The organism is Microbacterium sp. W1-4-2 (assembly GCF_058349885.2).
This window is the reverse complement of record NZ_JBYRJC020000001.1, coordinates 1,076,940-1,531,674: the sequence shown is the minus strand read 5'-3', so window position 1 is coordinate 1,531,674 and position 454,735 is coordinate 1,076,940. Positions and strand designations below refer to the sequence as shown.

The 454,735-nt window shown below is 70.4% G+C and carries 438 protein-coding genes, 14 tRNA genes and 1 other RNA gene (1 of these 453 running past the window's edge); 257 read left to right on the top strand and 196 right to left on the bottom strand.

The window, feature by feature from the left end:
• The 3 genes in view from murD to AC3RX0_RS07150 are tightly spaced (at most 9 nt apart) and all read left to right on the top strand, a layout consistent with a single transcriptional unit that may run on beyond the window.
• Window positions 1-264: the 3' portion of a UDP-N-acetylmuramoyl-L-alanine--D-glutamate ligase gene (murD, locus tag AC3RX0_RS07160; protein ID WP_491505223.1), read on the top strand. It extends 1,293 nt beyond the left edge of the window; only the last 264 of its 1,557 coding nucleotides appear in the window; its start codon lies off the left edge, out of view; its stop codon occupies window positions 262-264.
• Entirely contained in the window at window positions 224-1,495 is a 1,272-nt protein-coding gene (ftsW, locus tag AC3RX0_RS07155; protein WP_491505222.1) for a putative lipid II flippase FtsW, read from the top strand. Before murD ends, ftsW begins: the two co-directional genes overlap by 41 nt.
• Before the next feature lie 9 nt (window positions 1,496-1,504).
• Window positions 1,505-2,578, top strand: a complete 1,074-nt coding sequence (locus AC3RX0_RS07150) for a UDP-N-acetylglucosamine--N-acetylmuramyl-(pentapeptide) pyrophosphoryl-undecaprenol N-acetylglucosamine transferase (protein WP_491505221.1) — start codon at window positions 1,505-1,507, stop codon at window positions 2,576-2,578.
• Between the two features lie 111 nt (window positions 2,579-2,689).
• Here AC3RX0_RS07150 and AC3RX0_RS07145 read toward each other — a convergent pair whose 3' ends face one another.
• Complete coding sequence (locus AC3RX0_RS07145) at window positions 2,690-3,049, bottom strand: GntR family transcriptional regulator (protein ID WP_491505220.1); 360 nt, start codon at window positions 3,047-3,049, stop codon at window positions 2,690-2,692.
• Between the two features lie 154 nt (window positions 3,050-3,203).
• On the opposite strand from AC3RX0_RS07145, the gene murC reads away from it, so the two are divergent.
• From murC to AC3RX0_RS07065, 16 genes are all read left to right on the top strand, one after another.
• Window positions 3,204-4,649 carry a UDP-N-acetylmuramate--L-alanine ligase gene (gene murC, locus AC3RX0_RS07140; RefSeq protein WP_491505219.1) on the top strand — a complete coding sequence of 482 codons (1,446 nt, stop codon included), beginning with the start codon at window positions 3,204-3,206 and terminating at the stop codon, window positions 4,647-4,649.
• 69 nt (window positions 4,650-4,718) lie between these two features.
• The gene (locus AC3RX0_RS07135) at window positions 4,719-5,726 is read left to right on the top strand and encodes an FtsQ-type POTRA domain-containing protein (RefSeq protein ID WP_491505218.1); all 1,008 of its coding nucleotides are present in this window, start codon (window positions 4,719-4,721) and stop codon (window positions 5,724-5,726) included.
• Between the two features lie 169 nt (window positions 5,727-5,895).
• The gene (ftsZ, locus tag AC3RX0_RS07130) at window positions 5,896-7,065 is read left to right on the top strand and encodes a cell division protein FtsZ (RefSeq protein ID WP_491505217.1); all 1,170 of its coding nucleotides are present in this window, start codon (window positions 5,896-5,898) and stop codon (window positions 7,063-7,065) included.
• Window positions 7,066-7,752 carry a YggS family pyridoxal phosphate-dependent enzyme gene (locus AC3RX0_RS07125; RefSeq protein ID WP_491505216.1) on the top strand — a complete coding sequence of 229 codons (687 nt, stop codon included), beginning with the start codon at window positions 7,066-7,068 and terminating at the stop codon, window positions 7,750-7,752.
• Between the two features lie 31 nt (window positions 7,753-7,783).
• Window positions 7,784-8,248 (top strand): cell division protein SepF, encoded by a 465-nt coding sequence (locus AC3RX0_RS07120; RefSeq protein ID WP_491505215.1) that lies wholly within the window; start codon window positions 7,784-7,786, stop codon window positions 8,246-8,248.
• Window positions 8,249-8,252: 4 nt separating this feature from the next.
• Entirely contained in the window at window positions 8,253-8,555 is a 303-nt protein-coding gene (locus AC3RX0_RS07115) for a YggT family protein (RefSeq protein ID WP_491505214.1), read from the top strand.
• Window positions 8,556-8,675: 120 nt separating this feature from the next.
• Window positions 8,676-9,245, top strand: a complete 570-nt coding sequence (locus AC3RX0_RS07110; protein ID WP_491505213.1) for a DivIVA domain-containing protein — start codon at window positions 8,676-8,678, stop codon at window positions 9,243-9,245.
• 9 nt (window positions 9,246-9,254) lie between these two features.
• The gene (locus AC3RX0_RS07105; protein WP_491505212.1) at window positions 9,255-9,839 is read left to right on the top strand and encodes a signal peptidase II; all 585 of its coding nucleotides are present in this window, start codon (window positions 9,255-9,257) and stop codon (window positions 9,837-9,839) included.
• Between the two features lies 1 nt (window position 9,840).
• Window positions 9,841-10,761 (top strand): RluA family pseudouridine synthase, encoded by a 921-nt coding sequence (locus tag AC3RX0_RS07100; protein ID WP_491505211.1) that lies wholly within the window; start codon window positions 9,841-9,843, stop codon window positions 10,759-10,761.
• 121 nt (window positions 10,762-10,882) lie between these two features.
• A complete protein-coding gene (locus tag AC3RX0_RS07095; protein WP_491505210.1) occupies window positions 10,883-11,464 on the top strand; it encodes an RNA polymerase sigma factor in 582 nt (193 codons plus the stop codon).
• Between the two features lie 2 nt (window positions 11,465-11,466).
• Entirely contained in the window at window positions 11,467-12,588 is a 1,122-nt protein-coding gene (locus AC3RX0_RS07090; RefSeq protein ID WP_498165904.1) for a hypothetical protein, read from the top strand.
• A gap of 13 nt (window positions 12,589-12,601) precedes the next feature.
• A complete protein-coding gene (dnaE, locus tag AC3RX0_RS07085; protein ID WP_491505208.1) occupies window positions 12,602-16,150 on the top strand; it encodes a DNA polymerase III subunit alpha in 3,549 nt (1,182 codons plus the stop codon).
• A 62-nt stretch (window positions 16,151-16,212) separates the two neighbouring features.
• Entirely contained in the window at window positions 16,213-17,409 is a 1,197-nt protein-coding gene (locus AC3RX0_RS07080) for a hypothetical protein (protein WP_491505207.1), read from the top strand.
• A 61-nt stretch (window positions 17,410-17,470) separates the two neighbouring features.
• Complete coding sequence (hisD, locus tag AC3RX0_RS07075) at window positions 17,471-18,772, top strand: histidinol dehydrogenase (protein WP_491505206.1); 1,302 nt, start codon at window positions 17,471-17,473, stop codon at window positions 18,770-18,772.
• Between the two features lie 11 nt (window positions 18,773-18,783).
• Window positions 18,784-19,254, top strand: a complete 471-nt coding sequence (nrdR, locus tag AC3RX0_RS07070) for a transcriptional regulator NrdR (protein WP_491505205.1) — start codon at window positions 18,784-18,786, stop codon at window positions 19,252-19,254.
• Window positions 19,255-19,271: 17 nt separating this feature from the next.
• Complete coding sequence (locus AC3RX0_RS07065; RefSeq protein ID WP_491505204.1) at window positions 19,272-20,309, top strand: quinone-dependent dihydroorotate dehydrogenase; 1,038 nt, start codon at window positions 19,272-19,274, stop codon at window positions 20,307-20,309.
• Window positions 20,310-20,367: 58 nt separating this feature from the next.
• On the opposite strand, the gene AC3RX0_RS07060 is transcribed toward AC3RX0_RS07065, so the two are convergent.
• A complete protein-coding gene (locus tag AC3RX0_RS07060; protein ID WP_491505203.1) occupies window positions 20,368-20,934 on the bottom strand; it encodes a DUF3043 domain-containing protein in 567 nt (188 codons plus the stop codon).
• A 46-nt stretch (window positions 20,935-20,980) separates the two neighbouring features.
• On the opposite strand from AC3RX0_RS07060, the gene AC3RX0_RS07055 reads away from it, so the two are divergent.
• The 5 genes from AC3RX0_RS07055 (at window position 20,981) to AC3RX0_RS07035 (ending at window position 26,092) form a co-directional block, all read left to right on the top strand.
• Window positions 20,981-22,375 (top strand): dipeptidase, encoded by a 1,395-nt coding sequence (locus AC3RX0_RS07055; RefSeq protein ID WP_491505202.1) that lies wholly within the window; start codon window positions 20,981-20,983, stop codon window positions 22,373-22,375.
• A 116-nt stretch (window positions 22,376-22,491) separates the two neighbouring features.
• Window positions 22,492-22,857 (top strand): iron-sulfur cluster insertion protein ErpA, encoded by a 366-nt coding sequence (gene erpA / locus AC3RX0_RS07050; RefSeq protein WP_491505201.1) that lies wholly within the window; start codon window positions 22,492-22,494, stop codon window positions 22,855-22,857.
• Between the two features lie 164 nt (window positions 22,858-23,021).
• Window positions 23,022-23,918 carry an aa3-type cytochrome oxidase subunit II gene (ctaC, locus tag AC3RX0_RS07045; protein ID WP_491505200.1) on the top strand — a complete coding sequence of 299 codons (897 nt, stop codon included), beginning with the start codon at window positions 23,022-23,024 and terminating at the stop codon, window positions 23,916-23,918.
• Window positions 23,918-25,657 (top strand): aa3-type cytochrome oxidase subunit I, encoded by a 1,740-nt coding sequence (gene ctaD, locus AC3RX0_RS07040; protein ID WP_491505199.1) that lies wholly within the window; start codon window positions 23,918-23,920, stop codon window positions 25,655-25,657. Before ctaC ends, ctaD begins: the two co-directional genes overlap by 1 nt.
• The gene (locus AC3RX0_RS07035; protein ID WP_491505198.1) at window positions 25,658-26,092 is read left to right on the top strand and encodes a cytochrome c oxidase subunit 4; all 435 of its coding nucleotides are present in this window, start codon (window positions 25,658-25,660) and stop codon (window positions 26,090-26,092) included.
• A gap of 688 nt (window positions 26,093-26,780) precedes the next feature.
• Here the strand turns inward: AC3RX0_RS07035 and qcrB are convergent.
• The 4 genes from qcrB to ctaE are packed head-to-tail and all read right to left on the bottom strand — an operon-like array spanning window position 26,781 to window position 31,168.
• Window positions 26,781-28,595, bottom strand: coding sequence for a cytochrome bc1 complex cytochrome b subunit (gene qcrB, locus AC3RX0_RS07030; RefSeq protein ID WP_491505197.1), 1,815 nt, complete (start codon window positions 28,593-28,595; stop codon window positions 26,781-26,783).
• Entirely contained in the window at window positions 28,592-29,671 is a 1,080-nt protein-coding gene (gene qcrA, locus AC3RX0_RS07025; protein ID WP_491505196.1) for a cytochrome bc1 complex Rieske iron-sulfur subunit, read from the bottom strand. Before qcrA ends, qcrB begins: the two co-directional genes overlap by 4 nt.
• A gap of 36 nt (window positions 29,672-29,707) precedes the next feature.
• Window positions 29,708-30,511 (bottom strand): cytochrome bc1 complex diheme cytochrome c subunit, encoded by an 804-nt coding sequence (gene qcrC, locus AC3RX0_RS07020; protein WP_491505195.1) that lies wholly within the window; start codon window positions 30,509-30,511, stop codon window positions 29,708-29,710.
• A gap of 21 nt (window positions 30,512-30,532) precedes the next feature.
• Window positions 30,533-31,168 (bottom strand): aa3-type cytochrome oxidase subunit III, encoded by a 636-nt coding sequence (ctaE, locus tag AC3RX0_RS07015; protein ID WP_491505194.1) that lies wholly within the window; start codon window positions 31,166-31,168, stop codon window positions 30,533-30,535.
• Between the two features lie 218 nt (window positions 31,169-31,386).
• Between ctaE and trpD the strand changes: the two genes are divergently transcribed.
• Window positions 31,387-32,448, top strand: a complete 1,062-nt coding sequence (trpD, locus tag AC3RX0_RS07010) for an anthranilate phosphoribosyltransferase (protein WP_491505193.1) — start codon at window positions 31,387-31,389, stop codon at window positions 32,446-32,448.
• Window positions 32,449-32,457: 9 nt separating this feature from the next.
• Window positions 32,458-33,456, top strand: a complete 999-nt coding sequence (locus tag AC3RX0_RS07005) for a PHP domain-containing protein (protein WP_491505192.1) — start codon at window positions 32,458-32,460, stop codon at window positions 33,454-33,456.
• A gap of 53 nt (window positions 33,457-33,509) precedes the next feature.
• Here AC3RX0_RS07005 and AC3RX0_RS07000 read toward each other — a convergent pair whose 3' ends face one another.
• The 5 genes from AC3RX0_RS07000 to AC3RX0_RS06980 form a co-directional block, all read right to left on the bottom strand.
• Complete coding sequence (locus AC3RX0_RS07000) at window positions 33,510-33,818, bottom strand: SHOCT domain-containing protein (RefSeq protein ID WP_491505191.1); 309 nt, start codon at window positions 33,816-33,818, stop codon at window positions 33,510-33,512.
• Window positions 33,819-33,950: 132 nt separating this feature from the next.
• Entirely contained in the window at window positions 33,951-34,613 is a 663-nt protein-coding gene (locus AC3RX0_RS06995; protein WP_491505190.1) for a response regulator transcription factor, read from the bottom strand.
• A complete protein-coding gene (locus AC3RX0_RS06990; protein ID WP_491505189.1) occupies window positions 34,610-35,776 on the bottom strand; it encodes a sensor histidine kinase in 1,167 nt (388 codons plus the stop codon). Before AC3RX0_RS06990 ends, AC3RX0_RS06995 begins: the two co-directional genes overlap by 4 nt.
• A gap of 114 nt (window positions 35,777-35,890) precedes the next feature.
• Window positions 35,891-36,823: a 5'-3' exonuclease gene (locus AC3RX0_RS06985; RefSeq protein WP_491505188.1), complete on the bottom strand. Its 933-nt coding sequence runs from the start codon at window positions 36,821-36,823 to the stop codon at window positions 35,891-35,893.
• 78 nt (window positions 36,824-36,901) lie between these two features.
• Window positions 36,902-37,948 carry an FUSC family protein gene (locus AC3RX0_RS06980; protein WP_491505187.1) on the bottom strand — a complete coding sequence of 349 codons (1,047 nt, stop codon included), beginning with the start codon at window positions 37,946-37,948 and terminating at the stop codon, window positions 36,902-36,904.
• 53 nt (window positions 37,949-38,001) lie between these two features.
• Here AC3RX0_RS06980 and AC3RX0_RS06975 point away from each other — a divergent pair, with 53 nt between their 5' ends.
• Complete coding sequence (locus AC3RX0_RS06975) at window positions 38,002-38,364, top strand: TraR/DksA family transcriptional regulator (protein ID WP_491505186.1); 363 nt, start codon at window positions 38,002-38,004, stop codon at window positions 38,362-38,364.
• Between the two features lie 40 nt (window positions 38,365-38,404).
• Here AC3RX0_RS06975 and AC3RX0_RS06970 read toward each other — a convergent pair whose 3' ends face one another.
• Entirely contained in the window at window positions 38,405-38,902 is a 498-nt protein-coding gene (locus AC3RX0_RS06970; RefSeq protein ID WP_491505185.1) for an STM3941 family protein, read from the bottom strand.
• Between the two features lie 126 nt (window positions 38,903-39,028).
• Here AC3RX0_RS06970 and AC3RX0_RS06965 point away from each other — a divergent pair, with 126 nt between their 5' ends.
• The 5 genes from AC3RX0_RS06965 (at window position 39,029) to AC3RX0_RS06945 (ending at window position 44,605) form a co-directional block, all read left to right on the top strand.
• Window positions 39,029-39,196 carry a hypothetical protein gene (locus tag AC3RX0_RS06965; protein WP_491505184.1) on the top strand — a complete coding sequence of 56 codons (168 nt, stop codon included), beginning with the start codon at window positions 39,029-39,031 and terminating at the stop codon, window positions 39,194-39,196.
• Window positions 39,193-39,930 carry a PH domain-containing protein gene (locus tag AC3RX0_RS06960; protein WP_491505183.1) on the top strand — a complete coding sequence of 246 codons (738 nt, stop codon included), beginning with the start codon at window positions 39,193-39,195 and terminating at the stop codon, window positions 39,928-39,930. Before AC3RX0_RS06965 ends, AC3RX0_RS06960 begins: the two co-directional genes overlap by 4 nt.
• Before the next feature lie 235 nt (window positions 39,931-40,165).
• Window positions 40,166-41,623 carry a 30S ribosomal protein S1 gene (gene rpsA / locus AC3RX0_RS06955; RefSeq protein ID WP_491505182.1) on the top strand — a complete coding sequence of 486 codons (1,458 nt, stop codon included), beginning with the start codon at window positions 40,166-40,168 and terminating at the stop codon, window positions 41,621-41,623.
• A gap of 79 nt (window positions 41,624-41,702) precedes the next feature.
• On the top strand, window positions 41,703-43,424 hold the full coding sequence (locus tag AC3RX0_RS06950) for a sensor histidine kinase (RefSeq protein ID WP_491505181.1): 1,722 nt from the start codon (window positions 41,703-41,705) through the stop codon (window positions 43,422-43,424).
• Window positions 43,425-43,426: 2 nt separating this feature from the next.
• Window positions 43,427-44,605, top strand: a complete 1,179-nt coding sequence (locus AC3RX0_RS06945; protein WP_491505180.1) for a hypothetical protein — start codon at window positions 43,427-43,429, stop codon at window positions 44,603-44,605.
• Here the strand turns inward: AC3RX0_RS06945 and AC3RX0_RS06940 are convergent.
• The 5 genes from AC3RX0_RS06940 to AC3RX0_RS06920 form a co-directional block, all read right to left on the bottom strand.
• Window positions 44,592-45,386 (bottom strand): response regulator transcription factor, encoded by a 795-nt coding sequence (locus AC3RX0_RS06940; protein ID WP_491505179.1) that lies wholly within the window; start codon window positions 45,384-45,386, stop codon window positions 44,592-44,594. The genes AC3RX0_RS06945 and AC3RX0_RS06940 overlap by 14 nt on opposite strands.
• A 108-nt stretch (window positions 45,387-45,494) precedes the next feature.
• Window positions 45,495-46,130, bottom strand: coding sequence for a hypothetical protein (locus AC3RX0_RS06935; protein WP_491505178.1), 636 nt, complete (start codon window positions 46,128-46,130; stop codon window positions 45,495-45,497).
• Window positions 46,127-46,729, bottom strand: coding sequence for a signal peptidase I (locus tag AC3RX0_RS06930; protein ID WP_491505177.1), 603 nt, complete (start codon window positions 46,727-46,729; stop codon window positions 46,127-46,129). The genes AC3RX0_RS06935 and AC3RX0_RS06930 overlap by 4 nt, the downstream gene beginning before the upstream one ends.
• A 52-nt stretch (window positions 46,730-46,781) precedes the next feature.
• Window positions 46,782-47,330 (bottom strand): hypothetical protein, encoded by a 549-nt coding sequence (locus AC3RX0_RS06925; protein ID WP_491505176.1) that lies wholly within the window; start codon window positions 47,328-47,330, stop codon window positions 46,782-46,784.
• Window positions 47,331-47,498: 168 nt separating this feature from the next.
• Window positions 47,499-48,242 carry a response regulator transcription factor gene (locus AC3RX0_RS06920; RefSeq protein WP_491505175.1) on the bottom strand — a complete coding sequence of 248 codons (744 nt, stop codon included), beginning with the start codon at window positions 48,240-48,242 and terminating at the stop codon, window positions 47,499-47,501.
• 308 nt (window positions 48,243-48,550) lie between these two features.
• On the opposite strand from AC3RX0_RS06920, the gene coaE reads away from it, so the two are divergent.
• The 17 genes from coaE to AC3RX0_RS06835 all read left to right on the top strand — a co-directional run bounded on the left by coaE (window position 48,551) and on the right by AC3RX0_RS06835 (window position 66,852).
• Window positions 48,551-49,165, top strand: coding sequence for a dephospho-CoA kinase (gene coaE / locus AC3RX0_RS06915; protein WP_491505174.1), 615 nt, complete (start codon window positions 48,551-48,553; stop codon window positions 49,163-49,165).
• Between the two features lie 39 nt (window positions 49,166-49,204).
• Complete coding sequence (gene uvrB, locus AC3RX0_RS06910; protein ID WP_491505173.1) at window positions 49,205-51,286, top strand: excinuclease ABC subunit UvrB; 2,082 nt, start codon at window positions 49,205-49,207, stop codon at window positions 51,284-51,286.
• A 30-nt stretch (window positions 51,287-51,316) separates the two neighbouring features.
• Entirely contained in the window at window positions 51,317-52,063 is a 747-nt protein-coding gene (locus tag AC3RX0_RS06905) for a DUF4129 domain-containing protein (RefSeq protein ID WP_491505172.1), read from the top strand.
• Window positions 52,060-52,554 carry a hypothetical protein gene (locus AC3RX0_RS06900; protein WP_491505171.1) on the top strand — a complete coding sequence of 165 codons (495 nt, stop codon included), beginning with the start codon at window positions 52,060-52,062 and terminating at the stop codon, window positions 52,552-52,554. The genes AC3RX0_RS06905 and AC3RX0_RS06900 overlap by 4 nt, the downstream gene beginning before the upstream one ends.
• Entirely contained in the window at window positions 52,551-53,549 is a 999-nt protein-coding gene (locus AC3RX0_RS06895; RefSeq protein WP_491505170.1) for an AAA family ATPase, read from the top strand. The genes AC3RX0_RS06900 and AC3RX0_RS06895 overlap by 4 nt, the downstream gene beginning before the upstream one ends.
• Window positions 53,549-54,823, top strand: coding sequence for a DUF58 domain-containing protein (locus AC3RX0_RS06890; RefSeq protein ID WP_491505169.1), 1,275 nt, complete (start codon window positions 53,549-53,551; stop codon window positions 54,821-54,823). The genes AC3RX0_RS06895 and AC3RX0_RS06890 overlap by 1 nt, the downstream gene beginning before the upstream one ends.
• Complete coding sequence (locus tag AC3RX0_RS06885) at window positions 54,820-55,428, top strand: hypothetical protein (protein WP_491505168.1); 609 nt, start codon at window positions 54,820-54,822, stop codon at window positions 55,426-55,428. Before AC3RX0_RS06890 ends, AC3RX0_RS06885 begins: the two co-directional genes overlap by 4 nt.
• Window positions 55,429-55,480: 52 nt before the next feature.
• Window positions 55,481-58,378 (top strand): excinuclease ABC subunit UvrA, encoded by a 2,898-nt coding sequence (gene uvrA / locus AC3RX0_RS06880; protein ID WP_491505167.1) that lies wholly within the window; start codon window positions 55,481-55,483, stop codon window positions 58,376-58,378.
• A 6-nt stretch (window positions 58,379-58,384) separates the two neighbouring features.
• Window positions 58,385-60,247 carry an excinuclease ABC subunit UvrC gene (gene uvrC, locus AC3RX0_RS06875; RefSeq protein ID WP_491505166.1) on the top strand — a complete coding sequence of 621 codons (1,863 nt, stop codon included), beginning with the start codon at window positions 58,385-58,387 and terminating at the stop codon, window positions 60,245-60,247.
• 33 nt (window positions 60,248-60,280) lie between these two features.
• Window positions 60,281-61,165: an RNase adapter RapZ gene (gene rapZ / locus AC3RX0_RS06870; RefSeq protein WP_491505165.1), complete on the top strand. Its 885-nt coding sequence runs from the start codon at window positions 60,281-60,283 to the stop codon at window positions 61,163-61,165.
• Window positions 61,166-61,215: 50 nt separating this feature from the next.
• Window positions 61,216-62,193, top strand: coding sequence for a DNA-binding protein WhiA (whiA, locus tag AC3RX0_RS06865; RefSeq protein ID WP_491505164.1), 978 nt, complete (start codon window positions 61,216-61,218; stop codon window positions 62,191-62,193).
• 163 nt (window positions 62,194-62,356) lie between these two features.
• The gene (locus tag AC3RX0_RS06860) at window positions 62,357-62,983 is read left to right on the top strand and encodes a superoxide dismutase (protein WP_491505163.1); all 627 of its coding nucleotides are present in this window, start codon (window positions 62,357-62,359) and stop codon (window positions 62,981-62,983) included.
• Window positions 62,984-63,078: 95 nt separating this feature from the next.
• A complete protein-coding gene (gap, locus tag AC3RX0_RS06855; RefSeq protein WP_491505162.1) occupies window positions 63,079-64,089 on the top strand; it encodes a type I glyceraldehyde-3-phosphate dehydrogenase in 1,011 nt (336 codons plus the stop codon).
• 16 nt (window positions 64,090-64,105) lie between these two features.
• Window positions 64,106-65,338, top strand: a complete 1,233-nt coding sequence (locus AC3RX0_RS06850) for a phosphoglycerate kinase (RefSeq protein ID WP_491505161.1) — start codon at window positions 64,106-64,108, stop codon at window positions 65,336-65,338.
• Complete coding sequence (tpiA, locus tag AC3RX0_RS06845; protein WP_491505401.1) at window positions 65,335-66,129, top strand: triose-phosphate isomerase; 795 nt, start codon at window positions 65,335-65,337, stop codon at window positions 66,127-66,129. The genes AC3RX0_RS06850 and tpiA overlap by 4 nt, the downstream gene beginning before the upstream one ends.
• Window positions 66,130-66,248: 119 nt before the next feature.
• Window positions 66,249-66,497, top strand: a complete 249-nt coding sequence (gene secG / locus AC3RX0_RS06840; protein ID WP_491505160.1) for a preprotein translocase subunit SecG — start codon at window positions 66,249-66,251, stop codon at window positions 66,495-66,497.
• Between the two features lies 1 nt (window position 66,498).
• Window positions 66,499-66,852: an RNA polymerase-binding protein RbpA gene (locus tag AC3RX0_RS06835; RefSeq protein ID WP_491505159.1), complete on the top strand. Its 354-nt coding sequence runs from the start codon at window positions 66,499-66,501 to the stop codon at window positions 66,850-66,852.
• A 6-nt stretch (window positions 66,853-66,858) separates the two neighbouring features.
• Here AC3RX0_RS06835 and pgl read toward each other — a convergent pair whose 3' ends face one another.
• Genes pgl through tkt form a run of 6 tightly spaced genes read right to left on the bottom strand, consistent with a single transcriptional unit; the run spans window position 66,859 to window position 75,032 of the window.
• Window positions 66,859-67,677 (bottom strand): 6-phosphogluconolactonase, encoded by an 819-nt coding sequence (pgl, locus tag AC3RX0_RS06830; RefSeq protein ID WP_491505158.1) that lies wholly within the window; start codon window positions 67,675-67,677, stop codon window positions 66,859-66,861.
• Entirely contained in the window at window positions 67,670-68,626 is a 957-nt protein-coding gene (locus AC3RX0_RS06825) for a glucose-6-phosphate dehydrogenase assembly protein OpcA (RefSeq protein WP_491505157.1), read from the bottom strand. The genes pgl and AC3RX0_RS06825 overlap by 8 nt, the downstream gene beginning before the upstream one ends.
• Entirely contained in the window at window positions 68,623-70,173 is a 1,551-nt protein-coding gene (gene zwf, locus AC3RX0_RS06820; protein WP_491505156.1) for a glucose-6-phosphate dehydrogenase, read from the bottom strand. The genes AC3RX0_RS06825 and zwf overlap by 4 nt, the downstream gene beginning before the upstream one ends.
• 7 nt (window positions 70,174-70,180) lie before the next feature.
• Window positions 70,181-71,797, bottom strand: a complete 1,617-nt coding sequence (locus AC3RX0_RS06815; protein WP_491505155.1) for a glucose-6-phosphate isomerase — start codon at window positions 71,795-71,797, stop codon at window positions 70,181-70,183.
• Window positions 71,794-72,912 carry a transaldolase gene (gene tal / locus AC3RX0_RS06810; protein ID WP_491505154.1) on the bottom strand — a complete coding sequence of 373 codons (1,119 nt, stop codon included), beginning with the start codon at window positions 72,910-72,912 and terminating at the stop codon, window positions 71,794-71,796. The genes AC3RX0_RS06815 and tal overlap by 4 nt, the downstream gene beginning before the upstream one ends.
• The gene (gene tkt, locus AC3RX0_RS06805) at window positions 72,909-75,032 is read right to left on the bottom strand and encodes a transketolase (protein ID WP_491505153.1); all 2,124 of its coding nucleotides are present in this window, start codon (window positions 75,030-75,032) and stop codon (window positions 72,909-72,911) included. The genes tal and tkt overlap by 4 nt, the downstream gene beginning before the upstream one ends.
• Window positions 75,033-75,241: 209 nt before the next feature.
• On the opposite strand from tkt, the gene AC3RX0_RS06800 reads away from it, so the two are divergent.
• Window positions 75,242-76,177 (top strand): heme o synthase, encoded by a 936-nt coding sequence (locus AC3RX0_RS06800; protein ID WP_491505400.1) that lies wholly within the window; start codon window positions 75,242-75,244, stop codon window positions 76,175-76,177.
• Window positions 76,178-76,342: 165 nt separating this feature from the next.
• Here AC3RX0_RS06800 and AC3RX0_RS06795 read toward each other — a convergent pair whose 3' ends face one another.
• Window positions 76,343-77,272, bottom strand: coding sequence for a COX15/CtaA family protein (locus AC3RX0_RS06795; protein ID WP_491505152.1), 930 nt, complete (start codon window positions 77,270-77,272; stop codon window positions 76,343-76,345).
• Between the two features lie 252 nt (window positions 77,273-77,524).
• Here AC3RX0_RS06795 and sufB point away from each other — a divergent pair, with 252 nt between their 5' ends.
• Genes sufB through AC3RX0_RS06765 form a run of 6 tightly spaced genes read left to right on the top strand, consistent with a single transcriptional unit; the run spans window position 77,525 to window position 82,893 of the window.
• Window positions 77,525-78,943 carry a Fe-S cluster assembly protein SufB gene (gene sufB / locus AC3RX0_RS06790; protein WP_491505151.1) on the top strand — a complete coding sequence of 473 codons (1,419 nt, stop codon included), beginning with the start codon at window positions 77,525-77,527 and terminating at the stop codon, window positions 78,941-78,943.
• Window positions 78,944-80,182: a Fe-S cluster assembly protein SufD gene (sufD, locus tag AC3RX0_RS06785; RefSeq protein ID WP_491505150.1), complete on the top strand. Its 1,239-nt coding sequence runs from the start codon at window positions 78,944-78,946 to the stop codon at window positions 80,180-80,182.
• Window positions 80,179-80,508 (top strand): non-heme iron oxygenase ferredoxin subunit, encoded by a 330-nt coding sequence (locus AC3RX0_RS06780; protein ID WP_491505149.1) that lies wholly within the window; start codon window positions 80,179-80,181, stop codon window positions 80,506-80,508. The genes sufD and AC3RX0_RS06780 overlap by 4 nt, the downstream gene beginning before the upstream one ends.
• A gap of 46 nt (window positions 80,509-80,554) precedes the next feature.
• Window positions 80,555-81,337 carry a Fe-S cluster assembly ATPase SufC gene (gene sufC, locus AC3RX0_RS06775; RefSeq protein WP_491505148.1) on the top strand — a complete coding sequence of 261 codons (783 nt, stop codon included), beginning with the start codon at window positions 80,555-80,557 and terminating at the stop codon, window positions 81,335-81,337.
• A gap of 9 nt (window positions 81,338-81,346) precedes the next feature.
• On the top strand, window positions 81,347-81,676 hold the full coding sequence (locus AC3RX0_RS06770; protein ID WP_018170657.1) for a metal-sulfur cluster assembly factor: 330 nt from the start codon (window positions 81,347-81,349) through the stop codon (window positions 81,674-81,676).
• 53 nt (window positions 81,677-81,729) lie between these two features.
• A complete protein-coding gene (locus AC3RX0_RS06765) occupies window positions 81,730-82,893 on the top strand; it encodes a MalY/PatB family protein (RefSeq protein ID WP_491505147.1) in 1,164 nt (387 codons plus the stop codon).
• A gap of 52 nt (window positions 82,894-82,945) precedes the next feature.
• Here AC3RX0_RS06765 and AC3RX0_RS06760 read toward each other — a convergent pair whose 3' ends face one another.
• The 5 genes from AC3RX0_RS06760 to AC3RX0_RS06740 are packed head-to-tail and all read right to left on the bottom strand — an operon-like array spanning window position 82,946 to window position 87,780.
• Window positions 82,946-83,842 carry a siderophore-interacting protein gene (locus AC3RX0_RS06760; RefSeq protein WP_491505146.1) on the bottom strand — a complete coding sequence of 299 codons (897 nt, stop codon included), beginning with the start codon at window positions 83,840-83,842 and terminating at the stop codon, window positions 82,946-82,948.
• Entirely contained in the window at window positions 83,839-84,648 is an 810-nt protein-coding gene (locus AC3RX0_RS06755) for an ABC transporter ATP-binding protein (protein ID WP_491505145.1), read from the bottom strand. The genes AC3RX0_RS06760 and AC3RX0_RS06755 overlap by 4 nt, the downstream gene beginning before the upstream one ends.
• Entirely contained in the window at window positions 84,645-85,700 is a 1,056-nt protein-coding gene (locus AC3RX0_RS06750) for a FecCD family ABC transporter permease (protein ID WP_491505144.1), read from the bottom strand. Before AC3RX0_RS06750 ends, AC3RX0_RS06755 begins: the two co-directional genes overlap by 4 nt.
• Window positions 85,697-86,746, bottom strand: a complete 1,050-nt coding sequence (locus AC3RX0_RS06745; protein WP_491505143.1) for a FecCD family ABC transporter permease — start codon at window positions 86,744-86,746, stop codon at window positions 85,697-85,699. Before AC3RX0_RS06745 ends, AC3RX0_RS06750 begins: the two co-directional genes overlap by 4 nt.
• Entirely contained in the window at window positions 86,743-87,780 is a 1,038-nt protein-coding gene (locus AC3RX0_RS06740) for an iron-siderophore ABC transporter substrate-binding protein (RefSeq protein ID WP_498165901.1), read from the bottom strand. The genes AC3RX0_RS06745 and AC3RX0_RS06740 overlap by 4 nt, the downstream gene beginning before the upstream one ends.
• 192 nt (window positions 87,781-87,972) lie before the next feature.
• Between AC3RX0_RS06740 and AC3RX0_RS06735 the strand changes: the two genes are divergently transcribed.
• Entirely contained in the window at window positions 87,973-89,571 is a 1,599-nt protein-coding gene (locus AC3RX0_RS06735) for an ABC-F family ATP-binding cassette domain-containing protein (RefSeq protein WP_491505141.1), read from the top strand.
• 120 nt (window positions 89,572-89,691) lie between these two features.
• On the opposite strand, the gene AC3RX0_RS06730 is transcribed toward AC3RX0_RS06735, so the two are convergent.
• From AC3RX0_RS06730 to AC3RX0_RS06720, 3 genes are read right to left on the bottom strand one after another with little or no spacing between them, the layout of a single operon-like run.
• Window positions 89,692-90,615, bottom strand: a complete 924-nt coding sequence (locus tag AC3RX0_RS06730; protein WP_491505140.1) for an SURF1 family cytochrome oxidase biogenesis protein — start codon at window positions 90,613-90,615, stop codon at window positions 89,692-89,694.
• Window positions 90,616-90,622: 7 nt separating this feature from the next.
• The gene (locus AC3RX0_RS06725) at window positions 90,623-90,847 is read right to left on the bottom strand and encodes a hypothetical protein (protein WP_491505139.1); all 225 of its coding nucleotides are present in this window, start codon (window positions 90,845-90,847) and stop codon (window positions 90,623-90,625) included.
• Complete coding sequence (locus tag AC3RX0_RS06720) at window positions 90,844-91,323, bottom strand: DUF3099 domain-containing protein (protein ID WP_491505138.1); 480 nt, start codon at window positions 91,321-91,323, stop codon at window positions 90,844-90,846. The genes AC3RX0_RS06725 and AC3RX0_RS06720 overlap by 4 nt, the downstream gene beginning before the upstream one ends.
• Window positions 91,324-91,407: 84 nt before the next feature.
• Here AC3RX0_RS06720 and AC3RX0_RS06715 point away from each other — a divergent pair, with 84 nt between their 5' ends.
• Window positions 91,408-92,118 carry a beta-ketoacyl-ACP reductase gene (locus AC3RX0_RS06715; RefSeq protein WP_491505137.1) on the top strand — a complete coding sequence of 237 codons (711 nt, stop codon included), beginning with the start codon at window positions 91,408-91,410 and terminating at the stop codon, window positions 92,116-92,118.
• A 4-nt stretch (window positions 92,119-92,122) separates the two neighbouring features.
• Here AC3RX0_RS06715 and AC3RX0_RS06710 read toward each other — a convergent pair whose 3' ends face one another.
• The 3 genes from AC3RX0_RS06710 to glgC are packed head-to-tail and all read right to left on the bottom strand — an operon-like array spanning window position 92,123 to window position 94,765.
• Window positions 92,123-92,818: an alpha/beta fold hydrolase gene (locus AC3RX0_RS06710; protein ID WP_491505136.1), complete on the bottom strand. Its 696-nt coding sequence runs from the start codon at window positions 92,816-92,818 to the stop codon at window positions 92,123-92,125.
• A 46-nt stretch (window positions 92,819-92,864) separates the two neighbouring features.
• Window positions 92,865-93,500, bottom strand: a complete 636-nt coding sequence (gene serB, locus AC3RX0_RS06705; RefSeq protein ID WP_491505135.1) for a phosphoserine phosphatase SerB — start codon at window positions 93,498-93,500, stop codon at window positions 92,865-92,867.
• Between the two features lie 20 nt (window positions 93,501-93,520).
• On the bottom strand, window positions 93,521-94,765 hold the full coding sequence (gene glgC / locus AC3RX0_RS06700) for a glucose-1-phosphate adenylyltransferase (protein ID WP_491505134.1): 1,245 nt from the start codon (window positions 94,763-94,765) through the stop codon (window positions 93,521-93,523).
• A gap of 46 nt (window positions 94,766-94,811) precedes the next feature.
• Here glgC and glgA point away from each other — a divergent pair, with 46 nt between their 5' ends.
• The 3 genes from glgA (at window position 94,812) to AC3RX0_RS06685 (ending at window position 97,148) form a co-directional block, all read left to right on the top strand.
• Window positions 94,812-96,017 (top strand): glycogen synthase, encoded by a 1,206-nt coding sequence (gene glgA / locus AC3RX0_RS06695; RefSeq protein WP_491505133.1) that lies wholly within the window; start codon window positions 94,812-94,814, stop codon window positions 96,015-96,017.
• Window positions 96,018-96,027: 10 nt separating this feature from the next.
• Window positions 96,028-96,831, top strand: coding sequence for an ABC transporter ATP-binding protein (locus AC3RX0_RS06690; protein WP_491505132.1), 804 nt, complete (start codon window positions 96,028-96,030; stop codon window positions 96,829-96,831).
• Window positions 96,832-96,893: 62 nt separating this feature from the next.
• Window positions 96,894-97,148 (top strand): type B 50S ribosomal protein L31, encoded by a 255-nt coding sequence (locus AC3RX0_RS06685; RefSeq protein ID WP_491505131.1) that lies wholly within the window; start codon window positions 96,894-96,896, stop codon window positions 97,146-97,148.
• Between the two features lie 81 nt (window positions 97,149-97,229).
• Here AC3RX0_RS06685 and AC3RX0_RS06680 read toward each other — a convergent pair whose 3' ends face one another.
• A complete protein-coding gene (locus AC3RX0_RS06680) occupies window positions 97,230-97,946 on the bottom strand; it encodes an exonuclease domain-containing protein (RefSeq protein WP_491505130.1) in 717 nt (238 codons plus the stop codon).
• An 80-nt stretch (window positions 97,947-98,026) separates the two neighbouring features.
• Between AC3RX0_RS06680 and AC3RX0_RS06675 the strand changes: the two genes are divergently transcribed.
• Window positions 98,027-98,923, top strand: coding sequence for an alpha/beta fold hydrolase (locus tag AC3RX0_RS06675; RefSeq protein WP_491505129.1), 897 nt, complete (start codon window positions 98,027-98,029; stop codon window positions 98,921-98,923).
• Between the two features lie 34 nt (window positions 98,924-98,957).
• Here the strand turns inward: AC3RX0_RS06675 and AC3RX0_RS06670 are convergent, their stop codons facing one another.
• Window positions 98,958-99,431, bottom strand: coding sequence for an Lrp/AsnC family transcriptional regulator (locus AC3RX0_RS06670; RefSeq protein ID WP_491505128.1), 474 nt, complete (start codon window positions 99,429-99,431; stop codon window positions 98,958-98,960).
• A 171-nt stretch (window positions 99,432-99,602) separates the two neighbouring features.
• Here AC3RX0_RS06670 and pdhA point away from each other — a divergent pair, with 171 nt between their 5' ends.
• The 3 genes from pdhA to AC3RX0_RS06655 are packed head-to-tail and all read left to right on the top strand — an operon-like array spanning window position 99,603 to window position 103,163.
• On the top strand, window positions 99,603-100,727 hold the full coding sequence (gene pdhA / locus AC3RX0_RS06665) for a pyruvate dehydrogenase (acetyl-transferring) E1 component subunit alpha (protein ID WP_491505127.1): 1,125 nt from the start codon (window positions 99,603-99,605) through the stop codon (window positions 100,725-100,727).
• Window positions 100,724-101,734: an alpha-ketoacid dehydrogenase subunit beta gene (locus AC3RX0_RS06660; protein WP_491505126.1), complete on the top strand. Its 1,011-nt coding sequence runs from the start codon at window positions 100,724-100,726 to the stop codon at window positions 101,732-101,734. Before pdhA ends, AC3RX0_RS06660 begins: the two co-directional genes overlap by 4 nt.
• 46 nt (window positions 101,735-101,780) lie before the next feature.
• Complete coding sequence (locus tag AC3RX0_RS06655) at window positions 101,781-103,163, top strand: dihydrolipoamide acetyltransferase family protein (protein ID WP_491505125.1); 1,383 nt, start codon at window positions 101,781-101,783, stop codon at window positions 103,161-103,163.
• Between the two features lie 229 nt (window positions 103,164-103,392).
• Here AC3RX0_RS06655 and AC3RX0_RS06650 read toward each other — a convergent pair whose 3' ends face one another.
• A complete protein-coding gene (locus tag AC3RX0_RS06650) occupies window positions 103,393-103,989 on the bottom strand; it encodes an SACE_7040 family transcriptional regulator (protein ID WP_491505124.1) in 597 nt (198 codons plus the stop codon).
• Window positions 103,990-104,065: 76 nt separating this feature from the next.
• Here AC3RX0_RS06650 and AC3RX0_RS06645 point away from each other — a divergent pair, with 76 nt between their 5' ends.
• The 5 genes from AC3RX0_RS06645 to AC3RX0_RS06625 are packed head-to-tail and all read left to right on the top strand — an operon-like array spanning window position 104,066 to window position 110,144.
• Window positions 104,066-105,646, top strand: coding sequence for a carboxyl transferase domain-containing protein (locus AC3RX0_RS06645; RefSeq protein ID WP_491505123.1), 1,581 nt, complete (start codon window positions 104,066-104,068; stop codon window positions 105,644-105,646).
• 8 nt (window positions 105,647-105,654) lie between these two features.
• Window positions 105,655-107,661 (top strand): acetyl/propionyl/methylcrotonyl-CoA carboxylase subunit alpha, encoded by a 2,007-nt coding sequence (locus AC3RX0_RS06640; RefSeq protein WP_491505399.1) that lies wholly within the window; start codon window positions 105,655-105,657, stop codon window positions 107,659-107,661.
• Between the two features lie 20 nt (window positions 107,662-107,681).
• Window positions 107,682-108,842, top strand: a complete 1,161-nt coding sequence (locus tag AC3RX0_RS06635) for an acyl-CoA dehydrogenase family protein (protein ID WP_491505122.1) — start codon at window positions 107,682-107,684, stop codon at window positions 108,840-108,842.
• A 10-nt stretch (window positions 108,843-108,852) separates the two neighbouring features.
• Entirely contained in the window at window positions 108,853-109,344 is a 492-nt protein-coding gene (locus AC3RX0_RS06630; protein WP_491505121.1) for a MaoC family dehydratase, read from the top strand.
• Entirely contained in the window at window positions 109,341-110,144 is an 804-nt protein-coding gene (locus AC3RX0_RS06625) for an HpcH/HpaI aldolase/citrate lyase family protein (RefSeq protein WP_491505120.1), read from the top strand. The genes AC3RX0_RS06630 and AC3RX0_RS06625 overlap by 4 nt, the downstream gene beginning before the upstream one ends.
• A 53-nt stretch (window positions 110,145-110,197) precedes the next feature.
• On the opposite strand, the gene AC3RX0_RS06620 is transcribed toward AC3RX0_RS06625, so the two are convergent.
• Window positions 110,198-110,815: a histidine phosphatase family protein gene (locus tag AC3RX0_RS06620; RefSeq protein WP_491505119.1), complete on the bottom strand. Its 618-nt coding sequence runs from the start codon at window positions 110,813-110,815 to the stop codon at window positions 110,198-110,200.
• 523 nt (window positions 110,816-111,338) lie between these two features.
• Here AC3RX0_RS06620 and AC3RX0_RS06615 point away from each other — a divergent pair.
• Window positions 111,339-111,884, top strand: coding sequence for a hypothetical protein (locus AC3RX0_RS06615; protein WP_498165898.1), 546 nt, complete (start codon window positions 111,339-111,341; stop codon window positions 111,882-111,884).
• Window positions 111,878-112,747, top strand: a complete 870-nt coding sequence (locus AC3RX0_RS06610) for a hypothetical protein (RefSeq protein ID WP_498165895.1) — start codon at window positions 111,878-111,880, stop codon at window positions 112,745-112,747. Before AC3RX0_RS06615 ends, AC3RX0_RS06610 begins: the two co-directional genes overlap by 7 nt.
• Before the next feature lie 13 nt (window positions 112,748-112,760).
• On the opposite strand, the gene AC3RX0_RS06605 is transcribed toward AC3RX0_RS06610, so the two are convergent.
• Entirely contained in the window at window positions 112,761-113,582 is an 822-nt protein-coding gene (locus tag AC3RX0_RS06605; RefSeq protein WP_491505116.1) for a Sir2 family NAD-dependent protein deacetylase, read from the bottom strand.
• Between the two features lie 71 nt (window positions 113,583-113,653).
• On the opposite strand from AC3RX0_RS06605, the gene AC3RX0_RS06600 reads away from it, so the two are divergent.
• Window positions 113,654-114,457: a TrmH family RNA methyltransferase gene (locus AC3RX0_RS06600; RefSeq protein WP_491505115.1), complete on the top strand. Its 804-nt coding sequence runs from the start codon at window positions 113,654-113,656 to the stop codon at window positions 114,455-114,457.
• On the opposite strand, the gene AC3RX0_RS06595 is transcribed toward AC3RX0_RS06600, so the two are convergent.
• On the bottom strand, window positions 114,454-115,314 hold the full coding sequence (locus tag AC3RX0_RS06595; protein WP_491505114.1) for an SGNH/GDSL hydrolase family protein: 861 nt from the start codon (window positions 115,312-115,314) through the stop codon (window positions 114,454-114,456). The genes AC3RX0_RS06600 and AC3RX0_RS06595 overlap by 4 nt on opposite strands.
• Before the next feature lie 123 nt (window positions 115,315-115,437).
• On the opposite strand from AC3RX0_RS06595, the gene AC3RX0_RS06590 reads away from it, so the two are divergent.
• From AC3RX0_RS06590 to ligA, 6 genes are all read left to right on the top strand, one after another.
• A complete protein-coding gene (locus tag AC3RX0_RS06590; RefSeq protein WP_491505113.1) occupies window positions 115,438-117,267 on the top strand; it encodes a DEAD/DEAH box helicase in 1,830 nt (609 codons plus the stop codon).
• 51 nt (window positions 117,268-117,318) lie between these two features.
• The gene (locus AC3RX0_RS06585; RefSeq protein ID WP_491505112.1) at window positions 117,319-117,789 is read left to right on the top strand and encodes an SRPBCC family protein; all 471 of its coding nucleotides are present in this window, start codon (window positions 117,319-117,321) and stop codon (window positions 117,787-117,789) included.
• A 262-nt stretch (window positions 117,790-118,051) separates the two neighbouring features.
• A complete protein-coding gene (locus AC3RX0_RS06580) occupies window positions 118,052-119,134 on the top strand; it encodes a VIT1/CCC1 transporter family protein (protein ID WP_491505111.1) in 1,083 nt (360 codons plus the stop codon).
• A 109-nt stretch (window positions 119,135-119,243) separates the two neighbouring features.
• The gene (locus AC3RX0_RS06575; protein WP_491505110.1) at window positions 119,244-120,428 is read left to right on the top strand and encodes a cysteine desulfurase family protein; all 1,185 of its coding nucleotides are present in this window, start codon (window positions 119,244-119,246) and stop codon (window positions 120,426-120,428) included.
• Between the two features lie 64 nt (window positions 120,429-120,492).
• Entirely contained in the window at window positions 120,493-121,590 is a 1,098-nt protein-coding gene (gene mnmA / locus AC3RX0_RS06570) for a tRNA 2-thiouridine(34) synthase MnmA (protein WP_491505109.1), read from the top strand.
• A 166-nt stretch (window positions 121,591-121,756) separates the two neighbouring features.
• The gene (gene ligA / locus AC3RX0_RS06565; RefSeq protein WP_491505108.1) at window positions 121,757-124,072 is read left to right on the top strand and encodes an NAD-dependent DNA ligase LigA; all 2,316 of its coding nucleotides are present in this window, start codon (window positions 121,757-121,759) and stop codon (window positions 124,070-124,072) included.
• Window positions 124,073-124,090: 18 nt separating this feature from the next.
• Here the strand turns inward: ligA and AC3RX0_RS06560 are convergent, their stop codons facing one another.
• Both AC3RX0_RS06560 and AC3RX0_RS06555 read right to left on the bottom strand, forming a co-directional pair.
• Window positions 124,091-125,893, bottom strand: a complete 1,803-nt coding sequence (locus tag AC3RX0_RS06560) for a DEAD/DEAH box helicase (RefSeq protein ID WP_491505107.1) — start codon at window positions 125,891-125,893, stop codon at window positions 124,091-124,093.
• A complete protein-coding gene (locus AC3RX0_RS06555) occupies window positions 125,890-127,593 on the bottom strand; it encodes a long-chain-fatty-acid--CoA ligase (RefSeq protein WP_491505106.1) in 1,704 nt (567 codons plus the stop codon). Before AC3RX0_RS06555 ends, AC3RX0_RS06560 begins: the two co-directional genes overlap by 4 nt.
• A 239-nt stretch (window positions 127,594-127,832) precedes the next feature.
• On the opposite strand from AC3RX0_RS06555, the gene gatC reads away from it, so the two are divergent.
• The 8 genes from gatC (at window position 127,833) to AC3RX0_RS06515 (ending at window position 136,286) form a co-directional block, all read left to right on the top strand.
• A complete protein-coding gene (gene gatC, locus AC3RX0_RS06550) occupies window positions 127,833-128,132 on the top strand; it encodes an Asp-tRNA(Asn)/Glu-tRNA(Gln) amidotransferase subunit GatC (protein ID WP_491505105.1) in 300 nt (99 codons plus the stop codon).
• Window positions 128,129-129,640: an Asp-tRNA(Asn)/Glu-tRNA(Gln) amidotransferase subunit GatA gene (gatA, locus tag AC3RX0_RS06545; RefSeq protein ID WP_491505104.1), complete on the top strand. Its 1,512-nt coding sequence runs from the start codon at window positions 128,129-128,131 to the stop codon at window positions 129,638-129,640. The genes gatC and gatA overlap by 4 nt, the downstream gene beginning before the upstream one ends.
• Entirely contained in the window at window positions 129,640-131,136 is a 1,497-nt protein-coding gene (gatB, locus tag AC3RX0_RS06540) for an Asp-tRNA(Asn)/Glu-tRNA(Gln) amidotransferase subunit GatB (RefSeq protein ID WP_491505103.1), read from the top strand. Before gatA ends, gatB begins: the two co-directional genes overlap by 1 nt.
• 252 nt (window positions 131,137-131,388) lie before the next feature.
• Window positions 131,389-132,000, top strand: coding sequence for an acetate uptake transporter (locus AC3RX0_RS06535; RefSeq protein ID WP_491505102.1), 612 nt, complete (start codon window positions 131,389-131,391; stop codon window positions 131,998-132,000).
• A gap of 5 nt (window positions 132,001-132,005) precedes the next feature.
• Window positions 132,006-133,973 (top strand): acetate--CoA ligase, encoded by a 1,968-nt coding sequence (gene acs, locus AC3RX0_RS06530; RefSeq protein ID WP_491505101.1) that lies wholly within the window; start codon window positions 132,006-132,008, stop codon window positions 133,971-133,973.
• A gap of 114 nt (window positions 133,974-134,087) precedes the next feature.
• Complete coding sequence (locus AC3RX0_RS06525) at window positions 134,088-135,350, top strand: DNA polymerase IV (RefSeq protein WP_491505100.1); 1,263 nt, start codon at window positions 134,088-134,090, stop codon at window positions 135,348-135,350.
• A 62-nt stretch (window positions 135,351-135,412) separates the two neighbouring features.
• Window positions 135,413-135,733, top strand: coding sequence for a hypothetical protein (locus AC3RX0_RS06520; RefSeq protein ID WP_491505099.1), 321 nt, complete (start codon window positions 135,413-135,415; stop codon window positions 135,731-135,733).
• Entirely contained in the window at window positions 135,708-136,286 is a 579-nt protein-coding gene (locus AC3RX0_RS06515; protein ID WP_491505098.1) for a nucleoside/nucleotide kinase family protein, read from the top strand. Before AC3RX0_RS06520 ends, AC3RX0_RS06515 begins: the two co-directional genes overlap by 26 nt.
• 3 nt (window positions 136,287-136,289) lie before the next feature.
• Here the strand turns inward: AC3RX0_RS06515 and AC3RX0_RS06510 are convergent, their stop codons facing one another.
• The 6 genes from AC3RX0_RS06510 to AC3RX0_RS06485 all read right to left on the bottom strand — a co-directional run bounded on the left by AC3RX0_RS06510 (window position 136,290) and on the right by AC3RX0_RS06485 (window position 138,442).
• Window positions 136,290-136,763: a DUF2017 family protein gene (locus tag AC3RX0_RS06510; RefSeq protein ID WP_491505097.1), complete on the bottom strand. Its 474-nt coding sequence runs from the start codon at window positions 136,761-136,763 to the stop codon at window positions 136,290-136,292.
• Window positions 136,760-137,059: an ATP-dependent Clp protease adapter ClpS gene (gene clpS / locus AC3RX0_RS06505; RefSeq protein ID WP_491505096.1), complete on the bottom strand. Its 300-nt coding sequence runs from the start codon at window positions 137,057-137,059 to the stop codon at window positions 136,760-136,762. The genes AC3RX0_RS06510 and clpS overlap by 4 nt, the downstream gene beginning before the upstream one ends.
• Complete coding sequence (locus AC3RX0_RS06500) at window positions 137,056-137,403, bottom strand: metallopeptidase family protein (RefSeq protein ID WP_491505398.1); 348 nt, start codon at window positions 137,401-137,403, stop codon at window positions 137,056-137,058. The genes clpS and AC3RX0_RS06500 overlap by 4 nt, the downstream gene beginning before the upstream one ends.
• Before the next feature lie 162 nt (window positions 137,404-137,565).
• Window positions 137,566-137,641, bottom strand: a tRNA-His gene (locus AC3RX0_RS06495).
• A gap of 36 nt (window positions 137,642-137,677) precedes the next feature.
• On the bottom strand, window positions 137,678-138,304 hold the full coding sequence (gene orn / locus AC3RX0_RS06490; protein WP_491505095.1) for an oligoribonuclease: 627 nt from the start codon (window positions 138,302-138,304) through the stop codon (window positions 137,678-137,680).
• 65 nt (window positions 138,305-138,369) lie between these two features.
• Window positions 138,370-138,442, bottom strand: a tRNA-Arg gene (locus AC3RX0_RS06485).
• A 102-nt stretch (window positions 138,443-138,544) separates the two neighbouring features.
• Between AC3RX0_RS06485 and AC3RX0_RS06480 the strand changes: the two genes are divergently transcribed.
• Entirely contained in the window at window positions 138,545-138,751 is a 207-nt protein-coding gene (locus AC3RX0_RS06480) for a methyltransferase (protein ID WP_491505094.1), read from the top strand.
• A gap of 30 nt (window positions 138,752-138,781) precedes the next feature.
• Here the strand turns inward: AC3RX0_RS06480 and AC3RX0_RS06475 are convergent, their stop codons facing one another.
• Window positions 138,782-139,033: a hypothetical protein gene (locus tag AC3RX0_RS06475; RefSeq protein WP_491505093.1), complete on the bottom strand. Its 252-nt coding sequence runs from the start codon at window positions 139,031-139,033 to the stop codon at window positions 138,782-138,784.
• Window positions 139,034-139,281: 248 nt separating this feature from the next.
• Here AC3RX0_RS06475 and AC3RX0_RS06470 point away from each other — a divergent pair, with 248 nt between their 5' ends.
• The 4 genes from AC3RX0_RS06470 to AC3RX0_RS06455 all read left to right on the top strand — a co-directional run bounded on the left by AC3RX0_RS06470 (window position 139,282) and on the right by AC3RX0_RS06455 (window position 142,682).
• Entirely contained in the window at window positions 139,282-139,815 is a 534-nt protein-coding gene (locus tag AC3RX0_RS06470) for a single-stranded DNA-binding protein (protein ID WP_491505092.1), read from the top strand.
• A 48-nt stretch (window positions 139,816-139,863) separates the two neighbouring features.
• Window positions 139,864-140,397 carry a DUF6993 domain-containing protein gene (locus AC3RX0_RS06465; protein ID WP_491505091.1) on the top strand — a complete coding sequence of 178 codons (534 nt, stop codon included), beginning with the start codon at window positions 139,864-139,866 and terminating at the stop codon, window positions 140,395-140,397.
• Between the two features lie 85 nt (window positions 140,398-140,482).
• On the top strand, window positions 140,483-142,162 hold the full coding sequence (ettA, locus tag AC3RX0_RS06460) for an energy-dependent translational throttle protein EttA (protein WP_491505090.1): 1,680 nt from the start codon (window positions 140,483-140,485) through the stop codon (window positions 142,160-142,162).
• On the top strand, window positions 142,155-142,682 hold the full coding sequence (locus AC3RX0_RS06455; RefSeq protein WP_491505089.1) for an acyl-CoA thioesterase: 528 nt from the start codon (window positions 142,155-142,157) through the stop codon (window positions 142,680-142,682). The genes ettA and AC3RX0_RS06455 overlap by 8 nt, the downstream gene beginning before the upstream one ends.
• A gap of 19 nt (window positions 142,683-142,701) precedes the next feature.
• Here AC3RX0_RS06455 and AC3RX0_RS06450 read toward each other — a convergent pair whose 3' ends face one another.
• The gene (locus AC3RX0_RS06450) at window positions 142,702-143,556 is read right to left on the bottom strand and encodes an acyl-CoA thioesterase (protein WP_491505397.1); all 855 of its coding nucleotides are present in this window, start codon (window positions 143,554-143,556) and stop codon (window positions 142,702-142,704) included.
• Window positions 143,557-143,608: 52 nt separating this feature from the next.
• Between AC3RX0_RS06450 and AC3RX0_RS06445 the strand changes: the two genes are divergently transcribed.
• Window positions 143,609-144,298 (top strand): DUF8185 domain-containing protein, encoded by a 690-nt coding sequence (locus tag AC3RX0_RS06445; protein WP_491505088.1) that lies wholly within the window; start codon window positions 143,609-143,611, stop codon window positions 144,296-144,298.
• A 45-nt stretch (window positions 144,299-144,343) separates the two neighbouring features.
• On the opposite strand, the gene AC3RX0_RS06440 is transcribed toward AC3RX0_RS06445, so the two are convergent.
• From AC3RX0_RS06440 to AC3RX0_RS06415, 6 genes are all read right to left on the bottom strand, one after another.
• Entirely contained in the window at window positions 144,344-146,011 is a 1,668-nt protein-coding gene (locus AC3RX0_RS06440; RefSeq protein ID WP_491505087.1) for an FAD-binding dehydrogenase, read from the bottom strand.
• On the bottom strand, window positions 146,008-146,418 hold the full coding sequence (locus tag AC3RX0_RS06435; protein WP_491505086.1) for a globin: 411 nt from the start codon (window positions 146,416-146,418) through the stop codon (window positions 146,008-146,010). Before AC3RX0_RS06435 ends, AC3RX0_RS06440 begins: the two co-directional genes overlap by 4 nt.
• The gene (locus tag AC3RX0_RS06430) at window positions 146,415-147,476 is read right to left on the bottom strand and encodes a mechanosensitive ion channel family protein (protein ID WP_491505085.1); all 1,062 of its coding nucleotides are present in this window, start codon (window positions 147,474-147,476) and stop codon (window positions 146,415-146,417) included. The genes AC3RX0_RS06435 and AC3RX0_RS06430 overlap by 4 nt, the downstream gene beginning before the upstream one ends.
• Window positions 147,477-147,640: 164 nt before the next feature.
• Window positions 147,641-150,190: an aminopeptidase N gene (pepN, locus tag AC3RX0_RS06425; protein ID WP_491505084.1), complete on the bottom strand. Its 2,550-nt coding sequence runs from the start codon at window positions 150,188-150,190 to the stop codon at window positions 147,641-147,643.
• A gap of 74 nt (window positions 150,191-150,264) precedes the next feature.
• Window positions 150,265-151,971, bottom strand: a complete 1,707-nt coding sequence (locus AC3RX0_RS06420) for a SulP family inorganic anion transporter (RefSeq protein WP_491505083.1) — start codon at window positions 151,969-151,971, stop codon at window positions 150,265-150,267.
• Window positions 151,968-152,345, bottom strand: coding sequence for an ArsR/SmtB family transcription factor (locus AC3RX0_RS06415; protein ID WP_491505082.1), 378 nt, complete (start codon window positions 152,343-152,345; stop codon window positions 151,968-151,970). Before AC3RX0_RS06415 ends, AC3RX0_RS06420 begins: the two co-directional genes overlap by 4 nt.
• Window positions 152,346-152,412: 67 nt before the next feature.
• Between AC3RX0_RS06415 and AC3RX0_RS06410 the strand changes: the two genes are divergently transcribed.
• Both AC3RX0_RS06410 and AC3RX0_RS06405 read left to right on the top strand, forming a co-directional pair.
• Entirely contained in the window at window positions 152,413-152,928 is a 516-nt protein-coding gene (locus AC3RX0_RS06410; RefSeq protein ID WP_491505081.1) for a ribose-5-phosphate isomerase, read from the top strand.
• On the top strand, window positions 152,928-153,938 hold the full coding sequence (locus AC3RX0_RS06405) for an Fpg/Nei family DNA glycosylase (protein WP_491505080.1): 1,011 nt from the start codon (window positions 152,928-152,930) through the stop codon (window positions 153,936-153,938). Before AC3RX0_RS06410 ends, AC3RX0_RS06405 begins: the two co-directional genes overlap by 1 nt.
• Before the next feature lie 62 nt (window positions 153,939-154,000).
• On the opposite strand, the gene AC3RX0_RS06400 is transcribed toward AC3RX0_RS06405, so the two are convergent.
• Window positions 154,001-154,486: a Dps family protein gene (locus tag AC3RX0_RS06400; RefSeq protein ID WP_491505079.1), complete on the bottom strand. Its 486-nt coding sequence runs from the start codon at window positions 154,484-154,486 to the stop codon at window positions 154,001-154,003.
• A gap of 202 nt (window positions 154,487-154,688) precedes the next feature.
• Here AC3RX0_RS06400 and AC3RX0_RS06395 point away from each other — a divergent pair, with 202 nt between their 5' ends.
• Window positions 154,689-155,219 (top strand): gamma carbonic anhydrase family protein, encoded by a 531-nt coding sequence (locus AC3RX0_RS06395; protein ID WP_491505078.1) that lies wholly within the window; start codon window positions 154,689-154,691, stop codon window positions 155,217-155,219.
• Window positions 155,220-155,236: 17 nt separating this feature from the next.
• Here AC3RX0_RS06395 and AC3RX0_RS06390 read toward each other — a convergent pair.
• Window positions 155,237-155,310 (bottom strand) — tRNA-Gly (locus tag AC3RX0_RS06390).
• Window positions 155,311-155,541: 231 nt separating this feature from the next.
• On the opposite strand from AC3RX0_RS06390, the gene AC3RX0_RS06385 reads away from it, so the two are divergent.
• From AC3RX0_RS06385 to clpX, 6 genes are all read left to right on the top strand, one after another.
• Window positions 155,542-155,615: transfer RNA gene (locus AC3RX0_RS06385), tRNA-Pro, on the top strand.
• 72 nt (window positions 155,616-155,687) lie between these two features.
• Window positions 155,688-157,118 (top strand): trigger factor, encoded by a 1,431-nt coding sequence (gene tig, locus AC3RX0_RS06380; protein WP_491505077.1) that lies wholly within the window; start codon window positions 155,688-155,690, stop codon window positions 157,116-157,118.
• Between the two features lie 66 nt (window positions 157,119-157,184).
• The gene (locus tag AC3RX0_RS06375) at window positions 157,185-157,685 is read left to right on the top strand and encodes a tetratricopeptide repeat protein (protein WP_491505076.1); all 501 of its coding nucleotides are present in this window, start codon (window positions 157,185-157,187) and stop codon (window positions 157,683-157,685) included.
• Between the two features lie 122 nt (window positions 157,686-157,807).
• Window positions 157,808-158,392: an ATP-dependent Clp protease proteolytic subunit gene (locus AC3RX0_RS06370; protein WP_491505075.1), complete on the top strand. Its 585-nt coding sequence runs from the start codon at window positions 157,808-157,810 to the stop codon at window positions 158,390-158,392.
• A gap of 20 nt (window positions 158,393-158,412) precedes the next feature.
• Window positions 158,413-159,090: an ATP-dependent Clp protease proteolytic subunit gene (locus tag AC3RX0_RS06365; RefSeq protein ID WP_491505074.1), complete on the top strand. Its 678-nt coding sequence runs from the start codon at window positions 158,413-158,415 to the stop codon at window positions 159,088-159,090.
• A gap of 156 nt (window positions 159,091-159,246) precedes the next feature.
• The gene (gene clpX, locus AC3RX0_RS06360; protein WP_491505073.1) at window positions 159,247-160,515 is read left to right on the top strand and encodes an ATP-dependent Clp protease ATP-binding subunit ClpX; all 1,269 of its coding nucleotides are present in this window, start codon (window positions 159,247-159,249) and stop codon (window positions 160,513-160,515) included.
• 21 nt (window positions 160,516-160,536) lie between these two features.
• Here clpX and AC3RX0_RS06355 read toward each other — a convergent pair whose 3' ends face one another.
• Both AC3RX0_RS06355 and AC3RX0_RS06350 read right to left on the bottom strand, forming a co-directional pair.
• Window positions 160,537-161,193, bottom strand: a complete 657-nt coding sequence (locus AC3RX0_RS06355; RefSeq protein WP_491505072.1) for a class I SAM-dependent methyltransferase — start codon at window positions 161,191-161,193, stop codon at window positions 160,537-160,539.
• 18 nt (window positions 161,194-161,211) lie between these two features.
• On the bottom strand, window positions 161,212-163,266 hold the full coding sequence (locus AC3RX0_RS06350; RefSeq protein ID WP_491505071.1) for a M3 family metallopeptidase: 2,055 nt from the start codon (window positions 163,264-163,266) through the stop codon (window positions 161,212-161,214).
• Window positions 163,267-163,371: 105 nt separating this feature from the next.
• Here AC3RX0_RS06350 and AC3RX0_RS06345 point away from each other — a divergent pair, with 105 nt between their 5' ends.
• From AC3RX0_RS06345 to AC3RX0_RS06335, 3 genes are read left to right on the top strand one after another with little or no spacing between them, the layout of a single operon-like run.
• Window positions 163,372-163,971, top strand: a complete 600-nt coding sequence (locus AC3RX0_RS06345; protein WP_491505070.1) for a helix-turn-helix domain-containing protein — start codon at window positions 163,372-163,374, stop codon at window positions 163,969-163,971.
• 1 nt (window position 163,972) lies between these two features.
• Window positions 163,973-164,200 (top strand): hypothetical protein, encoded by a 228-nt coding sequence (locus AC3RX0_RS06340; RefSeq protein ID WP_491505069.1) that lies wholly within the window; start codon window positions 163,973-163,975, stop codon window positions 164,198-164,200.
• Window positions 164,197-165,534, top strand: a complete 1,338-nt coding sequence (locus tag AC3RX0_RS06335) for an MFS transporter (RefSeq protein ID WP_491505068.1) — start codon at window positions 164,197-164,199, stop codon at window positions 165,532-165,534. The genes AC3RX0_RS06340 and AC3RX0_RS06335 overlap by 4 nt, the downstream gene beginning before the upstream one ends.
• Before the next feature lie 70 nt (window positions 165,535-165,604).
• Here AC3RX0_RS06335 and AC3RX0_RS06330 read toward each other — a convergent pair whose 3' ends face one another.
• Together AC3RX0_RS06330 and valS are read right to left on the bottom strand one after the other, a co-directional pair.
• Window positions 165,605-165,847: a hypothetical protein gene (locus AC3RX0_RS06330; RefSeq protein ID WP_491505067.1), complete on the bottom strand. Its 243-nt coding sequence runs from the start codon at window positions 165,845-165,847 to the stop codon at window positions 165,605-165,607.
• 1 nt (window position 165,848) lies between these two features.
• Window positions 165,849-168,425, bottom strand: a complete 2,577-nt coding sequence (gene valS / locus AC3RX0_RS06325) for a valine--tRNA ligase (RefSeq protein WP_491505066.1) — start codon at window positions 168,423-168,425, stop codon at window positions 165,849-165,851.
• A gap of 386 nt (window positions 168,426-168,811) precedes the next feature.
• On the opposite strand from valS, the gene AC3RX0_RS06320 reads away from it, so the two are divergent.
• From AC3RX0_RS06320 to ndk, 6 genes are all read left to right on the top strand, one after another.
• Entirely contained in the window at window positions 168,812-169,621 is an 810-nt protein-coding gene (locus tag AC3RX0_RS06320; RefSeq protein ID WP_491505065.1) for an endonuclease domain-containing protein, read from the top strand.
• Between the two features lie 95 nt (window positions 169,622-169,716).
• Window positions 169,717-169,887, top strand: coding sequence for a hypothetical protein (locus AC3RX0_RS06315; RefSeq protein WP_491505064.1), 171 nt, complete (start codon window positions 169,717-169,719; stop codon window positions 169,885-169,887).
• Window positions 169,888-170,167: 280 nt separating this feature from the next.
• Window positions 170,168-173,575 carry an isoleucine--tRNA ligase gene (ileS, locus tag AC3RX0_RS06310; protein ID WP_491505063.1) on the top strand — a complete coding sequence of 1,136 codons (3,408 nt, stop codon included), beginning with the start codon at window positions 170,168-170,170 and terminating at the stop codon, window positions 173,573-173,575.
• Window positions 173,572-174,924 (top strand): bifunctional folylpolyglutamate synthase/dihydrofolate synthase, encoded by a 1,353-nt coding sequence (locus tag AC3RX0_RS06305; protein WP_491505062.1) that lies wholly within the window; start codon window positions 173,572-173,574, stop codon window positions 174,922-174,924. Before ileS ends, AC3RX0_RS06305 begins: the two co-directional genes overlap by 4 nt.
• The gene (locus tag AC3RX0_RS06300) at window positions 174,921-175,331 is read left to right on the top strand and encodes a DUF4233 domain-containing protein (RefSeq protein ID WP_491505061.1); all 411 of its coding nucleotides are present in this window, start codon (window positions 174,921-174,923) and stop codon (window positions 175,329-175,331) included. Before AC3RX0_RS06305 ends, AC3RX0_RS06300 begins: the two co-directional genes overlap by 4 nt.
• 1 nt (window position 175,332) lies before the next feature.
• Window positions 175,333-175,749, top strand: coding sequence for a nucleoside-diphosphate kinase (ndk, locus tag AC3RX0_RS06295; protein WP_491505060.1), 417 nt, complete (start codon window positions 175,333-175,335; stop codon window positions 175,747-175,749).
• Window positions 175,750-175,874: 125 nt separating this feature from the next.
• On the opposite strand, the gene AC3RX0_RS06290 is transcribed toward ndk, so the two are convergent.
• Window positions 175,875-176,513, bottom strand: coding sequence for a vitamin K epoxide reductase family protein (locus tag AC3RX0_RS06290; protein WP_491505059.1), 639 nt, complete (start codon window positions 176,511-176,513; stop codon window positions 175,875-175,877).
• Between the two features lie 377 nt (window positions 176,514-176,890).
• On the opposite strand from AC3RX0_RS06290, the gene AC3RX0_RS06285 reads away from it, so the two are divergent.
• Window positions 176,891-179,215 carry an Rne/Rng family ribonuclease gene (locus AC3RX0_RS06285; protein ID WP_491505396.1) on the top strand — a complete coding sequence of 775 codons (2,325 nt, stop codon included), beginning with the start codon at window positions 176,891-176,893 and terminating at the stop codon, window positions 179,213-179,215.
• A 52-nt stretch (window positions 179,216-179,267) separates the two neighbouring features.
• Here the strand turns inward: AC3RX0_RS06285 and AC3RX0_RS06280 are convergent, their stop codons facing one another.
• Window positions 179,268-179,861 (bottom strand): TMEM175 family protein, encoded by a 594-nt coding sequence (locus AC3RX0_RS06280; RefSeq protein ID WP_491505058.1) that lies wholly within the window; start codon window positions 179,859-179,861, stop codon window positions 179,268-179,270.
• Complete coding sequence (locus tag AC3RX0_RS06275) at window positions 179,858-180,133, bottom strand: DUF4031 domain-containing protein (protein WP_491505057.1); 276 nt, start codon at window positions 180,131-180,133, stop codon at window positions 179,858-179,860. The genes AC3RX0_RS06280 and AC3RX0_RS06275 overlap by 4 nt, the downstream gene beginning before the upstream one ends.
• A gap of 219 nt (window positions 180,134-180,352) precedes the next feature.
• Between AC3RX0_RS06275 and rplU the strand changes: the two genes are divergently transcribed.
• The 11 genes from rplU to AC3RX0_RS06220 all read left to right on the top strand — a co-directional run bounded on the left by rplU (window position 180,353) and on the right by AC3RX0_RS06220 (window position 188,052).
• Window positions 180,353-180,661: a 50S ribosomal protein L21 gene (gene rplU / locus AC3RX0_RS06270; protein ID WP_491505056.1), complete on the top strand. Its 309-nt coding sequence runs from the start codon at window positions 180,353-180,355 to the stop codon at window positions 180,659-180,661.
• A 20-nt stretch (window positions 180,662-180,681) separates the two neighbouring features.
• Window positions 180,682-180,939 (top strand): 50S ribosomal protein L27, encoded by a 258-nt coding sequence (rpmA, locus tag AC3RX0_RS06265; RefSeq protein WP_491505055.1) that lies wholly within the window; start codon window positions 180,682-180,684, stop codon window positions 180,937-180,939.
• Between the two features lie 97 nt (window positions 180,940-181,036).
• Window positions 181,037-182,554 carry a GTPase ObgE gene (gene obgE / locus AC3RX0_RS06260; RefSeq protein ID WP_491505054.1) on the top strand — a complete coding sequence of 506 codons (1,518 nt, stop codon included), beginning with the start codon at window positions 181,037-181,039 and terminating at the stop codon, window positions 182,552-182,554.
• Window positions 182,551-183,405 (top strand): glutamate 5-kinase, encoded by an 855-nt coding sequence (gene proB, locus AC3RX0_RS06255; RefSeq protein WP_491505053.1) that lies wholly within the window; start codon window positions 182,551-182,553, stop codon window positions 183,403-183,405. Before obgE ends, proB begins: the two co-directional genes overlap by 4 nt.
• A gap of 9 nt (window positions 183,406-183,414) precedes the next feature.
• Window positions 183,415-184,674, top strand: a complete 1,260-nt coding sequence (locus AC3RX0_RS06250) for a glutamate-5-semialdehyde dehydrogenase (protein WP_491505052.1) — start codon at window positions 183,415-183,417, stop codon at window positions 184,672-184,674.
• Window positions 184,675-184,744: 70 nt separating this feature from the next.
• Window positions 184,745-184,966: a hypothetical protein gene (locus AC3RX0_RS06245; RefSeq protein WP_491505051.1), complete on the top strand. Its 222-nt coding sequence runs from the start codon at window positions 184,745-184,747 to the stop codon at window positions 184,964-184,966.
• Between the two features lie 9 nt (window positions 184,967-184,975).
• Window positions 184,976-185,572: a nicotinate-nucleotide adenylyltransferase gene (gene nadD, locus AC3RX0_RS06240; RefSeq protein WP_491505050.1), complete on the top strand. Its 597-nt coding sequence runs from the start codon at window positions 184,976-184,978 to the stop codon at window positions 185,570-185,572.
• Window positions 185,569-186,831, top strand: coding sequence for a hypothetical protein (locus AC3RX0_RS06235; protein WP_491505049.1), 1,263 nt, complete (start codon window positions 185,569-185,571; stop codon window positions 186,829-186,831). The genes nadD and AC3RX0_RS06235 overlap by 4 nt, the downstream gene beginning before the upstream one ends.
• Complete coding sequence (rsfS, locus tag AC3RX0_RS06230) at window positions 186,828-187,205, top strand: ribosome silencing factor (protein ID WP_491505048.1); 378 nt, start codon at window positions 186,828-186,830, stop codon at window positions 187,203-187,205. The genes AC3RX0_RS06235 and rsfS overlap by 4 nt, the downstream gene beginning before the upstream one ends.
• 246 nt (window positions 187,206-187,451) lie before the next feature.
• Window positions 187,452-187,524, top strand: a tRNA-Ala gene (locus tag AC3RX0_RS06225).
• 135 nt (window positions 187,525-187,659) lie between these two features.
• Window positions 187,660-188,052 (top strand): VOC family protein, encoded by a 393-nt coding sequence (locus tag AC3RX0_RS06220; RefSeq protein WP_491505047.1) that lies wholly within the window; start codon window positions 187,660-187,662, stop codon window positions 188,050-188,052.
• A gap of 24 nt (window positions 188,053-188,076) precedes the next feature.
• Here the strand turns inward: AC3RX0_RS06220 and AC3RX0_RS06215 are convergent, their stop codons facing one another.
• Window positions 188,077-188,262, bottom strand: a complete 186-nt coding sequence (locus AC3RX0_RS06215) for a DUF1918 domain-containing protein (protein ID WP_491505046.1) — start codon at window positions 188,260-188,262, stop codon at window positions 188,077-188,079.
• A 147-nt stretch (window positions 188,263-188,409) separates the two neighbouring features.
• On the opposite strand from AC3RX0_RS06215, the gene AC3RX0_RS06210 reads away from it, so the two are divergent.
• Complete coding sequence (locus AC3RX0_RS06210; RefSeq protein WP_491505045.1) at window positions 188,410-188,751, top strand: hypothetical protein; 342 nt, start codon at window positions 188,410-188,412, stop codon at window positions 188,749-188,751.
• A 19-nt stretch (window positions 188,752-188,770) separates the two neighbouring features.
• Here AC3RX0_RS06210 and AC3RX0_RS06205 read toward each other — a convergent pair whose 3' ends face one another.
• Entirely contained in the window at window positions 188,771-189,322 is a 552-nt protein-coding gene (locus tag AC3RX0_RS06205; RefSeq protein ID WP_491505044.1) for a cysteine hydrolase family protein, read from the bottom strand.
• On the bottom strand, window positions 189,322-190,794 hold the full coding sequence (locus tag AC3RX0_RS06200) for a purine-cytosine permease family protein (protein WP_491505043.1): 1,473 nt from the start codon (window positions 190,792-190,794) through the stop codon (window positions 189,322-189,324). Before AC3RX0_RS06200 ends, AC3RX0_RS06205 begins: the two co-directional genes overlap by 1 nt.
• A gap of 133 nt (window positions 190,795-190,927) precedes the next feature.
• On the opposite strand from AC3RX0_RS06200, the gene AC3RX0_RS06195 reads away from it, so the two are divergent.
• Together AC3RX0_RS06195 and AC3RX0_RS06190 are read left to right on the top strand one after the other, a co-directional pair.
• A complete protein-coding gene (locus AC3RX0_RS06195) occupies window positions 190,928-192,049 on the top strand; it encodes a PQQ-dependent sugar dehydrogenase (protein ID WP_491505042.1) in 1,122 nt (373 codons plus the stop codon).
• A gap of 25 nt (window positions 192,050-192,074) precedes the next feature.
• On the top strand, window positions 192,075-193,748 hold the full coding sequence (locus tag AC3RX0_RS06190) for an acyl-CoA dehydrogenase family protein (RefSeq protein ID WP_491505041.1): 1,674 nt from the start codon (window positions 192,075-192,077) through the stop codon (window positions 193,746-193,748).
• A 77-nt stretch (window positions 193,749-193,825) separates the two neighbouring features.
• On the opposite strand, the gene AC3RX0_RS06185 is transcribed toward AC3RX0_RS06190, so the two are convergent.
• The 5 genes from AC3RX0_RS06185 to AC3RX0_RS06165 form a co-directional block, all read right to left on the bottom strand.
• Window positions 193,826-194,608 carry a DUF805 domain-containing protein gene (locus AC3RX0_RS06185; RefSeq protein WP_491505040.1) on the bottom strand — a complete coding sequence of 261 codons (783 nt, stop codon included), beginning with the start codon at window positions 194,606-194,608 and terminating at the stop codon, window positions 193,826-193,828.
• Between the two features lie 48 nt (window positions 194,609-194,656).
• Window positions 194,657-195,514 carry a 3-methyladenine DNA glycosylase gene (locus AC3RX0_RS06180; protein WP_491505039.1) on the bottom strand — a complete coding sequence of 286 codons (858 nt, stop codon included), beginning with the start codon at window positions 195,512-195,514 and terminating at the stop codon, window positions 194,657-194,659.
• Window positions 195,515-195,578: 64 nt separating this feature from the next.
• Window positions 195,579-196,289 carry an SOS response-associated peptidase gene (locus AC3RX0_RS06175; RefSeq protein ID WP_491505038.1) on the bottom strand — a complete coding sequence of 237 codons (711 nt, stop codon included), beginning with the start codon at window positions 196,287-196,289 and terminating at the stop codon, window positions 195,579-195,581.
• A gap of 64 nt (window positions 196,290-196,353) precedes the next feature.
• Window positions 196,354-197,394 carry an App1 family protein phosphatidate phosphatase gene (locus AC3RX0_RS06170; protein WP_491505037.1) on the bottom strand — a complete coding sequence of 347 codons (1,041 nt, stop codon included), beginning with the start codon at window positions 197,392-197,394 and terminating at the stop codon, window positions 196,354-196,356.
• A gap of 81 nt (window positions 197,395-197,475) precedes the next feature.
• Window positions 197,476-198,135 (bottom strand): DedA family protein, encoded by a 660-nt coding sequence (locus AC3RX0_RS06165; RefSeq protein ID WP_491505036.1) that lies wholly within the window; start codon window positions 198,133-198,135, stop codon window positions 197,476-197,478.
• Between the two features lie 41 nt (window positions 198,136-198,176).
• On the opposite strand from AC3RX0_RS06165, the gene AC3RX0_RS06160 reads away from it, so the two are divergent.
• The 5 genes from AC3RX0_RS06160 to holA all read left to right on the top strand — a co-directional run bounded on the left by AC3RX0_RS06160 (window position 198,177) and on the right by holA (window position 206,215).
• On the top strand, window positions 198,177-199,451 hold the full coding sequence (locus AC3RX0_RS06160; protein WP_491505035.1) for an anthranilate synthase component I family protein: 1,275 nt from the start codon (window positions 198,177-198,179) through the stop codon (window positions 199,449-199,451).
• Between the two features lie 72 nt (window positions 199,452-199,523).
• Complete coding sequence (gene leuS / locus AC3RX0_RS06155; protein WP_491505034.1) at window positions 199,524-202,052, top strand: leucine--tRNA ligase; 2,529 nt, start codon at window positions 199,524-199,526, stop codon at window positions 202,050-202,052.
• A 92-nt stretch (window positions 202,053-202,144) separates the two neighbouring features.
• Window positions 202,145-202,759, top strand: coding sequence for a helix-hairpin-helix domain-containing protein (locus tag AC3RX0_RS06150; RefSeq protein WP_491505033.1), 615 nt, complete (start codon window positions 202,145-202,147; stop codon window positions 202,757-202,759).
• Between the two features lies 1 nt (window position 202,760).
• The gene (locus tag AC3RX0_RS06145) at window positions 202,761-205,097 is read left to right on the top strand and encodes a ComEC/Rec2 family competence protein (protein ID WP_491505032.1); all 2,337 of its coding nucleotides are present in this window, start codon (window positions 202,761-202,763) and stop codon (window positions 205,095-205,097) included.
• A gap of 68 nt (window positions 205,098-205,165) precedes the next feature.
• Complete coding sequence (gene holA / locus AC3RX0_RS06140; RefSeq protein ID WP_491505031.1) at window positions 205,166-206,215, top strand: DNA polymerase III subunit delta; 1,050 nt, start codon at window positions 205,166-205,168, stop codon at window positions 206,213-206,215.
• Window positions 206,216-206,312: 97 nt separating this feature from the next.
• Here holA and rpsT read toward each other — a convergent pair whose 3' ends face one another.
• Entirely contained in the window at window positions 206,313-206,573 is a 261-nt protein-coding gene (gene rpsT / locus AC3RX0_RS06135) for a 30S ribosomal protein S20 (RefSeq protein WP_491505030.1), read from the bottom strand.
• A 318-nt stretch (window positions 206,574-206,891) separates the two neighbouring features.
• Between rpsT and AC3RX0_RS06130 the strand changes: the two genes are divergently transcribed.
• Complete coding sequence (locus tag AC3RX0_RS06130; RefSeq protein WP_491505029.1) at window positions 206,892-208,160, top strand: MFS transporter; 1,269 nt, start codon at window positions 206,892-206,894, stop codon at window positions 208,158-208,160.
• Here the strand turns inward: AC3RX0_RS06130 and AC3RX0_RS06125 are convergent.
• Window positions 208,099-208,833 carry an alpha/beta fold hydrolase gene (locus tag AC3RX0_RS06125; protein WP_491505395.1) on the bottom strand — a complete coding sequence of 245 codons (735 nt, stop codon included), beginning with the start codon at window positions 208,831-208,833 and terminating at the stop codon, window positions 208,099-208,101. The two genes, AC3RX0_RS06130 and AC3RX0_RS06125, sit on opposite strands and share 62 nt — an antisense overlap.
• A 90-nt stretch (window positions 208,834-208,923) precedes the next feature.
• On the opposite strand from AC3RX0_RS06125, the gene AC3RX0_RS06120 reads away from it, so the two are divergent.
• Window positions 208,924-209,895 (top strand): cytochrome c oxidase assembly protein, encoded by a 972-nt coding sequence (locus tag AC3RX0_RS06120; protein ID WP_491505028.1) that lies wholly within the window; start codon window positions 208,924-208,926, stop codon window positions 209,893-209,895.
• On the top strand, window positions 209,834-211,684 hold the full coding sequence (gene lepA, locus AC3RX0_RS06115; protein ID WP_491505027.1) for a translation elongation factor 4: 1,851 nt from the start codon (window positions 209,834-209,836) through the stop codon (window positions 211,682-211,684). Before AC3RX0_RS06120 ends, lepA begins: the two co-directional genes overlap by 62 nt.
• 39 nt (window positions 211,685-211,723) lie before the next feature.
• Here lepA and AC3RX0_RS06110 read toward each other — a convergent pair whose 3' ends face one another.
• Window positions 211,724-212,407 carry a hypothetical protein gene (locus AC3RX0_RS06110; protein WP_491505026.1) on the bottom strand — a complete coding sequence of 228 codons (684 nt, stop codon included), beginning with the start codon at window positions 212,405-212,407 and terminating at the stop codon, window positions 211,724-211,726.
• Window positions 212,408-212,570: 163 nt separating this feature from the next.
• On the opposite strand from AC3RX0_RS06110, the gene AC3RX0_RS06105 reads away from it, so the two are divergent.
• The 3 genes from AC3RX0_RS06105 to AC3RX0_RS06095 are packed head-to-tail and all read left to right on the top strand — an operon-like array spanning window position 212,571 to window position 214,491.
• Window positions 212,571-213,500: a sensor histidine kinase gene (locus tag AC3RX0_RS06105; RefSeq protein WP_491505025.1), complete on the top strand. Its 930-nt coding sequence runs from the start codon at window positions 212,571-212,573 to the stop codon at window positions 213,498-213,500.
• On the top strand, window positions 213,497-213,826 hold the full coding sequence (locus AC3RX0_RS06100) for a sensor histidine kinase (RefSeq protein WP_491505024.1): 330 nt from the start codon (window positions 213,497-213,499) through the stop codon (window positions 213,824-213,826). Before AC3RX0_RS06105 ends, AC3RX0_RS06100 begins: the two co-directional genes overlap by 4 nt.
• Window positions 213,823-214,491, top strand: coding sequence for a response regulator (locus tag AC3RX0_RS06095; protein WP_491505023.1), 669 nt, complete (start codon window positions 213,823-213,825; stop codon window positions 214,489-214,491). Before AC3RX0_RS06100 ends, AC3RX0_RS06095 begins: the two co-directional genes overlap by 4 nt.
• Here AC3RX0_RS06095 and AC3RX0_RS06090 read toward each other — a convergent pair.
• Window positions 214,477-215,268: an IclR family transcriptional regulator gene (locus AC3RX0_RS06090; RefSeq protein ID WP_491505022.1), complete on the bottom strand. Its 792-nt coding sequence runs from the start codon at window positions 215,266-215,268 to the stop codon at window positions 214,477-214,479. The two genes, AC3RX0_RS06095 and AC3RX0_RS06090, sit on opposite strands and share 15 nt — an antisense overlap.
• A 93-nt stretch (window positions 215,269-215,361) precedes the next feature.
• Between AC3RX0_RS06090 and AC3RX0_RS06085 the strand changes: the two genes are divergently transcribed.
• Window positions 215,362-216,012 (top strand): DUF1990 domain-containing protein, encoded by a 651-nt coding sequence (locus AC3RX0_RS06085; RefSeq protein ID WP_491505021.1) that lies wholly within the window; start codon window positions 215,362-215,364, stop codon window positions 216,010-216,012.
• Window positions 216,012-217,229 carry a radical SAM family heme chaperone HemW gene (hemW, locus tag AC3RX0_RS06080; protein WP_491505020.1) on the top strand — a complete coding sequence of 406 codons (1,218 nt, stop codon included), beginning with the start codon at window positions 216,012-216,014 and terminating at the stop codon, window positions 217,227-217,229. The genes AC3RX0_RS06085 and hemW overlap by 1 nt, the downstream gene beginning before the upstream one ends.
• An 80-nt stretch (window positions 217,230-217,309) precedes the next feature.
• Here hemW and AC3RX0_RS06075 read toward each other — a convergent pair whose 3' ends face one another.
• Entirely contained in the window at window positions 217,310-219,751 is a 2,442-nt protein-coding gene (locus AC3RX0_RS06075) for a DNA gyrase/topoisomerase IV subunit A (RefSeq protein ID WP_491505019.1), read from the bottom strand.
• 59 nt (window positions 219,752-219,810) lie between these two features.
• Here AC3RX0_RS06075 and AC3RX0_RS06070 point away from each other — a divergent pair, with 59 nt between their 5' ends.
• Window positions 219,811-220,938 (top strand): alkaline phosphatase family protein, encoded by a 1,128-nt coding sequence (locus AC3RX0_RS06070; protein WP_491505018.1) that lies wholly within the window; start codon window positions 219,811-219,813, stop codon window positions 220,936-220,938.
• An 11-nt stretch (window positions 220,939-220,949) separates the two neighbouring features.
• On the opposite strand, the gene sepH is transcribed toward AC3RX0_RS06070, so the two are convergent.
• The gene (sepH, locus tag AC3RX0_RS06065; protein ID WP_491505017.1) at window positions 220,950-222,035 is read right to left on the bottom strand and encodes a septation protein SepH; all 1,086 of its coding nucleotides are present in this window, start codon (window positions 222,033-222,035) and stop codon (window positions 220,950-220,952) included.
• 219 nt (window positions 222,036-222,254) lie between these two features.
• Between sepH and AC3RX0_RS06060 the strand changes: the two genes are divergently transcribed.
• Window positions 222,255-222,548, top strand: a complete 294-nt coding sequence (locus tag AC3RX0_RS06060) for a DUF4193 domain-containing protein (RefSeq protein ID WP_491505016.1) — start codon at window positions 222,255-222,257, stop codon at window positions 222,546-222,548.
• Between the two features lie 26 nt (window positions 222,549-222,574).
• Here the strand turns inward: AC3RX0_RS06060 and AC3RX0_RS06055 are convergent, their stop codons facing one another.
• Window positions 222,575-223,081, bottom strand: coding sequence for a DUF3093 domain-containing protein (locus AC3RX0_RS06055; RefSeq protein WP_491505015.1), 507 nt, complete (start codon window positions 223,079-223,081; stop codon window positions 222,575-222,577).
• A gap of 12 nt (window positions 223,082-223,093) precedes the next feature.
• Between AC3RX0_RS06055 and dut the strand changes: the two genes are divergently transcribed.
• The 5 genes from dut (at window position 223,094) to dxs (ending at window position 230,008) form a co-directional block, all read left to right on the top strand.
• Window positions 223,094-223,549 (top strand): dUTP diphosphatase, encoded by a 456-nt coding sequence (gene dut, locus AC3RX0_RS06050; protein ID WP_491505014.1) that lies wholly within the window; start codon window positions 223,094-223,096, stop codon window positions 223,547-223,549.
• The gene (locus AC3RX0_RS06045) at window positions 223,546-224,136 is read left to right on the top strand and encodes a DUF3710 domain-containing protein (protein ID WP_491505013.1); all 591 of its coding nucleotides are present in this window, start codon (window positions 223,546-223,548) and stop codon (window positions 224,134-224,136) included. Before dut ends, AC3RX0_RS06045 begins: the two co-directional genes overlap by 4 nt.
• A complete protein-coding gene (locus tag AC3RX0_RS06040) occupies window positions 224,133-224,960 on the top strand; it encodes a DUF3159 domain-containing protein (RefSeq protein WP_491505012.1) in 828 nt (275 codons plus the stop codon). Before AC3RX0_RS06045 ends, AC3RX0_RS06040 begins: the two co-directional genes overlap by 4 nt.
• 137 nt (window positions 224,961-225,097) lie before the next feature.
• On the top strand, window positions 225,098-227,908 hold the full coding sequence (gene acnA / locus AC3RX0_RS06035) for an aconitate hydratase AcnA (protein ID WP_491505011.1): 2,811 nt from the start codon (window positions 225,098-225,100) through the stop codon (window positions 227,906-227,908).
• A 153-nt stretch (window positions 227,909-228,061) separates the two neighbouring features.
• Window positions 228,062-230,008: a 1-deoxy-D-xylulose-5-phosphate synthase gene (gene dxs / locus AC3RX0_RS06030; protein ID WP_491505010.1), complete on the top strand. Its 1,947-nt coding sequence runs from the start codon at window positions 228,062-228,064 to the stop codon at window positions 230,006-230,008.
• A gap of 82 nt (window positions 230,009-230,090) precedes the next feature.
• On the opposite strand, the gene AC3RX0_RS06025 is transcribed toward dxs, so the two are convergent.
• Entirely contained in the window at window positions 230,091-230,873 is a 783-nt protein-coding gene (locus AC3RX0_RS06025; protein ID WP_491505009.1) for a hypothetical protein, read from the bottom strand.
• Window positions 230,874-231,020: 147 nt separating this feature from the next.
• Window positions 231,021-231,251, bottom strand: coding sequence for a hypothetical protein (locus AC3RX0_RS06020; protein WP_491505008.1), 231 nt, complete (start codon window positions 231,249-231,251; stop codon window positions 231,021-231,023).
• Window positions 231,252-231,310: 59 nt separating this feature from the next.
• Between AC3RX0_RS06020 and AC3RX0_RS06015 the strand changes: the two genes are divergently transcribed.
• Window positions 231,311-231,769, top strand: a complete 459-nt coding sequence (locus AC3RX0_RS06015) for a hypothetical protein (protein ID WP_491505007.1) — start codon at window positions 231,311-231,313, stop codon at window positions 231,767-231,769.
• Between the two features lie 148 nt (window positions 231,770-231,917).
• Here AC3RX0_RS06015 and AC3RX0_RS06010 read toward each other — a convergent pair whose 3' ends face one another.
• From AC3RX0_RS06010 to AC3RX0_RS05995, 4 genes are all read right to left on the bottom strand, one after another.
• Window positions 231,918-234,074 carry a 3-hydroxyacyl-CoA dehydrogenase NAD-binding domain-containing protein gene (locus AC3RX0_RS06010; protein WP_491505006.1) on the bottom strand — a complete coding sequence of 719 codons (2,157 nt, stop codon included), beginning with the start codon at window positions 234,072-234,074 and terminating at the stop codon, window positions 231,918-231,920.
• A 10-nt stretch (window positions 234,075-234,084) separates the two neighbouring features.
• Complete coding sequence (locus AC3RX0_RS06005; RefSeq protein ID WP_491505005.1) at window positions 234,085-235,290, bottom strand: thiolase family protein; 1,206 nt, start codon at window positions 235,288-235,290, stop codon at window positions 234,085-234,087.
• Window positions 235,291-235,363: 73 nt separating this feature from the next.
• Window positions 235,364-236,584 carry an HRDC domain-containing protein gene (locus AC3RX0_RS06000; RefSeq protein WP_491505004.1) on the bottom strand — a complete coding sequence of 407 codons (1,221 nt, stop codon included), beginning with the start codon at window positions 236,582-236,584 and terminating at the stop codon, window positions 235,364-235,366.
• Window positions 236,577-237,158 carry a DUF3000 domain-containing protein gene (locus AC3RX0_RS05995; protein WP_491505003.1) on the bottom strand — a complete coding sequence of 194 codons (582 nt, stop codon included), beginning with the start codon at window positions 237,156-237,158 and terminating at the stop codon, window positions 236,577-236,579. Before AC3RX0_RS05995 ends, AC3RX0_RS06000 begins: the two co-directional genes overlap by 8 nt.
• Window positions 237,159-237,183: 25 nt before the next feature.
• On the opposite strand from AC3RX0_RS05995, the gene AC3RX0_RS05990 reads away from it, so the two are divergent.
• On the top strand, window positions 237,184-238,389 hold the full coding sequence (locus AC3RX0_RS05990; protein WP_491505002.1) for an alpha/beta hydrolase: 1,206 nt from the start codon (window positions 237,184-237,186) through the stop codon (window positions 238,387-238,389).
• Between the two features lie 34 nt (window positions 238,390-238,423).
• On the opposite strand, the gene AC3RX0_RS05985 is transcribed toward AC3RX0_RS05990, so the two are convergent.
• A complete protein-coding gene (locus tag AC3RX0_RS05985; RefSeq protein ID WP_491505001.1) occupies window positions 238,424-238,858 on the bottom strand; it encodes a SufE family protein in 435 nt (144 codons plus the stop codon).
• A gap of 22 nt (window positions 238,859-238,880) precedes the next feature.
• Window positions 238,881-239,798: a sulfurtransferase gene (locus AC3RX0_RS05980; protein ID WP_491505000.1), complete on the bottom strand. Its 918-nt coding sequence runs from the start codon at window positions 239,796-239,798 to the stop codon at window positions 238,881-238,883.
• A gap of 231 nt (window positions 239,799-240,029) precedes the next feature.
• Between AC3RX0_RS05980 and zapE the strand changes: the two genes are divergently transcribed.
• From zapE to AC3RX0_RS05965, 3 genes are all read left to right on the top strand, one after another.
• Window positions 240,030-241,052 (top strand): cell division protein ZapE, encoded by a 1,023-nt coding sequence (gene zapE / locus AC3RX0_RS05975; protein ID WP_491504999.1) that lies wholly within the window; start codon window positions 240,030-240,032, stop codon window positions 241,050-241,052.
• Between the two features lie 112 nt (window positions 241,053-241,164).
• A complete protein-coding gene (locus AC3RX0_RS05970) occupies window positions 241,165-242,415 on the top strand; it encodes an ammonium transporter (RefSeq protein WP_491504998.1) in 1,251 nt (416 codons plus the stop codon).
• A 42-nt stretch (window positions 242,416-242,457) separates the two neighbouring features.
• The gene (locus AC3RX0_RS05965; protein WP_491504997.1) at window positions 242,458-242,988 is read left to right on the top strand and encodes a type II toxin-antitoxin system PemK/MazF family toxin; all 531 of its coding nucleotides are present in this window, start codon (window positions 242,458-242,460) and stop codon (window positions 242,986-242,988) included.
• A 25-nt stretch (window positions 242,989-243,013) separates the two neighbouring features.
• On the opposite strand, the gene sigJ is transcribed toward AC3RX0_RS05965, so the two are convergent.
• Complete coding sequence (gene sigJ, locus AC3RX0_RS05960) at window positions 243,014-243,937, bottom strand: RNA polymerase sigma factor SigJ (protein ID WP_491504996.1); 924 nt, start codon at window positions 243,935-243,937, stop codon at window positions 243,014-243,016.
• Window positions 243,938-244,097: 160 nt separating this feature from the next.
• Between sigJ and AC3RX0_RS05955 the strand changes: the two genes are divergently transcribed.
• Window positions 244,098-244,442, top strand: a complete 345-nt coding sequence (locus AC3RX0_RS05955) for a DoxX family protein (protein WP_491504995.1) — start codon at window positions 244,098-244,100, stop codon at window positions 244,440-244,442.
• Window positions 244,443-244,515: 73 nt separating this feature from the next.
• Here AC3RX0_RS05955 and AC3RX0_RS05950 read toward each other — a convergent pair.
• Window positions 244,516-244,588 (bottom strand) — tRNA-Val (locus tag AC3RX0_RS05950).
• A 152-nt stretch (window positions 244,589-244,740) separates the two neighbouring features.
• On the opposite strand from AC3RX0_RS05950, the gene AC3RX0_RS05945 reads away from it, so the two are divergent.
• The 7 genes from AC3RX0_RS05945 to AC3RX0_RS05915 all read left to right on the top strand — a co-directional run bounded on the left by AC3RX0_RS05945 (window position 244,741) and on the right by AC3RX0_RS05915 (window position 249,666).
• Window positions 244,741-244,813, top strand: a tRNA-Gly gene (locus AC3RX0_RS05945).
• A gap of 50 nt (window positions 244,814-244,863) precedes the next feature.
• A tRNA-Cys gene (locus AC3RX0_RS05940) sits at window positions 244,864-244,937 on the top strand.
• Window positions 244,938-244,981: 44 nt separating this feature from the next.
• Window positions 244,982-245,053: transfer RNA gene (locus AC3RX0_RS05935), tRNA-Val, on the top strand.
• Between the two features lie 125 nt (window positions 245,054-245,178).
• Entirely contained in the window at window positions 245,179-246,366 is a 1,188-nt protein-coding gene (locus AC3RX0_RS05930) for an acyltransferase family protein (RefSeq protein WP_491504994.1), read from the top strand.
• 66 nt (window positions 246,367-246,432) lie between these two features.
• Entirely contained in the window at window positions 246,433-246,942 is a 510-nt protein-coding gene (locus AC3RX0_RS05925; protein WP_491504993.1) for a glycine cleavage system transcriptional repressor, read from the top strand.
• 247 nt (window positions 246,943-247,189) lie between these two features.
• Window positions 247,190-249,118: a threonine--tRNA ligase gene (gene thrS, locus AC3RX0_RS05920; RefSeq protein WP_491505394.1), complete on the top strand. Its 1,929-nt coding sequence runs from the start codon at window positions 247,190-247,192 to the stop codon at window positions 249,116-249,118.
• Window positions 249,118-249,666: an HIT family protein gene (locus AC3RX0_RS05915; RefSeq protein WP_491504992.1), complete on the top strand. Its 549-nt coding sequence runs from the start codon at window positions 249,118-249,120 to the stop codon at window positions 249,664-249,666. The genes thrS and AC3RX0_RS05915 overlap by 1 nt, the downstream gene beginning before the upstream one ends.
• Before the next feature lie 33 nt (window positions 249,667-249,699).
• On the opposite strand, the gene pdxY is transcribed toward AC3RX0_RS05915, so the two are convergent.
• Window positions 249,700-250,551: a pyridoxal kinase PdxY gene (gene pdxY / locus AC3RX0_RS05910; RefSeq protein WP_491504991.1), complete on the bottom strand. Its 852-nt coding sequence runs from the start codon at window positions 250,549-250,551 to the stop codon at window positions 249,700-249,702.
• A 61-nt stretch (window positions 250,552-250,612) separates the two neighbouring features.
• Window positions 250,613-251,917, bottom strand: coding sequence for an aminotransferase class I/II-fold pyridoxal phosphate-dependent enzyme (locus tag AC3RX0_RS05905; protein WP_491504990.1), 1,305 nt, complete (start codon window positions 251,915-251,917; stop codon window positions 250,613-250,615).
• A gap of 89 nt (window positions 251,918-252,006) precedes the next feature.
• On the opposite strand from AC3RX0_RS05905, the gene pdxS reads away from it, so the two are divergent.
• The 11 genes from pdxS to AC3RX0_RS05850 all read left to right on the top strand — a co-directional run bounded on the left by pdxS (window position 252,007) and on the right by AC3RX0_RS05850 (window position 262,845).
• Complete coding sequence (pdxS, locus tag AC3RX0_RS05900; RefSeq protein ID WP_491504989.1) at window positions 252,007-252,903, top strand: pyridoxal 5'-phosphate synthase lyase subunit PdxS; 897 nt, start codon at window positions 252,007-252,009, stop codon at window positions 252,901-252,903.
• On the top strand, window positions 252,893-253,486 hold the full coding sequence (gene pdxT / locus AC3RX0_RS05895) for a pyridoxal 5'-phosphate synthase glutaminase subunit PdxT (RefSeq protein WP_491504988.1): 594 nt from the start codon (window positions 252,893-252,895) through the stop codon (window positions 253,484-253,486). Before pdxS ends, pdxT begins: the two co-directional genes overlap by 11 nt.
• Before the next feature lie 19 nt (window positions 253,487-253,505).
• Window positions 253,506-254,048 carry a DUF1697 domain-containing protein gene (locus AC3RX0_RS05890; protein ID WP_491504987.1) on the top strand — a complete coding sequence of 181 codons (543 nt, stop codon included), beginning with the start codon at window positions 253,506-253,508 and terminating at the stop codon, window positions 254,046-254,048.
• Window positions 254,049-254,068: 20 nt separating this feature from the next.
• A complete protein-coding gene (locus AC3RX0_RS05885; protein WP_491504986.1) occupies window positions 254,069-254,827 on the top strand; it encodes a YebC/PmpR family DNA-binding transcriptional regulator in 759 nt (252 codons plus the stop codon).
• A 58-nt stretch (window positions 254,828-254,885) separates the two neighbouring features.
• Window positions 254,886-255,455 carry a crossover junction endodeoxyribonuclease RuvC gene (gene ruvC / locus AC3RX0_RS05880; RefSeq protein WP_491504985.1) on the top strand — a complete coding sequence of 190 codons (570 nt, stop codon included), beginning with the start codon at window positions 254,886-254,888 and terminating at the stop codon, window positions 255,453-255,455.
• A 49-nt stretch (window positions 255,456-255,504) separates the two neighbouring features.
• Window positions 255,505-256,170: a Holliday junction branch migration protein RuvA gene (gene ruvA / locus AC3RX0_RS05875; RefSeq protein ID WP_491504984.1), complete on the top strand. Its 666-nt coding sequence runs from the start codon at window positions 255,505-255,507 to the stop codon at window positions 256,168-256,170.
• Window positions 256,142-257,194: a Holliday junction branch migration DNA helicase RuvB gene (gene ruvB / locus AC3RX0_RS05870; RefSeq protein ID WP_491504983.1), complete on the top strand. Its 1,053-nt coding sequence runs from the start codon at window positions 256,142-256,144 to the stop codon at window positions 257,192-257,194. Before ruvA ends, ruvB begins: the two co-directional genes overlap by 29 nt.
• Before the next feature lie 75 nt (window positions 257,195-257,269).
• A complete protein-coding gene (locus AC3RX0_RS05865) occupies window positions 257,270-257,692 on the top strand; it encodes a preprotein translocase subunit YajC (RefSeq protein ID WP_491504982.1) in 423 nt (140 codons plus the stop codon).
• Between the two features lie 33 nt (window positions 257,693-257,725).
• The gene (secD, locus tag AC3RX0_RS05860) at window positions 257,726-259,510 is read left to right on the top strand and encodes a protein translocase subunit SecD (RefSeq protein ID WP_491504981.1); all 1,785 of its coding nucleotides are present in this window, start codon (window positions 257,726-257,728) and stop codon (window positions 259,508-259,510) included.
• Window positions 259,510-260,505: a protein translocase subunit SecF gene (gene secF / locus AC3RX0_RS05855; RefSeq protein ID WP_491504980.1), complete on the top strand. Its 996-nt coding sequence runs from the start codon at window positions 259,510-259,512 to the stop codon at window positions 260,503-260,505. The genes secD and secF overlap by 1 nt, the downstream gene beginning before the upstream one ends.
• 84 nt (window positions 260,506-260,589) lie before the next feature.
• On the top strand, window positions 260,590-262,845 hold the full coding sequence (locus AC3RX0_RS05850) for a RelA/SpoT family protein (protein WP_491504979.1): 2,256 nt from the start codon (window positions 260,590-260,592) through the stop codon (window positions 262,843-262,845).
• Here AC3RX0_RS05850 and AC3RX0_RS05845 read toward each other — a convergent pair.
• The 3 genes from AC3RX0_RS05845 to AC3RX0_RS05835 form a co-directional block, all read right to left on the bottom strand.
• A complete protein-coding gene (locus tag AC3RX0_RS05845) occupies window positions 262,832-263,392 on the bottom strand; it encodes a hypothetical protein (RefSeq protein WP_491504978.1) in 561 nt (186 codons plus the stop codon). The genes AC3RX0_RS05850 and AC3RX0_RS05845 overlap by 14 nt on opposite strands.
• 82 nt (window positions 263,393-263,474) lie before the next feature.
• Window positions 263,475-264,803 (bottom strand): DUF349 domain-containing protein, encoded by a 1,329-nt coding sequence (locus tag AC3RX0_RS05840; protein ID WP_491504977.1) that lies wholly within the window; start codon window positions 264,801-264,803, stop codon window positions 263,475-263,477.
• 76 nt (window positions 264,804-264,879) lie between these two features.
• Window positions 264,880-265,167 (bottom strand): dioxygenase, encoded by a 288-nt coding sequence (locus AC3RX0_RS05835; protein ID WP_491504976.1) that lies wholly within the window; start codon window positions 265,165-265,167, stop codon window positions 264,880-264,882.
• A 148-nt stretch (window positions 265,168-265,315) separates the two neighbouring features.
• On the opposite strand from AC3RX0_RS05835, the gene AC3RX0_RS05830 reads away from it, so the two are divergent.
• From AC3RX0_RS05830 to AC3RX0_RS05755, 16 genes are all read left to right on the top strand, one after another.
• Window positions 265,316-266,638, top strand: a complete 1,323-nt coding sequence (locus AC3RX0_RS05830; protein ID WP_491504975.1) for a replication-associated recombination protein A — start codon at window positions 265,316-265,318, stop codon at window positions 266,636-266,638.
• A 180-nt stretch (window positions 266,639-266,818) separates the two neighbouring features.
• Window positions 266,819-267,448, top strand: a complete 630-nt coding sequence (gene rpsD, locus AC3RX0_RS05825) for a 30S ribosomal protein S4 (protein ID WP_491504974.1) — start codon at window positions 266,819-266,821, stop codon at window positions 267,446-267,448.
• A gap of 210 nt (window positions 267,449-267,658) precedes the next feature.
• Window positions 267,659-267,880 carry an ATPase gene (locus tag AC3RX0_RS05820; RefSeq protein ID WP_491504973.1) on the top strand — a complete coding sequence of 74 codons (222 nt, stop codon included), beginning with the start codon at window positions 267,659-267,661 and terminating at the stop codon, window positions 267,878-267,880.
• 60 nt (window positions 267,881-267,940) lie between these two features.
• On the top strand, window positions 267,941-270,601 hold the full coding sequence (gene alaS / locus AC3RX0_RS05815) for an alanine--tRNA ligase (RefSeq protein ID WP_491504972.1): 2,661 nt from the start codon (window positions 267,941-267,943) through the stop codon (window positions 270,599-270,601).
• Window positions 270,598-271,098 carry a Holliday junction resolvase RuvX gene (gene ruvX / locus AC3RX0_RS05810; RefSeq protein ID WP_491504971.1) on the top strand — a complete coding sequence of 167 codons (501 nt, stop codon included), beginning with the start codon at window positions 270,598-270,600 and terminating at the stop codon, window positions 271,096-271,098. Before alaS ends, ruvX begins: the two co-directional genes overlap by 4 nt.
• 25 nt (window positions 271,099-271,123) lie before the next feature.
• The gene (mltG, locus tag AC3RX0_RS05805) at window positions 271,124-272,575 is read left to right on the top strand and encodes an endolytic transglycosylase MltG (protein ID WP_491504970.1); all 1,452 of its coding nucleotides are present in this window, start codon (window positions 271,124-271,126) and stop codon (window positions 272,573-272,575) included.
• Window positions 272,569-273,408, top strand: coding sequence for a shikimate dehydrogenase family protein (locus AC3RX0_RS05800; RefSeq protein WP_498165891.1), 840 nt, complete (start codon window positions 272,569-272,571; stop codon window positions 273,406-273,408). The genes mltG and AC3RX0_RS05800 overlap by 7 nt, the downstream gene beginning before the upstream one ends.
• A 30-nt stretch (window positions 273,409-273,438) precedes the next feature.
• Complete coding sequence (aroC, locus tag AC3RX0_RS05795; protein ID WP_491504968.1) at window positions 273,439-274,656, top strand: chorismate synthase; 1,218 nt, start codon at window positions 273,439-273,441, stop codon at window positions 274,654-274,656.
• A complete protein-coding gene (locus tag AC3RX0_RS05790; RefSeq protein WP_491504967.1) occupies window positions 274,653-275,216 on the top strand; it encodes a shikimate kinase in 564 nt (187 codons plus the stop codon). Before aroC ends, AC3RX0_RS05790 begins: the two co-directional genes overlap by 4 nt.
• Window positions 275,213-276,331 (top strand): 3-dehydroquinate synthase, encoded by a 1,119-nt coding sequence (gene aroB, locus AC3RX0_RS05785; protein ID WP_491504966.1) that lies wholly within the window; start codon window positions 275,213-275,215, stop codon window positions 276,329-276,331. Before AC3RX0_RS05790 ends, aroB begins: the two co-directional genes overlap by 4 nt.
• A 166-nt stretch (window positions 276,332-276,497) precedes the next feature.
• Complete coding sequence (locus AC3RX0_RS05780; RefSeq protein ID WP_491504965.1) at window positions 276,498-276,827, top strand: hypothetical protein; 330 nt, start codon at window positions 276,498-276,500, stop codon at window positions 276,825-276,827.
• Window positions 276,824-277,282: a type II 3-dehydroquinate dehydratase gene (gene aroQ, locus AC3RX0_RS05775; protein WP_491504964.1), complete on the top strand. Its 459-nt coding sequence runs from the start codon at window positions 276,824-276,826 to the stop codon at window positions 277,280-277,282. Before AC3RX0_RS05780 ends, aroQ begins: the two co-directional genes overlap by 4 nt.
• 107 nt (window positions 277,283-277,389) lie before the next feature.
• Complete coding sequence (gene efp / locus AC3RX0_RS05770) at window positions 277,390-277,950, top strand: elongation factor P (RefSeq protein WP_491504963.1); 561 nt, start codon at window positions 277,390-277,392, stop codon at window positions 277,948-277,950.
• A 10-nt stretch (window positions 277,951-277,960) separates the two neighbouring features.
• Entirely contained in the window at window positions 277,961-278,371 is a 411-nt protein-coding gene (nusB, locus tag AC3RX0_RS05765; RefSeq protein ID WP_491504962.1) for a transcription antitermination factor NusB, read from the top strand.
• Between the two features lie 85 nt (window positions 278,372-278,456).
• A complete protein-coding gene (locus AC3RX0_RS05760; protein WP_498165906.1) occupies window positions 278,457-281,771 on the top strand; it encodes a DEAD/DEAH box helicase in 3,315 nt (1,104 codons plus the stop codon).
• An 88-nt stretch (window positions 281,772-281,859) separates the two neighbouring features.
• On the top strand, window positions 281,860-283,428 hold the full coding sequence (locus AC3RX0_RS05755; protein WP_491504960.1) for a Rieske 2Fe-2S domain-containing protein: 1,569 nt from the start codon (window positions 281,860-281,862) through the stop codon (window positions 283,426-283,428).
• A gap of 60 nt (window positions 283,429-283,488) precedes the next feature.
• Here the strand turns inward: AC3RX0_RS05755 and AC3RX0_RS05750 are convergent, their stop codons facing one another.
• Both AC3RX0_RS05750 and AC3RX0_RS05745 read right to left on the bottom strand, forming a co-directional pair.
• Window positions 283,489-284,304: a permease prefix domain 1-containing protein gene (locus AC3RX0_RS05750; RefSeq protein ID WP_491504959.1), complete on the bottom strand. Its 816-nt coding sequence runs from the start codon at window positions 284,302-284,304 to the stop codon at window positions 283,489-283,491.
• Window positions 284,286-284,624: a PadR family transcriptional regulator gene (locus tag AC3RX0_RS05745; RefSeq protein ID WP_491504958.1), complete on the bottom strand. Its 339-nt coding sequence runs from the start codon at window positions 284,622-284,624 to the stop codon at window positions 284,286-284,288. The genes AC3RX0_RS05750 and AC3RX0_RS05745 overlap by 19 nt, the downstream gene beginning before the upstream one ends.
• Window positions 284,625-284,763: 139 nt before the next feature.
• Here AC3RX0_RS05745 and pyrR point away from each other — a divergent pair, with 139 nt between their 5' ends.
• From pyrR to AC3RX0_RS05605, 28 genes are all read left to right on the top strand, one after another.
• The gene (gene pyrR, locus AC3RX0_RS05740; RefSeq protein WP_491504957.1) at window positions 284,764-285,294 is read left to right on the top strand and encodes a bifunctional pyr operon transcriptional regulator/uracil phosphoribosyltransferase PyrR; all 531 of its coding nucleotides are present in this window, start codon (window positions 284,764-284,766) and stop codon (window positions 285,292-285,294) included.
• Window positions 285,291-286,244 carry an aspartate carbamoyltransferase catalytic subunit gene (locus AC3RX0_RS05735; RefSeq protein WP_491504956.1) on the top strand — a complete coding sequence of 318 codons (954 nt, stop codon included), beginning with the start codon at window positions 285,291-285,293 and terminating at the stop codon, window positions 286,242-286,244. Before pyrR ends, AC3RX0_RS05735 begins: the two co-directional genes overlap by 4 nt.
• Window positions 286,241-287,542: a dihydroorotase gene (locus AC3RX0_RS05730; protein WP_491504955.1), complete on the top strand. Its 1,302-nt coding sequence runs from the start codon at window positions 286,241-286,243 to the stop codon at window positions 287,540-287,542. Before AC3RX0_RS05735 ends, AC3RX0_RS05730 begins: the two co-directional genes overlap by 4 nt.
• Complete coding sequence (locus AC3RX0_RS05725) at window positions 287,539-288,048, top strand: PH-like domain-containing protein (RefSeq protein ID WP_491504954.1); 510 nt, start codon at window positions 287,539-287,541, stop codon at window positions 288,046-288,048. The genes AC3RX0_RS05730 and AC3RX0_RS05725 overlap by 4 nt, the downstream gene beginning before the upstream one ends.
• A complete protein-coding gene (gene carA, locus AC3RX0_RS05720) occupies window positions 288,045-289,196 on the top strand; it encodes a glutamine-hydrolyzing carbamoyl-phosphate synthase small subunit (RefSeq protein ID WP_491504953.1) in 1,152 nt (383 codons plus the stop codon). Before AC3RX0_RS05725 ends, carA begins: the two co-directional genes overlap by 4 nt.
• Window positions 289,196-292,486 carry a carbamoyl-phosphate synthase large subunit gene (gene carB / locus AC3RX0_RS05715; RefSeq protein ID WP_491504952.1) on the top strand — a complete coding sequence of 1,097 codons (3,291 nt, stop codon included), beginning with the start codon at window positions 289,196-289,198 and terminating at the stop codon, window positions 292,484-292,486. The genes carA and carB overlap by 1 nt, the downstream gene beginning before the upstream one ends.
• Entirely contained in the window at window positions 292,483-293,310 is an 828-nt protein-coding gene (gene pyrF, locus AC3RX0_RS05710) for an orotidine-5'-phosphate decarboxylase (protein ID WP_491504951.1), read from the top strand. The genes carB and pyrF overlap by 4 nt, the downstream gene beginning before the upstream one ends.
• A gap of 6 nt (window positions 293,311-293,316) precedes the next feature.
• Window positions 293,317-294,213 carry a guanylate kinase gene (gene gmk, locus AC3RX0_RS05705; protein WP_491504950.1) on the top strand — a complete coding sequence of 299 codons (897 nt, stop codon included), beginning with the start codon at window positions 293,317-293,319 and terminating at the stop codon, window positions 294,211-294,213.
• A gap of 94 nt (window positions 294,214-294,307) precedes the next feature.
• Window positions 294,308-294,562: a DNA-directed RNA polymerase subunit omega gene (rpoZ, locus tag AC3RX0_RS05700; RefSeq protein ID WP_491504949.1), complete on the top strand. Its 255-nt coding sequence runs from the start codon at window positions 294,308-294,310 to the stop codon at window positions 294,560-294,562.
• Window positions 294,563-294,654: 92 nt separating this feature from the next.
• Window positions 294,655-295,848: a methionine adenosyltransferase gene (gene metK / locus AC3RX0_RS05695; protein WP_491504948.1), complete on the top strand. Its 1,194-nt coding sequence runs from the start codon at window positions 294,655-294,657 to the stop codon at window positions 295,846-295,848.
• A gap of 1 nt (window position 295,849) precedes the next feature.
• On the top strand, window positions 295,850-297,853 hold the full coding sequence (locus AC3RX0_RS05690) for a primosomal protein N' family DNA-binding protein (RefSeq protein WP_491504947.1): 2,004 nt from the start codon (window positions 295,850-295,852) through the stop codon (window positions 297,851-297,853).
• Window positions 297,854-297,867: 14 nt separating this feature from the next.
• Window positions 297,868-298,788: a methionyl-tRNA formyltransferase gene (gene fmt, locus AC3RX0_RS05685; protein WP_491504946.1), complete on the top strand. Its 921-nt coding sequence runs from the start codon at window positions 297,868-297,870 to the stop codon at window positions 298,786-298,788.
• Complete coding sequence (locus AC3RX0_RS05680; protein WP_491504945.1) at window positions 298,785-300,152, top strand: RsmB/NOP family class I SAM-dependent RNA methyltransferase; 1,368 nt, start codon at window positions 298,785-298,787, stop codon at window positions 300,150-300,152. The genes fmt and AC3RX0_RS05680 overlap by 4 nt, the downstream gene beginning before the upstream one ends.
• A 37-nt stretch (window positions 300,153-300,189) precedes the next feature.
• A complete protein-coding gene (rpe, locus tag AC3RX0_RS05675; protein ID WP_491504944.1) occupies window positions 300,190-300,864 on the top strand; it encodes a ribulose-phosphate 3-epimerase in 675 nt (224 codons plus the stop codon).
• Between the two features lie 56 nt (window positions 300,865-300,920).
• A complete protein-coding gene (locus AC3RX0_RS05670) occupies window positions 300,921-301,184 on the top strand; it encodes a phosphoribosyl-ATP diphosphatase (RefSeq protein ID WP_491505393.1) in 264 nt (87 codons plus the stop codon).
• A gap of 69 nt (window positions 301,185-301,253) precedes the next feature.
• Window positions 301,254-302,093, top strand: a complete 840-nt coding sequence (gene hisG, locus AC3RX0_RS05665; protein WP_491504943.1) for an ATP phosphoribosyltransferase — start codon at window positions 301,254-301,256, stop codon at window positions 302,091-302,093.
• On the top strand, window positions 302,093-302,884 hold the full coding sequence (gene hisF / locus AC3RX0_RS05660) for an imidazole glycerol phosphate synthase subunit HisF (RefSeq protein ID WP_491504942.1): 792 nt from the start codon (window positions 302,093-302,095) through the stop codon (window positions 302,882-302,884). The genes hisG and hisF overlap by 1 nt, the downstream gene beginning before the upstream one ends.
• Window positions 302,881-303,240 carry a phosphoribosyl-AMP cyclohydrolase gene (gene hisI / locus AC3RX0_RS05655; protein WP_491504941.1) on the top strand — a complete coding sequence of 120 codons (360 nt, stop codon included), beginning with the start codon at window positions 302,881-302,883 and terminating at the stop codon, window positions 303,238-303,240. The genes hisF and hisI overlap by 4 nt, the downstream gene beginning before the upstream one ends.
• Window positions 303,237-303,836, top strand: coding sequence for a Trp biosynthesis-associated membrane protein (locus AC3RX0_RS05650; RefSeq protein WP_491504940.1), 600 nt, complete (start codon window positions 303,237-303,239; stop codon window positions 303,834-303,836). The genes hisI and AC3RX0_RS05650 overlap by 4 nt, the downstream gene beginning before the upstream one ends.
• 48 nt (window positions 303,837-303,884) lie before the next feature.
• Window positions 303,885-304,115, top strand: coding sequence for a DUF6704 family protein (locus AC3RX0_RS05645; protein WP_491504939.1), 231 nt, complete (start codon window positions 303,885-303,887; stop codon window positions 304,113-304,115).
• 2 nt (window positions 304,116-304,117) lie between these two features.
• Entirely contained in the window at window positions 304,118-304,906 is a 789-nt protein-coding gene (gene trpC / locus AC3RX0_RS05640; protein WP_491504938.1) for an indole-3-glycerol phosphate synthase TrpC, read from the top strand.
• Window positions 304,903-306,111, top strand: a complete 1,209-nt coding sequence (trpB, locus tag AC3RX0_RS05635; protein WP_491504937.1) for a tryptophan synthase subunit beta — start codon at window positions 304,903-304,905, stop codon at window positions 306,109-306,111. Before trpC ends, trpB begins: the two co-directional genes overlap by 4 nt.
• The gene (trpA, locus tag AC3RX0_RS05630; protein ID WP_491504936.1) at window positions 306,108-306,893 is read left to right on the top strand and encodes a tryptophan synthase subunit alpha; all 786 of its coding nucleotides are present in this window, start codon (window positions 306,108-306,110) and stop codon (window positions 306,891-306,893) included. Before trpB ends, trpA begins: the two co-directional genes overlap by 4 nt.
• A 44-nt stretch (window positions 306,894-306,937) precedes the next feature.
• Entirely contained in the window at window positions 306,938-307,930 is a 993-nt protein-coding gene (lgt, locus tag AC3RX0_RS05625) for a prolipoprotein diacylglyceryl transferase (RefSeq protein WP_491504935.1), read from the top strand.
• A gap of 70 nt (window positions 307,931-308,000) precedes the next feature.
• Window positions 308,001-312,575, top strand: a complete 4,575-nt coding sequence (gltB, locus tag AC3RX0_RS05620) for a glutamate synthase large subunit (protein ID WP_491504934.1) — start codon at window positions 308,001-308,003, stop codon at window positions 312,573-312,575.
• Window positions 312,568-314,031, top strand: a complete 1,464-nt coding sequence (locus AC3RX0_RS05615; RefSeq protein WP_491504933.1) for a glutamate synthase subunit beta — start codon at window positions 312,568-312,570, stop codon at window positions 314,029-314,031. The genes gltB and AC3RX0_RS05615 overlap by 8 nt, the downstream gene beginning before the upstream one ends.
• A gap of 78 nt (window positions 314,032-314,109) precedes the next feature.
• Window positions 314,110-315,561 carry a pyruvate kinase gene (gene pyk / locus AC3RX0_RS05610; RefSeq protein ID WP_491504932.1) on the top strand — a complete coding sequence of 484 codons (1,452 nt, stop codon included), beginning with the start codon at window positions 314,110-314,112 and terminating at the stop codon, window positions 315,559-315,561.
• 183 nt (window positions 315,562-315,744) lie between these two features.
• Complete coding sequence (locus AC3RX0_RS05605; protein WP_491504931.1) at window positions 315,745-317,172, top strand: YibE/F family protein; 1,428 nt, start codon at window positions 315,745-315,747, stop codon at window positions 317,170-317,172.
• Between the two features lie 93 nt (window positions 317,173-317,265).
• On the opposite strand, the gene AC3RX0_RS05600 is transcribed toward AC3RX0_RS05605, so the two are convergent.
• Window positions 317,266-317,901 (bottom strand): hypothetical protein, encoded by a 636-nt coding sequence (locus AC3RX0_RS05600; protein ID WP_491504930.1) that lies wholly within the window; start codon window positions 317,899-317,901, stop codon window positions 317,266-317,268.
• A gap of 467 nt (window positions 317,902-318,368) precedes the next feature.
• Entirely contained in the window at window positions 318,369-319,055 is a 687-nt protein-coding gene (locus AC3RX0_RS05595) for a helix-turn-helix domain-containing protein (protein ID WP_491504929.1), read from the bottom strand.
• A 46-nt stretch (window positions 319,056-319,101) separates the two neighbouring features.
• Between AC3RX0_RS05595 and AC3RX0_RS05590 the strand changes: the two genes are divergently transcribed.
• Window positions 319,102-319,269, top strand: a complete 168-nt coding sequence (locus AC3RX0_RS05590; RefSeq protein ID WP_491504928.1) for a hypothetical protein — start codon at window positions 319,102-319,104, stop codon at window positions 319,267-319,269.
• A 9-nt stretch (window positions 319,270-319,278) separates the two neighbouring features.
• On the opposite strand, the gene AC3RX0_RS05585 is transcribed toward AC3RX0_RS05590, so the two are convergent.
• Both AC3RX0_RS05585 and AC3RX0_RS05580 read right to left on the bottom strand, forming a co-directional pair.
• Window positions 319,279-320,516, bottom strand: a protein-coding gene (locus AC3RX0_RS05585; protein WP_491504927.1) for an IS3 family transposase whose coding sequence is annotated in 2 segments (ribosomal slippage) — window positions 319,279-320,231 and window positions 320,231-320,516 — 1,239 coding nt in all. Because the reading frame shifts where the segments join, the coding sequence is not laid out codon by codon here.
• Between the two features lie 312 nt (window positions 320,517-320,828).
• A tRNA-Leu gene (locus AC3RX0_RS05580) sits at window positions 320,829-320,911 on the bottom strand.
• A gap of 55 nt (window positions 320,912-320,966) precedes the next feature.
• On the opposite strand from AC3RX0_RS05580, the gene AC3RX0_RS05575 reads away from it, so the two are divergent.
• Window positions 320,967-321,587: an ANTAR domain-containing response regulator gene (locus AC3RX0_RS05575; RefSeq protein ID WP_491504926.1), complete on the top strand. Its 621-nt coding sequence runs from the start codon at window positions 320,967-320,969 to the stop codon at window positions 321,585-321,587.
• 79 nt (window positions 321,588-321,666) lie between these two features.
• Here AC3RX0_RS05575 and AC3RX0_RS05570 read toward each other — a convergent pair whose 3' ends face one another.
• A complete protein-coding gene (locus AC3RX0_RS05570) occupies window positions 321,667-322,110 on the bottom strand; it encodes a hotdog fold thioesterase (RefSeq protein ID WP_491504925.1) in 444 nt (147 codons plus the stop codon).
• Window positions 322,111-322,166: 56 nt separating this feature from the next.
• Between AC3RX0_RS05570 and polA the strand changes: the two genes are divergently transcribed.
• On the top strand, window positions 322,167-324,800 hold the full coding sequence (polA, locus tag AC3RX0_RS05565) for a DNA polymerase I (protein WP_491504924.1): 2,634 nt from the start codon (window positions 322,167-322,169) through the stop codon (window positions 324,798-324,800).
• Window positions 324,801-324,845: 45 nt separating this feature from the next.
• A complete protein-coding gene (locus AC3RX0_RS05560) occupies window positions 324,846-326,528 on the top strand; it encodes a DUF885 domain-containing protein (protein ID WP_491504923.1) in 1,683 nt (560 codons plus the stop codon).
• A gap of 13 nt (window positions 326,529-326,541) precedes the next feature.
• Here the strand turns inward: AC3RX0_RS05560 and AC3RX0_RS05555 are convergent, their stop codons facing one another.
• Entirely contained in the window at window positions 326,542-327,162 is a 621-nt protein-coding gene (locus tag AC3RX0_RS05555) for a phosphoribosyltransferase (RefSeq protein WP_491504922.1), read from the bottom strand.
• 64 nt (window positions 327,163-327,226) lie between these two features.
• Here AC3RX0_RS05555 and AC3RX0_RS05550 point away from each other — a divergent pair, with 64 nt between their 5' ends.
• Window positions 327,227-327,991 (top strand): SGNH/GDSL hydrolase family protein, encoded by a 765-nt coding sequence (locus tag AC3RX0_RS05550; protein WP_491504921.1) that lies wholly within the window; start codon window positions 327,227-327,229, stop codon window positions 327,989-327,991.
• A 54-nt stretch (window positions 327,992-328,045) separates the two neighbouring features.
• Here AC3RX0_RS05550 and AC3RX0_RS05545 read toward each other — a convergent pair whose 3' ends face one another.
• The 3 genes from AC3RX0_RS05545 to AC3RX0_RS05535 form a co-directional block, all read right to left on the bottom strand.
• Complete coding sequence (locus tag AC3RX0_RS05545; RefSeq protein WP_491505392.1) at window positions 328,046-329,350, bottom strand: MFS transporter; 1,305 nt, start codon at window positions 329,348-329,350, stop codon at window positions 328,046-328,048.
• Window positions 329,351-329,480: 130 nt separating this feature from the next.
• On the bottom strand, window positions 329,481-330,110 hold the full coding sequence (locus AC3RX0_RS05540; protein WP_491504920.1) for an HAD-IA family hydrolase: 630 nt from the start codon (window positions 330,108-330,110) through the stop codon (window positions 329,481-329,483).
• Window positions 330,111-330,161: 51 nt separating this feature from the next.
• Complete coding sequence (locus tag AC3RX0_RS05535) at window positions 330,162-330,455, bottom strand: FBP domain-containing protein (RefSeq protein WP_491505391.1); 294 nt, start codon at window positions 330,453-330,455, stop codon at window positions 330,162-330,164.
• 311 nt (window positions 330,456-330,766) lie between these two features.
• On the opposite strand from AC3RX0_RS05535, the gene AC3RX0_RS05530 reads away from it, so the two are divergent.
• Together AC3RX0_RS05530 and AC3RX0_RS05525 are read left to right on the top strand one after the other, a co-directional pair.
• Complete coding sequence (locus AC3RX0_RS05530) at window positions 330,767-331,324, top strand: winged helix-turn-helix domain-containing protein (protein ID WP_491504919.1); 558 nt, start codon at window positions 330,767-330,769, stop codon at window positions 331,322-331,324.
• Window positions 331,321-332,298 carry an alpha/beta hydrolase family protein gene (locus AC3RX0_RS05525; RefSeq protein WP_491504918.1) on the top strand — a complete coding sequence of 326 codons (978 nt, stop codon included), beginning with the start codon at window positions 331,321-331,323 and terminating at the stop codon, window positions 332,296-332,298. Before AC3RX0_RS05530 ends, AC3RX0_RS05525 begins: the two co-directional genes overlap by 4 nt.
• On the opposite strand, the gene AC3RX0_RS05520 is transcribed toward AC3RX0_RS05525, so the two are convergent.
• The 4 genes from AC3RX0_RS05520 to AC3RX0_RS05505 form a co-directional block, all read right to left on the bottom strand.
• Window positions 332,284-333,072 carry an alpha/beta fold hydrolase gene (locus AC3RX0_RS05520; RefSeq protein ID WP_491505390.1) on the bottom strand — a complete coding sequence of 263 codons (789 nt, stop codon included), beginning with the start codon at window positions 333,070-333,072 and terminating at the stop codon, window positions 332,284-332,286. The two genes, AC3RX0_RS05525 and AC3RX0_RS05520, sit on opposite strands and share 15 nt — an antisense overlap.
• Before the next feature lie 118 nt (window positions 333,073-333,190).
• Window positions 333,191-333,616: a TA system VapC family ribonuclease toxin gene (locus AC3RX0_RS05515; protein ID WP_491504917.1), complete on the bottom strand. Its 426-nt coding sequence runs from the start codon at window positions 333,614-333,616 to the stop codon at window positions 333,191-333,193.
• On the bottom strand, window positions 333,613-333,843 hold the full coding sequence (locus tag AC3RX0_RS05510) for a hypothetical protein (RefSeq protein ID WP_498165889.1): 231 nt from the start codon (window positions 333,841-333,843) through the stop codon (window positions 333,613-333,615). Before AC3RX0_RS05510 ends, AC3RX0_RS05515 begins: the two co-directional genes overlap by 4 nt.
• Window positions 333,844-333,866: 23 nt before the next feature.
• Window positions 333,867-336,224: an ATP-binding cassette domain-containing protein gene (locus AC3RX0_RS05505; protein ID WP_491504916.1), complete on the bottom strand. Its 2,358-nt coding sequence runs from the start codon at window positions 336,222-336,224 to the stop codon at window positions 333,867-333,869.
• A gap of 152 nt (window positions 336,225-336,376) precedes the next feature.
• Here AC3RX0_RS05505 and AC3RX0_RS05500 point away from each other — a divergent pair, with 152 nt between their 5' ends.
• Window positions 336,377-336,934, top strand: coding sequence for an HdeD family acid-resistance protein (locus tag AC3RX0_RS05500; protein ID WP_498165886.1), 558 nt, complete (start codon window positions 336,377-336,379; stop codon window positions 336,932-336,934).
• An 87-nt stretch (window positions 336,935-337,021) separates the two neighbouring features.
• Here the strand turns inward: AC3RX0_RS05500 and AC3RX0_RS05495 are convergent, their stop codons facing one another.
• Entirely contained in the window at window positions 337,022-337,786 is a 765-nt protein-coding gene (locus AC3RX0_RS05495; protein ID WP_491504914.1) for an SDR family oxidoreductase, read from the bottom strand.
• Window positions 337,787-337,958: 172 nt separating this feature from the next.
• Here AC3RX0_RS05495 and AC3RX0_RS05490 point away from each other — a divergent pair, with 172 nt between their 5' ends.
• The 4 genes from AC3RX0_RS05490 to AC3RX0_RS05475 all read left to right on the top strand — a co-directional run bounded on the left by AC3RX0_RS05490 (window position 337,959) and on the right by AC3RX0_RS05475 (window position 340,650).
• Complete coding sequence (locus AC3RX0_RS05490) at window positions 337,959-338,444, top strand: NfeD family protein (protein ID WP_491504913.1); 486 nt, start codon at window positions 337,959-337,961, stop codon at window positions 338,442-338,444.
• Window positions 338,441-339,409, top strand: a complete 969-nt coding sequence (locus AC3RX0_RS05485; RefSeq protein ID WP_491504912.1) for an SPFH domain-containing protein — start codon at window positions 338,441-338,443, stop codon at window positions 339,407-339,409. Before AC3RX0_RS05490 ends, AC3RX0_RS05485 begins: the two co-directional genes overlap by 4 nt.
• Window positions 339,406-340,188, top strand: a complete 783-nt coding sequence (locus AC3RX0_RS05480) for a glycerophosphodiester phosphodiesterase family protein (RefSeq protein ID WP_491504911.1) — start codon at window positions 339,406-339,408, stop codon at window positions 340,186-340,188. Before AC3RX0_RS05485 ends, AC3RX0_RS05480 begins: the two co-directional genes overlap by 4 nt.
• Window positions 340,189-340,281: 93 nt before the next feature.
• Window positions 340,282-340,650 carry an RNA polymerase-binding protein RbpA gene (locus AC3RX0_RS05475; RefSeq protein ID WP_491504910.1) on the top strand — a complete coding sequence of 123 codons (369 nt, stop codon included), beginning with the start codon at window positions 340,282-340,284 and terminating at the stop codon, window positions 340,648-340,650.
• Between the two features lie 29 nt (window positions 340,651-340,679).
• Here the strand turns inward: AC3RX0_RS05475 and lnt are convergent, their stop codons facing one another.
• Window positions 340,680-342,266: an apolipoprotein N-acyltransferase gene (gene lnt, locus AC3RX0_RS05470; protein WP_491504909.1), complete on the bottom strand. Its 1,587-nt coding sequence runs from the start codon at window positions 342,264-342,266 to the stop codon at window positions 340,680-340,682.
• Window positions 342,267-342,309: 43 nt separating this feature from the next.
• The gene (locus tag AC3RX0_RS05465; protein WP_491504908.1) at window positions 342,310-344,379 is read right to left on the bottom strand and encodes a DNA gyrase/topoisomerase IV subunit B; all 2,070 of its coding nucleotides are present in this window, start codon (window positions 344,377-344,379) and stop codon (window positions 342,310-342,312) included.
• A 164-nt stretch (window positions 344,380-344,543) separates the two neighbouring features.
• On the opposite strand from AC3RX0_RS05465, the gene AC3RX0_RS05460 reads away from it, so the two are divergent.
• Window positions 344,544-344,765: a DUF7455 domain-containing protein gene (locus AC3RX0_RS05460; RefSeq protein WP_491504907.1), complete on the top strand. Its 222-nt coding sequence runs from the start codon at window positions 344,544-344,546 to the stop codon at window positions 344,763-344,765.
• Window positions 344,766-344,832: 67 nt separating this feature from the next.
• Here AC3RX0_RS05460 and AC3RX0_RS05455 read toward each other — a convergent pair whose 3' ends face one another.
• The 3 genes from AC3RX0_RS05455 to AC3RX0_RS05445 are packed head-to-tail and all read right to left on the bottom strand — an operon-like array spanning window position 344,833 to window position 347,527.
• The gene (locus AC3RX0_RS05455) at window positions 344,833-345,861 is read right to left on the bottom strand and encodes an alanine racemase (protein WP_491504906.1); all 1,029 of its coding nucleotides are present in this window, start codon (window positions 345,859-345,861) and stop codon (window positions 344,833-344,835) included.
• Window positions 345,858-346,508, bottom strand: coding sequence for an alanine racemase C-terminal domain-containing protein (locus tag AC3RX0_RS05450; protein ID WP_491504905.1), 651 nt, complete (start codon window positions 346,506-346,508; stop codon window positions 345,858-345,860). The genes AC3RX0_RS05455 and AC3RX0_RS05450 overlap by 4 nt, the downstream gene beginning before the upstream one ends.
• Window positions 346,509-346,510: 2 nt before the next feature.
• Window positions 346,511-347,527: a sugar-transfer associated ATP-grasp domain-containing protein gene (locus AC3RX0_RS05445; protein WP_491504904.1), complete on the bottom strand. Its 1,017-nt coding sequence runs from the start codon at window positions 347,525-347,527 to the stop codon at window positions 346,511-346,513.
• Window positions 347,528-347,683: 156 nt separating this feature from the next.
• Between AC3RX0_RS05445 and AC3RX0_RS05440 the strand changes: the two genes are divergently transcribed.
• Window positions 347,684-348,703: a sugar-transfer associated ATP-grasp domain-containing protein gene (locus AC3RX0_RS05440; RefSeq protein ID WP_491504903.1), complete on the top strand. Its 1,020-nt coding sequence runs from the start codon at window positions 347,684-347,686 to the stop codon at window positions 348,701-348,703.
• Between the two features lie 15 nt (window positions 348,704-348,718).
• Here the strand turns inward: AC3RX0_RS05440 and AC3RX0_RS05435 are convergent, their stop codons facing one another.
• The 3 genes from AC3RX0_RS05435 to AC3RX0_RS05425 all read right to left on the bottom strand — a co-directional run bounded on the left by AC3RX0_RS05435 (window position 348,719) and on the right by AC3RX0_RS05425 (window position 351,928).
• Window positions 348,719-349,417 carry a coenzyme F420-0:L-glutamate ligase gene (locus AC3RX0_RS05435; RefSeq protein ID WP_491504902.1) on the bottom strand — a complete coding sequence of 233 codons (699 nt, stop codon included), beginning with the start codon at window positions 349,415-349,417 and terminating at the stop codon, window positions 348,719-348,721.
• Window positions 349,414-350,781, bottom strand: a complete 1,368-nt coding sequence (locus AC3RX0_RS05430; protein ID WP_491504901.1) for an RNA polymerase sigma factor — start codon at window positions 350,779-350,781, stop codon at window positions 349,414-349,416. Before AC3RX0_RS05430 ends, AC3RX0_RS05435 begins: the two co-directional genes overlap by 4 nt.
• Before the next feature lie 217 nt (window positions 350,782-350,998).
• A complete protein-coding gene (locus AC3RX0_RS05425; protein WP_491504900.1) occupies window positions 350,999-351,928 on the bottom strand; it encodes a proteasome assembly chaperone family protein in 930 nt (309 codons plus the stop codon).
• An 80-nt stretch (window positions 351,929-352,008) separates the two neighbouring features.
• Here AC3RX0_RS05425 and AC3RX0_RS05420 point away from each other — a divergent pair, with 80 nt between their 5' ends.
• From AC3RX0_RS05420 to sucB, 3 genes are all read left to right on the top strand, one after another.
• The gene (locus tag AC3RX0_RS05420; RefSeq protein ID WP_491504899.1) at window positions 352,009-353,487 is read left to right on the top strand and encodes a leucyl aminopeptidase; all 1,479 of its coding nucleotides are present in this window, start codon (window positions 352,009-352,011) and stop codon (window positions 353,485-353,487) included.
• The gene (lpdA, locus tag AC3RX0_RS05415; protein ID WP_491504898.1) at window positions 353,484-354,857 is read left to right on the top strand and encodes a dihydrolipoyl dehydrogenase; all 1,374 of its coding nucleotides are present in this window, start codon (window positions 353,484-353,486) and stop codon (window positions 354,855-354,857) included. Before AC3RX0_RS05420 ends, lpdA begins: the two co-directional genes overlap by 4 nt.
• Window positions 354,858-354,920: 63 nt before the next feature.
• Window positions 354,921-356,678: a 2-oxoglutarate dehydrogenase, E2 component, dihydrolipoamide succinyltransferase gene (gene sucB, locus AC3RX0_RS05410; protein ID WP_491504897.1), complete on the top strand. Its 1,758-nt coding sequence runs from the start codon at window positions 354,921-354,923 to the stop codon at window positions 356,676-356,678.
• Between the two features lie 29 nt (window positions 356,679-356,707).
• On the opposite strand, the gene AC3RX0_RS05405 is transcribed toward sucB, so the two are convergent.
• On the bottom strand, window positions 356,708-358,039 hold the full coding sequence (locus AC3RX0_RS05405; protein ID WP_491504896.1) for a hypothetical protein: 1,332 nt from the start codon (window positions 358,037-358,039) through the stop codon (window positions 356,708-356,710).
• A 114-nt stretch (window positions 358,040-358,153) separates the two neighbouring features.
• Here AC3RX0_RS05405 and AC3RX0_RS05400 point away from each other — a divergent pair, with 114 nt between their 5' ends.
• Window positions 358,154-358,864 carry a DUF4191 family protein gene (locus AC3RX0_RS05400; protein WP_491504895.1) on the top strand — a complete coding sequence of 237 codons (711 nt, stop codon included), beginning with the start codon at window positions 358,154-358,156 and terminating at the stop codon, window positions 358,862-358,864.
• 39 nt (window positions 358,865-358,903) lie between these two features.
• Here AC3RX0_RS05400 and AC3RX0_RS05395 read toward each other — a convergent pair whose 3' ends face one another.
• Window positions 358,904-359,332 carry an RDD family protein gene (locus tag AC3RX0_RS05395; protein WP_491504894.1) on the bottom strand — a complete coding sequence of 143 codons (429 nt, stop codon included), beginning with the start codon at window positions 359,330-359,332 and terminating at the stop codon, window positions 358,904-358,906.
• A gap of 122 nt (window positions 359,333-359,454) precedes the next feature.
• Here AC3RX0_RS05395 and glnA (AC3RX0_RS05390) point away from each other — a divergent pair, with 122 nt between their 5' ends.
• Window positions 359,455-360,879, top strand: a complete 1,425-nt coding sequence (gene glnA, locus AC3RX0_RS05390) for a type I glutamate--ammonia ligase (protein WP_491504893.1) — start codon at window positions 359,455-359,457, stop codon at window positions 360,877-360,879.
• A 63-nt stretch (window positions 360,880-360,942) separates the two neighbouring features.
• Here the strand turns inward: glnA (AC3RX0_RS05390) and AC3RX0_RS05385 are convergent, their stop codons facing one another.
• The 3 genes from AC3RX0_RS05385 to AC3RX0_RS05375 are packed head-to-tail and all read right to left on the bottom strand — an operon-like array spanning window position 360,943 to window position 365,536.
• Window positions 360,943-363,951: a bifunctional [glutamine synthetase] adenylyltransferase/[glutamine synthetase]-adenylyl-L-tyrosine phosphorylase gene (locus AC3RX0_RS05385; protein WP_491504892.1), complete on the bottom strand. Its 3,009-nt coding sequence runs from the start codon at window positions 363,949-363,951 to the stop codon at window positions 360,943-360,945.
• Window positions 363,952-363,958: 7 nt separating this feature from the next.
• A complete protein-coding gene (gene glnA, locus AC3RX0_RS05380; protein WP_491504891.1) occupies window positions 363,959-365,296 on the bottom strand; it encodes a type I glutamate--ammonia ligase in 1,338 nt (445 codons plus the stop codon).
• Between the two features lie 27 nt (window positions 365,297-365,323).
• A complete protein-coding gene (locus AC3RX0_RS05375) occupies window positions 365,324-365,536 on the bottom strand; it encodes an SPOR domain-containing protein (RefSeq protein WP_491504890.1) in 213 nt (70 codons plus the stop codon).
• 113 nt (window positions 365,537-365,649) lie between these two features.
• On the opposite strand from AC3RX0_RS05375, the gene ppgK reads away from it, so the two are divergent.
• Entirely contained in the window at window positions 365,650-366,411 is a 762-nt protein-coding gene (gene ppgK, locus AC3RX0_RS05370) for a polyphosphate--glucose phosphotransferase (protein WP_491504889.1), read from the top strand.
• 136 nt (window positions 366,412-366,547) lie between these two features.
• Here ppgK and rnpB read toward each other — a convergent pair.
• From rnpB to AC3RX0_RS05350, 4 genes are all read right to left on the bottom strand, one after another.
• Window positions 366,548-366,919: RNase P RNA component class A (gene rnpB / locus AC3RX0_RS05365), an RNA gene on the bottom strand.
• 46 nt (window positions 366,920-366,965) lie between these two features.
• Window positions 366,966-368,708, bottom strand: a complete 1,743-nt coding sequence (locus AC3RX0_RS05360; protein ID WP_491504888.1) for a bifunctional 3'-5' exonuclease/DNA polymerase — start codon at window positions 368,706-368,708, stop codon at window positions 366,966-366,968.
• Between the two features lie 49 nt (window positions 368,709-368,757).
• Window positions 368,758-369,489: a zinc ribbon domain-containing protein gene (locus tag AC3RX0_RS05355; protein WP_491504887.1), complete on the bottom strand. Its 732-nt coding sequence runs from the start codon at window positions 369,487-369,489 to the stop codon at window positions 368,758-368,760.
• A gap of 1 nt (window position 369,490) precedes the next feature.
• Window positions 369,491-369,563 (bottom strand) — tRNA-Val (locus AC3RX0_RS05350).
• 165 nt (window positions 369,564-369,728) lie between these two features.
• Between AC3RX0_RS05350 and aceE the strand changes: the two genes are divergently transcribed.
• The 6 genes from aceE (at window position 369,729) to AC3RX0_RS05320 (ending at window position 377,322) form a co-directional block, all read left to right on the top strand.
• On the top strand, window positions 369,729-372,455 hold the full coding sequence (aceE, locus tag AC3RX0_RS05345; protein ID WP_491504886.1) for a pyruvate dehydrogenase (acetyl-transferring), homodimeric type: 2,727 nt from the start codon (window positions 369,729-369,731) through the stop codon (window positions 372,453-372,455).
• 7 nt (window positions 372,456-372,462) lie between these two features.
• Complete coding sequence (locus AC3RX0_RS05340) at window positions 372,463-373,680, top strand: PucR family transcriptional regulator (protein ID WP_491504885.1); 1,218 nt, start codon at window positions 372,463-372,465, stop codon at window positions 373,678-373,680.
• An 88-nt stretch (window positions 373,681-373,768) separates the two neighbouring features.
• Window positions 373,769-374,689: an ACP S-malonyltransferase gene (locus AC3RX0_RS05335; RefSeq protein ID WP_491504884.1), complete on the top strand. Its 921-nt coding sequence runs from the start codon at window positions 373,769-373,771 to the stop codon at window positions 374,687-374,689.
• Window positions 374,686-375,687, top strand: coding sequence for a beta-ketoacyl-ACP synthase III (locus AC3RX0_RS05330; RefSeq protein WP_491504883.1), 1,002 nt, complete (start codon window positions 374,686-374,688; stop codon window positions 375,685-375,687). Before AC3RX0_RS05335 ends, AC3RX0_RS05330 begins: the two co-directional genes overlap by 4 nt.
• Before the next feature lie 89 nt (window positions 375,688-375,776).
• Window positions 375,777-376,025, top strand: a complete 249-nt coding sequence (locus AC3RX0_RS05325) for an acyl carrier protein (RefSeq protein ID WP_491504882.1) — start codon at window positions 375,777-375,779, stop codon at window positions 376,023-376,025.
• 58 nt (window positions 376,026-376,083) lie between these two features.
• A complete protein-coding gene (locus tag AC3RX0_RS05320) occupies window positions 376,084-377,322 on the top strand; it encodes a beta-ketoacyl-[acyl-carrier-protein] synthase family protein (protein WP_491504881.1) in 1,239 nt (412 codons plus the stop codon).
• Between the two features lie 163 nt (window positions 377,323-377,485).
• On the opposite strand, the gene AC3RX0_RS05315 is transcribed toward AC3RX0_RS05320, so the two are convergent.
• Together AC3RX0_RS05315 and AC3RX0_RS05310 are read right to left on the bottom strand one after the other, a co-directional pair.
• Window positions 377,486-377,989 (bottom strand): DUF3145 domain-containing protein, encoded by a 504-nt coding sequence (locus tag AC3RX0_RS05315; protein WP_491504880.1) that lies wholly within the window; start codon window positions 377,987-377,989, stop codon window positions 377,486-377,488.
• 207 nt (window positions 377,990-378,196) lie between these two features.
• A complete protein-coding gene (locus AC3RX0_RS05310) occupies window positions 378,197-378,970 on the bottom strand; it encodes a hypothetical protein (RefSeq protein ID WP_491504879.1) in 774 nt (257 codons plus the stop codon).
• 213 nt (window positions 378,971-379,183) lie between these two features.
• On the opposite strand from AC3RX0_RS05310, the gene AC3RX0_RS05305 reads away from it, so the two are divergent.
• The 3 genes from AC3RX0_RS05305 to AC3RX0_RS05295 all read left to right on the top strand — a co-directional run bounded on the left by AC3RX0_RS05305 (window position 379,184) and on the right by AC3RX0_RS05295 (window position 382,462).
• The gene (locus tag AC3RX0_RS05305) at window positions 379,184-381,187 is read left to right on the top strand and encodes a GmrSD restriction endonuclease domain-containing protein (protein WP_491504878.1); all 2,004 of its coding nucleotides are present in this window, start codon (window positions 379,184-379,186) and stop codon (window positions 381,185-381,187) included.
• Between the two features lie 113 nt (window positions 381,188-381,300).
• Window positions 381,301-381,756: an SRPBCC family protein gene (locus AC3RX0_RS05300; RefSeq protein ID WP_491504877.1), complete on the top strand. Its 456-nt coding sequence runs from the start codon at window positions 381,301-381,303 to the stop codon at window positions 381,754-381,756.
• Between the two features lie 7 nt (window positions 381,757-381,763).
• Window positions 381,764-382,462, top strand: a complete 699-nt coding sequence (locus AC3RX0_RS05295; RefSeq protein ID WP_491504876.1) for an NAD(P)H-hydrate epimerase — start codon at window positions 381,764-381,766, stop codon at window positions 382,460-382,462.
• Between the two features lie 16 nt (window positions 382,463-382,478).
• Here the strand turns inward: AC3RX0_RS05295 and AC3RX0_RS05290 are convergent, their stop codons facing one another.
• From AC3RX0_RS05290 to AC3RX0_RS05280, 3 genes are all read right to left on the bottom strand, one after another.
• A complete protein-coding gene (locus AC3RX0_RS05290) occupies window positions 382,479-382,955 on the bottom strand; it encodes a GNAT family N-acetyltransferase (RefSeq protein ID WP_491504875.1) in 477 nt (158 codons plus the stop codon).
• Between the two features lie 54 nt (window positions 382,956-383,009).
• Window positions 383,010-383,083, bottom strand: a tRNA-Ile gene (locus AC3RX0_RS05285).
• Between the two features lie 50 nt (window positions 383,084-383,133).
• Complete coding sequence (locus AC3RX0_RS05280) at window positions 383,134-384,132, bottom strand: DMT family transporter (protein ID WP_491504874.1); 999 nt, start codon at window positions 384,130-384,132, stop codon at window positions 383,134-383,136.
• Between the two features lie 42 nt (window positions 384,133-384,174).
• On the opposite strand from AC3RX0_RS05280, the gene def reads away from it, so the two are divergent.
• The gene (gene def / locus AC3RX0_RS05275) at window positions 384,175-384,741 is read left to right on the top strand and encodes a peptide deformylase (protein ID WP_491504873.1); all 567 of its coding nucleotides are present in this window, start codon (window positions 384,175-384,177) and stop codon (window positions 384,739-384,741) included.
• Window positions 384,742-384,747: 6 nt separating this feature from the next.
• On the opposite strand, the gene AC3RX0_RS05270 is transcribed toward def, so the two are convergent.
• From AC3RX0_RS05270 to dusB, 7 genes are all read right to left on the bottom strand, one after another.
• Complete coding sequence (locus tag AC3RX0_RS05270) at window positions 384,748-385,314, bottom strand: ribonuclease H family protein (protein ID WP_491505389.1); 567 nt, start codon at window positions 385,312-385,314, stop codon at window positions 384,748-384,750.
• A 60-nt stretch (window positions 385,315-385,374) separates the two neighbouring features.
• Window positions 385,375-385,764 (bottom strand): VOC family protein, encoded by a 390-nt coding sequence (locus tag AC3RX0_RS05265; RefSeq protein ID WP_491504872.1) that lies wholly within the window; start codon window positions 385,762-385,764, stop codon window positions 385,375-385,377.
• Between the two features lie 99 nt (window positions 385,765-385,863).
• Window positions 385,864-385,936, bottom strand: a tRNA-Asn gene (locus tag AC3RX0_RS05260).
• A 56-nt stretch (window positions 385,937-385,992) separates the two neighbouring features.
• Window positions 385,993-386,784 (bottom strand): ATP-binding cassette domain-containing protein, encoded by a 792-nt coding sequence (locus AC3RX0_RS05255; RefSeq protein WP_491504871.1) that lies wholly within the window; start codon window positions 386,782-386,784, stop codon window positions 385,993-385,995.
• A 51-nt stretch (window positions 386,785-386,835) separates the two neighbouring features.
• Window positions 386,836-388,707, bottom strand: coding sequence for a DNA primase (gene dnaG, locus AC3RX0_RS05250; protein WP_491504870.1), 1,872 nt, complete (start codon window positions 388,705-388,707; stop codon window positions 386,836-386,838).
• Complete coding sequence (locus tag AC3RX0_RS05245) at window positions 388,707-390,047, bottom strand: deoxyguanosinetriphosphate triphosphohydrolase (protein WP_491504869.1); 1,341 nt, start codon at window positions 390,045-390,047, stop codon at window positions 388,707-388,709. Before AC3RX0_RS05245 ends, dnaG begins: the two co-directional genes overlap by 1 nt.
• Window positions 390,037-391,200 carry a tRNA dihydrouridine synthase DusB gene (gene dusB, locus AC3RX0_RS05240; protein WP_491504868.1) on the bottom strand — a complete coding sequence of 388 codons (1,164 nt, stop codon included), beginning with the start codon at window positions 391,198-391,200 and terminating at the stop codon, window positions 390,037-390,039. Before dusB ends, AC3RX0_RS05245 begins: the two co-directional genes overlap by 11 nt.
• Window positions 391,201-391,258: 58 nt before the next feature.
• Between dusB and AC3RX0_RS05235 the strand changes: the two genes are divergently transcribed.
• Both AC3RX0_RS05235 and AC3RX0_RS05230 read left to right on the top strand, forming a co-directional pair.
• Window positions 391,259-391,774, top strand: coding sequence for a glutathione peroxidase (locus tag AC3RX0_RS05235; RefSeq protein WP_491504867.1), 516 nt, complete (start codon window positions 391,259-391,261; stop codon window positions 391,772-391,774).
• Window positions 391,775-391,802: 28 nt separating this feature from the next.
• A complete protein-coding gene (locus tag AC3RX0_RS05230; protein WP_491504866.1) occupies window positions 391,803-392,480 on the top strand; it encodes a DsbA family oxidoreductase in 678 nt (225 codons plus the stop codon).
• Between the two features lie 17 nt (window positions 392,481-392,497).
• Here AC3RX0_RS05230 and AC3RX0_RS05225 read toward each other — a convergent pair whose 3' ends face one another.
• Both AC3RX0_RS05225 and recO read right to left on the bottom strand, forming a co-directional pair.
• The gene (locus tag AC3RX0_RS05225) at window positions 392,498-393,307 is read right to left on the bottom strand and encodes an isoprenyl transferase (protein ID WP_491504865.1); all 810 of its coding nucleotides are present in this window, start codon (window positions 393,305-393,307) and stop codon (window positions 392,498-392,500) included.
• Window positions 393,304-394,056: a DNA repair protein RecO gene (gene recO / locus AC3RX0_RS05220; protein ID WP_491504864.1), complete on the bottom strand. Its 753-nt coding sequence runs from the start codon at window positions 394,054-394,056 to the stop codon at window positions 393,304-393,306. Before recO ends, AC3RX0_RS05225 begins: the two co-directional genes overlap by 4 nt.
• 36 nt (window positions 394,057-394,092) lie before the next feature.
• Between recO and AC3RX0_RS05215 the strand changes: the two genes are divergently transcribed.
• The gene (locus AC3RX0_RS05215) at window positions 394,093-394,788 is read left to right on the top strand and encodes a trimeric intracellular cation channel family protein (RefSeq protein WP_491504863.1); all 696 of its coding nucleotides are present in this window, start codon (window positions 394,093-394,095) and stop codon (window positions 394,786-394,788) included.
• Window positions 394,789-394,899: 111 nt separating this feature from the next.
• On the opposite strand, the gene leuA is transcribed toward AC3RX0_RS05215, so the two are convergent.
• The 17 genes from leuA to AC3RX0_RS05130 all read right to left on the bottom strand — a co-directional run bounded on the left by leuA (window position 394,900) and on the right by AC3RX0_RS05130 (window position 412,315).
• Window positions 394,900-396,660, bottom strand: a complete 1,761-nt coding sequence (leuA, locus tag AC3RX0_RS05210) for a 2-isopropylmalate synthase (protein WP_491504862.1) — start codon at window positions 396,658-396,660, stop codon at window positions 394,900-394,902.
• A gap of 158 nt (window positions 396,661-396,818) precedes the next feature.
• The gene (gene era / locus AC3RX0_RS05205; protein ID WP_491504861.1) at window positions 396,819-397,712 is read right to left on the bottom strand and encodes a GTPase Era; all 894 of its coding nucleotides are present in this window, start codon (window positions 397,710-397,712) and stop codon (window positions 396,819-396,821) included.
• Window positions 397,709-399,016, bottom strand: coding sequence for a hemolysin family protein (locus AC3RX0_RS05200; RefSeq protein WP_491504860.1), 1,308 nt, complete (start codon window positions 399,014-399,016; stop codon window positions 397,709-397,711). The genes era and AC3RX0_RS05200 overlap by 4 nt, the downstream gene beginning before the upstream one ends.
• The gene (gene ybeY / locus AC3RX0_RS05195; protein ID WP_491504859.1) at window positions 399,013-399,483 is read right to left on the bottom strand and encodes an rRNA maturation RNase YbeY; all 471 of its coding nucleotides are present in this window, start codon (window positions 399,481-399,483) and stop codon (window positions 399,013-399,015) included. The genes AC3RX0_RS05200 and ybeY overlap by 4 nt, the downstream gene beginning before the upstream one ends.
• Window positions 399,480-400,562: a PhoH family protein gene (locus AC3RX0_RS05190; RefSeq protein ID WP_491504858.1), complete on the bottom strand. Its 1,083-nt coding sequence runs from the start codon at window positions 400,560-400,562 to the stop codon at window positions 399,480-399,482. Before AC3RX0_RS05190 ends, ybeY begins: the two co-directional genes overlap by 4 nt.
• The gene (locus AC3RX0_RS05185) at window positions 400,552-400,902 is read right to left on the bottom strand and encodes an HIT domain-containing protein (protein WP_491504857.1); all 351 of its coding nucleotides are present in this window, start codon (window positions 400,900-400,902) and stop codon (window positions 400,552-400,554) included. Before AC3RX0_RS05185 ends, AC3RX0_RS05190 begins: the two co-directional genes overlap by 11 nt.
• Window positions 400,903-400,951: 49 nt before the next feature.
• Window positions 400,952-401,689, bottom strand: coding sequence for a 16S rRNA (uracil(1498)-N(3))-methyltransferase (locus AC3RX0_RS05180; protein ID WP_491504856.1), 738 nt, complete (start codon window positions 401,687-401,689; stop codon window positions 400,952-400,954).
• Between the two features lie 3 nt (window positions 401,690-401,692).
• Window positions 401,693-402,805: a molecular chaperone DnaJ gene (dnaJ, locus tag AC3RX0_RS05175; protein WP_491504855.1), complete on the bottom strand. Its 1,113-nt coding sequence runs from the start codon at window positions 402,803-402,805 to the stop codon at window positions 401,693-401,695.
• Window positions 402,806-402,853: 48 nt separating this feature from the next.
• Window positions 402,854-403,891 (bottom strand): heat-inducible transcriptional repressor HrcA, encoded by a 1,038-nt coding sequence (gene hrcA / locus AC3RX0_RS05170; protein WP_491504854.1) that lies wholly within the window; start codon window positions 403,889-403,891, stop codon window positions 402,854-402,856.
• Between the two features lie 108 nt (window positions 403,892-403,999).
• On the bottom strand, window positions 404,000-406,480 hold the full coding sequence (locus AC3RX0_RS05165) for a DEAD/DEAH box helicase (RefSeq protein ID WP_491504853.1): 2,481 nt from the start codon (window positions 406,478-406,480) through the stop codon (window positions 404,000-404,002).
• A complete protein-coding gene (tatC, locus tag AC3RX0_RS05160) occupies window positions 406,477-407,229 on the bottom strand; it encodes a twin-arginine translocase subunit TatC (protein WP_491504852.1) in 753 nt (250 codons plus the stop codon). The genes AC3RX0_RS05165 and tatC overlap by 4 nt, the downstream gene beginning before the upstream one ends.
• A 66-nt stretch (window positions 407,230-407,295) precedes the next feature.
• On the bottom strand, window positions 407,296-407,541 hold the full coding sequence (gene tatA / locus AC3RX0_RS05155) for a Sec-independent protein translocase subunit TatA (RefSeq protein WP_491504851.1): 246 nt from the start codon (window positions 407,539-407,541) through the stop codon (window positions 407,296-407,298).
• A gap of 67 nt (window positions 407,542-407,608) precedes the next feature.
• Entirely contained in the window at window positions 407,609-408,580 is a 972-nt protein-coding gene (locus tag AC3RX0_RS05150; protein WP_491504850.1) for a helix-turn-helix transcriptional regulator, read from the bottom strand.
• Window positions 408,577-409,506, bottom strand: a complete 930-nt coding sequence (locus AC3RX0_RS05145) for a helix-turn-helix transcriptional regulator (RefSeq protein WP_491505388.1) — start codon at window positions 409,504-409,506, stop codon at window positions 408,577-408,579. The genes AC3RX0_RS05150 and AC3RX0_RS05145 overlap by 4 nt, the downstream gene beginning before the upstream one ends.
• 101 nt (window positions 409,507-409,607) lie before the next feature.
• The gene (locus tag AC3RX0_RS05140) at window positions 409,608-410,567 is read right to left on the bottom strand and encodes an FKBP-type peptidyl-prolyl cis-trans isomerase (protein WP_491504849.1); all 960 of its coding nucleotides are present in this window, start codon (window positions 410,565-410,567) and stop codon (window positions 409,608-409,610) included.
• A gap of 9 nt (window positions 410,568-410,576) precedes the next feature.
• The gene (locus AC3RX0_RS05135) at window positions 410,577-411,626 is read right to left on the bottom strand and encodes a tRNA (adenine-N1)-methyltransferase (RefSeq protein WP_491504848.1); all 1,050 of its coding nucleotides are present in this window, start codon (window positions 411,624-411,626) and stop codon (window positions 410,577-410,579) included.
• Entirely contained in the window at window positions 411,623-412,315 is a 693-nt protein-coding gene (locus AC3RX0_RS05130; RefSeq protein ID WP_491504847.1) for an HAD family hydrolase, read from the bottom strand. The genes AC3RX0_RS05135 and AC3RX0_RS05130 overlap by 4 nt, the downstream gene beginning before the upstream one ends.
• Before the next feature lie 81 nt (window positions 412,316-412,396).
• Here AC3RX0_RS05130 and AC3RX0_RS05125 point away from each other — a divergent pair, with 81 nt between their 5' ends.
• Window positions 412,397-413,275, top strand: coding sequence for a PAC2 family protein (locus tag AC3RX0_RS05125; protein ID WP_491504846.1), 879 nt, complete (start codon window positions 412,397-412,399; stop codon window positions 413,273-413,275).
• A gap of 7 nt (window positions 413,276-413,282) precedes the next feature.
• Here AC3RX0_RS05125 and AC3RX0_RS05120 read toward each other — a convergent pair whose 3' ends face one another.
• The gene (locus AC3RX0_RS05120) at window positions 413,283-414,113 is read right to left on the bottom strand and encodes an undecaprenyl-diphosphate phosphatase (RefSeq protein WP_491504845.1); all 831 of its coding nucleotides are present in this window, start codon (window positions 414,111-414,113) and stop codon (window positions 413,283-413,285) included.
• A gap of 48 nt (window positions 414,114-414,161) precedes the next feature.
• A complete protein-coding gene (locus AC3RX0_RS05115; protein ID WP_491504844.1) occupies window positions 414,162-415,469 on the bottom strand; it encodes a M20/M25/M40 family metallo-hydrolase in 1,308 nt (435 codons plus the stop codon).
• Window positions 415,470-415,587: 118 nt separating this feature from the next.
• Between AC3RX0_RS05115 and AC3RX0_RS05110 the strand changes: the two genes are divergently transcribed.
• The 3 genes from AC3RX0_RS05110 (at window position 415,588) to glgB (ending at window position 420,017) form a co-directional block, all read left to right on the top strand.
• Window positions 415,588-415,672 (top strand) — tRNA-Leu (locus AC3RX0_RS05110).
• Between the two features lie 227 nt (window positions 415,673-415,899).
• The gene (locus tag AC3RX0_RS05105) at window positions 415,900-417,876 is read left to right on the top strand and encodes a maltotransferase domain-containing protein (protein WP_491505387.1); all 1,977 of its coding nucleotides are present in this window, start codon (window positions 415,900-415,902) and stop codon (window positions 417,874-417,876) included.
• Window positions 417,873-420,017: a 1,4-alpha-glucan branching protein GlgB gene (glgB, locus tag AC3RX0_RS05100; RefSeq protein ID WP_491504843.1), complete on the top strand. Its 2,145-nt coding sequence runs from the start codon at window positions 417,873-417,875 to the stop codon at window positions 420,015-420,017. The genes AC3RX0_RS05105 and glgB overlap by 4 nt, the downstream gene beginning before the upstream one ends.
• 15 nt (window positions 420,018-420,032) lie before the next feature.
• Here the strand turns inward: glgB and AC3RX0_RS05095 are convergent, their stop codons facing one another.
• Window positions 420,033-420,962, bottom strand: a complete 930-nt coding sequence (locus AC3RX0_RS05095) for a tetratricopeptide repeat protein (protein WP_491504842.1) — start codon at window positions 420,960-420,962, stop codon at window positions 420,033-420,035.
• Window positions 420,959-422,764, bottom strand: coding sequence for a DUF8094 domain-containing protein (locus AC3RX0_RS05090; protein WP_491504841.1), 1,806 nt, complete (start codon window positions 422,762-422,764; stop codon window positions 420,959-420,961). Before AC3RX0_RS05090 ends, AC3RX0_RS05095 begins: the two co-directional genes overlap by 4 nt.
• 217 nt (window positions 422,765-422,981) lie before the next feature.
• Here AC3RX0_RS05090 and AC3RX0_RS05085 point away from each other — a divergent pair, with 217 nt between their 5' ends.
• Entirely contained in the window at window positions 422,982-424,043 is a 1,062-nt protein-coding gene (locus AC3RX0_RS05085) for an AI-2E family transporter (RefSeq protein WP_491504840.1), read from the top strand.
• A gap of 27 nt (window positions 424,044-424,070) precedes the next feature.
• Here the strand turns inward: AC3RX0_RS05085 and AC3RX0_RS05080 are convergent, their stop codons facing one another.
• The 9 genes from AC3RX0_RS05080 to rpsB form a co-directional block, all read right to left on the bottom strand.
• A complete protein-coding gene (locus AC3RX0_RS05080) occupies window positions 424,071-424,790 on the bottom strand; it encodes an alpha/beta hydrolase (protein ID WP_491504839.1) in 720 nt (239 codons plus the stop codon).
• 1 nt (window position 424,791) lies between these two features.
• Window positions 424,792-425,076 carry an Rv1322 family protein gene (locus AC3RX0_RS05075; protein ID WP_491504838.1) on the bottom strand — a complete coding sequence of 95 codons (285 nt, stop codon included), beginning with the start codon at window positions 425,074-425,076 and terminating at the stop codon, window positions 424,792-424,794.
• 4 nt (window positions 425,077-425,080) lie between these two features.
• Window positions 425,081-425,806 (bottom strand): aggregation-promoting factor C-terminal-like domain-containing protein, encoded by a 726-nt coding sequence (locus tag AC3RX0_RS05070; protein WP_498165883.1) that lies wholly within the window; start codon window positions 425,804-425,806, stop codon window positions 425,081-425,083.
• A gap of 58 nt (window positions 425,807-425,864) precedes the next feature.
• Window positions 425,865-426,440, bottom strand: coding sequence for a DivIVA domain-containing protein (locus AC3RX0_RS05065; RefSeq protein WP_491504836.1), 576 nt, complete (start codon window positions 426,438-426,440; stop codon window positions 425,865-425,867).
• Window positions 426,437-427,474, bottom strand: a complete 1,038-nt coding sequence (locus AC3RX0_RS05060; protein ID WP_491504835.1) for a phosphatidate cytidylyltransferase — start codon at window positions 427,472-427,474, stop codon at window positions 426,437-426,439. The genes AC3RX0_RS05065 and AC3RX0_RS05060 overlap by 4 nt, the downstream gene beginning before the upstream one ends.
• Window positions 427,475-427,486: 12 nt before the next feature.
• Window positions 427,487-428,041, bottom strand: coding sequence for a ribosome recycling factor (gene frr / locus AC3RX0_RS05055; protein WP_491505386.1), 555 nt, complete (start codon window positions 428,039-428,041; stop codon window positions 427,487-427,489).
• A 67-nt stretch (window positions 428,042-428,108) separates the two neighbouring features.
• Window positions 428,109-428,828, bottom strand: a complete 720-nt coding sequence (pyrH, locus tag AC3RX0_RS05050; RefSeq protein ID WP_491504834.1) for a UMP kinase — start codon at window positions 428,826-428,828, stop codon at window positions 428,109-428,111.
• An 87-nt stretch (window positions 428,829-428,915) separates the two neighbouring features.
• The gene (gene tsf, locus AC3RX0_RS05045; RefSeq protein WP_491504833.1) at window positions 428,916-429,743 is read right to left on the bottom strand and encodes a translation elongation factor Ts; all 828 of its coding nucleotides are present in this window, start codon (window positions 429,741-429,743) and stop codon (window positions 428,916-428,918) included.
• Window positions 429,744-429,839: 96 nt separating this feature from the next.
• On the bottom strand, window positions 429,840-430,721 hold the full coding sequence (gene rpsB / locus AC3RX0_RS05040) for a 30S ribosomal protein S2 (protein ID WP_491504832.1): 882 nt from the start codon (window positions 430,719-430,721) through the stop codon (window positions 429,840-429,842).
• Window positions 430,722-431,023: 302 nt separating this feature from the next.
• On the opposite strand from rpsB, the gene AC3RX0_RS05035 reads away from it, so the two are divergent.
• Window positions 431,024-431,605, top strand: coding sequence for a murein hydrolase activator EnvC family protein (locus AC3RX0_RS05035; RefSeq protein WP_491504831.1), 582 nt, complete (start codon window positions 431,024-431,026; stop codon window positions 431,603-431,605).
• A 17-nt stretch (window positions 431,606-431,622) separates the two neighbouring features.
• Here the strand turns inward: AC3RX0_RS05035 and AC3RX0_RS05030 are convergent, their stop codons facing one another.
• The 9 genes from AC3RX0_RS05030 to AC3RX0_RS04990 form a co-directional block, all read right to left on the bottom strand.
• On the bottom strand, window positions 431,623-432,531 hold the full coding sequence (locus AC3RX0_RS05030; protein WP_491504830.1) for a tyrosine-type recombinase/integrase: 909 nt from the start codon (window positions 432,529-432,531) through the stop codon (window positions 431,623-431,625).
• Between the two features lie 16 nt (window positions 432,532-432,547).
• Window positions 432,548-433,741: a DNA-processing protein DprA gene (gene dprA, locus AC3RX0_RS05025; protein ID WP_491504829.1), complete on the bottom strand. Its 1,194-nt coding sequence runs from the start codon at window positions 433,739-433,741 to the stop codon at window positions 432,548-432,550.
• The gene (locus AC3RX0_RS05020) at window positions 433,738-435,267 is read right to left on the bottom strand and encodes a YifB family Mg chelatase-like AAA ATPase (protein ID WP_491504828.1); all 1,530 of its coding nucleotides are present in this window, start codon (window positions 435,265-435,267) and stop codon (window positions 433,738-433,740) included. The genes dprA and AC3RX0_RS05020 overlap by 4 nt, the downstream gene beginning before the upstream one ends.
• Entirely contained in the window at window positions 435,258-435,626 is a 369-nt protein-coding gene (locus tag AC3RX0_RS05015) for a YraN family protein (RefSeq protein WP_491504827.1), read from the bottom strand. The genes AC3RX0_RS05020 and AC3RX0_RS05015 overlap by 10 nt, the downstream gene beginning before the upstream one ends.
• 111 nt (window positions 435,627-435,737) lie before the next feature.
• Window positions 435,738-436,058: a DUF2469 family protein gene (locus tag AC3RX0_RS05010; RefSeq protein WP_491504826.1), complete on the bottom strand. Its 321-nt coding sequence runs from the start codon at window positions 436,056-436,058 to the stop codon at window positions 435,738-435,740.
• 53 nt (window positions 436,059-436,111) lie between these two features.
• Window positions 436,112-436,768 carry a ribonuclease HII gene (rnhB, locus tag AC3RX0_RS05005; RefSeq protein ID WP_491504825.1) on the bottom strand — a complete coding sequence of 219 codons (657 nt, stop codon included), beginning with the start codon at window positions 436,766-436,768 and terminating at the stop codon, window positions 436,112-436,114.
• A complete protein-coding gene (gene lepB / locus AC3RX0_RS05000; protein ID WP_491504824.1) occupies window positions 436,765-437,520 on the bottom strand; it encodes a signal peptidase I in 756 nt (251 codons plus the stop codon). Before lepB ends, rnhB begins: the two co-directional genes overlap by 4 nt.
• Window positions 437,521-437,616: 96 nt before the next feature.
• On the bottom strand, window positions 437,617-437,964 hold the full coding sequence (gene rplS / locus AC3RX0_RS04995; RefSeq protein ID WP_491504823.1) for a 50S ribosomal protein L19: 348 nt from the start codon (window positions 437,962-437,964) through the stop codon (window positions 437,617-437,619).
• A 164-nt stretch (window positions 437,965-438,128) separates the two neighbouring features.
• On the bottom strand, window positions 438,129-438,641 hold the full coding sequence (locus tag AC3RX0_RS04990; RefSeq protein ID WP_491504822.1) for a protein-tyrosine phosphatase family protein: 513 nt from the start codon (window positions 438,639-438,641) through the stop codon (window positions 438,129-438,131).
• A 115-nt stretch (window positions 438,642-438,756) separates the two neighbouring features.
• Between AC3RX0_RS04990 and map the strand changes: the two genes are divergently transcribed.
• Window positions 438,757-439,539: a type I methionyl aminopeptidase gene (gene map / locus AC3RX0_RS04985; protein ID WP_491504821.1), complete on the top strand. Its 783-nt coding sequence runs from the start codon at window positions 438,757-438,759 to the stop codon at window positions 439,537-439,539.
• A gap of 6 nt (window positions 439,540-439,545) precedes the next feature.
• On the opposite strand, the gene trmD is transcribed toward map, so the two are convergent.
• From trmD to rpsP, 4 genes are read right to left on the bottom strand one after another with little or no spacing between them, the layout of a single operon-like run.
• Complete coding sequence (gene trmD / locus AC3RX0_RS04980) at window positions 439,546-440,241, bottom strand: tRNA (guanosine(37)-N1)-methyltransferase TrmD (protein WP_491504820.1); 696 nt, start codon at window positions 440,239-440,241, stop codon at window positions 439,546-439,548.
• Window positions 440,241-440,912, bottom strand: coding sequence for a ribosome maturation factor RimM (rimM, locus tag AC3RX0_RS04975; RefSeq protein WP_491504819.1), 672 nt, complete (start codon window positions 440,910-440,912; stop codon window positions 440,241-440,243). Before rimM ends, trmD begins: the two co-directional genes overlap by 1 nt.
• A 1-nt stretch (window position 440,913) precedes the next feature.
• Entirely contained in the window at window positions 440,914-441,144 is a 231-nt protein-coding gene (locus tag AC3RX0_RS04970) for an RNA-binding protein (protein WP_491504818.1), read from the bottom strand.
• Window positions 441,145-441,149: 5 nt separating this feature from the next.
• The gene (rpsP, locus tag AC3RX0_RS04965; RefSeq protein ID WP_491504817.1) at window positions 441,150-441,560 is read right to left on the bottom strand and encodes a 30S ribosomal protein S16; all 411 of its coding nucleotides are present in this window, start codon (window positions 441,558-441,560) and stop codon (window positions 441,150-441,152) included.
• A gap of 239 nt (window positions 441,561-441,799) precedes the next feature.
• Here rpsP and AC3RX0_RS04960 point away from each other — a divergent pair, with 239 nt between their 5' ends.
• Genes AC3RX0_RS04960 through AC3RX0_RS04950 form a run of 3 tightly spaced genes read left to right on the top strand, consistent with a single transcriptional unit; the run spans window position 441,800 to window position 444,522 of the window.
• Entirely contained in the window at window positions 441,800-442,525 is a 726-nt protein-coding gene (locus AC3RX0_RS04960) for an SGNH/GDSL hydrolase family protein (RefSeq protein ID WP_491504816.1), read from the top strand.
• A gap of 40 nt (window positions 442,526-442,565) precedes the next feature.
• Window positions 442,566-443,504: an ornithine cyclodeaminase family protein gene (locus AC3RX0_RS04955; RefSeq protein ID WP_491504815.1), complete on the top strand. Its 939-nt coding sequence runs from the start codon at window positions 442,566-442,568 to the stop codon at window positions 443,502-443,504.
• A gap of 34 nt (window positions 443,505-443,538) precedes the next feature.
• The gene (locus tag AC3RX0_RS04950) at window positions 443,539-444,522 is read left to right on the top strand and encodes a proline racemase family protein (RefSeq protein ID WP_491504814.1); all 984 of its coding nucleotides are present in this window, start codon (window positions 443,539-443,541) and stop codon (window positions 444,520-444,522) included.
• 19 nt (window positions 444,523-444,541) lie between these two features.
• Here AC3RX0_RS04950 and AC3RX0_RS04945 read toward each other — a convergent pair whose 3' ends face one another.
• From AC3RX0_RS04945 to AC3RX0_RS04900, 10 genes are all read right to left on the bottom strand, one after another.
• A complete protein-coding gene (locus tag AC3RX0_RS04945; protein ID WP_491504813.1) occupies window positions 444,542-446,020 on the bottom strand; it encodes an aldehyde dehydrogenase (NADP(+)) in 1,479 nt (492 codons plus the stop codon).
• A gap of 23 nt (window positions 446,021-446,043) precedes the next feature.
• Window positions 446,044-447,045 carry a proline racemase family protein gene (locus tag AC3RX0_RS04940; protein WP_491504812.1) on the bottom strand — a complete coding sequence of 334 codons (1,002 nt, stop codon included), beginning with the start codon at window positions 447,043-447,045 and terminating at the stop codon, window positions 446,044-446,046.
• Window positions 447,045-447,977 (bottom strand): dihydrodipicolinate synthase family protein, encoded by a 933-nt coding sequence (locus AC3RX0_RS04935; protein ID WP_491504811.1) that lies wholly within the window; start codon window positions 447,975-447,977, stop codon window positions 447,045-447,047. The genes AC3RX0_RS04940 and AC3RX0_RS04935 overlap by 1 nt, the downstream gene beginning before the upstream one ends.
• A gap of 180 nt (window positions 447,978-448,157) precedes the next feature.
• Window positions 448,158-449,534: an FAD-dependent oxidoreductase gene (locus AC3RX0_RS04930; RefSeq protein ID WP_491504810.1), complete on the bottom strand. Its 1,377-nt coding sequence runs from the start codon at window positions 449,532-449,534 to the stop codon at window positions 448,158-448,160.
• Complete coding sequence (locus tag AC3RX0_RS04925) at window positions 449,531-449,773, bottom strand: (2Fe-2S)-binding protein (RefSeq protein WP_491504809.1); 243 nt, start codon at window positions 449,771-449,773, stop codon at window positions 449,531-449,533. The genes AC3RX0_RS04930 and AC3RX0_RS04925 overlap by 4 nt, the downstream gene beginning before the upstream one ends.
• Window positions 449,770-450,927 (bottom strand): NAD(P)/FAD-dependent oxidoreductase, encoded by a 1,158-nt coding sequence (locus AC3RX0_RS04920; RefSeq protein ID WP_491504808.1) that lies wholly within the window; start codon window positions 450,925-450,927, stop codon window positions 449,770-449,772. Before AC3RX0_RS04920 ends, AC3RX0_RS04925 begins: the two co-directional genes overlap by 4 nt.
• A 102-nt stretch (window positions 450,928-451,029) precedes the next feature.
• Window positions 451,030-451,740, bottom strand: coding sequence for an ABC transporter ATP-binding protein (locus tag AC3RX0_RS04915; protein WP_491504807.1), 711 nt, complete (start codon window positions 451,738-451,740; stop codon window positions 451,030-451,032).
• Window positions 451,737-452,606 carry an ABC transporter ATP-binding protein gene (locus tag AC3RX0_RS04910; RefSeq protein ID WP_491504806.1) on the bottom strand — a complete coding sequence of 290 codons (870 nt, stop codon included), beginning with the start codon at window positions 452,604-452,606 and terminating at the stop codon, window positions 451,737-451,739. The genes AC3RX0_RS04915 and AC3RX0_RS04910 overlap by 4 nt, the downstream gene beginning before the upstream one ends.
• Window positions 452,603-453,814, bottom strand: a complete 1,212-nt coding sequence (locus tag AC3RX0_RS04905; protein WP_491504805.1) for a branched-chain amino acid ABC transporter permease — start codon at window positions 453,812-453,814, stop codon at window positions 452,603-452,605. Before AC3RX0_RS04905 ends, AC3RX0_RS04910 begins: the two co-directional genes overlap by 4 nt.
• Before the next feature lie 2 nt (window positions 453,815-453,816).
• Complete coding sequence (locus tag AC3RX0_RS04900) at window positions 453,817-454,707, bottom strand: branched-chain amino acid ABC transporter permease (RefSeq protein WP_491504804.1); 891 nt, start codon at window positions 454,705-454,707, stop codon at window positions 453,817-453,819.
• Between the last annotated feature and the right edge of the window lie 28 nt (window positions 454,708-454,735).

Genomic DNA, 454,735 nt, shown 5'->3' with positions numbered 1-454,735 from the left:
GCGTTCGCACGACACGCCCCGACGGTGCCGGTGATCGAGGTCGACCCCGGTGAGACTGAGGATGTCATGGCGCGGGTCGTGCGGATCGCCGCGGGCGTCGCCGATGACGGGGACGTGGTGCTGCTCGCCCCCGCCGCGGCCTCGTTCGACCAGTTCTCGTCCTACGCCGACCGCGGGCGGCGCTTCGCCGCCGCCGTGCAGGAACTGATCGCAGGGGGAGCCGATGACGAGCACCACGACCCGTCCGGCTCGGGGGACGCCTGACCCCACGCCGGGTTCGCCCGGTCGCGCCCTCACCGCGCGTGTGACGCTCGGCCGGGTGTTCGCGCCGGTGCCCAGCGAGTTCCTGCTCATCGCGTCGACGTCGCTGCTGCTGACCGGCTTCGGCCTGGTGATGGTGCTCTCGGCGACCTCGGCCATCGGGACGGCCAACGGCGACCAGCCGTACGAGGCGCTGCTCAAGCAGGCGATCTTCGCCGCGATCGGCGTCCCGCTCATGTTCGTCATGAGCCGGTTCCCGATCGCGTTCTGGAAGCGGATGGCGTGGCCCGCGCTGATCGTGGCGACCCTCGGGCAGCTGCTCGTGTTCACGCCCCTCGGCCACGCCAACGACGGCAACCGCAACTGGATCACGATCGCGGGCATGCAGGCCCAGCCCTCCGAGTTCCTCAAGCTCGCGCTCGCGCTGTGGCTGGGGTACGTGCTCTACCGCAAGCGGACCCTGCTGGGCCTGTGGCGGCACGTGTTCATCCCCGTCGTGCCGGTCTCGGTCCTGGCGATGGCCACGGTCCTGGCCGGCGGCGACCTCGGCACCGTGATGATCCTCGCTCTGATCGTGATCGCGGCGCTGTTCTTCTCGGGGGTGAAGCTGCGGATCTTCATCATCCCGCTGCTGCTGGGCGCGATCGGCATCGTCGGGTACGCGGTGACCAGTGCCAACCGCATGAAGCGCATCATGAGCTTCCTCGACCCGGTGTGCACCGACTACTACAACGCCTGCTATCAGCCGCTGCACGGCATCTGGGGGCTGGCCAGCGGCGGCTTCTTCGGCCTGGGGCTGGGCAATTCCAAGCAGAAGTACGACTGGCTGCCCGCCGCCGCCAACGACTACATCTTCGCGATCGTCGGCGAGGAGCTGGGCCTGATCGGCTGCTGCGTCGTTCTCGTGCTGCTCGCGCTGTTCGCGGTGGGCGCGTTCCACATCATCCGCAAGACCGACGACACGTTCGTGCGCATCGTCTCGGGCGCGATCGCGATCTGGATCGTCGGCGAGGCGCTGCTGAACATCGGCGTCGTGCTGCGGCTGTTCCCGGTGCTGGGCGTGCCGCTGCCGTTCCTGTCGCAGGGCGGCACGTCGCTGCTGTCGACGTTGCTGGCCTGCGGCGTGCTGCTGTCGTTCGCGAGAACCCTGCCCGCCCGCGCACCTGCGGCCAGGGCCGATGCGCGTGCCACCGGGGCCGGTGCATCGGCGAAGGCGGGTCGGAGGGTCCGTTAGCCTCGTGTGGTGACGACCTACCTGCTGGCAGGCGGTGGAACCGCCGGACATGTCAACCCGCTGCTCGCCGTCGCCGACGGCCTCCGCGATCGCGACCCGGACGCCGCCGTGCTCGTGCTGGGCACCCGTGAGGGACTCGAGGCGCGTCTCGTGCCCGAACGCGGGTACGAGCTGCTGTTCGTCGACAAGGTTCCGTTCCCGCGCCGGCCGAACGGCGATGCGGTGCGCTTCCCCGGGCGGTTCCGCCGGGCGATCGCCCAGGTGCGGCGGCACATCCGCGACCACGGCGTCGACGTCGTGGTCGGCTTCGGCGGGTACGCGTCCGCGCCCGCGTATGTCGCCGCCCGTCGCGAGAAGGTCCCGTTCGTCGTGCACGAGGCCAACGCCAGGCCGGGCCTGGCGAATGTGCTCGGCGCGCGGCGCGCCGCCGCGGTCGGTGTCGCGTTCGAGGGCACCCGGCTGCGCGGGAGCGAGGTGGTCGGCATGCCCCTGCGCCGCGAGATCGTCGACCTCGATCGGGAGGTCCTACGCGCGCAGGCGGCGGACTTCTTCGGGTTGGATGCCGCCAAGCCCACTCTGCTGGTCTTCGGCGGGTCGCTCGGCGCGCGGCGGCTGAACGACGCGTTCGCGGGATCGTGGCAGGACATCCTGGACGCCGGGTGGCAGCTCGTGCACGCCACGGGGGAGCGCAGCGACCTGACCGACCCCGAGGCGTCCGGCTACGCCGTGCGCCGGTACCTCGATCGGATGGACCTGGCCTTCGCACTGGCCGATCTCGTCGTCTCGCGCTCGGGCGCGGCGACGGTCAGCGAGATCAGCGCGCTGGGCATCCCGGCCGTGTACGTGCCGTACGCGGTCGGCAACGGCGAGCAGAGCCTGAACGCCGCCTCGGCAGTGACCGCCCGGGCCGCCCGGATCATCCCCGACGGCGAGTTCACCGCCGACCGTGTGCGTGACGAGGTCGTGCCCCTGTTGGCCGATCCGGCCGCGCTCGACGCGATGCGGCGGGCCGCGGCATCCGTCGGCACCCGCGCCGGCACCGCCAACGTCATCGCCCTGATCGACCGCGCCCTCGCCGGCTGAGGCGCCCGGGCTCGGTCGCGGGTCGAGATCGCACGACGTGCGCAGTTCCGTGGGCTCAGCGCGCCGTTCGCGCGATCTCGACCCCGCCCCGATCCATCGTCGCCGGCCGGACTAGGCACCGGCGCGCAGCGCGGCGGCGACGAGGGCCAGTGCCTCGTCGGGGTCGAGCTCGAGGCTGCGGATCTGCTCGGCGAACGCCGCCGCCGCGCGCTGCGCCTGCTGGCGGACCGGGTCGCGGTCGAGGCTGACGAAGCTTCCCGCGCGGCCGCGGGTCTCGATGATGCCGGATGCCTCGAGCTCGCGATAGGCGCGCGCCACGGTGCCGGGCGCGAGCCCGAGCTCGTCGGCGAGACGCCGCACGGTGGGCAGCCGCTCGCCCGCGGCGAGCCCGCCCGAGGCCACCGCACCGACCAGCTGCGCCCGCAGCTGCTCGAACGGCGGGGTGGGACTTGCCGGATCGATCGTGATCATGCGGGCCTCCCGGTGCGGGCGCAGCGCCAGCCGCGGTGCGCGAATGTGTCGACACAGACTACTCTGCACCCGTCCTCTCGCAGCACCCCGCCCAGGCACCTCACAGCGCGCCACGACCGGCCGGATCGCCCGTCCAACTTAGGATGGATCCGTCATGATCAGACCCGACCTCAGCCTTCCCATCCCCGACGAGATCCACGCCGCGCACTTCATCGGCATCGGCGGGTCCGGCATATCGGGGCTCGCGCGCATGTTCCTGGCGCGCGGCATCCGGGTCTCGGGGTCCGACCGGGCCGACAGCGCGAACCTGCGCGCCCTGGCCGAACTCGGCGCCGACGTGCACATCGGGCACGACGCCGCGCACCTGGGCGATGCCGACACCGTGATCCACACGGGCGCGATCTGGCCCGAGAACCCCGAGTACGTGACGGCCAAGCAGCGCGGGCTCGCAGTCATCCACCGTTCGCAGGCGCTGCACTGGCTCATCGGCGGGCGCCGCCTGGTCTCGGTCGCCGGCGCCCACGGCAAGACCACGTCGACGGGCATGATCGTCACGGCCCTGCAGCGACTGCGCACCGACCCGACGTTCGTCAATGGGGGAGTGATCGCCCAGCTGGGCGTGTCGAGCGGCACCGGGTCCGACGACCTGTTCGTCATCGAGGCCGACGAGTCGGACGGCACGTTCGAGCTGTACGACACCTCGGTCGCGCTGATCACGAACATCGACCCCGACCACCTCGACCACTACGGCACCGCCGACGCCTTCTACGACGCGTTCGCGCGCTTCGCCGACAAGGCGCGCGAGGCGGTCGTGATCTCGGCCGACGACGCGGGCGCCCGGCTCGTGCAGGCGCGGCTGACGCATCCGCGCATCGTGACGTTCGGAGAGGATGCCGCAGCCGACGTGCGCATCGACGGCATCCGCGCCGACGGCCCGGTGTCGTTCACGATCGCCCACGCCGGCGTCACGGTCGACGCACAGCTGCTGGTGCCCGGCGCACACAACGCGGTGAACGCGGCCGGCGCCGTCGCAGTGCTCCTCACGCTGGGACACCCGCTGACCGACGCCGTCCGCGCGGTCGAGGGGTTCACCGGCACGGTGCGCCGCTTCGAGCTGCACGGCGTCGAGCGCGGTGTCAGCGTCTTCGACGACTACGCGCACCACCCCACCGAGGTCGCAGCGGCCCTCACAGCGGCGCGCAGCGTCGTCGGATCCGGGCGGATCATCGCGATCCAGCAGCCGCACACGTACTCGCGCACGCAGCAGATGCACCGCGAGTTCGCCGAAGTGCTTGAGAGCCTGGCCGACCACACCGTCATGCTCGACGTGTACGGCGCCCGCGAGGATCCGGTGCCGGGCGTGACCGGCAGGCTCGTCAGCGACGACTTCGCCGATCCCTCGCACGTGCACTACGTCGTCGACTGGCAGGACGCCGCGGACTACACCGCCTCGATCGCCCGCGATGGCGACTACATCATCACGCTCGGCTGCGGCAACGTGTACCAGATCATCCCGCAGGTGCTCGAGGCCCTCGGTCGCACGCCGGCGTCGTCGGGTCCGGCCGTGGCGCCGTCCGCCGCTGCGGGCGACCGGGGATAGCCCATGCGCCGGCCCGCACCGCTTCCCGCCCCGGTCCGGCGCGCGCCGCGCGCGCCGGAGCCGCCGGCGGTGGACGACGCCGACGAGGGGGTGGATGCCGCAGCCCGCGTCGTCCCGCTCGCCGGCCGTGCGGTGCCCGCGGGCAGGCACCCGGCCGCATCGCGCAAGAAGGGCGCACGAGCCGCCGGGTCGACGGACCTCGCCGCGCAGGCGACCGGCGACGGGGACGCGACCCGCGACACGGACGGGACCGGCACGGACGCGGCATCCTTCGCGGGAACCCCGGGGGAGGGCGTCGACGCGTCCGAGGGCGCGATCGGCGTGCGCGATGTCTGGAAGGCGGCGCGCGCGCGTCGACGCGCCCTGCGGGCCGAGGTGCGCCGGTTCACGAGCCGGCAGCGCCGACGCCGCGCCGTCTGGATCTCGGTCGCCGTCGCGTTCGTCGTGCTCATCGCCGGATCGTTCGGCGCGGCATACAGTCCGCTGTTCGCGGTGCAGAAGATCGAGGTCGTCGGCACGCACAGCCTGAAACCCGCCGAGATCGCGCAGGCGCTCGCCTCCCAGCGCGGCAAGCCCCTGCCGCTGGTCGACGACGCAGCGGTGAAGGCCGCGCTCGTGCGCTTTCCGCTCGTGGAGACCTACACCCTGCAGGCGCGGCCCCCGCACGAGCTCGTCGTGCGCATCGTCGAACGCACCCCGGTCGGCGTCGTGAAGGGCCCCGCGGGCTACACGCTCGTCGACGCGGCCGGCGTCGCGCTGTCGACCACGGCGTCGGCGCCGAAGGGCCAGCCGGTGCTGACGGTGAAGGGCGGCGTGGACTCGGACGCGTTCCGGTCCGCGGGCCTGGTGATCCGCTCGCTGCCCGCCGACCTGCGGGCGCTGGTCACCGCCGTCTCGGCGGCCACGCCCGACGACGTGACGCTGACACTCGGCAAGACCGGGTCGAAGATCGTGTGGGGGAGCGAGGACGATTCCGGCCGCAAAGCGCTCGTGCTCAAGGCGCTGATGAAGCGCTACCCGCCCGCCAAGACCGACAGGTACGACGTATCGTCGCCCGACGCCGTGCTCGTGCACTGAGCACACCGGGTTTTCGCGCCGATTTGCCCGACACGCCCAGCGCGTCGCGGGCACATCCGTCCGCACCGCTTACCTTCAGTCAGAAGGAATTGCATACCGGGCAATTCTTTAAACCTCTAGATGAGGTTGAAGGTTTAAGAGCTTGGTTCGGGACGAGACGGAGGCCGGCATGAGCCAGAACCAGAACTACCTCGCAGTGATCAAGGTGGTCGGCGTCGGCGGCGGCGGTGTGAACGCCGTCAACCGTATGATCGAACTGGGGCTGCGCGGGGTCGAGTTCATCGCGATCAACACCGACGCGCAGGCCCTGCTGATGAGCGACGCCGACATCAAGCTCGACGTCGGGCGCGAGCTCACGCGCGGGCTGGGCGCGGGTGCCGACCCCGAGGTGGGTCGCCGTGCCGCCGAAGACCATGCGGAAGAGATCGAAGAGGCCCTGGCCGGCGCCGACATGGTCTTCGTGACCGCCGGCGAAGGCGGCGGCACCGGCACGGGCGGCGCGCCCGTCGTGGCCAAGATCGCGAAGTCGATCGGCGCCCTGACGATCGGCGTCGTCACCAAGCCCTTCTCGTTCGAGGGCCGTCGCCGGCAGAGCCAGGCCGAGTCGGGCGTGGCGAAGCTGAAGGAAGAGGTCGACACCCTCATCGTGGTGCCGAACGACCGGCTGCTGGAGATCAGCGACCGCGGGATCTCGATGATCGAGGCGTTCGCCACGGCCGACCAGGTGCTCCTAGCCGGTGTCCAGGGCATCACCGACCTCATCACGACGCCGGGTCTGATCAACCTCGACTTCGCCGACGTCAAGTCGGTGATGCAGGGCGCCGGCTCCGCGCTCATGGGCATCGGCTCCGCCCGCGGGGCGGATCGGGCGATCAAGGCCGCGGAGCTCGCGGTCGAATCTCCCCTGCTGGAAGCCTCGATCGAGGGCGCGCACGGCGTGCTGCTGTCGATCCAGGGCGGGTCGAATCTCGGCATCTTCGAGATCAACGACGCCGCGCAGCTGGTCAAGGAGGCGGCGCACCCCGAGGCGAACATCATCTTCGGCACGGTCATCGACGACACGCTCGGCGACGAGGTGCGGGTCACGGTGATCGCCGCGGGCTTCGACGGCGGCGAGCCGCAGGCGCGCATCGAGCCGATGATCGGCAGCCGCACCGCCCCTGCCCTGCCCTCGACGTCGGCCGAAGAGGCCGCCGCGCGCAGCGTCGAAGACGCGGAGAAGGCCCCCGGCGACGAGAAGCCGATTGTCAAGAACGTCCCGGTGACGGTCGTGGCCGAGGCCGGCTACGACTCGGCGTTCGGCGACGACGACCTCGACATCCCCGACTTCCTGAAGTAAGTGGACGATCTCGCCTCGCGGCTCGCCGACGTCGACGCGCGCATCGCCGATGCCGCGCGCGCGGCGCGCCGCGACCCGGCGCAGCTCACCCGCATCGTCGTCACCAAGTTCCACCCGGCCGCCCTCGTCGCCGAGCTCCACCGTCTCGGAGTCCGCGACGTGGGGGAGAACCGGCAGCAGGAGCTGACGGCCAAGACCGCCGAGCTGGCGCCGCTCACCGATCTGCGCTGGCACTTCATCGGTCAGGCGCAGACCAAGAAGGCGCGCGCGGTGCGGGCCGCGGCATCCGTCGTCCACTCGGTCGACCGCGAGCGCCTCGCCGATGCGCTCGAGCGGGCGGGAGAGGACGGCGACGACGTCCTGGACGTGCTGCTGCAGGTGAACCTCACCGACGACCCGTCACGGGGAGGCGTCGCGCCCGTCGAGCTCGAGCGGCTCGCCGAGCATGTGGCGGGATGCCGCACCCTGCGCGTGCGCGGGATCATGGCCGTCGCTCCGCTGGACGAGGAGCCGGCGGCCGCGTTCGCCTCGCTCGCCGGCTACGCGCAGCGCGTGCGCAGCGTGGTCCCCGACGCAGACTGGATCTCGGCGGGGATGACGGCGGACTTCGTCGAGGCGATCGCAGCGGGTGCGACACACCTGCGGATCGGCTCGGCAATCACGGGACCGCGCCCCGTGCACGATTAGCCTCGACTCAGACAAGCAAACGGAGGATGCGATGTCGAACCCGCTCAAGAAGACCATGGTGTACCTGGGCCTCGCCGACGAAGAAGAGATCGACGACGAGCCCGAGCAGGTGGCCCAGCCGCGCAGCGCGGCGAAGTCCGTCGAGAAGGCGCCCGCTCCGGTGACGCCGATCCACCGGCCCGCGGTCGTCCGCCAGCCGGCGCCGACCGCCGTGAGCGAGATCCTGACGGTGCATCCCAAGCAGTACCGCGACGCGCAGCTGATCGCCGAGAACTTCCGCGAGGGCATCCCGGTCATCATCAACCTCTCGCAGATGAGCGACACCGACGCCCGGCGCCTCGTCGACTTCGCGAGCGGGCTGTCGCTGGGCCTGTACGGGCGCATCGAGCGTGTGACGAGCAAGGTGTTCCTGCTGTCGCCCGAGAACGTCGCCCTGTCGGGCGACGGCACCGTGGCGCAGGCGGACCCGGACGTCACCCCGTTCACCCAGCACTGACGGCGTGGAGGTCGTCCACGCCATCGCGGCGATCATCTACTGGCTGCTGCTGCTGTACGTCCTGGCTCTGATCGCGCGGATGGTGCTCGACATCATCCCGCTGCTCAGCCGGGGTTGGCGTCCACGCGGCGCCGGCCTGGTCATGGCCGAGGCGGTCTACACGATCACCGATCCGCCGATCCGGTTCCTCCGCCGGTTCGTGCGACCGGTTCGCATCGGTCCCATGGCGATCGACTTCGCGTTCACGATCGTGCTGCTGGCGTGCTTCATCCTGATGTCGATCACGCGCGCCCTGACGTTCCTGTGAGGGCTCCCTCGCACCCCGTCCCACCGCCGACTATGCTTTGCTGGTAACACCGGTCCGAGCGACTGGGTGCCCAGACATCGGCCAGCATCACGTTGATAACGAGCCCCGAAAGAGGAAGAAATGCCTTTGACTCCGGATGACGTCGTCACCAAGCAGTTCCAACACGTCCGGTTCAAGGAGGGGTTCGACCCGGACGAGGTCGACGACTTCCTCGATGAGGTCGTCGTCGAGTGGCGCAAGGCCCTGGCGGAGAACGAAGAGCTGAAGGCCAAGCTGGCGGCCTTCGAGTCCGGTGCGACCCCCGCCCCGGCGCCCGCCCCCGTCGAGCAGCCCGCCGCGGCCCCCGTGGCCGTCGCCGGCGGCGCGAACCAGAGCGCCGGCATCATCGAGCTGGCCCAGCGCCTGCACGACGAGCACGTCGCCGAGGGCAAGGCCCAGCGCGACAAGCTCATCGCCGACGCACAGGCGCAGGCGGCGTCGATCGTGTCGCAGGCCGAGGCCCGCGGCCGCGACGAGATCGCCCGCCTCGACAAGGAGCGCACGGCGCTCGAGGGCCGCATTTCGGAGCTGAGCACGTTCGAGCGCGACTACCGCTCGCAGCTGCGCAGCTACATCGAAGGCAAGCTGCGCGAGCTCGACACCACCGCGAACGCCTCCGGCCCGACGCCGGTCTCGTCCGTCGGCCTGTAGGCCCGGTCGGTGAGCCGCGCCCCTCTGCGTACTGCGGCGGCCGGCACCATCGTCGTGATCCTCGCGGCACTGGTGCTGGTCGCCGACCAGTTCACGAAGTACCTGGCACTGAACAACCTGCCGCTCACTCGGGCGGTTCACGTCGTCGGCGACTTCCTGATCTTCTTCCTGATCAAGAACGCCGGGGCCGCCTTCTCGCTCGGCAGCGACGTGACATGGGTGTTCACGATCGCCCTGGCGATCGTGGCGCTCGCGATCATCTGGCTCGTCGGCACGCGCGTGAAATCGCGCGCCTGGGCCGTGATCCTCGGCCTGCTGCTGGGCGGCGTGCTCGGCAACCTCTCGGACCGGCTGTTCCGCGAGCCCGGTTTCGGCGTGGGCCATGTCGTGGACTTCATCAACATGCCGTGGATGATGCCGGCCACCTTCAATGTGGCCGACATGTTCATCACGACGATGATGGTCGCCGTCGCGATCCTCGTACTGCTCGGCATCCGGTTCGACGGCACGCGCGAGCGGCACGGCGACGCGGCGAAGAAGGCGACAGAGCACCCGACCGAGAAGGCCGGGACCGACACCTCTGCCGAGGACTGAGGTGGAGTCGCGCACTCTTCCCGTCCCTGACGGGCTGGACGGCTCGCGGGTCGATGCGGCCTTGGCGAAGATGCTCGGCTTCTCGCGCACGTTCGCGGCCGAGGTCGCCGACGCCGGCGGCGTGAGCGCGGACGGCCGCACCCTGGGCAAGTCCGACCGGCTGCGCGCGGGGTCATGGGTCGAGGTGTCGTGGACGCCCAAGGCCGAGCCCACGGTGATCCCGATCGCCGTGCCGGACCTCGGCATCGTCTACTCCGACGATGACATCGTCGTCGTCGACAAGCCCGCCGGGGTCGCCGCCCACCCGTCGGTGGGCTGGGAGGGCCCGACCGTGCTCGGCGCGCTGGCCGCGGCCGGATTCCGCATCGCGACCACGGGCCCCGCAGAGCGGCAGGGCATCGTGCACCGATTGGATGCCGGAACCAGTGGTCTGATGGTGGTCGCCGGCAGTGAGCGGGCCTACGTGGCCCTCAAGCGCGCGTTCAAGGAGCGCACGGTGGAGAAGATCTACCACGCGGTCGTGCAGGGGCATCCGGACCCGCTGAACGGCACGATCGACGCGCCGATCGGCCGGCACCCCACCCACCCGTGGAAGTTCGCCGTGACGCCCGACGGCAAGGACTCCGTCACGCACTATGAGACCCTCGAGGCCTTCCGCGGGGCATCCCTGCTCGAGATCCACCTCGAGACCGGGCGGACGCACCAGATCCGCGTGCACATGGCCGCCCACCGGCATCCCTGCGTCGGCGACCCGCTGTACGGCGCCGACCCGACGCTGTCGGCGCGTCTGGGGCTGACGCGGCAGTGGCTGCAGGCGCACCGCCTGGCGTTCGAGCACCCCGGCACCGGCGAATGGGTGTCGTTCGCCTCGCCGTACCCGGCAGACTTCCAGCACGCGCTGGACCTCCTGCGCGCAGAGTGAGCTGAACCGCGCCGCAGGTCGTCTGTCGGCGACGACGGATCTGCGGCATCCTGGGTCGAACACCTGGGGCGCACGACGTCCGAGAACGACGGAGGTGAAACGCGCCCGCCGGAATCGGGCAATGGCTGATGTGAGCACCGACAGCGAGATCATCCGCCGATCCGTCGACGACCCCGCTGCCTTCTCCGAGATCTTCGAGAGGCACGCGCGCGTCATCGTCGCATACGCGGCGCGGCGCGTCGGCACCGATGCGGCCGAGGACGTCCTGAGCGAGACGTTCCTGGTCGCCTTCCGCCGTCGCGGCGACTTCGACGCATCGAGCGACTCCGCCAAGCCGTGGCTGTTCGGCATCGCCTCACGGCACATCGCCCGGCATCGGGCCCGCGAGGCGCGACAGTGGCGTGCGGTCGAGGCATCCACCGGTCTTGACAACGCCTCGGACGGACGGCTGCCGGCCGCCGACGCGCGGCTCGACGCGCACTCGGCGCTGCGCGAACTCGCACCTCGGATCGCAGCGCTCCCCGATCGCGACCGCGACCTGCTGCTGCTGCACGCGTGGGGCGAGCTCACGTTCGAAGAGATCGCGATCGCGCAGGGGATTCCCGCGGGCACGGTGCGCACCCGCATGCACCGGCTCCGCAAGCGGCTCGCACCCGACGGCGACCGGGCGCTGGCCACGGTCGATCAGAACGAGATGGAGTGACCATGGATGTGATCGAGAACGTGCGCGCACTCGCGCCGACGGCCGAGTCGCACGAGGCTGCGATCGACGCGGCCCGCGTCGCACTCGCCCGCGAGATCGACGCCGCGCAGGCGGCAGGGGAGGCCCGACGGGAGCGGCCCGTTCCGCTCGTCCGGCCCGTCCGGCCTGTCCGGCGCACGGGCTGGCGCTGGGCGGGCGGCATCACGGCCGCGGCGGCCGTGGTGGCGACGGGCATCGTCGTGGCCGGCAACCTCATCCCGGTGGACCCGACGCGGCCCGGAGTGCCGCCGGTACTCGTGCCGCCGGCGGCGACCGCGGCCGAGCTGCTCGAGCAGGCTGCCGTGCACACGGATGCTACCGGCACCGTGCCGGCGGCGGGTCAGTATCTGCGCATCGACGAGACCGATGCGTTCACCGAGTACGCGATCGAGGATGCCGCAACCGGCGAGCTCGCTCCCATGGGCAATCGCCGCAACGCGATCGCCGCGTTCGTCACCCAGCACACGACGCACCTCTACGTCCCGGCCGACCGCGACGACGAGTGGGTGTGGGACCAGCGCTCGCCGTGGTCCGTGACGGCGTCGTACGGCGACCGCGCCGATGAGGCGATCGCGACCTGGAAGGCCCAGCGGCACGGCGACACGCCCGAGCTGTGGCGCCTGCCCGGCGGGCGGGCACCCGGCGACGCCGAGGCGCCGGACGCGACCCTCGACGAGCGCGAACTGTTCGACGAGATGCCGCGCGATCCCGGGGCCCTGCTGGATTGGCTGCGCGCGCGCACCGGCACGACGGGGGCCGAGGCCGACCGTCAGGTCGTCTGGACGCTCAGCAGCGGGCTGACGACCAACCTGGCGCCCGCCGAGCTGCGAAAGGCGATGTTCCGTGCACTGGCACTGATCGACGGCGTCCGCATCGCGCACCGGGCCGGCGGCACCACGACCTTCTCGTTCGCGGTCCCGGCCGACGGATGGACGCGTACGACCACCTTCACGGTCGACGATGCGCGGGCGCTGGTCACCGCGATCACGGACGCCTCGGTGCCTGCCGGCGGCTCGATCGTGCCGGCCGGTCTGCCCGACGAGCAGCGCACGGTGAGCGTCGCCGTCGTCGACACCGCGCCCTGAGCGTCGGGGGCGGATGTCGGGGGTCGAACGTAGACTCGAGGACGTGGCATCCGACTCCTTCGTTCACCTGCATGTGCACAGCGAGTACTCGATGCTCGACGGCGCCGCCCGCATCGGCTCGATGGTCGAAGAGGCGGCCCGGCTCGAGATGCCGGCCATCGCCGTCACCGACCACGGCAACACGTTCGCCGCCTTCGAGTTCTACAAGACCGCGAAGGCCGCCGGCATCAAGCCGATCATCGGCATCGAGGCGTATGTGACCCCGGGCACCCACCGCTCCGACAAGGCGCGCGTGCGGTGGGGCACGCCCGAGCAGAGCGACGACGACGTGTCGGGGTCGGGCGCCTACACCCACATGACCCTGCTCAGCGAGACCAGCGAGGGCATGCACAACCTGTTCCGGCTCTCGAGCCGGTCGAGCCTCGAGGGGTACTACTTCAAACCGCGGATGGACCGCGAGCTGCTGCAGGACTACAGCAAAGGCCTGATCGCGACCACCGGGTGCCCATCCGGCGAGATCCAGACCCGGCTGCGCCTGGGGCAGTACGACGCGGCACGGGCGGCGGCCGCCGAGTTCCAGGACATCTTCGGTCGCGACAACTACTTCTGCGAGATCATGGACCACGGTCTCGCGATCGAGCGACGGGTCACCGGCGACCTCATGAAGATCGCCAAGGACCTGCAGATCCCGCTCGTGGCCACGAACGACCTGCACTACACGCACCAGCACGACGCCACCAGCCACGCCGCCCTGCTGTGCGTGCAGTCCGGGTCCACGCTCGACGACCCGAAGCGGTTCAAGTTCGACGGCGACGGGTACTACGTCAAGTCGTCGGCCGAGATGCGGCAGGTCTTCCGCGACCACCCTGAGGCGTGCGACACGACGCTGCTGATCGCCGAGCGCTGCAACGTCGAGTTCAACACCAGCGCGAACTACATGCCGCGCTACCCGGTCCCCGACGGCGAGACCGAAGAGAGCTGGTTCATCAAAGAGGTCGAGAACGGACTGCGCTTCCGCTACCCCGACGGCATCCCCGACGCGGTGCGCAAGCAGGCCGACTACGAGTGCGGCGTCATCGCGCAGATGGGCTTCCCGGGCTACTTCCTCGTCGTCGCCGACTTCATCAACTGGGCGAAGGACAACGGCATCCGCGTCGGTCCCGGCCGCGGTTCCGGCGCAGGGTCGATGGCCGCGTACGCGATGCGCATCACCGATCTCGACCCGCTCAACCACGGCCTGATCTTCGAGCGGTTCCTGAATCCCGACCGCGTCTCGATGCCCGACTTCGACGTCGACTTCGACGACCGCCGCCGCGCCGAGGTGATCCAGTACGTCACCGAGAAGTACGGCGACGACCGGGTCGCCCAGATCGTCACCTACGGAACGATCAAGGCCAAGCAGGCGCTGAAGGACGCCGGCCGCGTCCTCGGCTTCCCGTTCAGCATGGGCGAGAAGCTCACCAAGGCGATGCCCCCTGCTGTGATGGGCAAAGACATGCCGCTGGGCGGCATGTTCGACCCGCAGCATCCTCGCTATAAAGAGGCATCCGAGTTCCGCACGGTCATCGAGACCGATCCCGAGGCCAAGACGGTGTTCGACACGGCCGTGGGGCTCGAGAACCTGAAGCGGCAGTGGGGCGTGCACGCGGCCGGCGTCATCATGTCCAGCCACCCGCTGATGGACATCATCCCGATCATGAAGCGGGAGCAGGACGGCCAGATCGTCACGCAGTTCGACTATCCCGCCTGCGAGACCCTCGGCCTCATCAAGATGGATTTCCTGGGGCTTCGCAACCTCACGATCATCAACGACGCGCTCGACAACATCGAGGCCAACCGCGGCGTGCCGCTCGTGCTCGAAGAGCTGCCGCTCGACGACCGGCCGTCGTACGATCTGCTCGCCCGCGGCGACACGCTGGGCGTGTTCCAACTCGACGGCGGGCCGATGCGGTCGCTGCTGCGGCTGATGAAGCCCGACAACTTCGAAGACATCTCGGCCGTCATCGCGCTGTACCGGCCGGGCCCGATGGGCGCGAACTCGCACATCAACTACGCACTGCGAAAGAACGGCCAGCAGGACATCACGCCGATCCACCCCGAGCTGGCAGAGCCCCTGCAGGACATCCTCGAGACCAGCTACGGCCTGATCATCTACCAGGAGCAGGTCATGGCCATCGCCCAGCGCGTGGCCGGCTTCTCGCTCGGCCAGGCCGACATCCTGCGACGTGCGATGGGCAAGAAGAAGAAGTCCGAGCTCGACAAGCAGTACGAGGGCTTCCACCAGGGAATGATCGACCGCGGCTACGGCGAGGGTGCGATCAAGGCGCTGTGGGACATCCTGCTGCCGTTCTCGGACTACGCGTTCAACAAAGCGCACTCCGCCGCGTACGGCCTCGTCTCGTACTGGACCGCATACCTGAAGGCCCATTACCCCGCCGAGTACATGGCCGCGCTGCTGACCAGCGTCGGCGACTCGAAGGACAAGCTCGCGCTGTACCTCAACGAGTGCCGCCGCATGGGCATCAAGGTGCTGCCGCCGGACGTCTCCGAGTCGATCAAGTACTTCGCGGCCGTGGGGGAGGACATCCGCTTCGGTCTGGGCGCCGTCCGCAACGTCGGCTCGAACGTCGTGGACGGCATCGTCCAGGCACGGCAGGAGGGGCCGTACACCTCGTTCCACGACTTCCTGCGCCGGGTGCCCACGCACGTCGCGAACAAGCGCACGGTCGAATCGCTCATCAAGGCGGGCGCGTTCGACTCGATGGGCGACACGCGCCGCGCCCTGGTCGAGATCCACGAGGATGCGACCGAGGCGGCCGTGCTCGACAAGCGGCGCGAGGCCAACGGCGAGGTCGGCTTCGACTTCGACTCGCTGTGGGGCGACGACGAGCCGCAGCACGACAGCAAGGTGCCCGACCGCCCCGAGTGGACCAAGAAGGACAAACTCGCCTTCGAGCGCGAGATGCTCGGGCTGTACGTGTCGGACCACCCGCTGGCCGGGCTCGAGATCCCGCTGGCAAAGCACGCGTCGATCAACATCCACGATCTGATCAACAGCGAAGACATGCGGGACGGCGACCAGGTGACGATCGCGGGGCTGGTCACCAGCGTGCAGCACCGGGTGGCCAAGCAGAGCGGCAACCCGTACGGCATGATCACCGTCGAGGACTTCAACGGCGAGGTCACGGTCATGTTCATGGGCAAGACCTATGCCGAGTTCCAGCTGATGCTGCAGGCCGACTCGATCCTGGTCGTCCGCGGCCGCGTCTCGCGGCGTGACGACGGCATGAATCTGCACGCGCAGTCGTGCTTCGCGCCCGACCTCGGCGTCGTGGACGCGTCGGGCCCGCTCACGCTCACGATGCCCGAGCACCGCGCCACGCAGCGCGTGGTGGGCGACCTCGCCGAGATGCTCAAGCGTCACCAGGGCGACACCGAGGTGACGCTGCGGCTGTATCGCGGGGGCTCGGCGAAGGTGTTCGAAGTGCCCCTTCCTGTGCGGGTCACCGCAGATCTCTATGGAGAGCTCAAGGGACTGCTCGGCCCCAATTGCCTGGGATAGGTGCTCGGATAAGATCGGACGGCGTCGTGCCACGGGCCCGCGCCCATCGGAAGGAGACCGCCGTGACGGATGATCAGAACAAGGATCCGGGGGACGCCGCGGCCGCGTCGCCCGACGACGGGGTGAAGGATGCCGCGGCCTCCGGTACGGCGGACGCCTCAGGCTCCGCGGGCAGCGCGTCGGACGCCGCCGGGAATCCTGCCGCCGCCGCGCCCGCGCCTGACGTTTCGGCGCCCGACGCCGCGCCGTACGACACCCCGGTGTTCGACTCCGGCGCATCCGACACGCCCGAGGCCGGCGCATCCGCGCAGGACGGGGCCGCCGCCGCGGCCGCCGCTTCTGCGGCCGGCGTTGCGGACACCGAGCCCGTGCAGTACGGCATCGGCCCGTTCTCGCTGCGCGAGGTGATCCTCATCGGAGTGTGGGTCGTCGCGTTCGTCGTCTCGTTCTTCTCCACGACCTCCTACGTATTCAGCTCGGTGTGGACGCACGGCATCGACTGGGTGCTCGCGATCGGTGTGCCCACCGTCGCCGTCTTCCTGCTGGTCCTGCGCCGGCTCTCGCCGTCGGGCATCCGCCGCGTGGGCTCGCTCGGCATCGACCAGTTCGCCGCCGTCGCCTTCAGCGTCGCCGCGATCGTCTGGCTCCAGATGCTGTGGTGGCAGGTCGCCGTCGTGATCACGAGCAGCGGCGCGCGTCCCGAAGCGGGCATCGGGCTGGTGGGAGTGCCGTGGTTCACCACGTGGGTCCCGTGGGTCGAGCTCATCATGATGCTCGCGGGCGTCGTGCTGACCGTGTTCGCCCCGCTCATCCCGGGCCTGCGCGAGGACTTCCAGCACCGCCCCGAGACCGTCTCGCACCGCAACGCGCGCATGGCGCGCCCGGTGCTGCCTCGTCCTCGGCCGGTGCCCTCGTCGGTCACCGGCATCACTCCCGCACCCGCGCCCGCACCGGTCGACTCCGCCCCCGCCGAGCCGGTCGACGACGGCGGCCCCGGCGACCGCGGCGAGCCGCAGGCCGAGGTCGAGGCATCCGACGCCGACGCCACCACCGCCATCCCCGTCACCGCCCACCAGGCGTTCTGGGCGCTCGTGCCCGAAGAGCGCGACGTCGTCGACGAGCACGGTGTGCCGCTGTTCCGGATCGGCCCGACCGCCTGGGCCCTGGTCATCGAGGACCGCGGGTCGTCGTACGTCGTACGGCACGAGGACGGGCGCGTCGGATTGCTCAACGACGTCTCGGGGGTCACGCGCGGGTGACCGCCTGACGCACGCGTTCACGCGGCACGGTGCGCGACATCCCAGCGGCTAGCCTGGAGGGATGCTGCGCACCATCGACCTTCGCGGTCACACGCTGTCGCCCGCCGAGCTGCTGGCCGCCGTGCCGCGCGCGCAGGCGGCCCGCGCCGACGCGCTGACGGCCGCCGCGCAGATCGTCGACGACGTCGCCGCCCGGGGGGAAGCCGCGCTGCGCGAGCAGGCCGAGCGCTTCGATCACGTCCAGGGCCACCCGATCCGGGTACCCGAGTCGCACCTCGACGAAGCCCTGGCCCGGCTGAGCGACACGGTGCGCGCCGCGCTCGAGGAGTCGATCCGGCGGGTGCGCATCGCCTCCGCGGCGCAGGTGCCGGCCGGCACCGTGACGCGTCCGGCGGCCGGCGGCGTGATCGAGCAGCGGTGGCGGCCGGTGCGTCGCGCGGGCGTCTACGTGCCCGGCGGCAAGGCCGTCTATCCGTCCAGCGTCGTGATGAACGTCGTTCCCGCGCAGGTCGCCGGCGTCGGCGAGGTCGCCCTCGCCTCGCCCCCGCAGGCCGAGTTCGGCGGCCGGGTGCACCCCGACATCCTGGCGGCGGCGCGACTGCTCGGCGTCACCGAGGTCTATGCGATGGGCGGCGCCGGGGCCATCGGCGCATTCGCGCACGGCGTCGCCTCGCTGGGCCTCGACCCGGTCGACGTCGTCAGCGGCCCGGGCAACAACTTCGTCGCGGCCGCCAAGCGCGCCGTGGCCGGGCTCGTGGGGGTGGATGCCGAGGCCGGCGCGACCGAGATCCTGATCGTGGCGGATGCCGCGGCCGACCCGGCGCTGGTCGCCGTCGACCTGATCAGCCAGGCCGAGCACGACGAGCAGGCCTCGGCCGTCCTGGTCACCGACAGCCCGGAGCTGGCCGCGCGCGTGCACGACGAGGTCGCCGCGCGTGTCGTCCTCACGCACAACGGGGCGCGCGCACGCGAGGCTCTCGACGGGGTGCAGTCGGCGATCGTGCTCGTCGACGACCTGGACGCTGCGACCGCGTTCAGCAACGCATACGCGCCCGAGCACCTCGAGCTGCATCTCGCCGACCCTCACCCCGACGCGTTCGTCAACGCCGGAGCGGTATTCGTCGGCGCGTACTCGCCGGTGAGCCTGGGAGACTACCTGGCCGGCAGCAACCACGTCCTGCCCACCGGCGGGCAGGCCCGCTACGCCGCGGGGCTGTCGGCATCCACGTTCCTGCGGCCCCAGCAGGTCATCACCTACGACCGCGACGCGCTGGCGGCGGTCGCCGACCACATCGTCACCCTGGCGAACACCGAGGTGCTGCCCGCCCACGGCGAAGCGGTCACCGCGAGGTTCGCGGGGTAGTCTGTCGCCTGATGCACTGCCCCTTCTGTCGTCACCCCGATTCCCGCGTCATCGACTCGCGCACCAGCGACGATGGCCTCAGCATCCGTCGCCGCCGGCAGTGTCCGGAGTGCGGCGGTCGCTTCTCGACGGTCGAGACGGCGAGCCTCACGGTCGTCAAGCGCTCGGGCGTCGCCGAGCCGTTCAGCCGTGAGAAGGTCGCCGCCGGCGTGCGCAAGGCCTGCCAGGGGCGCCCCGTGACCGACGACGATCTGGCGCTGCTGGCGCAGAAGGTCGAAGAGGTCGTCCGCGGCACCGGCGCCGCCCAGATCGACACGAACGACATCGGCCTGGCGATCCTCGGCCCGCTGCGCGAGCTCGACGAGGTCGCGTACCTGCGCTTCGCGAGCGTGTACCAGGCGTTCGATTCGCTCGACGACTTCGACGAGGCGATCGCGCAGCTGCGCGCCGACCACGCGCGCACACGGGCCGCCGAGGGCTGACCGATACCCTGGAGGGGATGTATCCCTTCTTCTTCCGCGCGTTCCTGTCCCACCTCGACGCGGAGTTCGCGCACCACTGCGGCATGGCCGTCGTGCGCGTACTCGGCGTCCGGCCCTTCGCCTGGGTGACGCGCAGGCTCACCGCGCCCGCCCCGCAGCTGCGCACGAGCGCCCTCGGTCTCGCCTTCGAGTCGCCGTTCGGCGTCGCGGCGGGGTTCGACAAGAACGTCGTGGGCGTGCGGGGGCTGACCGCGCTGGGCTTCGGTCACGTCGAGGTCGGCACGGTCACCGCGATCCCGCAGGACGGCAACCCGAAGCCGCGCCTGTTCCGGCTCCTCCCGGACCGCGCGGTGGTCAACCGCATGGGATTCAACAACCGGGGTGCCGAGGCGGCCGCGGTCCGGCTCAGGAGACTGCGGCGCGGACGGCGCCACCGCGGCGTCATCGGCGTCAACATCGGCAAGAGCCGTGTCGTCGACGTCGCCGACGCGACGGCCGACTATGTGCGCAGCGCCACCCTGCTGGCACCGCTGGCCGATTACCTCGCCGTCAACGTCTCCTCGCCCAACACCCCGGGACTGCGCGGGCTGCAGGCGGTCGAGACCCTCCGTCCCCTGCTGCAGGCGGTGAAGGATGCCGCAGGCCCGACGCCCCTGCTGGTCAAGATCGCGCCCGACCTGCCCGACGACGAGATCGCTGCGATCGCGACGATGGCCGTCGACGAGGGTCTGGCCGGCATCATCGTGACCAACACGACGATCTCGCGCGAGGGCCTGGTCACCGATCCCGCCGTCGTCGCGGCCGCGGGCGAGGGCGGGCTCTCGGGTGCGCCGCTCAAACAGCGGGCCCTCGAGGTGCTCCGTGCGGTGCGAGCGGTCGTGCCGGGCACGTTCACGGTCATCGCCGTGGGCGGCGTCGAGACGGCGGCCGACGTGCAGGAGCGATTGGATGCCGGGGCCAACCTGGTGCAGGGCTACACGGCGTTCCTGTACCGAGGCCCGTTCTGGGCGCGGCAGATCAACCGGGGCCTGGCCGCCATCGGCCGTACCCCGTGAGGTGCGGGGCGGCGGCGCCGGCGCGGACCCGCGCTACCGACCGGGTGCGGACGCCGGCTCAGTGCGGGTACTGCCCGCGCTTGACCTGAGGCTTGGGGAGCCGCATCCACCGCATCTGGATCGTGCGCATCGCGCCGTACCAGCCGAGACCGCGCTCGCGGCGATCGCCGAACTTGTGGGTCGCGGCCTTCTTGACACGGAACGACGTGATGACCATGTCGATGACCACCAGCAGCACGAACAGCCACAGCACGTACATGCTGATCAGCTGGATCTCGGTGATCTGCACCACCATCGTGATGATCACGAGGATCATCAGCGGCATGATCAGCTCGCCCAGGTGCCACCCGGCGTCGATGAAGTCGCGCACGAAGCGGCGCTGGGGCCCCTTGTCGCGCACGGGCAGGTACTTGTCCTCGCCGGCGGCCATGCCGATGCGGGCGCGCTCGCGCTGCGTGGCCATCTCGGCCTTCTGCCGCTGCCGCGCCTCTTTCGTGTCGGGCACGAGCGGTCGCTTGCGCGCGGCCTCCTGGTCGGCGCGCGACGGGGTCGGCCGGCCCTTTCCGAAGGTCGGGGCGTCGTCGGCGGCGTCCTCGGCGGCGGGCTGGGCGGTCTTCTTGGACACGGATGATCCTCGGTCTCGATGAACGGGTGCCCTTAAGATTACCCGCATGACATCTGAGCAGTCCCGACCCGAAGCAGTCCGCGACGCTGCGGAAGACGGCATCCCCGCAGCCCTCGCCGATCTGGGGAGCCTCGTGCGCATCCCGTCGGTCGCCTTCCCCGGGTTCGACCGGGCCCAGGTGGAGCGTTCCGCCGAGGCGGTGAAGGCCCTCGTCGAGGGCACCGGGCTGTTCGAACGGGTCGAGATCCGCGACGCCGCCATCCCCGGGACCGACGAGCGCGGGATGCCGGCGGTCCTGGCCACTCGCGCGGCGCGCAACGGCCGGCCGACGATCCTGCTGTACGCCCACCACGACGTCCAGCCGGTCGGCGACGAGGCGCTGTGGGAGTCGTCGCCGTTCGAGCCCACGGTGCGCGACGGCCGCCTGTACGGCCGGGGCGCCGCCGACGACAAGGCCGGCGTCATGGTGCACGTGGGCGCGCTGCGGGCGCTGCGGGCGGCCCTCGGCGACGATCTCGACCTGGGAGTGGCCGTGTTCATCGAAGGCGAGGAGGAGGCCGGCTCGCGATCCTTCGCGCAGTTCCTCTCCGACAACGCCGACGCCCTGCGCGCCGACGTGATCGTCGTGGCCGATTCCGGCAACTGGGACGCCGTGACCCCGGCGGTCACGGTGTCGCTGCGCGGCAACGCCCGCTTCACCCTGAGGGTGCGCACTCTCGAGCACGCATCGCACTCCGGCATGTTCGGGGGAGCGGTGCCCGACGCGATGATGGCGACCGTGAAGCTGCTGGCAACGCTGTGGGACGAGGATGGCGCCGTCGCCGTCGACGGGCTGACGGTGCGGGATGCCGCCACGCCCGAGTACACCGAGGCGACGCTGCGCGACGAGGCGGGGCTGCCGGCCGGGGTGAGCCCCATCGGGCGGGACAGCATCCTCAGCCGCATCTGGAACAAGCCGTCGATCACCGTCACAGGCATCGATGCGCCCACCGTCGTGAACGCCTCCAACACCCTGAGCCCCGAGGTGAGCGTCGTGATCAGCGCCCGAGTGACGCCGGGCCAGCCCGCGCGCGACGCGTACGAGGCCATCGCCGCGCACCTGCGCGCGCACGCGCCGTTCGGTGCCGAGCTCACGTTCGCCGACGTCGACTTCGGCGACGGCTTCCTCGTCGACACCAGCGGCTGGGCGGTGCAGGACGCGCGCGCCGCCCTGCAGGACGGGTACGGCGTCGCGCCGGTGGACCTGGGTGTCGGCGGATCGATCCCGTTCATCTCGGATCTCGTGCGCGAGTTCCCCGAGGCGCAGATCCTGGTGACCGGCGTCGAGGACCCGCACGCACGCGCACACAGCCCGAACGAGTCGCTGCACCTGGAGACGTTCCGCCACGCGCTGCTCGCCGAGGCGCTGCTGCTGGAGCGCCTGGACGCGAGGGCGCTCTGACGAGGGCATCCCGTCTCGGTGACACGCCCCGATGACACGGTCCGGGCCGCGGGCCGGGGCCGTGTCATCGGGGCGTAGACTCGAGGCGCCCGCTCTGCGATACCTGGAGGAATCACATGACAGACACGGCACTGACCACCGAACAGACGGTGCGTGAGCACGGTGTGCTGCTGACCGACGCCGCTTCGGACAAGGTGAAGAGCCTGCTGGCACAGGAAGGTCGTGACGACCTGCGCCTTCGTGTCGCCGTGCAGCCCGGCGGCTGCTCGGGACTGATCTACCAGCTGTACTTCGACGAGCGATTCCTCGACGGCGACCACGCGGTCGACTTCGACGGGGTGGAGGTGATCGTCGACGAGATGAGCATCCCGTACCTGGACGGCGCGACGATCGACTTCAAGGACACGATCTCGGAGCAGGGCTTCACGATCGACAACCCGAACGCCGCCGGCTCCTGCGCATGCGGGGACAGCTTCCACTGATCCGACGGTGATCTCACCGGCTGCGGCCGGCGTTCGGCGTACCCCTCGGAGGGTGCGTGCGGACGCCTCTCGTCGCCCTTCGGGGCTGGACGAATGGCCAGAATCCGGTGGGAGCTTGCTCTAGACTTGCCACTGTCACAACCTTGAATCCGGAAAGGTGCATCGTGCCCTCGAAACGTCGCCTGCGCTGGCTCGCTCTCCCCTTGGGAGGTGCCGCGGCCGTCCTGCTGGCCGGATGCACGTCCACCCAGCTCCATGGGTTCCTGCCCGGGTTCGAGGACCCGAACGCACAACCCGCGACCAACCGCACCGAGATGGTCGCCTCGCTGTGGACGAACTCGTGGATCGTCCTGCTGATCGTCGGCCTCATCACGTGGGGCCTGATGCTCTGGGCGATGATCGCGTACCGGCGCCGCAAGGGTCAGACGGGTCTGCCGGTGCAGCTGCGCTACAACATGCCGATCGAGATCTTCTACACGGTGGTCCCCTTCATCCTCGTGGCCGGCATGTTCGCCTTCACGGCGCGCGACCAGGCGATCATCGAGACGCAGGACCAGCACCCCGACGTGTCGGTGGTGGCGATCGGCAAGCAGTGGTCGTGGGACTTCCAGTACAACGGCAAGGCCGCCGACAACTCCGACGCGGTGTGGACGATGGGCACGCAGGCCGAACCCGACAAGAACGGCAACGTGGACCAGGCGGCCCTGCCCACGTTGTACCTGCCGGTGAACGAGACCGTGCGCATCAACCTCGAGTCGCGCGACGTCGCCCACTCGTTCTGGATCATCGATTTCCTGTACAAGAAGGACCTCTACATCGGCCGGGACAACTCGTGGTCCTTCACGCCGACCCGCGAGGGCACCTTCCAGGGCAAGTGCGCCGAACTCTGCGGCGAGTACCACTCCGCGATGCTCTTCCGCGTGAAGGTCGTCAGCGCCGGCGAGTACCAGCAGTACCTGACGACCCTGCGTGACAAGGGCAACACCGGCGACATCACCGGGGCGTACGACCGCCTCAGCAACGAGCCCGGAACGGGCGCTCAGACCGAGGGAGAGCACTGATGGCCACCACCCTCCCGCTCCAGGAGCACACGAAGGGGCACAACACGACGCTGCCGCCGCGTCAGGCCGCGCTGATGAGCGCGACCCGCGTGGGTTCGAAGGGCAACATCGTCGTCAAGTGGATCACGTCCACCGACCACAAGACGATCGGGTACATGTACCTGATCGCGTCGGTGATGTTCTTCATGCTCGGCGGCGTGATGGCGCTGATCATCCGCGCCGAGCTGTTCGAGCCGGGCATGCAGATCATCCCGACGAAGGACCAGTTCAACCAGCTGTTCACGATGCACGGCACGATCATGCTGCTGATGTTCGCGACGCCGCTGTTCGCCGGGTTCGCCAACGCGATCCTGCCACTGCAGATCGGGGCGCCCGACGTCGCGTTCCCGCGGCTGAACGCGTTCGCGTTCTGGCTGTTCCTGTTCGGCTCGTCGATCGCCACGGCGGGCTTCCTCACGCCGCAGGGCGCGGCGGCATTCGGCTGGTTCGCGTACCAGCCGCTCGCGAACGCCACGTTCTCGCCCGGCGCCGGCGGCAACCTCTGGATGCTCGGCCTCGGCATGAGCGGTTTCGGCACGATCCTCGGCGCGGTGAACTTCATCACCACCGTGATCACGATGCGCGCCCCGGGCATGACGATGTGGCGCATGCCGATCTTCTCCTGGAACACGCTGATCACCAGCATCCTCGTCATCATGGTGTTCCCAGTGCTCGCCGCCGCGATCCTGGCGGCCGCCGCCGACCGCGTGCTGGGCGCCCACATCTACGATGCCGCGAACGGCGGGGTGCTGCTGTGGCAGCACCTGTTCTGGTTCTTCGGCCACCCCGAGGTGTACATCATCGCGCTGCCGTTCTTCGGCATCGTCTCGGAGGTGTTCCCGGTCTTCAGCCGCAAGCCGATCTTCGGGTACAAGACCCTCGTCTACGCGACCATCTCGATCGCGGCGCTGTCGGTGTCGGTGTGGGCGCACCACATGTACGTCACCGGCGCGGTGCTGCTGCCGTTCTTCTCGCTCATGACGATGCTGATCGCAGTGCCCACGGGCGTGAAGATCTTCAACTGGCTGGGCACGATGTGGCGCGGCTCGGTCACGTTCGAGACGCCGATGGTGTTCGCGATCGGATTCCTCGCGTCGTTCGTGTTCGGCGGGCTCACCGGGGTCATCCTCGCCTCGCCGCCGCTGGACTTCTTCCTGTCCGACTCGTACTTCGTGGTGGCGCACTTCCATTACGTGGTGTTCGGCACGGTCGTGTTCGCGATGTTCTCGGGCTTCTACTTCTGGTGGCCGAAGTGGACCGGCAAGATGCTCAACGAGCGACTGGGCATGATCCACTTCTGGATGCTGTTCATCGGCTTCCACATGACCTTCCTCGTGCAGCACTGGGCCGGCGTCGACGGCATGCCCCGTCGCTACGCCGACTACGCCCCGTCCGACGGCTGGACCTGGATGAACCAGGTCTCCACGATCGGCGCGATGCTGCTGGGTTCGTCGATGATCCCGTTCCTGCTGAACGTGTGGATCACTGCGCGCAACGCGCCCCGGGTGACGGTGAACGACCCGTGGGGCTATGGCGCATCGCTGGAGTGGGCGACGAGCTGCCCGCCGCCGCGGCACAACTTCACGTCGATCCCGCGCATCCGCAGCGAGCGGCCCGCGTTCGACCTGAACCACCCCGAGGCAGCCGAGCCGATCGGCGCGACCCTCGTCGGTGCCGGTACGAGTGGAGAGGCCAAGTAAATGCGCGCGAATGCCGTCATCTGGTGGGTGATCTGCGCCTTCTTCCTGATCGTGGCCGCCGTGTACACGCTCTGGAACATCCTCGAACACCCCGACATCGTCTGGTACCACGCGGTGGAATGGGTCGGTTCGATCGGGCTGCTGTTCGTGGCCTTCATGTCTGCGCTGATCGCGTTCTACCTCGGTCGCGTGCGCAACGCGCAAGGCGGTGAGCTGCCCGAAGACATCCTGACGGCTGACATCGACGACGGCGACCCCGAGCTGGGCGAGTTCTCGCCGTGGTCGTGGTGGCCGATCGTGCTCGCCTTCTCGGCGGGACTCGCGATCGTGGGCTTCGCTGTCGGCACCTGGATGATCCCGATCGGCGTGGGCGTGTTCGCCGTCGCGATCGTCGGCTGGGTGTACGAGTACTATCGCGGGTACTTCGCCCGCTGAGCAGTCGCACAGGGCCGCCGGCACCGGGTTCTCCGGGCCGGCGGCCCTGTGCTGTGCCCGCAGTCGTGCTGTAGATGCCCATCGTGGGTGTCGGTGTGCATCGCGGTGCGGTCGACACTTCATCGGCGTCGGTGCGCCGTCGGTGCCCGTGCGCTGCGGTCCGGTCGGTCGTCGGTGCGTCGTCGGGCACGTCGGCACCCGCGGGCACGTCGCCACCTCGGGAACGTCGGCGCTCGGTATGTCGGGCCCGTTAGGGCGTCGGCACGTCAGAGCGTCGGCACGTCAGAGCGTCCATGCGTCGGGTGCGCGTCGACACGTGCGCGGCTTGACTCCCGGGGCGGCATGCCGCCGTGTCATCGCCGTCCTCGTCGTTGAACGCGGATGTCGCGCAGGTGGAGCCGGGGGCCCGTTCCTGCACGATCCGACTCTGCCGCACGGCCGGGGCCGCGAGTGAGCTGCTTGACTGTCGCCATCGCAGGAAGAGTCGAGACGGACACGGGGGTCATCGCAGACGGCAAGGGCCCGGAATGTGCGGTCCCATACGGTCGCCTCGGGGGTCTGGAAGCCGACCGTGCGGGGACGGCGTTCGTGCCCCTGGGCATCGTGCGGCCCATGTGGCCGCTCGGACACAAAGTGACGAGGCCCCGGACCGCGATGCGATCGGGGGCCTCGTCGGCGGGGGAGGGGGCTACTTCTTCCCGTCCCCGTTGTTCTCTTCTTCGTCCTCGGCGAGCACCGTCGTCGGGCGGACCGGGATCTCGCCGGTCTTGCCATCGACGTCGACCGGGTGCAGCGGAGCCTCGGGGTGCCCGGCGCGCTCGTGCGCGCCCTGGATCTCGGCGTCCGTGACCGTCGTCATCTGCTCGAGGGCGTGGTGCTGGTGCGCGACGGCCGAGTCGAGCTCGCCCTGCGTGACCGGCGTCAGGCGGTCCTCGAAGAACCAGCGCGACATCCCGGCCCGGACGTTCTGCCAGAAGCCGATCCGGCCCTGGGCGTTCGGGCGCACCACGAGCGGCTCGTACGTCTCGTAGTCGACGAGCTTGAAGCGGTCGAAGTGGTCGACGGGACGGTGCACTTCGATGAACTCACCGCCGGGGAGACGGACGATGCGGCCGGATTCGTAGCCGTGCAGGACGATCTCGCGGTCCTTCTTCTGCAGCGCGATCGCGATGCGCTTGGCGACGAAGTACCCGATGATCGGGCCGAGGATCAGCAGACCCTGCAGCGTGTGGATCACGCCCTCCATCGTCAGCTGGAAGTGCGTGGCGATGAGGTCGGACGAGGCCGCCGCCCACAGCACGGCGTAGAAGACCACGCCGGCCACGCCGATGCCCGTACGCGTCGCCGCGTTGCGCGGGCGCTGCGCGATGTGGTGCTCGCGCTTGTCGCCCGTGACCCAGGCCTCGATGAACGGGTAGATCAGCACCAGCACGATGAACAGGCCGAGCACCAGCACCGGGAGGATGATGTTGAACGACCAGGTGTGGTCGAGCCAGACGAACTCCAGATGCGGCGGCACGAGACGCAGCGCGCCGTCGGCGAAGCCGATGTACCAGTCGGGCTGGGTGCCCGCCGAGACGGGGGACGGGTCGTACGGACCGTAGTTCCAGATCGGGTTGATCGTGAACAGCGATGCGATCAGGACGATCACGCCGAAGGTGATGAAGAAGAAGCCACCCATCTTCGACATGTACACCGGCATCATCGGGTAGCCGACGACGTTGCTGTTCTTGCGGCCGGGGCCGGCGAACTGCGTGTGCTTGTTGATCACCATCAGCATGAGGTGCAGCACGAGCAGCCCGACCAGGATCGCCGGCAGCAGCAGGATGTGCAGTGTGTACAGACGCCCGACGATCTGGTTGCCGGGGAACTCTCCGCCGAACAGCAGGAACGAGGTCCAGGTGCCGATCAAGGGCAGGCCCTTGACCATGCCGTCGATGATGCGAAGGCCGTTGCCCGAGAGCAGGTCGTCGGGAAGCGAGTACCCGGTGAAGCCCTCGGCCATGGCGAGGATGAACAGGATGAAGCCGATCACCCAGTTCAGTTCGCGCGGCTTGCGGAACGCACCCGTGAAGAAGATGCGCAGCATGTGCACGCCGATGCCGGCGACGAACACGAGCGCGGCCCAGTGGTGGATCTGGCGCACGAGCAGTCCGCCGCGGATGTCGAACGACAGGCGCAGAGTGGAGTCCAGCGCCGCCGACATCTCGACGCCGCGCATCGGGATGAACGAGCCGGCGTAGTGCGTCTCGACCTGTGACGCCTGGAAGAAGAACGTCAGGAACGTGCCCGAGAGCAGGATGACGACGAAGCTCCACAGCGCGATCTCGCCGAGCATGAACGACCAGTGGTCGGGGAAGATCTTGCGCCCGAGCTCCTTGACGAAGCCGGAGAGGCTCGTGCGCTCATCGATGTAGTTCGATGCCCACCCGACGAAGCGGCCGCCCAGCGGCTTCTCCTTGGTTTCCTCCTGGAACCGGGAGGTGGCGGATGCGGTACTCAATGGCGCTCCCAGAAGCTCGGACCGACGGGTTCGTGGAAGTCGCTCTGCGCGACGATGTAGCCCTCGCTGTCGACCTCGATCGGCAGCTGCGGCAGCGGACGGGCCGCGGGGCCGAAGATGACCGCGGCGTTGTGCGACACATCGAACTGCGACTGGTGGCAGGGGCACAGCAGGTGGTGCGTCTGCTGCTCGTACAGCGCGACCGGGCAGCCGACATGGGTGCACACCTTGGAGTAGGCGACGATCCCGTCGAAGCCCCAGTTCTCGCGGCCGGGGGCCGGGTGCAGCTGGTCGACCGGCAGGCGCATGAGCAGCACGATGGCCTTGGCCTTCTGGTCGAGGTAGCCCTCCGCGGCCGTGAGCTTGGCCAGGTCTTCGGGGATGACGTGGAACGCCGAGCCGAGGGTGACGTCGGACGCCTTGATCGGCACACCGCTCGGGTCGTGCGCGAGGCGCATCCCCTTCTTCCACATGGTGTGGCTGAGCAGATACACCGGGTCGCCGGCGTACGGGCTCGACGGCTTGCTGTGCGGCGCCAGACCGCGGAACAGCACGATGCCGGGCACCACCGAGGCCACGACCGCCGCGATCAGCGAGTTGCGCACCACGGCGCGCCGGCCGAAGCCGGACTCCTCGTTGGCGTCGGCGAACGCCTTGATGCTCGCCTCGCGCGTCGAGTCGCGACCGCGTGTCGCATGGCGCGGCTCGACGAACTCCTTGTCGGACATGATCGCCTTGGACCAGTGGATCGCGCCGATGCCGATCGCCAGCAGCGCCAGGGCGATGCCGAGTCCGATGAACATGTTGTTGTGGCGGATGCTGACCGTCTGGCCGTCTTCGATCGGGAAGATCATGTACGCGGCAACGGCCCAGATGCTGGCGGCCACCGACAGATAGAACAGCGTGTACACCGTGCGGACCGCGCGCTGCATGGCGGCCGGGTCCTTGTCGGTCTGGCGCTCACGGTGCGGGGCGAGCTCTTCGTTCTGCACCGGGTCGGGGACCGCGACGGCGAGCCCGGGGGAGGGCTTCCACGAAGCCCTCTCGTGCTCGAGCGGGTCTTCCTCGTGTGCCATGGTGCTCCTCGTGCGTGGGATTTCGGGATGTGACGGTCAGTTGGACTTCGCGGTGATCCACACCGTGACGGCGATCAGCGTGCCGATGCCGAAGATCCAGATGAACAGACCTTCGGCCACGGGGCCGAGCGAACCGAGGGCGAAGCCGCCGACCGACTCGTGCTGCTGCAGGTACAGGAGGTACGAGATGACGTCGCGCTTGTCCTGGAGGTTCAGGTTCAGGTCGCTGAACACGGGCATGTTCTGCGGGCCGGTGACCATCGCTGCATACATGTGCAGCGGGCTCGTGCCGCTCAGAGCGGGGGCGAACTTGCCCTCGGTGAGCGCACCGCCGGCGCCGGCGACGTTGTGGCACATGGCGCAGTTGGTGCGGAAGATCTCAGCACCCTCGGCCACGTTGCCCTTGCCGTCGAGGGTCTCTTCCGACGGGTAGGCGGGACCGGGCGAGACCGACTGGACGTACGCGGCCATCGCGCGGATCTGGTCCTCGGTGAACTGCGGCGGCTTCTGCATGGCCTGCGGGCCCTGCATCGCCAGCGGCATGCGACCGGTCGAGACCTGGAATTCGACGGCGAGCTCGCCGACACCGTAGAGCGACGGTCCGCTCTCGGTGCCCTGCAGGTCCATGCCATGGCAGGTCGCACAGTTCGCCTGGAACAGCTTCTTGCCGTCGTCGACGGTCAGGGCGGTCGCCGACGTCTGTGTGTCGTTGGTCGCGGCGACGGCGGCCGATGCGCCGGCGTACACGCCGCCGGTCATCAGGAGCCCGACGCCGATCAGGACGACCGCTGCCAGTCTGCTGCGGCGCCCAGAGGCGCGACGCTTCTTCTCACGTGCCATTTCGGATGAGGCCTTCGCTTCTTATTTCAGGAAGTAGATGACGAGGAACAGGGCGATCCAGACGACGTCCACGAAGTGCCAGTAGTACGACACGACGATCGATGTGGTCATCTCCTTGCGCCCGAAGTTCTTGACGGCGTAGGCACGTCCGATCACCAGCAGGAACGCGATCAGGCCGCCGGTGACGTGCAGGGCGTGGAAGCCCGTCGTCAGGTAGAACGCCGAGGCATAGGCATTGGCCTGGATCGGCATTCCCTCCATCGACAGCGTCGCGTACTCCCACACCTGACCGGACACGAACACCGCGCCCATCGCGAAGGTGAGGAAGAACCACTCGACCATCCCCCATCGGTACTTGGGGGTGCGGGTGGTGTAGGGCTGGAACCGCTCCGCGGCGAACACGCCCATCTGGCAGGTCACCGACGAGAGCACGAGGATGATCGTGTTCACGGCGGCGTACGGCACGTTGAGGTGCTGCGTCATCTCCGCCCACAGGCCGGGAGACGTGCTGCGCAGCGTGAAGTAGATCGCGAACAGACCCGCGAAGAACATCACCTCGCTGCCGAGCCAGACGATCGTGCCGACGGCGACCGGGTCGGGTCGCTTCACAGTGCGCAAAGCCTGATTGAAAGCTGCTGGGGTCGTCACGCTCCCCATTATGGCCGATTCCGGTCGTTCGTATTCGCATCCGAGGACCCGATTCGCCCTCGGCTGCGACTGATCGGCGGCTCTGAGTGTGCCGAACGATCCGCCGGGAAGCCCTCGCGAACCGCTGGGAGCACCCTGAGAAAGGCCGGTGAGCGCCGGGATGGGGCAGGGTGTCACACAAGGGCCCCGTGCTCGGCGGGTTGCAACACGATCGATATCCTGTCGGCATGGCAGAACTCATTTCGTGGCCCCAGATCCTCACGACGCTTCTCGAGGGCCGCGATCTGAGCGTCTGGGAGGCGACCTGGGCGATGCGCGAGGTGATGGCCGGGCGCGCGACGCCGTCGCAGCTGGGCGGCTTTCTGATCGCGCTGCGCAAGAAGGGCGAGACCGTCGACGAGATCGTCGGGTTCCGCGACGCCATCCTCGAAGCGGCCCTGCCGCTGCCGGTGGATGCCGATGTCCTCGACATCGTGGGCACCGGCGGCGACCGCGTGGGCACGGTCAACATCTCGACGATGTCGGCGATCGTGGCCGCCGCCTCCGGCGTTCCCGTCGTCAAGCACGGCAACAAGGCGGCCAGCTCCTCGTCCGGCTCGTCGGACGTGCTCGCCGCCCTCGGCCTGGACCTGTCGCTCGCGCCCGACAAGGTGGCCGAGACGCTGCGCCGCACCGGGCTCACGTTCGCGTTCGCGTCGGCGTTCCACCCGGGCTTCCGGCACGCCGGGCCCACCCGTGCCGAGCTCGGCGTGCCGACCGTCTTCAACTTCCTCGGCCCCCTGTGCAACCCCGCCCGCGCCGAGGCGAACGCCGTCGGAGTCGCCCAGCTCGACCGCGTCCCGCTGATCACCGGCGTGTTCCGCACGCGTGGCGCCACGGCGCTCGTGTTCCGCGGCGACGACGGGCTCGACGAGATGACCACGACCGGGCACAGTCGGGTGTGGGAAGTGAGCCTCGGCGACATCCACGAGCACGACATCTACCCGCCCGACCTCGGCATCCCGCTGGCCGACCTCGGCGATCTGGTCGGCGGCGACCCGCAGCACAACGCCGACGTCGTGCGCCGCACGCTGGGCGGCGAGACGGGGCCGGTGCGCGACATCGTGCTGCTGAACTCGGCGGCGGGCCTGGTCGCCTACCGCCTGTTCCGCGAGCCCACCCAGGTTCAGCGCCCGATCGTGGACCGGCTGCGCGATGCGATGGAGGTCGCAGCGCAGACCATCGACAGCGGGGCTGCGGCCGCGAAGCTCGAGGAATGGGTGGCCGCGACGAACTCGTACGCGGCCTGAGGGACGGCCATGCACCCGCGCGAGGCGCTCGAGCAGATCGCATACCTGCTCGAGCGCGAACGTGCGTCGCGGTACAAGTCGAAGGCGTTCCGCGCCGCAGCCGCCGCGATCGACGGCCTCGACGACGCAGCACTGCGCGATCCCGCGCTGCGCCGACGCAAGGGCATCGGCGAATCGACCTTCGCCGTCATCCAGCAGGCGCTGGCCGGCGAGGTGCCCCGCTACCTCGCCGAGCTGCGCGCGCATGCCGGCACGGCCGCCGACTCCGCGCTGCGTCCGCTGCTGCGCGGCGACCTGCATGCGCACAGCGACTGGTCCGACGGGCTGACGCCCATCGAGCCGCTGGTGGCCGCCGCTCGCGCGCTCGGCCACGAGTACCTGGCCCTGACCGATCACTCGCCGCGGCTGCGCGTGGCCAACGGGCTGTCGGCGCAGCGGCTGCGCGCCCAGCTGGAGGCGGTGGCCGAGGTGGACGCCGCTGTGGACGGCATCACGCTGCTGTCGGGGATCGAAGTCGACATCCTCGAGGACGGGACCCTCGACCAGGACACCGCGCTGCTCGACGAGCTCGACGTGGTCGTGGCGTCCGCGCATTCGAAGCTGCGGATGGACGCGGCGCCGATGACGGCGAGACTGGTGGCTGCGGCATCCCACCCTCAGGTGGACGTGCTCGGCCACGTCACGGGCCGGCTCGTGGAGGGGGCGCGCGGCACGCGCCCGCCGTCGGCGTTCGACGCACGCGCGGTGTTCGAGGCGTGCGCCGCACACGGGGTGGCGGTGGAGATCAACTCGCGACCCGAGCGGCAGGATCCGCCAGACGATCTGCTGGCTCTGGCGCTGCAGGTCGGATGCCTCTTCTCGATCGATTCGGATGCGCACGCGCCCGGGCAGCTCTCGCTCATCGACCACGGCGCGGTGCGGGCCGAACAGGCGGGGGTGCCCGCCGACCGGATCGTGACGACGTGGCCGCTCGAACGGCTGCGGGAGTGGACGGCGCGTCCGCGCTGACCGTACGCGCGACCGCGCCCCGCCGGGGAGTGCCGGCGGGGCGCGACGCCGGATCAGCGGCCGTGCGGTGCGGGCGCGTTCGCGCGCAGCACCTCGAGGCGCTTGCGGTACTCGACCTCGTCGATGTCGCCCTGCGCGAAGCGCTCGGCGAGCGTCGCCTCGGCCTGGCGGCCGGGATCGATGCGGCCGTGCGGGCCGTACCCGTCGTTCATCGCGGCGCGGCGCCAGCGCCGACCGAAGACGGCGAACAGCACGACGAGCACGACGATCCAGAACAGCGGGATGAGCAGGAACCACGGACCGAAGAACGGGCCGCCCCAGTGGGCGGCGTGGACGGCCGGGGCGGCCAGTGCAGTGATCATGATGTCCCTCTCGTGTGCCGGGTCGCGACGGTCGCGACCCATGGCATCGAGTCAACGCCGGACGCGGCATCTGCGAATCCGCCACCGGGAGTGACTTGTCCTGCTCCAGCCGGAGTACGCCCCCGGTCGCCGCTACTGCCAGCCGGGAATGATCAGGCCGGACTCATAGCCGATGACCACCAGGCGGGCGCGGTCGCGCGCGTGCAGCTTCTGCATGATGCGCGAGACGTGCGTCTTCGCCGTGAGCGGTGACAGGAACAGGCGCTCGGCGATCTCGTCGTTCGTCAGTCCCTGCGCGACCAGCTTCAGCACCTCGGTCTCGCGCTCGGTCAGCTCCGCGAGCACGCCGGGGTCGGGCGCGTCGCGCAGGCCGCCGGCAGCGCGCTCCAGCAGGCGCCTGGTCACGCCGGGCGAGAGCAGCGCATCGCCGGCGGCGACCACGCGTACGGCCCGGATGAGGTCGACCGGATCGGTGTCCTTGACGAGGAAGCCGCTGGCCCCGGCCCGGATGGCGCGGGCGACGTACTCGTCGAGCTCGAACGTCGTGACGATCACGACGCGGACGCCGGCCAGCGCCGGGTCGGCGGCGATCTGCTCGGTGGCCCACAGCCCGTCGCCGTCGGGCATCCGGATGTCCAGCAACGCGACATCCACCGCCGTCTCGTGCACGCGGCGCAGCAGCTCCTGCCCGCCCGACGCCTCGACGACCACCTCGATGTCGGTCTCGGAGTCCAGCAGGGCGCGGAAGCCGGCACGGACGAGCTGGTGGTCGTCGGCGATCGCGACGCGGATCATGCCGCACCCTCCCACGGCAGCAGCGCGATGATGCGCGTGCCGCCGAGCGGGCCGCGCTCGACCTGCATGGTGCCGCCCAGCAGCGCAGCGCGCTCGCGCATGCCGCGGATCCCGCCGCCTGCCGGGCGGTCGTCGGCGCCGACGCCGTCGTCGTCGACGATGACCGACAGCAGCGCGCCGTCGCGATGCAGCCGCACCACGGCGCGCGAGGCCTCGGAGTGGCGCACGACGTTCGTCAGGGCCTCCTGCACGATGCGGTACACGGCGGTCTGGACGCTGCTGCGCGGCGCGTCCCCGGCCAGGTCGTCGTCCAGGGCGACCGTCAGCCCGTGCCCGGTGCGCTGCGCCACGAGCCCGGCGACCTCGGCCAGCTGCGGCTGCGGGCTCAGCGGCGCCGCCGAGCCGGTGGCGGCGTCGTCGCCGCGCAGGATCGCGAGCACGCCGCGCACCTCGTCCAGTCCCGTCGCCGACAGGCTGCGGATGTTGGCCAGGGCCTCTCGGGCACGCTCCGGCTCCCGGTCGAACAGGTGCAGGCCGACGCCGGACTGGACGGCGATCTGGCTGAGGGAGTGCGCCAGCACGTCGTGCAGCTCGCGGGCGATGCGGGTGCGCTCGGCCTGCTCGCTCGCGGCGCGGCGCTCGGCCAGCTGCACCCGGTGCCGCACGGCGCGCTCGATCCGGTGCCGGATGCCGGCGCCCACCGCGAAGCAGAGTCCGAGCAGCAGCGTCGCCAGCGCGATGCGGAACGGATGCCACAGCTGCCCGTTCAGCCCGCCCGCGGCGACGGCGACGAGCCAGGCCGCACCCGTCGAGCCGAGCGCCCAGACGAGAGCGCCGCGCACCACCGCCCCGACGATCGCGAACGCCAGGGCGATCGGCGGCGGCCCCGCGTCGGGCGGTACGAACAGGCCGGCGAGGGTGAGGGCCGCCACGAGCGCCACCGTCGGGCCGGGCAGCGCGCGAGCTGCCAGCAGGGCGAGGGCGGATGCCGCGGCCAGCACGGCGCCGAGCAGCGCCCATGCCGGCTCGACCCGGGACCACAATCCCACGCCGACGGTCGCCGGCACCTGCACCAGGAACGACACCACGACCGGCGCGTACAGCGTCACGCCGGGTGGCGGGCGGAACCGGGGGACGGTGTCGTCCCAGCGCTGCCGGGGCATGGGCCCAAGGCTACTCGTGCCGTCCGCGCCGCTCATCGTCCGGCGGGAGGGCGTGCGGGTACTCCCCGCGGAGTACGGTGCAGTCCGGTCCGCGGCTCGCGACGGCACTGCCGCTCAGCGGGCGGCGACGGCGGCGAGGGCGTCGAGGGCCCGGGTCATGGCCGTCGTCAGCCCCCAGGTCGCGGCGAACTCCTCGACGATCCCGCGACGCTCGGCGCCGATCGCCGTCAGCGGCGCGGGCGTGGCGTCCACGGGCGCATCGCAGGCCACCCGCACCACGGCCGGGGCCACCTCGAGGTAGGGCGCCGCCTCGAGGATCCGCGCGCTCACCCGCGCCGACATCCCCTCGCCCGCTCGTGCCGCCGTCACGATGCCGTCCAGCGTGCCGTGGGCCTGCAGCAGCGTCGCCGCCGACTTCTCGCCGATACCCGGCACGCCCGGCAGCCCGTCGGACGGGTCGCCCCGCAGAGTCGCGAAGTCGGCGTACTGGGCGGCGTGGATGCCGTACTTGCCGACCACGACCTCGTCGGTGACGACATCGAGATTGCTCATGCCGCGGGCCGTATAGACGATTCGCACGTCGCGGTCGTCATCGACGAGCTGGAACAGGTCGCGGTCGCCGGTGACCACGTCCACGGGCGTGGTCGCGCGTGTGGCGAGCGTGCCGATCACGTCGTCGGCCTCGAATCCGGATGCGGCGGCAATGGGGATCCCGAGGTGCGCCAGCGCCTCGCGGATCAGCGGCACCTGGGCCGTCAGCGCGTCGGGGACCTCTTCGACGTCGTGGCCGCCGGGAACCTCTTCGGCGACCCGGTGCGCCTTGTAGGTCGGGATGAGCGCGACCCGCCACGCGGGCCGCCAGTCGTCGTCCCAGCAGGCGACGACGGCAGCGGGCCCGTATGTCGAGACGAGCTTCGCGATGATGTCGAGGAACCCGCGGACGGCGTTCACGGGGGTGCCGTCCGGCGCGGTCACCGACGACGGCACCCCGAAGAAGGCGCGGAAGTAGAGGGAGGCGCTGTCAAGAAGCATGAGGCGGTCGGTCACGGCTCGATCTTGACATGCGCGGCGGGTCCGCGGCATCCCTCTTCTTCTCGCGCGCGCAGCTTCTTCGCGGGCTCGCGCTCAGCCCGCACCCGCGTCCGCAGCGAGAGTGTCGTGGATGCGGTGCAGGTCGACCAGGAGCGAACCGACCAGAACCCAGTGGCCGGAGCGCGGAGCGCCGACCGTGAGCGGGCGGGTCAGGGCCGGCTCGTCCGCGTCTTCCGGCGCGACGTCCGACGCCTCTTCGAGGCGTTGCAGATGCAGCCGCACGTCGTGCGCGGCGCGCTGCAGCTGCTCGGCGATCGCTGTGACGGTGGGCTCGACGTGCAGGGTGTCGTCGTAGCGGTCCGCGAACGTGCGGGTCATGCCGATCGCCTGGGTCACGATGGTCGAGTAGCGCTCCAGCAGGCTGTGCAGTTCGGCGAGCTCGGTGCGGTGGCGGCCGGCACGGGGATTGAGCGTGAGGGATTCCTGTGCGGTGTCGATAGCCTCGGCTGCCGCCTCGCGCATCGGCCGCAGCAACCGGGCGGTGACCAGCAGCTCGTTCAACTGGGCCGGCGTCTGCGTGCGGGCCAGCGCGAGCGCAAGCCTGTCCAACGTGTCGGCGAGCTCCGCGCCCAGCTGGTCGACCCGGGCGTGGACGGGGGAGACCGACAGCGGCGGGACGATCGCGATGTTCACGATGAACCCGATGACCGCGCCGATCATCGTCTCGAGGATGCGGTCCACCGCGTAGCCGTTCGCGGTACCGCCGATCGTGAGCACGAGCATGGCGCTGATGGCGACCTGGTTGGCGGTGCCCGAGGTCATCCGCAGCGCCCAGGCCAGCAGCAGGGCGAGCGTGATCGCCAGCAGCACGATCCAGGTGCCGTTGCCCAGGAACAGTCCGAGTGCAGCGGCCACCCCGACGCCCACGATCACGCCGACCGTGCGCTCCACAGCCTTCGCGAACGTCTGGTTGACACTGGGCTGCACCACCAGCAGAGCGGCGATGGCCGCGAACACGGGGGCGGGCCCGGGGATGATCCATCCGGCGACGAGCCATCCGGCGACGGCGGCGACCGCCGACTTCAGCACCTGCAGCAGGGGCGCGCGCCGAGTGGCGCGGAACGTGGCCGTCAGTCGCATGCGTCCACGGTATGCGACCGTCCGCCCCTGCGGCGGTCTATGCTCGGTACACCATGGACGAGGCACACCGCACCGAGTTCGCCGAGCTGCTGCGCACCCGCGTCGACGAGATCGACGCGACGTTGGCCGCGCTCGAGGGCGATCTGGGCGCACTGGCCGACGCGCGCGCCGACGCGACTGCGGACGACGAGCACGATCCCGAGGGCGTCACGCTCTCGGGCGAATGGTCGCGGATCGCGGGTCTGCGCGACGAGCAGCTGCGCGAGCGTGCTGCGGTGCACGCCGCACAGGAGCGGTGGGATGCCGGCACCTACGGCGTCTGCCAGTCCTGCGGCCGGCCGATTCCGGTGGGCCGGCTGCGCATCAGGCCGATGGCGACCAGATGCGTCGCCTGCGCCGAGCGCGAAGACCGCTGACGAGAGTCCGGGGCGGGGGTCCGGGTGATGGTCCGACGGCTCAGGCGCCGGGCCGGCGCCGCTGCAGCTCGCGGGCGGCCTCGCCAGGAGTGCGGTCGAGCAGCCGCTGCGGCCACACCAGGTCCCACCCCGCGTTGTTGGCCCGGGACGCGCGCAGCGATTCGGGCGAGTAGCCGGCGCCGCGGGGTGCGGAGGACAGGAACCCGTCGTAGCGCCGCAGCCGGATGCCGAGGGCGCCGGAGGTCGAGCCGATCCGGTCGACGTCCTTCCAGTCGATGCGTCCGCCCTCGCCGAGACGGATGCCCTCGTCGTCCGCGGTGATCAGGCGCGTGCGCCGCCACTGCGTGACGAACGCGGTGCCCCCGCCGATGCCGAAGAAGGCGATGGCGCCGCTGCCGACCACCACGTTGAGGGTCTTGGTGGGCGCCAGGGCCAGGACGACGACCCCCATCGCGGCGAACAGAGCGCACAGGATCACGAGGACGACGAGCTTGCGGCGAGGGGTGATCACGACGAGGGGCGGCGCGGAATCGGGCATGGGTCCACCGTATGCGAGACCCGCGTGTCTGATGGCGCATACGGCAACCGGCGGGTAGAAAGGCAGAGGTGTGCACCCGGGGGGCTGGACTCATCCGACGCCGATGCCTACGGAAGGAACCACCTCGTGAAGATCATCAAGCGCCTCGTCATCATCCTGGCCGCCGCCTTCGCGGTCTTCTACCTGGTCATGCACCCGCAGGACGCGGCAAGCGCCGTGCAGGGGGCGGTCGGCGCCGTATGGGGCGCAGGTGAGGCGGTCGTGCACTTCTTCACGGCGCTCGCCGGTTCATGAGCGAGATCGATCCACGCACCGCCCGCCATCTGATCGCCGATCAGGGCGAGATCGTGATCGACGAGGTGCGCAAGCACTGGGCGTCGCTCGTGGGCGCCGTGGTCGAACTCGCGTGCGGTGTCGCGGTGACGATCCTGGCGGTGATCGTGCCGCCCGCGTGGTGGCTGTTCCTGCTGGTCGCCGCGGTTCTGATCGCCCATGCGATCTGGCGGATCCTGGACCGTCGGATGGACAGGTTCGTGATCACCAACATGCGGGTCTTCCGCATCCACGGCATCCTGTCTCAGCACATCGCGACCATGCCGCTTGCCCGCATCCTCGACATCACCGTCGACAAGCCCTTCGTCGGGCGGATCCTCGGCTACGGCCATTTCATCTTCGAGTCGGCGGCCCAGGCGCAGGGTCTGCGCGAGATCCGGTTCGTGGGCAACCCCGACCGGCGGGGCCTCACGATCCAGCGCGTGATCCAGCAGGCGGGCCTGCGCGGATGGGCGGGGCGCGACCTCGGCGCCGGACACGGGACGTCGGCGCCGATGCGAGAGCAGCGGCGGGTGTCGCCGGCCGCGGCCCCGGCGCCGGTGGTGTGGAACGAGACGCTGCAGTTCCCGCCGCTCGATCGCGCGCCGCACGACCCGGCCCCGTTCGAGCCGGCCGCGTTCGAGCCGGAGCCGTTCGACACCGCGCTGTTCGACCCGGACGCGACCGACACCGACCCCATCGAGCTCCCGCGCTGACGACTGAGACCCGGAGCGGCCGCGGGAACACCGCGGTCGCAGGGAACATCGCGTGTGCCGAGGGCGTTCTGATACCCTGGAGTGTCATTCGCGTGGCGACTGGTTCGTCGTGCGTGCGACACGCAACACATCCGCTCCGCTTCGGCGAGCATCCCGCTCCCATCATGCCGCACATGTGCGGCGGGTGGCGTGTGCCGGAGCCCGATCATCCAACCCAACAAGGACAACCCACTACATGACTACCGCAACGACCGCCCCGGCCACCAAGCAGGTCGCGATCAACGACATCGGATCTGCCGAGGACTTCCTGGCCGCGGTCGAGAAGACGCTGAAGTTCTTCAACGACGGAGACCTCATCGAAGGCACCGTCGTCAAGATCGACCGCGACGAGGTCCTCCTCGACGTCGGTTACAAGACCGAGGGCGTCATCCCCTCGCGCGAGCTTTCCATCAAGCACGACGTCGACCCGAACGAGGTCGTCGGCGTCGGCGACCAGGTCGAGGCCCTCGTCCTCCAGAAGGAGGACAAGGAAGGCCGTCTCATCCTCTCCAAGAAGCGTGCGCAGTACGAGCGCGCGTGGGGCGACGTGGAGAAGATCAAGGAGAACGACGGCGTCGTGACCGGTCAGGTGATCGAGGTCGTCAAGGGCGGCCTCATCGTCGACATCGGGCTGCGCGGCTTCCTGCCGGCGTCGCTCATCGAGCTGCGTCGCGTCCGCGACCTGACCCCGTACCTGGGGCAGGAGCTCGAGGCGAAGATCCTCGAGCTCGACAAGAACCGCAACAACGTGGTGCTCTCGCGCCGTGCGCTGCTCGAGCAGACGCAGTCGGAGTCGCGTTCGAACTTCCTCAACAACCTGCACAAGGGTCAGGTCCGCAAGGGCACGGTCTCGTCGATCGTCAACTTCGGCGCGTTCGTCGACCTGGGCGGCGTGGACGGTCTGGTGCACGTCTCCGAACTCAGCTGGAAGCACATCGAGCACGCCAGCGAGGTCGTCGAGGTCGGCCAGGAGGTCACCGTCGAGATCCTCGAGGTGGACCTGGACCGCGAGCGCGTCTCGCTGTCGCTGAAGGCGACGCAGGAGGACCCGTGGCAGGTCTTCGCCCGTACCCACGCGATCGGCCAGATCGCACCGGGCAAGGTCACCAAGCTCGTTCCGTTCGGCGCGTTCGTGCGCGTCGCGGACGGCATCGAGGGCCTCGTGCACATCTCCGAGCTGTCGGGCAAGCACGTCGAGCTGGCCGAGCAGGTCGTGTCGGTGGGCGAAGAGGTCTTCGTCAAGGTCATCGACATCGACCTGGAGCGCCGCCGCATCTCGCTGTCGCTGAAGCAGGCGAACGACGCGGTCGACCCGTTCGGCACCGAGTTCGACCCCGCCCTCTACGGCATGGCCACCGAGTACGACGAGAACGGGGAGTACAAGTACCCCGAGGGATTCGACCCGGAGACCAACCAGTGGAAGGAAGGCTTCGACGAGCAGCGCGAGACCTGGGAGCAGGAGTACGCCGCCGCCCAGGCCCGCTGGGAGGCGCACAAGGCGCAGGTCGCCAAGGCGCTCGAGGCCGAGGCCGCCGGCTTCGGCGAGGCCGCGGCGCAGCCGTCGTCATCGTTCTCCAGCGAGTCGACCCCGGCGGGCACCCTCGCCGACGACGAGGCTCTCGCCGCTCTGCGCGAGAAGCTCTCCGGTCGCTGATCGGGACACGCTGAACGAGGGGGCCGGAACCTGCGGGTTCCGGCCCCCTCGTCGTCCCATGTCGCGATAACGTCGCGGTATGACATCGGGCGGTGGGATCAGGCTCATCAGGTTCGAGGGCGGGCACGACCGCACGTTCGAACGCGTCGGTGCGCTGAACCAGCTGCTCCTGGCATTCGTGGTGCTCGTCACCACGATGCTGACGGTCTTCTCGCCGCGCTCCAACGACGCAGGCCTCTTCTTCATCGGCATCGTGATGGTCTTCCTCGCGACCGGTGCCGCCGTCGTGGTGCCGTGGAATCGGATCGCCGCGATCTGGCTCGCCCTCGTGCCGGTGACCGACATCATCGCCATCGCCCTCATGCGACTCGGCGAGCCCACATCGGGGGTGGGTCTGCTCTGGGTCTTCCCGGCGATGTGGCTGGCCTCGACGTACGCGCTGGCGGGGGCCGTGGGCGGGGCGGTCGTGATCCTCGTCGTGTTCGTGCTGACCGTCATCGCGCAGCCCGGCATGCCGTCCGGCTATTCGCTGGTCCTGCTGCCCCTGGTGGTGTTCAGTGTGAGCGGCGCGAGCTACCTGACCGCGCGGCGGTCCGCGGCTCAGCGGGCGCTGCTGGACAAGCAGGCGCGGGTGCTCGGACAGTCGCTGGAGCGGTCGCGACGGCAGGAGCAGGAGCTGGCCGAGCTCATCGAGGCCGTGGACTTCGGCCTGATCCGCATCGCGCAGGACGGCGCGGTCTCGATCGTGAACGAGACGCCGGCCGAACTGCAGCGGGCGCTGATTCGGGAGGCTGCCGCCGACGACCTGCAGGTGTACTCGGCCGACGGGGTCACCCCCCTGCCGCCCGACGAGATGCCGCTCGAGCGCGCGCTGCGCGGGGAGGCCTTCGACGGCCAGGTGCTGTGGTTCGGGGGCGCCGAGGGCGACACCATCGCGCTGGAGATCTCGGTGCGCCGGCTGCGGGACTCCTCGGGAGCCGACGCCGGGGCGGTGCTCGCGTCGCGGGACGTCACCCGCGAGCTGCGGGCCCTGCGCGCGCGCGACGAGCTGGTGGCCTCGGTCTCGCATGAGCTGCGCACGCCCCTGACCTCGATCCTCGGCTATCTCGACCTCGCGATCGACGACCCACAGGTGCCCGCCGGCGCCCGGCGGGGTCTGGAGATCGCCGAGCGCAACGCGGAGCGGCTGCTCGGGATCATCGCCGACATCCTGGCGGCCTCGAGCGACTCCACCCGATCGGTCGACCTCACCATCAGGCCCGAGTACGCCGACGTCGCCGACATCGTGGCCGCGGCCGTGGAGTCCCTGGTGCCCCGGGCCGAAGAGGCGGGTGTGGGCCTCGATGCCTCGGGTGTGGAGCCCGCGACCGCCTATGCCGACCCGCACCGGATCCGACAGATCCTGGATAACCTGATCGTCAATGCGATCAAGTACAACCGTGCGGGTGGGACGGTGACCATCGGCTGCACGACCGACGGGGACTCCACGTGGATCCTCGTCCGAGACACCGGGATCGGAATGACCGACACCGAGATGGGGAGCCTGTTCGAGCGGTTCTACCGGGCTGAGAGCGTCCGCACCGGCACCCGGAAGGGCACGGGGCTGGGGCTCGCGATCAGCAGACAGCTGGCGCGCGCGCACGGGGGCGACATCACCGTGCGCAGCACCGTGCAGGTCGGCTCGACGTTCATGGTGCGGCTGCCGGCGACGCGCGCGGCATCGGCCCCGGCGCCACGGGTGGCGGTGCCCCGGTCGGTGGACGATCCCGAGGCGCGGGGCGCCGTCCCGGAGGGGGAGTGAGCATGGTCCTCGATCAGGTGACGCTGTCGTTCGTGACAGCCCTCGTCGTGGTCGTCAGCGGTGTGTTCTTCATCGCCGAGACGTTCCTGCGCCGCGACGACGGCGCCGGGCGGGTGTGGTCGCTCGCGTTTCTCGGGGCGATCCTGACGACGCTGTCGTACATGGTCTGGGCGTACGACCCGCACGCGATGTGGAGCGTGGTCATCGGCAACGCGACGTTCGTGATCGGAACCGGGTGCATGTGGCTCGGATGCCGGTACTTCAACGCACGGCGGATGACCGCGTCGTCCCTCGTCGTGGCCGTCGTCGCGGTGGGGGCGGCGGTCGCGGTCATCGTGGACAGTCCGGATGCCGGGTCCTGGGCGGGCGCGCTGTGGATGTTCGTCGCGCTCATGGTGTTCGCGGGCTTGGGCGCCGCCGAGGCGCTGCGCGGGGAGATGGGCCAGTACCGCACGGCGCGGGCACTGGCGGGCGTGCTCGGGCTGCAGGCGCTGTTCTACGTCGGGCGCATCGTCTCCGTGCTGATCGGCGGTTTCGACGGGGTCGTGTTCGTCACGTACTTCGGGGTCGCGGTGGCCAGCGTTCTGACCGTGATCCTGACCATCGTGGCGGTCGTGGTGACGTCCGTTCTGCGGGCGGATCGCGCGGCAGACCGCGGGCTGCTGCTCACGGCCTCGGCGCCACTGCTGGGAACGGGTGGCGTGCTGCCGTACGGCTCGTTCCTTCGGATCCTCGACCAGGCACTGAGTCGCGCCGGGCATCGCGCCGAGCAGGTCGCGGTGGTCTCGGTGCGCATCGACGACCTGCCGCAGATCGCGATGGCGTTCGGCGACGAGGTCGCCCATACCGTGGCCGACGCGTGCCGCGAGAGCGCGCTGCGGCTGGTGCCCGCGATGGCGCTGGTGGGCGAGGACGGGGAGACCGGGCTGCTGATCGCGTTCCAGGCCACGTCCGGGCCGGATGCACGTCGTCGTGCAGGGCAGCTCTACCGCGGCCTGGTCGACGGGCTCGGCCGGGTCAGCGGGGGCGTTGTGCCCGTGGTCGGGGTCGGCATGACACTGCCCCAACCGGGCGGCGCGACGACGGACCGGGCGGTGGCCGCAGCGCGCGCTGCCGGGCGTCGCGCAGCCGGCAGCGTCGGGACGGCGGTCGTGGTGGACGAGGACGTCAGCGCGCCGTGAGCCGGTAGCCGACGCCGCGCACCGTCTCGATCCATCGCGGGTGCGCCGGGCGCTCGCCGAGCTTGCGCCGCAGGTTCGCCATGTGCACCTCGATGACGCGGCCATCGCTCTCGCTGACGAACTCGGTGCCGTTGTAGCGCTCGCCGCGCAGCATCAGCGCCAACTCGTTCTTGGCGACCACGCGGCGACGAGCCGAGAGCAGCTCGGCGAGGATGTCGAACTCGCTGCGGGTGAGCTCGAGCGGCACGCCGTCCACCGAGGCGAGCCGCATGCCTACGCTCAGCCGCAGTCCCTTGTGCTCGAGCCAGTCCCCGTCGTCGGTCTCGGCCGGCGTCTCCACCGGCGCGTTCGGCTCCCGCGTGGTGGCGACGGGGGCGGGCCGTTCGGAATGCGCCGGGGCGGGGGCGCCCATGCGCGAGCGACGCAGCAGCGCCTCGATGCGGGCGCGGAACTCGCGCGGCCGGAACGGCTTTGTCACGTAGTCGTCGGCACCGGCATCCAGCCCCTGGAGGGCGTCGATCTCTTCCGTGCGCGCCGTCAGCATGACGATGAAGGTCTCGCTGATCGCGCGGATGCGGCGCGTCGCCTCGAACCCGTCCATGCCCGGCATGTTCACGTCGAGCGTCGTCACCACGGGGCGTACGTCGCGGACGAGCTCAACGCCCTCGGCACCGCTTCCCGCACTGTGCACGGTGAAGCCGGCCTGCTCGAGCACGTCCGACAGCAGCGAACGGATGTCGGCCTCATCCTCGATGACGACGGCGATGCGTCTCGGATCCACGAACTCCCCCTCCTGAGCCGAGGCCCCTGGGGATTTCGGCTCCGCGACATCGGTCAGGATATCCCAGAACGCATGACGGAACGCTTTACCGGGCACGGGTGTCGTTCCTCATGAACAGCTCGGTCTGCCCGAGAAGGCGGCGGTGGAGTCCGCCAATGTGAACGAGATCGCGGTGGTGTTCGACCACGCCAGGCCGGCCGCGGTGCGACCCGTGACGGCGGGCAGGGCCGCGCATGCGGAGGTGGGGGAGAACTGCGTGCTGGGAAGCGTCATTGCGTTCGCCCAGTTCCACGGGCCGATGCTCGTGTCGCTGTTGCGCGTGGCTGTGGACAGGTCGGCTGACAGCGACACGGTGGCGATGGAGCTCGGCGCGGACACCTGGAAGGTGATCGTGTACGTCCGCAGGTGCTTGTTGGCCGCGCCCGAACCGTCGTACGTCATCGAGGCGATCGTGCACGTGCCGACCGGGGTGTTCTGCGCCGTCATCGCGGTGCAGCTGCCGAACGCCGACCAGGCGCCGGCCGAGACGGGTGCGGCGGCGTATGTGCGATCGGCCCACGCCGCACTCGTGTGGGCGACTCCCGCCGTGACCGTCAGCGCCCCCAGCAGCGCGATGGTGACGACGGCCGCGAACACCGCTCGGCCCGCGGCGGCACGGCCCCACGCCGGGCGGCGGGGGGCAGGTCCGCGCCTGCCTCGCCCCACCGCCCGGCGCTTGATCGCCGCGGCACCGGTCGGGTTCACGATGCCGTGGCCCCGGTGGGCTCGCGCCGCTCGCGACGCGAGCCCACCGGGAGTGTGTCGTCCAGCGGAGTCTCGGCCGCGTCGGCCGAGGCATCCACTTCTCCTTCTTCCCGGCGCGTGGCCGGCGTGATCCAGGCGAGCCCGACCAGGGCGGCGACGCCCAGCAGCAGGGCCAGCGCCACCGGGGGCGCCGTCATCCGCTGGACGACGGCGCCCGCGCCGGGCAGACGCAGCGAAGGCGCCCACACGCGCTCGCCGACGTGGTACCCCACCGCGTCGACGAACCGGTTGTTGTCGCCCTTGAGGACGATCGTGTAGCCGTCGCCGTCCCGGACGATCGACTGGACGCGGTGCGTGACGAGGTCGTGCGTCTGCGCGCTGGGCAGGCTCACGACATCGCCGACCGCGAGCGAACCGGTGTCGACGGGAGTGTCGACCACCAGGTCGCCGGTCATGATGTTCGGCTCCATCGAACCGGAGATCACGATGAGGGGCTTGATCAGGCCGGCGGCGGTGGCGCCCCAGACGATCCCGCAGGCGATCCCCACGGCAGCCAGCGCCCACAGGACGCCGATGGCGATGCGGTGCAGTGCGATCATGTCGTGCTCGTTTCTTCGGTTCGATGAAGGGGTGCGTCGTCCGGGCCGGCGATCAGGCCGTGGCGGTGCCCGCGACGGTGACGCTGATCGTGCCGGACTTGCCCTGGTTGGTGGCAGCCCAGTCGGCGGGCGCGGTGACGGTCAGCGTGATCGTCGTCGTCTGCGAGGCGCCCGAGGCGGTCAGACTCGTCGAGGCGGGGCTGACTGCGATGGTGGGTGCTGTCGTGAAGGTGCTGCCGGTGGCCCAGCCCGCGCTCGCCGTGATCGCGGCATTGGCCGTACCGGCGTTCTTCACGTACAGCGTGACCGTGCGGGTCTGACCGGGCAGCATGTTCGCGAACGTCGCGGCGGGCACGCTGAGCTGGACCGCGTCGGCGTTGTCGGACTGCACCCAGGTGGTGTTGTCGAGCGAGCCCTGCAGGTCGAACGTGGCGGCCTGGGCGGGAGCGGCGAAGAACACGTTGTCGGTCCATGCGGCGCTCGTGAGGGCCGCGCCCACGCCGCCGACGGCGAGCAGGGCCAGCGCACCGGCGATGATCGGGCGGCGCTTGTGGGTGCGGGCGGACCGGCGCTGTGCGCGGGTCGAGGATGTCTGGATCATTTCTGCCTTTCGGGCCGAGTAGTGCAGCGTCGGGGTGTCCGGGAGATCCCGGGCTCGCACTGCGGTGATCCGAAGGTAGAAGCCGTGCCTCAATCCGCACTCAATCAGGCCTCAAGCCGATCTCAGGGTTGTGATCTTGAGTCGATCCTGAGCAGAAGTCGCACACCGTCACTCGGCAGCGGTGAGCCGATAGCCCACACCGCGCACCGTCTCGACCCAGCGGGGATGGGATGCCGTGTCGCCGAGCTTGCGGCGCAGATTGGCCATGTGCACTTCGATCGCGCGCGCGTCGCTGTCGCTGACGTACGTGGTCGACGCATGATGCTCGCCGCGCAGCATGAGGGCCAGTTGGCTCTTGGAGCGCACCCGGCGCCCGCTGGAGAGCAGGTCGGCAAGGATGTCGAACTCGCTGCGGGTGAGGTCGAGCTCGCGCCCGTCCACCACGGCCACCCGCATCTGCGGATGCAGGCGCAGACCGCGGTGCTCGAGCCAGTGCTCGTCGTCGTCCCGCGACTCGGTGACCGGCGGCGAGAACGCGTGCGCGCGAGGGCGTCGGAGCATCGCCTCGATCCGCGCTCGCAGCTCGCGGGGGCGGAACGGCTTGCCGATGAAGTCGTCGGCCCCGGCCTCCAGCCCCTGCAGCGTGTCGATCTCGTCGGTGCTCCCGCTGAGCATGACGAGGTAGGTGGGACTGATGGCGCGAATCCGCCGCGCCGTCTCGATCCCGTCCATCCCCGGCATGTGCAGGTCGAGCGTGGTGACGACGGGCTCGGTGCTCTCCACGAGCGCCAGCCCCTCACGACCGCCGCCGGCGGTCGACACGTCGAACCCTGCCTGTTCGAGCACGGCCGCCACCAGCACTCGGACTTCTTCCTCGTCTTCTATGACGACGGCACTGCGCGCATCCAGCACATGACCCCCCAGCGGTCAACGCATCCGCTCCCACAGCGGCGCGATCTTCCGACCCTCTCGCCAGGATAGCGAAGAAGCTGACGCGCGTCACGTACGGGAATATCGGGGGCCCGGCCCGCTTCCCCAAGCGGGCCGGGCGCGGGTCCCGCCGAAGGATCCCAAAGCCGGCGGCGACCCCTGCACCGACGGTGCCCCGGGGGTGTTCCGCACCCACGACGAGGCTGGACGCGCTCGCTCAGCCGCCGCTCGGGCCACGCTCAGGATGTCGCCGGCATCGCCGGGGCGCCCGGACGTGGCATCCTCGACCCATGCCTCTCATCGCACTCACCGGCGGGATCGCCTCGGGCAAATCGACGGTGGCGGCGCGCCTGGCCGCACACGGCGCCGTCGTCGTGGACGCCGACGCGATCGTGCGCGACGTGCAGCGGCCGGGTTCGCCCGTGCTCGATCGGATCGCCGCCGAGTTCGGCGCCGATGTCATCGAGTCCGACGGGTCGCTGGCTCGCGCGCGGCTGGGCGCGCTGGTGTTCGGCCATCCCGACCGGATCGCACGGCTGAACGCGATCGTGCACCCGGCGGTCGCCGCGGAGTCGGCGCGCCGGTTCGCTGCGGCGTTCGCCGCGGACCCGGCAGCGGTCGTCGTCTACGACGTGCCGCTGCTGATCGAGGCCGGACGCGACGACGACTGGGACCTCGTCGTGGTCGCGCACGCGCCCGCCGAGCTGCGGCTGGAGCGTCTCGTGACGCTGCGGGGCATGACCGCCGACGAGGCGCGGTCGCGGATCGCGGCGCAGGCCGGCGACGACGAGCGGCTCGCGGTGGCCGACGTCGTGATCGACACGTCCGGCACCCTCGCGGAGACCCGCGCCCAGACGGATGCGCTGTGGGCGCGGGTGTCGGACGGATCCGCCGCGACGCGCTGAGCACGCCGGGATGTCCGAACCCGGTCGTAGCCTGGTGTGATGCAACCCACCCGTTCCGTCCGCCCGTTCGAGGTCGTCAGCGCATACGCCCCCAGCGGCGACCAGCCGCAGGCGATCGCCGACCTCGCCGCCCGCATCAATGCGGGCGAGACGGATGTCGTGCTGCTGGGCGCCACCGGCACCGGCAAGTCGGCCACCACGGCCTGGCTCATCGAGCAGGTGCAGCGGCCGACGCTGGTGCTCGCGCACAACAAGACTCTGGCCGCGCAGCTGGCGAACGAGTTCCGCGAGCTGATGCCGCACAACGCGGTGGAGTACTTCGTCAGCTATTACGACTACTACCAACCCGAGGCGTACGTCCCGCAGACCGACACCTTCATCGAGAAGGACTCGTCGATCAACGCCGAGGTCGAGCGGCTGCGCCACTCCACGACGAACTCGCTGCTCAGCCGCCGCGACGTCGTGGTCGTCTCGACCGTGTCGTGCATCTACGGCCTGGGCGCCCCCGAGGAGTACCTGCGCGCGATGGTGGCGCTGCAGGTGGGAGAGCGCTACGACCGCGATGCACTGATCCGCCAGTTCATCGCGATGCAGTACAACCGCAACGACGTCGACTTCTCGCGCGGCAACTTCCGCGTGCGCGGTGACACGATCGAGATCATCCCGGTCTACGAGGAGTACGCGATCCGCATCGAGCTGTTCGGCGACGAGATCGAGGCGCTGTACATGCTGCACCCGCTCACCGGCGACATCATGCGCAGGCTCGACTCGGTGCCGATCTTCCCGGCGTCGCACTATGTGGCCGGCACGGACGTCGTGCAGCGCGCGATCGGCACGATCGAGGCCGAGCTGGCCGAGCGCCTGGCCGAGTTCGAGCGCCAGGGCAAGCTGCTCGAGGCGCAGCGGCTGCGCATGCGCACGACGTTCGACCTCGAGATGCTGCAGCAGCTGGGGTTCTGTTCGGGCATCGAGAACTACTCGCGCCATCTCGACGGTCGCCAGCCCGGCGAGCCGCCGCACACGCTGCTGGACTTCTTCCCCGACGACTTCCTGCTCGTGATCGACGAGTCCCACGTCACGGTCCCGCAGATCGGCGCGATGTACGAGGGGGATGCCTCGCGCAAGCGCACCCTCGTCGAGCACGGGTTCCGGCTGCCGTCGGCGATGGACAACCGCCCGCTGCGGTGGGACGAGTTCAAGGAGCGGATCGGGCAGACCGTGTACCTGTCGGCGACTCCGGGGCGCTACGAGATGGGTGTGGCCGACGGCATTGTGGAGCAGATCATCCGCCCCACGGGCCTGGTCGACCCCGAGATCGTCGTCAAGCCTTCGAAGGGCCAGATCGACGATCTGCTCGAAGAGATCCGCCTGCGGGTCGAGCGCGACGAGCGCGTGCTGGTGACCACACTGACCAAGAAGATGGCCGAAGAGCTCACCGACTTCCTCGGCGAGCACGGCGTCCGGGTGCGCTATCTGCACTCCGACGTCGACACGCTGCGGCGCGTCGAGCTGCTCACGGAGCTGCGCGCCGGCGTCTACGACGTGCTGGTGGGCATCAACCTGCTGCGCGAGGGTCTGGACCTGCCCGAGGTCTCGCTGGTGTCGATCCTCGACGCCGACAAAGAGGGGTTCCTGCGCAGCGGCACCTCGCTCATCCAGACGATCGGCCGTGCGGCCCGCAACGTCTCGGGCCAGGTGCACATGTACGCCGACAACATGACCGACTCGATGCGCAACGCCATCGATGAGACCGAGCGGCGGCGCGAGAAGCAGATCGCCTACAACCGTGAGAACGGCATCGACCCGCAGCCGCTGCGCAAGCGCATCGCCGACATCACCGAGGTGCTCGCGCGTGAAGGCGCCGACACCGCGTCGATGATGTCCAAGCGCGACGCGGCCAAGACCAAGAGCGGCAAGGGCAAGAGTCCGACGCCGCGGCTGCGCCGCGAGGGCCTGGCCGCCGAAGGGGCGCAGCAGCTCGAAGAGACGATCTCGGACCTCACCGGCCAGATGCTCGCCGCGGCCGGTGAGCTCAAGTTCGAGCTGGCCGCCCGGCTGCGCGACGAGGTGCAGGACCTGAAGAAGGAGCTGCGGGCGATGGAGAAGGCCGGCCACGCCTGAGGTGCGCGGCCCCTCCGGTAGCGTGAGAGCGTGAGGTCTCGCATCGGTCGCGCTCCGCTGATCGCGGCCGTCGCGATCGTCGGGACGGTCGTGGTGGCCGGCGTCGTTCTGACCGGACCGGTCGAGGTCGGACCGCCACAGTGGGTGCCCGCGCCGACGCGGTGGCAGCCGACGATGCCCGCCCAGCCGACGCAGGCACCGGGGCCGCCCCGGATGCCGCAGGGATCCGACACGGTCGGCCGCATCATCCTGCTCATCCTCGAGGTGCTCGCCGTCGCGGCCGCGGTGCTCGTGCTCGCCTTGATCGTCCGCTTCATCGTCCGGCGCGTGCTCGACCGGCGCCGCCGCGTGCGTCGGGCTCGCGTCGCCGTGACCGATGCCGGGGTCGGCTCGGTGGCCGACGACGTCGCCGTGCCCGCCCCTGCCATGCGGCGCGGGATCGCCCGCGCGCTGGAGCTGCTGGACGAGCCGCGCGCGCCCGCCGACGCCGTGGTCCAGGCGTGGCTGGGCCTCGAGGACGCCGCCGTGCTCGCCGGTGCGGGGCGAGGCGACGCCGAGACGGCGGCCGAGCACGCCGCACGCGTCGTGCAGCGCTTCGACACCGATCGCAATGCCGCGCAGCGCCTGCTCCGCCTCTATCAGGACGTGCGATTCGGCGGGCGCGACGCCGACGCCGACGCGGTCGCCGCGGCGCGCGAGAGCCTGCTGCGCCTGCAGGCTTCGTGGCATGATGCGCGAGACGAGGGATCCACCACCGGGCGCCGGGAGGATGCATGAGCGAAAGCGGCACGCGCGTGCTGGTCGGCGCCGCCGTCATGGGTGGGCTGATCGGCGGCATTCTCTGGTTCTTCGGGGTCGCGTGGCCGTTCGCACTCGCGGCGGCGATCCTGACCGCCGCGTTCGGCGGGGCGTGGGCGGGGTTCGCCGACGCCGAGCGTCCGCTGTTCGTCCGCCCCGTCCTCGACCCCCGGCCCGGCACGCGTTCCGAGGTCAGCCAGACGGCGTGGTCGCTGCGGGGGCGCCGCGGCGAGGTGGGGGATGCCGGGCGCAAGCGGCTGCGGGCCTTCGCGCAGTCCCGCCTGCGCCGCCAGGGGCTCGAGCTGGACGATCCCGCCGACGCCGCGCGGATCTCGGAGTTGATCACGCCCCGCGCCCTGGCCGCATTGTCCCGCGACGCACGGGTGGGCATCTCCGACGTCGAGTACTGCCTGAACCGTTTGGAGCTCATCGCCCCGACGCGGATCCGCGAGCCGAGAGGACTGCAGTGACACAGCCATCCCCGCCTGCCGGCACGGTGCTCGCCCCGGACCGCGTCGGCGAGATCGCCGAGCGGATCCTGACCGAGCTGGGCACGGTCGTCATCGGGCAGGAGGAGCCGTTGCGCCTCGCCCTGGCGGCGATCCTGTCCGGCGGCCACGTGCTGTTCGAAGACGTTCCCGGCCTCGGCAAGACCCTTGCCGCCTGGTCTCTCGCGCAGGCGTCGGGGCTGGCGTTCCGCCGACTGCAGTGCACGCCCGACCTGCTGCCCTCGGATATCACCGGCTCCTACGTGTACGCACCGGACAGCGGCACGTTCGAGTTCCGTCCGGGCCCGATCTTCACGGGACTGCTGCTGGCCGACGAGCTCAACCGCACCGCCCCCAAGACGCAGTCCGCGCTGCTGGAGGCGATGGCCGAGGGGCAGGTGACCGTCGAGGGGACGAGCTTCGCGCTCCCGCGCCCGTTCCACCTGATCGCGACGGCGAACCCGATCGAGTACGAGGGCACGTACGCGCTCCCCGAAGCGCAGCTGGACCGCTTTCTCGTGCGGCTGAGCGTCGGCTATCCGGACCGCACGGGCGAGGAGCGCATCCTCGCGAACCGCATCGCCCGACGCACCGAGGTCGCCCGCGTGGCCCAGGTCGTGGACGCGGAGCACCTGCTGGCGATGCAGGCGGGCGTCGAGCGCGTGCACGTGGATGCCGACATCCTGCGCTACTGCGTCGACCTGGCCTCGGCCACCCGCTCGGACGCGTCCGTCGAGGTCGGATCGTCCCCGCGCGGCTCGCAGGGCCTCATGCTCATGGCCCGCGCGATCGCCGTCATCGACGGGCGCGACTACGTCACCCCGGACGACGTCAAGCGGGTCTCGGTGCCGGTGCTCGCCCATCGGATCACCCTGACCCCGGCCGCCTGGGCGGCCGGGACGGATCCGGCCCGCGTGATCGAGGCGATCACCGCGAAGGTCGCCGTTCCGCCGACGGTCGCGCGCGGCACAGTGTGATGCGCGCGCCGCTGTCGCCGGCGCCGTTCGCGGGCGCGGGGCTGGGCGTGGCCCTGCTCGCCGTCGCCGTCGGCTTCGGGCGGCCCGACCTCGCGATGGCGGGGGTCGTCCTGCTCGCCGCCGTGGCTGCGGCGCTGGGCGCCGGCCGGCGCACCGGGCGCGCGCGCACGTCGCTGGTGCGCGCGCACGCCGAGCCGTCGGCGGTACGACACCCCGTGGTCGTGGTCCGCGCCGAGGTGCGCGCGCCGGGCGCCGAGACCGCCGTCGTCACGGTGTCGATGCTCGAGCATCGGACCGATCGGGCGGTCGTCGCCGCCCCGCGCGGATCCTTCGCGATGCGACTGGCCACGGTGCACTCCGGCGATCAACAGCTGGTGGCCGGCGAGACGTGCCCGATCGGGGCCGACGGGACCTGGGCGGCCGCGGCATCCACCGTCTCGCGTCTGTCGGCACGGATCACGCCGCCCGCCCAGCCGCTGCCGTTCCTGCCGCTGCCGCGTGTGCCGGCGGGGCTCACCGGTGCGCACGACGCCCCGCGCGCGGGCGACGGCGGCGAGTTCCGCGACATCCACCCGTTCTCGAGCGGGGATCGGCTGCAGCGCATCGACTGGAAGGCCACCGCCCGTCTCGCCCGCCGCCCGGGCGACCTGTTCGTGCGCCGCACGTTCGCCACCGCGGACATCGACGTCGCGCTCGTCCTGGACGACGGCGAGGACGTGACCGGCATGGTGGGCGACTGGCTGCGCGGCGATCGCGCGCTGGCCGTGCCGACGTCGATGGACGTCGCCCGCGAGGCGGCCTGGAGCATCGCCAGCGCGTATCTGGATGCCGGTGACCAGGTGTCGTTCCAACTGCTCTCGCGGCTGGGGTCGGCCGTGCCGCGCGGCTCGGGCGCCCGCCAGCGCCAGCGCCTGCGCGAGGCGATCGTCTCGGCGGCACCGCAGCCGCGCGCGGCCCGGCACCGCACGCCGCTCGTGCCCAGCGGTGCCCTGGTGGCACTGCTGTCGACGTTCCTCGACGACGAGCCCGTGCGGCTGGTCGAACTGTGGCGGGCGGCCGGGCACCGGGTGCTGGCGGTGGACGTCCTGCCGCAGCTGCGCAGCGAGCGGCTGCGGCGCGAGGAGATCGCCGCATCCCGCATCGTGCTGGGCATGCGCGCCGACCGGCTCGCCGCCATCGTCGCCACGGGAGCCGACGTGCTCGCCTGGGACGGCTCGGCCGGTACCCGCACCGCGGCGCTGCGTGCCATGACCCGCGTACGGCGGCGGCGATGAGCGGGCCGCCCCGCACGGCCGCCGGCGTCCCTTCCGCGGGCGTCGCCGCGGATCGTCACGATGCCCGGGGCGCCGCCCGCAGCCGGGGGACGCGGACCGATACGCGCATCGAACTGGGGTCGTGGGTGCCGCTCGCGACCGTGCGGGTCGCGCTCGTGGCGGCCGCCTGCGTCGCGTTCGCGATCGCCCCGCTGCCGTACGCGGTGATCGCCGTCGTGCTCGCGGTCGGGGGCGCGGTGCTGCCGGCGGGACTGCTGGGGTGGGGTGCCGCGCTCGTGATCGCACTGGCCCAGCTCGCGCATCCGGCGAGCCTGGCCGACCCGCGGTCGTACCTCGCGGTCGCAACGGTGCACCTGCTGCACGTGCTGGCCGGCCTCTGCATGGTCCTTCCGGTCCGTGGCCGGCTGCAGCTGCGCGCCCTCGTCGCACCGGCCCGGCGCTGGGTGCTCATCGAGATCGTGGCGCAGCCAGTGCTGGCACTGGCGCTGTGGGCGAGGTCCGCGGCGTACGGCGGCGCGCTGGGCGGCGGCGGCGCGGCGGTCGCCGTCGCACTGTGCGCAGTCGCGATCGTGGTCATGCTGTGGTTGCTGGCGCGGCGACGCTGACGGCGAACACCCTGCCGAGAACGGTGTCGGAGGCCCGAAATAGACTTGACGGGTGCCCATCATCCCTGTCGCAAGTGTCGGTAGCTCCTCGGGAAAGCTGAGCGTGCGCGGCGCGCGCGTCCACAACCTGAAAGACATCGACCTCGACATCCCTCGCGATTCCCTGGTCGTGTTCACCGGTCTGTCCGGTTCCGGCAAGTCCAGCCTGGCCTTCGACACGATCTTCGCCGAGGGGCAGCGACGGTACGTCGAGTCGCTCAGCGCGTACGCACGGCAGTTCCTCGGGCAGGTCGACCGACCCGACGTCGACTTCATCGAGGGCCTGAGCCCGGCCGTCTCGATCGACCAGAAGTCGACCAACCGCAACCCTCGCTCGACGGTCGGCACGATCACCGAGATCCATGACTACATGCGCCTGCTGTGGGCGCGCATCGGCATCCCGCACTGCGCCGAATGCGGCGAGGTGATCCAGCGCCAGACCGTGCAGCAGATCGCCGATCGGCTGATGGAGCTGCCCGAGCGCACCCGCTATCAGATCCTCGCCCCGGTCGTGACGCAGAAGAAGGGCGAGTTCGTCGACCTGTTCAAAGAGCTCTCGGCCAAGGGCTACGCGCGCGCCGTCGTCGACGGCGACCTCGTCTCGCTCGCCGAGCCGCCGACGCTGACGAAGAGCTACAAGCACGACATCGCGGTGGTGGTCGACCGGCTGGTGGCCGATCCCGGCATCCTCGGCCGCGTCACCGATTCGGTCGAGACGGCACTGGGCCTGGCCGACGGCATCGTGCAGGTCAACTTCGTCGACGAGACGGGCGACGCCGCCTGGCAGAGCTTCTCTGAGAAGCTCGCCTGCCCGAACGGCCACCCCGTGCAGCTGACCGAGATCGAGCCGCGCACGTTCTCGTTCAACGCGCCGTTCGGCGCCTGCCCCGCCTGCTCCGGGCTCGGCACCCGCATGTCGGTGGATGTCGAGCTCATGCTCGGCGATGAGGACCTGTCGATCCGTGAAGGCGTCATCATCCCGTGGACGACCCAGGGCAAGGGGCTGTTCCAGTACTACGAGCGGCTGCTGGAGGGACTGGCCGACGACCTCGGCTTCTCGCTGGACACCCCGTGGCGCATGCTGCCGCAGGACGTCCGCGAGGCGGTGCTGCGCGGCGACAACTTCAAGGTGACGGTGCGGTGGAAGAACCGGTACGGCCGTGAGATGCGGTACACGTCGGGATTCGAAGGCGTCGTGCCGTACATCGAGCGGCAGTACATGCAGGCCGAGTCCGACACCCAGCGGCAGCGCTGGTCGGAGTTCCTGCGCGAAGTACCGTGCCCGGTGTGCGACGGAGCCCGGCTGAAGCCCGAGGTGCTCGCGGTGACGGTGCACGGCCGGTCGATCGCCGATGCGTCGCGGCTGAGCCTCGCCGATGCGCAGGAGTACTTCGCGGCGCTCGAGCTGACCGCGCGCGAGGCGAAGATCGCCGCTCAGGTGCTGCGCGAGATCCGGCTGCGCCTGGACTTCCTGATCCAGGTCGGCCTGAACTATCTCAACCTCGGCCGCTCGGCCGGCTCGCTGTCGGGCGGCGAGGCGCAGCGCATCCGCCTGGCGACGCAGATCGGCTCGGGCCTGACCGGCGTGCTGTACGTGCTCGACGAGCCGTCGATCGGGCTGCATCAGCGCGACAACCGCCGCCTCATCGAGACGCTGGTGACGCTGCGCGATCTCGGCAACACGCTCATCGTGGTCGAGCACGACGAAGAGACGATCCACGCCGCGGACTGGATCGTCGACATCGGGCCCCGTGCGGGCGTGGACGGCGGCAGGGTGGTGCACTCGGGCCCGCTCGAGTCGCTGCTGCAGGAGCGGGCGTCGCTCACCGGCGACTATCTGGCCGGCCGACGCGAGATCCCCGTCCCCGCCAAGCGCCGCAAGATCGACAAGAAGCGCCAGTTGACCGTGGTCGGTGCGCGTGAGAACAACCTGAAGAACGTGACGGTCGACTTCCCGCTCGGCGTGTTCACGGCCGTCACCGGCGTCAGCGGCTCGGGCAAGTCGTCGCTGGTGAACGACATCCTGTATCAGGTGCTCGCGTCGCGGCTGAACGGGGCTCGCACCGTTCCCGGCAAGCACACCCGGGTCACGGGCCTCGACGGCCTCGACAAGGTCGTGCACGTCGACCAGGCGCCGATCGGGCGCACGCCGCGCTCGAACCCCGCCACCTACACCGGCGTGTTCGACCGCATCCGCACGCTGTTCAGCGAGACGCCCGAGGCTAAGGCGCGCGGCTACCGTCCGGGACGGTTCAGCTTCAACGTCAAGGGCGGCCGGTGCGAGGCGTGCTCGGGCGACGGCACGATCAAGATCGAGATGAACTTCCTGCCCGACGTGTACGTGGACTGCGAAGTGTGCCACGGCAAGCGGTACAACCGCGACACGCTGGCCGTCCACTACAAGGGCAAGAACATCGCCGAGGTGCTGGAGATGCCGATCTCCGAAGCGGCGGAGTTCTTCGAGCCCATCCAGGCGATCCACCGCTACCTGCGCACGCTCGTGGACGTCGGCCTCGGCTATGTGCGGCTCGGCCAGTCCGCCACCACGCTCTCGGGCGGGGAGGCCCAGCGCGTGAAGCTCGCCACCGAGCTGCAGCGCCGGTCCAACGGTCGATCCGCGTACGTCCTGGACGAGCCGACGACCGGACTGCACTTCGAGGACGTCCAGCGGCTCCTCGACGTCCTCAACGGCCTCGTCGACAAGGGCAACACCGTCATCGTGATCGAGCACAACCTCGACGTCGTGAAGTCGGCCGACTGGATCATCGACCTCGGGCCCGAGGGCGGCGCCGGGGGAGGGACGGTGGTGGCCATCGGCACGCCCGAGCAGGTGGCGCGCATCGAGGGATCGCACACCGGGGAGTTCCTCGCCGAGATGCTGGACGTGTCGGCGCAGCGCAAGGCCGGGTGATCGGCGGTGGCCGATCAGCTCGCCTACAAGCCGAAGCAGGGTGAGATCCCCACCGAACCCGGGGTGTACCGGTTCCGCGACCGGGACCGTCGCATCCTCTACGTCGGCAAGGCGAAGAACCTGCGCGCGCGGCTGTCGAACTACTTCGCGCCGCTGCACACGCTGCACGAGCGCACCCGCCGCATGGTCACCACGGCGGCCTCCGTCGAGTGGACGGTGGTGGGCAGCGACGTCGAGGCGCTGCAGCTGGAGTTCATGTGGATCCAGGAGTTCAAGCCGCAGTTCAACGTGCGCTACAAGGACGACAAGTCCTACCCGTTCCTCGCCGTGACACTCGCCGACGAGGCGCCCCGGGTGATCGTCACGCGAAACCATCGGATCAAGGGCGCCAAGTACTTCGGCCCATACCCGAAGGTGTGGGCCGTGCACGACACGATCGACCTGATGATCAAGGTCTTCCCGATCCGCACGTGCAGTGACGCGTCGTACAAGCGCGCGATGGCCACCGGCCGCCCCTGCTTCCCCGGCCAGATCGGACGGTGCGGCGGCCCGTGCTCGATGAGGGTCACGATCGAGGAGCACCGCGCCATCGTCGACGACTTCATCGCCTTCCTCTCCGGCGGCGACGAGCGCTTCCGGATCGACCTGACGCGCAAGATGAAGGCGGCCGCCGCCGCGATGGACTACGAGGCCGCCGCGGCCTACCGCGACAAGCTCGAGGCGATCGACGCCGTGCTGAGCAAGAGCGCGCTGGTGCTGTCATCCGACATGGACGCCGACCTGTTCGGCATTGCCGAAGACGAGCTCGCCGCGGCCGTGCAGCGCTTCATCGTGCGCGGGGGCCGTGTGCGCGGAGTGCGCGCCACGACGATCGAGAAAGAGCTCGACATCAGCTCGGGCGAACTGATCGATCAGGTGCTGCAGCGCGTGTACGGCGACGCGGACGCGGTCGACATCCCGCGGCAGATCCTCGTCCCGCAGCTGCCCGAGGACGCGCCCGAGCTCGAGGCCTGGCTGCGCGAGAAGCGCGGCCGCAAGGTGACGATCGCGGTCGCGCAGCGCGGGCGCAAGGCAGACCTCATGGGCACTGCCACCCGCAACGCCCAGCAGGCGCTGATGCTGCACAAGACCCGGCGCACGAGCGACTACGTCGCGCGCACCCAGGCCCTGACCGATCTGCAAGAGGCGCTGGGCATGATCGAGGCGCCGCTGCGGATCGAGTGCTACGACATCTCGCACCTGTCGGGCACCAACGTGGTCGCGTCGATGGTGGTGTTCGAAGACGGCCTGCCGCGCAAGGACCAGTACCGCTCGTTCGGAGTATCCGACACCACCGACGACACCGATTCGATGTACCAGGTGCTCATGCGCCGGCTCGCGCACCTCGACGTGCCCGACGAGCCGGAGGCCGACAACGGCAAGAAGCGCCGCTTCGCCTATCCACCGCAGCTGCTGCTCGTCGACGGCGGGCAGCCGCAGGTCGCGGCCGCCGCGCGCGCCCTCGCGGACGCCGGGCATCCCGAGATCGCGCTGTGCGGCATCGCGAAGCGGCTCGAGGAGGTGTGGCTGCCGGACCAGGACTTCCCGGTGATCCTGCCGCGCACCTCCGAGGCGCTGTACCTGCTGCAGCGACTGCGCGACGAGGCCCACCGGTTCGCCATCACGCACCAGCGCAAGCGCCGCAAGCGCGACATCGGGACGGTCCTGGCCGAGATCCCGGGGCTGGGCCCCGCCCGCATCAGATCGCTGCTGCGCCACTTCGGATCGGTCACCGCGCTGCGCGAGGCGACCCCCGAGCAGATCGCCGAGCTGCCCGGCATCGGGCCCACCCTCGCCGCCAGCGTGCACGCCCGCTTGGCGCGCCGTTAGCGCCCCCCACTAGGGTGGGGGCGAGGGGGAGCGATGAGTGAGGACGCGCAGGACGAGGCGGGCGAGATCCTGATCGTGACCGGCATGTCGGGGGCGGGGCGTTCGACCGTCGCCGACGCGCTCGAGGACATGGGCTGGTACGTCGTCGACAATCTGCCGCCGCAGATGCTGCGACCGCTGCTCGAGCTGTCCGGCATGGCCGCGGCATCCCTCCCGCGCGTCGCCGCGGTCGTCGACGTCCGCGGCGGCGGACTGTTCACCGACCTGCCCGAGGTGACGCGCGCGCTGCGTGCGGTCCGCGGGCAGGTGCGGGTGGTGTTCCTGGATGCCTCGGACGATGTGCTGGTGCGTCGCTACGAGTCCGTGCGCCGCCCCCACCCGCTGCAGGGGGACGGCACGATCGTCGACGGTCTGCGTCGCGAGCGCGAACGGCTGACCGCCATCCGCGAGAGCGCGGACGTCGTCATCGACACCAGCGACTTCAACGTGCACCAACTCGCGACGCATGTCGTCGATCTGTTCCGGGAGACGGGCGCCGCGCGTCACACCCTGACCGTCATGAGCTTCGGATTCAAGTACGGCATCCCGGTCGATGCCGACATGGTCGCCGACATGCGCTTCCTGCCCAACCCGTACTGGGTCGAGGACCTGCGGGCGCAGACCGGCGAGGACGACGCGGTGCGGGAGTTCGTGCTCGCGCAGCCGGGCGCCACCGAGTTCCTGGATGCGTACACGCGCGCCGTCACCCCGGTGCTCGAAGGCTATCAGCGCGAGAACAAGCGGCACAGCGTCATCGCCATCGGCTGCACCGGCGGCAAGCACCGGTCGGTCACCATGGCCGCGGCGCTGGCCGACCGGCTCTCGACCGTCCCCGGCGTCGCCGTCCGCGTCGCTCATCGCGACATGGGACGCGAGTAGCGCGGGTAGGCTGGAACGTCCGATCCGAACGCCTGCCGACGAGGAGCACCGTGCCGCTGACTGCCGATGTGAAAGCCGAGCTCATCGCCGTGCGCGACCCGCGCCCGACCGCTCGCGTCGCCGAGCTCACCTCACTGCTGCGCTTCTCGGGCGGACTGCACTCGATCGCCGGCCGCGTCGCGGTCGAGGCCGAACTCGACTCCGACCACCTGGCCCGGCGCACCGCCCGCGAGCTCATGGAGTTGTACGGCGTGCGCCCCGAGCTCGTGCATGTCCAGGGCTCGGTCGCCGCGGGCGGTCCTCGCTACGCCGTGCGCGTGATCGAGGCGGGCGAGACCCTGGCCCGCCAGACCGGCCTGCTCGACCAGCGCCGACGCGTGGTGCGCGGCCTTCCGAACAAGCTCACGACCGGTTCACGGCCCGACCTCGCCGCGGTGTGGCGCGGCGCGTTCCTGGCCGCCGGAACGCTCACCGACCCCGGCCGGTCGGCCGCGCTCGAGGTGTCGTGCCCGTCGTCCGAGGCGGGGATGGCCCTGGTGGGAGCGGCGCACCGCCTGGGCGTGGCCGCCAAAGCGCGCGAGGTGCGCGGCATCCCGCGGGTGGTCGTGCGTGACGCCGAGGCGATCCGTGCCGCCCTCGCGGCCATGGGCGCCGTCCGGGCCGCCGCCGCCTGGGACCAGATCCGCCAGCGCCGCGAAGTGCGCGCCGGCGTGAACCGTCTCGTGAACTTCGACGATGCGAACCTGCGACGCTCCGCGCAGGCCGCGGTCGCCGCATGCGCGCGCGTGGAGCGGGCCCTGGAGATCCTCGGCGACGAGGTGCCGACGCATCTCGAAGAGGCCGGGCGCCTGCGTCTCGCGCACCGCGACGCGAGCCTCGACGAGCTGGGGCACCACGCCGAGCCGCCGCTCACGAAGGACGCCGTGGCCGGCCGCATCCGGCGGCTGCTGGCGATGGCCGACAAGAAGGCCGAGGTCGAGGGCATCCCGGGCACCGAGTCGGCCGTTCCGGCCGGCGCCATCGGCTGACGCTCCGTCGGGGCCCGCGCGGCGGTGTGCAGTGGGATCGTCATGCGACACGACCCTCGGCCCCGGGCGCCGGTCCTCAGTAGGATGAAGACGTCACCCTCGCTGCGCTCCGGAGCGCACTTGTCTCCGTCATTCGGCGCGGCGCCGACAGGAAGAAGAGAACATGGCGAAGTACACGTTGCCGGACCTGCCCTATGACTACGCTGCGCTCGAGCCGCACATCAGCGGCAAGATCATGGAGCTTCACCACGATAAGCATCACGCGGCGTATGTCGCCGGTGCGAACACCGCTCTGGAGAAGCTCGCCGAGGCCCGTGATTCCGGAGATCTGGCGAACGTCAACAAGTTCGAGAAGGACCTCGCGTTCAACCTCGGCGGGCACGTGAACCACTCGATCTTCTGGACCAACCTGTCGCCGAACGGCGGCGGCGAGCCCGAGGGCGAACTGCGTGCCGCGATCGACGAGTTCTTCGGCGGTTTCGACAAGTTCCAGGCCCACTTCGCCGCGGCGGCGGCCGGCATCCAGGGTTCGGGCTGGGCGGTGCTCAGCTGGGACCCGATCGGCCAGCAGCTGATCGTGCAGCAGCTGTTCGACCAGCAGGGCAACACCGCGCAGGGGACGATCCCGCTGTTCCAGCTGGACATGTGGGAGCACGCGTTCTACCTCGACTACCTCAACGTGAAGGCCGACTACATCAAGGCCGTGTGGAACATCGCGAACTGGGAGAACGTCGCGCAGCGCTTCGTCACAGCCCGTGAGAAGACCTCGGGCCTGCTGGTACTGTCATAGCGAGTACGGGCGTCCCGGCGGGATACCCGTCGGGACGCCGTTGTCCCTCCGAGAAGAAACCGCGCATCTCGCGCACAACACCTGGGAGAAATTCCGTGACTGTGAAGATCGGAATCAACGGCTTCGGCCGCATCGGACGCAACTACCTTCGCGCGGCGCTCGCGCAGGGCGCTGACCTCGACATCGTCGCGGTCAACGACCTCACCGACAACCGCACGCTGGCAGACCTCCTGACCTACGACTCGGTCGGCGGTCGCCTGTCCGAGGCCGTGTCGTACGACGGTGATGCGATCACCGTGGGTGGCAGGAGCATCCGCGTGTTCGAAGAGCGCGACCCCGGGGCCCTCCCGTGGGGCGAACTCGGCGTCGACGTCGTGATCGAGTCCACGGGCCGCTTCACGAAGGCAGAGGATGCCGCGAAGCACCTCGCCGGCGGAGCCAAGAAGGTCATCATCTCTGCCCCGGCGACGGGTGCCGACGCCACGTTCGTGATGGGCGTGAACGAGGACACCTACGACCCCGCCACGATGAACGTCATCTCCAACGCGTCCTGCACGACGAACTGCCTCGCCCCGCTTGCGAAGGTGTTCAACGATGCGTTCGGCATCGAGCGCGGCTTCATGATGACCGCGCACGCCTACACTGCCGACCAGAACCTGCAGGACGGCCCGCACAAGGACCTGCGCCGGGCGCGCGCCGCGGCGATCAACATCGTCCCGGCCTCGACCGGGGCCGCCAAGGCGATCGGCCTGGTGCTGCCCGAGCTGAACGGCAAGCTGAGCGGCTCGTCGTACCGTGTTCCGGTGCCGACGGGGTCGATCGTCGACCTGACGGTCGTCACCGAGCGCGCCGGACTCACCGCCGACGAGGTCAACGCCGCCTACCGTGCCGCAGCGAGCGAGGGCCGCCTGGCGGGCTACCTCGCCTACACCGAGGACCCGATCGTCTCCAGCGACATCCAGCTGGACCCGCACTCGTCGATCTTCGACGCCGAGCTGACGAACGTCAGCGGCAACCTCGCGAAGGTCTCGGGCTGGTACGACAACGAGTGGGGCTACTCCAACCGCCTCGTCGACCTGACCGAGTACGTCGTCGAGCGCCTCTGAGGATCGCCGGAAAGACATGGCCCTGCGCACCCTCGACACCCTTTCGTCGCGTCTGGGGCGTCCGCTCGCCGGTGCGCGGATCGTCGTCCGCTGTGACCTCAACGTCCCTCTCCGGGACGGGGTCATCACGGACGACGGCCGCGTCCGCGCGTCGCTGCCGACCCTCAACGCCCTGATCAACCAGGGCGCCCGCGTCGTCGTCTGCTCCCACCTGGGGCGGCCCGACGGGGCGCCCGACCCGAAGTACAGCCTCGCCCCCGTCGCACAGCGGCTGTCTGAGCTGCTCGGCCAGCCGGTCGCGTTCGCCCGCGACACGGTGGGCGAGTCGGCCCGCGAGGCTGTGGCCTCGCTCGGCGACGGCGACGTCGCCGTCATCGAGAACCTGCGGTTCAACCCCGGCGAGACGTCGAAGGACGACGCCGTGCGCGCGGAGTTCGCGCGTCAGCTGGCGACCCTCGGCGACGCGCTCGTCTCGGACGGTTTCGGCGTCGTGCACCGCAAGCAGGCGAGCGTCTACGACCTCGCCCAGCTGATCCCCTCGGTGGCGGGGCTGCTGATCGAGAAGGAGGTCGACGTCCTCGACCGCCTCACTGAGAACCCCGAGCGCCCGTACGCGGTCGTCCTGGGCGGCTCGAAGGTCAGCGACAAGCTCGGCGTCATCGAGCACCTCCTTCCGCGCGTGGACACGCTGCTGGTCGGCGGCGGGATGATGTTCACGTTCCTCGCCGCACAGGGCCACCGCGTGGGCAAGAGCCTGCTCGAGGCCGATCAGCTCGACACGGTGCGCGGGTACCTCGCGCAGGCCCGCGAGCGGGGGATCGAGATCGTCCTTCCGGTCGACGCCGTGATGGCGGCATCCTTCTCCGCCGACGCCGACCATGTCGTGGCCGACGCCGACGCACTCGAGGACACGCCCTTCGGCGCCGACGGAATGGGCCTGGACATCGGCCCGCGCACCGCCGACAGCTTCGCGGCAGCCGTCCGGGAGAGCACGACGGTCTTCTGGAACGGCCCCATGGGCGTGTTCGAGATGCCGGCGTTCGCGGCGGGGACCAAGGCCGTCGCCGAGGCGCTGACCGAGGTCCGCGGACTGAGCGTGGTCGGCGGGGGCGACTCGGCCGCCGCGGTGCGTCAGCTCGGATTCGACGACGACCGCTTCGGACACATCTCGACCGGCGGCGGCGCGAGTCTGGAGTTCTTGGAGGGCAAGAAGCTGCCCGGACTGGAGGTTTTGGGGTGGGAGCAGTGAACGACCGCGGCGGACGCACGCCGCTGATCGCGGGCAACTGGAAGATGAACCTCGACCACCTGCAGGCGGTCGCGTTCGTCCAGAAGCTCCACTGGGCGCTGAAGGACGCCAAGCACGAGGCGGACTCGGTGGAGGTCGGCCTGTTCCCGCCGTTCACCGACCTGCGCACGGTGCAGACGCTGCTCGACGCCGACAAGATCCCGTTCGAGCTCGGTGCGCAGGACCTGTCCGCGCACGACTCCGGCGCGTACACGGGTGAGGTGTCGGGGGCGTTCCTGGCCAAACTCGCCTGCCGGTACGTCATCATCGGGCACTCCGAGCGTCGCGCCTATCATGCCGAGACCGACGAGGTCGTCGCCGCGAAGGTGGCCGCCGCCCTCAAGCACGGACTCGTGCCGGTGATCTGCGTCGGCGAGACCGCCGAGGACCTCGAGGCGCACGGCGCCAGCGCCGTCCCGGTCGCGCAGCTGACGGCGGCCCTCGCCGGCGTCAAGAAGGGCGCAGAGGTGGTCGTGGCGTACGAGCCGGTCTGGGCCATCGGCTCCGGCCAGGCGGCGACGCCGCAGCAGGCGCAGGATGTGGCGGCCAAGCTGCGCGATGTCGTCGCGGCGGCGATCGGCGACGACGCGGCCGAGCGGACCCGCATCCTGTACGGCGGATCGGTGAAGTCGGCGAACATCGCGGGGTTCATGCGCGAGCCCGACGTGGACGGCGCCCTGGTGGGCGGGGCGAGCCTCGTGCCCGAGGAGTTCGCCGCGATCATCCGCTACCGCAAGCACGTCGGCGTGTGAGCACGGGTGCGGCCCGCCGCCGAGGGCGGGTTCGGCCGCACCCGTCCTCTATACTTGACGAGGTCGGCCGCCGGGGCCTACCGGCACGGCGCCGACCGACCCGACGCGAAAGGCACAGCGTGGAAATCCTCGAGTTCGTTCTGCAGGTGCTGCTCGGCATCACGAGCCTCCTGCTGACTCTGCTCATCCTCCTGCACAAGGGCCGCGGCGGCGGTCTGTCCGACATGTTCGGCGGCGGCATGAGCTCGTCTCTGGGGTCCTCGGGGCTGGCCGAGCGCAACCTCAACCGCTTCACGGTGGTTCTGGCGCTGGCGTGGTTCGTCTCGATCGTGGCTCTCGGCCTGCTCGCGAAGCTGCAGGGGATCTGACATGGCCGTGGGCGGAAACGCGATCCGCGGCACCCGTGTGGGCGCCGGTCCCATGGGGGAGCAAGACCACGGATTCCACGCGGAGCGCGTGGCCGTGTCGTATTGGGATGCGCTGGGCAACGAGACCGTGCGCTATTTCGCCGCCGGCATCGCCGACGAAGAGATCCCCGACACGATCGACTCGCCGCACTCCGGCCTGCCGGCCGGGCGCGACAAGCAGAACCCGCCCGCGATGGCGAAGGCCGAGCCGTACAAGACGCACCTGGCTTACGTCAAGGAGCGTCGCACCGACGAAGAGGCCGAAGCGCTGCTGGACGACGCGTTGAAGCAGCTGCGCGAGCGCCGCGGCCAGTAATCCGGGCTAGTACGTCCCGTCGATCAGCTCCGGCGGCACCTTGCCCGCCGCGGCCTCGTCGACGAAGAAGATCGTCCGACGTCGCCCCTTGGCGCCGGCGGCCGGTACGCTGTGGTAGCTCGCGCCCGCGAGCGCGAGCCCGAGCGCCGAGGCCTTGTCGGTCCCCGCGAGCACCAGCCAGACGCGGTTCGACGAGTTGAGGACCGGACGGGTCAGACTGATCCGCTCGGGCGGCGGTTTCGGCGAATCGCGCACGGCGACCGCGGCGCGGTCGGTGATGCGGATCTCGTCGCGGTCCGGGAACAGCGACGCGATGTGCGCGTCGGGGCCCACGCCGAGGAAGCAGATGTCGAACGACGGCCAGGCGCCGGTGAGGACGCCGGTGGCCGTCGTCTCGGGCGGACCGTACGCGGCGAGCTCGGTCGCGTACGCCGCGGCGGCCTCATCGAGCCCGAGGCCCTGGTCAGCGGCGGGCATGCGGTGGACGTTGCCCGCCGGTACATCGATGCGGCCGAGCAGGGCGTCGGTGGCGCCGACGTCGTTGCGGTCGGGCGAGTCGGATGCCACGAATCGCTCGTCGCCCCACCAGAAGTGCACGCGCGACCAGTCGAAAGTGCGGCTCTCGGGGTGATCTCCCACGGCGCGCAGCACGGCCGTGCCCGTGCCTCCGCCGGTCAACGCGACGTGCACGGTCTTGCCGGCGCGCACCCGTTTGCCCAGCCGATCGTAGAAGCGATCGGCGACCGAGGCGGCCAGTGCCGCCGCGTCCGGACTGACCACGACCCGCTTCTCGGCCCCCTGCTTGTCGGTCCCGCGGTCACTCATGGCTCCTCCGCTCTCCGACGAGCATCGCGCAGCCGTCGGTGATGACGCGACCATACAGCAGGTCGGGGTCGAGGCTGCGCAGTTCCTCGGCGAGGCACTCGCGCAACGTGCGACGGGGGAAGGCGAGCTCGTGCGAGGGCTGGCCGGGCTGGGTGAGCACGGCGACGCCGGGAATGGGACGTTCGAGCAGGATGTCGCCGCTGGCGCGGGTCAGCCGCACGGACTTGATGCCGCCCGCCCACTCGTCGGGTCCGAGATAGGTCCACGTGACCGGCACCTGCAGGGTCAGTCGCAGCCAAGCCGCCAGCAGCGTCGTGGAGGGCGAGTCGGACGCCCCGCGCACCTCGACGGCCGTGACCGGCTCGTACGGCGGCTGGTCGAGTACGGCCGCCAGCTGCTCGCGCCAACGCGTGACGCGCGTCCAGGCCAGGTCGGTGTCACCGGGGGCGTAGTGCCCGCCGAGGCTCGAGACCCAGGCGGACGGATCGGGTTGGGTCGCGGCATCCGTGATCCGGCGCTGGGCGATCCGGCCGACCGACGAGCGCGACGGCTCTTTGGGCGTCTCACGCGGCCACCACGCCACCACCGGGGCGTCGGGCAGCAGCAGACCGGTCACGAGGCTCTCAGAATTGTTGCCGGCCGCTCCGTACGCGCGCAGCACGATGACCTCGCTCGCCCCGGCGTCGCCGCCGACGCGGATCTCGGCGTCGAGGCGGGGGTCGGCATCGGCGTCCGGTCCATGCGGGTCGCTCATCAGCACGATCACGCGCATCGGGTGCTCGCGCGAGGCGTCGTTGGCCGCCTCGATCACCTCTTCTTCGGCGCCGTGGCGCACGAGGATGATGAGCGTGAGCACGCGCCCGAGGGCGACCGCGCCGCCCTCTTCGCGGACGTTGACGAGGGCCTTGGCGATCTTGCTGACGTTCGTGTCGGGCAGATCGATGATCATGGGCGCCTCCACGTGCGGCCGTCGCGGGCCAGCAGGTCATCCGCAGAGCGCGGACCCCAGCCGCCGGGGGTGTACTGCTCGAGAGGGCCGCCGGTCGCCGCCCAGTGCTGCTCGATCGGGTCGAGGATCTTCCAGCTCAGCTCGACCTCCTCGTGCCGGGGGAACAGCGGCGGGTCGCCCAGCAGCACGTCGAGGATGAGCCGTTCGTACGCCTCAGGGCTCGCCTCGGTGAAGGCGTGGCCGTAGCCGAAGTCCATCGTCACGTCGCGCACCTGGGTACCCGCGCCGGGCACCTTCGAGCCGAAGCGGATCGTCACGCCTTCGTCCGGCTGCACCCGGATCACCAGGGCGTTCTGCCCGAGTCCGGACGTCTGCGAGCGGCTGAACAGGTGCTCGGGCGCCTTCTTGAAGACCACGGCGATCTCGGTGACCCGCCGGCCCAGGCGCTTGCCGGTGCGCAGGTAGAACGGCACGCCCGCCCAGCGGCGGGTGTTGATGCCCAGCTTGATGGCGGCGTACGTCTCGGTCGTGGAGTGCGGATCCATCCCGTCCTCGTCGAGGAAGCTGCGCACCTGCTGGCCGCCCTGCCAGCCGCCGCCGTACTGGCCGCGGGCGGTGGCCTGCGCCAGGTCGTCGGGGAGGGTGACGGCGGCGAGCACCTTCTCCTTCTCGGTGCGCAGGTCCCGCGCGTTGAACGAGATCGGCTCCTCCATCGCGGTGAGCGCGAGCAGCTGCAGCAGGTGGTTCTGGATCACGTCGCGCGCCGCGCCGATGCCGTCGTAGTACCCGGCGCGTCCGCCGACGCCGATGTCCTCGGCCATCGTGATCTGCACGTGGTCGACGTAGTTGCGGTTCCAGATCGGCTCGTACAGCTCGTTCGCGAAGCGCAGCGCAAGGATGTTCTGCACCGTCTCTTTGCCGAGATAGTGGTCGATGCGGAAGATCGCGTCGGCCGGGAAGGCGCTGCGCAGCGCCCGGTTGAGCTCGCGTGCCGAGGCGAGGTCGTTGCCGAACGGCTTCTCGATCACGACGCGCCGCCAGCGGTCGGGCTGATCGGCGGTGTCGTCGACCAGGCCCGAGCTCTTCAGCTGCTGGGCCACGACCCCGAACGCCCGCGGCGGGATCGACAGGTAGTACGCGTGGTTGCCCATCGTCCCGCGCTCGACGTCGAGCTTCTCGACGGTCTCGCGCAGACGGCGGAACGCGGCCGGGTCGTCGAACTCGCCCGAGACGAACCGGATGCCCTGCAGCAGCTGCTGCCACGTTTCCTCGCGGAACTCGGTGCGGGCGTGCATGCGCACCGCGTCGTACACGACAGCCGCGAAGTCCTGGTCGGCCCAGTCGCGGCGCGCGAAGCCGACCAGGGCGAACCCCGGCGGCAGCAGGCCGCGGTTGGCCAGGTCGTACACGGCCGGCATCAGCTTCTTGCGCGACAGGTCGCCGGTCACGCCGAAGATGACCAGGGCGCTGGGGCCGGCGATGCGGTTCAGGCGCCGGTCGTCCGGGTCGCGCAGGGGATTGACGTCCCGGGTGATCTCCACAGTCATGCGGCTCCTACTGGGCGGCCTCGAAGAGCGCGAGCACTTCGGCCGTCGGATCGGTCAGGGTCAGGCTCACGACGGGGCGGCCGTGGTCGGCCAGCACCCGGGCGTCGCCCGCGGCCTGGGCCGTGATCAGGCGTCCGAAGGTGAACGGCAGCCCCGGGATCTGCACGTCCGGGTCGGTGCGCTCGACGATCTGCAGGAACACGCCGTTGGCGGGACCGCCCTTGTGGTACTGGCCGGTCGAGTGCAGGAAGCGCGGACCCCAGCCGAACGTCGTGGGCCGGTTCGCGTCGGCGGCGACGAGTTCGCGCAGGCCCGACAGCTCGGGGATGCGCACCCGGTCGACGTACGCCTGGATCGCCACGTAGCCGTCCGGCCCGAGGTGGGACCAGAGCGCATCGAGCGTGCCCTCGAGGGTGCCCGAGGCGGCCAGCGCCGGATCCGAGACGCGCACCTCGACGCCATCGACCGAGAACGCGGGGGGCGTGTGCGCGGGCGGACCGGCCAGCAGGCCGCGCGTCGCGGCCTTGGCCGACTCCACGTCGGGCTGGTCGAACGGATCGATGCCGAGGATCCGACCCGCGATCGCGGTGGCGTACTCCCAGACGACGAACTGGGCGCCCAGCGACCCGCTCACCAGGATCTCGCCCTCGTGCCGGTCGAACAGGTGGAACTCGTTCGCCTCGTCGACCAGTCGCACCACCTGCAGGTCGGCGGGGCGTGCGTCGAGCTCGGGCGAGACCGGGAGCATGACGACGGGCAGGATGCCGGTGCCGGCCTTGCCGGTCGACTCGGCGATCAGCTGCTCGATCCAGTCCGGCAGGCCCTGGATGTGCGTTCCGTCCGAGATCAGCGCCAGCTTGTCGCGCCGCGGCGAGCCGCCCGCGATGGCGGCGGCCAGGACCAGGGCGGGGTTGTCGGGGCTGTCGATGGCCACCTCGAGCAGGGTGGCGTCGGCCTCGTCGAGCAACTCGTCCAGATCGACGCCGGCCAGGCCTGCGGGCACGAGCCCGAACGCGGTGAGGGCCGAGTAGCGCCCGCCCACCGTGGGGTCCGCCTGGAAGACGCGGTAGCCGGCTGCCTGCGCCGACGCGTCCAGCGGCGAGTCCGGGTCGGTGACCACGACGATGCGCTCGGCCGGGTCCACGCCGATGTCGCGGAACGCCGTCTCGAACAGTCGCCTCGCGGCGTCCGTCTCGACGGTCGAGCCGGACTTGGACGAGACGACCAGCACGGTCTCGGCCAGTCCCTCGCCCTCGTCGCCCTGCAGCGCCGCAAGCACCTGGCCGGGTGCGGTGGAGTCGAGCACCGTGAGCGGGGCGCCTGAGGTGGCGGCGATCACCTCGGGGGCGAGCGAGGATCCGCCCATCCCGGCGAGCACGACGCGAGTCAGACCCCGAGCGGCGAACTCGTCGCGCAGCGCGGTGATCTCGGCGACGAGCGGGCGCGAGACCGAGACGGCCTGCACCCAGCCGAGGCGGCGGGATGCCTCGTCCTGCGCATCGGGACCCCACAGCGTCGGGTCCTGCGCGGTGAGCCCGGACGCAAGCAGGTCGTCGACCAGACCCGGCAGGGTCTGGTCGACGACCTGCTTGACGTGACCGCTGACGCGGATCTCGAAACTCACCGGGCCGAGCCCTGCGCGTTCGACAGAGCGGTGGCCACCGTGTCCTTCAGGTCGTGCCACGAGGCGATGAACTTCTCGATGCCCTCGTCCTCGAGCACCTGCGTGACGTCGTCGAAGTCGACGCCCACCTCGGCCAGCCCGTCGATGACCGCGTGCGCATCGGCGTAGTTGCCGGTGACGGAGTCGCCCTCGACGACGGCGTGGTCGAACACGGCGTCCAGGGTCTTCTCGGGCATCGTGTTCACGACCCCCGGCGCCACCAGGTCGACGACGTAGAGCGTGTCGGGCAGCGACGGGTCCTTCACGCCGGTGGACGCCCACAGCGGGCGCTGCGTATTGGCGCCGGCGGCGAGCAGGGCCTTGGCGCGATCGCTCGCGAACTCCTTCTCGTACAGCTCGTACGCGAGCCGGGCGTTCGCAACGCCCGCCCTCGAGCGCAGGGCGGCTGCGGCATCCGTTCCGATCGCACCGAGGCGCTTGTCGACCTCGGTGTCCACGCGCGACACGAAGAACGACGCGACCGAGAAGATCTGCGACAGGTCCTTACCCGCCTCACGGGCGTGTTCGAGGCCGGTCAGGTACGCGTCGATGACCTCCGCGTAGCGCGCCAGCGAGAAGATCAGGGTCACGTTCACCGAGATGCCCGCGGCGATCGTGTCGGTGATCGCACGCAGCCCCGCCTTGCTGGCGGGGATCTTGATGTACGCGTTCGGGCGGTCGACCGCGGCCGCGAGCTGGGCGGCCTGCGTGATCGTCGCGTCGGTGTCGTGCGCGAGGTCCGGGGAGACCTCGATCGACACGCGTCCGTCGACGCCGCCCGTCGCGTCGTACACCGTGCGCATGATGTCGCACGCGTCCCGCACGTCGGTCGTGGTGATCTCGAAGATCGCGTCGTCGGCGTTCGCGCCGCGGCCGGCGAGGTCGGCGATCTGCCCCTCGTAGCCCTCGCCGTGACTCACGGCGTTCGCGAAGATCGTCGGGTTGGTGGTGATGCCGACGACGTTGCGGGTCGCCATCAGTTCGGCGAGGTTGCCGGTCGTGATGCGACGGCGGGCGAGGTCGTCGAGCCAGATGCTGACGCCCTGGTCGGAAAGCTGCTGAGTCGGGGTGGTCATGCGTTCTCCTCGATGCTGATCGTGGCCGTGTGGGCGGCGAGGGTTTGTCGTGCGGCGTGGACGACGGCTTGGGTGGTGATGCCGAATTTCTCGAACAGGGTCTTGTAGTCGGCGGAGGCGCCGAAGTGTTCGATCGACACGGACCGGCCGCGGTCGCCGACGATGTCGCGCCAGGGCATCGCGATGCCGGCTTCGACCGAGACCCGGGCGGTGATGTTCGCGGGCAGCACGCTCTGTCGGTACCCTTCGTCCTGCTCGGCGAACCATTCCAGGCACGGGGCCGACACGACCCGCGCGGCGATGCCCTCCGCGGCCAGCACGGCGCGGGCCTCGACGGCGAGCTGGACCTCGGAGCCGGTGGCGATCAGGATCACGTCCGGGTCCCCGCCGTCCGCGTCGGCCAGCACGTACGCGCCGCGGGCGGTGTTCGCCGCGGACGCGAACGTGTCGCCGGTGGCGTCGCCGTCGCCGCGGGCGAAGGTGGGCACGTTCTGCCGGGTCAGGGCGATCCCGGCCGGTCCGCCGTGGCGGGACAGGATCTGCAGCCAGGCGTGCGCGGTCTCGTTGCCGTCGGCGGGGCGGACCACGGCGAGGTTCGGGATCGCGCGCAGCGCGGCGAGCTGCTCGATCGGCTGATGGGTGGGGCCGTCCTCGCCGAGGGCGACCGAGTCATGCGTCCACACGTACGTGGACGGGATGTTCATCAGCGCGGCCAGCCGCACCGCGGGGCGCATGTAGTCGGAGAAGATCAGGAACGTGCCCCCGAAGACCCGGGTCGGGCCGTGCAGGGTGATCCCGTTGACGATCGCGCCCATCGCGTGCTCACGGATCCCGAAGTGCAGCACCCGCCCGTACGGGCTGGCGGACCACTCGTGCGTGGACCACACGTCCGGGTTGAACGACGGCGCGCCCTTGATCGTGGTGTTGTTCGACTCGGCCAGGTCCGCCGACCCGCCCCACAGCTCCGGCAGCAGCGGCGCGAGCGCGTTGATCACCTCACCCGACGCCGCCCGGGTGGACAGGTCCTTGCCCGCCTCGAACACGGGCAGCGCGTCGGCGACACCGTCGGGCAGGGCGTGCGCTTCGAGCCGGTCCAGCAGCGCCTTGCGGTCCGGGTTCGCCGCCGCCCACGCGTCGAACGACTCCTGCCACGCCCGGTGCGCCGCAGCCCCCCGCTCCCGCAGACCCCGGGTGTGATCGAGCACCCCGTCCGGCAGCGCGAACGACCGGTCCGGGTCGAACCCGAGCACCTTCTTCGTCGCCGCGACCTCGTCCGCGCCCAACGCGGAACCGTGGATCTTGCCGGTGTTCTGCTTGCCCGGCGAGGGCCACCCGATGATCGTCTTCAACACGATGATCGACGGCCGGTCGGTGACGCCCTTGGCCGCCTCGATCGCGGCGTGCAGCTCGGGCACGTCCTCGACGTACTGCCCGGTGCGCTTCCAATCCACCGTCTGCACATGCCACCCGTACGCCTCGTACCGCTTGGCGACGTCTTCGGTGAACGCGACGTCGGTATCGTCCTCGATCGAGATCTGGTTCGCGTCGTAGATCACCACCAGGTTCCCCAACTGCTGATGCCCGGCCAGCGACGACGCCTCGCCGGTGATCCCCTCCTCCAGGTCGCCGTCCGACGCGATCACGTACACGAAATGGTCGAACGGGGACGTGCCCGCCGCCGCGTCCGGATCGAACAGGCCCCGCTCATACCGGGCCGCGTACGCGAACCCCACCGCCGAGGCCAGCCCCTGACCCAACGGGCCGGTCGTGATCTCCACACCCGCCGTGTGCCCGTACTCCGGATGCCCCGGCGTGAGCGACCCCCACGTGCGCAACGCCTCCACATCCTCCAGCTCCAGACCGAACCCGCCCAGGAACAACTGGATGTACTGCGTCAACGACGAATGCCCGCACGACAGCACGAACCGGTCCCGGCCGATCCACTGCGTGTCCGCCGGATCATGCCGCATCACCCGCTGATACAACAGATACGCCAACGGCGCCAGACTCATCGCCGTACCCGGATGACCATTACCGACCTTCTGCACAGCATCCGCCGCCAGCACCCGCACGGTATCCACCGCGCGCCGATCGATCTCTTCCCAACGCAGTTCCGACACGAGGCCGCCTTTCGCAGGTTGGGCGCCCGGCAACCGAGGAGTGCAGCGTCGCCACGGCAGGTCCGGCGCAGGGCGCGCGTGTAGTTCTCAGCATACCGAAGGCGCCGGGCGCCGAGCGGGGAGATGACGGGGTCCGCGCGCAGCTTCGTCAGGCCGGCATGCACTAGACTTGGGAGGTTCCTGCGTCGGCTTCGGAGGGGGCGATCGCCATCACCACGACGTCACGTGCTGCGGTGGCACGCACAGATCGTCTCGACGCGACCCGTTCGATCGGTCGCACCATCCGCGCGTACTTCCAGCTCACCAAGCCGCGGGTCATGGAGCTGCTGCTGGTGACCACCGTCCCGGTGATGTTCCTCGCGCAGGGCGGACTGCCCGACCTGTGGCTGGTCGCGGCCACCGTGTTCGGCGGCGCGATGTCGGCGGGCTCCGCAGCATCCTTCAACATGTACATCGACCGCGACATCGACGTGCACATGCACCGCACCGAGAACCGGCCCCTGGTGACCGGCGAGGTATCGGAGCGCGGCGCCCTGGTCTTCTCGTGGGTGCTCGCGGTGGTCTCGACGGTGTGGCTGTGGCTGACCACGAACTGGCTGGCCGCTGCGCTGTCGGCGGTGGCGATCTTCTTCTACGTCGTGATCTACACGATCATCCTCAAGCGCCGCACCGAGCAGAACATCATCTGGGGCGGCATCGCCGGGTGCTTCCCGGTGCTGATCGGATGGGCCGCCGTCACCGGTTCGCTGGGCTGGCCGGCGCTGGTGCTGTTCGTCGTGATCTTCCTGTGGACGCCCGCGCATTACTGGCCGCTGTCGATGAAGTACAAGGACGACTACGACGACGTCGACGTGCCGATGCTGGGCGTGACGCGCGACGGCTCGCAGGTCGGGCTGCAGGTCATTCTCTACGCTTGGGCGACGGTGGCGTGCTCGCTGCTGCTGATCCCGGTCGCACCGATGGGCGCCGCCTACACCGCGTCTGCGCTTGTGTTCGGCGGATGGTTCGTGTACGAGGCACACGTGCTCTATCACCGCGCCGTGCGCGGCGAGGGTCCGAAGCCGATGCGCGTGTTCCACGCCTCGATCACGTACCTCACCCTGCTGTTCCTGGCGATCGCGATCGATCCGCTGCTGCCGTTCTGACGCCCCGCGGGGCGGCCGGCCGGGTTGCCACACTCGCCCTTCTGCGGGCCGATTCGTCGGATGGCGACGACCGCGGCATCGATCCACCTGGCCGGGTTGCACACGAAAACGCTGCCGGCGCGTGCATCTCGGTCGGATGGATGCGGCCGAGCGGCCGCGACGCCGTCAGGCGGCCAGGCGCTTCAGTCGCAGGACGACAGCGGTCATCGCGGCCGCCGTCAGTCCCGCGATGATCATGTGGATGCCGACGGCCAGGGCGGGCAGGCCCGCGTCGGCCTGGTAGATCCCGAGGGGGATCTGGACGAGCAGCAGCACGAGCAGGGCTCCCAGCCACCGCATCGTGGGGAGCCTGCGCACCGAGGCGATCGCCGTCAGCACCACGACCAGGACGAGCAGCGTGTAGCCCGGGATCGAGTGCACGTGCGCCATGATCTCGGGGTTCAGCAGGTGCCGCACGACGCGCGCGTCGCCCGAGTGGGGGCCGGATGCCGTGGTCACGATGCCGACGAGGAGCGTCAGCGCCAGCACGGCCGACGTGATGTGGGTGAGGATCGCGTACCAGCGCGGCACGGCCGACGCACGCGGGCCGGGGACGTCGTACGCCCGGACGAGGAACCCGGCCGTGATGCTCACGAGCGCGAGCGTCGCGATGAAGTGGAACCCCACGATCCACGCGTTCAGGCCGGTCAGCACGGTGACGCCGCCGACGAGCGCCTGGGCGACGATGCCGACCAGGACGATGACGGAGAGCGTGAAAAGGTCCCGGCGGGTGCGGCGCATACGCAGGATGAGAAGCAGCACCGCCAGCGCGGCCAGGCCCACCACGCCCGACATCAGCCGGTTGCCGAACTCGATGTACGAATGCAGCCCCATGCCCGGCAGCGGGACGAGCGAATCGGGGGCGCACAGCGGCCACTCGCAGCCCAGGCCCGAGCCGGTCAGGCGCACCGCGCCGCCGGTGCCGATGATGACCACCTCGGTGATGAACGAGATCCACGCCGCCACCCGCACGCGGCGGTCCACAGTGGCGGGCAGCCACTCCCACAGCCGTCGGCGCAGGGTCGGCCGGGCCGGCGAGATCGTTTCGGTGGGCATGGGGATGAGGCCTCCAGAGCGGTCCGTGGCACGCGGCGGAAGGGGTCCGGCCCGCCGGTCGCAGGGACCCTATAGAATCGAGGGGTCGGATGCACCGCGCCTGCGGAGCGCATCGTAGACAGTCTAGGCGCGCTGAACGCGTCCGAAGAGCGGGGCCCGAGAAGCGGCATCCACCTCCACCACTCCCGTGGAGGACCGAGATGCCGGGACGGATGACACCGTTGAGGTCCGAAGAGGAGAGTGTGTGACGTCATGTCCGATGTTCTGATCGAACGACCGGAGCTCGATGGCCTGGGGGTGTACGAATTCGGCTGGCACGACGCCGACGTCGCCGGGGCCAGTGCGCAGCGGGGCCTGAGCGAAGCGGTGGTGCGCGACATCTCGCGGCTGAAGAACGAGCCGGAGTGGATGCTGAAGAACCGCCTGAAGGGTCTCAAGCTCTTCGAACGCAAACCCATGCCGACCTGGGGCGCGGATCTGAGCGAGATCGACTTCGAACACATCAAGTACTTCGTGCGCTCGACCGAGAACCAGGCCGAGACGTGGGAGGACCTGCCCGAGGACATCCGCAACACGTACGAGCGGCTCGGCATCCCCGAGGCCGAGCGTCAGCGCCTGGTCGCCGGTGTGACCGCTCAGTACGAGTCCGAGGTGGTCTACCACCAGATCCGCGAGGACCTCGAGCGCCAGGGCGTCATCTTCACCGACACCGACACGGCGCTGCGCGAGCACCCCGAGTTCTTCGAGGAGTACTTCGGCACGATCATCCCCGCCGGCGACAACAAGTTCGCCGCGCTGAACACGGCCGTCTGGTCGGGCGGGTCGTTCGTCTACGTGCCGCCGGGCGTGCACGTCGAGATCCCGCTGCAGGCCTACTTCCGGATCAACACCGAGAACATGGGCCAGTTCGAGCGGACGCTGATCATCGCCGACGAGGGCTCGTACGTGCACTACATCGAGGGCTGCACGGCCCCGATCTACAAGTCCGACTCGCTGCATTCGGCCGTCGTCGAGATCGTCGTGAAGAAGAACGCCCGAGTGCGCTACACGACGATCCAGAACTGGTCGAACAACGTCTACAACCTCGTCACCAAGCGTGCGATCGCCCACGAGGGCGCCACGATGGAATGGGTCGACGGCAACATCGGCTCCAAGGTGACGATGAAATACCCGTCGATCTACCTCGCCGGCGAGCACGCCAAGGGCGAGACGCTGTCGGTGGCTTTCGCCGGTCCGGGTCAGCACCAGGACGCGGGCGCCAAGATGATCCACCTCGCGCCGTACACGCAGTCCTCGATCGTGTCGAAGTCGATCGCCCGCGGCGGCGGCCGGGCGGGCTACCGCGGCGAGGTGCGGGTCGAGCCGACGGCGCACCACGCGGCGAACACCGTGCGATGCGACGCACTCCTGGTCGACACGATGTCGCGCTCCGACACGTACCCGGCCATCGACATCCGCGTCGACGACGCCGAGCTCGGCCACGAGGCGACGGTCTCCAAGGTCAGCGCCGAGCAGCTGTTCTACCTGCAGTCGCGCGGCATGCCCGAGGACGAGGCGATGGCGATGATCGTGCGCGGCTTCATCGAGCCGATCGCGCGTGAACTGCCGATGGAATACGCGTTGGAACTGAACAAGCTCATCGAGATGGGCATGGAAGGATCGGTCGGCTAGATGGCGGCCACATCGACGGCGTCCGAGCAGGCTCCTGCCGCTGGGACGGAAGGCAACCACGCCCACATCGACCCGGCGGCACAGCTGCGCCGCGCGTACGACGCGCCGGTGCAGACGCGCTCCGAGCGTCCGCATTCGTTCGAGCCCGCCGACTTCGGCGAGCCGACCGGCCGCGAAGTCAATTGGAAGCACACGCCGGTCGCACGCCTGCGGTCGCTGTTCACACCCGCCGGGCGTGACGACGTCGTGCGGTACGAGGTCAGCGACGAGCGCTTCGTCGCCGGCCCGCTCGCCGTGGGCGCCGCCCCGCGTGGCGAGACGTTCGTCCCCGAAGACATCGTCTCGGCGGTGGCCTGGCAGGGTGCGACCGAGGCGCTGCACCTGCGTGTCCCCGCCGGCGAAGAGATCGCCGGGGCGATCACGGTGTCGATCACCGGAACCGACGCGCACGGGCGCGCCGACGCCCACCTCGTGATCGAGGCCGAGCCGAACAGCCAGGCGACGGTCGTGCTGCAGCACACCGGGTCGGCGCAGTACGCGCAGAACGTCGAGATCCTCGTCCGCGAGGGCGCGCGGCTCACCGTGATCGCCGTGCAGGACTGGGACGACGACGCGGTGCACGTGTCCGCGCATCAGGCCCTGGTGGGCAAGGATGCCTCGCTCCGGCACTTCGTCGTCAGCTTCGGCGGCGACCTGGTGCGGGTGAATCCCAACGTGGTCCTGGCCGGCGCGGGCTCGCACGCAGACGTGTACGGCGTCGGGTTCTGCGACGCAGGCCAGCACCTCGAGAGCCAGGTGTTCGTCCACCACGAGGGACCCTCCACCCGGGCCGATGTGCTCTACAAGACCGCGCTGCAGGGCGCCGACGCGCACACCGTGTGGATCGGCGACGTGCTGATCGGCCGCGACGCGGTCGACACCGACTCGTACGAGGCCAACCGCAACCTCGCCCTGACGCCCGGAGCACGCGCCGACTCGATCCCGAACCTCGAGATCGAGATCGGCGACATCCGCGGCGCCGGCCACGCGAGTGCCACCGGACGCTTCGACGACGAGCAGCTGTTCTATCTGCAGGCGCGCGGCATCACCGAGGTCGAGGCCCGGCGCCTGGTCGTGCTCGGGTTCCTCAGCGAGGTCCTGCAGCGCATCGGCATCCGGTCGCTGGAGACCGAGCTGATCGCCCACATCGAACGCGAGCTCGCCGACGACAGCATCCTCACGCCCGAGGTGACCGCGTGAGCGCAACCCGCGCCTGCGCGCTCAGCGAGCTCGAGCAGGACACGCCGCTGCGGGTCGTCCTGGACGACGTGCCGATCTGCGTCGTGCTCGACTCCGCCGGTGACGTGCACGCGATCGGCGACACCTGCACGCACGGCGCCATTTCGCTGTCCGAGGGGTTCGTCGAGGACGACACGGTGGAGTGCTGGGCCCACGGCTCGCGCTTCTCGCTGCGCACCGGCGCTCCACTGAACCTGCCCGCCTACGAACCGGTCCCGGTCTACACCGTCGAGATCGACGGCGACGACGTCCTGATCGATCCGGCCGTCACCAAGGCCGTGGCCTGAGCCCGGTCCCCATTCGCTACCGCACGTTTTTCACGAAGGAATATCAATGTCAGTCCTGGAGATCCGCGACCTGCACGTGTCCGTGGAGACCGATTCCGGCGTGACGCCGATCCTCAACGGCGTCACCCTCACGATCCGCACCGGTGAGACGCACGCCATCATGGGCCCGAACGGCTCGGGCAAGTCGACCCTCGCGTACACGATCGCCGGCCACCCGAAGTACACCGTCACGAGCGGGTCGATCACGCTCGACGGCGAGGACGTCCTCGCCATGACCGTCGACGAGCGCGCCCGCGCCGGGCTGTTCCTGGCGATGCAGTACCCGGTCGAGATCCCCGGCGTCACCGTCACGAACTTCCTGCGCACGGCCAAGACCGCCGTGGACGGCGAGGCGCCCGGCGTACGCACGTGGACGAAGGACGTCAAGCAGGCCATGAAGAACCTGCGCATGGACCCGAAGTTCGCGCAGCGCAACGTCAACGAGGGCTTCTCGGGCGGCGAGAAGAAGCGCCACGAGATCCTGCAGCTCGAGCTGCTGCAGCCGAAGATCGCGATCCTCGACGAGACCGACTCGGGCCTGGACGTCGACGCGCTGAAGATCGTCTCCGAGGGCGTGAACCGCGCCAAGGCCGCCACGAACCTCGGTGTGCTGCTCATCACGCACTACACGCGGATCCTGCGCTACATCCACCCCGACTTCGTCCACGTGCTCGTCAAGGGCCGCGTTGCCGAAGAGGGCGGCCCCGAGCTGGCCGACCGGCTGGAAGAGGAAGGCTACGACCGGTATCTCGAAGGCGAGCCCGAGCCCGCCGCCGAGATCGATGCGTAGACTCGAAGCATGACCGCGACCCTCACACCCGAGAAGTACGACGAGGTCACCGAGGCGCTGAAAGACGTGATGGACCCCGAACTGGGGATCAACGTCGTCGATCTGGGTCTCATCTACGATCTCGCCTGGGATGACGAGAACGACGCGCTGGTCATCCATATGACGCTGACCAGCGCCGGCTGCCCGCTGACCGACGTGCTCGAAGAGCAGACGGCGCAGGCGCTGGACGACGTCGTGGAGCGCTTCCGCATCAACTGGGTGTGGATGCCGCCGTGGGGCCCCGAGCGGATCACCGACGACGGGCGCGACATGATGCGCGCGCTCGGCTTCGCCATCTGACGCCGCGTGACGCGCGCGGAGAGGCGTCGAGGCGGCCTCGGTAGGCTCGAAGCGTGACCGTGACCCCGCTCGAAGCCCTGCCGATCGACCAGCTGCGGCAGCGTTCCAGCACGAAGTGGCGCAAGTATCCGGCCGAGATCCTGCCGCTGTTCGTCGCCGAGACCGATTTTCCCCTGGCGCCCGCGATCACCGCGCGCCTGAATGCGGCGATCGCGCTGGGTGACACCGGGTACACCCCGCCGGACCCCGGGATCCGGGACGCGTACGTCGCGTTCGCGCGGCGACGGTTCGAGTGGGATGTCGATCCCGCCCGGGTGCGCACGACCTGCGACGTGATGATGGGGGTCGTCGAGCTCCTGCGCGCCGTGATCGACCCGGGCGACCGGGTGATCGTCACCCCGCCGGTGTACCCGCCGTTCTACGACACCGTGCCCGAGGCCGGGGGAGTCGTCGAGCGCGTCCCTCTGATCGACGGTGCGGCCGGGCCCGAGCTCGATCTGGCCGGCATCGAGGCGGCCCTTGCCGGGGGAGCGCGCGCGGTGCTGCTGTGCAACCCGCACAATCCGACCGGGACCACGCACAGCCGCGAGAGTCTGGCAGGCTTGGCAGAGCTCGCCGAGCGCTACGGTGCGCACGTCGTCAGCGACGAGATCCACGCCCCGCTCACGCAGCCGGACGCCGTGTTCACGCCGTTCCTGGCGGCCTCGGATGCCGCGGCCCGCGTCGGCTTCGCGGTGACGAGCGCGAGCAAGGCGTTCAATCTCGCCGGGCTCAAGTGTGCGCTGATGGTGACCGCCGACCCCGCGACCGCGAAGGCCGTCGATGCCCTGCCCGACGAGGTGGAGTGGCGCACCGGGCTGTTCGGGGCCATGGCCGGCGTTGCCGCGTTCGCGCCCGAGAGCGAGGAGTGGCTCGACAGCCTGCTCGCCGCGCTCGACCGCAATCGGCGTCTGCTGGCCGACCTGCTCGCCGAGCATGTGCCCGGCGCCCGGTATCGCATGCCCGACGCCGGCTACCTCGCGTGGGTCGACCTGCGCGCGCTCGGCTGGGGCGACAACCCGGCCGTGAAGATCCTGCGCGACGCGAAGGTCGCCCTGCACTTCGGACCGATGTTCGGCGCCGAGGGCAAGGGGCACGTGCGCATCAACATCGGCTGCTCGCCCGAGGTGCTGCGCGAGGCCGTCGTGCGCATCGGTGCCTTGGTCGGGGCCGGCTGACCGCTCGCGCCGCCGACCGCACCGCGAGCGCGCCATCGACCGCACGTGCGGGTCAGGCCTCGGCACGCCCGAGGCGCCAGTAGCCCATGAACGCCACCGCCCGCCGGTCGACGCCGTGCTCGGCCACCAGATGCCGCCGCAGCTGCTTGATCGCGCCCGCTTCGCCGGCGAGCCACGCGTACAGCGGTGCGCGTTTGAGTGCGGCTGCGCCCTTGGCCGTGCGCGGAACCTCCCACAGCAGTGTGCTGTCGACGTCGACCTCTTCGACGTCGGCGCCGCGGCCCGCCGGCACCAGGGCGGCTGCGGCATCCTTCGTCGTCGGCACGAGGTGCGCGTGCCGCTCTGCTCCCCGCGCGGCGATACGGTACTCGAAGCCCGGGTGGCGGGGCAGGTACGACACGTCGCCCGGATCGGGCACTTCGAGCACGACCGTGCCCCGTGCGTGGTCCGGCAGCTGCTCGAGGATCACCGCGATCGCCGGCGCGGCCGTCTCGTCCCCGGCGATCAGATATGCGTCAGTGTGCGCCGGCGGCACGAAGTCGATGCCGAAGCTCACGCCCTCGTGCGCGACGGTCGGCGCGAAGATCAGCACCTCGTCGCCGACGGCCGCACCGTCGATCCACGCCGAGGCGGGTCCGGCCACGTCGTGCGCCACCATGTCGATGTCGACCTGCCGCGCCTCGCGACGCACCGCGCGCGTCGTGTAGGTGCGGAACGGGGGACGTGACGACTCGTCCAGCTCGCGCCACCGGTCGTACCAGTCCGCGCCGGTGGGCATCGCCGCCAGCGGCGTCTGCGCGCCGGGGAAGACGAGCTTCACCCGCTGATCGAACCCGGGGTCGCCGTAGTCCGCCAAGGCCTCGCCCTCGAACGTGAAGCGCCGGAAGCTCGGCGTGACGTCGTCGATGCGGCTCACTCGGACGTGGAAGAACGTCGAGGTCTCGCTCATGCCATGCTCCTGACGTGGTGGCGTCCCCGGGGCAGAACGATGGGCGCCCCCGAGACCGGATCTTCGATGACGGCGCAGTCCAGCGCGAACACATCGCGGATGAGTTCGGCGGTCATCACCTCGGACGGCGGGCCGGATGCCACGACCAGGCCGTCCCGCAGCGCGAACAGGCGCTGGGCATAGCGTGCCGCGAGGTTCATGTCGTGCAGGACCATCACGATCGTCGTGCCGTGCGTGCGGTTCAGATCCGTGATCAGGTCGAGCACCTCGATCTGATGCGCGACGTCCAAATACGTGGTGGGCTCGTCGAGCAGCAGGATGTCGGTCTGCTGGGCGAGGGCCATCGCGATCCACACCCGCTGCCGCTGGCCGCCCGACAGCTCGTCGACGCTGCGGTCGGCGAGGTCGGCGATCCCGGTCGCCGACAGGGCCTGCGCCACGATCTCGTCGTCGTGCACGCTCCAGCGCGCGATCAGCTTCTGGTGGGGCTGACGGCCGCGGCCGACCAGATCGGCGACGACGATGCCCTCCGGCGCGGTGGGACTCTGCGGCAGCAGGCCGAGCGTGCGGGCGAGCCGTTTCGTCGGCTGACGGCGCAGGGACTTGCCGTCGAGCAGCACGTCGCCGCCGCGCGGGGCGAGCAGGCGAGCCAGCGCCCGCAGCAGTGTCGACTTGCCGCATCCGTTCGCGCCGATGATGGCCGTGATCTGGCCGGCGGGGATGTCGAGGTCGAGGCCGTCCACGATCGTGCGGTCGCCGTAGGCGAGCGTGAGAGAGGCGGTGGACAGGGTATGCGACGCGGTCACAGCGATGCTCCCGAGCGGTTGAGACGGATGAGAAGGACGATGAGGAAGGGCGCGCCCAGGATGCCGGTGACCACGCCGACGGGAAGGCGCCCGTCGGTCGCGAACTGACCGATGAGGTCTGCGATCAGCACGAGCAGCGTCCCGACGAGGCCCGAGGCCGCGAGCAGAGCTGCCGACGGGCCGACCAGACGCGCGGCGATCGGCCCCGACATGAACGCGACGAACGCGATCGGCCCGGCCGCCGAGGTCGAGAACGCGAGCAGCGCCACCGCGGCGACCAGGGCGAGGATCCGGGTGCGCTGCGCGTGCACGCCCAGACCGGTCGCGATGTCGCTGCCGAGCCGCAGCGTGCCGAGGGCGCGCGACTGCGACAGCAGGGCGGGGACGAGCACGACCGACGCGACGGCAAGCGGGGCGAGGGTCGACCACTCGGCGGCGTTGAGGCTTCCCGCGAGCCAGCGCATCGCCGCCTGCAGGTCCCACGCCGATGCGCGCGACAGCGCGTACGTGATGACGCTGTCGAGCATCGCGGCAACCCCGATGCCGATCAGGATCAGGCGGGTGGCCGCGAAGCCGCCGCGATGGGCGAGCAGGAAGATCGCGAACGCCGTGACGAGCGCTCCGGCCAGGGCAAGCAGCGACACCGCGAGCGGATCGAGCGAGAGCAGCACGATCCCGACGACCGCTGCGGCCCCGGCGCCGGAACTGATGCCGATGACATCGGGCGAGGCGAGGGGATTGCGCAGCATGGTCTGGAACGTGACACCGGCCGCCCCGAACGCGAAGCCTGCGAGCACCGCGAGGACGGCGCGCGGCAGACGCAGCTCGCCCACCGTGAACGACGCGCCCGGCACCGTCTGGCCGGTCAGCACCCGCATCACCTCGGCCGGACCGTAGAACGTGTCGCCGATCATGAGGCTCAGGGCGAACACGGCGGCCGCGGCCGCGGCGAGCGCGGTCACGACGAGCGCGCAGCGGCGGCCGCGCCGGCGACGCCCTGCCACGATCGCACGCACGGTCGTGGCATCCGGTGCCACCACGCTCGCGCTCACAGCTGCCGCACCTTCTGCCGGCGGACGATCCAGATGAAGAACGGTGCGCCGATCAGGGCCGTCACGATGCCGACGTCGAGTTCGCCCGGCCGCGCCACGAGACGCCCCACCACATCGGCCGCGACGAGCAGGCCGGCTCCTGCCACGACCGAGAACGGCAGCAGCCATCGATGGTCCGTACCGATCAGCAGGCGGCAGAAGTGCGGGATGACGAGGCCGACGAAACCGATGGGCCCGGCGACGGCCGTGGCCGCGCCGCACAGGCTGACCGCCCCGGCCGCTGCGATCAGCCGACTGCGCAGCACGTGCACGCCGAGCGCCGTCGCCACCTCGTCGCCGAGGGCGAGGGCGTTCATGCCGTGTGCGCCCACGAGACAGGTCGCACCGCCGACGATCAGGGCGGGCAGCGCGAGCCCGATCCGGTCCCAGGTCGCGCCGCCGACGCCGCCGATCTGCCAGAACCGGAAGCCCTCCATGACCTCGGCGCGGGGGAGCAGCACGGCCTGCACCAGCGAGGCGAACGCGGCCGATGCGGCGGCTCCGGCGAGCGTGAGCTTCAGGGGGGTCGCCCCGCCGGCGCCGAGCGAGCCGACGACGTAGACGAAGACCGCGGCGGCGGCCGACCCGGCCACGGCGGCCGCCATGAGGGCACCGGGGGAGGACAGCCCCCACACGGCGATGCACACCACCACGGCGAGGGCGGCGCCGCCCGAGACGCCGAGGAGGCCGGGGTCGGCCAGCGGATTGCGGGTGACGGCCTGCATGGACACGCCGGCAACGGCGAGGGCCGCACCTACGAGCACGGCGAGCACGGTGCGCGGCAGGCGCGCGACCACGGCGGCCTGACCCACCGTGTCGGCATGCCCCGCCAGCGCCGCGAGCACCTCGCCCGGCGACACCGTGCGCACACCGAGCGCGACCGACGCGACGGTGAGCAGACCCAGTGCGCCCACGGCGAGGGCGAGCCACCCCAGCCGCGCGCTGCGGCTGCGTCGCCGCGCGACGGCGAGTGCCGCGGGGCGATCCGCCGCGGCGGCCACCGTCATCGGTCGAGCGCCTTCGCCAGCAGGGCGAAGTAATCGTGGACGCCCCACCCGATCGACAGGGGCGACGGGTTGGCCGACGCGGCCAGCGGGGTGTCGTTCTGCAGCACCGCGATGTGGCCGGCCGCGATCGCCGGGATCTTGGACAGCAGCGGATCCGCCTTCAGTTTCGCGATCATCGCGTCGGCGTCGTCGCCATACGTGACGAACAGATCGACGTCGCCGAACCGGTCGGCCTGCTCGGCGCTGACGGTCACGTAGAACTGGTCGGTCTTCGCCGACTCCTCCCTCACGACGGCGGGCTCCGGCATCCCGAGGCTCTGGAGGAAACCCGGGCGGGTGTCGTGGTGGGTGTAGAAGCCGATCTTGCTGAAATCGGCCGGGTCCAGGTACGAGAAGAGGACCTTCGCGTCCTTCAGTGCGGGGAAGTCGGCCAAGGCTTCGCCGACCTCGCCGTGCAGCGTGTCGATCAGCCGATCGCCCTCCGTCTGCAGCCCGAGCGCCTTGGCGTCCATGCGGATCATGTCCTCGTAGGAGGTGCCCCAGGCGACCGAGGGATAGGCGACGACGGGCGCGATCTTCGACAGCGTCCGGTAGTCGGCCTCGCTGAGCCCCGAGTACGCCGCCAGGATCACGTCCGGCCGCGTGTCGGCGACGGCTTCGAAGTCGATGCCGTCGGTCTCGTCGTAGAGGGTGGGAGTCGTGCCGCCGAGCTCGGCGATGCGGTCCTCCGCCCACGGAAGGATGCCGTCGTGGTCGTCGTCGCCCCAGGTCGCCTTGGCGATTCCGACCGGGACGACCCCGAGCGCGAGCGGCACTTCGCCATTGCCCCAGGCGACCGTGGCCACGCGCTTCGGCTTCTGCGCGACGGTCGTGGTGCCGTACACGTGGTCGATGCTCACCGGAAAGTCATCGGACGACGGCCCCTCTTCGGTGCCGGCGGAGGTGGCGGTAACGCTCGCACACCCGGCCAGCAGAAGGGACGAAGCGGCGACGAGGGCCAAGGCGGACGCGGACAGAACACGGTGGACGGGCACGGGGGACTCCTTCGCGAGCAGATAGGTAAGGCTACCCTAACCGACACGCGCGAGAGGTATCGACGCCGCATCGTCGCTCCGGTCACGGGGCGGTCCGGCGTCTTCAAGGGGTCGCCCGGTGCGGCAACCTATACTGGGAGGCTGGCCCGTTTCGGGCCGATCCCCTTCTCACCGAACGAACGGACGTCGACTGTGCTTGCCGTGCACGACCTGCAGATCCGCGTGGGCGCGCGCACCCTCATGTCCGAGGTGTCGTTCCGCGTCGCCCCCGGCGACAAGATCGGGCTGGTCGGGCGCAACGGTGCGGGCAAGACGACGCTGACCAAGGTCCTGGCCGGCGACCTGCTGCCGTCCGAGGGCAAGGTCGACCGGTCGGGCGAGCTCGGCTACCTGCCGCAGGACCCGCGTTCGGGCGACCCCGACATGCTCGCGCGCACCCGCATCCTGGATGCGCGGGGCCTGGGCAGCATCGCGATCGGGATGCGCGAGTCGTCCGAGCTGATGGCATCGGACGACATGGATGCCGCGGCCCGCGCGATGCGCCGATACTCGCACCTGACCGAGCGGTTCGAGGCCCTCGGCGGTTACGCGGCCGAAGCGGAAGCGGCATCCATCGCCCACAACCTCTCCCTGCCGGACCGGATCCTCGACCAGCCGCTGCGCACGCTCTCGGGTGGTCAGCGTCGCCGCATCGAACTCGCGCGCATCCTGTTCTCGGACGCCGACACGATGATCCTCGACGAGCCGACGAACCACCTCGACGCCGACAGCGTCGTGTGGCTGCGCGAATTCCTCAAGGGCTACAAGGGCGGCCTCATCGTGATCAGTCACGATGTCGAGCTCGTCGGCGAGACGGTGAACCGCGTGTTCTACCTCGACGCGAACCGCGAGGTCATCGACATCTACAACATGAACTGGAAGAACTACCAGCGCCAGCGGGTCGCCGACGAGGAGCGTCGCAAGAAGGAGCGCGCGAACGCCGAGAAGAAGGCCACGGCGCTGCAGCAGCAGGCGGCGAAGTTCGGGGCGAAGGCCACCAAGGCCGCCGCTGCGCACCAGATGATGGCCCGGGCCGAGAAGCTGCTCAGCGGCCTGGACGAGGTGCGGCAGGTCGACCGGGTCGCGAAGCTGCGCTTCCCCAAGCCCGCGCCGTGCGGCAGGACCCCGCTCATGGCGTCCGGACTGTCGAAGTCCTACGGGTCGCTGGAGATCTTCACCGACGTGGACCTCGCGATCGACCGCGGTTCGAAGGTCGTCGTGCTGGGACTGAACGGCGCGGGCAAGACGACGCTGCTGCGCATCCTCGCCGGCGTCGACCGCCCCGACACAGGGCAGGTCGAACCCGGGCACGGGCTGAAGATCGGGTACTACGCGCAGGAGCACGAGAACCTCGACGTGAACCGCTCGGTGCTCGAGAACATGATGTCGGCGGCCCCCGACATCAGCGCCACCGAGGCGCGCAAGGTGCTCGGCTCGTTCCTGTTCACCGGCGACGACGTGCTCAAGCCCGCCGGCGTCCTGTCGGGCGGCGAGAAGACGCGCCTGTCGCTGGCGACCCTCGTGGTCTCGAGCGCCAACGTGCTGCTGCTGGACGAGCCGACCAACAACCTCGACCCGGCATCGCGCGACGAGATCCTGGGGGCGCTCGCGCACTACGAAGGATCGGTCGTGCTGGTCTCGCACGACGAGGGCGCCGTCGAGGCGCTGAACCCCGAGCGCGTGCTCATCCTGCCCGACGGGGTCGAGGACATCTGGGGTCGCGACTACGTCGACCTGATCACCCTGGCCTGACCGGCGCCGCGGCCTCCGGCACCCCGCAGCACGACCGCGAGGGTACACCTGGCCGTCGAGGGTGCGGGCCGTTGCCATACCCTCGCCCGCGAGTTGTACCCTCGCGGGTGGATGCCGGGGTCAGCGGTCGGCGCGGTCCAGCAGCGCGTCCTCGTCCTCGGCGTCGCGGTCGGCGCGCCGGGCGTTGCGCGTGCGGGTGCGGTCTGCGGTGCGTTCGGCGGCCAGACGGGCGGCCGCTTCGGGATCCGTGGCCGCGAGGGCTGCGACTTCCGCTGCATCCTCCCGGTCCTCGCGTCGGATCCGGCGCTCGGAGCGGATCACGTACCAGATGAAGACGAACCCCATCACGGCGAACATGATCCATTGGATGCCGTACGACAGGAACGGCCCGGGGTCCGCCGACGGCGCCTCGAAGGCCTGCGGCGCCGTGGCCGGCGCGGGATGCTCGGACACGAGTTGGCCGTACGCACCGCGTTCGAGCGCCGCACCGTCGGCGCCGCCGATCTTCTGCGCGATCAGCGGCAGGTTGATGGACGGCACCTGGCCGGATGGCGCGTCCTTGCCCGCTGTGGGAAGGTTCTCGCCCGGCATCAGGCGGACCACGACCTGCACGGTCCCTTCGGGGGCGGCCGGGATCGCGTCCGGCGTCGGCTGCTTGTTGCCCGGCGGCTCCCACCCGCGGTCGACGAGGAACACCCGGCCGTCGGTCGTGCGCAGGGGCACGATCATCTCGTAGGCCGCCGTCCCGGCGTGCACGCGGTTGCGGACCAGCAGCTGCTCGTCGGCGAGGTAGGTGCCGGTGAGGGTCACCGGGCGCCACTGGTCGTCGGCGGGCAGTGTCTGCTGCGGGGCGAGCAGGTCGCCGAGGGCGACGGGTTCAGCGCCGTAGTTCGTGGCGATCAGCTGCAGCTGCGCCGTGCGATCGGCGTTCTTGCTCAGCTGCCAGTGCGACAGGAAGGCGCATGCGATGGCGAACACGATGGCCACCCCGACGTAGGCGGTCCACCGGACGGCGGCCGGGGCGTTCTGGCGGCGGGTGCTCATCGGTTGCTCAGCTGTCCTCGGCGGGGCGGAAGGGGGCGACCTCGACCGGGAAGCGGCGCGAGGCGAGATAGTCGTGCAGGTATGCGGCGTGGTCGTCGCACGCGAGCCAGATCTTACGGCGGTCGTCTGTGTGGATGCGGGGATTGCGCCACACGATCTGCACGGTCGCGGCCGCACGGCACCCCGCGCGCGAGCAGATCGGGGCGTCCGGCTCGCCGGACGCGAAGGTCACGACGCCGTGCCCTGCGGCTCGTCGCCCGACGATGCCTGCGGCTCGTCCGCCGACGTCTGGGGTTCGTGCTCGGACTCCTGCCCTGCGTCGGCGTCCGATGCGCCGGAGGCCGACGCCGGCCGCGCATCGCGATGCACGTCGCCGACCTCGCGGGTCTCGCGGACGGTGATCACCGACGGGCCGTGCGCGGGTGCGGCCGGCATCGTTCCCTCGAGGGCACGCTCGGGCGGCACCGCGCCGACGGTCTTGCTGTCCTGGCCGACGTTGGCGAGCACCACCGCGATGTACGGCAGGAACACCGCCCCGACCCCGAACACCCACGTGTACCAGCCGAACGGCTGAACGAAGACCATCGCAAGGAAGCACAGCACGCGGATGCCCATCATGATCAGGTAGCGGTGCGAGCGCGACCCGACCTCGTCACGCGGGGCGCGGGGCAGCGAGGTGGCCGATTGGGTGTGCGACGTGGTCTTCACGATGACTCCAGCCTACGCCGCGTGCCGGGCGCGGTCGCCGCTAGGCTTGTGCGAGCATCCGCCCGCGAATCCCCGGAGTCACCCATGTCTGAAGCCCCCGTCGTCCTCGTCACCGGCGGCAACCGCGGAATCGGCCGGGCGATCGCCGAGCGGTTCGTCGCCGCCGGCTACCGGGTGGCGGTCACGGCTCGTTCGGGGGAGGGCCCCGAGGGCACGCTCACGGTGCGCGCCGACATCACCGACGCGGCTGCCGTGGACGCCGCCCTGACCGAGGTCGAGCAGCAACTCGGACCGATCACCGTCGTCGTCGCCAACGCGGGCATCACGAAGGACACGCTGCTGCTGCGCATGAGCGAGGACGATTTCGACAGCGTCGTGTCCACGAACCTCGGCGGCACCTTCCGGGTGGTCAAGCGCGCGATAAAGGGCATGGTCCGGGCCCGGTGGGGACGCGTCATCCTCATCTCGTCCGTCGTCGGACAGCTGGGCTCGGCCGGCCAGATCAACTACGCGAGCTCGAAGGCGGCCCTCGTCGGATTCGCCCGATCGCTGACCCGGGAGCTGGGCAGCCGGGGGATCACGACCAATGTAGTCGCGCCCGGCTTCATCCAGACAGACATGACCGCCGTGCTCCCCGAGGAGACACAGGCCGAGTACAAGAAGAGCATCCCGCTCGGCCGCGCCGCGACCCCCGACGAGGTCGCGGGCGTCGTCGCCTGGCTCGCATCCGACGACGCCGCCTACATCTCGGGCGCAGTGATCCCGGTCGACGGCGGCCTGGGCATGGGGCATTGAGCCCTCAGCGGTCGATCGCCTGAACCAGCAGCTCGGACAGGCGCTCGGGCACCGAGAACTGCGGCCAATGGCCGGAGCCGATGCGCACGACCTCGCTGTCTTCGATCGCCTCGAACTCGTCGGCGAAGCGCCCCCACTGGCGGATCATCGGCGCGAACTCGTCTTGCGTGGCGTTGCCCATGAGCAGCGTCACCGGCACGCCGTGCCGACGCTCGTCCGACAACCGGAGCGGATCGGTGGGCACTCGTGCCGGCACGCTCCGCGCCAGTGGCAGCGTGCGCGCCCGGGTCGCCTCGTCGAGGTCGTAGACGTCTTCGTCGGGGAAGAAATCCCAGCCCGGGAACGGCACGACGCCGTCGACGAGGTCGAACTCGGAGATGCCGTTGTCGCCGGGCGGCGGGACGGTGTCGACGAAGACCACGCGTGCGACCCGATCGGGCCGTGCATCGGCGGCGCCCCAGACGACGTTGCCGCCGCCGGAGTGGCCGACCAGCACGACGGTCCCGGCCGCCGCATCGATCGCCTCGACCGTGGCCGAGACCCAGTCGGCGATGCCGATCTCGGCGGACTCCGGCGCGGGCACTCCCATGCCGGGCATGGTGAGCGGATGAACGCGATGGCCGGCCGAGCGCAGCGCCGGAAGGATCGGGTCCCATGACGACGCGTCGAGCCAGAGACCGGGTACCAGGATGATGTCCATGCCCCGAGCGTAGCCAGGGGGTCCGACGCCGCTCGGGGGCGGTGGGTCAGCGCGGCAGCAGCGGGATGACCTGCGCGAGATCGATGGGTCCGATCACGAGATCGGCCTGCGCGCGGACGGCGGGCTTCGCGTTGAACGCGAGCCCGAGCGCTGCCTCCTGCATCATCTTCAGGTCGTTCGCACCATCGCCGACCGCGATCGTGCGCTCCGGCACGACGCCGTGCCGATCGGCCCATTCGCGGAGCGTGGATGCCTTGACCGCGGCATCCACGATGTCACCGTCGACCTGACCGCTGAGCGCTCCGTCCTCGACGTGCAGGCGGTTGGCACGCCATTCGTCCACTCCCAGCTCGCGGGCGACCGTGTCGAGGATCTCGTGGAACCCGCCCGAGACGACGCCCACGATGCCGCCGCGCTCGTGGACGGCGGCGATGAGCTCGCGCACGCCGGGAGTCGGCTCGACCCTGGCCAGCACCTGCGCGAACGCCGCTGTCGGCACACCGCGCAGCGCCCGCACCCGCGAGCGCAGACTGGTGGCGAAGTCCACCTCACCGCGCATGGCGGCCTCGGTGGCCGCAGCGACCTCGGCGCGGCGTCCGACCTCATCGGCGATGAGCTCGATCACCTCGTTGCGGATCAGGGTGGAGTCGGCATCGAGGACGACGAGAAGGCGCGCGGACACGCGTCCACCCTACCGACGCCTCAGCGCTCGACCCGCACGCCCTTGCCGACGATCGTGATGCCCGAGTCCGTGACGGTGAACCCGCGGTCGAGATCCCGCTCGCGGTCCACGCCCACCGTCGCGCCGTCGTCGAGCACGACGTTCTTGTCGAGGATCGCGCGGTGCACGCGGGCGCCCTGACCGACGCGCACATGGTCGAACAGCACGGCATCGGTGATCGTCGACCCGCCGCCGGCGAGCGTCCACGGTCCCACGACGCTGCGCTCCAGGTGCGTGCCAGACAGCACCGAGCCCAGCGAGACGATCGAGTCGATCGCGTTGCCGATCCGGCCCACCGAATCGCGGACGAACTTGGCCGGCGGTGAGTTGACCGACTGCGCGTGGATGGGCCACTCCGTGTTGTACAGATTGAACACCGGGAGGGTCGAGATGAGATCCATGTGCGCGTCGAAGAACGAGTCGATCGTCCCGACGTCACGCCAGTACGACCGGTCGCGATCGGTCGAGCCGGGCACGGCGTTGAGCTTCATGTCGTAGACGGCCGCCTCGCCGCGATCGACGAAGTACGGCACGATGTCGCCGCCCATGTCGTGGTTCGATGTGGACGCCTCGCCGTCGGCGGTGACCGCCTCGATGAGCGCGTCGGCGTCGAAGATGTAGTTGCCCATCGACGCGAGCACCTCGTGCGGGGCGTCGGCCAGGCCCGTCGCGTTCTGCGGCTTCTCGAGGAACTGCCGGATGCGGCCGGGCGCCTCGGGGTCGACGTCGATCACACCGAACTGGTGCGCGAGCCCGAGCGGCTGGCGGATGCCGGCGACCGTCGCGCGGGCGCCGGACGCGATGTGCGCATCGAGCATCTGCCGGAAGTCCATCCGGTAGACGTGGTCAGCGCCGATGACGATGACGATGTCGGGCTGTTCGTCGTTGATCAGATTCAGGCTCTGCAGGATCGCGTCGGCAGAGCCCGAGAACCACCGTTTGCCCAGGCGCTGCTGCGCGGGCACCGATGCGACGTACGAGTCCAGCAGCGCCGACATCCGCCACGTCTGGGAGATGTGCCGGTCGAGGCTGTGCGACTTGTACTGCGTGAGCACCACTACCTGGCGCAGACCCGAGTTGATGAGGTTCGAGATGGCGAAGTCGATGAGCCGGTACTGCCCGCCGAACGGCACGGCGGGCTTGGCACGATCGGCCGTCAGCGGCATCAGCCGCTTGCCCTCACCGCCGGCGAGGATGATTCCGAAGACCTTGGGTGCGGCTGGCATGGCACCACACTATGCCCCGGATTGCGTCTGTACTAGCGTTCCTGACATGCGCGTCGACATCGTCACGAAGGAGTACCCGCCCGAGATCTACGGTGGCGCCGGAGTGCACGTCACCGAGCTGGTGAAGGCGATGCGAGGGGATGCCGCGGCCGGCCTGGACGTGCGGGTCCACGCGTTCGGCGCCCCGCGCGACGAGCCCGCGACGACCTCGTACGGCGTGCCGGCCGAGCTCGTCTCGGCCAATCCGGCGATCCAGACGATCGGCACAGACCTCGAGATCGTGGCCGACGTCGCGGGCGCCGACGTGGTGCACAGTCACACCTGGTACGCGAACTTCGCCGGTCATCTCGCCTCACTGCTGCACGGCATCCCGCACATCGTCACCGCACACAGCCTCGAGCCGCTGCGCCCGTGGAAGGCTGAGCAGCTGGGCGGCGGGTACGACGTCTCGAGCTTCATCGAGCGGACGGCCTACGAGGGGGCCGCGGCGATCGTCGCGGTCTCGGACGGCATGCGCTCCGACATCGTGCGCAACTACCCGGGACTGGACCCCCGCAAGGTGCGCGTCATCTACAACGGCATCGACGTCGAGCAGTGGCATCCGATCGAGGATCCCGAGCTGCTGCGCTCCCTGGGAGTCGACTCGAGGCGGCCCTCGGTGGTGTTCGTCGGAAGGATCACCCGGCAGAAGGGCCTGCCCTATCTGCTGCGGGCCGTGGCGCTGCTGCCGCCGGAGGTGCAGGTCGTCCTGTGCGCGGGTGCCCCCGACACGCCCGAGATCATGGCCGAGGTGACCGGACTGGTCCGCGACCTGCAGGCCGCGCGCGACGGGGTCGTGTGGCTCGACCGGCTGCTGAGCAGACACGAGCTGTGCACGGTGCTGACCGCCGCGACCACGTTCGTGTGCCCGTCGATCTACGAGCCCCTGGGCATCGTGAATCTCGAGGCGATGGCCTGCGGAGCGGCGGTGGTGGGCACGGCGACCGGCGGCATTCCCGAGGTGGTGATGGACGGGGTCACCGGCCGGCTCGTGCCGATCGACCAGGCCGACGACGGCACCGGGACCCCCAACGACCCAGAGCAGTTCGTGGCCGATCTGGCCGCCGTGCTCACCGAGGTGGTGGGTGATCCCGAACAGGCCGCGCGCTACGGACGGGCCGGGCGCGAGCGTGCGAGCGCCGACTTCAGCTGGACGACGATCGCGCGCCAGACCGCCGCGCTGTACGCGGAGGTGACCGGTTCCGGCCGATAGGCTTGGGAGCATGCCCCAGGTCCTCGAGTTCTCCGACGTCGTCGTCCGCAGAAACGCCCGGAACATCGTCGACCACATCGACTGGTCCGTCGACGACGACCAGCGGTGGGTCGTGCTGGGCGCCAACGGCGCCGGCAAGACGACGATCCTGCAGCTTGCAGCGACCCTGAGCCACCCCACGACCGGCAGCGTCACCATCCTCGACGAGCGGCTCGGTCGCACCGACGTCTTCGACCTGCGCCCGCGCATCGGCTTCGCCTCGTCGGCGATGGCCCGGCGGATGCCGCCCGAAGAGACCGTGCTGAACACCGTGATGACGGCGGCGTACTCGGTGCTCGGGCGTTGGAACGAGGCGTACGAGGACATCGACGAGCGTCGTGCGCTGCGGGTGCTCGCGGAGTGGAAGCTCGACCACCTCGCCGACCGGACGTTCGGCACGCTGTCTGAGGGGGAGCAGAAGCGGGTGCAGATCGCCCGCGCCGTCATGACCGACCCCGAACTGCTGCTGCTCGACGAGCCGAGCGCAAGCCTGGACCTGGGCGCCCGCGAAGAGCTGCTGCAGCTGCTCGGCGGGTACGCGCAGGCGCCCACGACGCCGGCGATGGTCATGGTGACCCACCATGTCGAAGAGATCCCGGTCGGATTCACGCATGTGCTGCTGCTGCGCGAGGGCGGGGTCGTCGCGGCCGGACCCCTCGCCGAGACCCTGACCGCCGAGAACCTGAGCGCGACGTTCGGCATGCCGATCGTGCTCACGAGCGACGACGGACGGCACACGGCACGTGCTGCGTCGCAGGAACCCGTCCGGCCCTGATAGAATCGACCCTTGGTGCTTCTCGCGCCGTAGATTTCCCTTCCGCACTCGCAAGGAATTCCATGAAGACTGACATCCACCCCGACTACCACGCCGTCGTGTTCCGTGACCTGGGCTCGGGCGAGACCTTCCTCACGCGTTCGACCGCGACCAGCGACAAGACGGTCGAGCTCGACGGTGTCGAGTACCCCGTCATCGACGTCGAGATCTCGTCGGCGTCGCACCCGTTCTACACGGGCAAGCAGCGCATCCTCGACTCGGCCGGCCGCGTCGAGAAGTTCAACCAGCGCTTCAAGAACTTCGGCGCCGGCAAGTAAGCCGAAGCGCCCAGCAGCGTCCCGAAGGCCCCGCTCCGGCGGGGCCTTCGGCGTTCCCGAGCTCAGCCGCGGCGGGGCGCATCAGCGGATCGGCCAGCTGCCGTCGAGCTTCTCGGCCGGGTCGATCCGGCCGATCTGCACGAAATAGTCGGTGAGGCTCTCGGCCTGGTCGCGCGCCCATCCGATCTGGTCGGTGTGCAGCTGCGCCGCCGTGGGCGGCAGGCGGTCGGCGAACCGCTCCACGAGAGCGAGCGCGACCCGACCGGCCGCGACGGCGTCGGCCGAGGCCTGGTGCGCGCCGTCGAGGCGGACGGCGTAATGCTCGGCGACCGCGGTGAGCGTGCGCTTGCCGCGCCGGTACCGGTCGTACGCCTTGTCGATCACGAGCGGGTCGATCACCGGCGTGGGCTCGGCGATCGGCGCCACGCCGTGCCGGACCGCCTCGTGCTTGAGCAGCGAGAAGTCGTACGGGGCGTTGTATGCGACGACGGGAATGCCCGCGTCCAGCAGGGCGCGCAGCGCGGCCGACACCTCGGCGACGACCTCGGCGGCGGGGCGGCCGTGCGCCCGGGCGTGAGCGGTGGAGATGCCGTGCACGGCGGTCGCGGCATCCGGGATCACGACCCCGGGGTCGGCCAGCCAGCTCTGCGCGCTGAGCACGGTCCCCGCGGCGTCGAGCACGCCCACGTGCGCGGTCACCACACGATCGCGGGTCACGTCGATGCCCGTGGTCTCGAGATCGAACACCCCCACTCGACGCGACCATTCCGGTGTATCGAAGAGGGGCAGCTGATCCATGTCGCCCACGGTATGCGAACCCGCGGACATCGCCGGGTCCCACGCCGGGGATGGGCGGCCGCAGTCCTTAGACTCGGGGAGTGACCCAGACCCGACAGCCGTCCGTGGCGAACCCGTACGCGCAGCAGCTCGCCGAGGTCCCCGTGGTCCGCCGCGAGGCCGAGATCCTCGGCGGGACGACCGTGTACTGGGTGTACGGGCCCGACGATGCGCAGACCACGATCATCGCCGTGCACGGATTTCGCGGCGAGCATCACGGACTCGAGCCCGTCGTCGCACATCTGCCCGGCGTGCGCGTCGTCTCGCCCGACCTGCCCGGCTTCGGCGAGACGCCACCGGTGCCGGACCGTCGGCACGACCTGAGCGCATACGTCGACTGGCTCACCGCGTTCGCCGCCGAGGTCGCCCCGGGAGCTGTCGTCCTCGGCCACAGTTTCGGGTCCATCGTGACTGCGGCAGCCGTGGCCGCGGGGCTGACCACGCCCCGGCTGATTCTCGTGAACCCCATCGGCGCGCCCGCACTCGAGGGGCCCCGTGGCATCCTCACGCGCTTCGCCGTCCTCTATTACTGGCTCGGCGCGAAGCTGCCGGGGCGAGTTGGCGAGGCGCTGCTGCGCAACGGGCTGATCGTGCGCGTGATGAGCATGGCGATGGTCAAGACGAAAGACCCGGCGCTGCGCCGGTTCGTCCACGACCAGCACGACACGTACTTCTCGCGCTTCGCCGATCGTGACGCGCTGCACGACGCGTTCGTCACGAGCGTCTCGCACGACGTGCGCGAGTCGGCGGCGCGCATCGCGCGGCCGACGCTGCTGATCGCGGCCGAGCGCGACGACATCACCCCGATCGAGAAGGAGCGCGAGCTCGCGACGCTCTTCCCGGACGCGACGCTCGTCGAGATCCCCGCGGTCGGGCATCTCATCCATTACGAGACGCCGGCCGAGGCCGCCGCCGCGATCCACGCCTTCCTGCCCTGAGCCGCGCAGCCCGAGGGCACACGGTGGCTTGGAGTCAGAGGCCGTCGCGGGCCAGGTCCATGAGAGGGCGCACGCGGTAGCCGATCACCTCGCCCATCGCGAGCGAGGTCTCGGTGCGCTCGACGCCGTCGATCGCGAGGATCCGGGCGTCGGTGTCGAACAGGTGCTGCGTGTCGCGGCATGCGACCTGCACGAGCAGATCGATCGGACCGCTCAGCCCGTGGGCCTGCACGACCTCGGGGATCCGGTGCAGTTCGGTGCTGATATAGGGCAGATCCGCCTGGCGCACCGTGACGCTGATGAACGCCTCGATCGGAAAGCCGAGGGCACTGGCCGAGATCGCCCGCTCGAACGACAGGAAGGCGCCCGAGCGCTCCAGGCGCGCCATGCGCGCCTGCACGGTATTGCGGCTCAGGCCCAGCTTGTCGGCGATCGCGACCACGGTCGCGCGCGGTTCGTGCGAGAGAGTGGCGAGAAGCTCGAGATCAACGCTGTCCAGTTGAGCCATAGTGCGAAACATTAGCACGTCGGATGAGGTTGCATCTGCGCAACATGCTCACTATGACGGCGGATGCTTGAGCTAGGTGTGAATCCGACGTACTCTCACGGTATCCGGTGATGACGCCGGCTCGTCACGCGGTGCGCCTCACGAGGGACCCGCGAGAAGGAGGGATGACCAATGGTGAACACCCTGACCCCGGCTGCAGACCTCAAGAGCGACGTCGACGACGTCGCGCGTCTGCTGACCGCCGACGGTGAGCGCATCGCCGACCGCGAGCTCGACCCCTGGGTCGCCGACGTCGACGCCGAGCAGCTGCGCGGGCTCTACCGCGACATGGTGCTGCTGCGCCGCATCGACGCCGAGGGCATGGCCCTCCAGCGTCAAGGCCAGGTGGGATTGTGGGCCCCGTGCCAGGGGCAGGAGGCCACGCAGATCGGCACCGCCCGGGCGCTTCGCTCCGACGACTTCGCATTCCCGAGCTACCGCGAGACCGGTGTGGTCTACGCCCGCGGCGCCGAGCCCGAGGGGTTTCTGCGCGCCTGGCGCGGCGAGGCGCACTCGAGCTACGACCCGAACGAACTGGGCACTGCGATCCCGCAGATCATCATCGGCGCGCAGACCCTGCACGCGGTCGGCTACGCGATGGGCATCCAGCGCGACGGCACGGACCAGGCCGTGGCGACGTGGTTCGGCGACGGCGCGACCAGCCAGGGCGACGTCAACGAGGCGATGATCTTCGCCGCGTCCTACGGCGCCCCGGTGGTGTTCGTCTGCTCGAACAACCAGTGGGCGATCAGCGAGCCGGTCGGAGTGCAGGCGAAGACCCCCATCGCGGGACGGGCGCCGGGCTACGGCATCCCGAGCATGCGGGTGGACGGCAACGACGTCCTGGCCGTCACGGCCGCGATGCGCTGGGCGCTCGAGCACGCGCGCAGCGGCAAGGGCCCGGCCTTCATCGAGGCGGTGACCTACCGCATGGGTCCGCACACGACGAGCGACGACCCCACGCGCTACCGCGGCAAGGACGAGGTGGAGCGCTGGCGCGCCCGTGACCCGCTCGCCCGTGTCGAGGCGTACCTGCGCGCTCAGGGCGCGTTCGACGACGAGTTCGCCGCGCAGGTGGCGAAGGATGCCGATGACCTGGGCGCCGCGGTCCGTGCGGCGTGCCTGCAGATGACGACGGCGCCGGCCATCAGCATCCTCGACAACGTGTACGCCGAGCCGCACTCCGGACTCGAGGACGAGAAGGCGTGGTTCGGCGCCTACCTCGAGGGCTTCGAGGACGCGGAGGCGGCGCGATGACTCAGCTGACGATGGTCAAGGCCATCAACGAGGGGCTGCGGCGCGCGATGCGCGACGACGACAAGGTCCTGGTCATGGGCGAGGACATCGGCCGCCTTGGCGGCGTGTTCCGCGTGACCGACGGCCTGCTCGATGAGTTCGGCGCCAAGCGCATCGTCGACACGCCGCTGGCGGAGTCCGGGATCGTCGGCACCGCCGTGGGACTCGCGTATCGCGGCTACCGTCCGGTCGTCGAGATCCAGTTCGACGGGTTCGTGTACCCGGCGTTCGACCAGATCGTCTCGAACGTCGCCAAGCTGCACTACCGTTCGCAGGGCGCGGTGAAGATGCCGATCACGATCCGCATCCCGTGGGCCGGCGGCGTGGGCGCCGCCGAGCACCACTCCGAATCGCCCGAGGCGTATTTCGTGCACACCTCGGGGCTGCGCGTGGTCGCCGTCTCCAATCCGCAGGACGCGTATACCGTCCTGCGCCAGGCGATCGCGTGCGACGATCCGGTGGTGTTCTTCGAGCCGAAGCGGCTGTACCACACCAAGGGCGAGGTCAACCTCGACACGGATCTGGCCGATGCCGCCCCGATGGGCCTGGCCCGTATCGCGCGGCCGGGTACGGATGTGACGCTGCTGACATACGGCGCGCAGGTGGCGACGGCGATGGATGCCGCGACCGCCGCCGAAGACGAGGGTATCTCGATCGAGGTGATCGACCTGCGCTCGCTGTCGCCGGTGGACTACAAGACCGTGAGCGCATCGGTGCGCAAGACCGGCCGCGTCGTGGTCACCCACGAGGCGGCGCGCGAGGCGGGCCTCGGCGCCGAGCTCATCGCGAGCGTGACCGAGCGCTGCTTCAACTACCTCGAGTCGGCGCCGGTACGCGTCACGGGCTGGGATATCCCGTACCCGCCCGCCAAGCTCGAGAAGCACCACGTGCCCGACCTGGACCGGATCCTCGACGCGGTCGACCGCGTGATGGACCGCCCGAACAGCCTGACGGGGGTTGAACTGTGATGGGCATGAGCCCGGGCCGCGCAGCGGCCGTTGAAGGAGGAGCACTGTGAGCCAGGACTTCCGACTTCCCGACCTCGGCGAGGGCCTTCCCGAAGCCGAGCTCGTGCAGTGGCTGATCGCCGAGGGTGACACGGTCGCGCTGAACCAGAACATCGCCGAGGTCGAGACGGCCAAGGCCGTCGTCGAGCTGCCCTCGCCATTCGCCGGCACCGTGGGCAAGCTGCACCACGCCGCCGGCGACGTGGTCGAGGTCGGCGAGGTGCTGGTCACGTTCGACATGGGCGACGAGCCCGCGGCTGCCGAGGCGGCAGCGGCTCCCGCGGCCGACGCCGCAGCCTCGACCGCCGAGCCCGAAGAGGAGAAGGCGACGCCCAACCTCGTCGGCTACGGCGCCGCGCCCCGCAAGTCGGCCCGCCCGCAGCGGCGCGCGCGTGTCGCGCGCAGCGGCGGGGCCAGCGCGACAGACACCGCTGTGCTCGAGGCCGCTCCGCACGACGCGATCGTCGAGCAGCCCGTCGAGCGTCCGATCGAGCGTCCGCGCTCGACGCCGCCCGTGCGCAAATACGCGAAGGATCTGGGCATCGACCTGGCGCTCGTCGAGGCGTCGGGCGTCACGGGGCTCATCACGCGTGCCGACGTCGAAGCGTATGCGACACGCGTGGGGGCGACCGCGGTCGAACACCCCGTGGCGGCGGCCGCGGCATCCATCCCGGCGCCGCAACGCGACGGACGCGTCACGCGCACGCCCATCCGCGGAGTGCGCAAGCACACCGCCGAAGCGATGGTGCGCAGCGCCTTCACGGCGCCGCACGTGTCGACGTTCCACACGATCGACGTCACCGAGACGATGCGGCTTGTCGCCTCGCTCAAGGCGGATCGGTCGCTCGAAGGGCACCGCATCGGCGTGATGGCGGTCGCCGCGAAGGCCGTGTGCCTCGCACTCGGGCGCAACCCCAGCTTGAACGCGAAGTGGGATGCCGAGGCCGGCGAGATCGTCGAGCACCACTACGTGAACCTGGGGATCGCCGCGGCCACCGACCGCGGGCTGATCGTGCCGGTGATCCCGGATGCCGACGCGATGACCCTCGTGGAGCTGGCCGACGCGATCACCGAGCTCGCGCAGGTCGCGCGCTCGGGCAAGACGCCGCCGTCGGCGATGATGGGCGGCACGTTCTCGATCACGAACTTCGGCGTGTTCGGCATCGAGGCGGGCACCCCGATCCTCAACCCGGGCGAGGCAGGGATCCTGGGCCTCGGCAGCGTGCAGCGCCGGCCGTGGGAGCACGAGGGCGAGATCGCGCTGCGCGAGGTCATGACCCTGAGCCTGTCGTTCGATCACCGCCTCGTCGACGGTGCCGAGGGCTCGAGGTTCCTCGTCGACGTGGCGAGCGTGCTCGAGCAGCCCGGTCGCGCGATGCTGCTGCGCTGAGACTCGTGGCCCGCAGCGCTACCTCACAGACTTCGGAGGATCGCGCCGACGTCGGATGATTTCGGCGGAAGCGTCCGAACTTCGTTCGATCCTCCGAAGTCTGTGCGGGGTGTGACGGGGGTTGGTGCGCAGTACGCGTAGTGCGAATCGTCCGTGGTCAGTGTGATCCTCCGGCGTCCGTGAGGGGGCTCGGGACCCGCACCTCGGCGCGTCGGGCGAGCCGCGAGGGTCAGGCAGTGAGGGCGGCGCGGGCCTGCTGGGCGAGGATGCCGCGCACGGCCTGCTCGGACGGGGCGACGCGCAGCCCGCGCACGCTGTGCGGCGTCGAATTGATCAAGCCGAACACGGCGTGCGCGCGCACGCGCAGCTCGGCGTCGTCGCGGGCCGGATGGATTCCGCGCAGCACGCCGACCCACGTCTCCACGTACTCTCGCTGGAGGCGCCGCACCCGGTTGCGATCGGCGTCGGCGAGGCTCTCGAGATCGCGGTCCTGCACGCGGATGACGTCGGCGTCGGCCAGCGCGAAGTCGACGTGAAAGCGGATCAGCGCGTCCAGGCGGGCCGCGGCATCCACTTCTTCGGCGACCACGGCCGCACCGCCGTCGCGCAGCCGTTCGCTGACCTCGACGAGGATCGCCGCCAGCAGCGCCTGCTTGCCGGCGAAGTGCCGGTACACGGCCGGGCCGCTCACGCCGACGGCGGCGCCGATGTCTTCGAGGCTCACGCCGGCGAATCCGCGGGCCGCGAACAGCCGGGCCGCCTCGCGGACGATCGCGGCGCGCCGATCGGATTTGGCGCGGCCGCGGTCGGTGGTCGCCGTTGCCATTTCAGTTAATCCTCGCTAACCTGGAATCCCAGTTAATGAAGACTAACAGTCCTGTGCATGGGACGGGAGAGGCGCGATGACCGACCTTGTCACCGAAGCGGACCCGACGACGCAAGCAGCGTTGGCCGCCGCGTTGCGCGAGCGACTCGCGACGGTCGCCCTCGGGGGGCCTGAGCGGTCCCGCGAACGCCACCTCGCGCGCGGCAAACTGCTGCCGCGCGACCGCGTCACGCGGCTGCTCGACGAGGGCAGTCCGTTCATCGAACTGGCGCCCCTGGCGGCTGAAGGTCTCTACGGCGGCGCGGCTCCCGCCGCCGGCGTCATCGCGGGCATCGGTCTCGTTCATGGCCGCCACGTCATGGTGGTCTGCAACGACGCCACGGTCAAGGGCGGCACGTACTACCCGATGACGGTCAAGAAGCACCTGCGTGCGCAGGAGGTGGCGCTGGAGAACCGGCTGCCCTGCGTCTACCTCGTCGACTCGGGCGGCGCGTTCCTGCCGATGCAGGACGAGGTCTTCCCCGACCGCGACCACTTCGGCCGCATCTTCTTCAACCAGGCGCGCCTGTCGGCCGAGGGCATCCCGCAGATCGCCGCCGTCCTCGGCTCGTGCACGGCCGGCGGCGCATACGTGCCGGCGATGAGCGACGAGACCGTGATCGTCCGCGATCAGGGCACGATCTTCCTCGGCGGGCCGCCCCTCGTGAAAGCCGCGATAGGCGAGATCGTCACGGCCGAAGAGCTCGGCGGGGGAGAGCTGCACGCCCGCCGCTCGGGCGTGGTCGATCACCTCGCCGACGACGACGAGCACGCCCTCGAGATCGTGCGTGACATCGTCGCGACCCTTCCGCCGCCGCGAGAACCGGCGTGGGAGGTGCTGCCCGCGCGCGCTCCCGACGCCGATCCGGCGCAGCTGTACGACATCGTGCCGGTCGACGTGAACCAGCCCTATGACGTGCGCGAGGTCATCGCGCGTCTGGTCGACGGCAGCGAGCTGCACGAGTTCAAGAGCGAGTACGGAACGACGCTCGTCACGGGGTTCGCGCGCATCCACGGGCACCCGGTGGGCATCGTCGCGAACAACGGCGTGCTGTTCAGCGAATCGGCGCTGAAGGGCGCCCACTTCATCGAGTTGTGCGACCAGCGCGGCATCCCGCTGCTGTTCCTGCAGAACATCTCCGGCTTCATGGTCGGCAAGGATGCCGAAGCCGGCGGCATCGCGAAGGACGGCGCCAAGATGGTCACGGCGGTGGCCACCACCCGCGTGCCCAAGCTCACGGTCGTCATCGGCGGCTCGTTCGGCGCCGGCAACTATTCGATGTGCGGGCGGGCCTATTCGCCGCGGTTCCTGTGGACCTGGCCGGCCAGTCGCATCTCGGTGATGGGCGGGCCGCAGGCAGCGTCCGTGCTGTCCACGGTCAAGCGCGACCAGTTCGACGCTCGCGGGCAGGAATGGGATGCCGCGGACCAGGCCGCGTTCGAGGCGCCGATCCGTGCGCAGTACGAAGAGCAGGGCAATCCGTACTATGCCACGGCGCGGCTGTGGGACGACGGCATCGTCGACCCCGCCGACACCCGCGATCTGCTCGGGCTCGCGCTCGACGTCGTCTCGCGCTCGCCCCTGCCCGAACCGCGCTTCGGCGTCTTCAGGATGTGATGGTCGCCATGCCCGTGGATCCCCCTGAGCGAGCGAATCGAGACGACGTGTTCGACAAAGTCCTCATCGCCAACCGCGGCGAGATCGCCCGTCGGGTCATCCGCACGCTGCGGCGGCTCGGCATCCTCTCCGTCGCCGTCTACAGCGACGCCGACGCCGGCGCTGCGCACGTGCGCGAGGCCGACGAGGCCGTGCGCATCGGGCCCGCCGAGGCGGCTCGCTCGTACCTCGACATCGACGCGGTGATCGCGGCCGCGCGCGCCACCGGGGCGCAGGCGATACACCCGGGGTACGGCTTCCTGTCCGAGAACCCGGCCTTCGGGCGCGCCTGCGCGGCGGCGGGCATCGTGTTCATCGGCCCCGGCGAACGCGCCCTCGACGTCATGGCCGACAAGATCCGCGCCCGCGACCACGTCGCCGCCTCCGGCGTGCCGATCGTGCCCGGGTTCAGCGCCGCCGGCATGACCGACGCCGAGATCGCCGAGGCCGCCGCCGCGGCGGGACTGCCGCTGCTGATCAAGCCGTCGGCCGGCGGCGGGGGCAAGGGCATGCAGGAGGTGCACGACCTGGCCCAGCTGCCCGATGCGGTCGCCACGGCGCGCCGTGTCGCCAAGGCCGCGTTCGGCGACGACACGCTGCTGTTCGAGCGGCTGATCCAGACCCCGCGCCACATCGAGGTACAGGTGCTCGGCGACGCGCACGGCACCGTCATCCATCTCGGCGAGCGGGAGTGCACCCTCCAGCGACGGCACCAGAAGGTCGTCGAAGAGGCACCGTCGCCGATCATCGACGCCACCACTCGGTCCCGCCTGGGCGATGCGGCCTGCGCGGCTGCGGCATCCGTCGACTACACGGGGGCGGGAACCGTCGAGTTCATCGTCTCGGCTGCACGGCCCGACGAGTTCTTCTTCATGGAGATGAACACACGCCTGCAGGTCGAGCACCCCGTCACCGAGCTGGTCACCGGCATCGACCTGGTCGAGCAGCAGCTGCGCATCGCCGCGGGGGAGCCCCTGGCGCTCGGAGAGGTCGAGCTGCACGGTCATGCGGTCGAGGCGCGCGTGTACGCCGAGAACCCCTCACGCGGGTTCTTGCCGGCCACCGGCGACGTGCTGCTGTGGCAGGCCGCCGACGCCGTTCGGACGGATGCCGCGGTCGAGACCGGCAGCGTCGTGACGGCGGACTACGACCCGATGATCGCGAAGGTCATCGCCCACGCCGCCGATCGCGCCGCCGCGCTCGCGGCCCTCGACACCGCCCTGGCCGACACCGTCCTGCTGGGCGTGGACACGAACATCGACTTCCTGCGCACCCTCATCGCCGACCCTGCCGTGCAGGCGGGCGCCATGGACACCGGGCTCATCGACCGGATGCCCCCGTTCGAGGATCCGACGCCGACGGCTGACGCATTGGATGCCGCAGCCGCAGCGATCTCGTCGCGAGAGGACGCGGCATCCCACCCCCATGCATCGCCGCTGTGGCTGTCGCGATCGGGATGGCGGATGGGCGAGCCGGCCGAGGCCGCGCGGCAGGCGTTCCTGACCGCGGCGGGTGAGATCGTGGCGCCGGATCGGGCGGTGGGCGAACAGTGCGACGGTCAGCCTCGGGTCCTTCCCGCTCACGCTGCGCGCGGCTCCGCTCAGGAGGCCGTCACCGCCACCGCACCCGACGGCACGGTCTGGGTGCACGCCGACGGCGTGACCAGCGCTCTGATCCCGCTGACCCGCCGTGCCGAGGCCGCTCGGCGCCGGGCGCTGCGCGAGCGCGAGGCCGGCGCTGCCGACCCGGACCTGCGCGCCCCCATGCCGGGCGCCGTGATCGCCGTGCACGTCGCACCCGGCGACCGCGTCGCCGCCGGCGCCAAGATCGTCACGATCGAGGCCATGAAGATGGAGCACCCCGTCATCGCGCCCCATGAAGGCGTCGTGACCCTGCAGGCCGCCGTGGGCGACCAGGTCCGCCGCGACCAGGTGCTGGCCCGCGTCGATGCCGACATCACCGAACCCGCGTTGTGAACCCCGAACCAGAGGACACCATGGACACCTACACCACTTACGACGTCAGCGACGACGAGCGCGAGCTCGCAGGCCTCGTGCGCGAGTTCGCCGACACCGTCATCGCTCCCGTCTCGTACGAGGCCGACCGCACGCACACGCTGCCGCTGGACGTCGTCGCGCAGATGGGCGAGATGGGGCTGTTCGGCCTGCCGTTCCCCGAGGAGTACGGCGGGCAGGGCGGCGACTACTTCGCCCTGTGCCTGGCGATCGAGGCCATAGGCCGGGTCGACCAGTCCCTGGCGATCACGCTCGAGGCGGGCGTGAGCCTCGGGGCGAGCCCGGTGTTCCGGTTCGGCACCGAACAGCAGAAGCAGGAGTACCTGCCCGACCTGCTGGCGGGCAAGGCGCTCGCCGGGTTCGGGCTCACCGAGCCGGACGCGGGGTCGGATGCCGGGGCCAGCCGCACGACCGCCCGCCTCGAGGGCGGCGAATGGGTGATCAATGGCGCCAAGCAGTTCATCACGAACTCGGGCACCGGCATCACCCGCTTCGTCACGGTCACCGCCGTCACCGGTGAGCAGGACGGGCGCAAGGAGATCTCGACGATCATCGTCCCGAACGGCACGCCCGGGTTCACGGTCGAGCCGGCCTACGACAAGGTCGGCTGGCGTGCGTCCGACACGCACCCGCTGACGTTCGCCGACGCGCGTGTGCCCGAGGGCAATCTGCTGGGCGAGCGCGGGCGCGGGTTCGCGAACTTCCTGCACATCCTCGACGAGGGACGCATCGCGATCGCCGCCCTGGCGACCGGAGCCGCGGAGGGATGTGTGGATGCCGCAGCCGACTACGTGCAGACGCGCACGGTGTTCGGGCAGCCGCTGTCGAGCAAGCAGGCGATGCAGTTCATGATCGCGCGCATGCACGCCCGTGTGCACACCGCCCGCCTGGCGTGGCACCACGCCGCCCGTCTGCGCGACGCCGGCAAGCCGTTCAAGACCGAGGCGGCGATCGCAAAGATGGTCGCGAGCGACGCCGCGATGGACAACGCCCGCGACGCCACGCAGGTCTTCGGCGGCAACGGCTTCATGAACGAGTATCCCGTGGCGCGGCACTACCGCGACTCGAAGATCCTCGAGGTCGGCGAGGGCACCACCGAGGTGCAGCTGCTGGTCATCGCCCGAGCGCTCGGGCTGGCGTAGCGTGGGCGGCATGACCGAGATCGTGCAGCGCGGGCTGTACTACGAGGAGTGCGAGCTCGGTGCGCGCTACCTGCACCGCCCCGGCCGCACCGTCACGCAGGCCGACAACACGTTGTTCTCGGCGCTGACGATGAACGAGCAGGCGCTCCATCTGGATGCCGCGTATGCGGCCACGCAGCCGTTCGGCAAGCCGCTGATGAACTCCATGTGGACGCTCGCCACGATCGTGGGGATGTCGGTCGGCCCCATCACACAGGGCACGCTGGTCGCGCAGCTCGGCCTCTCCGACATCTCCTTTCCGCATCCACTGTTCGCCGGCGACACGCTGTACGGCGAGACCGAGATCGTCGACAAGCGACTGTCGAAGTCGCGGCCCGGCCAGGGCCTGGTGACGATGGCGCACACGGGACGCAACCAGGACGGCACGGTCGTGGCCACGGCGACGCGGGTGGCGCTCATGTGGTGCCTGCCCGACGGGCCGGCACAGGGGGCGGGCGCATGAGCTTCGCGATGGGCCCGTCGCTGCTGTTCTGCCCGGCCGACCGGCCCGAGCGCTTCGCCAAGGCCGCCGAGCGCGCGGACGCCGTGATCCTGGATCTCGAAGACGCCGTCGCCCCCCACGCCAAGGTCGCCGCGCGCGGCGCGATCATCGAGTCGGGCCTGGACCCCGCCCGCACGATCGTGCGCATCAACGAGATCGGCGGCGAGCACACGGCATCCGATCTGTCCACCGTCCTGCAGAGCGACTACCGCACGATCATGATCGCCAAGGCAGAATCGGCGAAGAAGATCGGCCGGCTCGACCCGCAGCTGCGCGTGGTCGCGCTGTGCGAGACGGCGCGCGGCGTCGAGTCCGCGGGCAAGATCGCCGCGCTCGAGAACGTGGTGGCGCTCATGTGGGGCGCCGAAGACCTCGTCGCCTCGCTCGGCGGAACATCCAGCCGCAAGAAGAACGGCCGCTACCGCGACGTCGCCCGGTATGCCCGCGCGCGGGTGCTCGCGGCTGCGGGGGCCTACGGTAAGGCCGCGATCGATGCCGTACACCTCGACATCGCAGATCTCAAGGGACTCGGGCGCGAGGCGCAGGATGCCGCGGCCAGCGGATTCGCCGCGACAGCGTGCATCCATCCGTCGCAGGTCGCGGCGATCCGCGAGGCGTATCGTCCGGATGCGAAGAGCGTCGCGTGGGCCGAAGCAGTCCTTGCCGCAGCTGCAGGGGAGCGCGGGGTGTTCGCCTTCCAGGGCCGGATGGTCGATGAGCCCGTGCTTCGGCATGCGCGGGCGGTGCTCGCCCGGGTCTGAGCCCGATGGTCCTCGCTTCGCGCGAGGAACAGCGCGCCGGGCGCGCCCGGGCGTCAGCTTGCGGCGGGTGCGAAGTCGGCGTGGCGCGCGGCATCCATCAAGCGAAGCCGCTCACGCTCGTACAGCATCGTGTATCCGCCCCCGTTGGGCAGGTGCGTGCCGGGCAGCGGCAGGTCGCCGTGCGTCGCGTGGCGGACGAGCTCGCGGATGAGCCCGCCGTGCGAGACGACGATGACGGATGCCTCGGCCGGCGCGGTCGCCCGACGCACATCCCGCACGACCTGGCGCACACCGGCGAGCGCCCGGCGGCGCAGCTGCTCGTGGGTTTCGGCGCCGGGGACCTGCGCGGTCGCCCACGGGCCCCAGAGCGCGGCGAACTCCTGATCGGTCTTGCCCTCGGCGTCGCCGTATGCGCGCTCCTGAAGCTGCGGATACAGGTGCGGGGCGTCGAGCCCCAGAGCGGCGGCGATGATCTCGGCCGTCTCGCGTGCCCGGCAGAGGTCGCTCGACACGACGGCGACCGGGCCGTCCAGCTGCCCGCGCAGATCGGCGGCGGCCTCGCGCGCCTGTCGGCGCCCGGTGTCGTTGAGCGGGATGTCGGTCGACCCCTGGATGCGCCGATTCAGGTTCCAGTCGGTCTCGCCATGGCGCACGAAGATGAGGGTCGTCACCCTTCGAGCCTAGCCGCGGTGGCTGGGACGTTCCCTGGGCGGGGCAGGCGGCGGGGGCTTGCGGCGGGTGTGACGCGCGGGTCCGCCGTCCCATGTGGTCGCTTCAGTGCTGGGGAGCGGCACGACGGGATGGCAATTCGACCGGATCCCTGCAAATGCATTCTCGCGCGATCGGGCCCCGGATACGTTGGTCGAGATTGCGCAAACTGCGCGCTCCGCTCACTGGGGCGCGCCGTTTGAGCAATCTCGACTGGCGCGGTGGCTGTGGGCGCGGTCCACGACTGGCGCGGTGGCTCGTGGGCACGCGCCACGCTGCTATCGCTGCGGACGTCGTCCGCGTGGTCGCTTCGGCGGCCGGCGAGCGGCATGACGGGACCTTCCGTACCAGGTCCCCGATCACGCGAAACGAGGTGAGGGCTGGTCGTCGGTCGCGGCATTCTGCGCGGGTGCTTCGGGATGCCGGATCCCGGCCACCTGTGGATAACTTCGCGGGCTGATCCCGCGAAGTCGGTACGGTGGGCGGGTGACTCTTCGTCGGCGAACCCAAGTGGCGGTGGCGCTGTGCGCTCTTGTGGCGGGTGCGGTACTGGCCGGTTGCGCTCCGCAGGCAGAGCCGACCCCGACACCGTCGCCGCGTTTCACGAGCGAGAAGCAGGCCTATGCCGCTGCGGAGCAGACCTATCGCAACTACGTGGACGCGTTGAACCGCGTCGATCTGAGCGACCCGTCCACCTTTGAGGATGTCTATAGGTGGGCGACAGGCCAGGCGCTCGGCGACGACAAGAAGAACTTCAGCCGCTATCACGCCGAGCGCGCGACCGTCGAAGGGCAGTCCATCATCGCCCTTCTGAAACCCGGGTCACACGCTGCTGACTATGCCACGATCGAGATGGATGGATGTCTCGACGTGTCGTCGGTCATGGTGCGCGATCAAGACGGAAGATCGCTCGTGAGTCCAGATCGAGTCCCGGTTCAGTCAATCTCCATTGTCCTCGAGCGATCGGCACATTCCCCGACCAATTTGCTCGTCGCCGCGCTTCGAGGACGGACGGTCGGTCCAACATGCTGATCGCAGTGGTGGTCATGTCGTTGACCATTGGCCTGAGCAGCACCTCACTCGCACCTGCAGCTGCGCCTGGCGGCGAAGGTGGCGATGACGTAGGCGGCAGTTCTGCGTGGGTCACTTCAACGACCGGCGGTGTGGAGGTTGCGGGATCCAAGACGGTCGGTCAAAGAACTCATGATGACGACGGAGTTGGGAAAGTGCGCGACCTCGGCGATCGACGTCCCGCCGCCGGCTCAGAGAACCTGAATGTCACCACACCGCCGCCCCCACCCGCGCCGCCCATCCCCTTGACGGCGGTGGACTGCGAGGCGCCGGATGTGGCGTGTCAGGCGAACGACAAGCCGAAGCCCCCGAAGCCCAAGGTGAAGGGGCGGACGATTCCGGCGGTGACGGTGACGGATCTGGTCTCGTTCCGCCCGGCGGCGCCGGCGCTGGTCAGTGAGCCGGACGGGATCGGCGTGGTCGGACTGCCGACGAATCTGGTCGCGACCGCCCGCACCCAGACGCTGCACGGGGAGCTCTTCGACTTCCCGGTCGCGGTACGGTTCACACCCGACCATTACACATTCGCCTACGGCGACGGCACGACCCGCACCTCCAGCCGGGCGGGGACGACGTGGGCGCGGTCGCATGATCCGCAGTTCACGCCGACGGACACCAGCCACGCATACCGGGAGCGGGGCACGTTCACCGCGTCGGTGACCGTCGCATACGTCCCGGCGGTCGACTTCGGCGATGGGGTGTGGCGGCCGGTCCCGGGGTTCGTGTCCTCGACCAGCGCGGGGCAGCGCATCCGGGTCTACGAGGCCCACACCGCCCTGGTCGCCCGTACCTGCATCGAAGATCCCACCGGACCCGGCTGCTGACCGCGACACCCGCTCACGCCAGGGGCGGCAGCCGTTCGGCGAGCTCCACGAGAACCTCGCTCGTTCCCGCTTCGAGCTTGACCGTCGCGCGCCCGTCGGCACGGGTCTCGCCGCGATTGACGATCACGATCGGCAGGTTGCGCCGCTGCGCGCGCTGCACGAGCCGCATCCCAGAGTTCACCACGAGCGAGGACCCCGCCACCAGCAGCGCGTCCGCGGCGGCGAGCAGCTGCTCGGCGGCGGCGAACCTGCCGACGGGGACGACCTCACCGAAGAAGACCACGTCGGGCTTCAGCATCCCACCGCACACGGTGCACACCGGCAGCGTGAAGCCCTCGATCGACTCCGGGCGCACGTCGCCGTCGGGCAGCAGCACGGCGTCGGGCGAGGCGACGAGCCACGGGTTGTCGTCCTCGATTCGTTCCGCGAGTCCGCGCCGGTCGAACACCTGGCCGCAGTGCAGGCAGACCGCCTGACGCGACGTGCCGTGCAGCTCGACCACCCGACCCGACCCCGCCTGCAGGTGCAGCCCGTCGACGTTCTGCGTCGTCATCCCGTTGGTGACTCCCGCCCGCTCGAGGCTCACCAGTGCGCGATGTCCCGCGTTCGGCTCCGCGGCCGAGAACCGCAGCCAGCCGAGGTGGCTGCCGACCCAATAGCGCCGGCGTGCCTCGTCGCTCGCCAGGAACTGCTGCACGGTCATCGGCTTGCGCACGGGCGCACCCTCGCCACGGTAGTCCGGGATGCCGGAGTCCGTGGAGATCCCCGCACCGGTGAGAACGGCGATGCGACGCCCCTCGAGTGCCCGGACGGCGTCGTCGATCGTCGTGGTCATATCGGTTCTTCCCCCGACGCCCAGGCTAGTGCGCGTTTGGGCCTCGTGCGGTGGCGCGGCATCCTGGATCCGTGCACGTGATCCCGCTCGCCGATCCCGCCGACCCCCGCCTCGCCGACTACCGCGACCTCACCGACGTCGCGCTGCGCCGCAAGCTCGAACCCGTCGGTGGGCTCTACATGGCCGAGTCGGGGAAGGTGCTCGCCCGGGCCCTGGCGGCGGGTCACGTGCCGCGATCGGTGCTGCTGCAGGAGAAGTGGATGCCGGAGGCCGAGCAGCTGCTCTCGTCGCACCCCGACGTGCCGGTGTACGTCGTTCCCGCCGAGGTGGCCGAACAGGTCACCGGCTATGCCGTGCACCGCGGGCTGCTCGCAGCGATGCACCGGCCCGCCATGCCCGCGCTCGCCGACGTCGTGGCGGGGGCGCGTCGCGTGCTGGTGCTCGAGGACATCGTGGACCACACCAACGTGGGAGCGATGTTCCGAGGTGCTGCGGGCATCGGCGCCGACGCGGTGCTGGTCGGCCCTCGCTGTGCGGACCCGCTGTACCGGCGGAGCGTGCGAGTGAGCATGGGCACGGTGTTCCAGGTGCCATGGACCCGGCTGCCGGAGTGGCCGGCGGCCGGCGACCTGCTGCACGAGGCGGGCTTCCACATCGCGGCGCTCGCCCTGGCGGACGCCGCGGTGCCCCTGGACGTCTTCGCCGCCGACCCGCCCGAGCGGGTCGCACTCATGCTCGGCGCCGAGGGCGACGGACTCAGCCGCCGCGCTCTGGCCGGCGCCGACACGGTGGTGACGATCCCGATGCGCGGCGGCGTCGACTCGCTCAACGTCGCCGCGGCCGCCGCCGTCGCGATGTGGGCGCTGCGGGTCTAGACCTGCTCGCCGCGGTGGGCCGCGGCATCCTTCCCCGGCGCCAGGTTCTTCACCGGCAGCGGTTCGGGGCGTTTGGCCGTGACGTGGTCGCCCGACGACTGATGGCGAAGGCGTCGCAGCACCCACGGCACCAGATACTCCCGCGCCCACACCAGGTCTTCGCTGCGCGCCTCGCGCCACGGGCGCAACGGCAGCGGGTCGGGGTGCATCGGCTCGAGATCGTTGGGCACGTTCAGCGCGCGCAGCACCATGCGCGCGATCTCGTGGTGGCCGAGCGGGTTGTAGTGCAGCCGGTCGTCGGCGAAGAACCGCGAGTCCTGCACGACCTTCAGCGACCACTGGTCGGCCACGATGCAGTCGAACTCCTCGGCGATCGTGCGCACGTTCTCGTTGTATATCGCGATCTTTCCGCGAATGGGCCGGAACACCGAGCTGAAGTTCGTGTCGATGCCGGTGAAGACCACGACCGTCGCGCCCGTGCTCGAAAGCCGGGCGACGGCGTCGTGGAACAGCTCGGCGACCGCATCGGGATCGGATCCCGGCCGGATCACGTCGTTGCCGCCGGCCGAGAACGTGATGAGGTCGGGCTTGAGTGCCAGCGCCGGCTCGACCTGGTCGTCGACGATCTGCCGGATGAGCTTTCCGCGCACGGCGAGATTCGCGTACGCGAAGTCGCCGACCTGCATCGAGAGCACTTCGGCGACCCGGTCGGCCCAGCCGCGGAACACGTCGGGCTCGGTCGGGGACGGATCGCCCACCCCCTCGGTGAACGAGTCGCCCAGGGCGACGTAACGCCGCCACGGGTGCGGCTCGGCGTTGGCGATGAACGGTGTGCGGTGATCGTCGGCGGCGGGCATCGGCATCCTTCCGGTTCGTGACCGATCCCCAGACTAATCGCGAACCACGACACCGGCGTCGCGAGCGGGGTCGGCAGTGTCGCCTAAGCTGGATCGTCGTCGCGCGAGCAGGAAGGAGACCGGGTGGAGGAGCACGCCTCACTGGGCAGCTTCGCCGCCGAACATCTGTCGCCGACCTACCCGCAGCGGGCCCCGTGGGGCACCGCCCAGCGGCTGCGCGCCTGGCAGGCCGAGGCGCTCGACCTGTATTTCTCGCTCGACGGGCCCGACGGCGTGGGCAAGGGGCCCCGCGACTTCCTCGCGGCGGCGACGCCGGGCGCCGGCAAGACCACGTTCGCGCTGCGTCTGGCCAGCGAGCTGATGCGCCGCGCCGTCGTGGACCGCATCGTCGTCGTGGCGCCCACAGAGCACCTCAAGACGCAGTGGGCGGATGCCGCGGCCCGCGTGTCGATCCGGCTCGATCCCGCGTTCAGCAACCGACACTCCGTGCCGTCCCGGCAGTACCACGGCGTCGCGGTGACCTATGCCCAGGTCGCCGTCAAGTCGTCGGTGCACGAACGGCTGATCCTCGACAAGCGCACGCTCGTGATCCTCGACGAGGTGCACCACGGCGGCGACGCCCTGAGCTGGGGCGACGCGCTGCGTGACGCCTACCGGCGTGCCACGCGGCGGCTGTCGCTGTCGGGCACGCCGTTCCGCAGCGACACCGCGCCGATCCCGTTCGTGGAGTACCACCCCGATCACAACGGCATCCGGATCTCGCGCACCGATTACGCGTACGGCTACCGTCGCGCGCTCGAAGACGGCGTCGTGCGGCCCGTGATCTTCATGGTCTACGCCGGGCAGATGCGCTGGCGCACCAAAGCCGGCGACGAGATGGAGGCCCAGCTCGGCCAGGACAACACGAAGGACATCACCGCACAGGCCTGGCGCACGGCGCTCGACCCCGAGGGCGACTGGATCCCCGCCGTGCTGCGCAGCGCCGACCGGCGCCTGACAGAGGTGCGCGAGCAGATCCCCGACGCCGGCGGGCTCGTGATCGCCACCGACCAGACGGCCGCCCGCGCGTACGCGGCGATCCTGCAGCAGATCACCGGCGAGGCGCCGGCCGTGGTGCTCTCGGACGAGGCCGAGGCCTCGGGGCGCATCGAGGCGTTCTCGAAGGACACCAGCCGGTGGATGGTGGCCGTGCGCATGGTGTCGGAAGGGGTCGACGTGCCGCGCCTGGCCGTCGGCGTGTACGCCACGAGCGCATCCACGCCGCTGTTCTTCGCGCAGGCCATCGGCCGGTTCGTGCGCGCGCGGCGGCGCGGCGAGACCGCGAGCGTGTTCCTGCCGAACGTGCCGCAGCTGCTCGCCCTGGCGAACGAGCTCGAGCGGCAGCGCGATCACGCGCTGGACCGCGAGGGCGACGGCGACGAGTGGAACGCCGAAGAAGACCTCATGGACGCCGCCGAGCGCGAAGACAAGGCGTCCGATGCGCTCACCGAGGAGTTCACCTACCAGGCGCTCGGCTCGCTCGCCCACTTCGATCGCGTGCTGTACGACGGCAAGGAGTTCGGTCAGCTCGCCACCCCCGGCACGCCCGAGGAGGAGGAGTTCCTCGGCATTCCGGGACTGCTCGAGCCCGAGCACGTGCACGAGCTGCTCATGCAGCGCCAGGCGCGGCAGACCCGTCGCCGGCACGAGCGAGAGGCGCGCGAGCCGCGGGCGCACGGTGCGGGGGAGCCGGGTGGGATGGATGCCGCACCCCAGGCGCTGCATCGCACGCTCAAGGAGCAGCGGCAGCTGCTGAACAGCCTGGTCGGTCTCTATGCGCGGCAGTCGGGCGAGCCGCACTCCTCGGTGCATGCCGAGCTGCGCCGGGTGTGCGGGGGGCCGGCCGTCGCGCAGGCGACGGTGACCCAGCTGCAGAAGCGCATCGAGGTGCTGCGCCGACGCGTGCATTCATAAGTCGTTCGCGTCGGGCAGACGACGGCACCGACGTACTCGTAGACTCGCGCCGTGGCCACGGCGTATTCGTTCGTCTCGCGGTGGCGGACCCCCGCGCCGCCCGCGCGCTGCTGGGCCGAGCTGGAACGGCTCGTGGGCGACGGCGGCGCGGCGTGGTGGCCGGGCGTGCGGATTCAGCGGGCGGCTGCGGCATCCATCACCGCACTCAGGGCGGGCGACGAGCTGCGGCTCACGGTGCGCAGCCCGCTGGGCTACCGGCTGCGAACGCGGCTGGTCGTCACGGTCGTCGTGCCCGAAGAGCGGATCGAGGCCACCGGCGGCGGCGACCTCTGCGGCACCGGCTCGATGCGGCTGAGCGCCGACGGCGCCGGCACGCGCATCGACATCCGGTGGGACGTCGTGACCACCCGCCGCTGGATGAACGTCACCGCACCGGTGCTGCGCCCGGTGTTCGCCGCCGCACACGCCCGTGTCATGGCCCGCGGCGAGCGCGGCCTGCGCCGCGTCGTCGCCTCGGGCTGACCGACCGCTCCGCGCGCCCGGGCTCTTCCCGCGAGGGTACAGCTCCGGGGCGAGGGTACGGCCGGATCCCGTACCTTCGCCGACCAGCTGAACCTTCGCGGCCTGGGGCGGACGAGAGCGCGCCGGTATGGGCTGGGAGGGCAGGGGAGGGGTGGGATGCCGGGGGCTTCGGAGGTCCGAAATGCTGGCAATTCCGCAGACCGGCGGGGTGCGGCATCCACCTCCGGATAGCCTCGAAAGGTTGTCGAGACCAGGAGAGACCGTGACCGCAGATCCCACCGCACGCGAACGCCGCCGATGGGCGCAGTACCTCGTGAACGAGCGGGCCGAGGCGCGCGTCTACCGCGAGCTCGCCGAGCGGAAGACGGGAGAGGAGCGCGAGATCCTGCGCGCGCTGGCCGAGGCCGAGGGCCGGCACGAGGCGCACTGGCTGAACCTGCTCGGCGGCGAGCCGTCCACCGTGCCCGCGGCCTCGAGGCGCACGCGGCTGCTCGGCTGGATGGCCAAGCACTTCGGATCGATCTTCGTGCTCGCGCTCGCGCAGAACGCCGAAGGGCGCTCGCCGTACGACAAGGACCCGCACGCAACACCCACGATGGCCGCCGATGAGAAGGTGCACGAAGAGGTCGTGCGCGGCCTTGCCGCCCGCGGCAGGCGTCGTCTGTCGGGCGGATTCCGTGCGGCGGTGTTCGGTACGAACGACGGACTGGTCTCGAACCTCGCCCTGGTCATGGGCATCGGCGCGACCGGCGTCGGCGCGCAGTTCGTGCTCTTCAGCGGCATCGCGGGCCTGCTCGCGGGTGCCCTGTCGATGGGCGCCGGCGAGTACGTCTCGGTGCGCTCGCAGCGCGAGCTGCTCGAGGCGACCGAGCCGACGGAGCTCGGTTCCGGCATCCTTCCCGACCTCGACCTCGACGCGAACGAACTCGCGCTGGTCTACCGCAGCCGGGGGATGGATGCCGAGGCCGCCCTGAAGCGTGCACGGCGGGTGCTGCAGCGCTCCCGCGCGGCGGATGCCGTGCCGACGGCGACCGGGCCGGTGGCGGCGGGCGATGCGCACGAGGTCGTCGGCGGGGCGTGGCGCGCGGCGATGTACAGCTTCCTGTGCTTCGCGTCGGGCGCCGTGATCCCGGTGCTGCCGTGGATCCTGGGGCTGTCGGGCCTCGCGGCGATCGTGGTGGCGCTGGTGCTGGTCGGCGTCGCACTCATGGCGACAGGCGCCATGGTCGGGCTGCTCTCGGGCGCGCCGCCGCTGCGCCGTGCGCTGCGCCAGTTGATCATCGGCTTCGGCGCCGCGGCGGTGACCTACGGGCTGGGCCTTATCTTCGACGTGACGCTCCGCTGATCCCCTCACCGGATCAGGTGCGGCGCATCCTCTTGCCCAGGGGAGCCGTCGACGTCGCGCCGTTGCCCGGCCCGGCGCCGACCCCTGTCAGGCGTGGCAGAGTGGTGCGGTGACGATCTATCTGGACCACGCGGCCACCACGCCGATGCGCGCCGAGGCGCGTGACGCGTGGCTGGATGCCGCGTCCCGGGTGGGCAATGCGTCGTCGATCCATCGCGCCGGGCAGGACGCCCGTCGACTGCTCGAGGAGTCGCGCGAGCGCGTCGCGGCGGTGCTCGGCTGCGACCCGATCGAGGTCGTGTTCACGTCAGGCGGCACCGAGTCGATCAACGCCGCCCTGAAGGGGATGTGGTGGTCGCGTGCGCCGGAGGCGGATGCCGTTGTCCTGCCGGACGGCGAGCACCACGCGACCCTCGACACGGTCGAGTGGCTGCACACGCGCGAAGGCGCCGCCGTGCGGCCCGTGCGCCTCGATCCGATCGGGCGCATCGCGGTGGATGCGTTCGCGGCCGCACTGGCAGGCGACGGCGTGCCGCCTGCGGCGCTGGCGACGGCGCTCGTGGCCAACAACGAGGTCGGCACCGTGAACGACGCGGCCGGGCTGTCGGCGGCCGCAGCGGCGGCGGGCGTGCCGCTGCACCTGGATGCGGTGGCGGCGCTCGGGCACGTGCCGGTCTCGTTCCGGTCGTGGCGTGACTCTGCGCGCGGCCCTTTGGGACTGTGCGCCCTGAGCGCGTCGGCGCACAAGATCGGCGGACCCGTCGGAGTCGGCGCGCTTGTCGTCTCGCGGGCCGCGGCCCCCACTCCGCTCCTGCAGGGCGGCGGGCAGCAGCGCGCGCTGCGGCCCGGCACGCAGGACGTCGCGGGCGCCGCGGCATTCGCGGTGGCGGCCGAGCTGGCCGAGGCCGAGCGTCAGAGCGAGGCCGATCGTCTGGCGGGGCTGCGGGATCGGCTGGTGCGCGGCATCCTCGACTCGGTTCCCGAGACCGAGCTGCTCGGCGACCCGCGGCAGCGCCTGCCGGGCAACGCGCATGTGCTGTTCTCGGGGGCGCTCGGCGAGACGCTGCTGTTCCTGCTCGACGAGGCCGGCGTGTGCGTCTCGACGGGATCGGCCTGCCAGGCGGGGATCCCCGAGCCCTCGCACGTCGTCATGGCGATGGGGCGGACGGATGCCGAAGCCCGTCAGGTGCTGCGCTTCACGCTGGGCCGCACCACCGTCGAGGCCGACGTCGACGGCGCCCTGGCCGCGCTGCCGGCGGCGGTCGACCGCGCCCGTGCCGCCGCCCGGCGCTGAGTCCGGAACGCGGCGGCGTTCCGGCACGGCCCCCGCTCAGGGGCTCACTCGTAGACTGGAGCCCATGCGTATTCTGGCGGCGATGAGCGGCGGTGTGGATTCCGCCGTCGCTGCGGCACGTGCGGTCGAGGCGGGTCACGAGGTCGTCGGCGTGCATCTGGCGCTCTCGCGCGCCGGCGGGACGCTGCGGACCGGCAGCCGCGGCTGCTGCACCATCGAGGACGCCATGGACGCGCGTCGCGTGGCCGACGTGCTCGGCATCCCGTTCTATGTCTGGGACTTCTCGGAGCGGTTCCGCCAAGACGTCGTGGACGACTTCATCGCCGAGTACCAGGCCGGTCGCACCCCCAACCCGTGCATGCGGTGCAATCAGCACATCAAGTTCGCCGCGCTCCTGGAGCGTGGGATCGAGCTCGGCTTCGACGCCGTCTGCACCGGGCACTACGCGAAGCTGGTCGACACCCCGTACGGCCGGGAGCTGCACCGTGCGTCGGAGGCAGCGAAGGACCAGTCGTACGTGCTCGCGGTGCTCACCGCCGAGCAGCTCGCACACACGTACTTCCCCCTCGGTGACACGCCCTCGAAGGATCTCGTCCGTGCGGAGGCCGAGCGCCGGGGTCTTGCCGTCGCGCAGAAGCCCGACAGCTACGACATCTGCTTCATCCCCGATGGCGACACGCGCGGCTGGCTGGCCGACAAGGTCGGCTCCGCCGACGGCGACGTCGTCGACCGCACCGGCGCGGTCGTCGGAAGCCACCATGGCGCGCACGCGTACACGGTGGGTCAGCGTCGCGGACTGCAGTTGGGTGTGCCCGCCGCCGATGGCAAGCCGCGGTTCGTGCTCGAGATCCGTCCGGTGTCGAACACCGTGGTCGTGGGGCCGAAGGAAGCCCTGGCCACCGCCGAGATCGCGGGGGAGCGGCTGTCGTGGGCCGGACGTCCGCAAGCCGAGGGAGCGTTCGCCTGCGAAGTGCAGATCCGCGCCCACGCCGACCCGGTGCCCGCCGAGGCGGTCCACGTCGACGGCACGCTCACTGTGCGGCCGCGGCATCCCTTCGACGGCGTCGCCCCCGGGCAGACAGCCGTTCTGTACGACGGCACACGCGTGATCGGCCAGTTCACGATCGACCGTACCGTGTCGGCCGTGCCCGTCGAAGCCTGACTGGCGGCGGTGCCCGGCACGGCGACATCGCGCAAACGGCGACGTTCCGGCGGTGTGGCGCACCGTTCGCGCGATCTCGACGGCCTTGCATCGAAACGAGCCGATCCCGCGACCAGCCGGCGCCGACCGGCGAGTGGATGTCGGCACCCGCTCGTAGACTCGACGCGTGCCGCAGAACATCCCGCGTGACGACGCACGCACCGAGGCCGAAGACCTGACCACTCGCATCCTCGAGGCGAAGGACGCATACTACGGGCGCGATACATCGCTGGTGGATGACGCGACCTACGACGGCTGGATGCGGCGGCTCGAAGAGCTCGAGCGGCTGTTCCCCGAACTGCAGGGGCAGGACTCGCCGACCCAGATGGTGGGGGCGGCCGAGGCGACCGGGCTCGACACGATCGAGCACGCGGAGCGGATGCTGAGCCTCGACAACGTGTTCTCTGTCGACGAGCTGCGCGAATGGGCGGCCAAGACCGAGGCGGCAGCCGGTCGTGAGGTGGCGTGGTTGACCGAGCTGAAGATCGACGGGCTCGCCATCAGCCTGCGCTACGAGAACGGCATCCTCACCTCGGCGGCGACCCGCGGCGACGGCCGGATCGGAGAGATCGTCACCGAGAACGCGCTGCGGTTGGCTGACATCCCCGAACGGCTGTCGGGCACGGGCCATCCGCCGATCATCGAGGTGCGCGGCGAGGTGTTCATCCCCGTCGCGGCGTTCGAGCGGCTGAACGCCGCGCAGGCGGCGTTCCGCGACCGCGCCTACGACGACGCCCTCGCCCGCTGGGAGGCGCGGGGCGGCGCCAAGAAGCCGTTCGACGAAGACAAGGCGAAGGCAGCGGCTGCGCGGCGGTTCCCGGCCTTCGCGAATCCGCGCAACGCCGCCAGCGGCGGACTGCGGCAGCAGCTCGACAAGAAGACCGGGCTCGAGCACGAGGCCGGGGTGCTGCGCACCGAGTCGCTGTCGCTGTACGTGCACGGCATCGGCGCGTGGGAGAACCCACCGGTCGCCGCGCAGAGCGAGATCTACGACGTGCTGTCCGCCTGGGGCCTGCCTACGAGTCCGCACACGAAGGTGTGCCACTCGATCGATGAGGTGACCGAGTTCGTCGCCTACTTCGGCGAGCACCGTCACGGCATCGAGCACGAGCTCGACGGCATCGTCGTGAAGGTCGACGAGTTGGCGCTGCACGCCGAATTGGGGCAGACGAGCCGGGCGCCGCGCTGGGCGATCGCCTACAAGTACCCGCCCGAAGAGGTGCAGACGAAGCTGCTCGACATCGTCGTCTCGGTCGGGCGCACCGGGCGCGCGACCCCGTTCGCGGTCATGGCACCGGCGCACGTGGCCGGGTCGGTCGTCCGGCAGGCGACGCTGCACAACAAGGATGTCGTGAAGGCCAAAGGCGTGCTCATCGGCGACACCGTCGTGCTGCGCAAGGCCGGGGACGTGATTCCGGAGGTGCTCGGCCCGGTCGTCGACAGGCGAGACGGCTCCGAACGCGAGTTCGTGATGCCCGAGCGGTGCCCCGAATGCGGCTTCGTGCTCGCTCCGGCGAAGGAAGGCGACATCGACCTGCGCTGCCCGAACACGCGCTCGTGCCCTGCGCAGGTGCGGGGGCGGGTGGAGCACATCGGATCCCGAGGTGCGCTCGACATCGACGTGCTCGGCGAAGTGACCGCAGCGGCGCTCACGCAGGCCGAGCCGCCCGCCGTGGCGCCGTTGGACACCGAGGCCGGGCTGTTCGAGCTGACGTTGGACGAACTGGTGCCCATCTCGGTCGTCGTGCGCGACGCCGAGACCGGACTGCCCAAGGAAGACGAGGACGGTGTCGTCAAGACCCGCAGCCCGTTCCGGCGCAATCCGACGACCGACGAGCGCAAGGCCGGGCTCGAGGGCCCGCAGCCATCGGTGGCGGCGGTCAAGCTCCTCAGCGAGCTCGAGAAGGCGAAGACGAAGGAGCTGTGGCGCCTGCTGGTGGCGCTGAACATTCGGCACGTCGGGCCGGTGGCCGCGCGCGCACTCGCGCAGTGGTTCGGCTCGCTCGAGGCGATCCGGAGCGCGTCGCAGGCAGAGCTCGCCGCCGTCGAAGGCGTGGGCGGGATCATCGCCGATGCGGTGCGTGACTGGTTCGAGGTCGACTGGCATCAGGAGATCGTGCAGCGTTGGACTGATGCAGGCGTGCAATGGGCGATCCCCGGGCACCCCGGTCCGGGGGCGGCGGCGACGGCCGGGGGAGTGCTGGAGGGCCTCACGGTCGTGGCCACCGGTTCGCTCGAGGGCTATACGCGCGAAGGCGCGCAAGAGGCGATCATCGCCGCCGGCGGCAAGGCCGCGTCATCCGTCTCGAAGAAGACCGACTTCGTCGCCGCCGGCCCCGGAGCCGGGTCGAAGCTCACGAAGGCCGAGGAGCTCGGCCTTCGCATCATCGACGCTGCGCAGTTCAAGCTCCTGGTCGAGCAGGGACCCGAAGCGCTCGATTGAGCGTCGTCCGGGTCTGGCTCACTTGTGACGCGGCTTCCGGGGCGCGGGGTCCTCACGCGCGCGGCCGTGTCCGCGGTCGGTGGGGCGTCGGCGGTTCGGCGCCCCGCGATCGGGCGTGATCTCGATGAGCCGACCCGAGATGCGGGTGTCGTGCAAGCGCTCCAGCACCGCGGGGTCGAGGTTCGCCGGCAGCTCGACGATCGAGAACTCGGGCTTGATCGTGATCGCGCCGAAATCGTCGCGACGCAGCCCGCCCTCGTTCGCGAGCGCGCCGACGATCTGCCGAGGCTCCACGCGATGGCGTCGGCCCACTTCGATGCGATACGGCGCGTAGTCTCCGCGGCCGCGTCGCGGCTCTCGGGGCTCCCGCGGCTCGCCGCCACGCTCGCGCCCCGCCCGCTCGCGCGGGGGACGGTTGACGGCTTCGACCGACGCGGCGAGCGGGTCGTTCTCGGGATCCAGCAGCAGGGGCGTCTCGCCCTGCGCGACGATCGCGAGGGCGGCCGCGACATCCCCTTCCGGCACGTCGTGATGGCGGACGTAGTGGGCGATGATGTCGCGGAAGCCCTCGATGCGGCTCGTCTCGTCGAGCGCGGCGGTGATGGCGTCGTCGAACCGGTTGAGCCGGGTCGTGTTGACGTCTTCCGTCGTCGGCAACTGCATCTGCGCGGGCTGCTGCCGCGTCGCCTTCTCGATGTGCTTGAGCAGGTAGCGCTCGCGCGGGGTGATGAAGCTGATCGCGTCGCCCGAACGGCCGGCCCGGCCGGTGCGGCCGATGCGGTGCACGTACGACTCGGTGTCGGTCGGGATGTCGAAATTTATCACGTGGCTGATCCGCTCGACGTCGAGTCCGCGGGCGGCGACGTCCGTGGCGACCAGGATGTCGAGCTTGCCGTCCTTCAGCTGGTTCACCGACCGCTCGCGCTGGGCCTGCGGCACGTCGCCGTTGATCGCCGCGGCGGAGTAGCCGCGGGCGCGCAGCCGCTCGGCGAGCGTCTCGGTCTCGTTCTTCGTGCGCACGAACACGATGACCCCGTCGAAGTTCTCCACCTCGAGGATGCGGGTCAAGGCATCCACCTTCTGCGCGTACGACACGACCAGATACCGCTGCGCGATGTTCTGGTTCGTGGTCGTCTTGGTCTTGATCGCGACCTCTTCGGGGTCGCGCAGATACTGCTGCGCGAGCCGCCGGATCGTTGCGGGCATCGTCGCCGAGAACAGGGCGACCTGCTTGTCTTCGGGCGTCTGCGCGAGGATCTGCTCGACGTCTTCGGCGAAGCCCATCTTGAGCATCTCGTCGGCCTCGTCCAACACGAGGTACTTCAGCTCGGTCAGGTCGAGCGTGCCCTTGGCCTGGTGGTCCATGATCCGGCCGGGGGTGCCGACGACGATGTGCACGCCGCGGCGCAGCGCGGACAGCTGCACTCCGTACCCCTGCCCGCCGTAGACCGGCAGTACGTGCACGCCCTTCATGCGCGCCGCGTACGACTCGAACGCCTCGCACACCTGCAGGGCGAGCTCGCGGGTCGGGGCGAGCACGAGCGCCTGCGGCGTCTTCTGGCCCAGATCGAGTCGCTCCAGCACCGGCAGCGCGAAAGCGGCCGTCTTGCCGGTGCCGGTCTGCGCGGTACCGAGCACGTCGCGCCCCTCCAGCAGCAGCGGGATCGTCGCGGCCTGGATGGCAGAGGGCGTCTCATAGCCGAGATCGCGGATCGCCCCGAGCACGGGGCCGGTGATGCCCAGGTCGTCGAAGCCCGGGGCCTGCGGCGCTTCGGCGGCCGCGGCATCCACCTCGCTCGTCGTGAGGGTGTCGTCGGTCATGATCCTGCTCCCGTCAGGTCGAGAAGCTTGTCGCGCACGTGGCGGCGCAGCACCTTGCCGATGAGCGAACGCGGCAATTCGTCGACGACGAACACACGCCGCGGCACCTTGTAGGGGGTGAGGATGCCACGGGCGAACGCGCGCAGTTCGTCGACGTCGATCTGCCGTCCGTCGGCCGGGACGACCGCGGCCACGACCTCTTCGCCGGAGTGCTCGCTGGGCAGCCCGACGACGGCGACGTCCTCGACGTCGGGGTGCTGGCGCAGCGCGTTCTCGACCTCGGTCGGTGCGACGTTGAATCCGCCCGTGATGATGAGCTCTTTGATGCGATCGACGATGCGCACGAACCCGGCCTCGTCGATGGTGACGACGTCGCCGGTGCGGAACCAGCCGTCGATGAACACGGCGTCGGTCTCGTCCGGACGGCCGTAGTAGCCGCCGAACACCTGCGGTCCGCGCACGATCAGCTCGCCCGCGGTTCCGGGAGCGACGTCCTTCGTCGGATCGTCCTGGTCGATCACCCGGCACTCGGTGCCCGGCAGGGGCAGCCCGACGGTGCCGGGCACGCGGTTGTCGGCCACCGGGTTGGCCATCAGCACGGGGGAGCACTCGCTCAGTCCGTAGCCTTCGACGAGGTATCCGCCGGAGGCCTGCTCGAACGGCACGACGAGCTCGTGCGGCAGCGCCATGGCGCCCGAGATCGCGATCTCGGTGCCCTGGAGCGACACCCCCTGCTCCTGCGCCGCCTTCAGCAGCCGATCGGCGATCGGCGGGACCAGCGGCAGGAACGTCGCGGGGTGCTTCTTGGTGACGGCGAGCACCAGGTCGGGATCGAACTTGGGGAACAGCACCAGGCGCGCGCCCATCGACATCGCGAACGTGAGGCACAGGGTCAGGCCGTAGGCGTGGAACATCGGCAGCACCGCGTAGACGACGCAGCCGTTGCCGCGCATGATCTGCGGTACCCACGCCCGCGCCTGGGCCGCGTTGGCCAGCAGGTTGCGGTGCGTGAGCTGCGCTCCCTTGGGCGAGCCGGTCGTGCCGCTCGTGTACTGGATGATCGCCAGGTCGTCGGTCGCGGGCTTCGGGTGCGTCGCCGGCAGCGGGTCGGACGAGACGACGCGCTCCCACGGGATCGCGCCGCTGACCGCGCTCGCGAGGGCCTCGCGCGACGCGCGGGCCTTGGCGATCGGGAGCTTCAAGGCGAGCCGGGTCGTCCACGGCATCGCCCGGATGACGTCGACCGAGATGAGGTTCTCGACCGCGAGGTCGGCGGGGAAGTCCTGGATCGTCGACACGACCTTCGTCCACACGATCGCGGTCTTCGCGCCGTGGTCTTCGAACTGCTTGCGCAGCTCGCGCGGCGTGTACAGCGGGTTGTGCTCGATCGCGATCGCGCCCAGTCGCAGGATCGCGTAGAACGCGACGATGTGCTGCGGGCAGTTCGGCAGCACGATCGCCACGGTGTCGCCCGCGCCCACGCCGAGCGCCTTGAGACCGGCGGCAGCTCGGTCGATCTGGTCCTGCAGCTGCCGGTAGCTCGTCGTGCGCTCGAAGAACTCGAGCGCCGGCGCATCCGGGTAATCACGAGCGGATGCCGCAACGATGTCGACGAGAGACCCCTCGACGGGACCGAGGTCGAGTGGGACGCCGGCGGCATAGCTGGCAGTCCACGGGCGGGGCGGATCGAACGTCGTCACCGCGCCAGCCTACGCGTCACCCGGTCGTTTCTGAGGCCCTGCCGGGAATCATCGGGTGTGGGGTGGGCGCGCGGAGCGGGCGGCGCAGATCCGAGGCGCGAACGCAGAATCGTGCAGCGCGGGTGGCAACTGACAGCGCGAGACGGCGCGATCACCGCAGCGGCGTGCACTGATGATGGACCAGTCTGTCCCGGCGGCGCCCGCCGTGGGCGGCGTGCGCCCGCCCATAGACTGGGGGGGTGTCTGAAATCACCCCCGATCTTGTGCGCCATCTCGGTGTGCTCGCTCGCATCCACCTGAGCGACGCCGAGGTCGAACGCCTCACCGGCCAGCTCGACGTCATCGTCGACAACATCGCGAAGGTGTCGCAGGTGGCCACCTCCGACATCCCCGCCACGAGCCACCCGATCCCGCTCGAGAACGTGTATCGACCCGACGAGGTCGGCGCGACGCTCACCCGCGAGCAGGCGCTGCAGAACGCGCCGGAGGCCGCCGAGGGACGCTTCCGCGTCACCGCGATCCTGGGGGAGGAGCAGTGAGCGACATCATCCGCCTGAACGCCGCCGACCTCGCCGAGAAGCTGGCGTCGCGCGAGATCTCGGCCGTCGAAGCCACCCAGGCGCACCTCGACCGGATCGCAGCCGTGGACGGCGAGGTCCACGCTTTCCTGCACGTGAACGAGAAGGCGCTGGATGCCGCGGCCGCCGTCGATGCGCGTCGCGCGGCCGGCGAGCGGCTCGGCCCGGTGGCCGGCGTCCCGCTGGCCGTCAAGGACGTGCTGGTGACGACCGACATGCCCTCGACGAGTGGATCGAAGATCCTCGAGGGGTATATGTCGCCTTTCGACGCGACGGTGGTGGCGCGCTCGCGCGCTGCGGGCCTCGTGCCCCTGGGCAAGACGAACATGGACGAGTTCGCGATGGGCTCGTCGACCGAGCACTCCGCGTACGGTCCGACCCACAACCCATGGGACCTCGAGCGCATCCCGGGCGGCTCGGGCGGCGGCTCGGCCGCGGCAGTGGCGGCCTTCGAGGCGCCGCTGGCACTCGGCTCCGACACGGGCGGATCGATCCGCCAGCCCGCGCACGTGACCGGCACCGTCGGCATGAAGCCCACCTACGGCGGCGTCAGCCGCTACGGCGCGATCGCGCTGGCCTCGTCGCTCGACCAGGTCGGCCCGGTGACCCGTACGGTGCTCGACGCGGGTCTGCTGCACGATGTGATCGGCGGCCACGACCACAACGACTCGACCTCGCTCGCCGAGGCCTGGCCGTCGTTCGCGGACGCTGCCCGCGAGGGCGCCCGTGGCGACGTGCTCAGGGGGCTGAAGGTCGGCGTTGTGAAGGAGCTGCCCGACAGCGGCTTCCAGCCCGGCGTCGCCGAGTCCTTCCGCGCGGCGCTCGACCTGCTGCAGGCGCACGGCGCCGAGATCGTCGAGATCAGCGCCCCGCACTTCGAGTACGGCGTCGCCGCGTACTACCTGATCCTGCCGGCCGAGGCATCCAGCAACCTGGCGAAGTTCGACTCGGTGCGCTTCGGAATGCGCGTAGACGTGCACGGCGGCACCGTCGAAGACGTCATGGCCGCCACCCGCGACGCCGGTTTCGGCGACGAGGTCAAGCGGCGCGTCATCCTCGGCACCTACGCCCTGTCGGCCGGCTACTACGACGCCTACTACGGGTCGGCGCAGAAGGTGCGCACTCTGATCCAGCGCGACTTCGATGAGGCGTTCGCCGCCGTCGATGTGATCGCGACACCGTCCGCCCCGACGACCGCGTTCAAGCTCGGCGAGAAGATCGGCGATCCGCTGCAGATGTACCTGAACGACCTGACGACGATCCCGGCGAACCTCGCCGGGGTCCCCGGCATCTCGATCCCATCGGGGCTCGCCTCGGACGACGGGCTGCCGGTGGGCATCCAGTTCCTCGCCCCTGCGCGCGAGGACGCCCGCCTCTACCGAGTGGGCGCGGCCGCCGAGGCCCTGCTCGTGGACTCGTGGGGCGGCCCGCTGCTGGATTCGGCACCGATCCTGGGAGGGGCGCGCTGATGGCCGACACGCTGATGGACTTCGACAGGGCGCTCGAGCTGTTCGAGCCGGTGCTCGGTTTCGAGGTGCACGTCGAACTGAACACCAAGACCAAGATGTTCTCGGCGGCGCCCAACTCGTTCGGCCGCGAGCCGAACACCGACCTCGCGCCGGTCGATCTGGGCCTCCCCGGCTCGATGCCCGTCGTCAACGAGCAGGCCGTGCGCTACTCGATCAGCCTGGGCCTGGCCCTCGGCTGCTCGATCGCGCCGTCGAGCCGGTTCGCGCGCAAGAACTACTTCTACCCCGACCTGGGCAAGAACTACCAGATCTCGCAGTACGACGAGCCGATCGCGTTCGAGGGCCAGGTCGAGGTCGAACTCGAGGATGGCACGCTGGTGCAGGTGCCGATCGAGCGCGCGCACATGGAAGAGGATGCCGGAAAGCTGACGCACGTCGGCGGGGCGACCGGTCGCATCCAGGGTGCCGCCTATTCGCTGGTGGACTACAACCGCGCCGGCGTGCCGCTCGTCGAGATCGTCACCAAGCCGATCTTCGGCGCCGAGCACCGTGCTCCGAAGCTCGCGGCCGCCTACGTGCGGACGATCCGCGATATCGTGCTGTCGCTGGGCATCTCGGACGCGCGCATGGAGCGCGGCAACCTGCGCTGCGACGCCAACGTGTCGCTGCGCCCGCGGGGGCAGGAGAAGCTCGGTACCCGCACCGAGACGAAGAACGTCAACTCGATGCGGTCGGTCGAGCGCGCCGTGCGCTACGAGATCCAGCGGCAGGCGGCGATCCTCGCCGACGGCGGTTCGATCACGCAGGAGACCCGGCACTGGCATGAGGATACCGGGGTCACCTCCCCGGGACGCCCGAAGTCGGATGCCGACGACTACCGGTACTTCCCCGAGCCCGACCTGCTGCCGGTGGTGCCGGCGCCGGAGCTGATCGAGCAGCTGCGCGCCGCGCTGCCCGAGCCGCCGGCTGCCCGTCGCCGCCGGCTGAAGGCGGAGTGGGGCTTCACCGACCTCGAGTTCCAGGATGTCGCCAACGGGGGCGTGCTGGCCGAGGTCGAGCAGACGATCGCGGCCGGGACCACACCCGCCGCCGCCCGCAAGTGGTGGACGGGCGAGATCGCACGCCTCGCCAACGCCGCCGACCGTGAGACGAGCGAACTCGTCGAGCCCGCCGCGGTGGCCGAGCTGCAGAAGCTCATCGACGCCGGCACGCTGACCGACAAGCTGGCCCGTCAGGTGCTCGAGGGCATGGTCGCGGGAGAGGGCACGCCGCAGCAGATCGTGGATGCCCGGGGTCTGGCGGTCGTATCGGACGACGGTGCCCTCATCGCGGCCATCGACGCGGCGCTCACGGCCCAGCCGGATGTGCTCGCCAAGATCAAGGACGGCAAGGTGCAGGCCGCCGGGGCGGTGATCGGCGCCGTCATGAAGGCCATGCGCGGTCAGGCCGACGCCGCCCGCGTGCGCGAGTTGATCCTGGAGCGCGCCGCGCAGTGAACTCACGCTCCGGTCGTTGACCGAGCGCGCGCGCAGCGCGAGCGAGTCGAAACGCGTTCGGTGACGTCGTCTCGACTCGCTGCGCTCGCTCGACGACCGGGGTTGCACTCGGTCGAGGGCAGGGCTGCGGCATCCTTCTGCTTCTGCGCCGAACTTATGCAACGACTGTGGACGACCCTTCAGGGGTCTCAACGGGTGTAATTTCGCGCTCGTGGGCCGGTGATGAAGCCGACCGAAAAGGAGCGATGACGCATGTCCACACCGCAGATGACCCAGAGTCCTGCCCCCACTGCACCACCGAAGGCGATCCCTTTCGGTGACCCTGCCGGGCTCGGTCTCGCTGCCTTCGCGCTGACGACCTTCGTGCTCAGCGTGATCAACGCCGGATGGGCCCCGGCAGACGTCTCCGGCGTCGTCCTCGGCCTCGCGATGTTCTACGGCGGAGCCGTCCAGGTGATCGCCGGGGTCTGGGAGTTCGCCAACAAGAACACGTTCGGCGCCGTGGCGTTCTGCTCGTACGGCGGATTCTGGCTGTCGTTCTGGTTCCTCAGCGACGCCACCAAGCTCGGCGCCGACGCCGGCAAGGGCGTCGGCTGGTACCTGCTCGCATGGGGCATCTTCACCCTCTACATGACGGTCGCAGCCAGCCGCACGAACATCTCCGTCCTGTTGGTGTTCATCGCGCTGACGCTGACCTACTTCGCCCTCGCCGTCGGCGAGTGGGTCTCGCCGGTGTGGGGCTACGTCGGCGGCTACCTGGGCGTCGCCACGGCGATCCTGGCCTGGTACGCCTCGTTCGCGACGGTGACCAACTTCACGTACAAGCGCACGATCCTGCCCATGGGATCGCTGGCGAGGGGATGACGGAGATGGCAGAGGGAATCGAACCGACGATCGCGAACCTGCTCACCGAGACGCGCAGCTTCGCACCGACGGCGGAGTTCGCGGAGCAGGCCAATGTCCACGCGGACGCCTACACCCAGGCCGACGAGGATCGCCTCGCCTTCTGGGATGACCAGGCGCGGCGCCTGGACTGGCAGACGCCGTGGACGCAGACACTCGACTGGTCGAACCCGCCGTTCGCCAAATGGTTCGTCGGCGGACGCCTGAACGTCGCCGTGAACTGTCTGGACCGGCATGTGGCGGCCGGGAACGGCGATCGCGTCGCGTACTACTTCGAGGGCGACCGCGGCGACAGCGAAACGATCACCTACCGCCAGCTCACCGAGCGCGTCTGCCAGGCGGCGAACGCTCTTGCCGAGCTGGGCGTGAAGACCGGCGACCGGGTCGCGATCTACATGCCGATGATCCCCGAGACCGTCGTCGCCATGCTGGCGTGCGCACGCCTGGGCGCCCCGCACACCGTCGTGTTCGGCGGGTTCTCGGCCGAGTCGCTGCGCACCCGCATCGACGACTGCCAGGCGCGGGTGGTGATCACCGCGGACGGCGGCTTCCGCAAGGGCAAGCCGTCGGCGCTCAAGCCCGCGGTCGACAAGGCGATCGCCGACGGCGCCGAGGTCGATACGGTCCTCGTGGTCAAGCGCACCGGCGAGGACGTGGACTGGGTCGACGGGCGCGACGTCTGGTGGCACGACACCGTCGAGAAGGCCTCGACGGAGCACGAGCCCGAGTTCTTCGACGCCGAGCACCCGCTGTACGTGATGTACACCTCGGGCACGACGGGCAAGCCCAAGGGCGTGCTGCACACCACCGGTGGGTACCTGGTCGGCTGCGCCTACACGCAGTGGGCGGTGTTCGACCTGAAGCCCGAGCAGGACGTGTACTGGACGGCCGCCGACATCGGCTGGGTCACCGGGCACAGCTACATTGTGTACGGGCCGCTGGCCAACGGCACGACGTCGGTGATGTACGAGGGCACTCCGGACTCGCCGCATCAGGGCAGGTGGTGGGAGATCATCGACAAGTACAAGGTCACCCAGCTGTACTGCGCTCCGACGGCGATCCGCACATTCATGAAGTGGGGCGAGCAGTTTCCGGCGAAGTACGACCTGTCGTCTCTCAAGGTGATCGGGTCGGTGGGCGAGCCCATCAACCCCGAGGCCTACATCTGGTACCGGCACAACATCGGCCATGACCGTACGCCGGTCGTGGACACCTGGTGGCAGACCGAGACCGGAATGATCATGGTCAGCCCGTTGCCCGGTGTCACGGCCGGCAAGCCCGGTGCCGCGATGCGCCCCGTACCCGGCGTCGTCGCCGACATCGTCGACGAACAGGGGGCGTCGGTGCCGAACGGCGCGGGCGGCTACATCGTGCTCACCGAGCCCTGGCCGGCGATGCTGCGGACCATCTGGGGCGACGACCAGCGCTACATCGATACGTACTGGTCGAGATTCCCCGGCCGGTACTTCGCGGGCGACGGAGCCAAACGCGACGACGACGGCGACTACTGGCTGCTCGGTCGCGTGGACGACGTCATGAATGTGTCGGGCCACCGTCTGTCGACGACCGAGATCGAGTCCGCCCTGGTCTCCCACCCGAAGGTCGCCGAGGCCGCCGTAGTGGGAGCCGTGGACGAGACGACCGGCAAGGCCGTCGTCGCGTTCGTGATCCTGCGCGCCGGATCGGGGGAGATCGCCGACGACATCGGAGGCGAGCTGCGCGAGCACGTCGCGGTCGAGATCGGCAAGATCGCCCGGCCGCGCCAGATCATCGTGGTCAGCGAACTGCCCAAGACCCGAAGCGGCAAGATCATGCGCCGGCTGCTGCGCGACGTCGCCGAGAACAGGCCGATCGGAGATGTGACGACCCTGGCCGATTCGACGGTCATGGAGGAGATCGCGAACCTCGTGGCCTCCCATCCGCAGGAGGACTGATCGCGCGGTCCCTGGGCGGAGGCTGCGCAGCGACCTCCGCCCAGCGACCCGCGGCGATGTCCGACGCCTCGGCGAGAGTGGAGGGATGTCCGACGCCTCGGCGAGAATGGGAGGATGGGACGGGGCGATGGATCGGGCAGGCGTGTGTCGCCGGACGACGCCGACGACACCGGTGCCGGCATCCTGCACGTCGACATGGATGCCTTCTATGCCGCGGTCGAGGTGCTCGACGATCCGTCGCTGCGCGGCAAGCCCGTGATCGTGGGCGGTGTCGAGGGCCGCGGCGTCGTCTCCAGCGCGACGTACGAGGCGCGGCGCTACGGCGTGCGTTCGGCGATGCCGATGTCGCAGGCGCTGCGGCTGTGCCCCACCGCCACCGTCGTGCCGCCGCACTTCCCGCGGTATCTCGAGCTGTCGGGCCGGGTGATGGACATCTTCCATGACGTGACTCCGCTGGTCGAGCCGCTGTCGATCGACGAGGCGTTCCTCGACGTGCGCGGGGCGCGGCGCCTGTGGGGGTCACCCGGTGCGATTGCGCGGATGCTGCGCACTCGCGTGCGCGAGCAGACCGGGCTGACCTGCAGCGTGGGCGCCGCGGCGACCAAGCACGTGGCCAAGATCGCCTCGACGATGAGCAAGCCCGACGGGCTGCTCATCGTGGCCGAGCCCGATACCCACGCGTTCCTCGCGCCGCTGAGCATCCGCGCGCTGTGGGGCGTCGGACCGAAGTCAGCGGATGCGCTCGAATCCCGCGGGATCCGCACCGTCGGCGACATCCTTGACACACCGCGCCCCGTGCTCGCCCGCACGATCGGCGAGGCCATGGGCGACCGCATCTGGCACCTCGCCCGGGGGCTCGACGCCCGCGAGGTCGAACCCGAGCGGGTGGAGAAGAGCGTCGGCCACGAAGAGACGTTCCAGACCGACATCGACGACGACGTGATCCTGCGCGGCGAGCTGCGCCGCCTCGCCGATCGCGTCGGCGCGCGATTGCGCCAGGCGGGGTGGGAAGCGGCGGCGGTGGCTATCAAGGTCCGGTTCGCCGACTTCCGGACGGTGACGCGCACGCAGACGCTGCCCGAGGCGACCGCCGTCGGGCAGCGCATCGGTCAGGCGGCCATCGAGCTGTTCGACGTGCTCGAGCGCCCGCTGCCCGTGCGCCTCATCGGGGTCCGCACCGAGCGGCTGAGGTCTGGGGGAGCGGCGGGCCTGGCGCTCTGGGACGACGACGAGGAGTGGCGACAGGTCGAGAGCGCTCTCGACGACGCGACGGCCCGGTTCGGCACCGGGGCGGTCACGCGCGCCTCGTCGCTCGGAGGACGGCGCGACGTGGGCGGTGTGACGCATCATCCGCCGGTCCGCCGATACCGCGGCTGAGCACAGCGTCCCGCAGTGCGCATGGGGTGTGCACGGATGGGGCGGACGGCTACCGTGTACTCATGCCCAACATCTCACTCGAGCTCGGCAAGCAGGCGGCGTCCTTCGGCGTGAACGGCGCATACGGACAGCAGCAGGACCTCGACGGCATCCGCGTCATCCCCGTCGCACTGAGCTGGACCGGCTTCGGCGGTGCCGAGAACAAGGACGGCGCGAGCGGTGGGGGCGGGGGCGGATACGCGGTGCCGATCGGCGCCTACGTCCGTCGCGGCGACGACCTGCGCTTCGAGCCGAACATCGTGTCGTTCCTCGCCGTCGCGATCCCGTTCGTCTGGGTCGCCGGGCGGGCACTGGCACGTGTCATCCGCGCCCTCAAGAAGTAGTCGGCTCGCCGAAGCGCTGGACGCCGCCGCGGGCGAGATTCTCACGGCGGCCGCCGCGCACGCGCGAGCCGTCGTCCTGATCGACGGACGCAGCGGTGCGGGGAAGTCCACGCTGGCGCACCTGCTCGTGGACCGCTGGCCGGTCGACGGCGTGCAGCTGGTCGCCCTCGATGCGCTGTATCCCGGCTGGGACGGGTTGGATGCCGGGGCCGCCCTGGCCCGAGACCGCATTCTCGCGCCGTATCGCCGTGGCGAGCTCGCGACCTGGCCCCGGTGGGATTGGGTGGCGAATCGTCCGGCAGAGGACCACACCGTCGCTCCCGATGCGCCGCTGGTGGTGGAAGGCTCGGGCATCCTGACACCCCGCTCGGCGCCGCTGGCCGATGTCACGGTGTGGCTGGACGCGCCGGACGAGCAGCGCAAGCACCGGGCGCTGGATCGCGACGGCGACGGCTACCGGCCGTTCTGGGACCGTTGGGCGGCTCAGGAGAAACGGCACGTGCGTCGCGACGCCCCGCAGGAGCTGGCGAGCCACGTCTTCCGGTTGCCGTGAGCCTCAGTCGTCGGCGGCCTGAACGAGCAGCTCGAGACGGTAGCCGAGCCACTCGTAGATCCCGAACCGCGGGTCGTCGTCGTGGTCGGTCTCGGAGCTGATGCCCAGGCGCGATGCGAGGACGAGCCGGAGTGCGGCCAGCGTCCGTAGCCACGCTTCGCACTGAGCCGCCGAGAGGTCGACGACGAACGTGTCGGTGCGGGCGTCGTCCGCCGCCGGGTCGCCGAGCGTCGACAGCACCACCTGCGCATCCCGATCGCGCCGGGCGAGCAGCTCGTTCTCGGTGAGGTCCCGGAACTGGCGCCCGGCCGCCTCGTCGCCGGGATAGGCGTCGGGTACGAGACGCGCGACGGCAGGATCGGCGGGAGCCGCGGCATCCTGCCCGAATCCGTCGAGCAGATCGCGGAACTGTCGAACGAGACCGGCCAGGTGCGCCGCCTCCATGTGGGTGATCTCCATCACGACGGTGCGACTCATTGGGGCGCCTTCCGGATCGTGGCCCACAGGCCGTAGTCGTGCATGGCCTGGGCGTGCAGCTCCATCTGCTCGCGCGGACCCTCGGCGACCACGGCGTGGCCGTCGTTGTGCACCGCGAGCATCAGGCGCGTCGCGACGTCGCGGGGATAGCCGAAGTACTCGCGCAGCACGCGCACGACATAGCTCATGAGGTTCACCGGGTCGTTCCACACGACCGTCTGCCAGGGGCGGTCCGGGCTCACGGCGTCGTTCAGGTCGACGTCCTGGCGGGTGTCGGGAGTGGCGAGCACGGTCATGCCCACCCCAGTTCGTGCAGCCGGTCGTCGTCGATGCCGTAGAAGTGGGCGATCTCGTGCACGAGGGTGGTGTGCACCTCGTCGCGCAGCGTCTCTTCGTCGTCGCACGCGTCCAGATGCGCTTCGCGGTACAGGATGATGCGGTCGGGCAGCTCGCCTCCGCCGTAGCGGTCGCGCTCGGTCAGCGACCACCCTTCGTACAGTCCGAACAGATCTCGATCGCCGTCTTCGGGGCGATCTTCGACGACGAACACGACGTTCTCGAGGCCGTCGACCATGTCATCGGGCAGCCGATCGAGCTCGTCGACGACGAGGTTCTCGAATGCGGCGGCATCCATCTGCATCATCGGCCGGTGGGCTCCTGTGTCGGATATGCGGGGACGTGTTCCATCTTCGCAGGGTTGGAAGTCGGGCGTGCATACCCGCCGAAGGCGGAGAGGGGAAACGGCCGCGGGGCGCCCTGCGAGCGGTTCTCACCGCCGGCAGCACGCCCCGCACCCCACGACTGGGGTGAGTAACGGGACTTGAACCCGCGACCCCCTGGACCACAACCAGGTGCTCTACCAACTGAGCTATACCCACCATGTGCCTGCCGGAGCAGGCAACCACACGATTGTATTACACCTTCGGGGCGAACTCCGACACGACGGTCTGCGACAGCGCCTTGGCTTCGTCACTCGTCGGCCCGGGCTCAGACACGAAGACGGCGCGGCGGTAATAGTGGAGCTCGCGGATGGACTCCAGGATGTCGGCCAGCGCGCGATGGCCCCCATCCTTGACGGGTGCGTTGAAGTACGTGCGGGGATACCAGCGGCGGGCGAGTTCCTTGATGCTCGACACGTCGACATTGCGGTAGTGCAGCCACCCGTCGACGCGGGGCATGTACTTCGCCAGGAACATGCGATCGGTGCCGATGGTGTTGCCGCCCAGCGGAGCCTTGCCGCCCAGCGGCACGAACTGCTTGATGTAGGCGAGGGTGCGCTCTTCGGCCTCTGCGAGTGACACACCGTGCGGGATCTCTTCGATCAGCCCCGACGTCGTGTGCATCTTGGTGACGAACTCGTTCATGTTCGCCAAGGCGGTATCGCCCGGCCTGATGACCAGCTGGAACCCGGCATCGAGCGGCGTGAGCGTGAAGTCCGTCACGACCACCGCGATCTCGACGAGCTCGTCGACCGCCAGGTCGAGGCCCGTCATCTCGCAGTCGACCCAGACGATTCGGTCGTTCTCGGAAGCTGTCGCCATGAATTCATCCTAATGACGGGCTCCGACGGCATACGGGGCGGCGCCGCACGCACCCCGTGAAAAGGCCCCTCCGGGAGGATTCGAACCCCCGACCTGGCGGGTAGAAACCGCTCGCTCTGTCCCCTGAGCTACGGAGGGAAGGACCATACAAGGCTACCCGGCCCGGGCGGCACAGCGGAACCGGGGTGGCGTCGCCCCACGCCCCGGCGTACGGTCGGCAGTGCGGGAAGGAGGCTCGAGATGTCGGAGAGTGGACATGGCGTATGGGTGGCGCATGGCGCCACGGGTGTCGCCGGGATCATCCGTGCGGTCGACGACGGCTTTTCCGTGACGATCGCCGGTGCCGACGAGTCCGTGGGGACATACCCCACGATGGATGTCGCAAAGGCGGCGCTCCATTCGGCGATGCCCCCGGGCAGCGACTGGCCGAGGTTCGAGCAGCACTGAGATCGGCTGGCGCCGTCGGCCGGGAAGCGGCTATCGGAGCAGGCTGCCGACGGCGTCGTCGATGGACCAGAACGCGCCTCGCTCCAGGAACGCGCGCGACGCGGGGTGGTACCGGCGGGCGACGTAGCGCGTGCCCCGCGGATCAGGTCGCGCATCGACGTGGCCGACGATCACGCCCGAGTCGTCGAGCACCCGCCATCGCCCGGCGCCGATCGCGGTGAGCCTGGCGTGCGTGGCGGGCCTCAGGCGCGGCGAGGGAGCGAAGGGGAGCGAAGCGAGCATGATGACCTCCGCTCTCGAAGATATGTCCGACCTCGGACATCGGCTCCCGGGCGTCCGACAGCCGGTTCGCCGCCTCCTCCCCAGAACGCACTGAGACCTCGATTCGTCCGTGTTGTCCCCAGATCGTGCGATCCGGCTCCCAGGCGTCAGCCGCTCCCGTCAGGGTGGGATCAGCTCCGGCGTCCGACGGGCACGGGGCGCCGGAGCGACCGACCGGATGTTCCGGAGTGATTCGGAAGGACAGTGAGATGAGCGACAACATCACGATCGTGGGCAATCTTGCCGCTGAGCCGGAGCGGCGCCAGACGACCAACGGGACGACGGTGACGACGTTCCGGGTGGCCAGCAGCCAGCGGCACTACGACAAGGACAAGGACAGCTGGGTCGAGTCGGGCACGAACTGGTACCAGGTGTCGGCGTTCCGCTCGCTCGCCGATCACGCGTTCGCGTCGTTGCACAAGGGCGATCGCGTGATCGTGACGGGGCGGCTCAAGCTGCGCCAATGGGAGAACCAGAAGGGCAAGGGGCTGAGCGTCGAGATCGACGCCGATGGGGTCGGCCACGATCTGCTGTGGGGGACGACCAGCTACACCCGGCGCAACGGCGCCGCGAGCTGGAACGTGCCGGGCGAGCAGACGGGCGGGACGCCCGATGCCGCCGCCACGGATCAGTGGGAGACGGCTGCTCCGGGTGGCGCGCCGGGCCAGGCGGCACCGGGCGAGCAGACGGTCGACGAGACCGCGGCGACGGGCACGCCCGAGCTCGCCGATGCACCTTTCTGAGTGTGATCGGCGCCGGAGCGGGTCGGGCGTCTGTCCTAGACTCGGTGCGTGCTGACGTCTGCGACCCGCCCGGCGCGGTTTCGTGTGATCGCGGCGATCTGCGTGCTCGCAGCCGGCCTGGCCGTGTCTGCGGGCTGCGCGGCGACTGCGCCAGACACCCCGGCCCGTTCGGCCGCGTCTTCGGCTGCCGTCGATGGCGGTCCGTCCCCCTCGCACCCCTCACACCCGTCGCGCTCGCCGTCGGCGGCCGTGCTGGTGCCGGGCGGGTCGGCACAGCAGAACCTGGCGGTCTTCCGGGCGGTCACCGAGCGCGTCTGGCACGGCCCCGGTCGCGCGCACGGTCGCGCCTACGTCGACGCGCTCGTCGCGGCCGGATTCGACAAGAAGGCCATGCAGGTGACCGAGGATCGCTCGACCGTCGGCAATGCCGCCGAGAGCCTGCAGTTCTCTGTGCGTTGGAAGGACGGCGAGTGCCTCGTCGGACAGGTGGGCCCCGATACCGGTTCGCCCGTCACAGTGGTACTCCCCGGACTCGCCGACGGCGCCTGCCTGCTGGGTGCGACGCGACCCATCGACTGGTGAGACCCGCCCGGCGGGCGAGGCGGGGTGGGACGGGTAGGCTGGGAGGCTGATGTCGCGCCCGGCGACATCACCCAGGGAGTGCGTTTTGGCTGAGTACATCTACCAGATGGTCCGTGCCCGCAAGGCGGTCGGCGAGAAGCTGATCCTCGACGACGTCACGATGGCGTTCCTGCCCGGCGCGAAGATCGGCATGGTCGGTCCGAACGGCGCCGGAAAGTCCACGATCCTGAAGATCATGGCCGGTCTCGACCAGCCCTCCAACGGCGAGGCGATGCTCTCTCCCGGTTATTCGGTCGGCATCCTCATGCAGGAGCCGGAGCTCGACGAGTCCAAGACCGTCCTGGAGAACATCCAGCAGGGCGTCGCGATCAAGAAGAAGCTCGACCGCTTCAACGAGATCTCGGCCCTGATGAGCGACCCCGACGCCGACTTCGACGCGCTGCTGGCCGAGATGGGCACGCTGCAGGAGGAGATCGACGCCGCCGACGCCTGGGATCTCGACTCGCAGCTCGAGCAGGCCATGGACGCCCTGCGCACGCCCCCGGGAGACGCCGCGGTCTCGAACCTCTCGGGCGGCGAGAAGCGGCGCGTCGCACTGACGCAGCTGCTGCTGCAGAAGCCCGATCTGCTGCTGCTGGACGAGCCCACCAACCACCTCGACGCCGAGAGCGTGCAGTGGCTCGAGCAGCACCTGCAGAAGTACCCCGGCGCCGTGATCGCCATCACCCACGATCGGTACTTCCTCGACAACGTCGCGGAGTGGATCGCCGAGGTGGACCGCGGCCGGCTCATCGGCTACGAGGGCAACTACTCGACCTACCTGGAGAAGAAGGCCGAGCGCCTCGACGTCCAGGGCAAGAAGGACGCCAAGCTCGCCAAGCGCCTGGCCGACGAGCTGGACTGGGTCCGCTCGAACACCAAGGGGCGCCAGGCGAAGTCGAAGGCCCGCCTCGCACGCTACGAAGAGATGGCGGCCGAGGCCGAGCGCACGCGCAAGCTCGACTTCGAAGAGATCCAGATCCCGCCGGGACCGCGCCTGGGCAGTGTCGTGATCGAGGCGAAGAAGCTGCAGAAGGGCTTCGACGGTCGCTCCCTGATCGACGGCCTCAGCTTCAGCCTGCCGCCGAACGGCATCGTCGGCGTGATCGGTCCCAACGGCGTCGGCAAGACCACGCTGTTCAAGACGATCGTCGGCTTGGAGAATCTCGACGGCGGCGACCTGAAGATCGGCGAGACCGTGCAGATCAGCTACGTCGATCAGAGCCGTGGCGGCATCGACCCGAACAAGACCCTGTGGGAGGTCGTCTCGGACGGCCTGGACATCATCACCGTCGGCAAGACCGAGATACCCTCGCGCGCATACGTCTCGAAGTTCGGGTTCAAAGGACCCGACCAGCAGAAGAAGGCCGGCGTCCTGTCGGGCGGTGAGCGCAACCGCCTGAACCTGGCGCTGACGCTCAAGCAGGGCGGCAACCTGCTGCTGCTCGACGAGCCCACGAACGACCTCGACGTCGAGACCCTGCAGTCGCTCGAGAACGCGCTGCTCGAGTTCCCCGGCTGCGCCGTGGTCGTCACCCACGACCGGTGGTTCCTCGACCGCATCGCGACGCACATCCTCGCCTACGAGGGGACCGAAGAGGACCCCGACAAGTGGTACTGGTTCGAGGGCAACTTCGAGGCGTACGAGAAGAACAAGATCGACCGCCTGGGTCCTGAGGCCGCCGCTCCGCACCGCTCGACGTACCGCAAGCTGACCCGTGACTGACACCGCTCCCGTTGCCGGCACCCGCGCGGAGGCGGTGGGACGCCGTCTGCACATCCCCATCCGGTTGCGCTGGGCCGACCTCGACGCGTACAACCACGTCAACAACACGTCGATGCTCAAGCTGCTCGAAGAGGCGCGGGTGCGGGCACTGTGGGTCCCGGAGGCGGGTGAGGACGCCCCGCCGACGGCCGTCCTGGACTCGGGGCTGGGCAGCGGCGTCCTGACCCTCGTCGCGCGCCAGGAGATCGAGTACCTCGCGCCTGTGCCCTACCAGCGGCACCCGCTCGACGTGCAGCTGTGGTTCGGCAAGATCGGCGGCTCGAGCTTCGAGGTCTGCTACGAAGTGTGCTCGCCGACCGAGACCGCGGGAGAGGGCGGGCAGCGTGTGTACGCCCGCTCCACGACCGTCGTCGTGAAGGTGGATGCCGCGACCGGGCGTCCGCTGCGTCTGAACGCGGTCGAGCGCGAGGCGTGGGCGCCGTACGGCGGCCCGCCGATCAGATACGCCCACCGCCGTTGAGCGGGCCCCGTCGCCAGGGTCAGCCGGCGTCGGGAACGCGCACCATGATCTCCTGCGCGACGGAGGCGATCAGCACGCCCGCCTGCGAGTAGATCCGCCCCTGGGCGAGGCCCCGCCCGCCCCGGGCGCTCGGGGACTCCTGCACGTACAGCATCCACTCGTCCACCCGCCCCTCCCGGTGCCACCACATCGCGTGGTCGAGGCTGGCGACCTTCAGCCCGGGCGTGGCCCACGAGATGCCGTGCGCGCGCAGGATCGATTCCTGGATCGACATGTCGCTGAGATAGGCCAGGGCGGCGCGATGGATCGCCGGGTCGTCGGGCAGCGGGCGGCGGGTGCGCATCCACACGGCCTGGTGGGGCACCCGTTCTCCGTCGACGTCCGCGTAGATCGGCGACGAGATGTGCCGCATGTGCACGGGCCGGTCGGTGAGCAGCCGCTGCGAGAGCGGGTGCAGCGTCGCGATCTGCTCGACGTCGTCGGGCACTTCGTCGGGACCCGGAACCTCGGGCATCGGGGCCTGGTGCTCGAGCCCCGGCGCGTCGTCCTCGAACGACGAGATCATCGAGAAGATGGGCACCCCGTTCTGGAACGCCTGTGTGCGCCGGGTGGAGAACGAACGGCCGTCGTGGATGCGGTCGACCGCGAACGTGATCGGCTGCGACGCGTCGCCGGGGCGCAGGAAGTAGCCGTGCATGGAGTGCGCGATGCGGCCTTGGGCGACGCTGCGCTGCGCGGCGACGATCGACTGGGCGAGCACCTGACCGCCGTAGACGCGGCCGAGCGGCATCGGCTGCGACACGCCGACGAAGATGTCCTCGGTCGTGCGGGCGTCGGAGCCGGCGAGGTCGAGCACGGCCAGCAGCGAGGCGATCGGATCGGCAGGAAGGGCTGCGGCGTCGGTCACGTCGACTAGCTTAGAACCGATGCCCGAGCGCCTCTTGTTCCCGGATGCCGGTGCCGCCGCCGACATCGTCACCTTCGCGCGCCGCGCTGCCCGAGCGGGCGACGGTGCGGTGCACCTGCGCGCCGCCGCAGGCGTGCTCGCGACCAGTGCCGCGCCGCTGCTGCGTCAGGGGCTGCTGGATGCCACCCCCACGATCATGGGGATGCGGATCCTCCCGGTCGATCCGGAGCTCGAATGCGATGTCGTGGTCGAGGCATCCGCTCTCGTCGTCGCCGGCGACGATCCCGCTGCGGTGGTGCTCCCGGCGACGGGGTTCGAGACGCCGCTGTGGGCCGCCGCAGAGCCCCCGCGCGGGCCCTGGACGCTGCAGGGAACGCTGGGCAGCGCGGCCCTCGTCGAGCGTGCGCAGTGGGGGATGTCGGCGGTGGCGCACGCCCTGCCCGACGACCCCGGTGACCCGCTCGTGCAGGCCGTGCGCGCCAGGGTCTGGAACGAGCCCGATGACGCACTGGGCCGCCTTCCGCGCGGTGTCGCGTTCGTCGCGCACCTGCTCGGGTTCCTGGGCGCCGAGAGCGAGGCCGCCGACGTGCGCACGTCCGGCCGCTGGACCCGCATCACGCTGCGCCGCGGGCACGTGCTGCTGCGCGGACCGCTGCACGTCGGGATGACCGGCGTGCGGGCCACCGGCGCACGCGAGCCCGTCGCGTAGCGCGGTCGGCGCGTCGCCGCACGGCTCCGACGGCTGCGGCAGACTTCAGACGGCGGCTGCGGCCGCCCGGCCCGCCGCACGGCCCGAGAAGAGGCATCCGCCCACGAACGTGCCCTCGAGCGCGCGGTACCCGTGCACGCCGCCGCCGCCGAACCCCGCCGCCTCGCCGGCCGCGTACAGCCCCGGCACCGGCCGGCCGTCGGCGCCCAGTGCCCGCGACTGCAGATCGGTCTCGATGCCGCCCAGGGATTTGCGGGTGAGCACGTGCAGCTTCACGGCGATGAGCGGTCCCGCCGCGGGGTCGAGGATGCGGTGCGGCGTCGCGGTGCGGATCAGCTTGTCGCCGCGGTACGAGCGCGCGGAGCGCAGCATTGCGATCTGGGCGTCCTTCGTGAAGTCGTTGTCGATCTCGCGATCGCGCGCTTCGACCTCGAACCGCACGCGCTCGGGGTCGAGCAGCTCGCCGCCGGGCAGCGCCTGCATCCCTGCGATCAGCTCGTCGAGGTCGGCGCGGACGACGAAGTCGGCGCCCTTGTCGAGGAAGGCCTGCACGGGGCCGGCGGCGCCCTTGCCCAGCCGGGACTTGACCAGCAGCGGCAGGTCCTTGCCGGTCAGGTCGGGGTTCTGCTCGCTGCCCGAGAGGGTGAACTCCTTCTCGACGATCTTCTGCGACAGCACGAACCAGGAATGGTCATGGCCGGTCGCGCGCAGGTGCGCGAGGGTGCCCAGGGTGTCGTAGCCGGGGAACAGCGGCACCGGCAGCCGGCGTCCGGTCGCATCGAGCCAGATCGACGAGGGCCCGGGAAGGATCCGGATGCCGTGACCCGGCCACACCGGATCCCAGTTCTGGACCCCCTCGACGTAGTGCCACATCCGGTCGCCGTTGATCAGGCGCGCGCCCGCGGTGCCGGCGATCGCGTGCATCGACCCGTCGACATACGCCGGCACTCCCGTGATCATCGCGTCGGGGGGAGTGCCGAGCCGTGCCGGCCAGTTGCGGCGCACGAGGTCGTGATTGCCGCCGATGCCGCCCGACGACACGACGGTCGCGGTCGCGGTCACCGTGAACGAGCCGACGACCTCGCGTGCAGTGGCCACTCCGCGGGCGGCTCCGGTCGGGGCGAGGATGTCGCCGGCGGCTCCCGTCACGGTGCCGTCGGACGAGGTCAGCGCGGTCACCCGGTGCCGGGGGAGGATCGTGATGCGACCGGTCGCCTCGGCCTGCTCGACCGCGGCCTGGAACGGGGCGACCAGGCCGGGCCCTGTGCCCCACGTGATGTGGAAGCGCGGCACCGAGTTGCCGGGCCCGGTCGCGGTGTAGCCGCCGCGTTCGGCCCAGCCGACGACCGGGAAGAAGCCGACGCCCTTTTCACGCAGCCACGCGCGCTTCTCGTGATGGGCGAACTGCAGGTACGCCTCCGCCCAGCGGCGGGGCCAGGCATCCTCGTCCCTGTCGAAACCGGCGGTCGCGAACCAGTCCTGGCGCGCGAGCTCCAGAGAGTCGCGGATGCCGAAGCGGCGCTGTTCGGGCGAGTCGATGAAGAACAGCCCGCCGAAGGACCACCACGCCTGGCCGCCGAGGTTCGTGCGCGGCTCCTGATCGACGATCACGACCCGCTTGCCGGCGGCGGCGGCCTCGGCGGCGGCAACGAGCCCCGACAGCCCCCACCCGACGACGAGCAGGTCGGTCGAGTGCGCGGCGTCGCCGATCACGAGGCGACGTCCGGGGTCGGTTCGAACGTGTTGACCAATGAGTGGGCCGCCCGCTGCAGGTAATCCCACAAGGTCGCGTCGTGCAGCGGCGGGAGCTGCAGGGTGTCGAGCGCGTCGCGCATGTGGCCCAGCCAGCGGTCGCGCGCGTCGGGGTTCACATGGAACGCGACGTGGCGCATGCGCAGCCGCGGGTGTCCTCGCCGCTGGCTGTAGGTGGTGGGCCCGCCCCAGTACTGCTCGAGGAACATCGTGAGCCGCTCCTCGGCGCCGTCGAAGTCGTCCTGCGGATACATCGGCGAGAGGACGGGATCGGTGCGCACCCCGCGGTAGAACTCGTGCACGAGCTTCTGGAACACGGCGTGGCCGCCGACCTCGTCGAAGAAGCTCAGCGGCTGGGCGTCGGTCATGGCTTCTCCTCGGGCGGGGTCGGGCCCCGCTTCTTGCCGGACTTCTTCGGCTTCCACACCACCGGCTGGGGCTTGGTGATGGGCGGGTGCGCGCCGCGGACCCGCTGCGCTCCCTCGGCACCCTCGAGCACGACCGATGCGACGCCGCTGAGCGCGAGCTCGGCATCCTCCATGTCGCGCTTGAGGCGCATGCGCAGCTCGCTGGCCACGTCGTCCTTGGCGTGTGTGCGGGTCTTCAGGACCACCCGCAGCACGAGCGTCTCGTCGGCCAGGGTCTGCAGCCCCCACAGCTCCGGATAGCCGGTGATCCGCGTGCGCCAGGCCTGGTCCTTGGTGAGCTGGGTCGCCGTGTCGAGCATGTGCTTCTCGACGGCGGCGACATCGGCATCGGCGGGCACCGTCACGTCGACGATCACGCGCGACCAGCCCTTGGCCATGTTGCCGATGCGGGTGACCTCGCCGTTGCGCACGTACCAGAGCGTGCCGTTCACGTCGCGGACGTGCGTGACGCGCACGCTCACGTACTCGACGACGCCGGTGGCAAGACCCAGGTCCACGACGTCGCCGATGCCGATCTGGTCCTCGGCGACGATGAAGATGCCGTTGAGCACGTCCTTGACGATGTTCTGCGCGCCGAAGCCGAGGCCGGCGCCGAGGGCCGCGGTCAGCAGCGCGAAGGAGCCGAGGATGCCGGGGAACAGCAGGTTCACGATCAGGATGATCGCGATCACCGCGATGAGCACGTTGACGATGTTGCTGAGGATCGTCCCGAGGGTGCGGGTGCGCTGCACGATGCGCACCGCCGCCAGGGGTGAGCGGTCGATCGCCTGTGTGTCCTGCACCTGCGCCTTGCTCTTGGCGCCGTTGACGATGCGGGTGACGACGCGCCGGATGAGGATGCGCAGCAGCCACGCGATGACCACGGCGCCGATGACGATGCCGATCGCGCCGGCGACGAGCACACCCGCGTGGATGAGGTTGCTCAGCACGTCTTCCCAGAAGGTGGGCTTGTCAGCCGACGCGGCGGCGGCGGTCAGGATTCCGATCAGGTTGGGCATCGCTCCGATCCTAACGAGCGGCGGCTTGCCGGGGCCTGGGTGCTCTTGCGACGAGTCGGGCGCAGCGGACCAGGGTCATGCGCTATCGGGCGGCCGCGGCATCCCGCATCCGCCTGCGGTACCGATTCACATGACCGGAACCGGTACCGCAGTGCGGTGTCGCATCAGTCCTGCGCGTCGCGGGCCTGCACGGTGAGGGCCCGCTCGACGCCGGCGAGGTTCTCGGCGACCAGGCGGCGCAGGGCCGCCGGGGCGTCGGGGTGGTCGGCCAGCCAGGTGCGCGTCGCATCGCGCAGTTCGGTGTTCGCCAACGGGGCCGGGTACAGGCCGCTGATGAGGTAGTTCGCGATCTGGTAGGTCCGCTCGTTCCAGACCGGCAGCAGCATCTCGAAGTACTGCTCGCCGAACGGCTCGAGGGTCGCGACCCCGGCAGGGTGAACGAAACCGGCCGCCGCGGCCCGCACCACCGTGTTCGGCAGCTCGTCGCGCACGACCAGGCTGTCCCACGCGGCCTGCTTGGATGCCTCGTCGGGCAGTGCGGCCTTCGCCTGGGCGGCGAACTCCGCGCCCTTGGCGGTGTTGTCGGCCGTGTGAGCCGCGTCGATGTCGTCGGCGGTGACCGTGCCGCCGGCGGCGAGCGAGATCAGCAGCTGCCACGACAGGTCGGCATCGATCTCGAGTCCGTGCAGTCGCACCTCGCCGTCGCGCAGCCGCCGCACGGTGTCCCACTGGGCGTCGGTGGCGGCCGCCGCGGCGAACGCCGTGACCAGCTGCAGCTGGCTGTCGCTGCCGCCCTCGGCCGCCTCGGCGAGCGCCCACAGGCCGTCCGCCACCCGCTCGCGGGTCTGGTCGCGGTGCGACGGCGCCACGTAGGCGTTCGCCGCAAGCAGCAGCTGGCTGAGCGTCGTGCGGATCGTGGTGGACTCGGTCTCGGCGCCGATGTTGCCCAGCACCAGGTCGATGTAGTCGCTCGGAGATGCCTCGGCGTCGCGCGTCTGGTCCCACGCGGCGCCCCACACGAGAGACCGGGCGAGCGGGTCGCTGATCTCGTCGAGGTGGCCGATCGCCGTGGCCAGGGACGTCTCGTCGAGCCGGATCTTCGCGTAGGCGAGGTCGTCGTCGTTCAGGAGCACCAGGTCGGGGCGCTTGAGGCCCTTCAGCTCGGGGACGTCGGTGCGGTCGCCGTCCACGTCGAGCTCGATGTGGTGGACGCGCACCAGGGCGTCATCCTTCAGGTTGTAGAACCCGATGCCGAGGCGATGCGGGCGGATGGTCGGGTAGTCCGCGGGTGCGGTCTGCACGACGCCGAACCGGGTGATCACGCCGTCGGCGTCATCCACGATCAGCGGCGAGAGCGTGTTCACGCCGGCGGTCTCGAGCCACTTCTTCGACCAGCCCGACAGGTCACGGCCGCTGGTGACCTCGAGCTCGGCGAGCAGGTCCTTGAGCTCGGTGTTGCCCCACTGGTGCTTCTGGAAGTAGGCGGCGACCCCGGCGAAGAACTCGTCGATGCCGACCCAGGCGGTCAGCTGCTTGAGCACAGACCCGCCCTTCGCGTATGTGATGCCGTCGAAGTTGACCTGCACGTCCTCGAGGTCGTTGATCGTGGCGACGACCGGATGCGTCGAGGGCAGCTGATCCTGCCGGTAGGCCCAGCTCTTCTCCATCGCGTTGAACGTGGTCCACGCCTGCGTCCACTCCGTGGCCTCGGCCGTGGCGATCGTCGACGCCCACTCGGCGAACGACTCGTTCAGCCACAGGTCGTTCCACCACTTCATGGTGACGAGGTCGCCGAACCACATGTGGGCCAGCTCGTGCAGGATCGTGACGACGCGGCGCTCCTTGACGGCGTCGGTGACCTTGCTGCGGAACACGTAGGTCTCGGTGAAGGTGACCGCGCCCGCGTTCTCCATCGCGCCGGCGTTGTACTCGGGCACGAACATCTGGTCGTACTTCTCGAACGGGTACGGCACGCCGAACCTGCCCTCGAAGTACGCGAAGCCCTCGCGGGTCTTCTCGAAGATGTACTCCGCGTCCATGTACTGCCACAGGCTCTTGCGCGCGAACACGCCGAGGGGGATGACGCGGCCCGAGGCGCTGGTCAGTTCCGAGTACGTCGCCTCATAGGGACCGGCCACGAGCGCCGTGATGTACGACGAGATGCGCGGCGTGCGGGTGAACGTCCACGTCGCGGTCTCGGCATCCACCGCCGCAGGCGCGGGCGTCGGCGAGTTCGAGATGACCTTCCAGCCGGCGGGCGCGGTGACCGTGAACTGGAAGCCCGCCTTCAGATCGGGCTGCTCGAACACCGCGTACATGCGGCGCGCGTCGGGCACCTCGAACTGCGAGTACAGGTAGACCTCGCCGTCGACCGGGTCGACGAAGCGGTGCAGGCCCTCACCGGTGTTCGTGTACATGCAGTCGGCGTCCACGATCAGTTCGTTCTGTGCGGCGAGCCCGTCCAGGGCGATGCGGGAATCCGCGTACACGGTCGCAGGATCGAGCGACCGGCCGTTCAGCGTGATCGAGTGCACCTCGCGAGCGAGCAGATCGATGAACGTCGCCGCGCCCTCGGTGGCTGCGAAGCGGACCGTGGTGGTCGAGCGGAAGACCTCGGGCCCCCCGGTCAGATCGAGCACGACGTCGTATTCCTGCGTGTCGACGACGGCACGGCGCTCCTGCGCTTCGATGCGGGTGAGGTTCTCTCCAGGCACTGCGATGCTCCCGTGGGTATGGGTGGATGGATGCCGCGACCGTCGCTGCTGGCGGCGGTGACAACCTCACCAGCCTATGCTCTTCCGGTGATCCCGTTGCGCGCGATGTGCGAGCGGGCGTGATCCACGGCGTCGGCGAGCACGGCGAACAGGTGGTTGTGGTGACGCAGCGCGTCGAGGACGCCGACCGTGCGGAACAGGTCCTCGTGGCCGGGCTGGACTCCTTTGATGAGCACGGTGACACCGCGTCGCTCGAGGGTCTGGACGATGTCGCTGAGGATGTGGGCGCCGGTGGCGTCGACGAGTTCGAGCTGCGACATGCGCAGGATCACGACTTCTGCGCCGGCGACCGCCGTCACGGCGTCGAACACGCGGTCGGCGGCGGCGAAGAACAGCGGCCCGTCGAAGCGGATGACCGCGATCCTCTCGTCGCCGGGGACCGATTCGCCCTCGATGGCCTCACGGCGGATCTCGGTGGCGCGGGAGAGGTTGCGGATCGCGAAGAAGCCGGCGCAGAGCACCCCGATCACCACGGCGACGATCAGATCGACCGACACGGTCACCACGGCGGTGACGACGAAGCCGATGGCGTCCGAGCGCGTCGACCGCAGGATCGACCGCATGGTCTGCACGCGGACCATGCGCACCGCCGTGACCATCAGCACGCCCGCGAGGGCTGCGAGCGGGATGCGGCCGACGGGACCCGATGCGACCAGTACCACGGCCAGCAGGACGACGGCGTGGAACGCCGATGCGAGCCGCGTACGGCCGCCGGAACGGACGTTGACCGCCGTGCGCGCGATCGCTCCGGTCGCCGGCATGCCGCCGAACAGTCCCGAGCCGATCGACGCGATGCCCTGGCCGACGAGTTCGCGGTCGGGGTCGTAGCCGCCGGTGTCGGCCAGCGACGCCGCGACGCGCGCCGACAGCAGGGACTCGATCGCGGCGAGGGCTGCGACGGTGAGCGCGGGCATGATCAGCTGCGCCACGGTGTGCGGGTCGAGCGTCGGGAGGCTGGGGACCGGCAGCGTGCTCGGCAGCGATCCGATGACGGCCAGGGGAGCGTGCACCGCGACGGCGAGCGCGGTGACGACGACGATGCCGATCAGCGACCCGGGCAGGGCACGGTGGATCCGGGGCGCGACGACCATGACGAGCACGACCAGGACGACGGCGCCGAGCGACCACGGCAGATACGCGAGGTCGGCCGCTGCGAGCGCCTGCGCGGCGGCGATGATCGCGTTCGAGCTGTGCGCGCCCGGGCGCACCGGCTGGGGTGAGGCGATCAGCGGAACCTGCTGCATGAAGATGATGACGGCGATTCCCAGAGTGAAGCCCTCGATCACCGGCCACGGGATGAATGAGATCGCCCTTCCCATGCGCAGGACGCCCGCAGCCAGCACGATCATGCCCGCCATCACGCTGACCAGGGCGACGGCGCCGACGCCGTGGGCGGCGACGATCGGCAGCAGGACCACGACCATCGCGCCGGTGGGGCCCGAGACCTGCACGTTCGAACCGCCGAGCACCGCGGCCAGCACGCCTGCCACGATGGCCGTCACGAGCCCGGCCTCGGCGCTGACGCCCGAGCTCACGCCGAAGCCGAGGGCGAGCGGCAGGGCGACGATGCCGACGGTGAGGCCGGCGAGCAGGTCGGCGCGCCAGGTGCGTCCCAGCCGGCGGTAGTCCCGGGTGCCGGGCATCAGGCTCAGAGCCTGCAGGGCGATGCGGCGGCCGCGGGTGGGCGCAGGGGCGTCGCGCACCGGGGCGGGATCCGTCATCCGCGCGACCCGAGGGCGTCCGGCAGGGCGGCCAGCACGCGCGCATCGTCCAGCAGTGCGCCGTCGGATTCGAGGATGCCCAGCAGCAGCGCCCGCGCGACCGCGAGCAGTTCCGCCGTGCGCGGGTCGGCGAGGCGGTAGTAGACGTGGCTCGCGCGTCGCTCCGAGACGACGAGCCGGTACCGCCGCAGCACGGCGAGATGCTGGGACAGATGGGGATTCGCCAACCCCGTCTCCTGCTGCAGCACGGCCACTGAGACCTCGGGCGAGGCGGACAGCACTTCGAGGATGCGGATGCGCAGCGGGTGCGCCAGCCCCTTGAACAGGTTCGCCTTCACTTCATAGAGCGGCCGCTCTGCTTGGGATAGTGGCATAGTGAACTCACTATATCGCAGAGTCATTCTCGCGCCGCGCGCGCGACGGCCCGAATAGGATTGCGGCATGCGCATCCACATCGCGACCGACCATGCCGGGCTCGAGTTCTCCACACGGCTGCAGCACCACCTGTCGGACCAGGGGCATGAGGTCGTCGATCACGGGCCGGTCGAGTACGACGCGCTGGACGACTACCCGGCGTTCTGCATCCGCGCTGCACAGGCGGTCGTGCGCGATCAGGCGGCCGGGATCGAGACGCTCGGCGTCGTGTTCGGGGGATCCGGCAACGGTGAGCAGATCTCGGCGAACAAGGTGGCGGGCATCCGCGCCGCGCTGGTCTGGAACATCGCGACCGCCGAGCTCGCCCGAGAGCACAACGACGCCAATGTGATCGCGATCGGCGCGCGCCAGCACACGTTCGACGAGGCGGCGGCGTTCATCGACCGGTTCATCGCGACGCCGTTCTCGGCCGAAGAGCGCCACGCGCGCCGCATCGCACAGATCCGCGCGTTCGAAGAGGACGGCACGCTGTTGCCCGACCCGCGCGCAGATGTGCTGCCCGACCGGCGCTCGGGCGTCTGATGCCCGAGGGTCATTCCGTCCATCGCATCGCCCGGCAGTTCGACCGCAACATGGTCGGGCGCGAGGTTGCGGCATCCAGCCCCCAGGGGCGCTTCGTCGAGGGCGCCTCGGTGCTCTCGGGCCGGGTGGCCACAGAGGTGCAGGCTGTCGGAAAGCAGATGTTCATGTCGTTCGACGACGACGTCTGGCTGCGCGTGCACCTGGGCATCTACGGCGCGTGGGACTTCGCGGGCGAGATCCTGGTCGATCCGACGATCGCGTCGGCCAACGGGCGCATGGGACAGACGAATCAGCGCGGCACGGTTCTCGACGGCGCGGGGGACGAGCCGGTGATGGATGCCGCGGGGGAGAACTCGCTCACCTCGATCGGCGCCCCTCGGCGCACGCGGGTGCACGTGCGCATGTCGGAGCAGACGACCGGGCTCGCCGACGAGGGCGCGGCCTGGCCGCCGCCGGTGGTCGGACAGGTGCGCCTGCGGCTGCTGACCGAGCTCACGTGCGCCGATCTGCGCGGGCCCACCGCCTGTGAGCTGCAGACGCCGGACGAGATGGCCGCCACGGTCGCCAAGCTCGGGCCCGACCCGCTCGTGGGCGATCCCGCCGAGGGCGAGGCGCGGTTCGTCGCCACGGTGCGCCGCAAGCCCACGCCGATCGGGCTGCTGCTGATGGATCAGAGCGTGGTCAGCGGCATCGGCAACGTGTACCGCGCCGAGATGCTCTTCCGTGCGCGGCAGAACCCGCACACCCCGGGCCGCGACGTGCCCGTGGAGATCGTCCGGGGGCTCTGGCAGGACTGGGTGCGGCTGCTGTCGATCGGCGTCGAGACCGGTCAGATGATGACGATGGACGGGCTGGACCCGGACGCCTACCGGAAGGCGATGGCCCACCGCGACGACCGCCACTGGGTGTACCACCGAGCTGGTCTGCCCTGCCGGGTGTGCGGCACGGCGATCGTGGTCGAGGACGCCGCAGCGCGCAAGCTGTACTGGTGCCCGCGCTGTCAGGCCTGACGCGCGCGGTGTGACGCGCGAAGCCCCAGGACGGACCCGGGGGCTTCGTCATCGTCTCGCGGTCATTCGGCGAGGTGGGCGACGAGGAACCAGCGGTCCTTCTCGATGCCCTCCTTGATGCCGATGACGATGTCCTGGCTCGTGAGGTCGATCTCGTCCAGCCCGTCGATCGCCGCCTGGACGTCCGTGATGACATCGTCCATGTCGGTGATCACAGCGCGGATCATGTCCTCCCACTGCGTGAACCCGGCGGGCACCAGGGTCGGGTCGACCTGCGTGGCGATCGTCCCGAGGCGGGCGTCGATCGGAAGGCCCAGGGCGACGACGCGCTCGGCGGCCTGGTCGGCCCAGTCCTGCGCGTGCGCCACCACGGTGTCGAGCAGCTCGTGGATCGCGATGAAGTTCGCCCCGCGCACGTTCCAGTGTGCCTGCTTGCCGTTGACGGCCAGAGCCTGCAGGCCGAGCGCCACGGGGGTCAGGAACTGCGCGGATCCCGCGGCGACGGTGGGGTCGACGGCGGCGAGGGCGGTGGTGTTGGTCTTGGGCATGTCGTGACCTCCGGTTCGATACGGCAGCTTGTGTTGTTCAACGCTACGCACCGGCCCGCATTCCGCAAGCAAGCGAAGGCTGCGCTCAGCTCCGACGGCCGGCCGGGCGCCGCCGTACGTGCCGCGCGCGGAGTGAGTGCCCGCGAAACGGCAGTGGACCTCCCGTTCACACAGCCGTTCGCGGGGCGGATATCGTGGCGGCATGAGCATCGACGAAGGCGCCAGCATCCTGTCCGTCAACGGCGCGAGCCCCGCGATCGCCGAAACCGCGTTCGTCGCCGCCGGCGCCCGCGTGATCGGCGCCGTGAGCCTCGCCGAGGGCGCGAGCGTCTGGTACAACGCGGTGCTGCGCGCCGACGGCGACACGATCGCCGTGGGCGCCGGCAGCAACCTGCAGGACAACGTGTCGGTGCACGTCGACCACGGGTCACCGGTCGTGATCGGCGAGAACGTGTCGGTCGGCCACAACGCGGTCGTGCACGGCTGCACGATCGGCGACGGGTCGCTCATCGGGATGGGCGCCGTGGTGCTCAACGGGGCGAAGATCGGAGAAGGATGCCTCGTGGCCGGCGGCGCGGTCGTGCTCGAGAACGCCGAGATCCCCGCCGGATCGCTGGTCGCCGGCGTTCCGGCGAAGGTGCGTCGCGAGCTCAGCGAGGAAGAGAAGCAGAGACTGCTGGACAACGCCCGCGTCTACCGCGACGAACATCGGGCGGCGCACTCGGGGGACTGACGGCGGCGATGTGAGAGTGGAGGGGATGACGGGAATCGAACCCGCGTAATCAGTTTGGAAGACTGAGGCTCTACCATTGAGCTACATCCCCGGGTGACGCTTGCGCGACCCTGACACTCTACCGGACCGCGGCCACGCTCCCGAACACGCCGCGGCCACAGGGTGATCGCGATCCGTCGCCTCACGCACACAGACCGTCGATCTGCGTCCACGCTGGGTTGAGGCATCCCATCACACCGTCTCGGGCCCTCTCCACAGCCGGACGCGGGAATTCCGGCGCCGTCCGGTAGGCTTGTGCAGGCCGTTTCGGCGCAGAGCGCCCCGGGGCGTAGCTCAGCTTGGTAGAGCGCCCGCTTTGGGAGCGGGAGGCCGCAGGTTCAAATCCTGTCGCCCCGACGTCACGGCCCACCAGACCCAGACCTTAAGCCGACACGTCCGCGTGCCCGAACCAGAGGAGAACGAAAAGGCATGGTCACGAGCACCGTCGAACAGCTCAGCCCCACCCGCGTGAAGCTGCACATCAGCGTCACACCCGACGAGCTGAAGCCCAGCATCACCCACGCTTACGAGCACATCGCGCAGGACGTGCAGGTCCCCGGCTTCCGCAAGGGCAAGGTTCCCGCGCCGATCATCGACCAGCGCATCGGCCGCGGCGCCGTCATCGAGCACGCCGTCAACGAGGGCCTGGACGGGTTCTACCGCGAGGCCGTGAGCGAGCACGAGGTGCGCATCGTCGGCCGTCCGAGCGCCGAGATCATCGAGTGGCCGAACGAGAAGGACTTCTCGGGCGACCTGAAGGTCGAGATCGAGGTCGACGTGCGTCCCGACTTCGACCTGCCCGACTACGAGGGCACGACCGTCACGGTCGACGCCGCCGAGACCGACGAGGCCGCCGTGGACGCCGAGCTCGACCGCCTGCGCGGCCGCTTCGGCACGCTCATCACGGTCGACCGCCCCGCCAAGACCGGCGACTTCGTCGAGCTCGATCTGGTCGCCACGATCGACGACGCCGAGATCGACCGCGCCGAGGGCGTGTCGTACGAGGTCGGCTCGGGCGAGCTGCTCGAGGGCATCGACGAGGCCATCGACTCGCTGACCGCCGGTGAGGACACCACGTTCCGCTCGACGCTGATCGGCGGCGACCACGCCGGCGAAGAGGCCGAGGTCGCCGTCACGGTCAAGAGCGTCAAGGAGCGCGAGCTGCCCGAGGCCGACGACGACTTCGCCCAGATCGCGAGCGAGTTCGACACGATCGCCGAGCTGCGCACGTCGCTCGCCGAGCGCGTGAACCAGCAGGCCGTCTTCACGCAGGGCACCGCGGCACGCGACAAGCTCGTCGAGGAGCTGCTGGCACAGGTCGAGATCCCCGTTCCCGAACAGCTCGTCGAGGATCAGGTCCGCGAGCACCTCGAGCAGGAGGGTCGCCTGGAGGACGACGAGCACCGTGCCGAGGTCACCGAGGCGAGCCAGAAGCAGTTCCGCACCCAGGTGCTGCTGGACAAGATCGTCGAGAAGCACGACGTGCAGGTCTCGCAGGACGAGCTGACCCAGTACATCGTTCAGTCGGCCGCGCAGTATGGGATCGCCCCGCAGGAGTTCGTCGAAGCGCTGCAGCAGAACGGCCAGCTGCCCGTGCTGGTCGGCGAGGTCGCCCGCAACAAGGCGCTGGCGATCGTGCTGGGCAAGGTCAACGTCGTCGACACCGAGGGCAAGCCCGTCGACCTCACCGGTTTCATCGCCGAAGAGGTCGCCGAGGATGCCGCGGCCGACTCCGCTGCGGGCGAGTCCGCCGCCGACGAGACCGCCCAGTCCGAGGCCGAGCCCGCCAAGAAGGCGCCGGCGAAGAAGGCCGCCGAGAAGCCTGCCGCGAAGAAGGACGGGGTCGAGACGGCCGAGTGATCGCGGCTTGATCACACGAGGGGCGGATGCTGCGGCATCCGCCCCTCGGCGCACGAAGGAGACCTCATGGCCCATGTTCCGGATGACTGGCAGCGCCGCGTCGACGAGGTCTGGCAGGGCGGCCTCGACGACGACGCGCGGATCGCGGCGATCGACGAGCTCGCCGCCGAGCTGGGCGACACGCACCCGGTCGCGCTGTTCGAGCGCGCCGGGGCCCGCGACAGCGCGGGGCGCGAGCTCGAGGCCGAGCCGCTGTACCGGCAGGCTCTCGCGGCCGGGCTGGACCCGGTGCGACGCACACGCGCCGTGATCCAGCTGGCCAGCACGATCCGCAACCTCGGCAAGGTCGACGAGGCGCTCGCGATGCTGCGCGACGAGTACGCCGCCACGCGCGGCCAGGCGATGGCGGATGAGGCGGCGGCGTTCTATGCGCTGGCGCTGGTGTCGTCCGGCGACGCCGTGAGTGCGGCATCCATCGCATTGACGGCCCTCGCGCCGCACCTGTCGCGGTACACCCGCTCGGTCTCCGGCTATGCGGCCGAGCTGCTCGACCCGCGGCGCGAATGAGCCGTCATGACGAGGGATGCCGCGGCCTCGGCATCCCTCGCTCTCTGCCCACGGCGAACAGGCGCGGGTCGCGCATCACGCGCCGGTAGATTCGAAGGCACGCAACCGAATCAGGAGCTGGAATGGCTGAACCCCTTGTCGCGACGAGCGTCTTCGACAGGCTGCTGAAGGACCGCATCATCTGGCTGGGCTCAGAGGTGCGCGACGACAACGCCAACGAGATCTGCGCGAAGATCCTTCTTCTCGCCGCAGAAGACTCCCAGAAGGACATCTACCTCTACATCAACTCGCCCGGCGGCTCGATCACGGCGGGCATGGCGATCTACGACACGATGCAGTTCGTGCCCAACGACATCGTCACCGTCGGCATCGGCATGGCGGCGTCCATGGGACAGCTGCTGCTGACCAGCGGTACCAAGGGCAAGCGCTATATCACGCCCAACGCCCGCGTGCTGCTGCACCAGCCCCACGGCGGCTTCGGCGGCACCGCGAGCGACATCCAGACCCAGGCGCAGCTGATCCTCGACATGAAGAAGCGCCTCGCCGAGATCACCGCGGCGCAGACCGGAAAGACCGTCGAGCAGATCAACGCCGACGGCGACCGCGACCGCTGGTTCAGCGCCGACGAGGCGCTGGAGTACGGATTCGTCGACCACATCCGCGAGCACGCCGAAGACGTGCACGGCGGCGGTGGGACGAGCAAGTGACGCACGGAGGAGACCCGCTCATGTACACGCCCTCTTTCGGTCTTCCGACCTCGCCCCGCGCCCTGCAGATGCCCGGCAGCCGCTACGTGCTGCCGCAGTTCGAAGAGCGCACCGCCTACGGGTACAAGCGCCAGGACCCGTATAACAAGCTCTTCGAGGACCGCGTGATCTTCCTCGGCGTGCAGGTCGACGATGCGTCGGCCGATGACGTGATGGCGCAGCTGCTGGTGCTCGAGAGCCAGGATCCCGACCGCGACATCATCATGTACATCAACTCGCCGGGCGGCTCGTTCACCGCCATGACGGCGATCTACGACACCATGCAGTACGTGTCGCCGCAGATCCAGACGGTCGTGCTCGGCCAGGCGGCCTCGGCCGCCGCCGTGCTGCTGGCCGCCGGAGCCCCCGGCAAGCGACTCGCGCTGCCCAACGCCCGCATCCTGATCCACCAGCCCGCCGTGGGCGAGGCGGGGCAGGGCCAGGCGTCCGACATCGAGATCCAGGCGAACGAGATCATGCGCATGCGCACGTGGCTCGAAGAGACCCTGGCCAAGCACTCCAAGCGCACGCAGGAGCAGGTCAACAAGGACATCGACCGCGACAAGATCCTCTCGGCGACCGACGCCGTCGAGTATGGTCTGGTCGACCAGGTGCTGACCACCCGCAAGCGCGGGCAGAGCGCGATCACCGCGTCCTGACAGGGTGGGTCGATGGCCCCGGCATCCCGATGACGGATGCCGGGGCCCTCCGCATTCCGTCGACGGCGGCGCGTCGCAATGCGGGCGGATGTCGTCGGCTGCGATTAGGCTCGAAACATGCGGACCGGGAGTCCGTGCACACGTGAGGAGGCGCCCATGGCACGCATCGGCGAGAGTGCTGACCTGTTCAAGTGCTCCTTCTGCGGAAAGAGCCAGAAGCAGGTCGTGCAGTTGATCGCCGGGCCTGGCGTCTACATCTGCAACGAGTGCATCGAGCTGTGCAACGAGATCATCGAAGAGCGCATGGCCGAATCCGCCGACGGCGCGGTCACCGAGTTCGACCTGCCCAAGCCGCGCGAGATCTTCTCGTTCCTCGAGGAGTACGTCGTGGGGCAGGATGACGCGAAGCGGGCGCTCGCGGTGGCGGTCTACAACCACTACAAGCGCGTGCGCGCCCGCTCGACGATCCAGTCGGCCGAGCAGCGCGTCGATGAGGTCGAGATCGCCAAGAGCAACATCCTTCTGCTCGGACCGACCGGGTGCGGCAAGACGTACCTGGCTCAGACGCTCGCCAAACGCCTGAACGTGCCGTTCGCCGTCGCCGACGCCACCGCGCTCACGGAGGCGGGCTATGTCGGTGAGGACGTCGAGAACATCCTGCTGAAGCTCCTGCAGGCCGCCGACTTCGACACCGCGCGTGCCGAGACCGGCATCATCTACATCGACGAGGTCGACAAGATCGCCCGCAAGGCCGAGAACCCGTCGATCACCCGCGACGTGTCGGGCGAGGGCGTGCAGCAGGCGCTGCTGAAGATCCTCGAGGGCACGGTCGCCTCGGTGCCTCCGCAGGGCGGGCGCAAGCACCCGCACCAGGAGTTCATCCAGATCGACACCACGAACGTGCTGTTCATCGTGGCCGGCGCCTTCGCCGGGCTCGAAGACATCATCTCCGCACGCGTCGGCAAGCACGGCGTCGGGTTCGGGGCGTCGCTGCACCGCAAGGACGAGGACCTCAACCTCTTCAGCGAGGTCCAGCCCGAAGACCTGCACAAGTTCGGCCTGATCCCCGAGTTCATCGGCCGGCTGCCCGTCGTCGCGTCGGTCTCGCCGCTCGATCGCGAAGCACTGATGGAGATCCTGACCACGCCCAAGAACGCCCTGGTCAAGCAGTACCAGCGCATGTTCGAGCTGGACGACGTCGAGCTCGAGTTCGACAACGACGCGCTCGAGGCGATCGCTGACCTCGCCGTGTCGCGCAAGACCGGCGCCCGGGGACTGCGCGCGATCCTCGAGGACGTGCTCGGCCCGATCATGTTCGAGATCCCCTCGACGCAGGACGTCGTGAAGGTGGTCGTCACCCGGCCCGCCGTCGAAGAGGGCGCGGCGCCTACCCTCGTGCTGCGGCAGAAGCGCAAGAGCGCCTGACCCGGCGAGGGCGGGCTGCTCTCAGCCGACGAGCCGCGCCTGTGCGATGAGCACGCGGTCGTCCGTGCGCACCCACGTCATCGCGCGATCGATGCGCAGGCCGGCTGGAGCCAACTGCGTCGCCAGGCGGTCGAGGGTCGCGAACGGTTCATGATTGCGGGCGTAGGGCTGCTCCTGGTTCCCGAGGGCGCTGTGGCCCCCGTGCTCGTGCCCGGCGTGCGCATGCGCCGTGTGACCGGCGCTCGCGAACGTGGCCGTCACCACGTGCCCACCGGGGCGGAGGATGCGCCCCCACTCGGCGATGGCGGCAGCGGGCTCGGGAAACAGATGGATTGCGGCCACGCACGTGACGAGGTCGACCGAGTCATCGGGCAGTGGCAGGGCTGCGGCATCCGCCTGAATCCATTGCGCCGACGGCAGCTCGGCGCGGGCGACGGCGAGCATGCCCGCCGACAGGTCCACGCCGGTCACCGACAGATCGGGACGGACCTGCGCGAACGCGCGGGCGACGAGCCCCGTTCCGGTCGCGACATCCACGAGCGCGCCGCCGTCCGATGCGGTCGCGAACCGCGCGACCGAAGCGGCCAGCAGATGGTGCATGATGCTGTCGTCGTAGGACGGCGCACGCTCGTCGAATGCCGCCCGTACCGCGCCGCGCTGCTCGTCTGCTGTGTTCATGCCCACTGGCCGACCCGGTCAGTCGACGAGACCGCGGCGCTCGAGCAGCGGGCGGATGTCGGCGGCGCGGCCGCGGAAGTCGCGATACGCCTCGAGCGGGTCCTTCGATCCACCGACGCCCAGCAGTCGCTCGCGGAAGCGGTCGCCGTTCTCGCGGGTGAGTCCGCCGTTCTCGCGGAACCACTCGACCGTGTCGGCGTCGAGCACCTCGCTCCAGATGTACGAGTAGTACCCGGCGCTGTAGCCGCCCGAGAACACGTGCTGGAAGTACGTCGACGAGTAGCGCGTGGGCACCGCCGGGTTGTCGAGGCCGATGCCGGCGAGGGCGGATGCCTCGAACCCGACGACGTCGATGTCCACCGCCGCCTCGTCGGCGGTGAGCGTGTGCCAGGCCTGGTCGAGCCAGGCCGCGGCGAGGTACTCGCTCGTGGCGAACCCCTGGTTGAACGTCTCGGTGGACTGGAGCGTGTGGACGACGTCGGCCGGCAGCGGCTCGCCGGTCTCGATGTGCCGGGCGTAGTTGTCGAGGATCTCGGGCCAGAACACCCACATCTCCTTGACCTGGCTGGGGAACTCCACGAAGTCTCGGAACACGGCCGTGCCCGAGAAATGCGGGTACGTCACCGTGGCGAAAAGGCCGTGCAGCGCATGGCCGAACTCGTGGAAGAGCGTGTTCACCTCGTCGAGCGAGAGCAGTGTCGGCATCCCCTCGGCGGGCTTGGAGACGTTGAGGTTGTTCACGACGACCGCCTTCGTGCCGCGCAGCGCGGACTGGTCGACGATCGAGTTCATCCAGGCGCCGCCGCGTTTGGTGTCGCGCGTGTACAGGTCCAGCACGTACAGTCCCTGTGCCGACCCGTCGGCGTTGTGGACCTCGAACACCCGCGCCTCGGGGTGGTAGGCCTGCAGGTCGTCGCGCTCGGTGAACGTGACGCCGTACAGGCGGGTGGCGGCGTAGAACACGCCGTCCTTGAGCACGCGCTCGGCCTCGAACCACGGCCGCAGCGCGGCGGTGTCGATGGCGTACTCCGCCTGGCGCACCTTTTCGGTGTAGAACGCCCAGTCGTGGGCGGCTACGTCGAACGAGCCGTCGCAGTCGACCGCGGACTGCAGCGCCGCCTGCTCTCGCTGGGCATTGCGAGCCGCGGGCACCGCGAGCCGGTGCAGCAGATCGCTGACCGCCTGCGGGTCGCCCGCCGTCTCGTCCGCGGTGACGTACGCGGCGTGCGACGCATAGCCGAGCAGGGCGGCGCGCTCGGCGCGCAGCCGGACGATCCGCAGCAGCACGTCCCGGTTGTCGTTCGCGTTGCCGCGGACCCCGCGCTGTCGCGACGCGGTCATGATCCGCTCGCGCGTCGCGCGGTCGCGCAGCGACGCGAGGTAGGGGTGGCCGGTGAACAGCGGCAGGGTCACGAGGTATCCACCGTCCAGGCCCCGGTCCGCCGCCGCCTGCGCCGCCGCCGACAGCTGGCCGTCGCTGAGTCCCTCGAGGTCCGCCACGTCGTCGGTGTGCACGGCGAGGTCGTTCGTATCGGCCAGCAGGTTCTTGTCGAACGTGGTGGTCAGGGTGGACAGCTGCGTGTTCAGCTCGGTCAGGGTCGCCTTCGCCTCGTCGTCGAGGCCGGCACCGGCGTGCGTCATCTCGCGGTACCAGCGCTGCACCAGGTAGCGCTGCTCGGCGTCCAGGTGCTCGGCGTCCAGGTGGTCATGCAGGGTCTTGATGCGTGCGTAGAGAGCACCGTCGAGCATCACGGCGTCCTGGTGGGCGGCCATCAGTGGTGCGAGCTTGTCTTCGATCTGCTGGATCGGCTCGGTCGCGTCCGCTGACGAGACGGTGTAGAACGCCGACGCGATGTCGTGCAGCAGCCGACCGCTCGTCTCGAGGGGCACCATCGTGTTCTCGAACGTGGGCATCGAGCGGACGCGGGTGATCGCGCCGATCTCCTGCAGGTGCTCGTCGAAAGCGACGTCGAAGGCCGGCAGGTAGTGCTCGGGACGGATCCGTGCGTAGGGCGGCAGCCCGTACGGAAGGGGACTGGGAGACAGGAGGGGGTTGGCCGAGGCATCCGTCATGCCTCCAGCGTAATGGGCCGAGCGATAATGCAAAGAAGCACTTGCAAAGAACCTATTGCAAAGAAGTACTTGCAAAGACTCATTCGCAAAGGTATCTTTGCATTCATGAGCGAGAACGAGACACCCGATGCCGGAACCCGCCCGCAGCGTGTGGTCGAGGGGAACGCGCTGCGGGCGCTCGCGCATCCCCTGCGCGTGCAGATCTACGACATCCTGTCGCAGTACGGGCCGCAGACGGCGAGCAGTCTCGCGCAGATGACGGGCGAGTCGACCGGGTCGACCAGCTATCACCTGCGGGCGCTGGCCAAGCACGACCTCATCCAGGAGGTCGAAGGGCGGGGCAACGCCCGTGAACGCTGGTGGGAGCGGCCGCGCGGATCGGTGTCGTTCGGCAGTTCGGAAGGGCTGAAGACGCCGTCGGGCCGTGCCGCCACCCAGGTGGTCATGACCGAGTTCTTCAACCGCCGCCACCAGCAGTTGATGCAGTTCATCGCCCAGGGCATCGCCCACCCCGATGACGAGGCCACGTCGATGATCACCACCGCGACCGCGCGCCTCACCGACGAGCAGATGGGCGAGCTGAGCCAGCGCGTGATGGCGGTGATCGACGAGTTCGTCGTCGCCTATCGAGACCAGACCGGAGACGGCGTGCGCACGGTGAGCATCCGCGCCGACGTCTTCCCCCTCCCCGAGGAAGGACACTGACATGACCGCTCTGACCACCCGTCCCACCCCGACCACGTCACTGTCCGGTGCGCCGACCTTCACCGAGCGCGTGCTGCTGGGGATCGCGGAGACGCTCGAGACCGCCGCCCGGCGTCGCATGCAGCGCCGACAGCACGAGGCCGAGCGACTCGCGTCCGGGGCGATCGACATCGCCGACGCGCGACGTGCCCACGTGATCGACGCCTATCGCGGGCAGTTCCTGCGATGAACACGCCGAGGCCGACGCGGCCGCATGGCCGCGTCGGCCTCGGGCGTCCGTTCGGCACGCTGTTCGGCGCCGCGGCCTTCAGCAATCTCGCCGACGGCCTGGGCCGCACCGCGGTGCCCCTGATCGCGACCACGCTGACGCGCGATCCGGTCGCCATCTCGCTGGTCACGGCGCTGGCCTTCCTGCCCTGGCTGGTCTTCGGCCTGCCCGCTGGGATGATCGTGGACCGCTGCGACCGCCGGCACGTGATGGCGTGGGCCAACGCGATCCGCGGGGCGGTGGCGCTCGGACTGTCGATCATGACCGTCACCGGAACGCTCACGTTCTGGGCGCTGCTGGCCGGCATCCTCGCGTTCGGGATCGGCGAGACGCTGTTCGACAACGCGACCAACGCCGTCATACCGTCCCTCGTCGCGCGGCACCGGCTCGACCGGGCCAACGGCCGCATCCAGGCCGCGCAGATCACGATCGACAGCTTCGTGGCCACGCCGATCGCCGGCGTGCTGTTCGCGATCGCCCTGGCCCTGCCGCTGTGGATCGGCGCCGTCGGGTACCTCGTGCCGATCGTGCTCGCCCTGATGCTGCCGGTGTCGGCGGCGCGCGCCCTGCACGACGACGGACGCGGGCCGGCGTCCGTGCCGGATGCGGGGATGGATGCCGCTTCCGCCGGGCGGGATCGCTCCAGCGCGAGGGCCGCCATCGCGTTCTTGTGGCATCACCGCTACCTGCGGGCGATGATCCTGTTCACCTCCGTCGTCGGGTCGTGCCTCTCGTTCGCGCAGGCTGTGACCGTGCTCTTCCTGCTCGACCATCTGCACGTCGCCCCGGCTGCGATCGGCTTCGCGACAGCGGGGATCGGTGCCGGCGCCCTGCTGGGCTCTCTGGTCTCGGCGCGTATCGTCGCCCGGGTGGGCCGCGGGCCGGTGATGCTCGCCGCGAACCTGCTGGTCGCCGTGGGATTCGTGCTCACGGGACTGGCCCCCGAGGTCTTCAGCGCCGTTGCCGCGTATGCCGCGGCCGCGTTCGCCGTGTCGCTGTGGAACGTGCCGTGGGGCGCGCTGCGCCAGCAGATCATCCCGGGCTACCTGTTCGGGCGCGCCCTGGGCATCTCGCGGATGCTGACGTGGGGGATCTACCCGCTGGCGACGCTGCTGGGCGGCTGGGTGTCGCGGTTCGATCTGCGTCTGCCGTTCATCGTCGCCGGCGGGGTGGTGCTGGTGGCGGCGCTGGCCTCGTGGCGGCTGCTGATCCACGGCACGAGAGCCGCCGGGGCCGAGTCGGATGCCGCGGTACCACCGATGACCGACCGCGCCGCGGCGCCGCCCGTGACCTGAGCACCCGGCCTCCTGTGGGCGGTCGCGCCCACAGGCACGCGGGCGAGGCCACCCGAGGAGACGCCGCGCCCTACCCGAACTCGTCTTCGTCGTCGTGGCGCACGACCACCCGTCCGGTGTGGTCGACCGTCACGACGATGCCGAGGTCGAGCTCGGCGACCGGCCGCCCTTCGAGCCAGGTGAGGGTCCACCGGGCGACGCCGAGCTCGCCCGCCGGCAGATCGGCCTCGACGGCGCGCAGCTGCGCCACGAATTCGTCGGCGAGGCGGGCGGGGGGATCCCCGCCCGCGTTCCACCGGGTGCCCAGCTGCACGTCAGGCCTCCTGAGCGACCAACTCGATGTCCGTGACGGTCAGCTCGTCGGCCTCGGCGTAGGAGATCTCCTCGATCCGGCCCACCGCCTTGAGATCGCCCTCGGCCAGACGGATCGCGGCGATGGCCGCCGCCGGGCCTGCGATCGTCACGTGGGCGACGGGGGTCTTCTGCGAGGCCTTGGCCTCGGTCTTCGCGCGACGGATGCCCACCAGGGCAGCTCCGACGCTGGACAGCACCGCGGCCTCGCCCTCGATGGCCAGCGGCTCGGGCCAGGCGGCACGGTGGATCGAGCCCTGCTCAAACCACGACCACGCCTCTTCGGTCGCGAACGCCAGCACCGGGGCGAGCAGGCGCAGCAGGGCCGACAGGGCGAGGCGCAGCGCGAGCGCGGCCGAGGCCTGGCCGACGTCGGCGCGGTCGTACGCGCGCTCCTTGACCAGCTCGAGGTAGTCGTCGCAGAACGTCCAGAAGAACGACTCGGTGACCTCGAGCGCCTTGGCGTGGTCGTACGCCGCATACGCCTTGGTGGCCTCGCGCACGACGTCGTCCAGCGTCGCCAGCATCGAGGCATCCAGCGCATGCGTCACCGTGGCGCCCTCGGGCACCGGGAACGACAGCACGAACTTCGCGGCGTTGAGCACCTTGATCGCCAGGCGCCGGCCGATCTTCACCTGCGTGGGGTTCTGCGGATCGAAGGCGGCGTCGGCGCCGAGCCGGCTCGAGGCCGACCAGTACCGCACCGCATCGGTGCCGTGCGCGTCGAGGATGTCGGCGGGAGTGACCACGTTGCCCTTCGACTTCGACATCTTCTTGCGGTCGGGGTCGACGATGAAGCCGCTGATCGCGGCATCCGTCCACGGCGCGCGGCCGTCCTCGAGGGCGCTGCGCACCATGGTCGAGAACAGCCAGGTGCGGATGATGTCCTGCCCCTGCGGGCGCAGGTCGAACGGGGCGACGAGATCCCAGAGCTCGTCGTCGCGCTGCCAGCCGCCGGCCAGCTGCGGCGTGAGCGACGAGGTGGCCCAGGTGTCGAAGATGTCCTTCTCGGCGTCGAAGCCGCCGGGCACGCCGCGCTGGTCCGCTGTGTACCCGGGGGGCACGTCGGTCGTGGGGTCGATCGGCAGCGTCGCCAGGTCGGGGATCAGCACGCGCTCGTAGTCGCGCTCGCCGTTCTCGTCGAGCGCGTACCAGAGCGGGATCGGCACGCCGAAGAACCGCTGACGCGAGACGAGCCAGTCGCCGGTGAGCCCGTTGGTCCAGTTCTCGTACCGCACGCGCATGAAATCGGGATGCCACGACATGCCCTGACCGAGCGCGATGAGCTTGTCGCGCAGCGCCTCGTCACGGGCCCCGTTGCGCAGGTACCACTGGCGGGTCGAGACGATCTCGAGAGGGCGGTCGCCCTTCTCGTAGAACTTCACCGGGTGGGTGAAGGGCTTGGAGACCTCCTTGAGGTCGCCCGACTCGGCGAGCAGCTCGACGATGCGCTTCTTGGCGCTGAAGACGGTCTTGCCCGCGAGCTCGGCATACGCCGCCTTCGCGGCATCCGTCACCATCGCCTCGGGCGCCTCGGCGATCACGCGGCCGTCCTTGCCCAGGATCGTGCGGTTGGGCAGCTGCAGCTCGCGCCACCAGATGATGTCGGTCACGTCGCCGAACGTGCAGATCATGGCGATGCCCGACCCTTTGTCCTGCTGGGCCAGCGGGTGGGCCAGGACCGGCACCTCGACGTCGAACAGGGGCGTGCGCACGGTCGAGCCGAACAGCGGCTGGTAGCGCTCGTCGTCGGGGTTGGCCACCAGTGCCACACACGCGGGCAGCAGCTCGGGGCGCGTAGTCTCGATCAGCACGTCGCCGCCACCGTCGGTGCGGTGGAACGCCACCCGGTGATAGGTCGCCTGCTGGTCGCGGTCCTCGAGCTCGGCCTGCGCGATCGCGGAGCGGAAGTCGATGTCCCACAGCGTCGGGGCCAGGGCCTGGTAGGCCTCGCCTCGCTCGAGGTTGCGGAGGAACGCCAGCTGGCTGGTGCGGATCGTGTGGTCCGAGATCGTACGGTACGTCTGCGTCCAGTCCACCGACAGGCCCAGCTGGCGGAACAGGTCCTCGAACTGCTTCTCGTCCTCTTCGGTGAGCGTCTCGCACAGCTCGATGAAGTTGCGGCGGCTGATCGGCACCTGGTCGGCGGGCTTCAGGCTCTTGGCGTCACCATGGAACGGCGGGGTGAAGCCGGCGTCGTACGGCAGCGACGGGTCGCAGCGCACGCCGTAGTAGTTCTGCACGCGCCGCTCGGTCGGCAGGCCGTTGTCGTCCCAGCCCAGCGGGTAGAAGACCGTCTTGCCGCTCATGCGCTCGAAGCGCACCTTGATGTCGGTGTGCGTGTAGCTGAACACGTGGCCGATGTGCAGGCTGCCCGATGCCGTCGGAGGGGGAGTGTCGACCGAGAAGACCCCGGCACGGCCCTTGGCCTTGGCGGCGTCGCGGTCGAACAGATACGTTCCCTGCTGGCGCCAGGCGGCATCCCACTTGGACTCGAGACCCTCGAGGGCGGGCTTGTCGGGAATCTGCGCGTCGGACATGAAGGTCTCCTTGAGCGATGTATGCGGCACCGTGTGAGCGTGCCTGAGTGTGGGATGTGCAGCCATCTTACAGGGCGCGGCGCGGCCATCAGCTGCGGACGGCCGCGGCATCCCGGCCCTCGACGGTCGCGGCATCCCGGCCCTGGACGGCCGCGGCATCCCGGCCCTCGCGCGAAGCGAGGGGATCTGACGAAACGAGGAGCGAAATGCCGATTTCGGCCCTCGTTTCGTGAGATCCCCTCGGCTCAGGCGAGGACGCGGCGTCCGGCGCGGGCGAGTGCGGCGGCTCCTCCCCAGAAGGCACGGTTCGGCGGATCGGTGCGTTCCGTCCACAGATCGGCGTCGAACCGTCCGTGCGAAGGGAGATCACCGGCATCCTCGTCCTCATGAGCACACGAGTGGATGCCGTCGTCCGAGCGGTCCGCAGCGCCGGGGGAATCGTCCGCAGCCGACGGCTCGTCCACGACGGCCTGTCGACGCACGATATCGCGGCCGCCGTGGGCAGCGGCCTTCTGGTGCGTGAGCGCCGCGTGTGGGTGACGACGCCGGATGCCGACCCGACCTTGCGATTCGCGGCGCGCCACGGCGTGGTCGTCACGTGTGTCACGCAGGCCAAGCGGCTGGGGCTGTGGGTGCTCGAAGAGAGCGGGATCCATGTGGCCTGCCATCCGCACGCCGGGTGTGTGAAGCCGCCGAAAGCGGTACTGCATCGGCCGTCGCCTGTCGTTCCGCGTGATCCGAATGCGCTGGTCGATGGCATCGAGGTCGTGCTGCAGACTGTCGCGGCGTGCCAGCCGTACGAAGCGGCGCTGGCCGTGTGGGACAGTGCCCTCAACCAGGGCCTGATCGACACGTCGGCGCTGCGGCGCCTCGCGCTGACGGGGCAGGCGCTTCAATTGCTCGACGATGCGAGCCCGTTCCGCGATTCGGGCCTCGAGACGTTCATCGAGCCGCGGCTGCGGTGGCTGCGGCTGCCGATCCGGTCGCAGATCTGGCTGTTCGGCCACCGCGTGGACCACCTGATCGGCGAACGGCTGGTGCTGCAGATCGACGGCGGCCACCACGTCGGCGCCCAGCGCGCTTCGGATGTCACGCACGACGCCGAGCTCACGCTGCGCGGCTATCACGTCATCCGGGTCACGTACGACCAGGTCGTCAACCAGATCGTGCGTGGTCGGCGCGTCGAGCCATGGTGACCAGGCTATCGGCGGCCGCTGACGCGGCCATCCTCGCTTCACGCGAGGGGATCTCATGACGCGAGGACCGGATGCGCGGTTTCGATCCTCGTTTCGTGAGATCCCCTCGCCTCGGGCGAGGAGTGGCGCGCACACATCCCGCCAGATGCGCCGAAGTCGTCGACGAGGCGTACAACCGCACCCTGCTGGTCACGACTCCCGAGGGCGCGAAGCTGTGGATCAACGGCGCGGCATCCGATCTGCACGGGTGCCGCTGCGAGGACTGACGCGAGCTCGACAAGGCGCGCCGCCGAGACCGCGTAGAATGGCCGCACAGACATCGATCCGGTCATCACCGGGGAGTCTTCGGAAGAACGGCAGCGCTCCTGTGTGGCACTGCCCACTAGAACCGAACGGGTCAGGCCCGTCACAGCCGCAGTGAGAGTGGTCGGAGCGCACGCCGCACAGCGGGCGGTTCGGCAACGCAGGGTGGTACCGCGGTCCGCGAGGATCGTCCCAGCAGCAGCAACAACGGCAGCACCACCACCACACACACTGCGAGACCCGATGACCTATCCCCGCGAATCCGCCTTCGGCCCTGCCGCCGAACCCGTCGTCCCGAGCCCCCGGTTCCCTGCGATCGAGCGCGACACGCTCGACTTCTGGCAGCAGGATGACACCTTCCGCGCGTCGATCGCACAGCGCGACGGCGCCGAGGAGTGGGTCTTCTACGACGGGCCGCCGTTCGCGAACGGCCTGCCGCACTACGGGCACCTGCTCACCGGCTATGCCAAGGACCTCTTTCCGCGGTTCCAGACCATGCGCGGCAAGAAGGTCGACCGCGTGTTCGGGTGGGACACGCACGGCCTTCCCGCCGAGCTCGAGGCGATGAAGCAGCTCGGCATCACCGAGAAGGACGAGATCGAGCGGATGGGCATCGCGACCTTCAACGAGAAGGCGCGCGCCTCGGTGCTCGAATACACGCACGAGTGGCAGGACTACGTCACCCGTCAGGCGCGCTGGGTCGACTTCGAGCGCGGTTACAAGACCCTCGACATCTCGTACATGGAGTCGGTGCTCTGGGCGTTCAAGACCCTCTACGACAAGGGCCTGGCCTACGAGGGGTACCGCGTGCTGCCGTACTGCTGGCGGGACGAGACCCCGCTGAGCAACCACGAGCTGCGCATGGACGACGACGTCTACAAGATGCGCCAGGACCCGTCGGTGACCGTCACGTTCCCGCTGACGGGCGAGAAGGCCGCGGCCCTCGGGCTCACCGACGTGCGCGCCCTGGCCTGGACCACCACGCCGTGGACGCTGCCGACTAACCTCGCGCTCGTGGTCGGCCCCGGCATCCGCTACGCCGTCGTGCCGGCCGGGCCCGCCGGCGCGCGCGACGGCGGCGACCACCGGTACCTGCTGGCCGCGGACCTGCTGCCGGGGTACGCGAAGGACCTCGGGTACGAGACGGCGGATGCCGCGGCCGCCGCGGTCGAGAAGACCCTCGTCGGCGCCGACCTGGCCGATGTGGCGTACGACCGGCTGTTCGACTACTACGCCGACACCGAGACGTGGGGGACGCAGAAGGCGTGGCGCATCCTCGTCGACGACTACGTCACGACCACCGACGGCACCGGCATCGTCCACCAGGCTCCCGCGTACGGCGAGGACGACCAGCGGGTCACCGAAGCCCACGGCATCCCGGTCATCCTGAGCCTGGACGACGGCGGGCGCTTCCTGCCCCAGGTGACGGACGTGGCCGGCCAACTGTGGATGGACGCGAACCGTCCGCTGATCCGCCTGCTGCAGCAGGGCGGGCGCCTGCTGCGCGAGCAGAGCTACGAGCACTCGTACCCGCACTGCTGGCGCTGCCGCAACCCCCTCATCTACCGGGCGGTCTCGAGCTGGTTCGTGCGCGTGACCGACTTCAAGGACCGCATGCTTGCGAACAACGAGCAGATCGAATGGGTGCCCGAGAACGTCAAGCACGGGCAGTTCGGCAAATGGCTCGAAGGCGCCCGCGACTGGTCGATCAGCCGCAACCGGTACTGGGGCTCGCCGATTCCGGTGTGGCGCAGCGACGACCCCGCCCACCCGCGCATCGACGTGTACGGGTCACTCGCCGAGCTCGAGCGCGACTTCGGCACGCTGCCGGTCGGTCCCGACGGCCAGGTGGACCTGCATCGTCCGTACATCGATGCGCTGACGCGGCCGAACCCCGACGATCCCACGGGCAAGAGCACGATGCGCCGAATCGAGGACGTGTTCGACGTCTGGTTCGATTCCGGTTCGATGCCCTACGCCCAGGTGCACTACCCGTTCGAGAACCAGGAGTGGTTCGACACGCACTCGCCGGCCGACTTCATCGTCGAGTACATCGGGCAGACCCGCGGCTGGTTCTATCTCATGCACGTGCTGTCGACGGCGCTGTTCGACCGGCCCGCGTTCACCGGGGTCAGCTGCCACGGCATCGTGCTGGGCAGCGACGGGCAGAAGATGTCGAAGTCGCTACGCAACTACCCCGACGTGTCGGAGGTGTTCGACCGCGACGGGTCCGACGCGATGCGCTGGTTCCTGATGTCGAGCTCGGTGCTGCGCGGCGGCAACCTGATCGTCACAGAAGAGGGCATCCGCGCGGGCGTGCGCGAGTTCCTGCTGCCACTGTGGAACGCGTGGTACTTCTTCGCGACGTATTCGAACGCCGCTACCGCTGGTGGCGCGAATGCGCCCGGCGGGTACGAGGCGCAGTGGCGCACCGACTCGACCGACGTGCTCGACCGGTACATCCTGTCGCTCACCGGGCGGCTGGTGGCCGACGTCGCCGCCGACCTGGAGGGCCTGGACTCGACCACCGCCACCGAGCGGCTGCGCGATTTCGTCGAGGCGCTGACCAACTGGTATATCCGCCGCTCCCGCGACCGCTTCTGGGTGGGGGTGGATGCCGCCCACCCGCGCACGACCGAAGCCTTCGACACGCTCTACACGGTGCTCGAGACGCTCTGCCGTGTGGCGGCGCCGCTCATCCCGCTCGTGTCCGAACGCGTGTGGCAGGGCCTCACGGGCGAACGCAGCGTGCACCTGACCGACTGGCCCGACGCCTCGGCCTTCCCGCCGGCCGTGGAGATCCGTCAGGCGATGGACGCGGTGCGCGAGGTGTCCAGCGTGGCCAACGCGCTGCGCAAGAAGGAGGGCAAGCGGGTGCGGCTGCCGCTCGCGCGGCTGACCGTCGTGGTGCCGGATGCGGCATCCCTCGCCCCCTACGAAGAGATCCTGCGCGACGAGCTGAACGTCAAGGCCGTCGAGCTGGTCGACCTCGGCGAGGGCACCGCGGGCGAGTACGGCATCACCCACCGGCTCTCGGTGAACGCTCGCGCCGCCGGCCCGCGTCTGGGCAAGCGGGTGCAGCAGGTGATCCAGGCCGCGAAGGCGGGGGACTGGTCCGAGACCGACGGCACGGTGACCGCCGGAGGCATCGCCCTGGAACCGGCCGAGTACGACCTCATGCTCGAGACGACCGGCCGGCCGGACGGCGAAGCGCTCGCGCTGGTGCCTGCGGGCGGCTTCGTGCTGCTCGAGACCGCGACCACGCCCGAGCTCGAGGCCGAAGGGCTGGCGCGCGACGTCATCCGTGCCGTGCAGGACTCCCGCAAGGCCGCCGGCCTCGACGTGAGCGACCGCATCCGTCTGCAGCTGCTGTTCGCAGACGCCGGCGACGGGGATGCCGTCGCGGCGGCGTTCGAGATCGCGGACGTCGCCGGTGAGACGCTGGCGGTGGAGCACGACCTGAAGGTGGTCGGGCGCGACGCCCTGCTGGCCGAGGATCTGGCCGAGCAGCCCAACAGCTGGACGGCCGAGACGCTCGCCGGGGTCGCGTTCGAGCGGACCGCACAGCACGTCGCGTCGTTCACCGCGCGCGCGTTCGCCAACACCGGCCCGTTCTGGGTCGCCGTCACGAAGGTCGAGGCATCCGCATGAACGATCGCGAGCGCGCCGACGCCGTCTACGTCGAGCTTCTCAAGCGTCAGGGCGAGCGCTGGGTGCAGCCGCGCGTCGAGCGCACCCGCCGTGTGCTCGAACTGCTCGACGACCCGCAGCGCACGTACCGCGTGGTGCACATCACGGGCACCAACGGCAAGACCTCGACCGCGCGCATGATCGAGAGCCTGATCCGCGCGCACGGGCTTCGCACCGGGCTGTTCACGAGCCCCCACCTGGAGCGGTTCACCGAGCGCATCATGATCGACGGCGCACCGGCCGACGACGGCGCGGTGGCCGATGCGTGGGACGAGATCGAGCCGTTCCTGTCGATCGTCGACGCCGAGCTCGCCTCCATCGGCGACGCGGCGCTGACGTTCTTCGAGATCCTGACGGTCCTCGCCTTCGTCGTGGCCGCCGATGCGCCCGTCGACGTGCTGGTGCTCGAGGTCGGCATGGGCGGGTCGTGGGATTCGACGAACACGGCCGACGGCGACGTCGCCGTGTTCGCACCGGTCGCCATGGACCACGCCGACCGCCTCGGAGCCACGATCGAAGAGATCGCAACCGTCAAGTCCGGCATCATCAAGGACGGTGCCGCGGTCGTCTCGGCCCGGCAGACCCCCGAGGCCGAACGCGTGCTGCGCGCGGCCGCCGCCGCGCACGACGCCACGATCGCCTTCGAGGGCGACGAGTTCGCCCTCGTCGAGCAGCGACTGGCGGTAGGCGGCCAGCAGATCGTCGTGCGCGGCCTCGGCGGGACGTACGAGGCGGCGTATCTGCCGCTGTACGGAGCGCATCAGGGCTTCAACGCGGCCTTGGCGATCGCGGCCGTCGAATCGCTGATCGGCCAGGCCTCGGCATCCATCCCCGCCGACATCCTGGCCGAGGGACTGGCCGAGGCGACTTCGCCCGGCCGGCTGCAGCTGGTCGGAGCCGCTCCCACCGTGCTGGTGGACGCCGCGCACAACCCGCACGGTGCGCACGCATTGGTGGCCGCGCTCAAGGAGTCGTTCGACTTCGACGAGTGGGGTGTCGTGTTCGGCGTGTTCGCCGACAAGGACGCTCCGGGCATCGTCGCCGAGATCGCGCCGATCGCCGCGCACGTGTTCGCGACCTCGCCGGTCTCGGAGCGGGCGCTGGACGCCGACGCCGTCGCCGACCTCGTCGAAGGGGCGGGCGTGCCGGTGACCGTCCACCCCGACCTCGCGGACGCCGTCGACGCCGCCCGTAAGTGGGCCGCGTCGTCCGACCGCCGCGCGGTCGTCATCGCCGGCTCGATCGTCCTCGCAGGACAGGCCCTCACGCTGGCCAAGGACGAGGATTGGAAGGCGGGGTGGTCGTCGTGACCGAACCGGCGCGCGCGCCGCGCCCCCGACGCAGTCGCGGGGCGGCGGAGTCGCTCGGTCAGATCGTGCTCGTGTTCGAGTCGATCATCGTGTTCCTGGCGGGCCTCGCCGTCTTCGGCCTGAAGGCGCTGCCGCCGTCGATCCCCGATTGGTGGGGAATCGTGGGCGGCGCCGTCGTGGCTGTGCTGATGCTCGCTGTGGCCGGGCTGCTGCGGCACCGCTGGGGCATCGTGCTGGGATGGGTGCTGCAGGCGGTCGTCGCGCTGTCGGCGATCCTGGTGCCGGCGATCCTGTTCGTCGTCGTGGTTTTCGGCGGCATGTGGGGGTATGCGACCATCAAGGGTGCGTCGCTGGACCGGCGCAACGCCCGACTCATGCGAGAAGAAGATTCTGCGAACGGAGATTGACATGCCCACCGAAGAGACCCTCGTCCTCGTCAAGCCGGACGGGGTGGCCCGCGGGCTGACCGGCACGATCCTCGCCCGCATCGAGGCGAAGGGGTACTCGCTGGTCGACCTGCGCCTGGTCGAGCCCGACCGCGAGCGCCTGGAGCGCCACTACGCCGAGCACGAGGGCAAGCCGTTCTACGAGCCGCTGCTCGAGTTCATGATGTCGGGGCCGTCGGTGGCGATCCGGCTGGCCGGTGAACGCGTCATAGAGGGCTTCCGGTCGCTGGCCGGCACGACCGACCCGACCACCGCCGCCCCCGGCACCATCCGTGGCGACTTCGGTCGCGACTGGGGTTTGAAGGTGCAGCAGAACCTCGTGCACGGCTCGGACAGCACCGAGTCGGCGCAGCGCGAACTCGGCATCTGGTTCCGCTGACGCAGAGCTGCCGCTGTCTCGTGACGCTCACCGGCTGATGGCCATATCCCATCAGCTGGTGAGCTGCCGCTGAGGGCGAGAAGGGCGCGCGGCCGGTCCCGATCGAGCGACTCTGACCGAGCGGATCAGGCCCAGCCGAGCTGGATCTGGATCGTGTGCCAGACATTGGGCACGGCGTTCAGCTCGACCTGGGCGAGCAGGATGACGATGCCGTAGGCGACGATCGTCATGAGCGGCACCCACGCCATGAGGCGGTCGGCGACGTGCCGGCCGCGGTTCGGAAGCGGCACCACGCCGGAGCGGAGCAGGTGGATCGTGACGACGAAGAACGACGGGATCGTCACCGCCCACGTCACCATGCACCAGGGACACAGCGTGTGCAGGTTCGGCGCGAAGATGCTCTGCGAGATCAGCCAGCCGACGAACGTGATCGCGAAGGCGAAGCCGACCCAGAAGAGCACCCAGAACCACCTGGCGAAGCGGGCACCCGCCAGGATCGCCATGCCGACGACGATGGGAGCGACCCAGCAGGCCACGCCGATGATCGGATTGGCGAAGCCGAACACGTTGCCCTGCCAGGAGTCGATGTTCTTGCCGCACTGCACGAGCACGCTGAAATCGCACGAGGCGTTCTTGCCCGGATTCTGGAGCAGGTAGATCTTCTCCACGGTCAGCTGGAACGCCGCCCACCAGCCGATCACGCCCGCGATGATCAACCAGATGGCCAGGCCCTTCGGATGCGTGTGCGTCTGCGATTGCGGCATGGCTCGGATTATGGCATCAGACGCTGTGGACACGGGCGTGACGGGCCGTGATGTCGCGGCTCGCCGAGGCGTTCAGGCCCTCGCTTCGCGCAATGCGGCCAGGAAGTGCGATAATGACTGCAGATGCTCTCACGGCCGCGCCGTGAGCGGCATCGACGAAGACTTCGGGCGATGAACGCCCTCGCAGTCAGCGCCGAGAGCCTGCTGCAGACCGAGTGAGTTCGCGGCCCCGACCCGTACCGGAAGGGCACGGAGCGGCGCCGCACGAGATTTCGCCGGGTGACGCGCGGTGTCACCCGCCAGGGAGTACGCCGGTGACGGTCGATGAGAACAACGAACCCCGTGACAACCAGACACCGCCGGACGCAGCGCCGTCGTTGACGTCCGACGTCCCGGAGGCCGACGCCCCCGGCGTCGCGGCGTCCGCAGGCGAGGCCGCGGAGTCTGCTGTCGCACAGGATGCCGCGCCCGAGGGGCCGGCGGAGGTCCCGGCGGCCTCTGACGCGCACGAGACGCCGTCGGAGGAATCCGCCCCCGCTGAGGTGGCCGCAGAGCCGTCGGAAGCTCCCGTCGAACCGGAGGCGCCCGCCGAGCCGGAGGCGCCCGCCGAGCCGGAGGCGCCCGTCGAGGCGGAGGCTCCCGCCGAGCCGGAGGCTCCCACCGAGGCGGAGACCACCGTCGCGCCCGAGCCGGAGCCCATCACTGCTGTGAGCCTCGGCTTCCTGCCCGAGGAGTTCGTGTCGTCGGTCTCGACCGCTCTGCACTTCTACGCACCCGAGATCACCGTGCTGCCCGCGCTGCCCAGCCCCGAGGCGCCCGCTGAGACCGGCGGCAGCAGCCGTCGGCGCAACCGTCGCCGCGGCGGCGAGCGGGCGGACTCGGGCGACGAGCAGGCACCGCGCGAGCGGGCCGTCGAGGTCGTCACCGAGCCGCAGCGCATCAAGGGATCCACTCGCCTCGAGGCCAAGAAGCAGCGGCGCCGCGACGGCCGCGACGCCGGACGTCGCCGCCCGGTGGTGACCGAGGCAGAGTTTCTCGCACGCCGCGAATCCGTCGACCGCGAGATGATCGTGCGGTCCAAGAACGGCCGGATCCAGATCGCCGTCCTCGAAGACAAGGTGCTCGCCGAGCACTACGTCGCGCGCAGCCAGGACGCCTCGCTCATCGGCAATGTGTACCTGGGCCGCGTGCAGAACGTGCTGCCCAGCATGGAGGCCGCCTTCGTCGACATCGGCCGCGGCCGCAATGCCGTGCTGTACTCGGGCGAGGTCGACTGGGACGCCGTCGAGACCGGCAACCAGCCGCGCCGCATCGAGCTGGCCCTGAAGAGCGGCGACCGGGTGCTGGTCCAGGTGACGAAGGATCCCGTCGGCCACAAGGGCGCGCGCCTGACCAGCCAGATCTCGCTGCCGGGCCGCTACCTCGTGTACGTGCCGGGCGGGGCCATGAACGGCATCTCGCGCAAGCTGCCCGATACCGAGCGTGCGCGCCTCAAGCGCATCCTCAAGGAGGTGCTGCCCGAGTCGTCGGGCGTGATCGTGCGCACCGCCGCCGAGGGCGCCACCGAAGAGCAGCTCACCCGCGATGTGCAGCGGCTCACGTCCCAGTGGGAGCACATCAACCGCCTGATCGAGACGACGCAGGCGCCGGCGCTGCTGCACTCCGAGCCCGATCTGCTCGTGAAGATCGTCCGCGACGTGTTCAACGAGGACTTCTCGAAGATGCTCATCCAGGGCGAGGATGCACAGCGCACGATCGAGGGCTACCTGCAGGCGGTCGCGCCCGACCTGCTCGATCGCGTCGAGCGCTTCGACGGCGACGGCGACCCGTTCGACCGGTTCCGCATCACGGAGCAGATCGAGAAGGCGCTCGAGCGCAAGGTCTGGCTGCCCTCAGGCGGGTCGCTGGTGATCGACCGCACCGAGGCGATGACCGTCGTGGACGTCAACACCGGCAAGTTCGTCGGTTCGGGGGGCAACCTCGAAGAGACGGTCACCAAGAACAACCTCGAGGCGGCCGAAGAGATCGTGCGCCAGCTGCGCCTGCGCGATATCGGCGGCATCATCGTCGTGGACTTCATCGACATGGTGCTCGAGTCCAACCGCGATCTCGTGCTGCGCCGGCTCGTGGAATGCCTCAGCCGCGACCGCACGAAGCACCAGGTCGCCGAGGTCACCTCGCTCGGCCTCGTGCAGATGACCCGGAAGAAGATCGGCCTGGGGCTGGTGGAGACCTTCAGCGAGCCGTGCGAGGTCTGTGCCGGGCGGGGGATCATCGTGCACCACGATCCGGTCGTCAAGCACCGCACGCAGACCGGCGGCGGCTCGCCGCGACGCACGCGGCCCGCAGTGCCCACCACGACGCCGGCCGGCGGCACGCACGTGATCACCGAGGGCGCGAAGTCCGCACTCGCCCAGATCGCGGCATCCACGATCCACCACCCCGAGGGCGACGAGCCCGCGCCCGAGCAGATCGCTCTGCCCGAGCCGGTGCCGGCCGAGCGGCCGAAGAAGCGCAAGAAGCGCAAGGACAAGGATGCCGCGGCCGCCCGCGAGCCGAAGTCCGAGAAGCAGCTGCTGCTGGATTCGGTGCTCGACGCCCTGCCCGAGCCCAAGGCGCCGGGCCAGGGCCGTTCGCGCCGGCGGGTGACCACCGCGAGCCTGCCGGGCACCCCGGTCGCCTACACGCCCGAGGGCGAGTAGTCCGCTTCTCCGAGTCCCTCTCCGGATCGCACCGTATGCGACGGGGAGGGACTCAGGCGTTGTTCTCGGGGTGCTCGCTCAGGAAGCGCTCGACGCGGCGGTCGGGGATGAGCCACATCAGGGCGACCACGACGTAGGGAACGAGACCGAGCCAGGGGACGACGAACGCCAGTGCGATTCCCAGCAGGTAGAGCACAGGCGAGAGCCATCCCTTCAGGTCTCTGCCGATCGCCTCGCGCAGCCGCTCGCCGCCGGGCAGGTGTGTGATCGCCTTCTGCAGCAGGAAGTACGCGATCGCCGCGGCCAGCAGGTTCAGGCCGTACACCACGGTGGGCACGAGCGCCACGCGGGACTCCGTGAGCCATGCGGTCGTGAACGGGTACAGCGAGAGCCAGAACAGCAGATGCAGGTTGGCCCACAGCACGCCGCCCATGACGGGCGGGCGCAGCTGGAAGAGGTGGTGGTGGTTGTTCCAGTAGATGCCGATGTAGACGAAGCTCAACAGGTACGTGAGCAGCCCCAGACCGGAGGTGTGCACGAGATCGGCCCAGCCGTGCCCGGTGGGCACGGCGAGGCCGAGCACCATGACCGTGATGATGATCGCGAGCACGCCGTCGCTGAAGGCCTCGAGCCGCGAGGACGTCATCGGCCCTGCCTCCGCTCGCGTGCCGTGACCCGCAGACCCGAGGCGATGAGCCGGCGCACCAGCTCATGGCCGCCGACGGGCACGGCACCCGCGGCGACCAGCCGTTCGTGCGCGTCTTCGGGCACGTCGTAGTGGTCGCGGTCGAACGCGCGGTGAGGGAGTCCCTGCGCCTGCGCGAACGCATGCAGCTCGTCCAGCGACGAGTCCGAGACCAGGTGCGCCCACAGCCGGCCGTGCGCGGGCCAGCGCGGATCGTCGATGAGGATCGCCACGGCTCGATCCTAGGCGTGACACGCGAGCGCGTTCCTTTTGCCGATGGTCGCCGCATCCGGTAAAGTAGACCCCTGGTGCATTGCGCCTCGCCCTCGTATGGCGCGCGCCGCCGTCCGGGCAGACCGGGCGGCCGAGCACCACAGACTTCATCTTTCCCAAGAGCAGAGTCTCGCCAAGACAACCGGAGCCGTGCGCTCCCAAGACGAAACAGGTGTGAAGTGGTTTACGCAGTTGTGCGCGCCGGTGGCCGGCAGGAGAAGGTCGAGGTCGGCACGATCGTCGTCCTCGACCGTCAGCAGGCTGAGGTCGGCGACACCCTCGAGCTGCCCGCCGTGCTCCTGGTCGACGGCGACGCCGTGACCAGCGACGCGGACAGGCTCGCGAAGGTGACCGTGACGGCCGAGGTGCTCGGTGAAGAGCGCGGCCCCAAGATCGTGATCCAGAAGTTCAAGAACAAGACCGGCTACAAGAAGCGCCAGGGCCACCGCCAGGACCTCACGCGCGTCAAGGTCACCGGCATCAAGTAAGCCAAGAGGAGACGCTTCAGATGGCACACAAGAAGGGCGCGAGCTCTACCCGTAACGGCCGCGACTCCAACGCCCAGCGACTGGGCGTCAAGCGCTTCGGCGGCCAGGCCGTCAACGCCGGCGAGATCATCGTCCGCCAGCGCGGCACGCACTTCCACCCCGGCGTGAACGTCGGCCGCGGTGGCGACGACACGCTGTTCGCGCTGTCGGCCGGCGCCGTCGAGTTCGGCACGAAGGGCGGCCGCAAGGTCGTCAACATCGTGGCGGCCGCGGAGTAGTCGCAGTTCGTACACTGAACCATGGCGAGGGGCGGGCTTCGGCTCGCCCCTCGCCGCGTATCCACCGGCTGAGAACACACTGAGAGCAGGGAGTGTCATGGTCACCTTCGTCGATCGCGTGACGCTGCACCTGCGTGCGGGCAAGGGCGGCAACGGCTGCGTCTCGGTGCGGCGCGAGAAGTTCAAGCCGCTGGCCGGTCCCGACGGCGGCAACGGCGGCAACGGCGGCGACATCGTGCTGGTGGCCGACCCGCAGGTCACGACGCTGCTCTCGTACCACCACTCGCCATACCGCACCGGTGGCAACGGCGGCTTCGGGATGGGCGACAATCGCTCCGGCGCCCTGGGCGAGTCGATCGATCTGACCGTGCCCGTCGGCACGGTCGTGCGCGACGCCGACGGCGAGGTGCTCGCCGACATGATCGACCCCGGCATGCGCTTCGTCGTGGCCGAGGGTGGTCGCGGCGGGCTCGGCAACGCGGCGCTGGCCACCACCAAGCGCAAGGCGCCGGGATTCGCGCTGCTGGGCACGCCCGGCTGGGAGGGTGACGTCGTCCTCGAGCTGAAGACCGTCGCCGACGTCGCGCTGGTCGGCTTCCCCTCGGCGGGCAAGTCGAGCCTGATCGCGGCGGTGTCGGCCGCGCGCCCGAAGATCGCCGACTACCCGTTCACGACCCTGCACCCGAATCTCGGAGTGGTCGAGGCCGGCGACGTGCGGTTCACGGTCGCCGACGTGCCGGGCCTCATCGAGGGCGCCAGCGAGGGCAAGGGCCTCGGGCTCGAGTTCCTGCGTCACGTCGAGCGCTGCACCGCGCTCGTGCACGTCCTGGACTGCGCGACGCTCGAGCCCGGCCGCGACCCGCTGACCGACCTCGATGTCATCCGCGCCGAGCTCGCCGCCTACCCGGTGCCCGAGGGTCAGGTGCCCCTGCTCGAGCGCCCGCAGCTGATCGCCCTGAACAAGGTCGACGTGCCCGAGGCGAAGGATCTCGCCGACCTCGTGCGCCCCGACCTCGAGGCGCAGGGCTACCGCGTGTTCGAGATCTCGACCGTGAGCCACGACGGCCTGCGCGCGCTCTCGTTCGCCCTCGCCGAGATCATCGCTCAGCATCGGGTCGAGGCGGCCGCGCACCCGACCGCACCGCGCGTGGTCATCCGCCCCAAGGGCGCCGACCGCGAGTTCGCCGTGCGCGTCGAGGGCGGCACGTATGGCCCGCTGTACCGGATCCTGGGCGCGAAGCCCGAGCGGTGGGTGCAGCAGACCGACTTCCAGAACGACGAGGCCGTCGGGTTCCTGGCCGACCGGCTCGACAAGCTCGGCGTCGACGACGCGCTGTACAAGGCGGGGGCGATCCCCGGCGCGACCGTCGTGATCGGCCCCGGCGACGGCGTCGTGTTCGACTGGCAGCCGTCGCTGACCTCGGCGGCCGAGGTCATGGTGGCCCCCCGCGGCAGCGACCCCCGCATCGACCCCAGCATGCGTCGCACGACGGCCCAGCGGCGCGAGTGGTACCACGAGCGGATGGATGCCAAGGCCGCCGCCCGTGCCGAACTCGAGGCTGAACGGCTTGCGACGACCTCCGACGTCCGGGACGACGAGGACGACGCGCGATGACCGCGTCGCGTCGCTCGGAGCTGCCCTCTGCGCGTCGTGTCGTGGTGAAGGTCGGCTCGTCGTCGATCAGCGGTGACAGCGTTGTGAAGATCCAGCCGCTCGTGGCCGCCCTCGCCGCCGCGCACGGACGGGGCACCGAGGTCGTGCTCGTCTCGTCGGGGGCGATCGCGACCGGGATGCCGTATCTGAAGCTCACGTCGCGGCCCACAGATCTGGCGACCCAGCAGGCGGCCGCCGCGGTGGGACAGAACGTGCTCATCTACCGCTACCAGGCCGCACTGCGCGAGTTCGGGATCGTCGCGGGACAGGTGCTGCTGACGGCGGGCGATCTCGAGAACCGGACGCCGCGGCTGAACGCCCGCCGGGCGATGGAGCGACTGCTCGGACTGCGGATCCTGCCGGTGGTGAACGAGAACGACACGGTCGCCACGCATGAGATCCGCTTCGGCGACAACGACCGGCTGGCGGCCCTCGTGGCCAAGCTGATCCGCGCCGACGCGCTGGTCCTGCTCAGCGATATCGATTGCCTGTACACCGCGCCGCCCGACCAGCCCGGAGCCGAGCCGATCGACGCGGTGGCATGGGGCGAGGACCTCACCGGATTCGAGTTCGGCTCGGTCGTCGTCAACAGCGTCGGAACCGGGGGAGCGGCGACGAAGGTGTCGGCCGCGCGGCTGGCCGCGGCATCCGGCATCGGTGCGATGGTCACGCACGCCGACCTGCTGCCGCAGGCGCTGGCCGGCAAGCGCGTGGGCACGTGGTTCGAGCCCAATCCCGCGCCGCCCGAGTCGACCCTCACCGGGGCCCTGCGTATGACGGCGCCCACGGCCCCCTCGGCGCCATCTCGGTAGACTGGTGTGATGACGCAGGCTCTCGCCACCGCCCGGGAACGCATGTCGAGGGCGAAGGATGCCGCGCGCTCGGTGGGGCTGCTCGACGATGCGCGCAAGCGCACCGCGCTGCTGGCGGTGGCCGATGCCATCGAGGCGGCGTCCGCCTCGATCGTCGCGGCGAACGATGAAGACCTCGCGCTGGGCCGCGCGGACGGGCTGTCCGAGGCGCTGCAGGACCGGCTGCGACTGGACGTCACGCGCGTGGGTGCTCTGGCGACCGCCGTGCGCGAGATCGCAGCGCTGCCCGATCCGGTGGGCCGTGTCGTGGATGAGCGCACGCTGCCCAGCGGCGTGCGGCTGCAGAAGGTCACGGTGCCGTTCGGTGTCGTGGGCACGATCTACGAGGCCCGCCCGAACGTCACCGTGGACATCACCGCACTGTCGCTGCGCTCGGGCAACGCGGTCGTGCTGCGCGGCGGCAGCGCGGCGCAGCGCACCAACCGAGCGCTCGTCGACGTCATGCGCGGCGCCCTCGCGGCGGCGGATGTCGACCCCGAAGCCGTGCAGACCGTCGACGACTTCGGACGCGACGGGGCCCGGGAGCTGATGCATGCGCGCGGCCTCGTCGACGTGCTGGTGCCGCGCGGCAGCGCCCAGCTCATCGAGACGGTCGTGACCGAGTCGACGGTGCCGGTGATCGAGACCGGGGCGGGCGTCGTGCACATCGTCCTGGACGCGTCGGCCCCGCTGGAGTGGGCGCGCGACATCGTGGTCAACGCGAAGGTGCAGCGCCCGAGCGTCTGCAACGCGGTCGAGACGGTCCTCGTGCACCGAGATGCGGCATCCCGTCTCATCGGACCGGTGGTCGGCGCCTTGCAGGACGCCGGGGTGACCGTGCACGGAGACCACGCCGTCGCCGCCCTCGCGCCGGACGTCGTGCCGGCCACGGACGCCGACTGGTCGCTCGAGCATCTGAGCCTGGATCTGTCGATGCGGGTGGTCGACGACCTGGACGAGGCGCTCGCGCACATCCGGCGCTACTCGACGCACCATACCGAGTCGATCATCACCGCCGACGACGCGAACGCCGAGCGATTCCTGGCCGAGGTCGACTCGGCCGTCGTGATGGCCAACGCGTCGACCAGGTTCACGGACGGGGGCGAGTTCGGCTTCGGCGCCGAGGTGGGCATCTCGACGCAGAAGCTGCATGCGCGCGGCCCGATGGGCCTGACCGAGCTCACGAGCACGAAATGGCTCGCGCGCGGCACCGGGCAAGTCCGAGGATGAACGCCTAAACTGTCAACGAGCGCCTTCCGCGCCTGAGCCTGTGAGCCCATTACCCGTGACTGGAGTCCCGATGTCCTTCGCCTCATTGATCGCCTTCGCCGCCGAGGAGGCCGGGTCCGGCAACGTGATGCTCGAGACCGTCGTGTACCCGATCATCGCGCTGGTCGTGTTCGGCGCTCTTGCGATGGTGACGCTGTCGTACCGCAACGTCGCCAACCGGCACGCGCACAAGGCGGAGGCGTACGCGAAGGAGCACGCGGACGATCTCGCGCAGACGGGACACGGCCACTAGGCCCACCGCATGACGGCGACGCGAGCCCCACGCATCGGGGTGATGGGCGGGACGTTCGACCCGATCCATCATGGACACCTGGTGGCGGCGTCCGAGGTCGCGGAGTCGTTCGACCTCGACGAGGTCGTCTTCGTGCCGACGGGGCATCCGTGGCAGAAGAGCGACGTCAGCCTGAGCGAGCATCGATACCTCATGACGGTCATCGCGACCGCCTCGAACCCGCGATTCACCGTGAGCCGGGTCGACATCGACCGCCACGGGCCGACCTACACCATCGACACGCTGCGGGACCTGCAGACCGAGCGGCCCGACGCGGAGTTCTTCTTCATCACGGGGGCTGATGCCGTAGCGCAAATTCTCAGTTGGAGGGACCATGATGAACTGTGGGATCTCGCCCATTTCGTCGCGGTCTCGAGGCCCGGCCACGTCTTGAACACGGACGGCCTCCCGAGCGACGACGTCAGCCAGCTCGAGATCCCCGCCCTGGCGATCTCGTCGACCGACTGCCGAAAACGCGTCCGTGAGGGCCACCCGGTGTGGTATCTCGTCCCGGACGGGGTCGTCCAGTACATTGCGAAGCATCATCTTTACCGGAGCAAGGCATGAGCACATCCGATCAGCCGAACACTCCGCCGCTCACCCGCAAGCAGCTGCGTGAGCTGCGGAACACAGGGGCGACGTCCGTCGTGCCCGCGACCTCTGAGATGCCTGCGGCCGACCCCGCGGCCGAGGCGGACCGCACCGACACCGGCCGGCAGGGCCCCGCCGCGGGCGGCTCGCCCGCGGCGGCACCCGCGCCGACCCTGACCGCGGCACGCCCGAGCTCGCCGTTCGCCCCGCCCGCCGAGGGTGCCGCGCGCCCGGCGCCGCTTCCGCGTGCAGCCAAGCCCGCTCCCGTGCACACCGCCCCCGTGCCGGATGCCAGCGTCGATCTTGGCGCCGCGCCGCTGACTCGGCGTCAGGCCCGCCAGCAGGAGCGCATCCGCACCGCCTCGGTGCCCGTGATCACGCCGGACGTGGTCTCGTCCGGCACCGTCCCGGTCGCGCCTCCGGCAGAGGCGGTGCCGACGCCGGCGCAGCAGGCCGCGCAGTCCGTTACTGAGACGCAGAACCCGTTCGCTCCGTCCGCCGGCCCGTACGCGCCATCGGCGCCGGCCGCGCCCGCCGCCCAGCCCGCAGCCGCGCCGGCCGCAGCATCCGCCACCGCGACCGTGATCGACCCGTCGCCGTGGACGCAGCATGCGGCCGAGGACGAGCCGGACTCCGACACGGGCTGGCTGCGCGCCGTCGTCGGCGAGAACGAGCCGACAGAGGTCCCGGCATCTGCAGCACCTGTGGAGCCCGCCGCGGCGCCCGCCGAGCGTGCGGTGCTGAACCCGATGTTCGGCGCCGGCCTGCTGGCGAACGCCCGGGCGGCCTCCGACACGTCGGCGTCGTTCGAGCAGCTGCTCACGCGCGACACCTCCAGCACGGGGTCGGTCGCCGCCCCGCACGCGCTGATCCTGTCGCACGCGGCGGGTGCTCCGCTCGTGGCGCCGATCGCCGGCACCGGCGAACTCCTCGTCACCGGCACGCTCGTGCTGCCCGAGGGCCTCGGATCCACCGGACACGCCCCCGGCGTCGCCGACGGCCGTGAAGTGGACGCCGTGCTGGTCGACGGCGAGCTGCCCGCCCACTCGTCCCCCACGCCGATCGCTGCAAGTGCCGCCGTGAGCACGATCAAGACGGCCGACGAGATCATCCAGCCGCCGGCGCCCGAGCGCGGCGGCAAGCTCATGGTCTCGCTCGCGATCACGGCAGGCGTCCTGGCGCTGGCCCTGGTCGGTGTGCTCGTCTACGCGCTGGCGACGGGAGTCATCTCGTGACCGCGACCGCACAGGCCGTGGAGATGGTGCAGATCGCCGCCCGTGCGGCGCACGCGAAAGGTGGCGAGGACCTGGTCGCCCTCGACGTCTCGCAGCCGCTGCCCCTGGTCGACGCCTTCCTCGTCGTGTCGGGTCGCAGCGAGCGCAACGTCGCCGCGATCGCCGACGAGGTCGAAGAGAAGCTGCTCGAGGCCGGCCACAAGCGGCTGCGGCGCGAAGGCCGCCAAGAGTCGCGGTGGATCCTGCTGGACTTCGGCGACCTCGTCGTGCACGTCTTCCACGAGCAGGAGCGCGTGTACTACGGGCTGGAGCGCCTGTGGAAGGACTGCCCCGTCGTCCCGATCGAGCAGCTCGAGCCCGTCCGCACGCAGTGACCTCGTTGCCGCGCTCGTGAGGCGGCGCGGCGCGGCTCGCCGCCGGCACAGAGTGGGATGCCGCGCGCCCGCGCGCGTGCCTCGGCGCGCGCCATCGACCCGGCCCGATTGCACCGGAAGAGGTCGTTCCGTGTGCATCTCGGCCAGGTTGTCGACGACCGGCGAAGGCCCGGGCCGATTTCGCTCCGGCCCGATCGATGTAGTAGGCTGAACGGGTTGCTTCGGAGAGATCCGGAGCGAATATCCGGGCCTGTGGCGCAGCTGGTAGCGCACCTGCATGGCATGCAGGGGGTCAGGGGTTCGAGTCCCCTCAGGTCCACCGAATCGAAGACGTTCGAACCCTGCTCCGCATCGTTACGGGGCGGGGTTCCTTCGTTAGGCGGGCTGGAATCGCCGGGAATGATCGGGCGTCTTGGCGCTGTCCGGCGCGGAGAGCGAACGACGAAGGAGAGCAATGGCCTTGCAGATCGACGCCATCAACATCACCGCTCGCGACCACGAGTCGCTCGGAGCCTTCTGGCAGGCGCTGCTCGCCCTGCAGGAGGACCCCGACAACCCGAACCTGCCCGGCGACCCCGTCACGGTGCTCCTCACCGAGCCGCTGGCGATCCGTTTCGTGATCCAGCCGGTCGACGAAGGCAAGGAGTGGGCGCCGCGGATCCACTTCGACCTCACGCCCGTCGACACCACGCGCGACGCCGAGGTCCTGCGCCTGCAGGAGTTGGGTGCGACGGTCGTCGCGGACGGCCGGCGTGAGAACGGCAGCGGGTACGTCACGATGAGCGACGTCGACGGCAACGAGTTCTGCGTGCAGCGCAGCACTGAAGAGGTCACGGCCGCCGGCTGATCGGCTCAGTGCTGCGTAGAGCGATCATCCCGCGTGGAGGATCTCGCAGTCGGTGCCGGGGGAGAGCACGGCCTCGTGTCCGTCGTCGAAGCGCACGACCAGAGTCGTGGCGTCGTCATGCTCTCTGACCTCGATGATCTCGCCTTCCCGCTCGGCGGCGCCGACGGTGGTGCCGTGGATGCGGATGCGGTCGCCTGCAGTGGGGTTCATCGCGCTCACCTCACGGTTCACGATACGCCGCACGGAGGGTGCGCGGCAGTGCCCGGACGGGCCGATCCGCCGCAGCGGTGTCCGAGTCCCGCCGACGCGGAGCAGAATGGAGACGGACGGGCGATCGGTGACGCGAAGGAGCAGACGATGTCGCAGGCAGTCGCATCAGCACAGGCCGAGCGGATCATGGCGGCGGTGGACAGCGCGGTCGCGCTCGGGCCGGGCTTTCTGCGCGGTGACGTGACCGTCGATGCGATGACCGCGACGATGGTCGCCGCGGTCGAGGGTTATCTGGCCGACGAAGCGGCCGACGGGCGCGACGGCGCTCCTCTGGGCGCGCAGTCCGCGCAGCTGTACCCGGTGCTGCGGGAGCTCAGGACGTGCGGCGGCGGCTACCGCGCGGGGCGCTGCGACGCCGCCTGCGTGGCACGCACCATGACGCAGCTGGTCGCCGAGTTCGGGGCCGGGGCCGAGATCGCGGCCGAGTAGTCGCTTCGCCCCGCGCGGATCATGACGCGCCGGCGAGCACGGCCTGGGTCTGCGTGACCGTGATCTGCGGCGGATACAGTCCCAAGACGTGCAGTGCCGCGGCCTGATTCTCGGCCGTCGACCCGGCACACGCGTCGGCGACGACGCTCACGGTGGCACCGGCGTCCGCGGCCGGGAGCGCGGTCGAGATCACACAGCAGTCCGTCGACACGCCGGCGAGCACCAGGTGCGGCGCGGGACCGGTGATCGCCTCGAGCGCCGGCCCCCACTTTCCGAAGGTCGGTCGATCGAGGGTCGCCCGCGGCGACAGGGCCGCGGCATCCGGCACCAGTGCGTAGAGCGGGTCGTCGGCCGGGACGTCCGCGAACGGCCACACGGCGAAGTACGCGCCCCAGGAGGTGTCGCGGTCCGCCGTGGGCAGCCACCGCGTGACGATGGCCCGATCGCCGAACGCGTCGGCCAGCCGCCGGATGTTGACCATCGCGGCATCGAAGAACGGCGAGCCCCATGGTGATCGCGGCGACGCGAAGATCGTCTGCGGGTCGATGACGACCAGCCACGGGTCGGGCATCAGCCCGCCTCTTGCGCGCGGATCTTCGCCGCGCGGGCGAACCACGTCACCAGGAATGAGAGCACCAGGGCGAAGAACACGCCGAGGTTCGCATACGCCCATGCGCCGTCCCTGCCGCCGATGAGGAACAGCAGGTAACCCTGCCAGTTGTTCCAGGCGGCGTCCTGGGCGAACGAGTTGACGACGAAGCCCCAGCCGATGACGGAGGTGACGATCATCGTGCCGATCGACATCCAATCCCACGCCCCGTAGCGGCCCTTTGCATCGAACAGCGCCGCGTCGTCGTAGTCCCGGCGCCGCCGCAGGATGTCGGCGATGAGGATGCCCGCCCACGACGCGAGGGGGACGCCGAGCGTGATCAGGAAGCTCTGGAACGGAGCCAGGAAGCTGCCGGCGAAGAAGACCACCCAGATCGTGCCGAGGGTGAGGATCACCCCGTCGATCGCGGCCGCGGACGGACGGGGGATGCGGATGCCCAGACTCAGCAGGGTCAGGCCCGACGAGTAGATGCCCAGCACGGCGCCCGAGACGAGGGCGAGGATGGCCGTGATCAGGAACGGCACGAGCACCCAGACCGGGAGGATCTGCGCCAGCGCCCCGATCGGGTCGTTCTGCACGCCCTGGAAGAGCTTCTCGTCAGACCCCGCCAGCAGCAGGCCGAAGATCACCAGGATGACCGGCGCGATGGCACCGCCGAATGTGTTCCACCAGATGATGGCGCCGTCGGATGCGGTGCGCTTCTGGTACCGCGACCAGTCGGCGGCGATGTTGATCCACCCCAGGCCGAACCCGGTCATGACCAGCACCAGCGCGCCGATGACCTGTCCGATATTGCCCGAAGGGTGCGCCAGCACCGCCGCGAAGTCGATGTGCGGGATCGCGAGGACGATGTAGACGATCGTCACCACGCCGGTGACCCACGTGAGCACCGACTGCAGCTTCATGATCGTGTGGTAGCCCAGCACGGATGCCGTCACGATGAGCGCCGCGACCACGACGGTCGCGATGAGCTTGACCGCGACCCCGCCGTCGCCGCCCAGCTGCGTGATGATCGTCGTCGTGGCCAGCACCGCCGTGATCGACAGGAAGGTCTCCCACCCGATCGACGTCAGCCACGACACGATGCCGGGCACCTTCTGGCCGTGCACGCCGAACGCGGCGCGCGACAGGATCATGGTCGGCGCCGATCCGCGCTTGCCCGCGATCGCGATCAGGCCGCAGAGGAAGAACGAGACGACGATCCCGATGATCGAGACGATCGTCGCCTGCCAGAACGAGATGCCGAAGCCGAGGACGAACGAGCCGTACGACATGCCGAACACCGAGACGTTCGCGGCGAACCAGGGCCAGAACAGGTCTCGTGGCCTGGCGGTGCGCTCGGACTCGGGGATGATCTCGATTCCAGTGCGCTCGATGAGCGTAGAGGTGGGCACTGCGGCAGCGGCAGTGGCGGGATCGGGTGCTGCGGGCATGGGGACGTCTCCTGGGCGAGCGTCGTCGGGTGGGCGGGTTCGTGACCATCCTGGCATCGCCGGGTCGCGCGGCACCAGAGGTCGCTTGCGCGCCGCGCCGCAGCGCGCGAAGCTGGGCGGCGGGAGCAGGTCGATGCGGGCACGCTGCAGGTCGTCGGGCACGGCGATCATCGGGGCGCTGATGATCGCGTTGGCCGCGTGCGCGCCCTCGCACGACGACGGGCTGCCCAGACCCGTGCCGACCCCGTCCTCGCCCACGGCTTCTGCGACGCAGACCCTCGGCACTCCCGAGACCTTCGCGACCGGGCTGCAGGCACCGTGGTCGCTCGTGCCGCTGCCGGACGGCGGAGCACTGGTGTCGCAGCGCGACGACGGCACGATCCTCGAACTCGACCGGTCGGGGCGGGCGCGCACCGTCGGGCGGATCCGCGGCGTCGTCCATCGCACCGAGGCGGGATCGAACGGCATCGCGCTGTGGCACGGCGACGGCGGCACCTGGCTGTACGCCTACTACGCGACCGCGACCGATGACCGGGTGGTGAGGATGTCGCTGCTCGGTGCAGCCGGCACGTACCGGCTGGGCGCGCCCGAGGTCGTGGTCGACGGCATCCGCAACGGGCCCGTCCACAACGGCGGCCGGCTCGCCTTCGGACCGGACGGCATGCTCTACGTCACGACGGGCGACGCGGGGCATCCGTCCGACGCGCAGGATCGATCCAGCCTGAACGGCAAGATCCTGCGGATGACACCTCGCGGGGCGCCGGCGCCCGGCAACCCGTTCGGCACCGTCGTGTACAGCTATGGTCACCGGGACGTGCAGGGCATCGCCTGGACCCCGGACGGCACGATGTGGGCGACGGAATTCGGTGAGAACACGTGGGACGAGCTCAATGTGATCGTGCCCGGCGGCGACTACGGCTGGCCCGTGGTCGAGGGGCGCTCGAGCGACCGCCGGTTCCGCAACCCGGTCGTGCAGTGGCGTCCCGACGAGGCCAGTCCCAGCGGCCTGGCCGCGGATGGCACGACGCTGTACATCGCGTGCCTGCGCGGCGAACGGCTGTGGCAGGTGCGCACGGCCGGCGCGTCGGCGATCGGCCGGCCGGTCGCCTTGGTGCGCGACGCCGACCGCCTTCGCGACGTCGCCGTGGGGCCGGACGGCGATCTCTGGGTGCTCACGAACAACACCGACGGCCGGGGAACGCCGCGAGCGGGCGACGATCGCGTGCTGCGGATCCCCGTCCGTCAGGGCGGATGAGCGCTTGCGGCAGTAGCGTGAACGCATGAGCACCCTGGGTCGTGGTCGGCAGCCGGGCGGGACGCACGTCGTGGAGAACCAGCCCGCGTGGCGGGTGGACGTCGACGAGTACGGGTTGAACCGGCCGCTGGTGGAGGCGGTGAGCGCGTTCGGCGCGGCCTGGGCGGACGACGGGCTGCACGACGTGGGCACCCTCGTCGGCACGCGCGACTTCCAGCGCGACGCACACCTGGCACACCAGCATCCCCCCGTCGCCCACACCTTCGACCGCTGGGGCTTCCGGCTCGACGAGGTGGAGTACGACGAGTCGTACCACCGGATCATCGCCGCCGCGGTGGCGGCGGGCGCACACACCTCCGCGTGGGCCGACCCGCGACCCGGCGCTGCGGTGGCACGCGCGGCGACCTTCATGCTGTTCGCCCAGATCGAGCCGGGCCACGCGTGCCCGATCTCGATGACGCATGCGGCCGTGGCATCCCTTCAGGACTCGCCGTGGATCGCCGACGAGTGGCTGCCGCGCCTGTTCTCGCGCACCTACGAGCGCCACCTCCTGCCGCCCGAGCAGAAGCCCGGCGCCCTGATCGGCATGGCGATGACCGAGAAGCAGGGCGGCTCGGACGTGCGCGCCAACACGACCACGGGCGTGCACGTGAGCGGGCACAGCTACCAGCTCACCGGGCACAAGTGGTTCTGCTCGGCGCCGATGTCGGACGCGTTCCTGGTGCTCGCGCAGACGCGGCGCGGCGGCACCGACGAGGGGCTGTCCTGTCTGTTCGTACCGCGTCTGGTCGCCCACGGCGAGCGGAACGTGTTCCGCATCCAGCGGCTGAAGGACAAGGTCGGCAACCGCTCGAACGCGTCGGCCGAGATCGAGTTCGACGGCACGGTCGGCGTGCTCGTCGGCGAGCCCGGTCACGGCGTGCGCACGATCATCGAGATGGTGCAGCGCACCCGGCTGGATTGCGTGCTGGGCACAGCGGCCGGCATGCGGCAGAGCGTCGCCGAGGCGGTGTGGCACGCGCGCGATCGCCGCGCGTTCGGCCGGCTGCTGGTCGATCAGCCCGCGATGACCGCGGTGCTGGCCGACCTGGCGCTCGAAGCCGAGGCATCGATGCTGATGGGGATGCGGCTCGCCAGCGCGTTCGAGGCCGATGCGACCGACGAAGACCGGGCGTTCCGGCGCCTGGCGACCCCGGTCGCGAAGTACTGGGTCTGCAAGCGCGGCCCGCACCATGCGTATGAGGCGATGGAGAGTCTCGGCGGCAACGGGTACATCGAGTCGTTCCCGCTGGGCAGGCGCTTCCGTGAGCAGCCGGTGATGGCGATCTGGGAGGGATCGGGCAACGTCATCGCACTCGATGTGCTCAGAGCGCTCGCCCGCGACCCCGAGTCGGCCGACGCGGTGCGGGGCGAGATCGAGGCCGCGCAGGGCGCGCATCCGCTGCTGGACGAGCACAACCGGCGCACACTGTCACTGCTGCACGCGGTGACCCACGCCGATCTCGACGCCGCACAGGCGCAGGCTCGGCGGCTCACCGAGGCGCTGGCGCTGTCGCTGCAGGCGAGTGTCATGGTCCGTCACGCGCCGAGTCTCGACGCCGACGCTTTCGTGGGTGCGCGTCTGGCCGACGACCGCGGCTGGCAGTACGGCGTGCTGCCGCATGGGACGGATGCCGCGGCCATCCTGGCCCGGCATTGAGAGCCGACACCGAGCCCGGCATCCACGCGCCGTGAAGCGTGGCGCTGACACCCGAACGGGTCGGTCGCCGGTCCGGATCAGGGATGCTTGCTCGGCATCGCGCACAGCACCAAGACGGCGAGGCTGCCGAAGGGGATGACGCCGAGAAAGACAAGGGCCCAGTGGTACCCGCCGTCGCGCAGACGGCGGACGGTGACGGCGAGCGAGGGGATCGCGGTGCCGAGCCCCCACACCCACAACAGCAGGATGAACAGGTTGTCGAAACCGCCGAAGCCCGGGTACAGCAGGTTCGGCCCCGACCCGTCGAGCGCGAAGCCCGAACCGATGACGGCGAAGATCATCAGCAGATAGGCGCCGACGACGATGATCGTGTAGAACAGCGCCCAGTACCAGAGCTCGGGGCGCGAAGCACGGCCATCGAACCGGGCGTACTTCGTGAAGACGGCGCGGATCGCGCTGCCCATGCCCGTCACGTGCGGGCGATCATCGATCGGGGAGCGCCACGCGCCGATCGGTGGCGCGGCGGCATATCGCTGACCGCCGTACGCGGCCGTGCCGTACGGAGCCGTCCCGTACGGAGCCGTCCCGTACGGAGCCGTTCCGTAAGGACCGGCGCCGTAGGCGGGCGCACCGTGCCCGGGCATGCCATACCCGGCGGCGTCGTGCGCCGCTGTGCCGTGCCCCGTCGTCGCGGCGGAGGTCGCATCCGCGTCGTGCACGCCAGGTGCCGGGGGCGGCGGGGCCGTCGGCGGAGTCTGGGTGTACGTCGTCCACGCGGTGCCGTCCCACCAACGGTGCCCGGAGCCGCCCTGCGGATCGGGGTACCAGCCGGCAGGCGGCAGTGGATTGTTCGTGGTCACGGCGGGTCTCCTCGGGGTGGGCGGAATCCCTCCACCGTACAGGCAGCGTCAGACGCTCAGCGCGTCCAGCAGCCGCCGTCGGATTCCGTCGGCGCGGTCGGCGAACACCCGCTGGCGACGCACGTACTCGGCCTTGCCGTCTGCGGTCTCGATGCGCACCGTTTCGCCCGCCCACGCCTGCATGTCGTAGGGCGAAGCCTGCATGTCGAGATAGCGGATGTCGCGTGCGAGCTCGAACGCGTCCAGCAGCAGCTCGCCCGGCACCAGGGGGCCGAGCTTGACGGCCCACTTGTAGACGTCCATATTCGCGTGCAGGCAGCCCGGCTGCTCGAGCTCGGCCTGGGTGGCGCGGGTCGGCCCGACCGCGTTGCGCGGCACGGCATCGGGCGTGAAGAACCGGAACGCGTCGAAGTGCGTACACCGCAGCTCGCCGGCCTCAACGACCGCGTCGGTTGCGGCCTGCCCCAGCCGCAGCGGCACGGGATGCCGATGCTCGCGCTGCCGGTACACCATCGCCCACTCGTGCAGGCCGAAGCAGCCGAATCGCGCCGGGCGGGCGGCCGTGGCGCGCAGGATGCGCTCGACCGCGTCGATCAGGCCCGACTTGTCGGCGCGGTAGGCAGCGGCATCCACTTCGGCGCCGCCGGGCGCGGACGCGGCACGGTACCAGCGCCACTGGGCGCGCTCCGCCGCATCGGCGAGCTCGACGCCGGCGCCCGGGTGCCACCGCCGCAGCACCGACGGCTTGTACGCGTAGTACGTGAACAGGAAGTCCTCGACGGGGTGCTTCTCGCCACGCGCGGCGCGGGCGCGGTGGCCCGCCGTCAGCGCGTCCGCCCGAGCCCGATGGGCCTCCTCGCGGGCGCGCCAATCCTCGTGCGCAAGCATGCGGGCGGTTCCGGTCATCCCTCCAGGGTAGAGGCGGCGGACTGCGCGAGCCCGGAGAGCCGGACGGTCCCGTCCGGAACCGTCATCCGACCGGCTCGATGAGCTCGGGGGAGTCGTTGCGGACGTTGCCGACGGCCTTCGACACGACGTGGTCGGTGAGGGTGGCGGCGACGTCGGGGGCAGCGTCGACGGCCGCGTCGAGCACGTCGCCCACGTTCTCGGTCGTGGGATCGAGCCACGCGTCGGCGAAGTCGGGATCGAGGAACAGCGGCATGCGATCGTGGATCGAGCCGAGCGGGCCGATCGCGTCGCGGGTGAGGATCGTGAAGCTGAGCACCCAACGCGCCGGGTCGTCGTCGGTCGCGGCCGGATTCTTCCACCACTCGTAAAGCCCCGCGAAGAACATCGGCGTGTCGTCGGCCGGGTGGATGTAGTGCGGCACCTTCATGCCGTCGGCCTGCTTCCACTCGTAATACCCGGATGCCGGGACCACGGCGCGGCGCTTGATCAGGGCGTTGCGGAACATGGGCTTGTCTTCGACCTCTTCGGCCCGGGCGTTGATCGCGCGGGCGCCGATCGACACGTCCTTCGCCCACGGCGGGATCAGGCCCCAGCGGGCGGACTCGAGCCGACGGGTGGGCGGCTCGGTCTTGCTCGAATCGAGCACGATCGCCGCGCGGTCTGTGGGCGCCACGTTGTAGGACGGCGCCGGCAGGTCATCACCGGTCACGTCCACCCGGAGCACGCCCACGAGCTCGGATCCCACATTCGCCACCACGAACCGTCCGCACATGCCGATCAGCCTACGTCGTGGCGAGGACACCGAGTCCGACATGCAGCGCGACGCCGGCGCAGCGTCAGGGGGTGCGGGCGACGCCGACCTCTTCGAGGCGTTCGAGCAGGGCTGCCCCGTCGTCGCCGGTGACCCACGGCACCGCGGAGGCGGAGTGGTCGTCGACAGTCGTGCGTCCACCCGCGAGCATCGCCTCGGTCGACGAGAGCCGGCGGATCGCGACGGCCGCCACGCTCTGCGGATGCCTGCCCGCGAACCGGGTGTAGATCGCGTCGTCGTGCTGGCCGTCGTCGCCGATCAGCAGCCACGAGATCTGCGGGAACTGGACGGCCAGCCGCTCGAGGTTGCTCGACTTGTGCTCGGTGCCGCTGCGGAACCAGCGGTCGTGCGTGGGCCCCCAGTCGGTCAGCAGCAGGGCGCCCGCGGGGAACAGGTGGCGGCCGAGGAAACGGATGAGGGTCGGGCCGACGTTCCAGGCACCGGTCGAGAGGAACACCACCGGTGCGCCCGGGTTCTCGCGCACGAGGCGCTCGAGCAGCACCGACATGCCGGGCACCGGCTGGCGCGCGTGCTCGTCGACCACGAACGAGTTCCAGGCGGCCACGAGAGGGCGGGGCAGCGCCGTCACCATGACGGTGTCGTCGACGTCGCACACGACGCCGAAGCGGACGCCCGCGCCCACGATGAACACGCGGGCGTCCACCGGCTCGCCGCCCTCGACCGACATCGTGACGGTGTGCCACCCGGGCGCGAGGGTCGTCGGCAGCACGGTGTCGACGACACCGCCGCGATCGGCGACGACGTCGTGCGGCTCGCCGTCGATTGTCACCGTCACCTGGGCGAAGCCGATCGGCACGGACAGGAAGCTGCGCCACCCGCGCACCGATCCGTACTCGCCGTCCGATCGGCGTCGGCCCGGGGGAGTGATGAGGACGCGGCCGAGCACCCGCACCCAGTTCTCGCCGCCGTACCCGGGGAAGGCGGCGACGGTGGGGGTGAGGCCGCGACGGCGGGCGCGTCGTTCGCGCCACGCGTGTAAGCGGTACTCGAGGCGCGCCAGCCACAGCACGTCGGCGCGCCGCGCCGCGGCGGATTTCTCGGGCATCCTCCCCAGTCTCGCATGCGTGCGCGCCGACTGTCAGCGACCGGCAGCCTGAAGCAGCCCGTTCGCCGGCGCTCGGCGGACTCAGTGGGTCTGGTCGTCGACCGGGTCGGCGAAATGGCGTCGTTCGATGCGCTCGATGATCTTCTTGACCGCGAAGACGAGCAGGAGGAAGGCGACGAGGACCCCGACGAACAGGTACCCGGCGAAATGCAGCCGGTCTGCGACCTCACGGTAGGTGCCGGCGGCGAGCCCCGACACCGTGACATAGGCGCTGGCCCAGACCACGCACGCCGGTGCGGTCCAGGCCAGGAACCGGCGGTAGGAGTAGCCGCTCATGCCGACCGTCAGGGGCACGAGCGAGTGCAGCACCGGCAGGAACCGCGAGATGAAGATCGCGAGGCCGCCGCGGCGGCGCAGATATTCCTCGGCGCGCTGCCAGTTGCGCTCGCCCAGCCAGCGGCCCACGCGCGAGGCGCGGATGCGTGGCCCGAGAACCCGGCCGAGCCAGAACCCGAGGCTCTCGCCGATGAGCGAGCCGGTGACGATCGCCGCGACCAGCGCGATGCCGCCCCACACCGACGCGGTGGCCGTCCCGGCCACCAGGACGATCGTGTCTCCCGGAACGACGATGCCCACGAGCACGCTGGTCTCGAGCAGCATCGCGACGCCCGCGATGAGGACCCGCAGCAGCGGGTCGACGGCCTGCACGGCGTCGAGTATCCCCGTCAGGACGTCGTTCACACGCTGAGCATAGAGGCACTTGCTCGCCTTAGCCTGGGAACGTGCACCGACCCCTTCTCGCGCTCACCCGGGCCGCCGTGCCCGCCGAACCCGCCGACGTGTTCGCAGCGGTCGCCGCGCGTCATCGCGACGTCTTCTGGCTGGATGCCGGCCCCTTCGCCCGCGAGGGCTGGAGCTGGGTGGGCTGGGGCGAGCGGTGCGACGCCGCCGACGTGCGGGCGGCGCATGCGACCGGCGAGCAGACGACCGGCCCCGCGGGCCGCTTCTCCGGCGGCTGGGTCGGATGGAACGGATACGAAGCCGGCGCCGCGCGAGCCGGCGCGCCGGTGCACGACGCAGACGACGACGTCCCCCAGGAGGCCTGGCTGCGCGTGCACGGCCTCGTCGGGTTCGACCATGGGAGCGGGGCCGTCTGGACCGGAGGGCAGATCGACCCCACGGCCCCAGCGCCCCCGGCGGCTGCGGCATCCCACCCCGTCCGCGCGGTGCGCGCGCGCCACACCCCGGCTGAGTACACCGCGCTGATCGGTCGCTGCCGCGATGCGATCGAGTCCGGCGACGCCTATCAGCTGTGCCTGACCACCCGCTTCAGCGTCGACGGCGACATCGACGCGGTGGCGACGTACGCAGCGCTCCGGGCGGCGACCCCGGCCCATCACGGCGGGATCATCCGCATCGGCGAGGCGGCGCTGGTCAGCGCCAGCCCCGAGCGCTTCCTCGAGGTCGACGGCGACACCGTGTGCACCCGCCCGATCAAGGGCACCCGCCCGCGGGGGATGGATGCCGCGGCCGACGCGGCCCTGGCCGCCGAACTGCATGCGGACGTGAAGGAACGGGCCGAGAACGTCATGATCGTCGATCTCATGCGCAATGACCTCAGCCGCGTGTGCCTGCCGGCGACCGTGCACGCCGAGCGGCTGCTCGAGGTGGAGACCTATCCAGCCCTGCACCAGCTCGTGAGCTGCGTGACGGGCCGGCTGCCGCGGGACGCCACGGTGGGCGACCTGCTGGACGCGGCCTTTCCGGCCGGCAGCATGACAGGTGCCCCGAAGCTGTCGGCCATGACGCTTCTGCACGGGCTCGAAGGCGGCCCGCGCGGCGTGTACGCCGGGTGCTTCGGCTGGGTCGGCGCCGCGGGCGGCCTGGACCTCGCGATGGTGATCAGGTCGATCGTGGTGCATCCCGGGGGAGCCTATGTCGGCGCCGGCGGCGGCATCACGTGGCGGTCGGTGGCCGCCGCCGAGGTCGCGGAAGTCGGACTCAAAGCCCGTGCGCCGCTGGCGGCGCTCGGGGCCGTGGTGCCCGGCGGCTGGTGAAAAGCGCCGGTCGGGTACCCTGAAAGGTACGCGTTTCGCGCATCATCCCGACCCTGCGATTGGCTTGTATCCGTGTCCCAGACCACAGCTTCCGACATCGCCGCCGCCGACGGCGTCTTCGACCCGCACGCGATCCAGGCGAAGTGGCAGAAGCTCTGGGCCGAGCGCGACCCGTTCCGGGCCGGAGGAGAGGACGACCCGCGCCCCCGCAAGTACGTGCTGGCGATGTTCCCGTACCCGTCGGGCGACCTGCACATGGGGCACGCCGAGAACTATCTGTACTCCGACATCGTCGCCCGGTACTGGCGTCACCGCGACCACAACGTGCTGAACCCGATCGGCTGGGACTCGTTCGGTCTGCCCGCCGAGAACGCGGCGATCCTGCGGGGCGCGGACCCCCGCCAGTGGACGTACGCGAACATCGCCCAGCAGAAGGCCGGGTTCCAGCAGTACGGCGTCTCGTTCGACTGGAGCCGTGAGCTGCACACGTCCGACCCCGAGTACTACCGCTGGAACCAGTGGCTGTTCCAGCGGCTGTACGAGCGCGGTCTCGCGTACCGCAAGTCGAGCCCGGTGAACTGGTGCCCGAACGATCAGACCGTGCTGGCCAACGAGCAGGTCGTCGACGGCCACTGCGAACGCTGCGGCGCCGAGGTCGTCAAGAAGAAGCTCACGCAGTGGTACTTCCGCATCACCGACTACGCCGACCGTCTGCTCGACGATCTGGACGCGCTGGAGGGCCACTGGCCGTCCAAGGTGCTGCAGATGCAGCGCAACTGGATCGGCCGGTCGACCGGCGCCGACATCCACTTCGAGATCGAGGGCCGCGCCGAGAAGGTCACGGTGTTCTCGACCCGCCCCGACACGCTGTACGGCGCGACGTTCTTCGTCGTCGCGCCCGACTCCGACCTGGCCGCCGAACTGGTCGCCGAGACCTCCTCCGACGTGCGCATGCGGTTCCAGGAATATCTCGAGCGGGTGCAGAAGCAGACCGAGATCGAGCGGCAGAGCACCGACCGGCCGAAGACCGGCGTGTTCCTGGATCGCTACGCGATCAACCCGGTCAACGGGCAGCGACTGCCGATCTGGGCGGCTGACTACGTCCTGGCCGATTACGGGCACGGGGCCGTCATGGCGGTGCCCGCGCACGATCAGCGCGACCTCGACTTCGCCCGTGCCTTCGATCTGCCGGTGAAGGTCGTCGTCGACACGACCACGGGCGCCGAGGGCGAGGCATCCCTCGACGAGATCGACCCGGTCGCCACGGGGATCGCGCTGACCGGCGAGGGACGCATGGTCAACTCCGGGCCGCTGGACGGGCTGGGCAAGAAGGATGCCATCGCCGGCATGATCGCTCAGCTCGAGGCGCATGAGGCCGGCCATGCCGCCACCACGTTCCGGCTGCGCGACTGGCTGATCTCGCGGCAGCGGTTCTGGGGGTCGCCGATCCCGATGCTGCACACCGAGGACGGCCAGATCGTCCCGGTTCCGGCCGACCAGCTGCCGGTGCTGCTGCCCGACGCGCGCGGACTGGACCTGAAGCCGAAGGGCGCTTCGCCCCTGGGCGCTGCCACCGACTGGGTGACGACGATCGACCCCGCCACCGGCAAGCCGGCGCGACGCGACGCTGACACGATGGACACGTTCGTCGACAGCTCGTGGTACTTCCTGCGCTTCCTGTCGCCGAACGCGGACGGCGCGGCCTTCCCCTCGGCCGAGGCTGCACGGTGGGCGCCGGTCGACTTCTACATCGGCGGCGTCGAGCACGCGATCCTGCACCTGCTGTACGCGCGCTTCATCACGAAGGTGCTGCACGACATGGGGCTGATCGAGTTCGAGGAGCCGTTCTCGAGCCTGATCAACCAGGGCATGGTGATCCTGGGCGGCGCCAAGATGTCCAAGAGCAAGGGCAACCTGGTGCTGTTCCAGGAAGAGCTGGACGCGCACGGCGCCGACGCCCTGCGTGTGGCGCTGGCCTTCGCCGGCCCGGTCGAGGACGACAAGGACTGGGCCGACGTCTCGACGACCGGTGCGACGAAGTTCCTTGCGCGCGCGCTGCGTGTGGCGGGCGACGTCACCAGCGCCGTGGGGTTGGATGCCTCGACCGGCGACGCGGCGCTGCGGCGAGTGACGCACCACCTGCTGGCCGATGCGCCCGGGCTCGTGGAGCACACGAAGTTCAACGTCGTGGTCGCGCGCCTGATGGAGCTGGTCAACGCCACGCGCAAGGCGATCGACAGCGGTGCGGGACCGGCCGATGCGGCCGTGCGGGAGGCGGCCGAGGTCACCGCGCAGGTGCTCGACATGGTCGCTCCGCACACCGCGGAGGAGATGTGGGCGATGCTCGGCCACGAGCCGTTCGTGGGACGGGCCGTCTGGCCGGAGGCCGACGAGGCGCTGCTGGTCGAGCAGACCGTGACGGCCATCGTGCAGATCGACGGCAAGGTACGCTCCACGCTCGAGGTGCCGACGGCGATCGGCGCCGGCGAGCTGGAGGCGCTGGCCCGCGGCGACGAGCGCGTGCAGCGATCGCTGGCCGGACGCGACATCGTCCGCGCCGTCGTGCGCGCGCCGAAGGTCGTCAGCTTCAGTACGAAGTAGCGTCTCCTCCCCACCGCGGGCCGACGCGCGAGTTGTCCACGGATCGGGCCATGGGCGTCCACGGAGACCGTCCCTCTGCGTAGCGTGGGGCGGTGTCCACCGACCAGCCGCCTCCCTCGTCGGCCCGGCGGCGCCTCGGGCTGGGTGCGGTGATCGTGGTCGTGCTGGTGGCGCTGGCGGTGACGGTGGGCATCGGCGTCCTGCGCGGGCAGACGGCGCCCACTCAGCACGTGGCAGTCACCGCCCGACCGACGCCGTCGGCGAGCGCCGCCGCATACGTGCACGTCTCCGGGGCGGTGCGCCGGCCGGGCCTGTACGTGCTGCCGCCGGCGGCGCGGCTGGTCGATGCGGTGGCCGCGGCCGGCGGGTTCGCGAAGGACGCCGCGCGTGACGGCGTGAATCTCGCGCGCCCGGTGTCGGACGGCGAACAGGTCGTCGTCCCGCGCAAGGGCGAACAGCCCGTCCCGGGGCCCGGGGATGCGGCCCCGGGAGCCGCGCCGGGCGGCGCACCTGGCGGCAAGGTGAACCTCAACACCGCGGACCCGGCGGCGCTGGACACGCTGCCGAGGATCGGCCCGGCGATCGCGCAGCGGATCATCGAGTGGCGCGAGCAGAACGGCCGCTTCACCAGCGTCGAGGACCTGCTGGCCGTGCCGGGCATCGGCGAGAAGATGCTGGCGTCGCTGCGCGACCTGGTGACGGTGTGACGTGCGGGTGCGCGATCTGCGACCGGTGCCCGTCGCCGCGGGCGCGTGGGCCGCGGCAGGGTTCTCGGTGCTGGTGCCGGATGCCGCGCCCGCCGCAGCGATCGCACTCTGGGGCTGTGCGCTCGTGCTCACGGCGTGGATCGCACGGCGACGGCCCGGCCCGCGGGGTGCCCCTCGCGGCGGTGCACGCACCGTCTGGGCGATCGCGGCGGTGACGGCCGCGGTCGCGGCGGCTGCGGCATCCTCCGTCGCGCTCGCGCAGCCGGCTCGCGAGGCGGCCACCGGACTCGGTGTGGACGGCGGGCGTGCGATCTCGGTGCATGCGACGGTGGTCGGCAAGGCGCAGCGCACCGCGCGGGGCGACCTCATGTACGACGCGGTCGCGCACCGCATCGACGTCGGCCCCGCGCCGCACACCGTCGACGTGCCGATCTCGGTGCGCGAGGGCGGGTCGGGCGACGGCCCCGACATCGGCGCCGAGATCGTCGTGTCGGGCACGGCCGTTGCGGCGCACCCGGGTCAGCGCGCCGTGCTGGTCGTGCGCGCCGCGCGCGGCGTGCTCGTGGAGCGCCCGCCCGCCGGGATCGTCGCCGTCTCGGCGGGGCTGCGCCATGCGCTCGTCCACGCCACCCGGGGCCTGCCCGAGCCGGGTGCGGGGCTCATTCCGGGGCTGGCCGTGGGCGACACCGGCGGGGTGAGCGCCGAACTCGACGCGCAGATGAAGGCGAGCTCGCTCTCGCACCTCACCGCCGTCTCGGGCGCGAACTGCGCGATCGTGGTGGGACTCGCGTTCGGCGCGGCCGCGCTGTGCGGGGCCCGACGGGGCGTGCGCGTGGCCGCGGGCGTCCTGGCCCTGGCGGGGTTCGTGCTGCTGGTCACACCCGAGCCGAGCGTCGTGCGAGCGGCCGCGATGGCGGCGATCGCCATGCTCGGGGTGCTCCTGGGCAGACGCGGCGCGGGGCTGTCGCTGTTGTGCGGCGCGGTCGTCGCCTGCGTCGTGGCCGATCCGTGGATCGCCGCGTCGATGGGGTTCGCGTTGTCGGCGGCGGCCACGGCCGCGCTGCTGACCCTCGCGGCGCCCCTGGCACGCGGGATGGGCCGCCACCTGCCGCGTGCCCTCGCTCTGGCCCTGGCCGTGCCCTTGGCCGCGCAGCTGGCCTGCGGGCCCTTGCTGATCATGATCAATCCGACCGTGCCGCTGTACGGCGTGGTGGCGAACCTGCTCGCCGCCCCCGCCGCGCCGGTGGCGACCGTGCTGGGGCTTGCCGCGTGCCTGGCTGCGCCGGTGCCGGTCCTGGCATCGGGGCTGGCCGCCCTGACCTGGCTGCCCGCTGCGTGGATCGCCGCGACCGCGGCAGCGGCGGTCGACCTGCCGGCGAGCGGCGTGCCGTGGCTGGAGGGCTGGCCCGGGGCGATCGCACTGACGATCACCGGCGGGGCGATCGCGCTCGTGCTGCTGCCGCCCGATGTCCGCCGGTCGCTGCGCATCGCACGGGCGGGTTCGGCGCTGCTGCTGGCGGCCGTGCTCGGGGCGGGTATGGGTGCGGCCGCGCTGCGGGCGGTCGCAGGCCCCCTGACAGTACCCGGCGCCTGGGCGATCGCGGCCTGCGACGTCGGGCAGGGCGATGCGCTGCTGATCCGGTCGTCTGGTGCGGTCGCGCTGGTCGACACCGGGCCGGAGCCCGAAGCGCTGCAGGCGTGCCTGGACCGGTTCGGCATCGCCCGCGTCGACATCCTGGTGCTCACGCACTACGACCTGGATCATGTCGGGGGAGTCGACGCGGTCGTCGGCCGTGCCCGGATCGTATTGCACGGCCCGGTCGACTCGCCTGCCGACCAGCGCACACTCGATCGGCTCGGGCACGCCGGCGCCGAGGTCGTCGACGCGCGGACCGGCATGAGCGGGCGGCTGGGGGCCGCGACCTGGACGGTGCTGTGGCCCCGCGACGGCGACCGGGCGTTCGCCACCGGCAACCAGTCGAGCGTCGTGTGGGACGTCCGGGGCGGAGGGGTGCCGGCATCCCTGTTCCTCGGAGACCTGGATGCCGCAGCCCAGCGCGGACTGCTCGCCTCAGGCGGGCTGCGCCCGCCGTACGCGGTGGTGAAGGTCGCCCACCACGGTTCGGCGGACCAGTCGTCGGAGCTGTACCGTGCGACCGCACCCGCCGTCGCGGTGATCTCGGTGGGCGCCGGCAACGACTACGGGCATCCGCGTGAGAAGACGCTCGCCTTCCTGCGCGCCGACGGCGCCGTGATCGCCCGCACCGATCGGGAGGGCGTCGTGACCGTCGCGCCTGCCGGCGACGGCGTCGGCGTCTGGCGCGAGCGGCCGCCGTGACCGCATCCATCCCGTGCGGGACGGATGCCGCAGCGGGCCGTGTCGGCGCGGCTGGATAGGCTGTTCTCATGCCCGCACGCCGCACTCCCGCCCGGCCGTCGCGCGCGTCCGGCGGCAGCCGCGTCGCGATCCCGCAGCTCGACTGGCGCACACCGCAGCCGGCGCCGATCGTGCTGGTGTCGGGGCCTGAAGACGTCTGCGCCGAACGGGCGATCGCCGCGGTGCGCGAGTACCTGCGCGCCGAGGACCCGAGCCTCGAGGTCTCGGACCTGAGGGCGGACGACTACGAGGCAGGGACGCTCATGGCCCTCACCTCGCCGTCGCTGTTCGGCGAGCCGCGCCTCGTGCGAGTGACCGGGGTCGAGAAGGCGTCCGACGCGTTCCTCGCTGAGGCGCTGGCGTATCTCGAGCACCCGCAGGACGGCGCGACTGTGCTGCTGCGGCACACGAGCGCCACCGTGCGCGGCAAGAAGCTGCTCGACGCGATCCGCGCCGGCACCGGCGGGGGCGTCGAAGTGCCCTGCCCGGCGGTCAAGCGCGACGGCGACCGCTACGACTTCGCGGCCGGCGAGTTCCGCGCCGCGCGCAAGCAGATCGCCCCTGCCGCCCTGCGCACGCTGGTCGCCGCCTTCACCGACGACCTCACCGAGCTGGCCGCCGCATGCCAGCAGTTGATCGCCGACGTCCCCGGCGACATCACCCCCGACGTGGTGGCCCGCTATTACGGCGGCCGGGTCGAGACATCGGCGTTCACCGTCGCCGACACCGCCATCGCCGGCCGCTACGGCGACGCGCTCATCGCGCTGCGCCACGCGCTCGCCTCGGGCGCGGACCCCGTGCCGCTGGTGGCCGCCGTGGCTATGAAGCTGCGCACCATGGCCCGGGTGGCGGGCAAACGCGGGTCGTCGGCGGCCATTGCCGCCGAGGTCGGCATGAAGGACTGGCAGGTCGACCGGGCCCGCCGCGACCTGAGCGGCTGGAACGAGCAGAGCCTCGGACGGGCGATCCAGGCCGCCGCGCGCGCGGACGCCGACGTCAAGGGGGCCTCGCGCGACCCCGTGTTCGCGCTCGAGCGCATGATCACCGTCATCGCGACCCGGGCGCCGTTCGGCGGCTGAGCCCGCCGGGCGCGTTCTGCTGCGGCGGGCACCGGCATCCCGCAACGACGAAGCCCGCCCCGCGGTGGCGGGACGGGCTTCGGAGAATCGGCGGCGCTCAGAGCGCGGCGACCTGCTTCGCGATGGCCGACTTGCGGTTCGCGGCCTGGTTCTGGTGGATGACGCCCTTGCTGACGGCCTTGTCGAGCTTCTTGCTCGCGTGCGCCAGAGCCTTCTCGGCGGCGGCCTTGTCGCCGGTGGCGACGGCCTCGCGGGTGCGGCGCACCTCGGTCTTCAGCTCGCTCTTGACGGCCTTGTTGCGCTCGCGCGCCTTCTCGTTGGTCTTGTTGCGCTTGATCTGCGACTTGATGTTTGCCACGTGTGGACGTTCTTTCGTTGAGGTGATCGGTTGAGTGCCGTGAAGCACGAGAGGGGCGCCGCACGGCGTGTGCGGGAAAAACCCACACGCAAGCCAATCACCGAGTCTATCAGGACCGGACCTGCTCCGCCGACGCGCGTGCTGCCGCCCGAGCCGTGTCGCCACGGCCCGCCCGCCGTGCAGCGGGCGCGTCGTACTCGCGATCCGGGACGCTCGTGCACCAAGATCGAGTGACCCGAACACTCGCACGACGTCGTCCGAGGAGTCTCCGAACGCGTCGCAGGTCCGGCATCGCAATCCCATCGGAAGGGCACACGTGTGGACACCGCGGAATCCCACAAGCGCAGCAACCGGGTCGGCACCGGCTGGTTCATCCTGTTCACGCTGGCCTGGCTGGCGATCTGGACCGTGCAGCTGACCCCCGTCCAGCTGCTGCTGCCCTCGCAGCTCGACACCCCGGGCGCGCGGAACACGTGGGTGTACGGCGTGGTCTACTCCGGCATCGTGCTGGGGGTCGGGGGCCTGGCCGGGATCATCGCCGGCCCCCTGTCGGGCGCGTTGTCGGACCGCACCCGCTCGCGCTGGGGCCGTCGCCGGCCGTGGGCGGTGGGCGCGAGCCTGCTCACGGCGATCTGCCTGGTGTGCACCGGGATCGCCGAAGGCCCCTGGATGATCGGCCTGGCCTGGACGGGCGTCTCGATCGGCATCGCCGTCGCCTCGGCGGCGTTCACCGCGCTGATCGCCGACCAGCTGCCCGAGTCGCAGCGGGGCGCGGCATCCGCGTCCGCCAGCGCGTCCCAGGCGGTGGGCATCGTCGTCGGGGTCGGCGCGGTCGTGCTGCTGGGGCTGAGCGTGTTCGCCGGGTACCTGGTGCTGGCGGCATTCATCGCCATCGTCGGCAGCGCCACCGCCGCCCTGCTGCCCGACCCCGTCCCGAAGCGCGCACGCAGCGCCCTCGAGCGGCGGGGCGTGCCGTGGGAGTCCCTGCGCGACCGCGACTTCGCCTGGGTCGTGTGGGGCCGGTTCGTCGTCAACGTCGGCAACGCGCTGCCGACCACCCTCTTCCTGTTCTTCCTCATGTACGGGCTCGGGCAGCAGAAGAAGGCCGCCGAGGACAACCTGCTGCTGGTGATCGTGGTCTACACGATCTTCGTCGTGATCGCCTCGGTGCTCGCGGGCTGGTGGTCGGACCGCACCGGGGCGCGCCGCGTCCTGACCGTGGTCTCGGCGCTCGTGCAGGCCATCGCCGCCGTCGTGATCGTGGTGGCGCCGTCCTTCACCACGACGATGATCGCCGCCGGCGTGCTCGGACTCGGCTACGGAGCCTTCTCGACCGTGGGTCTCGCGTTCGCGACCGACCTGCTGCCGCACCCCGACGACCACGCGCGCGACCTCGGCCTGGTGAACACGTCGGCGGCGCTCGGCCAGCTGGTCGGACCGCTCGTCGGGGCGACGCTCGTGGCCCTGGTCGGCGGCTTCTGGATGCTGCTGATCGTCAGCACCGTGCTGTCGATCGCCGGCGCGATCATGTCGGGATATGCCCGGGAGCGCTCAGCGTCGCGATCGCCAGATCCAGCAGAGCGTTGAACACACGCGGCCGCATCGCGGTCACCAGGTGCGTGGTGCGCGGCACCACGATCAGCTCCGCGTGCGGGACCAGACCGGTGAACAGCTTCTCGTTGACCCGCAGCTGGTCGTACTGACCGTTCACGAACCACATCGGAATGCGGATGCGGCGCAGGGCCGCCACCAAGTCGAGCACGGACAATGAGGCGAGCGCGACGTCCTGCGCGGCGAACGCATAGCCGCCCGCGCCGAAGTCGGCACGCGTCTCGGGCGGCAGCGTCAGGTCCAGCACGCGGTCGGCCAGCCACATGCCGTGGTCGGGCAGGCCATCCATACCTCGGGCGAGGAAGCGGTAGGCGGCCAGCCCCGCGCCCCGGGGGATCGCGGTGCACGACGCGGCGATGAACGCGGCGACCGGCGGTCGGTCTTCGCGACCGACGTACTCCGTGCACAGCAGCCCGCCCATCGAGTGGCCGACCAGCAGCACCGGACCGCGGGCCGCAGCATCCTGCACCGTCCGCTCGATCGTCGCGAACGCCTCGTCCAGCGAGAACGGCTCGGTCATGCGGGCCCCGTGCGCGGGCAGGTCGACCGCGACGGCCGGGACGCCGACGGCGGCGAGATGGTCGAGCTGGGCCCGCCACATCGTCGCCGACGTGCGGATGCCGTGCACGAGCACCACCTGAACCGTCACCGTCGCCTCCCGCCCGTCATCGTCTGCCACGAGCGTAAGGGGAACGCCGGACGAGGTCCGGGAACCGGTCGAAGGGAACAGGCGTAATCTGTGCTCACGCCTCCCATCGTCACTTTCCTCACCACGTGGCGCGCCGACCCCCTCACGATCGGCGTGCTGTTCGTCGCGGCCGCGTCGTATCTGGTCGGCGTGCGCGCCGTGCGACGGCGGGGCGGCACGTGGCCGCTGCTGCGCACGGCGATGTTCCTCGGGCCGGGACTCGGCTCGTACGCGGTGATCGAGCTCGGGTTCTTCGGGGTCTACTCGAGCGAGCTGCGCTGGGCGTTCACGACCCGCATCGCGCTGCTGATCTTCGCCGTCCCCGCCCTGCTCGCGGCTGGACAGCCCCTCGCCCTCGTCGAACAGGCCACCGGCCCGGCGGGCGCCGCCCGCATCGCCCGCGCACTGCGTCTGCGCATCGTGCGGCTGTTCGGCAACGCGATGTTCGCGACGCTGTTCGTGGCATCCGTCTTCTGCCTGTTCCTCACCCCCATCTCGTGGGTGCTGCGCGGCACGCCGTGGATCGAGGCCGTGCTCGGCATCGTCGTCCCGGTGCTCGGCCTGATCATGGTGCTGCCGCTGGCGGCCCTCACCGGCGTGCGCACGAGCCTGTTCATCACGGTCGAGTTCCTCCTCGCGTTCGTCGAGCTCGTGATCGATTCGGTCCCCGGGATCCTCATGCGCCTGAACGTGACGATCCTCGATCACGCGCCGGTGTTCAGCAGCACGGCGGCCTGGTGGCCGAGCCCGATGCACGACCAGCATCTCGCAGCGGACTTCCTGTGGTTCATCTCCGAGGTCGCCGACGTGCCGGTGCTCGTGATCCTGCTCGTGCGCTGGATGCGCAGCGACCGGCGCGAGGCGGCCTCGTATGACGAACTGTCGGACGAGGAGTACGAAGCGCTCACGCGGGCGCACCTGCGCGGTGAGCCGGGGGCGCTCCCCGTAGAATCGACAGGATATGTCCCCACGCGCACTCCACCCCCTCGAACCGTCGGCGACGGCTCCCGAGCGGATCCGTAACTTCTGCATCATCGCCCACATCGACCACGGCAAGTCCACCCTGGCCGACCGTATGCTGCAGATCACCGGCGTGGTCTCGGACCGCGACATGCGCGCCCAGTACCTCGACCGCATGGACATCGAGCGCGAGCGCGGCATCACGATCAAGAGCCAGGCGGTGCGGATGCCGTGGGCCGGGGCGGACGGCACGTATGCGCTGAATATGATCGACACGCCCGGGCACGTGGACTTCACCTACGAGGTCTCGCGATCGCTGGCCGCGTGCGAGGGCGCGATCCTGCTGGTGGATGCCGCGCAGGGCATCGAGGCGCAGACGCTCGCGAACCTCTACCTGGCGCTCGAGAACGATCTGCAGATCATCCCGGTATTGAACAAGATCGACCTTCCCGCGGCCGATCCGGAGAAGTTCGCGGCGGAGCTCGCGAACCTCATCGGCGGCTCGCCCGACGATGTGCTGCGCGTGTCAGGAAAGACCGGCCAGGGCGTCGAAGAGTTGCTGGACCGGATCGTCGAGCGGATCCCCGCGCCGACCGGCGACGCGCAGGCCCCGGCCCGGGCGATGATCTTCGACTCCGTGTACGACGCGTACCGCGGTGTCGTCACTTACGTGCGGATGGTCGACGGGGCGCTCGAGCCGCGCCAGAAGATCCAGATGATGTCCACGCGCGCCACGCACGACCTGCTCGAGATCGGCGTGTCCAGCCCCGAGCCGGTGCCCACCAAGGGTCTCGGCGTCGGCGAGGTCGGCTACCTCATCACCGGGGTGAAGGACGTGCGCCAGTCGAAGGTCGGCGACACCGTCACCGACGCCCGCAAGCCCGCCGGCAGGGCGCTGGCCGGCTACACCGACCCGAAGCCGATGGTCTTCTCAGGTCTGTACCCGATCGATGCCAGCGACTATGCAGAGCTGCGCGAGGCCCTCGACAAGCTGAAGCTGTCGGACGCCTCGCTCGTGTACGAGCCCGAGACGTCGGTGGCGCTCGGCTTCGGGTTCCGCTGCGGGTTCCTCGGCCTGCTGCACCTGGAGATCATCACCGAGCGGCTGGCGCGCGAATTCGACCTGGACCTCATCACGACCGCGCCGAGCGTCGTCTACGAGGTGACCACCGACATCGGCGAGTCGGTGACCGTGACCAACCCCAGCGAGTACCCCGACGGTCGGGTCGCGAGCGTGTCCGAGCCCATGGTGAAGGCCGCGATCCTCACCCCCAAGGACTTCGTCGGCACGGTCATGGAGTTGTGCCAGTCTCGCCGCGGCAGCCTGCTCGGCATGGACTATCTCAGCGAGGACCGCGTCGAGCTGCGCTACAACATCCCGCTCGGCGAGATCGTGTTCGACTTCTTCGACCAGCTCAAGAGCCGCACGCAGGGCTATGCGTCGCTCGACTACGAGCCCAACGGCACCCAGGAGGCCGACCTGGTGAAGGTCGACATCCTGCTGCAGGGCGAGCGAGTGGATGCCTTCAGCTCGATCGTGCACCGCGACAAGGCGTACTCGTACGGAACGATGATGACCGAGCGGCTGCGCAAGCTCATCCCGCGCCAGCAGTTCGAGGTGCCGATCCAGGCGGCGATCGGCGCCCGCATCATCGCCCGCGAGAACATCCGCGCGATCCGCAAGGACGTCCTGGCCAAGTGCTACGGCGGCGACATCACGCGCAAGCGCAAGCTCCTCGAGAAGCAGAAGGAGGGCAAGAAGCGCATGAAGATGGTCGGGCGCGTCGAAGTCCCTCAAGAGGCGTTCATCGCCGCCCTGTCGGGCGACGTCGAGGGCAAGGACAAGAAGTAGCCGGCGCCGCCGGCCACGATCGCAGGCGGCGCCGACAGGTCACAGGGCGCCCGCGATCGCAGCGACCCCGCCGGACGTGCGCCGGCGTGCCGCATGGCGCAGGCCGAGCGCGGTCCACAGGCCCGCGGCCAGCAGCAGGATGTCGGCGGTGAGCCCCGACCACATCCCCGGCAGCACCGAATCGGCGACGATGCCCGCGACGGCGAGGACGATCGGCCAGACCGGGATCAGCCGGGCGCGCAGCATCCCGATCAGCACCAGCAGAATGCCCGCCTCGCCCGCATACATGAGCACCGAGATCACGGTGCCGCTGGCCGGGTCCGCGGTCAGCGCCATGGCGGCGGCGAACCCGGCGTCCTGATCGGCCATCCGGGCGAGCACCGACAGGAACACGCCGCCTGCGGCCGACCACGCGAATCCCACCGCGCCGATCACGCAGAGCACCGCCCCGGTGACCGACATCCCGGCCCCGCGTGTGTGCACCGCGCGCGTCGCCGCCGCGAACGCGGCGAGCGTCACGACGAAGCCGACGGCCTCGGCCAGCGACTGCACGAGCAGCAGCCAGGGCTGCGCCGCCATCGCGTCGAACGTCGCCCGCATGCCGCCCGGCGCTTCTGCGACGATGAACCCGTTCGAGACGACCAGCAGCGCCGGCCCCGACACGAGCCCCGACAGGATGAGCCGCCAGCGCGCAGGGTTCGCCGGTGTCTGTCCTTGTTCCATGTGAACCTCCTCGCGGCGCCCCGTGCGCCGCTTCGCGACCAGCCTGTGCGCGGCATCCGCACCACACATCGGCACGACGGCCACTCGTCCTCGGCCGCACGAGCGAACCGGCATCCGTCGTACGACAGATGCCGGGGACGATGCCGGGGTCTACTGTTGTGCCATGCAGAAGGCCGTGCACACACGAGCGCAGGCCCCTCAGCGCGCGCGGACGCGCGGCTGGCGCGACGCCGTGATGGACATCGCGCCGGCGGCGGGGCTGTGGACCGCGGGCCTGCTCGACCTCGCATACGGGCTGAGCGATGCCGTCGGAACCGCGGCGCCGTGGACCTCGGCCGTGCCGATGACCTTCGTGTGCGCCCTGCTGCTGCTACGTCGACGGCTGCCCCTGCCGGCGCTGTGCGGGATCGTCGTCGTGCTCGCCGTGCCGATCTGGTTCGTGCCGCTGGCGCTCGGCTACTGGGGGGAGTTCATCCCCTGGCTGGTGGCGCTGTACTCGTGCGCCCGGCACGAGGAGCAGGCCTGGCGGCGGATCGCCGGAGCGGGGATCAGCGCTGTGTCCATCGCAGTGATCGCCCTGCGCTACCCCGAGATGGCCGACCCCAGCGACCTGCTCTACGACGGCGCGCTGCTCGCCGGGGCGTGGGCGCTCGGCCTGTTCGCGCGCAGCTGGGCACGGTATCGCGACGACGCGCTGCGTCAGGAGGTCGGACGCGCGCAGGCCGAAGAGCAGGCGGCATCGCGCGAACGGTCCCGGATCGCGCGCGAACTGCACGACATCATCTCGCACACGATCACGGTGATCGTCATGCAGGCGGGCGGCGCCCGGCTGGCCGCGGCATCCGACCCGCACCTCGCCGTCGAGGCGCTCGGACGCATCGAGCGGCTGGGACAGGACTCGCTCGGCGAGCTGCGCACGCTGCTCGCGGTCTCGGCGGCGTCCGCGCCGCCGGGAGGGACGGGGAGGATGCCGGTGCCCCGGCCCCGCAGCCGACACTGGCCGACGTGCGGGCCCTGTGCGAGCGGATGCATGAGCTCGGCCTGCCCGTGCGCCTGCGCATCCACGACCTGCATGCCGATGGCGATGAGTTGAGCGCGGTCGTACCCGCCGGGGTGCAGCTGGCCGCCTACCGCGTCGTGCAGGAAGGGCTCACGAACGTGCTCAAGCACGCCGGCTCCGTCGCCACGACGGTGGAGATCCGCCGCGAGCGGGACGCCTCCCGGCCCGTGGATTCCGTGCGTGTGGAGGTCTCGAGCGCGGCGGGCACGGCCGCCACGCTCGTCACCGGCGGCAGTCGAGGGCTCGTCGGCATGCGCGAGCGGGTCGCTGCCCTCGGCGGCACGGTCACCGCGTCCGCGCGGCCGGACGGCGGGTTCGTCATCAGCGCGGCCCTGCCGCTGGCGGAGCGTCCCGCATGATCTCGGTCGCGATCGTCGACGATCAGCCGCTCATCAGGGCGGGTCTGCGCATGGTCGTCGAGTCCCAGTCCGACCTGAGACTGACCGGCGAGGGCGGCGACGGTGGCGAAGCGGTGACGCTGGCCCGCGTGCACCGGCCGGACGTGATGCTGCTGGATGTGCGGATGCCGGGGGTCGACGGCATCCGCGCGGTCCCCGCCATCCTCGCCGTTTCTCCCGCTACGCGCGTGATCATGCTCACCACGTTCGACCTCGACGAGTACGTGTATGCAGCGCTGCGCGCCGGGGCGAGCGCCTTCCTGCTCAAGGACGCCGGACCCGAGCAGATCCTGGCCGCAGTCCGGCAGGTCGTCGCCGGCGACATGCTGCTCGCCCCGCCGCTGACCCGGCGTCTCGTGGAGCAGTACGTCGCGCATCCGCCGCCCGGCGCTGTCGGCGACGGGCCGCTCGCGACGCTCACCGAGCGCGAGCGCGATGTGCTGTCGGCCCTGGCCCACGGGCTGAGCAACGTCGAGATCGGCGGGCGACTGCACGTGTCCGAGGGGACGGTCAAGACGCACGTGAGCCGCATCCTCGCCAAACTCGGCCTGCGCGACCGCGTGCAGGCCGTGATCGCCGCGTACGAGCTCGGGCTCGTCGTGCCGGGGCGGTCAGGCTCCGCGTGAGTCGCTCGAGGCGGTGAGATAGCCGAGCCGCCGCTCGAGCTCGTGCGCCGTCGCGCGCAGCGCCGCGACGAACGCCTGCACGTCGCGCTCCTTGTCGGCGGGCCAGGTGGTGGCGATGCTGGCCACCGGCCAGCCGGCCGGGTCGAGCACCGCGACGCCGACCGAGCGCATGCCCTCGGTGACGTCGCCGTCCTCGCTCGCATAGCCGTCGGCGCGTGTGACCCGCAGCAGCTCGCGCAGTTCACGCGGGCGCTGAGGGCCGACCCCGGTGAGCCCGGCGAAGGCTGCGGCATCCGGATACAGCGCACGCACCTGCGGACGGGGCAGCGCCGCCAGCATGGCCCGCCCGCTCGCGGTCAGGTGTGCGGGCAGCCGCACGCCCACGTCGGTCACCAGGGCGGGGCGGCGCGGCGCGCGCTCCTCGACGATGTAGACGACGTCGCGGCCCGACATGATCGCGAGGTGCCCGGACTCGCCGAGGCGGTCGGTGAGCCCGGCCACGAGCGGACGGCCGAGCCGCGCCAGGGGCACCTGCCGGGCGTACCCGCCGGCGAGCTCGAATGCGGCGGTGCCCAGCGACCAGCGCCGCGAATCGCTGATGTGCACGACGAAGCCGTTGTCCTCCAGCGTGCGCAGCAGGTGGTAGACGGTCGAGCGTGGCAGCTCGAGCCGCTGCACGATGGTGGATGCCGCGACCGGACCGGCCCGGTGCGCCATGAACGTGAGGATGCGCAGCACCTGGTCAGCGGCAGGGACCTGGGGGCGAACGGACGGCATGATGACAGGATGTCATTCCGGCGGCGTGCGCAGGTGACACCGCGCAGGGAGTCTGGACGCCGCTCCCAGCATGACCTGGGTAGGCTGAAACGCATGCGCCGAGGGACCTTCCGTGACGAGACGGTGGACTACGCCGCGGTCGGGGCCACGCAGGCACCCGACCTGATGCAGTACCCCCCCGAACGCAGCATCCCAGCCCACGAGTCGTGGCGGATCGGCAGCGGTGAGGCGCGGTTCCACACGGCGTCGGAGGCCCTGCTGTCGTGGCGTGCACTGCGCGACGGCGGCCTGACCGTGAGCGACGTCCGCCCGGCCGCGGGCCCGATGTACTCGGGTGTCGGCTTCGACCACGAGGGTCACCCGATCGCGCCCAGCAGGCTCGAGGCCGACCAGCGTTTCGACGCCGACGGCACGCCGTGGGTCGGGTCCGGCACCACGATCCGCGTGCGCGGGCGTGCCGCGGGCATGAAGGCCGATGCCGAACTGCGGGTCATCTTCGCGATCGAAGAGCCGCGGCGGGTGGGTTTCGCGCTCGGTACGGTGAGCGGATCGGTCGTCACCGGCGAAGAGTCGTTCATGATCGACTGGTACGACAACGACGAGGTGTGGTTCACCGTCCGCGCGTTCGATGCCCCGCGGTCGTTCCTGTACAAGCTCTACCCGCCGTTCGTGAAGCGGCGCCGCAGGGCGCTGTTCCAGCGGTACCTGCGAGCGATCTCGCCGCTGTACTCGACGTCGGCCTGATGGGATCCGCCCTTCCGCTCGGCGATCCCGCGCCCTCCGACGGCGCACTGCCGGCGGACCTGACCGTCGGGCTCTCGACCCCGTTCAGCGTCTACCTGCATGTCCCGTTCTGCCGTGTGCGCTGCGGCTACTGCGACTTCAACACCTACACGGCCACCCAGCTGCGTGGAGCGCGGCAGGACCAGTACGCCGGCACCCTGCTGCGCGAGATCGACCTGGCGCGAGGCGTTCTGGGGGACGCAGACGCGCTGCGCGCGGCATCCACCGTCTTCTTCGGCGGCGGGACGCCGACGCTGCTGCCGGCGGGCGACCTCGCCCGCATGCTCGCCGGCGTGCGCGACGCGTTCGGGCTCGAGCCCGACGCCGAGATCACCGTCGAGGCGAACCCCGACACGGTGTCGGATGCCGTGGCCGCCGCGCTCGCGCAGGCCGGCGTCACCCGGCTGTCGGTCGGCATGCAGTCGTCGGTGCCACACGTGCTGGCGGCCCTGGACCGCACGCACGACCCCGACAACGTGCGCACCGCGGTGGAAGCGGCGCGCCGGGCGGGCCTGGATGTCAGCGTGGATCTGATCTACGGGGCGCCGGGGGAGTCGCTGGCGGACTGGCGGAATTCGGTCGAGACGGCGCTGGGCCTCGAGCCGGACCATGTGTCGGCCTACGCGCTCATCATCGAAGAGGGCACGAAGCTGGCGCGGCAGATCCGCCGCGGCGAGGTGCCCGCGCCCGACGACGATCTGCAGGCCGACATGTACGAGCTGGCCGACGGGCTGCTGGCCGAGGCGGGCTTCGACTGGTACGAACTGTCGAACTGGGCGCGCGGACCCGAGCACCGCTCCCGGCACAACCTGGCGTACTGGCGCGGTGCCGACTGGTGGGGCTTCGGGCCCGGGGCGCACAGCCATGTCGCCGGCCTGCGGTGGTGGAACGTCAAGCACCCCGCCGCCTACGCCCAGCGGCTCGCCGCGGGCTCGTCCCCGGCGGCCGGCCGGGAACGGCCCGATGCGACCGCCCGAGAGCTCGAGTCGGTGCTGCTGCGCACCCGCCTGCACGACGGGATGCCGGTGGCCGAGCTGCGGGGTGACCGTCGCGCAGCCGTGGCCGGGCTCATCGCCGACGGGCTCGTCGAGGGCCCCGCCGCCGTCGGCGGACGCATCGTGCTGACCCTGCGCGGCCGGCTGCTCGCCGACGCCGTGGTGCGCGCGCTCACCGGTTGATCCGCCTGGCGGATCAGTCGGTGAGGGCCCGCGCTCGCTCTCCGTTCCGCGCTCGCGGGCTCATTCGGCGTTTGGCGCGCTCAGCCGATCGCGGTGCCGACGGCGCCGATCACGCCGTCCAGCGGCGTGCCGGAGCCGTCCCGGCGAGCGCCGCCCTCGGGCAGGGCGCGCACGGCGCCGTCGGTGCCGACCGCGCGCGGCGCGGCGCCGACCCACGCGAGGGTGAGCGCGTCCTCGCCCTTCAGGAACCGCTGCGCGCGCACACCGCCGGTGCCGCGGCCCTTGCCGGGGAACTCGGCGAAGTCCGACACCTTGCCGCTGCCGGTGTCGGCGCCGGCGAGTACCTGCGTGGAGCCGGCGATCGTGACCACGACGACACCGTCGGCGTCCGAGGGCACGGCGCCGAAGAACAACACCTCGGCGCCGGCGCCGAGCCGGATGCCGGCCATGCCTCCGGCCGAGCGGCCTTGCGGCCGAACCGCCGATGCCGCGAACCGCAGCAGCTGCGCATCGGCGGACACGAACACGAGCTCGGCGTCGTCCGGGGCGACGACCGCGCCCACGACCCGGTCCCCGGGCTTGAGCGCGATGATCTCGACCTCGGGCTTGTTCGACAGCTCGGTCGCGGCGACGCGCTTGACCACGCCCTGCGCCGTGCCCAGGGCGATCGGCGGGTTCTCGGCGAGCGGCACGATCGCCACGACGTGCTCGCCCTTCGCGAGGGCGAGGTACTGGTCGATGCGGGTGCCGGCGCCCAGCTGCACCGAGTTGCCCGGCACCGCCGGCAGGTCGACGGGCGAGAACCGCACCAGGCGCCCCGACGAGGTCACCGCGCCCAAATCGCCGCGCACGGTCGTGTCGACCGCGCTGCGGATCGCGTCGTGCTTCGACCGCCGCGCAGGCGCGAGCACGCCCGTCTCGGCGATGTCGGCGCGCACCATGCGTCCGGTGGCCGAGAGGAAGACGCGGCACGCGGTGTCGGCGATCTCGAGCACGGGCGTCTGGCGCGACGAGCGGGCCTTGGCGGTCGCGCCGTCGAGCAGCAGCGTGCGCCGCGGCGTGCCGTACGCCTCGGCCGCGGCATCCAGTTCTCGGGCTACCTGCTGACGCAGCAGCACCTCGCTGCCCAGCAGCTCGACCAGCTCGGCGATCTGGGCGTTGAGCTGATCGCGCTCGGCTTCGAGTTCGATGCGCGAGAACTTGGTCAGGCGCCGCAGGCGCAGCTCGAGGATGTACTCGGCCTGCGGCTCGGACAGATCGAACACGTCCCGCAGGCGCGTGCGCGCCTGGTCCGAGTCGTCGGACCCGCGGATGACCTGGATGACCTCGTCGATGTCGAGGATCGCGATCAGCAGCCCCTCGACGAGGTGCAGGCGCTCACGCCGGCGGGCGAGCCGGTACTCGCTGCGGCGCGTGACGACCTGGAGCCGGTGATCGAGGTACACGCGCAGCAGGTCGCGCAGCCCGAGCGTCTGCGGCTGGCCGTCGACGAGTGCGACGTTGTTGATCGAGAACGAGTCCTCGAGCGGGGTGAGCCGGTACAGGTGCTCGAGCACGGCCTTCGGGTCGAACCCGGTCTTGACCGTGATCACCAGCCGCAGCCCGTGCTTGCGGTCGGTGAGGTCAGCCACGTCCGAGACGCCGGTCAGCTTCTTGGCGGTGACCGCGTCCTTGATCTTCTCGATCACGCGCTCGGGCCCGACGAGGTACGGCAGCTCGGTGACGATCAGACCCGTCTTGCGCGGACCGAGAGATTCGATCGAAACCTTCGCACGCGTGCGGAACGCGCCGCGCCCGGTCTCGTACGCCTCTTTGATGCCGTCGACGCCGGTGATGATGCCGCCGCCGGGCAGGTCGGGGCCCGGCACGAACTCCATCAGCTCGGCGAGGGTCGCCTCGGGGTGCTCGAGCATGTGCGCGGCGGCGGCGCTGACCTCGATCAGGTTGTGCGGGGCCATGTTCGTCGCCATGCCGACCGCGATGCCCGACGCGCCATTGACGAGCAGGTTCGGGAAGGCGGCCGGCAGCACCTCGGGCTGCTGGAACTGGCCGTCGTAGTTCGGCACGAAGTCGACGACGTCCTCGTCGAGGCTCTCGGTGAGGGCCAGCGCGGGCGGCGCCAGGCGCGCCTCGGTGTATCGGGAGGCCGCCGGCCCGTCGTCGAGCGAGCCGAAGTTGCCGTGGCCGTCGACGAGCGGCACCCGCATCGTGAATGGCTGGGCGAGCCGCACGAGCGCGTCGTAGATCGCGCTGTCGCCGTGCGGGTGGAGCTTTCCCATCACCTCGCCGACCACGCGCGCGCTCTTGACGTGGCCGCGGTCGGGGCGCAGGCCCATCTCGGCCATCTGGAACAGGATGCGCCGCTGCACGGGCTTGAGTCCGTCGCGCGCGTCGGGCAGCGCGCGCGAGTAGATCACGGAGTACGCATATTCGAGATACGAGCCCTGCATCTCCGCCGAGACGTCGACGTCCTCGATGCGCTCCTGGTTCGGGGTCGGCGTCGTTGGGGGCTTGGCAGGCATGCGTCTCCGGATCTCGGGTGGATGGGGCAGCACGGTCAGGATGTGCGAGACTGGCCCCGATGACCCTCAGCCTACCGGCCGACCCGCCCCGCGCCCGGAGCCTCACCGGCGTCGTGCCGCAGTTGCTTGCCGCGCTGAGCGGATCGTCGGACTGGTTCTCTCCCGCGCGCAGCGCGATCGTGTTCGTCGTCGACGGGCTGGGCGCACAGAATCTGTCGGCGCGAGCCGGGCACGCCCGGTTCCTGACCGCCGCGCGCTCCAAGCGCGACGTGGCGCGCACGGTGTTCCCGTCAACGACCGCATCGGCCCTGACGAGTCTGCTCACCGGCGTGCCGGTGGGGGAGCACGGCATCGTCGGGTACCGCGCGCGCATTCCCGGGACCGACGTCGTGGCCAACCAGCTCAAGGGATGGGACGAGGGTCTGCTCGACCCGTTCACGTGGCAGCGCGCAGAGCCGATCTTGGCGCGCGAGGCATCGGCGGGGCGGCCGTGCTTCGTCGTGTCGCTGCCGAAGTTCGTCGGCTCGGGCCTCACCGAGGCCACTCTGCGCGGCGCGCAGATGCACACGGCCGCGTCGGTGGGCGAGCGCGTTCTCATCGCCGCAGAGCTCGCGGCGCGGCATCCCGGAGCCCTCGTCTACGTGTACGCCCCCGACCTCGACGCCGTCGGCCACAAGCACGGCTGGGAGTCCGACCGCTGGTCGGCCGCGCTCGAGCGGGTGGATGCCGCGGCCCGCGATCTGTCCACGGCCCTGCCGCCGACCGTCGGGGCGGTGGTCACCGCCGATCACGGCATGATCGACGTGCCGCGGCACCGACAGGTGCTGCTCGCCGACGGCGACGGTCTGGTCGACGACGTGCGTCACATCGCGGGGGAGCCTCGCATGCTGCACCTGTACGCCGAGGAGGGGCGGTCCGATCGGGTGCTGGACGCGTGGCGGGCCTCGGAGTCGGGCCGGTCCTGGGTGTTCTCACGCGACGAGGCGATCGGGGCGGGCCTTTTCGGCGCGGTGGACGCGGCGGTCACGGCGCGGATCGGCGACGTGCTGGTGGCCGCGCGCACGGGCGTGGCCTATTACGACGACCGGCTGGCCGACAAGGCGCCGCAGAGGATGATCGGCCAGCACGGCTCGCTCACCGACCAGGAGCGCCAGGTGCCGTTGATCCGGCTGGGCGCCTTCGCCTGACGCGCGCTCGTTCAGCTGTCGTCGCTGCGGGCTCCGAACACGATCTCGTCCCACGACGGCATGGACGGGCGACCCTTGCGGCGACCCTCACCCGACGTCGCCGTGCGTCGCTCGGCAGCGGACTGCGCGGCATCTGCGGCATCCCCGTCGTCTTCGGACTCGGGTTCGGGTGCCTCGAAGAGCGCGACCGGTGAGACCTGCGGCGCCGAGGACTGCGCCGAGGCGTGGACCGGCGACTGCTCGAGGGACTCCGGCTCGTCCAGCTCGGTGGGCAGCGGCGTGCGCTGACCGCGGCGGCGGCGCAGCGCCTCCAGCAGGTCGGCCGTCTCGCTCGAGGTCTGCGACTGCTCGGGAGCACGTTTGATCGCGGCCTGCTGCACGGCGGCGGCGACCGGCGACGGTGACGAGGCGGCGGACGCCCCGTCATCCGTCGCGGCCTGCAGACGGCGCGGACCGAACTCGACGCTGTCCGCTGCCGCCGTCGGTGCCTCGTCCCTGGTCGGGGTGTCCAGCGCGCGCAGGCGCGGGATGAGCCCGTCGGGCAGGGGGCCCTGGCGGGACAGCTGGGTCGCGTCGGCGTTCTTCGGCGAGAGCGTGCTGCGGCGCGGGTCGAAGCCCCAGCGGGCGTCGTGCGCGACGTCGCCGGCCGTGAACTCGAGCTTGAGCATCCAGCCGGTCGGCTCTTTCCAGCTCGTCCACCGTTCGCCGACCGCGCCGGCGTCGTTCAACTTCGCGCGTACGGCGTCGCCGAAGGTGGGGGAGCCGTCGAGGTCGCCCGCGACCAGCACCGGCACCGACAGGGCCTGACCGATCATGTGCTCGCGTTCGGCGAGCACTGGGGCTGCATACCGTTCGACGTCCTCGACCGTGATCTCGAGCGCCTCGGCGACCTCGGCCGACGACAGCCCCGCACGGACGCGTGCCTGGATGTCGCGCGGACTCGGGCGCGGGCCCCTGCTCTCGGCGTCGTCCCGGCGATGCGAGCGCTTCAGCTCGGCGCGGAGCACGGCGTCGACGGCCAGGGTGAAGCGCTGCCCGGATTCGGTCGCCAGGACGAGGGCTTCGTCTTCGGATCCGATGACTCTGAGCTGTTCCATGCGAACCGCGCCTTTCCGTCTGCGGGTGTGCGCCAATGTTCGCACGCGCGGCCGGATCGGCAGGGAATATCGCTGGCGTGCCGCCCGTTTCATCGCACGTCTGCGGCGGCGGAAGACATCCGACCCGATTCGCATTTGCGAAAAACCCCGTCGTCATGCAGACTATCGCCGCCCGTTCGGGCAGGCATCACACATCTGGGAAAGTAGAGACCTTCAGGAATGGCCACCGATTACGACGCACCCCGCAAGAACGAGGACGACAGCGAGTCGATCGAGGCCCTCAAGGAGCGCGTTCCGGACAAGCTGTCGGGATCGGTCGACGCAGAGGACGCCGACAACCCCTCGGGCTTCGAACTTCCGGGCGCGGACCTGTCGGACCTCGAGCTCGACGTCGTCGTGCTGCCGCCGCAGGTCGACGAGTTCACGTGTGTGAGCTGCTTCCTGGTGAAGCACCGCTCGCAGCTGGACCACGAGAGCGCGGCAGGACCCATCTGCACCGAGTGCGCGGCCTGAGGCCCGCGCGCTCGGCGACAGCTGACTCAGCCCCGATCCACGCTCGATCCCGATCCGCCGTGCCGCTGGGCGCGGCGGATCGCGGCCGCGAGACGGTCTGGCGTGCGCGACGAGATCACCCATTCCGACGTCGGGTCGTCCGCGTCGGTCACCGGCACCCGGACGAGGCCGTCGATGCCGCTGCGGATGAGATGCCACGCGTCGCGGCGCAGACCCGGGCCGCGCCCGTGGCGCGCCTCCTCGCCGATCAGCACATCGGCCGAGCCGAGCAGGGCGACCGGGATGTGCGCGCGCCCGGCGCGCAGTTCGCCTCCGGCGATCTCGACCCGCGGCGCGGCGCCGATCAACAGGGCGATCACCGCCACCGCCAGCGCCACGCCGACCACGAGACCGAGGGTCTTGTCGAACGGCACGAACACCATCGCGACCATGGGGGCGAGCACGGCGGCCGCGCCGAGCGTCCACAGCGACGGCGTGAGCCGTTCGCGGTAGGTGTCTGCGGCGGGCGTGGTGCCGCGTGATGTCTTCTGCATTACCCTCGTGGAGTGACCGAAACCGTGGACGTCCCCATTATCGCCCCCGAGCTTCCGGCCTACGCACACCCGGGTGACGCCGGCGCGGATCTGATCTCCGCCGAGGCGCTGCGACTCGAGCCGGGTCGGCGTGCGCTCGTGGGCACCGGCGTGCGCATCGCGCTGCCCGAGGGCTACGTCGCCTTCGTCGTGCCGCGCAGCGGCCTGGCCACCAAGCACGGCATCACGATCGTCAACAGCCCCGGGACGGTGGATGCCGGCTACCGCGGCGAGCTGAAGGTCACGCTGCTGAACACCGACGTCGCCGAGCCGTACGACATCGCCGTCGGCGACCGCATCGCCCAGCTGATCGTGATGCCGATCGCGCGGGCGCGATTCGTCCCGGTCGACGAGCTGCCGGCCAGTGCGCGCGGCGAGGGCGGGTTCGGCTCCACCGGTTACAAGAACGAGACGAAGGAACTCTCATGACAGATGCCACGCCGCCGGCGGGCAAGTCCGCACCGGTCGACCGCGAGAGCGCGGGTCCCTTCGACGACAGCGAGGCCAACCCGGTGCGCCCCTACATCGACCTCGGCGGCATCAAGATCCTTCCGCGCGAGGGGCTGAACCTGCGTCTGGAGGTCGAGGAGCAGTCCCAGCGGATCGTCGCGGTCGGGCTGGACTACGCCGAGTCGACGCTGCAGGTGCAGCCCTTCGCGGCGCCCCGCACGTCGGGGCTGTGGGACGAGACACGCGAGCAGATCCGCCAGCAGGTGCGGCAGCAGGGCGGGCGCGTCGAGGAGCGCGAGGGCCCGCTCGGCCCCGAGCTGCTCGCCGAGGTGCCGGTGGTCGGCCAGGACGGCACGCCGGGGCGCCGTCTGGCGCGGTTCGTCGGGGTCGACGGTCCGCGGTGGTTCCTGCGCGGAGTGATCGGGGGAGCGGCGACGGCGAACGTGGATGCCGCGGCCCAGGTCGAGGACCTGTTCCGGTCGATCGTGGTCGTGCGCGGCGGCTCGCCGATGCCGCCCCGCGACCTCATCCCGCTGAAGATGCCGTCGACGCCGGGCGTGGCGTGAGCGATCCCGACCGACCGGAGCACGAGGTGCCGCGCGGCGCCGACGACTCGTCGCCGGAGCGGCGGCCGCGCTCGTCGGACGCGTCCGAGCCGCAGACGGCATCCGATATCTTCGGCGCGGCCCTCGGCGGCTCCGCACGGCGCGCCGGGCTCGACCCGGCCGCCTCGAGCAGCACCGGGCACGTCGTCTGGCACGCCATGGGCGGCTGGCGCGGCGTGCTCGAATCGGTCCTGCCCACGCTCGTGTTCGTGATCGTCTGGACCGCCACCGTCGACCCGAAGACGCATCAGGGCAATCTCTGGCTGGCCGTGGGCCTGTCGCTGGGCCTCGCCGCGGTCTTCACGATCGTGCGGCTGATCGCCCGGTCGACCGCCGCGGCCGCGATCGGCGGGCTCGTCGCCACGGGAGCCGCCGCCGCGCTGGCACTGTGGACCGGGCGGGCCGCCGACAACTTCGTCCTGGGCCTGATCACGAACGGCGTGTACGGCAGCGTGCTGCTGATCTCGGCGCTCGTGGGATGGCCGCTGATCGGCGTGGCGGTCGGCTGGCTGATGAACGAGGGCGCGGCCTGGCGTGCCGACAAGCGCAAGCGGCGGGTGCTGTTCTGGCTCACGATCGCCTGGGCGTGCCTGTTCGGCGCGCGTCTGGCCGTTGAGCTGCCGCTGTTCCTGACCGACCAGGTGACGGCCCTGGGCACGCTCAAGCTCATCATGGGACTGCCGCTGTTCGCGCCCATGGTGGCGGTCACCTGGCTGGCGGTGCGAGCGCTGTATCCGAAGCGCGCGGACGGCCCCGACGGCGTGTCGACCCCAGGCGGCGAGTGATACATTTATCTTGATATCAAGATAAATTGTCCGCCGCGCGATGGTTAGGCGAGCCTTGCTGGCCTCAGCCGTGACCGCGGAGAATGATGGGAGCGCGGGTGCCGCCCGCCTTCCGCCGCCGACGAAGGAGACGAGACGTGTCCACGGTTGACAGCTTCGGTGCGAAGAGCACCCTGACGGTCGGCAGCACCGACTACGAGATCTACCGGGTCGACGCGGTGCCGGGCTTCGACAAGCTGCCGTTCAGCCTGAAGGTGCTGCTGGAGAACCAGCTGCGCACCGAGGACGGTGCGAACGTCACCACGAAGCAGATCGAGGCGCTGGGATCGTGGGATCCGAACGCCGAGCCCGACACCGAGATCCAGTTCACGCCGGCGCGCGTGCTCATGCAGGACTTCACGGGCGTGCCCTGCATCGTCGACCTCGCCACCATGCGCGAGGCGATGGTGGACCTCGGCGGCGACCCCACGAAGATCAACCCGCTGTCGCCGGCTGAGATGGTCATCGACCACTCGGTCATCGCCGACCTGTTCGGCACCCCGGACTCGTTCCAGCGCAACGTCGAGATCGAGTACCAGCGCAACGGCGAGCGCTACCAGTTCCTGCGCTGGGGCCAGACCGCGTTCGACGACTTCAAGGTCGTCCCGCCCGGGACCGGCATCGTCCACCAGGTCAACATCGAGTACCTGGCCCGCGTCACCTTCACCCGTGAGGTCGACGGCGTCCTGCGCGCCTACCCCGACACGCTCGTCGGGACCGACTCGCACACCACCATGGTCAACGGCCTGGGCGTGCTGGGCTGGGGTGTGGGCGGCATCGAGGCCGAGGCGGCCATGCTCGGCCAGCCGGTGTCGATGCTCATCCCGCGTGTGGTCGGCTTCAAGCTCTCGGGCGAGATCCCGGCCGGCGTGACGGCGACCGACGTCGTGCTCACGATCACCGACATGCTGCGCAAGCACGGCGTGGTCGGCAAGTTCGTGGAGTTCTACGGCGAGGGCGTCGCTTCCGTGCCGCTGGCCAACCGCGCCACGATCGGCAACATGAGCCCCGAGTTCGGCTCGACCGCTGCGATCTTCCCGATCGACGACGTCACGCTCGACTACCTGCGCCTGACCGGTCGCAGCGCCGACCAGGTGGCACTCGTCGAGGCGTACTCGAAGGCCCAGCACCTCTGGCACGACCCGTCCGTCGAGCCGTCGTTCAGCGAGTACCTCGAACTGGACCTGTCGACCGTGGTCCCGTCGATCGCCGGCCCGAAGCGTCCGCAGGACCGCATCCTGCTCAGCGAGTCCAAGCAGCAGTTCGAGAAGGACCTGCTCAACTACGCCGACGCCGAGCACGACCTCGTCGACCTCGAGGTGGCCGAGTCGTTCCCGGCGTCCGATCCGCCGGCGAACTCGCCCGAGGACGAGCACAGCATCCATCACCACTCGCACCACTCGCACGCGCCGGCCACGGCGTCCAAGCCCACCCCGGTGACCGCCGCCGACGGCCAGAAGTACACGCTCGACCACGGTGCGGTCACGATCGCCGCGATCACGTCGTGCACGAACACGTCGAACCCGTCGGTGATGCTCGCCGCGGGCCTGCTGGCACGCAACGCGGTCCAGAAGGGCCTGAAGGTCAAGCCGTGGGTGAAGACGACGCTCGCCCCCGGATCGAAGGTCGTCACCGAGTACTACGAGAAGTCGGGTCTCACCGACGACCTCGAGAAGCTCGGCTTCTTCACCGTGGGCTACGGCTGCACGACCTGCATCGGCAACTCCGGTCCGCTCATCGAAGAGGTCTCGGCCGCCGTCAACGCCAGCGACCTGGCCGTCACCGCGGTGCTCTCGGGCAACCGCAACTTCGAGGGCCGCATCAACCCCGACGTCAAGATGAACTACCTCGCCTCGCCGCCCCTCGTGATCGCGTATGCCTTGGCGGGGTCGATGAACTTCGACTTCGACACCGATGCGCTGGGCACCGGCGCCGACGGTCAGGACGTGTTCCTCAAGGACATCTGGCCCGACGCCGCCGAGGTGCAGTCGACGATCGACTCATCGATCTCGACCGACATGTTCGACCGCGAGTACTCGTCGGTCTTCGACGGCGACGACCGCTGGCGGTCGCTGCCGACGCCGACCGGCGCGGTGTTCGAGTGGCAGGATGCCTCGACCTACGTGCGCAAGCCCCCGTACTTCGAGGGCATGGGCGCCGAGCCCGAGCCGGTCAAGGACATCTCGGGCGCACGCGTGCTCGCCAAGCTCGGCGACTCGGTCACGACCGACCACATCTCCCCGGCCGGTTCGATCAAGGCCGACAGCCCCGCGGGCAGGTACCTGAGCGACCACGGCGTGGACCGCAAGGACTTCAACTCGTACGGCTCGCGCCGCGGCAACCACGAGGTGATGATCCGCGGAACGTTCGCGAACATCCGTCTGCGCAACCAGCTGCTCGACGACGTGGAGGGCGGCTACACCCGCGACTTCACCCAGGACGGGGGCCCGCAGGCGTTCATCTACGACGCGTCGCAGAACTACCAGGCCGCGGGCGTCCCGCTCGTGGTGCTGGCCGGCAAGGAGTACGGCTCGGGCTCGTCGCGGGACTGGGCGGCCAAGGGCACGACCCTGCTGGGCGTGCACGCGGTGATCGCCGAGAGCTTCGAGCGCATCCACCGCTCGAACCTCATCGGCATGGGGGTCATCCCGCTGCAGTTCCCGGCCGGCGAGTCGGCCGATTCGCTGGGCCTGGACGGCACCGAGTCGTTCGCGATCAGCGGCATCGAGCAGCTGAACGAGGGCTCGACGCCCAAGACCGTGCACGTCGTCGCCACACCCACCGAGGCGTCGGCAGACGGCAAGGCGCCCGTCGAGTTCGATGCCGTGGTTCGCATCGACACGCCCGGTGAGGCCGACTACTACCGCAACGGCGGCATCCTGCAGTACGTGCTGCGCTCGCTCGTCTGAGCCTCGAGCGCGCAGCACTGAGCACAAGGGGCCGGCTCTCTCGCGAGGGCCGGCTCCTTGTGTCCGTCCGTACGATCGACACACCGGGAGCACGGGCCTGCGCGGGTTAGACTGGTGCGCGCATTGCCGGACGGCGACGCGGGAAGGAAACCGATGGCGATCCTGCCGCAGATCTCCGGGCCCCGTGATCTGGACCGGCTGACGCCGCGGCAGCTGGATGAGCTCGCCGCCGAGATCCGCTCGTTCCTCATCGAGAACGTCGCGCGCACCGGCGGGCATCTCGGCCCGAACCTCGGCGTCGTCGAGCTGACGATCGCCCTGCACCGCGTGTTCGACTCGCCGGGCGATCCCATCGTGTTCGACACCGGCCATCAGTCCTACGTGCACAAGCTGCTCACCGGTCGTCAGGACTTCAGCGCCCTGCGCTCGCGCGGGGGCCTTGCCGGATACCCGCAGCGCTCCGAGAGCCTGCACGACGTCGTCGAATCGTCCCATGCGTCCAGCTCGCTGAGCTGGGCCGACGGCATCTCACGCGCCTTCGCGCGCACCGGCCGGCGCGACCGGCACGTCGTCGCCGTCGTCGGTGACGGAGCGCTGACCGGCGGGATGACGTGGGAGGCGCTGAACAACATCTCCGACGACAATGACCGCAACCTCGTCATCGTCGTCAACGACAACGGTCGCTCGTACGCCCCGACCATCGGCGGCATGGCGCGATACCTGAACCGCATCCGCACCGCGCAGACATACCGCGACCTCGACGAGCGTTCCGAGCATCTGTTCCGCCGATTCGGATCGGTCGGCCGCGCGATGCACCGAGGGCTGCGCGGCGGAACACGCGGCTTCCTGTCGCGGTTCACCGGCAACCAGGCGCTGTACTCGAACCTCGACATCAAATACCTCGGACCGGTCGACGGACACGACATCCCCGCCCTCATCGAGACGCTGCAACTCGCGAAGGAGTACGGCGCGCCGGTCATCGTGCACGCCATCACCGAGAAGGGGCGCGGCTACGACCCGGCGATCCACGACGAGGCCGACCAATTCCACGCCGTCGGCCGGATCGACCCGCGCACGGGCGAGGCGCTCGGCGCGACCGGCGCCACGACCTGGACGGACGTGTTCGCGACCTCGCTCGAACAGCTCGGCACCGAGCGGAGCGATCTCGTGGCGGTGACGGCGGCGATGCTGCGTCCGACGGGACTGCTGCCGTTCGCGCAGCGCTTTCCGGGCCGCGTGTTCGATGTCGGCATCGCCGAGCAGCACGCTGTCGCGTCCGCCGCGGGGCTGGCCTATGGAGGACTGCATCCGGTGGTCGCGCTGTACGCGACGTTCATGGGCCGGGCGTTCGACCAGGCGCTCATGGACGTCGGACTGCACCGCGCCGGTGTCACGTTCGTGCTCGACCGGGCCGGGGTGACCGGCCCCGACGGCCCGAGCCACCACGGCATCTGGGACCTCGCGATCCTGCAGCTCATCCCGCACATCCGCATCGCCGTACCGCGTGACTCCGCCCGACTGCGCGAGGAGTTCGCCGAGGCCGTCTCGGTCGAGGACGGCCCGACCGTGGTGCGCTTCCCGAAGGGCGCGGTCGCAGCCGACCTGCCCGCAGTGGAGCGGCTGGCGGACGGCGTGGACATTCTCGCCCGCGGCGATGAATCCGACGTCCTACTGATCGGGGTCGGCCCGATGGCGCGCCTCGCGATGGACGTCGCGACCCGGCTGCGCGCGCAGGGGATCGGTGCGACCGTCGCCGACCCGCGGTGGGTCGTGCCGGTGCCGGACTCGATCGTCGCGCTCGCGGCATCCCACCGGCTCGTGATCACGATCGAGGACGGCATCCGCGTCGGAGGCGTCGGCACCCGCGTACGCCAGGTGCTGCGCGAGGCGGGCGTCGACACCGCCGTGGACGAGCTGGGACTGCCTGACGAGTTCATCCCGCACGCCTCCCGCGACGAGATCCTTCGCGACGCAGGGCTCACAGCCGCCAGGATCGCGCAGGACGTCGTCGGACAGGTGCAGGGGACACGGATCCCCTCCGCGCGTCCCGTGCGCGCCGGAAGCCAGCGGGCAGCCGACGCCGCCCGTCGGGCGGACTGACAGGGTCACGTCCGCGGCCGGACCCGGCAACACCGTCGCGTCGCCGAACACGGCGTCGACGCGACGGGTGCGGGTGATGCGATCAGGGTGCCAGCACGAAGCCGCACTGACCGTTGGCGTGGCCGCCCACCATGCTGTACGGATAGGCCGGGTCGCTGCTCTCCTCGGTCGCGTCGCCGAACTGCGGCGGCACGTTCATGGCCGTGCAGGTCAGGTTCCTGCCGATGACGTCGTGGACGATCTCATTGCCGTCCGGGTCGCTGACCTTGATCGACGTGAGCGTGACGTTGCGACCCACAGAGGTGCGGATGACTCCGAACCAGGTGGTGGTCAGCCCCGAGACGGTGAGGTTGCCGCCGATGATGTCGTCCTTGACCGAGAACGGGATGAAGCCCGGGAAGTCCAGCCCGGCGCCCCCGCCCATCGAGGTGACGTTGCCGTTGACGGTGATGCCGTTCAGGGCGGCGTTGAACACGTGGTCCAGCGTCACGTTGCCCTTGACCAGCACGTCCGCCTTCAGGGTGCTGCACCCGCCGTGGGCCAGCGTGCATCCCAGCGCGATCCACGCACCGGGACCTGCCGTGACGTTGTGGCCGACAGTGATGGTCGACGGCGCACCGTCGGCCTCGAGGATCGCTCCGGCTGCGACCGTGATGTTTCCGGTGACGCTGATCGTCGCGTCCTCGGTCACGGTGCAGTGACCGGTGACGGTGATCGACGAATACGTACCCGAGGCGATGTCTCCGCCCGTGCACATGAGCGCTGTGCCGCCGTTCGGGGCCGCCATGGCCGGCCCACCCCACAGCAGCAGCGCCGCTGTTGCGACCAAGGCTCCCACAGCCTTCAGCCGCGACTGACTCTTCATTTCATGTTCCCCATTTCCCAGAACCGACACCGCTGATGCGAATCGGACGGATCAGGTCTACACCCGAATCCGCCCACCGACAATGACCCGTCGGCCGGCTCGTGATCTGGACCATCTCGACAGTCCCGCAGCGGGCGCGCCGCGCCGTCACGCTGGGCGCTGTCGAGCGGCGCGCGGCGGACGCAGCGCCTTGCGCATGGCGCACCACCAGCCCCGGCCGGTCGAGATCGCGCCGAGAGCCACCGCCACGGCCGTGACCGGGCTCAGCAGCCCGGCCACGAAGTCGTTTCCCGCTGCCGTTCCGGCGAGCGGAGTGAACCGCATGGGCGCATCCGACGGCGTCTCGCCCGGGGATGCGGACAGCGGTGCATGCGGCATGGCGGGAGTCTATCGGCGGCCCGGTTCGGCGCCGGTCGGGGCTTCGGTAGCGTGGAGACGTGCAGACCCGCTCGCTCCCTGGAATCCTCATCGTCGTCGTCGGCGTTCTTCTGGCAGCCTGGATCGCCTTCGGGCGCGCGCTGTTCGGTGTCGCGGGAGAGCTGACCCCGGTCTACGCGCTCACCCTCGCTCCCGTGCTGGTCGTGCTGCACCTGTTCATCGCGCAGGGCGTGGTGCGCACCGGCAGCCGCGGATTCCGCCATCGCCGCGCCACGTCCGCCACCATGTACGCCTCGTGGGGGTGCGCCGTGCTGCTGGGCCTGATGATCCCCGACGTGACCGCCGACGGCCTGCGGACGATCCTCACCGGCGGATCCGAGCCTGCACTCGGCATCGCCATCGGCTTCGCGAACCCGGTCGGAGTCATCATGCTCGTGTTCGCCGTCGCCGCACTGATCCTCGCCCGGGGCGACGCCGCCGGTCGTGCGGATGCCCCGTCCGAGGACGAGCTGTACTGACCGCCGCACCCCACTGCCCGGCCGCTTGCGTCGCCCAGCACCGTCGCCCCTCGGGCGAGGCGAGGAGTATGCACCGAACGGGGGCCCTTTTCGACGAAAGGGCCCTCGTTCCGTGAGATCCCCTCGCGCGAGGCGAGGAAGGCGGCTCTCAGACCTGGATGCCACGCACCGGCGGGTGGTGGAACGTGTCGCCGAACACCCGCTCGGAGGCGCCTTCGCGATCGAGATACGGCGACGCGCCGCCGTCGATGAACGGCCAGCCGGCGCCGAGGATCAGGCACAGGTCGATGTCTTCGACCTCGGGCACCACGCCTTCGTCCAGCATGAGGCGGATCTCCTGCGCCAGGCCGTCCTGCACGCGGGCGAGGATCGTCGCGTCGTCCACGGGTGGCGCGCCTAGGGCGGGCTTGACCACCTTCGCGGCGGCCTTCGTCCAGCCGGTGACGCGGCCGCCCTTGTCCTTCTCGACGATCTCGGGCAGCTCGGCCAGCGCGTGGAAGTTCTCGTTCGCGTAGAACCGGTCGGGGAAGGCGTGCGCCATCGTGTCCTGCACGTGCGCGGCGACCTTCCAGCCCACCAGGTCGATGAGCTGGAACGGGCCCATCGGCAGGCCGAGCGGGGCGAACGCCTTCTCGACCTTCTCGACGGGCGTGCCCTCGTAGACGGCGCGCGCGGCTTCACCCATCACCTTGGCCAGCAGCCGGTTCACCACGAATCCGGGTGCGTCGGCGGTGAGCACCGCGTTCTTGCCGAGGCCGCGTGCCACCACGAACGCCGTCGCGAGGGCGGCATCCGTCGTATGCGGCGTCTTCACGATCTCGATCAGCGGCATCACCGCCACCGGGTTGAAGAAGTGGAAGCCGACCAGGCGTTCGGGATGCGCGAGCTTCGAGCCGATCTCCTCCACCGACAGCGACGAGGTGTTGGTGGCCAGGATCGCGTCCTCGGCGATGATCTGCTCGATCTCACCGAACACCTGCTGCTTAACGCCCACCTCTTCGAACACGGCCTCGATCACGAAGTCACAGTCGGCGTACTCGGTCTTGTCGGTCGTGCCGTGGATCAGCCCGCGCAGCTTGTTCGCGGTGTCGGCGTCGACGCGGCCCTTGGCCTCGAGCTTGCCGATCTCGTCGTGGATGTACGCCAGGCACTTGTCGACGCGCGCCTGGTCGATGTCGGTGATCACCACAGGCACCTGCAGCCTGCGCACGAACAGCAGCGCGAACTGGCTGGCCATGAGGCCCGCCCCGATCACGCCGACCTTCGTGACCTTGCGGGCGAGCTCCTTGTCGGGAGCCCCGACGGGGCGCTTGGCGCGCTTCTGCACGAGGTCGAAGGCATACATGGATGCCGCGAACTGGTCGCCGGTGACGAGGTCGGCGAGGGTCTCGTCCTCGCGTGCGAAGCCTTCGGCCTTGTCCTTCGGCGATGTGCCGCTGCGGGCCTTCTCGAGCAGCTCGAGCGCGGCGTAGGGGGAGCGGGGCACGGTGCCGATCTTGGACTCGAGCATGCCGCGGGCGACCTTGATCGCGACGGGCCACTTGACGGTCCGCTCGATCTTGCCGGGGACGTTCTTGCGCTCGACCTTGACCGTGCCGTCCAGCACGCTATCGGCCCAGCGCAGCGACTCCTCGAGGTAGTTCGCCGGCCCGAAGATCGCGTCGAAGATGCCGAGATCGTACGCCTGCTGCGGCTTCAGCATCCGGTTCTGCTTGAGCGGGTTCGAGATGACCACCTCGAGCGCGTTCTCGATGCCGATGAGGTTGGGCAGCAGGTACGCACCGCCCCACCCGGGGATGATGCCCAGGAACACCTCGGGCAGCGCGATCGCGGCGGCCGAGGCATCCACCGTCCGGTACGTCGAGTTGAGGGCGATCTCCAGGCCCCCGCCGAGGGCGAGTCCGTTCACGAACGCGAACGTGGGCACACCCAGATCGGACAGCGAGCCGAGCACCTTGTGCCCGAGCTGTGCCACGAGCTTGGCGTTGGCCTTCGAGCCCACCTTGGTGATGTCGCTGAGATCGGCGCCGGCGGCCATGATGTACTGCTTGCCGGTGATGCCGACGGCCTGGATCTCGCCGGCCCCGGCACGGGACGCGAGAGCGGTGAGCGTGTCGCCGAGCTCGGTCATCGTGGCCAGGCCCAGCGTGTTCGGGCGGGTGTGGTCGCGCCCGTTGTCGAGCGTGATCAGGGCGAGCACTCTGCCCGACGCGAGGCGGATGTCGCGCACGGGTGAGTGCGTGACCACCTCGCCCTCGGTGAGGGACTGGATGGGCGAGAAGTCGATCTCGTCGTAATTCGTCATTCCCGATGCCTTACTTCTTGCGCTTGCCGTTGTAGTGCGGGTTCTCCCAGACGACCGAGCCGCCCTGCCCGAGGCCGACGCACATCGCGGTCAGCCCGTAGCGGACGTCGGGACGCTCGGCGAACTGGGCCGCGAGCTGGATCATCAAGCGCACGCCCGACGCCGCCAGGGGATGGCCGAGCGCGATGGCCCCGCCCCACTGGTTGACACGCGGGTCGTCGTCGGCGATGCCGAAGTGGTCGAGCAGCGAGATCACCTGGATCGCGAAGGCCTCGTTCAGCTCGAACAGCCCGATGTCGTCGATCGACAGCCCCGCCTTGCGCAGCGCCTTCTCGGTCGAGGGGATGGGGCCGATGCCCATGATCTCGGGCTGGACGCCCGCGAACGCGAACGACAGGAGCTTCATCTTGGGGGCGAGGTCGAACTCCTTCACGGCGTCGCCGCCCGCGATCAGCGACATCGTCGCGCCGTCGGTCAGCGGCGACGAGGTGCCGGCAGTGACCCGCCCGTGCGGGCGGAACGGGGTCTTCAGACCCGCGAGGTCCTCCATCGTCGTGTTCGGGCGTCGGCCCTCGTCCTCGGTGGCCAGGCCCCAGGCCCCGTCGGCGCCCTTGATCGCCACGGGCACCAGATCGGCCTGGAACCGGCCGGCGTCGTATGCGGCCTGGGCCTTGTGCTGGCTGAGCATGCCGAAGCGGTCGGCGCGCTCGCGGGTCAGCTGCGGGAAGCGGTCGTGGATGCGCTCAGCGGTCACGCCCATGTTCAGCGCCGCCGGGTCGACCATCTTCTCGGCGACGAACCGCGGGTTCGGATCGGCGTTCGAACCGATCGGGTGGTGGCCCATGTGCTCGACGCCGCCCGCGAGGGCGAGGTCGTACATGCCCGACGCGATGGATGCCGACATCATGGCGACACTCGTCATCGCGCCCGCGCACATCCGGTCGATCGCGAAGCCCGGAACCGTCTGGGGGAGTCCGGCGAGGATCGCCACCGAGCGGCCGAGGGTCAGGCCCTGGTCGCCGGTCTGGCTGGTCGCGGCGATCGCGACGTCGTCGATGCGGTCCGCGGGAACGCCCGGGTTGCGTTCCATGAGGCCGATGGTCGCCTTGACGGCGAGGTCATCGGCGCGGGTGTTCCAGTACATGCCCTTTTCGCCGGCGCGCCCGAACGGGGTGCGCACTCCATCGACGAAGTAGACGTCCGAAAGCTCGGCCACTCTGCCTCCAAAAGTAGGGATGGCTCAAGCCTAGGCAGGGCCCTTCGCGGCGTCCGAACCGGGTGTGGCGAACCTACGAAGCGGCTTCGGCGGGGTCCTCGGCCTGTTGCGCGGAAGCGACAAAGTCCTCTTGCGCAGAAGCCACAAACGCATCGGCGATCAGCTGTGCCGTCTCTTCAACCTGCCACCGGCGTGCGCCGAGCTCGGTGAGCTGACCGGCCACCGATTCCTGCGACACGGGTTCGCGGGGTTCCCATGCGGCGCGGCGCAGCAGCTCGGGCGTGAGCAGGTTCTCGGTCGGCATGTGCAGCTCGTCGGCGTGGGATTCGACGACGGGACGGGCAGCCTTGATGCGCCGCTCGGCGTCGGGATTGCGATCGTGCCAGGCCCGCACGGGCGGCAGTCCGTCGCCGCGCACGCGTTCCAGGGGCAGGTCGGTAGACGCGCGCCCCCGCTCGATCGCCGTCCACCAACGGTCCAGCTGCGAGCGGCTGGCGCGGCCGTTGAACTCCTTCACCGCGGCCAGCTCGGCCTTCGTCTGCGGGTCGGCGCGGATCGCGGCCACCAGGGACCGGTCGGGGACCAGCCGCCCCGGCGACACGTCCTGTTCGCGCGCATACTCCTCGCGCGCCGACCAGAGCTCGCGCGCGATCGCGAAGGCGCGGCGCCCGCGCACGGTGTGCAGGCCGCTGAGACGCCGCCAGGGGTCTTCGCGCGGCGGCTTGGGCGGGCGCGCCAGCTCGGCCGCGAACTCCTGTGCGGCGAAGTCCGTCTTGTGCGTGGCATCCAGCTCTCGCGCCAGTGCGTCGCGGACGTCGACCAGGTGCACCACGTCCAGCGCGGCGTACTCCAGCCACGGCTGCGGCAGCGGACGCGTCGACCAGTCGGCGGCCGAGTGCGCCTTGGCCAGCGTGATGCCGAGCGTCTCCTCCACGACCGCTCCCAGCCCCACGTGCTCGTGGCCGAGCAGCCGCGCGGCGAGCTCGGTGTCGAAGATCACCGGCGGCAGCAGCGCGAGCTCGCGCAGCGACGGCAGGTCCTGACTGGCGGCGTGCAGGATCCACTCCTGGTCGCCGATCGCCGCCTGCAGAGCCGAGAAATCGCCGATCGCCGGCGGATCGAACAGGAACGTCCCCGCGTCGCGGCGGAACATCTGCACCAGGTATGCCCGCTGCGAGTAGCGGTAGCCCGAGGCGCGTTCGACGTCCACCGCGACCGGGCCGGACCCTGCGGCCAGTGCGTCCGCGGCCCTGTGCAGCTCGGCCTGGTCGGACAGCACCTGGTAGTCAGTCACGCATCATCCTTCGTGTCGAGATCACTTCCATGCCCTCTGAACCGGGAGGCAGGCCCGCGAGCATGCACACCAGTTCGGCCCAGGCGTCCACGTGCGGCACGAGGTCGCCGGCGGGCGACCACGACGCACGCAGTTCGATCTGCGAGCCGTCGCCTTCCGCCGCCAGGGAGCCGAAGCCGCGCGACAGGGTCTTGGTCGCGGTGCCCGCTGCGTCGTGGTACTCGGCGTCGCGAGTCCGCAGCGCGTCGACCAGCCATGACCATGCCACGTCGGCCAGCAGCGGATCGCTGCCGATCTCGAGTTCGAGGGGAGCCTGCGCAAAGCTCACGATACGCCATCCGCCGCCCCACGCGTCCGGCTCTGCGGGGTCGTGCAGCACCACGAGGCGTCCGGTGCCGTACGGCGACTCGCCGGTGTCGGCGTCTGGGCGCACGTCTCCGGCCAAGGCGAAGGCGAACGGCGCGAGCCCCGTGGGCGGCGCGATCTCACGCACCGACAGGTCGCCGCGGAACGTCATCGCGCGCAGGCGCTCGACGACGTCGTCGAAGACGGTGGACCGCCCAGATTCTGCCACGCGGACAGACTAGAGTGAAGCGTCGATGAACCACTCCAGGCGCGCCGCATCGGGCGGCGCATCCCGCCCTGCCCGCGCAGGCTTCGGCGCAGCGATCGCGGTGCTGGCCACCGCCCTCGTCGCCGTGACCGGCGTGTGGGCGGCCGTCTCGATGCGCGTCGCGCGCAAGGTCGTCACGCCGGCACCGCGTGAGATGGACACCACGATCGTCGGGCTCGACCTCGCCGCACAGACGATCACCCTCGCCCGCAGTCTCGATACCGAGCTGCCCGGTCGCTACGGCCTGTTCACGTCCGGCACGGCGTCGTACATCAAGCTCGGCACCGTGCTCGGAGCGGATGCGGCCGGAGTCAAGCGCAAGCTGCTCACCGAGATCGGCCCCGACGCGCGACTGTCGTCGCAGGCGGGCTTCAGCGGCTGGTATTTCGACGAGCCTGAGCAGCTGCACCTGCCGTTCACGAACGAGCTGATCGGCACGTCGCTGGGCCCGAGCCCGGCGTGGCTGTTCGCCGGAGAGGAGGATGCCGACACCTGGGTCATCCAGATCCACGGTCGGGGCGCGAAGCGGGCCGAGTGCCTGCGTGCGGTACCGCTGTTCCACGCGGCCGGCATGCCGGTGCTCGTGGTGGCGTACCGCAACGACACCGAGGGGCCGCGCACGAAAGACGGATCGTACGGGCTCGGTGCGACCGAGTGGCGGGACGTCGACGCCGCGATCGGCTTCGCGCTGCGCCGCGGGGCCCGCCGGGTCGTGCTCATGGGCTGGTCGATGGGCGGCGCGATCGCGCTGCAGGCCGCGCTCAACTCCGCGCACCGCGAGGCGATCGCCGGCCTGGTGCTCGACTCGCCGGTCATCGACTGGCGATCCGTGCTCGACTTCCAGGCCCGCCAGCTGCGACTGCCCGAACCCGTCACGGATCTGGCGATGAACGCACTGCAGAGCGACTGGGCGGCGCCGCTGACCCGCAGCCGAGCCATTCCGCTGGATCGCCTCGACATCGTCGCGCGCGCGGCCGAGCTGCGGCATCCGATCCTGATCCTGCACAGCGACGACGATGGATTCGTGCCGTCGGAGGCCTCGCACCGACTCGCCGAGGCGCGGCCCGACCTCGTCCGGCTCGAGGTGTTCCAGGTCGCGCGGCACACGAAGCTGTGGAACTACGACTCCGAGCGCTGGACGAGCACCATCACCGACTGGCTGGCCGGTCAGGGCATCGCGGCGCACTCGTAGCGCGGCGCGATGCCCTGACGCGCGGTAGGCCCGGTCACGGTGTGGACAGCATGCGCACCTGTCGCTGGGCGCGGGCGAGCATCCCGGTCATCCCCGATATGCGCAGGGGAGAGACCGCGCGGGTCAGCCCCAGAGTCTGCGGGTAGTCGCCGGGGATCTGCAGCACCTCGTCGACCGTGAGCCCGCTGATCCCCTGCGCGAGGATACTCGCGAACCCCCGCGTGGTCGGCGCCTCGACCGGGGCCGTGGCGTGCATCGTGACCCGGCCGTCGTCGCCGATCTCGGTCACGACGAACACCGGCGACTGGCACTCCGCGACCCGTTCGGTCAGTTCGGGATGCTCCCGATACCGCTCGGGCACCTCGGGCAGCTCACGCGAGAACTCGAGCAGCAGCTGCAGTCGATCGGGCTCGTCGAGTTCGAGGAACTCGTCGCGGATCTCTGCCAGCGCGTCGGGTACGTGCGTCATCCTCGCCCTTGCCTCCGGACTCTCAGCGACCCGCCGTCACGGTCGCCGGAACCTCGCCGGGCTCGCTGCCCGCAGTGATCGGCACCCGTACGGCCGAGCCCCATTCGGTCCACGAGCCGTCGTAGTTGCGCACGTCGTCGAAGCCGAGCAGGTGCTGCAGGACGAACCAGGTGTGGCTCGAGCGCTCACCGATGCGGCAGTAGGCGATGATCGGCTCGGCGTCGGTCAGCCCGACCTCGTCGCGGTAGATGGCCTCGAGCTCGGTGCGCGTCTTGAACGTGCCGTCGTCGGCGACGGCCCGCTTCCACGGCACGCTCTTGGCCGAGGGGATGTGGCCGCCGCGCAGCGAGCTCTCCTGCGGATACTCGGGCATGTGCGTCTTCTGTCCGCTGTACTCCTCGGGCGAGCGCACGTCGATCAGCGGCTTGCCCAGGTGCGCCAGGACGTCCTCCTTGTATGCCCGCAAAACGGAGTCGTCGCGCGCGACGACGGGGTACTCGGCGGCCGGACGCACGGTCGGGTCGGTCGTGAGCGGCCGTCCCTCGGCGATCCACAGATCGCGGCCCCCGTCCAGCAGGCGGACGTCGTCGTGGCCGAACAGCGAGAACACCCAGAGCGCGTACGCGGCCCACCAGTTGTTCTTGTCGCCGTAGATGACGATCGTGTCGTCGCGCGAGATGCCCTTGCGGCTCAGCAGCTGCGCGAAGCCCTCGCCGTCGACGTAGTCGCGCACCACCGGGTCGTTCAGCTCGGTGTGCCAGTCGACCTTGACCGCGCCGGGGATGTGGCCGGTCTCATAGAGCAGCACGTCCTCGTCGGACTCGACGACCACGAGTCCCGGCTGACCGAGACGTTCCTGCAGCCAGTCGGCGGTGACCAGACGCCCGGGTTCGGAGTACTCGGCGAACTTGGCGGACGAGGTATCGAGCTCGACGGACATGGAAGGCTCCTCGGATCAGTGGATCCCGGATGACCAGGGTGTGGGCGGGATCAGGGTGTTGTCGGGTGGACGGCGTAATCTGGACTCCGTCTCTCATTCGAGAGTAGCCGCCCGTTCGGGCGCCGGATCCTTTCCTTCACAATCCGAAATGCTCGGCCTGCCATGGCAGGTCCGGCCAGGAGAACCCACCCCGTGCACTCCAGAACGCAGCCCCACGCGACGCAGCCCGACGTGACCCGGCCCCAGGGCGTCGTGCACCTGACCGATCGAGTTCCCCAGGTGACCGGCGACGAGATGGTCGCCGCGCTCGTTCCGCCGCGGCAGTTCCGCGACGCGACGTTCGACACGTACCGTCCGGACCCGGCCTATCCGTCGCAGCAGGCCGCGAAAGAGCTGCTCGAGGCCTTCAGCTCGCCGCACGCACCCGTGGCGAGGGGCGGCCTGTTCCGCCGCGCGAAGAAGCAGCCCGAGACGAAGCCCGGCGTGTACCTCGACGGCGGGTTCGGCGTCGGCAAGACCCACCTGCTCGCGTCGGTGTACCACGCGATGCCCGCCAGCCGGAAGTACTTCGGCTCGTTCATCGAGTACACGGCGCTGGTCGGCGCCCTCGGCTACCAGAAGACGGTCGAGCTGTTCCGCGGCTCGCAGCTGTTGTGCATCGACGAGTTCGAGCTCGACGATCCCGGCGACACGATGGTCATGACCCGGCTGCTGGGCGAGCTCGTGGCCACCGGCACGCGGCTGGCCGCGACATCCAACACACCGCCCAACGCGCTCGGCGAGGGCCGGTTCGCCGCCCAGGACTTCCTGCGCGAGATCCAGGCGATGAGCGACAGCTTCCAGACCGTGCGCATCGACGGCACCGACTACCGGCAGCGCGCGATCGACGGCGTGGCGGTCGTGCTCGACGACGCCGGCTACGCGCGCGAGATGGATGCCGCAGCCGACCGCGTCGTGTCGGACGACGCGTTCGCAGATCTCGTCGCGCACCTCGCCCGGGTGCATCCGTCCCGGTACATCCGCCTCATCGACGGGGTCGACGTCGTCGGTCTGCGGGGCGTCGTGCAGCTGGACGACCAGTCCGCAGCCCTGCGGTTCGTCGCATTCGTCGACCGCGCGTACGACGCGCAGATCCCCGTCCGCGCGACCGGGGTGGCGCTCAGCGACGTGTTCAGCGAGGAGATGCTCGCCGGCGGGTACCGCAAGAAGTACCAGCGGGCGATCTCGCGGCTGATCGCGCTGACCTCCTCCTGACGGGCACGCACGGGAGGTCCCGAAACACGACGTTCACACCGGGGCGCCGACCGTAACATGCGCGAAACGCGCGGCGACCGCCCGCGAAACGGCCACAGCGAAGACTGTGCCCATGGACAGCGGAAACCTCACCTGGTACATCGTCGCGACCGCCCTGGTGCTGCTGATGACGCCCGGGGTCGCCTTCTTCTACGGCGGGCTCGTGCGGGCCAAGAGCGTGGTGAGCATGATGATGCTCAGCTTCGGGGCGATGGGCCTGGTCGCTGTGCTGTGGATCCTCTACGGCTACTCGATGCAGGACGTCTCCCACGGCTGGCAAGGCGTGGTCGGCGACCCGTTCGCCGACTTCGGACTGTCGGCGCTCACCGGCGGGGCGACGGCGAACGTCGACCTGGTGGGGGTGGCCTACGGTGCCACGTTCGCGATCATCACGGTCGCGCTGATCTCGGGCGCGATCGCCGATCGAGCCCGGTTCGGCCCGTGGATGCTGTTCGTCGGCGCGTTCGTCACACTCGACTACTTCGTCGTGTCGGGGTGGGTGTGGAACCCGCACGGCTGGATCGCCACGCTCGGCACGCACCTCGGCCTGTCGGCGAACGTGATCGACTACGCCGGGGGCACCGCGGTGCACATCAACGCCGGCGCTGCGGCCCTCGCCCTGGCGCTCGTGCTCGGCAAGCGGGTGGACTTCGGCCACGCCGGGCACAAACCGCACAACGTGCCGCTCGTGCTGGTGGGGGCGAGCCTGCTCTGGTTCGGCTGGTTCGGATTCAACGGCGGGGCTGCGGCCCTGGGCGGCGGCATCGCGCAGGGAGGCTCGCCGATCGGGCTCATCATCGTGAACACGCTCGGCGCGGGAGCGGCGGCGGTGCTCGGATGGCTTCTGGTCGAGCGGCTCACGGGGCGCAAGCCGAGCTCGGTGGGGGCGGCCTCGGGAGCGGTGGCGGGGCTCGTGGCCATCACGCCGGCCTGTGCGAACCTCACGCCCGGCTGGGCGCTGCTGCTCGGGGCCATCGCGGGCGCCGCATGCGCGAAGGCGATCGACCTGAAGTACCTGCTCGGCTTCGACGACTCGCTGGACGTGGTCGGCGTGCACCTCGTCGGCGGAGTCATCGGCACCCTGTACCTGGGGCTGTTCGCCACCGGCACCGGCCTGTTCACCGGCGGCGGCCTCGACCAGCTGATCGTGCAGGCGATCGCCGCCGGGGCGGTGCTGGTGTTCTCGTTCGGCATCGCCTGGATCGCCGGCTGGGCGATCGAGCGCACGATCGGGTTCCGTGTGTGCAGCGACGACGAGGTCGCGGGAGTGGATGCCGCGGTCCACGGCGAGGAGGGGTACGCCTTCGTCCCCGAAGCCGCGTGAGCCGCGCACGCCGACGGCGGCGCGGCCGGATATGGTGACCGGATGAGCACCGGCACCGGCATCCTCTCCCGCCTCATCGGCCTGTTCCGGCCCGCCCCGCGCCGCACGGCGCGTCGGCCTGTCAACGGCCGCCGGTCCGCATCGCCGGGGCGCGCCGGTGGCACCGCGACCGTGGAGATCCCGGTCCCGGGACGCGCGGCGCTGCGGATCTCGTATGCGCCGCGCGTGAACGGTGCGCCGGACGCCGGCGAGATCGTGTGGACCTGGGTTCCGTACCAGGACGATCCGACGCAGGGCAAGGACCGCCCGGTGCTCATCATCGGCCGCTGCGACGACGAGCACGCGTACGCGGTGAAGCTGACCAGCAAGCCGCACGACGGCGACCACGACTTCCTGTCCATCGGCTCGGGCTCGTGGGACGGCCAGGGCCGCGAGTCCTGGGTCGACGTGGACCAGTTCTATCTCGTGCACCGCTACGGGGTACGTCGTGAGGCGGCGGCGCTGGACCGCGAGCGGTTCGGGACGGTGGCCGCCGTGCTGCACCACCGGTACGGCTGGGCCGTCGACCGTTGAACCGCGCGGCACAGGATTCAGCCGCTCACGACGGAGAGGTCGAGGGCAGCGGGGGAACGGCGACGCCCGGCCACCGCGTGAGCTTGTCCGGGTTCCGGGTGACCCAGAGCCTTCGGATCAGACCCCGTGCGACCTCGACGGCGGCGATGGCCAGCGTGTTGCCGGCGCCGTCGCGCCCGACGAGCCCGACCTGACCGTTGACGGTGGTGAGGCGGAAGGTGAGATCCGGTTGCAGACGGTACAGCTGCAGCAGGTAGCGTGCGATGTCCTCGGCGCCATGCAGCGGCTCGACCGCGGCACGCACACGCCCGCCGCCGTCGGGCACCGCCAGCACGTTCGGATCGAGCACGGCGACGAGTGCGTCGAGGTCACCCGTTTCGAGCGCGTTCTTGAACGCGCCCACCACGCGCTCGTGCTCGTGCGGTGATGCGCGCTCGCTGCGCGTTTCTCGCACCCTCCGTCGCGCCGCGGACGCGAGCTGGCGGCACGCCTGGGGCGACCGGCCGACGATCGTGCCGATCTCGGCGAACGTGTAGCTGAAGACGTCGTGCAGCACGAACGCGACCCGCTCGGCCGGCGTCATCGTCTCGAGCACGACCAGCAGCGCCATGCTCAGTGATTCGTCGAGCGAGACGCGGTCGGCCGGATCGTCGGCGCGCATCATCGGCGCCTGGCTCGTCCATCGGGTGTTGCCGGGGACGGGCTCGGGCAGCCACTGACCGACGTACCGCTCGCGTCGCGCCCGTGCAGAGCCGAGGATGTCGAGGCAGATCCGCGTCGTGACGGTCACCAGCCATGCGGTGGGGGAGGCGATCTCGCGGCGGCGCTCATCGGGTTGCCGGTACCAGCGCTCGTACGCGTCCTGCACGGCGTCCTCCGCCTCTGCGACAGAGCCCAGCAGCCGGTAGGCGACGTTGATCAGCATGCCGCGATCGGCTTCATCCGTCATCGGCGACCTCCTGTCCGCATAGTCCCCCGCAAGCATGACGAAACGACCGAGCCGGATGTGAGGGGAGGCATCGTCCGACCGCCGACCTCACGTTCGCTCAGGCTACGTCGTCAAGGCTTCAGGGGAGCGAGCTCCGCTCCCGCAGCACGAGGGGACGATCATGATCTCTGTCGTCATCACCATCATCGCGATCTCTGCCAACGCGCTGGTCGCAGCCGCCACGTTCGCCCGCGCGCGATTCATCATCGCCAATCTCGGCGACGTCGAACTGCCCGAGTCCGGCATCCCCGTCTTCGCCGCACTGCAGGCCGCCGGTGCCATCGGTCTCACCGCAGGTCTCCTGGGCTTTGCGGCGGTGGGTGTCGCGGCGGCCATCGGGCTGGTGCTGTTCTTCGCCGTCGCGCTCGGAGTGCATGTGAGAGCCCGCGCCTACAAGAGCCTGCCGTCGCCTCTGCTGTTCTTCGCGCTGTCGGTCGCGGCGCTCGTGTGCGCACTCGTGCGGTGAGCGGCGCATCGATGCGCACGATGCAAGCCCGATCAGAACCCAAAAAGCCCCCGATCGACGGAGGCTTTCTCTGTGGGCGATGCCGGACTCGAACCGACGACCTCTTCCGTGTGAAGGAAGCGCGCTACCAACTGCGCCAATCGCCCGCGGCCGCGAACGGCTGCGAGAAGACTCTACCCGATCTCGGCGGCCTCGCCGAACCGAACGGGCATGACACGCGCGGCCTGCAGCCGGTTTTGCGTGACGGTCGGAATCAGTTAGAGTCGTATCTGCGCCGGAGAGATCCGGTCGCGAAAATGCGGATGTAGCGCAGTTGGTAGCGCATCACCTTGCCAAGGTGAGGGTCGCGAGTTCGAGTCTCGTCATCCGCTCGAGTGCGGGGTTCCCTTCCGGGGAGCACGCCGTGGGGTTCGAACCACGCGGTGGCGTGGCCGAGAGGCTAGGCACCGGCCTGCAAAGCCGTTTACACGGGTTCGAATCCCGTCGCCACCTCCACTCGCGGCCGCAAGTCCGCACAGACAAGTGAAAAGCCTGTACAGGCGCGATTGGCGCAGCGGTAGCGCGCTTCCCTGACACGGAAGAGGTCACTGGTTCGATCCCAGTATCGCGCACTGACCGAAACCCCTGGTTCGCCGGGGGTTTTCTGCGTCTCGGCCGACTTCGCCGGCAATGAGATTCCTCTCACAACCCCCCGATCCTCAGCCGCCTTGCATAACGGGTTCGTAACGTCGAAGAGATGCCAGCAGCTACACGACTGTCCGCTCTCGATGGGCTCCGCGGCATCGCGGCGCTTGTCGTGGTGGTCCACCACGCGCTTCTCGTCTCGCCGTCCTACGCCGCCGCATACTACGGCGGCAACGTCCCCGAGAACCCGCTGCGGATCGCGATGGTCTACACGCCGCTGCACCTGCTGTGGGGTGGCGCCGAGGCCGTGGTGGTGTTCTTCGTGCTGTCGGGCTTCGTGCTGGCAAGGGCGGTCCGCTCCCGCTCGTTCGACTGGTTCGCGTACTTCCCCTCGCGCATCCTTCGCCTGTACGTCCCGGTGATCGCCGCGGTCGCGTTCGCCTTCGCGATCCTGCTCCTCCCGCACAACGGTGCGCCGCCGAGCCCCTGGCTCACGGGGCGCACAACCGGCTATCCCGTGCACGACATCCTGCAGGATCTGACGCTGCTCGGCGGCACGTCCGGCGTCGTCTCGCCGTTGTGGACGCTGCGGTGGGAGGTCATCTTCTCGCTGCTGCTGCCGGTGGCTGCCTACTTCGCCCGGCTGATTCCGGCATGGATGCTGGGGCTGGCCTGCATCGTCGCGTCGACCATCGGCGCCAGTCAGGACGTCGCGTCGCTGCAGTACCTGCCGATCTTCGGCGTCGGCGTGGCGATAGAAGGGATGTGGGACCGCATCTCGGCCGTCGTCGAACGCGCGACCCGGCGCCTGGGCTGGCTGGTCTGGAGCGGCGTGCTGGTGCTCGCCGCGATCATGCTCAGCATGCACTGGCTGCTGCTGGCTCCCCTCGGCCACCCCGCCGCCGTCACGCTCGCGCAGGCGCCGATCGTCGCCGGCGCCGGGATCCTGGTGGTCGCCGCGGTGCACTGCGACACGCTCCGGCACGTGCTCACGTGGCGGCCGGTCGCCTGGCTCGGCGCGATCTCGTTCAGCCTGTACCTCATCCACGAGCCGATCGTGATCCTCATGGCGAACGTGACGGACGCGATGCCGTGGACGCTGCTGACGGCTGTGCCGCTGGCGGTGCTGGTGGCGTGGCTGTTCTGGCTCGTGGCCGAGCGCCCCGCCCATCATCTGGCCCGCTTCGTGCGCAAGCGTGCGACGCCCGCTCGGCCGGAGCCGCCGTCTGATGCCGCGACGACGACGAAGCCGGCCGAGGTCGAAGCCTCTGCAGAGCAGCGCACGCCGGTGCACACCTGACCGGATGCAGCGTCGGTCCAGGCGCGCCCGTCGCCGCCGGCACGTCGACGACGTAGGCTCGGGTTCATGGCTCACCTCGTGCTCACCGTGGTCGGCGACGACCGCGCCGGCCTCGTCCAGCAGCTCGCCGACCTGATCGCCGAACACGGCGGCAACTGGGCCCGCAGCGAACTGGCCGAACTCGCCGGGGCGTTCGCCGGCATCGTCCTGGTCGAGGTGTCCGACGACCGGGCGGACGCGCTCACCGGTGCGCTGGGCGAGATGAGCGGGCTGCTGAACATCACCCCGTATCGCGGCCGGGCCGACGCCGCTCCCGCGGCGGGGGAGCGGGTGACGTTCACCGTCCTCGGCAACGACCGCCCGGGGATCGTGCGCGACGTCACACACGCACTCGTCGCCGGCGGGCTGACGATCGACCGGTTCACGAGCCGCACCACCGCAGCGCCCATGGCCGGCGGCGAACTGTTCGAGGCGAGCGTGACCGCCCGCGCCGCGGACGGCACCGCCCTATCGGACGTCGTCGTCCGGCTCGAGCAGCTCGCGAGCGAGATCCAGGTCGATCTGACCGTCGCCTGAGGCGCCGGTGGGGCGCGACTAGACTCGACGGCATGGAGCTTGTCGTCTGGAACCGCCCGGCCGTCGTACCCGTGCGTCCGCGGCGAACGCTCTAGGCCCGAGCGGGCAGCACGCCTCGTGCGTTGCGAAGCTGAGCCATCCGAGCCATTCCTCCTGGAGAACTCCCGTGACCGACCTCACCATTCCGTCGGACGTCTCGTACCCCGTCGACGGATTCGCCCTCTTCTCTGACCGCGCCGTCGTCGCGATGCGCGTGAACGGCGACCTGAAGGACCTCGCCGCGAAGGTCGAGGCATCCGACATCGTCGAACCGGTGACGATCGACAGCCTCGACGGACTCAACATCCTGCGGCACTCGACCGCGCACGTGCTGGCCCAGGCCGTCCAGCGCATCCGTCCGCAGACGAACCTCGGCATCGGGCCGCCGATCACGGACGGCTTCTACTACGACTTCGGCACCGCAGAGCCGTTCACGCCCGACGACCTCAAGGCCATCGACAAAGAGATGCAGCGCATCGTCCGCGAGGGGCAGCGGTTCGTGCGCCGCGTCGTCAGCGACGACGAGGCCCGTGCGGAGCTGGCCGATGAGCCGTTCAAGCTCGAGCTCATCGGGCTGAAGGGCCCGGGAGCGGCCAAGACCGAGGGCGCCAGTGTCGAGGTCGGCGCCGGCGAGCTCACGATCTATGACAACGTGGACCGCGACGGCGAGACGGTCTGGAAGGACCTGTGCCGCGGGCCGCACCTGCCCAGCACCCGCGTGATCGGCAACGGCTGGGCCCTGTCGCGCGTGGCCGGAGCGTACTGGCGGGGCAGCGAGAAGAACCCCCAGCTGCAGCGCATCTACGGCACCGCCTGGCCGACGAAGGATGAGCTGCGGGCGTATCAGCAGCGCCTCGAAGAGGCCGCCAAGCGCGACCACCGGCGCCTGGGCAAGGAGCTCGACCTCTTCTCGTTCCCGGACGAGATCGGATCGGGCCTGTCGGTGTGGCACCCCAAGGGCGGCATCGTGCGCGGCGAGATGGAACAGCACGCGCGCCGCCGGCACATCGAGGCCGGGTACACCTACGTGTACACGCCGCACATCGCCAAGGAGGACCTCTTCCTCCAGTCCAATCACCTGGTGACCTACCGGGAGGGCATGTTCCCGCCCATCCGCATGGACGAGGAGCGCGGCGAGGACGGCGAGATCATCAAGCACGGCTCCGACTACTACCTGAAGCCGATGAACTGCCCGATGCACATCCTCATCTACAAGGAGCGTGCGCGCAGCTACCGCGACCTGCCGCTGCGGCTCGCCGAGAACGGCACGGTGTACCGCAACGAGCTCTCGGGTGCGCTGCACGGCCTGACCCGTGTGCGCGGGTTCACACAGGACGACTCGCACCTGTTCGTGATGCCCGAGCAGCTCGAGACCGAGGCGACGCACGTGCTCGAGTTCGTGATCTCGATGCTGCGCGACTTCGGCCTGGACGACTTCGAGCTCGAGCTGTCGATGCGCGACGACGAGAAGTCGAAGTGGATCGGCTCGGACGAGTTCTGGGAGTACTCGACGAACGCGCTGCGCAACGTCGCGGTGGCCTCGGGGCTGAAGCTCACCGAGGTGCCCGGTGAGGCCGCGTTCTACGGCCCGAAGATCGACCTGAAGACCCGAGACGCGATCGGCCGCACCTGGCAGCTGTCCACCGTGCAGGTCGACCCGAACCTGCCCGAGAGGTTCGGGCTGGAGTACACCGGATCGGACGGCGAGAAGCACCGCCCGGTGATGATCCACCGGGCCCTGTTCGGCTCGATCGAGCGGTTCTTCGCGATCCTGCTCGAGCACTACGCCGGGGCGTTCCCGGTGTGGCTGTCGCCGGTGCAGGTCGTCGGCATCCCCGTCGCCGAGGAGTATGCGGACTACCTCGACGACGTGATCGCACGGCTGCGTGCCGCGGGCGTGCGCGCCGAGGTCGACCACAGCGACGACCGCATGCAGAAGAAGATCCGCACGCACACCACGCAGAAGGTGCCGTTCCAGCTCATCGCCGGTGAGCAGGACCGGGCGGCCGGGGCCGTCTCATTCCGCTTCCGCGACGGGTCGCAGCGCAACGGCGTGCCCGTCCAGGAGGCCGTGCGCCTGATCCGCGCCGCGATCGACGGCAAGAGCCTGGTCAACACCGATGCGGACCTGGCCTGATGGCTGAGGATGTCGCAGCCGACGACGGGCTGGTCGCCGCGAGCGATCTGCCCGGCGTGCCGGACGGGTTCCAGCGGCTGTGGACTCCGCACCGGATGGTGTACATCCAGGCCGGTGCCGAGGCGATGCGCGCGGACTGCCCGTTCTGCGCGGCGCCGCACAAGAGCGACGAAGGCGGTCTGATCGTCCACCGCGGCAAGGTCGCCTTCGCGCTGCTGAACCTGTTCCCCTACAACTCCGGCCACCTGCTGGTGTGCCCCTACCGGCACATCGCGACGTACGACGACGCCACCGCCGAGGAGGTCGCCGAGATCGGCGCCATCACGCAGCACGCGATGCAGGTGCTGCGGGCGGTGTCGCGATGCGACGGGTTCAACATCGGCATGAACCAGGGCCGGGTCGCCGGCGCCGGCGTCGACGAGCACCTGCACCAGCACATCGTGCCCCGCTGGGACACGGACGCCAACTTCTTTCCGATCATCGCGAAGACGAAGGCGCTGCCGCAGCTGCTGGGCGAGGTGCGCCAGGCCGTCGCCGATGCCTGGTGAGGATCTCAGAGACCTGGGACCTCGGACCTGGCGTCAGCGGACCTGGGTGACCTCGAACTGCATGCGCGGCTGCGCGTAGAAATCCTGCGCCTCGACGAGCTGCAGCTCGCGCCGGCCCGACTCGTGGGTGAGCCGCAGCAGATCCCACACGCTCGACGTCGTGCGGGCCAGGGCCTGGGCCGCGCTGCCGGTTGCGCGGTAGTGCGCGGTGAACAGGGCGGCGGTGACGTCGCCCGAGCCGTTGGCCTTCAGCGGATGCAACGGGGTCTGCACGATCCACGCGCCCTCGTCGTCGACGGCGAGCATCTCGATCGTGCCGGCGGGACGGTCGGGCCGCTCGACGCTCGTGACGAGCACGGTCCGCGGCCCCATGGCGCGGGCGGCGTCGGCCGAGGCGAGCGTGCTGTCCAGATCGGCCGGCTCGGTCCGGGTGAGGTAGCCGAGCTCGAACTGGTTCGGCGTGATGATGTCGGCGGCGGGGACCACCCGGTCGCGCAGCAGGTCGGGAATCGCCGGGGCGACGAAGCACCCCGACCTCGCGTTGCCCATCACGGGGTCGCACGCATACACGGCTGCGGGGTTCGCGGCCTTCACCCGGGCGACGGCGTCGAGGATGACGTCGGCGATGCCCTCGCCGCCCTGATAGCCGCTGAGCACGACATCCACCTCGCCGAGCGCTCCGCGCTCCTGGACGCCGGTGATCACATCGCGCACGTCGTCGGGGCTGATCATCGGGCCGCGCCACGCACCGTACCCGGTGTGGTTCGAGAAGTTGACGGTGTAGATCGGCAGTACCTCGACGCCGATGCGCTGCAGCGGGAACACGGCGGCCGAGTTGCCGACGTGACCGTAGGCGACGGCGGACTGGATGGAGAGGATGTTCACCGATCGATCATCCCATCTTGCGGGCGGGCGTCCGTGACGACCCGGGCGTCCGCCTCACCCGTCAGTGCCGGAGCGCCGCAGCGAGGTCGTCTGCCAGCCGGTCCGCCTCGACGTCGTCCAGATCGTGCACGGTCAGCCGCAGATGCGGCGAGGGCGCACCGCCCAGCCGGAACTCGTCGCCGGTGCGGGCCAGCCACCCGCGCCGCATGAGGCTCGCCGAGGCGGCCGCTGCACCGCCGGGCGTGCGCAGCCAGAGGTTCAGTCCGTCGCCGGCTGCGGCATCCACCCCCCGCGCGATCAGCCGCGCGGCGAACGCCGCATTGCGCTCGGCGTAATGGATGCCCGCCTGCGCGATCCGGTCGCGGACGGCGGCGTCGGTCAGCTGCGCGTGCGCGAGGCGCTGCAGCAGGTGGCTGACCCAGGTCGTGCCGGGGCTCAGGCGCAGGGCCAGCCGGTCGGCGGTGTGCGGGTCGGTCGCCGTGACGGCGAGGCACATGTCGGGCCCGAGGAACTTCGAGACCGAGCGCACGAGGGCGAACCGGCGGTGGTCGGGGCCGACGATGCTGTGGAAGGGATGCCGCGACAGCAGCGAGAAGTGATCGTCTTCGATGACGAGCACGTACGGGTGCTCGCGGAGCACCTCGCGCAGCTGACGGGCACGGCGTGCAGACACGCTCGCGCCGGTCGGGTTCTGCGCGCGCGGCGTGCACACGACGGCACGCACGCCCTGCGCCAGCGCCGCCTCGAGCCCTGCCACGGTCATGCCCTCGGCGTCGGTCGGCACCGCGACGGCGCGGTAGCCGCCCAGCCGCACGGTCTGCATGCCGGCGAGCCAGCAGGGGTCCTCCAGGGCCACCGCGTCGTCGCGGGTCAGCGCGCCCGCGAGCAGCCGCTCGACGGCGTCGACCGCCCCCGACGTCACCGTCAGGCGGAAGGATGACGGTGCGACGTCGGGTGCCATCCAGTCGTGCGCCCAGACCGCCAGTCCCTCGTCGATCACCGGCTCGCCGTAGAGCACGGGACGGCCGACAACGGCCGGCAGCGCCCGTTCGGGCGACGGAATGAGTGTGGGGTCGGGATTGCCGGTGCCGATGTCGCGCAGCACGCTGCCCTGCGCGTAGCCGTCTTGAGGGACGGGCGTGGGATCGGCGATGCGCGTTCCGCCGCGGCCCAGGGTCTCGACAAGGCCGGCCTGGGTGAGCTGGCGGTACGCGGCCATGACGGTGTTGCGATTGACGCCCAGGTGCGCGGCGAGCGTGCGCACCGGCGGCAGCAGATCGCCCGGCGCGAGGGTCGCGCGATCGCGCAGATCGCGGATGCTCTCGGCGATGTCGGCGGCGGTCGCGCCGGTGATCGGAATCGTCATGACACCTCCTGCAATGACTGTACGCGGTCATGATATCTTTTGGCATAGGCCAATGAACGGCGTTGGCATAGTTGAGGAAAGGTGTCATCGTGGCTGACGACTCTCGTACCGCCGGAACCGCCCGGGTCAAGCGCGGACTTGCCGAGATGCTCAAGGGCGGCGTGATCATGGACGTCGTCACCGCCGACCAGGCGAAGATCGCAGAGGATGCCGGGGCCGTCGCGGTCATGGCCCTCGAGCGTGTGCCCGCCGACATCCGCGCGCAGGGAGGCGTCGCCCGCATGAGCGACCCCGATCTCATCGACGGCATCATCGACGCCGTGTCGATCCCGGTGATGGCCAAGGCCCGCATCGGACACTTCGTCGAGGCGCAGGTGCTGCAGGAACTGGGCGTGGACTACATCGACGAGTCCGAGGTGCTCTCGCCGGCCGACTACGTCAACCACATCGACAAATGGAACTTCACCGTGCCGTTCGTGTGCGGCGCGACGAACCTCGGCGAGGCGCTGCGGCGCATCAACGAGGGGGCGGCGATGATCCGCTCCAAGGGCGAGGCGGGCACCGGCGACGTGTCCGAGGCCACGAAGCACATCCGCAAGATCTCGGGCGAGATCAACCAGCTGCGCTCGATGACCAAGGACGAGCTGTACGTCGCCGCCAAGGAGCTGCAGGCCCCGTACGAGCTGGTCGCCGAGGTCGCCGCCACCGGCAAGCTGCCGGTCGTGCTGTTCGTGGCCGGGGGAGTGGCCACTCCCGCCGACGCCGCGATGATGATGCAGCTGGGCGCCGACGGCGTGTTCGTCGGCTCGGGCATCTTCAAGTCGGGCGATCCCGCCGCGCGGGCCGCGGCGATCGTGAAGGCCACCACGTTCTACGACGACGCCAAGGTCATCGCCGACGTCTCGCGCGGGCTCGGCGAGGCCATGGTCGGCATCAACGTCGCCGACCTCGCCGCCCCGCACCGCCTCGCCGAACGTGGCTGGTAGCACGCGGCTCGGCGTCCTCGCCCTGCAGGGGGATGTGCGCGAGCACGCGCACATCCTCGCCGGTCTGGGCGCCGAGGTCGTCCTGGTGCGCCGGCCCGACGAGCTGGCCGCCGTCCACGGGTTGGTGATCCCGGGCGGCGAATCCAGCGTCATGGACAAGCTGTCGCGCTCGTTCGGGCTGCAGCAGCCGCTGCGCGACGCGATCGCGGCGGGACTGCCGGTCTACGGCACCTGCGCCGGTCTGATCATGCTCGCCGACCGCATCACCGACGCGATCGTGGGCCAGCAGACGCTCGGCGGCCTCGACGTCACGGTGCGGCGCAACGCGTTCGGCAGCCAGGTGGAGTCGTTCGAGATCGACCTGGACGTGCCCGCCGTGGGCACTGAGCCGGTGCACGCCGTGTTCATCCGCGCACCCCTCGTCGAGCATGTCGGTCCGGGCGTCGAGACCCTCGCCGCGCTGCCGGACGGCACCGTGGTCGCGGTGCGCTCGGGCAACCTGATCGGCACCTCGTTCCACCCGGAGATGAACGGCGAGACGCGCTTCCACCGCCTGCTGCTCGAGACCGCACAGCGTCGGTGACCCGCCGTACGCTCGGACCATGACCGACACGGGCGACCAGACGCGATGGGCGGCGCTGCTGCGCGGCGTGAACGTCGGCGGCATCACCGTCAAGCGCGCCGCGCTGCGCGAGCTGTTCGACGGGCTCGGCGCGCGGTCCGTACGCACGGTGCTGGCCAGCGGCAACGTGCTGTTCAGTGCGGCGGGCACGCGTGAGGAGTGGAAGCGGCGCATCGAGGCGGCCTTGCGCGAACGGTTCGGCTACGACGCCTGGATCATCCTCGTCACCGTCGACGAGCTCGCGCGGGTCGCGGCATCCTTCCCCTTCGACGCCGGGGACGTCGCACGCCACCCGTACGTGGTCTTCTGCGCCGACGAGGCCATCCGCGACGCCGTGTGGGACGCCGTTCGCACCGTCGCCGGCGCCGACGAGCCGGTCGCCGCCGGCGACGGCGTCGTGTATTGGCAGGCGGCGGTGGGCACGTCCACGGATTCCCCCGTCGCCCGCGTCCTGGCCCGCGGCGGGTTCAAGAGCGGCACCACGACGCGCAATCTGCGGACCGTGCGGAAGATGCTCGGCTGACAGTCCGTAGACTGGAAGGCATGTCCGGCCACTCCAAGTGGGCGACGACCAAGCACAAGAAGGCCGTCATCGACGCGCGTCGTGCCAAGTCGTTCGCCAAGCTCATCAAGAACATCGAAGTCGCGGCGAAGATCGGCGGCGCCGACCTCTCCGGCAACCCCACGCTCTACGACGCCGTCCAGAAGGCCAAGAAGACGTCGGTCCCCAACGACAACATCGACCGCGCCATCAAGCGCGGCGCGGGCATCTCGGGCGAGTCGGTCGACTACCAGACGATCATGTACGAGGGCTACGCCCCGGGCGGCGTCGCCCTGCTGATCGAGTGCCTCACCGACAACAAGAACCGCGCCGCGGCCGAGGTGCGCACGGCGCTCAGCCGCAACGGCGGCAACCTCGCCGACCCCGGCAGCGTGTCGTACAACTTCACCCGCAAGGGCGTGATCGTCGTCTCGGGCGAGGGCACCACCGAGGACGACGTCATGATGGCGGCGCTGGAGGCCGGCGCCGAAGAGATCGAGCCGCACCCGGACGGGTTCGAGGTCACGACCGAAGCGGGCGACATGGTCGCCGTGCGCTCGGCGCTGCAGGAGGCGGGTCTGGACTACGAGTCCGCGGACGTCGAATTCGTGCCGTCGCTGAAGGTCGAGGTCGACGCCGACGTCGCCCGCAAGGTCTTCCGCATCATCGACGCGCTGGAAGACAGCGACGACGTGCAGAACGTCTACAGCAACGTCGATCTGTCGGCCGAGGTGCAGGCCGAGCTCGAGAACGACGACTGAGCGGCCGCGCAGGGCGTGGCATCCCGGGGCGTCACACGGCAGCCCGTAGGCTGGCGCCGTGACGGGCAGACGGTTGCGCGTGCTCGGAATCGACCCGGGCCTGACGCGGTGCGGTGTGGGAGTGGTGGATGTCGCGCCCGACCGCTCTGCGAAGCTCGTGTACGTGGGGGTCGTGCGCTCGGCCGCCGACGCCCGCATCGAACGCCGTCTGGCGGCGATCGCCGCCGGGATCAGGCTGGTCCTGGACGAGCACCGGCCCGATGTGCTGGCGGTGGAGAGGGTGTTCGCGCAGAACAACCGCAACACCGTGATGGGCACGGCCCAGGCCAGCGGCATCGCACTGCTGCTGGCGGCCGAGCACGGGATCCCCGCCGCGACCCACACTCCGACCGAGGTGAAAGCGGCGATCACCGGCTACGGCAATGCCGACAAGCGGCAGGTCCAGACCATGGTCGCCCGGGTGCTGCGGCTCGACGAGCTGCCCAAGCCCGCCGACGCCGCCGACGCCCTGGCCCTCGCGCTGTGCCACGCCTGGCGGGGCGGGGGACCGCAGGTGCCGACGGGCTCGGCCGCCCTCACGCCGGCCCAGCGAGCATGGGCCGACGCGGAGCGCTTCGCGCGGCGCTGACGAGCGTGTCGGTCGAACAAACGTCCGATGTCGCGATTAGGGTGGAGGCATGATCTCTTCCCTTCACGGCACCGTGCTGCACGCCGGAGCCGACGCGGTCGAGGTGCTGGTGGGCGGCATGGGCTTCACGGTCGCGGTGACGCCGGACGTCGCGCGGTCGGCTCGGGTGGGCGAGCAGATCCGGCTGCACACATCGCTCATCGTCCGCGAGGACGCGCTGTCGCTGTTCGGATTCGCCGATCGCGCAGAGTGCGCGCTGTTCGGCATCCTGCTCGGCGTCACCGGGGTGGGGCCGAAATCGGCGCTCGGCGTGCTGTCGGCGCTGGACGTCGACCAGATCGCGCAGGCGGTCGCCGACGACGACGACAAGCCGTTCCGGCGCGTGTCGGGCATCGGTCCGAAGACCGCGAAGCTCATCGTGGTGCAGCTGGCGGGCAAGCTCGCCTCTCCGGTGTCTGCGTCTCCAGCCGCGCCCGCAGCGTCGTCGGGCGTGTCGACGCAGGTGGTGGCCGCGCTGGTCGGGCTCGGGTGGACCGAGCGGGTCGCCGCCGAGGCGGTGCAGACGGTGGTGGGGGATGCCTCGGCCGCCGATCTGGCGCAGGTGCCGGCGCTGCTGCGCCTGACGCTGGCACAGCTCGGGCCGGCCCGAACCCAGGATGCCCGAACACAGGATGCTCGAACCCAGGATGCTCGAACAGAGGGTGGCCGTGGCTGAGCTCGACGCCGAGGCGCAGGACGAGTCCGAGCTCGCCATCGAGGGCGCGCTGCGCCCGTCGTCGCTGGCGGAGTTCGTCGGTCAGCAGAAGGTGCGCGGCCAGCTGCAGCTGCTGCTGGACGCGGCACGGATCCAGCAGCGTCCGGCCGACCACATCCTCCTGGCCGGCCCCCCGGGACTGGGCAAGACGACCCTCGCGATGATCGTCGCGCACGAGAGCGGGCGAGCCCTGCGCATGTCGAGCGGTCCAGCCATCCAGCACGCCGGCGACCTTGCCGCGCTGCTGTCCAGCCTGACCCCCGGCGAGGTGCTGTTCATCGACGAGGTGCACCGCATGGCCCGCTCGGCCGAAGAGATGCTGTACCTGGCGATGGAGGACTTCCGCATCGACATCATGGTCGGCAAGGGCGCCGGAGCCACCAGCATCCCCCTCGACCTCGCCCCGTTCACGCTCGTCGGCGCCACCACGCGTTCGGGTCTGCTCCCGAACCCCCTGCGCGACCGCTTCGGATTCACCGCGCACCTCGAGTACTACGAGCCCGACGAACTCGAGCAGGTCATCGCCCGCTCGGCGATCATGCTCGACATACCGCTGCCGAAGCCTGCGCGGGCCGAGATCGCCCGCCGTTCCCGGGGCACGCCGCGGATCGCGAATCGTCTGCTGCGGCGGGTGCGCGACTACGTGATCGTGAACGGATCGGGGTCGGGCACCGGCGAGGTCGACACGGCGACCGTGGACGCCGCGCTCGATCTGTACGACGTCGACGCGATCGGCCTGGACCGGCTCGACCGCGCCGTGCTCGACGCGCTCATCCACCGTTTCCAGGGCGGACCGGTCGGGCTGAACACCCTCGCGGTGACCGCGGGGGAGGAGGCCGAGACGATCGAGTCCGTCGTCGAGCCGTACCTTGTGCGGATCGGCTTCATGGGCCGCACCCCGCGCGGCCGTATCGCGACCCCCGCGGCCTACGCGCACCTCGGCGTGCGGCGGACCGACGGGGCGCTGGACCTCGATGACCTATAATCGCTGAAGGCTTTTCCCCCGACACTCAAGGCAGCGCCGCCGTGGCGCGCCCCATCGAAAGGTGCCCTGCGCCCCATGAACCTTGCACAGTTCTTCTCCCAGTACGGTCTGATCATCCTCCTGGTGGTCCTTCTCGTCTTCATGTTCTGGAGCTCTCGTCGCCGCATGGCGAAGCAGAAGGCGGAGCAGGAGGCCAAGGCGCGCCAGACCGTCCCGGGAGCCGAAGTCCTTCTGCAGGGAGGCCTGTACGGCACGATCGTGTCGTACGACCCCGACAACCTCGACCAGCCCGCCGTCGTGGAGATCGCGCCCGGCGTCGACATCAAGGTGCACAGCCAGGCCATCCTGCGCGTCGTCGAGCCCAAGGATGCGGCCCCCGTCGAGGACGCCCCGGCCGTCGGCGGCGCGACCTCCGCCGAGCCGCACGTGGAGTCGGCTGACGAGACGGCCGCGCGCCTGCGCGCAGAGGACGACAAGAAGGACGACTCCGAAGCCTGATCGGGCTTCGCTCCGCGAGAAAGCTGACCCTCCGTGGCCACATCCACCCCTGTCCGGCACGCCTGGCGTGCGCTGCTGGGCCTTCTCATCGTGATCGCCGTGATGTTCGGCATCACATCCCTCGGTGTCTGGGGCGTCAAAGAAGCGTCCTGGCTGCCGGAGCTCGGACTCGACCTGCAGGGCGGCACGCAGATCATCCTCCAGGCGCAGACCGCCAGCGGGGCCGCACCCACCTCGGACCAGATGGACCAGGCCACGGCCATCATCCGTCAGCGCGTGGATGCGTCGGGCGTCGGCGAGTCCGACATCGGCACCCAGTCCGGCAACCAGATCGTCGTCCAGGTGCCCGGTGTGGTCGATGAGGCGACCCGCCAGCGGATCGAGGCGGCCGCCCAGCTGCAGCTGCGCGCTGTGCTGTTCGCCGGGAACCCCGCCACGACCTTCGTCGGTGACAACGGCAAGCAGACGCCGTACCCGACGCCTGCCCCCACGCTGCGTGCGACTCCGACGGCGTCGCCCAGCAACGGCAGCGACCCGAGCTGGATCACGCCCAAGCTGCAGGCGCAGTTCCTCGCCTACAACTGCGGAGACAAGAACAACGATCCGGCGGAGGCGCCGAAGGACCAGCCGCTGATCACCTGCGAATCCGACAACTCGGCGAAGTACATCCTCGGCCCGGTCGAGAGTCAGGACATCAACGGCAAGCAGATCTATCTGGACGGCTCGCTGATCCAGGACGCGAGTTCCGGACAGAACCCGCAGAACGGGCAGTGGGAGGTCCTGCTGAAGTTCAACGCGAACGGGGCGCGGATCTTCGCCGACGTGAGCACCCGGCTGTACGCCCTGCAGAGCCAGTCGCCGCGCGACCAGTTCGCCTTCGTGCTGGACGGCAAGGTGATCTCGGCACCGCGCATGCAGGCCGTGATCACCGACGGCAACCCGTCGATCTCGGGCAACTTCACCCAGGAGAGCGCCAAGGCGCTGGCCGATCAGCTGAAGTACGGCGCGCTGCCGCTGAGCTTCAAGGCGGTCAGCTCGACCACCATCTCGGCGACCCTCGGGTCGCAGCAGCTGCAGATCGGTCTGATCACGGGTCTGATCGGTCTCGCGCTCGTGGCCCTGTACTCGCTGATCTCGTATCGCGCACTCGGGTTCGTCATCGTCGCATCCCTCGGCGTGATGGGTGTGATCACGTACCTGCTGCTGTGCATCCTCTCGTGGCGCATGGGGTTCCGACTGTCGCTGGCCGGCGTCGCGGGTCTGATCGTCACGATCGGATTCACCGCGGACTCGTTCATCGTCTACTTCGAGCGAATACGAGATCAGCTGCGAGAAGGCAAGACGATCACCGGGGCCGTCGAGGACGGCTGGAGCCTGGCGAAGCGGACGATCTACATCGCGAAGGCCGTGAACATCCTCGCCGCCGTCGTGCTGTACATCCTCGCCGACGCGACGGTGAAGGGCTTCGCGTTCACCCTCGGCGCGACCACCGCCATCGACATCCTGATCTTCATCCTGTTCACGCACCCCATGATGCAGCTGGTGGCGCGTACGCGGTTCTTCGGCGAGGGGCATCGCTTCTCGGGCATGGATCCGGACATGCTGGGCGCGGCCGCGCACGGTCGTGCACAGTTCCGTGCTCCGGTCCTCGAGAGCGCCGGCCCCGCCGCTCGGCGCACCGGACGCTCGCGCGGCGAGGCAGAACGCCGCCAGACGATCGCGGAGCGCAAGCGCGCCGCCGAGATCGGCGCGAACGGCGCGAACGGCGGCGGCGACACCACCAGAACCGACTCGGCGAAGAAGGGGGCTGATCGCTGATGGGCGTCATGAGCCAGTTCGGCAACGACCTCTACTCCGGGAAGGTGTCCTTCCCATTCGTCGGCCGGCGGCGGCTGTGGTTCATCATCGCGGCGGTGCTGGTCGTCGGCTCCGCCCTGGTGCCGTTCCTGCGGCCGATCCAGTTCTCCATCGAGTTCACCGGCGGATCGCAGTTCACGGTCTCGAACGTGTCGAATCCGAACCAGAACATCGCGACGCGGGTGGTCGGCGAGATCGTGCCGGGCGCCACGTCGAAGGTGACCACCGTCGGCTCCGACTCCGTGCGCGTGCAGACCGACCAGATGACGTCGTCGCAGACGCAGGCCGTCACCGAGGCGCTGGCGAAGGCGTACGACGTGCAGGTGAAGGAGGTCGCGGCATCCTTCATCGGCCCGACCTGGGGTGCTGACGTCACGCGGCAGTCGCTGTGGGGCCTCGCGATCTTCCTCGCCCTCACCTTCCTGATCCTGGCGCTGTACTTCCGCACCTGGAAGATGTCGGCGGCGGCCATCATCGGCCTGGTCGACGTGCTGGTGATCACGATCGGCGTGTATGCGGCCGCCGGGTTCCAGATCTCGCCGGCAGCGGTGATCGGGTTCCTGACGATCCTCGCGTACTCGCTGTACGACACGACGGTCGTGTTCGACCAGATCCGCGAGAATCTCGCGGAGGACAAGGAGCACGGCCTGCGCACGAACCGCACCTTCGGTGAATCGGTGAACCTCGCGGTGAACCAGACCCTGGTGCGCTCGATCAACACGACCGTGATCGCGATCCTCCCCGTAGGGGCGATCCTGTTCCTGGGAGCGTTCTGGCTGGGAGCTGAGACCCTGAGCGACATCTCGCTGTCGATCTTCGTGGGCATCATCGTGGCGGCCTACTCGACGCTGTTCGTCGCGTCCCCGCTGTACGCGCTGTTCCGGCAGACCGAGCCGGCGATCGTGGCGCAGGACAAGAAGGTGCGCAAAGCGCGCGAACGCGCCCTCACGGCGTGACGACGTGAACGAGCCGGGCCCGGCGAAGCGGGGTCCGGCCCGGGCGTAGGATTGTCGGGATCCGACGGGAGGGGGCCGCAGACGATGACCGAGACCGCCTCCACGGGCCAGAGTTCGTCTCTGCGCCGGCTCGTGCCGCGGATCTTCTCGCGCGCGGCACGCCGCGACGACGTCGAGCAGCTGATCCGCACGGTGCGCGCCCACCATCCCAAGGGCGACCTGTCGATCATCGAGCGCGCCTATGCGACGGCGGATGCCGCGCACACGGGGCAGACCCGCCAGAGCGGCGAGCCGTACATCACTCACCCGCTGGCGGTCGCGCAGATCCTCGCCGACCTCGGCCTCGGCCCACGCGCCGTGGCTGCGGCGCTGCTGCACGACACCGTCGAAGACACCGACTACAGCCTCGACCGGCTCACCCATGAGTACGGCGACGAGGTCGCGATGCTGGTGGACGGCGTGACCAAGCTCGACAAGGTCAAGTACGGCGAGAGCGCGCAGGCCGAGACCGTGCGCAAGATGATCGTCGCGATGTCGCGCGACATCCGGGTGCTGCTGATCAAGCTCGCCGACCGCCTGCACAATGCCCGCACGTGGGGGTTCGTTCCCCCCGAGAAGGCGAAGAAGAAGGCCACCGAGACGCTCGAGATCTACGCGCCGCTGGCGCACCGGCTCGGCATCCAGGCGATCAAGGCCGAACTCGAGGACCTGTCGTTCGCGGTGCTGCAGCCGAAGCTGTACGCGGAGATCGACAGCCTGGTCAAGCAGCGCACGCCGCAGCGCGAGCAGTACGTGCAGAGCGTGATCCACGATGTCGAGGCCGACCTGCGCGAGCTGCGCATCCGCGGGCAGGTCAAGGGCCGCCCGAAGCAGCTGTACTCGGTGTACCAGAAGATGATCGTGCGCGGACGCGAGTTCGACGACATCTACGACCTGATCGGCATTCGCGTGCTCGTGAACACGGTGCGCGACTGCTATGCGGTCCTCGGGGCGATCCATGCCCGCTGGACGCCGCTGCCGGGCCGGTTCAAGGACTACATCGCCACGCCGAAGTTCAACCTCTACCAGTCTCTGCACACCACGGTGATCGGCCCCGGCGGGCGCACCGTCGAGATCCAGATCCGCACGCACGAGATGAACCAGCAGGCCGAGTACGGGGTCGCCGCGCACTGGAAGTACAAGGAGCGGATGAACGGCGGCAAGGTCGACGGCCGCGCCGTCGACGCCGACATGGCCTGGCTCGCCCGCATCTCGGACTGGCAGGCCGAGACCGCCGACCCGGGGGAGTTCCTGGACTCCCTGCGGTTCGAGATCGGTGCGAAAGAGGTCTACGTCTTCACGCCGAAGGGGCGCGTCATCGGGCTGCCGGCGGGGGCGACGCCCGTGGACTTCGCGTACGCCGTGCACACCGAGATCGGTCACCGCACGATGGGCGCGAAGGTCAACGGGCGGCTCGTGCCGCTGGAGTCCGAGCTGCATTCCGGCGACGTCGTCGAGGTCTTCACGTCGAAGAACCCGGATGCCGGGCCCAGCCAGGACTGGCTGAGCTTCGTCAAGAGCACCCGCGCGCGCAGCAAGATCCGCGGCTGGTTCACGAAGGAGCGCCGCGAAGAGGCGATCGAACAGGGCAAGGAGGCCATCGCCCGGGCGATGCGCCGGCAGAACCTTCCGCTGCAGCGGCTGATGAGCCAGGACTCGTTCGCCGAGGTCGCCCGTCAGCTGCGGTACGAGGACGTCTCGGCGCTGTACGCGGCCGTGGGCGAGGGACACGTGTCGACGCAGTCCGTGCTCGAGAAGGTGACCGCGCTGGTCACCGTCGAAGAGACGGCCACCGGCGCGATCGAACTGCCGCCGCACGGCGGCAAGCCGCGGTCGTCGCGGGGCGGCAGCGATTCGGGCATCCTCGTGCGCGGGGCCCCCGACATCCTCGTCAAACTGGCCAAGTGCTGCACACCGGTGCCGGGCGACAAGATCGTCGGGTTCGTCACGCGCGGCAGCGGCGTCTCGGTGCACCGGGCGGACTGCACGAACGTGAAGGCGCTCATGACCGACCCCGAGCGCCTGATCGACGTGGAATGGGCGCCCACGACCAAGAGCGTCTTCCTCGTGCAGATCCAGGTCGAGGCGCTCGACCGGTCCGGCCTGCTCAGCGACGTGACCCGTGTGCTCAGCGAGCACCACGTGAACATCCTGTCGGCGACGGTCACCACGAGCGACGACCGACTCGCGCTCAGCCGCTTCGTGTTCGAGATGGGCGACACGGTGCACCTGGACCGGGTGCTCAACGCCGTGCGGCGTATCGACGCCGTCTACGACGTCTATCGCGTCACGTCGGGCTGACCCCTTCCCGCCCGCGCAGCCACGCGCGCAGCAGCGCCAGCGCGGGACGCTTGTTGTGCACCGGCCCGGCGCGGCCGAGCCAGCCGATGCCGTCCTCGATCCGCACGACGCCGACGGCGAGCATGAGCCGGGCGGCCTGCAGATGGACATCGGACGGCTCGCGCACGAGATCGGCCAGCGTCCGGCCGGCCGCGGTCACCCAGACCCCGCCGGCGCGGATCAGATCGGAGCGCGGCACCGGCTGATCGTGACGGGTGAGCCGCCGGCTGATCACGTAGTGCGGACGGGGACCGTCCACGCGATGGGCCCGGTGCCGGCCGGGAGGGGCGGGCAGGGCCCCGTGCACCCACGCGGCGCTCAGGTGCGTCAGGGCGTAGGCGTCCGACATCAGCGGCTGCAGCGAGGCGGCACGCAGCGCCGGCGTCTCGACCGCGTCGGCGGGCAGGTACCCCTCGCCGAGCTCGACGAGGTGGCCATCCAGACAGGCCGCCGCCAGTTCGGCGCCCGAGAGCCGGTCACCGGCGAAGTAGAGGAAGGGCGAGCTCACCCTCGCAGTCTGACGCATCCGCCCACGCGCGCGTCGGCGCGGGGCCGAACGCTGTGGACAACGCCGACCGAGGACGCGCCGGTCAGCCGCCGACGGCCTTCAGCCACGCCTTGCGCGCCTGCAGCGCCTCGGACGCGGCGGCGGTGGCCTTCGCGTCGCCGGCGGCTTCGGCATCCGCCAGCTCCTGCTCGAGCTTGGCGATCGCATCGGTGAGCTGACGCGTCATGTCGTTGGCGCGCGCCTTCGTCTCGGGGTTGTTCCGCTTCCAGTCGGCGTCTTCGCGGCCGCGGACGTTGACCTCGATCTTGCGCAGCTCGTCGTCGAGGGCCCGCTCCTTGTCGCGGGGGAACACGCGGCCGATCTCGTCCCAGCGGCGCTGAATGCCGGTCAGGGCGGTGCGGGCCTTCGCCAGGTCGGCCTCATCGACGATCGGTGCGGCTTCTTCGAGCAGTGCGCGCTTGGCGTCGATCTTCTCGCGGGATGCCTCGACCTCGGCGTTCTCACGCTCGACGCGGGCGCCGTAGAGGGCGTCGCCGGCTGCCTTGAACCGGGCCCACAGGGCGTCGTCGGCCTTCTTGCCGGCGCGGCCGGCAGCCTTCCACGAGTCGAGCAGGTCGCGGTATGCGGGGATGCCGTCCTCGCCGCGCGGGGCGAGGGCTTCGGCCCGCTCGACCAGCGTGGTCTTGCGGGTGCGGGCGGCCTTGTGGGTCTCGTCGAGCTCGGCGTAGAACTCGCGACGCTGACGGTCGATGGTCGCGCGCGCGTCGCGGAACCGCTTCCACAGCCGCTGCGCCGCGGACTTCGGCAGGCGCGGGCCGTTCTGCTGCTGCGCCTGCCACTGCGCGAACAGGTCGGCGAGCTCGGCCGTCGTCTGCTTCCACTGCACCGACCTGGGGTCGCGGGCGGCCAGCGTCTCGACGCGCTCTACGAGCGTCGTGCGCTCCGCGATGGCGGCGTCGACGGCTTCGCGCGCCGCGGCGCTCTCCGCCACGGCGGCCTCTTCGAGACCGGCCAGGAGCGCATCGATGCGCTCCTGCAGGCCTGCCAGATCGCCGACGGCTGCGGCATCCACCGTCTTCTCGCGGACCACGGCGGCGGTCGTGCGCAGATCGGCCGCGGACGCACCGCCTCCGCGATGCCGGGCCTCGAGCAGCGAGACCTCGCCGGCCAGGTCGGCGAACTTGCGCTCGAAGTAGGCCAGCGCCTCGGCGGGCGTTCCGTCCGGATACTCGCCGACGACCCGCCACTCCGTGCCCTCACGCACCGAGACGACGCCGTTCTCGTCGACGCGGCCCCAGGGCTCGGCGTCGGCGGGGGCTTCGGCGGCGGCGGCCAGACGCGCCTTCGCGGCGGCGGGAGGGGGGCCGGGAACCGGCGTGGGGACGGGGATGTTCTCTGCGTCGGCAGTCACGTGTAGCACCTCATCACGGCTCGCGCCGTCTGCGGGGGATGGACGGGTCACAAGCCTAGTACGGGAATGGGGTCGGTCACGGGGTCGTGGTCGGCGACGGTGCGGTCGCCGTGGGGGAGGGCACGGTCGCCGTCGGCGTGGGGGTGCGCGTGGCCTCGGGCGAGGGTCTGCCCGGCCCTGCCGTGTAGAAGGCGAGCTGGGCGCCGGCGATGACCAGCAGCAGCACGGCTCCGCCGATGCCGCCGATCAGGTTGTCGCGGGTGCGACGGCGGGTGCGGCCGGTGTTGTACTGCTGGCGGGCCTGGTACGCCCGGGCGCGTTCGCGCTGCTCGCGCGCCTCTTTGCTCCTGCCACCGGCGGCCACGGCGCCTCCTTCTCGGGCTGTTCCCTCGGGTGATTGCCGGCCACGGCCGGACGCGATGATCCTATTCAACCCTCGCCTGCAGGGGCAAAGAGGCGGGGAGGGCCCGGCGGCGGATCGGCATGTCGCCGGCTGCGGATAGCCTGGATCGGTGACATCGCCCAGCGCCCTGTTCGCCGGTCAGACGCCGCTGGCCGTGCGGATGCGTCCGACCTCGCTCGACGAGGTCGCCGGTCAGCAGCATCTGCTGCGGGCGGGATCGCCGCTGGTGAAGCTCGCCGATCCCGACGCGGCATCCGCCTCCGCCGCCTCGGTGATCCTGTGGGGACCGCCGGGGACGGGCAAGACCACGCTGGCGCAGGCCATCGCGCGCTCGTCGGGGCGGCGCTTCGTCGAGCTGTCGGCCGTGACGGCCGGCGTGCGCGACGTGCGAGAAGTGATGCAGGATGCCTTGAACCAGCGGGATCTGTACGGTCAGTCCACGATCCTGTTCCTCGACGAGATCCACCGGTTCACGAAGGCCCAGCAGGACGCGCTGCTGCCAGGGGTCGAGAACGGCTGGGTCGTGCTGATCGCAGCGACCACCGAGAACCCGTCGTTCTCGGTGATCTCGCCGCTGCTGAGCCGCTCGCTGCTGCTGACCCTGCAGCCGCTGTCCGACGACGACATCGGAATGCTGATCGATCGGGCCGTGGGCGACCCGCGCGGGCTCGCCGACGCCGTGCGGCTGGGCGACGACGCCCGATCGGCGCTCGTGCGCCTCGCGTCGGGCGATGCGCGCCGGGCGCTGACCTCACTGGAGGCTTCGGCTTCCATCGCGACACCCGCCGACGGCGAGATCCCTGTGATCACCGCCGAGGCCGTGGCGCAGGCGGTCGACAAGGCCCTGCTGCGCTACGACAGGCAGGGCGACGAGCACTACGACGTGATCAGCGCGTTCATCAAGTCGATCCGAGGCTCCGACGTCGACGCGTCGATGCACTACCTGGCGCGGATGATCGAGGCCGGCGAGGACCCGCGGTTCATCGCCCGGCGACTGGTCATCTCGGCAGCGGAAGACATCGGGCTCGCCGATCCGCAGGCGCTGCAGATCGCGGTCGCCGCCGCCGATGCAGTGGCGTTCATCGGGATGCCGGAGGGGCGGATTCCACTCGCCGAGGCCACGGCGTACCTCGCGACGACCGCCAAGTCGAACGCGGCGTATCTCGCGATCGACAAGGCCATCGCCGACGTGCGGGCGGGCGGATTCGGGCGCGTTCCGGTGCACCTGCGCGACGCGCACTATGCCGGGGCGAAGCGCCTCGGACACGGCAAGGGGTATGTGTACCCCCACGACAGCGAGATCGGCGTCGCGCCGCAGCAGTATCTGCCCGATCCGCTGCGCGGCCGCCGCTACTACGAGCCGAAGGCGCTGGGCGCCGAGCGCGACGTGCAGGCGCGACTGGAGAAGATACGTCGCATCCTCGGGGAGTGAGCGGCGGGCAGCGACGCCGGCTCTGATAGACTTGAGCGGCTCGAAACCGGGTTTTCGGGCATCTCCCTCTTCTGATCGAGACCTTCCGGCGTGCTCCGGCGTGCAGTCCGGAAGGGCGAAGAGCGGGGGATACGTCCGCGAGCCGTGAAAGACACGGCCGCGTCATGGAAGGAACACTTCGTGGTCACGAAGTCCCAGGACCGCCGCAAGGTCCGCCTGTCCCGCGCCCTCGGCGTCGCACTCACCCCGAAGGCCGCGCGCTACCTCGAGAAGCGCCCCTACGGCCCCGGCGAGCACGGCCGCACCAAGCGCAAGGCCGACAGCGACTACGCCGTCCGTCTGCGTGAGAAGCAGCGTCTGCGCGAGCAGTACGGCATCCGCGAGAAGCAGCTGCGCATCGCGTTCAACGAGGCCCGCCGCAAGGACGGACTGACCGGTGAGAACCTCGTCGAGCTGCTCGAGATGCGTCTGGACGCCCTCGTGCTGCGCGCCGGCTTCGCCCGCACGACGGCCCAGGCCCGCCAGTTCGTCGTGCACCGTCACATCATGGTCGACGGCCAGCTCGTCGACCGCCCGTCGTTCCGCGTGAAGCCGGGTCAGCTGATCCACGTCAAGCAGCGCAGCGAGGGCACCGAGCCCTTCCAGGTCGCAGCCGCCGGCGGCAACGCCGAGGTGCTGCCTCCGGTTCCGGGCTACCTCGAGGTCGAGCTCGACAAGCTGCAGGCGCGCCTCGTGCGTCGCCCGAAGCGCGCCGAGGTGCCCGTCACCTGTGACGTGCAGCTCGTCGTCGAGTACTACGCGGCGCGATAAGCGGCGCGCAGTACTAGCCGCGAAGCGGCCATAGGCACAGCTACGCGGCGCGATAAGCGGCGCGCAGTACTAGCCGCGAAGCGGCCATGGGCACAGCTACGCGACCGAAGGGGCGCCGGGATCATCCCGGCGCCCCTTCGCCATCACCGCATACGATGGGGGATGCCGCATCCGCCCGGTCAGGGCAGGAATGCGCGCGGAAGGGATGACATGAAGAAGCTCCTGTGGTTCCTGGTCGGCGTCGCCGGCGGGTTCGTCCTGGCCCACTTCGTCAACAAGGACCCCCGCGGACGCGAGGTGCTCGCCGAGCTCGACGCGCGCATCGCCGAGTTCACCGACCGGATGGGCGACGCGTACCGCCAAGAGGACGCGCGCCTGGCCGGCGGGACGGATGCCGCGGCCGCGGCATCCGATACCCCGCACGCTCTCTGAGACCGCTCCTGCTGCTCCGCGACCCGTGCGGGGCATCGCCTTCGACCATGAAAGACCTGCATGAAGACCGCTGAGATCGCCCAGCGCTACCTCGACTATTTCGAGAAGAACGACCACGTCATCGTCCCGTCGGCGTCCCTGGTCAGCGATGACCCGTCGATCCTGTTCACGATCGCCGGCATGGTGCCGTTCATCCCGTACCTGAGCGGTCTGGTGCCCGCGCCGTACCCGCGCGCGGCCGACGTGCAGAAGTGCATCCGCACACTCGACATCGAAGAGGTCGGGCACACCGCGCGCCACGGCACGTTCTTCCAGATGCTGGGCAACTGGTCGTTCGGCGATTACTTCAAAGAAGGCGCCATCACCTACGCCTGGGAGCTGCTGACCAGCCCCGAGTCGGCAGGAGGCCTCGGCTTCGACGAGAAGGACCTGTGGGTCACCGTCTACGAGACCGACGACGAGGCCGCCGCGCTGTGGAAGCGCATCGCGGGCCTGCCCGACGAGCGCATCCAGCGGATGGGCACCGAGGACAACTACTGGCACACCGGCCAGCCCGGGCCCGGCGGCCCGTGCTCGGAGATCTACTTCGACCGGGGGCCTGCGTACGGCCGCGACGGCGGACCCGCCGTCGACGACAACCGGTTCACCGAGATCTGGAACCTCGTGTTCATGCAGGAGCAGATCCGCGACGTGCGCTCCAAGACCGAGTTCGAGGTCGTGGGACCGCTGCCGAAGAAGAACATCGACACCGGCATGGGCCTGGAGCGCGTCGCCTTCATCAAGCAGGGCGTCGAGAACATGTACGAGATCGACCAGGTGCGCCCGGTGCTCGATCGCGCCGTCGAGCTCTCGGGCCGCCGCTACGGAGCCGAGCACGGCGATGACGTGCGCTTCCGTGTGATCGCGGACCACGTGCGCTCGTCGCTCATGCTGCTCTCGGACGGCGTGACCCCCTCGAACGAGGGGCGAGGCTACATCCTGCGGCGCCTGATGCGCCGCACGGTCCGCGCGATGCGCCTGCTCGGGGTCGACGGCGCCACCTTCCCGGAGCTGTTCACCGCCTCACGCGACGCGATGGCCTCGGCCTACCCCGTGGTCGCGGACGATTGGGTGCGCATCTCACAGTATGCGTTCGCCGAGGAGGAGACCTTCCTGCGCACGCTCGCGTCGGGCTCGACGATCCTCGACCTCGCGATCGACGAGACCAAGAAGGCGTCGAAGACCGCGATCAGCGGGTCCGAGGCGTTCCTGCTGCACGACACCTACGGCTTCCCGATCGACCTCACGCTCGAGGTCGCGCAGGAGGCGGGTCTGGACGTCGACCGCGCCGCATTCGACTCGCTCATGCAGGAGCAGAAGGCCCGCGCGAAGGCCGACGCCAAGTCCCGCAAGCGCGCCCTCGCCGACCAGAGCGTCTACCGCCAGTTCCGCGCGTCGGGCGAGACGGTCTTCACCGGCTACACCGACCTCGAGACCGCGTCGACCGTGCTCGGCATTCTGGTCGACGGGCAGCCCGCCGAGCGTGCGACGCAGGGCCAGATCGCCGAGGTCATCCTCGCCGAGACGGCGCTGTACGCCGAGAGCGGCGGACAGGTGGCCGACAAAGGCACGATCGTGGGTCCCGGCTATGAACTCGAGGTGCTCGACGTGCAGCGTCCGGTGCCGGGCCTGGTCAGTCACACCGTCGAAGTGTCGCAGGGCGAGGTCGGCGTGGGGCAGGGCGCGACGAGCGTGGTGGATGCCGCGAACCGGCGTCGTGCGGCGCAGGCGCACTCCGCGACCCACCTCGTGCACGCGGCTCTGCGCGACACGCTGGGCAGGACGGCGACCCAGGCCGGGTCGCTCAACCGCGCCGGCTATCTGCGGTTCGACTTCTCGTGGGGCCAGGCGCTGTCGGGGGACACCAGGAGCGAGATCGAGGAGATCGCCAACAACGCCGTCCGTGACAACCTGCCGGTGACCACCCGCGTGCTGCCGCTGGCCGAGGCGAAGCAGATGGGCGCGATGGCGCTGTTCAGCGAGAAGTACGGCGACACGGTGCGCATGGTCGATATCGGCGGTCCCTGGTCGCGCGAGCTCTGTGCGGGCACCCACGTCTCCACGAGCGCCGAGGTCGGGCTGATCAGCCTGGTCGGCGAGTCATCGGTCGGTGCATCCAACCGCCGTGTCGAGGCGCTCGTGGGCAGGGACGCGTTCCGCGAGCTGGCAGCGGAGCGCGCGATCGTCTCGCAGCTGACCTCGAGCCTGAAGACGCCGCGCGAGCAGCTGCCGGCGCGCATCGCCGACCTCGCGGCCCAGCTCAAGGCTGCCGAGAAGAAGATCGCCGCGTTCGAGGCGAAGGCCCTGACCGACCGTGCGCCGGCGCTGGCGGGAACGGCGACGGCCGTCGGCCCGCAGCGCCTGGTGGCGGCATCCATCGGAGCCGTCGCCTCGGGCGACGACGTGCGCTCGCTCGCCCTGCAGGTGCGCGACCGGCTCGGCTCGCACGCCGCGGTGGTGGCCCTGGCCGCCACCGCGGGCGGTCGACCCGTGGTGATCGTCGCGACGAACGACGCGGCCCGCGCGGCCGGAGCCAGGGCCGGTGTGCTGGCGAAGGCCGCGGCGTCCGTCCTGGGCGGCGGTGGCGGCGGTCGTGACGACGTGGCGCAGGGCGGCGGCACCGACGCCACCGCGATCGAGGCGGCCCTCGACGCCGTGCGCACGACGCTGGAGCGCGGGTGACGTCTGACGGCGAAGCGGGCCCGGTCGCCGCGTTCCGACGCGGGGTCCGTCTGGCCGTGGATGTCGGCAAGGCGCGCGTCGGGGTCGCTCGCAGCGACCCCGACGGCCTGCTTGCGGTACCGGTCGAGACCGTACCGCGCGGCGGCGACCCGATCGCGCGCCTGGTGGCCCTCGCGGCCGAGTACGAGGCGCTCGAGTTCGTGGTCGGGCTGCCGCTGAACATGAGCGGGCACGACACGCCGTCCACCGTCGACGCGCGGGAGTTCGCGGCGGCGCTGGCTGCGGCATCCCCCCGCCCCGTGCGCGTGATCGACGAGCGCCTGAGCACCGTTTCTGCACACAATGCACTGCGGGCTTCCGGGAGATCCCAGCGTTCGTCTCGTAGCATTGTCGATCAGGTCGCCGCGGTGGTCTTCCTGCAGCACGCTCTCGACATCGAGAAGCGCACGGGAATGCCGGCCGGGGACCTGATCCCCCCAGCGCAGGAGCCCGCCTGACATGCCCCAGACCCCCGATGACCCGATGACCCGACCTTCCGGTCGCGCCCCCGAGCCGCCGTCCGGTACGGGAGCCACGAACACCCCCGCACCGGGATCGCGGCGCGCCGCGCGCGAGGCGGCGGCGCGCGAAGCGGCCCGTCGAGCGCAGCCGGAGCAGCCCGCCTCGGGCGGCGGCTCGCACAGCCACGCGCTCAGCCACGCCGAGACGTTCACCGCGCTGCTGACGGGCCCCCATGCGACGCAGTCCGACGGGCCTGAGCCGCTGCTGCCGGGGCCGCAGCGCGCCGACGACGAGTCCGCGGCACCGCACCGCGCGTCGATCGAGCAGTTGTTCACCGGGCAGATCACCAGCGATAGCATCGGCGTCGTGCCGCCGAAGACGACCAAACGGCAGAAGCGCCGCCGACGGTGGATCGCACTGGCCATCGTGGTCGCGGTGGTCGGCGGCATCGGGGCGGGCGGCTGGTACGTCTGGTCGACGTACGAGCCGCAGATCCGGGCCATCATGGGCTGGCAGGAGCCACAGGACTACGCGGCCGGCCTCGCCCATGGCGAAGCGCTCGTGACGATCGTCGACGGCGACACCGGCGGCAGCGTGTCGAAGACCCTGAACGCCGCGGGTGTCACGAAGACCCCCTCGGTGTTCTACGACATGCTCGTGGCCGCCGGGCAGAACCCGACGTTCTATCCGGGTGTGTACAAGCTGCAGAAGGAGATGACCGCCGCCGCCGCGCTCAAGGCGCTGCTGGACCCGGCCTCGAAGCTGCAGGATTCGGTGCTGCTGCCCGAGGGGCTGACCGAGGACCAGATCGTCAAGCGCGTCTCGGACAGCGTGAAGATGCCGCTGAAGGACCTGCAGGCGGCAGCGAAGGACCCGTCGAAGTACGGCGTGAAGGCGAAGACCCTCGAAGGCTGGCTGTTCCCCGCGATGTATACGTTCGCGCCCCGGTCCACGGCATCCGACATCATCAAGGCCATGGTCGATCGTACGGTGCAGTCCCTCGACAAGGCCGGCGTCCCCGCGGCCGACCGGCAGCGGATCCTCACGATCGCCTCGATCATCCAGCGCGAGGCGCGGTACACCAAGGACTTCTACAAGGTCTCGCGCGTGATCGAGAACCGGCTGCAGCCGAACAACACCCAGACCGGCGGCAAGCTGCAGATGGACTCGACGGCGCAATACGGCTACGGCGAGATGCACGACGGGTCGGCCAGTTCGTCGTCGGCGGCCCTGAAGGATCCGAACCCGTGGAACACCTACGTGCATCCCGGGCTGCCGATCGGTCCGATCGCGAGCCCCGGCGATCTCGCGATCGACGCGGCCATGCACCCGGTCGCCGGTCCCTGGTACTACTTCGTGACCGTGAACATGGACACCGGCGAGACCGTGTTCAGCGCGACCTACGCCGAGCAGCAGAAGGCGGTCGCGCAGATGCGGGAGTGGTGCTCTCAGCACCCGGATTCGGGATGCTGACACCGGGCCGGGCACTGGAGGTCTGGGGCGATCCGATCGAGCACAGTCGCTCGCCCGATCTGCATGCCGCCGCGTACCGCGTGCTCGGGCTGGACTGGACGTACGGACGCCGGCGGGTGGCTGCGGCATCCTTCGCCGACGAGCTGGCGTCGTTGGCGCCGGAGTTTCGCGGACTGTCGCTGACGATGCCGCTGAAGGGGGAGGCGCACCGCGCCGCCCGCACGCGCGACGCGCGCGCCGAGCTGTCGGGGGCCGTCAACACGCTGCTGCTGACCGACGACGGCCCGCACGGATTCAACACCGATGTCGGCGGCATCGCCCGCGACCTGCGCGCGCACGGCCTGGCGTCTGTGGACGAGGCGCGGCTCGTCGGCGCGGGCGCCACGGCCACCTCGGCGCTGCTCGCGCTCGGCGAGCTGGGCGTGCGACGCGTGGAGGTGCTCGCGCGACGTCCCGACGCGGCAGGGCCCCTGGCCGCGCTCGGTGCGCGCAACGGCATCGACGTGCGTGTGGGCGCCCTCGGTCCGGGACGGCACGCCGAGGTGCCGCTCACGCTCGCGACGCTGCCCGGAGGCGCGGTCGTGCCCGACGAGGTGGCGGATGCCGCGGCAGCGGCCGGCGGGACGCTGTACGACGTCGTGTACGGGCACTGGCCGACCGACCTGGCCCGGGCCTGGCACCGGCGGGGGAGCGTCGCCGTCTCGGGCATCGGAATGCTCGTGGAGCAGGCGCTGCTGCAGGTGCGGATCTTCGTCGGCGGCGACCCCGACGCGGCCCTCGCGGACGAGGACGCGGTGCTGGCGGCGATGCGCGCCGCCGTCATCGGGGACTGACCCCGCTGCGGGCCGTGGGAGACTGGAAGAATGCTCCGCGTGCTCACGGCCGGCGAATCGCACGGTCCCGAACTCGTCGCCCTCATGGAGGGACTGCCCGCCGGCGTGCCCGTCTCCCGCGAGGCGATCCAGGCAGACCTCGCCCGGCGCAAGCTCGGCTACGGCCGGGGATCGCGCATGAAGTTCGAAGAGGACGAGCTGACCCTGTCGGCCGGCGTCCGGTTCGGGCTGAGCCTGGGCAGCCCCATAGCGGTGCGCATCGGCAACACCGAGTGGCCGAAGTGGACCGAGGTGATGAGCGCCGAGCCGGTCGAGCTCACCGACCGCTCGCGCGGACGTGGCGCCGCGCTCACCCGGCCCCGTCCCGGCCACGCCGACCTGGTGGGCATGCAGAAGTACGGGTTCGACGAGGCGCGCCCGATCCTCGAGCGCGCGAGCGCCCGCGAGACGGCCGCGCGCGTCGCGCTCGGCGCGATCGCCCGCTCGTTCCTCGGCGAGCTCGGCATCCGTCTGGTCAGCCACACGCTCTCGATCGGCCCGGTGCGCGTGCCCGACGACGCGCCGGTTCCCGCACCCGATGACGTGGCCGTGCTGGACGCCGACCCGCTGCGCTGCTTCGACCCCGCCACGAGCGAGCGCATGGTCGCCGAGGTGGATGCCGCCCGCAAGGACGGCGACACGCTCGGCGGCATCGTCGAGGTGCTCGCCTACGGACTGCCGCCCGGGCTCGGCTCGCACGTGCAATGGGACCGCCGGCTGGACGGCCGGCTCGCGCAGGCCCTGATGAGCATCCAGGCGATCAAGGGGGTCGAGGTCGGCGACGGGTTCGAGACCACTCGCCGCCGGGGATCGGCCGCCCACGACGAGCTGTTCGCGACCGACGGCGGCATCGCCCGCACGTCGGACCGCGCCGGCGGCACCGAGGGCGGGATGTCGACGGGCACCACGCTGCGCGTGCGCGCCGGGATGAAGCCCATCGCGACCGTGCCGCACGCGCTGCACACGGTCGACGTCGCGACCGGCGAGGACGCCTCGGCGCACCACCAGCGCTCGGACGTGTGCGCGGTACCGGCCGCGGGCGTCGTGGCCGAGGCCATGGTCGCGGTCGTGCTGGCCGAGGTGGTGCTGGAGAAGTTCGGCGGAGACAGCGTCGCCGAGACGCTCCGCAACCTCGACGCCTACCTCGCGGCGATCCCCGCAACCCTGCGCAGCGCCTCGGCGAGCGACCCGGCGCTGCAGGAGACATGACGAGGGGCGCGGCCCGCCGCGCCGTCGTGCTGATCGGCCCGATGGGCGCCGGCAAGACGAGCATCGGGCGCAAGACCGCCAAGGCGCTGCACGTGTCGTTCTTCGACACCGACATCGCGGTGACCCGCGCGCATGGGCCGATTCCCGAGATCTTCGAGACCTCGGGCGAGGCCCGGTTCCGCGAACTGGAGCGGGCCGCCGTGCGCGAGGCGCTGCAGACCGACGGCATCGTGGCACTGGGCGGGGGCGCGATCCTGGATCCCGCCACGCGCGCCGAACTGCGCCGCCATCCGGTGGTGCTGCTGACGGTCGACCCGCGCACCGTGGCCGGGCGCATCCAGTCCACGTCGCGGCCCCTGCTGCAGGGCGACGATGCCCTGGCGCGCTGGCAGGCGGTGGCCGCCCAGCGCGGAGCGCTGTACGACGACCTCGCCGACGTCACCTTCGACACGTCGACGGGGCACATCAGAGACATCGTGGCGCGCGTGGCCGAGTGGGTGCGCGCACAGTGGGCTGCGGGGGATGCCGCGGCCGCCGGATCCGAGAGCGAGGCCCCATGAGCAACCCCGACGACCGCAGCACCGCCGCCGATCCGACCGGCACGACCCGCATCGCCGTGGGCGGCGAGAAGCCGTACGAGGTCACCGTGGGGCGCGGCATTCTGATCGATTCGCTGCGCGAGGCGCTGCCGGCGGCCGCCCGCAAGGTCCTGCTCGTGCACCAGCCGTCGATGTCGCTTGCCGCCGAGCAGGTGCGCGAAGCGCTGTCGGACGGCGAGCGGCAGGTGCTCCTGGCCGAGATCCCCGACGCCGAGGACGGCAAACGGGTCGAGGTGGCGGCGTTCTGCTGGCAGGTGATGGGGCAGGCCGACTTCACCCGCACCGACGCGGTCATCGGATTCGGCGGGGGAGCGGTGACCGACCTCGCGGGGTTCGTGGCCGCGACGTGGCTGCGTGGTGTGGAGGTCGTCCAGCTGCCGACCTCGGTGCTGGGCATGGTCGACGCCGGCATCGGCGGCAAGACCGGCATCAACACCAACGAAGGAAAGAACCTCGTCGGGGCGTTCTGGCCACCGCGGGCCGTGATCTGCGACCTCGACCTGCTCGACTCGCTGTCGGCCAACGAGCGCATCGCAGGCTTCGCCGAGGTGGTCAAGGCAGGTTTCATCCGTCATCCCGAGATTCTCGACCTGGTCGAGGCCGACCCGCAGACCGCCGTCGACCCGACCAGCGAAGCGTTCCGGCGCAGCATCGAACTCGCGATCGGCATGAAGGCGCAGGTCGTCGGCGAGGACCTGCGCGAAGCGGGCCTTCGCGAGGTGCTCAACTACGGCCACACGCTGGGGCACGCGATCGAGTACTCCGAGCGCTACCAATGGCGGCACGGCGCCGCCATCAGCGTCGGGATGATGTACGCCGCCGAGCTGTCACGGCTCGCCGGTCGGCTGTCGGACGACGTCGTCGAGCGGCACCGCAGCATCCTCACCTCACTGGGCCTTCCCACCACGTACCGGGCGAACGCCTGGAAATCGCTGCTGGCCACGATGCGCCGCGACAAGAAGGCGCGCGGTGCGATGCTGCGCTTCGTGGTGCTGGACGACATCGCCCGCCCGACCGTGATGCAGGCACCCGACGAGTCGCTGCTGTTCGCCGCCTATCAGGAGATCGGCCAGTAGCCTGCCCACTGCGACATCGGCCGGCGACACGTCGGCCGCCGCTCCGAGCCACCAGACGACCGCCCTCACATCCGCGGCCCGGGGGCTGACCTCGCGCACGTCGACTCCCGTCGTTTCAGGGAGGGCCGGACGGCGGCTCGGCCGATCTGAGCGATGCCGGCGCCACGTGGCACGCTCAGCGCGCATTGAAGGCGACGACGACGTCGATGTGCGCACCTTCGTCCGCATCCTCTCGGCGGCGGAGCTCCGCCTGCTGGTCATCGACGCCGACGGGGTCGAAGAAGCGCCCATGCCGAGCGATGTGCTCCGAGATCGTGCCGGCCGCCGAAAGCCTTCGCATCCCGATGTGCACGCGTGGCTCGAACGGCCGACGATGAAGATGCTGCTGCGCAGTGTCGACCCGGTTGAGCCTCGCGGGTCGTGGTACCACCTGCGTCCGGAGCAGGACCGATTGCGCGGCCCGGATGAATACACGGACGATAGGGTGAGGGCGTGACCTCTCCGCGCCGGATCCTGCTCGTCAACGGCCCGAACCTCAACCTGCTGGGCGTGCGCGAGCCCGAGATCTACGGCACCGAGACGCTGGCGGACGTCGAGCGGATCACGGCGGATGCTGCGGCCAAGCTCGGTTTCGAGGTGCGAGCGGTGCAGAGCAACCACGAGGGCGTGCTGATCGACGCGATCCACGCGGCACGGCAGGACTGCGCCGGGATCGTCATCAACCCCGGCGGCCTCACCCACACGTCGGTCGTGCTGCGCGACGCGCTCTCGGGAGTCGCCCTGCCAGTGGCCGAGGTGCACATCTCGGACGTGTCGCAGCGCGAGGAGTTCCGGCATGTGTCCTACGTCGCCGACATCGCCGCCGTCCACGTCGTCGGCGAGGGCGTCGCCGGCTACGCCACGGCCGTGCGCCTGCTGCTCGACGTGATCGCCGGGCAGTCCGAAGGCTGACCTCGAGCACGCGACCCCTTCTCAGCGGCCGGGACGAGGCATCCCGTAGAATCGAACGTCGGGCTCGCCGCGAGCCCCCGCAGAACTCACGAAACGGAACATCGCACATGGCATCCACCGCAGACATCCGCAACGGCGTCGTCCTCAACATCGACGGCCAGCTCTGGAGCGTCGTGGAATTCCAGCACGTCAAGCCCGGCAAGGGCGGGGCGTTCGTGCGCACCAAGCTGAAGAACGTCGTGACCGGCAAGACCAACGACAAGACCTTCAACGCCGGCTCGAAGGTCGAGATCGAGAACGTCGACCGCCGCGACTTCACGTATCTGTACAGCGACGGCGACGGCTTCGTGTTCATGGACACGTCCGACTACGACCAGCTGACCGTGCCGGGCGCCGTCGTCGGCGACGCGAAGAACTTCCTGCTCGAGAACCAGGCGGTCACGATCGCCCTGCACGACGGCAACCCGCTCTACATCGACATGCCGGCCTCGGTCGTGCTCGAGATCACCTACACCGAGCCGGGCCTTCAGGGCGACCGCTCGTCGGCGGGGACGAAGGCGGCGACCGTCGAGACCGGCTACGAGATCCAGGTGCCGCTGTTCCTCGAGACCGGCACCAAGGTCAAGGTCGACACCCGCACGGGCGACTACCTCGGCCGCGTGAACTGACCCGCCCTCGATGAGCGCACGCACCAAGGCGCGCAAGCGCGCGATGGACATCCTGTTCCAGTCCGACGTCCGCGGGGAGCCGCTGGCCACGATGCTGGCCGCCGAGGCCAAGCGCGCAGCGAACGAGCCGGCCCGCGAGGCGTCGTGGCTGTACGCGCGCGAGATCGTCGACGGCATCATCGACAATCAGGGCGAGATCGACGAGCAGATCACCACATCGGCGCGCGACTGGAGCCTGTCGCGCATGCCCACTGTGGACCGGGCGCTGCTGCGCATCGGCACGTGGGAGATCCTCTACAACGATGAGGTGCCCGCGGCGGTCGCGATCGACGAGGCGGTGGAGCTCGCGAAGGAGTTCTCGACCGACGACTCCGGGCCGTTCGTCCACGGCGTGCTCGCGCGCATCGCCCGCTCGTCCTGAGCCGGCTCGTTCTGAGCGCGTGCGTCCTGGCTCTACGCGTCCGGAGTCCGCTTTGCTCCCGCCGGTGTCGGAGGGGTCGATGAGAATGGATGCCGTGACCCCGCCGTTCGTCGATCCCGAGCAGATCCGCCGTCAGGCGGAGGGCCACGGCTATCCGCGGGGCGTGGACTACTTCCGCCAGGGCGCGGTGCGGCGCCTCGTCTGGGACGACAAGAACGGGATCCTGCGCGCAACGGTCGACGGCAGCCGCTCGGTGTCGTATCGCACGACGATCCGCGTCGATGCCGGACGCGCGGCAGGCCCGATCGTGTGGACGAACTGCACATGCCCGATGCAGGCCGCGTGCAAGCACACCGTGGCCACGCTGTTGGCCGCCAACGCCCAGGCCGCACGCGCGGTCGAATCCGGTAGCGGCTCGCTCCGGCCGGACCCGCTGCCGGGCGCCCGCGCTGCGCGCGCGGCCGCATCGGACCAGTCCTCCTGGCGGGACCTGCTCGTCTGCGCCGACCAGCCGGCCGGCATCGCGCTCGCGCTGGGGGTCGAACTGCGGGTGCGTCCCGCCCGGGGCGGCGCCAGCTGGGCGCCCCGCAAGGTCGAGACGGCCACGCCGCGGCTGCTGGCCACGACCACGGGCGAGGTGCTCGTCGGCCTCCGGCCGCTTGCCCGCAGCGAGTCCACGGGCAGATGGATCCGCGGCACGGCGACGTGGGACGCGCTTCGCCGCCCGAGCCTCGGCTTCCGTTCCGACCACGTGCGGTGGCTGCTGGATCTGTACAGCATCGCTCGCGACAACCGCATCCTGAGCCCCTTCGCCGACGCCTCGGACTGGGTGACGCTGGACGCCGTCGTCTCCGACCCGCTCTGGCCGCACCTGGCGACCGCCACCGGCAACGGCGTCGCGATCGTCTCGGCGGCCAAGAACCAGAGCGTGCATCTCGCTGCCGGGGCCGAGGCATCCATCGTGGTCGGCACGGCGCCCGGCGACGGACTGCGCCTCGCCGCCGAAGTGCGCATCGACGGCCTGCCCGTCGACACCCAGCGCCTGCACCCGGTGGGACGCACCGGCGTCTACACGTGGGACGTCGCCCGCGACGGCGTGTCGGTGACGCTGGCCCCGATGGCGCTGAGCGAATCGCTCGCCGCACTCCTGCAGGTGCCTGACGGCATGCCCGTCCCGGCCGCCGACGTCGACGAGTTCTTCCGCACCGCGTATCCGCGCCTGTCGCGCGGCACCGCACTGGTGGCCGCGTCCGGCGTGCAGCTGCCCGAACCGGTGCCGCCCGTCCTCGAGCTCACGGTGCGCTTCCGCCCCCGCGAGGTCGTGGAGTATGCGTTCGAGTGGGTCTATGCCGGCGGCACGCGCCATCCGTTCGGCGGGACGGCGATCGACCGCGATCCGAACGCGGAGTCGGCCGTCCGCGAACGGCTCGACGCGGTCTGGGGCGACGCGGCCACCGTGCCGTTCGAGCCGACAGCCACCCTCGCCGACATCGAGGCCGCCGAGTTCGTCGCGCGCACACTGCCGGCCCTCGAAGAGATCGACGGCGTCCGTGTGAACGTCAAAGGACGACGCCGCACGTACCGCGAACTGACCGGCGACCCCGAGATCGCCGTCTCGACTGTCGAGAGCACGGATCCGGACTGGTTCGACCTCGGGGTGATCGTCACGATAGACGGGCAGACGATCCCGTTCCAGCCGCTGTTCACCGCGCTCGCGACGCGGCGCACGAAGCTGCTCCTGGTCGACGGGACCTACTTCTCCCTCAAGCACCCCGCCCTCGACCGGCTGCGCGAGCTGATCGACGAGGCGTCCGAGATCGCCGAATGGGAGACCGGGCCGCGCATCAGCCGCTATCAGACCACGCTCTGGGAGGACTTCGAGGACCTCGCCGACGTGTCCGAACCCGCGGTCGCCTGGCGCGCGGCCGCCGACGGGCTGCGCGACGTCGCGCGGATCGAGCCGACGCCGCTGCCGGCGCGACTGGAGGCGCAGCTGCGGCCGTACCAGCGGGCGGGCTTCGACTGGCTCGCGTTCCTGTGGCGGCACCGGCTCGGCGGCATCCTGGCCGACGACATGGGCCTGGGAAAGACGCTGCAGATGCTCGCGTTCCTCGCGCACGCCCGCGAGGCGGGTGAGACCCGGCCGTTCCTCGTGGTGGCGCCCACGTCGGTGCTGCCGACGTGGCGGGACGAGGCATCCCGGTTCGTGCCCGGCCTGAAGGTCGCCGTCGTCGACGCGACCCGCGCGCGGCGTGGCGACGCCCTGCCGACCGACGTCGACGTCGTCGTGACCTCGTACACGCTCGTGCGCCTGGACGAGTCCGAGTTCGCCGGCGTGGAATGGGGCGGCGTCGTGCTCGACGAAGCCCAGTTCGCGAAGAACCCGGCGACGAAGCTGCACAAGGCCCTGGCGCGGCTGCGCGCAGATGTGACGTTCGCGATCACCGGCACGCCGCTGGAGAACACGCTCGCCGAGCTGTGGTCGCTGCTCTCGCTGACCTCGCCGGGGCTGTTTCCGTCCGCCCGGCGCTTCCGGCAGGACTACATCGGACCCATCGAACAGGGCAAAGTGCCCGAGAACCAAGAGGGCGCCCCGTATCGCGCTGCCCGGCTCGAGCGCCTGCGTCGCCGGGTGCGTCCGCTCATGCTGCGCCGCACGAAAGAGGCGGTCGCCGGCGAGCTGCCGCCCAAGCAGGAGCAGATCGTGCCCGTCGAGCTCGCTCCCGCGCATCGCGCCGTGTACGACACGGTCCTGCAGCGCGAGCGGCAGAAGGTGCTCGGCCTGCTCGAGGACCTCGACCGCAACCGGTTCATCGTGTTCCGGTCGCTGACGCTGCTGCGCATGCTGAGCCTGTCGCCGAGCCTGATCGACCCGGCGGACGCCCGGATCCCGTCGGCGAAGCTCGAGGTGCTCGTCGAGCAGGTCGCCGAGCTCGCCGCCGAAGGCCACCGCGCGCTCGTGTTCAGTCAGTTCACGTCGTTCCTGCAGCAGGCGGGCGACCGCTTGGATGCCGCGGGCCTGGCGTACGAGTACCTCGACGGCTCGACCCGGCGACGCGACGACGTGATCTCGTCGTTCCGCGACGGCGCGGCACCGGTGTTCCTCATCAGCCTCAAGGCCGGCGGGTTCGGTCTGACGCTCACCGAGGCCGACTACGTGTTCCTGCTCGACCCCTGGTGGAACCCCGCCGTCGAGGCGCAGGCGGTCGACCGCACCCACCGGATCGGGCAGACCCGCAGCGTGTTCGTCTACCGGCTGATCGCGTCCGGCACGATCGAAGAGAAGGTGCTGGCCCTGCAGCAGCGCAAAGCGCGGCTGTTCCGCTCGGTCATGGACGACGACGATCTGTTCGCCCGCGCGCTGACCGCCGACGACATCCGCACACTGTTCTCGGACTGACCGCGGCCCGGATCGGCACGGCGTTCCCCGGCGGCCCCGCAGGCACCCCCGCGTAGACTCGGGGGTCGACGCATCCAGGAGGAGTTTCATGCGGATCACCGGACTCGGCCACGCTGGCATGTTCATCGAGACCGCCGGCGGCAGCATCATCTGCGACCCGGTCATCGGCCCGAGCTTCTACGGCTCGTGGTTCCCGTTCCCCGACAACCGCGGCCTCGACTGGGAGCGGTTCGGCCAGGCCGACTTCCTGTACATCTCGCACCGGCACCGCGACCACTTCGACCCGGCGCTCATGCACCGCTTCATCCGCAAGGACATCCGCGTGCTGCTGCCGGAGTACCCGACCGACGACCTCGAGGCAGACCTCCGCCGGCTCGGCTACGAGAACATCGTCTACACCGAGGCGGGCGTGCCGATGCGGTTCGGCGACCTGAAGCTCATGGTCACGCCGCTGCGTGCCCCCAGCGACGGGCCGATCGGCGACTCGTCGCTGTCGGTCGACGACGGGACCGCCAGCATCCTGAACCAGAACGACTCGCACCCGCTGGACCTCGAGAAGCTGCTCGGGTTCTCGAAGCCGGACGCGTATTTCACCCAGGTGTCGGGCGCGATCTGGTGGCCCATGGTCTACGACCTGCCGCAGGACGCGAAGCAGAACTTCGCCCGCCTCAAGCGCGACGCGCAGAACAAGCGGGCCATGTACTACATCGAGAAGGTGGATGCCGAGCATGTGTTCCCGATGGCGGGGCCGCCGATGTTCCTGCGCGACGAACTGTTCCGGTTCAACGGCTGGGGCCAGGACGACGACGCGATCTTCACGGACCAGGCGCAGTTCCTCGACCACATGCGCGAGCAGCGGCCCGGCCAGAAGGGCTACCTGTTCGTGCCGGGCACGCAGGTCGACCTCGACCACGGCGAGCTCACCGTGGCGCAGACCCTGTACACGGACGCCGAGATCGGTCGGATCTTCAACGACAAGTGGACCTACCTCGAGGGGCAGCGTGCCTCGCGGCAGGCCGAGCTGCGCGCCGAAGAGGCCTCGCGCGCCGCCGTGCTGGAGCCCGCCGACATGCTCGCCGAGCTCAAGGCCTGGTGGGAGCCGCTGCTGCGCAAGTCCCGTACGATCCGCCTCGGCGTCGGGGGACCGGTGCGGATGACGATCGGCGAGCTCGACCTCGTCGTCGACTTCCCGAAGGCGAAGGTGCGCGAGTTCACGGGGGAGGACTGCGAGTTCTGGTACACGATCCCGGCGGACCTCATCTCGACGAACATCCGCGACCACGAGATCGACTGGTCGAACTCGATCTTCCTGTCCATGCAGTTCACGGCCGGGCGCAAGGGCAAGTTCAACGAGTTCATCTACACATTCTTCAAGTGCCTGTCGAACGACCGCATCGAGTACGTGGAGAACTGGTACTCCGAGCAGGCCGACACCAGCGAGGACGTGCAGCTGGGCGACTGGATGGTGCAGCGCCGCTGTCCGCATCTGCGCGCCGACCTCTCAAAGACCGGCAAGATCGAGGACGGCGTGCTCACCTGCAGCATGCACGACTGGAAATGGGACCTGGCCAGCGGACGGTGCCTGACGACCCAGGGCCATCCGATCCGTTCGGAGGCGTGCCCGGTCACCGCCGACGCCCTGCGGCCCGCCGGATGACGCCGGCTGCTCCATGCCCCGGCGAGGGGCATGGAGCAACCGGGCGTGGGGCGTGCAGCGTCAGCCCGCAGCGACCCGCGATCCGCGCACGGTGCGTGCCATGCGGGCCGCGATGTCGATGAACCCGGCCATGAGCACGGCGCCGAGGGCCGCGACCGAGCCCCAGATCGCCGCCTCCATCTCGTTGCCGGTGATGATGCCGTAGGCGCTGGCGACGATCGCGGCGATGCCCAACAGCGGGGCGATGATGGCGAGCGCCAGCGCGAAGGCCGGCGAGCCCGCGTGCGCACGGCGCGCACGGGCGCAGGTCCACGACACGGCGGCGGCCAGGATCGGAAGCCACAAGGCGACGACCCACGCCAGCAGCGTGCCGAGCACCGCTGCGACCAGGGCGAGCACGGTGATGGCGACGGCGGCCCGGTCCACCCGGCCCCGCGCGCGGATGTTCACGCCCAGCAGCACGGCTGCCGTGAGCACGCAGGCTGCGCCGACGAGGACGGCCGACGTCAGATACTGCTCCTGGCTCCAGGAGCCGGCCAGCGAGGTGAAGCCGAAGAACGCGGCGAAGGCCGCGACGACCCAGGCGACCGCCGCGCAGGCGGCGAAGATGCCCAGATACCGGGCGAAGAACAGAGACAATATCGTTCCTTTCGATGGTGTCGAGATGAGAAGCGACGCGACCAGGCGGGGGTCGCCCAGGCGGGTGAGCGCGCGGGACTCGGCCGTGGCGGCTTCGACCCCCGCCGCCTCGAGCCGCTCGGCGGCGCTGTAAAGGTGATCGGCGATCTCATCGATGAGGTCGCCGAGGTCGGCGCGTCCGCGCATGCGGCGGCGAAGCGCGATCAGGTACTCCTCGATCACGCCATCGCGGGCCACGACTGCCTCCGGATGACCGCATCCACGGCCGAGACGAACTCGCGCCACCCCTGGCGCTGCTCCTGCAGCCGTGCGGTGCCGGCCGTCGTGAGCCGGTACAGCTTGCGCCGGCGCCCGGACGCCTCCGACCATTCGTGCTGGAGCAGGCCTGCCCGTTCGAGCCGGTGCAGCACCGGATAGACGGTTCCTTCTGCGAGGTCGAAGGAGCCGTCGCTGCGTTCGCGCAGCGCTTCGATGACGCCGTAGCCGTGCACGGCACCCGTCGAGATGACCGAGAGGACCAGCAGCTCCAGATGGCCCTTGAGCGATTCCGCGTTCATACCTAGCGACACTAGGCCTAGCCAGGCTAGGTGTCAAGCAGGACATCGCCGTCGTCGGCGGCGCATCGGCCGACTCGCTAGACTGGACGCATCACCCATCCTTTAAGCCCGTCCTGTGAGGCGGAGAAGGGAGAGGCGGATGGCTGCACGTACCGTGCTGCAAGAAGCCGATATCGCGCGGGCCCTCACGCGCATCGCCCATGAGATCCTCGAGTCCAACCGCGGCGCGGACGGTCTCGTCCTGCTGGGCATCCCGACGCGCGGCGTGACCCTCGCCGATCGGCTCGGTCCGATCGTCGCCGGCATCGCCGTTGCCGAGGTCCCCGTAGGCTCGCTCGACGTCACGCTGTTCCGCGACGACCTCGCCAAGCACCCCACGCGCTCTCCGAAGCGCACCGAGATCCCCGCCGGCGGCATCGACGGCAAGACCGTGGTGCTCGTGGACGACGTCCTGTTCTCGGGTCGCAGCATCCGCGCCGCCCTCGACGCGATCCAGTCGATCGGCCGGCCCGCCGTCGTGCGCCTGGCGATCCTCGTCGACCGCGGCCACCGCGAACTGCCGATCCGGCCCGACTTCGTCGGCAAGAACATCCCGTCGTCCCGGCAGGAGCGCGTCAACGTGCGCCTTCGCGAACTCGACGGCGCGGACGAGGTGACGATCGAGGCATGAGGCATCTGCTCGACACCCGCACCCTCGATCGCGACACGGCCCTGCGCATCCTCGACGTCGCCGAGGACATGGCCGAGACCCAGTCCCGCCAGGTCAAGAAGCTGCCGACGCTGCTGGGCAAGACCGTCGTGAATCTCTTCTTCGAGGACTCCACGCGCACCAGGATCTCGTTCGAAGCCGCCGCCAAACGGCTGTCGGCCGACGTGATCAACTTCGCAGCCAAGGGCTCCAGCGTCTCGAAGGGCGAGAGCCTGAAGGACACCGCGCAGACGCTGCAGGCGATGGGCGCGGATGCCGTCGTGGTGCGCCACTCCGCATCCGGCGCACCCCAGACCCTGGCCACCAGCGGCTGGATTTCGGCCGGCGTCGTCAACGCCGGCGACGGCACCCACGAGCACCCCACGCAGGCGCTGCTGGACGCGTTCACGATCCGCAAGCGGCGCTTCGGCGCCGACAGCCGCGGACGCGACCTGAGCGGCCTGCGGGTCGTGATCGTCGGCGATGTCCTGCACTCGCGCGTGGCGCGCTCCAACGTGTGGCTGCTGAGCACGCTCGGCGCCCACGTCACACTGGTCACTCCGCCGACCCTGATCCCGCAGAACGTCTCGCAGTGGCCGGCGACCGTGCGCTACGACCTCGACCCCGTGCTGGCCGAGGCCCCCGACGCCGTCATGATGCTGCGCATCCAGATGGAGCGCATGCACGCAGCCTTCTTCCCCACCGAGCGGGAGTACACGCGACTGTGGGGCCTGGACGCCGTCCGGCTGGCCGCTCTGCCGCCCACGAGCATCGTGATGCACCCGGGGCCGATGAACCGCGGGCTGGAGATCTCGAGCGAGGCCGCCGATTCCGCGAGCTCGACGGTGCTCGAACAGGTGGCGAACGGCGTGTCCGTCCGCATGGCCGTGCTGTATCTGCTGCTGGCCGGAGAACGAGGAGAAGTGCAATGACCGAGACCCTTGTCATCACGGGCGCCCGACTGGCCGGTGGCGAGGCGGCGGACCTGGTCGTCGAGGACGGCCGGATCGCCGAGATCGGCTCCGGTCTCAGCCGCGCCGGCGCGCGCGCCGTCGACGCCGACGGACTCATCGCGCTGCCGGGACTGGTCGATCTGCACACGCACCTGCGCGAACCCGGGTACGAGGCGTCCGAGACCATCCTGACCGGGTCGCGGGCGGCCGCCGCCGGCGGCTACTCCGCGGTGTTCGCGATGCCGAACACGTCGCCGGTCGCCGACACCGCCGGCGTCGTCGAGCAGGAGCTCGCACTCGGCGAGGCTGCGGGACTGGTCACCGTCCAGCCCATCGGCGCCGTCACGGTCGGGCAGAGGGGCGAACGTCTGGCCGAACTCGGCGCGATGGCCGCGTCGCGCGCCCGGGTGCGCGTGTTCAGCGACGACGGCTACTGCGTGTGGGACCCGCTGATCATGCGGCGCGCCCTCGAGTACGTGAAGTCGTTCGACGGGGTCGTCGCCCAGCACGCGCAGGACCCGCGGCTGACCGAAGGCGCCCAGATGAACGAGGGCATCGTCTCGGCTGAACTGGGCCTCGCCGGCTGGCCCGCCGTGGCCGAGGAGTCGATCATCGCCCGCGACGTCCTGCTGGCCGAGCACGTCGGGTCGCGCCTGCACGTGTGCCACCTGTCGACGGCGGGGTCGGTGGACATCATCCGATGGGCCAAGAAGCGCGGCATCCACGTGACCGCCGAGGTCACCCCGCACCACCTGCTGCTGACCGACGAACTGGTCCGCGGCTACGACGCGCGGTTCAAGGTGAACCCGCCCCTGCGCCGCGAAGAGGACGTGCTCGCGGTGCGCGAGGGCCTGGCCGACGGCACGATCGACATCGTCGCCACCGACCACGCCCCGCATCCGGCCGAGGCCAAGGCGTGCGAGTGGGGAGCGGCGGCCAACGGCATGGTCGGGCTCGAGTCGGCGCTGCGCGTCGTGCACGCCGCGATGGTCCAGACCGGCCTGCTGGGCTGGGACGACATCGCACGCGTCATGTCGCACACTCCTGCGCGCATCGGCCGGCTCGCCGGTCATGGACGCCCGCTCGCCGTGGGTGAGCCGGCGCACCTCGCGCTGTACGACGCCGACGCGGGCGGCACGTTCGCCCTCGACGACCTGCACGGGCGCAGCGCCAACTCGCCGTATCTGGGGCACGAGCTGCCCGGAGCCGTGCGGTGGACGCTCCACGCCGGCCGCGTCACGTTCGCCGACGGCGCCGCCGTCGAGGCCGCAGCATGAGCCGCGAGGCGGCGCTCCTGGTCATGGTCGCGGTCGCGGCGCTCCTGCTCGCACTCATGGCATGGGCCTGGATCCGACGATCCCGACGCGACGCGCAGCCGCTGTCGAGCGTGCACGAGCTGCCCGAGGGCTCGCTCGTGCAGCGGGTCTTCGACGGCCAGTACGTCGCCACGACGCGCGTCGGCGAGCCGCTGCAGCGCATCGCGGCCCCCGGCCTCGGCTTCCGCTCGAACGCGACGATCAGCGTCGCCGACACGGGCGTCGCCCTCGACCTCACCGGGCAGCAGCGGGTGGTGATCCCGGCCGGCCGCCTCGACGACGTCGACCAGGCCACCGTCGCCATCGACCGGGTCGTCGAGAAGGACGGCCTCGTACGCCTCACCTGGCGCACCGATCCCGGATCGGTCGTCGACACCTATCTCCGGGCGAAGGATGCCTCGGCCGCTGCGCTGGCCGACAGCATCCGCCCCCTCATCCAGACTCCACGGACAGGATCCGACTCATGACCTTCTCGCAAGAACCCGCCGTCCTCGTGCTCGAGGACGGGACGCGACACCGCGGCCGCGCCTACGGCGCCCGCGGCACGACGCTGGGCGAAGTGGTCTTCTCCACCGGCATGACCGGCTATCAGGAGACCCTCACCGACCCCTCGTACGCCGGCCAGATCGTGCTGCAGACCGCGCCGCACATCGGCAACACCGGCATGAACGCCGAAGACCCCGAGTCCCGCCGGATCTGGGTCGCGGGCTACATCGTGCGCGACCCCTCCCGCGTGGTGTCGAACTGGCGGGCCGACGGCTCGCTCGAGGACGCGCTGAGCACCGACGGCATCGTCGGGATCAGCGGCATCGACACGCGCGCCGTGACCCGGCACATCCGCTCCGCGGGCAGCATGCGCGGCGGCATCTTCTCGGGCGAGTCGGCCGCGCTCGATCCCGACGAGCAGGTGCGCGTCGTGCGCGAAGCGCCCGCGATGGCCGGCCAGAACCTGTCGGCCGCCGTGTCGGTGGCCGAGGCATCCGTCGTCCCCGCTCGCGCAGAGCGCATCGGCGCGGTTGCGCTGATCGACCTCGGGATCAAGCAGGCGAGCATCGAGAACCTCGCCGCCCGCGGCTTCGACGTGCACGTGCTGCCGCACGACGCGACGTACGAGCAGATCCGGCATGCCGGCGTCGACGCGGTGTTCTACTCCAACGGCCCCGGCGACCCCGCCACCGCCGACGAGCAGGTGACGCTGCTGCGCCGTGTGCTCGACGACCGCACGCCGTTCTTCGGCATCTGCTTCGGCAACCAGCTGCTCGGCCGCGCTCTCGGGTTCGGCACCTATAAGCTGCCGTTCGGCCACCGCGGCATCAACCAGCCCGTGCTCGACAGGCACACCGGCCGCGTCGAGATCACGGCGCACAACCACGGGTTCGCGGTCGACGCGCCGCTCGACGGCCCCGTCGAGAGCCCGAACGGCTACGGCCGCGTCGAGGTCTCGCACATCGGCCTGAACGACAGCGTCGTCGAGGGACTGCGCGCCCTCGACATCCCCGCCTTCTCGGTGCAGTACCACCCCGAAGCCGCCGGCGGTCCGCACGACGCCAACTACCTCTTCGACCGCTTCCGCGAGATGGTCATCGCGCACCTCGAGAACAAGGACGACAACTGATGCCCAAGCGCGACGACATCCACTCCGTCCTGGTCATCGGGTCCGGCCCGATCGTCATCGGCCAGGCCTGCGAATTCGACTACTCCGGCACCCAGGCGTGCCGCGTGCTGCGCGCCGAGGGCGTGCGCGTGATCCTCGTCAACTCGAATCCGGCGACGATCATGACCGATCCTGACTTCGCCGACGCCACCTACATCGAGCCGATCACCCCCGAGGTGATCGAGACCATCATCGCGAAGGAGAAGCCCGACGCGATCCTGCCGACCCTCGGCGGACAGACGGCGCTGAACGCGGCGATGGCACTGCACGAGCGCGGCATCCTCGAGAAGTACGACGTCGAGCTCATCGGCGCGAAGGTCGACGCCATCCGCAAGGGCGAGGACCGTCAGATCTTCAAGGAGCTCGTGCTCGAGGCGGGCGCGGATGTCGCAGCCTCCCGCATCTGCCACACGATGGACGAGGTGCTGGCCGGCGCCGCCGAGCTCGGCTACCCGCTGGTGGTGCGCCCGAGCTTCACGATGGGCGGACTCGGCTCGGGCTTCGCATACGACGAGATGGACCTGCGCCGGATCGCCGGCGCAGGTCTGCACGACTCGCCGACGCACGAAGTGCTGCTGGAGGAGTCGATCCTCGGCTGGAAGGAGTACGAGCTCGAGTTGATGCGCGACACGGCCGACAACACGGTCGTGGTGTGCTCGATCGAGAACGTCGATCCGGTCGGCGTGCACACGGGCGATTCGATCACCGTGGCACCGGCGCTGACCCTCACCGACCGCGAGTACCAGAATCTGCGCGACATCGGCATCGAGATCATCCGGCGGGTGGGCGTGGACACCGGCGGCTGCAACATCCAGTTCGCGGTCGACCCCGCGAACGGCCGGGTCATCGTGATCGAGATGAACCCCCGCGTGTCGCGGTCCTCGGCCCTCGCCTCGAAGGCGACCGGGTTCCCGATCGCCAAGATCGCAGCCAAGCTCGCGATCGGCTATCGGCTCGATGAGATCCCCAACGACATCACGCGGGTCACCCCGGCCAGCTTCGAGCCGACGCTGGACTACGTGGTGGTGAAGGTGCCGCGGTTCAACTTCGAGAAGTTCCCGGCTGCCGACAAGACGCTGACGACGACCATGAAGTCGGTCGGCGAGGCGATGGCGATCGGCCGCAACTACACGACCGCGCTGCAGAAGGCGCTGCGGTCGCTCGAGAAGCGGGGCTCGAGCTTCCACTGGGGCGACGAGCCGCGCACGGTCGACGAGCTCATCGAGGCGGCGAAGACACCGACTGACGGCCGGATCGTGCTGATCCAACAGGCGCTGCGCAAGGGCGCGACGGTCCCGCAGCTGTTCGACGCCACCGCGATGGACCCGTGGTTCCTCGATCAGATCCTGCTGATCAACGAGGTCGCCGACGCCGTCCGTGACGCCGGCGAGCTGGACGACGACATCCTGCGCCTGGCCAAGGAGCACGGCTTCTCGGATGTGCAGATCGCGCAGCTGCGCGGTATCGGCGAGGACGAGGCGCGCGGTGTGCGGCACGGCCTGGGCATCCGTCCGGTGTACAAGACGGTGGACACGTGCGCGGGAGAGTTCCCGGCGCTCACGCCGTACCACTACTCCAGCTACGACGCCGAGACGGAGGTCGCGGCATCCGCCCGCACCAAGGTCGTGATCATCGGGTCCGGTCCGAACCGCATCGGGCAGGGCGTCGAGTTCGACTACTCCTGCGTGCACGCGTCGTTCGCCCTGTCGGACGCCGGATTCGAGACGATCATGGTCAACTGCAACCCCGAGACGGTCTCGACCGACTACGACACCAGCGACCGCCTGTACTTCGAGCCGCTGACGCTCGAGGACGTGCTCGAGGTGCTGCACGCCGAGGCCCAGTCCGGCACGATCCTCGGCGTCGTCTGCCAGCTGGGCGGCCAGACTCCGCTGGGCCTGGCCAAGGGCATCGAGCAGGCCGGGTACACGATCCTGGGCACGAGCCCCGAGGCGATCGACCTCGCCGAGGAGCGCGGGCTGTTCAGCGGCATCCTGGATGCGGCGGGCCTGGTCGCTCCGCGTCACGGCACGGCGATCGACGTCGACGGCGCCGTCGTGGTGGCCGAGGACATCGGTTACCCCGTGCTCGTGCGTCCGAGCTTCGTTCTGGGCGGGCGCGGCATGGAGATCGTGTACGACACCCCGAGCCTGCGCGACTACTTCGTGCGCATCGGCGAGGCGGCGATCATCGGCCCGGGCAAGCCCCTGCTGGTTGACCGGTTCCTCGACGATGCGATCGAGATCGACGTGGACGCTCTGTACGACGGCGACGAGCTGTTCATCGGCGGCATCATGGAGCACCTGGAAGAGGCCGGCATCCACTCCGGCGACTCGAGCTGCGCCCTGCCGCCGATGAGCCTCGGCCGCACCGAGATCGACCGGGTCCGCGAGGCCACCCGCGGCATCGCCGAGGGGGTCGGGGTGCGCGGGCTGCTGAACGTCCAGTTCGCCGTCAGCGCCGGCGTCCTCTACGTGATCGAGGCGAATCCGCGAGCGAGCCGCACGGTTCCGTTCGTCTCGAAGGCGCTCGGCACGCCGCTGGCGAAGGCCGCGGCCCGCATCATGGCCGGCGCCACGATCATGCAGCTGCGCGACGAGGGGCTGCTGCCGGCATCCGGTGACGGTTCGGTGGTGGCTGCGGAGGCTCCGGTCGCGGTGAAGGAGGCGGTGCTGCCGTTCAAGCGGTTCCGCACCGCCGACGGCAAGACCGTCGACTCCGTCCTCGGCCCCGAGATGCGCTCCACCGGCGAGGTCATGGGCTTCGACCGCGACTTCCCCACGGCGTTCGCCAAGAGCCAGGCCGCCGCGTACGGGGGCATCCCGCGCACCGGCACGGTGTTCATCTCGGTCGCCGACTCCGACAAGCGCGCGGTGATCCTGCCCGCCCACCGGCTTCAGCAGATGGGGTACCGGCTGCTGGCCACGAGCGGGACTGCCGAGATCCTCACCCGCAACGGCATCGAGGTGACGGTCGTCCCCAAGTACAGCGAGACCGCCGACACCGGGGTCGACAATGTGGTGGACCTGATCGACCGCGGCGAGGTCGACATCATCGTCAACACGCCCAGCGGCATGTCGGCCCGCGCCGACGGCTACGAGATCCGTGCCACGGCCGTGGCCGCCGACAAGGCGCTGTTCACGACGATCGCCACCCTGGGTGCCGCGGTGAGCGCGCTGGATGCCACCGGCGACGGATTCGGGGTGCGCAGCCTGCAGGAGTACGCGGCCGAGCGCGCGGTGCGAGCATGAGCACGTTCGGCGCACGGCTGCAGGCGGCCGTCGCCGCGCACGGCCGGCTGTGCGTGGGCATCGATCCGCATGGAGGGCTGCTGGACGCGTGGGGGCTGGATGCCTCGGCCGCCGGGGTCCGCGAGTTCGGGCTCCGGGTGGTGGATGCCGCGGCCGGCCGGGTCGGGATCGTCAAGCCCCAGGTGTCGTTCTTCGAGCGCTGGGGCTCGGCGGGCTTCGCCGCCCTCGAGGACGTGCTGCGCGCCGCCCGCGATGCCGGGCTCGTCGTGATCGCCGACGCGAAGCGGGGCGACATCGGCTCGACGATGGCCGCCTACGCGGAGGCCTGGCTCACCCCCGGTTCCCCCTTCGAGGCCGACGCGCTGACCGTCAACCCGTACCTGGGCGTCGGGGCGCTCGCGGGCGCGGCGCGCTACGCGCTCGCGCACGGGAAGGGACTGTTCCTCCTGGCGGCCACGAGCAACCCCGATGGCCGGGAGCTGCAGGCGGCCCTCATCGAGAACCACACCGTCGCCGCATCGGTCGTACGCGCGGCGCGCACGATGGACCCTGCCGGGTCCGGGGACACGTGGCGCAGCCTCGGCGTGGTCATCGGCGCTACGGCCGACCGGCCCTGGCTCGGGCTGACCGCCGACCTCCTTGCCGGCACCCCGATCCTGGCTCCGGGTTTCGGCCACCAGGGTGCGAGACTGGGAGAGACGGATGCCCTGTTCGGCGATCTCGCGCCGCACGTGCTCGCCAGCGCGAGCCGCAGCATCCTCTCCGCCGGCCCGACCGGGCTGGCGGCCGCCATCGAGCAGCATCTGGCTGAACTGGAGGCCTGACGAGACGTGGTTGACGCCCAGCATCCCCCCGAGGTCGACCGAGCCGCGGCATCCCGCAAGGCCGTCGCCGCACGCCGCGCGCGGGCGAGCCTGAAACGCGACATCGCGACCCGGGTCGTCTGGCCGCAGCAGGTCCTGCGGCGCGCGAAGTCCGATCCTGCGGGGCCGGCGGCCACGATGCGGGTGACCGAGTTCCTGACGGCGCTGCCGGCGATCGGGGAGGGCAAGCGCGACCGTCTGCTGGCCGACCTCGAGATCTCGCCGGTCAAGCGGGTCGGTGGGCTCGGGGTGCGCCAGCTGCGGGCGCTCGGCGCCTGGCTGGACGTGCGCTTCCCCGAGCCGGTCGCCCGCGCGGGGCGCAGCAGGCTGGTGGTGCTGGCCGGTCCCACCGCTGTGGGCAAGGGCACGGTGGCGACCTACATCAAGGCGCACCATCCCTCGCTGCTGCTGTCGGTGTCGGCCACGACGCGCCCGCCGCGGCCGGGCGAGGTCGAGGGGGAGCACTACTACTTCGTGGACGACGCCGAGTTCGACCGCATGGTGGCCGCGGGCGAACTGCTCGAGCATGCCACCGTGCACAACAAGTACCGGTACGGCACTCCGCGCGGCCCGATCGACCGGGCCCTGGCCGAGGGGCGCACCGTCCTGCTGGAGATCGATCTGCAGGGCGCGCGCCAGGTCCGCGTGGCCGAGCCGGCCGCGACGCTCGTGTTCCTGCTGCCGCCGTCGTGGGACGAGCTCGTCCAGCGTCTGGTCGGCCGCGGCACCGAGGACGAGGAGGAGCGGGCGCGGCGTCTGCGCACGGCGCGGACGGAGCTGGCCGCCCAACGCGAGTTCGACCATTTCGTGGTCAACGACGACGTCGCCCGGGCCGCCGCCGAGGTCGCGGAGCTTGCCCGCTAGAATAGGGGGAGTGCGCGTGCTCCACGCGCCTCGCCGAGCCTTCCGCACCGCTTGGATGCGGCATCCATCGCTCACTCACACTCAGGAGGTTCCCATGGCCGGAACGAACCAGGGCATCATCGAGCCCCCCATCGACAACCTGCTCGAGAAGGTCGACTCGAAGTACCAGCTCGTGATCTATGCCGCCAAGCGCGCGCGCCAGATCAACGACTATTACTCCGACCTGCACGAGGGCAACCTGTTCGACAACGTCGGACCGCTCGTGGACTCCACGGTCGAGGACAAGCCCCTCACGATCGCTCTGCACGAGATCAACGAGGACAAGCTGCGCCTGCGCCACGCCGAGTAGTCATCCTTCGTCATCCGGTGCCCCCAGCCACCGCCGTGTCGGCGGCTGGGGGCATACTGGTGCCCGTCCGTCTTCAGCCCAGGGGAGCATGAATGTCGCAGCTGCGCCTGTTCACGTCCGAGTCCGTCACCGAGGGGCACCCCGACAAGATCTGCGATCAGATCTCCGACAGCATCCTCGACGAGCTGCTCGCGAAGGACCCGGGCAGCCGGGTCGCCGTCGAGACGCTCGTGACGACCGGGCTCGTGCACGTCGCGGGCGAGGTGCGCACCGAGGCCTGGGCCGACGTCCCCGGCACCGTGCGCGCCGTCGTCAACCGCATCGGCTACACCTCGAGCGACACCGGCTTCGATGGCGACTCGTGCGGCGTGAGCGTGTCTATCGGTGAGCAGTCCAGCGACATCGCCAGCGGCGTGGACCGGGCGCTCGAGTACCGCGACGACGGCTCCACCGACCCGATCGACCAGCTCGGCGCCGGCGACCAGGGCATCATGTTCGGCTACGCCACGACCGAGACGCCGCAGCTCATGCCGATCACGGCATGGACCGCGCACCGCCTCGCCGAACGGCTCACCGAGGCGCGCCGCACCGGGGCGCTGCCGTTCCTGCGGCCCGACGGAAAGACGCAGGTCACCGTCGGATTCGAAGGCGACGTGCCACGCACGATCGAGACCGTGGTGCTGTCGACCCAGCACAATCCCGACATCTCGCTGGCGGCCCTGCGCGCCGCGGTCCGCGCCGAGGTGATCGACCCCGTGCTCCAGGCGACGGGACTGGATGGCTCGCACACCGACTTCTACATCAACCCGGCGGGCGCGTTCGTCATCGGCGGGCCCAAGGGCGATGCGGGCCTGACCGGTCGCAAGATCATCATCGACACCTACGGGGGAGCGGCGCGTCACGGCGGCGGCGCCTTCAGCGGCAAGGACCCGTCGAAGGTCGACCGCTCGGGCGCCTACGCAATGCGCTGGGTCGCCAAGAACGCGGTCGCCGCAGGTTTCGCGCGCCGGCTCGAGGTGCAGGTGGCCTACGCGATCGGCAAGGCGAGCCCCGTCGGGCTGTATGTCGAGACGTTCGGCACGGGCACCATCCCCGACGAGCAGATCACGCAGGCGATCCGAGAGGTGTTCGACCTGCGCCCGCGGGCGATCATCCAGCAGCTCGACCTGCTGCGCCCGATCTACGCCCAGACGGCTGCATACGGCCACTTCGGTCGCGAGCTGCCAGACTTCACGTGGGAGCGCACCGACCGGGTCGACGAACTGCGGCGCGCCGCCGGGCTCTGAGATGGCCGCGCGGCGCGTGGCACGCGTGCTGGTGGACTCACCCCTGCCGCAGCTGGACCGCCTGTTCGACTACGCGATCCCGCCCGAGCTGATCGACCAGGCCCGGCCGGGCGTGCGCGTGCGTGTGCCGCTGCGCAGCGCGGGACGGGTCATCGACGGCTACATCGTCGACGTCGTCGACGCCGATCCGGTCGACCGTCCCCTGTCCGACCTGGATGCTGTGGTCTCGCCCGTGCCCGTGCTGACTCCCGGCCTGTACGCGCTCGCACGCCGCGTCGCCGACCGTGCGGCCGGCGGGGCCGGCGACATCTTGCGTCTCGTGGTGCCCAAGCGCATGGTGCGGGCAGAGAAGGCCTGGCTCGCCGCGCCCGAGTGCGACCCCGTCGCGGTGCGAGAAGACGCCGCGGCCCATGCCGCCCGTCGCCTGTCGGCGTACCCGGGGCTGGCCGAGACGCTCGACCGCGGTGAGCGGATCGCCCTCGACGCGCCGCCCCGCCCCGAGTCGCTGCCCGACGGCACGACCGTGCCCGGCTGGGCGCTCACGCTCGCGGCGGCGGCGACGGTCACCCTCGCCGCCGGGCGCAGCGCGATCCTGGTCACGCCGGACTATCGCGACCAGGAGCAGCTGACCGCGGCTCTCGCCGGATTCGTGCCGGCCGAGGCCGTCGTCCGCGCCGACGCCCGCCGCACCGGGCCCGAGCGCTACGCCGACTACCTGCGGCTGCTGGAATCGGCGCCGTGCGTGGTGGTCGGCAACCGGTCCGCGGTCTACGCACCCGCCGCCGAGGTCGGGCTGGTGGCACTCTGGGACGACGGCGACCCGCTGCTGAGCGAACCGCTGAGCCCCGGCGTGCACGCACGCGACGCGGCGCTGGTTCGCCAGGAGCTCGGCGGGTGCGCGCTGCTGCTGGCCGGGCACACGCGCACCACCGATGTGCAGCGACTCGTGGACGCCGGATGGCTGCACGAGGCGGTGCCTGGACGCCGTGTCTCGCCGCGCGTCGTGCTCTCGGCCACCCAACAGGGCGAGGCGCGTGGGTCGCGCGTCCCGTCTGCGGCCTTCGCGGCCGCGCGCGAGGGCCTGCGCACCGGCCCGGTGCTGGTGCAGGTCGCACGCCCTGGCTACGCGCCGTCGCTCGTGTGCGCCGAATGCCGGCGCCCCGCCCGCTGCAGGCACTGCGGCGGGCCGCTGCGCGCGCGACGGCACGGCGCCGTCCCGGACTGCGGCTGGTGCGGCCGGTCGGCGAGCGGGTGGGAATGCGGCACGTGCGGGTCGACCCGGGTCCGCATGGCGTCATCCGGCAGCGAGCGGACGGCCGACGAACTGGGTCGCGCGTTCCCCGGCACCCGCATCATCGTCTCCGACGGCGAGCACCCCCTGCTGCGGGTCGACGCCCAGCCCGCCCTGGTCATCGCGACCCGGGGCGCCGAACCGCTCGCCGACGGCGGGTACCGGGCGGTGCTGCTGCTGGACGGCGACCGCATGCTGCAATCCGACGATCTGCGGATCGGGGAGTCGTGCCTGCGCTGGTGGTCCAATGCCGCCGCGCTGGCGGCCGCCGGAGCGCCCGTTCACCTGGTCGGGGTGACCGGACCGGTCGCACGGGCGCTCGCGACCTGGACCCAGCCGGCCTATGCCCGCGCCGAGCTCGCCGAACGCGCGCCGCTCAAGATGCCGCCGAGCGTCCGGGTCGCGACGATCGAGGGCACGCCGCGCGAGATCGAGGCGGCGGTCGCGGCGGTGCGCGGTGCGGACGCCGCGCTGCCCCCCGACGCCGTGCTCGGCCCGGTCGAGGGCGGTGCCGGCGGCGACGCGGGCCGCGAGCAGGCGACGGCGCGGGCCCTGATCCGCTTCCCCTACCGCGCGGGCGCCGCCGTGACCGAGGCCCTGCGCGGTGCCGTGGTCGCCGCAGCCCTGCGCACCCGCCGTCCAGCCAAGGGAAGACCGGCCGGCCCGCGCAATACACTCAGAGTACGCGTCGATGTGCTCGATCCCGAGCTGTGAGAAACGAGGAGAGAATGCGCGTCGTCTTCGCAGGAACCCCCACGGCCGCCGTCCCGGCGCTGCACCGGCTCGCGGCCTCCGGCCACGAGATCGCGACGGTCGTCACTCGCCCCGACGCACCGTTCGGGCGCAAGCGCGTGCTCACGCCTTCGCCGGTCGCACAGGCGGCCGCCGATCTCGGACTGCCGGTGCTGAAGACGTCCCGGCTCGACGACGACGCCACCGCCGCGATCCTGGGTGCCGCGCCCGACCTCGGCGTGATCGTGGCGTACGGGGGCCTTGTGCGCGAGCCGCTGCTGACCGGGCCCGCGCACGGATGGATCAACCTGCACTTCTCGCTGCTGCCGCGCTGGCGGGGGGCCGCTCCCGTGCAGCACGCGATCATCGCCGGAGACACCGTCACGGGAGCCGACGTGTTCCGGCTCGAGGCCGGGCTCGACACCGGCGAGATCCTCGGCGAGCTGCGATACGACATCCCGCCGCTGGCCACTGCCGGCGACGTGCTGGACGCGCTCGCCCACCGCGGGGCGTACCTGCTCGAGGACGTCGTGTCGGCCATCGCCGCCGGCTCCGAGATCGCGCAGCCGCAGGCAGGCCAAGCGACGCTCGCACCCAAGCTGACGCTCGAGGACGCACGGCTGCGCTGGGACGAGCCGGCCGACCTGGTGCTGGCGCGCTGGCGTGGCACGACGCCCGAACCGGGCGCGCACACGACGATCGACGGCGCCCGGCTGAAGGTGCTCGCCGCCGCCCCCGCTGACACCGACGCCAGGCTCACCCCCGGTCGGTTCGGGCAGGACGGCGGCCGCATCCTGGTGGGCACCGCCACCGAGCCGATCGTCCTGGAACGCGTCCAGCCCGCCGGCAGGCCCGCGATGGATGCCGCGGACTGGTGGCGCGGTCTGCGCGTGGACGAGCCGGTGGCCGGTTCGTGAGCGGGCCCTCGGCCCGCGTCGTCGCCTTCGACACCGTGCGCGCCGTCCACGCCGACGACGCTTACGCCAACCTGCTGCTGCCCAAGCTCCTCGCCCGGGCCGGCCTCTCGGCCGCCGACAGCGCCCTGGCCACCGAGCTGGCGTACGGCACGCTGCGTCGCGAGGGCACGTACGACGCGGTGATCGCCGTCGCCGCCGACCGGTCCGTCGACCGCATCGACCCGGTCGTGCTCGACGCGCTGAGGGTCGGCGTGCATCAGCTGCTGTCCACGCGCATCGCCTCGCACGCCGCCGTGAACGAGACGGTGGATCTCGTGCGGCACGCGGCCGGCGGGCCCGCCTCCGGGTTCGCCAACGCGGTGCTGCGGCGCGTCTCCCGCGACACGCCGGGAGAGTGGATGTCGCGCATCGACTCCGCCGCCCGCTCCGACGACGAGCGGCTCGCGCTGCGCTGCGCCCACCCGGTGTGGGTCATCCGCGCGCTGCGCCGCGCCCTGGCCGCCGAGGGGCGCGCTGACGAGCTCGACGCCCTGCTCGCAGCCGACAACGCCGCGCCGCGCGTCATGATGGCCGCCCTCCCCGGCCTCGCCGACCGGCCCGCCGAGCTCGCCCCCTCGCTGTACTCGCCATTCGGCTTCCTCGCCCCATCCGGCGACCCCGCACCCCTCGTGCGCTCGTCCGGCGGCCGGTTGCGCGTGCAGGACGAGGGCTCGCAGCTCGCCGCGCTCGCCCTCACCCGCGCGCGTCCGATCGCCGCCGGCGAGCGGTGGCTGGACCTGTGCGCGGGACCCGGCGGCAAGACCGCGATCCTCGCCGCCGAGGCGCTCGCGAGCGGGGCACGGCTCGAGGCGAACGAGCTGGTGCCGACGCGTGCCCGCCTCGTCCGCCGGGCATTGGCGGGAGTCCCCGCCGAGATCGCGGTGTCCGAAGGCGACGGCCGCGAGCGTGCGGCATCCTCGCCCGGTGCGTACGACCGCATCCTCGTGGACGCGCCCTGCACCGGCCTCGGCGCCCTGCGCCGACGTCCCGAGGCGCGCTGGCGCAAGACGCCCGGCGACGTCCCCGCGCTCACGGCCCTGCAGGCCGAGCTGCTCACCGCGGCTGTGACGGCGCTGGCCCCCGGTGGCATCGTCGCGTACGTCACCTGCTCGCCGCACCTCGCCGAGACCGCCGGCGTCGTGGGCGACGTGCTGCGCACCCAGGGCGACCTCGTCGACCAGCTGGACGCCCGCGCGGTGCTGCGCGACGTGTCCCGCGCGCCGATCGACCTGGCCGCGCCGGCCGATGGATCCGGGCGGGCTCAGCTGTGGCCGCACCGACACGGCACCGACGCCATGTCGATCACGTTGCTGCGGCGACACTGAGCAGGGCCGAGCCACGGCGATGAGCATAATGGGGGACGTGCCTCACACCGCCGCGCCGCGCATCAACCCCAGCATCCTCGCCGCTGACTTCGCGAACATGCAGCGCGACCTCGGGCGCATCTCGACCGCCGACTTCGTCCACGTCGATGTGATGGACAACCATTTCGTGCCCAACCTCACGTTCGGGCCGCAGATGGTCGAGCGCATCCAGGCGACCAGCCCCGTCCCTCTGGATGTGCACCTGATGATCGACGACCCGGACCGGTGGGCGCCCGCATACGCCGAGCTGGGGGCGGCGTCGGTGACGTTCCACCTCGAGGCGGCGAACGAACCGGTGGCCCTCGCCCGGCGGCTGCGGGCGATCGGCGCACGCGCGGGGGTCGCGGTCAAGCCCATGACGCCCGTCGAGTCGCTGTTCGACATCCTCGAGGACTTCGACCAGGTCCTCGTGATGACCGTGGAACCGGGGTTCGGCGGCCAGTCGTTCATGCCCGAGACCATGCCGAAGCTGCGGCGCCTGACCGACGAGGCGCGCCGGCGCGGCTCGTCGGTCTGGCTGCAGGTCGACGGCGGCATCTCCGCGTCCACGATCGCGCAGGCAGCCGAGGCCGGCGCCGACACCTTCGTCGCCGGCTCCGCCGTGTTCGGGGCGGCAGAGCCCGCAGAGGCGATCGCCTCCCTGCGCGATCTCGCTGCCGCGCACGCGCATTGACCGCCGCGCACCGTCACGCGGTCCGATCCGGCGGGCTGGTTCGATAACCTGTCATGGTGAAGACGTTCGACTCCCTGTTCGCGGAACTGACCGCGAAGGCGACCGACCGCCCCGACGGTTCGAAGACCGTCGCAGAGCTGGACGCCGGCATTCATGCCATCGGCAAGAAGGTCGTCGAAGAGGCGGCCGAGGTGTGGATGGCCGCCGAGTACGAGACGACGGATGCCGCAGCCGAAGAGATCTCCCAGCTGCTGTACCACCTCCAGGTCATGATGATCGCGAAGGGGCTGAACCTGCAGGACGTGTACCGACATCTGTGAGGCCGGTCACGGCTGGACCGTGCACCGATCACAGACACCGATCACACGCACCCATCAGAGAGACACGCCATGCTGCGAATCGCCGTCCCCAACAAGGGGTCGCTGGCCGAGACGGCCACCGACATGCTCACCGAGGCCGGGTATGCCGGCCGACGCGACACCAAGGACCTGCACGTCATCGACCCCGACAACGACGTGGAGTTCTTCTACCTGCGCCCGCGCGACATTGCCACGTACGTCGGCTCCGGCGCGCTGGACGTCGGCATCACCGGGCGCGACCTGCTTCTGGACGCCCGCGGCCGTGCACGCGAGATCGAAGCGCTCGGATTCGGCGACTCCACGTTCCGCTTCGCCGGTCCGCCCGGCCGGTTCTCGGGCGTCGCAGACCTCGACGGGGTGCGCGTGGCCACGTCCTACCCGGGACTCGTGGATGGCTACCTCGACTCGCAGGGCATCGCGGTGGACCTCGTGCCGCTGGACGGCGCGGTCGAGTCGGCCGTGGACCTCGGCGTGGCCGACGCGGTCGCCGACGTCGTCTCGACCGGCACGACCCTGCGCCAGGCGGGCCTGGAGGTGTTCGGACCGGTCATGCTGCAGTCGGAGGCGGTGCTGATCGCCGGCCCGAACGATGCCGACGGCACCGAGACCCTGCTGCGGCGCCTGCGCGGCGTCATGGTCGCACGGCGGTACGTGCTCATCGACTACGACCTGCCCGTCGCCCTGGTCGACCGCGCGGTGGCCCTCGCCCCGGGCATCGAATCGCCCACGATCTCGCCGCTGCGCGACCCCGGATGGGTCGCGGTGCGCATCATGAGCCCGCGCAGGACCGTCAACCAGGTGATGGACGCGCTGTACGCCTTGGGCGCGCGTGCGATCCTGGTCACCGCCATCCACGCGGCGCGGCTGTGATGACCCTCGCGACCCGCGTCATCCCGTGCCTGGACGTCGCCGCCGGCCGGGTGGTCAAAGGCGTCAACTTCCAGAACCTGCGCGACATGGGCGATCCGGTGGAGCTCGCGGAGTTCTACTTCGCTCAGGGCGCCGACGAGCTGACCTTCCTCGACGTGACGGCGACCGTCGACGACCGCGCGACGACCTACGACGTCGTGCGTCAGACCGCCGAGAAGGTCTTCATCCCGCTCACCGTCGGCGGGGGAGTGCGCTCCGGCGACGACGTCGCCCGACTACTGGGCGTCGGCGCCGACAAGACCGGCGTGAACTCCGCCGCGATCGCGCGGCCCGCACTGATCGACGAGATCGCCGACCGGTTCGGCGCGCAGGTGCTGGTGCTGAGCCTTGACGTGAAACGGTCGGCCGCGACGGCCTCGGGGTTCGCTGTGACCACTCACGGCGGCCGCGTCGAGACGGCGCTGGACGCGCTGGCCTGGGCGCGCGAGGCCATCGAGCGGGGCGCCGGCGAACTGCTGGTGAACTCGATCGACGCCGACGGCACGAAGAACGGCTTCGACCTCGAGCTCATCTCGCTGATGCGCGAGATCGCCTCGGTGCCCGTGATCGCCTCAGGCGGCGCGGGCGCGGCGGAGCATTTCGCGCCGGCCGTCCACGCGGGCGCCGACGCCGTCCTCGCGGCATCCGTCTTCCATTCCGGCCAGCTCTCGATCGACGACGTCAAGGCGGCGCTCAGTGCCGACGGCATCCCGGTGCGGGGCCGCACGCGCAGGGAAGGATCTCCCTCATGACCTCCTCCATGGACGAGCGCATCGCGCGCGTCGCGTTCAACGAGCACGGACTCGTCCCGGCTGTGATCCAGCAGTGGGACACCCTCGAGGTGCTCATGCTGGGCTGGATGGATGCCGAGGCCCTGCGTCGCACGCTCACCGAGGGGCGCGTGACCTTCTGGTCGCGATCCCGTCAGGAGTACTGGCGCAAGGGCGACACATCCGGCCACATCCAGCTCGTGCGCGGTGCGCGCCTCGACTGCGACGGCGACACCGTCCTGATCAGCGTCCAGCAGATCGGAGCGGCCTGTCACACCGGCGACCGCACGTGCTTCGACGCCGACGACCTCGACCCGGCCGCCGGGGGCCGCCCGTGATCGCACGTGCGCGCCTGCTGTCGGTCGTCGTCATCGTGCTGTGCGGCGCGATCGGCGTGATGTCGTCGACGCAGGTGTGGTTGCACGTCCAGCTCACCGGCGCCGCCTCCCACGACCTCACCGTGACCGGCGCCGCCGCGATCCCCGTGCTCGCGCCGCTCAGCCTCGCGGTGCTGGCCCTGGGGGTCGCCCTGTCGATCGTCGGGGTCGTGCTGCGCTACGTGTTCGGTGCGATCGCCCTGGTGATCGGGGCCGCGCAGGCGTTCCTGGCGGCGCAGGTGGCGTTCACGCGTCCGACGTCGGCGGTGGCCCGTACCGTGACCGACGCGACCGGGATCACAGGCGACAAGGCCGTCGCGGCGCTCATCGCGCAGATCGCGTCGACGGCGTGGCCGGCGATCACGATCGCCGTGTGGGTCCTGCTGTGCGCAGCCGCCGTGTTCGTCCTGGTCACTGCCCGGCGCTGGGGCATGTCCGGCCGCAAGTACCGAACGGATGCCGCACCCCGGCCCACGACGGGACCCCTGGACGCCGTCGACTCGTGGGACGATCTGTCCCGCGGCGAGGATCCGACCGGCGACGACGACCCCCGCTAGACTTGCCCACAGGGCGCGGTTCGTCGCGCCCGCCTACGAAGGAGCCCCATGAGCAACCCCATCGCCGATCCCGGCCACGGACACTCGCCGGCCGCCTGGACCGCCGTGATCATCATGCTGGTCGCGTTCGCGGTCGGAACCACAGCGTTCTTCCTGGACGTGCCGTGGCTGGTGTGGGCGTGCGCGGTGCTCCTGGTCGTCGGACTGATCGTCGGGTTCATCCTGTCGCGCGCGGGGTACGGCGTGAACGGGCCGAAGTTCGTCCCCAAAGACCATTGAGCATGCTCGCCGACCTCACGGCCGGCGCGGTGGAGGATGCGGCGACCCGGCGTCTCGCGCGGCCGTTGGCCGACGTCGAGCGGGCCGCTTCCGCACAGCCGCCGGCGCGTGACGCGCTGACGGCTCTGGCACCGGCCGACCGGGTCAAGATCATCGCCGAGGTCAAGCGTGCCAGTCCCTCCCGCGGCGACCTCGCCGCGATCCCCGACCCCGCGCTGCAGGCCGGCCGGTACGAACAGGGCGGGGCATCCGCGATCTCGGTGCTCACCGAGCGGCGGCGTTTCAAGGGCAGTCTGGCCGATCTCGAGGCGGTCAAGGCCGCCGTGTCGCTGCCGGTGCTGCGCAAGGACTTCATCGCGAACGAGTACCAGGTGCTCGAAGCGCGTGCGGCCGGGGCCGACCTCGTGCTGCTGATCGTCGCCGCCCTCGAGCAGCCCGTCCTGCGCTCGCTGCACGCCCTCGTGGGCGAGCTGGGCATGACCGCCCTCGTCGAGACCCATTCCGCCGACGAGGTCGACCGCGCCGCGGACGTCGGAGCGCGGCTGATCGGCGTCAACGCCCGGGACCTCACGACGTTCGAGCTCGACCGCGACCTTTTCGGCCGGCTGACCGAGCGCATTCCCGCGGGGGCGATCAGAGTGGCCGAGTCGGCCGTGCACACGCCCGCCGATGTGGCGCACTACCGCGCCGCCGGCGCGGACGTGGTCCTGATCGGCGAGGCGCTCGTGACCGGCGACCCGGTCGCCACGCTCAGGTCCTTCCTGGGCACCGGAGCAGGAGGGGGCGCATGAGCCTGCGCGATGCACACGGCCCGTTCTTCGGCGAGTTCGGCGGGCGCTACATGCCCGAGTCGCTCATCGCCGCGATCGACGAGCTCACCGACGTGTACGAGAGCGCGGTGGCCGATCCGTCGTTCTGGGCGGAGCTGACGGGACTGCTGCAGTCCTACGCGGGCCGCCCCTCGCCGATCACCGAGGTGCCCCGGTTCGCGCAGCACGCGGGCGGGGCCCGGGTCTTCCTCAAACGCGAGGACCTCAACCACACGGGTTCGCACAAGATCAACAACGTGCTCGGCCAAGCGCTGCTGACCAAGCGCCTCGGCAAGACGCGCGTGATCGCCGAGACCGGCGCCGGCCAGCACGGCGTGGCGACGGCCACGGCCGCCGCCCTGTTCGGGTTCGACTGCACGATCTACATGGGCGAGGTCGACACGCAGCGCCAGGCGCTGAACGTCGCGCGGATGCGGCTGCTCGGCGCCGACGTGGTGCCGGTCACGACCGGCTCGCGCACGCTGAAGGATGCGATCAACGACGCCTACCGCGACTGGGTGGCCAGCGTCGAGACCACGAACTACATCTTCGGCACGGCGGCGGGCCCGCACCCGTTCCCGGCGATGGTGCGCGACTTCCAGAAGATCATCGGCGAAGAGGCGCGCGCGCAGCTGCTCGACGAGGTCGGGCGCCTGCCCGATGCGGTCGTTGCCTGTGTCGGCGGCGGCTCCAACGCGATCGGCATGTTCGACGCGTTCCTCGACGACGACGGCGTGGCCCTGTACGGGGTGGAGGCTGCCGGCGACGGCGTCGACACCCCGCGGCACGCGGCATCCATCGAGCGCGGACGGCCCGGCGTGCTGCACGGGTCCAAGACATTCGTCCTGCAGGATGACGACGGCCAGACCATCGAATCGCATTCGATCTCCGCGGGACTGGACTATCCCGGCGTGGGCCCCGAGCACGCCTGGCTCTCCTCGATCGGCCGCGCGTCGTACATCCCCGCGACCGACGACGAGGCCATGCAGGCGCTGCGCCTGCTCAGCGAGACCGAGGGGATCATCCCCGCCATCGAGTCCGCCCACGCCCTGGCCGGCGCCCTGCGGATCGGGCGCGAGCTCGGCCCCGACGCCGTGATCGCCGTGAGCCTGAGCGGTCGCGGCGACAAGGACATGGACACGGCCGCGCGCTACTTCGGCCTCTACGACGAAGGAGCAGCCGAGTGAGCTCGCGCATCGCCGAGACCATCGACGCCGCGCACGCTGCCGGCCGCGGCGCGTTCGTCGGCTATCTGCCGCTCGGCTACCCGGACCTTCGCACGAGCATCGAGGCGGCCGTCACCCTCGCCGAGGGCGGCGCCGACATCCTCGAACTCGGCCCGCCGTACTCCGACCCGGTGATGGACGGAACCGTGATCCAAGAGGCGGCCAACGCGTCGCTTCGGGCCGGGTTCACGATCCACGACCTGTTCCCCGCCGTCCGCGAGATCACGCAGCGCACCGGGGTGCCGGTCCTGGTGATGATCTACTGGAACCTCGTGTTGCAGTACGGCGTCGATCGGTTCGCCGACGACCTCGCCGCCGCCGGCGGAGCGGGACTCATCACCCCCGACATCACCCCCGACTCCGCAGCGGAGTGGATCGCCGCCAGTGAGCGCACGGGGTTGGACCGGGTGTTCCTGGCGGCCCCGACCTCGACCGACGCCCGGCTCGATCTGATCGTGCGCAGCACGACGGGTTTCGTCTACACGGTCTCGACGATGGGCATCACGGGGGAGCGGGCGGAACTGGATGCCGCATCACGCACCCTCGCGGCACGCCTGCGCGCCCACGGGGCCGAGCGTCTGTGCGTGGGCATCGGCATCTCGAACGCCGAGCAGGTCGCGGGCGTGCTCGACTACGCGGACGGCGCGATCGTGGGCACGGCCCTCGTCCGATCGCTGCGCGACGGCGGGCTCGAGGGCCTGGCCCAGACCGCCCGCGCCCTCGCCGCCGGCACCCGCCGCTGACTCCGTGAGTTCGACGCAGGACGCGGTCACTTAGACTCGTACCCATGACGTTTGCCCCTGCCAGCGCGATCCACGGTGTGCTCGCCAGCATCCCGAGCCCCTCCGTCAGCTACTTCGACATCGGTCCGCTGCGCATCCACTTCTACGCCCTGTGCATCATCGCGGGCATCATCGTCGCGACGCTCATGACGAATCACCGGCTCACCCGGCGCGGCGCCGAGCCGTGGGTGGTCATCGACATCGCCCTGATCGCCGTGCCGCTCGCGATCATCTGCGCCCGGATCTACCACGTGCTCACGCACTGGGGGTTCTACTTCGGGCCGGGCAAGAACCCGCTGACGGCGCTGTACATCTGGGAGGGCGGCATCGCGATCTACGGCGCCCTCATCGGCGGCGCCGTCGGCGCGCTGCTCGGCTGCCGCTGGACCGGCGTCCGATTCTGGAGCTTCGCCGACGCGCTGGCCCCCGGCATCATCATCGCCCAGGCGATGGGCCGACTCGGGAACTACTTCAACCACGAACTGTTCGGCCTGCCCACGACCCTGCCGTGGGGCCTACAGATCGAGTCCACGAACCCGGCGTTCCCCGCAGGGCTTCCGGCGGGCACCCTGTTCCACCCCACCTTCCTGTACGAGATGATCTGGAACCTGCTCGGCGCGGCCGTGCTGCTGTGGGCCGGACACCGCTTCCGCATGCAGTGGGGCCGACTGTTCGGCCTGTACCTGATCTGGTACAGCGCCGGGCGCATCGTGTGGGAGTCGATCCGGATCGACCCCAGCGACGTGTTCCTCGGCCTGCGCACGAACGTGTGGGCCGCGATCTTCGGCGTGGTCGTCGGCGTGGTCATCATGATCGTGCAGAAGCGCCGGCATCCCGGCTTCGAGCCGTCGCCGTATCGACCCGGACGCGAATGGAAGGGTTCCAGGGCTGTACAATCGCAGAACACCCCGGATTACGTCGACGTGAGTGAGCCTCCCACCGACGAATCCGCGGCCGACGCCACGAGCGCCGAGCCCGCACCCGCTGCTGCGAGATGATTCGCCGCGGCGGCACACCCTCCCGCTGGGCCGACGTCGTCCCATACCGAACCTCGTGAGGACGGCAGCAATGTCATCGACCCCTCGCTCGGACGTCCCCGGCGGCGCTCTTCCGCCGCGCCAGGGACTGTACAATCCTGCGTTCGAGAAGGACGCGTGCGGTCTGGCCATGGTGGCCACCCTGCGCGGTGAGCCCGGCCACGACATCATCGAGCTGGCGCTGACGGCGCTGCGCAATCTCGAGCATCGCGGCGCGGTCGGCTCGGATGCCGGTACCGGCGACGGTGCGGGGATCCTGACCCAGATGCCCGACGCGTTCCTGCGCGCGGTCACCTCGTTCCCGCTGCCGCCGGTCGGCGAGTACGCCGCGGGCACGGTGTTCCTTCCGCGCGACGAGCGCGAGCGCGCCGCGCAGAAGGCGGGGATCGAGCGCCTGGCGACGAACGAGAACCTGATCGTTCTCGGATGGCGCGAAGTGCCCACCGACGAGTCCCACCTCGGCAAGCTCGCGCTGCAGGCGCGCCCCGCGTTCGAGCAGCTGTTCCTGTCGCGCCCCGCGATCGGCGGCGCGCCGGCGATGACCGGCCTCGACCTCGACCGCCGCGTCTACCGCCTCCGCAAGCGCGCCCAGCATGAGCTGGGCGCGTATTTCGTCTCCCTGTCGTCTCGCACGCTGGGGTACAAGGGCATGGTCACCACGCTCCAGCTCGAGCCCTTCTATCCCGACCTGCAGGACGAGCGGTTCGCATCCGAGCTCGCGGTCGTGCACTCCCGGTACTCGACGAACACGTTCCCGTCGTGGCCGCTGGCCCAGCCGCTGCGGATGCTCGCGCACAACGGCGAGATCAACACGGTCGGCGGCAACCGCAACTGGATGCGCGCCCGCCAGTCGCAGCTGGCATCCGACCTGCTTGGCGACATCACCCCGCTGCTGCCGATCTGCACCGACGGCGCCAGCGACTCGGCATCCTTCGACGAAGTCCTCGAACTGCTCACCCTCACCGGACGCAGCCTGCCGCACGCCATGCTGATGATGGTGCCCGAGGCGTACGAACAGCGCACCGATCTGGCACCGGACCTGCGCGCCTTCTACGAGTACCACGCGCTGCAGATGGAGCCGTGGGACGGACCGGCCGCGATGATCGTCACCGACGGCACCATCGTGGGCGCCACCCTCGACCGCAACGGCCTGCGCCCTGGCCGGTGGACGCAGACCACCGACGGGCTCGTCGTGATCGCCAGCGAGACCGGGGTGCTCGACTTCGAGCCCGACCGCATCCAGAGGCGCGGCCGGCTGCGTCCGGGACGCATGTTCGTGATCGACACGGCCGAGGGCCGGATCGTCGAGGACGACGAGGTCAAGTCCCAGCTGGCGCAGTTGCACCCGTGGGAGCTCTGGCTGCGCCAGAAGCTGGCGCTGTCCGAGCTGCCCGAGCGCGAGCACATCGTGCATCCGATCGCCTCGATCACCCGTCGCCAGCGCACGTTCGGCTACACCGAGGAAGAAGTGCGCGTCCTGCTGACCCCGATGGGCCAGAACGGCGCCGAACCGCTGGGCGCCATGGGCACCGACACGCCGGTGGCCGTGCTCAGCGACAAGCCGCGCCTGCTCTTCGACTACTTCACGCAGCAGTTCGCGCAGGTCACCAACCCGCCTCTGGACGCGATCCGCGAGTCGGTCGTGACGAGTCTGCAGACCGGAATCGGCCCCGAGCGCAATCTGCTGGCGTGGGGACCCGACCACGCCCGCCAGATCACGATCGACTTCCCGGTGCTCGACAACGACGAGCTGGCCAAGATCCAGAACATCGAGCGGACGATGCCGGGGCGCCGCGCGGTGACGATCCGCGGGCTGTACCACTTCGACGCGGGCCGGGGCACGATGCGCCGGCGCCTGGACGAGATGTGCGCCGAAGTGGACGCCGCGATCGACGACGGCGCCGAGTTCGTCATCCTCTCCGACCGCGACTCGAACAAGGACCTCGTCCCGATCCCGTCGCTGCTCATGGTCTCGGCGATCCATCACCACCTGATCCGCCGTCAGAACCGGATGAAGGTGGGGCTGGTCGTCGAGGCCGGCGACGTGCGCGAGGTGCACCACGTCGCGACCCTTCTCGGCTACGGCGCATCGGCGGTGAACCCCTACCTCGCGATGGAGACCGTCGAGTACCTGGCGCGTTCTGGCGCCATCTCCGGCGTGAGCACCGAACAGGCCGTGCACAACGTCATCCACGCGCTCGGCAAGGGTGTGCTGAAGATCATGTCCAAGATGGGCATCTCCACCGTGTCGTCCTACACGGGCGCGCAGGTGTTCGAGGCCATCGGGCTCGGACAGCAGGTGATCGACGCGTACTTCACGGGCACCGAGTCGAAGATCGGCGGGATCACCCTCGAAGACATCGAGGCCGAGAACCAGGTGCGTCACGACTTCGCCTATCCGAAGGACGACGCGGCCCGCGCACACGAGCGGCTCTGGACCGGCGGCGAATACCAGTGGCGCCGCGGCGGCCCTCCGCACCTGTTCAACCCCGAGACCGTGTTCCGGCTGCAGCACTCGACACGCAACCGCCGCTACGACATCTTCCGCGACTACACGCACCTGGTCGACGACCAGGCGCAGGAGCTGAAGACCCTGCGCGGACTGTTCCGGCTGCGCACCGGAGTGCGCACGCCCGTGCCGTTGGACGAGGTCGAGCCGGTGTCGGCGATCGTGAAGCGGTTCTCGACCGGAGCGATGAGCTACGGCTCCATCTCGCGCGAAGCGCACGAGACGCTCGCGATCGCGATGAACAGCATCGGCGGAAAGTCGAACACGGGCGAGGGCGGCGAAGACGTCGACCGGCTGCTGGACCCCGAGCGGCGCAGCGCGATCAAGCAGGTCGCATCCGGACGCTTCGGAGTCACGAGCCTGTACCTGACCCAGGCCGACGACATCCAGATCAAGCTCGCGCAGGGTGCGAAGCCGGGGGAGGGCGGCCAGCTGCCGCCGGCCAAGGTGTACCCCTGGATCGCGCGCACCCGGCACGCGACGGCCGGCGTCGGACTGATCTCGCCGCCGCCGCACCACGACATCTACTCGATCGAGGACCTCAAGCAGCTGATCTTCGATCTCAAGCGCGCGAACCCCGCGGCGCGGGTGCACGTCAAGCTCGTGAGCCAGTCCGGGATCGGTGCGGTCGCCGCCGGCACGGCGAAGGCCCTCGCCGACGTCATCCTCGTCTCGGGTCACGACGGCGGCACCGGCGCGAGCCCCCTGAACTCGCTCAAGCACGCCGGCACGCCGTGGGAGCTGGGTCTGGCCGAGACCCAGCAGACGCTCATGCTCAACGGCATGCGCGATCGCGTCGTGGTGCAGGCCGACGGACAGCTGAAGACCGGGCGCGACGTGATCGTGGCGGCCCTGCTGGGGGCCGAGGAGTTCGGCTTCGCGACCGCGCCGCTGGTGGTGTCGGGCTGCATCATGATGCGCGTGTGCCACCTGGACACGTGCCCGGTCGGTGTGGCCACCCAGAACCCGGTGCTGCGCGAGCGCTTCACCGGCAAGCCCGAGTTCGTCGTGAACTTCATGGAGTTCATCGCGCAAGAGGTGCGCGAGAACCTCGCGGCCCTCGGGTTCCGCTCTGTCGAAGAAGCCGTCGGGCACAGCGAGCTGCTCGACATCGACGACGCCGTGCGGCACTTCAAGACCGAGGGGCTCGACCTCACGCCGATCCTGCGCGGCCCGCAGTTCGCCGACGACGTGCCGCGCCGGCATCAGCGCGATCAGGAGCACCGCCTCGCCGAGCACTTCGACGTCCCGGTGATCGCCCGCGCGCAGGATGTCATCGCCTCGGGCGGGCACATCCGCCTGGAGCTGCGGGTGCGCAACACCGACCGGGCCGTGGGCACGATGCTCGGCCACCACGTGACGAAGGCCCACGGCGAGCACGGTCTGCCCGCCGACTCGATCGAGCTGGACCTGACGGGTTCGGCCGGCCAGTCCTTCGGCGCGTTCCTGCCCGCCGGGATCACACTGCGCCTGGACGGCGACGCGAACGACTACGTCGGCAAGGGCCTGTCGGGCGGCCAGATCGCGATCCGTCCCGAGCACGGCACCCACTTCGCGGCGTCGCGCAACGTCATCGCCGGTAACGTCATCGGGTACGGCGCGACCAGCGGCACGATGTTCCTGCGAGGCGTGGTCGGCGAACGGTTCTTCGTGCGCAACTCGGGTGCGACCGCCGTCGTCGAGGGCGTCGGCGACCACGCGCTGGAGTACATGACCGGCGGCCTCGCCGTGATCCTCGGGCGTACCGGACGCAATCTCGGTGCCGGCATGTCGGGCGGCACCGCGTACGTCTACCGGCTGCGCGAGCGCGACGTCAACAGCGAGGCGCTGGCATCCGGCGAGCTCGAGCTGTCGGAACTGGGGTCGGGGGACGCCGCGATCCTGCGCGATCTGCTCGAACGGCACCGCGACGAGACGGGCTCCACGCTCGCCGCGGCGATGCTCGACGATTTCGAGACGGAACGCGACAACTTCGTGCGGGTGGTCCCGCGCGACTACGCGGCCGTGCTGCAGGCGCGACAGAACGCGATCGATGAAGGACTCGACCCCGATGGCAGCGTCGTGTGGACGCGCATCATGGAGGTGACCCATGGCTGACCCGAAGGGCTTCTTGAAGGTGACCGAGCGGGAGCTTCCCGCGCGGCGCCCCGTGCCCGTGCGCATCATGGACTGGAAAGAGGTCTATGAGCCGACGGACCTGCCGATGGTGCGCCGGCAGGCGAGCCGCTGCATGGACTGCGGCGTGCCCTTCTGCCACCGCGGGTGTCCGCTCGGCAACCTCATCCCGGAGTGGAACGACCTGACGCGCCGGGATGAGATGCACGCGGCGAGCGAGCGGCTGCACGCGACGAACAATTTCCCCGAACTGACCGGCCGGCTGTGCCCGGCGCCGTGCGAGAGCGCGTGTGTGCTCGGCATCAGCCAGCCGGCCGTGACGATCAAGCGCATCGAGCAGACCATCGCCGACGAGGCGTTCGCGAACGGCTGGATCGAACCGGAGCTGCCCGGGCGACTGACCGGCCGGACCGTGGCGGTGGTCGGATCGGGACCCGCGGGCCTCGCGGCCGCGCAGCAGCTGACCCGGGCCGGCCACACCGTCGCTGTCTTCGAGCGCGACGACCGCATCGGCGGCCTGCTGCGGTACGGCATCCCCGACTTCAAGCTCGAGAAGGAGGTGCTCGAGGCGCGGCTGCGTCAGATGGAGGCCGAGGGCACCAAGTTCCGTCCCGGCGTCGAGATCGGTCGCGACATCACGTGGGCCCAGCTGCGCGCCCGCTACGACGCGGTCATCATCGCCACCGGCTCGACCGTGCCGAGGGACCTGCCCCTTCCTGGACGCGATGCCACCGGCATCCACTTCGCCATGGAGTACCTCGTCCAGGCCAACCGCGCGGCAGCGGGCGACGTCGTCCCCGGCCAGATCACCGCCGACGGCAAGCACGTCATCGTCATCGGCGGCGGCGACACCGGCTCGGACTGTATCGGCACCGCGCACCGTCAGGGTGCACGCAGCGTCACGAACCTGGCGATCGGGCGGCAGCCGGGCGGGGCGCGGCCCGAGCACCAGCCCTGGCCGATGTTCCCGACGGTGTTCGAGGTGCAGTCCTCGCACGAAGAGGGCGGCGAACGCGCATACCTGGCCTCGACGGTCGAGTTCCTCGCAGACGAGACGGGCAGCGTGCGAGCGCTGCGGGTCGCCGAGACCGAGTACGTCGACGGGACCCGGATCCCCAAGGCGGGCACGGAGCGCCAGATCCCCGCCGACCTCGTGCTCATCGCGATGGGCTTCACCGGTCCGGAGCGCGAGGGACTCGACCAGCTCGACGTCGCGTTCACCGACCACGGCGCGCTGGAGCGCGGATCCGACTACGAGACCGCCGAGGCGGGGGTGTTCGTGGCCGGGGACGCCGGGCGCGGGCAGTCGCTCATCGTGTGGGCGATCGCCGAGGGCAGGGCGGCCGCAGCGGCCGCGGACCGCTTCCTCACAGGCGAGTCGGCGCTGCCCTCGCCGGTGCGGCCCACCGATGTCGCAATCGGTCTGCAGCCCGCGTAGGCTGGCACCGTCTGTGCCCTTTTGGAAATATCCTTTACGAACTCGACACCCACAACTCGACACACGGAGTACCGCTCGATGAGACGCGCCAAGATCGTCGCCACTCTCGGGCCCGCCACGTCGACGTACGAGATGGTTCGCGCCATCATCGACGCCGGCGTGGATGTGGCTCGCTTCAACCTCAGCCACGGGGACTACTCCGTGCACGAGAACAACTTCGCCAACGTGCGCAAGGCCGCGGACGACGCGGGCCGGGCCGTGGCGGTGCTGGTCGACCTGCAGGGGCCGAAGATCCGGCTCGGCAAGTTCGCCGACGGCCCGCACGAGCTCGCCGTGGGGGATGTCTTCAAGATCACCACCGAAGACATCCTCGGCACGAAGGACATCTGCAGCACGACCTTCAAGGGCCTGCCGCAGGACGTGAAGCCGGGCGACTTCCTGCTGATCGACGACGGCAAGGTGCGGGTGCAGGTCGCGAGCACCGACGGCACGGTCGTCACCACGCGCGTCGTGGTGGGCGGTCCCGTCTCGAACAACAAGGGCATCAACCTGCCCGGTGTCGCGGTGAACGTGCCGGCGCTCAGCGATAAGGACGAGGCCGACCTGCGATGGGGTCTGCGCATCGGCGCCGACATCGTGGCACTGTCGTTCGTGCGGGATGCCGCGGACGTCGAGCGCGTCCACGAGATCATGGACGAAGAGAAGCGCCGCGTGCCGGTGATCGCCAAGATCGAGAAGCCGCAGGCCGTCGACCACCTCGAGGAGATCATCGACGCGTTCGACGGCATCATGGTCGCCCGCGGCGACCTGGGCGTCGAGCTGCCGCTGGAGGCGGTGCCGATCGTTCAGAAGCGCGCGGTGGAGGTGTGCCGCCGCATGGCCAAACCCGTGATCGTGGCGACCCAGATGCTCGAGTCGATGATCAGCAACCCGGTGCCCACCCGCGCCGAGACCAGCGACGTCGCCAACGCCGTGCTCGACGGCGCCGACGCGGTCATGCTGTCGGGCGAGACCAGCGTGGGGGAGTACCCGGTCGTGGTCGTCCAGACGATGGCGCGCATCATCGAGTCCACCGAGGACCACGGGCTCGAGCGCATCCTGCCACTCGGGACGACGCCGCGCACACAGGGCGGCGCCATCACCGCGGCCGCGCTCGAGGTCGCCGAGTTCATCGATGCGAAGTACCTGTGCATCTTCACGGAGTCGGGCGACACCGCCCGGCGCATGTCGCGCCTGCGCCCGAAGATGCCGATGGTCGCGTTCACGCCGATCCCCGAGATCCGACGCCTGATGGCGCTGACGTGGGGCATCCACTCGGCCCTGGTCGAGCACGTCGCGCACACCGACCTGATGTTCCACCAGGCCGACGCCTACCTGCTCGGCGAGAAGCTCGCCGAGGTCGGCGACAAGGTCGTCGTGGTGTCGGGCTCCCCGCCCGGAATCGTTGGCTCGACCAACGACATCCGCATCCACAAGGTCGGCGACGCCGTGCACGGCGCCGCGCCCGTGTATCGCATTCACGGGAACTGATCGCCGCGATACGGAAGAAGCGGGATGCCTCGGCTCGAGGCATCCCGCTTGTCGTATGGGGAGAGATGAGGCCGACAGCAGCGTGAGGGCGAAGCTGGGGGCTTCATATGCATCCGTTCCACGGTCGGAGGCGCGGGCATTGCTGTCGAGTAGCGTGTGACCCGCTTCGACCGGGAGGTTCATGTGAGCCACAGCCATTCGCACGATCACTCGTCCGTTCGTATCCCGGTTGCGCGCCTGCCGAAGACCATCCTCCTGGTCGTTCTGGTCGGCGTGGGCGTCGCCACGATGCTCGGGTTGATCGTGCTCTGGCCGCATGGAGGACGGACGGCCCTGGCACCAGACACGACGCCGTTCGCGGTGAAGGGGACGACGTTCCCGACGGCGCAAATCCTGACCATCAAGCCGGATTGTCCCGATCTGGGAGGCCAGGCGTCTCCGAAGACCGCGGCGACGACGTGTGAGCTCGCCGGGGTGAAGATCCTCGACGGTCGCCACGCCGGCACGACGACGACGGTCGAGCTGCAAGGTCAGTTCGCGAGTGCGGGTCTCCGTCCGGGCGACGAGGTCGAGCTGATGATCAATCCCCCCGTGCCCGGCGTGAACGCTGCGGACACTGGAGGAGTGGATCCGAACACGTCCGTCTTCGGGATCGTCCGGACCGTTCCGTTGGCGTTCTGGGCAGTGCTGTTCATCGTGGTCGTCGTTGCGGTGGGCCTGCTCCGGGGTCTGCTCGCACTCGTCGGACTCGCGTTCAGCGGTTTCATGGTGGTCGCTTTCACTCTCCCGGCACTCCTGGGCGGCGGGTCAGGGATCGCGATCGCGCTGACCGGGGCCTCGGCCATGCTGTACGTCGTCCTCTACCTCGCGCACGGATTCTCGCTACGGACCAGTGCGGCGCTCGCGGGCACGCTGACGGGGGTGCTGATCACGGCGGTGATCGCCGAGGTCGCCGTCGGATCCACGCGGCTGAGCGGCCTCGGCACCGAGGAGGCGGGCTTCCTGGCGGCGATGACACAGCACGTGAACTTCCAGGGCCTGCTGACCTGTGCGATCATCATCGCCGGACTGGGCGTGCTGAACGATGTCACCATCACGCAGAGTTCGTCAGTGTGGGAGCTGCGCGCGGCAGCGCCGCATCTGCACCGCCGCCAGATCTTCGCGCGTGCGATGCGAATCGGTCGTGACCACATCGCATCCACGATCTACACCATCGTCTTCGCGTACGCGGGCGCTTCCCTGAGCGTTCTCCTGCTGCTCTACATCTACGACCAGCCGCTGCTGAGTCTGCTCAGCTATGAGGACATCGCGACCGAGATCGTCCGCACCATGTGCAGCGGGATCGGGCTCGTCCTCGCGGTGCCGATCACGACGGCGATCGCGACCGCGATGATCTCGGCGGGCGTTCCACAGGCTGACCGAGGCAGGCCCGTTGACCGTGGCCCCGACGGGCACTACCCGGAACAGAAGCCGACCGTCGAATGGCTCCATGCGCTCAACGCGTCGTCCGGCAACGAGCCCGCACCTGCGGAGGCTAGCGACCCGGCCCTCCGGGGTCTTCAGCCCAGGACTGCACGCTCGTTCGCGACGCGGCGAGACTTGCGCCGATAGCTGTCGCAGCGCACAGCAGTGCCGCATGCATCGAGGTCATGACGGCCATCAGCGGTGGACAGCCGACGTAGGAGCGGCTGGTCACCGATCACGTCAGAGACTTGGAAATTGGGTGCCGTCAGGTAGCGTCTCCGAAAGCGGTGCCCATGAAGTGAGCCGCAACATGGGCCATACCAGCTCGTTACGCGCTTTCGGGTTGCCGGTGGAGATGATGAGACCGAAGGGGCTCACGGGCATCTCGGCCCCGTCTTTGACGTTCACGACGCTGCCGCACCACGTCACCGGAGACGCTTCCGACGTGTACGCAACGAGGTCGGCGCCTGTCCTGATGGTCTTGGCCGCGCTTCGGGCCGACACGCCCGGAGCGGGAAAGAGCTGGAGCGTAACCCGCGCGGGGGAGCCGTCACTGTCGGTTCCGTAGACGTCGATGAGCACGCTCTGCTGAGTGATGGTTTCATCTGTCGTCACGGCCTCCACGACGCCGGCCACGACGAGATCGCTCTGCCTCGCCATTCCGGCGGGAGCGGGCGGTTTGTCCGCGATGATCCCATCCAGCGCAGACATCTCGCACCCGAAGGCGTCGATGAGTCGCTGCGCAGCGTCCGAGACCTCCGTCTCGTCCAGCGGGCTCTGCGCACAACCGGCGCCGCACACGATGACCGCGGCGATCAGAAGACTCGTCGCGGCGATCGTGCCGCCTCGCGTAGGGCTGCTATCGTTCCACATCATCCGGGGGTGCAGGTGTGCTTCTCAGCTTGAGAATTTCTCGGTACTGATCGGGGAGGGTGAGGTAAGCGTACTGTGCAGCGAGGGAGTCCGGAACAGTCTGCGACATCGGGTGGACACCACCGCACTATTGCTGCTGTGTGTGCCACCACAATGGCGCGACCCCCGCGATCCCTTGAAGACACTGGGATCGGAGGGGTCAGAAAAAGTGCCGGTGGTGGGAGTCGAACCCACCAAACTAGCCTCTTTCGGCTCCAGCGGGCTTCGCTGGATTCCCACCGATTCCAGAAACTTCCGAAAAAGAATGCCTGGTCACGCGGAATAACTATGGTCAACCAACAACCGATCCGGTTTCGGCGCTTGAATGCCGGCGCGGCTGCGTTGAGGCCAGATTAGCCCGAATCTGTTGGTGGAACCAACAGAAAACGCCCGCACGAAGGCGGGCGTTTCCGGAGGTGACGGGACGGGGATCAGGCGGCCTGAACGGTGCGCGACCGGGCCTTGGACGACCTGCCGGAAGCGAAGTTCGTGGCCGCAGGCTGCTCCAGCTGCACCTCGCGTTCGTCAGCTCGGGGAGTTGAGGTCCGCGGGCGCAGACGCATCGCAGACCACGCCACCAGCGCCGACTGCGGGTACTGCCACGAGCGCCCGAGCTTCAAGGCGCTGATCTCGCCCCGGCGGGTCGCGTCCGCGATGATCCGGGTAGTGACACCCAGAGCGTCGGCGGCCTGCTCGACGGTGAGCACATGCGGGAGCCCGCGGTGAAAATCACGAAACTGGCGACCGCTCGTGTCGGGTAGTCCTGAGTACACGTCAGGTTGGCTGCCGAAGTCGGGAATGTACGAGAACTTGACTTCCCCGCATCCAGCTGGGAGGATGCCATGAATCAACAATGAAGTTGAAACATTAAATGGGGGAACCATGAACAAAAGAGCGTACTTGTTTGCGGCCTCCGTGACAATCGGCCTGTCAATGGCGCTTCTCGCGGTGCATCCGGCCACGGCCGCCGAATACTCGGCGAGCGGAGATGAGGAGTACCCCACTGAACCGTACGTCAACGAGTTCGGCTTCACTTTTGACCCCGCGTACCCTTTCGCACAGTCGTCATCGGACCCGCTGTCGCCGCCGCCGTCTCCTCGAAGCAGAGCAGAAGTCACGACAATGACCGTTGTGGTGCAGTGAAATCCGTATAACTGCCGCGGGATGACCGAAAGCGTGCATAAGAGCAATGGTTTCGCGTCTTTGCATGCTCGCACCTACGATTGCAACAACAACCCTGACGAGATCGTCGTCTCAGCGGAAATCGTGAAATTGGGCTGGTTCGGCATCTGGCACAGTCTTGGTTCCAACACGAAGTCTGAATCGGCCTGACTTTCGTTCCTATCGGGAGCCTTGTCCGGCGGGTGCCGGTTGGGCTGATTCCAGGTCAGCGTAGTACGCGTTCTCGGCCTCTGCCGGGGTGCGCATGTCGAGCTCGCCGTGGAGGCGCTGGTTGTTCCACCACCACACCCATTCCAGGGTCGCGAGTTCGACCTGCTCGACCGTGCGCCAGGGTCCTTGCTGGCGGATCAGCTCGGTCTTGTAGAGGTTGTTGACAGCCTCGGCCATCGCGTTGTCGAAGCTGTCGCCAACGGTCCCGGTCGAGGGGACAGCGCCGAGTTCCACGATCCGGTCGGTGTAGACCATCGCGGTGTAGTTCGACCCGTGGTCGGCGTGATGGATCAGCCCGGTGAGGTCCCCGCCGGCGGCCCACGCGGCCATGTCCAGCGCCGGCATCGGCAGGATCTCCGACCGCAGCGTTGCCGCGACGTTCCAGCCGACGATGCGCCGCGAGTACACGTCGGTGACGAACGCGACATACGCGAACCCGGACCAGGTCGCGACGTAGGTCACGTCGCACACCCAGAGACGACGCGGCGCGTCGGCGACGAACCGCCTGTTCACGAGATCGGCAGGCAGAGCAACGGTCTTGTCGCTTCTCGTGGTGAACACCCGCTTCGACTTGCGGACCCCGCGCACGCCCGCGAGCCGCATGAGGCGTTCGGTCTGATCGCGGCCGATGTCCCACCCTTGCCGGTGCAGCAGTGCATGCATCTTCCGGCGACCGTAAACGCCGTAGTTCTCCGCATGCAGCCGCACGATCTCGGGAACGAGGAGATCGTCGCGGAGCTGCCTGGCGGACGGTGCCCGCGTCTTCGCGGCGCGGTATCCGCGGGAGGTGAGGAACCCCTGGACTGCCGGGCGCAGCACCCGGCAGATGAGCTCGACCCCGAAGCGATCCCGGTGCACGTCGATGAACCGGATCATCTCGGTCAGGGCCGGTCGAGCTCCTTCGCGAAAAACACGCTCGCAGCCTTGAGGATCTCGTTCGCCTTGCGCAGCTCGGCGTTCTCCTTCTGCAGCCGCTTGATCTCCGCCGCCGCGTCCGTCGTCACGCCGGGCTTCACCCCGGCGTCGACCTCGTACCGGCGCTGCCACAGTCTCAGCGTTTCCGGGCTCATCCCGAGCAGACCGGCCACGTGACGGACCGCGCTCATCGTGTTCGGATGCTCCGGCCGCGCCTCCGCGAGCATCCTGAGCGCACGGTCACGCATCTCCGGCGTGTACTTCCTGTTCATCGAGTTCCATCCTTGCTTGAAGAACGGAACAAAAGTCAGGCCAATTCAGCCTGCCCTGGTGACGGAACGTCACCTCCCATGCGAACCCCGTCTTGCGAGGTCGTTCTATCACCGTCGCGGTGCACACGATCGTGGGCTCGACCGTGGGTGCTCTCTTGGCCATGTTGTGGCTCCTTTCAGCGTGGATGTACGCGGCATCCAGGCCGTCCGGAGTCGACTTGTTGGTTTTTCTGTTGGTTTTTCGTTCCAACAGGTCATAGCCGTAACCCGCGATCCCTTGAAAACACTGGGATCGGAGGGGGTCAGAAAAAGTGCCGGTGGTGGGAGTCGAACCCACACGCCCTTGCGGGCAACCGAGTTTGAGTCGGTCGCGTCTGCCATTCCGCCACACCGGCGCACGTCGGCGCGGGCAAGGCGCGCCGAGGAACGACGATACCGTAGGATTCTAGGGTGACTGAGCAGGAACAGAACAACGGGTCCGCATCATCCGCACCGCGCCGGGTCGTGGTGGCCGAAGACGAATCGCTGATCCGGCTCGACATCGTCGAGATCCTGCGCGACAACGGCTTCGACGTCGTCGGCGAGGCCGGTGACGGCGAGACCGCGGTTCAGCTGGCCACCGATCTGCGTCCCGACCTGGTGGTCATGGACGTCAAGATGCCGCAGCTGGACGGCATCTCGGCCGCCGAGAAGCTCAGCAAGGCGCACATCGCGCCGGTCGTGCTGCTGACCGCGTTCAGCCAGAAGGAGCTCGTGGAGCGGGCCAGCGAGGCCGGCGCCCTGGCGTACGTCGTCAAGCCGTTCACGCCCAACGACCTGCTTCCCGCGATCGAGATCGCCCTTGCCCGCTACGAGCAGATCATCACGCTCGAGGCCGAAGTGCAGGACATGGTCGAGCGCTTCGAGACGCGCAAGCTCGTCGACCGCGCCAAGGGTCTGCTCAACGAGAAGATGGGCCTCACCGAGCCCGAGGCGTTCCGCTGGATCCAGAAGGCGTCGATGGACCGGCGTCTGACGATGCAGGATGTCGCGAAGGCGATCATCGAGCAGCTCGCGCCCAAGAAGGGCTGACGTCGCCGTCACGGTCCACCACCGGCATCCCGCCCGAGAGTCCTTCGACTCTCGGGCGTCGTGCTTGACGCGAGCCGTGTCAGGCGTCCGGCAGGTCTTTGATCAGGTTCGTGATGCGAACCGTCGAGCAGCGGCGGCCCTGATCGTCGGTGATCACGATCTCGTGCACGGTCATGCTCCGGCCCAGATGGATCGGTGTGCATACCCCGGTCACGAGTCCCTGCGTCGCCGACCGTGTGTGCGTGGCGCTCACGTCCACGCCCACGGCCAACCGGCCCGGCCCTGCGTGCAGGTTGGCGGCCATCGAGCCGAGCGACTCGCCGAGCACGACGTACGCGCCGCCGTGCAACAGCCCGACCGGCTGTGTGTTCCCTTCGACCGGCAGGGTCGCCACGCAGCGCTCGAGCGAGAACTCCACCCACTCCAGACCCATCTTCTCGGCCAGAGCACCCATGCCGCGCGCCTTCGCCCACTCGAGTCCGTGGGCGGTCTGAGCCGCCGGGGCAGGGGTCTCGTGTGACATCGCGCACCTTCGGGTCGGGTCGGGGGGATGTCCGCTGCCCTGACTAGGCTTGCAGGGTGATGGACTCCGCAAAGCCTACCCTTCTGATCGTCGACGGCCATTCGCTGGCGTATCGCGCGTTCTACGCGCTTCCGGTGGAGAATTTCTCCACGAAGGACGGGCAGCACACCAACGGCATCTACGGGTTCCTCTCGATGCTCGTGAACCTGATCAAGGCTGAGCAGCCCACGCACATGGCCGTCGCGTTCGACACCTCCCGGGTGTCGTTCCGCACCCGCGAGTACGCCGACTACAAGGCGACCCGCTCCGAGACGCCCGCGGAGTTCCGCGGCCAGATCCCGCTGCTGCAGGACTGCCTCGCCGCGATGAGCATCACCGTCATCACGAAAGAAGACATCGAGGCCGACGACATCCTCGCGACGCTGTCGACCCAGGGCGCGGCCGAGGGCTACGACGTCCTGGTCTGCTCGGGTGACCGCGACAGCATCCAGCTGGTCACCGATCAGGTGACGCTGCTGTACCCGAGCGTGCAGGGAGTCTCGCAGCTCAAGCGCTACGATCCGGCGGCCGTGCGCGAACGCTACGGCGTCGAGCCGTCGCAGTACCCCGACATCGCCGCCCTCGTGGGAGAGACCAGCGACAACCTGCCCGGCGTGCCCAAGGTGGGCGAGAAGACCGCGGTGAAGTGGCTCACGCAGTTCGGCTCGCTGGATGCGATCCTCGAGAACGCCGACCAGATCAAGGGCGTCGTCGGCGGCAACCTGCGCGATCACATCGACGACGTGCGCAGAAACCGCAGCCTGAACCGCCTGCTGCGCGACGTCGAGCTGCCGGTCGCGCCGGCAGACCTGGCCGTCAGGCCCATCGATGCGCAGGCGGTGCGCGACATCTTCTCGCGCCTCGAGTTCCGCACCCTGCTGCCGCGCGTGTTCGAGGCCACCGGCGCGATCGATGACGGCGCTGACGAGCCGCCCGTCGCGACGGCACCCGAGGCGGCGCAGTCGACCCCGGACGAGCTCGCTGCCTGGCTGCGGGCGGCCACGGGCGAGGTCGGGGTCACCGTGACGATCGAGGGCGGGCGCCCGCGACGGATCGGGCTGTCCACGATGGATGCCGCGGCCGAGGCCACCTGGTCCGACGAGCTGGCCGCGGCGATCGGGGACTGGCTCGCATCCGATGCGCCGAAGGTCTTCAGCGACGCCAAACCACAGCTGAAGGCTCTGCATCGCGCGGGCGTCGAGGTCGGCGGGCTTGCATATGACGTGCTGATCGCGGGCTGGCTCGCGCGGCCGAGCTTTCCCGACAAGAGCCTGGGCGACCTCGTCGAGCGCTTCCTCGGCGAGAAGCTGCCCGAAGCCGATCCCAGCCAGCTCGTGCCCGAGCACGACGGCGCCACGCCCGGCCAGCTGTCGTGGTTCGCGCTGCGGGTCGCCGCCTCGCAGCGCGCGCAGCTGCCCGAGCGGGTGGCCGTGGTGCTCGCCGACATCGAGTTGCCGACCCTGGTCGCCCTCGCCGACATGGAGCTGGCGGGCGTCGCCGTCTCGCACGACAAGCTCAGCGCGTTCTCGGGCGAGCTGGCGGGACGGGCCGATCTCATCGCACAGGACGCGTTCGCCGCCATCGGGCGCGAAGTGAACCTCGGTTCGCCCAAGCAGCTGCAGGAAGTGCTGTTCGACGAGCTCGAACTGCCCAAGACCCGCAAGACCAAGACCGGCTACTCGACCGATGCCGGGGCGCTCATCGCGCTGCAAGAGACGCATCCGCACCCGTTCCTCGATCTGCTGCTGCAGCACCGCGAGGCGACGAAGCTGCGCCAGATCATCGAGTCGCTCGACGTCGCGATCGGCGCGGATCGGCGCATCCACACCACGTACGTGCAGACCGGCAGCCAGACCGGCCGCCTGTCGAGCACCGACCCCAATCTGCAGAACATCCCCATCCGCACCGACGAGAGCCACCGCATCCGCTCGGCCTTCGAGGTCGGCGAGGACTATGAGACGCTGCTGACCGCGGACTATTCGCAGATCGAGATGCGCATCATGGCGCACCTGTCCGAGGACCCCGGCTTGATCGAGGCGTTCAAGACGGGCGAGGATCTGCACCGCTTCGTCGGGGCCCGCGTGTTCGGAGTCGAGCCGGCCGCGGTGACCCCGTTCATGCGCACGAAGGTCAAGGCGATGTCGTACGGACTCGTCTACGGACTGAGCGCTTTCGGACTGTCCAAGCAGCTGCGCATCGAGCAGGCCGAGGCCAAGCAGCTGATGACCGAGTACTTCGCGAGGTTCGGCGCCGTCCGCGATTACCTGCGCGCCTCAGTCGAGAAGGCGCGTGTCGACGGCTTCACCGAGACGATCTTCGGCCGCCGCCGCCCGTTCCCGGATCTCACCAGCCCCAACCGGGTACTGCGCGAGAACGCGGAGCGAGCGGCCCTGAACGCGCCGATCCAGGGCAGCGCGGCCGACATCATGAAGATCGCGCTGTTCCGCATCCACCGCGAGTTCCGCGCCGAAGGGCTGGCGTCGCGCATCCTGCTGCAGATCCACGACGAACTCGTCGTCGAGGTCGCCCCGGGGGAGTGGGATGCCGCAGAGCGGATCGTGCGCGCCCGCATGGGCGACGCGGCCGAGCTCACGGTGCCGCTTGACGTGCAGATCGGGCGCGGCGCGAACTGGGATGCGGCCGGACACTGAGTCTCGCATTGCCCGCGTCGCGGTCGCGCACATAGGGTGAAATCCATGACCGAACCCGCACGCACGCCCTCGCCCGTCGACACGATCGCCGAGGCCTGGGTCGACGACGTCGCCGAGCTGTTTCCGACGGCAGCCACCTACATCGGACGCAACGAGTACAACGATCGCTACGGCGACTATTCGCCGGCGGGCGCCGACGAGGCCGCGCGGCGCGCACGCATTCGCCGGGACGAGCTGCGCAGCGCCGAGCCCGTCGACTTCGTGGACGAGGTCACGAAGGAAGACCTGCTGCGCGAACTGGACCTCGACCTCGAGATGCACGAGGCGCGGGTGCACCTGCGCCAGCTGAACGTCATCGAATCGCCCGTGCAAGAGATCCGCAGCGTCTTCGACCTGATGCCGGCGGCCACCACCGACGACTGGGACGTCGTCTCGCGTCGCCTCGCTGCCGTGCCGTCAGCCGTGAACGGCTATGTCGAGACCCTGCGCGAAGGGATCGCGGCGGGCATCGTCCCCGCGCGGCGGCAGGTCGCCGAAGTGGCGGGGCAGATCACCCGTTACACCGCCGACGACGGGTTCTTCGCCACGTTCGTCGCCGACGCGGCGCCCGCCGAGGGGCAGCTGCCTGCGAGCCTGGCCCGCGAGCTGCTCGACCATGCCAACGAGGCCCGCGTCGCCTACGACGCACTCGGCGAGTTCCTGCTCACCGAGCTCGCGCCGGCTGCGAGCGAGCAGGACGGGGTCGGACGCGACCTGTATGCGCTGTTCTCGCGGCAGTTCCTGGGCGCGACCGTCGACCTCGACGAGACCTACGAATGGGGACTCGAAGAGCTCGCCCGCATGGTCGCCGAGCAGGAGGCCATCGCGAACGAGATCAAGCCCGGCGCAAGCGTGGCCGAAGCGGTCGCGCTGCTCGAAGCAGACCCGACCCGCCGACTGCACGGCACCGCTGCGCTGCAGGAGTGGATGCAGGCCACCGCCGACCGCGCCGTCGCGGATCTGGGCGCGACGCACTTCGACATCCCCGAGCCGGTCCGCCGCATCCAGTGCATGATCGCACCCACGCAAGAGGGCGGCATCTACTACACGGGCCCCACCGACGACTTCTCGCGGCCCGGGCGCATGTGGTGGTCGGTGCCCGAGGGCGTCGAGGAGTTCGACACCTGGCGCGAGCTGACGACCGTCTATCACGAGGGCGTGCCCGGCCATCATCTGCAGATCGCGCAGGCGGTGTACAACCGCGCCGAGCTCAACTCGTGGCGACGACTGCTGGCGGGCACGTCGGGCCACGCGGAGGGATGGGCGCTGTACTCCGAGCGCCTGATGCAGCAGCTGGGCTATCTGGACGATCCGGCAGACAGGCTCGGGATGCTGGACGGTCAGCGCATGCGTGCCGCCCGGGTGGTGCTCGACATCGGCGTGCATCTGGGCAAGCCGCGCCCCGACGGCGACGGCGTCTGGGACGCGGACTACGCATTGGAGTTCATGCGCCGGCATGTGAACATGGACGACGCGTTCATCCGCTTCGAAGTCAACCGCTACCTCGGCTGGCCCGGCCAGGCCCCGTCGTACAAGATCGGTCAGCGCATCTGGGAGCAGCTGCGCGACGAGTACCGCGCGGCGAAGGGCGAGGCGTTCCACATCAAGGAGTTCCACAAGCGGGCTCTGGACATGGGCGGCGTCGGTCTCGACACGCTGCGCAACGCCCTGCTCTCGCTCGCGCGCTGACAACCGCCACCGGTCATTCCTCCCGCAGCAGCCGGGCGACCTCGCCATCCGTGGTCTGGGTGAAGTCGTCGTAGAAGGGCCCCACGGCCCAGAACTCGCGCGCCCGGTGCGGGCACACGAACTCGTCGAAGTCCGCGGCATCCGCCACCCATGCCGCCGGCGCCACCGGCACGGCCAGCACGATCTCCCGGGCCCCGCGCGCACGCAGGGCCCGGGAGGCCGCCACGGCTGTCGCCCCGGTGGCCACGCCGTCGTCGACGAGCAGCACCGGGCTCTCGTCGAACGAGGTGCCGGTGTCGCCCACCGCACCCCGGCGCTCGTCGAGGGTCGCGCGCTCGCGCTCGATGATCCCCGACAGTTCGTCGGCCGAGACGCCTGCGCGACGCAGAGCGCGCTCATCGACGATCCGGACGTCGTCGGCGATCGCACCGACCGCCAGCTCTTCGTTGCCGGGTGCGCCGAGCTTGCGGGCCGCGACGGCGCGCAGGGGCAGTCCGAGGCGCCGGGCGACTTCGGCGGCGACCACGACGCCGCCACGGGCGATTCCCACCACGACCGCGTCGCTGTCGCGCCAGCCGGCCAGTTCGCCGGCCAGCACGGCACCCGCGCCGCGGCGATCCGCGTACAGGGCCATGCGCCCACGATACGTCGCCGTGCGGCGTCCCGGGCCGCGCGCCTGCCGGTCATAGGCTGGGCTGGTGAGTTCAGTGCGTTTTGCGGCGATCGGGGATTCTTTCACGGAGGGCGTCGGCGACGAGTTGCCCGACGGCACGGTCCGCGGGTGGGCCGACCTGGTCGCGCAGGGGTGGGCGGATGCCACGGCCCAGCCGATCCGGTACGCGAATCTCGCGATCCGCGGCAAGCTCATCGAGCCGATCGTGGCCGAGCAGCTCGAACGCGCGTTGGCCCTGCATCCCACCCACCTGTCGTTCAACGGCGGAGGCAACGACATGCTGCGCCCGCGTACCTCGATCTCGCACGTGGCCGACCTGTTCACGCACGTCCTTCGCCGGTGCGACGAAGAGGGCGTCACTCTGATCGCGCTGTCGGGGGCGAATCCGTCGGCGCAGCTGCCACTGAGCCGGGTCATCCAGCGTCGGGGCGACCTGCTGTCCGCCGCCGTCGCGCAGCGGCTGGCCCCGCGGCCCGACGTGCTGACCGCGTGGAACTGGCCCGACCGCGAGCTCAGTGCCGCGGACTACTGGTCCGCGGACCGACTGCACATGAACACCCGCGGCCATCACCGCGTCGCTGCGCGGGTGCTCACTGCACTGGGGCAGGACGTCCCGCCGGACTGGTGGTCGCTGCCGCCGCTGGACGCATCGGCGACGCTGCGCGGCACCGCGTACTACCGCGCCCACGTCGTGCCGTGGATCCGGCGCCGCCTCACCGGCACCTCGTCGGGCGACGGCCGTACGGCCAAGTACGGCGACTGGGTGCAGATCGAGCCGCAGCGGGCCTGAGACACCGGCCAGGGCCGCGACGATGCCCCGCCAGCGTTCACTGATCGCCTCAGGCTATCGGTCACGGGTCGCGGATCGGCGCGGCTGGTCCATGCCCAGCAGCACCCGGGTGCGCTTGCGCTCGATCACGATGAACGTCGCGCCCAGAAGCCAGAGGGGGACCTGGGTGAGGAACGCCAGGCGGAAGGCGTCCAGCGTGTACGTGGCCGGGGTGCCTGCACCCAGCAGGTCGAGGGCGGCGCCGATCAGGAAGATCGAGACGAGGCCGGCGATGAAGCCGCCCGTATTCGTGATGCCGCTGGCCGTGCTCAATCGGTGGCTGGGGTTGTGCGTGCGGGCATGGTCGAACGCGATCATCGAGGCGGGACCGCCCGTGGCCATCGCCACCGCGAGGGCGACCAGCAGCCAGAGGGGAGCAGGCCCCGGCCAGGCGATCACCACGAGCCATGCGACCAGCTGCAGAACGATCGTGGGCAGCACGAGCACCCGGGACCGATGCGTCGGAATTCGTCCCGACAGCGCGCCCATGATCGGCCCGAGGGCCATGCCCACCACGATGTACACCGTCGTCACGCCCGCGGCGCCGGCAGAAGACAGGCCCTCGCCGGCGGTGAGGAACGGGATGCCCCACAGCATGATGAACGCGGTGCCCGAGAACGGCGTCGTGAAATGTGACCAGAACGCGAGGCGAGTGCCCGGGTGCGACCAGGTCGCCCGCAGCCCGACGCGTGTGTCGGCCGTCGAGGTGACGATGCGCACGGCGCCGGTGTCGGTGTTGACCGAGATGTCGGAGGTGACGTTCGGCGGGTGGTTGCGAACGACGAGCAGCAGCAGCACCGCGAACAAGACGCAGAGCCCTGCGATCGAGCCGAAGGCGATGGTCCACGTCGTCGCGTGCACGAGCGCCGCCAGGGGCGCGATGGCGAGCAGCTGACCGGTCAGCCCCACGATGCCCGTCAACTGCACCATGACCGATCCGCGCTGCGACGGGAACCAGGTCGCCACGATCCGCAGCACGCTCGGGAAGATCGCGGCGTCACCGGCGCCGATGAGCATCCGCGCGCCGATCGCGATGCCGACATCGGGCGAGAGCGCCATCGTCAGCTGACCGAGCGCCATCAGCACCATCCCGCTGGCGATGATCGGACGCGTGCCCATGCGGTCCAGCAGGATGCCGATCGGCAGCTGCATCGCCCCGTAGACCGCCAACTGCAGGACGGCGAACATCGACAGTGTCGAGGCATCCGCGTCGAACCGGTGCGCCGCGTCCACCCCCACCGCCGCCAGCGACGTGCGGTTCGTGACGGCGAGCACATATCCAGAGACCGCAACGCCCCAGATGACCCATGCGCGCCACATCGGTGCGGGGGAGACGGGGGTCAGTGTCACGCGGCGATCCGATCGGATGTGGGAGCTACCAGCCTAGTTGCCGTGTCGCAGTGCGCCCGGCGCGCTGGCGCCGCCGCGCCGGGGTGCGCCGCGGCCCTGCTCACGCGGCTTCGGCGAGGAACCGCTCGATCTGCGCGATGGTGTCGGGGTTGTCACGGTGCAGGTGGCTTCGGATGCCGAGGGCCCGGGCACCCTCGAGGGCGATCTCGTGATCGTCGACGAACAGCACGTCCGCGGGAAGGGCGCCCATTCGGCTCAGGGCCGCCGTGTACACGGCACGTTCCGGTTTCGCGACGCCCAGTTCGTGGCTGTAGCAGATCGGGTCGAACACGGTCGAGAAGGCGTACCGTCGCTCTTCCTCCTCGCGCGCGCCGTCGACCGAATTGGACAGGATCGCGACGCCTGCCCGTGACGAGATCGCCTGCGCGAAGTCCATCAGCTCACGGTTGAGCTCGCCGCAGTACGCATCCCACATCTCGGCCTGCATGCGTGCGATCTCGTCCGCATTCAGGCCGACCGCAGCGCCCACAAGATCCCAATAGGTCGCCGCGGTGCCGGCCTCTCGGTCGATGGCGGGAAGGTCGACGCTCTCGAGCCGGCCACGCCATTGCTCGGGGGAGAGGTTCGCCCGGCGCTGCCACCGTGCGACGAACTCGCCCTGCCAGGTGTCGTCGTCGACGATCTCGAGCACACCGCCGATGTCGAACAGGATCCACTTCTTCGCCTGCATCCCGTCAGCCTATAGAGCGGAACGGTCGGCGTTCCTTCGACGTGTGCGCGCTCACCGACCGTCGCGGATGTCACGGACGAAGGCCGTGACGTTTTCGCGCAGGGCGACGATGCGTCGTCCACGTGCGGCTTCGCGGTCGAATCCGGGATAGGCGAGGGGAGGCAGTCTGCGCACGTTCGTGCCGCACTCGAAGTTCGCGCAGGCGAGGGTGCCGACCGTGTCACCGTTGCGTCCCGCGCGCCCTGCGCGCTTCGCCGCGAAGAAGACGACGTCGTTGGGCAGCGTCACGTCTTCGCACCATGAGCACTGCGGCCGGGTGCGCGTGCGCTGCTCCGCTTCGCGCAGGAGGATGCCGACGGGGCGATCGTCGATCGGAAGGACGAGGTTTCCGTCGTGGGAGGTGAGGGGAGACGCCCGGATGGCGCTCGCACGCGGAGGCGTGTGCGCCGTGGGGCGAGGTCATTTCGCGACGGCGCACGGGGCGCCCACGACCTCCTGACGCCCGGACGGGCGGTTGACCGACGAAAGCATGATCGCGAGTCTACGCCCTGCCTCGTTCGCGTCTGTGGGTCATCCCATGCTCAAGCCGTGCCCACACTCGACGCCCTGGGCGAGAGTTGTTTGACATTTCACATGTCAAAGGTATCTTTGGGGATATGCAGGTCACCGATCCACGGGCGCTGCGCGCACTCGCACATCCGCTGCGGCTGGACCTGATCGAGCTGCTGGGCACCGCGGGCGCACTCACTGCGGCCGAAAGCGCGCGTCGGCTCGGATCGACGCAAGCGAGCTGTTCGTACCACCTGCGGCAGCTGGCAAGATACGGCTACGTCGAGAAGGCGATGCAGGGCGATGACAGTCGTGAGCACCCATGGCGATTGACCGACATCAGGCAGAACTGGTCGAGCGCCGCCGCCGGGGCGGGGGAGGTGCAGCGGGTCTTCATCCAGCGCGAAGCAGACAAGGTGATCGCCTGGCAAGATGTCAGCGCCGCGCAGCCGCCGTCATGGCGAGAGGCTGCGTTCGTCACGGGTGCGTCGTTGCCGCTGACCGCAGCGGAACTCGACGACGTTCGCGACCGCCTCGCAACGGTCCTCGAGCCGTACATCGCGCGCCTCGCGGATTCTTCCCGCAGACCGGAGGGTCATCGATTCGTCCGGGTGCTGCTCGCCGGCACACCGGCAGCAGCGGCAGAAGACGGGACCAGGTCATGAGCGCCGACACGACAGCGACGACGCATCTCACCGAGATCGACACGACGGTTGTCACGCAGGTCGGCGCGCTCGCGGCGATCATCAGCAGGCCGAGCGGGTCAGACGTCCCGCGGCCGGGCATCGTCCTGATCGACGGATCGGGCGACGGCGATCGCAACCACTGGGGGAGCCTGCCCGGTTGGCTCGTCGAGTCCGGCGCGATCGTGCTGCGGCACGACAAACCCGGTTGCGACGGCTCGCCGGGCCATTGGCTGGATCAGACGCTGGAGGACCGAGCACGCGAGTCTCTCGCGGCGCTGCAGGTTCTGCGCTCCCATCCATCGACTGCCGGGCAGCCGGTGGGCCTCTACGGCATCAGTCAGGGCGGCTGGGTGGCGCTGCTGGCGGCGGCTTTGGAACCGGATGCCGTGGACTTCGTGATCTGCGACTCCGGGCCGGGCACCACGCCGGCCGCGCAGGAACGCGAGCGATTCGCGGTCGCGCTGCGTGCTGACGGTCATGACGCGGCCTCGAACGAGCACGCCATGGCGTGGGTGGACGAACGATTCGCGCGTCTGCGTCGCGGTGACACGGAGGACGTCCTGCTCGCCGCGCAGGAGCGGTACGCGGACGAGCCCTGGTACGACACGGTGCGATTCCCGTACGACACTCCCGAGCACCTGCGCTTCGTGCGCCGGATCATGGACTTCGATCCGACGGCGGTGATGCCGAGCGTCCGATGCCCGGTGCTCGCCCTGTTCGGGGGAGCGGACGCCCTGATCCCCGTCGCTGCGAGCGTCGCTGCCTTCGCCGAGAATCTGCCGCCGAACCGCCAGCACGGCCTTGCGGTGTTCCCGCGTGCAGATCATGGCCTGTTCATCGCCGACCCGGAGCCGGGCGTGTCCCGGCGCGAACAACTCGCGCCCACCTATCTTCCGACCGTCGCCGCGTTCCTTGCGGATCGCGCGGGGGAAGCCGTGTCAGCTGCTGGATGAGCGAACGGCCGTCAGCCACGCAGCAGCGATCCGCCGGAAGGTCTCGGGCTGCTCGATCCACGGGTAGTGGCCGCAGTCTTCGATCAGCGACAGACGCGCGCCCAGTATGGCGGCGTAGTCCCTCACCGGCTGCGCGCCGGTGAGATAGTCTCGGTCGCCGCCGATCACGAGGGTGGGAGGCAGGAGCGCCTCTCGGATGCGCTCCGACACGTCGGCAGGGATGCCGTCGAACCACGCCAGTGCGGCCGCCAGGCTGACCCTGCCGACTGTCGCATGAGCCCGTTCGGCTTCCGTCCAGTGCGCGTAGGTCGCGGGTGCTTGTCGCTGGAAGGTCGCTTGGAAGGCAGTCTCTGTGTCGGAATGATCCTGCTCCAACGACTCGAGAGCATCCGCGACATCAGGATCGGCGCGGTCGATCACGATCGTCTGACCATCGTGCGGCGTTCCGGTGAGCCATGTAGCGGGAGGAGTGACCAATGCGAGCGAACGGACGCGTTCCGGGTAGCGCGCCGCAACGGCGAGCACGAGTCGTGTGCCCGCGGAGTGTGCGAGAACGTCGACCGTGGCCACCCCCAGTGCGTCGGCCAGTGCCACCACATCGTCGGCATCCGTCCACCACCCGCGCGAAAGCCCTCCGGTGAGGGGGGTCCCGCGTGGATGCAGGACAACGAGCCGATGGACGTTGTCGAGACCGGCGAGGTCACCCAAGTACTCGGGACCCCGGCAAGGACCGCCGGGGAGCACGATGGTGGGCTCACCGCGCGGATCTCCCATCTCCGTGGTGGCGAAGGGGAGGTCTCGATCAGCCCGTACTGACATAATGTGCATTATCGGTTATTCATCTCGGACGGAGAATCGAGTCCATCGCTGCAAAGTCGGCGGCGTCATACTCTCACGGTCTCCACAGATCGACCCATTTGCGATCGTCTGGCGCGAGCCCTTCAGCGAGCTGCACGTCGAATGTCGCGAGCCTCGCGTCGTGCTTGGCCGCCAGATTGACGAGATGCAGATCCGCCACTTGCCGTCGCCCCATCAGCACACGATCATCGATCGACGATGCGGCCAGAGACGCGTCGTCGGCGAGCCAGGCCCAGCCCGACACCTTTCGTATCGCACGCAGCTGCGTCAACGCCTCTTGGCCGGTCACTTTTCGCCCCGTGACGGCTTCAGTCATGAGAAGCCTGACCAATCCGGCCTCGGTCACCGGCGAGGTGTGCCACACATCCAACTGCGCGAATCGCTCATGGGCCACGGCATGATGCACGTGCTCATCCCACGTCAGCGCAAACAGGACATTGACGTCGAGCAGCACACTCATGATTCATCGTCGCGGAACTCGGCGACAAGTTCGTCGGTGACCGCGTGACCGGGAACTCCGCGCATCACGGGAAAGCCGGACTGCGTCGCAGCTGTCGCGCCGGTACCGGCCCGGATACCTCGCAGAGCAAGGTCCGACACGGCACGCCCCAGCGAGACACCGTCCGCGCGTGCCCTCGCGCGAGCTGCGCTGAGCACGACCGGATCGATATCCAGCGTTGTTCGCATGACGTCATCATAACATCACCGCATCAGCTCGGCCTCACCGCTCCGACGTACTGTGCGAGGTGCTCCCCCGTGAGGGTCGAACGGCTCGTGACCAGGTCGGCCGGCGTCCCCTCGAACACGACACGACCGCCGTCGTGCCCGGCACCCGGGCCGAGGTCGATGATCCAGTCGGCGTGGGCCATCACGGCCTGATGATGCTCGATCACGATCACGCTCTTACCCGAGTCGACGAGACGGTCCAGCAGCCCCAGCAGGTTCTCGACATCGGCGAGATGCAGGCCGCTGGTGGGCTCGTCGAGCACATAGACCTCTCCCCCGTCGGACATCTGGGTCGCGAGCTTGATGCGCTGTCGCTCGCCGCCCGACAGCGTCGACAGCGGCTGGCCGAGCGTGAGGTACCCGAGGCCGACGTCCACGAGGCGGTCCAAGGTCTTGCCCACCGCGGCGATCTTCGCCTCGCCCGATCCGAAGAACTCACGCGCGTCGCGCACCTGCATGTCGAGCACCTCGGTGATGTCCTTGCCGCCGAGCGTGTAGTCGAGCACCGCGGCCTGGAACTTCTTTCCCCCACAGTCCTCACAGGGCGTCTCCACGGTGTCCATGAAGCCGAGTTGCGTGACGATCACCCCCGACCCCTTGCACGACAGGCAGGCTCCCTCGGAGTTCGCACTGAACAGAGACGGCTTGACGCCGTTCGCCTTGGCGAACGCCTTGCGGATGGGCTCCAGCATCCCGGTATATGTCGCGGGGTTGCTGCGACGCGACCCGCGGATCGCCCCCTGATCCACCGAAACCACGCTCTCGCGTCCAACCACCGAACTATGGATCAGAGAGCTCTTGCCGGATCCGGCGACCCCGGTGAGCACTGTCAGCACGCCGAGCGGGATGTCGACGTCCACATCGCGAAGGTTGTGCTCCGTCGCCCCGCGTACGGGGATGACGCCAGATGCCGCGCGCACGGTCTTCTTCACAGAGGCACGGTCATCGAGGTGTCGGCCGGTGACCGTGTCGCTCGCCCGCAGTTCGTCGACGGTGCCCTGGAAGCAGATCTCGCCGCCCGCGCTGCCGGCGCCCGGGCCGAGGTCGACGACGCGGTCGGCGATCACGATCGTCTCGGGCTTGTGCTCGACCACCAGCACCGTGTTGCCCTTGTCGCGCAGCTGCAGCAGCAGGCCGTTCATCCGCTGGATGTCGTGCGGATGCAGGCCGATCGTGGGCTCGTCGAACACATAGGTCACGTCGGTGAGCGACGAGCCCAGGTGGCGCAGGAGCTTGATGCGCTGCGATTCTCCCCCGCTGAGGGTTCCGGACGGTCGGTCCAGGCTCAGATACCCGAGGCCGAGGGTCACGAACGCGTCGAGGTTCGCGCTCAGCCCAGCCAGCAGCGGACCCGCCTCGGGCCGGCCCAGTCCACGCACCCACGCGGCCAGATCGGTGACCTGCATCCGGCACGCGTCCGCGATGCTCACGCCGTCGATCTTCGACGATCTGGCGCCCTCGGTCAGCCGGGTGCCGTCGCAGTCGGGGCACGTCGCGAAGGTCACCGCGCGCTCGACGAACCGCCGCACGTGCGGCTGCATGGACTCGAGGTCCTTCGACAGCATCGACTTCGTGATCTTCGGGATGAGTCCCTCGTAGGTCATGTTGATGTTCTGGATCTTGACCTTGGTGGGCTCGCTGTACAGGAAGGCGTGCCGCTGCTTCTCGGTGAAGGTCGAGATCGGCTTGTCGGCGGGATAGAACCCGGACTCGGCGAAGCCGCGCACCATCCAGCCATCGGGAACGTAGCCCGGCACGAGGATCGCGCCGTCCTTCAGCGACAGCGACTCGTCCACCACGTGCGAGAGATCGATGTCCGACACCTGTCCGCGCCCTTCGCAGCGCGGGCACATGCCGCCGAGGTAGACCTCGTTGCGCACGATCTTCTTCTCACCCTTCGCCGAGGTCATGATGCCGCTGGCCTTCTGCGTCGGCACGTTGAACGAGAACGCGGTCGGGCCGCCGATGTACGGCTCCCCCAGTTTCGAGAAGAGGATCCGCAGCATCGCGTTGGCGTCGGTGACCGTGCCCACGGTGGATCGCGGATTCGCCCCCAGACGCTCCTGGTCGACGATGATCGCCGTGGTCAGCCCCTCCAGCACGTCCACATCGGGACGGGCGAGTGACGGCATGAAGCCCTGCACGAACGCGCTGTAGGTCTCGTTGATCATCCGCTGCGACTCCGCGGCGATCGTCGCGAAGACCAGGGAGCTCTTTCCCGAGCCCGACAGACCCGTGAAGACGGTCAGTCTGCGCTTCGGGATGTCGAGGTCGACGCCCTTCAGATTGTGTTCGCGTGCTCCCCGTACAGAGATCCGGTCGTGCGTGTCGGCCTGATGCATGACGCCAGCGTAGGCGCTGGGCGCGTTCGACCGCGACGGCGGCAGCCGCCGCCGTGAAGGGCGCCGCGTGTCGGATGCCGCTCCCCACGCCGGCACCACTAGCCTGAGGGCGCACGACCTCACAGCGATCGTTCAGAAAGGTGAGCGTCATCATGTCCACCGATCCCCCTGTCGACAAGTCTGCGGTCAACGGCATCCGCACCCTTCTCGGCCTCAGCGGCATCGTCGCCCTCATCGTCGGCATCCTGATCCTGGTCTGGCCCGGCAAGACCGCGGCCGTCGTCACCGCGATCGCGGCGATCTACGCCATCGTCGTCGGGCTGGTGTATCTGGGCCTCGGCATCTTCTCCAAGACACTCAGCGGCTGGGCCCGCGTCGGGCACATCGTCCTCGGTCTTGTCTTCATCGTGGCGGGTGTGGTCGCCTTCGCCAACCTGACCGCCACGGCGCTCTGGTTCGCCACGCTCATCGGCATCCTGGTCGGCATCATGTGGATCGTCGAAGGCGTCGTGGCACTCACCGCCGTCGGCGGCGCGCGGTCGCGGGGCTGGACCGTCTTCTACGCGGTCCTGAGCATCATCGCCGGGATCACCCTGCTGTTCTCGCCGCTGTACGGCGCCCTGATCCTGTGGTGGCTGCTGGGCATCTCGCTCGTGGTGCTCGGCATCCTGCAGATCGTCCGCGCGTTCTCGTTCAACTCGCACGAGTAGCGATCAGCGGCCCACCGCGTACGCAGAACGCCCCGGGGTCATTCCCGGGGCGTTCGTCATCGGCGGTTCTCCGATGGATGTCGCAGCCTACTCGGCGACGAAAGATCCGGTGTCGCCCACCAGGCGCAGGTGCTCGGCCGGGATCGGATCGACGGCCGCCTGCGCGACCTCGGCGGCGAATTCCGCCACGTTGTACAGACGTCCCGCATCCTCGCGTCGCGAGGCGATCGCACCGGGGTTCACCCGCTCGAGCAGCGTCGCCGTGATCGTCCCCTCGATCATGTCGCCCGACACGACGACGAACTCGATGCCCTTCTCGTCCAGCGCGGGAATGCGCTCGCGCAGGGCGTCCTCTCCGGCCCGCTTCGACAGGGCCACCTGCTCGTACTCGGGCATCGTCGGCGTGGTGCGGATGAAGTGCGCCTGGTGGCTCGTGACGAATACGACCCGCGACCCGGCGCGCATCAGCGGCACCGCTGCCTCGAGCACGCGCACCTGCGCGTCGCGGTTGAGCTGCAGTGCGTAGTCCGGGGCCATGCCCGATTCCATGCCGCCCGAGGCGTTCAGGACCAGGATGTCCAGGCCGCCGAAGGCCTCGGACACGTCGGCGAACATCGCGTCGACCGACGCCTGATCGGTGAGGTCCGCCCCCACCACGAGCGCCTCGACGCCGAGCTCGCGCAGCTGATCGGCGAGCTTGTTCGCGCGGGGGGCCTTGTTGCGGTAGTTGATGACGACATTCGCGCCGGCTTCGGCGAAGTAGCGGACGGTGTCGGCACCGATGCCGCGCGACGAACCCGTGACGAGGGCTGTCTTGCCGCGCAGGGCGTCGGCGGGAAGGATCTGTGACACGAGGGCTCCTGATCTGGACGAGGATGCCTGCGCCGCGCGCGGCGGTCGGCAGGGCGATTCGACCCTATCAATCCGCTCCCCGCAGGTGATCAATCCGCCCCCGCCCCGGGCTGCCGGCACCCGGCGACATGCTAGGTTCGGGATCACACTCGATAATGCTGAGGGAGGCCGGGTGGACGTCATCACGGGGATCACGGAATTCGCGTGGATCGGCTGGATCGTGCTCATCGCGATCTTCCTCGTGATCGAGATGCTGACTCTCGACTTCACGTTCCTCATGCTGGGCATCGGCGGTCTCGCCGGCCTCATCGCGGACCTGTTCGGCGCCGAGCTCTGGCTGCAGGTCGTGATCGCGGCCGTTGTCGCCGCTCTGCTCATCTTCCTTCTGCGCCCGCCTCTGCTGCGACGGCTGCGACGGGGCGAGGACCCGACGCCGTCCAACGTCGCCGCCCTGACCGGGATGCCGGCTCTCGTGCTGTCGACCGTGACCCGGCTCGGCGGCCTGGTCAAGCTGTCCAACGGCGAGACGTGGACGGCCCGGTCGTCGGACGAGTCCGCAACCATCCCGCCGCAGGCGCACGTACGGGTCGACCGCATCGACGGCGCGACGGCGTACGTGACGAGCACTCCCGAGTCCTCCGAAGGAGAACTGCCATGACGCCCACACAGCTCATCCCCACCGTGATCGGGTGGATCGTCGCGCTCGCGATCCTGATCTTCGTGATCGTCGTCATCGCCCGCGCCATCCGGATCATCCCTCAGGCCACCGCCGGCATCGTCGAACGGCTCGGCCGCTACCACAAGACCTTGCAGCCCGGTCTGAACCTGCTGGTGCCGTTCATCGACCGTCTGCGTCCCCTTATCGACATGCGCGAGCAGGTCGTCTCGTTCCCGCCCCAGCCGGTGATCACCGAAGACAACCTGGTCGTCTCGATCGACACGGTCGTGTACTTCCAGGTCACCGACGCCCGCGCGGCCACGTATGAGATCGCCAACTATCTCGGCGCCGTCGAACAGCTCACCACCACCACGCTGCGAAACGTGGTCGGCGGCCTCAACCTCGAAGAGGCCTTGACCAGCCGCGACGAGATCAACAGCAAGCTGCGCATCGTGCTCGACGAGGCCACCGGCAAGTGGGGCATCCGCGTCTCGCGTGTAGAGCTGAAGGCCATCGATCCGCCGGTGTCGATCCAGGACTCGATGGAGAAGCAGATGCGCGCCGAGCGCGACCGTCGCGCCGCGATCCTCACCGCCGAGGGCTCGAAGCAGTCGCAGATCCTCGAGGCCGAGGGTCGTCGGCAGGCGGCCATCCTGCAGGCCGAGGGCGACAAGCAGGCGCAGGTGCTGCGCGCCGAGGGCGAGGCGCAGGCGATCCAGAAGGTGTTCGACTCGATCCACGAGGGAAACCCCGACGACAAGCTGCTGGCCTACCAGTACTTGCTGACCCTGCCGAAGATCGCCGACAGCGCGTCGAGCAAACTGTGGATCATCCCCAGCGAGTTCACCGACGCGCTCAAGGGCCTGACCGGCGCCTTCGGCGGCAGGACGGCCGGCGCGACGCCCCCGGCTCCCTTCGCCGCACCGGGTTCGCACGACACGCCGCTGACGCCGCCCACTCCGTGACCCACCCCTGGTTCACGGCATCCCCCGCTCCGCGGGTTCTGGCGCACCGCGGTCTCGTCTCTGCTGTGTCTGCTGCCGACGGGGTGGCCGAGAACTCCTTCGCCGCCGTCGCCGCCGCCCACGCTGCCGGGGCGACGTACATCGAGTCGGACTGCCACCTGACCGCGGACGGCCACGCGGTCCTCTTCCACGACGAGGATCTCCGCCGGGTGATCGACGATCCGCGCCCCATCGCCGCGGTGGGCCTGGCCGAGCTCGAGGACCTCATGTCCGAGCGGGGCGGCCTGATCACGCTGCAGCAGGCCCTGGAGTCCTTTCCGACAGTCCGGTTCAACGTCGACGTGAAGGCGGATGCCGCGGCCGAGCCGGCCGGCAGGATCATCGCGCCGCACGCGCGGCGGGTGCTGCTGACCAGCTTCTCCGACGGCCGGCGCAGGCGGACGCTGGCGGCGTCCCACCACGAGGGCGGCGAGCCGGCGACCTCGGGCGGGCGCTCTGTGATCGCATCGATCGCCGCGGCCGTCGCGCTGCGGGTCCCCGAGGCGGCGCGCAGCGCCTGGGACGAGGTCGACGCGCTGCAGATCCCCGAACGTCACGGTCGGGTGCGGGTGCTCACGCCGCGGCTGATCGACGCCGCCCACGAGCGCGGCGTCGAGGTGCACGTCTGGACCGTCGACGACCCGGCCGACATGACCCGGCTGCTGGACATGGGCGTGGACGGGATCGTCACCGATCACGCCGATCTCGCGCTGGATCTGGTGGATCGCCGCGGGCGCTGAGCATCGCCTGTGAAACCTCTCGCATCGTGCTCCGTTCGGATGATGCGCACAGGTCACCGCGTTATACCTGTGTAGCGACGAGAGGACCATACGATGGCAGACCGCAGCCTGCGAGGCATTCGACTCGGCGCCCAGAGCCTACAGAGCGAAGAGGGCGTCGTTTTTCATGAGCGCATCCAGAAGACCTACGCGTGCACCGCATGTGGACGCGACACCACGCTGACTTTCGCTGCCGACGCCGAGGTTCCCGAGACCTGGGAGTGCCGCACGTGCGGCGCTGAGGCCGTGCTCCGCATCGGCGAGGGCATCGCCACCGTGGACCACAGCGATGACAAGGCCCCCCGCACGCACTGGGACATGCTGCTCGAGCGCCGTACGATCCCCGAGCTCGAGGAGCTGCTCGAAGAGCGCCTGGCCCTGCTGCGCGCACGGCGCGGCGGCGACACCAAGCTCAGCGCCTGATCCATCCGGCGTCTTCGACGCCAGGACACTCACGCGATGCCGGTCCCTTCGGGGCCGGCATCCGTCGTCTGCGCCGCCCTGCGTCCTCGCCGCCATCGGACGAACCCGAGCGCTGCGAGCAGCACCGCACTCCCCCAGCCGAACAGCACCGTGAGCGCAGGCCCCGCCATCACCGCGGGGGTCAGCCCGGTGCGCAGCGGCACGTCGTCGAGCATCGCCCCGGGCTCCCCGGCCTGCAGCCCGTCCAGCTCCGAGCCGTCGGGCGCGATGATCTGGCTGGTTCCCACCGTGGAGATGTTGACCACCGCGCGACCGGTCTCGATCGCGCGCATGCGTGCGAAGGCCAGCTGCTGCAGATTCTCGTCGGTGCCCCGGAAGTCAGCATTGTTGGTCTGGAACATGTACACCTGCGCACCCTGGCGGGCGCCGTCCCAGACGACGTCGTCGTAGATCACGTCGAAGCAGATCGCGAGCCCCACGCCCACGCCGTTCACGTCGAACACCGGAGGCTTCGTGCCCGGCGTGTACTCGCGCTGGATCAGATCGATCAGGTCCGGGGCGAAGAAGTGGTACAACCAGCGATCGGGCACGTACTCGCCGAAGGGCACGGGATGCCGTTTGTCGTAGATCTGGACGGGGTTGTGCGCGCCCGCCTTCCACAGCAGCGACGAGTTGTACAGGTCGGCGGCGCTCTGGGTGATCGCGCCGACGATCAGCGGCGCGTCGACGGCCTCTGAGAGCCGATCCAGCACCTCGGCCGTGGTGTCGTCGTGCGTGGGGTCCGAGTCCATACTGCCTTCGGGCCACAGCAGCACGTCCATCTTCTTGCCGACCAGCGGCGCCGTCGCGTTCAGCTGTGCGTTCAGGACCTGACCCGGCGCCCGGCGGTCGAAGTAGCCCGTCGGCCCGTTGCCCTGCACGGCACCGATGCGGATCGATCCGGACGGCGTCGTCGGGAACTGCGGCACGAACGCCAGCAGTGCGAGGGCCACGAGCGTCGGGAGCACCGTGCGCACGTCGCGGAACCGCCGGATCCGGACGTATTCGATCGCCGCCGCGCACACGAACACGACGAAGAAGGTCAGCCCGCTCATACCCACCCACGACGCCATCGGCGCGAACGGCCCCGAGACCTGCGTGACGCCGATCCGCCCCCAGGGGAAGCCCCCGTACGGCCACGATCCGAGCACCTGCTCCCGCATGGTCCACAGGCCCGCGACCAGGGCGGGAAGCGCCGTCAGACGCCACCACGAGGCGCGCTGCGGCCACCAGCGGTAGACGAGCGCGAGCGGCACGGCGAACGCGGCGGTCAGCACGGCTTCGAACACCGAAAGCGCCAGCCACGGCACCGGCCCCAGGTACCGCGCCGTGAACGACACGTTGATGAGGAAGAACGCCGCGCCGAACACGAAGCCGACCAGCACCGCGCCCCAGGCCCTGCGTCCGATCAGGGTCAGCAGCGTGAGCGCGACCGCGGGGAACGCCACCGGCCACCAGCTCAGGGATGGAAAGGCCAGGGGCAGCCCGGCACCGGCCGCCGCTGCGGCGAACGCGGCGACACCGAGCGGAAGAACAGGTCGCGGCAGAGAGCGCGACCGGGCGCGGCGTTCGGGCACGGATCAACCCTAAGCCAGGCGGCCGGCGGCTCCCGACACGGGCTCAGGCATCGATGCGGTCGCGCACCAGCCGGTCGCTGGAGTCGACGATGAACGACCGACGCGGAGCCACGTCGCTGCCCATCAGCATCTCGAACACGCGCGCGGCCGCTTCGGCATCCTCCACCTGCACACGGCGCAGCAGTCGGCCGGAGCGGTCCATCGTGGTCGAGGCCAGCTGCTCCGCGTCCATCTCGCCGAGACCCTTGTACCGCTGCACCGGCTCCTGCCAGCGCCGGCCGGACTTGGTGACCTTGGTCAGCAGCGCGTGCAGCTCCTGCTCGCTGTACGTGTAGACCGTCTCGTTGGGCTTCGAGCCCGGGTTGACCACGATCACCCGGTGCAGCGGCGGGACGGCGGCGAACACGCGCCCCGCCTCGATCAGCGGCCGCATGTACCGGAAGAACAATGTCAGCAGCAAGGTGCGGATGTGCGCGCCGTCGACGTCGGCGTCGCTCATCATGATCACCTTGCCGTACCGGGCGGCGCTCAGATCGAACGTGCGCCCGGAGCCCGCGCCCACGGATTGGATGATGGCGGCGCACTCGGCGTTGGAGAGCATGTCGCTGATCGATGCCTTCTGGACGTTCAGGATCTTGCCTCGGATCGGAAGCAGCGCCTGGTGCTCGCTGTCGCGCGCGAGCTTCGCAGTGCCCAGCGCCGAGTCGCCCTCGACGATGAACAGCTCGGACTGCGCGACGTCGTTCGAGCGGCAGTCCACGAGCTTGACCGGCAGCGATGAGGACTCGAGGGCGTTCTTGCGCCGCTGCGTCTCTTTGTGGGCGCGCGCCGAGATACGTGCCTTCATCTCCGCGACGATCTTGTCCAGCAGCTGGGTCGCCTGGGCCTTGTCGTCGCGCTTGGACGACGTCAGCTGGGCGGCCAGCTGCTGGTTCACGACGTTCGAGACGATCTGGCGCACGGCCGGGGTGCCGAGCACCTCTTTGGTCTGCCCCTCGAACTGCGGCTCGGGCAGACGCACCGTCAGCACGACGGTGAGCCCGGCGAGCATGTCGTCCTTCTCGAGCTTGTCGTTGCCGACCTTGAGCTTGCGCGCGTTCTGATCGATCTGCGCCCGGATGGCCTTGACCAGACCCTGTTCGAAGCCCTGCTGGTGGGTGCCGCCCTTGGGTGTGGCGATGATGTTGACGAACGATCGCACCACGGTGTCGTAGCCGGTCCCCCAGCGCACGGCGACGTCGACCTCGCACCGCCGCTCGACCTCGGTCGGGATCATGGCGCCGGTAGGCTGCAGCACCGGGACGGTCTCGGTGAACGACCCGGCGCCCGTCAGCCTCCACGTGTCGGTCACGGGCGCGTCGGGCGCGAGGAACTCGGCGAACTCCGAGATGCCGCCGTCGAAGCGGAACACCGACTCGGTCGGCTCGTCCGCACGGTCGTCGCGAATCGCCAGCTCGAGCCCGGGGACCAGGAACGCGGTCTGGCGCACCCGCTGCTCCAGCTCGGTGAACCCGAAGGCGGCGTCCTTCGTGAAGATCTGCCGGTCGGCCCAGTATCGGATGCGCGTGCCGGTCACGCCCTTGGCGACCTTGCCGGCGACCCGCAGCTTGCTGGCCTTGTCGAACGGGGTGAACGAGGCTTCGGGACCGTCGCCGTCGAAGACGCCGGGCTCGCCCCGGCGGAACGACATCGCCCAGGTCTTGCCGTCGCGGTCGACCTCGACATCCAACCGCTCGGACAGCGCGTTCACGACCGACGCGCCGACGCCGTGCAGACCGCCCGAGGCGCTGTACGAGCCGGTGCCGAACTTGCCGCCGGCGTGCAGTTTGGTGAACACCACCTCGACGCCGGACAGGCCGGTGCGCGGCTCGATGTCGACGGGGATGCCGCGGGCGCGATCGCGCACCTCGACGCTGCCGTCGGCGAACAGGACGACCTCGATGCGGTCCCCGTATCCCCCCAGCGCCTCGTCGACGGAGTTATCGATGATCTCCCACAGGCAGTGCATCAAGCCGCGCGAGTCGGTCGAGCCGATGTACATGCCCGGACGTTTGCGGACCGCCTCGAGTCCTTCGAGGACCTGCAGATGATGGGCGGAGTACTCAGCGGTCACAATCCTCAAGGATATCGAGCCCCACCCCCACCCCCGGGTCGCACACGCGGAGGCGCACGCCGGCGTACGCGCTGAGCGAACTGCGTCCGTTTCCCGGCATTCGTGCGGACACGGCGTGGTTGTATTTCATGAACGGCCGGATCGAGATGCAAGGGAGGCCGACGATGAACACACTCACCACGCCCGAGGAGCAGGGCATCGTCGAGTACCGCCTCACGGCGATGGATCGCTGTGACGCGTGCGGCGCTCAGGCCTACATCGCCGCCGAGGTCAATGGCAGCGAGCTGCTCTTCTGCGCTCACCACGGACGCAAGTACGAAGAGAAGCTGCGCAGCATCGCGACGTCGTGGCACGACGAGACCGCGCGCCTCAACGAGGCCGTCTGAACCTCCACAGCCAACAGACGGGCGGATCCGATCCTTCGGGTCCGCTCGTTTCGTATGCCTGGATGCCTCAGCTCGGCCGGCGCGGGACGCGGGGCGAGATGCGCAGCACGACCTCTTCGCCGATCGTGTCCACCAGCTCGGCGGCGTCGGTCGCCGTCAGCGGCGCGCGGCCGCCGATCAGAGCGACGTCGTCGCCCACGCGAGCGCCGGGCCACGTCGCGATCCGGCACCAGGTCTCGCCCACCTCGAGCAGCGGCCGCTCCCCCGCCGGGGTGCCCACCGCGATGCGTCCGGCGAGTCGCGAGTCCACGCCGTCGAGCGATCCCAGATCGACCGTGACCGCGTCGGACGCCACCGCGGTCACCGCCGCATAGAGGGTGCCGATCGGGCGGATGCCGAGCTCGGCGTCGGAGGGGCCGCCTGCCGGGCGGATGCCGAAGGCGAAGGCGCCGATCCGCACGAGGTCGAAGCGGAACTCGGATCGGGCGAACGCGGCGGCGCTCGCGGCCAGATGCCGCAGCGGTCGATGCGGGCCGAACGCCTCGAGTCCCCGGACGAAGACCGAACGTGCCGCGTCGTCCTCGGCGTCCGAGGCCTCGGCGATGTGGCTCCACGCGCCGCTGACCTCCAGCACCCCCTCGTGCTGCGCGACCAGAGCCGCACGGACGGCATCCGGCCACTCCTCCGGGCGGATGCCGTTGCGATGCAGGCCCGTATCGATCTTCAGGTGCACGCGCGCCGTGCCCGACCGTGCCCGTGCGCGGTCGGCCGCCCGTGAGATCAGCCCGCGCGTCCCCAGGCCCAGGTCGATCTGCGCGTCCAGGGCCGCGTCGATGTCGGCGTCGTCGTAGACCGTCCAGGCGATGATCCGCGGTCCCGGCCCGGCGGCGTCGCGCACCGCTGCCGCCGTGGCGACGTCGAAGGTGCCGAACCAGCCCACCCCCTCGTGGACGGCGCGGGCGACGATCGGGTCCAGCCCGTGCCCGTAGGCGTCGTCCTTCACGACCAGCAGGTGCTCGGCGGGCGCGACGACCGTGCGGATCCGGCGCAGGTTCGCCCCGAACTGCTCCAGATCGACCGCGAACCGTGCGCTCACGACGCCACCTCCCGCCGCGCACGGGCGCCGACCAGACTCACGATCTCGCCGGCCCGCAGCTGCGTCGCGCGCTCCCAGTCGGCAAGCGACGGCGATCCTTCGGCGGGGTCGCCGAAGAACTCGACGTCGTCGCCGGCTGCGGCATCCACCCCGTCGAGGTCGATGACGCACGCGTCCATCGCGACGCGGCCGACGATGGGTGCACAGCCGGCACCCACGCGCACTCGCGCGATTCCGCCGAGCGCGCGGACGATGCCCTGTGCGTAGCCGCCCGAGACCAGCCCGACGACCGTGTCGTGCGGGGCGCGGAACACATACCCGTACGAGACGCCCTCGCCGGCGCGCAGGACCTTGGTGCTGAGGACGCTGCCGTGCAGGCGCATCACCGGCGTGCCCCGACCGCCGGGCAGGCCCCACAGGGTCACCGGGTCGGCGACGGCTGCGGGATCGACGTCCTCGTCGTCGGCGCGCAGAGTGAGTCCGGCGGCTGCGAGCGGCCCCGTGCAGCCGGCGAGCCCGTGTCCCCACGCGTCACGGCGCACATCGGCGACCGTCGCGCCGTCGGCGCGCACGAGCGCGGCGTTGTGCGCCAGCGCATCGAGCGAGATGATCGCACGCACCGGTGCGGGGCGCCTGGATCCGCTCATGACTACCAGGTCATGACCGCTTCGTGCTCGGGTCGGGTGCCGGTGCGGATGCCGGTGGCCGTGACACGGGTCTCGTACAGGCCGGGGATCCAGTTGCCTTCGATCAATACCGGGCCGCTCGGGGTCACCGCCACGTCCCACCCGACGTACGGGACGCCTGGCAGCACGCGTGCGGCCCTGTCGATGAGCGCGACCACCTCGTCCCACATCGGCACCTGGAAGTCCGGGATCGACACGCCCGAGTCGGGATGCACCGGGTAGAACGTGTTGTTCTTGCCGGAGTGGCCCTTGCCGACGGCCTTGCCGTCCGCGTCGAGCATCGTGAAGAAGCCCCCCCAGGTGAACTGGTCGCTGACCGCTCCCCGCCCGAACTTCTGCACGCGCGAGACCAAGTGCACCTTCTCGCCGTCGAAGTACGACACGACGCGGGTCGTGTTCACCGTGCCGGCACAGTACCGAGCGAGGTAGGGATGCTGGACGATGGCCTCTTCGATGAGCACCTGCCCCTTCGCGACGAGGTCGTCGTAGAAGGCCTGCCAGTCGGCGACCTCGTCGGCCTGATAGCGGAAGACGCCCTTGCCCTCACGACTGATCGGCTCTTTGGCGATGAGCACCGGGTGGCGTTCGGCGAAGGTCTCGAGCGCGGCGGCGTCGGCTTCTCCGAGGTCCAGCCACTCCCGGCCGGTGAACTCGCCGAACGTGCGGTGGAACCGGCGCTTGTCGACGAGGATCTCGGCGACCTCGGAGTCGTTGAGGCGGTGTGCGATGTGGTGCTGCACGAGCGAGGTCATGAACGTCTTGCGCTCACGGCGGCTCAGCGCCGCGAAGTCGGCCTCGTAGTAGTCGATGAAGGCGGTGTCGTGGAACGCGGCCGACCACAGCATGTCGACGGCGACGGCCGGCATCCACTTGCCCTGCTCGCGGGAGATCTGACGGGCGAAGGTCGTCACCCGAGATGGGCGAAACGCACGGACGCGGTCCGCGAAGTACTTCACGCGGGCATTCAGATCGATCTTCATCGGAGCGCAATCGCCTTCCAGTCACGTCCGGCGCAGGCAGCGCGGGCCGGGTTGCAGGGACCGATCAAGCATAGTCGCGGGGCCCTGGCGATCCTCTGAGCGGGGCCGCGGCATCCACGCAGAGCCTGTCGATCCGCGCGTGATACCTTCGTGCGCATGGGTCAACTCGCCGTCCGGCTGCGCTATCTGGCGGGTCGTGCCCGCAACCTCAGCCCCGCGAATCTCGCCGAGTTCACCGAGCAGGTCAAGCGCGTCTCGAAGGCGCCCGCGCCGGTGATCATCGCCGACATGCTGTGGTGCGCCGTACGGTACGACATGGGCTTCCGCGACTACGCGGTGTGGGACATCCGGCTGCTGAAGGGCCGCGAGCGGGCGACGTGGATGACGCATCCGAAGTCGTTCCGGATCACGAAGATGCTCAACAGCGCCGAGGCGCGTCCGCTCGTCGAAGACAAGCCCCGCTTCTACCGGGACTTCGCCGACGACATCCGCCGCGAGTGGCTGGACGTGCGCACGGCGAGCGACGACGAGCTGCGCGCGTTCCTGGAACGGCACGGGACGGTCATCGCCAAGCCGTCGAACGGGTTCGGCGGCGGGGGCATCGATCGCGTGACCACCGCGGGCATATCGGATGTCGCCGCCTGGCGCACCGCCCAGGTCGCCAAGGGCCAGACCCTGGTCGAAGAGGTCCTGCCCCAGCACCCCGACCTCGCCGCGGTGTACCCCGGCAGCGTGAACACGGTGCGCCTGGTCACGTTCCTCGGCAAGGACGGGACGTTCCATGTCATCGCCGGCGTCCTGCGGATCGGCAACGGCGGTGTCATCGACAACTTCGCCGGCGGCGGCATGTTCACGATGCTCGACGACGATGGCGTCGCCCGTTTCCCGGGCGTCGACAAGCAGAGCAATGTCTACGAGACGCACCCGGTCACGGGAGTCCGGATCGAGGGGCTGCGGGTGCCGATGTACCGCGAGGCGGTGGAGATGACCGAGCGGCTCTCGCGTCGGCTGCCGCAGATCCCCTACCTGGGATGGGACATCGCGATCACCCCGGACGGACCCGCCGTCATCGAGGCCAACCACAATTCGAGCGTGTTCCAGATGAAGCCGACCGTCTCGGGCGTGCGCACCGGACTGCTCAGCCGCTACCGCGACGCCACCGGACTCGCGCTCTGACCCTTCTCGGGCGGCTCAGGCCGCGCGGATGACGCCCAGCGGCGTCGACTCGTGGCCTTGCCCGAGCGGATTGTCGCCCAGGATCGCCACCAGGCGCTGCTCCCCGGCGCGGCCGAGGGTCGACCCGAGGATGTTGCCTCCGAGGTCGTTGATGTCGACGACGGCGACCTCGCAGCGGCCGTCGAGCAGCTGCTTCAGGTGCGCCGAGACTTCGCGCGGGCGCTCCGGCCCCAGCACGACCGCCTCGTTGTACGGCGGGATCGTGTGCTTGGTGGGTCCGTCGATCGCGCGCGCCTTGTCGCCGGCGATGCGGTAGAAGTCGCCCTTGCGCCCGAACGCCTTCGTGACCGCGGCCACGGCGGCGGCGAACAGGATGCGGGGCGTGCCGCATTCGCGCAGCGCCATCTCCATGGTCTCGGGCATGCCCAGCCCGATGCCGTATGGCGTCTTGGTCACGTACTTGGCCAGGAAGAACGCGAGCCGACGCGGCCGGATGTCGGAGACCATGTACGAACGGCCCTGCGTGATCGCGACGATCTTCTCCGTCACGAAGAGGATGTCGCCGTCGGCGATCTGATCGCTCGCATACTCACGGATGAACGCGTCCAGGTCGTCGCCGGGCATGACCACGCGCGTGCGGATCGGGATCCGCGCGTACTCGGCGCCTTCGACGGTGACCGTCAGCGCCTTTCCGTCGTTGGCCAGACCGCTCACTCGAGGTAGTCCCGCAGCGACTGCGAGCGGGAGGGATGCCGCAGCTTGGCCATGGTCTTCGACTCGATCTGGCGGATCCGCTCGCGGGTCACGCCGAACGTGTCGCCGATCTGGTCGAGCGTCTTCGGCTGCCCGTCGCCGAGCCCGAAGCGCATGCGGATCACGCCGGCCTCGCGCTCGCTGAGCGAATCGAGGAGCGACTCGAGCTGACGCTGCAGCATCGTGAAGCCCACCGCGTCGGCCGGAACGACCGCCTCGGTGTCCTCGATCAGGTCGCCGAACTCGCTGTCGCCGTCCTCGCCGAGCGGGGTGTGCAGCGAGATGGGCTCGCGCCCGTACTTCTGCACCTCGACGACCTTCTCGGGCGTCATGTCCAGCTCACGGCTGAGCTCTTCGGGCGTGGGTTCGCGCCCCAGGTCCTGCAGCATCTGCCGCTGGACCCGGGCGAGCTTGTTGATGACCTCGACCATGTGCACGGGGATGCGGATCGTGCGGGCCTGGTCGGCCATCGCGCGGGTGATCGCCTGACGGATCCACCACGTGGCGTACGTCGAGAACTTGAAGCCCTTGGTGTAGTCGAACTTCTCGACCGCACGGATGAGGCCCAGGTTGCCCTCCTGGATCAGGTCCAGGAACTGCATGCCGCGGCCCGTATAGCGCTTGGCGAGCGAGACGACCAGTCGCAGGTTCGCGCCCAGCAGATGGCTCTTGGCACGCTGTCCGTCGCGGGCGACCCACTGCAGGTCGAGCCCGAGCTGCGAGGACTTCTCAGCCCCCGACATGTGCGACAGCTTCTCTTCGGCGAACAGGCCGGCCTCGATGCGCATGGCCAGCTCGACCTCTTCGGCCGCGTTCAGCAGCGGCACCTTGCCGATCTGCTTCAGGTAGTCCTTGACCGGGTCCGCGGTGGCACCCGTGATCTGGGTGGAGTACACGGGGACGTCGTCCTCGTCCTTCGACGAGATGACGATGGCGCCGGAAGGAAGGGGCTCGGTGAACTCCTTCTTCTTGCCGTCGCCGGCCTCGTCGTCCTCGTCGTCCGACGCATCGGCGTCGGTGCCCTTGCCGGTCTTCTTGGAGTGGGCCCCGGCATCGTGCTCGTCGACGTCGACGGCCTCGTCGAGCTCGACCTCGTCGGTCTCGTCCTCGTCGGCGGCGGCGCGGCGGCCGCCCTTCTTCGCGGAGGCCTTCTTGGCAGGAGCCTTCTTGGCGCTCGCGCGCGCGGCACCGGCGGCCTTCGCCGCGGGCTTCTTCGCCGTCTTGGCGGGAGCCGTCTTCTCGGCGGTCTCCTCGACCTCGGCGGCCTCGTCGACAGCGGTGTCCTTCGCGCGGGAGCTGGTAGTGGTCTTCGTGCCTGCGGTCACGTTTCGCCTTTCGCCGGGGTCGTCGCGCCGTCCCCGGTCATCTCGGACACTAGTAAGACCCTTGTCAAGTCCAAGCGCCGAACGGGCGATGCCCGCCGCGCCCGTTGACAACGGGTCGGTGTTCCATTGTCGCACACTCCGGGCGGCGCCCCGGACGTGCAGACCTGGTCTTCACAAAGGGAAAACGTCCCGGCGACGGCGAGTATTCCGTCGCGGATCAGCCCAGCGGCCCGGGCCTCTTGTCCTCGTCCCCGGTCGGACGGGACGCGAGGAAGCGCTCGAGCTCGGCGGCCAGCTCGTCCGCGCTCGGCAGGTCGCCGGTGTGCACCATCGGCGTCGCCGAGGTCGACCCTGCCATGTACGCGTCGTACCGTTCCTCGAGCCCATGCAGCATGCGCGTGAGGTCGTCGCTCTCGCCGACCTGCTCCTCGACCCGCACCAGGAATTCCTTGTTCTGGGCGCGCAGCTCGTCGCCGTCGAAGACGAGTCCGGTCGCCGCGCTGATGCTGTCGAGCGCGGCGAGGGTCGCCGCCGGGTACTCCGTGTCGCCCAGATAGTGCGGTACGAGCAGCACGAAGCCCGCCACCGGCGTCTCGCGCTGCGCGAAACGGTACTCGAGCAGGTGGCCGACCGTGCCGGGCACCTGCGTGTGCGGGCGCCAGACCGAATGGGCGGCCGTCAGCTGGGTGCGCGTGCCGCTGACCGTGGTGCCGATCGGCCGGGTGTGCGGGACGGGCATCGGGATCGAGTGGATCCAGGTCACGGTCGACACGTCGTATTCGGCCGACAGTCCCAGCACGGCGCGGCTGAACGCCTCCCATGCGAAGTCGGGCTCGTAGCCGGCGAGCATCAGGAACGGCTGGCCCACGGCATCCCGCGCGAACGACAGCTCGAGCCGGGACGGCTGATAGTCCGTCAGCCTGTCGCCGTCGAACGTGACGATCGGCCGGCGGGCTCGGAAATCGAGCAGGATGTCGTTGTCGAAGACGGCCAGCGGGAACGCGTCCAGCTCGCGCAGGTGGTCGATCAGCTGCGAGACGGCTCCTCCGGCGTCCGTGAAGCCGGTGAGCGCGATGACCAGCGGCAGCCCACGGGGCACCGGCGGAGCGGATGCGGCGCGCTCGAACAGCGACGCGGAATCGACCATGGATCCACTCTAGGAGTGCGGCGCGCACCGGCGACCGCATCCCGCTGTCAGCGAACAGCCGCGCTCGTAGGATGGAGCACATGCCGTTCCCGACGCTGGCGCGCAGCGACGCGCCCATCCGTGAATCCGACGCCGATCTCATCCTCCTCGCCCTCCCCGCCGCCGACGGCGGGAACATGGCCGCAGTGGACGACTGGCCGGGCCTGTCCGAAGTCCTCGATGCCGTGGGCTTCACCGGGTCCGCCGGCAGCATCCAGCGCGTCCCGGCCCCGGGCGCTCCGGCGGTGCGGCTCGCGGTCGCGGGCCTGGGCTCGAATCCGGATGCCGCAGCCGCCCGCGACGGTGTCGGTGCGGCGGTGCGCACCCTGACGGGATTCGGTGCCGTCGCCGTCTCGCTGCCCGGCGCCGATCGCGCATTGCAGGTGGCCGCCCTCGAGGGCGCCGGCCTCGGCGGGTACTGGTTCGCCGACTACAAGTCGGGTGAGCCTGCGCCGCGCCCGGCCGGCACGGTGACCGTGCACGGTGCGGACCTCACCGATGCCGACGTCGAGGCCGCCCGCGTCGGCGCCGACGCTGTCGCCCTGGTCAAGGACCTCGGCTCGACGCCCGCCGAGTGGCTCGGCCCCGCGGACTTCGCCACGCACGCGGCCGAGTCGCTGGCGGGGCTGCCGGTCGACGTGCAGGTGCTCGACGAGGTGGCCCTCGCCGACGGCGGCTTCGGCGGCATCCTCGGTGTCGGTCAGGGCTCGGCCCGACCGCCGCGGCTGGTCCGACTCGACTATGCACCCGAGGCGCCTGCGCGCCACGTCGCGCTCGTCGGCAAGGGAATCACTTTCGACACCGGCGGGCTCTCCCTCAAGCCCCCGGCCGGCATGGTCGGCATGAAGTACGACATGTGCGGCGCGGCCACAGCGCTGGCGGTCGTGCGCGCGGCCGCCCAGCGCGCCCTGCCCGTCCACGTCACCGCTTGGCTGTGCGTGGCCGACAACATGCCCTCCGGCACCGCGATCCGCCCCGGTGACGTGCTGCGCACCCTCGAGGGCACGACGGTCGAGGTACTCAACACCGACGCCGAAGGCCGCCTCGTGCTCGCCGACGGGCTGGCCGCGGCGAGCCGCGAGCACCCGGATCTCATCATCGACGTGGCGACCCTCACCGGTGCCATCGTGGTGGCCCTCGGCAACCGGCACACCGGCGTCATGGGCGCCGACGACGCCGTCGCGGAGTACCTCGCCGCCGCCGGGCGCACCGACGAGCCCGCCTGGCGCATGCCGCTGCCGGCGCACATGGAGAAGGAGCTGGACTCCCCCATCGCCGACCTGCGCAACGCGAAGATCGGCGACCGCTCGGCGGGATCGCTGTTCGCCGGGCTCTTCCTGCAGCGCTTCGTCGGGCGCACCTCGGACGACGCGGACGCCGCGCGCATCCCGTGGATCCACCTCGACATCGCCGGCTCCGGCGACAACTCGGCCGGCGCGTACGGCTTCACCGACAAGGGTCCGACGGGCGCGACCGTCCGCTCGCTGATCGCGTTCCTCGAGGGGGCTGACGCACGATGACCGAGAGCAGCTACGACATCGTCATCCTCGGCGGCGGCAGCGGCGGGTACGCCGCCGCGCTGCGCGCGGCCGAGCTGGGCAAGACCGTCGCCCTGGTCGAGAAGGACAAGGTGGGCGGCACGTGCCTGCATCGCGGATGCATCCCGACGAAGGCCCTGCTGCATGCCGCCGAGGTCGCCGACTATGCGCGGGAATCGGCATCCTTCGGCATCCGCGCCCAGCTCGACGGCGTCGACGTCGACGCGCTGCGCGCGTATCGCGAAGGCATCGTCGCCAAGAAGCACAAGGGGCTGGAGGGACTCGTCAAGGCGCGCGGCATCACGGTGGTGCGCGGTGAGGGCCGGCTCGTGGCCGGGCCCGCAGTGCAGGTCGGCGACGACATGCTGCGCGGCACCGATGTGGTGCTGGCGACCGGCTCGTACAGCCGCACACTCCCGGGCCTTGAGATCGGCGGGCGCATCATCACCAGCGAGCAGGCACTCGAACTCGACGAGGTGCCGCAGCGCGTGGTGGTCCTCGGCGGCGGCGTGATCGGCGTCGAGTTCGCCAGCGTCTGGCGCTCGTTCGGCGCCGAGGTGACGATCGTAGAGGCGCTGCCGCATCTCGTCCCCAACGAGGACGAGACCCTCAGCAAGGGCCTCGAGCGCGCGTACCGCAAGCGGGGCATCGCCTTCCGGCTGGGCGTGCGGTTCGCGCAGGCGACGCAGACGGAGGATGCCGTGACCGTCGACCTGGAGGATGGCACGACGCTCGAGGCCGACCGGCTGCTGGTCGCCGTGGGCCGGGGACCGGTCACCGCGGGCCTGGGCTACGAAGAGGCCGGGGTGGTGCTCGAGCGCGGATTCGTGCGCACCGACGACAGGCTGCGCACGGACGTTGCGCACGTCTGGGCGGTGGGCGACATCGTGCCCGGCCTGCAGTTGGCCCATCGCGGCTTCCAGCAGGGGATCTTCGTCGCCGAGCAGATCGCGGGCCTCGAGCCGGTCGCGGTGCCCGAGACGCAGATCCCCAAAGTCACCTACAGCCACCCCGAGGTCGCCTCGGTGGGACTGACCGAGGCGCAGGCGACCGAGCGGCTCGGCGCCGACCGTGTGAAGGCCTACGAGTTCAATCTGGCCGGCAACGGCAAGAGCGAGATCATCGGGACGGCGGGAACGGTCAAGGTCGTCCGCCAGGTCGACGGGCCCGTCTTGGGCGTGCACATGCTCGGCGACCGCGTCGGCGAGCTCATCACCGAGGGCCAGCTCGCCGTCGGGTGGGAGGCCCACCCGGAAGACATCGCCCCGTTCGTCCACGCCCACCCCACCCAGAGCGAAGCGCTCGGCGAGGCGTTCCTCGCGCTGGCGGGCAAGCCGCTGCATGCGCTCTGACCGCGTGGCGAGCCCGGCATCAGTAAGCTAGAGAAGACATCGGCTTTTGAAGGAGACACACCCATGAGCACATCCGTGGTCCTCCCCGCGCTCGGCGAGAGCGTCACCGAGGGAACGGTCACCCGCTGGCTCAAGAATGTCGGGGACACGGTCAACGAGGACGAAGGACTGCTCGAGATCTCCACCGACAAGGTCGACACCGAGATCCCGTCGCCGGTCACCGGCGTGCTCGAGGAGATCATGGTCGCCGAGGACGAGACCGTGGAGGTCGGCGCGGTGCTGGCGCGCATCGGCGACGGCTCAGGTGCGAGCGCCCCCGCCGAGCAGCCCGCCGCCGAAGAGCCGGCCGCCGAAGAGCCGGCCGCCGAGCAGCCCGCCGCGCCCGATGCCGAGGACTCTGCCCCGGCCGCCGAGCCCGCTCCGGCGCCCGCCGCCTCCGCCGCGCCCGGTGCGACCACGACCACTCCCGCCGGCGCCGGCAAGGACGTCGTGCTGCCGGAGCTGGGTGAGAGCGTGACCGAAGGCACCGTGACGCGCTGGCTCAAGCAGGTCGGCGACGCCGTCGAGGTCGACGAGCCGCTCCTGGAGATCTCCACCGACAAGGTCGACACCGAGATCCCGTCGCCGTTCGCCGGCGTCCTGCAGGAGATCCTGGTCGCCGAGGACGAGACCGTCGAGGTCGGCTCTGTGCTGGGTCGCGTCGGCGAGGCCGGTGTCGCTCCTGCTGCACCTGCTGAGTCCGCCCCGGCACCGGCGCAGGCTGCCCCCGCGCCGGCCGCCGCCGCCCCGACTGCTCCCGCACCCGCGCCGGCCACCCCTCCCACTCCCGCGCCCGCCGCACCTGCCGCGGCTGCCGCACCCGCTGCCGTGCCTGCGGCCCCCGCGCCGGCTCCCGCCGCCGCGCCCGCGGTCGACGGCGAAGTGACCTATGTCACCCCCCTGGTACGCCGTCTGGCGCAGCAGCAGGGCGTCGACCTCGCCGCGGTGAAGGGCACGGGCGTGGGCGGACGCGTCCGCAAGGAGGACGTGCTCCGGGCCGCCGAGACCAAGACCGCCCCCGCTGCCGCGGCCGCTCCGAGCGCGCCGGCACCGCTGGAGGTCTCGCCCCTGCGCGGCACGTCGCAGCCGATGTCACGCCTGCGCAAGGTGCTCGCCGAGCGCGCCGTAGCCTCGATGCAGCAGACGGCCCAGCTGACCACGGTGGTCGAGGTCGACGTGACCGCGATCGCAGCGCTCCGCGACCGGGTCAAGGGCGACTTCCACGCCAAGACGGGCGACAAGCTGTCGTTCCTTCCGTTCTTCGCGCTGGCCGCCGCCGAAGCGCTGCAGGCGTTCCCGATCGTGAACGCGACGGTGGACGGCGACCAGATCGTCTACCCCGCGTCCGAGAACCTCTCCATCGCGGTCGACACCGAGCGTGGCCTGCTCACCCCCGTCGTCCGCGACGCGGGCACGAAGAACATCGCCCAGATCGCGCACGAGATCGCAGACCTTGCGGCCCGGACGCGTGAGAACAAGCTCAAGCCCGACGAGCTGGCCGGCGGCACGTTCACGCTGACCAACACCGGTTCGCGCGGCGCGCTGTTCGACACGCCCGTCGTGTTCCTGCCGCAGTCGGCGATCCTCGGCACCGGCGCGGTCGTGAAGCGTCCCGGCATCGTGAAGGTCGACGGGGCGGACGCGATCGCCGTCCGCTCGTACGTCTACCTCGCCCTGTCGTACGATCACCGCATCGTCGACGGCGCCGACGCCGCCCGGTTCCTCAGCGCCGTGCGCGAGCGGCTCGAAGCCGGAGCGTTCGAGGCGAACCTCGGCATCTGACCCCCGCGGGCGACCGCCCGCATCCGTTCTCATGGCTGCTGCGAGACATCCTGGATGTCGCGCAGCAGCCATGAGTCGTCTCGGCGCACGATGACCACGAGCTGATCGGCCGTTCCTCCGGCACGCGGATGGACGCGGAAGACCGCCGCGTCGCCGAAATCGTCGAGCATGGCCACAGTGCGCTGCGAAGCCGGCAGCGTCGCCGCGCCGTCTTTCCACACGGCCTCCGGCGCCTCTTGCGTGCGCCCGAGACAGGCGGCGTCCGTGCACCGGGCCCGACGACCCAGCAGCTCGGCGACCGCCTGCTGCGCCGACGCGGGTGGCGACGACAGAGAGGTCGCCGGAAGGCCGCCCGGCGAGGGATCCGGGCCGCGGCCCACAGCTCGCGGCGACGGCGAGCCGTGTGGCGCTCGGGCCCCCGCCGCACCGGTGCCGGCCGATGCCGGGTCATCCGCGCCCTGCGGCCACAGCAGACCCACGGCCATCACCACCGCCACCGTGCCCGCGGCCCACAGGATGGGCCGGCGCCTCGCTCGAGGGCGGTCGGCACGGAGCCGGCGCCACAGCGCCATGCCGATCCTGGACGCGAGCTCGGGCAGTTCCGCGTCGATGTGCGGCAGGAGTGCCGTCCAGGCGCGGGTCCGCTCCCCCGCCTCGATGGGCTCGGCGTCCCGGATCGCCGAGACGCGGCGTGCGCGAGCGGGCGCCAGCACCGCGGTAGCGAGCGGCTCGGGGGCCGCCGTCGAGAACAGCAGCCGTTCGGCGTCGTCGAGTCCGGGGCCAATGCCCGCATCGCGCGTGACCAGCCCGGCGGCCTGAGCTACGGCCGCCCGGACGCGCGGGGCCTCCAGCCGGCATTCGTCCGCGGTCCGTCGCAGCAGCTCCCGGGCAGCCGTGCGCACATCGTCGCCGTGCCCGGGCACGAGCAGCGGGCGGCCCTCGTCGGTCAGCCACCACTCCCCGGTCCGCTGTTCGCCGCCGTCCGCCAGGAGCGCCTCGACCGTCCCCCGTGCGATGCTCACCGCGAGTGTCACCGCCTCGCCGTCCGACAGCGGCGCGGCGGCGTCCGCGCGCTGCTGCAGGAAGTCCGTCACGCGGCGCACGCACAACGGCATGACGAGCGCGTGGCCGCCGTGCCGCCGAACGAGATCGCGCGGTACGGCGATGTGCCCGTCCGGCGCCGCGAGCAGTCCCGCCGACGGCGGCAGGGCCGCGGCATCCACCACGAGGCACGGCCGCCCCTCGCCGTCTCGTGCCAGGGTGGCCGGCCACGGACTGTCCGGCGGCTGCACGGTGCGCACCGGATGCGGGCCGGACGGCAGTGTCACGGCGGCGGGCGGCAGCGGATTCACAGGCACCATGCAGTCAGTGTGGTCGCACGGGGGCCTGCGCGGGCCGACGCGGCACGGATCTGTGGACTACTCGGCATGTCAGCTCGGCTGGGGAGGAGGCGGCGCGAAAGGTAGGCTGGAGGTATGGCCGCACGCAGCTCCCAGCCCGAGAAGAAGCCGAACTTCTTCAGACAGCTCAAGTCCCTCTTCGACTTCACGAAAGAGGTCTTTCCGTGGCTGCCCTGGGCGCTCATCGGCATCCTCGTCGCCGGCATCTGGGTCGGCATCCTGATCGGCTTCCTGCTGCCGCCGGTGGCCGTGTGGACCGTCGTCCTCTGGGGTGTGACGGGTCTGCTGTTCGGCATCCTCGCGGCGCTCATGGTGATGACCCGCCTGTCCACCAAGGCGATGTACCAGAAGATCGACGGCCGCCCGGGGGCCACCGGGCACATCCTGTCGACGACGCTCGGCCGCAACTGGCAGGCCGGCGACGCCCCCGTCGGGGTCAACCCGAAGACGCAGGAGGCGGTCTACCGCGCAGTCGGACGCGGCGGCGTGGTCATCGTCGGCGAGGGCGCACGCGGTCGCCTCACCCGCCTGGTCAACGAAGAGCGGTCCAAGATCAAGCGCGTCGCCAGCGGCGTGCCGGTGACGGTGCTCTATGTCGGCCACGGTGACGACGACGTCGCGATCGCCGACCTCGCGAAGACCATCAAGAAGCTTCCGAAGGCGATCAACCGTGCCACGCAGGCCGCGGTGATCAAGCGCATCGACTCGGTGTCGCAGTCGCTGGCATCGCTGCCGATCCCCAAGGGCATCGATCCGCTGCGCGCACGGGCTCCGCGCCCGCGCTGAGCCGTCCGACCCGCATGCCGCGTCACCGCGTGCAGGACGCTACAGCCGGATGAGCGCCGTGCCGGCGGCCTTGTCGTGCAGCCCCCGGTGATCGGCGTCCCAGATGAGCGCCGGAACGATCAGGAACAGCAGCGCGGTGCGCACGATCGGACGCCAGAGTCCCACCCATCCGCCCTGCACGCGCGCGACCCGCAGGCCCACGAGCCGATGACCGGGACTGCCGCCGATGGTCGGGATGAAGACGATCTGCACGATCGCGAACACCAGGTTCGTCGCCCAGGGATCGGCCACGAGCACCCCCGTCACCGGGTCCGTGTGATGGAAGAATGCGTACCCGATGAGGGCTGCGGCAGCCACGTCGATGGCGAGGGCGGCGAGCCTGCGACCGAAACGGCCGATGCTTCCGGGTCCGTTGGCAGGAAGTCCCAGGCGCTGGCCGGGATACGCTGGAGAGATCGCGTCGGGCACGGCATCCAGCCTACGACGCCCGTGTAACACGCCCGAAACACGCGAGATACGACAGGGCAACGCGACGTGGCTATGGTCAAGTCAGCCCGCGAGGGCGTCGAATCCGTCGAACTGGAGAACGCATGTTCCATGACCCCGCTGAAGTGCTGGCATTCATCAAGGACGAGGACGTCAAGTTCCTCGACATCCGTTTCACGGATCTGCCGGGCGTGCAGCAGCACTTCAACATCCCTGCCTCCTCGGTCGACGAGGAGTTCTTCTCGGTGGGGCAGATGTTCGACGCGTCCTCGATCCGCGGGTTCGCGAGCATCCACGAATCCGACATGCAGCTGATCCCCGACGTGACGTCGGCCTACCTCGACCCGTTCCGCGACGCGAAGACCCTGATCATGGTCTTCGACATCTACAACCCCCGCACGGGCGAGGTCTACGGCAAGGACCCGCGTCAGGTCGCCAAGAAGGCCGAGAAGTACCTGGCCTCGACCGGCGTGGCCGACACCGCGTACTTCGCTCCCGAGGCGGAGTTCTACATCTTCGACGAGGTCCGCTACGAGGTGAAGCAGAACGCGAGCTTCTATTCCGTCGACTCCGAAGAGGGCGCCTGGAACACCGGTCGCGACGAAGAGGGCGGCAACCTCGGCAACAAGACGCCGTTCAAGGGCGGCTACTTCCCCGTCTCCCCCGTCGACAAGCAGGCCGACCTGCGCGATGACATCAGCCTGAAGCTGATCGACGCGGGCCTCATCCTTGAGCGGGCGCACCATGAGGTCGGCTCGGGCGGCCAGGCCGAGATCAACTACCGCTTCGACACGATGGTGCACGCGGCCGACGACATCCTGAAGTTCAAGTACATCGTCAAGAACACGGCCGAGCTGTGGGGCAAGACCGCCACGTTCATGCCGAAGCCCCTGTTCGGCGACAACGGGTCGGGCATGCATACGCACCAGTCGCTGTGGCAGGACGGCAAGCCGCTGTTCTATGACGAGAAGGGCTACGCGGGCCTGAGCGACATCGCGCGCTGGTACATCGGCGGGATCCTCAAGCACGCCGCCGCCGTGCTCGCCTTCACCAACCCGACGCTGAACAGCTATCACCGGCTGGTGAAGGGCTTCGAGGCGCCGGTGAACCTCGTCTACTCGGCCGGCAACCGGTCGGCTGCCATCCGCATCCCGTTGACCGGCACGAGCCCGAAGGCCAAGCGCATCGAGTTCCGCGCGCCGGATGCCTCGGGCAACCCGTATCTCGCGTTCGCCGCACAGCTGATGGCGGGCCTGGACGGCATCAAGAACCGCATCGAGCCGCACGAGCCGATCGACAAGGACCTGTACGAGCTGCCGCCCGAGGAGGCCAAGGGCATCCCGCAGGTGCCGAACTCGCTGCAGGACTCGCTGGACGCGCTGGCCGCCGACCATGACTTCCTGCTCGCCGGCGGCGTGTTCACCGAAGAGCTGATCCAGACCTGGATCGAGTACAAGATCGAGAACGAGATCAAGCCGCTGTCGCAGCGGCCGCACCCCTTCGAGTACGAGCTGTACTACGGCGTGTGATCGATGGATGCCGCGGCCCGGGTGAGCGCGTCTCGCCGGGGCCGCGGCATCCTTCCTCACCGCTCAGCCGTAGAACAGTCTCTCGAATACGCGGCGGGCGCGGCGGGCGGCCCGCATCCACGCCTCTTCGACCGCCGTCGCCGAGCGCGGGGGCATCTCCAGCAGCCGCCCGATGCCGTCCAGCTGTCGACGGTCGGCCGGCAGGACGTCGGCGGTCTGGCCGCTGAGCAGCGTGTTCGCCGAGCGCAGCCGACTGGCCAGCCGCCACGCCTCAGCGAGGCGATGGCTGCCGGCGGGCGGGATCAGACCCGCGTCGGTGGCGGCATCCAGTCCCGCCAGGGTCGAGGTGGTGCGCAACGCCGCGTTGTCGTGGGCGTGCCGCAGCTGCAGCAGCTGCACGAGCCACTCCACGTCGCTCAGCCCTCCGGGGCCGAGCTTGAGGTGCCGTTCGGGGCTGGCGCCCTGCGGCAGCCGTTCCGCCTCGACACGCGCCTTGATGCGCTTGATCTCGCGCAGGTCATGCTCGGCGATCGCCGCTGGATAGCGGACCTCGTCGGCCATCGCCATGAAGTCGGCCAGGAGTGCTTCGGTGCCGGCGACGGGGCGGGCGCGCAGCAGCGCCTGGGCCTCCCATGACACCGCCCAGCGCCGGTAGTACTCGCGGTATGCGTCCAGCGATCGGACGAGGGGGCCGTTACGCCCCTCCGGGCGCAGGTCGGCGTCCAGGTCGAACGGTGCGCGGTGGTCCTCGGCGTGCTCGCGCAGGCTCGTGACCAGGCGCCGTGCAAGCGACTGTGCGTACTCGGGCTCTACTCCCTCGGCGCGGTACACGAACAGGACGTCGGCGTCCGAGCCGAACCCGAGCTCCTGCCCGCCGAAGCGGCCCATCCCGATGATCGCGAACTCGAGGGCTTCGGCATCCTCGGGCACCACCTCGCGACGCACGGCGCGCAGCAGCGCCTGCAGCGTGACGTCGGTGATCGTCGTCAGCGCACGGGCCAGCTCATCGAGGGTGAGAGTTCCCAGCACGGTCCCCATCGCAGTGCGCAGCAGCTCGCGGCGGCGCAAGGCCCGCACCGCACGCATCGCCGAGGCGATGCCGGCGTGGCGGGTCTGGATCGCCGCAGCCTCCTGCGCGAGGGCCTCGGCGCTGCGCGGCCGGAGCAGGGCGTCGTCGTCGAGCCACGCCACCGACTCGGGGATCCACTCCATCAGCGCCCCGATGTAGCGGGAGCCCGACAGCACGCGCGTGAGGCTCTCGGCGGCGGCCGACGAGTCGCGCAGCATCCGCAGGAACCACGGGGTGTCGCCCAGGCGCTCGGCGATGCGCCGGAACGCCAGCAGCCCCTCGTCGGGATCGACGCCGTCGGCGAACCACTGCAGCATGATCGGCATCAGGTGCCGTTGGATGGACGCCTTGCGGCTGAGCCCCGTCGTCAGCGCCGCGATGTGCCGCAGGGCGCCCGCCGGGTCCGCGAACCCGATCGCCGCGAGCCGGTCGTGCGCCTGCGCGGCCGAGAGGCTGCGCCCCTCTTCGGGCAGGGCCGCGACCGCTGACAGCAGCGGGCGGTAGAACAGCCGGACGTGGATGTCGCGCACCTCGCGCCGCACCTGCTCCCAGACCTCCCAGACGCCGTCGGCGCTTCCTGCCAGGCCGCTCGCACGCGCCAGGGCCCGACGTTCTTCGGGGACGACCGGCATCAGGTGGGTGCGGCGCAGTCCGCGCAGCTGCACGCGGTGCTCCAGCACCCGCAGCACGCGGTAGTCGCGGTCGAACGCGGCCGCATCGACCCGGCCGATGTAGCCCTCGTCGACGAGGGCCGCCAGGGCTGCCAGGGTGCCGCGCTGGCGGACGGCGGGGTCGGTCAGCCCATGGACGAGCTGCAGCAGCTGCACGGTGAATTCCACGTCGCGGATGCCGCCTGGGCCGAGCTTGAGCTGGACGGCGACCTCGTCGTCCGGGATGTTGTCGGTCACCCGTTCGCGCATCTGCTGCACGCTGTCGACGAAGCTGTCGCGCGATGCGCTCTGGAAGGCCCGCTCGCGCACGGCCGTGACGTACTGCGCACCCAATTCCGGGTCGCCGGCGATCTCGCGCGCCTTCAGCAGCGCCTGGAACTCCCAGCTGTGCGCCCACCGGTCGTAGTACGCCAGATGCGACTCGAGCGTGCGCACCAGGGCGCCCTGCTTTCCCTCCGGCCGCAGGTTGGGGTCGACCTCCCACAGCGGCGGCTCGACCTCCATCCCCGAGATGCCCCGCATGGTCTGCACGGCCAGTCGTGTGGCGATGTCGATCGCGCGGCCCTCGGTGAGCGCCGACGCCGGATCCAGGTCGCCATCGGCCACTCCGGCGACGAAGATCACGTCGACATCGCTGACGTAGTTCAGCTCACGGGCGCCGCACTTGCCCATGCCGATCACGGCGAAGCGCGTGGCTGCGACCTGTTCGCGCGCAAACAGGCCGACCGCTCCGCCGCGGACCACGCGCGTGCGGGCGACCGCCAGGGACGCTTCCAGCGCCGCCGAGGCCGCATCGGCCAGGGCCGCCGACACGTCCGCGACGACGGCGACGGGATCGAGGCTCTGCAGGTCGAACGCCGCGATGCGCGCCAGCATGCGCCGGTAGCGCACCCGCAGCGCCGACCACGCCGCATCGCTTCCGTCGGCGGCGAAACCATCGCGGGCGGCCACGGCATCCAGCAGCTCCGTCTGCAGCTCTTCGGCCGTGGGCAGCCGCTCGCGCGCATGGGCGAGATCGGCGAGTTCGGCCGGATGCCTCAGGTAGAAGTCCGCGAAGCCGTGCGACGCGCCCAGCAGCGCCCATGCCGCGATCCGCCCGGTGACGTCGGCCAGCACGTCCCGCACCGGCTCGGCGTCGCGTCGGGCGACGCGCACGAGGCCGTCCAGCGCCGCATCGGGATCCGCCGCGATCGCGGCGCCCGTGACCAGGGCCGCACGGTCGGCGCCGGTCATCGCCGCAAGCTCGGTCAGACGCTCGTCGGCCTCGGCCAGGCGCGTGAACCCGACACGCGCGAGCGCGGTCAGGCCCGACGCGCGATCCGACGAGGCCATACCGGCCTCAGAGCATCTCGAGGTTGCGCGCCAGCTCGAACGGAGTCACCTGGGAGCGGTATTCCTCCCATTCACGCCGCTTGTTCAGCAGGACGTAGTTGAAGACCTGCTCCCCCAGCGTCTCGGCGACCAGCTCCGAATCCTCCATGTACTCCAGAGCGTGGTCCAGGCTCGCCGGCAGCGGCGCGTAGCCCAGCGCCCGCCGCTCGGCGTCGGTGAGCGACCAGACGTTGTCTTCAGCCTCGGCGGGCAGCTCGTACCCCTCTTCGATGCCCTTCATGCCTGCCGCGAGCATCAGCGCGTAGGCGAGGTAGGGGTTCGCGGCAGAGTCCAGGGCGCGGTACTCGACTCGCGAGGACTGGCCCTTGGTCGGCTTGTACATGGGCACGCGCACCAGGGCCGAGCGGTTGTTGTGGCCCCAGCAGATGAAGCTCGGCGCCTCGTCGCCGCCCCACAGCCGCTTGTACGAGTTGACGAACTGGTTGGTCACGGCGGCGATCTCGTTCGCGTGCCGCAGGAGACCCGCGATGAACTGGCGGCCGAGCTGCGAGAGCTGGTACTGCGCGCCCTCTTCGAAGAACGCGTTGACGTCCCCCTCGAACAGCGACATGTGAGTGTGCATGCCGCTGCCCGGCTGGCCGCTGATCGGCTTAGGCATGAACGTCGCGTACACCCCCTGCTCGATCGCGACCTCTTTGACGACGGTGCGGAACGTCTGGATGTTGTCGGCCGTCGTCAGCGCGTCGGCGTACCGGAGGTCGATCTCGTTCTGGCCCGGACCGCCCTCGTGATGGCTGAACTCCACCGAGATGCCCAGGTCTTCGAGCATCCGCACCGAACGCCGGCGGAAGTCGTGCGCGGTGCCGCCGGGCACGTTGTCGAAGTAGCCGGCGGAGTCGACCGGGACCGGACCCTCGGGTCCGAGCCGGGACGACTTCAGCAGGTAGAACTCGATCTCGGGGTGCGTGTAGAACGTGAAGCCGGCGTCGCTCGCCTTCGCGAGCGTGCGCTTGAGCACGTTACGCGGGTCGGCGACGGCCGGCTGGCCGTCGGGCGTCGTGATGTCGCAGAACATCCGCGCCGTCGGGTCGATCTCGCCGCGCCACGGCAGGATCTGGAACGTCGTGGGGTCGGGGTTGGCGAGCAGATCGGACTCGTACGAACGGGTCAGCCCCTCGATCGCCGAGCCGTCGAAGCCGATGCCCTCACTGAACGCGCCCTCGACCTCGGCCGGGGCGATCGCCACGGACTTGAGCGTGCCGACCACGTCGGTGAACCAGAGCCGGACGAACTTGACCCCGCGCTCCTCGATCGTGCGCAGGACGAAGTCGCGCTGCTTGTCCATGTCGTCCCTTCTGCCCGCAGGCGGGTCTCAGCCTTCGATGCCGTCCTCGGAGCCCCAGTCGTCTTCGCGACGATCCTCCTCCGCCCAGGCGCGCGCACGCTCCTGGAGGATCTCGGGGGCCCGCTCCGCCTCTTCGGCCGTGTCGAACGGGCCGACCCGCTCGGGGGCCGGCGAGAGCATGCCGTGCTCGACCGCACGCGTCTTGGTGTTGTACCAGTACTTGTCGTCGCCGTCGGACATGGTTCCTCCTCGGATTCCCTCCGCGGTGCCCGACTCCGGGCCGCAGGTCGATCCTAGTGACCCCCGGCGGGGAAACACACGGATGGACGCCGCGGGCTGGATAGGCTGTCGGCATGGCAGCGAAGACGACGCACGCCGTGGGCGTGGACATCGGCGGAACCGGGATCAAGGGCGGCATCGTCGACCTCGAGGACGGCACGCTGATCAGCGATCGCATCAAGGTCGCCACCCCCGATGGCGCCCGGCCGAAGGACGTGCTCGCCGCCGTGAAAGAGGTCCTGTCGACCCTCGGCGTCGAGGACGAGAAGATCCCGCTGGGCGTCGCGTTCCCGGCGATCGTGAAAGAAGGCCGCACCCTCTCGGCTGCCAACGTCTCGAAGGAGTGGGTCGGGTTCGAGGCCGAGAAGTTCTTTGAGGACGGGCTGGGCCGCGACATCCACTTCGCGAACGATGCGGACGTGGCCGGCGTTGCCGAGGTGCGGTACGGGGCGGCCAAGGGCAAACCCGGTCTCGTGCTGCTGACCACCCTCGGCACCGGCATCGGCACCGCGATGATCCACAACGGGATGCTGATCCCCAACAGCGAGCTCGGCCACCTGCAGAGGGCGGGCCACAAGCGCGACGCCGAGGCCTGGACGGCGTATTCGGCGATGGAGCGCGACAAGCTCAGCTGGCAGAAGTGGGCCAAGCGTCTGCAGTGGTACTACGACTACCTCGAGTTCCTGTTCAGCCCCGACCTGTTCGTCGTCGGCGGCGGCGTCTCGAAGCACGCCGACGAGTTCCTGCCGCTGCTGGACCTGAAGACCCCGATCGTGCCGGCCGTGCATCGCAACAACGCGGGGATCATAGGGGCCGCAGCCCTGGCTGCCGACTGAGGCGGGGCCGACGTTCTCGCGGGGAAACCCCGCGACAATCAGCACAGGGCCGCAGCCCTGGCTGCCGACTGAGGCGGGGCCGACGTTCTCGCGGGGGAACCCCGCGACAATCAGCACAGGGCCGCCGACTGAGGGGCGAATGGGCCGGCCTGTACGCCGGGTTCTGTCCGGGGGCGCGAACGCCCCGTGGATGGTCATCTCTCTCGGCGACACGTTGCCGTGCCGCTCCAGCGGCCTACCCGGGGACTCGGCGGGCCGCGTCGTCATCCCCTGTCTGGCCTTGCTCCGGGCGAGGTTTGCCGTGCGAGTCGCGTCACCGCGACCCCGGTGGTCTCTTACACCGCCCTTTCACCCTTACCGGGACCGAAGCCCCGGCGGTCTGCTCTCTGTGGCACTGTCTCGCGGATCACTCCGGGTGGCCGTTAACCACCGCCCTGCCCTGCGGAGCCCGGACGTTCCTCGGCGCGACACGGCGGACCGTGCGCGACGCGACCATCCGGCCGACCCATTCGCGCCAGCGAGTCTATCCGGTCGCGCCCGGCGCGCGCTGACGGTCAGCCCTTCTCGCCAGTGGGCGACACGTGCAGGTCGAGTGGGAAGTCGATCGGGAAGTCGCCGAAGAGCAGGGACGCCGCAGCCGCCGCAGCGTCCCGGACGATGTCGGCGACCGCCTCGGCGCGGGCCGCGGGCGTGTGCACGATGAGCTCGTCGTGGAGAAAGAACGCGAGGTGCGGACGGCGCGCGAAGACCGGGCCGGACCGGGCTGCGGCATCCCCCGGCGCCACCGGCGGCAGGGCTGCCAGCCGCAGCCGCACCTCGGCGAGCCAGGCCAGCGCCCACTCGGCGGCGGTGCCCTGCACGACGAAGTTCCGCGTGAACCGGCCGCGGTCGCCCGCGGCCCGCCGGGCCCGGTCGCGCTCGGCGATGCCGGCGTTCTCGTCGGCGGCCAGTGCCTGCACCTCGCGCCAGCCGGCAGAGACGGGCGGCGAGGTGCGCCCGAGCCACGTCGAGACGACGCCGCCCTGCTCGCCCGTGCGCGCTGCCGCGTCCACGAGGGCCATCGCGCGCGGGTATGCCCGGCGCAGCCGCGGAACAAGCCGCCCGCTCTCCCCCGTGGTCGCGCCGTACATCGCCCCGAGCATCGCGACCTTGGCCTCGGCCCGGGTGGCCACAGTGCCACTGTCGACGATGCCGCCGTACAGGTCCCGGCCCCGCGCCGCTCCCGCCAGGGTGAGGTCGCGGCTCATGGCCGCGAGCACGCGCGGCTCGAGCTGCGCGACGTCGGCGACGACGAACGTCCATCCCGGATCGGCGCGGACGGCCGCGCGCAGCCGGCGCGGGATCTGCAGCGCCCCGCCGCCGGACGACGCCCAGCGCCCGGTCACGACCCCGCCCGGGATGTAGACGGGTCGGAACCGTCCGTCGCGCACCCATTCATCCAGCCACGCCCACCCGTTCGCGGTGAGCAGCCGCATGAGCGCTTTGTACTGCAACAGGGGTTCGATCACCGGATGCTCGTATTCGCGCAGCTCCCACTTGGCGGTGCTGCGCGCCGGCACACCGATGCGGTGCAGGCTGCGCAGCAGCTTGGGCGGCGAGTCCAGGGATGCCCTGTCGTCGCCGAGCAGTGCCCGCACCCGAGCGCCGGTCTCGGCGATCCGCAGCGGCATCCCCCCGCCGCCAGCGCGGGGACCGAGCACCTCTGTGAGGATCGCGTCGTGGGCCGCGGCATCCCACGGCAGCCCGGCCGTCGTCATCTCGGCGGCCACCAGCGCGCCGGCCGACTCGGCGGCGCACAGCAGTTCGAGCCGGCCGGGATCGGTGGATGCCGCGACCGCCGCCCGCTGCCGTGCGAACTCCGCGCGCACGGCGTCGGCGTCGCCCGGCGGCTCGGGATGTGCGCGCACGGCTCCGTCCAGCTCGAACAGCGTCGCCGGCGCGCCATCCGTCGTCTCGGCCGGCGGCACGTCCCACGCGGTCGCCGCGCGCAGCCGTGCTGCCGGCTCCGAGGTGCCGGATGCCGGCAGCAGCGCGGTGTCGCGCAGGATCGCGTGACACAGCCGCAGATCCCGGCAGCGGCCGACCCGCACCCCGGCGGCCAACAGCTGCGGATAGATGCGGGCCGTGTCGGCCCACACCCAGCGGGCGCCGGCGTGCTCCCGGTCCGCCACCCGCGCCGCCAGAGCAGCGAGCGGCGCCGCCTCGCGCGCGGTCTCGGCACCCTCTGGATCGAGCGTCAGCAGCGTCGCCGTGCCATCGTCGACGGCGACCACGGTCCACGCGGGCGGCGCGTTCACCGTCCGCTCGGGGCGTGGGTCCTCGGCGCGCGCGTCCCCGGGGTGTGCATCACAGCCCGGACTCGTCCGTGCGCACCAGGATGCAGCCGCACTCGGGGCAGGTGAGGACCTGGTCGCCGGGCGCCTGCCGCGCGGCGGCCAGGTCTGTGCCCGACAGCACCATGCGGCAGCCCTCGCACGTCTGACGTCGCAACAGCGCCGCGCCCGCGCTGCGCGTGGCGACCCGCTCGTAGAAGGCGAGCAGATCGGCGGGAAGCTCGGATGCCACGGCCGCCCGGTCCCGGGTCGCGGCCTCGAGACGGGCGGTCGCCTCGGCGACCTCGGTCTTGCCCTCCGCGCTCAGTCGCGCGCCCTCGGCGTTCACGTCGGCGATCAGCGCCTCCTGCTCGGCGACGCCGGCGTCGGCCTGCTCGAGCTTCTCCATCAGCTCCAGCTCGGAGTCCTCGAGGTCGCTCTTGCGGCGCGCCAGCGACGCCAGTTCGCTCTCGAGACCCTGAGCGTCCTTCGGGTTCGAGACGGTCTTGAGCCGGTCGAGGTCACGCTCGCGGCGGGCGTCGACGACGGCGACGTCGGACTCGATGCGCTTGAGCTCCGCACGCAGGTCGTCGCGCGCGCCCTGACGCGACGTGAGCTCGGGAGTGAGCTCCTGACGGCGGGCGATCAGCTCGCGCACGCGTGCCGCCTGCGCCGGGTTGGTGCGGGCATGGTCGGCCTGGCGGATGCGGGCGTCGAGGTCTGCCAGATCGAGCAGACGCACCTGGTGTGCGGGCTGAGCGTTCACGTGGGCCCTGCCGGGTTCGAACCGACGACATCCACGGTGTAAACGTGGCGCTCTACCAGCTGAGCTAAAGGCCCGTCCGGCAAGTCTACGAGAGATGTGCGACCGTGATGGTGGATAGGCTTGAGCGCGGTGTGTCCGCTGAGCGTCCCCACGCCGACCCGAACCCCGACAGCCGAGACTTCGCCCCGTTGCGGTGGGATCCACCGCCCGGTGATCCACCGCATGAAGAAAGGTCGCCCGTGACAGTCCACGATCAGGACCCGTACTCCCAGGCCCCGCTCGACAGCGATCCCGACGAGACGCACGAATGGCAGGAGTCGCTCGAGCAGCTCGTCCGCGCCAAGGGCGCCGGACGCGGCCGCGAGATCATGCTGAGTCTGCTGCGGACCTCGAAGGACCTGCGCCTGGGGGTGCCGATGGTTCCGACCACCGACTACGTGAACACGATCGCCCCCGAGAACGAGGCGGCCTTCCCCGGCGACGAGGACATCGAGCGGCGCTACCGCTCCTGGATCCGGTGGAACGCGGCGCTCACGGTGCACCGCGCCCAGCGGCCCGGTATCGGCGTGGGCGGCCACATCTCGACGTACGCGTCGTCGGCGTCGCTGTACGAGGTCGGCTTCAACCACTTCTTCCGCGGCCACGACCACCCGTCCGGCGGCGACCAGGTGTTCTTCCAGGGCCACGCCTCCCCCGGCATGTACGCCCGCGCGTTCCTCGAGGGACGGCTCAGCGAGGCGCAGCTGGACGGCTTCCGCCAGGAGAAGTCCGCTGCCCCGAACGGGCTGCCGTCCTACCCGCACCCTCGCCTCATGCCGCAGTTCTGGCAGTTCCCGACCGTGTCGATGGGCATCGGCCCGATCAACGCGATCTATCAGGCGATGACGAACAAGTACCTCACGAACCGTGGCATCAAGGATGTCTCGGACGCGCACGTGTGGGCGTTCCTCGGCGACGGCGAGCTCGACGAGGTCGAGAGCCGCGGTCAGCTCCAGGTCGCCGCGAACGAGGGGCTGGACAACCTGACCTTCGTCGTGAACTGCAACCTGCAGCGGCTGGACGGCCCGGTGCGGGGCAACGGCAAGATCATCCAGGAGCTCGAGAGCTTCTTCCGCGGCGCGGGCTGGAACGTGATCAAGGTGGTCTGGGGCCGCGAGTGGGACGATCTGCTCGCGCGCGACGTCGACGGCGCGCTGCTGAACCTCATGAACGTCACCCCCGACGGCGACTACCAGACATACAAGGCCGAGAACGGCGCCTACGTGCGCGAGCACTTCTTCGGCCGCGACGAGCGCGCCCTCGCGTTGGTGCAGGACTTCACCGACGACCAGGTGTGGAACCTGCGCCGTGGCGGCCATGATTACCGCAAGGTGTACGCGGCCTTCCGGGCCGCCGTCGAGCACAAGGGCCAGCCCACCGTCATCCTCGCCAAGACGATCAAGGGCTACGGACTGGGACCCCATTTCGCCGGGCGCAATGCGACCCACCAGATGAAGAAGATGACGCTCGAGGACCTCAAACAGTTCCGGGACGCGATGCACATCCCGATCACGGACGCACAGCTCGAGGCGAACCCCTACCAGCCGCCGTATTACAACCCGGGGCCGCAGGACGAGACGATCCGGTACATGCTGGATCGCCGCCGTGAGCTGGGCGGCCACCTGCCCGAGCGACGTACGGCCCACGTGGACCTCGCCCTGCCCGGCGACGACGCGTACGCACTGCCGAAGAAGGGCTCGGGCACTCAAGAGGTCGCCTCGACGATGGCCTTCGTGCGTCTGCTGAAGGACCTGCTGCGCGCCAAGGGCTTCGGTCACCGGATCGTGCCGATCATCCCCGACGAGGCCCGCACGTTCGGCATCGACGCCTTCTTCCCGACCGCGAAGATCTACAACCCGAACGGGCAGCACTACACCTCGGTCGACCGGGAGCTGCTGCTGGCGTACAAAGAGAGCCCGCAGGGCCAGATCATGCACGTGGGCATCAACGAGGCGGGCGCCATGGCCGCCTTCACGGCGACCGGCACGTCGTATGCGACGCACGGCGAACCGCTGATCCCGGTGTACATCTTCTATTCGATGTTCGGCTTCCAGCGCACGGGAGATGCGAACTGGGCCGCCGGCGACCAGATGGCGCGCGGCTTCGTGATCGGCGCGACCGCCGGGCGCACGACGCTCACCGGCGAGGGGCTGCAGCACGCCGACGGCCATTCGCTGCTGCTGGCCTCGACCAACCCCGCGACGGTGTCCTACGACCCCGCATACGGCTACGAGATCGCCCACATCGTCCGCGCGGGCCTGGAGCGCATGTACGGCGGGCAGCACCCCGATCCGGACGTGATGTACTACCTGACGGTCTACAACGAGCCGATGGTGCAGCCGGCCGAGCCCGCCGATGTCGACGTCGACGGCATCCTGCGCGGCATCCATCGCGTCGCCGCCGGCTCCGGCGACGGGCCGCGAACCCAGCTGCTGGCTTCGGGCGTCGGCGTGCCGTGGGCGCTGGAGGCCCAGCAGCTGCTGCGCGACGACTGGGGCGTGGTCGCCGACGTGTGGAGCGTGACCAGCTGGTCCGAGCTGCGCCGCGATGGCCTGGCCGCCGACGAGCACAACTTCCTGCACCCCGACGACCGGGCCCGCACCGCGTATCTGACGCAGAAGCTGCAGGGTGCCTCCGGGCCGTTCGTCGCCGTCAGCGACTTCATGCACGCGGTGCAGGACCAGATCCGGCCCTGGGTGCCCGGCAGGTTCGCGACGCTCGGCGCCGACGGTTTCGGGTTCTCGGACACGCGCGCCGCGGCACGCCGGTTCTTCAAGATCGACGGCCCCTCGGTGGCGGTGCGCGCGCTGCTGTCGCTCGCCGACGAGGGCGCCGTGGACCGCGGGCTCGTCGCCCAGGCGATCGAGAAGTACCGCCTGCACGACGTGAGCGCCGGCACCAGCGGCAACGCGGGCGGCGAGAGCTGACCCGGCCATGATCAGCGAGAAGGCCCCCACCGGCAAGGACGAGACGCTCGTCTGGCTCAAGCGCATCTCGGGCGACCTCGCCACCGCGACGATCAACCGTCTGGAGCAGACGCTGCCGTGGTACGCCGAGATGCCCCCGGCCCGCCGCTCGGCGGTCGGGCTGGTCGCCCAGGCGGGGATCACCTCGTTCATCCAGTGGTACGAGGATCCGAACTCGACGCCGTGGATCGCCTCGGACATCTTCGCCGCCGCCCCCCGCGAACTGCTGCGCAGCGTCAGCCTCACCCAGACGCTGCAGCTGATCCGGGTCACCGTCGAGGTCACCGAGGAGAAGGTCGCCGGGCGCGGCGAGCACTTGCGCGAGGCGATCCTGCTCTATTCGCGCGAGGTCGCGTTCGCGGCCGCCGACGTCTACGCGCGCGCGGCCGAGGCCCGGGGCCTGTGGGACGCGCGTCTGGAGGCGCTCGTGGTCGACTCGATCCTCACCGGCGAGACCGACGAGGAACTGCCCAGCCGCATCGCCGCCCTCGGGTGGCACGGCCACGGCGAGGTCGCGGTGCTCGTGGGCACTACTCCCCCGCAGTTCGACGTCGACCAGCTGCGCCGCACCGCCCGCAAGCTGGGCGTCGACGTGCTCATCGGGGTGCAGGGCTCGCGCCTCGTGCTCGTGCTCGGCCGCGCCCACCCACCGGGGCGGCAGGACGAGACGATCGAGGCGATGCCGTTCGTGCAGATCGTGCAGCACCTCGAACCGGGGTTCGGCACCGGCCACCTCGTGCTCGGACCCACGGTGCCCGCCCTCGTCGACGCCGGCCAGAGCGCGCGGGCCGCACTCGCCGGCTTCGCCGTCGCCCGATCGTGGCGGCACGCGCCGCGTCCCGTCGAGGCCGACGATCTGCTGCCCGAGCGCGCCCTGGCCGGCGACCCGCTGGCCAAGCAGACCCTGGTCGAGAAGGTCTACCGGCCCCTGCAGGCGCACAGCACGGATCTGGTCACCACGCTCTGGAGCTACCTCGACAACGGCCGGTCGCTCGAGGCGACGGCGCGCGAGCTGTTCGTCCACCCGAACACCGTGCGCTACCGGCTCAAGCGCGTGTCGGACGTCATCGGATGGGATGCCACGGGCCCGCGCGAGGCGCTGATCCTGCAGACGGCGCTGATCCTCGGAGCCATCGGGACGGACGCCACGCGCCGCCGGAACCCCTCCGCGCGTCGCCCACGATGAGCCGATCTGTGCCTCGCGCACAAACGAATCGGTCATTGTTGTGTCGCGTCCGCCAGTTGGACGTCCTCGGTTTTGGCAGGATGGGAAGGTGATCATCGCCGTCTTCCCCGGCCAGGGCTCGCAGACGCCCGGCTTCCTCGCTCCGTGGCTCGAGTTCGAGGGTGCCCGCGAGCGCCTCGAGCAGTACTCCGACCAGGCTCAGGTCGACCTCGTCGCGGCCGGCACCGAGTGGGACGCCGAGCGCATCCGCGACACCAAGGTGGCCCAGCCGCTGATCGTCGCGGCGAGCCTGCTCTCGTACGCCGCGCTGACCGAGCGCTCCGGCACCCGCCCGCAGGGCGTGGCGGGGCACTCGGTGGGCGAGCTGGCCGCCCTGGCCGCCGCCGGAGTGGTCTCGGACGACGAGGCGCTGCGGCTGGTCGGCATCCGCGGGCGGGCGATGGCGGATGCCGCGACGGCGGCGCAGACCGGGATGAGCGCCGTCCTCGGCGGCGACGAGCAGACCGTGCTCGACACGCTCGACCGCCTCTCGCTCACCCCCGCGAACTTCAACGGCGGCGGCCAGATCGTGGCCGCCGGCGCATTGGGAGACCTCGCCGAGCTCGCCGCGACGCCGCCGCACGGTACGCGCGTCATGCCGCTGAAGGTCGCGGGAGCCTTCCACACCGCCTACATGGCGCCGGCCGTCGACACGCTGCGCGCCGCTGCGGTGGGGGTCGAGGCATCCGATCCCGACCTCACCCTGTGGACGAACCACGACGGAACCGTCGTCGGCGGAGGGCGGCAGGCTGTCGACACTATGGTGGCGCAGATCGCCTCGCCCGTGCGGTGGGACCGCTGCATGGCCTCGTTCGCCGAGCACGACGTGACCGGCATCATCGAACTGGCTCCGGCCGGCACCCTGGTCGGGCTCGCCAAGCGCGCCCTGCGCGGCGTGCCGAGCGTGGCCGTGAAGACCCCCGACGACCTCGCGGCGGCAGCCGCCCTGCTGACCGGAGAAGCCGCATGAGCATCACACTGAAACAGCCCACGGGACCCGCCTACACCCGCATCTACGCGTACGGCGCAGCGCGCGGCGAGAACCTCGTCCCGAACGAGGACATCATCGGCCCGATCGACTCGAGCGACGAGTGGATCCGCCAGCGCACCGGGGTGGTCACGCGCGTGCGCGCCAAAGCCGACACGGATGCGATCGATCTGGCCACCCAGGCTGCGCGTGAGGCGGTCGAGCGCTCGGGCGTCGCGCCGGACCAGATCGACGCGGTCATCATCGCCACGATCAGCAACCCCAAGCAGACGCCGTCGGTGTCGGCGATCGTCGCCGACCGCATCGGCGCGACCCCCGCCGCCGCCTACGATCTGAACGCCGCGTGCGCCGGGTTCGCCTACGGCATCGCCCAGGCGGACGCCCTGATCCGCAGCGGTGCGGCGCACTACGCGGTCGTGGCCGGCGCCGAGAAGCTCAGCGACATCATCGACCCGACCGACCGCAGCATCTCGTTCCTGCTCGGCGACGGCGCCGGCGCCGCCGTGGTCGGCCCGAGCGACACGCCGGGCATCGGCCCGACGGTGTGGGGCTCGGACGGATCGAAGTCCGACCTGGTCGCGATGAACGCCACCCTCACCGAGTTCCGCGACGGCAAGGCGCCGTGGCCAACGATCCGCCAAGAAGGCCCCCGCGTGTTCCGCTGGGCGGTGTGGGAGATGGTCAAGGTCGCCCGCCGTGCCCTGGACGAGGCCGGGGTGAGCCCCGACGACCTCACCGCGTTCATCCCGCACCAGGCGAACATGCGCATCGTCGACGAGTTCGCCAAACAGCTGAAGCTGCCGGCCTCGGTCATCATCGCGAACGACATCGAGACCACGGGCAACACGTCCGCGGCATCCATCCCCCTGGCCGCGCACCGACTGCTCGCCGAGCACCCCGAAGCATCGGGCGGGCTCGCGCTGCAGATCGGGTTCGGAGCCGGTCTCGTATACGGCGCCCAGGTGGTCGTCCTCCCCTGACCGGGAGCGCACCGACCCTAGAATTGTCCACGGCCCTCGCACAAGGCCGGTGGGCCCCGACTGTGAACACCACAAAAAAGGAGCAGGAAATGGCATTCACGAACGAAGAGGTCCTCGCCGGCCTTGCCGAGCTGATCACCGACGAGACCGGCATCTCGGCCGACGAGGTCGCCCTCGAGAAGTCGTTCACCGACGACCTGGACATCGACTCGATCTCGATGATGACGATCGTCGTCAACGCCGAGGAGAAGTTCGGCGTGACCATTCCCGACGACGAGGTGAAGAACCTCAAGACCGTCGGCGACGCCGTCACCTACATCACGTCGAACCAGGCGTGACGCCTTCCGGTGGGGGCGTCGTGCCCCCACCGGCTCACCACACCCCGAGGATTCCCACATGAGCACGTCCCGCATCGTCGTCACCGGCATCGGCGCCTCGTCGCCCCTGGGGGGCACCGCGCCCGAGAGCTGGTCCGCCCTGCTGAACGGTGTCAGCGGCACCCACACCCTCGAGCACGAGTGGGTCCAGAAGTACCAGCTGCCCGTCACGTTCGCCGCCGAGGGCGCAGTCCGCCCCGAGACCGTGCTGGAGCGCCCGGTCGCCAAGCGGCTCGACCCGGCGTCGCAGTTCGCACTGGTCGCCGCGATGGAGGCGTGGGCGGACGCCGGCGCTCCGGAGGTCCCGTCCGACCGCCTCGGCGTCGACTTCGCGACCGGCATCGGCGGGGTGTGGACGCTGTTGGATGCCTGGGACACCCTGCGCGAGAAGGGTCCGCGTCGCGTCATGCCGATGACGGTGCCGATGCTGATGCCCAACGCCGCCGCCGGCAACCTGTCGCTGCACTTCGGCGCCCGTGCATTCGCCCGCACGGTCGCCAGCGCCTGCGCGTCGAGCACGGAGTCGATCGTGAACGCGTTCGAGCACCTGCGCGACGGCCTCGCCGACGTCGTGATCGCCGGCGGGACCGAGTCGGCGATCCATCCGATCACGATGGCCGCATTCGCGTCGATGCAGGCGCTGTCACGGCGCAACGACGACCCCGAGCACGCCTCGCGCCCCGCGAGCGCGGACCGCGACGGGTTCGTGATGGGCGAGGGCGCCGCCGCGCTCGTGCTCGAGACCGAAGAGCACGCCAAGGCGCGCGGCGCGAAGATCTACGCGGTCGTCGCCGGCGGCGGAGTGACCGCCGACTCGTACCACATCACCGCGAACGACCCCGACGGGCACGGTGCCGCACGCGCCGTGCGGCTCGCGCTCGAGGCGGCGGGGGCGTCGCCCGACGACGTGACGCACATCAACGCGCACGCCACGTCGACCCCGGTCGGCGACCCCAACGAGTACCAGGCCCTCAAGCAGGTCTTCGGCGATCGCCTGGACGAGATCCCGGTCTCGGCGACGAAGGCCTCGACCGGGCACCTGCTGGGCGGTACCGGCGCCCTGGAGGCCGTGTTCACGATCATGGCCCTGAAGGAGCGTCAGGCGCCCCCGACGATCAACCTCACGACCCAGGATCCCGAGGTGCCGTTCCGCCTCTCCGGCTCGCCGATGGCGCTCGGCGAAGGCGCGCAGCTCGCGATCAGCAACTCGTTCGGCTTCGGCGGGCACAACGCGGTGGTGGCCTTCTCCACCCCCTGAGTCCATAGCCGTCAGCCTGGACAGCACACGGCGCCCCGCTGGATCTCCAGCGGGGCGCCGTGCATGTGTCTCGGGCGGGTGATTCGCGGTCCCAGCCTCCGGGAAGTGCGGCCTCCGACGGCCGGTAGTGGCGCCTCTTCCCGCCCGAAGTCCTCGCGTCGGGTCAGCCCACCTTGTGCAGCCAGACGACGGGCGCATCGTCGGACGCGTGGCGGAACGGCTCGAGTTCTTCATCCCAGGCGGCGCCCAGGGCCACCTGCAGCTCGCGCTCGAGCTCGAACACGTCGCCGGCGGCGACCTCCATCGCGTAGCGCAGGCGGTCCTCGCCGATCACGACGTTGCCGGCCGCGTCGGTCTGCGCGTAGTGGATGCCCAGGCCTGGGGTGTGCATCCAGCGACCGCCGTCGCTGCGCGCCGACGGGTCCTCGGTCACCTCGAAGCGCAGGTGCTCCCAGCCACGGATGGCGGTGGCCAGCGCGGCGCCCGTGCCGGCCGGTCCCTCCCAGTAGAACTCCGCGCGCCGAGCTCCTGCGAGCACGGGCTGATCGGCCCACTCGAAGCTCGTCGCACGCCCGAGCGCGCGTCCGACCGCCCATTCGAGGTGCGGGCACAACGCGCGTGGCGCGGAGTGGATAAGAATCACTCCACGCGCCTGTGTCGTCGCCATGGTCTCTCCGTTTCGTCAGGTGCGTCTTCCCCTACGACCTGACCGGATTAGGCCCCGGCGGCTTGCTGTTCGGTTGTCTGCGCCTATTATGGCCGGTGCACGTCGTAATCACAAGCCTGTGATTCCCGTGTCGCCCGGGCTGCGGCATCCCCACGAAGAAGGGGCTCCCGGTGCGACGCCAGGAGCCCCTCGAGATCGGTCAGCGTGTCACGCCTCGCTCATGGCGCGGACCTCGGCCTGGCCCTTCGCGGCGTAGTAGGCGGCGCGGGCGGCGTCCTTGCGGGCCTGCTCGGCGTAGCCGGCGTCGAGGATCGCCTGATCGACAGCGACGCTCTCGACGTGGTTGCGGCCGTTGTACTTCTCGATGTACGCGTCCAGTTCGGGACCGCTGGTCCACGAGGTGATGAGGTTGTAGCGCGGCTCCGAGCCCAGGTGCGTGGTCGCGTGCCACAGGCGCTGCGTGTCGATGATCAGCTGGGCGCCGGCGGGCAGCGCGATGCGCACCTCGCCCTGCGGGTCGGTGCGGTTCTCACGCAGGACGAAGAAGCTGTCCTTGTCGTCTGTGAGGTTGAAGAAGCCGCGGACGACCCAGCCGGTGCCGTCGGGGTTCAGACGGTTGTTGTCGTCCTGGTGCAGGTTGTACAGGCAGTCGCCGTAGGGCGTCGGCTGAAGCTCGATGATGCGGCAGCGGCCGACGTTCGCGCCCGGCTCCTGCGCGCGACGGGTGAGGTTCGGCGCCTTGGCGATCTGCGATTCGATCCACACGCCGTCCTTGTCGGTGCGCGGCGGCTTGTGGTTCCAGAACCCGTTGCACTCGATGTCGCCCTTGGCGCTGGCCAGCGGCGCGAAGCGCGTGTCGCCCGACGACTTCCAGTCGACGTACTCGACGTCGAGCCACTCCTTGGGGTCCAGCTCCTGGTTGTAGCTGTCGAGGACGACGTAACCGGTCTCCTCGAGAGCAGCCGACTTGATGTAACCCATGATGTGAATCATGACCTTTCGTAGGGGGCCAGCACGTTTTAACAGGCCCGACTTAGGCAAGCCTACCTCCGGCCCCTGACCGCTCCCCGGGCGGCCGCGCCGTGAATAACCGCCGCACGACCGCGCCGCTCGGGCGGCGTCCGGACGCCCGCCTAGAGTAGATCGGGGGCTGCTGCGCGCCCCGTGCCGGCGACCGGAAGAGTGATGACAGCTATGGGCAGTGCCACCAACGTCGACGCCACCGCGGTGAACACCATCGCGTGGCTCTCGCAGCCGCAGACCACGATCGTGGTCCCGGTGTATCAGCGGCAGTACCGCTGGGACATCGGCGGGTGCGAGCAGCTGCTGGCCGACGTGCGGGCGGTCGCCGACACCGACGAGCGCACGATGCACTTCATCGGCTCGATTCTGTCGGCCGCGGCCCGGCCGGCGTCCGCGGAGCTCGTGCTGATCGACGGCCAGCAGCGGGTGACGACGCTGATGCTGCTGATCGCGGCGCTGCACCACACCGTGCGCGAGACCGATCCGGCGCTGGCCGCCGAGCTCTCACGGGTCCTCGCGCGCGGGGACGACCCCGAGCGCACGAAGCTGCGCCCGCACCGCGAATGGGCCGACGTCTTCGAGGACGTCGTGCTCGACCGGCGCCCGGCCGACCACGATCGCATCGAGTCGCGGTTCGACGACAACTACGCGTTCTTCCGCAGCCAGGTGGGCCCCGAGGACGTGCAGCGCGTGTGGCGCGGCATCCAGAAGCTCGAGCACGTGTCGATCACCCTGCGATCCGGCGCGAACGCGCAGCAGATCTTCGAGAGCCTGAACTCGACGGGCGAGCCGTTGCGCGACCACGAGCTCATCCACAACTACATCCTGATGGGGCTCTCGCACGCCCAGCAGACGCAGGTCGAAGACGAGTTCTGGCTGCCCATCGAGCGGGCCACCGGCGAGCAGATCGCGGGGTTCTGGCGCCACTACCTGATCATGACGACCGGGCGCGAGGTCACCGTGGCCGGCGAGCGGGGCGTGTACGACGCGTTCCGCACCCAGGTGCCGCGCGTCGACTTCGCCACGCTGCGCGAGCGCGCCGCCGAGTGGCGCGCACACGCCGAGGTTTACCGCGTGCTGCTGGATCCGGCGCAGGAACAGGATGCCGATATCTCGCGCCAGCTCACCTACGTGAACACGTTCGGCCGCGGCATGTACCCCCTCGTGATGCGCGCGTACCGGCAGTGGACACAGGGGCTGCTCGACCGGGCCGGGCTCATCGCGGTGCTCGAGCACGTGCAGGCGCTGCTGCTGCGCCGCGAGATCGTCGGCATCGCGAACGACCGGCTCGTCGCGCGGCTGTGCCGGGCGGGCGAGGCCGGGCCCGACGCTCTGCTGCACGCCCTCTCGCGCATCACGCCGTCGGACGAGAGGGTGCGCGTGGCCCTCAAATACGGCGACCTGCCGCACGCCGCCTATGTGTTGGGCCGCCTCGCGGGCGCCGACAGCCCGGTGGGCTTGGATGTCGAGCAGGTCTTCCCCCTGGCGCCCTCGGACGACTGGACCGGCGACGGCGCGCGAGCGTGGAAGGACCTCTCCGACGACGAGCAGAACAGCTATCGCGCCCTGGCGCAGTCGCTCGGCAACCTGACGCTGATCGAGCAGCCGCTCGCGGAGCGCGCCTTCGGAGCTTCGTTCCCCGACAAGCGGTCGATCTACGCGAAGAGCGCCATCGCGCTCACCCAGGACGTCGCACGGGCGGATGCCTGGACAACGGCGGCGATCGCGGCGCGCACCGCCGCCCTCACCGACGCGCTGCTGGGCGTCTGGAAGCGGCCGCTGACCACGCTGATCGACGACGACGGTCTCACTCCCGTGCTCGACGCCAAGCGGCGTCGCGGCTGGCCGCGCGGCTGGGAGCGCGAGTTCGCCTATGTCGAGTACCGCGGCGAGCACTGGGAGGTGTACGACGTCAAGCACCTGTTCAACCGGGTGTTCCGGCGGCTGTGGGCCGACGCCCGCGAGGACGTGGTGGCGTACAGCGCACGCCGGGGCGGGCCGATCTTTCCCGCGAAGGCGTGGAACGGGCACTGGGACGACCTCGACGACGCCAACTTCCTCTACATGGGCTGGGACTCCAAGTACATGCTCACTGCCGTCCAGGGCGTGCTCGACGAGGCGGGCCTGGCCCCCGAGGTGTTCCTGAAATACTCGTACATCGGGGCGGCCATGTAGGGCCTGGCGGTCATCATAGGGAGCGTCGCCCGAGACGACAATCCCCTCCGACTCGGCGCCCGTCCGCCTCTAGCGTTTCGACCACACCGAGACATCGAGTCGAAGGAGTGGACATGGCCCAGGTCACCGCGAGTGTGGACGTCGACGTGCCCGTCGACGTCGCGTACAACCAGTGGACGCAGTTCGAGGATCTCCCCCGGTTCCTCAGTTTCGTCGAATCCATCCGGCAGGTGGACGACACGCTCACCCGTTGGAGGGTGAAGATCGGCAGCGCCGAGCGGGAGTTCGATGCCCGCATCACGGAACAGCATCCCGACGAGCGCATCGCGTGGCGCAGCGTCGGGGGCGAGGAGGACCAGGGCGGAGTCGTCACCTTCCACCGGCTCTCCGGCGAGACCACGAGGGTCACGATCCAGCTGGACTGGGAGCCGGAGGGATTTGTAGAGAGCGCGGGTGCCATGATGGGCATGGACGACCACGCCATCAAGAAGGACCTCCATGACTTCAAGGAGTACATCGAGAGCCGGGGCACCGAGACCGGGGCCTGGCGCGGCGACGTCGAGACCTGATCGTCCGGTGGCCGACGCCGACCGCCGAGCCGGAGAGACCATGCGACTGGGGTACACCGCACAGCAGGTGCGTGACGCGGAGGCACCGCATCTGGCGACGGGCGAGCCGTTGATGGACCGGGCGGCGGCCGGGCTCGCCGACGCCGTCCGGGACGTGCTCGGTGGACGACGACGCGTGCTGCTGCTGGTCGGGTCGGGCAACAACGGCGGGGACGCGCTGTTCGCGGGTGCGGCGTTGGCAGGTGAGGGATGCCGGGTCTCGGCCGTCGAGGTCGGCTCGCGCACCCACCAGGCCGGGCTCACCGCCGCGCTTGCAGCGGGCGTCTCGATCCTCGCGGCGGCGGACGCCGTCGGCGCGGCACGCAACGCGGACGTCGTGGTGGACGGCATCCTCGGCACCGGCGCCAGCGCGAGTCCCGCGCTGCGCGGAGACGCGCGGGACGTGGTCGCGGCCATCCTGCCGCAGCTGGGCCGCGCGGACTCCCCGGCCGTCGTGGCGGTCGACATCCCCAGCGGCATCCATCCCGATGACGGAACCGTCCCCGACCCCACGGTCCTCCCTGCCGACGTCACGGTCACGTTCGGCGGGTACAAGGCGGGGCTGCTGCAGGGCGAGGGCGCGCGGCTGGCGGGCGACGTGCGACTGGTGACCATCGGCATCGAAGACGATCTCGCGCGGCTCCCACCCGCGGTGCGGATCGCCTGATCGAGGGCCGGCAGGCTCAGAGCTGCTTGCGCATCTGCTGCGTGACCACCACATAGCCGGACGTCGCGTACAGCGAGACGGCCGCGGTGTTGCGACCGAAGACGTTCAGCTCGAGGGCGGATGCCCCGGCCGTCCGCGTCGCGTCCTCGACCGCCTGCAGCAGCGCACGGCCATAGCCCGAACCCCGCCTGCCCTCGACCACCTCGATGTCGTAGAGGAAGGCGACGCCCGGCGCGCCACGCGGGTGATCCAACGCCACCCAGGCCCGGCCGACGGTCTCGCCCGCGGCGTCCAACGCCTGCAGCAGCAGCATCCGTGCCGTCGCCAGCCCGTCGGGCAGCAGCCGCGCGTTCTCTTCGCGCGCCTGCTGCACCGCCCCGTCGGCAGCCCAGCGCCCGGCGGCGACCTGCTCGGCCGCGTAGTCCTGCGCGATCGTGGCCTGCCAGTGCTCGAACTCGCCGGGCGTCATCGCCCGCACCATGACGTCAACCATGACGCCATGCTGGCACATGGCGACGATGCACCGCGGCCACAGCGGGTCCGGTCGTAGGGCGGGTGGGACTTGAACCCACGATCGTCGGGTTATGAGCCCGCTGCCTTCACCAGCTTGGCCACCGCCCCCTGCGGCTTAGAGCCTATCGTGCCCGCTCCAGCGCTCGCGCGCCCACCGCTCACGCCTCGGGCTTGCCGCTCGAGGTGCCGTGGCTGCCTCGCCGGAACGGCAGTTCCTGGCTGTCGCTGATCACCTGCGGGTGGTTGCGTGCCAGTGAGAACACGCCGTAGACGGCCACGGCGCCGGCGAGGCCGAAGCCGAGGAACGCCCACACGTTGGCGGTCTCGGCCTCTTTCAGCACCGTCAGGCCGATGATCACGGCGACCATCGGGTCGACCACGGTGAGTCCCGCGACGACGAGGTCGGGGGGACCCACGGAGTACGCCGTCTGCACGAAATAGGCGCCGAGCCCGACGGCGGCCAGCAGGCCCACGACGCACAGCACGGTGAGCCAGTCGAACATGCCGGCCTGGATGCGGTTGATCACGATCTTCGCGAGCGTGGCCACGAAGCCGTACAGCACGCCCGACGCGATGATGTAGAACAGCGCGTGCGCCCGCTGACGCGCGAGCAGCCAGGTCGTCGCCAGCCCGATGAGCACGACGACGAGCATGCCGATGACGATGAGCAGTTGGGCGTCGGTGACCGGCGTCTCGGTCGCGACGAACGCGGCGATCGTCACGAACACGAAGATTCCGCCGACGCACGCGATGATCGCCCGCACCGACTGCCTGGTGGGCATGTGTCCGCTCACGCGGGCGTGCAGCAGCGTCGTGATCACCAGCGAGACAGCGCCCAGCGGCTGCACAAGGATCAGCGGCGCGAACGCCAGTGCCGACAGCTGGCAGACGATCGCAAGGCCCAGCATGAGCGTGCCGACCACCCACGAGGGCCGGCGCAGCAGACTCAGCATCTGCCTGCCGGTCAGGCCGGAGCTGCCGCTGCTGGCGGTCAGGTGCTCGACCTTGGTCACACCGCGGTGCTGGTACTGCGCGCCGAACGACAGGAACACGGCGCCCAGCAGCGCGAGCGGGATGCCGATGAGGATCGCGGGGTCGCGGAAGACGCCGACCAGATGATCGGTCACGTCGTTCAGCGGCAGACCTGTCGCAATCACCCTTCGACATTACCGGCGGTGTCACCTGGGTAGGCTGAAGACGTGGCCATTCTGCCGATCCGCATCATGGGCGACCCCGTCCTGCACTCCCCCGCCGCCGAGGTCGGCGAGATCACCGACGAGATCCGTCAGCTTGTCGCAGACATGTACGAGACGATGGATGCCGCGCCCGGCGTAGGACTGGCAGCCCCGCAGGTCGGCGTCCCGCTGCGGCTGTACATCTACACGTATCAGAACGACGACGGCGAGCCCTGGCGCGGTGTCGTGATCAACCCGGTGCTGTGGATGAAGCCGACCGAGCCTGGCTCGCCCGATCCTGACGAGGAGTCGGAGGGATGCCTGTCGTTCCCCGGCGAGCGGTTCCCGCTCCGCCGCTCGGAGGAGGTGCTCGTGACCGGCATCGACATCGACGGCGAGCCTGTGCGCATCCAGGTCGACGGCTGGCGCGCCCGCATCATGCAGCACGAGTTCGACCACCTGGACGGCGTGCTCTACATCGACCGCATCAGCGACGGGGACTGGAAGACCTCGCAGAAGATCGCTCGCAAGCGCGGATGGGGCCGCCCCGGCCAGGCATGGACGCCCGGCGTCGACGACCTCGACGCGTGAGGCGCGTCAGCGCTTGCGCGGCTTGTCCTGGGCCGACCGCGGCGGGTCGACCGTGACATCCAGCCGCTCCTGACCGTCCAGCGACGACCACCGCCCCCGCGTGCCTTTGGCCGCGTGCGACGAGCCGCGCACGGCGCGCTCGTCCGCCCAGCTGTTCAAGCGATGCCCGGCGTGCCCGCGCACGTGCTCGAGGACGATGTCGGGCAGCCCGTGCTCGCGCCGGGCGTCGCGCTCGGCGATGAGCTCCTTCAGGATCTCGACGTTCTTGGTGGGCGCGCCGGTGCTCGTCTTCCAGCCGCGGCGGGCATGGGCATCCATCCACGCCGAGTACGTGTCGATCGCGTACTTGGAATCGGCCTGCACGGTCAGGTTCTTCACGTCGCGGTGGTCTCGGATCGCATTGAGCAGTCCGAGAAGCTCGCCGATGTTGTTCGTCCCCTGCGGGACAGATCCTGCGGCCCAGTGGCCGTCCTCGCCGACCCATGCCCAGCCTGCGGGGCCGGGGTTGCCCGAGCATGCGCCGTCGGTGGCGACCGTGTAACTGTCGATGATGCTGGTCCTTCTGTCGTGAATCGGCCGCAGACGAGCCTATCGTCGGACGGACCGCGCGGACCACCGCACCCCGGGCCGACGTCAGGCCTTCAGGACCGACAGCACGTTGCCGGCGGGATCGCGGAACCAGGCGATGTCGGGGCCGCGGTCGCCACCGCGGGCGATGCCCTTCTCGTCGGTTCCGAAGTCCGGCTCGTGATAGATCTTCGTCACAACCCCGTGCGCGTTCAGCTCGTCGACGGCGGCGTCGACATCGTCGACGGGGAAGTTCAGGATCGTGAAGCTCGCCGGGGCGTGATCCGCCTTGGAGTACACGAGCACGCGAGCGCCCGAGGCGAGCCTGAGCTCGAGGAAGCCCATGGCGTTCTCGACGACGTCGAGGCCAAGGGTCTCGCCGTAGAAGGTCTTCGCGGCAGCGGCGTCGTCGACGCTGAAGCCGCTGAAGGCGTTGTCAGGAGTGAATGCAGCCATGGATCCAGCATCCTCGCCCGCGTCCCGGCCGTCCAGAGGCCCGGGACCGGTATGACCGTGGACACGAGAAAAGCCCCGAGGTGGAGCTCGGGGCTTTCGCTCCCCCACTTGGACTCGAACCAAGAACCTATCGGTTAACAGCCGATTGCTCTGCCAATTGAGCTATGGAGGAATGTGCGCCGCGTTCCCGCTGGCAACCACACCATCGTAGCAAACTTCTCGGGCGGCTCACGACGCCAGCAGGCGTCTGTCGTTGCCTGCTCCGGGCGACCAGACCACATCGTCCAGGCCCCGTCCGGACGCCACCACGTGACCCGCGCGCAGCACCAGGACACCCGCTTCCAACGCGGCCACGGCGTCCTTGTCGTTGCCGATCAGCAGTGCCGACATGCCGTAGCCCTCGCGGCGCCGGCGAACCGCGGACAGCGCAGCCCCGCGTGCCTCGACATCGAGATTGGCCAGCAGGTCGTCGGCGATCAGCACGCGCGGATCGAGCATGAGCGCCCGCGCGAGCGCCACCCGCTGGCGCATGCCGGCGCTCAGTTCGTACGGGAACTTCGTCGCCGTGCCCAGGGGAAGCTTCAACTCGTCCAGCAGATGCGCGGTGCGCATCGCCACGGCGCGCTTGTCGACGCGGTGGTCGCGGCTCGTCACCGGCGAACCCACGATCTCGTCGACCGTGAGCCGGTTCGGCAGCCCGGCCCCCGCCCCCTGCGCCAGGTACCCGACGTGATACGTCAGCGCTCGGTGCGCGCGGCCTGCGCGACGCACCGGGATGCCCTCCACGGATGCGTCGCCACCGACGATCATCAGGCCGGTCGTGTCGGCGCCGGCCAGCACCGCCGCGAGGCTGGACTTGCCGCTGCCGGTCGGCCCGAGAACGGCGAGGGTGCGGCCACGCTCCAGCGCGAAGTCGACGCCGTCCACGACCCGCGCCGCGCCCGAGCCCCGGCCGCTCCCCCGCGCCACGGACAGGTCGGTGCAGCGGATGGCGACATCGGCGTCGCGGCGTCGTGACATCCCCTCATCCTGCCGGGTGCGGGACGCCTGCGCCACTCGCCACGGCGACGGCTACGATTCCGTCACCAGGCGCTGGCGCTCGGCGTCGAGCTCGCGCAGTTCGAGGCGCACCGCCCGGCCCTGCTCGGATTCGGCCGGGACGCGCTGGATCGCGCCGAGCAGCTCGCGCTTGCGCGCGTCGATCGAACGGGTCACCAGTCGCCGTGCCAGATCCTGCGCCGACACCGTCGCGTGATCGTCGTCGCGCGCCGGGAACGGGCCGGTCAGCAGCTCTGCGGCCAGCGACCGGTACGGCTCACGGACGGCCGAGACGGCGTCGGCCGCCCACCCGGTGCGGCTGAGGTCGGTGACGGCGGCGACGCTCTGGCGCACCGCTTCGAGTGCGGGGTGCTGCAGCGGCAGGTCGAGTGCGCGGCGCCGCAGGTCGGGGTCGATGCGATGCCCGTACTGCAGGAAGCCCATCATCGCGTCGCGCTCGAGCGCGACCTCGCCCGACCGCGGCAGAGTCGCCAGGGTGACGCGCAGCTCGGGCGCGGGGAGGGATGCCTCGGCCGCCGCATCCGTGGTCCGCGGGGCCGCGGCATCCCTCTCGTTCTTCCGGTCCGCGCGCGCGGCCGCGGCCACGGCCCCGTGCACCTCACCGGTGTCCATGCCGAGCCGGCGTGCCAGCACCCGTTCGTATTCTCGGCGGAGAATGTCATCGCGCAGTTCGGCGACGATCGGCGCGGCGGCGCGCAGGCCGCCGATCCGGCCCTCGACGGTGCCGAGGTCGTAGCCCGCCAGGCGCTGGTCGATCACGAACTCGAACATGGGCGCCTTGGCGTCCATGAGCGCGCGCACCGCTCCGTCGCCGCGCTGCAGGCGCAGGTCGCAGGGGTCCAGCCCGCCGGGGGCGACGGCCACGAAGCTCTGCGCCTTGATCCCCCGGGTCGAGGCGAACGCGCGCACGGCGGCCTTCTGACCGGCGGCGTCGGGATCGAAGGTGAAGACCACCTCAGCGGCCGCGTCATCGCCGATCACCCGGCGCAGGATCCCCATGTGGTCGGCGCCGAACGCGGTGCCGCAGGTGGCCACGGCCGTGGTCACACCGGCGAGATGGCACGCCATCACGTCGGTGTAGCCCTCGACGACGACGACGCGGCGCGGATCGCCCCGGGCGATGTCGCGCTTGGCGAGGTCGAGCCCGTAGAGCACGTTCGTCTTCTTGTAGAGCGCGGTCTCGGGCGTGTTGAGGTACTTCGGGCCGTTGTCGTCGTCGAACAGGCGCCGGGCGCCGAATCCCAGGGTCTGCCCGGTGATGTCGCGGATCGGCCAGATCACGCGTCCGCGGAACCGGTCGTACACGCCGCGCTGGCCCTGCGAGACCAGGCCCGCGTTCACGAGCTCATCGCGCGTGAAGCCCTGCCGGGTCAGCTCGTCGAGCAGCCCTGACCAGCCCTTCGGCGCGTACCCGACGCCGAAGTGCGCGGCGGCGCCCGCGTCGAACCCGCGCTGGCCCAGGAACCGGCGCCCGGCATCGGCCTCGGGCGTCATCAGCTGCGTGCGAAACCACTCCGCCGCCGCCGCGTTCGCCGCGAACAGGCGGGTGCGGCCGGAGGTCTCGGGGACGGCGCCGCCTTCTTCGTAGTGCAGCGTGTAGCCGACGCGCGCGGCGAGCCGCTCGACCGCCTCGGTGAAGGTCAGGTGGTCCATCTGGCGCAGGAACGTGTAGACGTCGCCCGACTCGCCGCACCCGAAGCAGTGGTAGAAGCCGACCTGCGGGCGCACGTTGAAGCTCGGACTGCGCTCGTCGTGGAACGGGCACAAGCCCTTCAGCGACCCGATGCCGGCCGGTTTGAGGGCGACGCGCTCTCCGATCACGTCGGCGATGTTGACGCGGGTCTTGACCTCGTCGATGTCGGCCTGCGTGATCCGCCCGGCCATCAGCGGCGCTCCGGTTCGCGGGCGGCGGGGACCCAGACGCCGAGGGATGCCGCGTCCACAGCGCCGACCAGTCGCCCGTGCCACGCGATGGCCGCCTGGTCGGTGAGGCTCGCGACCTGGTCGACGATCACGCGTCGGGCCGCGGCATCCGTCCCCGCGGCGGCGAAGTCGCCGGCGAAGACGGGCGAGAGCTCCTCGGGCCGCTCCCACAGCGCGTCGGCGAGCCGTTTGAGCACGCGACGCTGCTCCTTGTACAGCGTCTTGCGGCCCTCGATCGAGACGACGAACGCGCCGATGATGCCCTTGAGCACGGCCATCTCGGCCTCGACGATGCGGGGAACGACCACGTGGGCACGATATCGGGTGAGCACGGGACCCGCATAGGCGTCGCGGGTGGCCGCGGTCGCGGCCCGGGCGAACCGGCCGATCAGGTCGCTGGTCAGGTTCTTCAGCCGCGCGAGCGCGGGACGTGTGCCGTCGAAGTCGGTCAGCCATTCGCCGAGGCCGGTCAGGCGGTACAGCGCGTCCTCGAGCTCGTCGCGTCGGAAGTCGAAGCCGACCCAGGCCTGGATCGCATCCAGCAGTCCCTCGTGCTCCCCCGGCGCGCGCAACCGCGCGGGGTCTAGGTAGCCGTTGACGATCGCATCCTCGAAGTCGTGCACGGAATAGGCGATGTCGTCGGAGAGGTCCATCGCCTCGGCCTCGATGCACCGCACTCGCCCGGGGGCGTCGGCGCGCATCCACGCGAAGATCTCTTCGTCTTCCTGGTACACGCCGAACTTCATGCGACCGCCGGCGTCGGGCATGGGCCGGTCGGCCGTCCACGGGTACTTGCACGTGGCGTCCAGGCTCGCACGGGTGAGGTTCAGCCCGTAGCTCGTGCCGTCGGGCCCCAGCACCTTCGGCTCGAGCCGGGTCACGATCCGCAGCGTCTGCGCGTTGCCCTCGAAGCCGCCGATGTTCTCGGCCCAGTCGTTGAGCGCCCGCTCGCCATTGTGCCCGAACGGCGGGTGCCCGAGGTCGTGGTTCAGGCACGCCGTGTCGACGACGTCGGGCGACAGGCGCAGCGCGGTCGCAAGCTCCCGCCCGACCTGCGCGACCTCGAGCGAGTGGGTGAGCCGGTTGCGGGCGAAGTCCGCGGGCGAGGCGGGACTGAGCACCTGGGTCTTGGCGGCGAGCCGCCGCAGTGCGGCCGAGTGCAGCACGCGTGCGCGGTCGCGCGCGAAGTCGTCGCGCTGCGAGCGATGCCGTTCCCCGAAGAACCGTGCGGCATCCGCCTCGTCGTATCCGCTCGGTCGGCCCGGGGCGACCCCGACCGCGGACGCGCCCTCAGCCGCCACTCGTGTCGGCCTCCGACTCGGTCAGCGTGGCGGCGTACGTCCCGATCTCGCGGGAGTCCAGCCAGCCCTCCGGCAGCACGGTGCGCTTGGGCGTGCCGGCCCGCCCGCGCTGCCCCTCGGCGGCCTCGCCCGGGTACGGCGCGTCGAGGTCCATCTCGCCGAGCAGGTCCCCGATCTCGTCGAGGGAGGATGCCGTGGCCAGCCGCGCGCGCAGCTCGCCGCCGACGGGGTAGCCCTTGAAGTACCAGGCGACATGCTTGCGGATGTCGCGGCAACCGCGATCCTCGTCGTCGAAGAACTCGACGAGCAGCTCGGCATGACGGCGGAAGGCGCGGGCGACGAACGCGAGGGTCGCGTCCACGGGCGCGCCCGATGCCGCGCCGGGCCGGCCGAGCTCGCGGGCGAGGTCGCCGAACAGCCACGGGCGGCCGAGGCATCCACGCCCCACCACGACGCCGTCGCAGCCGGTCTCGGCCATCATCCGCCGGGCGTCGGCGGCGGCCCAGATGTCGCCGTTGCCGAGCACCGGGATGCTCGTCACGGCGTCTTTGAGGGTCGCGATCGCCGACCAGTCGGCGTGGCCGGAGTAGAACTGCGACGCCGTGCGCGCGTGCAGCGCGATCGCCGAGACCCCGGCGTCCTCGGCGATGCGCGCCGCCTCGAGGTAGGTCAGATGGTCGTCGTCGATGCCTTTGCGCATCTTGACGGTGACCGGCACGGGGCCCGCGGCCCGTACGGCGCGGGTGACGATGTCGCGGAACAGGTCGAGCTTCCACGGCAGGGCCGAGCCGCCGCCCTTGCGAGTGACCTTGGGCACCGGGCAGCCGAAGTTCATGTCGATGTGGTCGGCGCGGTTCTCGGCCACGAGCATCGCGACCGCATCGGCGACGGTCGCGGGATCGACGCCATACAGCTGGATCGAGCGCAGCGACTCGGACTCGTGATGCGTGATCAGGCGCATCGTGGTGGCGTTGCGCTCGACGAGCGCGCGCGTCGTGATCATCTCGCTGACGTACAGCCCGGCACCGTACTCACGGCACAGGCGCCGGAACGCGGTGTTCGTGATGCCGGCCATGGGCGCCAGCACGACCGGCGCATCGAGCTCGATCGGGCCGATGCGCAGGGTCTGGGCGGGAGCGGTCAGGGCGGTCACCCGTCCATTCTCCCAGAAGCGCGACCCCGCGCGCCGAGGCGGACGTAGCCTGGGGATTGTGAGCGAGCAGACTGCCCAGAACCTCCGCGACATCCCCTTCACCGCCGCCGACGGCTCGGCCGCCTCGCTGGGCGATTACGGCGACAAGCTGCTGCTGGTGGTCAACGTCGCCTCGAAATGCGGCCTCACTCCGCAGTACGAGCAGCTCGAGCAGCTGCAGCGCACGTATGAGGATCGCGGGTTCACCGTGCTCGGGTTCCCGTGCAACCAGTTCATGGGCCAGGAGCCCGGCTCGATGGAGGAGATCCTCGCCTTCTGCTCGGACAGCTACGGCGTGACGTTCCCGGTGTTCGAGAAGATCAAGGTCAACGGCAAGAACGCCGCCCCGCTGTACAAGGCGCTGAAGAAGGCGAAGGATGCCGAGGGCAAGCACGGCCCGGTCCTCTGGAACTTCGAGAAGTTCGTGCTCACGCCGGCCGGCGAAGTGCATCGGTTCCGTCCGCAGGTGCGCCCCGACGACCCGGCGATCGTGTCGGTGATCGAGGCGAACCTGCCTTCGCATTCACCGGAATAGACCGCACCCGCGCTCGGTTGTCGCTGTTGTGACAGAACCCATCACCATCGACGTCTGGTCCGACATCGCCTGCCCCTGGTGCTACATCGGCAAGCGCAATCTCGAGAAGGGGCTGGCCGAGGCATCCACCGCCGACGACGCGCCCGACGTGAAGGTGGTGTTCCACTCGTTCGAGCTCTCGCCCGACACGCCCGTCGACTTCGACGGCGACGAGCTCGACTACCTCGCCGGGCACAAGGGCATGCCCCGCGAACGGGTGCGCGAGATGCTCGATCATGTGACGGGGGTCGCGGCGGACGCGGGGCTCGAGTACCGCTTCGACATGCTGCAGCACACCAACACCGTCAAGGCGCACGAGCTGCTGCACTTCGCCAAGGCAGAGGGCCGCCAGCACGAGATGGCCGAGCGGCTCATGGCCGCCTACTTCACCGAGGGCCGGCACGTCGGCCGCGTCGACGATCTCGTCGACCTCGCCGCCGAGGTGGGGCTGGACGCCGATTCCGCCCGCGACGCACTGGAATCGAACCGGTACCTCGCGGACGTGCGCGCCGACCAGGCGCAGGCCTCCGCCTACGGCATCAACGGCGTGCCGTTCTTCGTGATCGACGGCAAGTACGGCGTCAGCGGCGCGCAGCCGCCCGAAGCCTTCGCGCAGATCACCCGCCAGGTCTGGGACGAGCACCGCACGGCGGCGCCGCGGGCCTGACGGCGACGGGCGTGTGATTACAGCGCCGTGTCGGGCGCGTCGACCGCGCCGCCGAAGCGCCGGTCGCGGCCGAGGTACAGGTCGATCGCGTGCCACAGGTCGGCACGGGTGAAGTCCGGCCACAGCGTGTCGAGGAACACGAACTCGGCGTACGCCGACTCCCAGAGCAGGAAGTTCGAGGTGCGCTGCTCGCCCGAGGACCGCACGAACAGGTCGACGTCGGGCATGTCGGCGATGTACAGCCGCCGGCGGATGAGCTTCTCGGTCACCGCGGACGGCCGCAGCCGGCCCGCAGCGACGTCGGCGGCGATCGTGCGCATCGCGTCGACGAGCTCGACGCGGCCACCGTAGTTCACGCACATCGTGAGGGTCAGCACGTCGTTGCCGCTCGTGAGCCGCTCGGCGTACTGCAGCTCTTTGATCACCGAGCCCCACAGCCGCGGCTTGCGCCCGGCCCAGCGGATGCGCACGCCCCACTCGTTGAGCTGGTCGCGCCGGCGGTGCAGCACCTCGCGGTTGAACCCCATGAGGAAGCGCACCTCGTCGGGCGAGCGCGCCCAGTTCTCGGTCGAGAACGCATACACCGAGAGGTGCTTCACGCCCGCCTGGATCGCGCCGGCCACCACGTCCAGCAGCGCCGCCTCGCCGGCACGGTGCCCCTCGATGCGGGTCAGACCCCGGCGGTTGGCCCACCGGCCGTTGCCGTCCATCACGATCGCCACGTGAGCGGGAGCGGCGCCCTTGGGCCATTCCGGCGGGTACACGCCCGTCCAATCGACGGGGCGGTAGGCGACGGCGTCCTTGTGCGTGTAGGGCTTGGGCGTCACAGGTGCGCTTCCTCCGGCGGAACCGGTTCGTTCAGTATGTGCTGCAGTGCGCGGATGCCGCGCTCCAGATGCCACTGGGCATAGGCGGCCACCAGCCCCGAGGCGGCGGCGGTCGACGCCGGAGACGCGGCATCCACCACGTCCCACTCCCCCGCGATCAGCGCCTGCAGCAGGTGCGCGGTGGTCAGGTCGACGCGGGCCGATCCCGCCGGCGCGCAGTCGCGGCAGACGATGCCGCCCAGCTGTGCGACGAACGCGTCGTGCGGTCCAGGCAGTCCGCATCGCGCGCAGTCGTCGAGCCCGGGAGCCCAGCCCGACATCGCCATCGCGCGCAACAGGTACGAGTCGAGGATGCTGCGGGCCGCGTGATCGCCGCGCGCGAGCGAGCGCAGCCCCCCGACCAGCAGCAGGTACTGCTGCGGCGTGGCCTCGGCCTCGTTGAGCCGGTCGGCGGTCTCGACCATGGCGCTGGCGGCGGTGTAGCGGTCGTAGTGCGCCGCGATCTGCGCACCGTAGGCGCCGAGCGAGTCGGCCTGCTGCACGATGTCGAGGTTGCGGCCCGCGTAGAACTGGGCGTCGGCGACCATGAACGGCTCCAGGCGCGCGCCGAACCGCGACGACGTGCGCCGCACGCCCTTCGCGACTGCCCGGATCTTGCCGTGGCGCCTGCTCAGGCACGTGACGATGCGGTCGGCCTCACCCAGTTTGTGGGTGCGCAGGACCACGACCTCGTCACGATAAGTGGGCACTCGTTCATTATCGCGGCATGCGACGACAATAGACGGGTGACCGACGCGATCTTCGTCATCCCCCTCTGGGCGGACCTCACGGCCGTGGCCCTCGGCGGCCTGCAGGGTGCCATGTTCGCCGCCGGATTCCGGGGCCAGCGCCGCCTGGACTTCCTGGGTGTGGCGATCATCGGAATCATGGTCGGGATGGGCGGCGGTCTCATCCGCGACCTGCTGCTGGGGCTGACCCCGGCGACCCTGCAGAGCAACTGGTATCTGCTCACGGCGACCGCCGCGTCACTGGTCGGCATGCTGCTGGCGGCGCCCCTGGCCAAGGTGAACGGCGTCATCGTCGGGCTCGACGCGCTGGTGATCGCACTGTTCGGCGCGTTCGGCACGAGCAAGGCCCTCGCGCTCGGGCTCCCCCTCGTGCCCGCCGTGTTCGTCGGCGCGTGCGCGGCGGTGGGCGGCAGCGTGCTGCGCGACATCCTGGTGGGGCTTCCGGTGGCGATCATGCACGTCGGGTCGCTGTACGCGGTCGCCGCGGCGGCAGGATGCCTCGTCCTGGCCCTGCTGCACGCGTTCGGGGTCTCGATCGTCGTGGCGGCGATCGTCGGCATCGTCGTGACCACTGTGATCCGGCTGCTGGCTGTGATCTTCGACGTGTCGCTGCCCGAGCAGCGCATGCTGCACCGCCGCAAGGTGGCGGTCGAGACCAGCGCGATCGCGATCATCAAGTCCGACGAGGTGTGACACCGGCCAAGCCTCGTGCCGAGGATGCACCTGACCGCGCAGTGAGCAGGAAGTGCCCACGTCCTCGGCGGTCGGATGCACCCTCGCGGGCGCGCGGGGCCCAGGCGCCGGTCACACCCCGGCGAGCTGGGGAACCACGGTCCGGGACCGGATCGACCGGTTGACACCCGACACGATCGCCTTCAGCGACGCGGTCGAGATGTCGCCGTCGATGCCGACGCCCCACAGCCGCTGCCCGTCGACCTGCAGCTCGACGTAGGCGGCGGCCTGCGCATCCCCGCCCGAGCTGAGTGCGTGCTCGACGTAGTCGTACACCGTGACGTCGATGCCCTCGGCGCGCAGCACCTCGAGGAACGCGGCGACGGGGCCGTTGCCGGATGCCTGGGCTCGAACGTCCGCGTCGCCGTCGCGCATCGTGACATCCAGCGTCACGTCGCCGGTCATGTCGCTCGAGGTGCGGGTGCTCAGCAGCTCGAACCGGCCCCAGCGGGCGTCGGCGTCGTCAGTCGGCAGGTACTCGTCGGTGAACACCGACCAGATCTGGGCGCTCGTGATCTCGCCGCCCTCGGCGTCGGTCTTGGCCTGCACGACCCCCGAGAACTCGATCTGCAGGCGGCGTGGCAGGTCCAGCGCGTGGTCGCTCTTCAGCAGGTACGCCACCCCGCCCTTGCCCGACTGGGAGTTGACGCGGATGACCGCCTCGTACGAGCGGCCCAGATCCTTCGGGTCGACCGGCAGGTACGGCACGGCCCATTCGATCTCGTCGACGGTGACCCCGGCCGCGGCGGCACGGGCATCCATCGCCTCGAAGCCCTTCTTGATCGCGTCCTGATGCGATCCGCTGAACGCGGTGAAGACCAGGTCGCCGCCCCAGGGGCTGCGCTCGGGCACCGGCAGCTGGTTGCAGTGCTCGACCGTGCGCTTGATCTGGTCGATGTCGCTGAAGTCGATCTGCGGGTCGATCCCCTGCGTGAACAGATTCACGCCGAGCGTGACCAGATCGACGTTGCCGGTGCGCTCGCCGTTGCCGAACAGGCAGCCCTCGATGCGATCGGCGCCGGCCATGTAGCCGAGCTCGGCGGCGGCGACCGCGGTGCCGCGGTCGTTGTGGGGGTGCAGCGACAGGATGACGTTCTCGCGGTGGTTCAGGTGCCGGTTCATCCACTCGATCGAGTCGGCGTACACGTTGGGCGTGGCCATCTCGACGGTCGCGGGCAGGTTGATGATGACCTTGCGCTCGGGCGTCGGCTCGAAGATCTCGAGCACCTGATTGCAGATGTCGGCGGCGAACTCCAACTCGGTGCCGGTGTAGCTCTCGGGCGAGTACTCGTAGTACACGGTCGTCTCGGGCACGCGCTTCTCGAACTCACGGCACAGCCGTGCCCCCTCGAGCGCGATGTCGACGATGCCCTGCTTGTCGGTGCGGAACACGACCTCGCGCTGCAGGACGCTGGTCGAGTTGTACAGGTGCACGATGGCCTGCTTGGCGCCGGCGATCGCCTCGTACGTGCGCTCGATCAGGTGCGCGCGGGACTGCGTCAGCACCTGGATCGTCACGTCGCCGGGGATCAGGTCCTCGTCGATCAGCTGACGCACGAAGTCGAAGTCGGTCTGGCTGGCGCTGGGGAACCCGACCTCGATCTCCTTGTAGCCCATGCGCACGAGCAGATCGAACATGATCCGCTTGCGCTCAGGACTCATCGGGTCGATGAGCGCCTGGTTGCCGTCGCGCAGGTCGACAGCGCACCAGCGCGGCGCCGTGGTGATGTGCGCGGACGGCCACGTGCGATCGGGCATGTCGACATGGATCTGCTCGTGGAACGGCCGATACTTGTGGATCGGCATCGTCGAGGGCTTCTGGTTGTTCTGCATGGTCCGGCTTTTCTCTCGTCAGGATGGCGGGCCAACGACAAGCTCCGCGACGAGGAAGGCCCTAGAACGAGGACTCGCCGCGGCAGCTAAGGAGAAGCACGAAGCCTGCACGCATGAGAACAGGGTACACCCGCCGAACCCCTGGCGCCGATCGTGTGTCAGAAGCCGAGCCGGCCGAGCTGTTTCGGGTCGCGCTGCCACTCCTTCGCGACACGCACGTGCAGCGACAGGTACACCCGGCTGCCGATCAGCGGCTCGATGCCCGCACGCGCGCGGGCGCCGACATCCCTCAGCCGCGATCCCTTGTGCCCGATGATGATGGCCTTCTGGCTGTCGCGCTCCACGACGATGTCGGCGTAGACGTCGGTCAGGTCGCTGCCCTCGCGGGCGGCGATGTCCTGCACGACGACGGCGATCGAGTGCGGCAGCTCGTCGCGCACGCCCTCGAGCGCCGCCTCGCGGATGATCTCCGCCACCCGGTCGTCGAGGCTCTCGTCGGTCACGACGCCCTCGGGGTAGAGCGCAGGGCCCGTGGGCATGAGCTTCAGCAGCTCGTCGGCGAGCACGTCCAGCTGGTCGTGCGTGAGCGCCGACAGCGGGATCACGGCGTCCCAGTCCTCGCGCAGCTGGTCGACCTCGATGAGCCGTTCGGTGATCTCCTCCCGTGCGGCGGCGTCGGTCTTGGTCACGATCGCGACCTTCTTCGCCCGTGGATAGCCGTCCAGCGACGCGGCGATCCGCCGATCGCCGGGGCCGACCTTCTCGGTCGCCGGGGCGCAGAACGCGATCACGTCGACATCGCCCAGCACCTGCTCGACGAGGTCGTTCAGTCGCTGGCCGAGCAGGGTGCGCGGGCGGTGCACCCCGGGGGTGTCCACGATGATCAGCTGCCCGTCCGGGCGGTTCAGGATGCCGCGGATCGCGCGCCGTGTCGTCTGCGGCTTCTCGCTGGTGATGGCCACCTTCTCGCCCACGAGGGCGTTGGTCAGCGTGGACTTGCCGACGTTCGGCCGCCCCACGAACGTCACGAATCCGACGTGCAACTCGGTCATGTCTCTCCTGCTCTCTGCTCCCCTGCTCCGGGCGTGTGCGGCCCGGATCCGTCGGCACGCTGCACGAACACGGTCGCGATGCCGCGACCCCGCCCACGCGAGGCGCCGCCGGTCAGCCGCAGTCCCTCGACGTCCGCCGTCGCCCCCGGCTGGGGGACGCGCCCGAGTGCCTTGCCCAGCAGGCCCCCGATCGAGTCGACGTCCTCGTCGTCCAGCTCCAGCCCGAACAGCTCGCCGACCTCGTCGACGGGCAGTCGCGCGCTGACCCGGAACCGCCCGGGCTCCAGCTCCACGACCTCGGTCTGGCGCGGATCGTACTCGTCCGAGATCTCGCCGACGAGCTCTTCGATGAGGTCCTCGAGCGTCACCAGCCCCGAAACCCCGCCGTACTCGTCGACCACCATGCACACGTGCACGGCGTCCCGCTTCATCTGCTGCAGCAGGGTCTCGGCCCGCATCGACTCCGGGACGAACACCGGTGGGCGGGCGATCCTGCTCACCCGCACGTCGTGCCACGCCGACTCCTGGCGGAACGCGATCAGCACGAGGTCCTTCAGGTACAGCACGCCCACCACGTCGTCTGCCTCATCGTCGACAACCGGGATCCGCGACACCCCGCGGTCGAGGAACACACTCAGCGCCTCGCGGGCGCCGGTCGCGGCATCCACCGTGACCATGTCGGTGCGGGGCACCATGACGGCGCGCACGAACGTGTCGGTGAAGTCGAACACCGAATGGATGAGGTCGCGGTCGTCCGCCTCGATGAGGTCCTGCGAAGCGGCCTCGTCGACCATGCTCAGCAGCTGCTCCTCGTTCGCGAACGACGCGCCGCGGGCGCCGCCGGGCGTGACCCGGTCGCCGAAGGCGATGAGTCCGCCGGTGACGGGGCCCAGGATGATGCGGATGCCGCGCACCACGCGCGCGGAGCCGCGCAGCAGTCCCTGTGTGTGACGGCGGCCCACCGAACGGGGGCTGGCGCCGACGAGCACGAACGAGATGCCGGTCATGAGCACCGCCGCCGCCAGCATCGCCCACCAGATGTTGCCGAACAGCAGCGTGAAGGCGACCGTGACCAGCACCGCGGCGGTCGTCTCGGCCAGCACGCGGATGAACACCACGGCGTGCAGGTGCGCGTCGGGGTCGTCGGCGATCCGGCGCAGCTGATCGGCTCCGCGCCCGCCTTCGTCGGCGAGCTCGATCAGGTCATGACGGCCGGTGACCCCCATCGCGGCGTCGATGGCGGCCATGAGCCCGCCGAAGGCCACGAGCAGCACTGCGGCCAGCAGCAGAAGCAGCGGCGTCATGCGTGCGGTCGGCGGCGCTCGGCGGTGTGGAAGCTGAGCAGCAGGTCGCGCTGCAGGCCGAACATCTCCCGCTCCTCGTCCGGCTCCGCGTGGTCGAAGCCGAGCAGGTGCAGCAGCCCGTGCGTGGTCAGCAGCAGCAGCTCGTCGAGCGTCGAGTGCTTCGCGGCCTCGGCCTGCGTCTCGGCCACCTGCGGGCACAGCACGATGTCGCCGAGCAGTCCCGGCGGGGTCGGCATGTCCGCGGTGCCGGGACGAAGCTCGTCCATCGGAAAGCTCAGCACGTCCGTCGGGCCCGGCTCGTCCATCCACTGCACGTGCAGCGACTCCATGGCACCCTCGTCGACCAGCAGGATCGCGACATCGGCGTCGGGGCTGACGTGCAGCTCGGCGAGGTTGTGCTCCATGAGACGCAGCAGCACGCTCTCGTCGACCTCGACGCCCGACTCGTTGGTGATCTCGATCGTCATGCGCGGCCTCGCTTCGGTTGGCGGTCACGGGGGATCCCGGGCCTCGACGTGTGCCGACGCTCGGCACGGTTCGCGAACTCCGACGCCTCGTCGCGTTCGCGCCGGGCGGCCAGTCGCCGCTCGTCGTACTCGCTGTACGCGTCGACGATGCGCCCCACCAGTGTGTGCCGGACGACGTCGTCGCTGGTCAGGTACGAGAAGTGGATGTCGTCGATGCCGCCGAGCACCCGACTGACCAGCCGCAGCCCGGACGCGCCCTCGGGCAGGTCGATCTGCGTGATGTCGCCGGTGACGACCATGCGCGTACCGAAGCCCAGACGGGTCAGGAACATCTTCATCTGCTCGGGCGAGGTGTTCTGCGCCTCGTCGAGCACGACGAACGAGTCCGAGAGCGTGCGGCCGCGCATGTACGCCAGCGGCGCGACCTCGATCGTTCCGGTGGCCAGCAGCTTCGGGACGAGCTCGGGGTCCATCATCTCGTTCAGCGCGTCGTACAGCGGCCGCAGGTACGGGTCGATCTTGTCGGTGAGCGTGCCGGGCAGGAACCCGAGCCGCTCCCCCGCCTCGATCGCCGGGCGGCTGAGGATGATCCGGCTGACCTCTTTGCGCTGCAGCGCCTGCACGGCCTTGGCCATCGCGAGGTACGTCTTGCCGGTGCCGGCGGGGCCGATGCCGAACACGATCGTGTTCTGCTCGATCGCGTCGACGTAGGCCTTCTGGCCGGCGGTCTTGGGGCGGATCACCTTGCCGCGCGAAGTCAGGATGGCCTCGCCCAGCACCTCGGAGGGCCGCATGCCGTTGTCGGCGCGCAGGATCCGACTGGACGCGGTGACGTCGACGGGGTCCAGGCCCTGACCAGCGCGGGTCATCGCGAGCAGTTCGTCGACCAGCGCACGCGCGGCCGTGACGGCCGCCGCGTCGCCGCTGAGGGTGATCTCGTTGCCCCGGACGTGCACGTCGACGCCCGGGTGCTCCCGCTCGATGACGCGCAGCAGACGGTCCTGCGGACCCAGCAGCTGCACCATGGCCACGCCGTCCGCATAGATCCGCTCGGTGGCGACGGGTGCATCATCGGGCATTCATGCTCTTCTCGTCGAATCCCCCGCTGAGCACGTGCGCGTGCACGTGGAACACGGTCTGGCCGGCGTTCGCGCCGGTGTTGAAGATGAGCCGGAAGTCGCCGTCCGAGTGGTCGGCGGCCAGCCGGCCGGCCATCTCGATCATCTCGACCAGCAGCTGTGGGTCGCCTGCGGCCAGCTCGGTCACGTCGCGGTACGCCTGGGTCTTCGGGATGACCAGCAGGTGCACGGGCGCCTTCGGCGCGACGTCGCGGATCGCGAAGAGCGTGTCGGTCTGCGCGATGATGTCGGACGGGATCTCTCCGTCGAGGATGCGCGTGAAGATCGAGGGTTCGCTCATTTCTCCAGTCTATGAGAGCCGGCCGGCCCGCGAGCGGGTTTGGTCGGGCTCACCAGCGACCCATCCGCGTGCTCACCACCGCGAGGGCCGCCGGCCCCGCAGTCGAGGTGCGCAGCACCGTCGTGCCGAGGGCCACGATCGCAGCTCCCGCGGCCTCGAGCGTCTCGAGCTCGTCGGGCGCGATGCCACCCTCGGGCCCCACCACCAGCACGACGTCCCGCGGGTCGCCCGGATCCAGCTCGAGGGCGCTCAGTCGCACGGAGCCGGTGGGCTCGAGGACGACGAGACGGGATGCCGCAGCCCGCGCCGCGATGTCGCCGGTCGTCCCGATGCCGGCCACCTCGGGCACCCATGCGCGATGGGCCTGCTTGGCCGCCTCACGCACGATCGTCTGCCAGCGGGCGCGGCCCTTGGCGGCCTTCTCGCCTGCCCACCGCGACACGCTGCGCGCGGCCTGCCACGGCACGATCTCGTCGGCGCCCAGCTCGGTCGCCGCCTGTACCGCCAGTTCGTCGCGGTCACCCTTGGCCAGCGCCTGCACGAGCACGATGCGCGGCGAGGCCGCCGGCTCCTGCCTGCGGGCGATGATGCGCACCCGCACGCGCCGTGGCTCGACCAGTTCGCACTCCCCCTCGAGCCAGGTGCCGCGTCCGTCGCCGAGGGTCACCGGCTCACCCGCCCGCACCCGCCGCACCGCGGCGGCGTGATGCGCCTCGGCTCCGCCGAGCTCCACAACGTCGCCGATCGCGGCAGTCGCGGCATCCTCTGCCACGAAGTGCAGCGCCACGGGTCAGCTGTTCCTGAACCGGTCGCGCAGCCGCGCGAACAGTCCCTGCTGGAACTCGGCCAGCTTCGGCGCGGGCGCCTTCGTCTTCTTCTTGAAGTCTTCGATGAGCGCGCGCTCCTTCGCGTCCAGGCGCGTGGGCGTCACCACGTGCACCCCGACCCGCAGGTCGCCGCGCTGGCTGCCGCGCAACGGCGTGATGCCGCGTCCCTTGATCGTCAGCACGTCGCCGCCCTGGACGCCCGGGCGGACCTCGAGCTCCACCGGCCCGTCCAGCGACTGGATCGTCGTGGTCGTGCCCAGGATCGCGTCGGGCATCGAGACCTCCAGCGTCGCCAGCAGGTCGTCCCCCTCACGGCTGAACACCTCGTGGTGCGAGACGGTGACCTCGATGTAGAGGTCGCCATTCGGGCCGCCGGCCGGCCCCACCTCGCCCGACCCCGGCAGCTGCAGGCGCAACCCGGTCTCGACGCCGGCGGGGATGTCGACGGCCACCGTGCGCCGCGCCCGGACGCGCCCCTGCCCCTGGCAGCTGGCGCACGGGTAGGGGATCGTGGTGCCGTAGCCCTGGCACACGCCGCACGGGGCACTGGTGACGACGTTGCCCAGAAGGCTGCGCACGGTGCGCTCGACGTGCCCGCTGCCGTGGCAGATCTCGCAGGTCACAGGCGATGTGCCGGGCTGGCAGCACGACCCTTCGCACGTCTCGCACAGCACCGCCGTGTCGACCTCGAGCTCGCGATGAGTGCCGAACACGACGTCCGCGAGGTCGAGTGTGACCCGCACGAGCGCGTCCTGCCCGCGTTCGCGCCGCGACCGCGGTCGCGCCGCGCGCGCTCCCCCGCCGCCGAAGAACGTCTCGAAGATGTCGCCGAAGCCGCCGAAGCCGGCGCCCCCGCCGAACGGCGAGTCGCCGCCCATGTCATAGCGGCGCCGCTGCTCGGGGTCGCTGAGCACGTCGTACGCGTGCGTGACGAGCTTGAAGCGTTCTTCGGCGTCCGGTCCCGGGTTCACATCCGGGTGCAGTTCGCGCGCCAGACGCCGATACGCCTTCTTGATCTCGTCCGGTGACGCGTCCCGCGCCACGCCCAGCACGTCATAGTGGTCCTGGTCAGCCACAATCGCCTTCCTGCCCGCCGGTGCGGGATCGCCTCTCGTCCGTCCCGCTCACCGCGACGTGTCGTCGTCTTCGAGCAGCCGGCTCAGATAGTGCGCGACGGCTCGCACCGCCGCAAGATTCGTGGGGTAGTCCATGCGCGTGGGGCCGAGCACCCCGACGCGCGCACGGGCGCCGGTCGCATCGTAGTCGCCGGCGATGACGGATGCCTCGGACAGCCCGAACGCCTCGTTCTCACGTCCGATCGAGGCGGCCAGGCCCTCGCGGTCGGCGACCATCTCGCTCATCAGGCGCAGGATCGTCACCTGTTCTTCGATGGCCTCCAGCAGCGGATAGATGCTGCCCCGGAAGTCCGACTCGCGGCGGGCGAGCGTGGCGGCGCCGGCCATCAGCAGGCGGTCCTGGCGGAACTCCTCGAGCTCTTCGGACACCACTCGCAGCACCATGGCGGCCGCGGCATCCTCGCGCGTCCCGGTGATCGGCTCCCCGCCGAGCGCGGAGGCCACGGCGGCCGCGCCGTCCCGCACGCTGTACCCCGTCACGAGGGCCGCCACACGCGTGCGCAGCCCGGCGATCTCGGTCTCGTCGAGCGCCTCGGGGACCCCGACGACGCGCTGCGAGACACGCCCGGTGTCGGTGACCAGGATCACCAGGATCCGGGCGCCGAGGTCGACGATCTCGACGTGCGAGACGTGCGCCCGGGCGAACGACGGATACTGCACGATCGCGACCTGGCCGGTGAGGCTCGTGAGGGCCCGCACGGTGCGCGAGAGCACGTCGTCGAGGTCGGTCGACCCGTCGAGGAACGTCGTGATCGCGGTGCGCTGGGCCGGCGAGAGGGGCCGCAGCTGTGCGAGATGGTCGACGAACACACGGTACCCCTTGTCGGTGGGCACCCGTCCCGACGAGGTGTGCGGTGCGGCAATGAGTTCTTCGTCCTCGAGCAGCGCCATGTCATTGCGGATCGTGGCTGCGGACACCCCGAACGCGTGCCGGTCGACGATCGTCTTGCTGCCGACGGGCTCGCGCGTCTCGACGTAGTCCTGCACGATCGCCTGGAGCACCTGCAGACCTCGCTCGCTGACCATGGCTGCCTCCTCTCCGACCTCACGCGCCGACTTCTGGCACTCTCGTACGCTGAGTGCCAATTCTACCGGACGGCCCGGACGCGGCGCTGAACAGCATCCCGTGTCGGCTCAGACGGCCGAGTACGCGACGATGCCGCGGCGCACGAGCTCCAGCGCCTGCCGTGCACGCCGGGCCACCGGTCCGTCGGCGACGAGCGAGAGCTGATCGAGCAGGTCGATGGTCTGCTTGGCCCAGCGGACGAAGTCGCCCGCGGCCATGTCGGCCTCGACAAGCACGCGGTCGAGGGCCCCGCCGCGCGCCCACGTGTGCATCGCCTGCGCGAGTCCGGTAGCGACCTCGCCGGTGCCGGGCAGGTGGTGATCGTGCTCGATGTCGTCCAGCTGCGCCCACAGCAGCTGGGTCGCGGTCAGGGCGGTGCGGAACGGCCCTCGCGGCAGCGTGCGGTCGCCGGCGGCGGCCTCGTCGCGGCGGGGTTCGTACACGAGGCAGCACACGAGCGCGGCCAGGCCCGCGGCATCCAGGTCCTTCCACAGGTCGGTGCGCAGGGCCTCGGCGACGAGCAGGTCCCGCTCGCCGTAGATGCGGCGCATCGTGCGGCCGGCGTCGGTCAGCGCGGTGGCCCCGCCGTCGGCGACGCGCACGTAGTCGAGAGCCGCCAGCACGTCGACCACGCGGTCGAACTGGCGGGCGACGCTGCCGGTGCGGTTCGCGATCTGCGTGCGCAGCCGGTCGGTCTGGCGCTGCAGCTTCCAGTACCGCTCCGCCCACCGGGCGTGGTTCTCGCGGTCGGGGCAGGAATGGCAGGGATGCCGCTGCATGCGCCGCCGCAGCGACTCGATCTCGCGCAGCCGCTTCTGCCGCGCGGCGTGCGAGGCCCCGGCGTCCTTGCGGTTCTGCTTCTCGAGGTCGCTGAGCCGGCGGCGGATGCCGGAGTACTCGACGAAGTCGCCGCGGTCGCACGTCATCGCCTTCGCATAGCCGGCCAGCGACTCCTCCTGCTCGCGCACCTGCCGGGCAAGGCCCACGACGGCGCGATCGGCCTGGAACTGCGCGAACGACGACTCGAGGATCTCGCGGGCCCGCGGCCGTCCGAACTGGTCGATGAGGTTCACCGCCATGTTGTATGTGGGGCGGAAGCTCGAGTTCAGGGGATACGTCCGGCGCGAGGCGAGCGCCGCGACCGCCTGCGGGTCCATTCCCTCGGTCCATTGGATGACGGCGTGGCCCTCGACGTCGATCCCGCGCCGGCCGGCGCGACCGGTGATCTGGGTGTACTCCCCCGACGTGATCGCCACGCGCGCCTCGCCGTTGAACTTCTCCAGCTTCTCGAGCACGACGGTCCGCGCCGGCATGTTGATGCCGAGGGCGAGCGTCTCGGTGGCGAACACGACCTTGACGAGCTTGCGCTGGAACAGCTCCTCGACGACCTCTTTGAACGCAGGCAGGAGCCCGGCGTGGTGCGCGGCCACCCCGCGCTCGAGGTTGTCCTTCCACTCCCAGAAGCCGAGCACGCCCAGGTCCTCGTCCTGCAGGGTGCGGGTGCGCTCGTCGACGATCGCCCGGATCTCGGCCCGTTCCTCCTGGCTGGTCAGCCGCAGGCCGGCGCGGCGCACCTGCTGCACCGCCGCCTCGCAGCCCACCCGGCTGAAGATGAAGAAGATCGCCGGCAGCAGCCGGTCGCGCTCCAGCAGCCGCACGAGGTCGGGCCGCTCCATGCGCTCGACGCGTCGCACGTTCGCGACCCGCACGGGGCGCCGGGCACCGCGCTGCGGCCGGCGGCGGGAAGCCTCGTACCCGCCGCGACTGCGGAACTCCTGCGCACGACGGTTGTTCTCGTAGTTCGGGCCCTTGACCGAGCGGATGCGCATGAGCTCCTGATTGACGTGAGCCGTCGCCACGCCCGCCCGGTCGTCGAACAGAGGCAGCAGATCGCCGCGCACGAGCACGTGCTGCTCGAGCGGCACGGGCCGGACCTCTGAGACGATCACCTCGGTGTCGCCGCGGACAGTGTCGAGCCAGTCGCCGAACTCCTCGGCGTTGGAGACCGTGGCCGACAGGCACACGAGCTTGACGGTCTGCGGCAGGTGGATGATGACCTCTTCCCACACCGCCCCGCGGAACCGGTCGGCCAGATAGTGCACCTCGTCCATCACGACGAAGCGCAGCCCGCGCAGGGCGTCCGAGTCCGCGTACAGCATGTTGCGCAGCACCTCGGTGGTCATCACGACCACGCGTGCGTTGCCGTTGATGCTCACGTCGCCGGTGAGCAGTCCCACGTCGTCGGGGCCGTACACGTCCACGAGCTCGCGGAACTTCTGGTTCGACAGGGCCTTCATCGGCGTCGTGTAGAACGCCTTGTCGCCGGGCCCCTGCATCGCCAGGTGCACCGCGAACTCGCCGACGATCGTCTTGCCGGCGCCGGTGGGAGCGGCCACCAGCACGCTGCTGCCGTCTTCGAGGGCTTCACAGCCGGCGATCTGGAACGGGTCGAGCGTGAAGCGCTGCTGCGCGGCGAACGCCGTGGACAGGGGATGCCGTCTCCCGGCGCTCATCCGCGCGTATCGCTCGGCGGGCGTCGGGTCCGTCACGCGACGGACTCCACCGGGTTGCGCTTGCGCTTGCGCCGGTCGAACAGCATGGACAGCAGCGCTGCGGCGAAGTACAGGATGCACAGGATGCCGCCCAGCAGAAGCATCGATGTCACGTCGGCGGCGGGCGTGGCCGCCGCTGCGAAGACGGCGATGACGAGGATCGCGACGCGCCAGCCCTTGAGGATCGTGCGGCCGGTCATGATGCCGGCAAGGTTCAGCGCCACGAGGAACACCGGGGTGATGAACGAGACGCCGACCACCAGCAGCAGCTTGAAGACGAAGTCGTAGTAGGTGGAGTAGTCGTAGTACTGCCTGATGCCCTGCCCCGACGGGACGAACATCGCCATGATCTCGACCATGTGCGGCATGATCAGCCAGCCGACGTAGAGACCGGCGACGAACAGCGGGATGGCGGAGGCCATGAAGCCGATGGTGTACCGGATCTCTTTGCGCGTCAGGCCGGGCATCACGAATGCCCAGAGCTGCCACAGCCACACCGGGGCCGAGATCAGCAGGCCGATGGCGAACGCGATGCGCATGCGCAGGTCGAAGCCGCTGGTCACGGTCCCGAAGTTCAATGCCGCGTAGTTGTCGCCGTGGACGGTCGCGACCTGTTCGATGGGAGCGGCCAGCAGCGTGACCACGGGCTGGCTGACGATGAAGCCGATGACCATGCCGACGATGACGCCGATGGCGGCGATGAACAAGCGCTTGCGCAGTTCACGGAAGTGCTGCGCAAGCGACATGCGCTTATCATGCCGCGGCATCTCCGGGTCGGAGATGCGCGGGAGGCCGGTCTCAGTCACGACCGGCTATGGCTTGGTATCAGCAGATCCCGACGTCGAGGGCGTCTCAGCCGATCCGCTCGCGTCGGTGGTGTCGGCGGGCGGCGAGGGCTTGGCGGCCTCGTCGTCCTTCATCGCCTTCATCTCGCCCTTGAACACCCGAGCCGACTGCCCGACGCTCTTGGCGAGGGCCGGCAGCTTCGCGGCGCCGAACAGGAGCAGAATGACGGCGAGGATCAGCAGCAGATGCCATCCTGAGAAGAGGTTGCCCATGGTTTCTGGTGTCTCCAAGTCGTGCGCTTCCGGCAAGTCTAACCCGCGCTCGGCGCAGAGGCAGCCATCAGTCGCGGTCCGGATACAAGTCCAGCGCGGCCCGGGCCCACTCCGCCGCCGCGGTGCGCGCGACCGGCGGATCGAGGATCTCGAGGTCGCCGCCGCGGCCCGTCGCGAGCCTCTTCAGGCTCTGCGGGTCGGCCACCCGCAGGATCGCCGTGGTCATCCCGGCAGTGGTCTTCGAGCGTGCCTGGTCGAGGTAGCGGCCCATCAGGTGCGACAGCTCGCGCGGAAAGCGGATGCGCACGACGTTCTCACTCTCCGCGCCCTCGAACAGCTCCGGCACCGGCTCCTCGCCGTGCGTGATCGGGATATCGGTGAGCCGCAGGTCGCTGACCCGGTCGAGGTGGAACGTGCGCATGGCGCGGCGCAGATGGCACCAGCCCTGCAGGTACCACTGGCCGTTGGCGATGTGCACCTTGACCGGGTCGACGGTGCGGGTGGTCACCGGCGCGTCGGGAGCCTTGTAGGCGAACGAGACCGCGACCCGGTGTCGCAGCGCCTCGTCCACCGTGATCCGCACGTCGTCGACCGGCTCGGACGCGACGATCACGTCGGCGGGCGTGCTCGAGGCGCCGGCGGCCAGCTTCGCCAGCAGCCCCGCCACGACGCCGCTGTCGCCGACGCCGGGCAGCGACTGCGCCAGCTGGAGCCCTGCCAGCAGCGCCGCCGCTTCGCGCGCCGTCAGGCGCGGCGCCTCTTCGAGGCCGACCGTGTTCGTGATCACGATGCGCTCCTGCTCGTCGAGCAGGTCCCAGTCGATGTCGAACAGGTCGTTGGGCAGCTGCCAGTAGCCGGCCTCGCCGGGCCGGCCGATCATCGTCAGCATCTCGACCATCTCGCGCATCTGCGCGGGGGTCACGTCGAAGTCGGCGGCGGCGTCGGCCACCGACACCTCGCCGAGATTGATCAGGTACGGCACGAGCTGCAGCATGAGGGCGGCGCGATCGGTCGCCAGCACCGGGCGCTTCGCGGTCATCGTCCGCCTCCGTGCACGCGCAGCGCGGCTTCCAGACGCCGGATCACGCGATCCCGCAGATCGGCGGGCTCGACGACCCGCACCTCCGGTCCGTAGCCCGCCAGCTCGTCGGCGAAGATGTGCGCGTCGACGTACGGCACGCGGATGCCCTGCTCGGCCGGCTGCGCCCGCCGCTGCAGCCGCAGCGCGGCCTCGGTGCCGGGGTTGACCTCCAGCAGCGCGGACTGCCGCGCCGCCACCTCTTCGAGCCCGGCGAGGCCGCGATCCCCCGCGCCGTGGCGCAGCGCGGGGTCGAACGACTCGCGGGTGAGCTTCACGTCGCCGGCGATCCGCGAGAGCAGGAACGTGCGCTCGTCCTCGACGCCGACATCGATGCCGTAGACGTGCCAGCGCGCCTCGTACTCGACGAGCGCCAGCGGACGGATCCGGCGCGTGCGCGCAGCATCCTCCCCCGGCTTCAGGTACGGGAACGTCACGACGCGTGCCTGCTCGATGGCGCGCTGCAGGGGCGCGAAGGATGCCTCACGCAGGCTGATCCGCGGCGAGTAGCCGATGATCGGCTCGTCGACGTCGATGCCCAGCGCCCGGATCTTGCGCAGTCCGCTGCGCGCGTCGGCGGACAGCGAGCCCTGGCTCCACACGCCGCCGGCGAGGTTGAGCACCGCGATCTCGGCGGGTGTGAAGGTGATGTCGGACGGCAGCGCGTATTCCGCCGTCGGAATGCGATACCGAGCCTGGCGCAGGTCGTCGGGGTCCAGCCGGTCCCCGATCGTCTCGATCGGCACCCCGAGGCCGCGCAGGTTCTCTTTGTCGCGCTCGAACATCTTCTCCAGGGCGTCCTTCGACGCCCCGGCCTCGCCCTGCTCCCGGTAGCCCGAGACCGACGTGAGGATCGTGTCCTTCGTCAGCCCCTGCTCGGTGGCCATCAGCGCCACGACGAGGTTCAGCAGGCGCTCTTCGGGCGCGCCGCGGTCGGCGGCGGGCGAGGGGGCTGCGGTGGGGGTCACCCCCCAATCCTAGGGGTGCGTCACTGCGCGGCGGGGGGCGCGGCCGGTGCGATCCCGAGGATGTCGATCACGATGATCTGCGTGTCCTTCGCGTCGGTCGAGCCGTCGATCTTCGGGACCACGGCCATCACCTGCGAACCCACCGTCTGACCATCGACGGCCTCACGGAAGCCCTTCGACTTCTGCGTGAGGGTGACCACCTGCGGATTGCTGTCCCACGTCGTGTCGGCGACGGACTTGTCGGTCCAGTTCACGATCGTGTAGTTGAGCATCACCGGCGCGTCTTCGGTGACCTTGGGGCCGTCGCCGCGCTTGAGCGTCCAGATCTTGAGGTCCTGCGGGGCCGAGCCCGCCGGCACGACGACGCCGGGCCGTCCGCCCGCGGCTCGCACGACGGCGGGCATGCCCCAGCCGGAGTTGTACACGTACGAGCCGTTCGCGGCCTCGAGGTACACGCGCCGTACGTCGACGACGGCGACCAGCGAGTCGGTCGGCGACAGGCCGAGGCTCTGCGCGGACGACGCGTCGACTCCGCCCGGGGCGATCGCGATCGCCACCCGGCTGCCGGCGGTCGCGCAGTGCAGAGCGTCGGTGAACGCCGGGAACTGCTCGGCCCACCGAGACAGCGGGAAGGCCTGCGACTCGTCGCCGTTGTACGCGGTCGCGACCATCGGCTTGCCCGTGGTGGCGTTGACCAACGCCACGTCGAGCACGACCATCTGCTTGTCGCTCGAGATCGGCACGGTGCCGTCGCCGCGGGTGACGTCGGCGAACTGGGTGGTCTTGGTGTGCAGCGGGGCGCTCACGTCGACCGTCGGGGTGGAGCTGGACGGCCCCGATACCGAGATCTGCGCCATCGTCGGCGAGGCGGCGTCGGTCACCCGCGGGCAGGACGCGGCCGGGTCCGACGACGAGGCGCAGCCGACGAGAGAGACGGAGGCCAGGGCGATGACGGTGAGGGCAACGGGAAGTCTGCGCACCGGATCAGTCTAGGCGGTCGGGCTCGCGGGTCTCGACGCGTCGGAGGGGCAGGCATCGGCATCCCGTCCTGCAGCCGCCGAACGCGCCCCGTCCGCGGCGCGCTGCGCGTCGCGCAGACGCTTGCGCAGGTTCTTGTCGTTGATCTGCCGGTCGCCGACGGCGCCGGGGGTCCACAGTTCGACGTCCTCGTCCCCGTACGACGTCTTGCGGATCGCGCGCGCCCGCACGTCCGGGGGCACCGCGCCCAGCGCGAGCCGCCGCGCCGAGACGAGGAAGCCGGTGTGCGCCACCATCCGGTGGTCGGGCCGCACTGCGAGGCCTTCGACGTGCCAGCCGCGGATCATGGTCTCGGATGCCTCGGGCTCGGTGAACAGCCCCGTCCCGCGCAGGTATTCGGTGACGCGGCTGAGCTGGGTGACGGTGGCGACATAGCAGAGCACCACACCGCCGGCCGTCAGCGCGTCGGCCACGACGTCGATGCAGTCCCACGGCGCGAGCATGTCGAGCACGACCCGGTCCACGCCCCCCTCCGGGAACACCCGCGGCAGGGCGTCGGCGAGGTCGCCGAGCTCGATCTGCCAGTTCTGCGGCATGGCGCCCAGGAACGTCTCGGCGTTGGCCCGGGCGACCTGCGCGAACTCCTCGCGCCGCTCGAACGAGACGAGTCGCCCCCTCTCCCCCAGCGCCCGCAGCAGCCACAGCGACAGCGCGCCCGACCCGACGCCTGCCTCGACGACGGTCGCCCCGGGGAACACGTCGGCCTGTGCGACGATCTGCGCCGCGTCCTTCGGGTACACGATCGCCGCTCCCCGCGGCATCGACATCACGAAGTCGCGCAGCAGGGGCCGCAGCGCCAGGTATTCGGCATCGCCGCTGTTGCGCACCACCGAGCCGTCGGGCAGCCCGACCAGTGCATCGTGGCGCAGAACGCCGCGGTGCGTGTGCAGCTCGCCGTCCTCGCGCAGCGTGATGGTGTGCAGCTTGCCCTTGGGCCCGGTCAGCTGCACGCGGTCGCCGTAGCGGAACGGGCCGCTCGGCCCCGGGACGGGAACGCTCATTCTTCTCCTCCCCCGGCCGGCATCGGGCGATGCGCGCCGAACGCGTCGGCGACGTCTTGTGCCGTGCGGCCCTGCAGCGTCGGCCACAGGGCGTGTCCGCCCACTCCTTCGAGCGACACCATGTGCGGCACGCCGATCGAGACGGCACCGGATGCCACGGCCGAGCGCAGTCCGTTCGGGGAGTCCTCGATGGCCACCGCGTCGGCGGGGCGGACCTCGAGCAGTTCGCAGGCCCGCAGGTACGGGTCGGGAAAGGGCTTGGGCCGCGTCACGTCGTCTCCGGCGACGACGAGGTCGAACGCGGCGAAGTCGATCAGCTCGACGACGGAGCGCGCCATACGGCGCATCGACATCGTCACGAGCGCGGTCTTCACCCCGGCCGCGCGCAGGTCCCGCAGCAGCTCGCGGGCGCCGGGGCGGAACGGCACGCCGTCCCGGGCGAGGCTGGTCAGCACGTCGTCGGTGAGACGGTCCACGATGGCTGCGGCATCCATGCGCACGCCGTGCTCCTGGAAGATCTGCGCCGCATCCAGCAGGCCCAGCCCGACCAGCTGCAGCGCCTTCTCGTGCGACCAGGCGCCCCCGTGGGACTCGACCAGCGCGGTCTCGGCTGCCATCCACAGCGGCTCGGTGTCGACGAGCGTGCCGTCCATGTCCCAGAGAACGGCGGCAGGCAGTCGAGAGGTCATCCCACCATGCTATCGACCGGTGCCCGCCGCCCCCGCGCCGGTGCCGAGCTGGTGGGGTACCCAGCGCCTATTCTGGGAGGGATGGAGAGCCCACAGGATCCCGGATTCGGCCGGCGCGTGCTGGTCACGGCCTTCGACGGCTGGAACGACGCCGGCGAGGCCGCGTCGTCGGCCACGACGCTGCTCAAAGAGAGCCGCACCTACGAGCCCGTCTTCTCGGTCGACCCGGAACTGTACTTCGACTACCAGTACACCCGGCCGCAGATGGTGGCCGCCGCCGACGGCGGCCGGACGCTGCGCTGGCCCGAGGCGACCGTGTTCCGTCCCGCACGGCGCACCCGCGGGACGCAGCTGTGGCTGCTGACCGGGGTCGAGCCGGCCCGCGCCTGGCAGGCGTTCTGCGCCGAGCTCGTCGACGTCATGCTCCGTGAGGACATCACGGGCCTGATCGCCCTCGGGTCGATGATGTCGGACGTGCCGCACACGCGGCCGATCTCGGTGTTCGCCGGCAGCGACAACGACCGGCTGCGCACCTCGCTCGGCCTCGAGCGCAGCACGTACGAGGGCCCGGTGGGCGTGCTCAGCGCCCTGGCGGCCTCCGCCGAGGGCGCCGGCATCCCGACCGCCGGTCTGTGGGCCAGCGTGCCGCACTACGTCGCAGGGCACTCGCCCTCGCCCAAGGCCACCCTCGCGCTGCTCGACAAGCTCGAAGAGCTCACCGGCGCCACCGTGCCCCGCGGGGACCTTGCGACCCAGTCCAGCGTGTGGGAGGCATCCATCGATGCGGCCGCGGCCGAGGACGAGGAGATGACCGCCTACATCCACCAGCTCGAGGCGGCGCGCGACACCTGGGACTCGCCCGAGGCGTCCGGCGACGCGATCGCTCGCGAATTCGAACGCTACCTGCGCCGCGGCGGCGAAGGGCCGGGCAAGTCCGGCGACCCTCGCTCGGGCCGCTGAGGCGCCGTTACGGCTGGATGACGCCCAGGCTCAGCAGCACGATCAGCGCCGTGCCCAGCGCCACCCGGTACACCACGAACGGCATGAAGCTGTGCTTCGAGATCCACTTCATGAAGAACGCGATCACCGTGAGCGCGACGACGAACGCGACCGCGGTGGCCACGGCCGTCTCGGTCATCGTGAACGCCTCGTGCGTCGGCGACTTCACGACCTTGTAGAGCTCGAAGAACCCGCTGCCGAACACCGCCGGGATGGCCAGCAGGAATGCGTAGCGCGCGGCCGCCTCGCGCGTGTAGCCCAGCAGCAGCCCCGCCGTGATCGTCCCGCCCGAGCGCGAGACGCCCGGGATGAGCGCGAACGACTGCGCCAGCCCGTAGATGATGCCGTGGCCGACGGTGAGCCGCTCCAGCGGCCGGGTCTGCTTGGCGTTCATGTCCGCGATGCCCAGGATCACGCCGAACACGATGAGGCTGCCGGCGACGATCCACAGCGACCGCAGAGTCGTCTCGATCGTGTTCTGGAACAGCAGCCCGAGCACCACGATCGGGATCGTTCCGATGATGATCAGCCAGCCCATCTTCGCGTCGGGGTCGTTGCGCGGGATGCGGCCGGACAGCGCCCGGAACCAGTGCCGGATGATGCGCACGATGTCGCGCCAGAAGAAGACGACCACGGCCGCCTCAGTGCCGATCTGGGTGATGGCGGTGAACGCGGCGCCGGGGTCGCCGGCATCCGGCAGGAACGCGCCGACGATGCGCAGGTGCGCGCTGGACGAGATCGGCAGGAACTCGGTAAGGCCCTGGACGAGCCCGAGGAGGACAGCCTCGAGGAAGTGCATGGAGGTCTTTCGGTGAGATCGATGGATGCCGCGACCGGACCGGCCGGTTCAGTAGTTCAGGAAGAGGTCGGACAGGACGGCGCGCCCGAAGTCGAGCGCCTCCAGCGGCACCCGTTCGTCGACGCCGTGGAACATGCCCGTGAAGTCGAAGTCGATCGGCAGCCGCAGCGGGGCGAAGCCGTAGCCGGGTATCCCCAGGCGCGACAGCGCCTTGTTGTCGGTGCCGCCGCCCATCAGGTACGGGACCACCGGCACGCCCGGATCGTGACGGCCGAGCGCGGCCACCATCGCGTCGACGAGCTCGCCTTCGAACGGCTCCTCGAGGCCCACGTCGCCGGTGACCACCTCGATCTCGACGTCGTCGCCGACGATGCGGTGGATCTCGGCGAGCACGTGCTGCTCGGTCCCGGGCAGCACCCGCACGTCGATCAGGGCCTCGGCGGCATCGGGGATCACGTTGTGCTTGTAGCCGGCCGACAGCCCCGTCGGATTGCTGGTGGTGCGCAGTGTCGAGCGGATGAACCCGGCCGCAGGGCCGGCCAGATCGGCCAGGTCGTCCGGATCGGCCCCCTCTCGGCCCGACAGCTGCGCAAACCGCTCGAGCAGCTGGGAGGTCGCGGCCGTCAGCTGCACGGGCCAGCGGGTGCGGCCGAGGGCGGCGACGGCCTCGGCGACCCGCGTCACCGCGTTGTCGGGGTGGTGGCCACTGCCGTGCCCTGCGCGCCCGCGGGCGCGCATGCGCAGCCAGAGCAGGCCCTTCTCCCCCACCTGCAGCAGGTAGGCACGCCGGCCGGCCACTCCCACGGAATACCCGCCGACCTCGCTGATGGCCGCCCCCGCGCCCTCGAACCACTCCGGCCGGTCGCGGACCACCAGCGCCGAGCCCTCGGTGCCGCCCGCCTCCTCGTCGGCGAAGAACGTCAGGATCAGGTCGCGCTCGGGCTGCTCGCCGCGCGCGAGGATATCGTCGACGGCCGTGAGGATCATGGCGTCCATGTTCTTCATGTCGACCGCGCCCCGGCCCCACAGCATCCCGTCCCGCACCTCGCCGGCGAAGGGGTCGACGCTCCAGTCCTCGGCGATGGCGGGGACGACGTCCAGATGGCCGTGCACGACCAGCGCCGGCTTGGAGCCGTCGCGCCCGGGCACCCGCGCCCACACGTTCGTGCGCCGCTCGACCGGCTCGTAGTAGTCGGTCGCGAGACCCATGCCCTCGAGCATCGCCCCGACGTACTCCGCCGCCTCGCGTTCACCCCGGGCACGGCCGCCGCCGTAGTTCGTCGTGTCGATGCGGATGAGGTCACGGGCGATGCGGGCGACCTCGGTGAGCTCGGCTCCGGATGCGGCGGATGGCATGCCGTCAAGGCTACCGGTTGGGCGCCGGCGTCCCGGCGCCCAAGAGCCGCCCGCCGGATTCTGAACAGTCCCGCGAACGTGATAGTGTCATTCCTCGGTTGCGAAACCATCACCACCTGCGCGGGTGGCGGAATAGGTAGACGCGCTAGCTTGAGGTGCTAGTGCCCGTATAGGGCGTGGGGGTTCAAGTCCCCCCTCGCGCACAATCGAAGAAGGGCCCCGTCGGGGGCCCTTTTTCTCGTCCAGGCGGGGATGGCGAGAGCGCATGTCGATGACACCGCGCATCCGCCCCGTAGCATGCGCTGGCACTGCGCGATAGGTTCGTGGCGTGGCATCCCGAACCCGTGGCAGAAGGTCGCCGCTCTGGCGCAGCTCGAGTGCGATCCCGCCCCGCGCGGCCGAGCTGTGGTCGTCGGGCGCCGACACGACGATGGGTCGCATTCCGCTCGTCGAGCCGCGTCCTGCCCTGCCCGACGGTCTGCCGAAGGCGTTCGCCGGCGAGATCGTGCCGTTCCGGGTGACCGCGTTCCGCGAGGGGCACGACGTCATCGGCGTGCACCTGCGTCTGTTCTCCCCGTCGGGCGATGAATCGCTGCACCGGGTGGCGCCCCGCAACGACGGATTCGACCGCTGGTTCACGCAGGTCGCCCTCCTCGAGCAGGGCGACTGGTCGTTCCGGTTCGAGGCGTTCACCGACGACTACGCCACATGGCGCCACGCGGCGCAGCTCAAGCTCGTCGCCGGCGTCGACGTCGCGGTGACGGCGGCCGCCGGCCGCCTGCTGCTCGAGCGCGCCGAGGCCGAGGCCGATCGTCCCGCGGCCGAGCGCACGCTGCTGCGCCGGGCCGCCAAGCGGCTGGCCGCAGCGAACAAGGCTGCTGCGGCATCCCTCGCCGTCGCCGCCGACGAACGACTCGCCGACGTCTTCGCGCAGCGCCCGTTGATCTCGCTCGCCACCGCGACCGCCGACCTGCCGCTGCGCGTCGAGCGCGAGCGGGCGGGGGTGGGCGCCTGGTACGAGTTCTTCCCGCGCTCGGAGGGCGCCGTGCGGCAGGAGGACGGCTCGGTGAGAAGCGGCACGTTCCGCACGGCCGCCGAACGTCTGCCGGGCGTGGCCGGCATGGGGTTCGAGGTCGTCTACCTGCCGCCGATCCACCCGATCGGGCGGACCCACCGGAAGGGTCCCGACAACACGCTCGAGGCGGGCCCGGCCGATCCCGGTTCGCCATGGGCGATCGGGGGGCCCGCCGGCGGGCACGACGCCGTGCACCCGGACCTCGGCGGGCTGACCGACTTCCGCGCCTTTGTGCGGGCCGCCCGTGCGAACGGGCTCGAGATCGCCCTCGACCTCGCCTTGCAGGCCTCGCCCGATCACCCCTGGGTCAGGGCGCACCCGGAATGGTTCACGACCCTGCCCGACGGCACGATCGCCTATGCCGAGAACCCGCCGAAGAAGTACCAGGACATCTATCCCGTCAACTTCGACAACGACCCCGAGGGCATCCGCGCCGAGGTGCTGCGAGTCGTGCGGCACTGGATCGCGCAGGGCGTGCGCATCTTCCGCGTCGACAACCCGCACACCAAGCCCCTGCAGTTCTGGGAGTGGCTGATCCGCACCGTCACCGACGAGGACCCCGACGTCGTGTTCCTGGCCGAGGCGTTCACGCGTCCCGCTCCTCTGCAGGCGCTCGCGCGCGCCGGCTTCCAGCAGAGCTACTCGTACTTCACATGGCGCAACACGAAGGCGGAGCTCGAGGAGTTCCTCTCGTCGGTCGCGAACGACACCGCCGACTACCTGCGCCCGAACCTGTTCGTGAACACTCCCGACATCCTCACCGAGTTCCTGCAGTTCGGCGGCCGGCCGGCGTACAAGATCCGCGCCGCGCTCGCAGCGACGGCGGCGCCCTCGTACGGCGTGTACGCCGGGTTCGAGCTGTTCGAGAACGTCGCGCGACCCGGGTCCGAAGAGAACATCGACAACGAGAAGTACGAGTACAAGCTGCGTGACTGGGCCGCAGCCGAGGCATCCGGCGACTCCCTCGCCCCGTACCTGCGGCGGCTGAACGAGATCCGCGCCGCGCACCCGGCGCTGCGACAGCTGCGGAACCTGACGATCCAGGCCAGCGACGACGACGGCATCCTCGTGTTCGCCAAGCACGTGGACGCGGTGCTGTCGCCCACCGGCGAAGCCGACACGATCATCGTCGTCGCCAACGTCGACCCGCACTCGGTGCGCCAGACCATGATCCACCTCGACACCGCGGCGTTCGGCATCCGCCCCGGCGACGCGTTCGAGGTCGAGGATCTGATCACGGGGGCGCAGTGGACGTGGACCGACCACGACTATGTGCGCCTGGATGCGTTCACCGAGCCCGTGCACATCGTCTGGGTGAAGGAGCCGCGATGACCATCTCCGACACCGTGCTGGACGCGGTCGCGCACGGTGAGCACCACGCCCCGCACGACGTGCTGGGCCTGCATCAGGACACGGATGCCGCGGGACGGGCTGTCTGGACGATTCGCGCGCGACGCCCCCTGGCCCACGCCGTGACCGCCGTCTTCGCGGACGGCGAGCGGGTCCGGCTCGACCATCTGCGCGAGGGGATCTGGGCGGGCGCGCGGGCGGGACGGCCGCGCGCGTACGTCCTGGAGACCTCCTACCCCGACGGCTCGGACCACACCGCCGACGACCCGTACCGTCATCTGCCCACGCTCGGCGAGCTCGACCTGCATCTGATCCGCGAAGGGCGCCACGAGAAGCTCTGGCAGGTGCTGGGCGCGCACGTGCGCGAGGACGCGGGAACGACCGGGACGGCGTTCGCGGTGTGGGCTCCGGACGCGCGCGCGGTGCGCGTGGTGGGCTCGTTCAACGACTGGGACGGCCGCGGGCACGCGATGCGGTCGCTGGGTGCGAGCGGCGTGTGGGAGCTGTTCGTGCCCGGCGTCGGCGCAGGCGCGGTGTACAAGTTCGAGATCCGCACCCCCTCGGGCGGGTGGATCCTGAAGGCGGATCCGATGGCGCGGGCCGCCGAGACTCCCCCGGCCACCGCGTCGGTGGTCACCGCGTCGCAGTACCAGTGGGCCGACGACGACTGGATCGAGGCGCGGGCGGCACGGCAGCCGGTGAGCCGGCCGATGTCGGTGTACGAAGTGCACCTCGGGTCGTGGCGCGAAGGGCTCGACTACCGCTCGGTCGCCGACCCGCTCATCGCGCACGTGCGCGCGCTGGGCTTCACGCACGTGGAGTTCCTGCCCCTGGCCGAGCACCCGTTCGGGGGGTCGTGGGGCTATCAGGTCAGCGGCTACTACGCCCCGACCAGCCGCTATGGAACGCCGGACGACCTGCGCGCGCTGATCGACCGGCTGCACGGGGCCGGCATCGGCGTGATCATGGACTGGGTGCCGGGGCACTTCCCCAAGGACGCGTTCGCGCTCGGACGATTCGACGGCACGGCGCTGTACGAGCATCCCGATCCCCGGCGCGGCGAGCACCGGGACTGGGGCACGTACATCTTCGACTACGGGCGCAACGAGGTGCGCAATTTCCTCGTCGCGAACGCTCTGTACTGGCTCGACGAGTTCCACGTCGACGGGCTGAGAGTGGATGCCGTGGCCTCGATGCTGTATCTCGACTACTCGCGCGCCGACGGCGAGTGGGAGCCGAACGTCCACGGCGGCCGCGAGAACCTCGAGGCGATCCGGTTCCTGCAGGAGGTGAACGCGACCGCCTACCGGCTGCACCCGGGTGTCGCGATGATCGCCGAGGAGTCCACGAGCTTCGCGGGCGTGACGGCCTCCACCGACCACGGTGGACTCGGCTTCGGGTTCAAGTGGAACATGGGCTGGATGAACGACTCGCTGGTCTACATCCAGCGCGACCCGATGTACCGCTCGCATCACGCGGGCGAGCTGTCGTTCTCGTTCGTGTACGCGTTCAGCGAGAACTTCATCCTGCCGATCAGTCACGACGAGGTCGTGCACGGCAAGGGGAGCCTTCTGGCCAAGATGCCCGGTGACCACTGGCAGAAGCTCGCCAACATGCGCGCGTTCCTGGCCTACATGTGGGCGCACCCCGGCAAGCAGCTGCTGTTCATGGGTCAGGAGTTCGGCCAGCTCTCGGAGTGGTCCGAGCAGAGGTCACTGGACTGGTGGCTGCTGGATCAGCCCACGCACCGTCAGCTGCAGGAGTTCGTCGGGGCGCTCAACGCCGCCTACGCGGATCTTCCCGCGCTGTGGGAGCGCGACGGGGACGGCGCCGCGTTCGAGCGTCTGGGCGGGCCGTCCTGGAACCCCGACGTCCTGGCGTTCCGCCGTGACGGCCATGCGGCGACGGCCGTGATCGTGTGCAACTTCTCGGGCGGGCCGGTGCGCGACTACGACCTGCAGCTGCCCGCGGGCGGCCGGTGGGACGAGGTGCTGAACACCGACGCGCCGCAGTTCGGCGGATCGGGCGTCGGCAACCTCGGCGTGGTCGAAGCGGATGCCTCGGGCCGCGCGACGCTGCAGCTCCCGCCGCTCGGCGTGCTCTGGCTCGTGCAGCGGCGCTGAGCCGCGGGGTTCGCGTCAGAACAGCAGCGACGCCAGCCGGCGACGGGCGGCGGCCACGCGCGGATCGGCGTCGCCGACGAGTCCGAACAGCTCCAGCAGGCGGTCGCGCACCGGGGTGCGCTCATCCTGCGGCAGCGCGGCGAACAGTTCGAGCAGCCGGTCGAACGAGTCCTCGACGTGACCGCCGACGATGTCCAGATCGGCCACGGCGAGCTGCGCGGCGACGTCCGTGGGCGCCGCAGCCGCGGCATCCCGTGCCGTCTGCAGGTCCGCGTCCTGCACGCGCTGCAGCAGGCGCACCTGCGCGAGCCCGGCCCGCGCGTCCTCGTCACGCGGATTCTCGGCCAGCGCCTGCTCGTAGGCGATGACCGCTCGGCCGTAGTCGCCCGCCTCGATCGCCGCGAACGCCTCGGCGTGCAACGGTGGCAGCGCCGGCTCGGCGGGCTCTTCGGGGGCCTCTCCCCCGGCGTCGACCGTTCCGGTCACGCCGTTCTGGGCGGCCACCTGCAGCAGCTGGTCGAACACCTCGCGCACCTGCTGCTCGGGCACGGCGCCGGTGAACAGCGGCACGGGCTGGCCTGCCACCAGCGCCACGACCATCGGGATCGACTGCGCACGGAAGCCCTGCGCGAGCTGGGGGTTGGCGTCGACGTCGACCTTGGCCAGCACGACGCGGCCGGCGAGCTCGGTGACGACCTTCTCGAGGATGGGGCTCAGCTGCTTGCACGGACCGCACCACTCGGCCCACAGGTCCACGACCACCGGCACGGTGCGCGAGAGCTCGAGCACCTGCGGGAACGTCGCGTCCGTGACGTCGACGACGAGGCCTCCGACCGCCGGGGCCGCCCCCGGCTCGGCAGGGGCGGGACGATTGCGCAGCGACGACAGGTCGACCGCGCCGCGCAGCACGGCACCGGGGTTCTGCTGGGGATTGGCATCGCTCACTTGCTGACCACCTTGGCTCCGAGGATGTTGGAAGAGTACCCGAGCAGCCGGATCTTCGAATCGCCGGCGCCCACCCCGGGCACGTAGAAGAACAGCTGGTCGCTGTACGTCGTGGCGAATCCCGACTGCGACTCCTTGACGCCGGTGAGTGCCTTGACCTGCGGCGTCTTGTCGAGCTTGATCACGGCGTCCTTGTTCGTCGGCTTGACGGTCTCGATCTCGTGGACGTTCAACGCCACGATCGCGCCGCTCTCCAGGGTCGCCAGCGCGAGCGGCGGGAAGTTTCCGGCGTCGGCCGAGAATGTCATGCTTCCGGTCTTCTTCGCCGTCTGCTGGAACTTCGCGAGCTGGTTCTTGCGCGTGTCGGCGACGCCCTTCAGGAACGGATCGCCGTCGATCGCGAAGGCGCCGGCCGATGCGCTCTTCGCACCGTGATCGATGACGTCGGCATAGGCGGCGGCGATCTTGTCGGGCGCCATCACCAGGAACGACGAGTCCGGCTGCACGGCCGCCGCGCCCACGTACGTCGGGGCCACGTCCGGCAGCGTGGTCGCATCCAGCTGCGCGACGTAGTCGACCTTGTACTCCGACCAGGCGTCCTGCTGCGTCATCATCATGACCGTCGAGGTCGTGGCCTCAGTATCCTTCTGCTCGGCGACCAGCATGACGGTGCGCGGCCACCCGTCGTACGCCTGGGGCAGGACCACCTTCAGCCCGACCGCCGGCAGCGGCGGCAGCGCGCCCTCCTTCGGGAGCTTGCCGCGCAGCGCGTAGTTGGTCTTGCGCTCGGCGAGGGCGGCGCCGTCCAGCCGCGTCGCGGCCAGCTTCGCGTCGCGCTTCTCGTCCGCCGTCGCGACGGTGGCCGCGATGTGACCGACGATCCGGTCGGCCTGCGACGCGGTGACGGCGGGCGCCTGCGCACCGCCGGGGTCGACGACGGTCGCGCTCGGGGTCGGCGACGGCGACGCGCCGCCCCACTGCGGCCATGCATCGGCCGAGCACCCGGCGAGCAGCAGGGCCGACAGCCCGAGGACCGGCACGACAGCGAAGCTGCGACGGCGCACCGAGCGGTCGCGTTTGGCGGGCCCCGCGGTGATGACGCCCTTGTCTGCCTGCTCGATCGACAGGTCGATCGGCGCCGTCTCGGGCAGCGGCGGCAGCGCCTTGCGGCGCGGTCCGCGCGAGCGACGCAGTCGCCGGATGCCGAGGATGTACAGGAACACCCCGATGGCCATGAGCACCGCGCCGCCGACGATGAGAGGCCCCGCCCACGGCGTCGCGGAGTTGATCGGCCACGTGACCGAGACGTCTGCGGGAGCGGGCTTGGTGCCGTCGGTCGCGATCAGCACGCTCATGGTGGGCGGCAGCTGCAGGTGCTCGATCAGGATGTCCTCCTGATGGAATTCGTCGAGCCAGAGGTCGGATCCGGCGGGGTTGCGGTGGGCGGGTCCGCTCGTCCCGGCATCGGGGGTCTGCGGCTCGACGGTCGTGGTCACGACCTTGCCCTTGCCCTTGCCCTTGAGCGCCACCGATGTGTAGGCGGTGTCGGCGAGCCAGGCCTTCACGTCGTCGGTGCGGCCATAGGCCGCGAAGATCTGGCCGCTCTGCGCCGCGCGCAGGGTCTGCGAGCCGGGCAACCGGTTCAGCACGGCACCGTCGATCAGGGTGTACGCGGTCTGGGACGGCGCGCTGATCGCGGTCGTCTCGGTCTTCGGCCCTTGGAACAGCGTCCGCTGCGCGATTCCCGTGGCGATCATCACGGCGGCCAGCACGAAGGCGGCAACTGCCCACACGAAACGCACGAATGTATCCTCTCGAGCCCGGCATCGGGGTGCACCGGACTGCTGACTCGACGTTCCAGATTAGCGAAACACGTCTGTGTGCGTCCCGAGAAGCCCGCACCGGGTGTTCGCCGAGTGCGGACGGGACGGGTGTGACGCGTGACGAGGGTCGCTCGCGGCAACCACGCATCGGGAAAGTATCCTGTCGTGACAGCGCCCCCACGGAGGAAGGAGCACCATGAAGGTGCAGAACCCGTTCCGCACTGCCCTGGTGGCGACTCTGGGCGTGGGGGTCGGGCTGCTGCTGATCGGCAGCGTACAGACGCTGTCGACGATCCTCCTGTATATCGGGACGGCGCTGTTCCTCGCGCTCGGCCTCGAGCCGATCGTCTCGTTCCTCGAGCGGCGCCGGCTGCCGCGCTGGACGGCGGTGCTCCTCACGATCCTCCTCGTGCTCGCCGCGTTCGCCGGCATCGTCCTGCTCGTGGTGCCGGTGATCGTCCAGCAGATCAGCCAGCTGGTCGACACGATCACGCGGCTGGTGCAGGATCCGAACACCCTGGTGGAGATCCGGGCGTGGGCGGAGCACACGTTCCCCGGGCTCAAGCTCGACACGGTCTACAACACCGTCCAGGACTGGGTGCTCAAGAACCTCGGCGAGATCAGCGGCTCGATCGGCCAGGGGGTGCTGAAGGTCGGGATCGCGTTCCTCGGGGGCCTGACCGGCGCGGTCATCGTGCTGATCCTGACGATCTACTTCACGGCATCCATCCCCTCACTCAAGCGCGCGGTGTACCAGCTGGTGCCCGCCTCACGCCGCGACCGCTTCGTCGACCTGTCCGAGCAGATCACCGACTCGGTCGGCTACTACGTGATGGGCCAGGTGACCCTCGCGGTCACCAACGGCGTCCTGAGCTCGATCTTCCTGTCGATCATCAACGCGCCGTTTCCCGCGGTGCTGGCGGTCATCGCGTTCTTCTTCTCGCTGATCCCGCTGGTCGGCACGCTCACCGGATCGACGATCATCGTGCTGATCTGCCTGGTACCGGGCCTGGGCTCGCCGACCATCGCACTGATCGCCGCGATCTACTACCTGATCTACATGCAGCTGGAGGCATACCTCATCTCGCCGCGGATCATGAACCGCGCGGTGTCGGTCCCCGGCGGCGTGGTCGTCGTCGCGGCCCTCGCGGGCGGCAACCTGCTGGGGCTGCTCGGCGCGCTGATCGCGATCCCGGTGGCCGCCAGCATCCTGATCATCTACCGCCAGGTGGTCATCCCCCGTCAGAACGAGCGGTGACCGACCCCGAGCACTGGTCGAGACGGCTCAGCCGGCCGCGTCGTCCCATTCGGTCGGCAGCGGCAGCGCGGCGGGGTTCACCACCGACACGATCTCGTCGAGCACACGCCGCGTCTGGGTTTCACCCACCCACAGGTGTCGGCCGCCGTCCACGGCGATGACCTCGGCGTCGGGCACGGCCGCGAACCGCTCGCGCGCCTCGGCCGGGCGCAGGTAGTCGTCGAACTCGGGGACCAGCACGATCAGGCGCCGAGTGTCGCCCGACCACGCCGCGAGCTCGGCGGGAGTGGTCCGATGAAGCGGCGGCGAGAGCAGGATCGCGCCCTCGATGTCGTGGCCGCGCGCATGCTTGAGCGCCACCTCCGTGCCGAACGACCAGCCCACCAGCCACGGACGGGGCAGGGCGCGGGAGTGCACGAACGCCATCGCGGCGGCGAGATCCAGTCCCTCGGCCTCTCCGCCGTCGAATTCGCCGTCGCTGGTCCCGCGCGGCGACGAGGTGCCGCGGGTGTTGAAGCGGAGGACGGCGACGTCTGCGAGGGCCGGCAGGCGTGCGGCCGCCTTGCGCAGGATGTGCGAGTCCATGAATCCGCCGGCGGTGGGCAGCGGATGCAGCGTCACGAGCGTCGCGACGGGCTCGCGGTCGACGGGCGTGGCGAGCTCGCCGACGAGGGTCAGGCCGTCCTCGGTGCGCAACTCGACGTCCTCGCGGTGGGCGGGCAGCAGCACGGGTCCACGGATCTCCATGTCAGAACACCTTCCAGCAGTGCGCGTGCCAATGACGGCGCGCGGCGAGGTCCGCCGCATCGCCGAGGATCCCGTCCGAGCGCCAGGCGACCAGATGGGCCGTGCCGACCTCGATCACGCGGCCGCAGCCCGGACAGACGTACTCCTTCTGCGCCTGCCGTGCCGAGACCGGCTGCACCGTCCACTCCGCTGCGCGCTTGAGCTCGGTGCGCTTGAACCCGCTCAGAAAGCGCTCGAAGGAGTCGTCGCGCTCGGGATCAGGGCGCCGACGGTGCGACCGCGGCACGGGGTCAGTACCAGCCGGTCGAGTTCGAGTGTCCCCAGGCGCCGCACGGCGTGCTGTAGCGGCTCGTGATGTAGCCGAGGCCCCATGTGATCTGCGTCGCGGGGTTCGTGGCCCAGTCGGCGCCCGCGGAAGCCATCTTGCTGCCCGGCAGGGCCTGCGGGATGCCGTACGCGCCGCTCGGGTTCGAGGCGTTGACCCGCCACCCCGACTCGCGCTTCCACAGCGCGACCAGGCACGAGAACTCGCTCTCGCCCCAGCCGCGCGCCTTCACCATGTCGTAGGCGATCGCCTGTGCCGTGCCGGGACTCGGAGCCACGAACGGCGCACTGAACGACGCCGCCCGTCCCTGGACCGGGTTCGCGGGAGCCGCGGGCTTCGGCACGACGTACACGACGTAGCTGTCGCGATTGAGGTCTGCGCCCTTGCTGTCGGTGGTGGATGCCACTTCCACGGTCTGCGCGTCGCCCATCGCACTGGCGTACAGCGTGACGGCCGGCTCGTCCTGCGCGTTGGCGCGCGAGGAGATCGCGGTGCCCAGCGGGCTGAGATACGCCGCTGCGAGACCGGCGACCGCGAACGTCGCGAGGCCCGCCAGCACCCGCCGCCGGCGCGATGCGCGGACCCGAGCCGGCTTGTGCACCCGGGTCGCCGAGGCCACGGTCGCCGCCTTCAGATCGCGCCGCAGAACGGCGCGCGGTGGCTCGGGTATCGTCGGGTTGCCGGAAGTCACAGTTCCCCGAGTCTAGCGGGCAGGGCGACGGGCCGCCATGTACGGCGTCGGCGGGTCGTCATGCCACCGCCAGCATCACGTCCACGACGGCGTCGAGCACGGCGTCGACCTGTGCTTCGCGATAGCCCCGGCGCTGCATCCGGAATGCCACCGTGCGCACCTGCTGGATCGTCACCGGGCGTCCGTCGGAGAGGTATTCGGCGATCTTGTCGGCGACGATGTCGACCTCGTCGATCCGGTAGCCGTAGCCGAACCCGCGGACCCGGTCGAAGCGGCGCCGCGGCGGGCGACTGAGCCGGTCCAAGATCTCCTGGGCGCGGGCGCGGGTGCGATCGACCCACACGCCGGTCCCGCCGGAGGTCACGGCGCGCTTGCGCTCCCGCGCGGCGAAGGCGTCCTCGACGCGTGCCAGCGCCGCATCGACGGCTTCGGGCTGGTAGCCGTGTCGCACCAGGGGGAACGCGATCGAGCGCACGTCGGCGGCCGAGATCGTGGTCCCCCCGCCCTCGAACACGCTGCGCGCGTTCTGCAGGAAGTCGTCGACCGATTTGGGCGCGTAGCCCTTTCGACGTCCGGAGACGAGGGGGAACATGCTCGGTGCGGGCCGGCGGTCCGCGGAGGTGTGGGTGGTCATGAAGCCGCCAGGGGGGTCAGGAGGTAATACAGTGCGAGCGCGGCGCCGGCCGACAGCAGGATCGAGTCCAGCCGGTCGAGCACGCCGCCGTGCCCGGGCAGCCAGGAGCTCATGTCCTTGATGCCGAGGTCGCGCTTGATCATCGACTCGCCCAGGTCGCCGATGGTCGCGGTGGCCAGAATGACGGCGCCGATGATCAGGCCCGTCCACCATACGAGACCCAGCATGAAGATCGCCAGGAGAACGCCGGCGACCAGGGCCGCGAGCACTGCGCCCGCGAAGCCCTCCCAGGTCTTCTTCGGGCTGATCCGCGGTGCCATCGGGTGCCGGCCGAAGGTGAGCCCGGTCGCATAGGCGCCGGTGTCGGCGGCCACGGCGATGATGATGAACGACAGCACCCACCACTGTCCGCCGTCCTGACGCAGCAGGATGACGGCGAGGCCGGCGGTGAACGGCACGTACAGCTGCACGAGCGTTCCCACGAGGATGTCGCCCCACACGGCCCGCGGACCCCGCCGTCCCCGCTCGATCGGCACCGCGATCAGACGCCACACCACGACCAGCACGACGGCGGCGCAGACGACGAGCGCGTGCAGCCACAGCGGGAGGAACCACGCCGAGAGGACCATGACGACCGCCCCGGCCAGCTGCGGCCCGAGATCGACCCGGCGTCCCCCGGTCTGCAGCGCACGGGACAGCTCGAACACCCCGAGCACGGCGGCGGCGAACCCGACCACCAGGAAGGCGGGCTTCCAGATCACGAGCGAAAGCACGAGCAGCGCCCCGATCGCCAAGCCGATCAGGATTGCGACGATGAGGTCGCGACCGGTGCGCTGTTTGATGCGCTCGTTCGCCTCTTCGAAGTCGGCACGCGTGCGTGCGACCTGGTTCTCGAACTCGGTGCGCGCCGCCCGCAGGTGCGCCGCCAGCGGCGCGTCCGGCGACGGCCGATCGCCGGTGCCGGTGTCGCCGGCGACCTCGGGATCGGTACGGTCGTCACCCCCCTCGGGCGGCGGTCCGGACGCGTCTGTCATCGGTCGGACTCCTCAGACCTCGAGCAGTTCCGCCTCTTTGCGCTTGAGCGCATCGTCGATGTCGTCGACGTGCGACCGGGTCAAGGCATCCAGTTCCTTCTCGGCGCGCGCCAATTCGTCCTCGCCGACGTCGTTCTTCAGCGCGTCGAGGTCGTCCTTCATCTTGCGGCGGATGCCGCGCACGTGCACCTTCGCGTCCTCGCCCTTGGAGCGGACGAGCTTCACGTACTCCTTACGGCGCTCCTGGGTGAGCTCGGGCATCGTGATGCGCACGATGTTGCCGTCGTTGGTCGGGTTCGCGCCGAGGTTCGGCATGTCGCGGATCGCCTGCTCGATCGCCTTCAGCGCCGACTTGTCGTAGGGCGTGACGATGAGACTGCGCGCCTCGGGGGCGTTCAGCGACGCGAGCTGGGCCAACGGCGTGGGCGTGCCGTAGTAGTCCACCAGCACCTTCTGGAACAGCTGGGGGTTGGCGCGCCCGGTGCGCACCGTGGCGAAATCGTCCTTCGCCGCCTCCACGGCCTTGTCCATACGGCTGGCAGCATCGGCCAAGACGTCCGCGATCACGGTCTCTCCCATCAGTCAGGCGTTCCCGCCTCAGTCTAGTCAGCGCTCGGCCGTCGGCCGCGCCGTCTCACGCGGTGACGAGCGTGCCGATCTGGTCGCCGAGCAGGGCACGCGTCACGTTGCCGCGCGGCTCCATCCCGAACACGCGCATGTCCATCCGGTTGTCCATGCACAGGCTGAACGCGGTCGAGTCGACGACCTTCAGGCCCTTCTGCAGGGCCTCGAGGTAGGTGATGCGATCGATGCGGGTGGCCGAGGCATCCTTCTTCGGATCGGCCGTGTAGACGCCGTCCACGCCGTTCTTGGCGACGAGCACCTCGTCGGCGCGGATCTCCAGCGCACGCTGGGCGGCGACCGTGTCGGTCGAGAAGTACGGCAGGCCGGCGCCGGCGCCGAAGATGACGACGCGCCCCTTCTCCATGTGACGCTCGGCGCGCAGCGGGATGTACGGCTCGGCGACCTGGGTCATCTGGATCGCCGACTGCACGCGGGTGGCCGCGCCCGCCTGCTCGAGGAAGTCCTGCAGCGCGAGCGCGTTCATCACCGTGCCGAGCATGCCCATGTAGTCGGCGCGCCCGCGGTCCATGCCGCGCTGGCTGAGCTCGGCGCCGCGGAAGAAGTTGCCGCCGCCGACGACGACCGAGATCTCCACCCGGTCCACGGCCGCGGCGATCTCGCGGGCCATCTGGCTGACGACGTCAGGGTTGACACCCAGCGCGCCGCCGCCGAACGCCTCTCCGGAGAGCTTCAAGAGGACGCGGCGGCGTCCGGTGGCCTCATTGATCACGTGTCTTCCTCTCGTCGCGATCACACTGTAGCGAACGGGCATGGCAAGGGCCCGCATCGATTGTCCGATGCGGGCCCTCGGGCGCTGTTACGCGCCGACCTTGAACCGGGCGAAGTCGGTGACGGTGATGCCGGCGTCCTTCGCGACCTGCGCGACCGACAGCTTGTTGTCCTTCGCGTAGTCCTGCTCGAGCAGGGCGACCTGCTTGAAGAACGCGTTCACGCGACCCTCGACGATCTTCGGCAGGGCAGCCTCGGGCTTGCCCTCGTTGCGCGAGATCTCGGTGACGATCTCACGCTCCTTCTCGACGTCGGCCTCGGGCACGTCCTCGCGCGAGAGGTACGACGGGTTCGCGAACGAGATGTGCTGGGCGATGCTGCGTGCGGTGGCGGCGTCGTCGCCCGAGTAGGCGACGACCACGCCGATCTGCGGCGGCAGGTCCTTGCTGGTCTTGTGCAGGTACACCTCGAACTTGTCGCCCGACAGCGTGCGCACCCGGCGAAGCTCGACCTTCTCGCCGATGATCGCGGCCTCGTCCGAGATGAGCTGCGCAACGGTCTGGTCGCCGGCGGGAGCTGCCAGAGCGGCCTCGGCGGAATCGGCTGCGGCGGCCGCGGCGGCGTCGGCGACCTTGTCGGCCAGCGCGATGAAGCGGTCGTTCTTGGCGACGAAGTCGGTCTCGCAGGCCAGCTCCACCAGGGTGACCTTGCCGGCGCCCTCGCGGGCGGCGACCAGGCCCTCGCTCGTGGAACGGTCGGCGCGCTTGGCGTTGCCCTTCGCGCCCTTCAGACGCAGGATCTCGACGGCCTTCTCGATGTTGCCGTCGGCCTCCTCGAGCGCCTTCTTCGTGTCGACCATGCCCGTGCCGAGCTGCTCGCGCAGCGCCTTGATGTCGGCGATGGTGAAGTTTGCCATGGGTGGCGGCTCCTTGTGTGTGGGGTTCTCATGGATGCTGCGGCGGAGTCATCGGCCGATGACCCCGCCGCAGCTCGAAGATGTGCGGTGCGGTGTTCACTCGGCCGAGGCGACGGGCGCCTCGTCCTCGGTGACCTGCTCCTGGACCTCGACGACCTCGGCCTCGGCCTCGGCCGCGTCGGCGACCTTGTCGGTGGGGGCGGAGGACTGCTCCGGCGCGCCCTGCTCGAGAAGCTCGCGCTCCCACTCGGCCAGGGGCTCGGCCTCTTCGGCGGCGTCGGCCGGCTGGTGGCGCTGGATCAGGCCCTCGGCGGCGGCGTCGGCGATGATGCGGGTGAGTAGGCTGACGGAGCGGATCGCGTCGTCGTTGCCCGGGATCGGGTACTGGATCTCGTCGGGGTCGGCGTTCGTGTCGAGGATGCCGATGACCGGGATGCCGAGCTTCTTGGCCTCGTCGATGGCGAGGTGCTCGCGCTTGGCGTCGACGACCCACAGCGCCGACGGCGTCTTCTGCAGGTTGCGGATGCCGCCGAGCGACTTGTGCAGCTTGTCGAGCTCGCGCTTCTTCAGCAGCAGCTCCTTCTTGGTGAAGCCGCTCTCGGAGGGGTTCTCGTAGTCGAGCTCCTCGAGCTCCTTCATGCGCTGCAGTCGCTTGCTGACGGTGCTGAAGTTGGTCAGCAGACCACCGAGCCAGCGCTGGTTGACGTAGGGCTGGCCGACGCGGGTGGCCTGCTCGGCGAGCACCTCCTGCGCCTGCTTCTTGGTGCCGACGAAGAGGATCGTGCCGCCGTGGGCGACCGTCTCCTTGACGAACTCGTACGCGCGGTCGATGTAGGCCAGCGACTGCTGCAGGTCGATGATGTGGATGCCGCTGCGCTCGGTGAGGATGAAGCGCTTCACCTTCGGGTTCCACCGACGGGTCTGGTGTCCGAAGTGGACGCCGGCATCCAGCAGCTGGCGAATCGTGACGACGGCCATGGCCGTTCTCCTGTTCTCGGCGCGGATGCGCCGTTTTCGGTTCTCTTCGACGGAGATGTCCCGCCGAACCTGGTGCCCGGCACACGACCCGCCCCAGTTTCTGAGGACCGTCGGGAGGTGTTGCCACGCCTGGCGAAGCCGGCGCTGTGGGCACGCGTAGTCACCTCGGCATGCGAGGTGCGCGTCCAGTGTATCAGGCGCCGGCTCCTCCCCCGAAGCACCGGAATCGGCTGTCCGGCGCTTCTGTCCACAGATCGCGGGGGTGCGCCCATGACGCGTCTGCGACGGTGCAGGCTCGAGCCGTGACCGTGCATCGTCCCCTTCGCCGCAGCGCCGGCACGGACCGGACAGTGCACGCCCTCGTGCTCGTTCCGGCCCTCTTCCTGTCCCTGCTTGTGGCCTCCAGTCCGGCCGCCGCACCCGCTGTCGCGGCCGGCGCCGCTTCCGTCACCGCTTCCGCTGGGATCGCCGACCGGACGGACTGGATCTGGCCTCTGGCCACGTTCCGCATCGTGCGCGCATATGCCGCTCCGGCGCACGAGTACGGCCCTGGTCATCGGGGCATCGATCTTGCACCGCCCTCGCCGGCGCCGGTGCGCGCTCCCGAGGCGGGCGTGGTGGCCTTCCGGGGGTCGGTGGCCGGCCGCCCGCTGATCACGATCGATCACGGCGACGGCCTGGTCACGACGCTGGAGCCCGTGGCCTCCGATCTCGCAGTCGGAGCCGCCGTGGCGCGCGGGCAGGAGGTCGGGGTCGTCGATGCGGGCGGGCACGCCGTCGTCGGAGCGGTGCACTTCGGCGTACGCCTCGACGGCGAGTACATCAACCCGATGCTGCTGCTGGGCGGCATCCCTCGGGCGGTGCTCCTCCCCTGCTGCTCCTGACCGCCGCGGGAACAGCGTCAGCGCTGCGCGCGGGGGTGGGCGATGCGATAGCTTGCCAGCAGCCGCTCGCTGGAGACGTGCGTGTAGATCTGGGTCGTGCCCAGGCTCGCGTGGCCGAGCAGCTCCTGGACGCTGCGCAGATCGGCTCCCCCATCGAGCAGATGGGTGGCCGCCGAGTGCCGCAGCGCGTGCGGGCCGATGGTCTGCTCGCCGACGACCGGCCCGATCACGCGGGAGACCAGCGCGTATACGGCGCGTGGGCCGAGCCGACCGCCGCGGGACCCGAAGAACAGGGCCGGCACCGGCGCGGCGCCCCGGGCCGCGAGCACCGGCCGGCCGCGCGTGAGGTACACGTCCACCGCCTGGGCCGCCGGCAGCCCGAACGGCACGACCCGCTCTTTCGAGCCCTTGCCCAAGACGCGCGCGGTGCGGCGGTCGAGGTCCAGATCGTCCACGTCCAGACCGCACAGCTCCGACACGCGCACGGCCGCGCCGTACAGCAGCTCCAGCACGGCGTGATCGCGCAGCGCCACCGGGTCGCCCTCAGCCGCGGCGGCCGCCGCCGTGTCGAGCACGTCTGCCATGCCCTGCACGGTGGCGACTTTCGGCAGCGACCTGCCGCGCTTGGGCGAGACCAGCCGCACGCTCGGATCGGCCTCGAGCGCCCCGGTCTCGACGGCCCAGCCGAAGAAGCCGCGAACCGACGCCGTGCGCCGCGCCAGGGTCGAGCGGGCGGCGCCGTGCTGCGAGGCGCCCCATAGCCAGTCGCGCAGAGACTCGATGTCGACCTCGGCGATGTCGACGTCGCCGGTGTGCGCCGACAGATCGGCGAGGTCGGCCCGGTACGCCCGGAGCGTCGCCGGCGCAAGCCGGCGCACGTCCGACAGGTACCGCGAATACGCCTCGGCGCCGGCGCTGATCCTCACCCCTCCAGCATGGCCGTCACCGCGGCGCGCGGCTCGCGGCACGCCGCCAGCGCCCCGCGTCCGCCTCGACCGCGCCCTCCAGGACCAGCAGCCCCAGATGACTGCGGATCTCGTCCGGCGCCAGGCCGCTGCGCCGGGCGAGATCGTCCACGTCCCGCCAGGCCCGGCTGCTGAGCGCATCGGCGAGCCGGGTCGCCTCGCCCGTCCATCCGATGTCGAGCACGCCCTGTTCGGTGCCGCCGATGCCCAGCAGCTCGGCCACCTCATCGGCGGTCGTGACGCACCGGGCGTCGTACTCGCGCAGCAGCCGGTGGCACCCCGCCGACGACCCCGAGGTCACCGGTCCGGGCACCGCCCCGATGGGCCGGCCGAGGTCGGCGGCATGCCCGGCCGTGTTCAGCGAGCCGCTGCGCCGACCGGCCTCGACGATGACCGTCGCGGTCCCCAGCGCGGCGATGAGGCGATTGCGCTGCAGGAACCGCCACTTGGTCGGGGCGGTGCCGCACGGCACTTCGCCCACGACCGCGCCCGTCCGGGCGATCCGGTCGATCAGATCGCTGTGCCCGACCGGGTACGGACGGTCCACCCCGCCTGCCAGCAGCGCGACGGTCGTGCCACCGGCCGCGAGCGCGCCGCGGTGGGCGGCGCCGTCGATCCCGTACGCAGCCCCCGAGACGACCGTGATGCCGCGACCGGCGAGCTCTTCGGCGAACTCGGCCGCGATGTCCTCGCCATACCCGGTCGCCGCACGCGCGCCGACGATCGCCGCCGTCGGGCCGGGCCGGGCGAGCACCGCCGCGTCACCCCGCACCCAGAGGCAGACCGGCGCGTGGGCGCCCAGGTCGTCCAGCGCGCGGGGCCACTCGGCATCCTCGGGCGTGATCAGATGAATGCCGGCGCCGCGCGCGACGTCCAGGGCGAACGAGATCGCCTCGGCGACCAGCCGCGGGCGCCACCGCTTGCGGCCCTCGTCGAGCTCGCGCGACGACAGCGTGTCGGCGGGGCCGGCCGATGCGAACGCGAGACGCAGCGCCTCGAATGGGCCGAGCGCGCCGATCAGCGCGCCCGCGACGCCGTCACCCGGCTCGACCAGGCAGCTCCACACCGCCCGGGCGTAGGCATCCCGCCGTCGCAGCGGATCGCTGCCGCCGTCGACGAGAAGCGGCGCCACCGCCGCCGAGTCGTCGTCGCTCCAACGGAAGACGCTCATGGCCGCACACCCTTCTTCAGGAACAGGGCGCGACCGATGTCGTCGACGCCCAACCGGTCGCGACCCGCGAGGTCGGCGACGCTCCACGCCACGCGGAGCACTCGGTCGTAGCCGCGCAGGGTCAACGAGCCGCGGTGCAGCGCCGCGTCCAGCGGCCGGCGCACGAGCGGCCCTGGCGCGAGCGGTCCCTGTCGCAGCCAGGGTCCCGACACCGCCGAGTTCACCGCCCACGGCGTGTCGCGCAGGCGGTGTGCGGCGCGGTCGCGGGCGTCGGCGACCCGGTCCCGCGCCTGCGCGGTCGTCACCGCCGCGGCGGCGTCCTCGTGATGGGCGACGAGGACCCGAGCCATCATGATCTCGATGTCGATCCGGTCCAGCAGCGGGCCCGACAGCCGTCCGAGGTAGCGCCGGATCGCGATCGGCGGACACGTGCACACCGCTCCGCGCACGCCGTAGTTTCCGCACGGACACGGGTTGGTGGCGAGCACCAGTTGGAACCTCGCAGGGAAGGATGCCGTGAACCCCGCGCGATGGATGACGATGGATCCCGTCTCCAGCGGCTGGCGCAACGCGTCGAGCGTGCCGGTGTGGTGCTCGCCGGCCTCGTCGAGGAAGAGCACGCCTTCGCTGGCCCGGGCGATGGCGCCGGGCCGCACGACCCGCGAACCCCCGCCCACGAGCGCCGCGATGCTCGCGCTGTGGTGCGGCGCTTCGAATGGAGCCGTCCGCTCCAGGCGCACCACGGGCTGGCCCGACAGGGATCGGATGGATGCCGCCACCAGCGCCGACTCGTCGTCGAGCGCCGGCAGGATGCCCGGCAGCCGCTGCGCGAGCATCGTCTTGCCCGCGCCCGGCGGCCCGGTCATCAGCAGATGATGCCCACCGGCGGCGGCCACGACCAGTGCCTCGACCGCTTCGGGCTGCCCGATCACGTCCGCGAGCTCGTACCCCTGCGCCTCGACGGCCGCCGCGCCGGGCGCCGGCACCGGCTCGAGCTCGGGGCCGTCGACGAGCTCGGCTCCGTGCAGGCGTGCGACATCCGTCAGCGCGACCGCTCCGGTCACCCGGACCCCTGCGACCAGCTCGGCCTCGGCGCGGTTCGCCCAGGGGACGACGACGTGCTCGATCCCGGCCCGGGCGGCAGCACGCACGGCCGGCAGCACGCCCGGCACCGGCCGCAGTCGCCCGTCCAGCCCGAGCTCGCCGATGTGCGCGGTCGCCGCGATCGACGCCGGGTCCATCAGTCCGTCCGTCGCCAGCGCCGCCACCGCGATCGCCACGTCGAAGCCCGACCCCTGCTTGGGCAGACTCGCCGGCGACAGGTTGACGGTGAGGCGGCGCTTGGGCAGCGCCAGGCCGCTGTTCTCACTCGCGTTGCGCACCCGTTGCACGGCCTCGCCGAGTGCCTTGTCGGGCAGTCCGATGATGTGGAAGTCGGGGATCTGCCGGCTCTGGTCGGCCTCGACCTCGATCAACGTGCCCTCCAGGCCTGACAGGGCCACCGCCCACGTGCGTGTCACGACCATGACACGTCCTCGATGTGCTCCAGCCGCCCGCGGGCGGGGTCGCCGCCGGTGATGCCGATCACGTCCAGCCGGCCCCGACAACCGCGGGCCTGATCGGGGTGCGCGGTCGCCCACGCGTGCGCCAGCCGCCACAGCCGCGCCCGCTTGCGCGCGTCCACCGCCTCGAGCGGGTCACCGAAGTCGTCGCTGCGTCGCGTCTTCACCTCGACGAACACGAGCGCGCGTGCTTTGCGTGCGACGATGTCGATCTCGCCGTCAGGCGAGCGCCAGTTGCGCTCGATCACGCCGAAGCCGCGCGCGATGAGGTGCGCGACCGCGCGATCCTCGCCCGCCCTGCCCAGGTCGTCTTTCGCTGCCATACAGGCATCGTGTCGCGCAGGGTCAACCGCCCGAGGGCCCTGGGGCGCATCTGTGGATGGATGACCCGAATCGGCCCGCCCGCCCGTTCTGGGGAGGAGGCGCCGACGGTGTCAGGAGTCGAGCGACAGCTCCTCGGGCAGGTGCAGGTCGCGGCGCTGCAGCTCCTCGACGTTCACGTCCTTGAACGTCAGCACCCGCACGGACTTCACGAACCGGTCGGCCCGGTAGATGTCCCAGACCCAGACGTCGTTCATCGAGATCTCGAAGTAGAAGTCGTGCTCCGTGTCGCGGCGCACGACGTTCACCTCGTTGGCGAGGTAGAACCGCCGTTCGGTCTCGATGACGTACTGGAACTGCGAGACGACGTCGCGGTACTCCTTGTACAGCGCCAGCTCGAGCTCGCGGTCATAGTCGTCGAAGTCGTCATCCATGATGAGTCCATCCTAGGTGGGGCCTCCGAGGATGCCGCCACCGCGGCATCCGGTCAGAACAGCGTGGGCGCGTCCGCGATGTCCCACGACGCCCGGTGGTACGGGCTCAGGCCCAGCTCCCGGATCGCGGCCCGGTGCGCGGGACTGGCGTAGCCCTTGTTGTGCGACCACTCGTACGCGGGGTGCTCGGCATGCAGGCCCACCATCAGCGTGTCGCGGGCGACCTTGGCGACCACCGACGCGGCCGCGGCGCTCGCGCAGTCGCGGTCGGCCTTGATCTGGGTGCGCACCGGCAGGGTCCCGCCGGCGGCGGTGATGTAGTCGTAGTTGCCGTCCAGCAGCAGGAGGGCCCCGTCGAACGCGACGCCCGCCGCGCGCAGCAGCTCGACCGCGCGCAGCGCCGCTTGTCCGAGCGCCCGCATGATCCCGATCTGGTCGATCTCGGCGGCCGTGGCCCAGCCGACGGCCGTGGCATCCACCCATTCCGCCGCGCGCTGCGCGACCTCGGGACGTCTGGCCTCGGGCACCAGCTTCGAATCGCGCAGCCCCTGCGGCACGCGCCGGCGCGACGTGCGTGCACCGATCGCCGCCGCGCCCACCGCGACCGGTCCCGCCAGCGCCCCGCGGCCGACCTCGTCGCACGCGATGATCACGGTGTGATCGCGCAGCAGCCGCCGCTCCAGCGTCAGCCGCGGCTCGACGATGGTCATGGCGACGAGCCGGACGACGTCGGCGCGGGCACGCCCGCGAACACCTCGTGATGGAAGTCGATCGGCCCGAACCGAGAGAAGGGCCACGTGATCAGGAACGCACGGCCCACGACGTTGGCCATCGGCACGAAGCCCTTGCCCGGCTGGTCCTGGTTGTAGCGCGAGTCGCGGGAGTGGTCCCGGTTGTCACCGAGCACCCACAGCGAATCCTGGGGCACGGTCACGTCGAACGGCACGACCTCGGGGACCGTCTCGCCGCCCTGCAGATCGACGTACGACGACTCGTCGATCGGCACGCCGTTCACCGTGATGTGCCCGATGGCGTCGCAGCACGCCACATGGTCGCCGGGCAGTCCGATCACGCGCTTGATGAGATGGTCGTCGCTGTCGGGGGCGGCCAGACCCACGAGCGAGAGCACCCAGTCGGTGGCCTCGACGATCCATGGCCGCTGCGTGTCGGGGTTCGCGGGCGGCAGCCAGCCGCCCGGGTCGCGGAACACGACGACGTCGCCCCGGTGATACCCCGTGAACCGCGGCGTGATCTCGTCGACCAGGATGCGGTCGTTGATCTGCAGCGTGTTCTCCATCGAGCCCGACGGGATATAGAACGACCGGACGAGGAAGGTCTTGACGAGGAACGAGACCAGCAGCGCGATGACGACGATCACGAGGATGTCGCGGATGAAGACCCACGCGCCGCGACGCTTGGGCGCGTCCCTCATCGGATTCGCCGTCGCGGCTTCTTCGGTCATGCGTGCCCCTCGTCGTTGCTCATACAGGGTCGCACATTCCGGCCCCCGCGAACGACGACGCCCCGGGCCGAAAGCTCCGGGGCGTCGCGGTGTGGATCAGCGCTCGCGCTTCTCCTTGATCTTGGCCTTCTTGCCGCGGAGGTTGCGCAGGTAGTACAGCTTGGCGCGGCGGACGTCGCCGCGGGTGACGACCTCGATGCGGTCGATCACCGGGCTGTGCACCGGGAAGGTGCGCTCGACGCCCACCTGGAAGCTGATCTTGCGCACCGTGAAGGTCTCGCGCACGCCGTCACCCGAGCGGCCGAGCACGACGCCCTGGAAGACCTGGATGCGGGAGCGGCTGCCCTCGGTGATGTTGACGTGCACCTTGACGGTGTCACCGGGGAAGAAGTCGGGGATGTCGGAGCGGAGCGAGGCCGCATCGACGGCGTCGAGGATCTGCATGATCGTGTCTCTCTGCGGCCGCCACAGGTCGACCGCGAAATGAAGGGGTTACGTGAATCGGTGCCCGCTGCGCCATCACGAGGATGCGCGGGTTCCCCTGAGGCAGAACCGGTGCGCGAGCACAATCAACCATTCTGCCATGGACGGCAGATCCGGCCAAAACGTCAATGCTCGCTGCGTCCGTCGCCGGGGCGGCCCACCTCGTTGACCACGATCACCTCGGCGTGCTGCCGGGCCCGATCGGCGATCGTCTCGTCGTACGGCACGTCGGCGGGGCCGGTGCCGGGCGACAGCCGGCGGAACGAGCCGCGCGCCTCGGTCCACAACTGGGCCAGCGACGACCAGAACAGCGCGAGGAACGCGAGGATCGCGCACACCAGCACCGCCGCGAAGGCTGACTCGAAAAAGCATCCGAACGCGATCACCAGGCCGTGCCAGACCGTGATCCACAGGGCGTCCCACCACGACACCGCTCGCGCCGAGCGCACGGTCGGCCGCGCCCGGATCAGCAGCGCGACGATGAGATCGCCCACGAGGACCGCCGGGGCGGCCAGGAAGATCACCCCGAGGAAGGCCCACCCGCTCGCATTGAAGATCGCCCAGCCGACGACCAGCCACACGGGCAGCACGATGGCCGCCGGGAGCAGCCAGGCGAACAAGCCGCGTCGCAACCACATGCTGCGATCGTACGCTTGCCCGCGGCATGCCGGCCCGCTCCGTCCTGCTCCGTGCGGCGCATTCACAGCGCGACCCGGAGCGATCCGCGAGAATGGACGCGACGAGAGGAACACGATGATCGAGTTGCGCACCCCTGCCGAGATCGAGGCGATGCGTCCGGCAGGACGGTTCGTGGCCGAGGCGCTGGCAGCGCTTCGCGACGAGACGAAGGTCGGCACGAATCTGCTGACGATCGACAAGCGCGCGCACGAGATGATCCGCAAGGCCGGCGCCGAGTCGTGCTACATCGACTACGCGCCCTCGTTCGGGTCCGGCCCGTTCGGCAAGGTGATCTGCACCTCGGTCAACGACGCCGTGCTGCACGGGCTCCCCCACGACTACGCGCTCCGCGACGGCGACCTCGTCTCGCTGGACTTCGCCGTGTCGATCGACGGCTGGGTGGCCGACTCGGCCGTCTCGTTCGTCGTGGGAGCCCCCCGAGACGAGGATCTGGTGCTGATCGAGACCACCGAGAAGGCGTTGGATGCCGCGATCGCGGCGGCGACCGTCGGCAACCGCATCGGCGACCTGTCTGCGGCGATCGCCGCGGTCGCCCGCGGGAACGGCTACGAGATCAACACCGACTTCGGCGGCCACGGGGTCGGCCACATCATGCACGGCGACCCGCACGTGCCCAACGACGGGCGCGCCGGGCGCGGCTACCCCCTGCGCGAGGGCCTGGTGATCGCGATCGAGCCCTGGTTCCTTGCCACCACCGACGAATTGGTCACCGACCCGGACGGGTGGACGCTGCGCAGCGCCGACGGGTCGCGCGGCGCGCACTCCGAGCACACCATCGCCATCACAGCGGACGGCCCGATCGTGCTCACCGACCGATCGCAACTCGCCGTCGCCTGAGGCCCCTCAGTCCTCGTCCGGCAGCAGATCCGGCCGGCGCGCGCGCGTGCGCGCCACCCGCTGGTCGTGCCTCCACTGCGCGATCGCGCCGTGGTTGCCGCTGAGCAGGACGGGCGGCACCTCGCGCCCGCGCCACAGCGACGGCTTGGTGTAGCTCGGATACTCGAGCAGCCCGTCCTCGTGCGACTCCTCGACGAGGCTGGCGGGATTGCCCACCACACCGGGGATCAGCCGGCCGACCGCCTCGATCATGGCCATGGCGGCGACCTCGCCGCCGTTGAGCACGTAGTCGCCCAGGCTCACCAGGCGCACCTCGCCGAGCGTCTGGGCGTAGTCGAAGACCCGCTCGTCGATGCCCTCGTAGCGTCCGCACCCGAACACCAGATGCTCTCGGGCGCTGAGCTCGCGGGCCATCGCCTGTGTGAAGACCACGCCGGCCGGCGAGGGGAAGACGATCGTGGGGCGATCCGGCCCGTCCGCGGCCACGGCGTCCAGCGCCTCGCCCCACGGCTCGGGCTTCATCACCATGCCGGCGCCGCCGCCGTACGGCGTGTCGTCGACGGTGCGGTGCCGGTCGCGGGTCCACTCACGCAGATCGTGCACACGCACGTCGAGCAGTCCGCCGGCTCGAGCCTTGCCGAGCAGCGAGACCTCCAGCACGTCGAAGAACGCCGGGAAGATCGTGACGACGTCGATGCGCATCAGGCGTCCTGCGGGTCGGCTCCGCCGTCGGTGTGCGATCCGGGCGCGCCGGGCGCGGCACCCTCGTCCTCGTCCGCCGGCAGGTCCTCGAACAGTCCGGCGGGCGGGGTGACGACGACCCGGCCGGCCGCGACATCCACCTCGGGGACGATGGCCTTCACGAACGGCACGAGGACCTCGCCGCCGGCGTGCGCCACGATCAGCAGGTCCTGGGCGGGGAGGTGGTCGACCCGCACGACGCGTCCGACGATCTGACCCTCACGTACGACGTCCAGACCCACGAGCTGGTGGTCGTACCAGGCGTCATCCTCGGCGGACTGCGACGGATCGGCGTCGACCCAGAGGATGGCCTTGACGAGTTCTTCGGCCGCGGTGCGATCGTTCACGCCCTCCAGGAACAGGACGGGGTGCGAGTTCATCCAGCGGAACTCGCGGACGGTCACTGACCTGCCATGCCACGGCGAGGACTCCGGCACCTGCAGCGTGAAGGTCGCACCCGGCACGAACCGGCCGTCCGGATCGTCGGTGTACAGCTCGAGCTTGAGCGCGCCCTTCAGCCCGTGCGCCTTCAGCAGTCGCCCGACCCGCAGCTGCGTGCCGGCGGGCTTGGGGGTGCGCTTCTTGGCCGGCTTGGCGGATGCGCCCTGGTCCGGCCGGTCCTGCGTGCCCATCTCAGTCGTCCGCGACGTCGACGCGCACGCGCCGACCGTCGGCGAGGGCCGACACGACGGTGCGCAGCGCTTTGGCGGTGCGGCCGCCGCGCCCGATCACACGGCCCCGGTCGTCCGGGTGCACGTGGACTTCGAGCACGTCGCCGCGGGGCGACGTGGACTCGTCGACGCGCACGTCATCGGGGTGATCGACGATCCCCTTGACGACGTGCTCGAGCGCGGCGGCCAGCACGGGGATTACTCGGCGTCGGCCGCGGCGGCGGCCTCGTCGTCGGCGGCGGGGGCTTCCGCCTTCTTCTCCGCCTTCGGCTTGATGACCGACTTCTTCGAGGAGTCGGCCTCGAACGCGGCCTTGGTCTCCTTGACCTTGACGGTCGACACCGCGTTCGGGTCGCCCTTGAACTTGCCCCAGTCGCCCGTGAGCTTGAGGATGGCCAGCACCTGCTCGGTCGGCTGCGCCCCGACGCCCAGCCAGTACTGCGCGCGCTCGGAGTCGACCTCGATGAACGAAGGCTCCTCGGTGGGGTGGTACTTGCCGATCTCCTCGATCACGCGACCGTCGCGCTTGGTGCGCGAGTCGGCGACGACGATGCGGTAGTACGGGGCACGGATCTTGCCGAGCCGCTTGAGACGGATCTTGACAGCCACGATTCTCCTGAATGTGTATGGAAGCGATGAACCGGTCGCCTGGAGCGTGGGGTGCACACCCGGCGGGAAGCTCTGAGTCGGAAGCGCACGCCGGATAGAGGGTCGGGCAGCGCTCCAACCGTCAATTCTGCCAGATAGTGCGGGATGCCGCGAACCGCGCCACGCCCGTCGCCGTATGGGTGAGCTGAATGTCGAGCGACTCTGTGCGCACGCGCAGACGGACGGCGTAGCGTGTCGGGGTGCATCTGCGTCTTCGCCCGGTCGCGGCAGCCCTTCTGCTCGCCGTCCTCGCCCTCGCCGGCTGTGCAGCAGCCGACGGCGGTGCCGCTCCCTCGTCGACGCGCGGCGCGGCCGCGTCCGAGGCGCCGGCGACACCACCGCCGGCCGACCCCGGCTCCGGGCCCGACTCCCCCGTGCTGGTGACCATCGGCGATTCGATCATGGCGGGGTACGGGCTCCACGCCGATGCCGCGTGGCCGTCTCTGCTCCAGTTGCGCAAGGGCGTCACGGTCACGAACCTCGGATGCAGCGGAGCGGGCTTCACCCGTCCCGGCGACTGCGGTCAGGACTTCGCGGGTCTCATTCCGCAGGCGGTGTCCCAGCGCCCGAGCATCATCATCATCCAGTCGTCCGACAACGACGCCGCCGCGGACGCCTCCGACATCGACGATGCGACCAACCGGACGGTCGATGCACTGCACTCGGCTCTCCCGTCCGCCCAGATCGTGGGCCTGAGCACGCTGTGGGATCAGCCGTCCTCGCCGCCGGCCACGATCGCGTCGAGTTCGGCATCGCTCGAGCAGGCCGTTCAAGCGGTCGGCGGCGTCTTCGTCGACATCGGCCAGCCCCTCGCCTCGCAGAACGGACTGCTCCAGGCCGACGACGAGCATCCGACCCCGGCCGGGCAGCAGGTGCTGCTGCAGAGGATCCTGGACGGCCTGAACCGGTCGGGCATCACGCTGTGATTTGTAGCGCGTGACGTATTACTCATCCTAGGATGGGGGCATGACCGGCCCCGTATCCTCGCTCAGACTGGTCGACGGCGATCAGCTCGTCCGACTCGTGTCCATGCGCGATGCCGTCGATGCCCTCCAGAGCGTGCTGCGCAGCGGGTTCGACCCGGCTGCCGAGCCGGCACGCTCGATCATCGACGTCCCGACCGGCCAGCTGCTGATGATGCCCTCGGCACTGGACCGCCTTGTCGGCCAGAAGCTCGCCACGGTGGCCCCCGACGAACCGGGCCGGACGGTCCCTCGCATCCAGGCCCTCTACGTCGTCATCGACGCTTCGACGCTGACGCCGATCGCGATCCTCGACGGCACGGCGCTCACGACCCTGCGCACGCCCGCGGTGAGCGCGGCGGCGGTGGACGTGCTGGCGGCGCCGGATGCCTCGACCGCCGTCATCTTCGGCACGGGCCCGCAGGGCGTGTCCCACGTCGAGGCCCTCACGGCGATCCGCCCCATCCGGCGCGTGCGGTTCCTCGGGCGCGATCGGGCTCGCATCGACGCGGCCTGCGCGGCCGCCCGGCGATTCGCTCCCGACGCCGACATCGCGGCCGGCGCTGTCGCCGACGTCGCCGACAGCGACATCGTGGTGTGCGCCACGACGGCCGCCGCTCCCCTGTTCGACGCCGACCTCGTGCCCGATCGCGCGACCGTGGTCGCCCTGGGCTCGCACGACCCCGCGCGTCGCGAGCTGCCCGGTGCGCTGCTCGGCCGCGCCCAGGTCGTCGTCGAGACGGCGAAGGTCGCCCGCACCGAGGCCGGGGACGTGATCATGGCCGTCGCCGAGGGCGCGCTGGCACACGATGCCGTGATCCCGATGCGCGACGTGTTCGCCGACGGCTTCGCCGTCGCGCGCGACCGCCCGCGCGTGGTCAAGACGTGCGGCATGGGCTGGCAGGACCTCGCGGTCGCCCAGCTGGTGATGGACCGGATCTGACCGCGCACGACGCGCTCGACGAAGGGAGACCGCGATGCGATGGAGCACCGAGGACTGGCACACGGCGGGTGAGCCGTTCCGCATCGTGGAGGGCGTGCCGACGCCGGGCGCAGACGTGGCCACGCGACGCGTGAACGCGATGCACGGTCCGGCCGACGAGGTCCGCCGGTTCCTGTGCCTGGAGCCGCGCGGCCACGACGACATGTACGGCGGGTTCGTCACACCGCCCGACGACGACGGGGCCGACTTCGGCGTGCTGTTCTGGCACAAGGACGGCTTCTCGACCGCCTGCGGGCACGGCACCATCGCGCTGGGCGCGTGGGCAGTGCGCACCGGACGGGTGCCGGCGCCCGACGACGGCGAGGCGGTCGTGACGATCGACGTCCCCAGCGGTCGCGTGCAGGCTCGCGTGCAGCGGCAGGGCGGGCGCACCACGGCCGTCGTGTTCCGCAACGTCGCCTCGCGCGTGCTCGCCCGCGGCATCGAGCTGAGCACGAGCCGCGGCACCGTGCCGGTAGACCTCGTCTTCGGCGGCGCGGTCTACGCGACGCTGCCGGCCGCCTCCGTCGGCCTCGGCGTCGTGCCCGAAGACACCACCGAGCTCATCCGCATCGGCCGCGAGATCAAGTGGGCGCTCAACGAGCACCCGAGCGCGCAGCTGGACGACGAGCGGCTGTCGGGCGTGTACGGGACGATCCTGGTCGACGATCTCGGTCGCACCGATGCGGGGCCGTGGCAGCGCAATGTCACGGTCTTCGCGGACGGCGAGGTCGATCGCAGCCCGTGCGGCTCGGGCACTGCGGCTCGCGTGGCCCTGCTCGCCTGCACCGGCGACCTGGCCGACGGCGAGCAGCTCACGCATGATTCGATCATCGGCACCCGCTTCACCGCGCGGGTCGCCGCCCGCACCGCCGACGGGGTGATCCCCGAGGTCACGGGCACCGCGCACCGCGTGGGCGCGAGCGTGTTCGAGCTCGACGAGGGCGACCCGCTCCCGGAGGGTTTCAGCCTGCGCTGATCCCCTCCGGCGTCAGGTGTCAGATCGCGCCGGTCAGGCTGCCCCAGCGCTGCGACGCGCCGGCGGTGCGCCGGTGCTGCGGGATCCCCCAGGGGTTGGAGTCGCGCAGGGACGGCGGCAGCAGCGACTGCGGCGCGTTCTGGTATGACACGCCCCGCAGGAACCGGGTGATGGCCGCGGTGCCGACGCTGGTCGCGTCGGTCGTGGTGGCCGGGAACGGACCGCCGTGCTGCATCGCGGCAGTCACCGAGACGCCGGTCGGCCAGCCGCCGAAGAGCACGCGCCCGCTCGTGGCGGCCAGCGCGTCGACGAGCTCACGCACGGCCGCGGCATCGGCGTCGGTGGCGTGCAGTGTCGCGGTGAGGTTGCCCGGGAACAGGTCTCGGTGCACGTCCGGCAGGGCCGTGGCATCCGGGTAACGCACGATGATCGACAGCGGTCCGAAGCTCTCGTCCAGCAGCTGCTCACGGTGATCGCGCAGCGTGGCGAGGTCGACCTCGACGACCGTGGGCGTGGCCGAGCGCTGCCCCGCGTCGTCGACGCTCACGGCTCCTTCGGCGAGCACCCGCACGCCCGGAGCGCCCAGCACGGCGTCGCGGCGCTGCTCGTATCCGCGTCCGATGCCGGGGTTCAGCAGCCGGTGCGCGCCGATGCCGGCGACCGCGGCCGTCACGTCGCCGAGGTCCGCCGCCTCCGGCACGAACAGGAACCCCGGCTTGGTGCACAGCTGGCCCGCCGAGCCCGCGACCGAGGCCACGAAGCCGCTGACGAGGTCGTCTTCGGATGCCGCCGCCGCCGCGGTCACGTACACCGGGTTGACGCTGCCGAGCTCGCCGAAGAACGGGATCGGGCGGGGGCGCGCGGCGGCGATGTCGGCGAGCATGCGGCCCACATGGGTCGAGCCCGTGAACGCGCCCGCGCGGATGCGGTCGTCCTTGAGCAGCTCGACTCCGGCCTGCTGCCCCTCGACGAGCTGGAACACGCCGTCGGGCATGCCGGCGGCGGCGAGAGCGGATGCCACGACCTCGGCCGTCCGGCGCGACAGCTCGAGATGCCCGGAGTGCGCCTTGACGATGAGCGGGCAGCCGGCGGCGAGGGCCGCCGCCGAGTCGCCGCCGGCGACCGAGAACGCGAACGGGAAGTTCGAGGCGGCGAAGTTCAGCACCGGCCCGACCGGCTCGAGCACGCGCCGCACGTCGGGGCGCGGGCCGATCGCATAGTCGGGATCGGCCTCGTCGATCCGGGCGTCCAGGTACGAGCCGTCGACGACCACCTCGGCGAACAGCCGCAGCTGACCCGAGGTGCGGCGCACCTCGCCGGTGAGCCGGGCCTCGGCGAGGCCGGTCTCGGCCATCGCGACCGCGATCAGCTCGGTGGCTGCGGCATCCAGCCCGTCGGCGACCGCGACCAGCGCGGCGGCGCGATCGGCCGGCGCGATCCCGGCGTAGGGGGCCGCCGCGGCGGCGGCGCGCTGGGCGATCGTGTCGGTGTCGGTCATGATGCTCCTTGCGTCGATGCCTGTCAGAACACGAAGCCTTCGGGGAAGGGATCGGTGTCGTCGAGGAAGTACTGGCCGAGTCCGGTGACCCAGGCGCGGCCGGTGATGGTGGGGATGACGGCCGGGATGCCGGCGACGTCGGTCCGGCCGACCAGCCGTCCGGTGAACTCGGTGCCGATGAACGACTCGTTGACGAAGTCCGTGTCGAGCGCCAGTTCGCCGCGGGCGTGCAGTTCGGCCATCCGGGCGCTCGTGCCGGTGCCGCACGGGGACCGGTCGAACCAGCCCGGGTGGATGGCCATGGCATGCCGCGAGCGCGTCGCGTCCGACCCCGGTGCGATGAACTCGACGTGGTGGACGTGGTCGGTGCCACCCACCAGCGGGTGGTGCGGCGGGGCCTGCGTATTGATCGCGTCCATGATCGCCAGTCCGGCCCGCAGGATGTCTCCCTGGCGGCCCCGGTCGAACGGCAGTCCGACGTCGTCGAGGTCGACGAGGGCGTAGAAGTTGCCGCCGAACGCGATCGAGTACGGTACGTCGCCGTAGCCGGGCACCTCGATGCGCTCGTCGAGGCGCTCGACGAAGCTCGGCACGTTCTCGATCGTGACCCGCAGCGCGCGCCCGTCCTGCACCTCGACCCGCGCGATCACCAGGCCCGCGGGTACGTCGAGCCGGATCTCGGTGACCGGCTCGGTGACCTCGACCATGCCGGTCTCGACGAGCACCGTCGCGACGCCGATCGTGCCGTGACCGCACATGGGCAGGAACCCGCTGGCCTCGATGAAGACCACGCCCCAGTCGGCGTCGTCCCGCGCCGGCGGCTGCAGCAGCGCGCCCGACATCGACGCGTGGCCGCGGGGCTCGTTCATGAGCAGGCCCCGCAGCCCGTCCAGGTGCTCCATGGCGTAGAGCCGGCGCTCGTTCATGGTCGCGCCGGGGATCCGGCCGACGCCACCCGTGACGACACGGGTCGGCATGCCCTCGGTGTGGGAGTCGACGGCCGAGATCACCCGGCGCGCGCGCATCAGGCGACCGCCGCGGAACGGGCCGCGAGCGCGGCGAGCGCCCGCTCGGTGTCGGCGGTGACCTGGGCGCGCTGCTCGGCGGTCAGCGGGCCGCGCGGCGGGCGCGTCACGCCGCCGTACGAGTTGCCGCAGATGTCCATCGACAGCTTGATCGCCTGCACGAACTCAGTGCGCGAGTCCCACCGGAACACGGTCACCAGCTGCTCGTACAGCGCCTTCGCCTCGTGCCAGTCGCCGTCGCGGCACAGGTTGTACAGCTCGACCGCCTCACGCGGGAACGCGTTCGGGTAGCCCGCGAACCACCCCACCGCGCCGTTGACCATCAGCTCGAACAGCACGTCGTCGGCGCCGGCGATGATGTCGATGTCGCACAGCTCCTTTATCTCGTACACCCGGCGCACGTCGCCCGAGAACTCTTTGATCGCCACGACCTCGGGGATCTGCGCGATCTCGGCCACCAGCGACGGCACGAGGTCGACCTTCGTGTCGAACGGGTTGTTGTAGGCCATGATGGGCAGTCCGACCTTCGCGACCTCCTCGTAGTGCGCGATCACTTCACGGTCGTTCGCACGGTAGACGATCGGGGGAAGAAGCAGCACGCCGTCCGCGCCGTCCTCCGCCGCGTACTCCGCCCACCGGCGCGCCTGGTGGCTACCCACGCCGTGCGCGCCGGCGATCACGATGCCGCGGCCGTCGACCGCATCGACGGCGACCTGGATGACCTTGCGGCGCTCTTCGTCGGTCAGGGACGAGTACTCCCCGAGCGATCCGTTCGGGCCGACGCCGCGGCATCCGTTCGACATCAGGAAGTCGACGTGCTCGCCGAACCTGTCATAGTCGACGGCAAGGCCGGCGGGCGCCGACCGGTCCTCTTTGAAGGCCAGGGTGGTCGCGACGACGACGCCGCCGAGGTCCATGCTGTGTGCGGTCATGATGGTCTCCATTCTGATGGTTCTCGCCCAGGCGATGCGCTGGCCTCGTCGGAGTGAGAGGACGGGGCGTCAGTCGGCGCGGCGTCTTCGCCGCCTGGGTGCAACGGTAGTAATATGTCACGTATTACACTACCGGGCGGTCGCCGGCCGCGCAAGATCCTCGACCCTGCGAGCGCGCGTTCATGGCGCGTGGCCGGGCTCCCCACGGGCGGCGGCGAGCTCGCCGATGCGGACAGAGCCGAGCACGGGGCGCGCGTCGAACCCGATCCGAGAGCCGGTCAGCTCCTCCACCGTGCGCCCGCACGTGCGGCCCTGGCAGGCGCCCAGCCCTGCACGCGTGGCCAGCCGCAGGCCACGGCTCGAGGCATCCGCGTACTCGGCGATCCGGGCGCGGGTGACCGACTCACACCGGCACACGATCGTGTCGTCGTCGAGCCATGCGCTCCACCCGGGCTGGATGTCGTGGGTCTTCAGCCGCTCGGCGAAGGCGTGCATGCGCCGGCGTGCGACGCGGGCACCGGCGATACGGGGATCGGCCGGGTCGGCGCCGGCCGCGGCGAACCCGGCGACCGCTCCTTCGGCCAGAGCCGCGTCGGCACCCGCGATCCCAGTGATCTCACCGGCGGCGTAGACGCCTGCGACGCTCGTGGCCTGGTGGTCGTCGACGCCGACGAAGCGGTCGGGACGGATGTCGCAACCTGCCTGGATCGCCGCTTCCAGGCGCGGCGTGAACCCGTGCCCGAGCGCGACCGCATCACACTCGACGGTGCGCTCGGTGCCGGCGATCGGGCGCCACGTGCCGTCCACCCGCTGGATGGTGACCGCCTCGACCCGATCGCGCCCGTGGATGCGGGTGACGGCGCTTCCGATCCGGTAGGGCGTGCGGTGCCGGATGAGGCTGGCCGCATAGTCCACCAGCTCGGGCGCCTTCGCGGGGGCGCTGCCGGCAAGCTGCCACGGCGCCCGGCTCCAGCCGGAGACGAGGGCGCCGAGGCGGGTGGCTTCGACGACCTCGACGACGGTGGCACCGGCGAGGGCCAGGCTCGACGCGACCGGCAGCAGGAACGGTCCCGCCCCCGCGACCACCGTGCGACGCCCGATCGCGACGCCGTCGCGCTTCGCGATCGCCTGCGCCGCACCCGCGGTGACGACGCCGGGCAGAGTCCAGCCCGGCACCGGCAGCGCCCGGTCGTGCGCGCCCGTCGCGATCACCAGGGCGTCCGCCTCGATCGTGAGCCCCGTCCGTGCCGCCGCGTCGGCGGGGCCGACCAGCACGTGCAGGCGGATGCCGCGTTCGGTCTCGATGCGCCACACGCTCGCCGAGGAGTGCACGACGGCGCGGCCCTCCGCTCCGCCCTCCAGCAGTTCCCGCAGCCGCTCGAACCGCGCCCACTGATGCTGCATGTGCCGGTTCGTGAGCGTCTCGTGATGGCGCCAGAACTGCCCGCCGATCCGTTCGCCCTCGTCGAGCACGACCACGTCTGCTCCGGCGGCCAGCGCGCTCTGCGCCGCCGCGAGACCTGCCGGACCCGCGCCCAGGATCGCCACCGTCGTCACCGCGACTCCCCTTCCACCACATCGCCGTCGACCGCCGTGCGCTGACAAGCGCGCACACCCGCCACTCCGTTGACCGTGACCAGGCAGTCCTGGCACACCCCGATGCCGCAGAACACTCCGCGGGGTGCTCCGTCGGCGGTGCGCCAGCTGCGACGATCGGCTGCGAGCAGCACACCGGCGATGGTCTGCCCGTCGCGCCCGGCCACCTCCTCGCCGTCGACCTGGATCACGACGCTCATGCCGCCACCTCCAGGGTCGGGCGGCTCGGCAGGAACGGTCGGGGGTCGACCGGCGCGGGCGCGCCCAGCACCGCGTGGGCGATCAGCAGCCCGGTGGCCGGCGCCAGTCCGATGCCCGCGCCCTCGTGCCCGGCGGCGTGGAACAGGCCCTGGATCGCGGCATCCTCTCCGATCACCGGAAGATGATCGGGCGCATATGGACGGAAGCCGGCATAGGTGCGCAGCACCATGGTGTCGGCCAGGAACGGGAACAGGCGCGTCGCCTTGGCCGCGATCTCGGCCAGCGCCGGCAGGGTGTCCGCGGTCGAGAAGCCGACACGCTCGCGGCTCGAGCCGATCAGGACGGTGCCTGCGGGTGTCGACTCCACCACCGTGGACGTCTGCAGGTCGGCGTCGCCCGAAGCGACCGCTCCGACATAATCGGCGTCGTACACCTTGTGGAAGACGCGCTGCGACATCGGCGTCGTCACGATGATCGTCCCGCGCCGCGGCAGGATCGGCAGCGACGACCCGAGACGCTCGGCCGCCTCGCCGGCCCACGGTCCCGCACAGTTGACGACCGCATCGGCCTCGATCTCGCCGCGATCGGTGCGCACGGCACGGATCCGGCCACCGGCGAGCCGCACGCCGACGACCTCTTCTCGTCGCATTCGGGCGCCGAGGGCGACGGCGCGCGCCATCATCGCCTGAGTGGCCAGGCTCGGCTGCACCTGCGCGTCGTCGGGGTACCAGACCCCGCACGCGACATCCGCCGCGAGCTCCGGCTCGAGTTCGCGCAGTCGCACGGCATCCACGACCTCGGCACGCACGCCCATGCCGCGCTGCCCCTCGGCGAACGACAGCAGCCCGTCCTCACCGCCCGGGAAGGTGACCACGACACCGCCCTTGGCGTCGAACTCGGTGGCCGGCTGCCCCGGGCGACGCTCGCCGTCCAGACGCTCGGCCCACTCCCGCCACACCCGGTTGGCCACGACCGCCAGCTCGGCCTCGGGCCCCGGACCCTTGTCGGAGACCAGGATGTTGCCCTCGCAGCGGCTCGAGGTCTCGCCGGCGACGCCGACGCGGTCCACGACCACGACGTCGGCTCCGGCTTCGACCAGAGCCAGCGCGCAGGCGGCGCCGACGGCGCCCGCTCCGACCACCACGATCCGCATGTTCACCTCCATGTACTACGTGACATATTACGCGTGGCGACGGGTGTGTGGGGATGCCGTCACCCGGCGCACCGGTCGCGGCATCCCTCCCCGTCTCGGGGCTCAGCCGCCGAGGTACGCCTCGATGATGCGCGGGTCGCGCGCGAGGTCCTGCGCCGGGCCTTCCACGGTGGTGCGGCCGGTGTCCACGACGTACGCCCGGTCGGCGATCTTCAGCGCCGCCCGCGCGTTCTGCTCCACCAGCAGCACGGTCGTGCCGCGGGAGTTCACCGTCGAGATGATGTCCATGACCTGTTTGACCACGAGGGGTGCCAGACCCATCGACGGCTCGTCCAGCAGCAGCAGCCTCGGACCGGTGACCAGGGCCCGGCCGATCGCGAGCATCTGCTGCTCGCCGCCCGAGAGCGTGCCGCCCTGCTGCTTGCGCCGCTCGGCCAGGCGCGGAATCAGCTGGTAGACGTCGTCGATGCGCCCCGCGATGGCCTTCTGATCCCGCACCGTGTGACTTCCGAGCAGCAGGTTCTCGTGCACCGTCATGGTCGAGAAGATGCGCCTGCCCTCGGGCACCTGCACGAGGCCGGCCGACACGATCGTCCAGGGCTTCGCCGAGGCGAGATCCAGCCCGTCCCACGTGACCGTTCCGGACTTCGGCCGCACCAGCCCCGACAGCATGTTCATGGTCGTGGACTTGCCGGCGCCGTTGTTGCCGAGCAGGCACACGATCTCGCCCTGCTCGACGACGAAGCTCAGCTCGCGCAGCGCGTGCACACGACCGTAGTAGACATCGACGTCCGTGACTTCCAACCGGCTCATCGCCCCACCTCGCCATCGCGCTCGCGCGCATCGTCGTCGTCATCGACGCCCAGGTACGCTTCGATCACCACCGGATCGTTCTTGATCTCGTCCGGCGACCCGTCGGCGATCTCCTTGCCGTAGTTGAGCACGACGATGCGCTCGGCCAGTTCCATGATCAGGCCCATGTCGTGCTCGATGAGCACGACCGCCACGCCCATCTGCCGGATGCGCCGGATCAGCCCCATCAGCGCCTGCTTCTCGCTGTAGTTCAGGCCCGCGGCCGGCTCGTCCAGCAGCAGCAGACGGGGGCTGGTCGCCAGCGCCCGGGCGATCTCGACGCGACGCTGCTCGCCGTACGGCAGCTGCGTGACGTAGAGGTTCTCGTCGTTCTCGTACCCGACGAAGTCGAGCCACCCCTGCGCCTCGCGGGTGCATGCGGCCTCTGCGCGCCGATAGCGGGGCAGGTGCAGCAGCGTCGACCAGAACCCCTCGCGCAGGTTCGCGTGCATCGCGGTCTTCACGTTCTCGAGCACGGTGAGCTCGCGGAACAGCCGCAGGTTCTGGAACGTCCGCGCCATCCCCCACTTCGTCACGCGCGAGGGCAGCACGCGATAGAACCCGAAGCTCTGCAGCAGGGGCGCGAGCTTCATCGCGCGCAGCAGGTCGGGCACGCGGCGCACGATGCGCTTGCCGCCGAACACCACTGTCCCCGACGTCGGCAGATAGAAGCCCGAGATGCAGTTGAATGCGCTCGTCTTGCCGGCGCCGTTCGGGCCGATCACGGCGAGGATCTCGCCCTCGTGCACTTCGAAGCTCAGTCCGTCGACGGCCTTCACGCCGCCGAACTGCAGCCGCAGGTCCTTGACTTCCAGCAGGGCGCTCACGGGCGTTCTCCGTCCTCGGCGAAGCGGTCGGGTGCGTCGTCGTCGAGCGAGTCCAGCTCGTCGTCGTCGAAGCGGTCGGGTGCGAGGCCGTCCCTCTCGACGACCCGGACGGTGTCGGTCGGCGGCGGGGCCGTGGGCCTGCGGTGCCTGAGCCATGGCAGGACCGCCGTGGCCGGCCACAGCCCCGTGGGCCGGAACAGCATCGTGATCACCAGCAGGATGCCGAAGATCAGATAGCGCCACTCCGAGAAGTCGCGCAGCACCTCGGGTGCCAGCGACACGAACAGCGCGCCGATGATGACGCCGGGCGTCGAGCCCATCCCGCCGAGCACCACGGCCATGAGGATCAGCACCGAGTAGAGGAACTGGAAGCTGTTGGGGCTGATGGCCGACAGGTGCGTGGCCATGAGCTGACCGGCGATGCCCGCCCACACGGCGCCGATGATGTACGCCGAGATCTTGGCGATGTAGGTGTTGATGCCCATCGCCTCGGCCGCATCCTCGTCGTCGCGCACGGCCTTCCAGGCGCGGCCGAGCTTGCCCTTGCCGAGCCGGCCGGCGCCGATGACCCCCACGACGATGACGACCAGCGCCACGAAGTAGTAGAAGACGACGTACGGCGGGAAGAAGATGCCGCCCAGCGTGAAGCCGTCCGCGAAGCTCCATCCGCCGAAGCTCCACGTCGGGATGCCGTGGATGCCGCTCGGTCCGCCGGTGACGTCGAGATTGTTGGCGGTGATGCGGATGATCTCGCCGAAGCCCAGCGTGACGATGGCCAGATAGTCGCTGCGAAGTCGCAGGGTCGGCGCCCCGATGATGACGCCCGCCACGACGCACGCCAGCACCGTCGCCGGCAGCGCCGCCCACATCGGCCAGCCGAAGGTCGTCGTGAAGATGCCCGAGACATAGGCCCCGACCGCGAAGAACGCGATGTAGCCGAGGTCGAGCAGCCCCGCGAAGCCCACGACGACGTTCAGGCCCATCGCGAGCATGACGTAGATGAGCGCGCTCGTGGCGATCGAGATGAGGTACCGCGACGAGTCGATGAACGGGAGGACGGCGACCAGCAGGATCGACAGGCCCCCGAGGGCGCGCAGGAACCCGGAGTGCGAGGTGAGGATGCCGCGTGGTGCACGGGGCCGTTCGAACCCGGGTGCCGGAGCGCGCAGCGTCACATGCTTGAGCGCGGCGTCGAGTGTTGCCGACATGGTCACATCCTCTCCACGACACGAGCGCCGAGCAGCCCGGTGGGCTTGAACGTCAGGAACAGGATGAGGAACGCGAACGAGAATACGTCGCGCCACTCACCGCCGAACCACGCAGAGCCGAACGATTCGAGCATGCCGAGCACGAGTCCGCCGAGCATCGCGCCGTACAGGTTGCCGATGCCGCCGATGACGGCGGCCGTGAACGCCTTCAGACCGATGATGAACCCCATCAGGAAGTCGATCGAGCCGTAGTAGGCCCCGGCCATGACGCCGGCGGCGCCGGCCAGCGCCGAGCCGATGAAGAAGACCACGGCGATCGTCCTGTTCACGTTGATGCCCATGAGCTGGGAGCCCTGGGGATCGAGGGCGATCGCGCGCATCGCGCGACCGGACCGGGTGCGCTCCACGACGTGGGCGAGCACGAGCATGAGCGCGGCGGCGATGATCACGAGCGTGATCTGCGCGGCCGTGATGCGCATTCCGGCCACCTCGAAGCCGTGCGAGGCGAAACGGATCGGGAACGCCTCGGGGTTCGGCCCGAAGAGGGCGCGCACGCCGTACTCGAGGGTGAACGAGACGCCGATGGCCGTGATGAGCACGGCCAGCCGCGGGCTCCTGCGCAGCGGGCGATACGCGACGCGCTCGATGCCCACGCCGATCAGGCCTGTGGTCACCATGGCCAGCAGCAGCATCACGAGCAGCATCGGGATCGAACTGGATCCGTTCACGCCGAAGGAGTTCAGCGTGAAGAACGCCACGAAGGCGCCGAGCATGTAGATGTCGCCGTGGGCGAAGTTCAGCAGCTTGATGATGCCGTACACCATGCTGTAGCCGAGGGCGACGAGGGCATAGAACGAGCCGACGATCAGGCCGTTCCAGAGAAGTTGCATCATGGGCGGGTCTCCGTTCCACCGCACTCCG

Coding starts and splice junctions, on each gene's coding strand:
- trpD (WP_491505193.1), top strand. CDS start 31,387: ATGGCAGAACTCATTTCGTGGCCCCAGATCCTCACGACGCTTCTCGAG.
- acs (WP_491505101.1), top strand. CDS start 132,006: ATGGCAGAGGGAATCGAACCGACGATCGCGAACCTGCTCACCGAGACG.
- AC3RX0_RS05925 (WP_491504993.1), top strand. CDS start 246,433: ATGGCTCACCTCGTGCTCACCGTGGTCGGCGACGACCGCGCCGGCCTC.
- AC3RX0_RS06950 (WP_491505181.1), top strand. CDS start 41,703: ATGACATCGGGCGGTGGGATCAGGCTCATCAGGTTCGAGGGCGGGCAC.
- carB (WP_491504952.1), top strand. CDS start 289,196: ATGCCCAAGCGCGACGACATCCACTCCGTCCTGGTCATCGGGTCCGGC.
- AC3RX0_RS06825 (WP_491505157.1), bottom strand. CDS start 68,626: ATGATCATCGATCTGCCCGACACGAACGTCAGCAAGATCGCCAAGGCC.
- sucB (WP_491504897.1), top strand. CDS start 354,921: ATGAGCACATCCGTGGTCCTCCCCGCGCTCGGCGAGAGCGTCACCGAG.
- AC3RX0_RS06210 (WP_491505045.1), top strand. CDS start 188,410: ATGTCGCAGGCAGTCGCATCAGCACAGGCCGAGCGGATCATGGCGGCG.
- AC3RX0_RS05985 (WP_491505001.1), bottom strand. CDS start 238,858: ATGACGCACGTACCCGACGCGCTGGCAGAGATCCGCGACGAGTTCCTC.
- AC3RX0_RS06345 (WP_491505070.1), top strand. CDS start 163,372: ATGAGCGAGAACGAGACACCCGATGCCGGAACCCGCCCGCAGCGTGTG.
- AC3RX0_RS05890 (WP_491504987.1), top strand. CDS start 253,506: ATGACCGACACGGGCGACCAGACGCGATGGGCGGCGCTGCTGCGCGGC.
- AC3RX0_RS06290 (WP_491505059.1), bottom strand. CDS start 176,513: ATGCCGCAATCGCAGACGCACACGCATCCGAAGGGCCTGGCCATCTGG.
- AC3RX0_RS06190 (WP_491505041.1), top strand. CDS start 192,075: ATGAGCACCCTGGGTCGTGGTCGGCAGCCGGGCGGGACGCACGTCGTG.
- rpmA (WP_491505055.1), top strand. CDS start 180,682: ATGGCACACAAGAAGGGCGCGAGCTCTACCCGTAACGGCCGCGACTCC.
- hisD (WP_491505206.1), top strand. CDS start 17,471: ATGCTGCGCACCATCGACCTTCGCGGTCACACGCTGTCGCCCGCCGAG.
- AC3RX0_RS06320 (WP_491505065.1), top strand. CDS start 168,812: ATGAGCACACGAGTGGATGCCGTCGTCCGAGCGGTCCGCAGCGCCGGG.
- ybeY (WP_491504859.1), bottom strand. CDS start 399,483: ATGACGATCGAGATCACCAACGAGTCGGGCGTCGAGGTCGACGAGAGC.
- AC3RX0_RS06960 (WP_491505183.1), top strand. CDS start 39,193: ATGAGCGAGATCGATCCACGCACCGCCCGCCATCTGATCGCCGATCAG.
- ctaE (WP_491505194.1), bottom strand. CDS start 31,168: ATGGGGAGCGTGACGACCCCAGCAGCTTTCAATCAGGCTTTGCGCACT.
- AC3RX0_RS06890 (WP_491505169.1), top strand. CDS start 53,549: ATGCGCGCGCCGCTGTCGCCGGCGCCGTTCGCGGGCGCGGGGCTGGGC.
- AC3RX0_RS06670 (WP_491505128.1), bottom strand. CDS start 99,431: ATGGCTCAACTGGACAGCGTTGATCTCGAGCTTCTCGCCACTCTCTCG.
- AC3RX0_RS07065 (WP_491505204.1), top strand. CDS start 19,272: ATGTATCCCTTCTTCTTCCGCGCGTTCCTGTCCCACCTCGACGCGGAG.
- rpsA (WP_491505182.1), top strand. CDS start 40,166: ATGACTACCGCAACGACCGCCCCGGCCACCAAGCAGGTCGCGATCAAC.
- AC3RX0_RS06930 (WP_491505177.1), bottom strand. CDS start 46,729: ATGATCGCACTGCACCGCATCGCCATCGGCGTCCTGTGGGCGCTGGCT.
- AC3RX0_RS04900 (WP_491504804.1), bottom strand. CDS start 454,707: ATGATGCAACTTCTCTGGAACGGCCTGATCGTCGGCTCGTTCTATGCC.
- AC3RX0_RS06365 (WP_491505074.1), top strand. CDS start 158,413: ATGTACACGCCCTCTTTCGGTCTTCCGACCTCGCCCCGCGCCCTGCAG.
- AC3RX0_RS06405 (WP_491505080.1), top strand. CDS start 152,928: ATGCCCGAGGGTCATTCCGTCCATCGCATCGCCCGGCAGTTCGACCGC.
- AC3RX0_RS06710 (WP_491505136.1), bottom strand. CDS start 92,818: ATGGACATCATCCTGGTACCCGGTCTCTGGCTCGACGCGTCGTCATGG.
- AC3RX0_RS05510 (WP_498165889.1), bottom strand. CDS start 333,843: ATGCGAACAACGCTGGATATCGATCCGGTCGTGCTCAGCGCAGCTCGC.
- pyrF (WP_491504951.1), top strand. CDS start 292,483: ATGAGCACGTTCGGCGCACGGCTGCAGGCGGCCGTCGCCGCGCACGGC.
- alaS (WP_491504972.1), top strand. CDS start 267,941: ATGAAGACCGCTGAGATCGCCCAGCGCTACCTCGACTATTTCGAGAAG.
- AC3RX0_RS05150 (WP_491504850.1), bottom strand. CDS start 408,580: ATGACCGCGAAGCGCCCGGTGCTGGCGACCGATCGCGCCGCCCTCATG.
- AC3RX0_RS05065 (WP_491504836.1), bottom strand. CDS start 426,440: ATGACCACCCACACCTCCGCGGACCGCCGGCCCGCACCGAGCATGTTC.
- trpB (WP_491504937.1), top strand. CDS start 304,903: ATGAGCCTGCGCGATGCACACGGCCCGTTCTTCGGCGAGTTCGGCGGG.
- AC3RX0_RS06170 (WP_491505037.1), bottom strand. CDS start 197,394: ATGCCCGAGAAATCCGCCGCGGCGCGGCGCGCCGACGTGCTGTGGCTG.
- AC3RX0_RS06445 (WP_491505088.1), top strand. CDS start 143,609: ATGCCCGAGCGCCTCTTGTTCCCGGATGCCGGTGCCGCCGCCGACATC.
- dnaG (WP_491504870.1), bottom strand. CDS start 388,707: ATGGCCGGGCGGATCACGCAGGCCGACATCGACGAGGTCAAGACCCGC.
- AC3RX0_RS06410 (WP_491505081.1), top strand. CDS start 152,413: ATGCGCATCCACATCGCGACCGACCATGCCGGGCTCGAGTTCTCCACA.
- AC3RX0_RS06630 (WP_491505121.1), top strand. CDS start 108,853: ATGACCGAGATCGTGCAGCGCGGGCTGTACTACGAGGAGTGCGAGCTC.
- nadD (WP_491505050.1), top strand. CDS start 184,976: ATGACGGCGACGCGAGCCCCACGCATCGGGGTGATGGGCGGGACGTTC.
- AC3RX0_RS06510 (WP_491505097.1), bottom strand. CDS start 136,763: ATGAGTCGCACCGTCGTGATGGAGATCACCCACATGGAGGCGGCGCAC.
- AC3RX0_RS06980 (WP_491505187.1), bottom strand. CDS start 37,948: ATGCGACTGACGGCCACGTTCCGCGCCACTCGGCGCGCGCCCCTGCTG.
- ctaD (WP_491505199.1), top strand. CDS start 23,918: ATGGCCACCACCCTCCCGCTCCAGGAGCACACGAAGGGGCACAACACG.
- AC3RX0_RS05865 (WP_491504982.1), top strand. CDS start 257,270: ATGAACCTTGCACAGTTCTTCTCCCAGTACGGTCTGATCATCCTCCTG.
- AC3RX0_RS05020 (WP_491504828.1), bottom strand. CDS start 435,267: ATGGTCGTGACACGCACGTGGGCGGTGGCCCTGTCAGGCCTGGAGGGC.
- sigJ (WP_491504996.1), bottom strand. CDS start 243,937: ATGACGGATGAAGCCGATCGCGGCATGCTGATCAACGTCGCCTACCGG.
- qcrA (WP_491505196.1), bottom strand. CDS start 29,671: ATGGCACACGAGGAAGACCCGCTCGAGCACGAGAGGGCTTCGTGGAAG.
- AC3RX0_RS05530 (WP_491504919.1), top strand. CDS start 330,767: ATGCAGGTCACCGATCCACGGGCGCTGCGCGCACTCGCACATCCGCTG.
- AC3RX0_RS05115 (WP_491504844.1), bottom strand. CDS start 415,469: ATGCCATCCGCCGCATCCGGAGCCGAGCTCACCGAGGTCGCCCGCATC.
- AC3RX0_RS05980 (WP_491505000.1), bottom strand. CDS start 239,798: ATGTCCGTCGAGCTCGATACCTCGTCCGCCAAGTTCGCCGAGTACTCC.
- AC3RX0_RS04945 (WP_491504813.1), bottom strand. CDS start 446,020: ATGACCGACACCGACACGATCGCCCAGCGCGCCGCCGCCGCGGCGGCC.
- AC3RX0_RS06435 (WP_491505086.1), bottom strand. CDS start 146,418: ATGACCGACGCCCAGCCGCTGAGCTTCTTCGACGAGGTCGGCGGCCAC.
- AC3RX0_RS06250 (WP_491505052.1), top strand. CDS start 183,415: ATGACGCAGGCTCTCGCCACCGCCCGGGAACGCATGTCGAGGGCGAAG.
- rplS (WP_491504823.1), bottom strand. CDS start 437,964: ATGCAGATCCTCGACGCCGTCGATGCGGCCTCGCTCCGCTCCGACATC.
- AC3RX0_RS05385 (WP_491504892.1), bottom strand. CDS start 363,951: ATGGCCTCGTCGGATCGCGCGTCGGGCCTGACCGCGCTCGCGCGTGTC.
- AC3RX0_RS05515 (WP_491504917.1), bottom strand. CDS start 333,616: ATGAGTGTGCTGCTCGACGTCAATGTCCTGTTTGCGCTGACGTGGGAT.
- sufD (WP_491505150.1), top strand. CDS start 78,944: ATGGCGGCCACATCGACGGCGTCCGAGCAGGCTCCTGCCGCTGGGACG.
- AC3RX0_RS06355 (WP_491505072.1), bottom strand. CDS start 161,193: ATGAACACAGCAGACGAGCAGCGCGGCGCGGTACGGGCGGCATTCGAC.
- tatA (WP_491504851.1), bottom strand. CDS start 407,541: ATGGGCAACCTCTTCTCAGGATGGCATCTGCTGCTGATCCTCGCCGTC.
- AC3RX0_RS06850 (WP_491505161.1), top strand. CDS start 64,106: ATGGCCCTGCGCACCCTCGACACCCTTTCGTCGCGTCTGGGGCGTCCG.
- glnA (WP_491504893.1), top strand. CDS start 359,455: ATGTTCCATGACCCCGCTGAAGTGCTGGCATTCATCAAGGACGAGGAC.
- AC3RX0_RS05310 (WP_491504879.1), bottom strand. CDS start 378,970: ATGGGTTACATCAAGTCGGCTGCTCTCGAGGAGACCGGTTACGTCGTC.
- ndk (WP_491505060.1), top strand. CDS start 175,333: ATGCCCACCGAAGAGACCCTCGTCCTCGTCAAGCCGGACGGGGTGGCC.
- AC3RX0_RS05760 (WP_498165906.1), top strand. CDS start 278,457: ATGGATGCCGTGACCCCGCCGTTCGTCGATCCCGAGCAGATCCGCCGT.
- AC3RX0_RS05755 (WP_491504960.1), top strand. CDS start 281,860: ATGCGGATCACCGGACTCGGCCACGCTGGCATGTTCATCGAGACCGCC.
- AC3RX0_RS05930 (WP_491504994.1), top strand. CDS start 245,179: ATGCCAGCAGCTACACGACTGTCCGCTCTCGATGGGCTCCGCGGCATC.
- hisF (WP_491504942.1), top strand. CDS start 302,093: ATGACCCTCGCGACCCGCGTCATCCCGTGCCTGGACGTCGCCGCCGGC.
- AC3RX0_RS05540 (WP_491504920.1), bottom strand. CDS start 330,110: ATGCAGGCGAAGAAGTGGATCCTGTTCGACATCGGCGGTGTGCTCGAG.
- AC3RX0_RS04940 (WP_491504812.1), bottom strand. CDS start 447,045: ATGCGCGCGCGCCGGGTGATCTCGGCCGTCGACTCCCACACCGAGGGC.
- AC3RX0_RS04990 (WP_491504822.1), bottom strand. CDS start 438,641: ATGTGGTTGCGACGCGGCTTGTTCGCCTGGCTGCTCCCGGCGGCCATC.
- AC3RX0_RS05915 (WP_491504992.1), top strand. CDS start 249,118: ATGGCTGAGGATGTCGCAGCCGACGACGGGCTGGTCGCCGCGAGCGAT.
- AC3RX0_RS05850 (WP_491504979.1), top strand. CDS start 260,590: ATGACCGAGACCGCCTCCACGGGCCAGAGTTCGTCTCTGCGCCGGCTC.
- AC3RX0_RS06220 (WP_491505047.1), top strand. CDS start 187,660: ATGGCCTTGCAGATCGACGCCATCAACATCACCGCTCGCGACCACGAG.
- AC3RX0_RS05690 (WP_491504947.1), top strand. CDS start 295,850: ATGGCCGCGCGGCGCGTGGCACGCGTGCTGGTGGACTCACCCCTGCCG.
- trmD (WP_491504820.1), bottom strand. CDS start 440,241: ATGCGCATCGACGTCGTCACGATCTTCCCGGCGTTCTTCGACGTGCTG.
- AC3RX0_RS06690 (WP_491505132.1), top strand. CDS start 96,028: ATGCCCCAGGTCCTCGAGTTCTCCGACGTCGTCGTCCGCAGAAACGCC.
- AC3RX0_RS06045 (WP_491505013.1), top strand. CDS start 223,546: ATGACAGATGCCACGCCGCCGGCGGGCAAGTCCGCACCGGTCGACCGC.
- AC3RX0_RS05315 (WP_491504880.1), bottom strand. CDS start 377,989: ATGGCGACGACACAGGCGCGTGGAGTGATTCTTATCCACTCCGCGCCA.
- AC3RX0_RS05505 (WP_491504916.1), bottom strand. CDS start 336,224: ATGCATCAGGCCGACACGCACGACCGGATCTCTGTACGGGGAGCACGC.
- AC3RX0_RS06340 (WP_491505069.1), top strand. CDS start 163,973: ATGACCGCTCTGACCACCCGTCCCACCCCGACCACGTCACTGTCCGGT.
- sufB (WP_491505151.1), top strand. CDS start 77,525: ATGTCCGATGTTCTGATCGAACGACCGGAGCTCGATGGCCTGGGGGTG.
- AC3RX0_RS04920 (WP_491504808.1), bottom strand. CDS start 450,927: ATGCGGATCGTGGTGGTCGGAGCGGGCGCCGTCGGCGCCGCCTGCGCG.
- AC3RX0_RS05135 (WP_491504848.1), bottom strand. CDS start 411,626: ATGAGCGTTCCCGTCCCGGGGCCGAGCGGCCCGTTCCGCTACGGCGAC.
- rpoZ (WP_491504949.1), top strand. CDS start 294,308: ATGGCCGGAACGAACCAGGGCATCATCGAGCCCCCCATCGACAACCTG.
- AC3RX0_RS06195 (WP_491505042.1), top strand. CDS start 190,928: ATGCGGGCACGCTGCAGGTCGTCGGGCACGGCGATCATCGGGGCGCTG.
- uvrB (WP_491505173.1), top strand. CDS start 49,205: ATGCAACCCACCCGTTCCGTCCGCCCGTTCGAGGTCGTCAGCGCATAC.
- AC3RX0_RS06970 (WP_491505185.1), bottom strand. CDS start 38,902: ATGCCCGATTCCGCGCCGCCCCTCGTCGTGATCACCCCTCGCCGCAAG.
- ftsZ (WP_491505217.1), top strand. CDS start 5,896: ATGAGCCAGAACCAGAACTACCTCGCAGTGATCAAGGTGGTCGGCGTC.
- AC3RX0_RS06535 (WP_491505102.1), top strand. CDS start 131,389: ATGTCCACACCGCAGATGACCCAGAGTCCTGCCCCCACTGCACCACCG.
- AC3RX0_RS06945 (WP_491505180.1), top strand. CDS start 43,427: ATGGTCCTCGATCAGGTGACGCTGTCGTTCGTGACAGCCCTCGTCGTG.
- pyrR (WP_491504957.1), top strand. CDS start 284,764: ATGGCTGCACGTACCGTGCTGCAAGAAGCCGATATCGCGCGGGCCCTC.
- AC3RX0_RS06205 (WP_491505044.1), bottom strand. CDS start 189,322: ATGCCCGACCCGTGGCTGGTCGTCATCGACCCGCAGACGATCTTCGCG.
- AC3RX0_RS05905 (WP_491504990.1), bottom strand. CDS start 251,917: ATGACGATTCCGATCACCGGCGCGACCGCCGCCGACATCGCCGAGAGC.
- AC3RX0_RS06520 (WP_491505099.1), top strand. CDS start 135,413: ATGCCCAACATCTCACTCGAGCTCGGCAAGCAGGCGGCGTCCTTCGGC.
- AC3RX0_RS05820 (WP_491504973.1), top strand. CDS start 267,659: ATGAAGAAGCTCCTGTGGTTCCTGGTCGGCGTCGCCGGCGGGTTCGTC.
- AC3RX0_RS06680 (WP_491505130.1), bottom strand. CDS start 97,946: ATGGATCAGCTGCCCCTCTTCGATACACCGGAATGGTCGCGTCGAGTG.
- AC3RX0_RS05600 (WP_491504930.1), bottom strand. CDS start 317,901: ATGATGTGGAACGATAGCAGCCCTACGCGAGGCGGCACGATCGCCGCG.
- AC3RX0_RS05200 (WP_491504860.1), bottom strand. CDS start 399,016: ATGACGCCGCTGCTTCTGCTGCTGGCCGCAGTGCTGCTCGTGGCCTTC.
- AC3RX0_RS04955 (WP_491504815.1), top strand. CDS start 442,566: ATGACCGGCCCCGTATCCTCGCTCAGACTGGTCGACGGCGATCAGCTC.
- AC3RX0_RS05990 (WP_491505002.1), top strand. CDS start 237,184: ATGAACCACTCCAGGCGCGCCGCATCGGGCGGCGCATCCCGCCCTGCC.
- rnhB (WP_491504825.1), bottom strand. CDS start 436,768: ATGACCATCGTCGAGCCGCGGCTGACGCTGGAGCGGCGGCTGCTGCGC.
- AC3RX0_RS05965 (WP_491504997.1), top strand. CDS start 242,458: ATGAGCACCGGCACCGGCATCCTCTCCCGCCTCATCGGCCTGTTCCGG.
- map (WP_491504821.1), top strand. CDS start 438,757: ATGATCGAGTTGCGCACCCCTGCCGAGATCGAGGCGATGCGTCCGGCA.
- AC3RX0_RS05485 (WP_491504912.1), top strand. CDS start 338,441: ATGACGCCCACACAGCTCATCCCCACCGTGATCGGGTGGATCGTCGCG.
- AC3RX0_RS06110 (WP_491505026.1), bottom strand. CDS start 212,407: ATGGAACAAGGACAGACACCGGCGAACCCTGCGCGCTGGCGGCTCATC.
- AC3RX0_RS06625 (WP_491505120.1), top strand. CDS start 109,341: ATGAGCTTCGCGATGGGCCCGTCGCTGCTGTTCTGCCCGGCCGACCGG.
- AC3RX0_RS05475 (WP_491504910.1), top strand. CDS start 340,282: ATGGCAGACCGCAGCCTGCGAGGCATTCGACTCGGCGCCCAGAGCCTA.
- gltB (WP_491504934.1), top strand. CDS start 308,001: ATGTCATCGACCCCTCGCTCGGACGTCCCCGGCGGCGCTCTTCCGCCG.
- AC3RX0_RS06010 (WP_491505006.1), bottom strand. CDS start 234,074: ATGACGAATTACGACGAGATCGACTTCTCGCCCATCCAGTCCCTCACC.
- AC3RX0_RS06795 (WP_491505152.1), bottom strand. CDS start 77,272: ATGCCCACCGAAACGATCTCGCCGGCCCGGCCGACCCTGCGCCGACGG.
- AC3RX0_RS05405 (WP_491504896.1), bottom strand. CDS start 358,039: ATGGTGCCTGTGAATCCGCTGCCGCCCGCCGCCGTGACACTGCCGTCC.
- hisI (WP_491504941.1), top strand. CDS start 302,881: ATGACCTCCTCCATGGACGAGCGCATCGCGCGCGTCGCGTTCAACGAG.
- AC3RX0_RS05125 (WP_491504846.1), top strand. CDS start 412,397: ATGGAGAGCCCACAGGATCCCGGATTCGGCCGGCGCGTGCTGGTCACG.
- AC3RX0_RS05445 (WP_491504904.1), bottom strand. CDS start 347,527: ATGAAGATCGATCTGAATGCCCGCGTGAAGTACTTCGCGGACCGCGTC.
- AC3RX0_RS06470 (WP_491505092.1), top strand. CDS start 139,282: ATGAGCGACAACATCACGATCGTGGGCAATCTTGCCGCTGAGCCGGAG.
- proB (WP_491505053.1), top strand. CDS start 182,551: ATGACCGCGTCGCGTCGCTCGGAGCTGCCCTCTGCGCGTCGTGTCGTG.
- clpX (WP_491505073.1), top strand. CDS start 159,247: ATGGCACGCATCGGCGAGAGTGCTGACCTGTTCAAGTGCTCCTTCTGC.
- ftsW (WP_491505222.1), top strand. CDS start 224: ATGACGAGCACCACGACCCGTCCGGCTCGGGGGACGCCTGACCCCACG.
- AC3RX0_RS05520 (WP_491505390.1), bottom strand. CDS start 333,072: ATGGGAGATCCGCGCGGTGAGCCCACCATCGTGCTCCCCGGCGGTCCT.
- AC3RX0_RS05375 (WP_491504890.1), bottom strand. CDS start 365,536: ATGTCCGACGGCGACGACAAGTACTGGTACAACACCAAGACGCGTGCG.
- AC3RX0_RS06525 (WP_491505100.1), top strand. CDS start 134,088: ATGGGACGGGGCGATGGATCGGGCAGGCGTGTGTCGCCGGACGACGCC.
- AC3RX0_RS05330 (WP_491504883.1), top strand. CDS start 374,686: ATGAGCATCACACTGAAACAGCCCACGGGACCCGCCTACACCCGCATC.
- hrcA (WP_491504854.1), bottom strand. CDS start 403,891: ATGGTCAGCGAGCGAGGTCTGCAGGTGCTCCAGGCGATCGTGCAGGAC.
- leuA (WP_491504862.1), bottom strand. CDS start 396,660: ATGCAGAACAACCAGAAGCCCTCGACGATGCCGATCCACAAGTATCGG.
- dprA (WP_491504829.1), bottom strand. CDS start 433,741: ATGAGCGTCTTCCGTTGGAGCGACGACGACTCGGCGGCGGTGGCGCCG.
- AC3RX0_RS06640 (WP_491505399.1), top strand. CDS start 105,655: ATGCCCGTGGATCCCCCTGAGCGAGCGAATCGAGACGACGTGTTCGAC.
- AC3RX0_RS05885 (WP_491504986.1), top strand. CDS start 254,069: ATGTCCGGCCACTCCAAGTGGGCGACGACCAAGCACAAGAAGGCCGTC.
- AC3RX0_RS06105 (WP_491505025.1), top strand. CDS start 212,571: ATGCAGAAGGCCGTGCACACACGAGCGCAGGCCCCTCAGCGCGCGCGG.
- AC3RX0_RS06180 (WP_491505039.1), bottom strand. CDS start 195,514: ATGACCGGAACCGCCCGCATGCTTGCGCACGAGGATTGGCGCGCCCGC.
- AC3RX0_RS05555 (WP_491504922.1), bottom strand. CDS start 327,162: ATGGCCCTGTACGCGGATCGCCGCGGCGCGGGTGCCGTGCTGGCCGGC.
- AC3RX0_RS05425 (WP_491504900.1), bottom strand. CDS start 351,928: ATGGTCGATTCCGCGTCGCTGTTCGAGCGCGCCGCATCCGCTCCGCCG.
- efp (WP_491504963.1), top strand. CDS start 277,390: ATGGCATCCACCGCAGACATCCGCAACGGCGTCGTCCTCAACATCGAC.
- AC3RX0_RS07110 (WP_491505213.1), top strand. CDS start 8,676: ATGCCTTTGACTCCGGATGACGTCGTCACCAAGCAGTTCCAACACGTC.
- glgB (WP_491504843.1), top strand. CDS start 417,873: ATGACCATCTCCGACACCGTGCTGGACGCGGTCGCGCACGGTGAGCAC.
- AC3RX0_RS06660 (WP_491505126.1), top strand. CDS start 100,724: ATGACTCAGCTGACGATGGTCAAGGCCATCAACGAGGGGCTGCGGCGC.
- AC3RX0_RS05010 (WP_491504826.1), bottom strand. CDS start 436,058: ATGGATGACGACTTCGACGACTATGACCGCGAGCTCGAGCTGGCGCTG.
- AC3RX0_RS06395 (WP_491505078.1), top strand. CDS start 154,689: ATGAGCATCGACGAAGGCGCCAGCATCCTGTCCGTCAACGGCGCGAGC.
- hemW (WP_491505020.1), top strand. CDS start 216,012: ATGGGATCCGCCCTTCCGCTCGGCGATCCCGCGCCCTCCGACGGCGCA.
- AC3RX0_RS06235 (WP_491505049.1), top strand. CDS start 185,569: ATGAGCACATCCGATCAGCCGAACACTCCGCCGCTCACCCGCAAGCAG.
- AC3RX0_RS06610 (WP_498165895.1), top strand. CDS start 111,878: ATGCTGATCGCAGTGGTGGTCATGTCGTTGACCATTGGCCTGAGCAGC.
- AC3RX0_RS04935 (WP_491504811.1), bottom strand. CDS start 447,977: ATGACCGCACACAGCATGGACCTCGGCGGCGTCGTCGTCGCGACCACC.
- AC3RX0_RS06480 (WP_491505094.1), top strand. CDS start 138,545: ATGTCGGAGAGTGGACATGGCGTATGGGTGGCGCATGGCGCCACGGGT.
- lepB (WP_491504824.1), bottom strand. CDS start 437,520: ATGACCGAAGAAGCCGCGACGGCGAATCCGATGAGGGACGCGCCCAAG.
- AC3RX0_RS06995 (WP_491505190.1), bottom strand. CDS start 34,613: ATGATCCGCGTCGCGATCGCCGACGACCACCAGCTCGTCCGTGCCGGC.
- AC3RX0_RS06990 (WP_491505189.1), bottom strand. CDS start 35,776: ATGCCCCGGCAGCGCTGGGACGACACCGTCCCCCGGTTCCGCCCGCCA.
- mnmA (WP_491505109.1), top strand. CDS start 120,493: ATGCGTATTCTGGCGGCGATGAGCGGCGGTGTGGATTCCGCCGTCGCT.
- AC3RX0_RS04950 (WP_491504814.1), top strand. CDS start 443,539: ATGCGATGGAGCACCGAGGACTGGCACACGGCGGGTGAGCCGTTCCGC.
- AC3RX0_RS07120 (WP_491505215.1), top strand. CDS start 7,784: ATGTCGAACCCGCTCAAGAAGACCATGGTGTACCTGGGCCTCGCCGAC.
- AC3RX0_RS06085 (WP_491505021.1), top strand. CDS start 215,362: ATGCGCCGAGGGACCTTCCGTGACGAGACGGTGGACTACGCCGCGGTC.
- era (WP_491504861.1), bottom strand. CDS start 397,712: ATGACCGAGTTGCACGTCGGATTCGTGACGTTCGTGGGGCGGCCGAAC.
- AC3RX0_RS06280 (WP_491505058.1), bottom strand. CDS start 179,861: ATGACGTCCTCGCGGCTCGAGGCCTTCAGCGACGGCGTGCTCGCGATC.
- AC3RX0_RS06350 (WP_491505071.1), bottom strand. CDS start 163,266: ATGACGGATGCCTCGGCCAACCCCCTCCTGTCTCCCAGTCCCCTTCCG.
- glgA (WP_491505133.1), top strand. CDS start 94,812: ATGCGCGTCGACATCGTCACGAAGGAGTACCCGCCCGAGATCTACGGT.
- AC3RX0_RS05525 (WP_491504918.1), top strand. CDS start 331,321: ATGAGCGCCGACACGACAGCGACGACGCATCTCACCGAGATCGACACG.
- AC3RX0_RS06900 (WP_491505171.1), top strand. CDS start 52,060: ATGAGCGAAAGCGGCACGCGCGTGCTGGTCGGCGCCGCCGTCATGGGT.
- coaE (WP_491505174.1), top strand. CDS start 48,551: ATGCCTCTCATCGCACTCACCGGCGGGATCGCCTCGGGCAAATCGACG.
- AC3RX0_RS05265 (WP_491504872.1), bottom strand. CDS start 385,764: ATGGCTGCATTCACTCCTGACAACGCCTTCAGCGGCTTCAGCGTCGAC.
- pdhA (WP_491505127.1), top strand. CDS start 99,603: ATGGTGAACACCCTGACCCCGGCTGCAGACCTCAAGAGCGACGTCGAC.
- AC3RX0_RS06305 (WP_491505062.1), top strand. CDS start 173,572: ATGAACGATCGCGAGCGCGCCGACGCCGTCTACGTCGAGCTTCTCAAG.
- AC3RX0_RS05590 (WP_491504928.1), top strand. CDS start 319,102: ATGACCGAAAGCGTGCATAAGAGCAATGGTTTCGCGTCTTTGCATGCT.
- AC3RX0_RS06060 (WP_491505016.1), top strand. CDS start 222,255: ATGGCCACCGATTACGACGCACCCCGCAAGAACGAGGACGACAGCGAG.
- AC3RX0_RS06245 (WP_491505051.1), top strand. CDS start 184,745: ATGTCCTTCGCCTCATTGATCGCCTTCGCCGCCGAGGAGGCCGGGTCC.
- AC3RX0_RS06760 (WP_491505146.1), bottom strand. CDS start 83,842: ATGAGCGAGACCTCGACGTTCTTCCACGTCCGAGTGAGCCGCATCGAC.
- aroC (WP_491504968.1), top strand. CDS start 273,439: ATGCTCCGCGTGCTCACGGCCGGCGAATCGCACGGTCCCGAACTCGTC.
- AC3RX0_RS06335 (WP_491505068.1), top strand. CDS start 164,197: ATGAACACGCCGAGGCCGACGCGGCCGCATGGCCGCGTCGGCCTCGGG.
- tatC (WP_491504852.1), bottom strand. CDS start 407,229: ATGTCGCTTGCGCAGCACTTCCGTGAACTGCGCAAGCGCTTGTTCATC.
- qcrC (WP_491505195.1), bottom strand. CDS start 30,511: ATGGCACGTGAGAAGAAGCGTCGCGCCTCTGGGCGCCGCAGCAGACTG.
- AC3RX0_RS06860 (WP_491505163.1), top strand. CDS start 62,357: ATGGCGAAGTACACGTTGCCGGACCTGCCCTATGACTACGCTGCGCTC.
- dnaE (WP_491505208.1), top strand. CDS start 12,602: ATGTCGGGGGTCGAACGTAGACTCGAGGACGTGGCATCCGACTCCTTC.
- AC3RX0_RS06885 (WP_491505168.1), top strand. CDS start 54,820: ATGAGCGGGCCGCCCCGCACGGCCGCCGGCGTCCCTTCCGCGGGCGTC.
- AC3RX0_RS06730 (WP_491505140.1), bottom strand. CDS start 90,615: ATGAGCACCCGCCGCCAGAACGCCCCGGCCGCCGTCCGGTGGACCGCC.
- AC3RX0_RS06635 (WP_491505122.1), top strand. CDS start 107,682: ATGGACACCTACACCACTTACGACGTCAGCGACGACGAGCGCGAGCTC.
- AC3RX0_RS05440 (WP_491504903.1), top strand. CDS start 347,684: ATGGGTCAACTCGCCGTCCGGCTGCGCTATCTGGCGGGTCGTGCCCGC.
- murC (WP_491505219.1), top strand. CDS start 3,204: ATGATCAGACCCGACCTCAGCCTTCCCATCCCCGACGAGATCCACGCC.
- mltG (WP_491504970.1), top strand. CDS start 271,124: ATGACCCGACCTTCCGGTCGCGCCCCCGAGCCGCCGTCCGGTACGGGA.
- AC3RX0_RS05970 (WP_491504998.1), top strand. CDS start 241,165: ATGGACAGCGGAAACCTCACCTGGTACATCGTCGCGACCGCCCTGGTG.
- AC3RX0_RS06020 (WP_491505008.1), bottom strand. CDS start 231,251: ATGCCGCATGCACCGCTGTCCGCATCCCCGGGCGAGACGCCGTCGGAT.
- AC3RX0_RS07145 (WP_491505220.1), bottom strand. CDS start 3,049: ATGATCACGATCGATCCGGCAAGTCCCACCCCGCCGTTCGAGCAGCTG.
- tsf (WP_491504833.1), bottom strand. CDS start 429,743: ATGGCAAACTTCACCATCGCCGACATCAAGGCGCTGCGCGAGCAGCTC.
- AC3RX0_RS05080 (WP_491504839.1), bottom strand. CDS start 424,790: ATGGAGATCCGTGGACCCGTGCTGCTGCCCGCCCACCGCGAGGACGTC.
- pyk (WP_491504932.1), top strand. CDS start 314,110: ATGAGACGCGCCAAGATCGTCGCCACTCTCGGGCCCGCCACGTCGACG.
- AC3RX0_RS05955 (WP_491504995.1), top strand. CDS start 244,098: ATGATCTCTGTCGTCATCACCATCATCGCGATCTCTGCCAACGCGCTG.
- AC3RX0_RS06745 (WP_491505143.1), bottom strand. CDS start 86,746: ATGACGGTGGCCGCCGCGGCGGATCGCCCCGCGGCACTCGCCGTCGCG.
- hisG (WP_491504943.1), top strand. CDS start 301,254: ATGCTGCGAATCGCCGTCCCCAACAAGGGGTCGCTGGCCGAGACGGCC.
- lpdA (WP_491504898.1), top strand. CDS start 353,484: ATGACCGAGAGCAGCTACGACATCGTCATCCTCGGCGGCGGCAGCGGC.
- AC3RX0_RS06715 (WP_491505137.1), top strand. CDS start 91,408: ATGTCTGAAGCCCCCGTCGTCCTCGTCACCGGCGGCAACCGCGGAATC.
- AC3RX0_RS05145 (WP_491505388.1), bottom strand. CDS start 409,506: ATGGCCACCGAGCAGGGGCTGACGAAGGACACGATCCTCACGTCGGTC.
- AC3RX0_RS06560 (WP_491505107.1), bottom strand. CDS start 125,893: ATGACCGACGACACCCTCACGACGAGCGAGGTGGATGCCGCGGCCGCC.
- AC3RX0_RS04925 (WP_491504809.1), bottom strand. CDS start 449,773: ATGAGCGTCGTGATCCAGGTCGACGGCGAGGAGGTGGCCGGGCGCGAC.
- AC3RX0_RS06770 (WP_018170657.1), top strand. CDS start 81,347: ATGACCGCGACCCTCACACCCGAGAAGTACGACGAGGTCACCGAGGCG.
- secF (WP_491504980.1), top strand. CDS start 259,510: ATGGGCGTCATGAGCCAGTTCGGCAACGACCTCTACTCCGGGAAGGTG.
- AC3RX0_RS05545 (WP_491505392.1), bottom strand. CDS start 329,350: ATGTGGCGCGCATGGGTCATCTGGGGCGTTGCGGTCTCTGGATATGTG.
- AC3RX0_RS05730 (WP_491504955.1), top strand. CDS start 286,241: ATGACCGAGACCCTTGTCATCACGGGCGCCCGACTGGCCGGTGGCGAG.
- AC3RX0_RS06975 (WP_491505186.1), top strand. CDS start 38,002: ATGGACGAGGCACACCGCACCGAGTTCGCCGAGCTGCTGCGCACCCGC.
- AC3RX0_RS05185 (WP_491504857.1), bottom strand. CDS start 400,902: ATGAGCGAACCCTCGATCTTCACGCGCATCCTCGACGGAGAGATCCCG.
- AC3RX0_RS05060 (WP_491504835.1), bottom strand. CDS start 427,474: ATGACAGACGCGTCCGGACCGCCGCCCGAGGGGGGTGACGACCGTACC.
- lepA (WP_491505027.1), top strand. CDS start 209,834: ATGTCCCCACGCGCACTCCACCCCCTCGAACCGTCGGCGACGGCTCCC.
- AC3RX0_RS05190 (WP_491504858.1), bottom strand. CDS start 400,562: ATGCCCGATGATGCACCCGTCGCCACCGAGCGGATCTATGCGGACGGC.
- sepH (WP_491505017.1), bottom strand. CDS start 222,035: ATGGAACAGCTCAGAGTCATCGGATCCGAAGACGAAGCCCTCGTCCTG.
- AC3RX0_RS06475 (WP_491505093.1), bottom strand. CDS start 139,033: ATGCTCGCTTCGCTCCCCTTCGCTCCCTCGCCGCGCCTGAGGCCCGCC.
- AC3RX0_RS06645 (WP_491505123.1), top strand. CDS start 104,066: ATGACCGACCTTGTCACCGAAGCGGACCCGACGACGCAAGCAGCGTTG.
- trpC (WP_491504938.1), top strand. CDS start 304,118: ATGCTCGCCGACCTCACGGCCGGCGCGGTGGAGGATGCGGCGACCCGG.
- AC3RX0_RS06090 (WP_491505022.1), bottom strand. CDS start 215,268: ATGCCGTCCGTTCGCCCCCAGGTCCCTGCCGCTGACCAGGTGCTGCGC.
- AC3RX0_RS05015 (WP_491504827.1), bottom strand. CDS start 435,626: ATGGCAGCGAAAGACGACCTGGGCAGGGCGGGCGAGGATCGCGCGGTC.
- AC3RX0_RS06430 (WP_491505085.1), bottom strand. CDS start 147,476: ATGCCCAACCTGATCGGAATCCTGACCGCCGCCGCCGCGTCGGCTGAC.
- rpsB (WP_491504832.1), bottom strand. CDS start 430,721: ATGGCCGTCGTCACGATTCGCCAGCTGCTGGATGCCGGCGTCCACTTC.
- AC3RX0_RS06375 (WP_491505076.1), top strand. CDS start 157,185: ATGGCCCATGTTCCGGATGACTGGCAGCGCCGCGTCGACGAGGTCTGG.
- AC3RX0_RS07035 (WP_491505198.1), top strand. CDS start 25,658: ATGCGCGCGAATGCCGTCATCTGGTGGGTGATCTGCGCCTTCTTCCTG.
- orn (WP_491505095.1), bottom strand. CDS start 138,304: ATGGCGACAGCTTCCGAGAACGACCGAATCGTCTGGGTCGACTGCGAG.
- AC3RX0_RS05735 (WP_491504956.1), top strand. CDS start 285,291: ATGAGGCATCTGCTCGACACCCGCACCCTCGATCGCGACACGGCCCTG.
- AC3RX0_RS05255 (WP_491504871.1), bottom strand. CDS start 386,784: ATGTCACGACGCCGCGACGCCGATGTCGCCATCCGCTGCACCGACCTG.
- clpS (WP_491505096.1), bottom strand. CDS start 137,059: ATGACCGTGCTCGCCACTCCCGACACCCGCCAGGACGTCGACCTGAAC.
- AC3RX0_RS06420 (WP_491505083.1), bottom strand. CDS start 151,971: ATGACGGATCCCGCCCCGGTGCGCGACGCCCCTGCGCCCACCCGCGGC.
- AC3RX0_RS05800 (WP_498165891.1), top strand. CDS start 272,569: ATGCTGACACCGGGCCGGGCACTGGAGGTCTGGGGCGATCCGATCGAG.
- AC3RX0_RS04905 (WP_491504805.1), bottom strand. CDS start 453,814: ATGTCGGCAACACTCGACGCCGCGCTCAAGCATGTGACGCTGCGCGCT.
- AC3RX0_RS06200 (WP_491505043.1), bottom strand. CDS start 190,794: ATGCCCGCAGCACCCGATCCCGCCACTGCCGCTGCCGCAGTGCCCACC.
- AC3RX0_RS05290 (WP_491504875.1), bottom strand. CDS start 382,955: ATGGTTGACGTCATGGTGCGGGCGATGACGCCCGGCGAGTTCGAGCAC.
- rapZ (WP_491505165.1), top strand. CDS start 60,281: ATGAGTGAGGACGCGCAGGACGAGGCGGGCGAGATCCTGATCGTGACC.
- ruvA (WP_491504984.1), top strand. CDS start 255,505: ATGATCTCTTCCCTTCACGGCACCGTGCTGCACGCCGGAGCCGACGCG.
- rimM (WP_491504819.1), bottom strand. CDS start 440,912: ATGGGCACGCAGGACCGGCCGGACCAGGGCGCATCCGCCAAGCCGGCC.
- AC3RX0_RS06835 (WP_491505159.1), top strand. CDS start 66,499: ATGGCCGTGGGCGGAAACGCGATCCGCGGCACCCGTGTGGGCGCCGGT.
- AC3RX0_RS07055 (WP_491505202.1), top strand. CDS start 20,981: ATGACATCTGAGCAGTCCCGACCCGAAGCAGTCCGCGACGCTGCGGAA.
- AC3RX0_RS05570 (WP_491504925.1), bottom strand. CDS start 322,110: ATGTCACACGAGACCCCTGCCCCGGCGGCTCAGACCGCCCACGGACTC.
- AC3RX0_RS05320 (WP_491504881.1), top strand. CDS start 376,084: ATGAGCACGTCCCGCATCGTCGTCACCGGCATCGGCGCCTCGTCGCCC.
- AC3RX0_RS06650 (WP_491505124.1), bottom strand. CDS start 103,989: ATGGCAACGGCGACCACCGACCGCGGCCGCGCCAAATCCGATCGGCGC.
- AC3RX0_RS06400 (WP_491505079.1), bottom strand. CDS start 154,486: ATGCCCAAGACCAACACCACCGCCCTCGCCGCCGTCGACCCCACCGTC.
- obgE (WP_491505054.1), top strand. CDS start 181,037: ATGGTCACCTTCGTCGATCGCGTGACGCTGCACCTGCGTGCGGGCAAG.
- AC3RX0_RS06500 (WP_491505398.1), bottom strand. CDS start 137,403: ATGCAGATGGATGCCGCCGCATTCGAGAACCTCGTCGTCGACGAGCTC.
- tig (WP_491505077.1), top strand. CDS start 155,688: ATGGTCACGAGCACCGTCGAACAGCTCAGCCCCACCCGCGTGAAGCTG.
- glgC (WP_491505134.1), bottom strand. CDS start 94,765: ATGCCAGCCGCACCCAAGGTCTTCGGAATCATCCTCGCCGGCGGTGAG.
- metK (WP_491504948.1), top strand. CDS start 294,655: ATGTCGCAGCTGCGCCTGTTCACGTCCGAGTCCGTCACCGAGGGGCAC.
- AC3RX0_RS05790 (WP_491504967.1), top strand. CDS start 274,653: ATGACGAGGGGCGCGGCCCGCCGCGCCGTCGTGCTGATCGGCCCGATG.
- AC3RX0_RS05420 (WP_491504899.1), top strand. CDS start 352,009: ATGCCGTTCCCGACGCTGGCGCGCAGCGACGCGCCCATCCGTGAATCC.
- AC3RX0_RS07000 (WP_491505191.1), bottom strand. CDS start 33,818: ATGATCACTGCACTGGCCGCCCCGGCCGTCCACGCCGCCCACTGGGGC.
- thrS (WP_491505394.1), top strand. CDS start 247,190: ATGCGCGTGAACGGCGACCTGAAGGACCTCGCCGCGAAGGTCGAGGCA.
- AC3RX0_RS05300 (WP_491504877.1), top strand. CDS start 381,301: ATGGCCCAGGTCACCGCGAGTGTGGACGTCGACGTGCCCGTCGACGTC.
- AC3RX0_RS06685 (WP_491505131.1), top strand. CDS start 96,894: ATGAAGACTGACATCCACCCCGACTACCACGCCGTCGTGTTCCGTGAC.
- AC3RX0_RS06075 (WP_491505019.1), bottom strand. CDS start 219,751: ATGCCTGCCAAGCCCCCAACGACGCCGACCCCGAACCAGGAGCGCATC.
- AC3RX0_RS06055 (WP_491505015.1), bottom strand. CDS start 223,081: ATGCAGAAGACATCACGCGGCACCACGCCCGCCGCAGACACCTACCGC.
- AC3RX0_RS05085 (WP_491504840.1), top strand. CDS start 422,982: ATGAAGGTGCAGAACCCGTTCCGCACTGCCCTGGTGGCGACTCTGGGC.
- gatB (WP_491505103.1), top strand. CDS start 129,640: ATGGCCGACACGCTGATGGACTTCGACAGGGCGCTCGAGCTGTTCGAG.
- AC3RX0_RS06595 (WP_491505114.1), bottom strand. CDS start 115,314: ATGCCCGCCGCCGACGATCACCGCACACCGTTCATCGCCAACGCCGAG.
- lgt (WP_491504935.1), top strand. CDS start 306,938: ATGACGTTTGCCCCTGCCAGCGCGATCCACGGTGTGCTCGCCAGCATC.
- AC3RX0_RS05450 (WP_491504905.1), bottom strand. CDS start 346,508: ATGAGCGGATCCAGGCGCCCCGCACCGGTGCGTGCGATCATCTCGCTC.
- AC3RX0_RS05615 (WP_491504933.1), top strand. CDS start 312,568: ATGGCTGACCCGAAGGGCTTCTTGAAGGTGACCGAGCGGGAGCTTCCC.
- AC3RX0_RS07095 (WP_491505210.1), top strand. CDS start 10,883: ATGGCTGATGTGAGCACCGACAGCGAGATCATCCGCCGATCCGTCGAC.
- AC3RX0_RS05305 (WP_491504878.1), top strand. CDS start 379,184: ATGGGCAGTGCCACCAACGTCGACGCCACCGCGGTGAACACCATCGCG.
- erpA (WP_491505201.1), top strand. CDS start 22,492: ATGACAGACACGGCACTGACCACCGAACAGACGGTGCGTGAGCACGGT.
- nusB (WP_491504962.1), top strand. CDS start 277,961: ATGAGCGCACGCACCAAGGCGCGCAAGCGCGCGATGGACATCCTGTTC.
- AC3RX0_RS07090 (WP_498165904.1), top strand. CDS start 11,467: ATGGATGTGATCGAGAACGTGCGCGCACTCGCGCCGACGGCCGAGTCG.
- carA (WP_491504953.1), top strand. CDS start 288,045: ATGACCTTCTCGCAAGAACCCGCCGTCCTCGTGCTCGAGGACGGGACG.
- aroB (WP_491504966.1), top strand. CDS start 275,213: ATGAGCAACCCCGACGACCGCAGCACCGCCGCCGATCCGACCGGCACG.
- AC3RX0_RS06025 (WP_491505009.1), bottom strand. CDS start 230,873: ATGAAGAGTCAGTCGCGGCTGAAGGCTGTGGGAGCCTTGGTCGCAACA.
- AC3RX0_RS05725 (WP_491504954.1), top strand. CDS start 287,539: ATGAGCCGCGAGGCGGCGCTCCTGGTCATGGTCGCGGTCGCGGCGCTC.
- AC3RX0_RS05745 (WP_491504958.1), bottom strand. CDS start 284,624: ATGAACGCGGAATCGCTCAAGGGCCATCTGGAGCTGCTGGTCCTCTCG.
- AC3RX0_RS05130 (WP_491504847.1), bottom strand. CDS start 412,315: ATGACCTCTCGACTGCCTGCCGCCGTTCTCTGGGACATGGACGGCACG.
- AC3RX0_RS06175 (WP_491505038.1), bottom strand. CDS start 196,289: ATGTGCGGACGGTTCGTGGTGGCGAATGTGGGATCCGAGCTCGTGGGC.
- AC3RX0_RS05120 (WP_491504845.1), bottom strand. CDS start 414,113: ATGCACTTCCTCGAGGCTGTCCTCCTCGGGCTCGTCCAGGGCCTTACC.
- AC3RX0_RS06605 (WP_491505116.1), bottom strand. CDS start 113,582: ATGACCACGACGATCGACGACGCCGTCCGGGCACTCGAGGGGCGTCGC.
- zwf (WP_491505156.1), bottom strand. CDS start 70,173: ATGACTGTGGAGATCACCCGGGACGTCAATCCCCTGCGCGACCCGGAC.
- AC3RX0_RS06095 (WP_491505023.1), top strand. CDS start 213,823: ATGATCTCGGTCGCGATCGTCGACGATCAGCCGCTCATCAGGGCGGGT.
- valS (WP_491505066.1), bottom strand. CDS start 168,425: ATGTCCGACGCGCAGATTCCCGACAAGCCCGCCCTCGAGGGTCTCGAG.
- tal (WP_491505154.1), bottom strand. CDS start 72,912: ATGACCACCCCGACTCAGCAGCTTTCCGACCAGGGCGTCAGCATCTGG.
- AC3RX0_RS05560 (WP_491504923.1), top strand. CDS start 324,846: ATGACCGAACCCGCACGCACGCCCTCGCCCGTCGACACGATCGCCGAG.
- AC3RX0_RS06925 (WP_491505176.1), bottom strand. CDS start 47,330: ATGATCCAGACATCCTCGACCCGCGCACAGCGCCGGTCCGCCCGCACC.
- AC3RX0_RS05105 (WP_491505387.1), top strand. CDS start 415,900: ATGGGTCGCATTCCGCTCGTCGAGCCGCGTCCTGCCCTGCCCGACGGT.
- dxs (WP_491505010.1), top strand. CDS start 228,062: ATGGCGATCCTGCCGCAGATCTCCGGGCCCCGTGATCTGGACCGGCTG.
- pgl (WP_491505158.1), bottom strand. CDS start 67,677: ATGAGTGACCGCGGGACCGACAAGCAGGGGGCCGAGAAGCGGGTCGTG.
- fmt (WP_491504946.1), top strand. CDS start 297,868: ATGCGCGTCGTCTTCGCAGGAACCCCCACGGCCGCCGTCCCGGCGCTG.
- ppgK (WP_491504889.1), top strand. CDS start 365,650: ATGGCAGCGAAGACGACGCACGCCGTGGGCGTGGACATCGGCGGAACC.
- AC3RX0_RS05500 (WP_498165886.1), top strand. CDS start 336,377: ATGTCCACCGATCCCCCTGTCGACAAGTCTGCGGTCAACGGCATCCGC.
- ileS (WP_491505063.1), top strand. CDS start 170,168: ATGACCTATCCCCGCGAATCCGCCTTCGGCCCTGCCGCCGAACCCGTC.
- glnA (WP_491504891.1), bottom strand. CDS start 365,296: ATGGACAAGCAGCGCGACTTCGTCCTGCGCACGATCGAGGAGCGCGGG.
- holA (WP_491505031.1), top strand. CDS start 205,166: ATGCCCGCACGCCGCACTCCCGCCCGGCCGTCGCGCGCGTCCGGCGGC.
- AC3RX0_RS05340 (WP_491504885.1), top strand. CDS start 372,463: ATGATCAGCGAGAAGGCCCCCACCGGCAAGGACGAGACGCTCGTCTGG.
- AC3RX0_RS06415 (WP_491505082.1), bottom strand. CDS start 152,345: ATGCCACTATCCCAAGCAGAGCGGCCGCTCTATGAAGTGAAGGCGAAC.
- nrdR (WP_491505205.1), top strand. CDS start 18,784: ATGCACTGCCCCTTCTGTCGTCACCCCGATTCCCGCGTCATCGACTCG.
- AC3RX0_RS05325 (WP_491504882.1), top strand. CDS start 375,777: ATGGCATTCACGAACGAAGAGGTCCTCGCCGGCCTTGCCGAGCTGATC.
- AC3RX0_RS05460 (WP_491504907.1), top strand. CDS start 344,544: ATGAACACACTCACCACGCCCGAGGAGCAGGGCATCGTCGAGTACCGC.
- AC3RX0_RS04915 (WP_491504807.1), bottom strand. CDS start 451,740: ATGAGCCGGTTGGAAGTCACGGACGTCGATGTCTACTACGGTCGTGTG.
- AC3RX0_RS07005 (WP_491505192.1), top strand. CDS start 32,458: ATGCACCCGCGCGAGGCGCTCGAGCAGATCGCATACCTGCTCGAGCGC.
- AC3RX0_RS06215 (WP_491505046.1), bottom strand. CDS start 188,262: ATGAACCCCACTGCAGGCGACCGCATCCGCATCCACGGCACCACCGTC.
- AC3RX0_RS06070 (WP_491505018.1), top strand. CDS start 219,811: ATGACCCTCAGCCTACCGGCCGACCCGCCCCGCGCCCGGAGCCTCACC.
- sufC (WP_491505148.1), top strand. CDS start 80,555: ATGTCAGTCCTGGAGATCCGCGACCTGCACGTGTCCGTGGAGACCGAT.
- AC3RX0_RS05645 (WP_491504939.1), top strand. CDS start 303,885: ATGAGCAACCCCATCGCCGATCCCGGCCACGGACACTCGCCGGCCGCC.
- AC3RX0_RS06370 (WP_491505075.1), top strand. CDS start 157,808: ATGGCTGAACCCCTTGTCGCGACGAGCGTCTTCGACAGGCTGCTGAAG.
- AC3RX0_RS05400 (WP_491504895.1), top strand. CDS start 358,154: ATGGCCGCACGCAGCTCCCAGCCCGAGAAGAAGCCGAACTTCTTCAGA.
- ruvB (WP_491504983.1), top strand. CDS start 256,142: ATGCTCGAACAGAGGGTGGCCGTGGCTGAGCTCGACGCCGAGGCGCAG.